This is a genomic window from Pseudomonas frederiksbergensis, assembly GCF_003732665.1.
Taxonomy (GTDB): Bacteria; Pseudomonadota; Gammaproteobacteria; order Pseudomonadales; family Pseudomonadaceae; genus Aquipseudomonas; species Aquipseudomonas frederiksbergensis_G.
The window spans coordinates 308,325-699,807 of record NZ_MOBP01000012.1 but is presented as its reverse complement, the minus strand read 5'-3'; the positions used below and the strand labels follow the sequence as shown (position 1 = coordinate 699,807).

Below are 391,483 nucleotides of genomic sequence, written 5' to 3'. Positions count from 1 at the left end.
GAGGGTAACAACTGAACCCCTTGTGGGAGCGGGCTTGCTCGCGAATGCGGTGTGTCAGCCAACATCTATATCAACTGACACACCGCATTCGCGAGCAAGCCCGCTCCCACAGGGAATATGTGCTGTCTTTGGAGCAGGCAAAAAAAAGCCCCGCGACCGAATGAGACGCGGGGCCAAAAAATTTGGTTGGTTGCGGCCAACCAAAGGAGCTCTTTAAAAACTTACTTGCTGGCGACCGTTGTCTCTGGCTGCCAACCGCCACCCAAGGCTTTGTAGATCGCGACGATGCCGCGATAAAGATCGACTTCGGCCTGGGCCTGGGAATCTTCGGCGGCCAGGCGTTCGCGTTGGGCGTCGAGCAAGACCAGGAAGTCCGCCGTGCCTTCGCGGTAGCGAATTTCTGCCAGGTCGGCAGCGGCGCGGCTCGATTCGCTTTGACGAATCAGCGAGATCAGGCGTTGCTGACGTTTGCCGTAATCGCTGAAGGCGTTTTCCGACTCTTCCAGGGCCAGCAGCACTTGTTGCTCGTAGGTCGCCAGGGCGCCTTCGGCATCGGCATCGGCACCGCGCAAACGGGCGCGAACACTGCCCAGGTCAAACGCCGCCCAAGTGATGCTTGGGCCGAGTGCCCAGGCGTTGGCCGCCGAGGAACCAATCTGCGAACCACGCCCGGCGGTGAAGCCGAGGAAGCCGCTGAGGCTGACCCGTGGGAACAAATCAGCCTTGGCCACGCCGATACGGGCAGTGGCGGAAGCCAGTTTGCGTTCGGCGCTGAGGATGTCCGGACGACGTTGCAGCAATTCACCCGGATCACCGATCGGCAGGGCCTTGGCGATGGCTGGCAGGTCTTTCGGGCTCAGGTCGACGGTCAGCTTGTCCGGACGTTCACCCAGCAGGGTGGCGATACGGTTTTTCTGTCGAACCTGTTCGGCCTGCAATTGCGGCACGCTGGCTTCGACGGAGGCCAGGCGAGCATCGGCGCGAACCACGTCGAGCTGATCGCCGACGCCAGCATCACGCAGGCTGACGGTGATCTTGCTCGATTCCTGCTGGTTATTCAGGTTGGCCAGGGCGATCTTTTCCCGCAGTTGCGCACCGCGCAGTTGACCGTAGGCGTCCACCAACTCGGCAATCATGCTGACTTGCAGTTGGTACAGATCGGCTTCGGCGGCCTGTTGCTCGGCGTCGGCCGATTCCAGGTTGCGCTGGATGCGACCGAACAAGTCCAGTTCCCACGCCATGTCCAGACCCAGGTCGTAGCGTTCGCTATTGACCCGCTTGGTGGTCTGGCCAGGGATTTGCCCCTTGGCCAGGTCACTGCTGGCGCGGCTGGTGATGGTCGGCATGGCGTCGTTGCTGGCGTCGTCGCGGATGGCTCGTGCGGCTTTCCAGCGGGCGAACGCCACGCGCAGATCACGGTTGCCTTGTAACGATTGCATCACCAACTGGTTGAGGGTCGGGTCTTCGAACTGTTGCCACCAGATGCCTTCGAAACGCGAGCGGTCATAGTTCTTTTGACCGCTGGCGCCATCGGTGACGGCCGTGATATTGGCCGGCTCCGTGGCTGGGGTTTTGTAGTCCGGGCCGACGGCACAGGCGCTCAGGGCCAGTACCAGCAGGCTCGGCAGGAAGGCTTTCAGGCTCATTGATGCGACTCCAGTTGCTTTTGATTAGTCAGCGCCTTGGCCGCTTTACGAGCTTCACCGCGCTCCACAAAGTTACGAATCAACACGTAGAACACCGGGGTCAGCAACAGACCGAAGAAGGTCACCCCGAGCATCCCGGAGAACACCGCCACGCCCATGGCATGACGCATCTCGGCACCGGCACCGCTGGAGAACACCAGTGGCACAACACCCATGATGAACGCGAAGGAGGTCATCAGGATCGGGCGCAGACGCAGACGGCACGCTTCCAGTACCGCGGCGAGCGGGCTGAGGCCTTCGTCCTGCTGTTTATCCTTGGCAAACTCGACAATCAGAATCGCGTTCTTACAGGCAAGCCCCACCAGTACGATCAAGCCAATCTGGGTGAAGATATTGTTGTCGCCTCCCGAAGCAATCACACCAATAATCGCCGACAGCAGCGTCATCGGTACGATCAGGATCACCGCCAATGGCAGGCTCCAGCTTTCGTATTGCGCCGCGAGTACCAGGAACGCCAGCAGTACGCAGAGCGGGAACACGAACAGCGCGGTGTTGCCGGACAGAATCTGCTGGTAGGTCAGGTCGGTCCATTCGTAGGTCATGCCGTTCGGAAGTTCATCCTTGAGCAGTTTCTCGATGGCTTTTTCGGCCTGGCCGGAGCTGTAGCCTGGGGCTGCCGCACCGTTGATTTCAGCGGTGATGAAGCCGTTGTAGTGCATCACGCGGTCCGGGCCCGAGGTGTCGCTGACCTTGATGAAGGTCGCCAGCGGGATCATCTCGCCTTTGTTGTTGCGCACTTTCAGCTGACCGATCTGGTCCGGCTCGAGACGGAACTGTTGTTCAGCCTGAACGTTGACCTGATAGGTGCGACCGAAGCGGTTGAAGTCGTTGGCATACAGCGAACCCAGGTAGATCTGCAGGGTGTCGAAGATGTCGCTGACGGCCACGCCGTGGGTCTTGGCTTTTTCCCGGTCGATGGCGGCATCGACTTGCGGCACGTTCACGGTGTAGCTGGTGAACAGGGCGGCCAGTTCGGGCACGTTGTGGCTCTTGGTGATGATGTTCATGGTTTCTTTGTACAGCTCGTCGTAGCCCAGGTTGCCCTTGTCTTCGATCTGCAGTCGGAAACCACCGATGGTGCCCAAACCTTGTACTGGCGGCGGCGGGAAAATCGCCATGTAGGCTTCTTGAATCCCGGCGTACTGACCGTTCAAGGCACCGGCAATCGCACCGGCGGACATGCTCGGGTCTTTACGTTCGTCGAACGGTTTCAGGGTTACGAACACGATGCCGGCGTTCGGACTGTTGGTGAAGCCGTTGATCGACAGGCCTGGGAACGCCACCGCACTTTCCACGCCTGGCTGTTTCAGGGCGAGGTCGGACATGCGCTTGATTACGTCTTCGGTACGGTCCAGGCTCGAGGCGTCCGGCAATTGTGCGAAAGCCACCAGGTATTGCTTGTCCTGGCCGGGTACGAAACCGGTCGGGGTGTGGGCGAAACCGAAGAAGGTCAGCACCATCAGGCCTGCGTACAACAGCAGGGCAATACCGCTGCTGCGGATAACCCGGGCTACGGTGCCGACATAGCCATGGCTGGCACGTTCGAAAAACCGGTTGAACGGGCGGAACAGCCAGCCGCCCAACAGTTTATCAAGCACTTTGGTAAAGCGATCTTTCGGCGCATCGTGGCTCTTGAGCAGCACGGCGGCCAGGGCAGGGGACAGTGTCAGCGAGTTGAACGCCGAGATCACGGTCGAGATGGCAATGGTCAGGGCAAACTGTTTGTAGAACTGGCCAGTGAGTCCGGAAATGAACGCCGCCGGGATAAATACCGCACACAGCACCAGCGCCGTCGCGATGATCGGCCCGGTCACCTCACGCATGGCTTTCTTGGTGGCTTCGACGGGCGTTTCTCCCAGCTCGATGTGCCTTTCGACGTTCTCCACTACCACAATGGCGTCGTCCACCACGATACCGATGGCCAGTACCAAACCGAACAGTGACAAGGCGTTCAGCGAGAAGCCGAACAGGTGCATCACCGCAAACGTACCGATCAACGATACCGGGACCGCCACCAATGGAATGATCGAGGCACGCCAGGTTTGCAGGAACAGGATCACGACCAATACAACGAGGATCAGTGCTTCGAACAGGGTGTGAACCACCGCTTCGATGGAACCGCGCACGAAGATGGTTGGGTCATAGACGATGCTGAAGTCCATGCCTTCCGGGAAGCTCTTCTTCAGTTCGGCCATCTTGTCGCGAACTTCGTTGGAGATTTCGATCGCGTTGGAGCCAGGGCGCTGGAAGATCGGGATCGCCACCGCCGGTTGGTTGTTCAGCAACGAACGCAGTGCGTATTGGCTGGAACCCAGTTCGACGCGAGCGATGTCTTTGAGGCGCGTGATTTCACCGTTGTCGCCGGAGCGAATGATGATGTTCTCGAACTCTTCCTCGGAAACCAGACGACCTTGGGTGTTAACCGACAACTGGAAGCTGGTGGCATTCGGCGCAGGCGGCGCGCCCAAGGCACCGGCAGCGACCTGACGGTTCTGCTCGCGAATGGCGTTGACCACATCGGTCGCGGTCAGGTTGCGCGAAGCGGTCTTGTTCGGGTCGAGCCACACCCGCAGGGAGTAGTCGCCCATACCAAACAGTTGCACATCACCGACACCGCCCAGACGCGCCAGCTCATCCTTGATGTTGAGCAAGGCGTAGTTGGACAGGTAGAGCATGTCGTAGCGTTTGTCCGGCGAGGTCAAGTGGACCACCATGGTCAGGTCCGGAGAGGCCTTGTCCACGGTGATACCAATGCGCGTCACTTCTTCTGGAAGCTTCGGCTCGGTCCGGGTTACACGGTTCTGAACTTGCACCTGCGCGTTATCCAGGTCGGTGCCCAGGGCGAAGGTGATGGTCAGGGTGATCTTGCCGTCAGCGGTGGACTGCGAGGACATGTACAGCATGTTCTCGACGCCGGTAATGGCTTGCTCCAGGGGAGCGGCCACGGTTTCGCCGATGACTTTAGGGTTGGCACCCGGGAAGTTCGCGCGGACCACAACGGTCGGCGGAACCACTTCCGGGTATTCGCTGATCGGCAACTGGAACAGCGAGATGGCGCCGGCGATCAGGATCAGCAGCGAAAGCACCGCTGCGAAGATCGGCCGTGAAATGAAGAATTGGGAAAAATTCATTGTAGAGATCCCTTAACCGCGTGGGGTCGCAGCAGCCAGTTTCACAACCGCACCCGGCGCGACCTTGGCAGGCGCGACTTGGGGCAGGTTGCTGGCTTCCAGCGCTTGTCGTTGTTGAGCCAGAGCGGCGAGGGTTTCCTTGGAGGCCATCGGGATCACTTCAGGTGTCACCGGCGAACCAGGACGAACCCGTTGCAGACCCTTGACGATGACGGTGTCGTCCTTGTTCAGGCCATTGCGCACGATACGCAAGCCTTCGATTTTCGGACCCAGTTCAACCGAGCGATAGGCCGTCTTGTTGTCGCCATCGATCACCAGTACGAACTTTTTACCCAGGTCAGTACCGACCGCTTCGTCATTGATCAGCACGGCGGAGTAGGTGCCGCTGCCGACCAGTTTCAGGCGAGCGTAAAGGCCGGGGGTGTACTGGCCATCAGCGTTATCGAACACCGCACGGCCACGGATGGTGCCGGTTTTCGGGTTGACCTGGTTGTCGACAAAGTTCATCACGCCCTGGTGCGGGTTGCCGTCTTCGTTGGACAGGCCCAGGTACACCGGCGTAGTGGCGCCGCGTTTACCCTGGCGAGCGAGCTGGGTGTATTTGAGGAACACACGCTCGTCGGCGTCGAAGTAGGCGTAAACCTTGTCGGTGGAGACGACGCTGGTGAGCGCGGTGGTATCGGCGGTTACCAGGTTACCGGCGGTGATTTCCGCACGGCTGACGCGGCCACTGATGGGCGACGTGACGCGGGTGAAGCTCAGGTTCAGTTTGGCCAGGTCCAGTTGAGCCTGGAGGGCGCCGACGGCGGCGCGGGCTTCTTGCGAAGCGCTGGTGCGCGAATCGGCCAGTTCGGCGGAGATCGCGTTGCTGGTACGCAGGCGTTCACCGCGCTGGGCTTCGTTTTCGCTACGGGTGGCGTTGGCGCGGGACTGGGCGACCAGCGCTTCGAGGCGACGGACTTCAGCCTGGAAAGGGCGCGGGTCGATCTGGAACAGTACGTCGCCTTTCTTGACCAATGCGCCTTCAGTGAAAGCCACTTCATCGATCTGGCCGGAGACCCGTGGACGAATTTCTACAGTTTCCGGCGCTTCGAGGCGTCCGGTAAATTCGTCCCACTCGTTGACAGGTTGCTCCAGCACCTTGGCCACGCTGACCTTGGCCGCGGGCATGGTGGCGGCAGTCTCAGGAGCCTTGCCGCAAGCGCTCATCACCAGGACGGCCAGCAAGGCCAACGGGAAGCGCAAATGTTTGAGTGACTGTTCCATGGATGCATCCGCCAATGTATTAAGAATGGACGGATGATGCTCGGCGAGGCTGTATCGCACGAATCGAATGAGGCAAAGGTAACTATCATTCGGAATGATATAAGCGCGAATCAAGCCCTCTAGCATGCGCCTTTCGTTAGGGGGCTATCAATCGGGTTGATAGCAAAGCTGTGTTGCAGTGAGTGCAAAGGTCGGCCTGATTTGAAGGCTTGTCAACGGCGCAAACAAAGAGACGGCCATGGCGGCCGTCTCGATCAGCGTTTACTCAATCAGCTTCAGTTGATCCCTTTAGGGTTCGGGCCGAAACGGTTGACGCCAGGGGTGCTGTCCTGGGCCAGGAACACAATGTTCACGATCGGCAGCAGGATCCACCAGCCGCTGCGATCAGTGTCGTGCATCCGGCGAATGGCTGCGGCGATACTTGGCAGCAACACCGCCAGGCTGTAGAGATTCGAAAGGATCCCTTTGGCACCCAGTACGGCGTCAATAACGCCGAGGACGATGGCGACCCCAAGGTTGATCAGAATAAACATCCAGTATTCTCGACGGCTGGCGCGGCCGGTGAACACAGCATATTTCTTCAGCACTTCAACATAAGGATTACCTTGCGCCGCACCGGCGTTCGGCGCCGTGAAGGCCTGCTGGCTTACTAGAGCCTGAGGCGCGCCGCATTGCGGGCAGGCCGCAGCCAGGCTGCTGATTTCCTTGGCACAACCACGACAAAAAACCATGCTCATATTTTTTCCCTAAAATTAGTCCAGCGATAGGCCGGCGAAACAAAGCGTCGCAATAGCCGACAAGACAACGCCTGCGATCGCGAGGTTATTTCCCGGTTTTTTTTGATTGATGCTGATGATGCCGCAAACAAGGCCGGCGACAGAGAAGATGCTGATTCCGAAGAGGGTATCTCTATCCCATTCGGAGTCATCAAATAGCGTAAGTACGCAGATAATGCCCAATATCAACGAGACGATCGCCAGCCATGGAGAGTCGGGGCCCGTCGTTGCCGGCAAGGCAATGTGTTGGCTCGCTCCGCATCGCGGGCAGGTTGGGGCTGTCTCGTGAATGTCCTTGGCGCATGCACGACAAAAAACCATTGCCATCGTTATCCTTAACTTTTAATGCTGAATACCCGCCCGGTTATCGACGGCTATCGGGATAACTTGAAGTTATTCCAGGTTTTATTTCGGTATTCATGCCGCATAGCCACTGTAGTTCAGGTTTTGGGGAAGAACAGCGAAAAACGGATAGTCCCGGGCGCAGGCTGTTCAACACTCACATCACCGCCATGCAATTGCATGATCGCGACGACAATGGCCAGGCCCAGGCCATATGAATCGGAGCTTTGGTGACGCGAAGCATCGCCGCGGTAAAAGCGATCAAACAGTTTGCGCAGGGTTTCGTCGCTCAGCACCGGGCCCTGATTCTCAACATCGATTCGCCATCCGCCGGCGACTTCAACGACGCGCATCAGAATCTCGCTGCCCTCGTTGGCATACCGAATAGCGTTCGCGACTAAATTGCTCAAGGCCCGGCGCAGCAGCAATGGGTCAGCCTGCAGGGTTCCGGCGCCGGTGGTCAGGAGGGTCATCTGCCGCTCTTCGGCCAGCCCTTCGAAGTAGCCGGCGATGCGCTGTAATTCGTCATGCAGGAGCAGCGGCTGGCGTTCGATCAGCGACTGCGCTTCGTCAGCGCGAGCGAGGAACAAGATGCTTTCGACGATGCGGGAAATGCGCTCCAGTTCTTCCAGGTTCGAGGCCAGCAGCGCCTGATATTCGTCCTCGCTGCGAGACTGGCGCAGAGCGACCTGGCAGTGCCCCATCAACGAGCCCACGGGCGTGCGTATTTCGTGAGCCAGGTCGGCGGAAAACTGCGTCAGGCGCTGGTAACCGTTGGCGAGTCGATCAAGCATGGCGTTATAAGCGTCACTCAGTTGTTGCAGTTCAACCGGTGTGTCGGCGCTGTCCATCCGGCTGTCGAGCCGCTGGGGGGTGATGTTGGCGGCATGCGCGGCCATTTTGCGCAGCGGGCGCAGGCCGCGACGCAGCAGCACGTAACCGAGCAGCGCGGTGAGCAGGAATGCCAGGGTCACGGCCAGGTAAATGCGCTCGCGAAACGCCGCGAGCATGGCCATTTCCTTGTCCATGATGTGCGCGGCAGTCAGGCGCACTTCGCGCCCCCCCGAGGTCGTTTGCACGGACGCGGCGCGCAAGGGCACTCCGGAGTCGGTCACGCCGCTGCGCAGGTCGGTGACGCTCAGCTTGGTTTCCTGGCCAATCACGGGCAATTCAGGCAGCGTGACGTTCAGCGGATTGACCAGGATCACCGGCTGCTGGCCCGGCTCCGCGATGATAAAAATGTCGTCTTCGCTGTCGAGCATGTTTTTGAAGATCTGCGGGCTGTCGCGCAGCTTCTCGATAGCCAGTTCGTAATGCAGCAGTTTGCGAAAGTGATCCAGGCGGCCCATGACCGCGTGATCGCTGTAGATCAGGACCGAGGTTTTCATCGACTGGTATAAATAAAACCCGGCACCGGCCACGGCGAGCATCGCCACCAGCGAGAACGCCAGGGTCGAGCGCAGGGTCAGGGAAGGTTGGCGTCGGGTCCGCATGGCCGCACCTCGCACACATAGCCGATACCGCGAATGGTATGGATCAGCTTGATCGGGTAGGGCTGGTCGACCTTGTTGCGCAGGCGTTTGACGGCCACGTCCACGACGTTGGTATCGCTGTCGAAATTCATGTCCCAGACTTCCGAAGCAATCTGCGCCCGGGACAGGACATCGCCTTCACGGCGCAGAAACAGATGCAGCAGGGCGAACTCCTTGTTGGTCAACACAATCACCTGTTGCTGGCGCGTGACGCGACGGCGCACCAGGTCCAGTTCCAGGTCGGCGATGTGAAAATGATCGGCTTCGCGGACCACGCCACGGCGCAGGATGGTGCGAATGCGCAACAGCAACTCGGTGAAGGAAAACGGCTTCACCAGATAGTCGTCGGCCCCCAGTTCCAGCCCGCGAATGCGGTCATGCAACTGATCGCGAGCGGTGAGGAACAGCACGGGCACATCTTGTTTGGCGCGCAATAGTTCGATGATTTGAAATCCATCAATGCCGGGCAACATCACATCCAGTACGATCAGGTCATAGGGCGTTTGCAGTGCCATGTGCAGGCCATCGGCGCCGTGTTGGGTCCAGTCGACGTTATAGCCGGACTCGCCGAGGCCCTTTTTCAGGTACTCGCCGGTTTTGGTGTCGTCTTCGATCAGCAGAATATGCATCGTCAGGGGGCGCTCGGGTCTCTGGGTGACGGGATTCAGCCCGCGGCATTGGCTCTCAGGCTTGCAGTGTAACGAGCTGAGCAGGCTGAGTCGGTTACATTTCTGTCATTCATGGACGGGTCGTGGCGAATGACAAAAATGTCATCCGGCGGTCATCGTGAGGTCCCGGTCCGGAGCCGAGGATGGCGGCACATAAACCAGTGAGGAATTGTCGCAATGAAGCTCAAGACTGCTCTGTCCACCACGTTCGGTTTGCTGATGCTCAGTGCTGCCGTCATGGCCACCGCGGCCGATATGCCGGTGATCAAACCGCTGCGTGGCACCGTTGAAAGTGTCAGCAACAACACGCTGACGTTCACCACCCGCGCCGGCGCACAGCAGACCATCGGTCTGACGGACAAGACCGGCATCAATCGGGTATCGAAGACTGATATCGAGTCGATCAAAGCCGACAGCTTCGTCGGCTCGGCAGCCATCCCACAGGCCGACGGTTCGCTCAAGGCGTTGGAAGTGACTGTATTCGAGTCCAGCCTCAAGGGCAGCGGCGAAGGTCATTACGGTTGGCAGAATGCCGATGGCAGCACCGGGACGATGACTAACGGCACTGTGGGCAAATTGTCCAAGGCCAATGGCCGCACGCTGACCGTCAATTACAAGGGTGGCGAGAAGCAACTGGTCGTGCCGCAAGATGTGCCTATCGCCTACGTAGAACCGGGCAAAGCCGATGAGTTGGTCAAGGGCGCGAAAATTGTCGTGTTCCCGGCCGAGGGTGGCACCACCGCACGCGGTATCGCGGTCGGTAAGGATGGCTTCCAGCCGCCGATGTAATCACCTGAAAAGGCTGGAGCGGTGTCGTCTGGCATCGCTCCAGTGCACGGACGGTTTCCGAGAGAGGGGCAGCATGCGCAAAAAATCCATCCATCCCTGGCCCGTTCGGCTTACCCATTGGCTCAACGCCGCCTGCATGGTCTGCATGTTCATGAGCGGTTGGGCGATCTACAACGCGTCCCCGTTGTTCGCCTTCAGGTTTCCGGTTGCATTGACGGTGGGTGGCTGGCTCGGCGGCTCGCTGGCCTGGCATTTCGCGTTTATGTGGTTGCTGTTCATCAACGGCCTCATCTATGTGCTGTACGGCCTGATCAGCCGCCACTTCAAGCGCGATTTCTTGCCGATCAGTGTTCACGCGGTAAAGCATGATTTGACGGCTGCACTGCGTTTTCGACTGGTGCACGAGAAGGGCGTCTATAACGCGGTGCAGCGCCTGATGTATTGGGTGGTGCTGGCGGCCGGTGTCATGGTTGTGATCTCGGGGCTGGCGATCTGGAAGCCCATTCAACTTCAAGAACTGGTCGCGCTCCTGGGCGGCTATGACGTTGCCCGCTACGTACATTTCGCGGCGATGGCGGTCATTGGCGCGTTCGTCGTTGTGCATCTGGCGCTGGTGCTGCTGGTGCCGAAAACCTTGTTGCCCATGATTACTGGCGGCGTACGGCCGATGGAAAGCGGGAAGACCGATCATGATTGAGCCCAAAAAACGCGCGATTCAGCGCATCAAACTTGAGCCCGCCCAGCAACTGCAACTGGAAAACCTCCAGCGCCGCAACTTCCTGCGGGGCGGCTTGACCGTCGGCGCGATGGCGATGCTGAGCGGTTGCAACCTGCAGGACGGCGACCAGGTCGACAAGGTGCTGTGGGCCATGTCCCGTTGGAACGACCGGGTTCAGGCCTGGCTGTTCAGCGGGCAGAAACTGGCGCCGACCTACACCAAGGCGCAAATGACCACGCCGTTTCCATTCAACGCGTTCTACGGCCAGGAGGATATCCCGGACGTCGACCTGTCCGATTATTCGCTCGCCGTTTCCGGGCTGGTACGGGACAAGGCGCCATGGACGCTGGAGGGCCTGCGCAAACTGCCGCAGCGCACCGACATTACGCGCCTGATCTGTGTGGAAGGCTGGAGCGCCATCGGGCAATGGGGCGGCGTACCCCTGAAGACGTTCCTGGAGCATATCGGCGCTGACACAACGGCGAAGTTTGTCGGTTTCAAATGTGCTGACCGCTACTACTCAAGCCTCGACATGCCGACCGCGCTGCATCCGCAAACGCTGCTGGCACTGGATTACGCCGAAGTTGCTTTGCCGCCGGAGTATGGCTATCCCCTACGGGTTCGAGTGCCCACCAAGTTGGGCTTCAAAAACCCAAAGCATATCGTTGAGATCTTTGTCAGCAACGACAATCCCGGTGGGTATTGGGAAGACCAGGGTTATAACTGGTTTAGTGGTATCTGATGGGAGATAGGGCTACTGGCGTGCCCCCACCATGAGCGCCAGGTAGCTGTCGAGCTGGCTGGACTGGAACGGCGCACTCATCAATAACGTTTGATTTCCGTTCAGGTGGTCCATGGCTGATCCACGGCTGCGAATATTGCTGGTTGATGAAGAACACTCAAGGCGCATGAATATTGAAAAGAATCTCGCCGGGCTGGGATACAACCGTGTGGCGCCGCTGGCATCGCTGCGCGAACTAATGAGTGTTATCGATAACGCGTTGCATAGGTTCGACTTGTTGGTGATCAACCAGCCACTATTAAGTGGTGCCGGGCCGATATCTGAGCAATGGGTACGTGATTGTCCCGATATCAGGCATCTGCTTGTTTATCAGGAGACGGACTTGCAGTTTTTTTTAGCAGGCAGTTCTGCGAACTCATCCATGAGTTTCAGTCTTTCCTGTCTGCCGGATCAGCAGTCGATCAGGCACGTGATGAGTTTTGTTGATCAAAGTGAAGGCTCATGTCGCCGTCCGGTGCATGGCAACTGATTCCATCCAGTCTGAACATCTACCCGTGACGTTCACGCGCCTTATGCCAGGCTATCCGGATCCCCAAAAAACATCTGAATCCTGGACCGCAACCAACGCTCCCCCGGATCATTGTCCTGCGAACCCCGCCAAGCCATGTGCAATTCAAAACTGCGCACCGGCAACGGTGGATCTTCCGCCCGCACACCGCCCGCCGCCGTCAACGCATCGGCGGTGTAGTCCGGCACAGTGGCGACAATATCGGTGCCGCTGATGAGGGTGCTCAGTCCGTTGAACTGCGGCACCGCCAGGACGACATGGCGTTTGCGCCCGAGCTTTTCGAGTTCTTCATCTATAAAGCCGCTCAGGTCACCGGCGAACGACACCAGTGCATGGGGCCGTGCGCAGAAGTCGTCCAGGCTCAGCGGCCCCGGCACGGTATCGGCGCGCAGCAGCTTCGGCAGGCTGCGGCGCAGTACCTTGCGCTTGGCGTTGGCCGGCAGGTCGGCGGTGTAGCTGACGCCGATCGAGATTTCGCCGGAAGCCAGCAGGCTCGGCATCAGGATGTAGTTGGCCCGCCGCACCACCAGGACGATGCCCGGTGATTCGGCGCGCAGGCGTTTGAGCAGCATGGGCAGCAGTGCGAATTCGACGTCGTCCGACAGACCGATACGAAACACCGCCGTGCTGGTGGCCGGATCGAATTCCGCCGCACGGCTGACCGCCGTGGAAATCGAGTCCAGTGCCGGGGAGAGCAGGGCGAAGATCTCCACCGCCCGGGCCGACGGCTCCATGCTGCGGCCGGTGCGCACGAACAACGGATCATCGAACAGCCCGCGCAGGCGTGAGAGCGCCGCACTGATCGCCGGCTGGCCGAGGAACAATTTCTCCGCAGCACGGGTCACACTGCGTTCATGCATTAATGTTTCGAATACGATCAACAGGTTCAGGTCGACACGACGCAGGTCATTACGATTCATCTGGAGTCCTGGCAGAGTCAGCAAACTTGACGTGAGCGGCCATATGAGAACAATGGCCGGCATGAATCTTACGGGCAAAGGCTGCTACTCTGCACCGTGTAATTCACTTTTTACTCAAATGGCTGCTTCGGTTTTTTACGGTATCTGATGATGCCGCCGGCGCTGCGGAATCAATGACAGGCATGTCGACTATTAATAGCCACTGATGGTCTTGGGTAGAAAGCCCAGATAGAGTTCGTGGCATTAGAGGTTACTTTGACGAGGTTTGCGATGTCCCGCACGATCCGTTTTCACAAGTTTGGTCCAGCCGAGGTGCTCAAATGCGAAGAGCATGCGGCCGCTCTGCCTGCACCAGGTGAAGTGCAGGTGCGCGTCGAAGCAATCGGCATCAGCTGGTACGACATTCTCTGGCGCCAGAACCTGGCTTCGTCCCACGCTCGTCTGCCTTCAGGCCTCGGCCATGAAATGTCCGGCGTAGTGACGGCGGTTGGCGACGGTGTTGATGACCTGGCAGTAGGCGATAAGGTCGCCAGCTTCCCGGCCGAGAGCCCTAACGATTATCCGGTCTACGGCGAACAGATTGTTCTGCCGCGCTCGGCACTGACCCGCTATCCGGACGTGCTCAGCCCGATCGAAGCCAGCGTGCATTACACGCCGCTGCTGATCGCCTATTTTGCCTACGTCGATCTGGCGCGGGTCAAACCGGGGCAGTTTGCCTTGGTGACCGACGCAAGCCATTGCGCAGGGCCTTCCTTCGTCCAACTGGGTAAAGCCCTGGGTGTGCGAGTGATCGCGGCGACCAAAACCGCCGACGAACGTGAATACCTGCTGTCCCTGGGTGCCGAGAAGGTCATCGTCACCGAAGAACAGGATCTGCTCATGCAGATCAACAAAATCACGGACAACCGTGGCGTTGATGTGGTGTTCGACGGTCTCGGCGGGCCACAGATGTCGATGCTCGGCGATGTGCTGGCACCCCGTGGCAGCCTGGTGCTCTACGGCTTGCAAGGTGGCAACCAGACGCCATTCCCGGCCTGTGCAGCGTTCCAGAAGAACATCCAGTTCTTTGTCCACTGCATCGGTAACTTCACCGGCAAGCCGGAGCTGGGCATTGTCCAGGACCACGTGGCGTTGCAACGGGCGTTGCGCGACATCAACCAGTTGACCGCCGACCGCGTGCTGCTGCCGCTCAAGACTCGGGTCTTCCCGTTTACCGAGTTTGTCGAAGCCCACCGCTACATGGACGAATGCCCATGCCGCGAGCGGGTGGCTCTGCAGATCGAGCCGGCGTAACACCCTTCAAGCTGTCCCCGATGCCCTCTGTGCGCCCCGCACCGAGGGCATCGTCGTTTCTGGCCGTCCGGTTTCAGCAACTGAACCGGTTTTTGCTTTTGATCTGTATCTTCTAATCATCATATAAGCCCTGATAATTGGATGATTACTTTCATCTCAAGGAACGAGTCATGAGTGGGCGTTCGGCTGATATTAATCAGCGCATGTTGGCAAATGATAACGAGCAAATGTCACAAGGTTTAATGACTGCACGCACATCAGTATCTTCTTTCTCTTTTTCTTGTGCTCATTGTCTGTGGGACGCTGTCGGAAGTTTCCTAGGAAGTTGCGCCAAATCTCAAGGGCCATGCCCTGTGGGGCTTTGCGAGGAGGTGACTGTCGCCTGGGTATAGGCAGCGTACAAACATTTCAAATAATTACCCAAAACTTAAGTGCTAGCATTTTGTGACAGGATCCAGCACTTCCCACCGAGAATCGGTCGCGCAGTGTCTATCACTGTTTGCGTGACATCGAACTTGCGAATACCAGGTAAAACACTGATGACCACAATCCACGATCAGGCAATGAACTATGTTTATCAGCAAGTACTGCAAAGGCTGCTGAGTTTCTTCTCACGCGCCGAGCGCACTGCCTTGCAGCTTATGATTCAGCGCCTGGTGGTGTCAGCCGGCGGCATGGACCGGATTGGCGACTTCAAGGTGATGTCGATCCAGTCCGGGACGCTAGACAGCTGCTACACCCTGGCGCTGCTGCGCGCCGCTCAACTCAGTATCGCCAGCCGCGCACCGGCGACCTTCCAGTTGCGGGTGGCCACCTTGCGCCTCAACGGCGCCAGTTCTACCGCGCTGGAGAACATCCATCGCTGCAACGCGGCCCTGTTTCTCTACGACGATCCTCGGGTGGAACTGTTGATGGTGGATAACCGCGAAGTCCTGCCATTCGACCACCAGGCGCCGATCTCCGAGGCAGGGCGCGAGTCAAATCGGCTTAATCTGTTGATGGTCGGCCATCGCCGGACCTGGGACGGCCCGCTCGACTTGTGGGATGACGGCTACCTGGCGACGGGCGAGTTCTACGGGCAAATTGCCCGATGGGATCGCGGGGTCGATGCGTTGATCAGCAGTGAAGCGCCTCGTCAGCAGAAGCAGTTCCTCGACGGGTTAAGGCGCGCAGCACAAAAGGCCAGCCTCGGCACCTCAAGCTGCAACCCGGCGGGTTTCGATGGGCTGTTTGCCTTGCTCGATGACTTGGGGCGCGACTATTACCGTGAGTTCTACGCGGGAGAAGGGCATGCGCAATGGCGTCCGGCCGACCGTTTCGAAGCCTGCCGTCGCACAACCAACATCGATATCCACGACATGCTGGTGGGCAAGCCGGAGGAGCGCTGGCCGCTACTGACTGAATTCCTGGGGGTGCAGCCTGACGAAATGGCGGCGCACCTGAGCGATAACGAATACATCAGCCCGGCGATTGCCGCTCACTTGCGAGGGTTGCAGGCGTGCTATGTGCTGGGCCAAAGCTATGAAGAAGGGGTTGCCGAATATTTGCAGCGCGCCTTGGTGATGATGCGGCGCAAATGGGTGCCGGAGCGCATTTGCGAACTGGCCCTGGAGGCGTTCGGCAACCCGGCCAACATTGCCGAGCAACGCATGCTGGCGGCGGCCGAAGTACAGAGATCCTTCGGCTTGACCCAGGCGCAACTGATCTGCCTGCTGTTTGCGCCCTTCGTCGATGGCGGTGCCGGGATGGAACGCTTCCTGCGCAGTTGTCACCCGGGCATGCTCGTGGCCATGCCGGACTTGCACAAAGCGATGCAGGGCCAGCACGCGCCCGAGCAGGTCATGCAATGGATGGTCGATGTCAGCGGCTTGCCGGTCAGCCTGATCGGCACGTTGTACGGCATGCGGCCGGTGGTGGTGGAGACCGAGGCCGCCCAGGAAACCCCGGAGGCCGATGACGCTGCCGTCGTCGGCGAACGGTCAGCGGGGCACTGACGGTGCCTCGGTTGCCGCGATCCATCCGCGCCCAGGCACCGGCCTGTGCCACGCCCGGCCTTTGCCCATGAAAGGGCCAAGGGAAACCGGTTTTGCCTACCAGGCGGTCTACCGATACCTGACCCACCTGATCAACGAACCGGGTTGCGGCACACCGATTCGCCTGCCTTCGTTGCGGCAGTTGGCGCTGCGCCTGAACGTCTCGATCTCGACCATCCAGTACGCCTATTCGTTACTGGAGAAGGAAGGGCGGGTGTATTCGGTGGCCAAGTCCGGCTATTACTCCCGACCGATTGCAATCCTTGGTCCGCTGACCAGCGGCAATGATTTGCTGGAAACCGTCTATGTTCATGCACGGCGTCCCGACATGCTGGTCCTGAGCGCCGACGAGCCGGCCCTGTTGCAACCCCTGGACAGTCCGCTGCTGATGCTGGAACGGGAACTGCTGCGCCAGTATCCGCGCCAGCCGCAATCGGCCTCGCAACCCTGCGGCGAACTGGAGCTGCGCACGGCACTGGCTGCGCGCTACACCACGTCGCCGGCGCGGTGCTGGCATGCCGACGAGGTCTACATCGGCGCCGATCTGCGCGGGGTACTGGAAATCCTGATCGCGGTCCTGAACCTCAAGGACGCCCTGGTGCTGGTCGAGTCGCCGTGCGATTGGGTGATTTTGCGTTTGTTAGAGGCGGCGGGCGTGCGGGTGATCGAGTTGCCGCTGCAAGTCTGCGGCTCGCTGGACCTGGAGCAATTGCGCGAAGCGCTGGAGAGCAAGCCGGTGCGGCTGGTGATGCTGTCGTCGGGGTTGAGCATGCCCCGGGGCAGCCAGATGCCCGACGACAACCGCCAATCGATCGCGCAACTGGTGACGCAACATGGCTGCTGGGTGCTGGAAAACGACTGTTACGGCGAACTCGGTTTCGAGCCTGACGGAGCAAGGTTTCGCGACTTGATCGACCCTGACCGGCTGATCGTGTTTTCCACCTTCGAGAAAATCATCGGGCCGGAAGCCCCCTATGGCTATCTGCTCTCGCGCCAGTTGGGTGAAGAATTGCAGCGACATTTTTTGCTGCGCGCGTTTCGCCTCTCGCCGATCCGCCAGAAAGCCATCGCCCGCTTGTACGCTAACGGCCGGATCGACCAGCATTTGCAGGTACTGCGGCGTTTGCTCAAAGAGCGTCAGGTGCAGATGCTCCAACTGTTGCGCGAGCGCCTGGGGGACGCTTTGCAGCCGGTGGAACCCCAGGGGGGCGCGACGATCTGGGCGCGTTCGTTGCGCCAGGTCGATGTGCGTCGGGTGTTCCAGCGCTTGCTCAAACAACAGGTGGTGATTGCGCCGGGCGAGCTGTTCAGCCTGCAAGGCCTGCATGGGCAGCACCTGCGTCTGAGTCATACCTTCAGCGGTGACCATGACCTGGGCGTTGTATTGGGTTTGCTGGGGGATGCGTTGCGTCTGGAAGCGGTGGATTGAGCCGGGTTAAAAAACGTCGTCAACTGCGCGGATCGTTACCATCGCACTGCGGTCAAACTGCCAGTAAACTGCTGTCCTATTCCTGAACCACTCTATTCCAGAGGTTTTGCATGACACTCAGTCCTTTTGCGGGCAAACCGGCACCGGCAGAATTGTTGGTCGATATCCCGCGACTGGTGACGGCCTATTACACCGGCCAGCCTGATGCCGCCATCTCTACCCAGCGCGTTGCTTTTGGCACGTCCGGTCACCGGGGCAGTTCGTTCGATTTGAGTTTCAATGAATGGCACGTTCTGGCAATCAGCCAGGCCATCTGCCTGTACCGTGAAGCCCAGGGCATCGACGGCCCGCTGTTTGTCGGTATCGACACCCACGCACTGTCGACCCCGGCCGGCGCCAGCGCCCTCGAAGTACTGGCGGCCAACGGCGTTACCGTGATGATCGCCGAAGGCGACGAGTACACGCCGACCCCGGCCATTTCCCATGCGATTCTCTGCTACAACCGCGGCCGCACCTCGGGCCTGGCGGACGGTATCGTCATTACTCCGTCCCACAACCCGCCACAAAGCGGTGGCTACAAATACAACCCTACCAACGGTGGCCCGGCCGATACCCACATCACCAAGTGGATCGAAGCCAAGGCCAACGAAATCCTCGGCAATAAACTGGCCGGCGTTAAACGCATCAGTTACGAACAGGCGTTGAAGGCCAGCACCACCCATCGCCACGATTACCTCAACACCTATGTCGCCGACCTGATCAACGTGATCGACTTCGATGCCATTCGCGACGCCAAGCTGCATCTGGGTGTCGATCCATTGGGCGGAGCCGGGGTGCGCTACTGGTCGGCGATTGCCGAGCACTATCGCCTGGACCTGGAAGTGGTCAACACCCAGGTTGATTCGACGTTCCGCTTCATGACGGTCGATTGGGACGGGCAAATCCGCATGGACCCATCGTCCACCCACGCCATGCAAGGGTTGATCGGCCTGAAAGATCGCTTCGACGTGGCCTTCGGCTGTGACCCGGATCATGACCGCCACGGCATCGTCACCCCGTCCGGTGGCCTGTTGGCGCCGAACAATTACCTCGCGGTGTCCATCGACTATCTGTTCCAGAACCGTCCGCAATGGCGCGCCGATGCGGCCGTGGGTAAAACCGTGGTCAGCAGCGGTCTGATCGACCGCGTGGCCAAGCGCCTGGGACGTCGCTTGTACGAAGTACCGGTCGGTTTCAAATGGTTTGCCAATGGCTTGTTCGACGGTTCCCTGGGCTTTGGCGGCGAAGAGAGCGCCGGTGCTTCCTTCCTGCGCAAGGACGGTAGCGTCTGGTGCACCGACAAGGACGGCTTGATCCCGGCCTTGTTGGCCGCAGAAATGACCGCTCGCACCGGTCGCGACCCAAGCCAGGCCTACCGCGCCCTGACCGACGAACTGGGCGAACCGTTCTCCGTGCGGGTCGATGCCAAGGCCAACCCGGAACAGAAAGCGCTGCTGAGCAAACTGTCCCCGGATCAGGTCACCTCGACCCAACTGGCCGGCGAACCGATCCAGAGCATCCTCAGCAAAGCACCGGGCAACGACCAGGCCATTGGCGGCCTGAAAGTCATGACCGAAAACGGCTGGTTTGCGGCGCGTCCGTCGGGCACCGAGGACATCTACAAGATCTACGCGGAAAGCTTCGTCAGCGACGAGCACCTCAAACAGTTAGTGGCTGAGGCGCAGACGTTGGTGGATGGCGCTATTTCGGCGAAGTGATTGAGGGCCTCTTCGCGGGCGAGCCTCGCTCCTACGGGATCGGTGTCGATCACATGATTTGTGACCGATCACGCCCTGTAGGAGCGAGGCTTGCCCGCGAAGACGGCAGCATGAACGCAAAAGAATCTCGAAGCAGATAAAAAATGGGCGACCACAAGGCCGCCCATTTTTTTGCCCGGTATTTAAGCCAGATCCACCAACACAATTTCACTGTCTTCAATCGCCGTCACCCGCAGCACCTGCTCATCCGCCACCGCGACACCGTCTCGAGCTTGTGCACGCAAGCCATTGACTTCAATCACGCCGGTAGCCGGAACCAGGTAAGCACGACGCCCATTGTCCAAGCGATACTCCGCCGATTCCCCGGCTTTCAGATTCGCCGCCACCAGCCGCGCATCGGCACGAATCCGCAGGCTTTGATCGTCGCCGGTCTTGCCACTGGCCAGGGTCACGAAACCTTCACGCTGGCCTTTGGGGAACGGCTTGGCGCCCCACGATGGCGCCGAACCGGCCTCGTTGGGGATGATCCAGATTTGGAAGATCCGGGTCTCGGTGGATTCCAGGTTGTATTCGCTGTGGGCGATCCCGGTGCCGGCGCTCATGACTTGAACGTCGCCCGCTTCGGTGCGGCCCTTGTTGCCCAGGTTGTCCTGGTGGGTAATCGCACCTTCACGCACATAGGTGATGATTTCCATGTCACGGTGCGGGTGCTGTGGAAAGCCCGTGCCGGCAGCGATTACGTCATCGTTCCAGACCCGCAGGTTGCCCCAGTTCATGCGTTTGGGGTCGTGGTACTCGGCGAACGAAAAGTGGTGATGGGCATCCAACCAGCCATGGTGGGCGCCGCCCAAGGTGTTGAAAGGTCTGAGTTCAAGCATGATCGTCTCCTGAAAGGTTCGTCATGGGGCAGTGCGCCTGGGCCACGAAACAAGAACCGGTGGTTGATGGCGTGCATCATCTATCAGGCGATAATCGATAAAAAGCGTAAAAAGTGCCTCAAAACAATCGAATTGATTGATGTTAAATAACCTCGAAACGTTCTCACCCAGCCTTCACTTCATCGCATAAGCCAATGACCTGTAAGCATTTCACTAGAACAAAACGGCAAATGCAGACACCATAGCCCTCAACAGCCTCACACCCTGGAGTCAGTCCGCGTGCCGCAACACACCCCCGATCTTCCTCCCGAACTTCGTCCCCTGGCCGAGATGCCGCTGCTCAAGCGTCTGGCCGCCCGGTTTTTCGACTATGGCCTGACCCAAATGCGCGCACAACATCGTGCTTCCTGGCTGCACGGCCAGGCCGATGGCTTTCGCAGCGGTCACAGCGCCGGGGTGGATTACGGGTTCAAGGAGGGCAAGGCCGAAGGGTTGGAAGAAGGTCGCCAGGTGCTGCTGATCCGCGACTCGCGCTCCACCGAGCACCGGCCGCCGAATGTCGATGACAATCTGTTCGATGATTGGCGCCTGCCATTAAGCGCCGAAATCAAAAAACGCATGAAGGCTGACGTCGCACGCCTGCTGCCGGTCCATGCCCAGCCCAGCGTTGCGCAGTGGAAGATGATCTTCAGCGACACGCCCTCGACCTCGGTGATCGCCGGTGCTGGTGCGGGCAAATCGACGACCCTGGTGCTGCGCATTCTGCTGCTGACCCACTACCTGGGTTTTGAACTCAGCTCGATGACCGTGGTGACCTTCACCCGCGAGTCGCGCAAAGACTTCATTAATAAGCTGATCGAGCTGTTTGCCTTGTGGGGCCGTGCGCTCAGCCTGAAAGAAGCGCGGGAACTGGTGCGCACCTTCCACTCGCGGATTCTGCCGATGGTGCGCAGCCTGCCGGGATTCGAGCGTCTGCAAGCCTTCGAAAACCTCAGTAACCGCCCGCAAAGCGGTGACGAAGAGGCTGACAGCAACCCGTTCGACCTGCGCATCAACGACGCCCAGCGGCAGCAGCTCAATGCCTGCTATCACAGTCTATTTACCCGTAATGAGCGATTCCGCGAACTGATCCAGCCGTTGTCCCGCCACGCCTTGCAGCTCAAGGAGTTGGAGCGCGATCACCCGGATGTGCAAAAGCGCATGGCGGTGACCGAACTGGCGGCCAAGCGCGATGAAGAACTCTGCGACACGATTGAAGACCTGTGGTTTCGTGCCGGTGCCTGGCCGATCAAGGGCATCGAGCCAAACCGCCAGACTTTCGATATCAACGGCTCGAGCTTCCATTGCCATGGCTATATTCCAAGCCTCGACGCCTGGGTGGTGCTGGGCTTCGATCCGCGAGAAAACCCGCAGCTCAGCCGCCCGAATGCCAAGTTGAGCGTGCGGGCAGAGTGGGCGGTAAAGCGCACCCTGTTTCAAGCTTTCTGTCGTAAGCCATTGATATGGATAGATAGTTACGAATCATCGAAACGTGTTTTGGCCTCGTTGGCCGGGGATGCCAGTGCCGGGCCGGGCTTCGACTACAAGGTCAAAGGTGAGCTGGCTTCTGCGCCGTTGCTGGACAGCTTTGTCGCCGCCGCCGGGTTTATCGAAAACCTGGGCCTGGACGTGCCGAACGCGGTAGGCCAGATGAGTTTCGCCAAGGACGACCCGGACCGGTTCTTCTTTGAGGCTTTGAGCATTTTCTGGCGGTCACTTGAGGATCACTTGCTCGACCAAAAGCCGCCAGTAATGACCTACAACCGGATGTTTGCCTTGTTTAGCGAACACTCACCGGAAAACCTCAAACTTTTGAGCGATGAACTGCTCAGGCCGCTGTCGCATCTGATGATCGACGAATTTCAAGACGTATCACCGCAGATCGTCTCCTGGATTCGTGCCAGCCTCGCCGAAATCCGTAGTCGTGGCCCGGCCATGCACGTAGGGCGCGGGGCCCAGCGTTCGTCGTTGCTTTGCGTGGGCGATGACTGGCAGTCGATCTACGGCTGGCGTGGCAGTTCGCCCACGTACTTCATGGAGTTCAACAAGGAATTCCCGTCGCCGAGTACGACACGGGTGATGCTTAGCGACAACTATCGCAGCCATCAGCACATCATCGATGCCGCCGAGCATATCGTGAAGGCTGCACCGGCCATTCCCGGCAAAAAGGCCAAGGCCAGCGGCGAGCTCAAGCCGCTGCAACCGGTCAACGTGCTGGATCGTGATGATCAGGGCATGGCCCAGCGGTTGATTGAGCATTACCGACGGGGCGATTCTATCTTGATGCTGTATCGAAAAAGCAGCGATAAGTTATTGATAGAAGAGCATATTCAGTCTGTAGTTAATGTGGATTCTAACTTGCCGTACAACGCTCGCCGCCTCAAGCAACTGACCTACCACAGCGCCAAGGGACTGCAGGCGGATGCGGTATTTTTGCTGGGTGATTGCCAGCATTTGACCAGTTCGCCCTACAAAAACCAGGTGTATCGCATGGCCGGACTCGGCAAGGCTGGCGACAGCGAAGCGTATGACACGGCACAAAAAGACGAGATTCTGCGGCTGGCCTATGTCGGGATCACCCGGGCGGTGAGTCATTGCTATTGGTATGTCGATAGCCAGGACAACCACGCTGTGAATATGCCGAAAGCGTCGGACAAGGTGGGCAAGGGCAAGGCCTTCTTTGTCGATCATCGACAGAGCGCAAAATCCGCCTGACCCCGCCGACTCTTGCGGGAGCGGGCTTGCTCGCGAAGGCGTGCTTCAGTTGATAGAGATGTCGACTGATACGACGCCTTCGCGAGCAAGCCCGCTCCCACAATGGACATCACTGCATTCAGATATTGCAACGCCCACAAAAAAGCCCACATCAAGTGGGCTTTTCGCTTTGCGGCGCCAAGAACTCAGGCATAGCTCTGGAGCGCCACCGGTGGAATGAACGCTTCCAGCTCATCCTCCACCGCTTCGATTATTCGTTCGACATCCGCGGCATTCATCACGGTCGCGCAGGGAATACCGGCGATGGCGATCATGGTTTCGCCACTGGCACGGTCAAACAGACGGGCAATCATGCTGCCCGGCGCGTCCATGCTCGCCTCGAAACCCATGGGATGAAAATGCCAGCGCATCAGCTGGCAGGCGTTTGGAAAGGTGACTTTGCTGAAAGACCCTTTGTTCATGTGTTGCCCACCTTAGTCATCGAGCGCTTCCTTTAGCTCATGTGAGGAGGGGTAGAACCATCTTGGTTCAACCGGTGATTGCTTTTAAAAGTAGCATCCGGATGTGAAAACCATGTGGATTTTTTCAGTCCGTTTGGCGATTGGTGTGATTTTTTTTGATATGGGTCACGTCGCCGAGGGTTATCGCCAAAACGCCACTATGGATTGGCCATTGAAGCCGACGTCGAACTTGGGCAAGCTCGGTTTTTTTCGCCGAGCCCTTTATGCACGCCGATGATGATGGCCCACTGCAAACCCAGGCCACGGGCGAAACGGTCATGCGCTACCACCTGTGCTGGAAACACCGGGACCTGGACGGCGTGATGGCCCTGTATCACCCGGACATCCAGTACAGCGACTTTTTCCAGAACCGGGTCATGGGCCTGGACGAACTACGCGAGTACGTGCGCGACAGCATGCCGCGCAATCCCGGCGAAGCGCTTGAGCACTCGGATCGCATCCGCCTGGACGGCAACACCGCCTTCATTCAATACCAAATGACCCTGCGCGGCACTGACGGGCTGGTGTCGTTTCGCTCCAGCGAGGCCATCACCGTGCGCGACGGTTTGATCTGGCGCGTCAACGAATACGCGTCCCTGGTGCGCGAACAACCGGCCAGCAAAACCGCCAATACCCTGCGCCCGGCGGCCAGCCGGCTCGGCTTGTCGCCACGCCAATTGAGCTTCATGGCCGAAGACCTGCAGCAATACTTCCAGCGCCAGCAACCGTACCTGGACCCCGAGCTCGATCTACAGCGGGTAGCGAAGGAGTGCGGTTACAGCCGTAATCAGATTTCTTACCTCTTGAATCAGGTTCTCGGTCAAAGCTTCTACCGCTACGTCAACCAGGCGCGTTTGCAGCATTTGCTCGCGGTGCTGGATAAAGCCACGCCGCCGCTGCGGGTCGATGAACTGGCGTTTGCCGCCGGTTTCAACTCGTTGTCGGCGTTTTACAGCTGTTTCCGCCAACACACCGGCCAGTCGCCCAAAGCCTACGTCAAACAAATTTCTTTGCGTGCACGCGCGCAAGACAGCCTCTGAGGTCACGCACTAGGATCGACGCCATCGATGTGTTGAGTGGCGGAGTGGTGTATGTCGGCGTGGCGCGGGATCAGTTTATGGATGGATCAACTCGACGAGCCGTTGCAGGCGCGCGCGGCCCTGGAACAGGATCTGGACGTCGACGTGGCCATCATCGGCGCGGGTTACACCGGGCTGTGGACCGCGTATTACCTCAAGCGCCTGGCCCCGGGCCTGGACATTGCCATCGTCGAAGCGCAAACCGCCGGGTTTGGCGCATCGGGCCGCAATGGTGGCTGGTTGATGGGCAACTTGCTGGGCGAGGACCGTTTGCTCGCCAACCTGCCGGCCGAACAACGCCGCGCTTCGTTTGACCTGTTGCATAACATCCCCGATGAAGTCGAGATTGTTCTCGAACGTGAGGGCATCGACTGCGATTATCGCAAGGGCGGGGTGCTGTATTGCGCAGCCCGTTATCCCGAGCAGGAAACCAGCCTGCGCAGTTATCTGGACCAGCTCTATCGCCAGGGTTTGACCGAAAACGATTACCGTTGGCTCAGCCCTGAACAACTGGCGCAGCAAATCCGGGTTGCCAAGCCCTATGGCGGGATCTACGCACCGCACGTGGCGACCATCAACCCGGCCAAATTGGTCCGGGGCCTGGCGCGGACGGTGGAGCGCATGGGCGTCAAGATTTATGAAAACAGCCCGGTCACCCAGTGGCAGTCCGGTCGTTTACGCACGGCGAAAGCCTCGGTGCGCAGCCGCTGGGTCGTGCCGGCGGTGGAAGGTTACTCCGTCACGCTGCCGCCACTCGGTCGCTATCAGTTGCCGGTGCAAAGTTTGCTGGTGGCCACTGAGCCGCTGTCCGCCGCCACTTGGGACGAAATCGGCCTGAGCCAGGGCCAGGCGTTCAGCGAAGCCAGTCGCCAGGTTACCTACGGCCAGCGCACCGCCGACAATCGCTTGGTGTTTGGCGCCCGGGGTGGCTATCAGTTTGCCGGCAAATTACGTCACGACTTCAACCTCACCACCAGCGAAGTCGAGCTGCGGCGCTACCTGTTTGGCGAGCTGTTCCCGCAATTGAAAAACGTGCGCATCACCCACGCCTGGGGCGGCAATCTGGGCATGTCCCGCCATTTCAAGCCGCACATGCTCTGCGATCGCGCCAGCGGCATCGCCTTGTCCGGCGGTTATGGCGGGGAGGGTGTCGGCGCGAGCAATTTGGGCGGGCGCACCCTGGCCGATCTGATCCTTGAGCGCGAGACCGACCTCGTTCGTCAGCCCTGGGTCATCCCCCAGGGCGGCCTCGACGCGCTGCGCGCCTGGGAACCGGAGCCCTGTCGCTGGCTCGGCTACAACGCAATCATCCGCAGCTTCGTCCACGAAGATCAGACCCTCGCCAACCCGGCCACCGCGCCTTGGCGACGCAAGCTGGCCAGCGGCGTCGCGGGGTTCATGGAAGGTTTCATGCACTAAACATTGATAGGTAGGCCCATGAGCATCACCCAATTCAAGAACACCGCAACCCTGAAGCTGGACGAATCCAACCCCGTCGCCGTACCCCTGGGAGCCCCGGTGGCCGTGGCCTCGACCACCTGTGTCGAGCGCGATGATGGCGTCGAAACCGGCGTCTGGGAATGCACCCCCGGTCGCTGGCGGCGGCAGATTGTGGCCCAGGAGTTCTGTCACTTCATTCAGGGCCGCTGCACCTTCACTCCCGACGACGGTGAAACCCTGCACATAGAAGCCGGCGATGCACTGATGTTGCCGGCCAACAGCCTCGGTATCTGGGACATCCAGGAAACCGTGCGCAAGACCTACGTTTTGATTTTTTGATTTTGATCTTTTGATTGCCTGCCCAACAAAAAAGAAAACAACCCTTACAGGAATCGACTCATGATCCGAAAGACATTGACCCTGGCGCCCCTTGCACTGGTCGCGACCCTCAGCCATGGGGCCGAGACCGTCAAGATCTACAACTGGTCGGACTACATCGCCCCGAACACCACCAAGAACTTCCAGAAAGAAACCGGTATTGGTTTCACCTATGACGTCTACGACAGCAACGAAACCCTCGACGGCAAGTTGATGACCGGTAAATCCGGTTACGACGTGGTGTTCCCGTCCAACCACTTCATGGCCCGGCAGATTGAAGGCAAGGCGCTGAAGAAGCTCGACAAGAGCCAGTTGCCGAACTGGAAGAACCTCAACCCGGTGTTGCTCAAGGCTTTGCAGACCAACGATCCGGGCAACGAACACGGCTTCCCCTACCTGTGGGGCAGCACCGGCATCGGCTACAACATCGCCAAGGTCAAGGCTGTATTGGGCGATAACGCGCCGGTGGATTCCTGGGATTTGATCTTCAAACCGGAAAACATGCAGAAGCTGCAAAAGTGCGGCGTGGCCATCCTCGACAACGGCCCGGAATTGCTCCCGGCGGCGCTGAATTACCTGGGCTTGCCGCACCACAGCAAAAACCCGGAAGACTATAAAAAGGCTGAAGCGCTGCTGCTGAAAGTTCGGCCATACGTCAGCTATTTCCATTCCTCGAAATACACCAGCGACCTGGCCAACGGCGACATCTGCGTGGCGGTGGGCTTTTCCGGCGACATCCTGCAGGCGGAAAACCGCGCCAAGGAAGCCAAGAACGGCATCGACATCGGCTATTCGATTCCCAAGGAAGGCGCCGCCATCTGGTTCGACATGGTCGCCATGCCCGCCGACGCCCCGGACGACAAGGCCGGCTATGCGTTCATGAACTACCTGCTGCGCCCGGACGTCATGGCTGACATCAGCAACTACGTGCACTACGCCAACGGCAACGAACAGGCCGACAGCCTGATCGACCCGGCGATCAAGAACGACACCAAGGTCTACCCGAGCCCGGAAATGATGGGGAAATTGTTCGCGCTGGAGGCGATGCCGTTGAACATTGACCGGATCCGGACAAGGGTTTGGAACAAGATTCGGACGGGGAGTTGAGTCAGTCTAGATCGTCTGAAATAGCAAAATGATCTTGAGACCTGTCAATCCTGACAGGTTTCAACGTTTTTATTTGTCGGTTAAATCATGACGGCAATCGCCTCCCATTGAGGCGACTCAAGGAGGGTTCGTCATGAGCAGCACTGTCACCGGCACGATGAAAGGCACTATTTCCAATTTTTACACGGGGGTGCAGAGGCCCTTCACTTCAACCAATGTGTTTCGACATAACTCCAACCACCACTTGAACGTAACCGGATATGCGGGAGGTTTCGCCGGGGAAGGTATCGCTTTTAGATTGGCCGACGAAAATGCTCTGAGCGGTACGTACGAGGTAGGCAGCGATTCTGTGGTGGGTCTCTTCTATTTTGTGAACCCGTCTGGGGAAGTGTTCGAAGCTGTCAGTGGCACCATCCACCTTCAGAATCACCAGCCGGAGGAGCGAGTCAATGGGCGATTGAATTTTCGTTACCATACTCAGGCAGGCGAGCAAGTGGATGTTGAGGCAGTGTTTGCTATCGAAGGCATTGATCGAGTGCCTTAGAGCGTGAGGATGAGAGGGACGGATTTATTGATCAGGAATCCGTCCGCACTCATTCATGAAAGCGACTCATCAGTGCTTGAATTTAGTTGATGGCAATGCACTGGCACTCATACTAATAAGTCCAACAAAGTGAGACGCCTTCGACAAAAAACAACTTACTTCTATTTAATAATTAAATTTGAAATTGTCAGACAATTCGCCCAATTCCACCCATCTAAAACTATATTTTGACCTTTCAACCCTTGTTTCCGGGGACTTGCTGGAACACAACAATTTGACCTAAAAAAAGTACTAGACGTTTGATTTCAAATTGTGTCAGTTTCGTTTCGCCTTCATTGGGCGAGTGATAGGACGATCTCGCCAGAGATTGTCTCTATCTGACAAAAACTGTTCCATTGCTTAACAAGGAAGTGTGTTTATGTCGAAAGTTAAAGCCAAAGCCATTGATTCCGCCGAACTGGTCTTCCAGCCATTGCAAGCACTGGCCGCGCCGAGTTCTGCGTTCAACCAGATCAATAGCTTCAGCCATCAATACGACCGTGGCGGCAACCTCACGGTCAATGGCAAACCCTCCTTCTCGGTGGATCAAGCCGCGACACAACTGCTGCGCGATGGTGCTTCCTGGCACGATCTCAACGGCAGCGGCAAAATCGAACTGACCTACACCTTTCTGACCGCCAAGACCGCCAACTTCAGTGGCCTGGGCGTCACCGGTTTCAGTCAGTTCAGCACCTTGCAAAAAGCCCAGGCCGTGCTCGCCATGCAATCCTGGGCCGATGTGGCCAATGTCACCTTCGCTGAAGCGTCCAAGGGTGGCGACGGCCACATGTCCTTTGGTAACTACAGCGGCGGCCAGGAAGGCGCGGCGGCGTTCGCATTCCTGCCAGGGACCGAGCCAGGCTACGACGGCCAGTCGTGGTATCTGACAGGCAGCGGCTACGACGTCAACAAAACCCCGGGCCTGAGCAACTACGGGCGTCAAACCCTGACCCACGAAATTGGCCACACCCTGGGCTTGTCTCACCCTGGCGACTACAACGCCGGCGAAGGCAACCCGACCTACAACGACGCGTCCTACGGCCAGGACACCCGTGGCTACAGCCTCATGAGCTACTGGAGTGAAAGCAACACCAGCCAGAACTTCAGCAAGGGCGGCGTCGAAGCCTATTCGTCCGGCCCGCTGATGGACGATATCGCGGCAATCCAGAAACTCTACGGCGCCAACCTGGAGACCCGTACCGGTGACACCACCTACGGCTTCAACTCCAATGCCGGCCGTGACTTCCTGAGCGCTTCGTCGTCCGCCGACAAACTCGTGTTCTCGGTGTGGGACGCGGGCGGCAAGGACACCCTGGACTTCTCCGGTTTTACCCAAAACCAGAAGATCAACCTCAATGACGCCTCGTTCTCCGACGTTGGTGGCCTGGTAGGTAACGTGTCCATTGCCAAGGGCGCTATCATCGAGAACGCCATCGGCGGTTCGGGCAACGACCTGCTGATCGGTAACAGCATCGCCAACGAACTGAAGGGCGGTGCCGGCAATGACCTGATCTACGGCGCGGGCGGTGCGGACAAATTGTGGGGCGGTTCGGGTTCGGACACCTTCGTATTTGCTGCCAGCACTGACTCCAAGCCAGGTGTAGCCGACCAGATCCTCGATTTCGTCAGCGGCCTGGACAAGATCGACCTGACCGGCATCACCAAAGGCGCGGGCCTGCACTTCGTGAATTCGTTCACCGGTGCGGCAGGCGACGCCGTGTTGACCTCTTCGGGCGGTAACAGCCTGTTGTCGGTGGATTTCTCCGGGCACGGCGTGGCTGACTTCCTGGTCAGCACCGTTGGCCAGGCAGCAACCACGGATATCGTGGCCTGATTCAAGGCAAAAAGGAGGGCGGCGCGTGATGCGCCGTTCTCTGTCCTTGCATCGTTGCCCGCAGTGGGTAAGGCTACACGCCGGAGTAACAAGTCCTATGACCGATAACGCCTTTACCTACAGAGCAAGTGCGTGGCTATTGGCGACGCTGGTGATGTTTTTTGGAGATGTAGCCATGGCAAGCAGCCTGAAATTAGCTGACCCCTCGGAGCTGGCCGGTCGTTGGCACGCGACCTTGAACGACCCGCGAGACACCGCCGTGTCCCGTGCCTTGCAGGACAAACCATCAAACGTTTGCGACATCGACCTGCAACAGCAGCAGACCTTGGGCGAGGGCGCCGACTGCCTTGGCGCCTGGCTGGAAGAACAGCCGATTGGCTGGTTCCCGGACCCCGACGGCATTTCGATTACCGGCAAGGAAGGCTCAAGAATTGTATTTTTCAGCCGACAGCATGACGGGTTTTACCAAAGTACTTTGAAATCGGGCCTGATCATTACGCTTGAGCGTTCCGCACGTTAAGTAATCATCGAGACTGATCACGAGAACTGGATATATAGCCCGAACGTGTCGTTATAACTAACGCATCAATAGCGGCAACTCTGATCAAAAAAGTTGTTGTTAATGTGTAAGCAATAACAGCCAAAGAATGTCTCGACCCGTGTGCGGACAGTTAATTGAAATCTCGCCAATGAATGGCGAGGACTAACATCTCAGGATAAATCAATGAAGATGGCGAAGGTCCCAGGCACCGCACCCTTATTCAAGGCACTGGGCGACTATAAGAGCATCCTGATCAGCGTCGGTTGTTTTACTGCACTGATCAACGTGCTGATGCTGGTTCCGTCTATTTACATGCTCCAGGTTTATGACCGGGTGCTGTCTTCGCAAAACGAAACGACCCTGGCCATGCTGTCCTTGATGGTGGTCGGTTTCTTTGCCTTTATCGGCATGCTCGAAGTCGTGCGCAGTTTCATCGTCATTCGAATCGGCAGCCAACTGGAGCGGCGCTTCAACCTGCGGGTCTATCAGGCCGCGTTCGAGCGCAATCTGTTCAAAGGCGAGGGCAACGCCGGGCAATCCCTCGGGGACCTGACCCACATTCGCCAGTTCGTCACTGGCCCGGCGCTGTTCGCCTTCTTCGATGCGCCGTGGTTCCCGGTGTACCTGTTTGTGATTTTCCTGTTCAACGTCTGGCTTGGCGTGCTGGCCACGGCCGGTGCCGTACTGCTGATCGGGCTGGCGTGCCTCAACGAGGCGATGACCAAAAAACCGTTGGGCGAAGCGGCGGGTTATTCCCAGAAGTCCAGTCAACTGGCCACCAGCCATTTGCATAACGCCGAAACCATCCAGGCCATGGGCATGCTCGGGGTCTTGCGCAAGCGCTGGTTCCAGGTGCATTCGCGTTTCCTGGGTTTGCAGAATCAGGCCAGCGACACCGGCGCGGTCATCAGTTCCCTGAGCAAAACCCTGCGCCTGTGCCTGCAGTCCCTGGTGCTGGGCCTCGGCGCCTTGCTGGTGATCAAGGGTGACATGACCGCCGGGATGATGATTGCCGGTTCGATCCTGATGGGCCGCGTCTTGAGCCCTATCGATCAGTTGATCGCCGTGTGGAAGCAGTGGAGCGGCGCCAAACTCGCCTATCGTCGCCTCGATGCGCTGCTGCAAGCCTATCCGCCCAGCGACGAAGCCATGGCGCTGCCGGCCCCGAAAGGCCAGATCACCTTCGAACAAGTCAGCGCCGGCCCGCCGGGCCAACGTGCGGCGACCTTGCACATGGTCAATTTCAGCCTCGGTGCCGGAGAGGTGCTGGGCGTGCTTGGCGCATCCGGTTCCGGCAAATCGACCCTGGCCCGGGTGCTGGTCGGCGTCTGGCCGACCCTCGGCGGCACGGTGCGCCTCGACGGTGCCGACATTCATCGCTGGAACCGCGACGACCTCGGCCCCTACATCGGTTATCTGCCCCAGGACATCGAACTGTTCAGCGGCAGCATCGCGGAAAACATCGCGCGATTCCGTGAAGCCGACCCGCAGAAAGTTGTCGAGGCCGCGCAACATGCCGGCGTTCACGAACTGATCCTGCGCATGCCGCAAGGTTACGACACCGTGCTCGGTGAAGACGGCAGCGGTTTGTCCGGTGGCCAGAAACAGCGCGTGGCCCTGGCCCGTGCCTTGTACGGCAACCCGAGCCTGGTGGTGCTGGATGAACCCAATTCCAACCTCGACACCGTTGGCGAAGCGGCATTGGCCGGCGCCATCGCGCACATGAAAGCCCGGGGCACCAGTGTGATTCTGGTCACTCATCGCTCTTCGGCGCTGGCCCAGGCGGACAAATTGCTGGTGCTCAGCGACGGTCGTTTGCAGGCGTTCGGTCCAAGTCAGGACGTGCTCAAAGCACTGTCCGGCAATCAATCAGCGAATCAGGAACAAAAAGCGGCGCAGGCACCGGGCGGGCTCAGCATGAGCCGGCAGTATCAGCCCACGACAAGGAATTCGGGTGTATGAGCAGCACACGCATGAACAATGAAAACGAAGCCACCATGGAACACGATTACATCGCCGAGCGCCCAGAGCGCGATGCCAAATTCTTTGCGCGCATGGGCTGGATTCTGGCGATTGTCGGCGCCGGCAGTTTCTTCACCTGGGCCAGCCTCGCGCCGCTGGATCAAGGGATTCCGGTGCAGGGCACCGTGGTGGTCTCTGGCAAACGCAAAGCCGTGCAGTCGATTGGCAATGGCGTGGTCAGCCGTATCCTGGTGCGCGAAGGGCAGGCGGTGAAGCAGGGCCAGCCGCTGTTCCAGCTCGACCAGACCCAGGCCGCCGCCGATGTCGATTCGCTGCAGGCGCAATACCGCATGGCCTGGGCCAGCGTCGCCCGTTGGGAGAGCGAGCGGGACAACCTCAAGCAAGTGATTTTCCCCGCCGAACTGAGCAAGGATGCCGACCCACGCCTGGCGCTGGTGCTGGAAGGCCAGCGCCAATTGTTCAGCAGCCGCCGTGAAGCCTATGCCCGTGAACAGGGCGGGTTGCGCGCCAACATCGAAGGCGCCAACGCGCAACTGGCGGGCATGCGCCGCGCCCGCACCGACCTGACGGCCCAGGCCACGTCGCTGCAACAACAATTGAACAACCTTCAACCCCTGGCGGACAACGGCTACATCCCGCGCAACCGTTTGATGGAGTACCAGCGTCAACTGTCGCAAGTGCAGCAACAACTGGCGGAAAACACCGGCGAAAGCGGCCGGGTGGAGCAGGGCATCCTCGAAGCGAAACTCAAGCTGCAACAGCACATCGAGGAATACCAGAAAGAAGTCCGCACCCAACTGGCCGACGCGCAACTCAAGAGCGTGACCCTCAAGGAGCAACTGACCTCCGCCGGGTTCGACCTGCAACACCGCGAGATCATCGCCACCGCTGACGGCATCGCGGTCAACCTTGGGGTGCACACCGAAGGCGCCGTGGTGCGCCAGGGCGAAACCCTGCTGGAAATCGTGCCCCAAGGCACCACCCTGGAAGTGGAAGGGCACTTGCCGGTCAACCTGATCGACAAGGTCGGCACCCATTTGCCGGTGGACATTCTGTTCACCGCGTTCAACCAGAGCCGCACGCCACGGGTGCCGGGGGAAGTCAGCCTGATTTCCGCCGACCAGATGATCGACGAGAAAACCGGCGCGCCGTACTACGTATTGCGCAGCAGCGTCAGCGACCGGGCCATGGAAAAACTCCACGGCCTGGTGATCAAGCCCGGCATGCCGGCGGAGATGTTCGTGCGCACCGGTGAGCGTTCACTCCTCAACTATCTGTTCAAACCGCTGCTCGACCGGGCAGGCTCCGCGTTGACCGAGGAATAAGGATGTTCGGTTGTATGAATAAGCTTTCCATGCTCGGGGCAGCCCTGGCGTTGCTGACGTGCAACAGTGCCGTGGCCCTGGGGCCGTTTGAAATCTACGAACAAGCGCTGCGCAATGATCCGGTGTTCCTGGGGGCCATCAAGGAACGGGATGCCGGCCTTGAAAACCGCATCATCGGCCGCGCCGGGCTGTTGCCCAAGATTGGTTACAACTACAACAAGGGACGCAACTCCTCCAAGGCCACGGCCCTGAACGATCGTGGCGAGAACCGCACCGATGACCGCAACTACAGCAGTTACGGCTCGACCCTGACCTTGCAACAACCGTTGCTCGACTACGAGGCCTACGCGTCGTATCGCAAAGGCGTGGCGCAATCGCTGTTCGCCGACGAAGCCTTTCGCAGCAAGAGCCAGGAATTGCTGGTGCGGGTGCTGGAAAACTACACCAAGGCGTTGTTCGCCCAGGACCAGATCGACATTGCCCAGGCCAAGAAAAAGGCTTTCGAGCAGCAGTTTCAGCAGAACGAACACATGTTCCGCCAGGGCGAGGGCACGCGCACCGACATCCTTGAGGCCGAGTCCCGTTATGAACTGGCCACAGCCGAAGAAATCGAGGCCCGGGATGAGCAGGACGCGTCGCTGCGAGAGCTGGGTGCGCTGATTGGCGTGCCGGCGATCAACATCGGCGACCTGGCGCCCCTGGACCAGAACTTCCAGACCTTTGCCCTGCAACCGGCCAATTACGACACCTGGCACGAGATGGCCGTGGCCAACAACCCGAACCTGGCTTCCCAGCGCCAGGCCGTGGAAGTGGCGCGCTATGAAGTGGAGCGCAACCGCGCCGGGCACCTGCCGAAAGTCAGCGCCTACGCCTCGATGCGCCAGAACGAATCGGAAAGCGGCAACACCTACAACCAGCGCTACGACACCAACACCATCGGCATCGAAGTGAATGTGCCGTTGTATGCCGGTGGCGGCGTGTCGGCGATGACTCGTCAGGCCAGTCGCAACATGGAACAGGCCGAGTACGACCTGGACGGCAAGACCCGGGAAACCCTGATCGAACTGCGCCGCCAGTTCAGCGCCTGTTTGTCGGGGGTGAACAAATTGCGCGCCTATCAAAAGGCCCTGGTGTCCGCCGAAGCGCTGGTGGTGTCGACCAAGCAAAGCATCCTCGGTGGCGAGCGGGTCAACCTTGATGCGCTGAACGCCGAACAACAACTATTTACCACCCGCCGCGATTTGGCCCAGGCACGCTACGACTACCTGATGGCGTGGACCAAGCTGCATTACTACGCCGGGACCTTGAATGAGCAGGACCTGGCGAAGGTGGATGAGGCGTTCGGCCAGGGCCCGAAAACCCGATAAACACTTCAAGAAAAGATCGCCTATCCCCGTAGGAGCTGCCGAAGGCTGCGATCTTTTGATTTACCAGCGATCTTGCAGACGCCAAAAGATCGCAGCCTGCGGCAGCTCCTACAAAAACAAAAAAAGCGAGTACACATGGACGTTCAGATCAAGCCGATTTCGGTCGGCACGCTATTGCTCCTGGTTTCTGCCATCCCCACCGCAGCCCAGGCCCAATACCTCGAAACCGGCCAACCCGGTGACGCCGCCAGTTGGCGTTCCGCCGAGTTCCAGCGCGACTGGGGCCTGGCCCGTATGCAGGCTGATCAAGCCTACGCCGCCGGCATCACCGGCAAAGGCGTGAAGGTCGGTGAACTGGATTCCGGCTTCGATGCCGCCCACCCCGAGTTCGCCACCGACCGTTATCACGGGGTTACGGCCAGCGGCACCTACGTCGATGGCACGCCGTTCAATATCAACGGTACGCTCAACGCCAACAACGATTCCCACGGCACCCACGTCGCCGGCACCATCGGCGCTTCCCGCGACGGCACCGGCATGCACGGTGTGGCGTACAACGCGCAACTCTATGTGGCCAACACCAACAAAACCGACAGTTTCCTGTTCGGCCCCGACCCTGATCCACAGTATTTCAAAACGGCGTACAACGCCCTGGCGGATGCCGGTGTGCGGGCGATCAATAACAGTTGGGGCAGTCAGCCGCCGGATGTCAGCTACCGCACCCTCGATGATTTGCACGCGGCCTACGCCCAGCATTTCAACCAGGGCACCTGGCTGGATGCCGCCGCCGACGTCTCTTCCCGTCGCGGCGTGATCAATGTGTTCAGCGCCGGCAACAGCGGTTATCCCAACGCCAGCGTGCGCTCGGCGCTGCCGTACTTCCAGCCGGAACTGGAAGGCCATTGGCTGGCCGTTTCGGGGCTGGATCAGGCCAATCAGCAAAAGTACAACCAGTGCGGGATCGCCAAGTATTGGTGCATCACCACCCCCGGCGCGAAGATCGACAGCACCATTCCCGATGGCGGTTACGCGATCAAGTCCGGTACGTCCATGTCCGCGCCCCATGCCACAGGCGCCCTGGCGCTGGTGATGGAACGCTACCCGTACATGAACAACCAGCAAGCGCTGCAAGTGCTGCTGACCACCGCGACCCAGCTCGACGGTTCGATCACCGATGCGCCGACCAACCAGGTCGGCTGGGGCGTGGCCAACCTGGAGCGGGCGCTGCACGGGCCGGGGCAATTGCTCGGCGCGTTCGACGCCAATCTGGGGGCAGGGCAGAGTGATGTGTGGAGCAATGGCATCAGCGACAAAGCGTTGATCCAGCGCCAGGCCGAAGACGCCACGGAACACAGCGCCTGGCAGCAAACCCTGAAGGACAAAGGCTGGCAAAACGGTTTGGCGAGTGGCGCCAGTCAACAGGACCAGACCGACTACGCGGTAGGCATGGCACGGGATGCCGCAGCGGCCACTCGGGTCTATGAAGGCAGCCTGATCAAGTCCGGCGACGGACGCCTGATGCTCACCGGCGACAGCACCTATCGCGGCCCGACCACGGTCAATGGCGGCCTGCTGGCGGTTAACGGTTCGCTGACGTCCGCCGTGACCGTGAATGACAGCGGCACCCTCGGCGGTTCCGGGCGCATCGGCGCATTGACGGCCAATTCTGGCGCAACTGTCGCTCCGGGCAATTCCATCGGCACCTTGCAAGTCGCCGGTGACGTGACCTTCGCCCCGGGCTCGACCTACGCCGTGGAACTGTCACCGACCCGCAGCGACCAGATTGTCGCGGGGGGCAAGGCTGTAATCGACGGCGCCACCGTCAGCCTGTCCCTGGAAAACAGCCCGACCTTGCTGACCACCGCCCAGACCCAATCCTTGCTCGGCCATCAGTACAACATCCTGCAAGCCGCCGGCGGTATCCAGGGCCAGTTCGGCGCGGTGTTGCCCAATTATCTGTTTATCGGCGGCAGCCTTGATTACGCAGCCAATGGCGTTCAGTTGAGCGTAGAGCGCAACGCCACGAGTTTCGCCAGCGTCGGTCAGACCCCCAACCAACGTGCCGTCGCCGGCGCCGTGGAAGGACTGGGCGCGGGCAACGCGGTGTACGAAAGCCTTCTACTGTCGCCGACCGCCAGTTCCGCGCAACAGGCGTTCCAGCAGTTGTCCGGGGAGATCTACCCGGCGCTGGGCTCAGTGTTGATCAACGACAGCCGTTACCTGCGCGATGCCGTGGGTGAACGCCTCAATGACGCAAAAGGCTCCCAAAGCAACGGCTGGATCAAAGCCTTGGGTGCCTGGGGCAAAACGGATGACCGCCACGACACGGCGGGCTACACCACCTCGATTGGTGGATTGCTGGCCGGTGTCGATGGCGCGGTGGACGAGCAAACCCGGATCGGCCTGGTGGCCGGTTACAGCGACAGTTCGGTGAACATGGGCTCGGGCACCCATTCCTCGGCGCAGGTCGACAGCTATCACCTCGGCGCGTATGCCGGCCATGAACTGGGCGCCTGGCGCCTGAGCGCGGGCGGGGCCTATAGCTGGCATCGCGCCGATGTGAAACGTGATCTGCAATACGGCGATGTCAGTGCCAAGCAAAAAGCCAAGGTCGATGCGGCCACCACCCAGGTCTTCGGCGAAGCGGCCTATCGCTTGAACCTGCAACCTCTGGCGCTTGAGCCGTTCGCGAATCTCGCCTACGTGCACCTCGACACCGAAGGCTTCACCGAGAAGGGCGACGCCGCCGCGCTGAAAAGCCATGGCGACACCCGCGATGCGGTACTCAGCACCCTGGGCTTGCGCGCACTGAAAACCGTGAACCTGTCGAGCCAGCAACAACTGGACCTGAGCGGCAGCCTCGGCTGGCAGCACAACCTGAGCAGTGTCGACTCGCATCAGCATCTGGCGTTTGCCAGCGGCGGCACAGGATTCGCCGTGGAGAGTTCGCCACTGATGCGCGATGCCGCGCTGGTCGGTGCCCATGCAAGCCTGGCACTGAGCAAGGACATTCGCCTGAACCTCGACTACACCGGCCAACTGGCCAGCCGCGAGAAGATTCATGGCGTGGGGCTGAGCCTCAATTGGCAGTTCTGAACCAATAAACCGTGGCTGCGCCGGACTGGATCGCCCGGCTGCATAGATCCCCTTGTGGGAGCGGGCTTGCTCGCGAAAGCGGACTGTCATTCAACATTGATAGTGACTGACATACCGCCTTCGCGAGCAAGCCCGCTCCCACACGTAAAGCCCGGCGCACAGCCACACGGATTTTGGCAACACAACTAAGGAAGGTAGCTGGATGACGTTTGAAAACAACAACAAGTTCGCCCTCAAAACCCTCAACCTCGCCGTGCTTTGCGCCTTGGCCTCGCTGGGCACCGCCCATGCCGCGCCTTACGTGGAAAATGGCAAGCTTGGCGATCCCAACAGTTGGCGCAGCGCCGAGTTCAACGCCGATTGGGGCGTCGGGGCGATCAACGCCCAGCAAGCCTACGCTGCCGGCTACACCGGTAAAGGCGTGAAACTGGGGATCTTCGACCAGCCGGTCTACGCCCAGCACCCGGAATTTTCCGGCACTAATAAAGTGATCAACCTGGTCACCAGCGGCATCCGCGAATACACCGACCCGTACATCCCGGTCAAAGCCGGGGACGCGTTCCTTTACAACGGCGCGCCCTCGGTCGGCTCCGACGGCAAGCTCGGCGCCCACGGCACCCACGTCGGCGGGATTGCCGCCGGCAGCCGCGACGGTGGCTCGATGCACGGCGTGGCTTTCGGCGCGCAAATCATCAGTGCCGACAACGGTGACCCGGGCCCCGAGGACGGGATCATTCGCGGCAACGACGGCGCGGTCTACAAGGCCGGTTGGGATGCCCTGATCGCCAGCGGCGCGCGAATCATCAACAACAGCTGGGGCATCGGCATCACCGATCGCTTCGACCTCGGCGGGCGCGACCCGGCGTTCCCGCACTTCACCGTGCAGGACGCGCAGTTGCAGTTCAACGAGATCCAGCCCTTGCTCGGCACCAAGCCGGGCGGCGCCTATGACGGCGCCATCGCGGCGGCTCGCAGTGGCATCGTCACGATCTTCGCCGCCGGCAACGACTACAACCTCAACAACCCGGACGCCATCGCCGGTCTTGCGTACTTCGTGCCGGACATCGCGCCAAACTGGATCACCGTCGCCGCACTGCAAAAGAACCCGGACCTGACCAGCGCCGACCTCTACAACATTAGCGTGTTCTCCTCGCGCTGCGGCTACACCGCCAGTTACTGCGTGTCGGCGCCGGGCAGCAAAATCTACAGCTCGATCATCACCGGCACCGACCCGAACAATGTCGGCACCGGCTACGCCAACTACAACGGCACGTCGATGGCTGCGCCCCATGTGGCCGGTTCCATGGCGGTGCTGATGGAGCGCTTCCCGTACATGACCGGCGCCCAGGTCGCCAGCGTGTTGCGCACCACGGCCACCGACCTCGGTGCCCCTGGCGTCGACGCGTTGTACGGCTGGGGCATGATCAACCTCGGCAAAGGCATCAATGGCCCGGGGATGTTGGTGACCGAGCAGGACATCCCGGAAGAATTCCGCATCCAGGGTGCTTACGGCGACAGCCAGTTTGTCGCGGACTTGCCGGGCATCGGCGCCATCGTCGACGCCGGTAAACCCACCGAGCGGGTGTGCAACGACGTGCACTGTGGCCTCGACACCTGGAGCAACGACATCTCCGGTCACGGCGGCCTGACCAAACAGGGCATCGGCACCCTGGTGATGACCGGTGCCAACACCTACACCGGCCCGACGTTGGTCAATCAGGGACGCCTGGCAATCAACGGCTCGCTGCAATCGGCAGTCACTGTCAACGACAGCGGCATCCTCGGCGGTAACGGCCGTATCGGCGCCCTGACCGCGAAAAGCGGCGGCACCGTGGCGCCGGGCAATTCCATCGGCACCTTGCAAGTGGCCGGCGACGTGGTCTTCGAGCCGGGCTCGACCTACGCCGTGGAACTGTCGCCCACCCGCAGTGACCAGATCATCGCCGGCGGTAAAGCCGTAATCGATGGCGCCACGGTCAGCCTGTCCCTGGAAAACAGTCCAACCTTGCTGACCACCGCCGAGACCCAATCCCTGCTCGGCCATCAGTACAACATCCTGCAAGCGGCGGGCGGCATCCAAGGGCAGTTTGGGCAAGTGTTGCCGAACTACCTGTTTATCGGCGGTGCTCTCGACTACACGGCCAACGGCATTCAACTGGCCGTAGAGCGCAACGCGACGTCCTTCAGCGCTGTCGGCCAAACCCCGAACCAACGGGCCGTGGCCGCTGCCGCCGAGCAATTGGGCGCGGGCAATGCGTTGTACGAAACCCTGCTGCTGGCGCCGAACGCCGCTGTGGCGCAGCAAGCGTTCCAGCAACTGTCCGGCGAGATTCATCCGGCGGTGGGCACGATGCTGATCAATGACAGCCGTTACCTGCGTGACGCGGTCAGTGACCGTTTGCGTGAACGTGACCTGTTCGACGCCGGCGCGCCGACCGATGACAAAAGCAACCTGTGGGTCAAAGTCCTGGGCGCCTGGGGCAAGAGTGATGGCGGCAATGACAACGCCAGTTCCAATAGCTCAATCGGCGGCTTGCTGGTGGGTGGCGATGGCTTGATCGCTAAAGATACCCGCCTCGGTTTCGTCACCGGTTATAGCAACAGTTCGCTGAGCATGGGCGATGGCACGCACTCGTCGGCCGACGTCGACAGCTACCACTTGGGTGCGTACCTGGGGCATGAAATCGATGCCCTGCGCCTGAGCGTCGGCGGTGCCTATAGCTGGCATCGCATTGATGCGAAACGTGACCTGCAATTCGCCGATGTCAGCGGCAAGCAGAAAACCAAACACGATGCGACCACCGCACAGGTGTTCACCGAAGCGGCTTATCGTCTGGACCTGCAACCCCTGGCCCTGGAGCCGTTCGCCAAACTGGCCTACGTGCACCTCAACAGCGACAGCTTCACCGAGAAGGGTGATGCCGCCGCGCTTAAAAGTGGTGAAGACAACCGCGACGCGGTGCTCTCGACCCTCGGCCTGCGGGCGAGCAAAGCCATTGCGCTGTCCGACCAGAAAAGCCTCGAACTGTCCGGGAGCCTTGGCTGGCAGCACAACCTGAGCAGTGTCGATACCGATCAACACCTGGCGTTTGCCAATGGCAACAGCGGGTTCACCGTGCAAAGCGTTTCCATGGATCGCAACGCCGCCGTGGTCGGTCTGCGCGCCGGGTTGGCCTTGAACAAAGCCACTCGCGTGAACCTGGATTACAACGGGCTGCTCGGCTCCAATGAGAAGGACCACGGCGTGGGCCTGACCCTGGACTGGCAGTTCTGATTTAACGCAAAGGAAGCAAAAAACATGGGACTGTTTGATTACAAAAATGCCGGCAGTGCAGCCGGCAAGGCGTTGTACAGCGATGCCATCGCCCTGACGCTTTACGCCTACACGCCGACGGGCCAACCCTTGCCGGCCACCGGATGGAAGCCGATTGGCGCCACAGCGTTGGGTTATCAGGGCAAGGTCGGCGCCCAGGGCTCGTTTTTTGGCGAGAAGGACGGGTTCACCAGCGCCGAAGCCGAAGTCCTCGGCAAATACGACGCCACCGGCAAGCTGATCGGCATCGGCGTGGCCTTTCGCGGCACCGGTGGCCTGAGCTACAGCGACACCTTCGGCGACATCAAAAACAACCTGCTGGCCGCCATCGGCCCGGTGGATTACGCGAAGAACTACGCCAAAAACGCGTTTGACACCTTGCTCAAGGACGTCGCCGCGTTCGCCATCGCCCATGGCCTCGGCGCCAAGGACGTGTTGGTCAGCGGCCATAGCCTCGGCGGGCTCGGGGTCAACAGCGTGGCAGAGCTGAGCGGCGATAACTGGGGTGGGTTCTACAAGGGCGCCAACTACGTGGCCTTCGCTTCGCCGACCCAAAGCGTGTCGACCAACGTGTTGAACATCGGCTACGAGAACGATCCGGTGTTCCGTGCGCTGGATGGCACCACCTTCAGCAGCGGCTCGGTGGGCAAGCACGATGGTTATCAGGCGTCGGCGACCAACAACATCGTCAACTTCAATGACCATTACGCCTCCACCGCGCAGAATCTGGTGCCGTTCAGCATCCTCAACCCGATGAGCTGGTCGGCCCATGGCTCGCTGGGTTATGCCGATGGCTTGAACCGGGTGATCGATTCGAAGTTCTACGACCTCACCAGCAAGGATTCGACGCTGATCGTCTCCAACCTGGCGCTCGATTCCAGGGGCAAGACCTGGGTCGAGGATTTGGGTCGCAGCGGCGAGCCGCACACCGGCAGCACCTTCATCATCGGCACCGACAGCAACGACTTGCTCAAGGGCGGCGCCGGTAATGACTTCATCGAGGGCCGCGACGGCAACGATCGTTTCCGCGATGACGGTGGCTACAACATCCTGCTCGGCGGCAAGGGCAGCAACACCTTCGAGCTGCAAAAGCCGTTGCAGAACTTCAGCTTTGCCAACGACGGCAACGGCACGTTGTATGTGCGCGACGCCTACGGCGGCATCAGCCTGACCCGGGACATCGGTGCGCTGGTGAGCAAGGAGCCTGGCTCGTGGTTGAGCACCAAGGATGTCAGTTACACCGTCACGGCCAACGGTTTGCTCAACGGTACGGAACTGACCCATTACAACCATTCGCTCAACGGCGACGCCTACGGCAACACCCTGGCGGCGACCATCGACGGCGACTGGCTGTTCGGCAATGCCGGTGACGACCTTCTGCGCAGCGACAAAAGCCAGGTCACTTTCGTCGGTGGCGCGGGCAATGACGTGATGCATGCCGCCGGCGGCAACAACACCTTCCTGTTCAGCGGTGCCTTTGGTTTCGATGCGATCAATGGTTACCAGGGCAGCGACAAACTGGTGTTCATGGGCGTGCAGGGCGCGGGGCAGGGCTACGACTACAAGCAACATGCGTCCCAGACCGGCCACGACACAGTGCTCAAGGTCGGCGATTTTGCCGTGACCTTGGTCGGCGTCGGGCTGGATAACCTGTCCACTTCAAGTTTTACCTTTGCATAAGGGCGACATGCACTGAAATGCTCCGGAGCGCCTCATTCCCGAGGCGCTTTGGCTGTGAGCTATCTCTGACAATTCCAACAAAAGAGAGGCAATAGCAATGGGTGTTTACGATTACAAAAACTTCAGCACGGCAGAATCCAAGGCGTTGTTCAGCGACGCCATGGCCATCACGCTGTACTCCTATCACAACCTCGATAACGGCTTCGCCGCCGGCTATCAGCACAACGGCTTCGGCCTCGGGTTGCCAGCAACGCTGGTCACGGCGCTGATTGGCGGCACTGATTCCCAAGGGGTGATTCCCGGCGTGCCGTGGAACCCCGATTCGGAAAAGCTCGCACTGGACGCCGTGAAAAAGGCCGGTTGGACGCCGATCACTGCTTCGCAATTAGGCTACGACGGCAAAACCGACGCACGGGGAACCTTCTACGGCGAGAAGGCCGGGTTCACCAGCGCCCAGGTCGAGATCCTCGGCAAGTACGACGCCCAGGGCCATCTCACCGAAGTCGGCGTTTCCTTTCGCGGCACCAGTGGCCCGAGGGAAATCCTGATCGGCGACTCCATCGGCGATGCGATCAACGACCTGCTGGCCGCGCTGGGCCCCAAGGATTACGCGAAGAATTACGTCGGTGAAGCGTTCGGCAAACTGCTGGGCAATGTCGCGGCGTTTGCCAGTGCCAATGGTTTGTCCGGCAAGGACGTGCTGTTTAGTGGCCATAGCCTGGGCGGGTTGGCGGTCAACAGCGCGGCAGACCTGAGCACGGACAAGTGGGGCGGTTTCTACAAGGATTCGAACTACATCGCCTACGCCTCACCGACCCAAAGCAGCAACGATAAAGTGCTGAACGTCGGTTACGAAAACGACCCGGTATTCCGCGCCCTCGACGGCTCGACCTTCAACCTGTCCTCTGTGGGTGTGCACGACGCAGCCAAGGCCTCGACCACCGACAACATCGTCAGCTTCAACGATCACTACGCCTCGACCGCGTGGAACGTGTTGCCGTTCTCCATCCTCAACATCCCGACCTGGATCTCGCACTTGCCGACCGCTTACGGCGATGGGATGAACCGGGTGATCGAGTCCAAGTTCTACGACCTCACCAGCAAAGACTCGACCATCGTCGTCGCCAACCTTTCGGACCCGGCGCGGGCCAACACCTGGGTCCAGGACCTGAACCGCAACGCCGAAACCCACAAGGGCAGCACCTTCATCATCGGCAGCGACGCCAATGACCTGATCCAGGGCGGCAAGGGCAACGACTACCTCGAAGGCCGGGACGGCAACGACACCTTCCGCGACGGCGGCGGCTACAACATCGTGCTCGGCGGCAAGGGCAGCAACCTGCTGGACTTGCAGCAGTCGGTGAAGAACTTCGTGTTCGCCAATGACGGCGTCGGCAACCTCTACGTGAAGGACGCCAACGGCGGGATCAGCATCACCCGCGACATTGGCAACATCCTCACCAAGGAACCGGCGTTCCTGTGGGGCGTGTTCAAGGACGACGTGACCCACAGCGTCACGGCGGAGGGCCTGAAAGTCGGCAACAACGTCACCCAATACGCCTCGACAGTGAAGGGCGGGGCGGGGGCCGACACGCTGACGGCCCACGCCAGCGGTGACTGGTTGTTTGGCCTGGACGGCAACGACCATTTGATCGGCGGCAAGGGCAACGACGTGTTCGTCGGCGGCGCCGGCAATGACCTGATGGAGTCGGGGGGCGGGATCAATACCTTCCTGTTCACTGGCGCGTTTGGCCAGGACAAAGTGATTGGGTATCAGGCCAGCGACAAACTGGTGTTCCTAGGGGTTCAAGGTGTGACGCCCGACGATAACTTCCGGGCGCATGCCACGGCAGTCGGGCATGACACCGTGCTGACGTTTGGCGGGGATTCGGTGACGTTGGTGGGGGTTGGACTGGAGAGTTTGTCCGGCTCAGGGATCGTCATCGCCTGATAGGGCCTCTTCGCGAGCAGGCTCGCTCCTACAGGGAAATGCACAGGGAAATGCATTCCAATGTGGGAGCGGGCTTGCTCGCGAAAGCGGCATGTCAGTCACCTCAATCCAGAATGTGAAACCGCCTTCGCGAGCAAGCCCGCTCCCACAGGGATTGGTGCCTGCCACACATTTCGCGTACACCACCGACCCCCTGTAGGAGCGAGGCTTGCCCGCGAAGGCGTCAACATCAAACCCGGCGTTTAAACCCGAGCCCGAATCCGCCGCCCCAACACATCCATCACATCACAGCCATCGCGCAACAACATCGCCGCCGCCTGCGCCAATTGCTGCACATCGGCACCCTTGGCCTGGCTGATATCAAGGCTGGCCAGACTCTCCATCATTTGCGTTCCCGCCAGAAACCGCGTCGCGGCGTTGCTGTGCAATTCATCCAACGGCGCTTGCGTGGCCACCAATAACACCGGCGTCTGGCCCTCATTGCTGGTCATCGGCATATGCGGGTTCATGCTTCACCTCCCGCTTGCGCTGCGTGCAAACCATCGACCGAGGCCTGCACCAGTGAGCGGGCGGTGTCGAGCATGTGCTTGCTGGCCCAGCGCAGGGTCGCGATGTGTTCAGGACGGGTGGCGTTGGGGGCTTGGTGGGCGAGGGCTTCGGCGCAGCTGAGGTAGACGGTGGCGTGCTCCAGGGCATCGACCAGGGGGATGTCGGGTTGTACGGCGAAGAGGTGGTGATCGACGTGATCGCAGGGGGAGAAGGGGGTGGATTTTGTGGTTGCGTTGGTCATTGTTGTAGCTCCGTGAGTTTCAAGAAGCTGCCACGAAATCGCCGTCAAACGAATAGGGTGGCAACTGTGCGCAGGTTGACGGACCGGTCTCACGAACCCGGCGCACCCGAAGATGCCCCACGCACAGTCGCCATATGCAATGAACGGGCACGGAGGTGCTCGAGCAGAGAAAGGCTATGCGCGTCGTGAATACAGCCGAGCCGTCAAACCCGATCACGAATGAGTCGTGACGGGCGTGAGGATAGGGAGCCAGGGCAGGGCAGTCAACCCGGCGCAACGCCTGAAACAGCTGCTTTTCCCGTAGGCAACTTCCGCATCCGGCCACACCCCCTTAGGCGCTGCCGAAGTCTGCGATCTTTTGATCTTGCCCTTGAAAATAAAGATCAAAAGATCGCAGCCTCTTTTCACTCGACAGCTCCTACAAGGGACGTGGGCCTTTTAAATAAATGCGTCCCCTTTTCTGGGCGGGGATTCGGTGACGTTGGTAGGGGTTGGATTGGAGAGTTTGTCCGGCTCCGGGATTGTCATCGCCTGATAGGGCCTCTTCGCGGGCAAGCCTCGCTCCCACACGAGATCTGCGCCGGTCACAGTTTTGTGCCCGACGCCAATCCCCTGTGGGAGCGGGCTTGCTCGCGAAAGCGGTGGGTCAGTCACCATTGATGCTGAATGTGAAATTGCCTTCGCGAGCAAGCCCGCTCCCACAGGAATTGGCGAATTAAATAAATCTGTCCCTTTTCTGCACGTCAGCGTTCCTGAACCCGAATGTTGTCGATCATGAAGTCGTTACCCGCCCCATCGCCGACTTCGTTCCACAGGCCAAGGGTCACGTCTGCTGTACTCGGAGCGGTATAAACACCGGTGCCGGTTTTCCACACGTTAACTTGATTCAGCGTGTCAACGACCGGACCAATGCCGTATCCATTGATCGTTAACGCGAGTCTCGTGCTGGCTCTGCCGCCACCACGAGCAGCCAATTGGAAACTGAAATCATAGGTTCTCCCGGCCTCCAGTCGAATGACTATTGTCATAACCGGTCCGCCAAAGCTGCCACTCCCATTGGTGTCTGCATGAACCTGCCCATTAACCAGATGCAAATCACCGCCGGCATAGAGGCCTTGGGGCGTCCATCCCTGAAACGAGTTGTTATTAAAGTCCCATACGATCAAGAGCTTGGTTCGCGCGATGACGGTATAGGTCCTCACCGGGAACTTCACGGCGGTCGCTTCGTTGACCAGGCCATCGAAATTCACCGCCACGTACTCCCTGAGGGGAAACCCGTTCGCCAGTGAGTCGAGAAAGGCGCGGGTCACCCAGCCTGTTTGATGACTGATCAATCCGATGGCAACCCCCTGATGAATCGACAACGTTACAGGGACGCCTCTGACATCGGTGCCTTCACACCTCATCCACAATCTGTTCCCGAGGCCAATTCCCGGCCAGGCGTCGATCAAGGCAATGGCATCGCCGGAAAAACTGCCCAGGTTCAACGTGACCCCATCCGTCACGGCGGTAATGATCGGCGCAGGCAGCCGTGTATCGCCATCGGCCATCCGGTTCACCCGCAACACCAACGGCCCCGACTCTATGGGCGCTTCCCCACTGCGAATCAAGGTCCAGGTCAGTTCGATATCCCTGTTCTGGCGTGCTGCCAGAAACGCCGCATCGAGGGTGAAATTGGACTCGCCACCGAAGATGATCTGCGGCGGGAACGGCCTGGCCTGCGGCGGCGGATTGATTTCCTTCAACTGCGCCTGGTCACCGGGATCCTCGGCAAATGCCACTTGCGCGACCACGCCGAATGGGTAATCGAGCACATTGATCGGGCTGACCGCCGGGGCTATCAGCCTCGGCGGGTTGAGGCTGATGGCACCTGCGCCGGTGACTCGGGCAGAGGTTGATTCCGTCACCCCAGGGTCACCGGGTTCCGCCGACAGGTTGATATCGGCGCAGGGATGATCGTCATCGCCAAGATCGTCTCGTATAGGCGGGACGATCCGCACGGTCAACCCGTTGGCCAGCACGCGCTGCTGATTGAGCGCCGGCCTGAACAGAGCCCCCGGCGCACCCTTCACTGGCTCACCCGGTGGCACAAGCGTGCAGGGCATCACATTGGACGCGGCACCCAGGGTGGCGGGTAGATAGTTGACCGGCATCTCGGCGTTCGTTTGTTCAGTGTCCATGACGCACCTGCGTGTTCGGTGGGGGCATGGCACATGAGATACCGGCGGGGCGGGTTCGACTACTGTCAGAAGTTACAGGTGCGAGGTGGTTTTAGATGAGTGGTCGGTGACAGGTTTTGCTACCTATTCCTGTGGGAGCGGCGGTGCGACGATTCAACTTGCTCGCGAAAGCGGTGGGTCAGTCAACATCCGTGGTGGATGTTAAATAACCTTCGCGGGCAAGCCTCGCTCCTACAGGGGTTGGTGCCGAACACGGATTTTGTGTTCACCGAACATCCCCTGTGGGAGCGGGCTTGCTCGCGAAGGCGGTGGGTCAGTCAACCTCAATATTGAATGTGAAACCGCTTTCGCGGGCAAGCCTCGCTCCTACAGGGGTTGGTGCCGAACACGGATTTTGTGTTCACCGAAGATCCCCTGTGGGAGCGAGCTTGCTCGCGATGAGGCCATCACATTCAACGGTGAATCAAAACCTAGAATTAAATAATTCTGTCCCCTTTTTATCTGCAGTTTTCCTCTAAATCGTCCTTATGCTTAGATTGTCTACTTCATAATCATTTCCGTCGCCACTTGCTATATGACTAACAATCATGAATTCCATAATGTTAGTTTCCGCTGTGAAATCCCCCTGTATGAGTATCCATGTGGTTGGAGGGGTTACGGGTTGAGTAAGTGCACCTTGCGTCGTACTGAGTGAAAGACTGGGGGTGTAACGTCCCCCCAAGTCGCGTCGAACTGCGCCTATTGAAAATCGGTAGCGCTGTCCTATTTTTATATTTTGAAAGGTTTTCGTCAGGACTACCCCCGCGGAGTTATTGCTGAAGGTGTTATTGAAGGCTCGACGATTACCCTGATCCAACCTAATACTCCAATCGCGTGAATCTGTAGCAGGCCCTCGCTGCCATCCACCGAATGTTCCATCTTCAAAGGTTGTTAAGTCAGATTGCAGAGTTTGTTTAACCGTAATGAGCCATTTCTCCGACGTCTCGCCCGAATCATATAAGGCCTTGGCGGTAAAACTGTGGGCTGCCACGCTCAATCCCGATACGTTCAGCGTCCAGATACCGGTGTTCTGATTAGCAGTGGCTTCACCCCCAGGTGTCGTGCCAACGAAAATCTGCACCTTCTGCCCTTTGGTGGCCTCTCCGGTCAAGGTCACGCTGGTTTCGAAAGTGTCGCCACCGTTGGGAATCGCCAGACCACTCAGCGAGCCTTTTACCGAGGTAATGGTTGGGTCAACCATTTCGATAGCCTTGACGGTATAACCCCGCACCGGAAATCCCACCGCCGTCGCCTTATTCGCCACCCCATCAAAGTTCACCTTCAACGTTACCGTCAGCGTCGTCCCATCCTTCAACCCTTTCAACCAATTCACCGGCGCTGGCCGTGTCAGGCCGGTCGAGGTGTGAGGCGCCCCCGCCAGGTCAGGCAGTGTCACGGGCGAACCACTTTGGTCGATACCTGCGTAGTCCAGCCACACGTATTCATTGGGCACATGCGACCAAGGTCCAACCGTCAATTCAGCGTTGGCAGGCAGTTGAGTGACGTCGAGTTCCAGGCCTGTCTTGTTATCTATCGCGGGCGTTGGCAACCGGGTATCCCCATCGGTAATCCGATTCACCGTCAACACCAACGGCAATGATTCCGCCACTGGCGCTCCGCCACGGATCAACACCCACTTCAATTCAATAATCCGCCCCTGCCGCGCCGCCAGAAACGCCGGGCTCAGGGTGTAATTGGCACGATGGTTGGCATTGAGGGCGATCACCCGGAACGCCGGTGTGCCGGGCAAGGGATTGACCTCGACCAGTTGTGCGCTGTCGCCCGGTTCGGCGATCAAGTGCTCGACGCGCACCGTTACGCCATTTTCATAATTCAGCACGTCAATCGGATTGGTTGCCGGCGCCACCAGAAACGGCGGCCGCAAGTCGATGGCGCCCTGGCCGATGACTCGGGCATTCGCGGTGCGGGAGGTTGCAATCACCACGTTATTGCGAACCAGTTCATACCGGGCGCGCACCAGGCTACCGGGCAGCACTTTGGCGTTGTCCACCATCAGTTTGTAGGTGAAGGGCACGCGGGATACGGTGGTCTGGACCAATTGATCAACCACCGGCCCTGTGGGCGGGGTGGCGGTGTAGGTTACGCGGATGACGTCGTTGGTTTGCCATAGCGGCGCAAAGGTGTGCACCAGTACCGTCAGGTCTTTTGTGCCGAGTTTGTTCAGGTCAATGGTCGTGGGATCGTCGCTCGGATCATCCGGGTCTTCAGCCAGGTCGGGGGCGACGAGCTGACGACCGCCCAGATCCACATCCACCACGTGTGTCGCCGACCACGGCGAGTCGGGATCCGGGCCGTTGCCCACCTGGTCGGTCACCGTATAGGAAATCTTGTACTGCGCGTTGTCACCCCCGGCTTCCAGATCCGCTCGGGTCACGTTGAAGCACACTTGCACCGGCGTGGCCGACCCTGGCAGGGTGGCCTGCATGTCGGTAACGGTGTGAAAGACGTCATGCCCGTTGAGGTTCAGGCGGATCACATCATGGGCGCGGCAATACGGGTAGGACACGCACACCGGAACGCCATCCACCGGAAAATCCGGGCCGACGCCGTTCTTGATTTCATCGGGCAGCAGCAACTCGAGTTCGGAATGCCCATCCTTCCCCGGGTCGTCGTCCTGATTGCCGGGGCGGATGAGGTTGTAGAGCAACTCCAGCGGCGGCTGTGACGTATCACGGTTTCCGCTGCCACGTATCACGGTGTAAGTGAGACGGTTGACGATGTCCGCCAGCAACAGTCGCTTGGGGATGTAGAGCGTGACGGTTTCGCTGTCTGACTGGGTGATTTTGCTGTCGATGCCTGGCTGGCCGTTGAGGTTGAGCAACACAGTGTCGCCGGCTTCCTGGTCTGGATAAGGATCCACATCAACCCTGGCGCCCATCGGTTCCAGGTCATAAATCCGCTTTGGCACGCCGCAATGGGCGCCGACGACCGGGCTGGTCGCGCCGGGTACTCTGGGTGGGTACAGGACCAAAACCGTGTTATCGGCAGACGGGGTGGTGGGCATGATGCTGACTCCTGGCGCAATCAGAGACGGTGTGGAGTGGATCAAACCGCAGTTGGCAGGGGCTGGCTACTGTCAGAAATTACAGGTCGGCGAGGTTTTCGGACCGGTGGTTAGCCCGGCAAGGTTTGGCATCGGGCATTGATATTGCCTGCTCGCGAAGAACGATAACGCGGTAATTCAGTGACTCACCGGCTATTCCCTGACTCAAACACCTGCACCAACAGGAATCGGCACTAAAGCATTCGCCTGCTTTTGCGTTATCTCTAAACGCACCAGCGGCATGCGCCATTGAGTACAGGAGATTCAGCACCGTGAGTAACAACAAGAGGTATGTCTTGGGTTTGGCTTTGGCCGTGTTATCGGCAAACGCCGCCGCCGAGCTGCCTCACCACTCGATTCTGAGCCGTTATGGCATGACGCCCGATGAGTTGCCGAAACCGGCAGCCATCGAAACCCAGGCACCTGTTGAAGAGAAAAGCCGCTTCCAGATTCAGCCGGAGCAGCCGTGGGCCACTGTGCGAATCGGCGATGGGAATAAGCCGCCAGTGACCGGCAATATCAGTATCGATAACTCGGTGCAGCAGGAATTTGACCGGTGCCAGAAGTTGCGGGCGGAGATGATCAAGCGTGGGGATCGCTATGTCGTCTGCGATACCAGTGTTCCGGGGATGCCTTGATTTTTGTGTTGATTTGAATGGCCCTTTCGCGGGCAAGCCCGCTCCCACAGGGGAATGCATTCCAAATGTGGGAGCGGGCTTGCCCGCGAAGAACGATAACGCGGTCTTCAGTCTTCCGAACGAACCGTCGCCACATCATCAGCCTTGACCTTCACCTTGGCCCCGGAAATATCTTCGAATTCATAGAACCCGTCCTTGGTTTTGGTTTTCGGCATGTCCTTGGTCAAATACTGGGTGCCGTTCTGCAGGGTCACCACGGTCGGCGTTGAGCAACCGGCCAGGGCCAGGAAGGCTGCAACGGCCAGGGGCAGGCCCAGGGTCTTGATATTCATACTTACCTCCATGATCAAAAAATTCAGCGCTATGGCGGTTGGTGCCGTGGATCGCCGGAAAGTTCGATGGTCAGCACAAAAATGCCGGATTAGACGCGCCGCCCATCCTTTTCCGTTTGCACCGTACCGTGGGTAGCTGGTATCTGTACGCATAACCAGTACTCGCTTGCCAGTGGCCCATTTTCCCGTGATTGCAAACCCGCTCGACGACCCGTTCTATTACTTGAACAACTTCATGCAAGTGCTTGATTGGCTTGAGCATCGCTATGCCGATGTGTTGAGCCCGGAGGAACAGTGCTTTATCGAGGCGTTCAAACGACTGCCCCGGGAGTCCCGCGCACTACTGGTGCGGATGGTGATGCGCAAGGGTTTGCATTTTCGGGCTGGCAAGCTGCATTACGTCGAGATCGGTGACATCGCCTGGGCCGCCGGCCCGTTGCTGGAATTGGGCTGGATCGATGAGCAATCGCCGTTATTAATAGAAGAACTGTTCGACGTATTGCTCAAGGCCGAAATCCTGCAATGCCTGGGGCATGCCATCGACCAGCCCAAAGGCAAGAAGACCGAGTGGCTGCCGCTGCTGAGCGAACAGTTTTCCGAGTCTCGGCATTTCCGTGAGTGGTGCCCGACCCTGGATGACCGCTTGTTCAGCCTGACCATCATGGGCCTGTGTGATCGCTTGCGCCTGATGTTCTTCGGTAATCTCTATCAGGACTGGTCGGAGTTCGTACTGGCCGATCTGGGCATCTTTACCTACGAAAAAGTCGAATTCTGCGCTGACTCCCGAGGCCTGCGCAGCCGCGAGGACGTGGATGCCTGTGTGTTTCTGCACGCGTGTCAGCAGCGCTTCGAAGCGGGTGAAGAGGTTGGCGCCGTTGTCGAGCAGATCAACGCCCTGGTGCTGGACAATCCCTGGCTGCAACGCCGGCGGGGCAAATTGCTGTTTCAGATTGGCCAATACTGCGAACGTATGGCCGATTTCCCCACCGCGCTGGGAATCTACCGTGAATGTGCTTATCCCGGCGCGCGCCTGCGCTTGATTCGGGTGTTGGAGCGTTGCGCTGAATACGCCTTGGCGCTGGAACTGGCGATCCGCGCCGAGCTATCGCCGGAAAACGCCGCCGAACAACAGCAATTGCTGCGGGTGCTGCCAAGGCTGCGGCGCAAGTTGGGCGGGCCGCCGATCAAACGCGCAGGCCCCCGGGTCATGGAGCGCCTGGACCTGCAATTGCCCCGCACCGATCTGGCGCTGTCGGTGGAGTATTACGTGCAGGCGCATTTGGCCGAAGAAACGGCGCCGGTGCATTACGTCGAAAACAGCTTGATCAACTCGCTGTTCGGCTTGCTCTGTTGGCCGGCGATCTTCGCGCCGTTGCCGGGGGCGTTTTTCCACCCGTTCCAGCGTGGGCCGGTCGACCTGCTTAATGAAGACTTCCACGGTCGTCGCGCCGAGCTGTTCCAGGCGTGCCTCGCCGAACTGGATAACGGGCGCTACCGCCAGACCATTCGCGAGCGTTACGTGGCCAAGTGGGGCGTGCAGTCGCCGTTCGTGTTCTGGGGCGCGTTGAGCGAGGAACTGCTCGAACAGGCGCTGGACTGTCTGCCGGCCGAGCACCTCAAGCACTGGTTCAATCGGCTGTTGCTGGACATCAAGGCCAACCGCGCGGGCATGCCGGACCTGATCCAGTTCTGGCCGCAAGAAAAAACCTACCGCATGATCGAAGTCAAAGGCCCCGGCGATCGCCTGCAAGACAACCAATTGCGCTGGATCGAGTTCTGCCACGAACACCAGATGCCGATTGCCGTGTGCTACGTGCAATGGGCGGAGCAGAGCGCTTGAGCTACAGCATTGCGGTGCGGGCGTTGTGTGAGTTCACCGCCAAGGTCGGCGACCTCGACCTGCGCTTCACCCCCTCGCCAACGGCGCTGGAGGGCATCGTCGGCCATCGCACCGTGGCTTCACGGCGCAATGACAAGTACCAGAGCGAAGTCGCGCTGGAAGGCCTGTATCAAACGTTGAGGGTAAAGGGCAGGGCGGACGGCTACGACCCGGCGCAAAACTGCCTGGAAGAAGTCAAAACCTATCGCGGCGACCTGAGCAAACAACCGGCCAACCACCGCCAGTTGCATTGGGCCCAGGCCAAGATCTACGGCTGGCTGATGTGCCAGAAGCTGCAACTGGAACAGATCAACCTGGCGTTGGTGTACTTCGATATCGTCAGCGAAAAGGAAACCTGCTTGGTCGAGGGTTTCAGCGCCGATGAGTTGCGGGGGTTCTTTGAGCACCATTGCCGGTTATTCCTGCACTGGGCCGAACAGGAAATGGCTCATCGCGAGGCCCGTAACCAGGCGGCTCAAGTCTTGACGTTTCCCCATGCCGGGTTTCGTCCAGGGCAACGGCATCTGGCGGAGTCGGTGTTCAAAGCCGTCAGCACTGGCCGTTGTCTGATGGCGCAAGCGCCCACGGGGATCGGCAAGACAGTTGGCACGCTGTTCCCGATGCTCAAGGCCCTGGCGCCGCAGCAACTGGACAAGGTGTTCTTCCTCACGGCGAAAACCCCGGGGCGCAAACTGGCACTGGACGCGGCGCAGGTGATCCTCGACAGCGCCACCGCGCCGCCGCTGCGCATCCTGGAGATGATCGCCCGGGACAAGGCCTGCGAACACCCGGACAAAGCCTGCCACGGCGAATCCTGCCCGTTGGCCCAGGGCTTCTACGATCGCTTGCCCGCTGCGCGCCAGGCTGCAAGCCGGGTCAGCCTGTTGAACCAGAGCGCCTTGCGCGACGTGGCGTTGCAACACGACGTTTGCCCGTATTACCTGAGCCAGGAAATGGCCCGTTGGGCGGACGTGGTGGTCGCCGACTACAACTATTACTTCGACTTCAGCGCCTTGCTGTTCGGTCTGGCCCAGGCCAACAACTGGCGGGTCGCGGTGCTGGTGGACGAGGCGCATAACCTGGTGGAACGCGGTCGGCAGATGTACAGCGCCAGCCTCGATCAGGCGACCCTCAACACCGTGCGCAAAACCGCGCCTGAGCCGCTGAAAAAATCCCTGCAACGGGTCAACCGCGAGTGGAACGCCCTGCATGACCTGCAACTGAGTCCCTATCAAGCCTATGACAAGGCCCCGGAAAAACTCCTGCAAGCCTTGTCTTCGTGCAGCGCGAGCATCGGCGACTACCTGAATGATCATCCCCAAGGCCTGGACAGCGCCTTGCAGAATTTCTACTTCGATATGTTGCAGTTCGGCCGGGTGGCGGAGCTGTTCGATGAGCAGTTCCTGTTCGACATCAGCAAGCGCGACCTGGAGCGCAAACGCAACCTGTCGCAACTGTGTCTGCGCAACGTGGTGCCCGCCGGGTTTATCCGCCCGCGCCTGACCGCAGCGCGCAGCACCGTGCTGTTTTCCGCGACCCTGAGCCCCCGGCATTACTACGCCGACCTGCTCGGTACGCCGCCGGATACCGTGTGCATCGACGTCGAGTCGCCGTTTCATGCCGAGCAGTTGCACGTCAGTATCGTCAGCCAGATTTCGACCCGTTTCGTGCACCGTCAGGCATCTCTGGGGCCGATCGTCGAGCTGATTGCCCGGCAGTTCAGCGAGCGCCCCGGCAACTACCTGGCGTTTTTCAGCAGCTTCGATTATTTGCAGCAAGTGGTGCAGTTACTGGCCGAGCGGCATCCGCACATTACCTTGTGGTCGCAATCCCGAGGCATGGCCGAGAGCCAGCGCCAGAACTTCCTCGACCAATTCACCACCCACAGCCAGGGCGTTGGCTTCGCGGTATTGGGCGGCGCGTTCGGCGAAGGTATCGACCTGCCGGGTGCGCGGCTGATCGGCGCCTTCATTGCCACGTTGGGGCTGGCGCAACTCAATCCGGTCAACGAGCAGATGAAACACCGCATGGCGGCGATTTTCGGTGCCGGCTACGACTACACCTATCTGTACCCCGGCGTGCAGAAAGTGGTGCAGGCCGCCGGGCGGGTGATCCGCACCCAGCAGGACCAGGGCGTGGTGATGCTGATCGATGACCGCTTTGGTGAGAGCAAGGTCAGGCAGTTGCTGCCGCGCTGGTGGTCTGTTCACCCAGCAGGCGCAGCCATTCAGCGGCAAAGCGATGACAGTCCCCTGGCCAGCGAGCGGTAAGCAACTGACGGTCGCGAACCACGAAGCCGCGTTCTGGCTTGTCCGCCGAATCGCGCTTGGACAACCATGGGCCGCGCTGGAAGTCCGCCGGTTTGCGAAGGGCCGCCCGCACTTCGGCTTCGACGCTGTCCCGGTAGGTGCGGTAATAACGCCCCAGCCACAGGCCCGTGAGGAACCAGGCCGGCATTTCCATGGTGCTGGCCACCAGCGCCGTGACCTTGTACCCATCGATCACCGGGCGCCCGGTGGCCGGGGCCAGGGTGCGGGCCAGCAACAGCACGCCGTGGCACACGGCGGCCACCGGTTTGTCGGTCTGGAAAAAGTGCCGGGCAATGCGCCGGGCCTGGCCGGACTCCAACAAGCTGCGCATGCCCTTGGCGTGACCGCCGGGGATGAGCAATCCGGCAAACTGCGCCGGGTCGACATCGGCGTAGGCCAATGGCTGGAGGAAGGCTTCGTCCTGGATCATTTGGGCGTAGCGGGCAAGGTCGGATTTACGTGTCATCAGGACCGGATTCAACAGGCCAAAACCCTTGTCCACCAGCCGTGGGTCGGCGTAGGCAGGCAACCCTTCGGGCGTGGCGAAACGCACCTCGATCCCGGCCTGGCGCATGGCCTGCCAAGGCACGCTGCTTTCGGTCGGGTCGTAATCGCGGGTCGGCAACAGAATCAGAATCATCGAGGGCGTTTTCCTTGGCCGGAGGTGGCTGCTGGCGTCGAGAATAGAAGCTCTGTGACCATCACTCCACCCAGAACTTCCAAACCCAGGATTTGTCTTTCCAATCGCGCGGTTTATCGCATACTCCATGAAACAACAATGCCGGGATGGATCAATGAGTGGTGATCGGACAAAAACCAGTGCTATCGAGGACAGTCGATTCCGGCTGTTGATCGATGCCGTGGTGGATTATGCGATCTACATGATCGACCCCGATGGCATCATCACCAGTTGGAACGCCGGGGCCAAACGCTTCAAGGGCTATGAGGAAGCGGAGATTCTCGGCGAGCATTTTTCGCGTTTCTATACCGAACCGGATCGTCTGGCCGGGCTGCCCCAGCGGGCCCTGGACACGGCGATAACGGAAGGACGCTTCGAAGGTGAAGGCTGGCGGGTGCGCAAGGACGGCACGCACTTCTGGTCCCATGTGGTGATCGACCCGATCATCGACCCTTCAGGCAAGTTGCTCGGTTTCGCCAAGATCACCCGCGACCTCACCGATCGCAAGATGGCCGAGGAAACCCTCAAGCAAAGCGAGCAGCAGTTTCGCCTGCTGGTGCAGAGCGTCACCGACTACGCCATCTACATGCTCGATGCGAGCGGACACCTGACCAACTGGAACCTTGGCGCCCAGCGCATCAAGGGCTACCGCCCGGAAGAAGTGATCGGCAAGCATTTTTCGATGTTCTATACCCCCGATGACCGCGAAGCCGGCGAACCGCAGCGGGCGCTGGAGACGGCGACGCGTGAAGGTCGATTCGAAAACAAGGCCTGGCGCGTGCGCAAGGACGGTACGCAGTTTTTCGCCCATGTGGTGGTGGACCCGATCTGGGGCGAAACGGGGACGCTGCTCGGCTTTGCCAAGATCACTCGGGACATCACCGAAGTAACCCAGGCCCAGCATGCCCTTGAGCAAACCCGCGAAGCGTTGTTCCAGGCGCAGAAAATGCAGGCCATCGGGCAACTCAGCGGCGGCATCGCCCATGACTTCAACAACCTGTTGACGGTGATCCTCGGCAATCTGGAAATCGTGCGTAAACGGGTGGGGGACGAGCCGAAGATCATTCGCTTGCTGGACAACGCCACCCAGGGCGCCCTGCGCGGCGTGTCCCTGACCCAGCGCATGCTGGCCTTCGCCCGGCGCCAGGAGCTCAAGACCGAATCGGTCGAGATACCGGCGCTGATCCAAGGCATCACCGGACTGTTGCGCAGTTCCCTGGGGCCTTCGGTAGCCCTTGAGACACGCTTCGCCCCGGATCTGGAACCCGCCATCGCTGACGTCAACCAGCTCGAACTGGCGGTGCTGAACCTGGCGACCAACGCCCGGGATGCCATGCCCCATGGCGGGAAAATGGTCATCAGCGCCAGGACCGAGGTGGTCATCGATCCGGCCCGGTCATCCTTGCCCGTGGGCCGCTACGTGTGCCTGTCGGTCACCGATACGGGAGAGGGCATGGACTTGACGACGTTGGCGTCGGCCACCGATCCGTTCTTCACCACCAAAGGCGTCGGCAAGGGCACTGGCCTGGGGTTGTCGATGGTCCACGGCTTTATCGCGCAACTGGGTGGACGGTTCATTCTCAAGAGCGAGAAGGGCGTTGGCACCATCGCCGAGCTCTGGCTGCCTGTCGCGACCCCAGGCTCGGTCGCCAAACCGACGATCGAGGTCCCGGCCATGTCGCCGGTCCCGGGCCTGTCCGTACTGGTGGTGGATGACGACACTCTGGTGCTGACCAGTACCAGCCTGTTGCTTGAGGACCTGGGCCACCGGGTGATCAGCGCCGCTTCCGGCGCCCAGGCACTGGAAGCGTTCGACAGCGGTCAAACCATTGATCTGGTGATCACTGACATGGCCATGCCGAAAATGAATGGCGCGCAACTGGCGCAGGCGATCCGCAACCTGAAGCCGGATCTTCCGATCATTCTAGCCACCGGCTACGCCGAACGCCTGGAAGGCTTCGTGACCGAACTGCCGCGCCTGTCCAAACCCTTTACCCAAGTGCATCTGGTGGAAATCATTTCCCAGGCGATGAAATGACGGGCCTTCAGTTGGCCCGATCCAGCTGAACTTTGCCCATTCATGGCTCTTCTAAACGTTTTCCACTCTGTGCGAGAACGTCGTGCCAAGAATTTTGACCGAACCCACGGCTGAAGAAGCCCTGACTGAACACAACGCCAAGATGTTCGGTTCGCCCAAGGAACGCCTGGATTTTTATCGCCGGGAAATCCAGTACGAAACTAGCATCCTGGCCAACCGCACTGATGCCTACCTGGCGGCGCAATCATTCCTGGTGATTGCCTTCGCGTCCTGCATGGCCAACCTCAACCCGGAATGGGGCAAGCTGTTTACGCTGGTGGTGCCGCCGTTCCTGGCGCTGCTGGGGGTACTCAGCTCATTGAACGCCTGGCCGGGGATTCGTGCTGCCTACGACATCATCGATCACTGGCACTTCAAACAGAGCCAGTTGCTGAGCAGCGAACCGTTGATGGGGTTGGCTTACGACGAGTCGCCGCTGTTCGCCGAAACAGAATCGAGCCACAAGGGCTATCGCAAGTCATTGCTGTTTTCGGTGCGCACGCCATGGATTTTCGCGACGTTCTGGATGTTGTTGGGGAGTTATGCGTTTTACATCCAGGTCACCAATCCTGGGGCTTAGGAGAAAGGCAGTTGTGGCGAGGGAGCAAGCTTCCTCGCCACAGGTTTCTCGCCACGCTTGCGATCAAGCCGCCAGATTGGCCGCCGCCATTTCCTTCTTGTATTGCACCTTGAGCATTTCCATCTGCTGGCCCAGCTCATCAAGCGTGGTTTTGCCCAGCAGCTTTTTGGCCTGGGGGAACATCTCGGTTTCTTCTTCCTCGATGTGGTGTTCCAGCAATTCCTTGACCACCTTCACCCGGCCGGCGAATTCGGGGGTGGAAGGGTCGGTGACTTTAAGGTCCGGCAGCACCAGGGAATCCACGGTGCGGTGTTCTTCCTTGGCTTCGTAATACATGACGTCCTGCTCCTTGCCACCGGCCTTTTTATACGCCGGGTACAGCACTTCCTCTTCCAGACGCGTGTGGATGGTGATCTCCATTTCCAGTTTGCCGATCAACTCCACGCGTTTCTTGATCGCGCGGTCGGTGGATTCGCTCAACTGGCTCAGGATGCCTTTCACGCGTTCGTGATCGGCTTTCAACAGGTCAATGGCGTTCATGGTCGATCCTCTATTCAAGTCACGGGACAGCGCAGACGATCGGGGTGTCGTCAGTCGCCTACAGTGCTGGAGCATTTCCCGTGCCTGATTTCGACCATGCATAAAACAAATGAAAAACAACAGGTTATAGGAGCTGTCAGGTTTTTTTGCCGTGCAAGGTGCATGAATTGACGGTGGCGCTCAGTGCAGATCGAGCGAATCGAAACTGCCACCCGCCGCTTTCGAACGCAGCGCGGCCAGGGTCTGCGCCGACGGAAACTCTTCTTCAATCAGCCGCAAATGATCAATCGCTTCCTGGAACTTCAGATCAGCCTTTTGGCGCAACGCCTGGTATTGGGTGAATAACTCGGCATCCAGCTCGGCTTTTTCCAGCAGTTCAAATGCCTCCCGGCTCAGCAGATGCGCTTCTTCGAACAACAGACGATTGCATTCCAGTGCGAAGTTGCGGCGAGCCTCTGGGTCTACTGGGTTTAACGGGGCGGAGAAGTACTTCATAGCGTTCACCTTGAAAAAAGGGGTAGCCACAAGGGCTGGATAATCGTGTGACCGCTGGCCGTGATTGGAAATTTCATTCTTTTCAGGCGCAAAAATGGATGGATGCATAGGGGGCTATCGTAAAAAGTCATCAGGATTTTTGATTATTCAGCCGTTCGTATCGGGCCAGCATCGGTTGGGTGCTGATGCCATGGATCAGAATGCTCAGGGCGACCATCGACAGGGTCAGGTCGGTACACAGCGTCGCCACGGCGGGCGGGAGGTCGTGGTTCAAGGCGTAGAACAGGTAGTAGAAACTGCCGATACCGCGAATGCCGAACCAGCCGATCAAGGAACGTTGCCGCCCATCGAGCAAGCGCCCCCAAGGGATCAGCCACACACTCAAGGGGCGAATCACGCAAAACAGCACCAACGCCATCACCAGTGCCCGCCAGTCCCAATGCGCCACCAGCACCACGCCGAGCAAGGTCACCAGGAACACTTCCATGGCCCGTTCCACCAAGCTGCCGAACGCCAGCATGTCGCCCATCATGATGCCGGCCGCGACCTGGGTGTCTTCGAGGTTTTCCACATCACCATGCACCGCTGCTTCGGGCTCGACGTTCTGGTGATTGACCAAAGGTTGCACCAGGTGCTCGGCCGGGGTCTGGGTGTCGCCGGTGGATTTGACCTCAGCCTGACGCAAACCCAGGCCGGCAGCGAACACCGAGAGAAAACCGTAACCGTGGATCGATTCCGCCGCCACATAGGCCAGGGCAATCAGCGCCAGCGTCAGGTAATCATTGGGGGAAAAGGTGCTGTCGGCATTGCGGATGCGCATCGACAAGGTCACGCGTCCGATGCCGTGGCCCATCCAGTAACCCGTGAGCAAACCGGCGGGGACCGCCCATAACAGGCTTTTCAACGCCCAGCCGTTGAGCCAGGCGCTGGAATCGCCCGGCTGTTGCAGAAACAGCAAACCAAGGATCACAAACGGAAACGCCACCCCATCATTGAGGCCGGCTTCACCCGACAGCCCGAAACGCACCGGATCGTAATCCTTGGCGTCGTTGACCTGCACCAGCGACGCCAATACCGGGTCGGTCGGCGCCAGGATCGCGCCGATCAGCATCGACGGTCCCCACGCCAGGTCAAAGCCGTAATGCAACAACAGGCACACGCCAAGGATGGTCAGCACCATCACCGGCCCGGCCAAACCGAAGGCGATGCGCCACTTGCGATCCTTGAACGGCAGGCGCAATTTCAGCCCGCAGACGAACAAAGAAAAGAGCACCGCGACTTCCGTCAGGTGCTCCATCCAGTTCGCCGCGTCCTTGATGTCCAGATTGAGCAAACCCATGCCAGACGGACTGATGGCCACCCCCAGCGCCAGACACACCGCCGAGGTGGTGACTGGCATCCAGCGCAGGAACGACGAAGTCAGCGCCAGTGTCAGCAGCACCGCGCCCAGCACGGCCATCCACAAAATAAAGCTCATGCTGGACACTCGCTGGGTGGGGGCACGGGCAGGCCTATGAAGTGTTGGGTTCTGGAATCGGCGCCAGGTTCCATTTAAAGAATCGGCTTGCCGCCCGTAACCCCATAGCGCTGGCCGGTGATGTAACTGGCTTCGTCCGAGGCCAGCAACACATAGATCGGCGCGACTTCCACCGGTTGGCCGGGACGCCCGAGCGGTGTTTCGCCCCCGAAGTTCTGTACCTCTTCGTCGGTCATGGTCGAGACGATCAGCGGCGTCCAGATCGGCCCGGGAGCGACGCTGTTCACCCGAATGTTCTTCGGCCCGAGCATCTGCGCCAGGCCACCGGTGAAGTTGGCAATCGCGCCTTTGGTGGTGGCGTAGGGCAGCAGGGTGGGCTTGGGCATGTCGGAATTGACCGAACTGGTGTTGATGATCGAACTGCCAGGCTTCATGTGTTTCAGCGCGGCCTGACAGATTCGGAAAATCGCGGTGATGTTGACGTCGAAGGTCATCACCCATTCTTCGTCGGGGATCTCTTCGAAATCCTTGTGGGTCATCTGGAACGCGGCGTTGTTGACCAGCACGTCGATGCGACTGAAACGCTCGACGGTCTGGCTGACGATGGCCTGGCACTGGGCTTTTTGCGCCAGGTCCCCCGGCAACAGCAGGCATTGGCGCCCGGCCTGTTCGACCCAACGGGCGGTTTCCTCGGCGTCTTCGTGTTCATTCAAGTATGAGATGGCCACGTCGGCGCCCTCACGGGCGAAGGCGATCGCCACGGCGCGCCCGATGCCGCTGTCACCCCCGGTAATCAGGGCGATTTTGCCATCCAGGCGACCGGAACCCTTGTAACTCTGCTCGCCGCAGTCGGGATACGGGTCCATTTTCTTTTGCGAGCCGGGTACGGATTGCGGCTGTTTGGCGAAGGGAGGTTTTGGATAGTCAGTCATCATCGGTCTCCGGTCTCAAGGCAAAAAAGGCGAGGGCGGTTGCCGCTCCTGGAAGGTTGACCCTGGCTTTTTGCGAGGAGTTCGGTTGGATGTTCACCGAGGGAATGTTTCGTTGGCCATGGCGGGAGGGGGTTAACTAAACAGGAAGTTCGAGGGCGCGCGCGAAGTTGACTATTTAATTTCTTAATACGACTCAGTGCGAGCCTAATACTTATAGGTCGTGTTCAGTTCTGTACAAGTTAAAGCGCTTGACCGTCTTAAATCCGAACTGTATTTTTACAGCCGATTTCCACTGAGACGCGGTAAGGTAAGCATGGAGCTATCCAACGCAATTCCAATCTTCAAGATTTCTTCTGAAAAACTGGCTCGCGAATACTATGTGGATTGTCTGGGGTTTTCGATAGACTGGCAGCATCGACAAAACAATTATCCCGCCTATTTACAAGTCAGTCGGGGTTCATTGGTCCTGCATTTAACGGAACATGAAGGTGATGCCGAACCCGGGGCGACGATATTGATACCGGTCAATGGCCTCGATGCATTGTATGGCGAACTTAAGTCCAGGCTGCCGGCCAATAAGCTTTCACTATTAACGTCAAGCCAAAGTCAGGTGCTTGAGTTGGATGATCCATTTGGCAACCATATAAGATTTGTCAGCCAGCAAAATCGTAATCACTGAAACGCTGCAGCTTTGGCTGCAGCGTTTTTTTATGTTAGCACTTTTTATTTCAGTACTTTTCTCGCCACGAAAACAGCCCGGCGATTATGCACGGACGCCAGCGAATAAGTCACATGGAACGCCGTCAGCAAACGACTGGTTGCTTCGATGTGTGTTTGGACCCAGGCGTAGTCTTCAATGCATTCAAAAATCAACAATCCATCATCGCTGCATAATTCCCAGGCTTTCTGGAACAAGTCGGCGAAGGATCGACTGTCTTTGTCGGAATAACCGAAACCAATACCGGCCCATACCACGCAAGGGTACTGCGGTAACTTAAGTGCTTCCGTACGAATATCGCCAACACTGAAAGTGGTATGGGAATAATGGCCGTATTTCTCTTTGGCATCACGAATGGCATGGGGGGAAATATCAATGCCGTGGTAAGCCCTGTTGCGATTGATCGCGCCCCTGAGTCCGCCGACATAGCAGCCGATATCAAGGATGTGCTCGCAATCATATTGTTCGATCAAGCCCGATATCACCGAATAACGAGCGGCCAATGTGTTATCGGACAAGTAATCGTAAGCGCCCTTGGTGTGGGCCTCATCCTGGCGCTCCGGATCAGCCGTGAGCGACTCGCGCTCGTCGTCTGACAGCCTCTCTTTCTGTGTAACGCTCATACCTTCTCCTTGGTTTCAGGCAAATGGAACACGAAAATCGCAGGTACACCGACGACTTGGCTCAGCAACAACAACTTGAAATTTGGCCGGCGAATCTGGCGTTACACGGTTTGCTGGGCCAGATTCGATTTTGCTTTGGGTTGTTTTTCCGGTGACAACTGAGACAGCAACGTGCCAACCAATATAAGTGCGCAGCCGACGATTTCCTTTGGTCCCAGCGATTCACTGAGAATCAGCCATCCGGCAAATGCGGCAAACACCGATTCAATACTCAGAATGATTGCACTGTGCGCGGCTTTAATATGGCGTTGGGCAAGGATTTGCAGGGTGAATCCGATAGCGACCGATAATACGCTGCCATACAGGAGAGGGATGGCGGCGTTATTAACCATGTCCAGAGAGACAGGTTCGATGGCAATGGCGATGGCCAACGAAAGAACGGCGCATGTTCCCGACTGCACAATGGCCAGTCTGATAGAAGGCAGTCGATGTCCGAATGTTGAAAGTGCAATGAGTTGGAAAGCCCAGAAGAAAGCACTTGCCAAGGTCAATAAGTCACCCGGATTGACATTGAAGTTGCCATGGACACTCAGCAGGTACAAGCCAACGGTTGCCATGGCGACACCCAGCCATACGCCCACGGAATATCGATGACCTAAAAAGCTGCAGAGGATAGGCACCAGGGCGACATACAATCCGGTGATAAACCCGGTATTAGCGACCGATGCATATTTAAGGGCTATCTGTTGCAGGTTGATGCCGCCGAACAATATCAAACCGATGAGAATACCCGCTGACCAATCTTTCCACGAAAGCGTCCGGTTGGTCTTTTCAAAAAACAGCAGGGGAATGATAAGCAGCGTGCCTAAGGCAAAGCGCAATCCGGTAAACCAGAAGGGGCCGATTGAACTCATGCCTATCTTTTGCGGAACAAACGCACACCCCCAAATGACTGCCGCCGCCAGCAACAGCACATTTGAGGTGATAACTTTTCTGTCCATAGAAACCTGCGCCTTCCATCCAAGAGGTGGCTGATTATAAGCAGGCTACTTGTTTGGTCAATGGGGGTAATTATGAATGTTTCTTTGCCGCGAGAAGCTCAAAGAGAGAATAGCCTTTAGAATTAACGTTTTGGATCCAATCGCTGGGTATATACTTTTTTTGCATATGCTAATGGCGATATTCGAGTGTTTATTTATTACCCCTGTAGGAGCGAGGCTTGCCCGCGAAGACGGTGTGTCAGTCACCATCATCATCGACTGACACTACGCTTTCGCGGGCAAGCCTCGCTCCTACAGGGGGTGGGTCAGGCTTTCAGGCTGCGCTCCATCCGCGCAATGCCTTCTTCCAGCAATGCCCGAGGGCAGCCGAAGTTCAGGCGCACGAACTGTTTGCTGTGATCGCCAAAGTCCAGCCCGGCGCTCAAACCGACCTTGGCCTGTTCCAGGAAGAACCGCTGCGGATCCTCCAGCCCCAGCGCCGAGCAATCGAGCCACGCCAGGTAAGTGCCTTGGGGTACGTTCATGGTCACGCCCGGCAACCGGGTACGCACCGCGTCCAGCAGATAGTCTCGGTTGCCATGCAGGTACGCCATCAGCCCGGCCAGCCAAGGCCCGCCTTCGGTGTAGGCCACGCGGGTGGCTTCCATGCCCAGCGGGTTTACGCTGTCGACCAGGCCGCAACGAGCGTGGTTGACCCGGGACAGCAGCGCCGCATCCTGAATGATCATGAACGAGGTCTTGAGACCGGCGATGTTGTAGGCCTTGCTCGCCGACATCAGGGTGATGGTGCGTTTGGCGATTTCCGGGCTCAGGGATGCGGTAGGAATATGCACGCGCACGTCGTAGCACAGCTCGGCGTGGATCTCGTCGGAGATGATCCAGGCGTCCTGTTCCACGCAGATATCGGCCACCGCTTGCAGTTCTTCCCGGGGGAACACTTTGCCCAGCGGGTTATGCGGGTTGCTCAGCAGCAGCGCGCCACCGCCGATCAGGGATTGGCGTAAGGCGTCGAGGGGCGTGGCGTAGGAGCCGTCGGCCTGGGCGATAAATTCCAGCTCGACCTTGTTCAGCCCCCAGTGACCCGGTGCATGGCGCAGCGGCGGGTAGTTCGGCGTTTGCACCACCACGTTCTGCTGCGGTTCGAGCAGCGCATTCAGCGCCATGTTGAACCCCGATTCCACGCCGGGCAGGAACACCAGCTCCTGAGGCAGCACGCGCCAGGCGTATTTATTCCAGAGGTCGGCGACGATGGCGTCGCGCAAGCTGTCCGGGGCCACGCTGTAGCCGAGCAACGGATGTTCCAGGCGTTTTTGCAGGGCCTGGATAATCACCGGTGGCGCGGCGAAATCCATGTCCGCGACCCACATCGGCAACACGTCGGCCGGGTAGCGGCTCCATTTGGTACTGCCGGTTGCGTGGCGGTCGAACACCTGGTCGAAATCGAAGGTCATGCGCGGTCTCATAGAAGGCAGGGTTAATCACGGCGGCCATGATAAGCCTCAACCCTCACCTCTGGTGATCCCAGGCAAAAATATTCAGCACTGATTGAACACACAAATCCCTGTGGGAGCGGGCTTGCTCGCGAAAGCGGTGGTTCAGTCAGCAAAAATGTTGAATGTAAGACCGCATTCGCGAGCAAGCCCGCTCCCACAGGGGAGGCTCTGTGGGGTGCCGACGGTCGGTTTTCATATTTGAACTTATAACCCTGGCCTAAAGTTTGAAGTACCGGCCGCCTCGCTGCCGCAACCGTGTTTGTCCAGAAAAACAGGAGTGCACGATGGACCTCAACCGTCGTCAGTTCTTCAAGGTCGCCGGTATCGGCCTTGCGGGCTCGAGCCTCGGCGCGCTGGGCATGCTGCCCACGCCGGCCTTCGCCGAGCAAGTGCGTCATTTCAAACTCGCCCACACCCATGAAACCCGCAACACCTGCCCGTACTGCTCGGTGGGTTGCGGCTTGATCATGTACAGCCAGGGCGACCAGGCCAAGAACGTCGCCCAGAGCATCATCCATATCGAAGGCGACGCCGATCACCCGGTCAACCGCGGCACCCTGTGCCCCAAAGGCGCGGGCCTGCTGGACTTCATTCACAGCCCCAGCCGCTTGCAGTACCCGCAAGTACGCAAGCCTGGCAGCAGCGAATGGACACGCATTTCCTGGGATGAAGCCCTGGACCGTGTGGTCGACCTGATGAAGACCGACCGCGACGCCAATTTCATCGAGAAAAACGCCAAGGGCGAAACGGTGAACCGCTGGCTGACCACCGGTTTCCTCGCGGCCTCGGCGGCGTCCAATGAAGCGGGCTACATCACCCACAAGGTGATTCGCAGCCTGGGCATGCTGGGGTTCGATAACCAGGCGCGTGTCTGACACGGTCCGACGGTGGCAAGTCTTGCCCCGACGTACGGCCGTGGTGCCATGACCAATACCTGGACCGATATCGCCAATGCGAACTTGATCCTGGTAATGGGCGGCAACGCAGCAGAAGCGCACCCTTGCGGCTTTAAATGGGTGACCGAAGCCAAGGCCCACAACAAGGCCCGGCTGATCGTGGTCGATCCGCGCTTCACCCGCACCGCGTCCGTGGCCGACTATTACGCGCCGATCCGCACCGGCACCGACATCGCCTTCATGGGCGGGTTGATCAATTACCTGCTGACCGAGGACAAGATCCAGCACGAATACGTGCGCAACTACACCGACGTGTCATTCATCGTCAAAGCCGGATTCGGCTTCGAGGACGGGATTTTCAGCGGCTATGACGCGGAAAAACGCCTGTACACCGACAAGTCCGGTTGGGGCTATGAACTGGGCGAGGACGGTTTTGCCAAGGTCGACCCGACCCTGCAAGACCCGCGCTGCGTCTATCAACTGATGAAAACCCACTACAGCCGCTACAACATCGACCTGGCCAGCCAGATCTGCGGCATGCCCGTGGACGCGATCAAGAAAATCTGGGAAGAAATCGCCACTTGCTCGACACCGGGCAAAACCATGACGATTCTCTACGCCCTGGGCTGGACCCAACATTCCATCGGTTCGCAAATCATCCGCAGCGCGGCGATGGTGCAACTGCTGCTGGGCAATGTCGGCATGCCCGGCGGCGGGGTCAACGCCTTGCGCGGGCACTCCAACATCCAGGGCCTGACCGACCTCGGTTTGCTCTCCAACGCGCTGCCCGGCTACCTGACCCTGGGCGTAGATGCCGAGCAGGATTACCAGGCCTACATCACCAAACGCACGCAAACGCCATTGCGGCCGGGGCAGTTGTCCTACTGGCAGAACTACAGCAAGTTCCACGTCAGCCTGATGAAGTCCTGGTACGGCAACAACGCCACGGCCGAGAACAATTGGGCCTACGACTACCTGCCCAAACTCGACATCCCCAACTACGACATCCTGAAAATGTTCGACCTGATGGGCCAGGGCAAGGTCAACGGCTATATGTGCCAGGGCTTCAACCCGATTGCCGCGTTGCCGGATAAAAACCGGGTGATGGCAGCGCTGGCCAAGCTCAAATGGCTGGTGGTGATGGACCCTCTGTCCACCGAGACCTCGGAATTCTGGAAAAACGTCGGGCCGTACAACGACGTGACCAGTGCCGACATCCACACCGAAGTCATCCGCCTGCCGACCACGTGTTTTGCCGAAGAGGACGGTTCGCTGGTCAATAGCAGTCGCTGGCTGCAATGGCACTGGAAAGGTGCCGACGGGCCGGGGGAAGCGCAGACCGACATCAAAATCATGGGCGAATTGTTCTTGCGCCTGCGCAAGCGTTATCAGGCTGAGGGCGGGGCTTATCCCGATCCACTGCTGAAACTGTCGTGGCCGTACAAAATCCCCGACGAACCATCTCCAGAAGAACTGGCCAAGGAAATCAACGGCAACGCCACCGTCGATTTCACCGATGCCACCGGCGCGGCGATCAAGGGCAACGCGCAACTGGCCGGGTTCGGCCAGCTCAAGGACGACGGCAGCACCGCGTCCGGCTGCTGGATTTTCTGCGGCAGTTGGACCGAAACCGGTAACCAGATGGCCCGTCGCGATAACAGCGATCCATACGGCATGAAGCAACATTTGGGATGGGCCTGGGCCTGGCCAGCCAATCGGCGGATTCTCTACAACCGCGCTTCGGCGGACGTACAGGGCGAACCGTGGGACGAGAAAAAACGCCTGGTGTGGTGGAACGGCAAGGCCTGGGGCGGCACCGATGTGCCGGACTTCAAGGTTGACTCGGCACCAGAGGCCGGGATGAACCCGTTCATCATGAACCCCGAAGGCGTGGCGCGGTTCTTCGCCGTGGACAAGATGAACGAAGGGCCATTCCCCGAGCACTACGAACCGTTCGAAACTCCGATCGGCATCAACCCGCTGCACCCCAACAACAAGAAAGCCACCAGCAACCCGGCGGCGCGGATCTTCGATTCGGTGTGGGACACCCTCGGCGTGGCCAAGGATTACCCCTACGCCGCGACCAGTTATCGGCTGACCGAGCATTTCCACTTCTGGAGCAAGCACTGCAAGCTCAACGCGATTGCCCAGCCGGAGCAATTCGTCGAGATCGGCGAGGTGCTGGCCAAGGAAAAAGGCATCGTGGCTGGCGACAAGGTGCGGGTCAGCAGCAAGCGCGGCTTTATCGAAGCGGTGGCGGTGGTGACCAAGCGTATCCGGCCGTTGCAGGTCAACGGCCAGGTGGTGCACCACATCGGTATCCCGCTGCATTGGGGGTTTACCGGGTTGACGCGTCACGGTTACCTCACCAACACCCTGGTGCCGTTCCTCGGTGATGGTAATTCCCAGACCCCGGAATCCAAGTCATTCCTGGTCAACGTGGAGAAAGTCTAAATGGCCAGCCAAGACATCATTGCCCGCTCGGCCACCACGACAGTGCCGCCGTCGGCACGTAACCAGGAAGAAGTGGCGAAGCTGATCGACACCACCAAATGCATCGGCTGCAAGGCCTGCCAGGTCGCCTGTTCGGAATGGAACGAACTGCGCGACGACGTCGGCCATAACCTCGGCACCTACGACAATCCCCAGGACCTGACCTCCGAAACCTGGACGCTGATGCGCTTTACCGAGCATGAAACCGACGCCGGCAACCTGGAATGGCTGATCCGCAAGGACGGCTGCATGCACTGCGCCGAGCCCGGTTGCCTGGCGGCGTGCCCCAGCCCCGGGGCGATCATCAAGCACGCCAATGGCATCGTTGATTTCGACCAGGACCATTGCATCGGCTGCGGCTATTGCATCACCGGTTGCCCGTTCAACATTCCGCGCATCTCGCAAAAGGACCACAAGGCCTACAAGTGCACGCTGTGTTCGGATCGGGTCGCCGTGGGCCTGGAACCGGCCTGCGTGAAAACCTGCCCGACCGGCGCCATCGTCTTCGGCACCAAGGAAGACATGAAGGAACACGCCGCCGAACGCATCGTCGATCTCAAGAGCCGTGGCTTTGAAAACGCCGGTTTGTACGACCCGGCCGGGGTTGGTGGCACCCATGTGATGTACGTGCTGCACCACGCCGATACGCCGCAGATTTACGCCGGGCTGGCGAAAGATCCTGAAATCAGCCCGTTGGTGGGCTTGTGGAAAGGCGTGAGCAAACCCTTGGGCTTATTGGCCATGGGCCTGGCGGTGGTGGTCGGATTTTTCCATTACGTGCGCATCGGGCCGCAAATTGTGGAAGAGGATGAGCTGCCACCGTTCAAGGACCCGGCGGTGCACGAAGTCGATCCGTCGGTGCACACCTTTGATCCGCGCGGGGAGGACAGACCATGATCCGCAAGCAGATCCTGCGCTACACCGCCAACCAGCGCACCAATCACTGGCTGGTGGCGATCCTATTTTTCATGGCCGCGCTCTCGGGGCTGGCGCTGTTTCACCCGGCGCTGTTCTGGCTGAGCAATCTGTTTGGCGGCGGGCCGTGGACGCGGATTCTGCATCCGTTCATGGGCGTTGTGATGTTTGTGCTGTTTCTCGGTCTGGTGTTCCGCTTCTGGACTGCCAACTATTTCATCCGCAACGATGGGCTGTGGCTCAAGCGCATCGACCGGGTGATCCAGAACGAAGAAGAAGGCGTGCCGCCGATTGGCAAGTACAACCCTGGGCAGAAGCTGCTGTTCTGGACGTTGCTGTTGTGCATGTTAGGGTTGTTGTTCACGGGGTTGGTGATCTGGCGCGCGTATTTCAGCGTGTATTTCGGCATCACGCTGATTCGCTGGGCCATGCTGCTGCATGCGCTGGCGGGGTTTGTGCTGGTATTGAGCATCATCGTGCACATCTACGCCGGAATCTGGATCAAGGGCTCGATCAGCGCCATGGTCCACGGTTGGGTCAGCCGCGCCTGGGCGAAGAAGCACCATGAACTGTGGTATCGGGAAGTGACCCGCGACGAAGACCCCGACCGACCGATCAGAAAAGGATAAGCACGTGGCGACGATTCTTGAGCCAGGCGAGATTGAAGCGGCGGCGAGTTCACCGCCGTTTCTGCATTTGCCACCGCGCAACCTGTTTACCTTGCGGGCGCTGGGGCTGGAGCGGTTAGCCGAGGGGCATCCGCTGGCCGATTACCTGCGGCTGGTGGCCGGGTTGTGTCATCTGCAACAGGAAATGCTGGATGACCTGCCGGTTGATGAGCTGCCAGACGCCGAACGATTGAATGTCTGCCAGCAGCACGGTTTACCGCCGTTCGCCGCCGACAGCCTGGTGCGCGAGGGTGAATGGCTGCCGTTTCTGTACGCCTTGTTGCTGCGCTATAAGCCACCGCCACAAACGGCGGTCAAAAGCGCGATCAACACGCTGCTGGGTGCCAATCCCGGACAGCTCAAGGCTTGGGGCGTTGCGTTGGTCAGCGGTCAATATTCGTTATTGCCGGCCGAAGTGGTGCCATTCCTCGGCGCTGCCCTGCAAGTTGCCTGGAGTCACTGGTTGCTGGACACGCCGAACCTCGACCTCAAGCCCGGCGACAGCCTCAGCCAATGCCCGGCCTGTGGTTCGCCGGCCATGGCCGGGGTGATTCGCCATCGCGGCAAGTACAACGGTTTGCGCTATCTGGTGTGTTCGCTGTGCGCCTGTGAATGGCACGTGGTGCGGGTCAAGTGCGTGTATTGCGAACAGAGCAAAGGCCTGGAGTACGTCAGCCTCGACGATGATCGCCACGCGGCGAATCAGGCGCCGTTGCGGGCGGAGGTCTGTCCGGGGTGCAACAGCTACCTGAAATTGCTCTACCTGGAAAACGATGCCGAAGCGGAAGCGCTGTCCACCGACCTGACCAGCCTGCTGCTGGATATGCGGCTGGAGCAGGAAGGCTATCAACGCCTGGCGCCGAATCTGCTTTTAGCGCCCGGAAGCGATTAACCCCAGCGTCTACACTCAGGCGCGACGGTCCATTGCTTTCGGGTGCTGCTGATGTCCAACCTGCGTCTACCTTCCATCGACAGTCTATTGCGCCACCCGGCGTGCCGGCCCCTGGCCGAGCGCTATGGGCGTCATGCCTTGCTCGCCAGCCTGCGGCAGTTGCTGGATGACCTGCGCGAACCGGTGTTGTCGGGGCAACTGGCGGCAGTGGAGATTGCGCCTGAAGTGCTGGCGGGCCGGGCCGGAGAACGCTTGATTGCCCAGCATCGCAGCCATGTGCGCCAGGTGTTCAACCTCACCGGGACCGTGCTGCACACCAATCTGGGGCGGGCGTTGTTGCCGGAAGAAGCCATCGAAGCGGTGCAAATGGCGGCGCGCTATCCGATCAATCTTGAATTTGATCTGAACAGCGGCAAACGCGGTGACCGTGACGATTTGATCGAAGGCCTGATTCGCGAATTGACCGGCGCCGAAGCGGTCACCGTGGTCAACAACAACGCGGCGGCGGTGCTGCTGACCCTCAACAGCCTCGGCGCACGCAAGGAAGGCATCATCTCCCGGGGCGAGTTGATCGAGATCGGCGGTGCGTTTCGCATTCCCGACATCATGGCCCGGGCCGGGGTGAAACTGGTTGAAGTCGGCACCACCAATCGCACCCACGCCAAGGACTACGAGGCGGCCATCGGCCTGCGCAGTGGGTTGATCATGCGCGTGCACGCGAGCAACTACGCCATCTCGGGTTTCACTACCAGTGTGCCGACCGCTGAACTGGCCGAGTTGGCGCACAAGCATGCGTTGCCGTTGCTGGAGGATTTGGGCAGCGGCAGTCTGCTGGACCTGACGCGCTGGGGCTTGCCGGCGGAACCGACGGTGCGTCAGGCGCTGCTCGACGGGGCGGATATCGTGACGTTTAGCGGCGATAAGTTGCTCGGCGGGCCTCAGGCCGGGTTGATCGTCGGGCGCAAGGATTTGATCGCGAAGATCAAGAAAAACCCGCTGAAACGGGCGTTGCGGGTGGACAAACTGACCTTGGCGGCGCTTGAAGCGGTGCTGGGTTTGTACCGCGATCCTGATCGGCTGGCCGAACGTTTGCCGAGTCTGCGCCTGCTGACCCGGACACAGGCTGACATCCTCGCCCAGGCCGAACGCCTGCAACCGTCACTGGCGCAGAGGTTGGGGGAGGGCTGGAATGTCAGCGCAGTGCCGGCACTGGGGATGATCGGCAGTGGCAGCCAACCGGTGGCGCGCTTGCCGAGCGGGGCGTTGTGCCTGCGGCCGCTGGTGTCCAAACGCCTGCGGGGTCGATTGTTGCTTGGATTGGAAACAGCATTTCGCGCCTTGCCGATTCCGGTACTTGGGCGCATCGATGACGATGCCTTGTGGCTGGACCTGCGGCAACTGGACGACGAAGTGGCATGGCTGGCGCAACTCGACCAGTTGCACGGAGGGCAGGGGTGATCGTCGGCACCGCTGGGCACATCGACCACGGCAAGACGTTGTTGCTTGAGGCCTTGACCGGTCAGCAAGGGGATCGTCGCCGCGAGGAGCGGGAGCGGGGCATGACCATCGACCTCGGCTATCTCTATGCGGCGCTGGAACCAGGGGCTGAGTTGACCGGGTTTATCGACGTGCCGGGGCATGAGCGTTTCACCCACAACATGCTCGCCGGCGCGCAAGGGATTGATCGGGTGTTGCTGGTGGTGGCGGCGGATGACGGGGTGATGCCCCAGACGCGGGAGCATCTGGCGATTGTCGAGCTGCTGGGGATTCCTCGGGCGCTGGTGGCTATTACCAAGAGTGATCGGGTTGAATCGGGTCGAATCGAGGAAGTCCGGGCGCAGATCTCAAGGTTATTGGCGCCTGGACCCTTCGCGGGCGCGCCGTTGATGGCGGTGTCGAGTGTCACGGGTGAGGGTATCGAGGGATTGCGTGATGCTTTGCTCGAGGCGCAAAAGGACGTGCTCCAACGCAGCACCCTTGGCGGGTTTCGACTGGCGATTGACCGTGCTTTCAGCGTGGCTGGCGCGGGCATTGTGGTGACGGGTACGGCGTTGTCCGGCGCCGTCACCGTGGGCGATACGTTACTGCTCGGGCCACAGGGCAAACCGGTGCGAGTGCGGGGTCTGCATGCGCAGAATCAGCCTGCCGAGCAGGCGTCCGCCGGGCAACGGGTCGCCTTGAACCTGAGTGGCGAGCGCTTGAATCTGCAGAAGATCCACCGAGGCCAATGGCTGCTGGCCGAGTGGTTGCACGCGCCGACCCAGCGGCTAGACGTCGAGATGCAACTGCTGCCCAGCGAAGCCACCGCGTTCGCGCATTTCCATCCTGTGCACGTGCACCTCGGCACCCAGGACGTGACCGGACGCGTGGCGTTGCTGGAAGGCCCGAGCCTGGCCCCCGGCGAGCGCATGTTCGCGCAACTGCTGCTGAACACGCCAGTGCACGCGGTGAAGGGCGATCCCTTGATCCTGCGCGACCAGAGCGCCCAACGCACCCTCGGTGGTGGCCGAGTACTCGATCCCTTCGCACCGAGCCGCCATCGCCGTAGCCCCGAGCGACTGGCGCAGCTACAAGCCCTCGTCAGTACCGACAGCCTTGAAGCCGTGATGCCCGCGCTGCTGGCCCACAGCGACACCGGCCTTGATCCGCAACGCCTGGAGCGCCAATTCAACCGACCGCGCGATAGCTGGGCGTTGCCCGCCGACGTGCGCCTGATCAACACGCGCCAAGGTCCGCTGCTGTTCAGTGCCGAACGCTGGGAAGCGCTCAAATCGCCGCTGCTGGAACACCTCGCACGCTTCCATCAACTGGAACCGGACCAAATGGGCCCGGACCGTGATCGCCTGCGCCGCTTCACCGGCACCACCCTGGACCGCCCAACGTTCATCAGCCTGCTCGACGAATTGCTCGCCAGTGGCGCCCTCGTCAGCAGCGGCCCGTGGCTGCATCTGCCCGATCACCAGGTACGCCTGAGCGTTGAAGACAAAGCCTTGTGGCAGCAATTGCAGCCCACCTTCGAACAGGCCGGTTTCAATCCACCGTGGGTGCGTGACCTGGGGCATGACGAAGCGGCAGTGCGCTTGCTGCTGCGCAAAATGGCGCGATTGGGACTGCTGCACCAAGTGGTGCGCGACCTGTTTTATACCGACGCGGTGCTGCGGCAATTGGCGGCTATGCTGATGCAACTGGCCGGGGAAAACCCGGTGATCGAGGTTGCGGCGTTTCGCGATGCGGTAGGGCTGGGGCGCAAGCGCAGTGTGCAGATTCTTGAGTACTTCGACCGGATTGGCCTGACCCGACGTATCGGCGACCGCCGCCAGATCCGCCTCGACAGTGCACTGGCCCAGGCCAACGAATAAGGAAGGCAATCGCGCCCGGTGGCGCGGCCGGGCTTCAAACCCGGTTGGGGACGGCATCCGTTCCCGGGCAGGTTCGACTCCGGCTGCCTTCCGCCAATTTCAACGCGGCGCCAGTTCCTTGATCAGGAAATCAATGAACGTGCGGGTCTTCTGCGGCACCCGCCGCGCCGAGGGGTAGACCGCGTTGATGGTGATCGGCGGCGCCTGCCACTCGCACAGCACCGGCACCAGCCGACCGGCCGCCAGCGCGTCTTCGACGATGAAATCCGGGAGCAGGGCGATGCCCATGCCGGCTTCGGCGGCCTGGGCCAGCAAGTCGCCGTTGTTGGCGTGCAGGGGGCCGGTGACGTTGACCCGTTGCGTGTCCTTGCCGTTGCTCAGTTGCAGGCTGACGCCGCTTTGCAGGTAGCCGTAGTTCAGGCATTGGTGGCTGGTCAGCTCTTTGGGGGTTTGCGGCGTGCCGGCACGTTTCAGGTAGGCCGGCGAAGCAACCATGATCCGTGGGGCCGGGGCGATGAGGCGTGCGATCATCGATGAGTCCGGCATGCTCGCAATCCGCAGCGTTACATCAAAACCGCCGCGCACCGGGTCCACTTGCTGGTCGCTCAGAACAAGCTGCAACTCGATGTTCGGGTGCAGTTCATGGAACAGCGGAATCAGCGGTCCCAAACGCCGCAAGCCGAAGGACATCGGCGCGTTGATCCGCAGCACGCCGCGCAATTCCCCGATGCCATCCCGCGCCCGCTGCTCGGCTTCGTCCAGCGAGGCGATCAGTTCCCGCGCCGCATCGTAATACTCGGCGCCGGCCTCGGTCAGGTGCAGGCTGCGGGTGGTGCGTTGCAGCAACTGCACGCCGATGGCTTCTTCCAATGCCTGAATCTGTTTGCTGACTTTGGAACGCGGCACGTCCATTGCCCGGGCTGCGGCGGCGAAGCCGTTTTCACCGACGGTGACGATAAAGGCGCGCATGCATTCGATACGATCCAAGGATTGTCCCTAATTTGGAATCAATGATTCCCGATTCTAGGGAATTGTTCCTTTTATCGCTAGCGCCTAAATTAGCCACAAGCCGGCAGCAAACAACGGCTAGCCCATTAAACAGAACTCATCGACATCAAAAGGAACTCGCCATGTCCATCCGTGAATTGCTCAACCCAACCAACTCCGCCCTGATCCTGATCGACCACCAGCCGCAGATGTCCTTCGGCGTGCAATCGATCGATCGCCAGACCCTGAAGAACAACACCGTGGCCCTGGCCAAGACGGCGAAGATCTTCAACGTGCCGACCATCCTGACTTCGGTGGAAACTGAAAGCTTCAGTGGCTTTATCTGGCCGGAATTGCTCGGTGTGTTCCCGGACCAGCAGCCGATCGAGCGCACCTCGATGAACTCCTGGGAAGACAAGGCGCTGGTGGCGGCGGTGAAAGCCACCGGGCGCAAAAAGCTGATCATGGCCGCGCTGTGGACTGAGGTCTGCCTGAACTTCCCGGCCCTCGAAGCCCTGGCTGAAGGCTACGAGGTGTACATCGTCACCGACGCCTCCGGCGGCACCACCAAGGAAGCGCATGACATGTCGGTGCAGCGGATGATTCAGGCCGGCGCGGTGCCGGTGACCTGGCAACAAGTCCTGCTCGAATACCAGCGTGACTGGGCTCATAAAGAAACTTACGACGCGGTGATGGAACTGGTGCGCGAACACAGCGGCGCCTACGGCATGGGCGTGGATTACGCCTACACCATGGTGCACAAGGCACCGCAGCGGAAGGCTTAAGCAAGGATCGTCCACCGGCCCTGAGCCAGGCTCAGGGCTAAAGTGGGAGCGGGCTTGCTCGCGAAGGCGGAGTGTCAGTCGACAGAAATGCTGGCTGACCCACCGCCTTCGCGAGCAAGCCCGCTCCCACATTTTGTCCTGTGTAAAACCCAATCCCGCGACCACCGCCAGTCCTGTGGGAGCGGGCTTGCTCGCGAAGGGGGAGTGTCAGTCGATAGAAATGCTGACTGACACACCGCCTTCGCGGGCAAGCCTCGCTCCTACAGGGATTTTGGGTGAATCAGAAAGGTCCGAAGGTCAGTGGGTATTGGATGACGACATACACGCGGTCGATGTCGTCGCCCGCCTGGGCGGTGTTGCCCCGATGTGAGACATGGGACAACTGCAGCGATAAGCCCTTGGCCGAACCGGATTGCACGATGTAGCGCAAATCGATATCCCGCTCCCAATGCTTTCCACCATCCCCTTGTTGCGGCAAGTACTCGCCACTTGCCTCGTCGAACGGGTTGTAGGCGCCGCCCTTGGGCGCATGGGTGCCGTCGATGTTGCTGCCTCGCACATAGCGGGTCATGAAGTTCAGCCCCGGAATGCCAAACGCCCCCAGGTCGAGGTCATAACGAGCCTGCCAGGAACGTTCATGGGCGCCGTTGAAGTCGGCGTATTTGATCGAGTTGGCCAGGTAGATGGAATCGCCACCGACGAAATCGAACGGCGTATCACCGTTGATTTGTTGGTAAGCGAGGGTAAAGGCTTGGGCGCCGAGGGTGTATTTGCCCGACAGACTGTAGGCGGTGTTGTCGATTGCACCCGCCAGTGCCCGGCCGGTGTCCTGGGTGTGGTAGAGATTGGCGTCGAGGAACACGTTCGATTGCTTGAGGTGCAGATTGCCGTAGTACTGGTGCCAGGTGTCGCTCAGTTCGGAGGCATACAACGCGCCGCCCAGCGGACTGTTGGTGAACAGGTCGGCCCCCAGGAAAGAAATCCCGCCGGCCTCGGTGTTGGCGCCGTAACCGAAAAATTCACCCTTGCCCGATGAGCTGTCCTGATTCTTGAACGCCGTGAAGTGTCCGGCCACCAGGTTCATGCCGTCGATTTCCTTGCTGTTCAACAGAAACCCCGTGGCGTACTCCGGTTGCAGGCGTTTGTCCGACGTGTCGAACACCGGTGTTTCCACGGTCATTTCACCGAAGGCCAGGGTGGTGCGGGACGCTTTGAGCTTGAGCGCGCCACCGCCACTGGAATAGTCACGTTCACTGCGACCGTCATCATCCACCGGCAGCAACCCGGTGCCCGAATGCCCCTTGCCACCGTCGAGCTTGAGCCCGAGAAAGGCATGCGCATCGAGGCCGAAGCCAAGCGTGCCTTCGGTGAAACCGGATTCAAAAGAGCCGATAAACCCTTGAGCCCATTCGGCTTTGTAGCTTTTGCCTGAGGGCGAGGGCGTGCGGTAATCGTTGTTGAGGTAGAAGTTGCGGCTCAGCACCCCAAGCGTCGCGCCGTTCATAAAACCTGTGGGCGCCGGTTCGTCCGCCAGGGCCGTACCGGCGAACAGGATTGACAACCACAGGCTGCGATTCAGCGAAGAAAACATCATGGATCGATCACCACGAGGGCAGCGACCGCGCAGGCCAAGCCGCGCAGTCGCTGGTGTTACTTAATGGCCTTCGGACGCGCCGAACATGGTTTTGGCGTAGATCAGCCCCAAACCGTACGAGCCACCGTTGGCGATGGAGGTTTTCACGGTTTCTTCGTAGGTCTCGCTGCGCGCCCAGTCCCGTTGCAGTTCCAACAGGTATTGCAGTGAGGTCATTGGCCGGGCGCCAAGCTGGATCATGCGTTGAATCGCCATGTCATGGGCTTCGATGGAGACATCACCGCAGGCATCGGCGATGAAGTACACCTCGAAGCCCTGGTCCAGGGCCGACAGCGCCGGGCCGACGATGCACACCGAGGTCCAGAGACCGGCAAGGACGATTTTCTGCTTGCCGAACTTGTTCACTTCGACGGCGATACGCTCGTCTTCCCAGGTGTTCATGCTGGTGCGGTCGATCACGTTGTGTTCCGGGAACACCGACTTGATTTCATCGAAGATCGGCCCGGAAAAACTCTTCTCGGCCACGGTGGTGAGAATGGTCGAGACCTTGAAACCACGGGCAGCCTTGGCCACCAGTGCCGCGTTGTTGCGCAGGGTCACGGCATCGATGGACTTGGTTGCGAAGGACATCTGCGACTGGTGATCGATCATGATCAGGGTGTGGTCGGTCGGGGTCAGCAGGGTTTTGCCGGGAACTGCTTTTGCAATGGCCATCACGAGGTCCTTACGGGAGTGAGTGAAGGCTCATGGTTGCGCAGATTCGGCTGGGGATCTTGAGTGGGTGTGCTGTGTTGTATGAGCCCTGCGCGGTGCAAGTTCATCGCGCAGGGCGGCGGGTCATTGCATCACATAGCGCCCCGGTGCCGACTCAATTGCCGGGTATTGGGTATTGCCGATGTGCAGCGCCGAGGTTTGGCGCTCCCCGGCGTGTTCGGCCAGCCAGGCAAACCAGTCATTCCACCAGCTACCGGGATGTTGCTGGGCATTCATGAACCAGGTGTCCGGTTTTTTGCTGACGCGGTTGTTGGTCCAGTAATGACGCTTCTGATTGGCCGGCGGGTTGATCACCCCGGCGATATGCCCCGAGGCACCGAGCACAAAACGCTTGGTTCCGCCGAGCAGTTCGGTGCTGGCGTAGGCGCTTCGCCACGGCACGATGTGGTCGTCGTGGGTGGCGAGGATGTAGGCCGGTGCCTCGATGGCCCGCAGGTCGAGTTTGACGCCGCAGCAATCCAGCTCGCCGGACTTCAAGTCGTTTTGCAGGTAGGTGTGGCGCAGATACCAGCAATACATCGGGCCGGGCAGGTTGGTGCTGTCGTTATTCCAGAACAGCAGGTCCAGGGCGACCGGCTTCTGGCCCTTGAGGTATTTGTCGACGTTGTAGTTCCACCACAAGTCATTGGGCCGCAGCAGGGAGAAGGTGTTGCCCATGTCCTCGCCCTTGAACAGGCCGATAGGGCCGTCCAACCCGCCGATGGTGCGTTCGCGGTAGGCCACCAGTTTTTCGTCGACAAAAATGTCGATGGGGCCGGTGTCGAGGTAATCGAGGAAGGTGGTCAACAGGCTGACACTGGCGATGTCTTTGTCGCCGCGCGCGGCCAATACCGCCAGCGCCGTGCTTAACAGCGTGCCGCCGATGCAGAAGCCGACGCAGTTGGGTCGTTGCTCACCGCTGATCTCGCGGGTCACTTGCAGGCCTTTGATGATGCCGGTTTCGATCAGGTCATCCCACGTGGTGTTGGCGTGTGCCTGGTCGAAGTTGCGCCAGGACATCAAAAACACCGGATGCCCTTGCTGCAACAGATGGCCGATCATAGAGTTGTCGGGGCGCAAATCGAGGATGTAGTACTTGTTGATCGACGGCGGCACCACGAACACCGGGCGCCGGTACTGGGTTTCGGTTTGCGGGTAGTACTGGATCAACTGGAACAATTCGTTCTCGAACACCACTTCGCCGGGCGTTGTCGCCAGATCTTCGCCGACCTTGAACGCATTGCTGTCGCACTGGCGCATCTTGCCTTCTTGCAGGTCGCTGGCCAGGTGCAGCAACCCCGTCAGCAGGCTGGCGCCCTGGGTATCGACCACCCGTTGCAAGGCATCCGGGTTACTCGCCAGAAAGTTGCTTGGCGCCCCGGCGGCGATGGCTTGCTCCACCAGGTACAGCAGGCGTTGGCGCGGTTTCTTGTCCTTGATCGGCAACTTGTCCAGCAGCTTCAGCAGGAAACCGGCGTTGAGCAGGTAAAACGCGGCCAGCGAACCAAACAGCGGTTGGCTCCAGGCGCCGCTGGCGAAGCGTCGATCCTCGAAGGTGAACGGCTGGCCGGTCATCAGGCGCTGGCCGAGGTCACCCCATTGCAGTTGATAGTCGGACTGCAGGCTGTCGAGGGTGCCACGGGGCAGGTCAAACCAGTCGTTGTATTCCTGCCCTGTGAACCACGGATTAGTGCTGACCCACAGGCGTAATTGTTGCACTGCAAAGGAGGCAATGAACGGAACCTGGCCAGACCAGTAAGTGTTGAAGGTGTGTGCGTTGTTATCCATGGAACTCCTTGCCCACAAAGGTCAACCGGGCAGAAAAAAGCGCGACACCGCGAACAGTGCCGCGTCAGTAGCTAAGGCAAGCAGTTCGGTGTGACTAGCGCTCGATGACCAGGCTGACGCCTTGCCCGCCACCGATGCACAACGTGGCCAGGCCTTTATGGCCATCGCGACGAATCAATTCAAACAACAGCGACACCAGAATCCGCGCCCCCGAGGCGCCGATCGGATGACCGAGGGCAATCGCACCACCGTTGACGTTGACCTTGCTGGTGTCCCAGCCCAGTTCCTTGCCGACCGCCAGGGACTGAGCGGCGAAGGCTTCATTGGCTTCGATCAGGTCCAGGTCATCAAGGCTCCAGCCGGCCTTTTCCAGCACCAGGCGGGTGGCCGGCACCGGGCCGATGCCCATGATCGACGGGTCGACACCGGCGCTGGCGTAAGCCTTGATCCGCGCCAATACCGGCAACCCGAGGGCCTGGGCCTTGGCGGCGCTGGCCAGCAACAGCACGGCGGCGCCGTCGTTAAGGGTCGAAGAATTACCGGCGGTGACGCTGCCGTCTTTCTGGAACGCTGGTTTGAGTTTGCCCAGGGACTGGAGGCTGCTGTCCGGACGTGGCTGCTCGTCAGTGTCGAAAGCCAGCGGCTCACCCTTGCGCTGGGGAATCAGGATCGGGGTGATTTCACGCTTGAAGTAACCGGCTTCGATAGCCGCTGCGGCTTTTTGCTGCGAGGCGGCGGCGAAGGTGTCCTGTTGCTCACGGGTGAGGCTGTACTTCTCGGCCAGATTCTCTGCGGTGATGCCCATGTGGTAGTCGTTGAAGGCATCCCACAAACCGTCCTGAATCACGCTGTCTTGCAATTGCGCATGGCCCAGGCGTAAACCGGTGCGGGCCTTGGCCAGGACGTAGGGCGCCAGGCTCATGTTTTCCTGACCGCCGGCAATCACCAGTTCGGCGTCGCCACAGCGGATGGCCTGGACCGCCAATTGCACAGCCTTGAGGCCCGAACCGCAGACCTTGTTCAACGTCATGGCGGGGACTGTAAAGGGCAGGCCGGCCTTGATCGCGGTCTGGCGTGCCGGGTTCTGTCCGGCACCGGCGCTGAGCACTTGGCCGAGGATCACTTCATCGATCTGGTCGCCGTTGATCCCGGTCTGTTCCAGCAAGCGGCGAATCAGCGCCGCGCCCAGTTCGGTGGCCGGAATCGCGGACAAGGCACCCTGGAAGCTGCCAATGGCGGTACGAGTAGCGGCAACGATTACGACTTCGTTCATGGGTGACCTCTTGAGATTTATGTCGAACAGCAGCAGGGCCTCCTTGCCCTGCACGGGTTACTGCATGTTCATGCCGCCGTTGACCGAGAAGTCGGCACCGGTGCTGTAGGCCGACTCATCGGATGCCAGCCAGGCGACGATGGAGGCGATTTCCTCGGGTTGGCCGAGGCGACCGACCGGCGTCGCGGCGATCATGCTGTCGAGGATGTCCGGGCGAATGGCCGCGGTCATGCTGGTCTGGATGTAGCCCGGCGACACGGTGTTGACGGTCACGCCCTTGCCCGACACTTCCCGCGCCAGGGCCATGGTGAAACCATGGATGCCGGCCTTGGCCGCGCTGTAGTTGGTCTGGCCGAACTGGCCGCGCTGACCGTTGATCGAGGAGATGTTGATGATCCGGCCCCAGCCTTTGCTCAACATGCCTTCAATCACCTGCTTGGTGGTGTTGAACATGCCGCTGAGGTTGGTGCCGATCACGGCGTTCCAGTCTTCGGGGGTGAGCTTGCGAAACGAAGCATCACGGGTGATGCCGGCGTTGTTGACCAATACATCCACCGGGCCGTACGTATCCTTGACCCACTCAAACGCCGCGCGGGTCGATTCCCAGTCGGTGATGTCACCGTAGACAAAATCGAACTCGAACCCTGCTGCCGACTGGCTGGCGGCCCATTCTTCCTTGCGGCTGGAATTGGCGCTGCAACCCACCACGACTTTGAAACCTTCCTTGTAAAGACGCTGACTGATCGCCGTACCAATCCCACCCATACCGCCGGTTACCAATGCAATACGACTAAGCGACTTCATACACATCTTTCCTTTTCTATTTTGCGCTGCAAGATAGGAGGATTGTTCGGTATGGGCGGGGGCGGCGGGAAGTGTTGCGAGGTGACTGTCTGGTGTCCAACGGTGACAGACGTGGCTAAAAGCAAGGAGTACCTATACTGGGATCAACACTCGAAACCGAGCGGCCCGTTATTCTTCGATTCAATGCAGATCCGTATGGCCCGAACAGGATGTTCGGCACCACAGGTCATTGAGGACGCCATGTACAGAATGAGTTCAGGCTATGCCAGCGTGCTGGTGAATACGCTTTCGGCTCAAGGACTGGATGTCGCCAGTCTGTGCCAGGAGGCAGGACTGGACATCCATCTGGCGAAACTGCCCGGCGCGTTTTGCGAGCGCAGGGCGATCTATCGATTGTGGGCCCTGGCCGCACAGGCCAGCGGTGATCCGGACATCGGCTTGAAAGCCTATGGCAACTTCCATCCCGGCAGTTTCCAGATTGTCGGTTACACCATGATGTCGAGCCTGAACCTGAAAAGGGCGATAGAACGGCTGGTGCGTTTCAGCCCGTTGATCGGCACCGGTTTCAGCCTGTTTTTCACCGCCGAGCAGCAAAACTTTCGGTTGGCCGCACTCGATCATCAGCAGGCCGGCTCGGTCAAACCCCGGCAATACGTCGATGCCGCACTGGCATCCCTGATGGGATTTTGCCGTTGGCTGGCAGGCGGCAACTCGCCGCAGCCGTTGCAGGTGCAGTTCAGTTATCCCGAACCTGCCGACACTTCGGAACATCGGCGCTTGTTTGGCTGCAACCTTCAGTTCGACGCACCTTACGACAGCATTCTGTTCGACGGCCAGGAAGTGCTGCGCCCGTTGAGCATGGCCAACGAGGCGCTGGCGGTGCTGCACGACAGTTTTGCCGAAGCGCAACTGGACTTGCTGTTTGGCTTCTCGATTGTCTGCAGGATTCGCGCGTTGATCAGCGAGCGGTTGAGCCAGGGGCAGGGGCAGTACGACATGGAGTCGATCGCCGCTGCGCTCAACATCAGCAAACGCACGCTGCAACGCTCGCTGGAAAAAGAAGGGGTGCAATTCAAGGATGTGCAGAACGCCGTGCGCCGGCAATTGGCTGACCACTACCTGCGCCATTCTCATTTCAACATGAAGCATGTGGCGTATCTCCTTGGTTTCCATGACCACAGCAGTTTCAACAAAGCGTGCAGCAGGTGGTTCGGGATGACGCCGGGGCAGTATCGGGCGGATGAATCTTTCGATGTCGAGACAGCCGCATCGGCCTGATCTGGCCGATGCGGTTCGGTTTTATTTCTTTGGTGGTTTCTTCGAGGTTTTGCGGGGTTTGGTGGGTTGTGGCGTCGGGACTTCAACCTCGGCGACAGGCGCGGGTTGTTCAAGAACTGCATCAGCCTCGCTGGGCGGTTGAGTCAGGTCGAAACTCGGCAGCGGCACCTCAAGCAATGCATGCAGCTCACACCAGAACCCGTGCCCGGCCGCATTCTCGTTCAACAGTTCCGGCAGCAGATTGGCGACGGCGGCCAATACCTGCTGGCGCTCCTCGGTTTCCGGCAGCAACAGCGGCAGGCTTTGCAGGCTTTCCTGGGGATAGGTAAGCACCAGCATTTTCTGCGTTTGCAGGGTTTGGCGAAGGTCCAGCGGTACGGCGCTGTGGTCCTGCAACAAGCGCTGCATCTGTTCGAACAGTTTGTCGAGATTGGCTTTGCCCCGCGCGTCGCTGTCGCGGTCCAGCAGGAACAGGATGCGCACCAGCGCTTCCATCAGGCCACCCAGGGGCAGGGCGGTTTGCAGGCGTTCGAGCAGCACCTTGTCGTGGTTCTCGGCGTGGGCTAGCAGATCGCGGGCCGGCAGGTTGCCGCTGAGGTTGTTGAGTGCGCCGTACACCCCGTAGAAACAAAGTTCCTGAGTGGCATCGCGCAGGTCGCGGTAGGCGTTCAACGTGTCCTGAATCTGGTTGGAGAACAACGCCTGCCAGGCCAGCAACGGATTATCCGTGGCGGCGGGGCGACGCTCATGGCGTACCTGCGCGGCGCTGCCGGCCAGCCACCACAGCGCCGGGTTCAAACTGCTCCAGAGCACTTGCTGCTGATGGAATGGATGGGCCTTGCGTAGCAGCTCGGCGGTCGGTTCGTTGATCAGCGGACGCAACCATGGACGAATGAAGCCGTCGTACACGCTGTTGTTGATAGCCGAAGCGCGCTCGACCAGGGCGAACTCGCGATCATCATCCCGGGGCGGCGGCACCTCGCCATGGATGTCGGCGATGCGCCGGGCTTCGAAACGCACGGCGTATTGCGTGTCGGGTAGATCGTCGATCAGCATTTCATAGAGCCCGGCGGGCAGGGCGTTGATGGTCTCGACCGCACCCAGCAGCTCACGGTGTTCACGCCGGGCCACTTCGCCGGAGACGAAAATCCCCAGGTGGCCGATGCTGGCGTGGCGCAGGTAAACAATGGTGCGCCCGGCGTTTTGCAGGGCCAGATCACTGGGGTATACATCGGCGATCCAGTCCAGCGCCTGTTGCGGCGAGGTGATGTTGTCGCCATAGGAACAAAACACCACCACGGGCACTTCGATGCGCTTGAGGTCGAGCCCGCTGCTCTTGCGCCCGAGTCCGCCGGACAGCTGATTGCCGATGAACAGGTCGTCAACAATCATCTCGATTTCTTCGCTGTTGAGCAGCGTCGGGCTGCCCCACCAGCGTTCGAAATCGAGGAAGCGTGCGGCTTCGGTGTCGACTTCGCTGAACAGGTGGTAGTACTTGCCCCAATAGGTATTGGCCGGGTCGAGGTTTTCGAAATTGCTCACCAGCCAGGTGCCGTCGAACCGCTCATTGCCCAGATCGCTGCCCAAACGCGCCATCCAGCCACCACCGAGCAGACCGCCGGTGTAGCGCATCGGATTGCGCCCGTTGACCCCGGCCCAGTACGACAGCGGTGCGCCGTTGACGATGATCAGCCCCGGCAACTCTGGCCGAGTGGCCGCCAGCCCCATCAATGCCCAACCCGCCTGGCAGTTGCCGATGACCACGGGTTTGGCGCTGGCGGGATGCCGGGCGCTGACCGTTTCGATGAACCGCGCCTGTGCCTCGACGATATCCGCCAGGGTTTGCCCGGGGGCAGGCGAGTGACTGAACGCGATGAAGTAGGTGGGATGACCGGCGCGCAGGCTTTCACCGATCAGCGAATCCTGCTTGAAACCGCCGATGCCCGAACCGTGCCCGCCCCGTGGGTCGATGATGATCACCGGTGGCTGGCTGTAGATGGCTGGCTCGGGGCTGAGGATGCGCAGCAGTGAGTAATTGACCGGGCGCGGCAGGTCGGCGCCGTTGACCAGGGTTTCGTGCTCGAACTTGAGCAGCAGCGGAAAGCCTGCACGTTCGTGAGCCAGGGTGTTGTCGCCGCGCTGGCGCAAGGTGTCCCAGAACAACAGGCTGCGCTGGCTGAGGTCGGTGAAGTATTCCTGCCAGTGTGCCGCCGTCGGTTGTTTGAGCTGGCCTTGACTGAGCGGCGCGAAGGTCTTTGCCTGGCGCTGCTGCACTGCGTCGAGCACGTTGCGGGCATTGAGCTGTTGTAGGTGATTCAGGTGCTCGAACAACCCGGTCGCCGGGGAAAGCCCTTCATCTTGCAGCGCAATATTTTCTTCCTGACCCATGGTGAACTCCTGACACGGTGCGGGGGAGTCGTCAGCCGGACTAGCAATGGCTAGGCCGATCATCGGATTTTCACGAGTCTATAGTGAATAACCCCTTCAGGAGTACCGTTTATTTTGCGGTGCACAAAATATCCGTTGCCAAACCTTTTTGTGCACTGCAATATCAAGGCTAACGCGACGACTGCCCGGATCGCTGTCGCGTCCTCAGGCCTGAATGGGCCTTCCAGTACCAGGAGATTTCAGCATGTCTTTTTTCAACTCGGAAAAACTGCAAGCCACTCAGAAAGCCAACCTCGACCTGCTGCAGCAGATCAGCGGCAAAGTCTTCGCCAGCGTTGAACAGCTGAGCCAGTTGCAGTTCAAGGCACTGCGCGACTCCACCGAAGAGCACTTCGAAGGCGTGCGCAAGCTGCTGGCGGTGCGTGATCCACAAGGTTTTGCGGATTTGCAGGCGTCGTTCACCCAACCGAGCGCGCAAACCGAACGCCTGGCTGAATTCAATCGTCAGGTGCAGGCGCTGATTGTCGGCACCCAGGCGGACATCGCCAAACTGACCGAAAGTCAGGTTGAGGCGGGCACCCAGCAGGTGAATGAGTTCGTAGAGTCAATCAGCAAGAATGCACCGGCGGGTTCCGAGCCAGTGGTTGCTGCGTTCAAGTCGGGCCTGGCGAATGCCGGCACCGTGTTTGAAAGTGCACAGAAAGCGGTAAAACAGGCGTCGGATGTGGCCCAGAGTGGCTTCGACGCTGCGACCGCCGCCGGCAAAGCCGCTCCAGAAGCGGGCGCCAAGGCTACCAACGGCAACAAATAAGTCAGATCAGGCCAGCAGCACCGATGGCGATGGGATTATTCCCCATCGCCATTTTTTTTCGGCCCGTTATCGGTGCCCGGCTTGGCGCCGAACAGGCCGAACATGTTCTGGGTATTGAGGTACAGGGCCTTGGACTGATCGACGTATTGGCGCATCAAGTCCTGCATCACTGGCGCCTGCTGGTGCATGAAGGTGCTCCAGGCCTCGGACGACTGGGCGCCGGTCTGGGACTGGATGTCGATCACGGTCTGGATGCTTTTATCCAGGTAGCTGCCGAGAACACCTTGATACGGGCCGTAGAACTGGATGATGCCCATCAGCATTTCACTGCTGAAGATCGGCTCACCACCGCTTTCGGCTTCGAGGATGACTTGCAGCAGGATACTGCGGGTCAAGTCCTCGCCACTTTTGGCATCGACCACCTGGAACGGGACTTTATCGACCACCAATTGACGAATGTCGGCCAGGGTCAAGTGGCTGCTGGTATGGGTGTCGTACAGGCGGCGATTGGGGTATTTCTTGATCAGGCGGGGGGTGTTGGGGTTGTTATCGGTCATGCGGGGCGTCTCGCGGCGAGCCTGATTTGCAGGCATCTTAACCTTCTTTGTTGTCCTTGAGGCCGCCTTCGCGAGCAAGCCCGCTCCCACACGGGATCCCCGTCGTTCACAAATCCCCTGTGGGAGCGGGCTTGCTCGCGAAGAGGCCGGCCAAAACACCAAAAATCCCGAATCAAAAAAAGGGACCCGCCAACAAGCAAGTCCCTCCTTTGATAGTTCCCACGCGCCCCCCCTGTAGGAGCGAGGCTTGCCCGCGAAGACGTTGTGTCAGTCACTATCAATGTTGAATGTGCCGACGCTTTCGCGGGCAAGCCTCGCTCCTACGGGGTGGTGTGTCGGCGAGTGGAGGTGTTTACCAGATCGGCAAGGTGTAGCTGACGATCAACCGATTTTCATCCAGATCACTGCCAAAGTTAGTCGAGCGCACGGTCGCATTGCGCCATTTCACCCCAACGTTCTTCAGCGGGCCACTCTGCACGACATAGCCGATATCGGTATCGCGCTCCCATTCCTTCCCCTCCGGACGATTGCTCCCCAGATCGATGTTGTCGCCCGTCAGGTAGCGGGTCATGAAGGTCAACCCCGGCACGCCCATGGCCGCGAAGTTGTAGTCATAACGCGCCTGCCAGGACTTTTCATCTTTGCTGGCGAAGTCGCCGATCTGCACGAAGTTGACCAGGAACGCATCGGTGCCATTGATGTAGGCAAACCCGGTGTCGCCGCTCATGCCCTGATAACCCAGGCCCAGCGCATGCCCGCCGAGGCTGTAGGTGAACATCGCCCCCAACGCCTTGTTATCGACGTTGCTGCCGCCATCGTCGGTGGAGCGGGCAAAACGCAAATCGCTCTTGAACGACTGGCCCGCCGTCACCGGCAACACGTAGGTCAGGTTGACCATATGCTGGCTGTACAAGTTGTCGAGATGGCCATAGCTGTAACCGGTGGCGAGGTTACCGGTCCATTTGTAGTTGAGGCTGGCGAAGTCGAAGCTGTCGCTGGTGGCGTGGGGCGTGACGATGCCTTTGGCGCCGGTCCGGGTGATGCCCATGTCTTCGTAGTCGGAGGAATCGCGCTGGTTGACTTGTTTCAGGCGCCCGCCGTCCACGGTCAGGCCTTCGACTTCCAGCGAGGTCAACTGACCGCCCTCGAACGTCTGGGGCAACAGCCGCGAATCGTTGGCCAGCACCGTCGGCAACTTGGGCAGCAAAGTGCCGAGTTTCAACGTGGTTTTGGAAGCGCGCACCTTGGCGGTGACACCCAGATCACCGTATTCATCCTGGGCACCTTTGCGGGTGGTGCGATGGCGTTGCAACAGGCCGGAACCGGCGCGATCCGGGCTGGAATCGAGTTTGACCCCGAGCAAACCAATGGCATCGACACCAAAACCAATCAACCCATCCGTGAAGCCAGATTCATAGCGCAGCAGAAAACCTTGCGCCCATTCCTCTTGCTTGGATTGCGCGGCGTTGTCCTGGCGAAAATCGCGGTTGAAGTAGAAGTTGCGCAGCTCCAGGCTGGCCTTGCTGTCCTTGATAAAGTCCGCTGAAGCGGGGGCCGATAGGCTGATGACGCCGCTGGCCAATAACAGTCGGGTAGCGAGCGTGCGGGTGTGACGGTCCATGGTGAAGCCCCTTTATTTTTATTGTTGGAATAGTCGGCCATGCACCCTCGCCAGACAGGCGAGGGCTTGTTCAGTAAAAAACGCGAACGCCCAAAGAGAGGAGCGGGGCGGGCGCCGCGTGCGGTTCAATCGTTAGAACTGTTCGGCGCTCAGGCCATACAACGAGGCGCTGCCGGCGCGAATGGATTGCTCCAGGCTCAAAATGCGCGGCAGCAAACGCTCGATATAGAAGTCAGCGGTGGCCATCTTCGCCCCATAAAAGGCGGGATCTTCACTGCGCTTTTTCTTCGCGACCTGGGCCATCCGCGCCCACAGCCAGGCGTAGGCCACGTAGCCAAACAAGTGCAGGTATTCCACCGAAGCAGCGCCGATTTCATTGCGGTTGGTCGCCGCCTGGTCTTGCAGCCAGTCGCTGAGGTTTTCCAGGCGCTGCACGGCGTCGAACAGTTGAATGGAGTAGGGCGCATCGGGCTGATGGGCGAAGTGTCGGATCTCGCCGGTGAACTGGCGCAGCGCCACGCCGCTGTCGGCCAGAACCTTGCGCCCGAGCAGGTCCAGGGCCTGGATGCCGTTGGTGCCTTCGTAAATTTGCGCGATGCGCACGTCACGCACCAATTGCTCCTGGCCCCATTCGCGGATGTAACCGTGGCCGCCGAACACTTGCTGGCCGTGGATGCAGCTTTCCAGGCCGGTGTCGGTGAAAAACGCCTTGGCCACGGGCGTCAGCAGCGCGACCAGGGTTTGCGCGTTGTCACGCTCCCGGGCGTCATCGGAGAACTTCGCCAAATCCAGTTGCTGGCCGACGTAACTGGCAAACGCGCGGCCACCTTCGGTCATGGCTTTCATGCTGAGCAGCATGCGGCGCACATCGGGGTGGACGATGATCGGGTCAGCGATCTGGTTCGGGGCCATGGCGCCGGTCGGCGAACGGCTCTGCACCCGTTCCCGGGCGTACTTCACCGCGCTCTGATACGAGGCTTCTGCACAGCCGATGCCCTGAATGCCAATGGACAGGCGTTCGTAATTCATCATGGTGAACATCGCCGCCAGGCCTTTGTTGGCTTCTCCCACCAGCCAACCGCTGGCGCCGTCGAAGTTCATCACGCAGGTGGCCGAGGCCTTGATGCCCATCTTGTGTTCGATCGAACCGCAACTCACCGCATTGGCATGGCCGAGGGAACCGTCGGCATTCACCAGCACTTTGGGCACCACAAACAGCGAGATCCCTTTAGGCCCGGCCGGCGCGTCCGGCAGTTTGGCCAGCACCAGGTGGATGATGTTTTCGGTCAGGTCCTGATCCCCACCGGTGATGAAGATCTTGCTGCCGCTGAGCTGGTAACTGCCGTCGGGCTGGGGTTCGGCGCGGGTGCGGATCAGCCCCAGGTCCGTGCCGGCGTGGGCTTCGGTCAGGCACATGGAGCCGGCCCAGCGGCCTTCGTACATCGGCGGCAGGTAGAGGTTTTTCAGTTCTTCGCTGGCGTGGGCATCGATGGCCAGACAGGCGCCGGAACTCAATGCCGAGTACAGCGCAAAGCTTGAATTGGCGCCGTAGAGCATTTCTTCGAACTGCACGGAAAGCATCTTTGGCATGCCCATGCCGCCGAAATCGGCGTTTCCGGACAACCCGACCCAGCCACCTTCGATGTAAGTGGTGTAAGCCTGTTTGAAACCGATCGGCGTCGTGACCTGGCCATAGACCCAATGCGCGCCTTCTTCGTCACCGCTGCGATTGAGTGGCGCAATCAGGTGCGAGGTGACCTTGGCCGCTTCCTCCAGAATGGCGTCGGCAGTGTCGGCATCGACGTTGTCGGCCAGGGCCGGCAGGCGCGCCCACAGGGCCGGGGCGTCGAACACTTCATGCAGCACGAAGCGCATATCGCGCAGGGGAGCGTTGAATTCGGGCATAACGTGAACCTCGTTGGGACGGTGGGCACGGCGCCGCAACGGCGGGCCGTGCTTTTTCAATCAATGACTGGAAGCGCTGGCGGCGCCGAGACCGGTTTGGGCGCGCACGAACTGGTCGGCGTAGGCGTCGCGTTCCTTGTCGGCGCGCACGCTGCGGTCGAGTTTCGACACGACCACAATCACCAGGAACGCCAGCGGCATGGAGAACAGCGCCGGGTGGTCGTAGGGGAAGATCGCGTGGGCATGGCCGAGCACGGTGACCCACACGGCTGGCGACAGAATCACCAGCACCAACGCGCAGATCAGCCCGGCGAAACCGCCGAGGATCGCGCCTTTGGTGGTCAGGCCTTTCCAGTACATGGCCATGATCAGCACCGGGAAATTGGTCGACGCGGCGATGCCGAAGGTCAGGCCCACCAGGAACGCGACGTTCATCTTCTCGAACAGAATGCCCAGCAGAATCGCGACGATGCCCAGGCCGACGGTGGCCATGCGCGTGACGCGCATTTCCTGTTTCTCGCTGGCCTTGCCTTTCTTGAACACCGTGGCGTACAGGTCATGGGAAATCGCCGAGGCACCGGCCAGGGCCAGCCCGGAGACGACCGCCAGAATGGTGGCGAACGCGACTGCCGCCAGGAAACCGAAGAACAGGTTGCCGCCCACCGCTCTGGCCAGGTGCATGGCAACCATGTTGCCGCCGCCGATCAAGGCGCCGCCGACTTCACCGTTGACGTAGTACTGCGGATCGGTGCCGATGATCACCATCGCCGCGAAGCCCAGGGTGCAGACCACGAGGAAGAAGAAACCGATGAAACCGGTGGCGTAGAACACCGATTTACGCGCTTCCTTGGCGTTCGGCACGGTGAAGAAACGCATCAGAATGTGCGGCAGACCAGCGATCCCGAATACCAGGCCGAGAGACATGGACGCAGTGTTGATCGGGTCGGCGAGCATCGCGCCCGGGCCCATGATGTTCCAGCCACTGGCGTGGGCCTGGACCGCTTTGGCGGCGAGGGTTTCGTAGCTGAAACCGAATTGCGACATGGCCATGACCGCGAGGGTCGTGCCACCGGCCAGCAACAACACAGCCTTGATGATTTGCACCCACGTCGTCGCGATCATCCCGCCGAAAATCACGTACACCAGCATCAGCGCACCGACGATGACCACCGCAACCGGGTAGTCGAGGCCGAACAACAATTTGATCAACTGCCCGGCACCGACCATTTGCACGATCAAGTAGCAGCACACCACCGTCAGCGAACCGAACGCGGCGAAGATCCGTACTTTGTTCTGGTCCAGGCGATAGGACACGATGTCGGCGAAGGTGTAGCGTCCCAGATTGCGCAAACGCTCGGCCATCAGGAAGGTGATGATCGGCCAGCCGACGAAGAAGCCGATGGTGTAGATGAAACCGTCGTAACCCTTGGCAAACACCAGGCTCGACAGCCCCAGCAACGTGGCGGCGGACATGTAGTCACCGGCAATCGCCAGACCGTTCTGAAACCCGGTGATGCCGCCACCCGCGGTGTAGAAATCCGAGGTGGATTTGGTTTGCCGCGCCGCCCACCAGGTGATGCAGAGCGTGCCGAGCACGAACACGAAGAACATGCTGATCGCATTCAGATTGAGCGGCTGTTTCTCCACCGCGCCCGTCAACGGTGCAGCGAGCACAGCGCCGGACGACATCAACCCTGCACCGGCGAGGAATAGCTTCTTGAGCAGCTTCATCACTTGCTCTCCTCAAGAATCGCCGCGCCGAGTGCATCGAAACGGGTGTTGGCGCGGTAGACGTACCACCCCGTCAGCAGCCAGGAAAAAATGATGATCGCCGCGCCCACCGGCATGCCCAGGGTCAACATCCGGTGCTCACCGAGCGGCGCATGCAGCCATTGCGGGGCAAACGCCACCACCAGCATGAACAGGTAGTAAGTGCACAAAACCGTGGCACTCAACGTCCAGGCCAGGCGTGAACGGCTGCTGACCAGTTGGAGGAATTTCGGATTGGCGCGAATCCGTTCGCAACGCTGGGTGTCGGTTGAATGGATGTCGATCATCGGTAGCTCCACATTGTTTTTGTTGTCGGTGTGTGGGGGCAGGGCGAGGGCGCGCCGAATTGAGCGCGCACGAGCCCGAAACGGCAGGTTCGCGACCTGCCGCTTGAAGCGTTCAGCGTGGGTGAGGGTTAGAGCGCCTGGGCCCTGTCGCGCAGTACGTATTTCTGGATCTTGCCGGTGGATGTCTTCGGCAACAGGGTGAAGATCACGGTGCGCGGCACTTTGAACCCGGCCAGGTGTTCGCGGCAGAAGCTGATGATGTCCGCCTCGCGCACGTCCTGGTGATCAGCCTTCAAGGTGATGAAGGCGCAGGGTGTTTCGCCCCATTTTTCGTCGGGACGGGCCACGACAGCGGCTTCCATCACACCTGGGTGGCGGTACAGCACGCCTTCGAGCTCGATGGTGGAAATGTTCTCGCCGCCGGAGATGATGATGTCTTTGAGCCGGTCCTTGATCTCGACATAACCGTCGGGATGACACACCGCCAGGTCGCCGGTGTGGAACCAGCCGCCCTCGAACGCTTCGGCGGTGGCGGTCGGGTTTTTCAGGTAGCCCTTCATCACGGTGTTGCCGCGCATGAAGATCTCGCCGATGGTCTTGCCGTCCCTCGGGGTCGGTTGCAGCGTCGAGTCGGCGACCATGACGCCTTCCAGCGTCGGGTAACGCACGCCCTGGCGCGATTTGATCTGCGCCCGCTCATCCAGCGGCAATTCATCCCATTCGGCATGCCAGGCGCACAGCGTCACCGGACCGTAGGTTTCGGTCAGGCCATAGACGTGGGTGACCTTGATGCCCATTTCTTCCACGGCGCCGATGACTTTGGCCGGCGGCGCGGCGCCGGCGACCATGGCGTTGACAGGGTGATCGATGGCGGCTTTGGCCGAGTCCGGCATGTTGACCAGCGCATTGAGCACGATCGGCGCGCCACACAGGTGAGTGACCTGGTGTTCGCGAATCAGGGTGAGGATTTTCTGCGGATCGACCCGACGCAGGAACACATGCACGCCGGCCAGCGCGGTGATGGTCCACGGGTAGCACCAACCGTTGCAATGGAACATCGGCAGGGTCCAGAGGTACACCGGATGGTTGCCCATGGCCCAGGTCATCTGGTTGCCCAGGGCGTTGAGGTAGGCGCCGCGATGGTGATAGACCACGCCTTTCGGGTTGCCGGTGGTGCCGGAGGTGTAGTTCAGCGAGATGGCTTGCCATTCGTCATCCGGCCATTGCCAGGCGAACGCCGGGTCACCTTCGGCCAGCAATGCTTCGTAGTCCAAATCACTGACGGCCTGGCCTTCGCCGTATTCCGGGTCATTGACGTCGATCACCAGCGGCGGGTGATCGAGCATGCCGATGGCCGCGTGGATCACCGTGTGGAACTCGCGATCGGTGATCAATACCTTGGCTTCGCCATGTTGCAGCATGAACGCGATGGCCTCGGCGTCCAGCCGTACGTTGAGCGGGTTGAGCACCGCACCGATCATCGGCACGCCGAAGTGCACTTCCAGCATCTCCGGGATGTTGGGCAGCATCACCGCGACGGTGTCGTCCTTACCGATCCCGCGACCGGCCAGGGCCGAGGCCAGGCGTCGGCAACGGCTGTAGGTCTGCGCCCAGGTGCGGCGGATCGAGCCGTGGATGACGGCGGGGTAGTCGGGGTAAACGTGGGCGGTGCGCTCGAGGAAGCTGAGCGGCGACAAGGCGATATGGTTGACAGCCTTAGGGCTAAGCCCTTGTTCGAAGATCGACATGGCGGGTACTCGGTGGCTGATTGTTAGCTCTATGGCTGACCTTTGAGCGTAGCCGCTGAGGTCAACTTTTATGTCCGGTCTGCTTTATATAACAATCAACCCTAGATATGGAAGTACAACCTAGGTTGTATAGTATAAGTACTATATTAAATTCTTCAGGCGCTAAATGAATGCGGCGATTCCTCCACGGCCGGTATATTCTTGGCCTTCCCTACGCAGTGGACCGGTGATGACGCCTGACTCCCCCTTATTGAGCCATGACCCACAGCCCAGCGTGCTGCTCGATAGCCAGGGTCAGCCGCTGGAGTTGAATGCGACGCTGCGGGCACTGCTCGCGCAGCATCCGCACAGCTACGTGCTCGGGTTCCTGCCGAAAAATCATCGCGACCTGGTGCGCGCCAGCCTGGCGCAGCAGCGCGCTATCGAAGGGGTCGAAGCGCAGTTTCAGACGCAGATTCTGATCTGGACCTTTATCCCCGATCCGCCCAACAACCGCGTGTTCGCCCGTTGCCTCGTGGCCACCGCCCAAGTGCTGGCCGAGCGCGAAGCGGCCACGGCGCGGCGGCTGTACCGGCTGATCATCGAGAACACCACCGATCTGATTTCCCGGCATACCCCGGACGGGCGCTTTCTGGATGCATCGCCGGCCTCCTGGACCTTGCTCGGCTATTGGCCCGAAGCGCTGCGCGGGCAAATGGCCCAAGGCTTGTTTCACGGCCAGGACCTGGCGAATCTGGTGCAAACCGCCCGCGATGCCCTGGAGCAGAACGGTTATCACACCATGACGTATCGCATCCGCCATCGTGACGGGCATTACCTGTGGTTCGAAACCGCCAGCCGGGCGATTCGCGAGACCTACACCGGGGCGGTGGTCGAAGTGGTGTGCGTGTCCCGGGACATCACCGCCCGGGTGCAGGGCGAAGAAAAGCGCCGACGCCTGGAAGACGAACTGGCCCACACCGCACGCCTGGTGACGCTGGGGGAACTGGCCTCGGGCATCGCCCACGAAATCAACCAGCCACTGGCGGCGGTGGTCAATTACGCCAACGCCAGCCAACGCTATATGCAGGCGCTGGCGACCAATCCCCAGGCGGCGGAACGGGTGGCCCAGGGCCTGGAACGCATCACGTTGCACGCCACCCACGCCTCGGAAGTCATCCGGCGTTTGCGCGGCTTCCTGCGCAAGGGCCAGCGGCGCATGCAGGCGCTGAACATGGTGGATGTCGCCCGTGAAGCGGTGCGGTTGTGCGCCTGGGAAGCGACCCAATGCCAAGTGACAATCGAGGATCGACTGCCGGATAATCTGCCGCCCGTTTACGCCGACCGGGTGCTGCTGGAACAAGTACTGCTCAACCTGCTGCGCAACGCCATCGATGCCAATCGCGAACAACATCCGGGCCGCCCGTCGCTGATCGTGATGGCTGCGGGGCAGGGCAGTGCGGCCACGGTGGAGATCAGCGTGCAGGACCAGGGGCCGGGCGTCAGCGAGCCGGAACTGGAGCAGATATTTACCCCGTTCTACACCAGCAAACCGGATGGCCTGGGCCTGGGATTGTCCATGAGCCGCAGCATCATCGAAGGTTTTGGCGGCGAGTTGCGGGCGCGCCGGCAACCGGTCGGGCTGCTCGTTTACTGCCGTTTGCCACTGGCCGGCCCCATAAAACAACAACAGGAATGACGCAATGGCAGGTGTGACGGAGCACGTGGTTTACGTGGTCGATGATGATCAAGGCATGCTCGATTCGACGGTTTGGCTGCTGGAATCGGTGGGCCTCAAGGCCTTGCCGTTTACCAGCGGCGTCGAATTTCTGGAAGCCTGCGATGCACGGCTCAATGCCTGCGTGCTGCTGGATGTGCGCATGCCGGGCATGGGCGGTTTGAACGTGCAGGAAGCCATGCGCGAACGGGAACTGAACCTGCCGATCATCTTCGTCAGCGGCCACGCCGACGTGCCCATCGTGGTCCGTGCCTTCAAGGCCGGCGCCCATGACTTCATCGAAAAGCCCTACAACGAACAGCTACTGCTCGACAGCGTGCAACAGGCCCTCAGCAACTGCGCGGCCAATCGCTCGGGCAATCTGGGCCATGAAGAATTGCAGGCTCGCATGCTGACCCTGACCCCGCGAGAGCGCGACGTGTTGCTGCCGCTGGTGCAGGGTTACACCACCAAGGAAATCGCCGAGCAATTGGGTGTCAGCGCCAAAACCGTCGATTTGTACCGCTCGCGGGTGATGAAGCGCATGCAGGCCAATACCTTGCCGGATCTGGTAGGGATGGCGATCGCGGCGCAAATGGTCGATCCGCTGAAACTGCGTTAAGCCAGACCGGACGTCCCGCCGTCGTCCTGACTCACTGGGCTTGCGCTAGCATGGAAGAGGAGCAAGTCACTTAGTCGAGCGCGTTCTCTGTCGATCACAGGGACCGGAGGAGGCGTCTTGAAACCCTTTCTGCCCAGGCCCAGCGCCTCAACCCTGAACATGTTGCGCGAAGGCTGCCTGCAACGCCGGGAAGCAGTGCCACAACTGTTAACGGAAAAAGCGCTGATCCCCGGCATCCCTAATGCGCGCTACTGGCTGGATCATGACCTGAGCGCGTTCATCCGGGATGCGAGCGAGGCCAACGTTCGAGAGTACGCCGCGTTCGGCAGTCTCGACGGGCCGAATGAAATGCTGCCGTTGGCCGATATGCTGGCCGTTTCGGGAGGGGGCGACGCCGGCACGTTCGCGGCGGGCATCATTGCCGGATGGACCCTGCATGGGAGCCGACCGGTGTTCAAGGTTGTCACTGGCATCAGCGCGGGGGCGCTGGTCGCGCCTTTCGCTTTCCTGGGGCCCGAGTACGATGCGGTGATTCAGGGGATCTGCAACGGCATCGGCCCCAAAGACGTGTTCCATTCTCGAAGTATGCTGACTCGCCTGGCGAGCGACGGCATCGCGGACAGCAAGCCGTTGGCGCGCCTGATCGCCAAGTACGTCACGGCCGAGGTGCTGGCGGCCATCGCCGCGCAATACATCAAGGGACGCCTGCTGATGATCGGCACCACCGACCTGGATGCCGGGCGCCCGGTCACCTGGAACATGGGTGCGATTGCCGCCAGCGGAGCACCGGGAGCGCTGGACCTGTTTCGCAACATCATGGTCGCGTCGATGAGCATTCCCGGCGCCGTGTCACCGGTGATGATCGACGTGGAAGTTGACGGCAAACAGTTTCAGGAAATGCACGTGGACGGCGGCGTGCTCACCCAGGTGTTTCTTTATCCGCCGGGCACGGTGATGGCGCTGAACCAAGTGACCGGTGCGCGTCTGCGACGGGAACGGCATTTCTACGTGATTCGCAACGGCAAACTGGAACCGCAGTGGTCCGGCACCAAGCGCCGTACCTTGAGCATCGGCGGTCGCGCCATCAGCACGTTGATCCAGACCCAAGGGATCAGCGACCTGGATCGTATCTACCGCATTGCGCAGCAGGACGGAGCGGACTTCAACCTGGCCTACATCGGCGCCGATTTTGATGGTTCTCGCACTCGCAAATTCGATGGCGAATACATGAAGCGTCTGTTCGATTACGCCTTTCAACTCAGCGCTAAAGGCTATCCGTGGCATAAATCGCCGCATAGCTGAGCGAGCCTATTGTTCAAAGCAGGACACCAGAAAACCCATCACCGCCTGCACCGCCGGGGTATGCCGGATATCGCTGTGCACCACCAGCCACACATCACGGTCAAGACCCGTACCCACGGACGGTATCGCTTGCAGGCCGTAGCGCTCGCCAAGGAAATACGGGAGTGCCGCGACACCCGCGCCTGCCTGTGCAGCAGTGGCCTGGATATTCAGATCATTGCTGCGCAGCAGGATCGGTCGATCACCCGCCTGCTGCTTGAGCCAGGTCTGTTGCGGGGACTGTTCCATGGTTTCGTCGTAGGCGATGAAGGCCAGGTCTTGCGCGGCGGTGACGGCTACATAGTCAGCCGAGCCGTACAGGTGAAACGGCAGCGTCGCGACCTTGCGGGCCACCAGATCCGGTTCCTTGGGGCGGCTCAGGCGTACGGCAATATCGGCTTCGCGCCGCGACAACGACGCGCTGCCCAGGCTGCCAATCAACTGCAAGGACAGCTGCGGATAGTTCGCCCGCAATTCACTGATACGAGGCGCAATCAGGGCGCAGGCCAGTGCGGGCGGGGCACTGATCGTCACTTCGCCGGCGTAGCTATCCTGTCCGGCCAGCGCGCTGCGCTGTACCGCGAAGGACTCGCTCTCCATGCGGCGGCCCAACTGGGCAATGCGTTCCCCGTCCTCGGTAATGACATAGGAGCGCGGGCGTCGATCCACCAACTTGAGGTTCAGCGAACTCTCCAGCGCACTGATGCGCCGCGCCACCGTAGCGTGGTCGACCTTGAGCGCCCGCGCCGCCCCCGATAACGACTGTTCCTGGGCGAAGACGATGAAGTAGCGCAGATCCTCCCAATCGAACATGGGCGTTTTCTCACATTAAGGGTGAACAAATGGGGAATTTTGCCCCATAGGCAAGCCTGCAAGAATCGTTCAAAACCTGATGAGCAGGTTTGCACGTTCATCGCACGATTGCCGAGGAAACAGCCATGTCAAAATCAACGCCTCTCGCGTATGCCGGTATTGTCGGCGCCACGTTTTTCTGGGGCACCAACTTCAATGCCGGCGCCTATATCATCAAGAGCATGGCACCGATCAGCGCGTCCATTGAGCGCTTTGCCATCTCGACCCTGTTGCTCGTGCTGATTTTCAGTCTGGCCGGTCAGTTGCGGCTCAGCACGTTGAAGAACAACCTGCTGGCCTTTATCGGCCTGGGCCTGCTTGGGTTTACCGCGTTCAGCCTCGCGACCTTCTTTGGCCTGCAAACCACCACACCGATTAATGGCGCACTGATCCTGGCGACTACGCCGCTATGGACCATGATCTTTGCCGTGGTGCTTGAAGGTGAACGCATTGATCGTGGTCGTGCCATCGGCCTGATATTGGGGTTGCTGGGCGTTGGCCTGGTGATCACCCGTGGGGATATCCAGGTGCTGCTCGGGCTGAAAGTGGCCAGTGGTGACGCCATGATTCTGGCCGGCAGTATGGCTTGGGCCGCAAACATGGTTGGCACCCGGCGCTTCGTCAAAGACTCCACACCACTGGAAACCACGACATTTTCCATGTTGTTCGGGGTGATCGGTTTGATCGTACTGGGCTTCATCTATGAAGATCCGCTGGCCGACATTCGCAATGCTTCGCTGGCCATTCATGGTGCGGTGATCTATCTGGCGGTCTTCGGATCATTGATTGCGTACCTGCTGTGGTTCAAAGGCATCCATGCCATAGGCGCCGCTCGGACTTCGATCTTCTTCAACCTGGCGCCGGTGTTCACCATGCTGGTGTCGTCGATCCTCGGAGTGTTGCCCAATGTGTGGCAACTGCTCGGTGCCGGCGGCGTGATCCTTGGAGTGGTGTTTGCTTCGGGCCTGGTCTTCAGTCCGGCTCAATCCAAGCCGATCATGTCACGGTGAACTTCCAGAGCATTGCGCTCGACCCAGTTGTGCGCCAGCAAGCCATCGGGGCGCACTTCCCAGACGGCTGTGCCGAGCATTTCGAAAGGGCTGTTGCACGAGCGCCCACCGATGAACCCTTGGTTTTTTCCGGTCAACTTCCAGCGGGAGGCGACGCGGGTGCCTTGGGCGTTCTGGAACGTCTCGATGGCGCCGAATTCGAAGTCTTTGATGGTCGAGAGGAAGGCGCCAATCCAGCGAATAAAGGCCTCGCGACCAACAATATCGACGCCGCCGGACGTGATGACGAAGTCTTCGGCAACGAAGCGCTCGGCGGCTTGCGGGTCTTTGGCCTGCCACACCTCGCGCCAGAAGCTTTCAACGATTTTTACGGCTGTTCTATCGGTCATTTCAAACACCTCGTTTCAGATTGAGCACGATGTTCGGTGCTTGCCATCCAGAACTCAAACGCATAAATCTTATGGCATCCAGTTGAAAGGCGAATTGTCCATGCAAGCCAGCGACCTTGAAATAGACCTGTTGCGGGCGTTTATCGCGGTGGCGGAGACGGGCAGTTTCACGGCGGCAGGGGACGTGATTGCGCGGTCGCAATCGGCGGTCAGCCAGAAGATCATTCGGCTGGAAGACATCCTCGGCCTGCGTGTATTCGAGCGCACCAGCCGCGCACTGACCCTGACCCCCGACGGCGAACGTCTGTTGGTGGGCGCACGCAAATTGATGGTGCATGTCGAGACCTTCATCCGCGAAATCAAAGCCCCCGCAACGGTGAATCTGCTGCGCCTGGGGATCTCCGAGAACTTGGTGCTCACGCAACTGCCGAAGTTGTTATCGCGCTTTTGCAAGGCGTACCCCGACATTCACCTGGAACTCACCACCGGTTTGAGCCACGACCTGCTGGCCGACCACGAAGCGGGATTGCTGGACGTGGTGATTGCCAAGCAAAAAGCCAATCCCGCCGCACAACGGGGACGGGTCATCTGGCGCGAGCCTTTGGTCTGGATCGCCGCGCAGGATTTCGACATCGAAGCCTCCAAGCCCTTACGCCTGGTGATGATGCGGCCGCCCTGCGCGTACCGGGGCATCATGATCGAGGCCCTTGCGTCCGTTCGGCGGGAATGGGTATCGGCCTGCCTGGCCAGCAATTTGATGGGGGTTCAGGCCGCCGTTGCCGGCGGGCTGGGCATTACCGCGCTAGGTACGTCGTTTCTGCAAGAAGGGATGCGGATTGTCGAACCGTCGGAAAAGTTGCCCACCTTGCCCAGCACCGAAGTGGCGGTGATTGGCGACGATGTGCGCACTCAGCATCTGGTCCAACCCTTGGTGTCGTTGCTGACCGAAGGGCTGATGTCGGGTCCACGTCTGGCCTGAGCATTTACCGGGGCAGGTCAGCCGTACACAACTCCCCGGTGGCGCGGATCAGCGCCAGTTCATGCAATGGGTCCGTGGCCAGGCTGGCGCGTGCCTGGGCGATCCAGTTCGCGCAGCTTGGGTCGTTTCGAAAAGGCGCGAAGTCGGCGTATTGCTGCAACAGGCGGTTTTGCAGCTCATCCAGGCGCGGACGGATTTGCTGGGCCAGGTCCGGGCGCGGGGTATCCGGCGCCTTGCCGGCCGCTTGCCATTGGGCCAGTAGGCCGTATTGCACCAGTTTGTTGGCTTCCATCTGCGCCGCCAGTAATTGGCCGACGTCTTCCGGATCGAGTTTGCGATCCACGGCCAGCTTCTTGGCGTTGGCGATGACTTGCGCTTCCCGGGGGCTGTCCTGGATCGGTTTGCCGCTGTCCCATTTGGTCAGGGCCACAAGATCACCGATGTGCAGGCGTTCATTCAAGGTCACCAGCAGCGGTTGCAAAGCCTTGGGGGGCGAAGGTTGCGCATTCGCCTCGGCGCTGAGGACAGCGAGGCCTAGGGCGGCAAAACACAGAATCTGGAGTGGCAGTTTCGGTTCGAGGCTCATCAATGGGTATCCAGGGACGGGATTAGAGATTGATCACTACTTTACCGATTGCCTGGCCTGCGGCAACGACGGCGTAGGCATCATTGACGTTTTCCAGGGTAAAGCGCCGATCATCCAGCAGCACCCGCAGTTGTCCGGCTTCGGCCATGCGCGTGGCTTCGGCGAGGATTTCGCCGTGGTGCTTGCGGCCCTTGCCAGTGATCAACGGCAGCAGGGTGAAAACCCCGGAATAGGTCGCACCCCGGAACGACAGCGGCGCGAGTTTGTGTTCGCCCCAACCCAGGCAACTGACGACGTGGCCGGTGTAGGCCTTCAACAGGTTGAAGGAGGCGTCCAGCGTTGCACCGCCGACCGTGTCGTACACGATGTCAAACCCTTCGCCGCCGGTGTGTTGTTCGAGGTAATCGGCCGGCAACTGGTTGCGGTAATCAATCGCCGTGGCACCGAAGCCCTCGATGATCGCCAGGCCTTTGCCACTCCCGGTGGCGAACACCTCGGCCCCGCGAGCCTTGGCGATTTGCACGGCAACATGCCCGACGCCACCGGCGCCACCTTGCACCAACACCTGTTGCCCTGCGCGAACATTGGCCCGGTCCACCAAACCCTCCCACGCCGTGATGAAAATCAGCGGCAGGGCGGCGGCTTCGCGCATGCTCAAATTGCCTGGCTTGCGCGCCAGCAAATCGGCATCGACGGCCATGTACTGCGCCAGCGAACCCTGGTTGCCGCCAATCCCGCCGGCCATGCCGTAGACCTCGTCGCCGATGTTGAAGGCTGTGACGTCTGCACCCACCGCTTCGACGATCCCGGCCAGATCCATCCCCAACACAGCGGGCAACGGCTGCCGGGCATGAGCGCCCTGGCCGCTGCTGATCTTGGTGTCCAATGGGTTTACGCCACTGGCGATGATTTTGACCAATACCTGGCCTGCGCTGACGTCAGGCATCGGCAGATTTTGCACTTGCAGCGGGGCGCCGGGGGTAACAGCGAGGGCGGCGCGCATGGTTTTCTGGTTCATGGGGAACTCCTGATGACATTAGGGGCGATGGCCACAGTCTCCCGCAATGGATGAATGCCGATAAGACGATAAATACCTATAGTATTCATTCCAATTGATCGCCAAGTGGGCCGTGATGGATACGTTAGAAGCAATGGCAGTTTTTATGCGGGTGGTGGAGCGCGGCAGCTTCTCGGCCGTGGCCCGGGAGATCGGCCTCAGCCAACCGACCATCAGCAAACAGATCGGCGCCTTGGAAACCCGGCTAGGCGGACGCCTGTTTGCTCGCAGTACACGCAACCTCAGTCTGACGGACGAAGGCCAGCGCTATTACGAGCACTGTCGGCAGATCCTGGCGGCCGTCGACAATGCCGAGCAGAGTTTCCAGACCGGCCGGGAGCGGGTAGCGGGGCCATTGCGCATCGCCTCTTCCGGCAGCTTTGGACGAATCCAGATTGCGCCGCGACTGCATGGTTTTCTCCGGCAACATCCCGACGTGACCATCGATTTGCAGTTGAGCGACGAGAACGTCGATCTGGTCAGCGAAGGGATCGATATCGCCGTGCGCATTGGCGAGCTGAAGGACAGCAGCCTGGTCGCCCGGCAAATCGGCCTGACCCGCCGCCGGGTTTTCGCCGCTCCTGCGTATCTCGAACAGCACGGCGTGCCGGCGACCCCGGACGATCTGACCCGCCATAACTGCCTGGTCTTCAATCAACTGGAACACTTCGACACCTGGCGTTTGGAGCACGACGGCCAATGGCGCAGCGTGCAGGTCAAAGGCAATGTGCGCAGCAACAACAGCGAGGCGATTCGGCAAATGGTCCTGAGTGGGTTGGGGCTGTCGCTGTCGCCGTCATGGTTGTTTCGCGAAGATTTGCAGGCCGGGCGGGTGTTGGCGCTGCTTGAAGGGTACACACCCTCATCGCTGCCGATTCATGCCGTGTTTGCGCCGGATCGTCGGCAATCGGCGCGGGTGCGGGCGTTTACCGACTATCTGCGAGATGCCTTTGCCGACGATGGCGATGTTGGCCTGGGTTGAATCAACCCAGCGGTTCAGCCGTACAACTCATTTCTCCGGAACCGGGTTTCTGGAAGCGAGCCTCGCTGCCGTCCTGCCAGAAGTTGTAATTACCCTGGCGATCCTTGCCCGTGTACCGAGCACCGGCATCACTCGGCACCTGGCTCAGGGTGACCGACGTGTTCGCCCATTTCAGGTACACCACCGCCGGTTGGGTGCTGAAGTACGTCGCGGCAATCGGCGTGTTGAACCCGTTGCAACGAATCGTCTGCGGGCCTTCGGTGAGGCGGTCCGGGTCTTTGGTTCGCACAATGGCCGAGCCTTGGCGCAACTGATGGGCGCGTTCGGCGTAACGGCGGACGGTGCACGCCTTGGGCTCCGGATCGGAGGCGCATTGATTGCGTTCCGAGGCCCAGAATTGCTGGTCGACGATGATTTTGTCCGGCGCCGGTACGGAACGTTGATCCGTGAGCGCCAGGCGATACAGACGCGTCAGTTCCATGTCCATCTGCAACAGTTGCGGGTCGCGGCAGATCAGTTTTTCGACGGTGGCCTTGGCCTGGGTGCAATCGAACGTGGTCTTGAGCGGTGGTGGCGGGTCGGCGGCATGGGCCCAGGTGCTGGTCGCCGCGCACAGGCTGGCAGCGAACAGACCGCTGAAAAGGGACGTGAACGTTTTCATGTTGGCTTCACCCAGCTCATTACGTGATGCCCGGATTGTCGTGGGACCTGTCGATCCATGAGCAGTCATTCGTTCGCAGTGGGTGTAACGCAGTGTAAGTCAGCAGGCGGAACTTGCCACACCGCCCGGCGGCCGCAGTGTCGGGAAACGCCGCGGCTCAGGTGTGATCAAGCCTCGCGCTTTACCACCGCCGGTTTGGCGGGCTCAAGTCGCCCGCGTACGCCGTTCCTCGACCTCGGCCAGGACGGCAAGGTCCTTGTCTCCGTCGCCATGGGCAATGGCGTCCAGCAGATTGGCGCGGATCAGGTCGGCGGTCGGCATCTGGACGGCAACCTGCTCGGCCGCGGCGCGGATCAGCTCGACGTCCTTGAGCCCAAGGGACGCTTTGAACGCCGCCGGTTCATAGCGACGTTCGCCGATCAGCGCGCCGTAGCCTTGATAAACCGGGCCGGTGAATATGGTGCTCGACACCAGGTCGATCAGCGCGGCAGACGGAAGATCGTGACGGGTGACCAGGACCGCGGCTTCGCTCATGGCTTGCACCGCCGACACCAGCAGGAAATTGGTCGCCAGCTTCATGGCGTTGGCGCTCGACGCCTTGTCACCCAGCCGCCAGGTCTTGCACCCGATCAGATCGAGCAGCGGTTGAACGAGATCGATGGCCGGGCCAGGGCCAGCGGCGAGGACGTTGAGCTGACCCAGAGCCGCGACGTTGGGACGTCCCATCACCGGCGCGGCGATGTAGTCGATGCCCTGCGCTTCATGCAGCGCGGCCAATTCCTCGGCGAAAGCCACGGCGATCGTCGCCAGGTTGACATGAATCAGCGGTCCCTTGAGCCGGGCCAGCAGCCCGGAGTCCAGCAACACGGCACGCAGCGCCTTATCGTCCGCCAGCATGCTGAACACGACGTCTGCGCTGAAGGCCTGGTCTGCGCTCGTCGCAGCCTTTGCCCCGAGCCCGACCAGTTTTTGTACCGCCTCGGGTGAGCGATTCCACACCCAAACCTCGTGGCCACTCTTCAAAAGATTGGCCGCAATCGCCTGGCCCATGCTGCCAAGCCCCAGAAATCCGATTTTCATGAGCGGTGTTCCTCTGTTTGCGTTGTTCATGACAGCAGAAGCTACTCCGCAAGCGACCTCGTACCAAGGTGTCGGTTTGCTGAATAAGCCATTCGTCCCGGTTTTAACGCGCAAACAAAAGCCCGGGATCTCCGGGCCTTGTTCCAGGCGCATGAAGCGTCAATCAATAGCGCTGATATTTCGAACCGAACTCAGGACGGTTTTCCGCCACCGTCACGCCGCCGATCACGGCGTTAGCCGGGGTGAACAGAGCAACACGCTCGCGCAATTCCTGCAGACGGTCGGCGCCACCTTCAGCCACGCGGTTCTGGATCAAACGGTCGGAACCGCCTTCAGCGACACGATTCTGGATCAGGCGATCGGAACCGCCCTCGGCTACACGATTGTGTTGCAACCGGTCCGAGCCACCTTCCACCAGCAATTGCCGGGTCTGGTTGTGGGGCGCCGCATTCGCGGTATTGGCCGAAGCCAGGTTCGACAGGCCGAGGCCACCAACCAGTGCCAGACCGAGTACCAGGGACGAGACTTTCGAGAAGTTGAACATGGGTGATTCTCCGTGCGTTTAGTTTGAGTGGCTCGGTAGCTGCTGCTATCCGGTGAGCACAGTTAAACGCCCGGATGTATCGCTGATGTGTGCGTGAACGCTTTGAAATCGGTGTTTGCGTATCTGCCTGGGGTTCATATACAGACGGATACAAAAACGCCCCGACGTGTTGTCGGGGCGTTTTTGTTCAGGCGCGTGCTGACCTTATTTCAACACCAGCAAGGTATAAACCCCGGCCTCGCTTTCGATCCCATGGGTGTCATGGGTGAAGCCCGGGAAGGATTTGTCGAAAGCCTCCAGCGCCTTGAGGTACGCCAGCAACGGCCCGTCCGCAGGCCCGGCGTTCTCGCCCGGCATCAGCAACGGAATGCCCGGCGGATACGGCACGATGCCGGTGGCGACGATACGTCCGGCGGCTTGTTCCAGGGTGACCCGCTCGATGTCGTTGCGCACCAGCTTCTCGTAGGCCTCCACCGGGCTGAATTCGGCTTTGGGCAGCATGCCGAAGGCCTGGGCCATGTTGGCGGTGGTCTTGTGTTTTTTCATGGCGGCGAAGATGTCATCGGCCAGGTCCTTGAGGCCCATGCCGGCGTATCGCGTCTGGTTGGCGGCCAGCAGGTCCGGCAGGCACAGTTCCAGTTCGACGTTGTCGTCATAGTCGCGCTTGAAGTCGAGGAGGGCGTTGACCAGGGTGCCCCACTTGCCTTTGGTGATGCCGATGGAGAACAGGAACAGGATCGTAAAGTCGGTGGTTTTCTCCACCACGATGCCTTGGCGACCGAGGTACGCCGTGAGCACGCACGCCGGGATGCCCGATTCGAGCAGGTTGCCGTCGTCGCCCATGCCGGGGCTGAGCACCGAGACTTTGATCGGGTCCAGCATGCAGTAGCCGTCCTCGATGTCGCCGAAACCGTGCCACACCTCGTTCGGGTGCAGGACCCAGCAGTTCGGCTCGGTTTTCAGCAGCACCGGATCGACTTCATGGAACGCCACGCTCGTGCCGCCAACGTGTACCGACGGCGGCTGCCAGCAGGTGAAAAACCAGTCGTCCTTGCTCAGCATCTCGTTGTGCATGCGCGAGATGACCTGGCGGAACGAGACGGCTTCTTCGATGGATTCGCTGGTGAGGATCTGCCCACTCGGGGCTTCCATCATCGCCGAGCTCACATCGCAGGAGGCCATGATCGCGTAGTTGGGCGAGGTCGAGGCGTGCATCATGAACGACTCGTTGAAGCGCCCGTGCTCGATGGGATTGCGGCCGTTGCGCACGTGAATCATCGAGGCCTGGGAGAGGGCCGCCAGCAGTTTGTGGGTCGATTGAGTGGCGAACACGGTGGGCTTGGACGCGTCGTGATCGTCCGGGCTGCCGTGCATGGCGAAGCGGTCGCGATACAGCGGGTTGAACCGTGCATAACCGTACCAGGCTTCATCGAAATGCAGGCGGTCGACGCTCTGGCCCAGCAGCTCTTCGACCCGGGTGACGTTATAGGTCAGGCCATCGTAGGTGGAGTTGGTGATGATCGCGTGAACCGGCGTCGGGTCGATCCCGTCCTTGACCAGCGGGTTGTTGGCGATGGCCGCTCTGACGCCTTCGGCACTCAGGGTTTGCGGCAGGATCGGGCCGATGATGCCGTAGCGGTTGCGAGTCGGCACCAGGTAGGTCGGAATCGCCCCGGATAACGTCATCGCGTGTTCGGCGGACTTGTGGCAGTTGCGGTCGCACAGGGCAATCTGATTGCGCGTGACGCTGGCCATGAGGATGACGCGGTTGGAGGTCGACGAACCATTGGTCACGTAATAGGTGCGGTGCGCGCCGAAAACCTTGGCCGCATAGCGCTCGCCCTGGCCGATCGGGCCACTGTGATCGAGCAGGGAACCGAGTTCGCCGACCGAAATCGACAGGTCGGAACGCAGCAGGTTTTCTCCGAAGAACTCGTAGAAGGCCCGGCCAGCAGTGCTTTTCAGGAACGCGGTGCCGCCGGCGTGGCCCGGGGTGTGCCAGGAATATTCATAAGTACGGGCAAACTTCACCAGAGCGCCGAACATCGGCGGCAGCGCAGCCTGGCGATAGCGTTCGATGGCGGCCAGGATGCGGCCGCTGAGGAAGCGGCTGGTGTCCTCGGGCAACCAGATGAAGTCGTCGGCGTGCTGCATGACCACCAGCGGAATGCTCGACGCGGTGCTGCGGTCGCTGATCAGGAACACCGGCACGCGGGTGTTGCGCTCGCGTAGGCTGACCAGCAGCTTGATGCATTCTTCGTGGCCTTCACTTTTGTCCATTTCCCAACTGAGCAGCACGCATTGCACGGCCGGGTCAGAGCGCAGGATCGACGTGGCGTCGCTCAGGGTTTCCGAGGCGATGACGTGGACGGCGCGTTCTTCCACATCGTGGACCAACTGATCCAGGGCACGGCCGAACACGGTGCGTTTGTCCGGCGGGTTGCTCACCAACAGCGTGAGCATCCCGAGGGTTTGTCGATATTCCGTCATGATTGAGGCTCCAAAGTGGCGGATTGCAAGCGGTTGACCGGCACCGGCTCGCCCGTGATGTGCTGCGCGCTGACCGTTTGGGTCGGTACGCTGTTATTGAGTGCTTCGAGGCGGATCAGGCGGTTATTGACGAAGCCGAACAGCGTGTAGCCGAAGATCGTCGCCACGCCGCCGAGCATCAGCGCCTGCTCGCCGGAACTGTAGAGCGCCAGGTAGCTGTAGGCTGCCGCGACCCAGGCAATGATGTTGGTGGCCAGCGCCTTGCCGGCCGGCACGTTGGACACTTTTTGCATCGTCGCCAGCGCAGCCATGGACAGGATGTACGGCACCAGATTGGTCACCACCGCGAGGTTGACGAGGGTGTCGAACTGCTTGCTCAAGTCCGGGCTGATGGTGAGCAGGCCCAGCGCAGTCTGTCCGGCGAGCAGGATCAACATGCCGACAATCGGCGTGCCGGCCTTGTTGGCCTTGGCGAAGATCGGCAGGAAATAACCGGTGTCCGCCGAGCTCTTGAACACCTGGGCAATGGTGAACTGCCAACCGAGCAGCGAGCCGACGCAGGCCAGAATCATCGCCGCCATCACGATATCGCCGATCAACGGCGTGAACATCTTGGCGAACACCAGCCCGAACGGGGCCGTGGAGGAGGCCAGCTCCGGGTTGGAGACGATACCGGCGATGACGTTGGTGGAAACGATGTAGATCACCGCCGCCCCCAAGGTGCCGCCGAGCACGGCAATCGGTACGTTTTTCTCCGGGTTTTCCACGGCGTCGGTGTTGGCGCACGCCGATTCCAGCCCAAGGAATGCCCACAAGGTGATCGCCACTGAAGCGCCGGCGGCTTCGAACCAGCCCTTGTCGTGGGGGTTCCAGCCAGCGGCGTAGATGCTGCTGTCGAACCAGAACCAGCCGACCGTCGACACCAGCACCACCGGAGCGATGACACCCCACACAGTCACCGCGCCGATGCGCCCGGTAATCCGCGCACCACCGAAGTTGGCGAACGTGGTGATCCACAGCAGGGCAATCGTCGCCAGGCCCACTTGCAGGGAGTCCAGCTTCACATCGAACAACACCTGGATGTAGCCAACCGCCGTAATGCTGATTGCCACATTGGCAATCAACAGCGATACGCCGTAGGTGTAGTTGGTCAGGTAGTTGCCCGCCTTGCCGAACGTGTATTCGGCATAGCCTCCCATGCCGCCGGTCTTGCGACTGAGCATCCCGCACCGGGCAAAGGCATACGCCAGGGCCAGCGAGCCGGTGGCGGTAATTAACCAGGAAAGAATCGAAATGGCGCCGACTTCGGCGAGTTTGGTCGGTAAAAGCACAATGCCTGAGCCCAACATGTTGACGGCCGTCAACATCGTCAGTTGCCCCACACTCATTTTCTTCGCGACTGACATTCCGTTGCCTCATTGGATTGCATTGGGGAATTTTAGATATAGCAAAATATCGTGAGGGTGCAAGAATCAGACGTATTTGCAGTTGTATGGCGCTCGGCTATCACGCTTTCCATGTCAGCGCGTGCACCCGTGAACTGAGTTCGTTCAAGCTGAAGGGTTTGGTCAGTACACGCGTGGTCGCATCGACCGCTACCAGATTGGAACCGCCGGCGAAACCGGTAACAAACAGCACTTTGAGCTGGGGGTATTTCAACCTCAGTTGAGCCGCCAGACCAATGCCGTTCATCATTCCGGGCAACCCGATATCGCTCAGCAGCAAATCCAGGTGTTCGAGTTTTTCAGCCTGTTTTATCGCGGAAATACTGTCCACCGCTTCCACGACACGGTAACCGCTTTCCGTTAAAAGCTCCGCAACCATTTGCCGTACACCCGCTTCGTCGTCCACCAGCAAAATGGTTTCGTCGTGGCCGGACAGGTCGGTTTCATGCCCGGCGTCCGAGTGAGGTTTGCTTTCATCGGGTTGTGAATTGTCGACGGGGAAATACATGGTCACGGTTGTGCCGATACCGAGGCTGCTATGAACCCGCACTTGCCCGCCTGATTGCTGGGTGAAGCCGTAAATCATCGACAGGCCCAGTCCCGTGCCTTCGCCGATTTTCTTGGTGGTGAAAAACGGGTCGAAGATGCGCGGCAAGATGTCAGGGCTGATGCCGGTGCCGGAATCCGTCACGGACAGGCTGACATACAAACCCGATGGCAACGCTTTTTCAGAAGATGACGCTTGATCAATGACACACCGGTCGACCTGAAGGTCCAGGGTGCCGCCGTTGGGCATGGCGTCTCGTGCATTGATCGCGAGGTTGAGCAGCGCGTTTTCCAATTGATTAAGGTCACATTTGATCCGATCGTTGGCCTTGAATGAACACTGCACCGCAATGCTGGGTCCGACCGAACGGCGGATGATTTCCTCAAGATCGGCGACCACTTTGCGCGGTTCGAGCAGCTCGGGTTCGAGAGATTGTTGCCTGGAAAACGTCAGCAGACGCTGGGTCAATGCCGCCGCGCGCGAGGCGGAGGTCATGGCCACGGCGTTGTATCGGGACAATTCGGTGAAACGTCCTGCGTCGATGCGGCGTTGCATCAATTCAAGGCTGCCCATGATGCCGGCCAGCAGATTGTTGAAGTCATGGGCTATTCCACCGGTGAGCTGGCCGACGGCTTCCATTTTCTGGCTTTGGCGAAGCTTGGATTCAGTCATAGCGCGTTCGTACTGCTCGGTTTCCAGCTGTTGGGTACGTTGCGCGATGCGGTCTTCGAGCAAGTCATTCCAATCGCGCAATGCGCTCTCCAATTGCACCCGCTCGTCGATATCTTCAATCGTGCCGTACCACTGTTCACACCGTCCGGCCGCGTCAAGGCTGCAAAAGGCGCGAACTCTGAACCAGCGGTGATCAGCGGTGTGTTTTCGAAGGCGGATTTGCGAGTCGAAGGGCTGCAATGTGATCAGCGATTGATCCCAGAGCGAGATTAAGGAAGCCCGGTCTTGCGGGTGAACGGCATTGGCCCATTGGCGACTCAACGTTTGTTCGGGTGTCAGGCCGGTGTATTCGTACCAGCGTTGATCGATGGACGTCAGGTCGCCGCTGGTGTCTGCCGTCCATGGCCACAACGGATTCAACTCAGCGGCGATTCGATAATGCCTTTCGCTGTCGCGCAGTTTTTTTTCTGTCAGGCGTATGGCTTGCAAAGCATTGGAGCGCTTCAAAACGGCGCCAAGCAAGTTGCTGTAGCCACGTAGAAAATCGATATCGCTTTGGGTGAATTGCCTTGGGGTCCGGCTATCCACCTCGAAAATCCCGAAGGGCCGCTCTTCCTCGGCGCCAGGCACCAGCACATTGACGAAGGCTTTTACGCCGTTCCTGGTCTGGAAGTCGTGATAGCGGAAGCGGGTCTCGGTTGAAATGTCCGTTGAAATCACCGGGCTATTGGTGTCCAGCGAGTACCACTCGGGGCTACCTTGCACGGCCTGAACTCGCACCTGGCCAACCACATCCGGCGTCCAGCCTACGCCGTTGCGTACCAGAAACGTGACGCCGTCTTCCAGCAACAGCATGAATTTGGCGATGTGGGTTTCAAGGGCATCGCCAACCAGGCGACAAGCCTCATCCAGGATGTGCTCCAGGTCATCCGACGCCAACGCCAACTCGCCGAACTGGGCAAGGACCTTGCGTTGGCGCAGCAGCGTTTGCTCGATCGTCATGGCTTCACCCCTGCGGTTTTAATATCCGAGGGTTGGGTGATGGCCAGGTTCAATTAATGTGATAGAGGGGTAGGGGGGGCTGCGAGTTTGAGGGTGAAGCCGCTCGTTAGCCAGTAATCGGGTTAGAGTGTTCATCAATCTCTGAATATCAATCGTAAAGTGAAGAATGAATCGTCCGCTATTTGTTTCTCTGGATGGCCCCAAGGGAGCCGGCAAAACCACGCTGTTGGAAGCCATTACGAAAGTATTGAGGGCAGACAACAGAATGGTGATCCGCCTTAGCGAGAGTAAAAGCGATCCCTACAGGGGTGAAACCATGGCCCTCGTTAACCAACTCGTCAGAAACCCCAGCAGGGATTTGGAATTGAGGGTTTGTGAGCGCTTTGCTGACAGCCGCGCCTGGATTTCCCGGCACGTGCTGACTAAACAGCCGTCAGGCAGCATCATCTTGATCGATCGCTGGTATCCGTCTGAAGCCGCGTTTCGCCGGATAGTCCCGTTTGCAGAGATTCTGCAGTTGAACATTGATCGAAGCGTGCGAGTGCCAGACCTGCATGTCGGGGTTGTCACCGACCCTGAAATCTCATGGGCGAGGGCCGCGGCACGATCCCGAGGGCTGAGCAGCACGGTGATGCATAAACTGGAAGAACATGTCGCTTGTACCGAGGCGTTCGAGCAAGCGATTGCAGATCACGGCTGGGTTTTGTGCCGTAATGAAGGAACGATCGAAGACGCTACGACGCAGGTGGTTTCTGAGATCTACAACGTCCTTCGACACCCTCGCGGCGCCGGCCTTGATGCGGTTGATCCAGCCATAGATAGGTAGAACCCATTCAATTCGCTCGCTGATTTTGAGCTTCCGGATCATTGATCGTCGCAACAATTTGCAGGCTATCCCATATCCCCATCACCTGAGTCACCGCCGCATCCAGCGTGGCATGTGAAAGGCCATCGCGAGCCAGTGTCGACAAGCCCAAGAGAAAACTGTCGAACACGGTAGCGAGCGTTTCCGGTATCACCGTCTCGGGCAATTCCCCTGCGGCAATGGCGCGCTGGATGCAGGTAACGATACCCGCACGGTTCAGGTTCCTCGCCCGTGCGAGAGGCTCGGAGATGGCTTTACTTTCGTCCGAGCAAGCACTCATCAGGCCTAGCGCCACCAGACACCCTTTAGGATGATCGGGTTCGCACTGCATTTTCGCGGAGCGGCGCAGGGTGAGTTCAATCGCCTCCCTGGGCGCCAGGGTCGTATCAAATAGACTATCCGTGACCCGGCCGTGGGTGGCGAGGTAGCGCTCTATTACCTCATTGAACAAGGCCTGTTTCGAGCCAAAAGCGGCGTAAAAGCTAGGTGCGGTAATGCCACCTCCGATTTTCGACTTGAGCTGGTTGAGCGATGTCGCATCGTACCCATGCTCCCAAAACAAATGCAGTGCCTGATTGATTGCCACATCACGATCAAATGTGCGCGGACGTCCCATCTGTGCCATGTCGGATCTCCTCCAGAATTACTTAAATACTAATCGATATATAAGTCGTTGACTAGGCGACGGCACACCCTCATATTGTATCGATCGGTATATATGTGAGGTGGCAAATGACTACAGATGAGCGACAGAGCGAAAAACTTCCGCTGGGAGCATTACTTGCCCTGGCCATGACGGGTTTTATTTGCATCGTCACCGAGACCTTGCCAGCGGGCTTGCTGCCCGAAATTGGCAGTGGCCTGGGTGTCTCTGCGTCTCTGGCCGGACAGATGGTGACTGTCTATGCGTTGGGGTCGTTGCTGGCAGCAATCCCGCTGACCATTGCCACACAAAGCTGGCGCCGCAGGACGGTGCTGCTGGTGACGATTGTCGGCTTTCTGGTATTCAACTCCCTCACGGCGCTGTCTTCCGATTACTGGCTGACGCTGATCGCACGGTTTTTCGCCGGGGTTTCAGCGGGGCTGGCCTGGAGCCTGATCGCAGGCTATGCACGGCGCATGGTCGCCCCTCATTTGCAGGGGCGCGCATTGGCGGTGGCGATGGTGGGTACGCCCATCGCGTTGTCGTTGGGTGTGCCTTTGGGAACCTGGCTGGGCGGTTTCATGGGCTGGCGCATGGCTTTTGGATTGATGTCCGGCATGACCCTGGTATTGATCGTCTGGGTGCTGATCAAAGTGCCGGATTACCCAGGCCAATCCTCCTCACAGCGCATGCCGTTACGTCAGGTGTTTGTCACCCCGGGCGTGCGCTCGGTATTGGCTGTCGTGTTCACCTGGATGCTGGCCCACAACATTCTTTACACCTATGTCGCGCCCTTCGTTTCCAAGGCTGGGCTCAACAGTGACGTCGATTTGGTCTTGCTCACCTTTGGTGTCGCGGCGCTGGCCAGCATCTGGCTTACGGGGCGACTGGTTGACCGTCACCTGCGAACAACCATTCTGGCCAGCCTTGCAACATTCGCAGCGGTTTCGATTTTCCTCGGCGTGTTCTCAGGCTCCGCCACGGCCATTTATGTGGGTGTCTTCATTTGGGGGCTGACCTTTGGTGGCGCGGCCACCCTGCTGCAAACAGCACTCGCCGACGCTGCAGGCAAGGGCTCTGACGTAGCGCTCTCCATGAACGTAGTGGTCTGGAACAGTGCCATTGCCGGCGGTGGACTGCTGGGTGGCGTGTTACTCGGCCAATGGGGAACGAGTGCATTTCCTGGCGTGTTGCTGGCGTTGCTATTGATCAGCCTGGCCATTGCATTTCGGGCACGGGCGCATGGTTTTCCGCAAGGTCAACGTCATTCCACCCAGGCGATCCACGGTCATTGATCGGGGAATAGCACGCCTGCGCATGGTCGTCATTTTCAGTCATAACTCGATGGAGAAATAAAATGAATAAGCGCGTTAGATTGGCCCTCGCCGCCGTCGCATTCACCCTGGCTTTGCCAGGCGTGGCTCAAGCGGCAGAGTTTCCTGTTCCAGCGGGATTCAAGAGTGAATTCAAAACCATAGACGGCATCAAGCTCCACTATGTGAAGGGCGGTTCCGGGCCTTTGGTTTACCTGGTCCACGGATTTGGTCAAGCCTGGTATGAGTGGCACAGCTTGATGCCCGAACTTGCGAAGACTCACACCGTCGTTGCGGTGGATTTACCGGGCCTGGGCGAGTCGGAGCCGCCCAAGACCGGTTACACCGGCACTGATGTCTCGAAATACCTGTTCGCCCTCGCCACACAGCTAAGCGGCAACCAGCCGTTTGACTTGGTTGCGCATGACATCGGTATCTGGAACACCTATCCCATGGCAGTCACCCACCAAAGCCAGATAAGAAAACTGGTGTACATGGAGGCACCGATTCCCGACAAGCGCATTTACGATTTCCCGGCATTCTCACCACAGGGTGAGTCGCTGGTCTGGCATTTCAGCTTCTTTGCCGCTGGCAACCAATTGGCCGAAAAGTTGATTACTGGGCACGAAAAGTTGTTTCTCTCGCACTTCATCAAAGAACACGCTACCAACAAGGAGGCCTTTACGCCTGAACTGCTTGATCTTTACGCCAAGTCATACGCCAAGCCCCATACGCTGAACGCGTCGTTCGAATACTACCGAGCGCTTAACCAATCGGTCACTGAAAACGTCGAGCTGGCAAAGACTCCCCTGAACATGCCTGTGCTGGCCATCGGCGGTGGAGGGCACGGCGGAATGGGGCAATTCCAAGTGGATCAGATGAAAGAGTACGCGACCAATGTTGAAGGCCAAGTCTTGCCCAATTGTGGGCACTGGTTGCCGGAGGAGTGCTCCGCTGAATTGAATCCTCTGGTGGTCAAATTCTTGAATAACTGACGGATGCTCTTGATGAGTAAGGTGAGCCCTTCGAGGGCCACCTTGATTCGGTGCACTCTCATTGCCTTGAGTGGTCGCGTACTACTCTGAACCCAAGAGTTTTTTAACTTCTGCAATGATCAAGTCGATGTTGAATGGCTTTGCCAATACAACATCAAACAAATCCGATCTCTGCATACCGATATGTGCCTGAGCACCGCTCATCAGGATGATCGGCAAATGATTAGCGCAAGGAAGGGCTCGGACGGCTGTGGCGAATTCCAGGCCGTCCATGACCGGCATCATAAAGTCGGTAATGATCAAGGCTGGCCGTTCTCTATCCAGCACCTCAAGTCCTTTTCGACCATTGCTGGCCGTCACCACCATGAACCCCTCATCCTCCAGCGCGAAGCTGAGGATGTCAGCGATCAAATACTCGTCGTCGACGACCAGGATGGTGGTCATGTTAATTCAACCCACTCAAAAGCCTAAGAAATTGAACCGGGAGATCACTCAGTGGGAACTGATGGCTCATGTCTTGAAGCCTTTTTCAGGAAAACATCTTGATCACGGATGACGACCTCAAATCGCGAAGGGTCGTAAGAGCTATCTCGTACTTTAAGAATGGAAAGCGTCCTGCTTAGTTCAGAGTCATTCTCAGAGAATCGCATCAGCATCAGGTTGTCGACGATGCTGGACAGGTCAGAGTTTGGTGCGCTGACCTCGGAGCCAAATAGATCGCGCATTTCCCAGGAGGCAAATACCGTAACGCCCCTGGATCGCAGCTCGTTCATCAAAGCACTGAAAAAATCAGTAATCCGTGCGGGATTTGTCGAGACTCGCGTCATACCACTAAGGCTATCGATGAACAGGCGCTTGATGCCCTTTGCTTCAACGATACTCAGCAGGCGTGCGCCCAGTCCATCCAGCAGGCCTTCAGTAGTAGGCTGCCAGGCAATGGTCAACGCGCCGCTGTCTTCCATACGTTTGATATCGATACCCAGTGATTGGCCTTTGAGTCGCAACCGCTGGGGACTTTCGTAGAAGCCAAAATGCAGACCCGGAGCTTCCACAGTCGACTCGGCCAGAAATTTGAGGCCAAGTGTTGTTTTACCAATGCCTGAGGGGCCGATGACCAGAGACACACTGGAACTGTAAAGGCCTCCGCCTAATATGCCGTCCAGTGATCCAATGCCACTGGCAATACGCGTCATGTCGGCGCTGTCGGGGGAAGATGGGTGGCTGTAGAGACTTTCGAGACGAGGGTAAACCACCAATCCCTTATCCGTTATTTCACACTCATGAAGCCCGGTCATGGCTCCACTGCCGCGAGTTTTACGCAGTTGAATACGACGCACTGAGCGAGTGCCATATAGCTCTTCGCCCATTTCAATCACGCCATCAACCATGGTGTGCTCAGGACTGCCGTCGTCGAGCCGGGAACTGGTCAGGAACAGCACCGTGCAGCCAGCGAAAGCGGCGTGCCCTTGTAACTCCGAGATGAACTTCTTGGTATCGATGGGTGAATCAGCTTTTGAGCGCGCATTGAGCAAACCGTCCACCACCATAACCGTGGCTTTCTGACGGCTTATCTCGCGCCGGAGCAGTTTGACTACTTCATCCAAACCTTCGTTTTCCAAAGTGTCAAATGCGCTGACAAACTGGATTTCGGCACCGACTTTGGAGGAATCGAAAAAGCTCAGGGTAGAAAGGAACTGAAAAAGACGATCGTGTGACTCGGCCAGCAGCGTAGCGACCAGAACCCGGCCTCCATTGTTCGCATGATGGAACCCAAGCTGGTTGGCGAGGATCGTTTTTCCAGACCCCGGTCGCCCTTGGATAATGTACGAAGCGCCTGCTACCAGCCCTCCCTTGAGCAGCGCGTCGAGCCCTTCGATTCCACTTTGGAGGCGTTCTAGCTTTTCCACAATGCGACCCTGATCTGAAAAAACAGGCTGTTTAAGCCGAGTGAATGGAATGCTAACGCCATTTTCACTTTGGAGCTATTCAGCCAGCTAGAGAAAAGTTAGGTACGCCTCCATAAAAGGGCCCCGACGTGCTGATCGGCGCAGGAATGGGGAGGGTTGTGTGGGGGGTGGCAACAGCGGTGAAGTCTGCTGCCCCCCACAAATGCCACGTTGTTCAAACGCGGCTTACTGCGTTGATTCAGACAGGTTTCAGCAGCGCATCAGCTGTAATTACTTGCCGAAACAACTGAAGATTCAGGCTTCTTCGAGCGGGTCAATTGATAAGCAATTGCCAGCCACACGAACCATCCAGGCATGACCATCAGGGCGATACGAGTGTCAGGTCTCAACCCTAGCAAGCAAAGAACAAAGCCCAGGAATGCCAGAGAAAACCAGGCCATCGGAACGCCGCCAGGCATCTTGAAAGCAGATTTTGCGTGCAGGTCAGGCCGCTTTTTACGATAGCCAATGTAAGACGCAAGGATGGTCGACCAAGTGAAAATCACCAGGATCGCCGACACTGTAGAGACGATGGTAAACGCCGTCATGACTTCGGGAACGATAAACAGCACCAGTACGCCAATCAGCATCAACAGTGTGGTGAAAGCCAGGCTTAGAAGAGGCACGCTGTTGCTCGATAACCGCCGGAAAATCCTCGGAGCGTTGTTGTGGTTAGCCAGCCCAAACAGCATACGGCTGGAAGAAAAGACGCCACTATTGGCTGATGAGGCGGCGGATGTCAGCACTACAAAGTTGACGATGCCGGCTGCTGCGGGAAACCCTGCAACCAGGAACAGTTCGACAAAAGGGCTCTTGATCGGTGAAACCTGGTGCCAGGAAGTCACGGCAATAATGCAGGTCAGTGCTAGTACGTAGAACAGGATAATGCGCAGCGGAATGGAGTTGATGGCTTTAGGCAGCGTCTTCTCGGGGGAGCGGGTTTCCGCCGCCGCTGTGCCGATTAGTTCGGTGCCGGCGAACGAGAAGATCGCCATCTGAAAACCGGCGAAGAAGCCGAACAAGCCGTTAGGGAATGCAGCCTGTTTATCCACCAGGTTATTCAAGGATGCAGTGACACCGCTAGGGGAGACGAAAGACGTTGCAATCAGCACCATGCTGACGCCTATCAGGGTCACAACAGCAATGATCTTGATGATCGCGAACCAGAACTCCACCTCACCGAAAAGTCTGACAGTCAGTACGTTTAACGCGAACAGTGTTGCGAGCATTCCGATAGCGGGAATCCATGCGGGCACATACGCAAACCAGTACTGAAAGAAACCGCCGACCACGACTGCATCGCCTATCACAGCAACGCTCCAGCTCAGCCAGTAGGACCAGCCGAGAAAAAAAGCCGCCCTTGGGCCCAGATAGGCGCCTGCAAAATCCGCAAACGTTTTGAAGTTCAGATTGGAAAGCAGCATTTCGCCCATGGCACGCATGACGAAAAATACGAACAGTCCGATGATCATATAGATGAGGATGATCGAAGTTCCGGAGAGGGCGATGATCTTCCCGGAGCCCATGAATAGACCTGTCCCGATGGCTCCTCCCATGGCCATCAACTGGATGTGACGATTACTGAGGGTGCGCTGCAGCGCGGGCTGTTCAACCAGCCCCGATGGGTTCGATTTCATTTCAAAACCTCTTGATTTTATGTTTTTGAGTTTTGGCAGAAAAATGGCTGTCTATCTGTCTAGTTAGGGATGCAACGGCTAGGGACGGTAGCTGGCAGGGTTTCGCGTTGATCAACTGACCGTGCGCAGACGCGAGGGGACAACTGGCTGCTGATCAAGCAACTGGTAGAGGTTTTTTATGTTGGCCGGCGTCGGCACCAGGTGGATGCGTTCGCCAATGCCGTGCTCGCGCGCAAGGTCGTGCAAGTAGCGCAGTGAAGAAAAGTCTTCCAGCGCAAAGCCCACCGAATCGAACACAGTGACTTGCGCATTGCTCTCGCGGCCCGGCACTTCGCCCAGCACAATCCGGAAAAATTCGACGACGGGGGAATCAGCTTCCAGTTGCTGAATGTCGCCTTCAATCCGTGTTTGCGGTTCAAACTCGACGATGACCCGAGCGTTGCGCAGGATGTCGGCGTGCAGTTCGGTTTTCCCCGGGCAGTCACCGCCGACGGCATTGATGTGCATTCCGGGCTCGATCATCTCTGGCGTCAGAATCGTTGCGTAGGCTTTGTCGGCGGTGACTGTGGTCACGATATGCGCGCCCTTGACCGCTTCTTTGACAGAGCCGGCCACAATCACTTTGATCTCCGGGAATGCCGCCAGGTTGTGCTTCAACTTGAGTGAAGCGTCGGGATCGATATCGAAGATACGGATTTCGTTGATGCCCAACATTTCATGAAAAGCGAGGGCCTGAAATTCACTTTGGGCACCATTGCCGATGATTGCCATTGAGGTTGAGCCTGGTCGTGCGAGAGCTCGCGCAACCAATGCGGAAGTTGCAGCGGTGCGCACCGCTGTGGTCAATGTCAGTTCGCTCAGCAGGTTTGGATAACCACTGTGAACATCGGCCAGAACACCGAAAGCCATGACCGTCAGCAAGTCCTGCTGACCATTGTCCGGGTGGCCATTCACGTATTTGAACGAATACTGTTGGCCATCATCGGTGGGCATTAACTCGATCACACCGTCTGCGGAGTGATTGGCGGTGCGCGGCGATTTATCGAACTGCGCCCAGCGTGAATAGTCAGCTTCGATGTAGGCCGCCATTTCGCGGATTGCCCGGCGGATGCCTACCAGGGTGAATAGGCGTGCAGCATCATCGACATCAATAAAAAGAGTCATGTTTTATATTCTCCGATCCAGTCATTGGAACGCTGTAGGGCAGGGGGATGACTCAGGTGCGTTTGCTCTCGAAACCATGCAGCACGTTGACCGCATTGATCCCGATTTCATCGACCATGTAGCCGCCTTCCATCACGAACAGGGTGGGGCAGCCAACGCTCGCGATCAGCTCACCGATCCCGATGAAATCTTCGCTTTCGAGCAGGAAGTGGCTGATGGGGTCGTCCTTGAAGGTGTCGACGCCCAGTGAAATAACCAGGACTTCAGGGGCAAATTGCTGGAGTTTCTTGCAGGCGTGGAGCAGGGCGTTGCGGTAGCTTTCCCAAGTGGTGTTTTTCGGCAGTGGGTAGTTGAGGTTGTAACCTTCGCCGTGGCCGGCGCCGACTTCGTGGCTGAAACCTGAGTAGTACGGATAGGACACCGCCGGTTCACCGTGCAGCGAGACAAACATGACGTCACTGCGCTCGTAGAAAATGTTCTGGGTGCCGTTGCCATGGTGAAAGTCGACATCCAGAACCGCGACGCGCTTGGCGCCTTGGGTAATGGCCTGCTGTGCAGCAATTGCGGCGTTGTTGAGATAGCAGTAGCCGCCCATGTATTCGCGCGCCGCGTGATGGCCCGGCGGACGACAAAGGGCAAAGGCACTGTCGTGACCTTCATCGATCAGTGCCAGGCCAGTGAGGGCGATGTCCGCACTGGTTTTTACTGCTTGCCAAGTGGTGGCGGTAATCGGGGAGCCAGCGTCCATGGCGTAGAAACCGAGCTTGCCGTCGATGAAAGCAGGGACTTGGTCGTTGGCCAGGTCGCGCACTGGCCATACCAGCGGCAGGGCATCGTGGGTACGGCCGGTTGCGCACCATTCTGTCCAGGCGCTTTCCAGAAAACTGACGTAGCGCTCGCTGTGCGCGTTGACGTAGCACGACCGGTCAAATTCCCGCGGCTCGATGATCTGGCCAAGGCCGACCTGCTTGACGCGGTTATGGACTGTATCGGCCCGGCTGGGCTGTTCAAACGACGGCTTGAGCACGCCGTCTTTCAATTCGGTGCCGTGGTGCAAACGGTGGGAATCACTGAAAACTGTAAACATTCTGCGCATCCGTTAATGTGAGCCAGTGCAAATATTCTGTTCTGGCTTGGGTGCGCTTTCTTTGCTTTGTTTTCGTGGCTTGCTAGATTATTCGGGCTTTTTTACTCAGGATTGGCGTAATGCAGAAAAAATCGTCCAAACGTATCAGTCTCGATGAGACTGACCTCGCGATACTCACGTTGCTGCAAGAGGATGCGAGCATTTCCAACGCCGAGCTCAGCGAGCGCCTGTCGTTAAGCCTTACGCCTTGCTGGCGGCGGCGCAAGAGAATGGAGGGGGCGGGCGTCATCAAGGGCTATCAAGCCAACATTGATCGACGCATGCTGGGGCTGGACATAATGGCGTTTGTACACATCCGTTTTTCCACCCATGCCGATCATGCTCCCGACGCCTTTGAGGCGGTGATTGCGCAATTGCCCGAAGTGTTGTCCTGTCACAAGATCACCGGCGATGCCGATTATGTGTTGCAAGTGCTGGCAGAGGATCTTGATAGCTACAGCGACTTTATCGAGCAGGTGCTCAGACGTCAGGTGGGTATTGCCTCCATTCAGTCCAGTCTGGCTTTGCGCGAGGTCAAGACCAGTAGCCGTATTGCGATACCCAAATCGATTCAGTCTTTGTGAGATTCTTCATTTCCTTGTCACGGAATTTGATTCCCAGCAGTTGCAAGAGATAGCCAGCAACGAGTTGTCCAATGTCACTTATCTCCGGCCATCCAGTAACCCTCTGAAACCCAACAGCTTCCAAAAAAAGTTGCACAAACTTACGGCAGTTTGACTCAAAAAAACGGAGATATCTGAAAGTATGTCTATATAAATCAATAGGTTATATACCTCCGGTATTTTGGACAACCGGTACTTTCGGCTTCCCACCCTACAGCTATGCTTCTCTTCATACGACGCATCCAACACCTTTTTGCGTCGAGGGACGCAATCATGAGCTACGTAGGCGCTTTCGCAAACTCGGACATGAGCCCTGATCTTCTGGTCATCACCAGCATTCACCGCTTGCCTCGGGAGGCAGTCCGCCTTTGTAGGCTGTCAGACGGCCTTCAGATGACACTGGCCCCGCCGCGTGTTCATGTTCTGTCCAATGGAATTGAAACCTTCGAGGAACATGTTATGGCGGAAGTCAAAAAAGCTCTGAAGCTTAATGCGTCGTTATCGTTGGAAAAATTGCCCCAGCGCTTTGGCGAGTATTTCGTACGTTACTTACGCCTGACTTCGGAGGCGCAAGCCAATTACCGAAACAAAGCAATTATGACCTATGTGATTCAACAGGAGTTTAAGCGTTTCTATCACTCCTCGTATTCCATCACCGATTGCTGGAGGCACGTGTGCTGCCGGTGCGATGAATATGACCTTGCTCTTCCAACGCTTGGACTTGTCAGGTCTCGCCTAGAAGGCCTTAACACTGATCTAAGGCAAAAATACCGTGGTATATAGGCAAGATAATCATGGAAATAATGGAATTTCGGATAGGTGAATCCGTATTTAGCACCACCGTGAGTGGGGTTTTTACCGTAATCGGATATGATGTGACACTGGACAGTTATATTGTCCAAGCCTCAGATATGCTGTCACCTCCTTTCAACACGCCGCGTGATAACATATTAAAAATAAACTCTGAACTCACGGATCGTATTCGAAATGAAACGCTTGCCGAAGTTGAGCAACTAGCTCAGGAAGAGAATGAACCTAAACTGGTATCACGTTACACGCCGGAACAGATTCTCCAAGCTAAGGCGCGAGAGATCGTTATCAAACCACTGCATGAAGCTAAGAAGGTAACAAAAGCCGTTAAAATCCAAGCAATGAAACGGTTAGAGATCGGGCAGAGTGTTCTCAATGATCTCTTGGCCAGATACCGGCGATGGCCCAATTGGGAAAGCCTCGTGCCCGGTATATCCGGACGGATGAAGGGGGCGACCCGGTTCGATCAGGATATTGAAGATTTAATCGCAATTGCCGCGAAGGAAGACCATACCGGCCCTGGAGGAACGGTACAAGCTGTAATCAACGGGGTTAGAGGGCGGTGTTTAGCCCAAAATAAAAAGCCGCCGTCTGACGCTACCATCAGGCGCCGGTACAATCAGATTTCAGCACGCGAAGCTTTGGCAAAGGACAAAGGGGTCAAGGCTGCTCGTGATAAGTTTGACACTTTTGATCACGGTTCATCTACCACCCACGCTTTAGAATTGATCCACGCAGACAATAGCCCGCTTGATTGCCACGCAATTGACCCGGTGACTGGGAAGTGGCTAGGTAGACCAAATCTAACAATCATTGTCGATGATCATACAAGCTCTTATTTGGGATTTGCTCTAACGTTTCGATACCCTTCAAGGAATACCTTGGCGGATGCGATGTTTATGGCAGTTAATCCAAAAGATGCGCTGCTCGCCGAATTTGGACTGTCGAGTGCGTTTTTCTGGATACAGTATGGAGCAGCTGAGCGCTATCGAGTGGATGGAGGCGGTGACCTGAACGCTAAAACTGCCCTAGCGGCACTAGCGAAGCACAACATCGCGCCCGAGCCACGGCTGCGTCCGCAAAGTGGAGGTAAAGTTGAGCGAGGTATTGGCAAGATCAATCCTTTGTTCATGCAGCGGTTGCGGGGCGCAATAGCGTCAAATCGGAAAATGGCCCGCGGTGAGGATCCTCAATCGATGGCCGTATACAGTCTCACGGATCTTTTTATACTAATTATCACGCAAATATGCATTTGGCACGAGTGCCCTGGGGATGACGGTAAAACCCCAAATCAAAAGTGGATTAGTAGCTTCGGAATTCACGATGGTGTCGTTAAAATCCCCCGAACTCTGAAAGATCCGCTGCAGTTTTGGATAGATATTCTCCATGAACAGCACGTCAGAGTCAGGCGCGAAGGAATATTAACGCTTGAACTACTTTATGAGGTAGGGCCCTATAAGAACCGAGTGGGCGAGCCCGTCAGGGTAAAACTCGATTATAACAACTTACACCGGGCATGGGTTGAATTTGAGGGTAGGTGGGTAGAAATCAAGCTGAAGAATCCAGATCTAATACCGAAAAGTATGTGGGAATGGAACATACAAAAGAAGACTGGCTTGCCCCCTGGGCAGTTAACGATCGCTGGATTGTTGTCGCTCAATGAGCAGCGAGAACTGATGAAGGGACTTATCACGAAGGGGGAGCGAAGAAGGCTGGAAGAGGCTAATGAACTTCAAAGTCGTGTGATTACCTCTTTATCGCCTCCGGCCGACCAGATATCGAAGGATATCACACCCTCTACTGATGCGAACTCTGCACCACAACAACGGGGCCCAACCCCACCCATGATGGGAGATGATGACTTATGAATCACCTCAGCGAGCGGACTCAAAAGTTGCTAGATTTGCCACGCGAGGAGAGGGCGCTTGCGTGCATGCGAGACGTTTTTCTCTTACATCCTACGGCGATGGCGGCTGAACAAAGTGCTCAACGCCTATTGTCTCTCCCCCGCAGCACCTCCAATCCCGGCATGTCTCTGATCGCACACCCAGGGCTTGGTAAATCTTCGCTGGGCCAACGGTGGCAGAAGCAGAGCTTCCTACCTGACTCGCAGTGGGCCGGGAAGATCATCTACATTGACCTTGTGAAGAATATTGCAAACCTCAACATTACAAAACTGTTCCTAGCTGAGATTGGTATCAGGTTTTACAAACGACCCCTGACCCTTTCCTACTGGGACGTAGCGCTGGCTCAATCGCTGATCAGGGAGCACAACGTTCGCGGTGTATTCATTGATGAGATTCCGCTCGTAGAACAGACCTTGTCTGTGAAACGGATAAATCGCGAATATGGTGCAATTAAGGGGTTCGCTGGCCCGGATTGGCAGTTGAATGTGATTTTGAGTGGGACAGCCGATGGATTCGGTAAAGTCTTCGAGAGTGATAATACGCTGAGCACTCGATTCAGCCTCCGTAAGGCAATGCTTTCCGAATGGAAAGCTGATTATGAAGGTGAGTCCTTCGTCAAAGGTTATCTGTATTACATGCCGCTTAATCAGCCTTCAGTTGTGAACGATAAGCTCATCAGTAATTTGAGGGACAGCGCTATGACGACGGTCATGGTAAATCGGGTTTCCATTTCGTACTGCTCGCGCCGCGCAGTCGTAGAGATCCTGAGAGAGTCGTGCCGAATGGCGGTTGAGAGTGGTCAGGAATACATTAATGCAGACAGCATCTTGAAGGCATGGAACAGCATGCAAGGCATGGACGACGCGCTCAAGCATCTGGCTATCCGGCCGACTCCTCAACAAGACGCTGCTCCTCAGGTTAGGTGATTTCACCGCGTCGACATCAGGGATTTCTGAGGCCTATTTTGAGCTTGAATCCACGGGCTTAGTGACCCATCAGGATGACAGTGCCCCAGCAGAACTGGATATTCAGTACCGCCCCTAGCGAAACCCTGAAAAAGGAGTGCAGCTTTGATCGGACATGACAGTCATGAGTTTTGGTCTGATATTTCGGGTAATCAATCTGCCCTGGACGACTGCCTACAGTTCCTGACCTGTCGCGCTGATCTGACATCCCGGGTTCAAAGGGAAGTAATGCTCGTCATAGGCGACTCCGGTTGCGGCGCTACAGCGCTCGCCAGGCAGCTTGACCTTAGACTCCGAGCTGAAGGTCAACGAGTTCTTATCATGGACAAGGTGGCTGTCCTGGATCCTGATAGCTTCAAATTCAATCTGGACGCAGCCCTTCAGATTCCGCCCAACCTCAGCAAAAGGGCCGGATCCACGTCCTCGAGCCTTGAGTCCTTACAGGTTGGCGTATTAGAAGCCCGGAACTATGAGTCTTTCATTGTTCCTGACTTAGGGATCTACGGTAATGATCAGATCGCCGATTTGGCTAACACGGCGACGATGGTCAAATTGATCCTGGCAAGTCCTGAAGCGGGGTTCGTCTTCTTCGGTGTTCCTGGCACGTTTAAATGGATGACTGTTGCCTTGAAAGAAGCATTTATAGGGTGCAGAACAACCTGGCTGCGTCCCATGCCAGCGGGCTCGGAGTTTGATGATTTCATCAGAAATGTAGCGCTTCACGTCCAGCCACCGTGTCCGCCCGGGGGTCTAGAGCGCCTTAATGCTGATGCAGTGCACGCGCAGTCAAGAGGGTGGGTAGGACGCACGGTCACCACACTGATCCAGCAGATCGTAGACGATTCCTTACCCAAGGCAACAACGGAATACCATCAACCTAATAAGGCACCGGAAACCGGACAGGAGCAGAGGCAAGAGCAGGAGCAGGAGCAGGAATACACGCATCAGCAGTTGCTCATGTGGTCAGACGCCGATCCAGCCACAGTTGCCCCTGATTGGGAGGAAACCGGAGGTGGAACAGGGGACGATCTGCAGGAGCTCGTTATTGCATCAGGGTTAATGCCGACTAAGCTTCGCCATTCAGTTCCTGCGATCGACAACGAGTCCTTCTCTTCGTGGATCGCCAGGCTAAGCCAGACGATGAAACACAGCATCGAATTCCTGCTCGTGGATGAGTTGGTGCACCACTGCAGTAAGGGCGGCACCGACCCGGATATGCAATTCGGCAATCTTGAGTTACTCCAATCGTTGAGCGTGGCTGATCGTCTTTACATCTCTGGACAATTCAAAACCTTCTCAACAGACATGATTCCGTACCCACGGGCACTCAACTATTGCCCTGAGTGCTTCAGGTGCGATCTTGCATCGGGGCTTAGTCCGGCCTGGCGTCTCGAATGGCGCCAGCCGCGCCGGTGTGTCTGCCTACGGCACGATACGCCTGCACTGCTTGAGAGATTCGTTACCCCGGGTTTCACGATCCTGGACAAGGCGTGGAGAGCCTTTGCGGAGTACACGGAAAGCCCGGCATCCAGACTGCCCACCAAATTCCCCCTCCAACACTCTTCTTCCGAACAATCAGAGTTGGACAGTGATCGCCTAGTGGCCTTGGCAGCCCATGTCCAATCGTGGTTTCTTGGATTGAGCGCCACCACCCAGCCTTCAGCTAAAGCGGCAGAATTCCTGCTGGCGTGTTGGCTTCAAGACCTAAACGAGAGTGGTGCGCAAGGCTTTGCAAGATCGTATTTCTTTTTCCGGCTAACAAAGCCGTCATCCGCCAGGAAGCGGCAGCGCGGAGAAGTAGCAGCTGAACTAAACCCCGATACGTCGCGTCCTCGAGATGTAGCAGTCGCCTATTGGATGCTGGGAATAGGATTTGGCGTGATTGATTCAACCGAAGCAGAATTCATACGCACCACCACTCGACCCTATACCATTCCATTCCCAGTAACCCGGAGTGAAGTAGGGGCGGTTGGATTCCTGGCTTTGAGTAGAGGACAGAAATACAGCTACCTCGAGCTGGCAAAATCCACACTCAACGAAAGAGAGTTTGAAAGTATCGCTTGGGCGCTTGATAATCATGTTCGTCCCTATCGTAAACACCCTAAAGACCTGTTGTAGTTACTGCGTACACATCGATTACTCGGTAAGTAAAATCTGCTACGCAGCGCTGCAATTTTCAAAATATGTTCAGCTTAGGAGTCGTAGTAGCTTTAACTGTGTTGATTGTGACAGTCGACGCAGTCTCCCATACTTGTAAATATTTATATTCCGGGCTGATTATTCCCCAACTACTTCAGCTACTTTGGATGCCAACGCCCTATAGGCCGATCGGCGTCGCACACGATTTGATTGCCACGTCTATAGACCTCGCCCGTTCTTGAGCCACCCAGCCACCCAACCACCCAGCCTTTCTGTCTGCCTGTCGGCAGGCTGTCCGCGCAAACCTTTGCAGTTGTAGCCTATTAGCTCCTGAAAGAGGTCGCCTAAGCGAGCCAGCCAGTTCAGCTCGGAGGACTGGCGGCTTATTTAGTGAGAAAATGCTGAAATTAGGAAAATGATAACGCTGGCACCATAAATTCAGAAGCAACGAAAGTCCCTCTAGAATCGAGATTCTGTAAACGATATAACTCCCTGTTTTTTCAGGGCGAAATAGGGTAATCGTGACGATTGCAGACGTCAGCGATGTATTGGATTACCGGTATATTGGGGGTGGCAGGGTAGACCGCGTAAACTGACTGAGATACGCCTACCCCCCGTGAATAACCATTTACCCTTGAATTGACTTTACGACCTGTATGGAGATGAGCGTACCCAAACCATCTGCTGTGAGGGATTGGTTCTCCATAAGCAACAGTGGTTTCTAAGGGTTTTCGGATCTTGAATATTGCTCATGATCCAAAATACCAACAATATGGCGTCACATTCATCGTCCGACAAATGGTCAGGGTGGAAGCGGTGGCGTTTACTAAGTCATTGATAGGTATGGATATTTATGGCTGACTCTATAATATCGATAAAAGTATTGTTGGAGTCTCAAGGCTATTATACTGGGTATGTCGCCTTACGAATCCCTTCGCGAAGCCGGAGTAACTGATGGCCAGAGCGCATACGCTTGTCGAATACAGGCTCAAGGAGTTTGAGCTTGAGCAGGCCTTGCGCAGCCTCAAGAAGCAGCAAGACGGCCTGGATTACAAGCTTGACGTCGAGTTCTACTTCAAGCTTGAAGAGCTGACCAAGCGGCATGGGTACACCCTGAAACAGGTGTTTGACTTACTGATGGCTCGTTATGAAAGCTCGACTGATCAAGCAGGTGGTGATGCAGTCAGCTTGAAGGCGAAAACCAACGCTGGACTGCTGGAGATGATTCAGCGATTAGAATCCGGGCGTACTCGAGAGTCACCGGAGACTGCCAGCTCTTCGAGTAAGTTTCCACTTGTGCATGATGCGAAGTTGGAGTCTGTCTCCGAGCGAACAGAAGTTTCAGAACCAAGCATAGGGTCTGACCCCAGAACTGGTACTGATCCAGTCACCAAAGCTAGCCATGATCTCGCTTTAATGGTCGAGGTAGAAGATCATGATTACGAGATCGAGGGAAAGTCTCATGACTAGTGTTGAAGAGTTTATTGCACTCAGCAATAGGATAACGATGGAGTATGAGGCGATAGTGCCACTTCTAAGCGATCCTGAAGTTGTAAAAGCCGCAAAATTTCTGGCTGAGCTGGATAAGTTGGCTCGCGAATATGATTTCAGTTCGTTGGACATCATGACGCTGGTCGATCCAGGTAGAGCCCTGCAACTGGATAAATCCAAGGCCGTTAAACCGGCGAAGACTCAAAAGCGCAGCAAGCGTACCGTACAGCAGTGAAGTCTATGCATGGCGCATTATCTGTTGTGGCTACTCCAGCATCCCCGACTCGCTGACAGTAACATTGCCATTGGCCTTACATTGACCGAGTAGGCCAAGAAAGTGACTGAAGCCCCATCAGCCCTTCAAGGCAACGTTATTCTCGTGCGCAGGGTCTTAGCAGGCTGAAAAGCCTCACAGAGTGAGAAGGCCCGTCAGGGGTTACAGATGGGGATCGATCACTCCTCAACGCGCTTCCAGATTCTTCCAACCGTGGACGTCGGCATGCCCAGAATGTCCGAAGCCTGCTTTTGAGTCAGCCCGTGTGCTCTGCAGCGCAGCACCGCGTCGACCTTCTCCGGCGAGGTGCGTTGACCTGGCAGTCGTGGTTTCAGGGCGCCGTCTACGAACTGCGTCGGCAATCCCTCCAAAACTCCCAGATCCTTGAGTTTGTTGATCTCTTCGTTGAGGTATTTGAGAAAGTCTTCGGGGGACTGCTGCTTTTCAAAACTGGCAGCAACGGTGAGGAGAGCCAGCGGTTCTACATCTAAATGGTCAGCGAGGATTTCCAGCGTATCGAGGGTTACGCTCGCCTTGGCATGCTCCAAGTTATAGACGTGCTTGGCATCCACTTGGCCATGGAAATCTTCTTTCGCCAGACCACGGGCCGACCGAACGAGGCGGATGACTGCTGCCAACGGATCTCTCAACGGCATTACAAATCCCCAAAGCTGAGGATAAAGCCATATTGATCAATCCCATTCCATGGAATATAGTCCCCGTACTGGGATTTCACTTGGCTACGGCTTTCACATGGATCGTCCTTTGCTGGGATGAGGCTGATCCAGGTGCATGCAATCCGTGCTGATCTTTTCCTTGCGTCTCTAATCGGTTAGCCCGAAATGTGAGTGCGGCAAGACGGCTATCAATATATCCCTTAATCGAAGTTGCCTGTTCACCATGAAGCTCCGAATTTACTCAGACCTGCACAACGAATTTGCTCTCTTCAAGGCACCAGCTGTCGCCGCGGATCTGGTCATTCTCGCCGGCGACATCCACACAAAGGCGAGAGGCGTAATCTGGGCCGGCGAGACCTTTTCCTGTCCGGTGGTTTACGTGTGCGGCAACCATGAGTTCTATGGTGGCCACATTGATCACACGCTTCTAAAAATGAAGGAAACCGCCTTGCCGTATGTCCACGTCCTGGAAAACGAGACCTTTATTTGGAATCAAACACGGTTCCTTTGCGCCACTGCTTGGACTGATTTCTCCGCCACCGGAAATGTCGTGGCAGCTGCCCAAACTGCATCGGAATGGATGAATGACTTCCGTGTGATCCTTGCTGATGACAGCTTCCGTAAACTGCGCCCCGGTGACCTCGTCAGCCGAAATCATGCAACGCACGACTGGCTCGCCCATGAACTGGACAAACCGTTCGACGGCAAAACAGTTGTCGTGACGCATCACGCACCGGTGCCCGAAGTAGTCGGGGATAAGCATGAGGGGCATCTGATCGCTGCTTACTCCAACTGCTGGCATGCGCTCCTGGAAAAAGCGGATCTCTGGGTTTTCGGTCATACGCATCGCGCCGTCGACGTCAAGCTAGGCCGGTGTCGTGTGGTCTCTAACCCTCGCGGTTACCCGCGCGAAGACACTGGCTTTGATCCTAGTCTGTTGGTTAGCCTTTCATGAGTGGGGTCAGACGGCATGCGCCCACTAAGTGCGCCTTCAAGCCAGTGAAATGTTTCTGGCACATATTGACCGTGTCTACATTCCAATGCTTTCAACGCGCCGGGCGGTGTCCGATTTTTCATGATATGCGGACTTTGAATGATGCATAGAAAAGACCAAATACGACCCTTGGTGACTCAGATGCACTTCACTGTTGCAGCGTTATGAGCCGGCTAGAGCGTGGCCCATCGATTCCGCCAGCAGTCGCCATGGCAATGGAAATGGATTTCGGTACGCCGATATCCGCGTATTTGCTCGCAGCTGTCGATAGCCCTCCAATACTGATGGGGACAGTATATGGCGATACAACGGGGCGTTTTCGCGAAGGCGCCAGCATCCGCACGTCAAGGATTACAAGCGTCGAATTCGTCAATGGCTATGCAATATTCCAAACCGTTGCTGGAAGTCGGTACCTGGTAGTCAGTTGGGGGCCGGGTGGCAACAACCTCTATATGAATCGGATTTATCACTGAGCGATCTGCAAATGCGGATATACGTCGCAAAAAAGCTTCGGGTTATCCAGGTGGTAACGAGGATCGGGAAAATGATTCTCGGCCTGGTACCCGCGGCAAGAGTTGAAGCGAGATTATGAATACAAGAAATACGGATGCAGACCTGCTGGGCGATTTACTGTTCGGCTCAGCACGCCCTCTAGGAGGCTCAAAACTTGGCGACGTTGAGTTGATCGAATTGGCCGCCGACACCTTCAGAGAAAAGCCTTTTTGCATCGTCAGATATTGGATGGTTTTGGATGTGATGCTCCCAGAAATTCAGGAGCGAGAAATCAAAGCGCAGGGGCTTGAGGCGACACTTTTGTATGCCCATGCAGCGGTGTTCGACAGCCAGAACAAGTACCAGCCTGGCGATAGGATCGTAAGCGGATATCAACGTGATTTTGACGGCTGTTTTTTTGAAAGTAACGACACGATCTTCATCCTGGCAGGCCAAGGCGCGCGCAAGCATGCGAGCTTTCCCGCTGTTCAGGCACTATCTGCGTATTAGTAAGCGAGCACAAAATCCAATGATTGAACATCTACTGCCTGTCCTGCGTGATCGTTACCCAACGTTTTTCTGCAGCGCGCCTCTTCGCGAAATCGGATGTCTGCCAGGTTGGCTGGATTTAATCAATCAGCTTTGTCGCACGCTGAAAACTTACATGGATGCCCACCCTGAGCTGCCGCCGATTCAGGTGCGTCAGGTCAAGGAAAAATTCGGAGGGTTACGCTTCTACTATTCTGGTGGTGATGCGGCGTGCCGTGAAATGGTTACTTGTGCAGAGCAGCGGTCAATGTCGACCTGCGAAGTTTGTGGACAAGCCGGGACTTTGGGAGGGGAGCGTTGGATCAGCGTACGATGCCTTGATCACGTCAACTGGTCACCCTCAAGCGACTACGCATGAACTCACGGAAAGCTCCTCGTTGAATCCATGAAAACAGACATTTGGGTCACTGTGAATTTGCCTCCGCCAGGCATTCAATTTCACGATGTCGTTAGGCGCCGTATGCCTTTTCCCTCATTTCGATTTCTAGTCGAGATGTTGTGTATCGATGAAGATCTGCTTGGTAAGCGCATGGGGATTTCTTCCGAACTCTTGTCGAACGCGACGACTGTAGGATTTTTTCCTTTGTGGGAGAGCCGACGTTTGTATGGATTGATCGTTGCTCTACAGGCTTGCTGCGAACTGTTCGAAGGCGACGTTCAGGCAGCCAGGGCTTTCTTACGCTCGCCGCTGCGTTGTTTTAACTCAAAGCCACCTTTGGAAATGCTCATTACGGAGGAGGGCGCGAGCGCCGTGATCGATCTAATCGGAAAGCTCGAACACGGCGTACTCACTTGAATGCTTTCCTGTTCACGCGCTGACAAACAGGACGCCAAACGGGGAGCTTCTCGAAAGAGTACTCCGCAGTAGCCTAGATGCTGACTTTATTGAGCACCGGCATTTTTCAACAGCCCGAACAGTGCGGCCTTTGCCAATGGAGTTGGTCGCATGCGTCACCTTGCTAGACGTGACGGGGACATTGACCAAAACGCACCGCTCGTGCTCGATGATAAATGACGCAGGCTCGCTTTCTGATCCTCGTCCAATTCCGGTTTCACCGGCTCATGCCACGCAAAAACTCGTAATAAGGGAAGGTGATGTATAGGAAACGTGATTTAGCCATTTGGTGTTCAGTGTATGAGACATGTGGTGTCACTGAATTTGTGCGGCTGGTTGAAGAAGCGCTCACCAGCTACAAGCGTGTACCCATATATGATTGGCCGGCTCTAGTACAAGTATCCGAGCTCGGGTTACCGTGCGTTCGGGTATTGCAAAACGTAGTGAGCAGTCGAGATTTATATGCCAGCATCTCAGAGAACTACATCGAGATCGGATCGCGCTTAACAAATCATCTGTCTCATCTGCTGCGAGGGCATCTTGTGGTCAATGGCCTGGCCACCGACGAGATGAAGGAGGATCAATTGGGCGTAGATTTAGGTTTGTAACCGGGCCGCTTGCTGACGCGTCGCCGTATCTTCGAGCCAAACTTTTTCATGCGTATCATTTACTTCAGCCCGCACCTGGAGGTTCGGGTAAAGCTGTCTTGCGCTACCAAACCAGGTCAGCTTCCAGGACTGTTTTTTGTGTGCGGCATGCTGTTGGCGAGGAGGTGATAATCACGATTTGACGGCGATATGGATCGCATTGGAATATCTTCGCCTGGCCGATTTTTTTGGGTGTTGATGGCATCAGTTGACGGTACATGGAACAGAAGGAAATGGATTGCCTTTGAATCGGCATTAAACAGTGTTTCCTAGCCACAGTCATAATTATGCCAACCTAAGAGTTGGGTGGCCTAAAGCCCGCTTATGCTAACCCAGTGGGCTCTCTAGCTTTTGCTTAAAAAATTTAAGCTTTAGTCATTCTACGTCCGTGTCCCCGTCCTCACCTGCAAATAGTGTGTTCTGATGACCCAGTAGAAAATTGACATGGGATTTGATGCCTACCATTTGTCCACAATTGTAGTAATCATGGCACAGCGATTCGAAACCGATCAGCGTTTGAACGGGTGTCGCGATAGAAATATACCCAATTAAAACGGCGCTTCCTGGATCAGATGGGTGAGTGTTCAAATGATAAATCGCGAAGAAACCTTCATGCTCCTCGTCATTGCATAGCTGAATTTCCCAGTGGGAATCTTTGCCCAGCTCTTCATTGTATTGCTTGATATATTCTGCTGATTTGTAATTCATGATCATCTCCTTTTTTGTTTTGAGATAATTGTAAAATTGGAGCAAACGGGGCTGCAACCACCTTGTTCGTTGTTTTTTTTAGTAAATGATGGCCGGCCGTGGAGAATGAAAAAAACTACTGGCTTTTCAGCAATGTTAAAAAGTGCGGCGTGTTAAGGCCGTTACCAATGCACAGAATTTGCCAGCAGCGAGTGGGGCAGATAGTGGAGATAAGCTATGAGGGAAAGGCCGGCATTTTATGGTGAGCCTTCGGCCTCTAATGAGGGGACAGGGAGTAAACGCTGCAAAAAGAGCCTGGGCTGCTCCAGTTTTTGGATTGTTTTGATGGCGGCGTTGCAATACAGACTGAGTGCCTGGAGGTAGTCAGTCGACGCACGTGGAATAAATATGCTCACGCTGGCGGGTGTGGTTGACCCTCAACACCTCGACGACCTGGTGCAGGTAAAGCCCTCTAGTGATGCTCATGATGGAGCTTTGGAGCCCCTTGAAAAACTAGAGCCATAGACATTCAGAGTCTTGGCTCTTGGGGGAGGCTCGGGCTATAAATTGAAATGATTCCACTGATAGTGGGCTGCGAAGGACTGGAGGGGCAGTCAATAAAAATTAATTAGTCATTTTTCGAAAGCCACGACCTTTGTTCACCGAGCAACCAACGCTGCACGTTAGTGACCATATTCTCCATGTCCTCAACCTCGCGCTCAGGTTCTTTCGAAACGCCATGTTTAGCGGCGAAATATGCCCCCCAATCTTCCATTGCTAGGTCAGCATAATGCTCCAACAAGGTATCGCTCCCGAGCATTTCCTCCAAAGAGTGAAAATTATTACCTTTTGCACCGCCAAAGCGCAAATAGGACAAAAGCTGCTCCATAAAAAGCGCAACCTGGCTGGAAAGCCCAGTATTGCTTTCTGAACTGAAGAGAGCAGGGATGTACTTTCCTTCTTCTGTCTTATTGTACATTGTGAATACAAAATTTTTGTCTATCACGCACGCACATGTCAGATGTTCGAAAGGTCTGCAGATAATTCGAGGGATTTCCTGATCTTCCTCAACGTCAAAATCATCGTTTAAATAGTGGACCTTTATCTGCTCGCAAAGTGTGCTTTTGCTCAAGTCACTTTCAAATGCAAAAATCCCCTTGAACATAGGAGGGAATCCGTCATCAAGAGCCCCCACGTCAGACAGCAATGAAAGGCTGCTCTTTAAATGCGTCGTCGTTAAGTTGGTTTTTACTTCAATCACAGTTACTCGGTGGCTGCAGACGCACACCCTGATTTCCGTCCATCTCAGCCGTCTACTTGAAGTGGAGACGAGCGCTAAAGACGAGGTTGCGGAGATTTTAATGATCCTTCGAAAGGAGCCTTTCGAGGAGGTGCTGCGTGATTACGACGCGACGACATTTGAGGCACATGCAGCGATCTGCCTGCATGTCGTGAAAACGGTAGCCGCAATGTCGGGCATGAATTCTCAGCAATTCAACAAGGGGCTGTGCTCGCTGGCCGGTTACGTGCACCGTGAGCAAATTTATAAATTCGAAGACGCTGTGGAGGCGATACGAGATGTTGCCCTCGACGGCCTCTTTGAGTACCTGGATGAACGCTTGGACAGCGATTCGGCGATTTACGCTGTTCTGTTGAAGTACAAGCAGCGTTGCGAGTGGTTTTTCAACCAGCGGCTTCGTGGCTACGCAGAGTCCGGCTTGGAAGGCAAAACAGGGGAGCGAGGGCTCGCCATTGATCTCTATGACTACATTTTGGGGCAGGGTGTAGATTTCGTAGTGGAGCAGGCTTCGGCGAGCGGTGAAGTCGACCTTGTGCTCACCAATAGCGATGGTCGAAAACTCGTGATAGACGCCAAATACATTTCCGTGGACGTGACCAAAAGTGCGGTGGTTCGCAAGCTTGCTGCAGGACTTCATCAAGTGGCCCGATATTGCAATGACTACTCGGAACCCACTGGCTTTTTGGTGACCTTCATTGCGACCTCTAAACGAATCACGTTGGAGCTCGATCAGCGTGATGGTTTGGACTATGTGACCATCGGAGGACGTTGTATTTACTACCTGCCGATTTTGATCAGCGATGAACCGTCGGCGAGCCGCTCAGGTGTCAGCCAGGAGATTGTGATTGGTCGCTCTGAACTGATTGCCCAAGTTGAAGACCTTGATGTGGACACAGAACCGAAACCATAGCGCGGGTAAACAAGAGCGCATCGGCAAGACTATGCGCGCCGTGGCCGTTGAATCATGGGATGTGTTCTCGCCACGGCGCTACCTAAATGCATAGAGCTTGGCAAACGAAGGAATCCGTCCCAGGTGGGCGCATTGCGGCACAGCAACCCTGTTTGGGCGGCGACACTCGCAGCGTTAGAAAATAAACCTTCTCGAATGATGGTCATTTCCGTCACGCCCAGTTGCTGCCAAGCGTCTTCCAATTGATATGGGTTCACGTCGTAACGAGTGTTGTATCGCTGTGAATGCCCCTTTGAGGCGTACAACTTCGACGGTGAAACGTGAAAGTAGACGCTTTCGCTGTGCTGGGAACGCAATAAGAGCTTGCGAGTACCTATGAAATGCGGGCAAGAAGGGGACGCGGTGTGATCACCAGTAATTCGGGCAATATGGGGATCTGTACTGATGCGTACAATCCAGGCGTTGTCATCGTTAATCGCCGGAAGTGTTTGGCCAGGGATGTCCTGCAAGCCGTCATAGAGCTCGCGTAGCCTTGAGTGTAAGTAGATGATCAATGGCTCGCCGGCGACTGGTGTGGGAGCCAGCAACGCTTGATCAATCAGCTTTCGCACCGCCTGGTGGGAGAATAAGGCAATCGTTGAGTGGATGAGGGCGGTTCCAGCTCGATAGTCGAACCACTTCGGCGCATTACCGTGTTTCGCATCGAACCAAAAGATCTGTGGTGCATTGTCATCCAGCAGAACGCGGGTAATGACCGGGAGGTATTTCGCGTCTCCCTTTGTCTGAATGCTTTCAAGGTATACCGACAACGTCCAGGTGCCCTCCGGGATCCTTGCTTCGCGAGGCAGCGGTTGCGGCAGCTTACCGGACAATCGCACGGCTTCGGCGAGTACCGCCATCGCTTGGTAATCCTCTCCCTCGATTTGCGCTGTTCTTATGAACTGGGTGACAACACCATGCTTTGCAAATAACCATCTCAATGCAAATTTAGGATCTTGATCTGGATGTGCTGTTGTTTCAACAGATAAGGTTTCAACGATAGCCACATGGGCTCCACTCGCTTTCAACTCGGGAAGCACCTGTTGCTCAAACCATTTATCGAGTTCATCGCCTGCACTGTCCGTGCAAAGAAATTGCTGCGCTTGAGGCACGGCCAAGTGGATAAATTCTATGAGTGGGGGAAGGGCTTTCTTGAAAACCTGACTGTGAGAAGCTAAATCGCGCCGGCTTACTTCCAGTCTGCGAGTTGTCTGTGAGTGCGCCGCAAGCACAGCGATTCGTAGCGTCGGCAGCTTGAAATCGGTGCGTTGAGATTTAGCTCTGCGCAATGCATGAATAACACGGGAAGCAAGCAAAACTTCAGTGCCTGGCAACGTGTTGAGCAGATGCCAGCAAGCCTGATCAAGGAACAGTGGGCCTGCGCCGGAACCAATCAGCGAACGCTGCTGGGCTTCAGCATGGATGGGTCGCACAAGGCTATGCACATCTATTTTGCCTTGTCTCAGTTCAGGCAACTGTTCTGTTGCCGCGAAAGACAAAAGCTTGTCCGTGTCATGTACATACACGGTTTTCCAACTGCCATCGGGTTGCTTCTGATTTTTAATGTCGAGTTTGGCGAGACCCAAGGACGTCTTTACCCATGCCTTGTTGGTAGAGTGTTTCCACTCTGGCAAGGTGTGACTAAGATGGACGTTAATGCTTAGGTAGGGATCCGTCTGCCCTCTATGTAGCACCAGCGTGGGTTTTATAGTGTGCAGCGCTATCGCTTGGCGATTTCCTCGACTGTTCACGACAGGGTTGCCCCAAGCTACAAGTGATCCGTCCGACGCTAGGCTCAACGGTAGTGGAATACTGGAGAGCAGGGGGGCTGTTTGCATCGCCTTCGACGCCATCCAGGGCAATATGCTGTAAACACGCGAGAGCAGTGGTCGATTGTTAAGTAGCTCGATTGCATCAAGTGGCGTGCCTTCGTCGACTGTCATGGCAAACGGAATTTCGTGTGATGTCCATTCCCACGTTTGCATCGCTTCGGTTACCCAAAGTTTCAGCGCCAGATTGATGGTCTGCGCTGTGAGCAACTCGACGGAGACGATCACGGGAAGGCTTGCGTCCAGATTCGGCGAATTGTTAATCCAAACTGGCCCTCCAGAGAACACGCTCAGCAACTCCTGCAGTCCCACAGAACTTAATTTCTTCTTGTTCTGCAAGGCGTACTCATGCATTTGGCGCCATGCAGATCTGTAGGGCTGGGGGCAGTGATACTGATGCACAATCGGCAGCAACGAAGGATCAAATCGAAATAAATTGGTGCGAAAAAACGACGTTTTCATCTCGACTCCGCTGGATATCGTTCGATGTAGTTTTGCATGGCATGTGCAAGGCCCGCATGGTGCCGGGCGAATGGCTGCCAGTGGCCCTCGCTGACCATATGGCTAATTGTGGTACTGAGCAGGGTAGCCCAAGGCGTGGCGCCATTCACGAAAGCTGCATCCGCCAAATAGCACTTCACCGGGGTTCCCCCTCGACGGCCTCGACCCACTAATTGGGTCAAGTTCACCAGCATGTTCATGATGGTGTAATGCCGAATATTTGGGGGTTGCTGGCTGAAAGTTGGGTAAGCATTTCTTATGCTGTACAGAATCTTGTTAGCCAGTCTGCGTTCTTCTTGCATGATTTTGCCGGGCCGTTCGCTCATTTTCACGGTGGTGAGCGTTTCGTAGCAGATGTGCGCGAGGTTGTTGTGAGGGTTATCGGACATCGGCATGGGCCGCACGCATACCACGACACCACCCAATGCAGAGACTCCCTTCAGGTCGACGATGTTGTGCCCGCGTGCAATGGGATAGATGGAGCACCCCAGAATGGAACAATGTGCGTAGGGGCCTTTGTGGAACTTGAATAAATCCTGGTAGGTCATGCGTTGTTCGGCAGGGAGACGGACTGATTCTCCCTCTTGGTGCCTACTTCGAATTAATGCTACTCCAGCACCAGGGCCACCCGGCAAACCATAGAGCGTCGTGGCAAGTTCCTCCGCATCGGCGTCGCTGCCAGTGACCAACAACAGTCGAGCCCTGTCTGCGGTGGATTTGTTTGCCCGAAGGCTAGCAAGTCGCGCGTCAAGCCACGGCCACAGTTCGCGGGCTAACATTCGTATGCGTTCCCTGCGTTGGTTGATCGGCGCCCCCGAAAGCGCGACCGAGACGTTCACGTTTTCAAACGTTATATGCCCCTTAACGTCAGGAACATCTATCAGGTCTTTTGCCGGAAGATCAAAACTGCTGGCCCCAGGGAAATAGGCGGTCGCAGATAGCCCAATGAACACCCTGGGCGTTCCGGCATAACACCGGGAGGTTAGGTCTGGCAACGAAAGCAGAGTGCCGTGGGGATCGCCGCGCAATGAAACGCTCTGTAGGGTCGTTTCGTTATTCAACGACTGATTGCGCTTGAAGCCAAAAACGGTGCGATGCAAGGGGCCATTGGGTGTGGGACTGAGTTGAACTGGGCCGGTCAGTGCTTGGAGTACTTCATCGGCGTATTCAACGTGGGCTCTGACCAGAGGTGGCAATCTTGTTTGAAGATTTCTCAGATGCAGTTCAACAAGCGACAGAACGCCTTTGAGTATCAGGGCTGACTTCAATCGAGTTTTATCGCCTTCCTTGATTCCATAGAGCAGATAGCCTGGCTGGGTCAGCTCACTGATGATATCTGACAGCTTCGACGCGACTTGCTCGGGATTGCGACGAGCATCATGGAGCGACCAGAAGGTCAGATTCTGTCGTAACTGTTCCAGTGCCGGTGGCACTATTTTCTCTGCGGTATACAGCGCGAGCAGTGATTCCTCACTGATCTTCAGTTGATCGATCAGGAAGCGATCTTCAGACGTCGACCAAACCGTTTCCCTGTCAGGCCATTCAAAAAAACCGTCACGGGACAGGAGGAGAAACTGGTTGACCACCCTGACGCAGTAAGTGACATCCCAAAGGATATCCAGCATTCGTTGATCGGATACATCCGGCACCTTGGGTTTTCGGGTATTGAGTTCCCGAAAAAAACGCCCCAACGGATTGTTTGGCTGATCATTTCCAAGCTCTAGGTGAAAAACGCTGCTGCTGATTGCGCTTTGAAGAAGCCCATCAATTTCGTCTACGAGAAAAAGTGATGAGCGTTTCAACAGTATCTCGAGAAAGCTGCGTGGCCCTGGATACTCTTCAGCGTCATCAAAGGGCACGCGTGTGGTCGCGGCCAAAAGGGAGTGATGGTTAACCACGACGATGTCCGCCTCAAGCGCCTGTTCAAGCATGCGACTGATGCCGCAAACAGGCAGAAACGGGCAATGACCGATGCGTCGACTGCTAGGTCGTCCGTCACGTCTGGTAATGGGTGTTCTCAGGTTGAAACAGGGTTCGTTGGACGGAACAAAAGGCACTTTTTCAGTATTGAGCACGTTCAGCAGGCAGCTGTAGTTGTAAGGGTGCGGGCCATCTGGCTCTTCGTGATGAACCTGGGCCATCTGCGGCACTTTTCTTTGCGAGTGCAGCGGAGTAACACTCACCTTTAGGTTTAGCGCCGCCACTGATCGTGTGAGCGTCGAGACCATGTTTTTTACATCGGTCAGGTTTGGCACCAATAACGTTACTTTGCGTCCTTGCCGGACGGCGTCCAGTGCCATCAAAACCATAACGACTGTCTTACCGACGCCAGTAGGCGCATTGACGCGATAGAAACTGCCAGCTGCGGCCTGCAAATTGTCTTTGTCGCCCATCAGTCGGTTCAGGGACTCAACGTGATGTGTGTGGGTGACCGCGTAACCATCCAGCTCTACTGCGATATTCATCAGGTCGCTACGTGACCATTGCATCTGGGCAATCGGAGATGCCAAAGGGATATGCAATCCGACCGTGCGTTTAGGCAGCACCGAACGATACGCAGCAGGTACAACAAACGTCTGCACCTGGTCTTTTGTCAGGTGGGTCAGGACAAGATCACCATGCTCTGGCAGCGCAGCTGGCAGTGAGGATGATCGCCAGTTGAGCAAAGCGGATAGATTTTCATCGATGAGTTGTTTGGCACACAGCGGGCGCGCGACTTGAAAGCAGTGGCGCTCATTTAGCGTCGTCGGGTGCTCCTCACCCGGCACCACTTCAAAGGCGCAGAAAGGGTCTTGAAAGACTTTCGAAGCCTCACGGATGAATGCGGAAGGCTGAGCCAACTCAGTAGGCCGTAATCTGAGGAATTGCGCGATAGCGTTACGATCCGCGTCATCGAGGCGATACCACGTCGTCCATTTTCCAATTCGGCCTGCGGCAATGGCAGCAGCATCCGCCAGCGTCACCGGAGGCTCTACGTGCTTGGCCACAATGGCGAGGCACAGGTTGGTGCAGATATCTATCAGTGACCGCATCGCCTTGAAATCTCCTTAATGCACTGCGACTCGGTAAAGACCCTGATATGGCTAGGCGTCTCGATATCAAGGTAATTCACGGATTTACGCTGGTAGTCCGGAATGACAATCCAATGAGGGTACGCCGCGGGGAGTGACTTCAAGTGGGTGAGTAAACGGTTTGGCGAGTGCCAGACCTTTGCGTCCAGATCTAGCGTGTGCTCGCCGATCGTTACTCTGACGTCGGCCTTGTCAAATTCTGGCCACAGCTCGACCGTCAGCCCCAGATCGTTAAGGCGTCGATACAACGAAAGCTCAAGCAAACCAGGAACCAGTGTGAATTTCCAGATTGCAGGCTTGAGCATCACGCTCGAACCTGCACGATGCCCCTCGACAGGTTCGGCGTTGGCTGTGCGAATTAGTTTTCGCCCGCGCATGGTGTACTTGCCTGCCCGTTCAGTGCACCAGCTGGAATCGCAACAGACGTTAGTACTGTTAACTTTCATCGGCCATTGGCAGACGGGGCACGGGTAGATCAGCCCATTTCGGATTAGATGCGCTGGAATGGGGTCAAAAAGGTCAGACAGGGCAAGACTCAGTGGAATCAAAATGTCTGACGCAGCACCTGCTACCTCAATCGCATGCCCAATGATGTACCTGCGAAATCCTTCGTAGATCAAATTGCCCTGAGGAAGTAATCGGCACCGATTTTGAGCTTGCAGAATGATGGCTTGAACTTTTTCCTGATCATCATGGATTCCCAGTTCAAAGCTCATCTCCGAAAGTGTTGAAGTTGGGTAACTTCCTGCACGCAGTAGTCCGGAAAACTCACCCCGCAGCTCCTCCTCCAACCAATCTTCCAGAGGCCTACCGGTGTTCGCCTCCATTTCGCTTGAGGAAAGCAGGGCGCGCGTTGGGTCAGTGAACCACAAGAGGGCCGCTGCTTCTTGCAGTGCTGGAAGCGCCTGGCTCCGGCAGGTGACAACCTGGGTAGTCGCCTTGAGAAGCGCCTGCTGAAAACGGGCTACAAGGACATCTCGTTCCACTTACGGAATCCTCAATGGCGAGCATAGAAGCCAGCGCTTCCTGTCGATGGGCCCACCTAAGACGGTTCGAAAACAAGCTTCGAGCCTTTGAATATAGCAGCCAAGGGCCAACTACCCTGACCCGATGCACATGATTAGGTAACGTTGGCCTTCTGATGGCCGGTAATCGACTGGAAGGCCATATGGGAGCTTGCGCTTCGTCAACAAAAATATTTTTGCAGATAGCCCCTTGAAAAAATTTTCGCGCGACGGATCCTTATATTTGAGGGCAACAAAAAAGCGGCGACCTCGACGCCCCACCTGCCACCGATCCTGCTGAGGAAACGGTGTTAGTTTTTGATTTCGCTGTGCTCCTGCTTCTACCCTTTCGTTGCGATGAATCCTGCTGACGCTGATGTGATTGTCCTATGGGCGTAGCAAAATCGGCCCTTTGCGGCGTAAGCCGCTGCTTTCCCGTTTGATTTCAAACAACGAGCAATTTTTTTAAAAAATACTCGTGCCGAACAACTTTCACATCAGGAGAAGTCCGCATAGGAACTGGAGAGAACAGATGGAACAAGACATCGAGTCAGAGGTTTGGCGCCTGGCGCAGCAGACATGTGACAAGGTGGCGTTTGAGCCAGTAAAACCTTCTCTCGTAGGTACGCGTGAAGCGCATGCTAAGTCTCTCGAGCAAACTTATGCACCTGGTTTTTTCGCAAGATTACTCAAGCTCGAAGCGCGTCAGCGTAAAAATTTGGCTATCTCCATCGAGACGGGAAGGCTAAAGGATGCGAAAGAGCATGAAGCCGATGTCGCCAATTGGCGTGTCGAGCATGACTCTTGGCATCAGGAGTTCACGATCGCGCAGGGCGTTCTCAGCGGGACAGCCAAGGCGAAGCTTGAAGCGATCAAGCTAGTCGACTCTTTTACGGACATCTCTCATCTCGGCACATCGATCAAATTCACGATTGGGGACACCGGGCTCGTGGAAGCGAATCTCACTGTTCGCGGTGTTCGGGTTATTCCTGCAGAAATCAAGTCGTTGCTTCAGAGCGGAAAGCTCTCTACGAAGAAGATGCCGACAGGGAGGTACAACGAGCTTTTGCAGGACTATGTGTGCAGCTGCGTTTTGAGAGTAGGGCGCGAGCTTTTGTCGATGCTCCCTGATGACCTTGTGATCGTGACGGCGGTCGACGACGTCCTCAATTCTGCGACCGGACATATCGAAGAGTTACCTATTCTGAGTGTCGCGGTGTCCCGACGGACATTGGAATCATTGAATATGGACTCGATCGACCCTTCCGACTCCGTGAAAAACTTTGTTCACAATACGTCCTTCAAAAAGACAGCGGGTTTTCAACCTGTGAAAGCGTTGGATGCTCGACAGTTCGTTACGAGTGCTTAACAGATAGACGGTATTGGTGAACCGCTTTTGCAAGGGCAAATACAGCGGACTCGCCTTTGGATCCCGTTATAAGATGATGATCATTTCTGGCGTCTACTTGCCGCGTTGAGCCCATTCACCTTGCTCCGTGTCCATGTGCGCCACCATTAGCAGGATAGGGGAAGCACATGGACGAGGCCGCAGAGATCACAGTTGAGCCTGAAGTAGAGCCAGTCAAAGTTGTAAGTATTCACAGTACCGTCGTCGCGAAGCTGAATCTCGCGGATTATCAGAACGCCGTTCCCGTCATTCGGGAGCTTCGTGTCATCAATGAAACAGCGATCAAGTACAACGATTTAGTACTGACGTTGACGGCCTATCCTGAAGTCTTTAAGCCCAAGATCTGGCGCATTGATGCTCTAACTCCAAACGCGTTCATGCCTATCCCTGGTCATGACCTTGCTTTGGATGGCGCCTTACTTGGACGGTTGACCGAAGCCGAAAACGCCACGCTCACCTATACGTTGACAGCAGCAGAAACCTCTGCTGAATCTGGTCGGGCGGAAATCGCTCGGTTGGAGTTGGCATTAGAGCTGTTGCCACGCAATCACTGGGGCGGACTTTCTCACCTTCCTGATATGACCGCAGCGTTTGTTCAGCCGAATGACCTTGCTGTTGAGCGTTTGCTTAAGCAGGCGGCAGAGGTGTTGCGTCAGAGCGATAAAAACCCTGCGCTTGATGGTTATGCCGGCGGTGCGAAGCGAGCTTGGGAACTGACATCAGCCATTTGGGCCGCCGTTGCACGTATGAAGCTGGATTATGCGCTTCCTCCGGCCAGCTTTGAGCAAACTGGGCAAAAAGTACGTAGCCCTAGTCACGTCACGGAACATGGTTTAGCGACGTGCTTCGATCTCGCTTTGTTCTTCTGTGCGGCAATAGAACAGGCTGGTCTCAACCCTGTTTTGGTGTTCACAAAGGGGCACGCATTTGCCGGTGTGTGGCTCAAAGCTGAAGAATTTTCCACGACCGTGATCGATGACATCACAGCTGTACGCAAGCGTATAAAGCTCAAAGAGCTGATGCTGTTCGAGACGACGTTCGCAACTCAACACCCAGTTCCACCTTTTACGTATGCCACCGATCGTGGTGAGCAGTTGCTTGCGGAAGGGCAGGATGAAAACTTCCAACTACTGCTGGATGTGCGCAGAGCGCGCCTGCAACGAATTAAGCCATTGGCCAGTGCCGACGCACAGGTTTCGAAGTTGCCGACGGATGATGATCCGTCCGGTAAGTCAGAGCTATTGGTCGGTGTTGCCCCGGCACTGCCTGATGAGGCGGTTACAGTCGAGGTGGATGAGCGCCTGCTCGACCCAAAAGATCGCTTGGGACGGTGGCAACGCAAGTTACTGGACTTGTCGCTTCGCAATAACTTACTCAACTTCAAGGCCGGGAAAAAGTCGCTGAAGCTTGAGTCACCGGATCCGTCGGCTCTGGAAGATATCCTGGCGAGCGGTAAGAAGCTGAAATTGCTGACCCGTCCCGATCTAATGGATGGGGCTGATCCACGTGACCAGGCGCTGTACGAATTACGTGAGCGAGAAGATGTTCGTCGTCTCCACGCCCTGGATGCCTTGAAACGGTATGAGGTGTTTGTCGGCCTTTCCGGCACTGAAATGGAAGCACGGCTGATCGAGCTCTATCGTGGGGCACGAACTGCCTTGCAAGAAGGCGGCTCCAACACTCTTTACCTTGCTCTGGGTTTTCTCAGTTGGGAGCGAGCGGACAAAGGAGGGCAGAAGTACCGAGCACCGCTTGTCCTGATTCCTGTGACGCTTGAGCGCAAAAGTGCGCGTTCCGGTTTTTCGATGGTGCTGCACGACGACGAACCTCGGTTCAACCCGACACTCATCGAGATGCTTCGCCAAGATTTCGAATTGAATCTCGGTTCGCTTGAGACGGAGCTCCCTAGGGACGATTCGGGCCTGGATATTGATGCTATCTGGAAAGCGGTGGGGCGCGCGATCAAAGACATCGCAGGCTGGGAGGTCGTGGAAGACGTTGTCCTTTCCATGTTCTCCTTTGCCAAATATTTGATGTGGAAAGACCTCGCAGAGAATGCTGAAGCGCTTCGCGAAAGCCCGGTTGTTCGGCATCTCCTGGATACTCCACGAGATGCTTTCCCATCCGATATTACTTTTCCTGAAGCTCGGCGGCTGGATATCGACTTCAACCCTCGTGAAGTGTTTTGCCCACTGCCGTCTGACTCGTCGCAGTTGTCCGCTGTGATGGCGGCCTCGAAAGGAAAAGACTTCGTTCTGATTGGCCCGCCCGGAACAGGGAAAAGCCAGACCATCGCCAATCTCATAGCACAATCGGTGGCTCAGGGCCGACGCGTGCTTTTTGTCTCTGAAAAAATCGCAGCTTTGGATGTCGTTTACCGGCGTCTGCGTGAAGTTGGCCTGGGTGAGTTCTGTCTGGAAGTCCATTCCAGCAAGGCACGCAAAACCGATGTCTTGGCGCAGCTGCAGTCGGCCTGGGATGCGAAGGGCGTTGTGGATTCTGCGACATGGCATGCTGAAGCTGATCGTCTTCAAGCGTTACGTGAGGGCTTGAACACTTATGTAGAACGACTGCATCAGCGATATACCAATGGGTACAGCATCTACCATGCGATTGGGGTTGTCTGTGGCGGCGCAGCCATTACACCAATGAGCATGTCATGGTCATCGCCACATGCTCATACACGAGAGGACATGGCTGCACTGCGCGAATTATCTGATCGTCTTGAAGTCAATGCCCAGGCCATTGGCTATGGTGCGCTGTCGAGTCATCCACTCAGCCTGGTGTGTCAGGGAGAGTGGTCGCCTTCATGGCAGCAACAACTGGTTCAAGCGGCGCGAGAAGTACTCCCTGCGGCGCAGGCTGCAATTCGGGCCGCAGAAAAATTCAGCGCGGCCACGAGTTTGCCTGTCGTGACATTGGTGCCCTCAGTATGCAACGGGCTTTCACTGCTTTCGTCGACGTTGCCGTTAGCGGCGGGTCATGATTGGCGGTTCGTGTTGCGCCCAGACGGTCGCATGATTGCGCAACGATTGGCTGAAAGTAGCGCACTTGTAGAGAAGCATCGGGCGCTCTGCCAGCAACTCTCACCGGTGTGGGCCATTTCGGCAGTCAATGCTGCTGAAAAAGGCCTCAGCCTTTTGGCAAGACGCAGGGCACTGATGTCGCAACTCAGTCCCGCATGGCCAGTGCAGACGTTTGAGACGTTAAGCCAAGCAATAGAAATGCTTGAGCTTATCGCTGAGGTCACTCAGGAACTCTCTGTGGCCTACACCGATATCATCGAAACGCTTGATGTTCGTGAGCTTCTCGCAGATTGGCAGGCGGCCGAGCAGTCGTTCTGGCCCAAGTCTCTGATGGGGACGCGCAAGGTCACAAAGACGCTCGCAACCGCCGTCTCCGGTGATGCGGAACCTGATGTGGCCAAAGACCTGCGCTCATGGATTCAGATCCGTGACCTGCGCGATAAGCTCGACGCCTTGGAGGTCGGTGATTACTGCGCTCAAATCTGGAGAGGCGCATTATCGGTTGCGCAGCATCTTAAGGCGGCCATTCAACTGCGTCAGGCAATGTTGTGCCTGGCGTCGGACGAGCCTTGGACAGACACCGCCTTTGATGTGATCGCCGAAGGGCATTGCGGTGAGCAGCTGAAATCAGACCTCTCGCACATGCGCTCCATTGTCTTGCTTGACCAAGAACTCGCCCCCCTTCACCTGGGCGACCTCACAGAGGGGCTGTGGGCTGGGCTTAACACCGACTCAAAACTGTTGTTCGCGGCTATCGCGTTTCAAACCGAGCGTCGTCCAGTGATCGAACACGGAGCAGTTGAGGGGGATCATGGGGTAGTGGCCGCCGGCCAATGCGGCAAGACTATGCAGGCAGACTTGGCAGTGCTCCAACAACGCCACCTCGTTGAAAAAACGCTGTCTGAATTTGATGATCTGACTGCGGTTACCTCCGGGCTGTGGACGGGTCTTAAAACCAAAGTAGACAAGGTCTCCGACGCGGTCGCGTTCCAAGCCAAATTGGCGTCGGCACTTGCACAACTCGGCACTACGCCTGAGCTCGTCTCCGCTTATCGCGGAGCGATACAGGTACTGCTCGGCGACGCCAATGCACTGCTTGAGCCTGAGGGTGTGGTTTGCCAATCGGGTACTGAGTTGCGTCAGTGCTTTGAATCACTCCGTAAACGCGTGGATGTTCTGGCGACAGCAGGTCGCTTCTCCGAATCAGGGCAAGCGGACATCCAACAACTGACGCTTGATGCGCTACTGCATCACTGCGAAGCCATCGTTCGATCTGAACCAGGTGTTCGTGCCTGGTGTGCATGGCGCAAGGTGAGGGAGGAGGCGATCGGCGCCGGTCTCGCGAGCCTGGTTCAGGCAATGGAAGAGAGTCTCGTAAACCCCGGCGAAGTCCGTCTTTCTTTTGAAACCAATTACGCGCGGTGGTGGTTGAACGCCGTCGTCGACAATGAACCCGTCATTCGTGGTTTCGTCAGTGTTGAGCATGAGCAGCGCATACGGGATTTCCGAGCATTGGATGATCGCTTCACTGCACTGACCCACGATTGGTTGCGGGCACGTCTATGTGCGGATCTGCCTAATCCGGAGACTGTCACCCGTTCTTCGGAATGGGGTGTGCTCCGTTATGAAATGGGCAAGAAGACGCGTCACTTGCCGCTTCGGGAGTTGATGTCGAAGATCCCCGATGCACTGACGAAACTGACGCCGTGCATGCTCATGAGCCCACTGTCGATCGCTCAATACCTGACGCCCGGGGCAAGTGCTTTCGACCTCGTCATCTTCGACGAGGCTTCGCAAATTCCCGTCTGGGACGCTGTAGGAGCCATGGCGCGTGGTAAACAAGTCGTAATGGTTGGCGACCCTAAACAGCTTCCACCTACATCCTTCTTTGATCGAGCAGAATCAACGGCGGATGATGAAGACGTTGAAGCCGATCTTGAGAGCATTCTGGATGAGTGCATCAGCGCGAACCTGCCGATTCGCCACCTTAACTGGCATTACCGCAGTCGCCATGAAAGCCTGATTGCCTTCTCAAACCAACGCTATTACGAGTCCAAACTCGTGACGTTCCCATCACCTGTGACGAACGACCGTGCCGTGAAACTGCACGAAATCGCGGGCGTCTATTCCAAGGGTGGGTCGAGAACAAATCTGATAGAAGCACGTGCAATCGTTGCTGATGTAGTTGGTCGTCTGCGCTCACCAGGTTTTCGGGAAAGCAAGCTGACCATAGGCGTGGTGACATTTAACGGTGAGCAGCAGAAGCTTATTGAGGATCTGTTAGACGAAGCACGTCGTAATGAACCATCGCTTGAGGCTTACTTTGCTGACACTGAGCTTGAGCCTCTGTTCGTGAAGAACCTTGAGAGTGTTCAGGGTGATGAGCGAGACATCATCTATTTCTCGATTACTTACGGCCGCGATGCAGCGGGTACTCTGGCTATGAATTTTGGCCCTATCAATCGCCCTGGTGGCGAACGTCGATTGAACGTTGCGATAACTCGGGCCCGACACGAACTGTGCGTCTTCGCTAGCTTGCAACCTGAGCAAATAGATCTCACGAGGACACAATCGATTGGCGTACGTGACCTGAAACACTTCCTGGAGTTTGCCCAGCGGGGGCCTAGAGCTTTGGCTGAAGCGGTCACCGGCAGTGTCGGCGGCTTTGACAGTCCCTTCGAAGAGGCTGTGTCCGCGGCACTCACAAGCCGAGGGTGGCAGGTGCATACTCAAGTCGGTGTTTCAGCATTCAGAATCGATTTGGGCGTGGTAGATCCTGATGCGCCGGGCCGTTATCTGGCAGGTGTGGAGTGTGACGGGGCTACCTATCATCGCAGCGCTACGGCGCGCGATCGAGACAAGCTGCGTGAACACGTGCTGCGAGGTCTGGGATGGGAGATTTTGCGTATTTGGTCTACTGATTGGTGGATCAATGCCGTCGGCACCGCTGATCTTATTCATGAACGTCTGAACGCTTTGCTCGTTTTAAGTAGAGCTCAACGCGCCGAGCATGAAGCCCGAGAAGAGGCTGCACGCCTCCTGGTTGAAAATGCGGCAGTGGAAGTCATTGAGGTAATCGAGGAGGTGATAGGTTCAGTCACTGAGTCGCTGACAGTCGAAAGTGCCAATGACGAAGGAAAAGCTCCTCAGAACCAGCAATACGCAGCAATAGCCTTGGCACCCCAGACAGTAAGCACCTCACAATCGCAATACTTCCCGGTGGAGCTGGTTTATTACCGAGAGTCTGATCCTGCTTCAAGCATCCAAGGGGTGAATCCGGATGCTTTTTTTGAGTCGAGTTATTCAGGTGTTTTAAGCGCACTCATCGAGCATGTAATTAGCGAAGAAGGGCCTATTCTCGATGTGATTCTTGCTCGGCGAGTTGCCAGGGCTCATGGGTGGGTACGTACGGGTTCCAAGATTCGAGAAAGAGTGTCCGCGATGGCGAAGAACACTCACCGCGTGACTGTTGATGATCTCGGTGAGTTTTACTGGCCAAGCCGTCATCCTGATGTCTCGACTCTTGTCTGTCGTAGACCTGTTGATGAGACGGGTATCCGACCGGTTGATGAAATCTGTAGCGATGAACTGTTGGCTCTTGCTCGCGAGCTTCGTGCCAAAGGCAAAGCAGGGGAGGCATTACTTCACGCTATGGCAAGAGAGCTGGGACTTCAGAAGCTGACCGCCTCTAGCCGACTGAGGCTCGAAAAAGCGAGCAACGAGCAGGAAAAATAGACTCGTTGTAAGCCCCGGGGTTAATACAATGGTATCAACTCTGGGGCTTCCCAATCGTGCAGGTATCTATAAACAAAACGCACTGCGGTGGGGCGCTTCTCAAATTCGTTTGCCCAGCTTATTTTCTTGTTGGTGTGCTGGAGTTTGTGGCAGCCAATGAGAAATACCAGTCAGCATAAGGTGTGTTGGCGACGAAATATCTATTGAAATCAGGACTGCCATCGTCCCACCAAACAGGCCCGCGCTCACCGAGCGCCACCTTGTTCTTCTGCACCTGTGCTCTTGCCACCGACAACTGTCCTGAAGCGACGGAAGCTTTTGCTGCCTTTACTGCACGTCGTGCTGCCATGAGTTCATTGACGAGGCGTTGTCGAACATCTTCTTTCAGCAATGGATTACTGCAACGCCACAACTGCCCTTTGACTACGAAGTAGCGGCCATCAGGTGTTGTTGAATTCATCTTTGAATCTCCATGATGCCTTTGTAAGGTAGTAACGCTCTTAATAGCAGACGCTTCTCGTCTCATTCCTCCACACGTGACCATGTGCCGGCGCGCTGATTCAATTTATCGGTCGAAAGGCGAATGGGCCGCTAACGCTAAAATGCAAATTGCAGTTTTTGGTGTATTGTTAGGAGACTAATTACATAGAGAACTCCCAATGTCCAAGCTCGCAGAATTCCGTCAACTCGAGAAACACCTGGCCGAGCAACTCCAAGCGCTCGAAGCCTTAAAAGGTGATGCGGGTTTGAAGGCTGAAATCGAATTCGAAACAAAGCTTCGTGCCTTGCTTGCCAAATACGGCTACAGCTTGAAAGACGTGGTCAATTTGCTTGATCCTCAAGCTAGTCGCCGCGCTCCAGCTGCTGAGTCCAAAGCTGGCACTCGCAAGCCCCGCCAAGTGAAGATTTACAAAAATCCTCACACCGGCGAAGTCGTCGAAACCAAAGGTGGCAATCACAAAACTCTGAAGGAATGGAAAGCTGAGCACGGCTCCGCGACCGTTGAGTCTTGGCTGAGCAAGTGATTTTGGTTTGAGTACAAAAGGGGCCGCTAAGTCCCCTTCTGTTAGCGTCTATTTTTTTCCTAGAACGTCGATGACGGGCTTTGCAACGGAGCGTCCGGCTCATTGACGAGCGTTTGGGGGCGAGGTGAATTCATAGCGCGGCTATTGCTATGGTTGGAGGATTCCAAAAGGCTCAGCTTTCAGTGTCGACTGTGTGTCCGATAGGGGAGGGTATCCCCGTAATGAGCGATGAGCTGGATCGACAAATACAAAATTTCCTATGCACCTCCATCCATGTGTTGATATCGGCAGTCGGGCGGTGAGTCCTCGCGTCTGCAGATCGGCTTGGAGGATGTTCAGGATCTGATTCTTGAACTCTAGAACGGATTTCGAGCGATTGAATCTGGTCGCTGCTAGCCCGACAAATGCACTGAGCTGCTTACCGCCAGCAATTTCAAGCGCCTGGAGTTGATGTTCAATCTAAAATAGGTATGCAGGTTCCGGTTTTCACATTGCTCATGGATACAAGAGTTTTGAATTTCTTAACATTGTTATTCTCAAAAAATAACTCCCGCGTGATGTTCGTATATTGCTCCATGTTCTGTACCAGCATAATAAGGACGAAATCGCATTCACCTGCGACGTAATAGCATTGCTGGACTTGCGGGCAGGCGAGAAAAGCCCTCTTCATGTCGTCCAACAAGTCGAGTCGTTCGGTCTCGACCTCAACCTCCGTGATTACCGTTAGGGTGTAACCCAGCGCATCAGCGTTAATCCGCGCGACGGTGCCCTGTATGACACCTTCCGCAGCCATTTTTTTCAGACGCCTGTTCACAGCAGCAGAAGAGAGGTTGACCTTTTCCCCTAGGTCGAGCTGCGAGATACCTGCATCGCGTTGTACTGCGTCGAGCAGGGCCAGGTCAAAGTGGTCGAGGCTCATGGACATGCATCCGTAATTATCCGGCGCAAATCGCCGTTAAGATGTAATGAAAGTTCACAATGGGCCCTTAAATCAAGTTTTTCATGCGTTGGAAGCTAATAGAATTTATCTACGATAAAACGATCGGCTGGCGGGATGATTTGCTGATTAACGGGAGATTCCGATGTACACGACGAGCGCACTGCAGTTGAACGGTTCATTGCTTCTGGAGCAAATCCAGGCGCTTGGGTGCTTGGGTGCGGATTCAGAACAGGGAGGAAGAACCCGTATTGCGCTGTCAGACTCTGAAAAAGCTGGGCGCGACTTGTTGGTCGGTTGGATGCATGAGCTGGGTCTGGAGGTGCAGGTTGACCGTATCGGGAATATCTTCGGCACCTTACGATCAGCCGGCGATTCCGTCGATCTATGCCCGCTGATGATTGGATCGCACATTGATACCGTGATCAACGCCGGGGCTCTGGATGGCTGCTATGGAGTGTTGGCTGGCTTGGCCGTCATTCGAGCATTCTGTGACGCAGGTATTACACCTCAGCGCTCTATCACGGTGGGCGCGTTCACCAACGAAGAGGGTGTGCGCTATCAGCCAGATATGATGGGTTCGCTTGTATTCGCCGGGGGTATGGCGGTGGACGCGGCATTAAACACTATTGGCACGGATGGCACGCGCCTTGGGGACGAACTCAAGCGCATCGGTTATGCAGGTACTCTTGAACCAGGGGCAATCATTCCTCATGAGTATATCGAGTTGCACATCGAGCAGGGGCCAATTCTCGAAGCCGAAAACACCTTGATCGGTGTAGTGGAGAACCTGCAGGGCATTTCCTGGCAGCAAGTCGAAGTTCGAGGCAATGCTAACCACGCAGGCACGACGCCGACTCACTTACGGCATGATGCGGGCTTTGTGGCTAGCTCAATTGTTGCCGAGCTCCGCGCGATTGCCGAGGACGCGGGCTCGACGCTCGCCACCGCAGGCTGCATGAAGTTCGAGCCGAACTTGATCAATGTTATCCCGCGTAAGGCGACCTTCACCGTTGACCTGCGCGACCCGGATGAGGAAATGCTGGTCAGTGCGGAAAATAGGCTGAGCACGTACCTTGCCAACCTGGCTGAGCAGGAAGGTGTGACCATCACCACTGAACGCCTTGTTCGATTCGAACCCGTTATTTTTAACGCAGAACTTGCCGATGAAATAGAAGCGTCTGCCAAGCGGTTTGGCTTCAGCCATCGTCGGATGACGTCGGGCGCGGGTCATGATGCGCAGATGATCGCCCGCGTGGCGCCGGCTGCAATGATCTTCGTGCCCAGCCGTGGCGGTATCAGTCACAACCCTCGTGAGCATACCGACGATGACCAGTTGATCCAGGGCGCGCAGGTACTGCTCGACGTGGTGAGCCGTCGCCTCACCGATTCCTGATTCCCCTATTTACTCCAGCCTGCTGAGGTCAGCTTCAGCGGTATGGGCTTCCTGTTACCTGTAGAAAGGAGCGCCGAATGTTTATTGTTAACCCCAAGGCCAGCCGCCTGCCGTATCCAGAATCTCTGAAATCGATCATGAGCATCGCCAAGGCCAACGAGAGCCGCCCGTGGCTGTCTCAGTGGTCTCGACTGAACGCTGGAGCAACCCCACTGTACTCTCTGCCTGACCTGGCTGAAGAGCTTGGAGTAGCTCAAATTTTTATCAAAGATGAGTCCGTGCGTTCGGTGCTGGGAAGCTTCAAAGCGCTGGGTGCCCCAATTGCATTGGTTCTCCTCATCCTTCGGCATTTCCCTGAGCAGCACTTCGATCCCCATGGGCTGTTGGAGGGTCAGTACGCTGATGCCTTGGCGGACTTCACCGTGATCAGCGCCACCGATGGGAACCACGGTAAAGGTCTGGCAGCTGCTGCTCAAAGTATTGGTTGCCGTTGCGTCATCGTGTTGCATGCGAATGTCAGTATCGAGCGCGAGGATGCCATCGCGGCCTACGGCGCGAAGATCATCCGTATCCAAGGTAACTATGACGAGTCGGTCGAGCAAGCGGCCTCGCTGGCCGCAACCAACGATTGGACTGTCGTCTCCGATACCTCCTATGAAGGTTATGAAGTGATCCCGCGCGATGTCATGCAGGGTTACGGAACCATTGCGGCTGAGATTATTGAGGCGACGGCAGGTGATGCAGCAAAACCTGCCTTCACACATGTCTTCCTTCAAGGTGGTGTCGGTGGTCTGGCAGCTGGAATTGTGAGCTACCTGTGGGAACAGTATGGCGAAGCTCGCCCGACTTTCGTCATGGTTGAACCCGTGCAGGCTGACTGCTTGTACCAAAGCGCGCTCCAAGGTAAACCGGCCAAGGCAACGGGCTCGGTGGACTCGGTCATGGCCGGTCTGGCATGTGGCGAAACCTCTCCTCTGGCTTGGCGTTTCCTAGAGTCCAGTATCGATTTTTTCATGACCATCCAGGACGACGAAGCCGTAGCGGCAATGCGTCGCCTCGCTGCCGGCAGCGCTCGGGATATCCCGCTGGTTGCGGGTGAATCCAGTGTCGCTGGTCTGGCCGGTCTTATCCGGTTGGTCAAAGGAGATAGCGCGGCGGCAGACCTGGGTATTAACTCCAATTCCAGTGTCCTGCTCATCAGCACGGAGGGGGCTACTGCCCCAAGTGTCTACTCCGATCTGCTGGGCGAGACCGATGCATCCGTCCTTGGACGCCAGAAGGCTTGGGCACCCGGAGGCTGATCATATTTGTACCTACACCTAAGAGTAGGAATCAGCCCCTGGCGGCTCCACACAAAAAACAATCGGCGATTCCATGATCTTGAATAGCAGGGAAGGGAGCAGGTCTGCGTTCGACATTGTGATTCCTCCGTGGAAGAGGAGAGCGTAGCAGCATGAGAACGGATGGAAAGTACTAACACCGTCGAGTCTTGGCTGAGCAAGTGATCTCTGTTTGAGTACAAAAGGGCCCTTCGAGGGCCTTTTTTATGATGCCAAGCATTGATATGCGTGAAACCACAACCTATTCAAAGTTAGTGGAACTCATGACTCCGGTATGTAGCAGACCCTTCTATCGAGCAACTGTCTTTACCTACCTCCTCAGGTGAAGCGCAACCTCACACGCTGTTTGCTCACGTCACATGAACCGCAGCCGTCGAATTACTGATATCTGATGATGTTTTGAAGTATGAGCGGGCCGCCCAATCCCAACAGCTTTCCGCCTTCATCGATCGTGCCAAGTGATATCGGGGCGAAGCCCAACTGATCAACCAGTTGGGTAACGCTCGTGTTGGCATCCAGATCTCGGCTCCATACAAATATCACTCTCTTTCCTCCCTCTTGCGCAGGATCCTTGGCTAGCAGTGCTGCGGGTAGCTGGTTGAAGGTTTTCACCACCCTGGCGCCGACGAACGCGCTGGCAATGACATCTGTCGAGGCTCGGCCGCCCAGCTCTTCGAGTGGCACGCCATACGTGTTCATCGCGTCTATGACGATCTTGTTGTTCCAGTCAGCGATCTTCTCGGCGATGTCCCGATGAGCGCTGAAAGGGATTGCCAGAATCACGATGTCGGCACCTAAGGCCTGTTCAAGGGACTGCGCGACGATACCTTCGCCCAGTTCGTTGACGAGCGCGGCGAGACTTTGTGTGCCACGAGTGTTGGCAATTCCGACCGGAATGCCGCTTCGCGCGAATTGGCGGGCGAGGGCGCTGCCTACTTTGCCGGAACCGATGATTGAATAAGTCATTTCTTAAGCCTCAGTAAAGATGGAAGGTAGGGGAGGTCATCACGCGCTGATGGCGGCAACGTCTTCAAGTGCGCGGGCGATAGCGGCGTCTTTGACCTGTGCACTAATAGCTAGGCCTTCTGCTCGGATGACCTTAGGTTCACTGATGCCGAGGAAGCCCAGCAGACCGATCAGATAGCTTTCCTGATGCTCAAGAGGAGCGGCAGGGCTCCCCGGGGAGTACATGCCACCGCGAGATGAGGCGATGTAAGCCTGCTTATTTTTCAACAAGCCTTCAGGGCCATTGGCGGTGTAGTGAAAGGTTTTGCCCACTAGCGCGATGCGGTCGATCCACGCCTTGAGCGGTGTAGGGATTGTGAGGTTGTACATTGGTGTACCGATGACAACGATCTGCGACTCCTGCAGTTCTTCCAGATAAGCGCTGCCCTTGAAGAGGTCTTCCGTAAGCTTGGCATCTGCGGCCCCGGCGCCCTGCCAGGCTGCAAGATGTTCACTGGAAAGATGCAAGGCAGGATCGCGCGCGAGATCCCTGTAGATCACGGTACTTCCAGGGTGCAGAGCTACCAGGCGCGCGACGATGTTGGAAGACAGGATGCGGCTGACCGAAGCTGCGCCCAAAATGCTGGAATCTAGGTGGAGAATTTGCATGGCTAAGTCACCTTTGTCGTGTGGGTTAAAGCGTCCACGAGAAGATGAGGCTCTTTAGTACATCTGAAAAGACGGTATATTGAGATGGGCAGTATCTATATTTGAGATGGTGCGGAGGTGCAATGCTCGACGGCGTATCACTTGATCAGCTCAGAACCTTCATCACAGCGGTGGATGAAGGCAGCTTTTCGGCGGCGGCCAGAAAACTCAATAGAGTGCAGTCGGCGGTGAGTTGCTGGGTCGGAGGTCTGGAGGATCAGATCGGCGTCGTGCTGTTCGACCGCTCCGGACGTTTTCCGAAACTAACGCCGCAAGGTGCACTGTTGCTAACGGATGCGCGCAACATCGTCTCTGGCGTGGACACCCTGAAGGCGCGCGCCAAGCTCATGGCTTCTGGGCTTGAACCGGAATTGTCGGTGGTGGTGGATGTGTTCTTCCCCACCTCGGCGATTACGGCGGTGGTCAAAGAGTTTGCCGAGCGCTTCCCGCTGACCCGTCTAAAAATGTTCGTCGAAGGCCTTGGCGCTGGCTATCAGCCTATATTGGATGGCCGTTGCAGCCTGGGCATCCTTGCATCGTTGCCCATCAATTTCCCCACCCTGTCCAGCGAGCGCATTGGCGAGTTCTCCCTGGTGATGGTAGCCGCCGTCGACCATCCGTTGTCACGACTCAGTGGCAAAATCTCCAAGCGCGAACTGTCCACGCATATTCAGTTGGTTTTAACCGATCGCTCGGAAATGTTGGCAGGACAGGATTATGGCGTGATGTCGCCACTGACTTGGCGTTTGGCCGATCTTTCAACCAAGTATGCTTTTCTGAAAGATGGTGTGGGTTGGGGCAGTATGCCGTTGCACATGATCGAGCAAGATTTGGCGGCGGGCAGCTTGGTGATGCTGGACGTCGAGAGCATTCCCAGGGAGGGGGTAAAGATCGATATTTCAGCGGTTCATGCAACCAGCACATTTCCAGGGCCTGCTGGGCGGTGGTTGATTGATCGTATCAAGATCAGTCCTATTGGTTAGTGTTTTTGCGAAAAAATCGAAAGCATGTAAAACCACTAATCCTGCTCGCTTGCTTAAGTACTGACACTGGATAGATTGCTGTGAGTGCACCTGCGTCGACCATCAGCGCGCTGCAATCGAACCCATAGACGTGCGCAAGGTTTTCGGGTGTCAACGTGGCCTTTGTAGAGCCGCTGTGTTTGCTCCGACGCCGAATTGAGCCAGCAGCTGAATATCACTGACCCAGTTTGGCGGGTTTTTAGAACTTTCAGGCTCTGTCCGGATGGCAACGACAAGACTAAGTCGTGCACTTTAACCGAGCTATTGGCCGAAAGCTGCCAGTCACCCAACCATTCAAAATGTAGCCGAAGCGCCTTATCAGTTCGTACTGAACTGCATCCGCCATCCGGGTCAGGGATGGCAGATGCACGTTACCCTCAACTTTGCGGCGCGCCACGCTCAACCATCGCTCGCCATTCCTGCACGCTCGGTCTTTCTTGCATCCTGGCGTGCCATGCCCGCAACGCGTCACATTCATCAGGCACGTGGAGTTTGACCAGCGAAGCGAAAATCATGCCCCCCAGAACCGCAATATCGGCCATCGAAAACTTGTCACCGGCAACAAAGGGCTGATGTTTGAGTAGGCTATCGAAATAGTGCATGCCCCTGACCGCCTTGTCGCGCATGCGGCCACCCCATTCGGCGTTTTGATAAAGCTCAACCTGCGGCCCAAGGCCCGGGGTAGCGTGATGGAAGTACACGCTGACTGCATCGAGAAACTCGATTTCAGCACGCTTGGTCATCATGTGGATGAAGCCCTTCTCTACAGGCGTTTGCCCAGTAAGGGTGGGGCTACCATCCAGTGCGTCCAGGTACTGAGTAATGGCCATGCACTCCGCAATGAACGTTCCTTCATTCAACTCCAGTACGGGTAGCGTTCCGGAGTAATTGATGGCCAGAAACTCCGGTTTCTTGTGTTCGCCTGTCCAGAGGTTGACCGATACAAATTCGATTCGGGAAAGCATGCCTTTTTCTGCCAAAGCGATGCGCACGCGAGCGGGGTAGGGGCCATCGAACCAATCGTGGATTTTCATCATAGGGAGCGTGGCTGCGTCTAACTGCGGTTTTGAAGAGTTCATAATAATTACCTGCCTGTCAGTTGGTAGGCAAAGATTGGGCGTTTGTTTTTGCGTTGTCAATACCTGCCTTCCAGTTGGCAGTTAGCCAAGGCTGCGAGTAGAATTCGCCTAATCGGACAACCTGAGGACACAAACGTGAGCGTGAACGCGCGGGAAGCCATCTTAGAGGCTGCGAAAACGGCGGCGCAGAGGCATGGATACAACGGCATAAATTTTCGAAGCATCGGTGAAGAGGTGGGGATCAAAAACGCGAGTATCTATTACCACTTTTCGAGCAAGGCCGACCTTGGCGTCGCAGTTGCTGCACGCTACTGGCAAGACACCGCCAGCGTTTTGCAAGAGATTCGCGAGTCGAACCCCGATCCGATTCGTTGCCTGGAAATCTACCCGTCGATCTTTCGAACATCGCTGGAAGACGGCAACAGGCTGTGTCTGTCCAGCTTCATGGCAGCAGAATATGAAGACTTGCCCGAGGAGGTCAGGCGCGAGGTCAAGGCGTTTGCAGACATCAATGTGAAGTGGCTGACGGAGGTGCTGGCTGACGCAGGAATGGGCAGCGCAGAAAGCTGTGAACGACGTGCCCGCGCCATTTACACCTCCGTTGCCGGAGCTCAATTGATTGCCCGGACTCGGCTCGATATTGGCCTATTCGATGAGCTGATTCTCAGCTACCGGGAAGCGGGGCTTATTCCGACAACGCAGCCCTGACGCGTTATGGCCGCTTTTCAACCCTCAGCTGCCTGTAATGAAGAAATCATTCCGGCGTCATCAGCATTTCGAGCGTCATGTTTATGAACTCCTCGTCCCTGCTGATCGTGTCCAACGCACCGCGAACATTCCCTGCGACTTCTGCTGAGCCGCGTTGCTCAACCCTTGAGCTCCATGATTGCCGCTTCTAGGGCGAGTTGGTTTTCGTTGATCTTGAACAGCAGGGAAGGCAACAGGTCTGAATTTGGCATCGCGAATCCTCCGTGGAAGAGGAGAGCGTAGCAGCATGAGAACGGATGGAAAGTACGGACACCGTCGAGTCTTGGCTGACCAAGTGAATTTGGTTTGAGTACAAAAAAGGCCCGCAAGGGCCCTTTTTATTGCCCATAGTTAATGGCATTTCGTTAATGGCATTTCACTGCAGAAAAATCTGCTTGGGATTTTGAAGGGATTGGGAAAGTCGACATTGCGAATCACAGAGCTGGCTTGACGTAAGCTTGCTTGGCGATGGTTCACCATTCGTCAGTAAGGGGCCGTGCCCCTCCTTGACAGCCAAGTCGTCTGGAGAAATACTCGTCACAAGATTCATATAGATGACTAGATAACAAGGTGAATAAAGTCGATGAATTCTCTATCCAGTGATGTTCGCCTGCCACTTTACCAACGCCTGCGTGACCACTTGGCTGAGCAAATCGCCAACAATCGCTGGCGCCCGGGAGAGGCCATTCCCACCGAAGCGGCGCTTTCAGCGGAATACCAACTGTCCACTGGCACCGTGCGCAAAGCGGTCGACGCGTTGGTCAGTGAGGGCATCCTGGAGCGACAGCAAGGTCGAGGCACTTTCATTCGCCGGCCGCAGTTTCAATCGTCGCTGTTTCGTTTCTTCCGTTTTCAAACCGCTGCCGGCGAACGCCAGGTGCCGGAAAGTCGCATCCTGTCCATAGAGCCGGTAGCCGCGCCCTCGGCGGTGGCCCAGGCGTTGGGCCTGCCTGTTGAGTCGCCGGTCATTCGCATAGTCCGGGTTCGTCTTCTTGATGTTCAGCCCGTGCTCGCAGAAGAAATCTGGCTGCCGCGTAACCGCTTTGAGGCATTGCTAGAAATCGACCTGAGTAACAAAGGGCCGCTGCTGTATCCGATCTACGAAGAGGTCTGCGGGCAGGTTGTCGCCTATGCCGAAGAAACGCTCACTGCCGAATCCGTGAATGACGTGCATGCGCGATTGCTGCAAGTCCCTGTCAACAGCCCGGTGGTGGTCATCGAACGCTTAGCGCGCGATTACGCCGGTGCGCCGCTGGAGTGGCGTCGTTCTCGCGGGCATGCCGAGCACTTTCGCTACAGCGTGGATATTCGCTAACCCATGCCTGGGTAGCGGATCACTCAGCGACGGCTCGGTCGTTGCTGGTTTCATTGTTTTGATTGTCATGACTGGCCCCGTAGCGGCGCGGTTCGCTCTCGGCTGCCTCACGTTCCACCTATAAGGATAAGAATCATGTTTAGCTGGTATCGCCAAGTCACTCCTCGGGAGCGCAAAACGTTTTGGGCCTGCTTCGGCGGATGGTCGCTCGACGCGCTGGAAGTACAAATGTTTGGCTTGGCGATTCCGGCTTTGATCGCCGCTTTCGCCCTGACCAAGGGCGATGCGGGGTTGATCAGTGGCGTCACCCTGGTCACGTCGGCCATCGGCGGTTGGGTAGGGGGAACGTTGTCCGACCGGTATGGCCGCGTGCGCACGTTGCAGTGGATGATTTTGTGGTTCTCCTTTTTTACTTTTCTCTCCGCATTCGTAACCGGCTTTAACCAACTCTTGATCGTCAAGGCGCTACAGGGTTTTGGTATCGGCGGCGAGTGGGCAGCAGGTGCTGTATTGATGGCCGAAACTATCAATCCGCAGTATCGCGGCAAAGTAATGGGTACTGTCCAAAGCGCCTGGGCCGTGGGTTGGGGGCTGGCGGTGGGAGTGTTTACGTTGATTTACTCCTTTGTGCCGCAGGACATGGCTTGGCGTGTGATGTTCCTTGTCGGGTTGCTTCCCTCGTTCCTCATCATCTGGGTACGCCGAAATGTCGAGGAGCCCGACAGCTTCCAGCGCCTGCAAAAAGAAAACGCAATACCGCAAAGTTTCTTTAAATCCCTGTCTGGTATTTTCCGCCCCGAACTGATCCGCGTGACGTTGTTCGGTGGTCTGTTGGGCCTGGGTGCCCACGGCGGATACCACGCGGTGATGACATGGCTGCCGACGTTTCTCAAGACCGAGCGCAACTTGTCTGTGTTGAACTCTGGCGGCTACCTAGCGGTGATCATCTTCGCCTTCTGGTGTGGGTGCGTGGTCAGCGGGTTTTTGATCGACCGTATTGGTCGTCGCAAAAACATCGTGCTGTTCGCGCTGTGCTGTGTCGTCACGGTGCAGTGTTATGTGTTCCTGCCGCTGACCAATACCCAGATGCTGTTCCTGGGGTTCCCGCTCGGCTTTTTCGCGGCCGGTATTCCCGCGAGCCTTGGCGCACTGTTCAACGAGCTGTATCCAGCGGATGTGCGCGGTGCCGGTGTCGGTTTCTGCTACAACTTTGGCCGGGTGCTCTCTGCCGTATTCCCGTTCCTGGTCGGTCACATGAGCGACTCCATGTCCTTGGGGTCGGCGATTGGCATCGACGCAGGGATTGCCTATGGCGTGGCGGTGATCGCGGCACTTTGTCTGCCGGAAACCCGTGGACGCAGCCTCGAAGCTTCGAGTGCATCGGTGCCAGCAACGGTCAACGGCAACGAGAGTGCGCGGGCCTGATGCCCTTTACCTTCTATAGATGAACGCTATGACTGACACCTGTTCTACGCCGATCACCGGCATCGACTCCCATGCTCATGTGTTTAGCCGTGAGCTGAATCTGGTCGGTGCGCGGCGCTATACCCCTGATTACGATGCCACGCTTGAGCAGTATCTGACGCACTTGCACGCTCATGGTCTGAGTCATGGCGTATTGGTGCAACCGAGCTTTCTCGGCACCGACAATAGCTACTTGCTGGCGGCGTTGAGGCAAGCGCCGGATCAGTTGCGAGGCGTGGTTGTGCTGGAACCAGGCGTCAGTCGCGCCATGTTGAATGACATGGATTACCTGGGCGTGGTCGGCGTCCGCTTGAACCTGATGGGTAAGGCGTTACCTGATTTTCGTAACAGTGCCTGGAGAGAGTTTTTCAGCCACATTGCTGATCTTGACTGGCATGTCGAGTTGCATCGGGAGGTAAAGGATCTGCCGGGACTGATCCATCAATTGACGCCGTTCGGTTTGAAGTTGGTGATTGATCACTTTGGTCGGCCAGATGCCAATTCGGGCGTCGATCAGCCCGGGTTTTGCGAGTTACTGGAGTTGGGATCGAAAGGTTCGATCTGGATCAAGGTATCGGGAATCTATCGTTTGGGAGGTACGCCGCAACAGAACATCAATTTCGCTCGAATGGCATTACCGCTGCTGGAGCAAAGTTTCGGCCTTCGCCAGTTGGTGTGGGGCAGCGACTGGCCGCATACGCAGCATGAGCAAAGCATCGGTTTCAGCACCGTAGTCGATCAGTTGCAAGCCCTGAAGTGTTCGACGCAAGTTAGCTATTCGCTGCTAGTGCAAGCTCCTCGAAGGTTATTCGGTTTTGCAAAAGGCGAAAGCTGAAATTTACGCCTGCATTTGCAGATGACCATTCATGTCACCCTTTAAACGAATACATACAGAACGTTTGAAGTGCGACGTTGCAGTCAAACCTCTCGTGCCGCATCGAAAGGTTCTGCGTAACAGCAGCTATTCCAATTACAAGAGAGTGGATTCCATGAACACGTCATCCAATGGCGAAGTTGAAAGCACCCAAACGATGCTTGGTTTATCGCGTGCGCAGACAGGCATTACGGTTTCAAACTTCTCTTTCAAATCTGAGTGCAGTTTGAGCGCCAGCCCAACCGAGATCCTTTCATGACTCCTTTAGATATAGACCTCTTACTGACCGCATTGGTGAGCGTCCTGGTGCTGGTGGCGCTCATCGTGTCGCGTCTCAAAATGCACCCGCTCCTGGCCTTGCTGGTAGTTTCCGTCGGCGTTGGCTTTGCAACCAGTATGGAGCCAGAAAACATCGTCTCCCACTTGATGACCGGCGCCGGAAAGACACTGGGGGCAGTGGGGGTCGTAATTGCGCTTGGAGCGATGCTAGGCAAAATTCTTGCTGACGCAGGCGTCACAGAGCAGGTCGCCGAGGTCATCCTCAGGCGAACATCGGATCGGATGATTCCTTGGGCCATGATGATGGTTGCATTTGTAATTGGCATTCCCATGTTTTTCGAGGTGGGCTTGGTGATCATGCTGCCGCTGATATTCAGCGTGGCGCGAAAGCTGGAAAGCCAGGCTCGCTTCAAAGGTTCAGCGTATGTGTATGTGGGTGTTCCGGTGATTGCGGCACTTGCAGCCATGCACGGGATGGTACCGCCGCACCCTGGCCCCTTGACGGCCATCGCCGCGCTCAAAACCTCGGTTGGGCCCACAATGCTCTATGGCTTCATTGCGGCTATTCCTGCAATGATTTTAGGCGGCCCGCTTTATGGCGCATTCATTTCGCCGCGCATGAGCACTCGGCCCGATCAGGTTTTGCTAGATCAGTTTACCCTAGCTGAAAAAGCCGACGATCAACCAAGCACCAGCGTATGGCTTGGCGTGCTGGCAGCCTTGCTACCGGCGATCCTGATGCTGATTCATGCCGTCGCTGAGATGGTATTACCCAAGGGCAATGCGTTCCTGAAAATGGCTAGTTTCTTGGGCAATCCCCTGATAGCCATGCTCCTAGGCGTGCTGTTCGCAGGGGCAAGTCTGGTACTCGCGCGGGGCGGCGATGCGGGGCAGTTGCGCGAATCCCTGGGCAAGAGCCTCAAGCCAATCGCCTCAATCATCATGATCATCGCCGGCGGTGGTGCCTTTCAGGAGATGTTGACCAGCGCCAAGGTGGGCGATGCCATTGTGCACCTGACTCAGCAGTCTGCGTTCCCTCCGCTGATCTTGGGTTGGTTGATCGCGATGTTGCTCTCTGTATCTACCGGTTCTGCCACTGTAGGTATTGTTGGTGCTGCTGGCTTGCTGGCACCGCTTGCAGGTGCTGATCCCAGCCTCAACCTGCCTCTGCTTGCCTTGTCCATAGGCTGCGGCTCGCTGTTCTTCAACTATGCGAACCATGCGGGCTTCTGGATGGTGAAGGAATCCTTCGGCATGACTATGGGCGAAGCCACCAAGACCATTTCGGTGGTTCAATCCATCGTAGCCGTGGTCGGTTTGATTGTGGTGTTGATATTGAATGCGGCTGTCACGGTAATTTGAGTCTGCGACCGTTGAGCCCTGGCTGACCAAGTGATTTTAGTTTGAGTACAAAAGGACCCTTCGTGGCTCTTTTTGCTTGATGTGAATGAGGTGATATGGACTCAGGCATTGCCTCGGATATGATCCAAGTCTTTCCCAAAAACGAGGTGGCATGGTCTGCACTTCACCGTACGGCGCTAGAGAAAATATTTTATCGCAACAGTGGTGATCGTCCCCACCGTGAACACCAAGCAGAAGGCCAAAGCCATCGTCTGCCAGAAATGTACAAGCGGTACGAAGGGAGATTCGCCGGTAGCCTTGCTGGTTTGATCACTGAGGCGCATCGTCTCGGCCCTCAACTGGGCAACTTGGGTGTGAATTTGTTCAAGTTCACCGGGGATAAAGAGTGGGCACGACATGACTACCACCAACCAGCGGAGTTAGGGCTTGGGGGCATTTTATCGCTAATTTGCTGTAGCTGTTGCGCTTGTTGCGCACGGGCGAGCTGATCTTGCCGGTAGTAAAACGCCGCCTCTTGGTTAGTCTGTTGCTGACTCGCCACACCGGCCATGCCGTTGGCGAACTGCGCCCATTGCGCCATGGTAGCGGGATCATTTGCACAGCCGACGAGCGGAAGGGTGACGAATAGGGCGAGTAAGAGGGTTTTCATGACGAAAGGCTCCGTAGCTTGCGAAAGTATTTCGCAAATAGCACATAGCCACTATATGCGCAGTTCGCCGCAGTTAGGCAGCTTTTCCACCGATATTTAGAACACTTCGCGCTAACCTCTCAGTAATTGGAGGTGAAAAGACACGCCTTAAAATGCCTGCGTGGCCGCTTAGCAGCTACATAACGATAGCCTTCACCGCTATTGAAGAACTTTGATCAAGGTTGACTGACTTCCTCTGGGCCTGAAGCTTCCTGCTGTTTAAGTGAGAAAACGGCTAGAACGGACGTCTAGATCGGCGATTTGTGGGCAGTAGCCGGAATGATCGAATTCTCAGTTATGATTAGATGGTCATAGCGGGCTGCTAAGGCATCGCGCAGTGTGCATCGGTCGATCTCATCTAACTCGCTTGCTGCACTGATGAGCTCCAGTGTCAGGGTATGCAGGCGCGCCACGTGATAGGCGAGCCCAAGGCTGATCTTGTCCTTTCTATGTTGGATGATGGCGTAGACGATGTTCCTCGGAGGTATTTCTCTGGAGGCCCACTTGCGCAGCCTGCCTGCGGAAATGCCTTTTGGCCTTAGAGTTCGTACTGCCAGCTTCTGCTGAATCTGCACAGCTAGGTGTTCCCAGGTATTAACGTTGTAGCTGGTCTTGAGGCACTCCATCCAATACCGCAGTGGGTGATTGAATTGCAGCGGTTCACGGAGCAGGTTTGTATCAGCACCGCAGACTGTGAGGATCTTGCTAAGCGACACTAGCAAGTTGAGCAGGCGATCTACCAATCGAGCGGTCGGTTCGTCGAGTCCCAAGCGGGCGCGAGCGGCCCACTCGTGTGCCGTGATGCAGCACTCGTGACCGCAGCAGGGCAGCTTCTTGGATGAGTCATCTTGGAGATGTGGGTCGCACCACCTAGTAAGCCCTCCAGTATCTTCAATCCGAATCGTACCTCCGGTGCTAGGGAGCCTTGCGGTTCTCCGAGTGGGGTCACTGGCACTATCAGTTGGAACAGTCCCATATTTCGCTGGATACTTGCCAGAGTCGTAGGGGAACTGGAGTAATTGCTGCGGCGGACGTTCTCAAAGTTCTTGGCGCTCACACCCAACGCCTTTCGGATGGACTTTTCTATGCCGAAATCCATTACCGCCTGCGCAACGATGTCCATTCCGATCAGAGTGGTACCAGGAGCACGGTACGGAAACCAGCGGCTGAAAGATTTGATAGGTCGGTATAGGTGAACAGGTTGGTCAGGAAAAGGGGCGATAGCCTGGCTGACCTCCTGAACTAGACTCCGAAAGGTGGATTCATCCATTTGAAGGTCACGTCCTAAAGGTTTTCCGGTCGACGGTACAGGCGCGGACTTGGATCAGGCGAGGATCACCACTCGCACCATCAGCCGATGTGCGCGATACACACCATCATCTGACAAGGTACCTCATCATGTCCAAGAAGACTTCTCCTACGCCGGCTCCCAGTCCTCCCAATAAGCCTGGCTGGCCCAGCAAGAAACCCGGTAAGAGGTCGGGTAATAAACGTGATAACGACGTACCGAAGACTAAGTAGTCGAGAGTGATATTAAGGGCTGCGCCGGTGTTGTCTGGTTTAGAGTTTGTTCAGGGAGTACGAATCTCTGAGCGAGGCCTATCAGTGAGTGAATCGCCTTGGTTTTTACATATTAACTTTAAAGTCGTCGATAGGCCGGTTTGTAGATCAATCAAGTCGGTGTGTACAACAGGCTAGTACCAAGAAATGGGAGAAAAAAATGTCGAGCAATAGTGACCGGGATAACCGCTCCAACCAGTTGAATCCGAACAACGATACCTACTACAGTTCCAGGGGCAGCAGTAGCGACCGCTCTGATGACGACGATGACGGTGTCTTTCCTTACAGCAATTGCAACAGTTTCACTTCGCCGGGATGGAGCAAAATCGAAATGGAGGGACATTACGGGATAGGTGTTGTTGACCATGATGGCCAAGCGCGATTTGTAACCTTCTCACTCACGACCAGCACTCTTCAGCAGCACGCCTATGTAGGGAGGGCGAGACTAGAAGACTACCTTGATATTTTTTGTGCACACGTCCGACGACTCTTCGTGAGACGCCAAAAGAAACAGCTGAGTATGTTCTGCATTTTCGATGGCACGGACAGTCGGTTGCCATGGCATGTGCCCCTCAACCGAGAATATCCTGAGAAGATGCGAGAGTTTCTTACCCACTGCAGGAGTGAGGTGCGGCGAAAAGTTGATCAGAACATTACGATTGAGCAATTACGTACTGTGCTTCAGCCTCCGTATGAGGATTGGGGAACTTTCGAGGCTCCGGGACGAAATGCTCCTAGTTTGAGTTTTGCCTATGAGGAGCGTTGCAATAAGGCAATCTTAGCCAATCCTTTATTGAGCACATATCAAACAAAACGGGGAAAGATCAATTTTCGCAGTTTTCGACAGTCCCTTCTGGCCGCTTTCTACCTGTAACGAGAGACAGAAAGCGATCAGAAGGAGACTTAGGGTTTACCTACAGTCGCTGTACATTCCTACAAAAAGACATTTTTCAAACGGGTTGGCCAGTCATTACGCCGTCAAGTTAAGCAAATCAAAAACCACCTTCGCAAATTTACTGGCTTTATCAGATTTGTGAAAGCTCGCAGACGCAGTTCCATTACCCAGGTAGAAACTCCGTCAGTGACCATGCGGCTCTTGAACACAACCTCGACAACGCAATCAACTGGACGCGCGGATCGGCTGTGCCGGCCCTAGCCGCCCTGGTAAAAAACTTCGACGACTCTTTTAAGGCCATGGCTCAGCAAGGTCGAGAAATTTCAAGCTCGGTGCAGGCCAGCATTCTGACTGCCTTAGTGTTGGCTCGGGTCACGAGCTACGTCGCGAGGGAAATACTGCGAGCCTACGATGCAAGCTATTTGATGGATGTCTGCACTCAACTTTGAAATTATTCTGACTGGATCGCAGAGGATGTGGACGAGTTTAAGGCTGCAATGAAGCCGGTCATGCAACATCCAGAGTCACCTGAAGCTGCAATGGAGATGTGGCTCGACGCCAGTAGTGACTATTGGGGCTTTTTCTTTGCGAAAGTAGATGCTGCGGGAGATAAGCTGCAGCGGCTCTATGACGCCCGGCCACACCAGCCATTGCGTGATGATGTGGTCGCGGCACTTACCAGTGAGTATGGGCGTTTTGGCGATCCCTCGTTCCACTTTGGCTCAATTGGTTGGCGTGACTCGCGTGCAGTTGCAGCCGCTGGCGTCCACGCGGATGAAACATCGGTGCAGATGCTCGCTCCGGGCACGAAGAAACCCACCGCTCTTATGTCTGGGCCTACGCCACCAGCTAGTTCTGCGAAACAGCGGCTGTCGTTTATGACTTCAGTCCCAGTCGTGCCGGTGAGCATGCTCGCAACTTCCTGCAAGACTGGAAGGGCAAGCTGGTCTGCGATGATTTTGGCGGCTATAAGGCCAGCTTTGAACTCGGCGTGACCGAGATCGGTTGCATGGCTCATGCGCGGCGCAAATTCCTCGAACTGCATGCCACCAACAAGAGTACGCTGGCCGAAGAGTCCTTGCGCTACATCCAACTGCTTTAAGAAATCGACGAAGTCCGCGATCTGGAGCCGGACTTACGGCACCGAATACGGCAAGAAAAAGCCATGCCGGTGGTGGATAGGCTGCATGCCTTGATGATCGCCCAGCGCGATCTCGTGCCCAAAGGTTCGGCTATCAGCAGAGCGCTAGATTACAGCCTGAAACGCTGGGCAGCGCTATCGCGCTAGCTCGATGATGGGCTCATACCCATTGATAATAACTGGTGCGAGAACCACATCCGACCATGGGCGCTTGGAAGCAAGAACTGGCTCTTCTCAGGGGCTCTACGCAGCGGAAAACGGGCGGCGGCGATCATGAGTTTGATCCAGTCGGCGCGGCTCAACGGGCATGATCCATATGCTTATTTGAAAGACATTCTCACGCGCCTGCCGACGCAGCGGGCGAGTGAAATCGATCAGTTGCTGCCGCATAAGTGGCAACCGGTTTAATCACGCAGGCCGTCATTGTTATGGAGGTACCGATGTTAAAATCCCCAATGCTACTAGTCGACCGAGATGGGTTTCGCAGTCGCATTCACTCGGGTGTGATGGAACTACCAGTGCATTACATGAGAGGTGGCACTTCGACAGGTGTAGTGATTTGGGAGCCTTTGTTGCCACGTGACGAATTGTTGCGAGCAGAGCTGTTGCGCCACCTCATGGGAGTCCCTCTTGCAGGACATCAGTCCGGGAATCGTCAGATAACCGGGCTCGGAAGGGGGCCAGCCACCAGTAACAAAGTGTTTTTGGCACGGGTTGAGCACACTCCGACGGGACGCCAGATCGTCAGTACGCTCGCCCAGTTGGCCAGTGATCATAGCGATATAGACTGGAGCGTGAATTGCGGCAATATGTCTTCTGCTCTGCTGCTATGGGCTGTTGACACTGGGCTGATAGAGGCGCCTGCAACTGGAGGCTTTGAGGCCGAAATAAAGAACACCAACACAGGCGTCATCACTGTTGCGCGGATGTCGCGCGATGCCCTAGGCCGATTTGAGAACGCCGAGATTCCAGGTGTTCCAGGCGCGTTTCCCCGCGTTGATTTGTTTCTTCAATCTCCGGTAGGCAACAAGACCGGCACTCTTTTGCCAACAGGCCAAGTCATTGACAGTGTCGCCGGGCACAAGGTCTCGTGTGTGGATGTAGCTGTGCCTATGGTGATCGCTAATGCGGCCAGCTTTGGCAAAACGGGTCATGAGGCGATTTCAGAACTTGAGGCCGACACCGTGTTTATGGCCAGGCTACGGCAAGTCTGGATTGAGGCTGGTCTCAAGATGCAGCTTCGTGGCCGGGATGGCGAGCTGATGAGCGTTTCGGAGATGGAACGTAGCGAAACCATTCCCAAAGTGTGCATCGTGGGCGCCCCGCGCCACGGTGGCCATATTGCGGTGCGGTATTTCACGCCTCAGACAGGCCACGCTTCGATGGCTGTTTCTGGCGGCTGCTGTCTTGCTGCCGCTTGCTTGCTTCCGGGGACGACCGCGCATGAAGTGGCTGTTGGTGTGAGCAGCCCAGTGGGTTCGTATTCGGATATCGAAGTGAGTATTGAGAACCCAGCTGGCAAATTGGATACCACCGTCAGTGTAAGGACTGATGGCGACACTATTGATGTTCGGGCAGCTGCGTATAGACGGAGTGCACAAATCCTGATGCGCGGCTATGTTCCCATCTCTAGAGCATCTGCGCAGCTAGTTGATGCCATGGCGGTCGCGGCAGCGGAGTCGGCGGGCGATTGAGTCTCATCAGGTAACTCCTGTAGAAGCCGTCTCAGCCAACTTGCGACCAACGCAACCATGCTGAGATGGATGCGGGGTGACTGGCTATCAAATGCCTGCTTCTGACCCAGAGTATTTAAAAACGCTTTCTTGCACCCTTGCTATGATTTCTGAGGATTTCATCGTAGGGATCGCCCATGAAGCGCTTTATCCAAGGTGAACATCGAGGCCAAGGCACCTTACTTCCCGAGAGCCTCGACGACTACGTCAGCGATACTAATCCGGTGCGCGTAGTCGACGTCTTTGTCGGCGAACTCGACCTGGTCAATCTGGGTATTGACGGTGCAATTCCAGCCGATACTGGTCGTCCTGCTTACCACCCCGCAATCCTGCTAAAGATCTACATCTACGGCTATCTCAACCGCATTCAGTCGAGCCGACGGCAGGAGCGAGAAGCTCAACGCAACATCGAGCTGATGTGGTTGACCGGGCGTTTGATGCCGGATTTCAAGACCATCGCCAACTTCCGAAAGGACAACAGCAAGGCCATCCGAGGCGTCTACCGCCAGTTCGTGGTTCTGTGCCAGCAGCTGGGATTATTCGGCGAACATCTGGTTGCCATCGACGGCGGTAAATTCAAAGCCGTCAACAACCGCGACCGCAATTTCACCAGCGCCAAGCTAAAGCGGCGAATGGAAGAAATTGAATCGAGCATCAACCGTTACCTAACGGCACTCGATGCTGCCGATCGGCAAGAACCAACAACTTCCGAGCCCAGTGCCGTGCGGCTGGAAGAGAAAATCGCCAAGCTCAAAACTCAAATGAAAGCGCTTCAGGCGATCGAAATCCAGCTCAATGAATCGCCGGATAAACAGGTCTCACTGACCGATCCAGACAGCCGCTCCATGATGACGCGCGGCACGGGAATCGTCGGTTACAACGTGCAGACAGCGGTCGATGCTCAGCACCACTTGATCGTTGCGCACGAGGTGACCAACGTCGGCTCTGACCGCGACCAACTCAGCTCGATGGCCAAGCAGGCCCGAGAGGCGATGGCGTCAGATACGTTGTCGGTGGTGGCTGACCGAGGTTACTTCAAAAGCGAACAAATCCTGGCCTGTCACGATGCAGGCATCACCGCCTATGTGCCCAAGCCGATGACCTCGGGAGCCAAGGCTGACGGGCGTTTCAATAACGATGCCTTCATCTATGACGCGGCAAAAAACGAATACATTTGCCCGGCTGGAGAGGCGTTGATCTGGCACTATTCCTACGTTGAAAAAGGCCTGAAATTGCATCGTTACTGGAGTTCGAAATGCCAGGGCTGCGCGTTGAAATCGCAGTGCACACCGATCACGGAACGACGAGTTCGACGCTGGGAGCATGAAGACGTATTGGAGGAGATGCAGCGTCGGCTGAGCAAAGCACCAGAGATGATGCGAGTCCGAAAACGGACGGTTGAGCATCCCTTCGGGACGCTCAAACAATGGATGGGGGCGACGCACTTCTTGACGCGAAAGCTCAACGGGGTAAGCGCCGAGATGAGCTTGAACGTGCTCGCCTATAACTTGAAGCGAGTAATGAAAATCCTTGATGCTAACGGCTTGATGAAGGCGCTGTCGGCCTGAAAAGGTCGGCTTTGGCCCCTCCAACAAGCTGGGAAGCCTTGCTGGTGGGCTCCAGGCCTACACTGATCGACCATGGAGCTTCAGGTGCATTTCCGTCACCGAACAGCCGTCGGCGCTCCGCGCCGACGATGCCAGATAGCGTTTTTACACACTCTGGGCCGATAGCTGCCTAACGCAGGATTAATTATTTTTGCGGGACATCACTAAGGTCTCCGGCTGCGACCGAGAATGCAGCGGTAAACGTCCGGCTGTGATTATTAGCTTGATTCCATCGGCGCGGATAGCCGGAGAATCGTGTTTGATCAAGCAATTCGGCAATTCTTTCGGCTCAAGGCGATATTTTCTGATAGCAGAGCACAACAGCATGATGGTACGAATGACCAAGTCCGGGATCCTCGCGAAGGCAACGATTTGCCCCACCAGTTGACTCCTTGCAAGAATGCCGAGAGCAATTTGCAGATTGAGAGCCCAGTCTAGATTTTTATCAACGGGCAGGGCAGTGACTCGCCACGGCTGGGCGGCCAGAGCCATCAGGGAAGCATAGGCACAAGCTTGGCCAGCCCATAACCAAGCAATACGCCGATGCATATCAAGCCGATGGCCTACGCTAGGGGATAAAACAAAACCTCGCGCCAGGGCCCGTAGGGATACTTCAGTTGCTCGCTGGACCTGGATAACAGTTCCTCCCTGAACCTGGCTTGTATGGCGCGTTGTTGCTCATAGAACAGTTGGGTCTGCTCTTTATGCTGTTCAAGCTCGGATTTCGTCATGATCCTGCTCCTTAGGGGCCGGAGGCATGTAGAGTTTAAACCCCTGAAGGCTTTTTCGACAGACGATGACATTTTCACCTATGCCAGTGCGACTGCCCATCAGTGCCCCACCACGCGGCCTATAGCCTCAAGAGTGTGATCGTCTCTTTCTCTGACGATGCCGAGAGAGAAGCCCCCTTTTTTCTGCTTCTCTCTGTCTGCTATGACCAATAGAGCAAAGGCACGCCGTATCGCTTCGGCTTTGGTAATTCCATTGCGCTTCGCAATGTCGTTGAGGGCATCGTCGATCTCTTCTGACAGGTTAAGAGTTAAGCTGGGCATGGCACTACTCCTTAGCAATAGGCTGATGGATGTTGTACCGCAATTTGCAGTGTGCACCTTAAACTTAGGTCACGTGGGGGAAACGTTTTCACACAGCCTGGGCCGAAAACGGACATTGCCGAGCGGCTGCTCAAGATCCATATGCCTATCTGAAGTAAGCGGCCAGCAAACACACCTTCAAAAATCCAGAGTTAAGGGCAATGGTGTCCGCCTATTTTAAGCGGACGCGATCACCCTTATCGCTAGGATTTCCATGCGCCAACTAAGCTCTTACCCCAAACCCTTTAAAGCCCAGGTCGTTCAGGAATGTCTGCAACCCGGCGCCTCAGTTTCCAGCGTCGCCATCAGCCACGGCATCAATACCAACGTAATTCGCAAGTGGTTGCCGATTTACCGCGATAAACCCGTCGCGCCACTTCCCGCGTTTGTGCCGCTGCAACCGATGCCTAAACGGCACGCTGATGAAGCGGTAATTATCGCATTGCCGCTGGGCGAAAAATCTATCACGGTCAAATGGCCCATCTCCGACCCGGACGGCTGCGCACGCTTCATTCGCAGCCTCTCGCAATGATACGCATCGACGCCATCTGGCTCTCGACCGCGCCCATGGACATGCGCGCTGGCACCGAGACTGCGCTGGCCCGCGTGGTGGCGGTGTTCGGTGCGGCAAAGCCGCACAGCGCTTATCTGTTTGCCAATCGCCACGCCAACCGGATGAAGGTGCTGGTGCATGATGGCGTGGGCATCTGGCTTGCCGCACGCCGGTTGAACCAAGGCAAGTTTCACTGGCCTGGCACTCATCGCGGCCTGGTAGTCGAACTCGACGCTGAACAACTGCACGCGCTGGTGCTCGGTTTGCCATGGCAGCGTGTAGGTGTGAACGGCGTGATTACGGTAGTTTAGTCCTGCCTTTGAGCTGTGTCGGATGAGTTGCTTTGGTAAAATCCACGGCATGACTTCCTTGCCCAATCTCGACCAAATGACACCCGACCAACTGCGCGCACTCGCTGCGCAGTTGCTGTCGAAGGTCGACACCATGGGTCGAAAGATCCATCGTGACGAGACGATCATCGAACAGCTCTCTCACGAAATTGCCATCCTCAAACGCCACAAGTTCGCCAAACGCAGCGAGCAGATCAGCCCAGCTCAAGGCAGTTTGCTGGATGACCTGCTCAACACCGACCTTGAGGCCATTGAGGCAGAACTGGACGCGCTTCGTCCTGCCCCGACGCCAGACGAAACCCGCCAAAAGCCCAAGCGCGCGCCGCTGCCGCCGCAGTTCCCACGCACCGTCATTCGTCACGAGCCAGAGAACACCCAGTGCGCTTGCGGCTGCCAGCTTCAGCGCATCGGCGAAGACGTCAGCGAAAAGCTGGATACACACCGGGCGTGTTCACCGTTGAGCAGCATGTACGTGGCAAGTGGGCCTGCCGCCAGTGCGAAACGCTGATCCAGGCGCCGGTGCCCGCCCAAGTCATCGACAAGGGCATCCCTACTGCCGGTCTGCTGGCCCATGTGATGGTGACCAAGTTCTCCGACCATTTACCGCTGTACCGGCAGGAAAAGATCTTTGGCCGTGCAGGCCTGGCGATCCTGCGCTCAACACTGGCTCAGTGGGTGGGCCAAACTGGCGTGCAACTCCAGCCACTGGTGGATGCACTGCGGGAAGTCGTACTCGCCCAGCGAGTCGTGCATGCCGATGAAACGCCGGTGCAGATGCTGGCCCCCGGCGAGAAGAAAACGCACCGAGCGTATGTCTGGGCTTATTGCACCACGCCGTTCTCGGTACTGAAGGCGGTGGTCTACGACTTCAGCCCCAGCCGTGCTGGCGAACATGCACGTAACTTCCTTGGCACGTGGAACGGCAAGCTGGTCTGCGATGACTTCGCGGGCTACAAGGCCAGCTTCGAGCTGGGCATCACCGAAATCGGCTGCATGGCCCACGCTCGCCGCAAGTTCTTTGACCTGCATGTGGCAAACAAAAGCCAGTTGGCCGAACAGGCACTGCACTCAATCGGCGGCCTGTACGAGATCGAGCGGCAAGCCAAAGAAATGAACGATGAAGACCGCCGGCGATTACGTCAGGAAATAGCGGTTCCCGTCGCAGCAAAGTTGCATGAATGGATGCTGGCTCAACGCGAGCTTGTGCCAGAAGGCTCGGCGATGGCCAAGGCCTTGGACTACAGCCTGAAACGCTGGGTAGCGCTGACGCGCTACCTGGGTGATGGTGCCGTGCCCATCGACAACAACCCTGTCGAGAACACGATCAGGCCTTGGGCGCTTGGGCGCTCCAATTGGTTGTTCGCCGGGTCTCTGCGCAGCGGCAAACGAGCGGCCGCGATCATGAGTTTGATCCAGTCGGCACGCATGAATGGGCATGATCCGTATGCTTATCTCAAAGATGTGCTGACGCGGTTGCCGACGCAGAAAGCCAGTGAGATTGAGCATCTGCTGCCGCATCAATGGATGCCGGACTGACTTACTCAGCCTGAGTTTGGCAGCCTGCTTGTCGCCCGCGTGACGTCCATTAGCTCTTCACTGGCCAACTGTTTCCGCATCGGTGTACAAGCCAGCTCAAGACCGGAGGGCGAGGTATAAATAGCTTGATTATCTCCGTGATAGCCACACCGACGGTAGAACGCGGTTGCGTTAGGGGTAGCATCTAAATGGATGTCGACGATTCCGGCTTTAAAGGCCAGTCGCTCAAGGTATAGGAGCATTGCCTTGCCAATCCCCTGTCCCATGAATGCAGGCAAAACGAAAATAGCGCCTATCTCTCCAGACTGGAAATCAATCAGACCTGTTGCGACCGGTGTCTCGCCCAACCAGGCAACGTGGTACTCCTTTTCCACCCAAGCCCGATATCGGTCTGTGAGCGGCACATCAGTCCACGCCATTACTTGCTCAGCGGTATAGACAGTAATGCATTGATGCCGGACCGCCTGGAGGCGTATATCAAAAGCGGCCTCGGCGTCAGTACGTTTGGCTGGGCGAATCAACAGCATCTTCACTCTCCTTGTCATCAATGATTTGGAAGGGGAATGAAAAAGCCCCTTCCATTTCTGGCGGGGCTTCTGGTCAATGCTTCTGCTCTAAGCGCGCATCGCCCTATGGCCCGCCAAAGGCAGTCATCAAGGGGCGCATCATGCTAACGAGATTTGTAGGGGGCATTGATTGATAATCTGGAAATTTGAGCACTGTGTCAATAACCGAAAATGCAAACTGGCGAGTCGCTCTTTAGTGAAATCTGATCGTATTTAGACCATTTGCTTTGTCCAGACGACTTCACCAGACGCTTACTATCTGAAGGACATTATTACGCGTCTGCCGATGCAGCGGGCGCGTGAAATTACTGAGCTGTTACCACACAATTGGGTGCCCGCTTAAACACGCAAGGTGTGTTGGGCAGACGCTTACCTCTTGGGCGCTCATCTGATGAATCAGCGAGTGCGCTCGTACTCTTCCGACATCAAGAGCTCGATAGCCTTCACTACGCTCTGGCCGACTGACGACAAATCGCCCAAAAGAGCGGGTTCTAATCTCTAAATTCGCGCCGGTGACCAGTGCCGGAAGGATGAGATCGACAAACCCGTTTAACGCCGACAATTGTTCGCGACCGGGCCCTTACGTCGCGACCAGGTTTTGACGGTGAAAGCGAAATGTTGCCGCAATGGAGCAGGGGCGGCGCAGCTAGCGCTTGGCCAATTCGAAACCTACGCACTTTCAAGGTCTTAAGAACCGAATATGAGGCCCCGCACGGTTTAAAGATCTCCCACTTAAAAATGTCGGCGTGCTGGAATTTACTTAAAGCTCCTTAGGAGCTGTTGACAACTTTTTAATGAGGTGTAACGTTAAACCACCGCCAATCAATGGCGGAGTGAGGAGCGACATGAATAATAAATTGAGCGAACGAAAAAAACTGTTGCGAAGGACGCTGCTCACTTTGAGCGCCGCATTTATGGGCCTTACGTTCTTTGCAGCGTCCTATAGTGAGGTGCGAGCTGCCGATCTGTTGGAGCAAATCAAAGCCCGGGGGTTCATCCGCGTCGGTACGTTCTCGATCCCGCCGGAAGCGTGGATTGACATCAACACTGGGGAATGGAAAGGGATCGACGCCGACTACACAAAGGCACTTGCAGCGTCACTAGGCGTAGAGGTCGACCCGATCCTTCTCAATCATGCTTCACTCGTACCCGCCGTCGAATCTGGGCGTGTCGATGTTATCGCCGCCCTCTACAAGACGCCCGAACGCGCAGCGGTAGCTGCATACAACGCCGAGCCATTTTGGTATGGGATGGACGTTCTCATCACGTCAAAAAAGAATGATGGCATCAAAAAGTTTCCTGACATGAAGGGCATGGTTCTTGGCGTAACACGTGGATCTGCCCAGGAGACTGAAGCCACCGAACTTCAGAAAAGATTCGGGATCGGCGATATCAAGAAGTACGACGCCGCCGATCCAATGCTGCTCGATCTCAAAGCTGGCAGAATCAATGCCGCATTGTGGTGGGGTTACTCGTTCGACTACGCGGCGAAGCAAAACCCAGATTATGACTTCAAAGTCGTCGAATACATTCCACCAGAATACCTTGGCAGTGACACGCTCCCCGCCAACTATTACGTTTTCGCAAAAAATGGGTCAGAGAGTCTGATCAAGGCGTTCGACCAGCAGATCAGGACGATGCGCGAAAATGGTGAGGCCAAAAAAATTCTGGATAGCTATGGTTTGTCTAACCCCGGCTATCTGACCGGCAAGAAGTAACAGAACGACAACAATGAAATTTACTCAGGAAGTGGCGGATAACGAGGGGGATAATACCCCTCGTGACCTATGTCCGCTCTAAGCCTGTTACCTAAAGGTAACCTCAATGCAAAGCTTTTATGACCTCGCGGTACGGTATTTCCCGTACATACTTGGCGGCGCAATCACAACGCTCGAACTTACCGCGCTGGCGCTTGCGATCAGCATTGTACTTGGACTAACCGCCGCTCTCATGAGGCGATCCGCTTACATTGGTATAAGATTCCCGGCTACGGTCTATGTTGAAGTCATCCGTGGGACACCTGCACTCTTGCAGATATTTATCGTATATTTCGGCCTCACGTCCTATGGTCTGACTCTCGAACCTTTCACAGCCGCGGTCATTACTCTCGGATTCATGGGTGGTGCATATCTCGCTGAAATCTTCCGGGCCGGCATTGAGTCTGTAGACCGTGGTCAAGTCGAAGCAGCAATCAGTCTTGGTATGAAGCCAGCAAAAGTGATGCGTAGGATCGTTTTGCCCCAGGCAATGGTTCTTATAATGCCACCGTTCGCAAATTTTATGATTGGCCTAATCAAAGACACGTCTTTGGCGCTCACTATTACGGTGCCGGAGATTATGTATAGATCCTATGACGCTGCTAGTCAGTCCTTCAGAAGCATGGAGATCTACGCAATGGCAGGCATTCTTTATATCGCCATATGCTACCCGCTCTCGCGGCTAGCGACGTATCTTGAGCGCAGGAGACCACCACAATGACCGATTTACTACGCATTGAAAATCTTCAAAAGTCCTTTGGCAATCTGAAGGTTCTACGAGGAATAGATCTCAACGTTGAAGAAGGCGAAACCATCGCCCTTATTGGCCCAAGTGGCTCTGGCAAAAGTACTCTTCTGCGCTGCATCAACTGGCTCGAGCGTCCCTCTGGTGGAAGGATAGTATTCGACCAGGAAGAAGTGAAGGATGACGGCAAACTTTGGCGCATCCGTGCACGCATGGGAATGGCATTCCAGCATTTCAATCTCTTCGGACATATGACGGTGCTGGAGAATGTCATTGAGGCGCCAGTTCAAGTGCTCAACATACCAAAGGAAAAGGCAATAGCAACCGCTCGCGAACTTCTGTCCCGAGTTGGTTTGGCCGCGAAAGAAAACGCATACCCCGCCCAACTCTCGGGAGGACAAAAACAACGCGTGGCAATTGCACGATGTCTCGCTGTCTCTCCTAAGCTGCTGCTACTAGATGAAATCACATCCGCGCTCGATCCCGAACTTGTCGGCGAGGTGTTAGAGGTTATACGAGATCTTGCGCGCCAAGGCATGACAATGTTGGCTGTCACACACGAAATGGGATTTGCGCGCGAAGTGGCCGACCGCGTGATCTTCATGGACGGTGGCGTTATCATCGAGCAGGGCCCGCCCGAGCAGATCTTTGCCAATCCGCAACACCCTCGACTGCAGCAGTTCTTGCGTGCAGTCTTGGAAAAAACCCCGCTTAACCAGGCTGGTGCAGACATAAACGTGTAGCGTGGATCTAAAAGCCGCTTGATCGGCTGGTGAAATAACTCCTGCTTACCACGTTCAAAAACTTAACGTGAGAATGTATGTTCTCACGTTAAGTTGACCCCCCGCGTAATAGGTCTACCGCGAAAACAATCTCGGGCTCGGCAAAAGCTCCGGTACGTAGTCGATCCAGCAAGGCAGCTGCGCCTCTTACACCCATCTCATATGCTGGGGACCTCACGGTCGTGAGAACTGGATCAGTGTATTGCCAAAAATCAAAGGCGTTGAAGCCCGTCACCGTCACGTCAGCCGGTATTTTATAACCTCGGTCAAGAAGTAGCTTTGCTGCAGCGATGCCTATGTGGTCATTGCCTGCCATGACAGCATCTGGGACGCCGTACTCCTCTATTTCGCGAGCCAACATCGCCTGTATGTCCTGAAAAGAATTTTCTTGGCATTTTAGCACGCGCACCACTGCATCTATCCCGCTGTCACGGATGGCAGAACGAAAACCTTTAGATCGCTCGATAAGGGCCGGCCAGTGAACCTTAGGAAGAATAATGACGATTCGCTTCGTTTTAGCGGAGATAGCTTCCTTAGCGACAATGCGGCCTCCATTACGATCATCCTGTCGAACGATGCAAAGATCCCGATCAGGAAACCGTAGTGTTTCCTGGAACGCAACAACCGGCTGGTTCAAGTCGAGAAGTATCTCGATATCCTCCTGCCGCTGGGCGTCACTCCCTGATAGAAACGTGCAAATACCGTCAGTTCGGATATCGCGGACAACGGAAGATGTTTTGAAACTCTTTGGATCGACACCCTGTATCAAAACGCCGTATCCCCGTGCATTGAGGTAGTTGCTTAGTCCCGCTACAAGGTTGGTTGTGAATGGGTCCGACAGATATGTTGGCACATCACTGAAGACGATCATGCCAATAGTCAGTCGCTCGGACAATCGAAGGCTACGGGCCATCGAATGCGGACGGTAGCCCGATCGTTCTATGTGCTGCTCTACTCGTGCTCGGGTTTCTGGGCTCATGGACGCAAATTTGCCGTTTACAAAATTTGAAACCGTCATCGGAGAGACACCGGCAGCAGTAGCGACGTCACGGATTGTAGCTCGTGGTCGACGTGCTTCCTGCGTGGGATCTGGGGACACTTCCGAAGACGCTGGAGCTTTGGTTTTTCTCAAAATCAACTACCTTCTTTATGCACTGACGCTGTCATTCCTGGAAAATTCGGGAAAGCCCCAAGTTCCTGGTCAGCTATGTGTTTATTGCCGTCACAATGGATCCACCATCTCATCAAATCAGAAAATCCCTCCGTTTCCTAAATTTTTCGTCTTGCCGCTTTAAAAATATCCCTTATACTCATGTTTAACGTTACACTTGTTTTGGCTTTACAGCAGCCATACAAAGCGGGCCAAAGGCTGGCTTGAGGCCAGCTCACGATTTGCCCGGCATCGTCGCAAACAGAGGAGTATTCCAACCAATGACTAATCTTAGAGAGATCACCCGCCAAATCGCTAAGCGGACAACCCAGCTCGGCTACGATGCCTGGGAGTGGGGCGAAGGTGTCGCATGGCACGGGGTAGCCGAAACAGCAGTGAAACTTGGTGACGCAGAACTTATGTCTGCCGTAGTCAACTGGATCCACTCTCACAAAGATTTCCAGCCATCTGGCGTGCGCCATGTTATGCCCGGCCTCGCAGCCCTCACCGTTCATCAGGCTACCGGCGATAAGACAGCTTTAGAGCTCGCACTGCGCGTCGCTAAGATGTTGGAAACCCTTCCAAGAAGTGTTCATGGCGTACACGAAGAGTCAAAGCAGACCCCTGTGTGGGTCGACTACTGGTATGAGATCGCGCCGTTCCTCACGACCCTCTCGAAAGTAACTGGCGAGGAACGTTATTCCGAGTGGGCGGCAGAACAGTCCATTGCTTACCTTCTGTCCTGCTGGGATGCCAAACATGCGTTGTTCCATCACGCTTATTACGACCTCATCAACCAGAACTCGCAGTGGTTTTGGGCTCGCTCGAATGCATGGGCCACACTCGTCATGGTCGAAATGCTCACCGATCTGAAAACTGAGAAAGGACTCGCCGCGATCCTGCGTAACGTGCTTAGCAAACAAGCTGCAAAACTTGCTGAATTGCAGAACGCCACCGGCCAATGGCACACCGTTCTCGACCAGCCCGAAACCTATTTGGAGCCTTCAGCGTCGATCATGATCGCCCTAGCGTTCCGGCGGGGGGCAAAGCGAGGTTTTCTGGACGCGAAATATTCTGCATTGGCCGATCGTGCCTTCCAGTCTTGCTTGGAGAAAGTTGACGAAGCGGGGAACCTAACCGAAGTTTCTGGTGAAACGTGGCCTGGTGACCTCGTGCATTATTCGATGGTTCCCGTGGGTGTGTATTCATGGGGGCAAGGCTTTATGGCCTTGGCTGGCCTGGAATGGATGGACGACAAGTAAAGTACGCATTTTGTCTTGGCCATGGCGGCAAAAGTCGCCGTGGCCTCCAAATCGTGCTGTAGGCATCAATCATCGATGGTGGGGCACACTAGCATTTAGATTTAACGTTAAATTTTAAATGTACCAATGCAAAAACGCGTCAGTTCCACCTGCTCCGAGCTTCGTTCTTTGTGCATCTGTATTCAAATCGATAAGGGAAAGAACTATGAGACTGATTCAGTTCAAAGAAAAAACCGGTGATCGAAGAGTCGCCGTGACCGCCGATTCCAGCACTTTTTATAGGTTACATGGCACTGAGAGTGTGTACGGTTTGGCTTGGGACGCGATCATAAATGGACAGTCGCTCATTGAGGCGGTTGACGCGCGCGTTAGCGACACCACCGTGGATCTTGAGTCGCTCATTGCGGAAGGCCGTCTTTTATCTCCGCTCGACCACCCAGAACCCGCGCGCTTTTGGATCACCGGAACTGGCCTCACACATATTGGCAGCGCCGACGCACGAGACAAGATGCATGAGCTGTCTCATGGAGAGACAGACGCCCCGATGACCGATTCAATGAAAATATTCAAAATGGGCATCGAGGGTGGAAAGCCCACTGATAAGGGGATAGGCGTTCAACCTGAGTGGTTTTTCAAAGGCGTGGGCACATGCGTTGTCGCTCCTGAAGCTGATCTACCTCTACCGTCGTTCGCGCTGGCTGGCGGCGAAGAGGCAGAGATCGTGGGCCTTTATTTGATTGGACCGGACGGCAATCCTTGGCGGCTTGGCTTTGCTCTTGGCAACGAGTTTTCAGACCAGGTCACTGAGGCAATCAATTATCTTTATCTGGCACATTCAAAACTGCGGGCTTGTTCAATCGGCCCGGAGTTGCTGATTGGCTCCCTGCCAGACGATGTCCGTGGCGACATCCGGATCGTTAGAGATGGCGTTCCAATATGGTCTAACGAGTTCGTAAGTGGCGAAGGCAACATGTCTCATTCGATCCACAACCTCGAACATCATCATTTTCGCTACGACATGTTCCGCCGTCCGGGCGATCTGCATGCCTACTTTTTTGGAGCAGCGGTTTTGAGCTGCGCCAGCGGCCTGGAAACGCGCTCCGGCGACCGTTTCGAAATTGATGTGCCCTTATTCGGTACACCTCTCCGAAACACCATGCGCGCATCCGAAACAATTAAATTTGAGGTCAACGAGCTTTGATTTAACGGCGTGCAAAATCGTCATAAGTTAACCAGACGATTGCACGCCGATCCTATTCAGAGACCCGCGCATCGCACACGAGCGGTGACGAGTTAGCAGCTTTCAAATTAATGAGAGAGGTCAACCATGGCGAACGATGGCATCGAAGAACGGCAACTGAGGGAGATCGCCGGCAAAGTTATGCCTGCCGGCTCGTTCGGTAACATGGCAAGCGACATCATTATGCGTGAAGGTCGTGGTGGCAGGGTTTGGGACGTAAGTGGCAACGAATATGTCGACTTTCTATTGGGTTCCGGCCCCATGGTTGTGGGCCATGCGCATCCTGAAGTAAATGCGGCGGTGACGGGGCAAATAGCCCGTGGTTCTACTTTTTTCGTCAATAACGAGCATGGTATCAAGCTGGCAGCCGTAATCGCGGATGCTTTACCATGCGCGGATCAAGTGCGTTTCGCAAGCACTGGCACAGAAGCGGACGCATATGCGATGCGCCTGGCGAGGGCTTACCGCAAGCGAAGCAAAATCTTGAAATTCGAGGGCGGTTATCATGGCATGAGCGATTATGCCTTGATGAGTTTGTGGCCCACCCGGGCAAGCAATTCTGAGCATGGAATACCCGATTCAGCAGGCATCCCGGCATCCGTTCAAGGGGAGATAATTGTCGCGCCCTTTAACGATATTGGCGCTGCGCGGGACCTCATCCACAAACACCATGAGGATCTTGCAGGGGTAATTGTGGAGCCCATGCAGCGCCTTCTACCGCCGTCTCCTGGTTTCTTGCAGGGGTTGCGCGACATAACATCCGAATATGGAATTGTGCTCATCTTCGACGAGGTGGTCACAGGTTTCCGTCTGGCCTACGGTGGGGCTCAGGAATATTATGGGGTAATCCCAGATCTATGCACCCTTGGTAAAATAGTCGGCGGAGGGTATCCGCTCTCTGCTATCGCAGGGCGAGAAGAGATCATGGCGCATTTCGACAGCGCGAAGTCCGGCTCGAAAGCATACCTGCCTCAGATTGGGACGTTAAGTGGCAACCCAATAGCAGCGGTCGCGGGACTTGCGACGCTCGATATTTTGAAGCGTCCAGGTGCCTACGAGAAGATACGTGCTACAGGCCACAGAATCCGCGCTGGATTGGAGAAAAGCCTTGCAGAGGCGAAGATTCCCGCAGTCGTTAAGGGGGAAGACGTTATGTTCGATGTCTACTTTACCGATAGCACTAAAATTGATGACTATCGTGCGACGCTTTCGTCAAATGGTGCCATTGCTCGTAAGTTTAACTCGTTGCTTCTCGAAAGAGGCGTGCTCAAAGCTGACAGCAAATTCTATATTTCGCTCGCTCATGACGAGTTGGATGTGCAGCAAACATTGAGGGCGTTTGGCGAGGTTGCTCAGCTCATCGCGAGCGAAAGTTTTGAACCCGTACACTCCAGCTAAATGCCCTATGCCGCAACAGGCGCCAAGTCTTTACAGAGACTTCTTATCTAACCGCCCCCGTGGCGCAGCGTCAAACTGCACGCGAATTTAAAGGGAAGACAGACTGTGCATCTATACAAAAACTTGATTGCAGGCGAATGGGTCGGCAGACACGGAGTCCCGAATATCAATCCTTCCAACACAAAGGATGTGGTCGGGCTTTACGCAACGGGAAGCGGCGATGACACGAGGACCGCCATCGCCGCTGCCAAGGCTGCCTTCCCGGCCTGGTCGCGCTCGGGCATCCTCGAACGTCATACCATTCTGAAGAAGACTGCCGACGAAATCCTTGCTCGCAAGGACGAGCTTGGCATGCTTTTGGCCCGCGAAGAAGGCAAGACATTGCCTGAAGCGATAGGCGAGACCATCCGTTCGGCGCAGATTTTCGATTTCTTTGCTGGCGAAGTGCTTCGCCTTGCCGGCGAAGTGCTTCCGTCGGTGCGCCCGAACATCGGCGTCGAGATCACCCGCGAGGCCATTGGCGTCATCGGCATCATCACGCCGTGGAACTTCCCGATCGCTATTCCAGCCTGGAAGATCGCGCCAGCGCTTTGCTACGGGAACACTGTCGTCTTCAAGCCGGCCGAACTGGTGCCTGGCAGCGCTTGGGCAATCGTCGATATCCTTCATCGCGCCGGCCTGCCGAAGGGCGTGCTCAACCTCGTCATGGGCAAGGGCTCGGTCGTCGGCCAGGCCATGCTCGACAGCCCGGATCTTGCCGGGATCACCTTTACTGGATCAACCGGCACGGGAAAACGCGTCGCCTCCGCCTCGATCGAGCATAACCGCAAGTTCCAGCTAGAAATGGGTGGCAAGAACCCGATGGTCATTCTCAATGATGCCGACCTCACCGTCGCTGTCGAGGCAGCAGCCAATTCCGGCTTCTTCTCGACCGGCCAACGCTGCACGGCCTCTTCGCGCCTGATCGTCACTGAAGGCATTCACGACAAGTTCGTGGCTGCACTCACTGAGAAACTAAAGACTCTGGTGGTCGATGACGCTTTGAAATCTGGCACCCATATCGGTCCGGTCGTCGATGAGCGCCAGCTTGCCATCGACACCGACTATATCGCTATCGGTAAACAGGAAGGCGCCAAGCTAGCCTTCGGCGGCGAGACGATCAGCCGCGACAATCCAGGCTTCTACCTGCAGCCGACGCTGTTTACCGAAGCCACCAACCAGATGCGCATCAGCCGCGAAGAAATCTTCGGCCCGGTCGTCTCGGTCATCCGGGTCAAGGATTACGAGGAAGCGCTCGCCATGGCCAACGACACGCCGTTCGGCCTGTCGGCAGGGATCGCCACGACGAGCCTGAAGCATGCAACGCACTTCAAGCGCAATTCGGAAGCCGGCATGGTGATGGTCAACCTGCCGACGGCCGGCGTCGATTTTCACGTGCCATTCGGCGGCCGTAAGGCTTCCTCCTTCGGCTCGCGCGAACAGGGCAAATATGCCGCCGAGTTTTTTACCGTAGTCAAAACCGCATATACGCAATCGTGACCTTTGGCGCTGGAAGCACGCGCAGTGATCAATTGCCCAGTTCATAATCGCAATGATGCAAACTAAGTCTTTTGTCAGGCGATTATAATAAACGTCCGGAGGCTCCCTTAACCTGTTCCACCTGACCATCAAAACTGAGTGTTATATGCAGGGCTGGCTGGACAAGCTTATAGATCTCGCTGCAACAAAGGGCGACGAAAGCGACCTCTAGCAAGCCCTTGCGGATTTCACCGACCAAGCTGGCTTCAGCGGATACGCTTATCTGTACATCCGGCTCGGCCATACGCATTGCTGCGTCCAACTATCATCCCGAATGGCGCTCGACCTACTTCCAGCGAAATTTTTAGGCCGTCGATCCCGTTGGCAAACGCTCGAAGTCCTTAAGACAGACGTTTACTTGGAGTGCAAACCAGGAAGTACCTCGCCTCTCCAAAGCGAAGCGAGCCTTCTATACCAGCGGCCCACTTCGGAATCCGCTCCGGCATTACCATTCCGATCAAGGCAGCAAACGGGGCGATTTCGATGTTCACTTTGGTGTCAGTGAAAGCGGTGACCAAAATTGAGCGCGATATCGACGCTGTGTCGGCCGCAGCAGCCGTTGGGCAACTCCACACCCGTATGTGCTTCTTGCCTTTGACGCCGAACGAACAGCATCCGGCCCGGCTCGATCCCAGCCGGAGATAACCCCGTTGCCATGCTTCCTCGAACTGCGGCGTGGACGGAGGGCCGGTGAGAGGGAACTGTGCTGGCAGTGCAGCTCGCTTGGGCTGGTGGCGAGCTTTGCCTTCAACGGGCGTCGGTTGCAGCGCTTCAAGCTCAGCTTCGATGGCTGCGATACCGGTGTCGATCAAGTCGCGAGATGAGGCTGGGGGAGACCGCGGTGCCGTACATCTCCTGCAAATGCCCCTGGATTTCCCAAACGGTCATCCCTCGGGCGTACAGCGAAATGTCCTTGTCGTCGAAGCCGGTCCAGCGTGTCTGATGTTTGGAAATGAGCTGGGGCTCGAACATGCCTTGGCGGTCACGGGGAATCTCCCGCGGCACCTCGCAAAAATCTCCCTTGAGCATTTACCGCTGTGCCCGTTGCGAGCATTTCCTTCAGCGTTTGTAACTGCGGCGCTCTTGTTATGACCAAGGCGCGAGGTCATTTCAGCTTCCAGGGCCCGCTCGACAAGCATCTTGGTGAGCTGTTTGAGCAGACCATTTTCGCCGATCAGATCTTCGGGTTTTCGGGAATTGGCCAACAGGCTGTCGGTCAGCTTTACCAGTTCAGGATCGGGTTTGACTCGTTTGGTGCGCTTGGGCTCGGTCATTGAGACTTCTTGGGAACGGCAGTGTGCGCCTAATGACCGTTTACACAAACTTCAGGACACCCTTCTAAAATACTTAAAAAAGACTCCGCTAGGTCGCATTTAAATTGCAGAGCAATTACTTCTCAAAAGGTTAGAGCTGCGAAGTATCAATTCGACTTGTAATGACATTAGCGACCCTCACAAACGGCTGCTTGGCTTCGACTCGGCATCAATGGCAGATAGTACTTGTTGTGCCCAATGAGGGGTGCTCCTACTCTTGTAGCAACACCTTGTCAGGAGTTCCTGGCTCCACTGATATACCAGCCGATGCCTCCGAAGCTATCAAGTTGAGTTTATGTCGATTTGACAGCTGAAGGTCTGGTTTCGCTTTGCCAAATAATTTTTATGGAGCGCTCTATGTTAATCATACAAACTGCAGATGGCCCTCTGATGGGATCAACGATCGACGGCGTTACTGTATTTAGAGGTGTGCCGTACGCTGCTGCGCCCGTAGGTGATCTTCGCTTCAAAGCTCCGCGCCCGGTAGTTCCATGGACCGATATACGCAATGCGAAATTTGCCAGCCCTGCGTCATTGCAGACCAATCGGAACAATCAGCAACGGGTGCAGGAACATATCGCGCAGATGGATCCAGGTGTTACGGGATTGATGGCCTGGCCTCCTTATGTGGGTGCAACATACGAACAGCCCTTGGCCAGCGAAGACTGCTTGTATCTTGATATTTGGGTCCCCGAGCAGAAGCCTGAGGCGGGCTGCCCGGTCTATGTGTATTATCACGGTGGCGCCAACGTCGTTAGTTCAGGTTCCTTCGTACTTGAGCGGGGTGAGAACCTGGCGCGGGAAACCGGGATGATTGTTGTGCGACCCAATAATCGGTTGGGAGCGTTGGGTTGGGTTCATTTCGGTCTGCTGGATGATCGTTTTAATGAGGCGATCAATCTCGGGGTTCAGGACCAACTGGCAGCTCTTCGTTGGGTCCACCATAACATTCAGGCTTTCGGTGGTGACCCAGACAACATCACCATCGGTGGCGAGTCAGCGGGAGCTACTGCGGTATCTCATCTACTTTGCATGAGCGAGTCGGCCGGCCTGTATCGACGTGCAATTCTTCAGTCACTTACACCTTTCAACCCTTGGTGCACACAGCAGTTGCCAGAAGCCAAGTGGGTGGCGTTAAAGTATATTGAGCTGCTCGGCCTCACCGATATCAGTGAGCTCGCGCACATTGATCCCGAGCGTTTGTTGGCTGTACAAAACATCATGGGGCGCTATTTTGCGGCGGACATGGCCATCGCTTGGCGCCCTTTGGGTGCGGTGGCAGGTGGCCCCCTTGTCGAGGTTTCTCCCGCGATCCGGTTATCGACCGAAGCACTTCCGGCACCTCCAGCGGAGGTGATGATTGGCTTTGCCAAGGACGAATGGCAGTTCTTTCGTGGTCACTCAAAGACAGTTAAGGAGGGCAGCAGGGAAGATGTCTTGAATGTCCTGAGGCAGATATTCGCTGACAAAGCCAGTAAAGTATTGGAGTGCTACGAGCGTCTGCATCCCGGCCATCCTGAGGGGCATTGTCTTTCCGATATCATGTCGTTCGTCTATTTCAAGTACCCCTCTCTTGCCATTGCCGACAATTTGTCGAAACAGGGCGCCCGGACATACGTCTACCAGTTCTCGTTTGACTTACCAGGTGTAGGCGGCGAACTTCGCGCTGTTCACACCGGAAATATACCCTTCCTATTTCGTAATATGACTGCCTTAGATTTGGCCTGCTTTCCCTCTTTTGAAGGTATTGATCGCAATGCCATGGAGCAGTCGTCAGCACAAATGGGGCGGCACTATTCCAGCTTCATTGCTACCGGAGCTGCCGATGGTGATTGGCTTGAGTATCGGGCCGAGGAGCCCAATATCCTTTGGTTTGGCGAGGAAGTCAGGACGGTGAGTGATCTACTCAGTAGAGAAAAACTGGCTGTTGAAGGGGGTGGTGCTTCGGGAGTCCTCGCGCTTGAAAGATTGTTGGTCGCGAACCTTCGGCAAACCCAGCAGACCGAACACTAGCTTCAATTTTTCTGACGCTCGCGTGCCGAGTCTTTAAGTGAGTAGCGTAGCGTCAGGCTGGAAAATGGCCGCCCCATGTATAATACTGATGGAAAGCAAAGGCGAGTGAGTAGAAGGCATGCCATCGGAGCAAACCGGATTGATCGGCCTTCCACCGGAACCGATTTCTTTTCGAATCGCTGACTTCCCGGCGGGCACCCACTTTCCATCGCGAAGGTTTCCATGGGGAAAGTTACTTTACTCCATCAGTGGCGTCGTAGAATTGACAATAGAGGGCAAGTCTTTTCTTTCACCCCCGGCCTACGCCATCTGGATACCGCCTGATATCGAACACCACTCTAGCGTCAACCAGGACATTTGCTACGCTGCGCTCTACGTGGAACTAAGCCGATGCTCCGAATTGCCGGACCAACCTTGTACACTTCTACTCAGTAGCATTTTCAAGGCAATAACGACAGACTTGGAGATTCGCTGCGTTAACCTGCCTCATAGTTCGATGGACAAGCGTTTGTCCGACGTATTGATCGATCAATTGCAGTTGGCTCCTCGGTTCGACAGTTATTTGCCGCTGTCGAACACTCCTGAGATTGCAACCATTATAACTGCCCTCCAGTTGGAACCAGGTGATCGGAGGGCGCTGGGCCAATGGGCGGAGATCGTCGGCACCACCGAACGAACGCTATCGCGGTGGTGGAAAGCCGAGACGGGTATTTCCTTTCATGAATGGCGCCAACGCCTCAAGCTGACAACAGCACTGTCATTATTGGACCGAGGAGTTTCAGTTGAAGAAATAGCTCGGCGCTTGAGTTACAACAATGCTTCAGCCTTTATTGCCATGTTCCACCAGTTTATGGGCAGTAGCCCGGACCGCATGCGGCGAGCCACGCGTGGTGGAGCTTAACGCCCCCTAGGTAGTCGCTGGGACGCTTTTTTAAGGTCTACACTAGTGTTGAAGTTTTCGGTAATGCTGCCATAGGGGGGGCTCAGGAGATGTCATTTCTCCTCGATCCGTCTTGTGCTGATGATACCTACGTGAGCCTCGGCCAAGTAGCTTAGGTTCGTCTATGCAGCTGTCCTCAATTTGGGGAAGGATTATTATCTTGCTCCCTCAATTGCACCCTTCGTGTTGTGCTTTCTTGCTCCCTGTTGGGCCTTACAGGTCTGACGATGTGCAGCCACCTTTCTGGAATTACTCGTAGTTATGGCAGTTGGCGCGTCACTGGGTGCCTGGTGATGTGTTGGGGAATCTATAACGTCGGCATTGGCGCCGGAGCACTGCTGGGGATTTTGGTCGGCGGCCTGTTCGGATTGGTGGTGGTCGGCATGCTGGCGGCGCTGGCGCTGTTGTTCTACTGCGTGACCCTCTATCGGTTCGTCCGGCCTGGCGCGTCTGCTTGAATAAAGTCTACAAATGCCCGAAGCGGGGAGGGCAGGTAGCGGCGTCCGGGATAATAAAGAAATGGCCCGGTAAAACGCTGCCACCAAGGTTCGAGCACTGGCTCAAGTGCGCCGCTGTCCAGGTAAGGTTGCAGCCAGTCCTCGAACAGATAAACAATCCCCAAGCCATCGATGGCGGCCTGTACCGCCAAATCGACCGCGCCGCCAATCCTGACGATCAAAGGCCCGGTAGGGTCGATGCGGATAATTTCGCCGTCACGTTCATATTCCCAAAGCGGCATGGCGCCGCTGGGAAACCTGCCGCGCAGGCAAGCGTGTTCGAGCAAGTCCTGTGGATGCTCGGGGCGACCTCTGGCGTTCAGGTAGGACGGAGCTGCCGCAGTGGCGAAGCGCTGAAATCGTGGGCCGATGGGGACGGCGATCATGTCCTGCTCGAGGCGATCATCGTAGCGAATACCCGCGTCGCAACCCGCCGCGAGCATGTCGACGAAGCTTTCATCGGCGACCACCTCCAGGCGAATATCCGGATAGGTTTGCAAAAAAGGCGTGATGATCGCCGGCAACGTCAGGCGTGCCGCGCTGATGGGGACGTTAAGCCTCAAGGTGCCGGAGGGGCGGCCGCGGAAGTCGTTGACCACATCCAGCGCGGACTCAACCTCGCCAAGCGCCGGCACGATACGCTCCATCAAACGCGCCCCTGCCTCGGTCGGCACCACGCTGCGGGTCGTTCGATTGAGCAGACGTACGCTCAGACGCGCTTCAATGCGCCGCACTGCATCGCTTAGGCTTGAAGCCGATTTTCCACTGGCCCGAGAGCCCTCGCGAAATCCGCCAGCGTTTACGACGGCCACGAAGGCCAACAAATCCTGAATATCCGTTGCCATTGTTCGCTTATCCGTACGGCCTGTGCAGATTCCACCAGATTATCAGCGCAGTCGTCAATGCCTATAGTGAGCCTTCACACATTGAAGGCGTAGATGACATGAGCCATGCAAGCCAAGCAGGTACTTTTGCACTGGGCGCCCGGACCATAAACCGGATGGGCTACGGTGCGATGCAGTTAGCCGGCCCGGGCGTGTTCGGACCTGTCAAAGACCCACAGGAAGCGGTTACCGTTCTGCGGACAGCGGTAGCAGCGGGGGTGAATCACATTGATACCTCGGACTTTTACGGCCCGCATGTCACCAACAAACTGATTCGAGAAGCCTTGCACCCGTATGCCGATGACTTGGTGATCGTGACCAAAGTCGGCGCTCAGCGGGGCAGTGATGGCTCTTGGAACCCGGCGCAAACACCGGCCGAACTGGTCCGCGCGGTGCACGACAATCTTCGAAATCTAGGGCTCGATGTGATGGAGGTGGTGAATTATCGCGCCTGGGGAAACATGCACTCGCCGGGCGACGAGTCCATCGAAGAACAATTCACGGCGCTGGCAGAGCTGCAGCGTCAGGGCCTCATCCGGCACCTTGGGGTCAGCAATGTGACCCCGACGCAAGTGCAGCAGGCGCAGGGAATTGCCGAGATTGTCTGCGTGCAGAATCACTACAACCTGTCCCATCGGGATGACGAGTCACTGATCGCTGAATTGGGCGCGCAGGGCATCGCCTACGTGCCGTTCTTCCCGCTGGGCGGCTTCACACCGCTGCAGTCACAAGCGCTGACTGATGTAGCGACTCGCCTGGAGACTTCACCCATTCAGGTCGCACTGGCGTGGTTGCTGCAGCGTGCGCCCAATATATTGCTGATCCCCGGCACGTCCTCGGTCGCGCACTTACAGGAAAATCTGGCGGCGAGCGAGTTGGTTATCGCGCCGCAGCTGTTGGCAGAACTGGATAAATTGGCGTAGGCGAAATGGCGCGAGCTGATTGACGGGATCCGCGACGGCGTGATCCCGCTTTTCAGGGCTTAGGATAAGGTGATCATCAGTGGTTGACTGGACGATGCTACCTGACCATCCAACTGATTTTCAGCGGTAAAGACTGTCTGCCACAACCTTGGCCTGCTGAATCGCGGCGGCACTGGCGCTGCGATCAACGTCCTGGCCCAAGAAGGTTTTCTTCATAACCAACGCATGGCGCATCGCTCATGCAAACAAAACCCTGCCAGGCCTCGACATAGGGATTCTGAAAGTCGAAGCGCGCTGGCGGCGTGTTAGATTGCGCCGAATAAGGTTTTCTATAACTCAGCCTCATGCATACGTTTAGCGGCCGCAGGAAATAGTGCGAGTGCGTTACGTCCGACTTGCTCGACCTGCTCCGGCGACAGTCCGGAATGATCCATCAGCGCCTGCAGATTGGCTAGAGCAGTACCTTCACGGGTGCACGGCACGCCGCAATCGGAGCCGTAGACGATGTGCTCGCAGCCGGTCATCGCCATTGCAGGCGCGATGGTATGCACCGAGCCGGTCATTGCTGTGTCGACATACAAGGCGCCCAGTTGCTTGCGCATTTCTGACTGGCTAATATTTTGTGGGTTTGGCACCCAGGGTTCGGTGCCCAGCAGCAGTAATCGACCCGACAACGCTGGCAAGGCGGCACCGCAGTGGGCAAGCACCAACTTGAAGTCGGGATGGCGGCGAAATACTCCGCGATACAACATATCTACCACGGTGCGCGTGGTTTCGAATGCCACTTCGATCACCGGGCTCGGGCGTCCGAAGGAGCCCGGCGCGTAGGCATTAGGATGGGCGAAGACCGGTGCGCGACGTCGATTCAGTTCGGCCCATACTGGCTCCAGGCTTGGGTCGCTGAGATAGACGCCGTTGTAGCAGAACGTCACCGCAAAACCATCAGCATCTAACTCGTCGGCACCACGGCGAATTTCCTCCAACGCCTGCTGTGGATCGTCAGTTGGGAGGGCAACCAGCAAGCCGAACCTTGTTGGGTACTGCTTCACAAGACGTGCACCGTAATCGTTGGAGGCGCGCAGCGCTTCTAGCGAGGCAGGGATATTGCTAAGCATCTGCATAGCGATACCGGCCCGGTTCATATAGGCAAGTGCAGCCTGCGGTGACCAGTCGTCAGGCTTGGTCCCGACCCAGTCAGCTTTCTGCATTGCAGCCCAACGTGCATCGCTCTGTTCTGCAGTCATGGGGGGAGTAAAGTGCGCGTGAACGTCGATCCATTGATTGACTTGCATAATTAACTCCGGAAGTGTTGGCGGTCCCCCATGCTAGAATTTGGCTGCCCGTTAAACAATAATGACTTGCGGCCAACGTTGCCGACTCTAGGCCAATGCCTACAGAGTTTATTCGCTAATAGGTTTGGCGACTTTTCCAGTGTCGTTTGGCGTTGTCCAATTTCCTTCCGACACTTATTTTCTCTGCAGCGCGCGATCTGAGGCATGATGCTGTAAGCAGTTACGGTACAGCTCCGATGCTGGTCTGGATGGTGGAGAAAAAAGACATCGAGCCGCATGTGCGGGTCTGGGGCAAAACCGAGCGCTAGCACGACAGTTTTCGATCGGGGATTTCCGCTGGAACGAGGAGGCTGAGGGATACCGCTGACCATCCGAAAGCGCATAGCGGACCTATTGGCGAGTCCTCAAAAACGAGCGTTCGCACCTCAACCAAAGCCAACTCCATCATCTGAAAGCTAAGTTCTATCCATACACTTCGATTCGCAAGATCCCTCGCAACGTCCATGAGGCCGCTCGTGATGAGGCTCAACGCATCGCAGCGACGTTGGAGTAAATGCGTTCTCGCCAAGGACGTAAGACGGTCGAAATGTTTTTCGCACCCTCAAGCGCATCCTGAAACTGGATCGCTTGCGACTAAGTGGGATGCGCGTTGCGGCTGATAATTTCACGCTGGCCGCCGAGAAACTGTGATTCTACGTGTAACGCGCCCCGACGTTGAAGAGATGAGCGGGTACATATATCCGTTAGCACTACGCCAGTAAGAACGACCTGTTTTTTTTGCAATCATTCGCACAACGATCCCTCTCGCGAATACCTTGCAGGTGGAAGCCCCGTATATCTGGTAAATGCAACACTGAATGCGCTCGCTGAACTGTAACCGACCCGTTGGGCGATCTCGGTAATACTGTCGTCCTGACGACGCAGCAGGTTCTTGGCCAACGCCATACGCCACGAGAACAGGTACGCTATTGGAGCCATGCCTAACGCCTGGGTAAAGCGTTCGAAGAAAGTCGAGCGCGAGAGGGCAGCTTCCTTGGCGAGTTGCGCCACAGTCCAGGGTCGGTTGGGATGTTCGTGTATCAGGCGTATTGCCACTGCCAAGCGTTCGTCGCCGAGTCCGCGCAGGAGGCCAGGCGATGCGGCAGTGTTCGTGGTTGAGCGCAGGGCTTCGATGAACAATACCTCCAACAGATGCGCCAGAATCACATTCCGCGCTGGACGTTGTGCGCGCGCTTCCTCGGCTACCAGCTCTACCAGCGTCGCCAGTCGTCGCTCACCGCGAACGATCACCAGCTGCGGTAGCAGCGATACCAGCAAGGCCGCATCCGGCGAACCGAATGTGCAATGGCCCACCAGAAATTGAACATCGACCTTGTCGCCGGGTGTGCCAACACGAATATCCCTTGGGCGTACTTCAACAGGCGGGGTATCGACGTCCTCGTCTGCCATCGGCTCAAGGCTCGTCATGGTGAAATCATAGGCGGCCGGTATTAGCACAAAGTCGCTGGCCTGCAAGGTAATCGGTAGCTGTCTTGCCACTGACAGCCGGCACCCGCCTTCGAGAATTGCGCAGTAGAAGGGTTGGCCGAACTCCGTGCGGCGCACACGCCAAGCTCCGGCGCCACTGACAATCTTGGAAAAAGAGGCGCCCGGTTGCAGCAGAGTGACTACCTCTGCGAGCGGATCGAACATCTTGGACTCCTGCGAAAGATTGGCGGACCGTCAATGATATTAAGTCCAGACACGAGAGCCTATCGTTACAGTCCTGTCAATCACCGAATGGAAACTAAACCATGAAAACTGTTCTGATTACTGGCTGCTCTTCCGGCTTCGGTCTGGCCACCGCCCAGTATTTTCTCGCGCGAAACTGGAAGGTTGTCGCGACTATGCGCACGCCCAATGTGCAGATTATTGGAGCGTCCGAGCACCTTCGTGTGCTCGCTCTAGACGTGACCGACCCGGACAGTATCCAACAAGCTGTAGGGGCCGCAGGGCCAATTGATGTGCTGGTCAACAACGCCGGGATTGGTTTGCTGGGCGCCCTCGAGGGCAGCTCGATGCAAGCGATCCGTAGCATCTTTGAAACTAATACCTTTGGCACCATGGCGATGATTCAGGCGGTGCTGCCGCAATTCCGGCAGCGTAAAGGCGGGGTTATCGTAAACGTAACCTCAAGCGTAACGATAAGGTCATTGCCGCTGCTAAGCGTATACACCGCGAGCAAGGCAGCGGTGAATGCGTTCACTGAGTCACTGGCACTGGAGCTTGAGCCGTTCAATGTTCGGGTTAGTCTGGTGCTACCGGGCCGCGCACCCGAGACCGACTTCGGTAAAAATGCGCAGCCTCGAATACAAGGCAGCATTCCAGAGGCTTACACCGATCTTGCGCAGCGCGTCTTTACCGAGTGGTCGCAATCAACCTTAGTCACTGAAACTCAAGACGTAACTGAAGCGGTTTGGCGTGCCGCAAATGACTTGGGTTCACCTATACGCATCGTTGCCGGCGCAGATGCCTTAGCGTTGGTGAGTTAGAAGGCGAAACAAGCTTGAATAACCTGGTTGGTGAAGCTTGTCATATTCCCTTCAACGACGCGACGCCAGCATTGAATTTCAGCCATTTGAAAATTACCACCGCGAAAAGAGGGATGCTCTTACAACTGCGTGTCTAGACGCGACCGTTGGCATCCATCTACCGATCATTATTTTTCCCATGGGCATGGACGCTCGTACGACAGACTTCAATGCGCTCCTGGAAGCTCAGGATATCGACATAATCGATATTTGCACCCCGCCTCATGTGCACCGTGATCTGATTGAAAAAGGGTTGGCGTCGGTACTTCATGTCATCTGCGAAAAACCTCTGATGGGTTCACTCGCTGATATTGATGCGATCGCTGTGGCTGAGCAAAAATCCAAAAGCCAACTCTTTCCAATTTTCCAGTACCGCTTTGGGCATGGTCTGCAGAAGCTCAAACATCTTCAGGCAAAAGGGTTTGCCCACACGCCGTTTGTTGCCACTATCGAAACATCCTGGCGTCGCAATGCTGACTACTATGCCGTTGACTGGCGAGGCAAATGGGCAACAGAACTGGGTGGGGTGCTGTCTGACGCACGCGCTTCACGTATACGACATGTTGACCTATGTGAACGGTTCCATTAAGTCGGTTTTTGCTCATCTGGCGACACGCGTTAATCCTATTGAAGTTGAGGATTGCGCCCATATCCATTGCCATGCAAAACGGCTCTGTGGCAAATCTATCGGTGCCATTGGGAGCAGCCGAAGAGCTCTCGCGGCTGCGCTTCGTATTTTCTGACATGACCGTAGAAAGCCGCAGCACTCATCCTTACAAACCTGGCGAAGATTTTTGGTACTTCAAAGGAAAATCCTCCGAGATCGATCAAGCGATTGCGACAGCATTGGAAGATTTCATACCAGGGGAGGAGTGGTTCGCGGGCGAGTTCGCACTGGTATATGCTTCGCTCACAAAAAACCGGCCGACACCTGTGACGCTTGATGTTGCACGCCAGTCATTGGAACTCATCACTGCCATCTACCATTCTGCTGAGACAGGCACGGTAGTAACGCTCCCTATCTTATCGAGCCATCCAAAATATCTGGATTTGATGCCTTCAAGCAAAGCGTTCTAGTAGTTGTCCGCAGCGCTCTAATCTCTTTTTATAAGAGTTATGAGCGCTGCGGAACAACATGCAAAGCTATTGTGTATGCACTTTTGTTGGCGCCTTTGAGGTCGGCTATTTTTGTCCTGGCTACCTGATCGACTTAAAGTCGTGAGACCTGTGAAGGCGATTAAGGCAGTACCGAGCTACCAGACGATCATCAGGGCCGCGGCGATCATTACAGTTGGGTAGGTCCAGGCCCGCAGAGATAACAAAGTCATTCCTCAACCATCTATCCTGAAACTCAACCTTTGCGGGTTGAAGGAATCGGATCGAGAGTTGACGGATATGCCTCCTGGCACAATGAAATTATGCAATTCCTTAGGCAGCGATGTACCGGGTCAGCGTCCATACGGGGATGCCACATCGCCGATATCTGGAAGCGTGGGAGCCGCACGGGGAGCTCAAAGCTGATTAGCTCCAAAGACGAGCCATCCAAACGAGCGCTATCCAGGCAGGAGCGTGGCACGACGGCGATAAGTTCTGATCGGCAGGCGATCCGAATTGCATCAGGGTAGCCCGGCACCACCACGGTTATCTTGCGCCTTAGGCCGCTGGACTCAAGTTTATTATTGAGCGGCTCGATTGCGCTTCCCTCTTGCAACGCTACAACATGATTGAATGCGGCGAAGTGCTCAGCCGTAACATGTTTGCTTGCCAGGATCGGATGTCCAACTCGAACAACTCCCACATAAGCGTCATGAAACAGGAATCGGGTACGAATCTCCGGTGCAGACGTTCCAAGCAAACCGATATCCAGATCTACCATTCCTTCACGCAGCGATTGTGCGTCTTTTTGGGGGCGAGCTTCGAATCTCAGGCACATGCGTGGTGCTAGTTGGGCGACCGCCGTTACCAGCGGGCCAGAAAGCCACGCCATGAATGACTGGCTGGCACGTATGGTGAACGTACCTTCGACAGAGGCTATGTCAACGTTACTGATCTGCGGTCGCAGAATGACCCGAGCATTACGGGTCAATTCGTGAACCTGATCACGCAGCTCCATAGCGCGAGGCGTAGGAACGAGTCCTCGTCCGGCGCGCACAAGCAGAGGGTCGCCAGTCACCGCGCGCAATCGCGTAAGCGTCCGACTCATGGCCGAGGTACTGAGACTCAATCGCTGTGCAGCACGGGTTACGCTGCATTCGGCCAGCAACATATCAAGGGCCAGGAGAAGATTCAGATCAATGTCGCTCATAGAAATCCCGCTGAGATAGACATGCCAGATAAGGCCTCCGATGCAACTATATTGTGATTTTCTTGCGTCTACCGCTTTTTGTAACACCCCCCTATAGTCAAGTTGACCGCAACGAATGAAGGAAACATGAATCATGTCTACAAATGCACTCACCATCACGCCCAAGTCACTGCTCATTATCGGAGCGTCACGCGGTATCGGTCATGCTATGGCCGCAGAGTTTTTGAAGAGGGGATGGAACGTCATGGGTACGGTCCGAGGCAGTGCCAAAACGCAACTGCATGACTTGGCCGACGAACACAAAGGCCGTGTCGAGATCGAGTCTCTGGACATCACCCAACTCGACGAAATCGAAGCGCTAAGGGGACGCCTTGCCGCAAGAAGCTTCGATATGCTCTTCGTCAATGCGGGCACTGCCAATCACAACCAGGACGAAACTATTGCAGAAGTGGCAACGGACGATTTTGTTCGAGTAATGATCACCAATGCGCTTAGTCCAATGCGTGTGATTGAAGGCTTGCAATTCCTTGTGCCTGCAAGCGGGCTGATCGGCATCATGTCGTCGGGACAAGGTAGCGTGAGTAGCAACGAGAAGGGCGGCCACGAAGTTTATCGCGGTAGCAAGGCAGCACTGAACATGTACATGCGCAGCTATGCTGCACGGAACGCCGAAGATCCTCGTACCTTAGTGTTAATGGCACCAGGCTGGATACGTACAGCACTCGGAGGGCCAACTGCTCCATTCAGCCTGGAGGAAACAGTCCCGACAATCGTCAGTACGCTGCTTTTGCAGCAAGGCAAGCAAGGCCTGCGGTATGTCGACCGAGAAGGTAAAACCGTCCCATGGTGATCACTTATCAGAGCGCCTCGCACTCGCGTCTTAAGCAGCGCAAGCGCATGTCTGCCAAGAGGCAAATTCAATGAAGCTGATTGGAATAGAAGAACACTTCCTGACTGTCGAAATACGCGATGCCTGGCATTCACTCCAGTTAGAGGCCCTCGATCCGAGCGTGGCATTTCATTCGGGGGCAATCGAGGGGCGCCTCTTGGATTTAGCTGAAAAGCGCCTCGTGCTGATGGACGAAACCGGTCTGGACGTTCAAGTTCTGTCGCTGACTACGCCTGGGCTACATGATTTCGGCGCTGAGAGCGTCACGCTTGCCCGGCGTGCAAATGATCTATTGGCCGAAGCCGTCGCACGAAATCCAACGCGGTTTCAGGCATTGGCTACGCTCCCGGTCGCTATGCCGGAGGAAGCGGCGGAGGAGTTGGATCGGTGTGTCAGGACGCTGGGTTTCAAGGGTACGATGCTTTGTGGCAGGGTAGGGGCTCGCAACCTTGACCATCCAGACCTGATGCCTATCTTTGACTGCGCGCATACACTGAGGGTGCCGATCCTGCTTCATCCTCGCGTCCCGGCGGTGGCCGTCAGAGACGCTTACTATTCGGGGTTTAAACCTCAAGTCAATGCTGCCTTTGCGACTTATGGGCTGGGTTGGCACTATGATGCCGGCATACAATTTATTAGGCTTGTTCTCTCCGGTTTATTTGATCGACTGCCTGCTCTCCAGGTTATTCTGGGGCACTGGGGTGAGTTGGTGGTGTTCTACGCAGAGCGACTGGCTGCAATGGACAGCGTTTCTGGATTGGCTCACTCGATGTCCACCTACTTGCGTAGAAATTTATACTTGACCGCCAGCGGCATGTTTCTTCCGCATTACTTGGCCCGGGCCCGCGAGGTTGTCGGAGAGGATCGCCTGTTATTTTCAACAGACTTTCCGTATCAGTATCGCCAAGGCGGCGACGCCAAGCGTTTCCTGGAAAATTGCGGACTCACTGACAGCGCAAAGGCACAGTTTGCTCACGGCAACTGGATGAGGCTAACAGGCGATAGCCCTGAGAACAGTGAGTGAGTCGCTACTGGGTTTATAGGAGCAGACATGTAACGAGGTCGCGTTGCGCGATTAAGTAGGCGACCACATCACGGGGGTTAATTGCCAGATCTTACCCGCCCGCTGTGTCGGTAACCGAGTCAGAGCGTCTTTCAGATAAGTATTCGGATCATACCCATTAATGCATGTCGATTGGATCAAGCTGATGCCCGTCGCAAGTTTTAAATCTGCACGTGACAAATAAAAAGCCAATTGGCGGATTGTATGAAATCGAACGTCTAGCGCGGAAGGTGCCGACGTAGCGTGTTGGTGAGATAAATCAAGTGCTGCTGAATCGTTAGATTTCCGCGTATGTCACGCAAGGTGACTTCCGCGGAAGTTTATGTGCCTGATGCATGGAATACATTAGGCATAGAGCTGAAAGATCCTAGCGTCCACTGCCATTCTGACACTATTGAAAAGCACCTTATAAACTTTTCAGAAATGCGCCTCTCGCTAATGGAAGAGACGGGGTGGACTTTGAGGTATTGATTACTAATCACGCGAGTCCTTTATGAACTAGGACCGGAAAGTGAAGATATTAAAAGCAGAATCAATGACACCGTGGCCGGTGCAGTTGCCAGACATCCAGACCGCTTTCAGCGGCTAGCAACATTACCGGTCGCGATGCCTGATTAAGCAGCCCAAGAGCATGACCGATGTTGACATTATGACGCGGGCATACCGTTTCTTCGTCTGGTCTTGACCGGAACATTTGATCGCCTGCCAATCCTTCACGTGATCCAGGGACCCTGGGGATCTGGTTTTACTCTATACAGAGCGCTTCGCCTCGATGGATCGAATCATCAGTCTAGGCGCTGCCTATTGCTACTTACTTGCGTCAGAACCTCTACGTCACAGCGAGTGGTATCTTCATTCCCCACTACGTGAAACGTGCGGACATTACTGTCGGCACTAGTCGCCTGCTTTTCTCCACTGACTGTACTTTTCAGTACAGACGGGCGGCGATGCGCGAAGCGTTTTGGAGAGTGCGGCCTCGACAACGACGCAACTGCAAGCTTTGCTCATGCCAACTGGGCGCGATGGGTCAGTGGATTACCCGTGTGATAGCGTCTGTTAATGATTATGAAAGCCACCTACACATCAGCAACTTGGATATATTAGCCGTACGCTGTGCCGATAGGCGCGTGATAACAATTTTCAACTAAGCATTTAGATCAAAGATCTGCTTTCCCAGTTTGACGAATACGCCTTGCTAGCAGTGCTTCAGGCTTGCGGAAGAAAAGCCAGTGGTGAGGCAGTTTTCAATACGTTTCACAAACTGCGCAGGCGAGGCTCTTGCTGAATGCAATTTACTAAAAAATCCATCACAACTTTCACTGATTGAGAGCGGCGCAGATCCGGATACACCGTCAGCCAGATATCTCGAACAGGTGGTTCGCTCTCCACTAACAAGCGCTGGAGAGAGGAGTCGTTGTCTCCAACGGTAGTTGGTAGTACGACAGCACCAACACCAAACCTGGCGGCCATTTGCTGAGAGGCTAGATCGCTGGCTGAAAATACGACGGGGCGGTGCCTGCGGATCTGGTGAAGCCAATTTTGCTGTGGCAAATGATCTTGGGTTTCATCATACGCTATGAAACTCCATTGCTCTGTGGGGCGCTCGGCGAACTGAACATTTGCATACAAAGCGAATCGCACCACACCTATCTTTCTGCGCACCAGAGCCCCCTCGTCCGGACGTACCGTGCGCAAAGCTATGTCAGCCTCGCCTTTGTCCAGCGCCGCCATCGAGAGCGACGGCAACAGAACAACAGATAATTTCGGATGCTCCTCACGAAGTGCGGCAATACAAGGTGCGATGCAATAGATCGCAATAGATGGAGGTGCGCTGACCTTGACCGTCCCTGCGACCTCTATCGCGGCGACACGAGACAATTGTTTTACCTCGGTGGCGATATTCACCATGGAGCTGGTTAAACGTGCAAGCGCTCGTCCATCCTCGGTCAATGGTCGGCTTCTTGGCAGCCGATCAACAAGGCGCAGACCAAGTGATTTCTCAAGAGCTTCAATACGCCGTCCGACAGTGGCATGTTCGACCTGAAGCTCACGGGCAGCAGCTGAGAGTGATTCTGTGCGAGCTAAAATAGTAAAGAAGTAAAGATCTTGCCAGTCGAACATCGGGTTATTTCCTAACGGAGCCAGGGAATTATTTGGGAGTTCTCGTACCGCCTATAGAGTTTTACCATGGATTCCACCAGACGGGACGGCACAGCGCCAAGTTCCTGAGAAAAAGAGAAATTCCATGGTTAGCTGCGCCAGCCCTTATCTCCGATCTTTTGCCGAAGCCAATGGCACATTGCATCAATACTTTTCACTAGCTGCACTGCCTTCTCAAGGTTTGCCGTCTGTGGATCGATTGCCCGTGGTCATTCGCCTTCTTCTGGAGTCGGCGCTGAGAAATTGCAACGGTATTCAAGTACTGACGTCTCATATCGAGGCGTTGGCGAGATGGCAACCGCAATCTGTTCGAGAGGGCGAAATTCCGTTTGTGGTCAGTCGCGTACTACTTCAGGATTTTACCGGTGTTCCTTTGCTGACCGACTTGGCTGCGATGCGAAGCGAAGCAGTACGCAGAGGCGCAGATCCTAGAGCAATTGAGCCAATGATCCCCGTTCACTTGGTCATTGATCACTCGGTGCAGACAGTATTTTCGGATAGTAAGAACGCTGTCGAAAAAAATCAGCAGCTCGAGGTATTTCAGAATCAAGAGCGCTATGCGTTTTTGAAATGGGGTACCCAAGCGTTCGAAACCTTCAAGGTCGTCCCGCCTGGTAAGGGTATTTGCCATCAGATCAATCTTGAGCACTTGGCCCAAGGCGTTGTGGAAAAAGATGGGGTTATCTTCCCTGAAACTCTGGTGGGCACCGACTCTCACACCACGATGATCAATGGTATTGGCGTTCTCGGCTGGGGAGTGGGTGGCATCGAAGCAGAAGCATCCATGCTTGGTCAGCCGCTTTATCTGCTGATGCCGGATGTGGTGGGTGTGTGTCTAACGGGTTCGTTGTGCCCGGGCATCACTGCGACCGACGTAGTGTTGCATATCACTCAGCTTTTACGTGCGACTGGAGTTGTCGGTAAGCTGGTTGAGTTTTTGGGTGAGGGGGCTGCGTTACTGAGTGCGACTGACCGCGCGACTATCTCCAGCATGGCACCGGAATACGGTGCAACCTGCGCTTACTTTCCTGTTGATAACAATACCCTGAAGTACTATCAGCAAACAGGCCGAACAGAACGGCAAGTTGCATTGATAGGCCAATATTATCGTGAACAGGGGCTGTTCGGATCTCCTCAACCTGGATCAATCGATTATTCGAAGGTGGTCTCAATTGATCTCAGTGCGATACAACCGGGTGTCAGCGGCCCAAGGCGACCGCAAGACTATCTACCGCTCGACATGGTTTCAAAAAGTTTCAAGTCGCTTCTTCTGAAGGATCCCGCTGAGGGCGGATACGGAAAAATCCTTGAGCAACTCTCTGCGCGATGTTCGCTATCGGCTCGTACGCCAATGGTTCCAGTGCACCTTGAGGCTGTTTTAATAGGACACGCCGATTTAATGGTTGCCGCCATTACCTCTTGCACCAATACATCCAACCCACAGCTTTTGATTGCCGCAGGGTTGCTGGCCCGTAATGCGCTGGCCAAAGGGCTCAAGGTCAAGCCTTGGGTAAAGACGCTGTTTACTCCAGGGTCGCGAGTGGTGGCCGAGTACTTAGCCCAGGCGGGTCTTGAACAGCCATTGGCTGAATTGGGCTTCGATATCACAGCCTATGGTTGTGGGGCCTGCGTAGGCAATATTGGCGGGCTAGAGCCTGCAATCGAAGACCTGATAACGGAGCAGGACCTTATCTGCTGTTCTGTGCTTTCAGGCAACCGCAACTTCGATGCTCGTATTCACCCGGCCTTGCGCGCCAACTTCTTAGCCAGCCCGCCATTGGTGGTGGCTTATGCACTCTGCGGGACAATGCTCATCGATCTGACAACTCAACCCTTGGGATATGACAACAGCGGGACACCCGTATTCCTCGCCGACCTCTGGCCCTCTGGTGATGAAATAGAGGCATTGGCGACTCAGTCAATCGATCCAGCTATTTACAGTCGGCTATACGAAAACATATTCGAGGGGAGCTCAGACTGGAACAGTATCAATTCGACTATAGGCCCCGTTTACGATTGGCCTGCGTCTACTTACATCACACAACCTCGGTTCTTCGATGAACCTGCGGCGGCTTTCCAACCCATCCGCGGCGCACGGGCTTTGGCAATATTTGGCGATTCCGTAACCACCGACCACATCAGTCCCGCTGGAGCGATTCGCTTGGAATCGCCGGCTGGCCATTGGCTCGCCGCCCAGGGAGTAGCTCCTAACGAATTCAATACTTACGGATCGCGCCGTGGTCACTCTGAGGTCATGGTGCGGGGCACTTTCGCAAGCGTGCGCCTAAAAAACCTAATGCTGCCGCTGTTGCCTGAAGGCGCAGTTGATGAAGGTCCGTTTACGCTTCACCGACCCTCTGCGCAACGCATGAGCATCTTCAAAGCGTCGCTCAGCTATCTCGCTGAAGGAGTACCACTGCTCATATTTGCGGGTGAAGAATATGGCACTGGATCTAGCCGAGATTGGGCAGCCAAGGGTACGCGACTATTAGGCGTACGTGCGGTCGTTGCCCGGAGCTTCGAACGCATCCACCGCAGCAACCTTATAGGCATGGGCATTTTGCCCTTGCAGTTTGAAGCTGACGACAGCGTGCAGAATTTGCGTCTGGACGGAAGCGAAAGCTTTGACATTTCGCCAACGGAAAACGTTATTAAGCCTGGTCAACGGCTTAAATTGATCATTAGACGCTCCGGCGTTATTTGCATCGAGATATCTTTACTTGCCCGCATCGATAATGCGGTGGAGGCGGCATATTTTCGAGCAGGGGGCATCCTGCCCTTTGTTCTTGATCAACTTATAGACGCACCTGAAAATGAGGTCATCCAGCAATGAAAGCGATTACGATTGAGTGCTACGGCGGCCCTGAAGTCGTACAAATTCGTACTGACGTACCCATGCCCCAGCCGAGCCCCAAGCACATCGTGGTGAAGGTTGCATATGCGGGGATTAACTTCATGGATGTGCATACGCGCCAAGGCAAGTATGCGTCATCAGTCACTTATCCTGTGCGAGCGCCATGCACGCTAGGCATGGAGGGTGCGGGTGAAGTTGTTGCCGTTGGGGAGGGCGTTTATCACCTCGTACCAGGTGATCGAGTCGCATGGTGTATCTCTTGGGGCAGTTATGCCGAATACGCCAGCGTGCCAGCCTCACTGGTTGCGAAAATTCCGGATGCAATTCCTTTCGACATGGCTGCTGCGGCGATTTTTCAAGGTGCGACGGCTCACTATCTTGTCGAAGACATTGCCAAGCTGCAGCCCGGTACTACCTGCCTCATCCACGCAGCCTCCGGCAGCATTGGTCAACTTCTGGTTCAAATGGCCAAGCGGCGAGGTGCAACAGTCTTCGCCACCGGGAGCACCGAGGAGAAGTGTGCTATCGGCATCGAGCGGGGTGCGTCTGAAGCCATGCTGTATGACAACGGTCGCTTTGCTGACCGCATCCGCGAGGCGACTAACGGTAGGGGGGTTGATGTGGTTTTTGATTCAGTCGGGAAAAGCACTTTGCGTGACAGCTTCAGGGCCTGCCGGGCGCGGGGTTTGATCGTCAATTACGGCAACGTATCCGGTTCGATCACAGACCTCGACCCTATCGAACTAGGAGAGGCGGGGTCACTATTTTTGACTCGACCTCGGCTGGCCGATCACATGAGCGATGGTCCAACTGTTCAGCGCCGCGCCGATGCTGTTTTCGCAGCAATTATTGAAGGTTCTTTAAATATCGATATTGAGGGGCGTTATTCAATGGACGACGTGAAAAAAGTGCATGCCCGCATTGAGGCACGTGAGCAAATTGGTAAGTCCGTGATGCGCATAGACAGTTTCAACTGAACTTCGAACACCAGCGTCCATAGACTCTATCGAGCGAGACGCTGGTCTATGGGCGACGTACGCAGTCCATCTTTGAAAATAAAAACAACCGAAGCGAGACTTCTATGTATAGCTCAAAAGGCAAAGCTGTCGTCAAAGTTGTCAGTGGTAACTTCCTGGAAATGTTCGACTTTATGGTGTATGGGTTTTACGCTTCAGCGATCGCCAGGACTTTCTTCCCATCGGATAGCGCCTTCGCATCGCTGATGCTTTCCTTTGCGACTTTTGGTGCCGGATTCCTTATGAGACCGCTGGGCGCGATCATACTCGGCGCGTACATCGACCGTCATGGTCGAAAAAAGGGTCTTGTCATTACATTGGGGTTAATGGCCGCTGGTACTACGATGATTGCTTTTATGCCTGGCTACGAGGAGATCGGTATAGTCGCTCCATTGCTTGTACTTGCGGGTCGATTGTTGCAGGGCTTCTCTGCGGGTGTGGAGCTGGGTGGCGTATCGGTTTATCTCTCCGAAATCGCCACGCCAGGTAAAAAAGGTTTATTTGTAAGTTGGCAGTCAGCGAGCCAGCAAATCGCAGTCGTTGTCGCAGCGCTATTGGGTGTCACTCTGACCACACATTTAAGTGCCGAGCAGATGACCAGTTGGGGGTGGCGTGTTCCGTTTCTGTTTGGCTGCTTGATTGTCCCGGCAATTTTCATCATTCGAAGTACGCTTCAGGAAACCCCTGAGTTTGCTTCCCGAAAAAAACACCCGACACTCTCGGAAATATGGCAGTCCATATTTCATAACTGGCGCCTGATACTTGCTGGTGCGGCAATGGTCGTAATGACCACTGTGTCGTTCTATATGATTACCGCCTATGCACCTACGTTCGCGAAAAACGAGTTAAAGATGTCGGAACTCGACAGTTTTTTGATCGCAATGCTGGTCGGGCTTTCAAATTTTTTCTGGCTGCCTGTAATGGGCGCATTATCAGATCGTGTTGGTCGAAAGCCTCTGCTTGTTGGAGCTACAGTGTTAACTGTGCTCACTGCATATCCCGCATTAATCTGGCTGGTGTCAAATCCTAGTTTCAGTCATTTATTAATTGTCGAGTTGTGGCTCTCCTTTCTTTATGGGTCTTACAACGGAGCAATGGTTGTTGCACTGACTGAAATCATGCCGATCGAAGTCCGTACAACTGGCTTTTCCTTAGCCTATAGTCTTGCTACAGCAACGTTTGGTGGATTCACTCCTGTTGTTTGCACTTACCTGATTCATGTCTTGGGCGACAGTGCGGCGCCAGGTATTTGGTTGACATTGGCGGCGTTGCTGGGTTTGGCAGCAACATTGTTTTTGTTCAGAAGTCATCCCTCAATGGCAGGCAAGCAAACATCGCCACAGCCGACAGGCTTTTGAGGAAAGTGCCGGTGAAATTCCAATAGCGAATGTTATCTGGGTAAAAATAATGACTACTCACCTTAATTCAGCTCATTGCAGAGGCTGTCGGACAACTCTGAATTTTTGTCAAAAATGAGAGGCACCAGATGTTAGGTGTCAGTCTAAATTTGCGTTCAAAAACGGCGGGAGAGATTCCAATGCCCTATTAGTAGTGATCGGCGTTGCTTACAGCCTTGTGTGTAATCGTATGGCAAACACATCTTGGAAGCAGCCGCGACGAGACAAGTGACTAGATCGCATGGTGCTCACTCAAGCGGCTAATCAAAATAGGGGGCCAATACAGTCTCAATCCAAGTCATGAACGCCCGGACGCGTTGGGAAAGGTTACGCCGATGCGCGACTACGAGCCACGCAGCTAGCGGCTCGGGTCGTAGATCGGGCAGAACTTCCACCAGATCGCCACTTTTAATGTGGTGCGCGAGGGCCGAATACCCGGCCTGGATGAGTCCAATACCTGCCAGCCCCGCAGCATGGTAGGTCTGCACGCTATTGACCTGCATCGCGCCTGGCAAAACAAGCGATGCATATCCATCACCCTCCGGGTATTCCCATCCAACAAGTCGGGTACCGAGTGTCGGCGTGTAGTGAACCATCTGGTGACCCTGACTGAGCAAATCGTCGAGTGTGCGCGGTATGCCGTACTTTCCCAGATAGTTGGGGCTCGCTGCGTTCATCATGCGCAACCTGCCAAGTGAGCGGGCAATCAGCGTGTCGTCAATTATCGGCCCGAGACGGATCACGCAATCGAACCCTTCCTGAACGAGATCGACCCGACGATCTGTGCTGGACAGCTCCAACTCCAACTCAGGATTCTCCTTGAGTAATTGTGGCAGAGCGGGAATCACGACGGTCTTCGCCAACTCAGTCGGCATATCTACGCGCAATCTTCCCGTCAGGGGGGTGCCGTTGTTCGCGAACATTGACTGCATGTCCTGAGCTTCGGCCAAAAGGTCACGTGCGCGCGAATAGAAAGCGCGTCCGTCCTCGGTCAGTTGCACGCTGCGCGTCGTCCTGTGCAGGAGGGTGGCGCCCATCTCTCGCTCCAGCCCGCGAATCACCGTCGACACTCGTCCCTTCTGGATCCCTAGGCTTTCAGCCGCACGCGTGAAACTCATCATTTCCGCAACGCGGGAAAAAATTAAAAGTGCTTGGAGATTTGGCATTGTTCACCATATAGATAACAGAGTGTTTCTAATTACATAGTTTATAGCGAATTTTTGAAACTGTAGAGTAACACCCACGTAGTCAATAACTCCACCACATGCAAGAGAGCCCTCATGAACTCACATTCCATGCCCATCCGAACGGTCATCGTTTATCACTCCGGATATGGACACACCACGCGTATGGCGAACGCAGTCGCAGCAGGCGCAGGCACCGGTACTGTATTAGTTGCAATCGACGCTGAGGGCAATATCTCCGAGGAAGCTTGGCAAACCCTCGCTGGCGCAGATGCAATCGTCTTTGGCTCGCCTACCTACATGGGAGGTCCTAGCTGGCAGTTTAAAAAATTCGCGGATGCCTCCTCGGAACCTTGGTTCGAAGGCACATGGCAAAACAAGATTTTTGGCGGTTTCACTAACAGCTCAAGCATCAACGGCGACAAGCTCAACACACTTGAGTATTTCGTCCTGCTTTCTGGGCAGCACGCTGGGATTTGGGTCGGCCTAGATATCAAACCGGCCAACGTCAAGGCATCGAAACGCGATGACCTAAATCGTATGGGCTCCTATATCGCGCCTATGGCGCAAACGCCTGCCGATGCTTCTCCTGAAGAGATGTCACCAGGGGATTTGGATACGGCACGTTTATATGGTGCGCGCGTCGCGGCTATTGCCGGACAGTTCCGATCTGGGAAATCTCAACGCACCTGAAATTCACGCATGCCAACCACGTAGGGCGGTGCGGCGCCGCACTTCATCTAGCGAATCTCGAAGGAGCAGCCATGAAATACAACCGACTTGGCCGTACGGGCCTGTATGTATCCGAACTATGCCTCGGCACGATGACGCTGGGAGGTAATGATGACGCGGGTATGTGGGCTGCAATCGGCGCGGTTGATCAGAGCGACGCCAACCGTTTGATCGCCCACGCTCTGACGCAAGGGATCAATTTCATCGACACCGCCGACATTTATTCTTTCGGCCAATCTGAGCGCATCCTCGGCCAGGCATTGAGAGACATCGGCGTGCCACGCAGCGAGGTAGTGCTGGCTACCAAGACAGCTGGTGTAATGGGCTCGAAACCCAACGATCAAGGGGCGTCGCGCGGTCATATCATGGATTCTGTGCAGCGAAGCCTGGAGCGCCTTCAGGTCGATCATATTGACCTTTACCAGATTCACGCCAGCGATCCCGTGACCCCTATAGAAGAAACGCTGCGGGCCCTGGATGATCTGACGCGCCAAGGTGTAGTCCGCTATGTCGGCGTTTCAAATTGGCACGCAGGCAAGATCGGCAAAGCTCTAGGGCTGAGCGCAGCACTTAATGCCACACGCTTTGAGACGCTCCAGGCCTATTACTCTATTGCCGGACGTGACGTGGAGCGCGAATTGGTGCCGCTCGTTATTGAAGAGGAGATGGGGTTACTTGTCTGGTCGCCTCTCGCAGGTGGATTGCTTTCGGGGAAGTTCGGCCCAGGAGCGTCAACCGAGGAAGATTCGCGGCGCAGTAATTTCGACTTTCCACCGGTTGATCTGAACCAGGCTTGGCCATGCGTCGCAGAAATGCGCGCCATCGGCGATTCACGCGGTATCTCCGTCGCAAGAGTAGCACTCGCTTGGTTACTCGCTAAACCTCATGTCACAAGCGTCATCATCGGCGCTAAAAGGATTGACCAACTCGAAGATAACTTGGGTGCGATCAGTGTCGTTCTTACCGACGAGGAGCTCGCGCGGCTTGAGGCCGTGAGTGCTTTGCCTCCTTACTATCCCGGCTGGATGATTGATCACCAGGATGGCTGCAGGCGCCCTGTACCTTTCACTCCGGTGGCGTCGAAGTAGAGCCTGTGACCACAAATACCTGTGACGCAGGCGGCTGTAATTAACGCCCTGCGTTGAATTGAATATACCCACTGAAAGAGAGACAGACATGCCAAAAGGATACCTGATCGGGCACGTGAGCATTTCGGATGCAACTGCCTACGCCACCTACGCAAAAGCCGCAGGCGATGCAATGCTACCTTTCAATCCCAAAGTCATTGCAGCGGGTCAGTATGAAAATCTCGAAGGTGAATCTCATGAGCGGCATGTGATATTCGAGTTCGACTCGTTTGCCAACGCCAAGTGTTTCTATGAGAGCCCTGAATACCAAGCGGCCAAGGTCCTTCGCGCTGGTGCTGCGACTGGGACATTTGTCTTACTCGAAGGAGCATCTTAACGTACGCCCGAGTCACTTAGGCTAAGCAAGAATGGCACATACTTCTAAGGCAACAACTGATAGATCTCACACGCCCGCAGCGTCGGCGGGCTTGTGAGGACTATCCTTCAAATAGGCGTATTGATTATGCTGGTTTAGCCTTGCAGAAGGGATCAACCTCATGATCGCCATGCAAGTTTCCGCTACGTAGTGAAACCAAAGGCGGAAATCACAAAGGCCTGAAAGAATGGAAAGCAGAACACGGCTCCGATAACGTCGAGTCCTGGCTAACCAAGTGATTTGATTTGAATACAAAAGGGCCCTTTAGATGACGTGACCTGCCGGATACGTTAGGTCTGCATGGCTGCAATATCTGGGGGCTTTTAAAAAAGATTCATCGCGTAGTTAAAAACCAGGCGATTTTCATCAATGTCAGTGCGCCAATTAGAGCGGACGCTCGAGTTCCTCCAGCGCACGTTGAGGTTTTTAAGCTTGCCGCTTTGGATCGTGTAAGCAAGCTCTAGATTGCGTTCCCATGTAGACCCAGACACTCCCGTTGAAAGTGTGGAAACATCAGCGTTGCCTCCATGGGTATATCTAGCCATGGACTGCAGACCCGGAATGCCAAGGCCGGCGAAATCATAGTCGTAGCGCAGCTGCCATGATTTTTCGTCAGCGGCGTCAAAGGTGCTCACAGTCACTTCATTTGCCAGCGGGCTGAGGTTGGCGTACACCCGGGCAAAGCCTTGCTGACCGAACATCGCCTGGTGGCCGACCGACAGTGTGTGCGCGCCATGCTGGGCAGACACCCGTCCGTACAGTGCCCTGTTGTCTACCTCGCCGGCGAGATCGCGGCCGGTTTCCTGGGTGTCGAAATAGCCAAGGTTCCCACCCAACGTCCAACTCCCAAGCGGCTGGCTGTGCCGGAAACTGAAGAAACGTTGGTTGTATATGTCCTCCAGCCCTGCATACCAAAGGCCAACCGCGGTGCGATTGTTATTGAAGCTGTAATCTCCCCCCACATAAGTAAAATGATCGGCGCTGACTGGTCGAAGAGTGAAGGCAATCATAGGTTGCAGGCGCTCATCTCCGGCCTCGTTGCGCAAACTGGTGGTATTGAGTCGCCCAGCCTGTACGGTCAGTCCCTCGATTTCGTTTGTAACAATGCTCGCGCCTTGGTAGGTAGGAGGTAACAGCCGGTTATCACTTAAAAGAAGAACGGGAAGATTAGGCTGCAATTCACCTACCTTCAGTTCTGTTTTCGATACACGCATTTTCAACGCCGCGCCGGCTCGACTGTATTCATCCGCCGCTTGACCATCATGTACGGGCAGCAACCCGGAATTTGACCGGCCGCGACCACTATCGAGCTTAATTCCCCATTGACCAATAGTATCTACGCCGAAACCAACCGTGCCAGGCGTGTATCCAGACTTTAAATTGAGCACGAAGCCTTGTGCCCATTCTTCGGATTTTGACTGAGCGACTTTCGAACCCGAGAAGTCGCGATTGAAGTAAAAGTTACGTGCGCTCAGCGTTCCAGTCGCGTCTTCAATGAAGCCGCTTTCGCTTGCCCGGGCGCAAAAAGGTATTGCCAGGGCTACACACATCACGTGGTAGAGGTTGTACTTCTGATGACTCATAGTAGGGCTCCGTTCTTATTGTTTTTTTTGCAGGCATGACTCTCCCTAAAGCATCACTTACTAGAGTGGTGCTTAAGGGGTAGAGGATTAAGCAGATTGCCCACTAATGAATGGAAAACCGTGGCGTTCAGAGACCGCTAGTAAGCGATCGCTATGATCCCTGAGCAACTATTTGAGCGGTTGGAATGGCACCACGGTGCCGTAATTCAGGCCGAATCCGATGCGAGCGAAACCCTGACGTTCGCACCAGCCTCTGAACACCACGGTATCCCCATCTTCAAGAAAACCTCGCAGTTCACCGTCACCTATATCGACTGGCTCTGCTCCCGATACGGTCAGTTCGATTAGTGCCCCTGCTTCACCCGCAGCCGGGCCCGAGATGGTGCCACTGCCAAGTAGGTCACCACTTTGCAGGTTGCACCCCCCCATGGTGTGGTGAGCAACCATTTGGCCTAATGTCCAATACTGATGACGGAAACTGGTATGTGTCAGCGTACGCGGCTTCCCTCCTTCGTCACGCTGACGAGCACTCTGAATCGACACGTCCAGTTGTATGTCAAACGCCCCGAACTCGGTATTTTCCGGCGCACTGAGATAGCTAAGCGGTTGCGGGCGTTCCGGCGAGCGAGTCCAAGCCGTTCGATAAGGAATAAGTGCTTCGAGTGTGACAATCCACGGCGATAGAGTGGTGGCGAAGTTTTTGGCGAGGAAAGGCCCTAGCGGCTGCATTTCCCACGTTTGAATATCACGCGCTGACCAGTCATTTAGTATGCATAGACCGAAGATATGTTGCTGAGCTGATGCGAGAGGTATGCTGGTTCCACTCGAATTCCCTGTGCCGATCACTGCTCCGATTTCCAGTTCATAGTCCAATCGCTGGCAGGGGCCATAGACCGGTTCAGCATTCGGATTTGGCCGCGACTGGCCCATAGGCCGGAAGATCTTTTGTCCACTAACGCCTATTGACGACACCCGGCCGTGATAGCCGATAGGCAACCAGTCGAAATTAGGGAATACCTCTATCCCAAACTGCCGGCAGCAATTCACTGCGTGATCAAGCGAAGTGTAAAAATCGGTGTAGTCTCCGATTTGTACTGGTACGGTGTGCTCCGCGTCGACCTGAGCAACTAGCGTTTTGCGCACTAATTGTTCATGTGGGCTACCTGTTTCCAGTAACTCAAACAGGCTATGGCGTAATGTTTTCCACGCATCCGGGCCAAGCTCCAATAGTTTGTTTAGCGTTGGAGCGGATGCTGCCAACACCGCATCGGCAGCAAGACCTTTTATGCAATCGGTTTGGTGCAGGGCGGCGAAATCGACGATCTGGTCACCGATACCGATCCCTCCGCGCCAAGCATCGGCAGTGCCTCTTCGGCGAAAAACACAGAGCGGCAGATTCTGTAGTGGAAAGTCGCTTCCTGAGTCGTTTGCTTGCTCAAGCCAACTACGGCGGGTGATGTCGTGAGTGTGGTTCAGTTGCATAGGAATCTCCTTAAGACGAGTTAGAGAGAGTTCATCCCGCAGCATTGAGGGAGTCGTCGAAAATTGCGACGGCGCGCGTCCACCCGGCCGATGCGTTTCGGATTTTGCAAGGGAAGCAGGCGATAAAAAAACCAGATGAAGGCAGTATTTCTAGGTTGTGCAGTTTCTCTAGGTGACAGTAGCCAATGTTGCGGCCAGCTTTATGCCCCTCCCAAATCAGGGATGCATCTTTGGTCTCCGCGAATTTTTTTGCGGTGTGCACAAACGGGGCGTCCCAGCTCCAGCCATCGGTGCCAGTCAGGCGTACACCGCGCTCGAGAAGGTACATCGTGGCGTCAAGACCCATGCCGCAGCCTGACGATACGTAACCTGGCTGCCCGTAACGCATTCCAGCACCGGTGTTGATCACAACAATTTCGAGAGGTTTTAGCTCATGCCCAATGCGCGCAAGTTCCGCCTCGACATCTTCAGATGTGACAACGTAACCGTCATGAAAGGCTGTGAAATCGAGCTTCACAGCAGGTTGGAAGCACCACTCCAGTGGAACTTCGTCGATGGTAATGGCGCGCTCACTTTCGCCCAGCGACTCATTCATGGTGCTGTGAAAATGGAAGGGAGCATCCAGATGAGTGCCGTTATGGGTATTGAGCTGGATATGTTCTATTGCCCAGCCTTCACTGTCTGGCAGATCAGAAGTCTGGAGTCCGGGAAAGAAGCTAGTGACTTGCTTCGCGGTCGTCTTGTGATCCAAGTACTGGATTATTGGCTCATACCCAGGCGGATCGGAGATGACATCGTTTTCTAGGAAGATGGAAAGATCTACAAATCGACGGGCCATTTCTAGACTCCTTAATAATTGATTGATGATCGTCAGATGGATTCGCTAGTGGGCGAAACACCTTTAGGATTCTGGTAAGCCCAGTGGAGGTCTACGTCCTGTGGCAGTAGGGAAATGACTGCCGCTGCCAGCAGGAATAACGCACCGCAAAAACCTATGCTGATTGAAAAACCAACGGAGACCGCAACTGAACCCAATAACAACGGGGCAAAAGCAGAGATGCCGCGGCCAACGTTGAAGCAAAAACCTGCGCCAGATGCTCGAAGGTGGGTGGGGTAAAGCTCCGCAAAATAGGAGCCGAACAGACCTACAAAAGCGATGAAAAATGCGAAGGCAGGCCCCAGCAGCAAGAGCGCGGTTTTGTCCGTGGCAAACGTGTAGATCGGCAGCATCAAACCGCAGCCGATCAGGGATATGATAATCATGCGCCGTTTGCCAATTCGGTCTGCCAGCCAACCGAAGAGGTTGTAGCCAATGAAAGTTCCCACATTCATCACCGCTATGAAGCCGGCCATAGTAGAAGGTTCGAGGCCATGTTCCTGAACTAGAATAGTTGGCAGCCAAGTCATCGCGCCCCAGTAAGCAGTCAGTGCGAGTGCCGAAGCCGTAGTGCCAAGTAGCGTTTTACGCAGCAAATCTGCGGCGAATAGCGACTTGATGGTTACTGAGTTACGAGGAGCCAAAAGATCACGACTGACTTTCCGTTCGGCTAGCCACACCGTCGACTCCGGGACGCGCAACCAGACATAGATAATCGGGATAACAACGAGAGCGCCGCTAATTACGAATAGGACGCGCCATCCATAGGTTTTCAGCAAACAGGCGGCCAACACTGCGGCAAGACCCGATCCTATGGAGAAAGAACTCAGAACAAAGGCAGTGGCGCGAGCTCGTTGATGGGGCGGCCACGCTTCGTTGACCTGTGCTGCAACTGTTCCCCATACCCCTCCAAGGCCTAGCCCAGCCAAGAAGCGCAACACTAATAACTGCTTCCAATCGGTTACACCGGCAATTGCAATGGTGAGGACGCCAAAGGTTGCCAGCGAAAGTAGCAGGGCTTTTCGACGTCCCAAGGTATCGGCCAGGCCACCCATTACCAAACTGCTAACTCCGATGCCCAGGAGTGTCGCGGTCACCATGAATCCTGCTTCGGTGGTGCTGATCTGCATGGTTTCCTTGATCGCAGGCAAGGAGATAATGAGCACCAAAATGTCGAGCGCATCAAACATGTAACTGAGGAAGCATCCGATGAGTACGCGCCACTTCATAGCGTTTAGGTTGATGTTCATAAAGCCTCCTGTTTGCCGCTCGAGGCTGACTGAGCGGCCATTTTGTTATTATTGGTTCTGACTATACGCACGTACAGTTAGTGTCGTCTAGGTGGCAAATGACAAGTGGCGCGCCTAGCCGGGGGAGGGCACAATTACGGAACATTCAGCGAAAAAACGCAGGCAGTTACATGGCGGAGGCATCGGCAAAGGAAAGGAATACCGAGGTGAGCAGGCGTGAGCAGGTGCTTGATGCCGCGGAGCGGTTGTTCGCTGAGGGGGGGTACAACGGTGTCTCGATGAGAGACATTGCGAATGCGGCTGAGGTTGGGTTGCCCCTGGTGGTCTACCACTTCAAAACGAAGCTAAACCTTTATCGTGAATTGTTTGAACGACGTAAAGCTGTGCTTGATGAGCGTTTGGGGCTGCTTCATTTACCGCTTGCCGCTGGAGAAGATCCGTTGGAGCACATCGTGCGAGCCTTCGTATTGCCAGTGATGACAAATCAGAACAGCGAAGCAGGAATCGCATACGCCAAGCTCGTCGCTCGCGAAGCTTCCGATCCCCGCGAAGTAGATCGAGGGATAGTCGCTGAGTACTTCGACCCATTTGCTGTGGAGTTCATTCGTGCTATCCGTGAGGCTCTACCCAGCATCAGTTCCAGAACCGCTCATTGGTCTTATCTGTTTGCCGTCGGTGCGTTGGTCATGAGTGTTTTCGACAACCGGATAGAACGCATTTCCGGCGGTGCAGTGAAGGCGATGGATCTCGATACCAAAACCGAGCATTTGGTAGCATTCATAAAGGCGGGAATCCACGCTGGGATAAATCGAATCTAACCTTGGGCCAGAGGAGGGCCGTTAGCCTACGACCAGACCTCGCGAAATAGACCACAGGTGTGGCTTGAGTCCAAACTGAGCGAAATGCTTGCATGTGAGCGCCCGCGCAAAAGCCCCAATGCCATCACGGTGCGTTCGCCTATGGAGAAGCTCTTAGTGCTGATACAAGATCGCAACGATGCACATCGAAGATGCACTGCTGTTTTTCAAGTATCAATGCCCGCTCCAAAGCTTTTGGCTCAGAAGGGCTCCCATCAAGAATGCTTGAGCAATGAGCGTTGGTGATTTCAAGCTACTCGCTCAAAAATGCCTCTGGCTCGCGTCATACGCGCTTGCTCCAGCAAGTGAATGAGTGGGCGTGCATTGAAGACGGCGGCGGGGATTAAAAGGATGCAGGCTTTAAGATGAAAAGGCACTCACCCCTACGGTGTTGTCGCAGGACCGCATCGACGCCAGAAAAATAATAATGCTGGGACGAAAGTTAGGGGCACTCAAGTAAATCAATCAAGAACAACTACCAAGCCATGCACTGATAGTGTGATTTTCTCCATAGGAGCCTCCCGGAACTCAGAGGATGAGTGGCAACAAAGCTTCATCCTCCGGCGTTGGAAGGCGAGTGGTGACGATCGGAAGTGGTGCCCATCAAGCGCATCTTTGACTTGTAGGTATCCACTTCGCATTAGGTGTGCTCCAGAACAGGTGATCCGCCGAATTCCGTGTTCGGCGCGTAGCCCCTCTGCTGGAAGCTGCCCGACGCCTAAGTTCTAACTCTCAAGGTTAAATGAACCGGGGGTATTTGCCGCCAAAGGAAGCTTCTGACCCGGATGGGGGGACGGATTTGGATTCCAGATGAGGCTGTAGGCATCGAAACCAGGCCAAAAATTGTCGAAGTACCGAAAATCCATAACTCTCGCCTCATCACGTTCGCTTTCGCCGATTATGTCCCACACGTATTCAAACCGGTCATTGAGGGTAGTCAGTGCGAGCAATTGGCTGGCTTGATCAGGCGATAGTCCGGCGACACGCTCCAGCGCCTCCTGGTCATAGCCTTCATTCAAAAGCCCATCAGACCTGTCAATCAACCGTTGAGCAGTGTCGAATATGCTCAAGAGCCAGCCGATACATTGGAACTGGGAGATTCGGACTGACCGGTACTCCTCGCTCAAACCGAATATTTCAACGGAGACTACGGTTTCTTTTTCGAGATGGCTAAAATTGATACAGTAAGACATTGCAGCGTTCCTTTTATTATTTTTATATGCGACGAGTACAATATCCCACATATCATTTGGATATTTCAAGAACTAAATCGTTGTCATTTTGTCAACTAGCATCAGGAATGGTAGAGCTATTTCCCACCGTTTATACTGTTCGGCGCAAATTCAGCCAAGCATTGTCCGACATTGGCCGGGAATATTAGAGCAGCACTAACAGGTACTCAATTCGGATTTAATTGTCCAAAAAAATTGGAAAAATTTCACGAAGCACTGACTGATGCGATGCGTATTCCCACCGAAGCGTTGATGCAGAACGCCCCACTAGGGCGTTTCCGCATAGCGCTAGAGGTGGCGAAATTAGTTGCGCTTCTTGTCTCTGAGCGAGGTCGCCGGATGACCGTCCATAATTATTTAATCTATAGTGAATGGCCGCGCTCTGACGAAGCCTATTGCCTTGCGCAAAATTGAGGCGCCATCTCCTTGAGCGAATCCATGCCGAAACGCTGGGTGAGTGGTTAGATGGTATCTGCACAGAACATCCTGAAGTCCGGGCAAACCAGAATGATGAACCTGCTAGCCGAATGTTTTTCAGTGCAGCTGCTGTCCCGGATGCCGCGCCCAGTTTCGTGCATGGCAATCACGCTGGGGCGCGCAGCGACTGAACAATTACGTCTTTGATGATTAAAGTACGTGCATCGCGTGCAATATCGTTCTAGACGTCAATTCGATCTGTGAGCATTATCCAGTTGAATTGTGAACAGAGTGTTGGAGTACCGGTATGTATGAGCTAAAAAAAACTGCAGAACGCTGTGTAATCGTCGTCGATTCCGAATTAGCTGTTGGACGTGCCGCTAATGCGGCGGCGGTCATCGCTCTGACAATAGGTCAACGTCATCCAGAATTGGTAGGGCCAACGCTGATTGATGCGAGCGGTCATGAGCACCCTGGATTGATTCCGATAGGCATCACCGTCCTAGCCGCCAGTCAATCCACACTTGCAGATATCCGTAGCAAAGGTCTAGAAGCCCGTTGCGATATAGTTGACTTTCCGGTCCAAGGCCAGCAGACGACCCACTATGCAGCTTTTGTGGAAGCTGTCGCTCAAATCTCCTCTGAGGAAATGGAGTATGTGGGGATAGCCTTGATTGGCGAGCGTAAAGTAATCAGCAAAATTGTGGCGAACCTGGCGCTCCTGAAGTGAACACTTCAACTTGAAGGCTTAGGAATACAGCACTAGTTTCCGAACACTTCGACCGTTGCTTGAGTTCACCCTTGCTTGACGATTACGACGAGGTCATGCGCCCGAAAAGCTCATCTTTTGTGTCTGAAAACATGATGCAGCGGTCGTTGTGACCGGTCGCGGAACCTTGGGTTGTCTTGAACAACACACACATGTGAGAACCTTTATCAGGTTGTAACCGATGCAGGAGGTCGTTTTGCTTAGTATTACGAGATTGATTATTCGCCCTAACTTTAGGATTAGCGATACGTTGTTTTTGCTGCTGTCTATTATCATGGGCATTGCTGTCGGCTGCGTAATGGGTTCCAAGATATCAATATTTATGGGGGTAGCGTTCGGCTTTTTTTCCACGGTGGTATTTTACTATATGTGGCGAACCCCAGCTTACCCCTCCCTATAAAGCTTGACTATAACGATAATAACGCTGGCGCTGACACCTAAATTAAACAGGCGACTGAGAAGTTTTAGATAAATCGCCTTCTAAAATAAAATAAATTATAGCGCCCGCTTATCAAGTTTGTTAGACGCGCCGCTGTCCGCGCTATTCGGCAATCGCGGGGGGGGGCAGCATACTGATGTTATGGTTGAGCTTTGGCATGTGCAGGCAAATGGTATAACTGTGTGCATTGGTGGTGGACAAGGAATCGCCGCGATCTTCGAACGCGTCTGACATTTGGGTAACCTTTTGTCAGCTTCCAAGATCTTGCTCCCTTGGCACCACGGCTGAAACGCATCCCCCCCCCGTCATGGAGCGCCGGTGACAATGCATTAGCGGCAATCTGCGACCTCGCCGGATGATTGTCTGTCAAAGCAGCACATCATTCTCGAGGTTTCATTGCATGAATGAATTTCAAGTTCTGATTGATAACAACCAGCGCCGGGGCGACGCGATTACCAAAGAGGATCCTGACTCCTTCGCCAAACTGGCCCGTCAGCAAACACCGGAACTACTGTGCTTCGGCTGATCCGACACCCGCGTGCCTGCGAACGAGATTGTTGGCATTCTGCCGGGCGGTCTGTTCGTCCGCCGCAACGAGCAGCGTGGTGTTGCACACTGACCTCAACGACCACCGGCAGTTTCTGGCCATTTTCTGCAGCTCCGAATCGGCTACGACGGTCCCCCCGAACAACCCAACTTCACTCCAGCCCTTAATCAACCTGCACAAATCTTTTAAACACTGCTCTCCAAACAGCGGTAATTTAATCATCCATCCCCCCAAAAAACACCACAATTCCTGGAGCCCAACGTGGACAACCACAACTGGATCAAGCTTTCCCAGGATACCGACACCGGAATTGAGTCGATCCGTGCCCATTTCAAAGGCCATGCCTACGCCCCCCACTGGCACGACAGTTTCCTGGTTGGCGTCACCGAGCAAGGCGTGCAGCAGTTCGATTGCCGGCGTGTTCGCCACTTCAGTACGCCGGGCAAAGTGTTCATGCTTGAGCCGGGGGAAATCCACGATGGGCATGCGCCGACCGAGGATGGGTTTACCTATTCCATGCTGTACCTAGATCCGCAGTGGATGGATAGGGAGATGCACGCGTTGTTCGAGGATGCGCCGGATAATAGTCAGCCGGGCTTTGCCGACACCCTGAGCCAGGATCTTGGTTTGGCCACCTCCATTTATCGGGCCTTTCATGCGTTGCATGAGGGTGAGTTGCGCATCGTACGGCAGAGTGCCATTGACGGCTTGCTGGGTTCGCTCACGAACCACCTGAATTGGCGCAAGCAAGCGGTCTTCGACCCGCGGCTGCCATTGGTGGCCCAGGTTGCGCGTGACTTCCTGCATGCCCATGTCTATGAGGACATTGGATTGGATGATCTGGCCCGGGTCTGTGGCGTTGATCGCTTTCGCCTGACGCGGGCTTTCAAGGCGGCTTTTGGGCTGGCGCCCCACGGGTATCTAATCCAGTTACGCCTGGCCAAGGCGCGACAGCTGCTGGCGCGGGGCGAAACGCCGGCGCAGGTGGCCTGTGCCTTGGGTTTTGCCGATCAAAGCCACCTGGGGCGCTGGTTCCGCCGTGCGTACTGGCTCACGCCTGCGGATTACCGCAAGCGCTGCTCAATCCTTCCAGACTGAAACGTATTTTCTCGCAATCATGGGCTCCTGTCTGATAAAGGAGTACCGCCATGTCTTTTTCGCTGTTGTTCTCTTTCCCTTCAATGTGCTGCAGTCAGGGAGGTTGAGCCATGGAATCAATGCTGCCTTTTCTGTTATTTGCATTCGTTGCCTCGATCACACCGGGCCCGACCAATATTCTGGTGCTGAGCCACAGTTCGCGCCGGGGGATGGGCGCCACATTGCCGGTCATTTTTAGCGCTTGCGTTGCGTCAGCTCTGATAGTGCTTGGCGTCGGGCTGGGTGTGGGCGAGACACTGCTGCGATTTCCGCGTGTGCAGGAGGTGATGGCTTGGGCCGGAGTGCTCTGGTTGAGTTGGCTCGCCTGGCAGATCTTTCGCAGCGCGCCGCCGTGCTTGGACCGCGCCGCGCCGCAAGAAGAGGGCATAAATGTGTTGGGAGCTGCCCTCTTGCAGCTGATCAACCCCAAGGTGTGGATGATGGCAGTGGCGGTGGTCAGCGTGTTTGCCGGTGCTGGCGACAAAAGCCTTCGGGTCCTGCTGCTGTCGCTTGTGTTTCTGTTGGTCTCGTTGCCGTGCATGACCTTGTGGGCATGGCTCGGCGTGGCCAGTGCGCGAGCCTTTAGCTCACCACGGACATTCAAGCGTATGAACCAGGCCCTGGCATTCCTGCTACTGGTATCGGCCTGGTTGACGGTATTGGTGTAGGGCAGCCTCGAGCACACCTTCACGCTGGTTGAGCCGTTCATTGACTACGACCTGTCGCACTTCAATTTCATCAAGAATGATCTGGTGAACTGGGGTGGGCAAAACCAGGAGCATCACGCCTTCGATGAGGGTAGCCTGAACTTCGTGCACTCGAAGACCAGCAGTGAAGTCTTGAGAATCTGCGATGCCATCCGCTTACTGGAATGCCAGCTCTTCACGAGAAGGCAAAAGGAGTCTGGGGAGAAGTACCTTGCATAGGTGAATGAAAAATCGAGTGGAGCAGGAGGAGGCTGGCGGGGCTCGCTAGGGCGCCGGAAGAGGTGCAGAAGGAGCAGAAGGAGCAGAAGGAGCAGAAGGAGCATCAGGCGGTATTGAAAGCCCTTGAAAAGCGCGCTGTGGAGCTCGGTGAGGAGCTTCAGCTCATCGAGCGGTGCCTCGCTAGTCGCCCAACGTGAGCAGAGTAGTGAGCAACCTGCTCGGGCGTTGCCCGCCTAGAAACCTTTTCATTCCAAGCATGGAATTCCTAACCAAACTTGGCTTCCAGATAAATGTCTGCCGCTACGTGCGTGCGTGCGTGCGTGACGTTAAGTATCCGTTTACCAAGGCGACGCGTAATTTAATTAGCGCATCATGATCGAAAAGTCCTCATTGACATGGTCTGACTTCTGTACGCGCTCTTCAACGTACCGGAGAAGTGCTTCGCTGTCGGTGGTCTTAAGGTCAATACCAATCGCACTGATTGTAGGGTTTGGAGGATAGGACTCCTGCTAACAGGCGAACCCGTGGCTGATTCTCTCAAGTTCCGCCTTTACGAGTTCGTACCCCGCTTCAGTTAAAACGAGCTCCATCGGTGTGCTACCACTAAAGGCTATTTTCGGTTGGATCAGCCAAACATCCGCTTTCGCTTTGTTGCCAAAGACTTGCTCGGCCTGGCGCTGAACCAGTTCGATATACTTCATTTTCTGACTCACTTGAGACCCTTTGATGATGGCTGGAGGCACTCAGTTTTAGCGCTTTTCTGTGCGACAGCAGGAGTATACCCGCGGTTGATGCATGCGTTAGCTGGGCTTCGTACGTAACGTCATGAGCAGAACGGCGCGTCGATCCAAGGATTGCAGCTTTCGAACGCGACTGCTGAATTCATTCCTGCCCGGGTTATTCTGTAGCTCAGGCGAGCATCGGAACACTTTGTTCTAGGAACCACCAATTGAAAAATTCAGGAAAAACCTTGGCAGAGCGCGAAGGGCTGCAATCGGTGATCGAAAGTGCGCGCAAATCAGCCGCTGCAGGCTATCCGGATTTTACAGCGGGTGATCCTGCGACCTTCGTTGCGGATTTTCTCTTCCAAAAGGAGAAGGAGGGCATGAGCCTTGACCAGGCGCTTGAGGCACTGGTCGCATTCAAGCGCAATCGGAAGTCTTGAGGTTTCGTCCTGGCTGCATGGGCATTTTTTTAGATGCCGATCCAGTTAATCAGGACTGTTCATCCATTCTTCGACCTGACGCTCCCAATCCTTCTCGCAAAAATCAAGTGTCGGCCAATAGTTTTGAAACTCCCCATAGTCTAGTTTCAAAGCTTTCGCCCTAGATTTTTTGTCAACGACAATCCAAGCACAGTACATTCTTTCTTCCCAGCTGTCCGCAGAGAGCAACACATCTCCTATATCAAGTTTGCCTCCTGATCCGAACAATCGAGAATTAAAAAACTCAATTGCGACGTGGGAATAGTTTGGCTGGCGATGGGTAACTGCGTCAACCATATGGTACAGCAAGCCAATGCATTGAAAAATCGACCGTGTGATTGACTCTTTTTTTTCTGTGGTGTGCTCTGTTTCTAACACGAGCCCAGCATTAGTTTGTAATAGACGCACATCGATGGAGAAGGTAGGCATGATCAGATCCTCATTTTATTAGCAGTTCGCTTCGGTACATACTTTCCTACGATTCCGGAATGGACATTTCCGCATCAAATCGTGAAACATCATGTTGAACGAGTCAAAGCCAGGCCAATAATTTTTATTTTCCTCGTCGTCATAGTCATACCCGAGTGCAAGTGCTTGGTCTTGATAGCTCAATAGCGGCCAGATAAGGTTGAAACGCTCCCGCCAAGTTTCAGCTCGAACAAGAGCACAGGCGGTTTCCCAGTCCAGCGACGCAAGATTTGTCAACGCATCGGAAACATTGCTTTCACGGACAATTTCGTCCCACTCATCAACGAGCGCTCGCATTTTGTCGAACACAGATAATATCCAGCCGACAGTTTGGAATCTGCACTCGCGCACTGACTGCGAAACTTCACCTAAGTCATTAAATATCACGAAAGCGGTTTTTGTGTTTTCTGAATGTTCAACGTGGATGGAATAAGACTCCATTGCATAACACCTTTTTTATTGTTGTATGAACAAGCTAGCATGATAGATTTTTATTTTGCAAGAAGCTTTCGCTTGACAAGTATCAAGTTTTATATATAAAAACAGCTACTTAAATTCTGCGCGCTAACAAGAGTCTGCTTAAATGTGCAGATTGACTTAGCCCTGGTAAACGTAATTTAGGTGAGTGATAAGAATGCCCTATGACCTAGAAAATCGTTTGGTAATAGGCGTGGCTTCCAGCGCCGTTTTCGACTTGGTGGCGTCGGATGCCGTGTTTCAGGGCCAGGGAGAGGAGGAGTACCGCAAATTTCAGCAAGAAAACCTCCACGTCCCGCTTCCTAAGGGGATTGCGTTCCCCTTCATCAAGCGTTTGCTGTCGGTGAATGACTTGAGCGTTGATCCTGAGGATCCGCTAGTAGAGGTCATTCTTCTTTCGCGAAATGATCCTGACACCGGGCTGCGCGTACTGAAGACAATCGAGCACTACGGGCTTGGGATGACAAGGGCGATTTTCATGCAAGGAAAATCCCCTTACGAGTACATACCGGCACTGAATATCGCTCTGTTTTTGTCTGGTGACAAAAAAGACGTGGAGGCTGCTATTAAGGCGGGTTATCCGGCTGGGCAGGTGCTCGACTCAAAATTCGAAGACGACGAAGCTGATAAAACCCTGCGCATCGCATTCGACTTTGACGGCGTACTCGCCGGCGACGAATCTGAAACAATCATGCAGGCCTCTGGCTTTTCAGTGTTTCATGCCCATGAAGTGAAAAACGTCATGGAGCCGCATAACCCTGGGCCGTTGAAGGAGTTCATGGTGCGGATTTCCAAGATCCAATCGGTCGAGGAGAAGCACAAAAAGCAAAACCCGAAGTACGAAAACCGTATTCGCGTTTCGATCGTCACGGCGCGGAATGCTCCGTCTCATGAGCGTGCGATGAATACCCTCAAGAGTTGGGGCGTCATGGCCAACGACGCTTTCTTTCTGGGGGGGTATCGAGAAAGGCAAAATTCTGGCCGTGTTGAAACCGCACATTTTCTTCGATGACCAATCCGGGCATCTAAAATCGACCAGTGCGGTTGCTCCGTCCGTGCACATTCCTTTCGGCATTACCAACAATGCTACAACTGAGGATGTGATAGCGACTGAGGCTGATCAGGTAGTGGTGTAGGACTACGACCTGATGTTTATTTGCGGCTTCTCCGACGAGGCGACACCCAGCGTCTTGCGATCGCGACTCGGATTAACCGATGAGGTAGGGAGACTTCTGAATGTTCTGGTTGGGGCCGTTTGAGTAAAAATCCAAAAAAGAGCTGCTGGATCGACTTAAAGACTATCTGCAAAACGCACCAAAAGGCGTGGTCACCAACAAGCTCGCAGTCAAAAAAATGCACCTGCTAATAGCAATGCATCCGGAGGCGAGCAGAAAAATTGGTGTCGGGATCGACCACTTCAAGATCGTGAGAAATGCCTTGGGAGCGGGTAGGGGGATCAAACTTGTGGCGAAACGCAGTTGAATAGGATGATCATCCTAGCCGTCGGTTGACAGTGGCCTTCCTCGCTGATGACACCGAAAGCCCACCGAACGACACGCTGGAATCGACGTAGCGCAACGCGGATTTCATGTCCTTCCAGCCCACATAGCTCATCAAGCTCTTGATATCCCACCCGTTGGCTGAGGCCCAGGTTGCAAAGCCTCGCCGCATCGAGTGGCTGCTATACAACTCCGCTGGCAATCCTGCCTCTTTGAAAATGCGGCGCAGGACGGGGATCAAGCTATGCGGTTGCATGGCTTTTCCTGAAAGATTGCCCCAGCGATCAATCCGCTGGAACACCGGGCCTTTCGCGATCCCGGCAACTGTTATCCAGTTGATGTAGGCCTCGACGGGGCACAGCATGATGAGCGCCGGCGTCTGGAACGTAGATCCTTCATGTTGGCGGTCACCCTTGGTATAGGGCAGGAAAAAGGTAATGCCCTCACCACTTATGGCTTGAGTGTTCGCCACCGTCAGCCTGGCCAACTCGTCGCCTCGAAAGCCACGCCAAAACCCAATCAAGATCATCGCCACCGAGCGACGGTGACGCACCAGCGATTTGTAGTCTCCTTGCTCAATGGCGACTGCAGCTTCCCCTTCAAGCCATGTGACTGCTTGCTCCAGATGCTTCAGTAGCAGTGGGGCGGCCTGTTTAACCTGTGCAGGGTGCACAACCCTAATACCTTTGATCATCTGGCGAACGTCAGGCGTCTTTGTCGGATCAGGAAAACCCTGAGTGATGTGCCATTGCGCAATAGCGGCCAGTCGCTGCTTAAGCGTATTGATGGAGAGCTTGTCGGCGTATTCAGCCAGGTAGCGAACGACGCCCGCGCCGTTCGTTGGAAGGTAACCGCCCCAAGTCACCTCAAAATGCTCGATCGCCGCCCGGTAGCTTTTTCGGGTGTTCTCCCGGGTGCCGGCGCTGAGGTACCGGTCTGCCTTTTCCATTGCATTTTGCCTTCAAATTTAGAGTGTTTCTGATTGCACGCGCCATTGGGCGGTTTTTCGGGCACCAAGGCGGATCAAGAAGACATAAGACACCATTATGGTCTTCTAGCAAATGGAACTCAAACACTGTAAATTCTTTGTTTCATGTCATGTACTTTCATGACGCGTAATACAGTACGAAATCGTAGGAGTTCACATGGCCCGTGGCGGAATCAACAAAGCAGTGGTGCAAAATGCACGGCAGGCGCTGCTCGCCAAGGGCATGCATCCCAGCATCGACGCGGTACGCGTCGCCTTGGGTAATACCGGCTCAAGAACGACCATCTCGCGGTACCTGAAGGAGCTTGAGTCATTTGCTCCACGTCCTGCAGCTTCTCGCGAGCGTATGGGAGAAGAGCTGACGGCAATGATGGAAAGTCTGCTGGATCGGCTGATGGAGGAGGGCGAAGAAGCGATTGCCAAAGCCACCTCAGCCTTTGATCTAGAGCGATCAGACCTGCAGCGGCAGATTGTCGAGCTTCAAACCGAACTGGCCGCTGCGTCTCGCGAGGTGACCACGCAGAAGGCAGCCATCAAGGCACAAAGCGCCGAACTTCAGACCACGCAGTCTTCGCTTCAGGCAGAGCTGACGCGCAATGCTGGCTTGAGCCAACGCTGCGCCGACCTTGACTCGCTTGCTGCCGAGAAGGACAAGCAAATCCAGTCCCTGGAAGAAAAGCATGTACATGCCCGTGGCGCCCTGGAGCACTACCGTGAGTCGGTGAAGGAGCAGCGTGAGCAGGATCAGCGGCGGCACGAGTCCCAGCTGCACGAGATGCAGGTCGAACAGCGCAAGTTGCGTGAGACCTTGGCCCTGAAACAGGACGATCTGACCCGGCTGAACAGGGACAATGAGCGGCTACTCGGCGACGCCAGGCAGCAGGCCAAGACCCTTCATGGTCAAGAGGCGCAAATCGGATCGCTCAGCGCAGAAGTTCAGGGATTGAGGCTGAGCGAAGCCAAGTCTATGGCAGTGGCAGAACAGCTCCGCGAGCAAGTCTCGGTGCTTCGCGAGGAATCCAAGGAGCTCCAACGGTCAGCCATCGAGGCCAATCTTCGAGAGCAAGAGGCCTTAGCCTTGTTGGCAAGCGTCCAGGTAGAGAACGATCAATTGCACCAAGGCCAGGGTGAGAACTCTGGGCTGGACGAGGTTGCAGGGGGCCATGAGGCGCCCGGCGACAAGCCACCTACCGCGCGCGCAAAACTTTCAAAACCATCGAGGAAATGAAGCATGGCTCAGGTGATTTCGAAACTCGGTACGCCCGATATCTCTTCATCCGATTTGAAATGGGCGCACCAGCGCCTCAGTGAAATGCTGAGTGACCGTGCTGGTCGACGCGTCTATTTCCAAACTTTACGGCCGTTGCTTTGTGAGGATGGGCCCACGGTCAGGCGAGAGTCAGTCAGCCGAGCAACGCCTTGATGACCTGCGCAAGGTTGCGGGCATCATCAATGCCTCGATGGTAGGTGCCTTGCCACGTCAGCCCCATTGACTCAACAGCCGGCTTTAGCCCCATCGCGCGACAGTCGAGTATCTTCCAATGCCACCTTTTCGCATTGTGGTGCGTCAGGCCATCGAGCATTGCTGGGCACTTACCGAACACTGCATCCCTTGCGAGCTGTTTTGCGTCATATTCACCCCATGAAGCCCAGGCGGCTGAGGGGTATCGGCTTGTGAATGCCGCCAGATCCTGACTCACCTGCGCATAGGTGCCGGCCGCATCAACCTCATGCTGCTCAATGGAAGTGAGCGTCGTGCAGAAAGTTGTCAGGATAGGATTGATCGTGGGGCGTACAAAGCGCTGAAACTCATCAACCACCTCCAGGGTGTGTAGGTCGAGCACGACCAGTCCTACCTCGATTGTCTCCATCTGGTCAGGCTCGACCAGCAGCTTTGCCCACGAATCCGCGCCCTCAGGCAGTTCATCGCACGTCGCCTCCAAGTCCACGCAAAGCAAAAACCGCACAGGTGAAAGGGCGTCTTTCACTGCCTGCAGGTGCTGGGTCTTGCGCTGGATATCCATGGTTGGGCCCCATTAAAATGTGAATAGCGTACACGAGCCGCACCTTGGTCACCGTTCGGCATTAATAGAAACACGCAGCCACTGTCTAGAAAAAATGCGATCCACCCCCAGAAAACTCTATATGTAGTGATATTTCTTGCTAGAGTGTCTACATGTAGTAATCTTTGGTGTCCCAAGGAAAATTCAAGGAGGGGCAGTATGGCCCCAGTCATCAAGTGGCTCGTCAACCTGGCTAACCGTTGGGTGGTATGGATCTTTCGCAAGCGCAACGTAGGCGTGGCCATCGTAGTAGCGTGCTGTCCCGTCTTGGTGGCCATCGTATCAGGCAATATATCGGTGGAGGCGAGCGGAATCCTCGGGGCCGTGGATGCCTTCAAATTCAGCACCAGCGGCGGTGCAGAAGACGTGGTGCAGACCGTCATTGCCTGGGCCATGCTGGCCGGTGTCGCCATCGGGATCGGGTTAACGGTTCATGCCTACTGCAAGGAAAGCCAAGAAGCCGATACCAAGCGGGTGATCGTTGTTGAGCTACGAGGCCTTATTGACACCTCCGATCATCCTCTGATCGAAACGATTCCCAAGAGCTTGTCAGGGCGAAAGGTCGATGCCCTCGTTGACGTCCGTCAGTTGCTAACAGGCCCCACCCCCAATGTCACCAGCGCTCTCCTGGAGATCAGCCACATGCAGCGCAACCTTCGCCAGGTGCGCGGGGACACCGCCCGGGCCCATGTGCAAGTCGTTGCTGGCGGCATCATGCCTGTACCTCTGTTGTTCTACGCCGGTGCGCTCCTGGACGATGAAGGCCATGTTCTACTCATGGATTGGGAGCGTGCCAGCAAGCGTTGGATGCCATTGGCTGAACCGGACGACGGAACTCGATTTGTGGTCAGCGGGGCGCAGAACGCGCGGGAAAACAAAGCGGTGGTGCTCGCGATTTCAGCGTCCTATCGGGTCGACATGCCTGGCATTGAGATGACCTTCCCTGGAGTGCCTGTGGTGCATATGGAGCGCCAAGAGCTGTCTGTGAATTCGATTTGGTCTGAGGACACTCAGATCCAGCTGACAAACCAGTTCCTGCAGATGCTAGGCGTACTGGTCAACGACGGTGTTGACCTTGTCCACCTGGTGCTGGCAGCGCCCGCAAGTCTTACGATCAGGTTTGGTATGGCCTACGACGGACGCAACATGCCAACACTGCGTTGCTATCAATGGAACCGGGGTCAGATTCCGCCCTATGAGTGGAGTGTGCAAATGCCCGCTCGCCAGCATGATGCTGCTGCTTACCTTCCGACCCCAACCCCAGAAGCTATCGCCGATTAAAAGGGAAGAGCCCATGAACATTCAGGTACAACCACGCTCAGCCAGAATCGCCAAATCGTTGGTGTCTCGAAACGAGGAAATGCAGTGGGAGATTTTCATCGTCTCCATGCTGAAGAAGCTTGAGCTTTCTCCCGAAAATCACGCCAAAGCCTGTCGGCGGTACGCGCAGTTTGCCCATCACATCGCTCAAAAACTGGGTGTTGACGATGATGATGTGCATGTCGTTGTGCAGGGCTCCATGCGCACCCAAACCACGATCGCAGGGGATGGTCGCGAAAAGTTCGACCTGGATGTAGTGGTCAAGCTCAGCGGCCCACGCTTTGAACGGCTGCGTGATTCTGGGCCGTTTTTTGAGGCGTTCGGCGAGGCGCTTGAGGGCCTTGAAGGGGCTGGTAAACCTGAAGCCAAAAATCGCTGCTGGCGTTTGCCCTATCCGAACGAGCCCTTCTACTTTGACGTCACACCCGCCATCCCGCTTTCCCAGCACATCACCGGCGCAAATTTGCGTGTGCGTGACGAAGAGCAGGGCTGGAGCCCGTCAAACCCTGAGGAGTTTGCAGACTGGTTTTGCACGATCGCGGACAAGCGCTTTATCTTCAGACGTAGCCTGAACAAGGCAGCGATGGACTCCGCGAAGGTTGACCCGATTCCCGATCAGCCGATCGGTATCGATGATGTGCTTCGGCGCATGGTGCAGTTGATGAAGCTTCACCGTGACAGCTACTACAAGAAACAGTCCGATGCTCGGCGCGTGGCAAAGCCTATCTCCGTGATTCTGGTCACCTTGGCCGCCAAGGCTTATGACGAAATGGCCTTGTCTGGCCAGTATGTCGGGTGCTCGGCCATCGAAGTGGCGCTGGAATTGGTCACTCGCATGCCCGCTTTTATCCAGCGCGGCCGCGAAATCCGAGTTGAAAATCCGGCAATGATTGGAGTCCACGGCGAAAACTTCGCAGAGAAATGGAACACCGATGGTGGAGTACGCGACCAGGAGTTTCAGACGTGGCATGCGGTGCTAGAACGCGATCTGGAGGCCCTGTTCTCCGAGGAGTACAGCAAGCGCTCCGAAAACCGCGTTCATGCCGTATTCGGCGAGCTTGGAGTGACGGCGTGGAAATCCAGTCACGGGAGCGGCATCCTGGCAGGTCTTCGGGCAACAGCACCTGGCCTTGCAGGCACGCACCCTGCGGCCCCTCGCTCCACTGGGTCGAGCAATACCCTTGCCTGACAACGTCATTCAGCCCACTCCCTTCGAGCAGGCAGCTGGAGCTGTCCAGGAGTGGTTTGACGGGCCTGGCTCTGCCATGGTGGCACGCGTTCAACATCCCGATCGAGGCCGCCATCTCGCGGCCTGGCACATGCATCTGCCTCATCCGGTGATGGGGACGCAGAGAGTGACGCTGTCACTGCTTCGTGATTTTCCTGCGTCTGCCCCTCAGATCCACTTCGCCCCAGAGCTGTGTCTCAACTGGCCGCATGTCGAGGAAAGTGGACGATTTTGCCATGGGGTGGAGCCCGAAGCAGGGGATTACGCAGACCCGACCCAGATTGTTCAGTGCGTCCTTGAGCGGCTGCAGGCGTTCTGGGAAAACACCGAGAATCCATCGTGGATCAGTGAAGAGTTTCAAAAGGAAAGCCTGTCGTACTGGCTTCGGTTCTGTCGGTTGTATCAGAGGAAGCAGGGGCGCTTAAGCCCGGTGGAAGCCCGCGTCCATTACACGGCAATTGATGAAGTCACAGAAGGTCGGGTGGCCAGTTATTTCAAGGAGAGCAATCGCAAACCGCGTTGCCGGATGCTGGTAGCCACCCTGGGCAAGGATGACCCAAATACCCTGGCTCATCAGTATCGTTGGGCTTCAGGTAACCTCGTTCGCGGCGACGCACTGTTCGCTCCACTGCCCGAAAATACCCCGTGGGGCCCGACTGACTGGCCCCAGACATTTGATGCGCTCAGCGATCTTGTCGGTGGCATCACCGGCAATCCCCAAACCGTACCCGAGTGGATCCAGGACAAAGCGGGCAAGCGGCGATCATCCTTGCTCGTTGTCCTGGTGCAACGGAATGTGTGTTATGGGTACCAGATTTCAGCGCCAGTCGTACCAGGCCTGACCGCACCCCAGATCACTCCCATTACCCTTCAGCGGGTCGATCCGGATTGGGCGTTGGCCCGTGACCAGCAGTTGCCCACCCTTCATCAACGTCGACAACGCCGCGTGTTGGTTCTGGGGTGTGGATCGTTAGGTGCACCGGTAGCGGAGCTGCTCGCTCGCGCCGGCGTAGGCGAGTTGCATCTGGTCGACATGGAGGTGCTGGAAGCCCCAAATTGCTCAAGGCACGTACTGGGCGCTGACGACATTGGCGAGGGTAAAGCTGAGGCGCTGGCCAGGCGATTGCGTTTATCGATACCCGGCCTGGCTGTCACCGGCTTGGCCGCGACCGCAGCAGTCTACGTGTCGGCGAGGTGCAAGCCCGGAGACTATGATTTGGTGCTCGATTGCACGGGGGAGGCCGCAGTACGCAGCATGCTCACACGCTTCCGCACACTCTCGCTGGGTGGATGCTCAGTTGTACACGGCTGGATGGAGCCGTTTTGCAGCGCGGCTCATGCTGTCTTCATTGGGCATGATCGGGAATGGCCGGTGAACGATCCTACAGCCAAGGTCAACGTTGGCCAATGGACTTCCGAGACGCGCATCCAGCTCCCCGCCTGCGGCGCAGGTTTTCACCCCTATGGTGCAGCAGATGCGTGGCAGTCTGCCGGGTTTATCGCTGAGCGCGTGTTGGCCACCCTCGACAACCCAGCAATGCCGTCGACCATCTGGAGCTGGGTCAGATCGAAGGCCTTCTTCGACTCGCTCGGCGTGCGGGTCAAGGTTGGCCCGCTTGCACCCAATAGTACTAATACCTTTGATTCGATCCAGATCAGTCGCAGCTTTGAAGACGTCTTAGGTGAGTAATGTGCAACGTATGTTGAGGTTCCGGATCAAGGGGGCGGCCTGGAGCATGCAGTTTTCTCCAGACGTCATTGATGCACTTGCGGCGTGCGCGCAGCGAGGTCGGCACTCTCAGGAGGCCGTAGGTCAGCTGTATTGCGCGGATCTTTCTGCCGAACCTATCCGCATTGATCGAATGACTCGTCTCACCCCGCAGTGGGCAGGGTACTCAGGAGTCAGGCTGGATATGGGAGCAGTGAAACGAGAACGCCTGGAGATGTACGCCGAAGGTTTTCATTGTCTGGGTTTCTGGCACAGCCATCCTGAGCCACGCCCTACACCCTCAAATGACGATATCAAAATGGCCAGAGAACACGCTCAAGCCGGCAAAAATGATTTCGAGGGTCTGGTGTTCGCCATTGTGGGCACTGATGCCTTCCCGCCGGGCCTGGGCGTCTGGGTGCATGATGGAGTCACGTTGTGGCGGGCTGAACCAGAGGCTCAGGATGTGGGCGTGATAAAGCTATCGGAGTGAAGCCCATGGGTGGGGCAGCCGTCTTTTTTCTCAAGCTTTCCTTCCCGCTCACGTACGCAGTCTAACCATATGGATACTGATTAGGTTATAACAATATATATTTTTGCTTCTATTATGAATATACCACTACATGTGGTGTTTTTTAGTTTGAGAAATTCAATATGATCTACTAGAGTATAATTGCTCACGCCTACTTACTCGGGCCTTCGGGTCAATTGGCGCGATAGAGGGATTCATTTTTCTGCGATAGATTTCTAGATTCGCGCAGTTATGCATGGGGTGGGCGATGGCAGTAGTGATGGATGCGCTGTATGACCAAGATCTCAAGTCCACCTTGGAGGTTTGGCAGCAATCAGCAGGCCGTCGCGTCATCATGGCGTATGACCCTGATGGTTGGAGGTTTGCAGTTATCCTGGTCGAAGCTGATTCGAACGAGCCGATCGAGGCGATCACAGGAGACCTAGGCGCGCTCTCAAAGGAGCTCTTGTTCGCGTGGATCTCTGCGCCTCGGGCATCCGTCCTGGCCCATCTGGAGCTCTTGGAAAGTGCTGTTCAGCCCATCGTTTCCATGGACGTCACTGCTTTTGCGCAGGGGGCTCTTGAATCTTCGCCCGTCAGAGCGACGAAAACAGCCCTCAGGAAGTTCGTGAGAACCCGAGAATCACTACTTGTTGACGTAAAGCGACCTAATTTGCCAGAACCCGTGGTGAATTGGGTGTATGCGAGGTCTGGGGGCATTTGCGAATTTGAAGGCTGTGACAAGGAACTTTTCAAAGACAGTCGAGACCATTATGGATACTACGGCTATCTTGCGCACATCGTCGCGGCCAAACCGAAAGGGCCCAGAGGGGACGATAAGCTCTCGATCTCGCTAGCCATAGCACCCGCAAACATCATGCTGTGCTGCGATGTGCACCATCGCCTGATTGATAAAGTTGAACCTGATAGCTATCCGCGCGAGCGCCTAGACGCAATGGTCGCCACCAGGATCAGCTGGCGGGCCAATCAGGCCAAGACGCTCTCTTATCCTATTGTCCACGCGCTGGCTTTCATAGGCGACATCGCAGGACGTGCTACCGGTTTCTCTCAGCATGACGCCCGTAAAGCCTTGTTCGAAGGCCAGCTCATGCCGGCTGGTGAGCGAGTGGCTGAGTATTTATTGCGCGACTCACAAGGTGGTAACGACGTAGACGACCCGGGCTATTGGGCAGCCTTCATCAGAACATTTCAAACCCAGATTCGACTCATATACGAAACAGTTCGTGGGCACGGAGCGTTTGGTACCCAGGCAGAGCAGCTGGCAATTTTTCCACTAGGTAACATGCCAGCAATGTTGTTAGGAGGCTGGTTGATCAGCGAGGCTCGCAAGATCGAGCTGTTCAGTTTTCGCCGCTCTGCCGGAACCTGGGTGCGCCCACAAGAGCTCAATCCTCTTGTGACATTCACTTGGTCTAAGCCGGCAGAAAAAATTGCGGTGGGGGCCAAAGTGCTGATCACGTTGGAAATTACTGCTGAAGTGACGGATGCCGCTCTGAATGAAGAGCTACTCTCGATGCCGCGTATTCGCATCACTCCTTCTGTGCAGGGCGTCGACGTCGTAGCCCCGGCCCAAGCAATGGAGCGTTATCGCGCGGCTTGCCAAGAGGCGTGGGCGTATGTCGTCGACGACCTTAAAGCATCTGAAGTCTCAATCTGCGCCATAGCGTCAGCTGCAGCAGTATTCGCGTTTGGCATGAAGCTGCAGTCAAGACTGCATCCTCCCATCCATATGTATCAAATGGCCCGTCAAAAGCCTCCCTTTTTGGCATTCAGCCTTGACCGTCACAGGATCATCGGCCCCCATGAGCCACCGAATAACGTACTTGTCCTGGACGCTTGCTAACGCCCGGCGGCGCCTCAGGAAACACACGCCCTTTGCTGAAGGAGACTCAACATGGACAACGAAGAACAAAGTTTGATGGCAGTAGCCCAAGCGCTTGATCTCCCTCCAGGGGCCTACGAAAAGGCCAAGAGCCGGTATGAATCGCTGGGGGCATGGTTCGGGCGTACTGAATCTACGTTATCCGCGAATGACCCTCACATCTTTGTGCAAGGATCATTTGCCCTCGGCACTGCGATCAAGCCGCTGCTGGCAGGCGAGAGCTATGATCTGGATCTCTCGTGCAAATTGCGGGCCGGAGTCTATCGGGGGACGCACAGCCAGGCAGATCTTAAGAAAATGGTCGGTATCGAGCTCGATGGGTACAGAGAAGCGCGGAAGATACAAGAAAGTCTGGAGGAAAAGCATCGCTGTTGGAGGCTCTACTACCAAGATGGAATGAGCTTCCACATGGATGTAGTGCCCGGGGTGCCGGTAGACAAGGCAAAGATGCAAGCTCTCAGCATGGCAATGGAAAGCTACGGCTTCCAGCAGGTGCTCGCAGAGGATGTGGCCGAGCTTGCCGTTTACATCACCGATGATCGTAGTCCGATCTATGAAGTGATCTCGCAAGACTGGCTGCTGAGTAACCCAGACGGATACGTAAAGTGGTTCGAGTCGAAGTCTACGGATCTTGAGCTGAGGATCGCAACTGAAGCGGCTCAGGTCGATGATGTCCCATTCCACGAGCGTAAAAGCCGTTTGCAGCGCGCTGTCCAGCTCCTCAAGCGGCATCGCGATGTCATGTATCAGGACAATCCTGACTCAAAGCCAATTTCGATCATTATCACGACACTTGCAGCCGAGGCGTATCAACCCTGCGAGACGGTTGCCGAGGCATTGAGGACATGCCTACTGGCTATGAAAGCCTTTGTTGATTTGGACTCCAATACCGTGCCGAATCCGGTTAATCCGGTGGAAAACTTTGCCGACCGCTGGTTTACGGCGGATGGCAAGAACCTTCGGCTTAAAGAAAATTTCCATCGTTGGGTTAAGCAAGCTTTAAGAGACTTCGACCAAATCAAACAGCTAAACGCCCATGCGCTTGTTGATCACATCAAGGACGTGTTCGAGGTGACGATTCCCTCGGGTCAACTCCATGCGAGTATCCCTGCGGCGATAGCGTCTGGCCCAACGATCATCGTCTCGCAACCTCCAAGCCCTTGGAGCAGCTGGGGTTGAAGGCAGTTGACCGTGAGATTGAGAAATTCCTCGACGCCTACCCTATGTTGCGGCATCGACCCAATAGGTTAGGCGTAGTTTCGCTAGCAGGACGATTCCGGTTTTCGGCGATGTCTGAGGGCCTGCCGTCCCTGGAGGATGAGTACCGAATTCGCATAGATATCACCGAGCCACTCAACAGAGGAATACCATCAGTTTACGAAACTGCCGGCCGAATTCCTCAATCTGGGAACTATCACGTCAACCCAGACGGCTCGCTGTGTTTGGGGTCACTTCTCAGGATTAAGCTGGTGCTGGGCTCGGAGCCAACGTTAATCGGGTTTGTTGAACAGTGCCTCGTCCCGTTTCTCTATGCCCATTCTCTGCGTGAGAAGGGGGTTGCAAGTTTTCCTTTTGGGGAGCTCGTACACGGACAGCTCGGACTGATAGACGACTATATCCAGATCTTTGGCGTTGCTGATGAGCATACCCTGCGCGCACTCATGAGACTTTTGTCCATGAAGCGACGGAGGGCAAATAAGGTTCCGTGCGTTTGCGGATGCGGCCGAAGATTTGCGGCGTGTCGGCTTCATTTACGGGCTCACAAGGCGAAAGCTTCATTAAGCCGTCTTGATATTAAGCGTGCGTACCAGGAGATCTGGGCCTAACTCGAACGTCGGTGGGTCGACATCAACGCGAGGAGGGCATTCAATGCCAACCTGGGTTTATCGAACAGTCAAATTCCTCCGGCTAAGGAAAGGCTAATTACTGTCTTTGTGCTAGGACGCTACAAAACCGACGAGCAATATGTTCCCACGGGCTTGAGGCAGCGCTACGGCGATCGGATCGACATCAGGTTCAAAACGACTCACATCTCAAAGGGTGACCAGGCTGATTACGTGATCCTACCCGGCATGGTGGTTCGTGGCTTCCTGAGCCTGAAAGGCGACGACCCAGTATTTAGTCTGGTCATGCCAGAAGGTGACACCTATCTGCACGGAGAGGAGCATCGTCTGTCTATGTGGCACTCACTTGTGCTCGCCGCTAAGTGGCCATGTTCACCGTCATGGCGAGAAATTCACCGTTCCTCACCGAGCTTGTACATGATGGTGTAGTCGCGGTGACCGACATCAAGGGTGAGTACATCAAGGAGGATCGTTGCCCGGTGTGCAAGCATGGTGTTGTCCTGCCGCGAACCGGTCAATTCGGAGACTACAAGTCCTGCTCAGGTTTACCTATCTGCAAGCGCCGGGCGATAGACCACTGAAGCTGAGGATGCTTAGGTAGCTCCAAATTCTGACTTTAGCCGCGGTGACGACTGTGGGCAGTCAATCAGCCAACCGATCACGCCGCCACACTCTTGGCACCCCGAGAGGTAAAGGTTCCGTATCTTAAACTGCAGGAGGCTACTGCAAGTTGGTTTGGGTCTGAGTCATTCGACTTGCTGAGCGTGGAGAGTGCGCGTCAGGGGCTGGTGTAGTAGCAGAGCAGGGGCAGGGGGCTCGTGTCCAAAGTTGGCACTGTCGTGAACTCCATCCAGAGCTCTCAGGCGTGCTCATGCAAGCGGAGCGCGCAGGCGTGAGGATGGGAGCCCGCAGGTTCGAGACGACCGCTTCGGGGGCGGCTTGATTCACGACAGCCGAGCTCGTAGAGCCACGCCCAAAACGGCTGCAATGCCTAAACATAGGCTGACTCAGCCTCGAGAAACCAGCCTAGCCCTAAGTAGCTTGTCGGTTCGAAACCAAGGCGGTTGTCAGACGCCGAATATCACCCGTTGCCTGGGCAATATCTGGGTTATCTGAGGCAGCCGCCGCATCCGCAAGGCTCTCCCTGATTAGGCAGATGATGCGCCAGAGTCCTTTGATGTGATATGCGCCGAGCGAATTTTCCCAGGGAAAGAGGCTTGACGCAGGCAATGGCTGACTTGAATCAATATTCAGGTAAATCAGGTATCGATCGAAAGCCCGGGCAAAAGCCGGAGGCAACGGGACTGCGGCGCCATTCTTTGGAGGGCTTTCCAGCCATATACCGTGCGAATTGCGCATGAACTGATCGACACGCCCGGGGCTTGAGGCAGTACCCAACACTTGCCACATCGGTCTGGCTGTGTACCTGGCAATGGTGAGATACATTCCAATCACATGAGATTTATGAGTGCCAAGAAGGCTTGGGAGGGTCGCAAGAATCCATTTCATCACGACGTCCGAAATTACGCCTCTTAACTGCGGCTGCTTGAAAGCCAGCGAGTCCAATTTGATAGCAGCGACGTTTGGCCGGGAGGCAGACACGTCCTTGAGGTAAAACTCCATAAATTGGGTGACGCACCTGATCTCGCGTTTCCAGACATTCTTGTCAATTGTTCCGCTTAAGTCGGCAGCACGGGCCTCTTTGAATAATTTCCAATGCGGATTTATAGGGCAATCCCGGTAGTCCATACCCGGGCTTATAAGGAATCGGGGCTGGCTGCTAGAACTGGCCCAGTCACTGTCCGGGGTTTGAATGAAGTCCGCATAATTTTTGAAGTCGGCGGGCGTCCAATCGAGCAAGCACAGTTTGTTGGCGAAGCTCCAATTGAGCATCTTTTCCAAACCGCTGATCCATTTGTAGTACTGCAGACGTGGCGACTGGGGATTCCAATTATGAGCAATCCAATTAATGAACCGGTCGGCGTACCAGGTGCTCATGAACGGAAAGCACGCATCATTGACTTCGCTTAGGCGCGCTGAGACATGATCGTTGGCTGGGAACCGTTTTACTCGGTTAGGTCGCCAATGGTCGTACGGCGGAAAGATCGGGAATGGGATAAACGGCCGCGTCATGAGGAAACCGGCAAGCTAAACTATTAGGCTGGTATCTATACATGTAGCAGAGAGATTGCGGTGCGGCCAGTCTTCGAAGATTTCACGGGGCAAACCGTAGGTTTGTGACAGAGCAACGTAAGAGAGAGTATTAGCATGGGGATTCAAGATGTTGAATATTCTAGGAACGGGGTTTTATGCAAATGTCACCGGAGGATAGTGATACTGGACACGAGTCTGGGCTTCAGGTGTAATACATGATTTAACATAATATACATTACACGTAACAAGATGTTTCAGGATTAGCCTGGTTGCCCACGGATTGCACCTGACCACGCCAGGCCCTTCACGTACAAATACTGCTGAGTTCACTGCTGGAACGACTTTTCGATCATGACTATCTGCATCACGTTATCCCTGCGTCATTTTCTCGATCAGTGCCGCATGCTCGGGAAACTGCCCTGTGAGTTTCTGGCGTTCGCTCATTTCCATATCCGCGTAATCAAACCCTGGCGAAACCGCTTCACTGATCAGACCGTAACCCTCAGGCCCATCGATAATCCGCGAAGCCTTCCAGACGCCACCGGGCACATGCAGTTGTAAACACTGACCCGCAACAACGTCGCTGCCCATCACGACCGTTTGCAATGTGCCGTCCGGAAAAATCAGGTTGTACTGGATTGCATCGCCTAGATGGTAGTAATGCACGATGTCGGATTGGTTGAAGTGAAAATAGCCAATGGGCGAATCCCGGGTTAGTAAGTAATAAATGGAGGTCATCAGGTAGCGCTGGCCGCGCTCGGTCTCGATCATTGGGTGGTGATCCGATTGAAAGGTTCTGCGGTAATAACCGCCTTCCACGTGTTCTTCCAGATCAAGTGTTTTGATCAGTTCCCGGGAATTGGGTCGGCTGTTCATTTTCCTGCGTCCTTCTTCCATATGAGCACTGATATAAAGAGATTTTTATAACTAAACTAAACGGTCATTTAGTGTAGTTATTATCTTATGATATATGCGTGTATAAACCCTGCTCTTCACTGCGCCAATTAAAGTGCGGTCAATCCGTAGATCAACCGCACATTTATATCAGTGAATCATGATGCTGTTGTAGTCAGCGCTCAGCACCTCCAGATGGGTTTTGTATCGATTCAGGAATCTCGATAACTCAGCCTGTGTGTAATCCGTGCGTTTCAGCTTATCCAGATTCAGCGAAAACCCCAGCCATACGCCCGCCACGGTAATGATTTCTTCACCGACCACGCGACGTTGACGGCCAATGTCCACGACCGCGGAAATATCGGATAACGCATCTTCAGCCGTCTGAAGTTCCCGGTTCAGCCCGTCCATCAATAAAGTCAGGCTTTGAATTTCCTGGTCCAGATGGTTTCGTGAGGTCGCCAGTTCGCTGTATTTGATGCCCTCGGACACAACTCCCAGTACTTTCCTGACCAGTTCTATCCCCTGCTTCACCGCTTCTTTCTTCGGGTTCTCCATGTCAAGGCTATCGAGTTCTTTGCCTTCAGGGATGTAGTTCTTATACATGTCCGCCAGGTTGAACTCGCGAATCACATCCTGTGCCTTGATCAGCGCGTCTCGCTGTTCTGCGCATTTCGCTCTGGCCAGGGTGTGGTCGTTCAAGTCCAGCAGGATCCTGGCTTTACGTGCCCTGGCCACTTTCAGCGGTTCATCCGCCCGCTCACCGATCTCGACTCTATATAAGCTACGAACTTCGTTCTCAAGAAACCGCGAACGATCGGTAAACTTCGCCTCGACACCTTCGAGCATCGACTCAATGTTGCGTTTGATGTTCGAGACTTCTTCGCTGACCATTTGCCGATCCAGTGCCGTTAGGTCATTCCTGGCCAAGGCATCGTTCAGTTCTGCAAGGGCATCGAAATAGCTTTGCCCGCAAGCGCTGTTCAATGCGGTCAGCAGCACCGGGAAAGATTCGCGCATGTTTTTATCCAGGTTGTTCAGATACGCGGAAACTCGCTGCGCCCTCTCCTGCAACACGTCGGACCGGTCCTGTCGAAAACTGGCCAGCCTCGAAATGTCGCGGATGGTTTGAATGATTTTTTTAACGTCGATGTCGGGAATAAGCAGGTTATCGATCGGTGTCACATTAGTCATGGCAGTCATCCTTTGGTCGCCGGGCAATCAATTAAAGTTCTTTTTGTATTCTTCGAGGGCTTCGTTAAATACAGCCACCAGCTCACCCGCGGTGTTTTTCACATCGCGCCACGGGTCGATGACCATCGCGAATTCCGCGACAAATGAAGTCAGGCGCATTGCGTCATTGATCCGTCCAAACTGTTCGGCGGATGCATCGATCTTGCTCAGGATGGTTTGCCACATCGTGTTGAGGATATTCAGTGCCGCCTCAGCGCCGGCCATGCGAATACCGATATCGCCAAAGTTCGACAGCGAACTTTCCATGGCGCTTTGCAATCCTTCTTTGCCACTGACGGACAGTTCCAACTCGTCAACTTCGCTCTTCAACGCATTGCGTTCTTTGCGGGCGGCCTCGGCTTTCGGGCCAAAGATCGAGCCGGAAATCGGCCAGAAAATCGGCAAGCCACCGGAAAACGACATGCCGACGTAATAGTCGTAGTCCTTATCCAACTGGGTGATCCGGTTTTTTTTGGTCCGGATGGCTTCTTTGGAACTGGCGATGGATTCGAGCAGACTGTTGCGCTCCATCAAGTCGTACTTGGCCTTGACCTCGGACTGCAAACCAAAGGCCCGCTTACCGGTCGACAACTCGCCACCGGCGAGCTCGATCTTGAAGTTGGAAATGCGCTCTTTCAGCTCCTTGGTGGCGCCTTGCTGGCGTTTGATATCGACCTTCATCAACTCGATGATTTCCGCCACCGCCGACGCGACTTCACCATCATCGGAGGTATATCGGATGCCTTCCAGTTCATCTTTGCTCCGTTGACCCAGGGTGGTCCGGACCCGCTCCATGATCGGCATTTCCTTGATCACGGAGATGATCTCGCCACCACTGCTGACAATGTTTTTGGCTGCCGAACTCAAGTCGATGCTTTGCTGGATAATCCTGTTTTCGACCGCATCCCAACTGGCGGCGTGTATGCGGATTTTTTTGAATAACACCTGGATATCACTGGGCTCCAGCCCGGGAATATCGAGCCTGGTGTATTTCAGGTATGACTCGACTTCCGGCAGTTCGCCTGGCAGCGACAGGCCTTTCTTTACATACTGTTTTATCTTGATGACATCTTCTTTGGTCAATACACCCGCACTGCGCGCCACACCCGGATATTCACCCGAGATCAGATGCAGTACGGCTTTGGGAAGATCATTGCTGTTTTCTGAATCTTTCAACACAACAGACATAAGTTTGCCTCAGTTCATCTATGTCGATAGCGACGAACAGAAGCTAGATGAGCGTGATACTTCGTCAAATAATAGGAATGCCTGGCCGAATCTCTAACCGGTTGATATATAAAGCAATAGCTCTAAAAAACGATCATCGAGGAAACATCGAGCTACATATGCAGGACATGCCCTACAGACAGTTACTAATGACTGGATTAGTTACACTCGACTTGCACGCTTAAGCGTCTCACTTGGCAACTCTTTGAACAGCGCGTAATAACTGCTGGAAAACCGCCCCAAATGCCAAAACGACCAATGCATGGCCACTTCAGCAACCGTCGTCTGCATGTTTGAACGGCTGAGCAATTCGCGATGCGCGCTGTTAAGCCGACGCAAGCGCAGCCAATGGGTCGGCGTCATTCCGGTAAAGGCCTTGAACGCGTGCTGCAACTGGCGCAACGACACTCCTGCCACCTGGGAAAGTTCCAGCAGGTTGAGGGTTTCTTCCGGCGCGTCGGCAGCCCACTCACCGACCCGCTTCATGATCGTTCGCTCCTCGGCACGCCGCTGCAAACCGCCGCGATCCAGGCGCACACAGGCGTTGTCGAGGATGTACAGGCAGTCTTCCAGCAGTTGCAGGGTCAACGCCTCGCGGCTCGTCTGATCGAACGTCTGCGCCAGTCGCGTCAGGGTCGTGCTGAGCCAGCGGCTGAACAACGCGTTCTGCTGGCAATTGAGCGGCGACATGAACAGGCCTTCGAGGCGCGCCACGTTCAAACCGTGGCGCTGGACGAATTCCGGACCGAACACCACCGCAATTTCCTGGTAGTTCTCCGGGGTGATCCAGATGTTGCGACTTTCGCCATTCAACACGTACAGCGAGTTGTCGCTGCGATCGAAACAGAACGCCAGCGAACCCTGGGGCGCGCTGAAATTCTGCTCGACCCGGGTGTTCATGTGCTCTTCGTAAATCTCCACGCCTTGCAGGTCCAGATAGCGCACCAGACCGGCGAAATGCCCCGGCGACATCTGCTGGTAATGCTGCACCCAACCCGGTGTGGCGCGGATTTGCTCGGCGACATCGGCGGTATTGAACGCTTGGACTTGTAACGGATTGCACGCTGTCATGGGTGACCTTACGCACTCGTTTGGTGCGTTTTGGTGCTGCTTAAAGTGGATAGATGGAACCGCAAGGCTCGCCCAAGATAGTCGTCAACGCGCTTCAGGGGAAGTGTCTGTCGGATGCGACCGCCCTCCCCGGCGTTACCAAAACCAATAACGAGGTCTTTATGAATGTCCCTTTCGATCAGCTGTTCACGTGGCTGAAAGATCACAAGATTACTGAGGTCGAGTGTGTGGTCAGCGACTTGACCGGCATCGCTCGCGGCAAGATTGCACCCACCAACAAGTTCCTGCATGAGCGAGGCATGCGCCTGCCGGAAAGTGTGCTTCTGCAAACAGTAACCGGGGATTTTGTCGACGACGACATCTACTACGACCTGCTCGATCCGGCCGATATCGACATGATTTGCCGTCCGGTGGCGGACGCGGTTTACGTGATTCCATGGGCCATCGAGCCGACGGCCATCGTCATCCACGACACCTTCGACAAATTTGGCAACCCGATCGAACTGTCGCCGCGCAACGTGTTGAAGAAAGTCCTGCAGCTCTATACCGACAAGGGCTGGAAGCCGATTGTCGCGCCGGAAATGGAGTTCTACCTGACCCAGCGTTGCGAAGACCCGGACTTGCCGCTCAAGGCGCCGCTGGGCCGTTCCGGTCGAGCGGAAAGTGGTCGGCAGTCATTCTCCATTGACGCCGCCAACGAATTCGATCCGCTGTTCGAAGACGTCTACGACTGGTGTGAACTCCAGGGCCTGGACCTCGACACGCTGATCCACGAAGACGGCCCGGCGCAGATGGAAATCAACTTCCGTCACGGCGACGCCCTCGACCTCGCTGACCAGATCACCGTGTTCAAGCGCACCCTGCGCGAAGCGGCGCTCAAGCACAACGTCACCGCGACCTTCATGGCCAAGCCGATTGGCGACGAGCCCGGCAGCGCGATGCATTTGCACCAGAGCGTGGTCGACATCGCCACCGGCCAGCCGATCTTCGCCGATGCCGAAGGCAAGATGAGCGAGCTGTTCCTGCACCACATTGGCGGCCTGCAAAAGTACATCCCCAAAGTGCTGCCGATGTTCGCGCCGAACGTGAACTCGTTCCGCCGCTTCCTGCCGGACACCTCGGCGCCGGTGAACGTCGAGTGGGGCGAAGAAAACCGCACCGTCGGCCTGCGCGTGCCGACCTCCACTCCCGACGCCATGCGCGTGGAAAACCGTTTGCCCGGCGCCGACGCCAACCCGTATCTGGCGATTGCCGCGAGCCTGTTGTGCGGTTACCTGGGCATGGTCGAGAAGATCGAACCGAGCGCCGCGGTGCAGGGCCGCGCCTATGAACGTCGCAACCTGCGCTTGCCGATCACCATCGAAGACGCCCTGACCCAGATGGAAGAATGCGAAACCGTTGGCCGTTATCTGGGCAGCAAATTCGTGCGCGGGTATGTCGCGGTGAAGCGTGCCGAACATGAAAACTTCAAGCGTGTGATCAGTTCGTGGGAGCGGGAATTCCTGTTGCTGAGCGTTTAACCCCGTACAGATCGTTCCCATGCTCTGCGTGGGAATGTAGCCCGGGACGCTCCGCGTCCCATTGGAACGCGGAGCGTCCCTTGAGGCATTCCCACGCAGAGCGTGGGAACGATCACGCCTAAAAATCCAACAACTCAATGAGGTGTCGAATGCGTCTATTGAAATCCGTGGTTCCGGTCGCGCTGGCGATCATGTTCAGCGCTGGAGCCCAGGCTCAGCCACAGGTCAGCGTCTACAACTGGACCGATTACATCGGCGAAACCACCCTCGCCGACTTCCAGGGCAAAACCGGGATCAAGGTGATCTACGACGTATTCGATTCCAACGAAACCCTCGAAGGCAAGCTGCTTGCCGGGCGCACCGGGTATGACGTGGTGGTGCCGTCCAACCACTTCCTCGCCCGCCAGGTGAAGGCCGGGGCGTTCCTGAAACTGGATCGCTCGCAACTGCCGAACTTCAAGAACCTCGACCCGAAACTGCTGGCGCTGCTGGAGAAAAACGATCCGGAAAACGCGCACTCGGTGCCGTACCTGTGGGGCACCAACGGCATCGGCTACAACGTCGATAAGGTCAAGCAAGTGTTGGGCATCGATCACATCGACTCCTGGGCCGTGCTGTTCGAACCGGAGAACATCAAGAAACTCAGCCAATGCGGCGTGTCGATGATGGACTCAGCGGATGAAGTGTTCCCGGCGATCCTCAACTACATGGGCATGGACCCGCGCAGCGAGAATCCCGAGGATTTCAAAAAGGCCGAAGCCAAACTCCTGAGCATCCGCCCGTACATCACCTATTTCCATTCGTCGAAGTACGTTTCCGATCTGGCCAACGGCGATATCTGCGTGGCGTTCGGTTATTCCGGCGACGTGTTCCAGGCCGCCAACCGCGCCAAGGAAGCGAAGAACGGCGTGAACATCGCCTACGCCATCCCGAAGGAAGGCAGTAACTTGTGGTTTGACCTGTTGGCCGTGCCCGCCGACGCCGCCAACCCGAAAGAAGCCCACGCCTTCATCAATTACCTGCTGGACCCGCAAGTGATCGCCAAGGTCAGCGCCTCGGTGGGTTACGCCAACCCGAACCCGGCCGCCAAGCAATACATGGACGTTGCGTTGGTCAACAACCCCGAGGTCTACCCTTCCCAGGAAGTGCTCGACAAACTCTACATTTCTACCACCCCGCCCCAGGCGATCATGCGTCTGATGACCCGTTCCTGGAGCAAAGTGAAGTCCAATAAATGAATCAGTACAGCAACGAACACGCCCATTCCTATTACGCCGCCACGGCGAAGAGCCTGGCGCCCTACCCTACGCTGGCTTCGGATCTGGAGGCCGATGTCTGCGTAATCGGTGGCGGGTTCACCGGGGTCAACACCGCCATCGAACTGGCCCAGCGCGGGCTCTCGGTGATCCTGCTGGAGGCCCGGCGCATTGGATGGGGCGCCAGCGGGCGCAATGGCGGGCAGTTGATTCGCGGTATCGGCCATGACGTCAGCGGGTTCGTTCGCCATGTCGGTGAGGAAGGCGTGCGTTACATGGAGCGCGCCGGGGTGGAATCCGTGGCGCTGGTGGGCAATCGCATCCAGGACAATGGGATCGATTGCGACCTGCGCTGGGGCTTTTGTGAACTGGCCAACACGAAGGCGCAGTTTGCAGCGTTCAAGGCTGAGCAGGATGATTTGACTCAGTCCGGATACGCCCATGAAACCCGGCTGATCGGCCCCGAACAGATCCGTCAGCAAGTGGTGAATTCAGGCGTGTATGCCGGTGGTTTGATCGACATGGGTTCGGGGCATCTGCACCCGCTCAACCTGGTCCTCGGTGAAGCGAAACTGGCCGAGTCCCTTGGCGTGCGCATCTTCGAACAGAGCCCGGTGCTGGAGCTGATCCACGGCAGCACCGTGCAGGTTCGTTGCGCCGGCGGCACGATCCGCGCCGGCAACGTGGTGTTGGGTTGCAATGCGCACCTCGAAGAACTCGAACCGAAACTCAGCGGCAAGGTACTCCCGGCGGGCAGCTACATCATCGCCACCGAACCGCTGTCCGCCGAGGTCGCCGCGCAGTTGATCCCGCAGAATCTGGCCCTGTGCGACCAGAAAGTCGGCCTGGATTACTATCGGCTCTCGGCGGACCGGCGCTTGTTGTTCGGCGGCGCCTGCCATTACTCGGGGCGAGATCCATCGGATATCGCGGCCTATATGCGCCCGGCCATGCTCAAGGTCTTTCCGCAACTGGCGAATGTGCGCATCGATTATCAATGGGGCGGCAGGATCGGCATCTCGGCCAACCGCTTCCCTCAAGTCGGGCGCTTGAGCCAACACCCGAACGTGTTCTACGCCCAGGGCTATTCCGGCCATGGCCTGAACGTGACGCACTGGTGCGCAAAACTGCTCGGTGAAGCGATCCACGCCGGCCACAGCAAAGGTTTCGACGTGTTCAGCGCCGTGCCGCACATGACCTTCCCCGGTGGCCGCGCCCTGCGTTCACCGCTGCTGGCCCTTGGCATGCTCTGGTATCGCCTGCGCGAAATCCTCGGTTAACCCCTCCCCCGGCAAAAACCGCCCCCCCTGTGGGAGCGGGCTTGCTCGCGAAAGCGGTGTGCCAGTCAATTCCGATGTCGACTGACACGATGCCTTCGCGAGCAAGCCCGCTCCCACAGGTCCGGCGCGCATGCCCTTGAACAGCCTTTTAATTTGCTCAATCGCAAGGCACTTCTATATTGAGGAGGTGCTCTGACTTTCCTGCCTCCTTGCGAATGCGACCCATGGCCAAGACTGACCAGTTGATCATCTGCGAGCACTGCGACTGCGTGTATCAAAAAGTCACGCTCGCCAAACATCAGAAAACCCTGTGCACCCGCTGCGGCGGCGTGCTCCAGCGCTATAACGGCCTGACGGTGGAGCATCGCCTGGCCCTGACCTTCACCGCGTTGGTGTTGTGGATCTTTGCCAATTTCTACCCGGTCATGAGCATCAACCTCAAAGGCCTGAAAAACAGCGCCACGCTCTGGGATTCGGTGCTCGCCCTGAGCCTGGGGCCGATCACCTTTATCGCCATGGTCGCGGCGATTGCCATGATCATCGCGCCGGTCATCCAACTGGTCCTGTTGATCTGGGTGTTGGGTTTCGCCCTCGCCCGCCAACGCTCGCCGGGTTTTCGTTTCTGCATGCGCTGGCTGGAAACCCTGCGGCCCTGGAGCATGCTCGAAGTCTGCCTGTTGGGGGCGATGGTCGCGGTGATCAAACTCGCCGGGTTGCTGGATGTGCTGCCCGGCATTGGCCTGTTCGCCCTGGCGGTGCTGAGCCTGATGATGATCCGCATTGCCGGGCGCGATATCCGTGAACTGTGGGACATCCTATGACAACGCCTCCGGTGGCCAGCGAACTCGGCCTGTGCCTGTGCCATAGCTGCGGCATGGCCTGCGACATGACCGACGAGCCCCACGAATGCGAACGTTGCGGTGCCCCGCTGCATCGGCGCAAGACCAACGCCCTGGCGCGCACCTGGGCCTACATGTTCACCGCCCTGGCGTTTTATGTCCCGGCCAATCTGCTGCCGGTGATGAACACCAAAATGGTCGGCAACGGCGCCGACAGCACCATCATGAGTGGCGTGCTGGAGTTCTGGGAAGCCGGCGCGTGGGACATTGCCCTGATCATTTTTATCGCCAGCATCGCCGTGCCCGGGATCAAGTTCGTCGCCCTGACGTTGCTGCTGGTGACCGTTCACCGCGACAGCCAATGGGCGCGCAAGGAGCGGTCGAAGCTGTACCGTTTCGTCGAGGTCATCGGCTATTGGTCGATGCTCGACGTGATCGTCGTCGCCCTGGTTGCCTCGCTGGTGAAATTCCAGGCCCTGGCCGATATCGAGCCGCGACTGGGCATTCTGTTTTTTGGCCTGGTGGTGGTCTTCACCATGTTCGCGGCGATGAGTTTCGACCCACGGATGATCTGGGATAACACGCCGGATAAACCACACAACGAGGAGGTCACGGATGAAGTCCCAAGCCACTGAGGGGCCGCAAGCCCCAGGACAGGCCAGTATCAAGACCCGTCGCTTCAGCGTTTCACTGGTGTGGATCGTGCCCATTGTCGCGGTGCTGGTGGGGATTTCCCTGGTGGTGCACAGCCTCATGCAGGAAGGCCCGACCATTGTCGTGACCTTCAAGACCGGCAGCGGCCTGACCGCCAACAAGACCGAGGTCAAATACCGCAACGTGGTGATCGGGCAGGTCTCGGACGTGGCGTTGAGCAACGACCAGAAGAGTGTCGACGCCACGATCAAACTCTCGAAACAGGCAGAAACCTTCACCCGCGAAGACTCGCAATTCTGGGTGGTGCGCCCACGCATCGGCGCGGGCGGCGTCTCAGGCATCGACACCCTGCTGTCCGGCGATTACATCGGTGCCGACATCGGTCACGCCAACGGTCGCGCCAAGAATTTCATCGGCCTGGAAAACCCGCCGCCCATTACCTACGGCGAGCCGGGCAAGCGCTTTACCCTGCACTCCCAGGACCTGGGTTCGCTGGATATCGGCTCACCGGTCTACTACCGCAAGATTCCGGTCGGCCAGGTTGTGGCGTATGCGCTGGATGCCGATGGCAAAGGCGTGAACCTGGAATTGTTCATCCACGCCCCGAATGACGCCTACGTCACCGAGAACACCCGGTTCTGGAACGCCAGCGGCATCGACCTGAACATCGGCGCCAACGGTTTCGCGGTCAAGACCGAATCCCTGTCCTCGCTGCTGGTCGGCGGTATCGCCTTCCTCGCGCCGCCCTACAGCCCCAACGATCAGCCCGCCACCGAAGAGAAAACCTTCGAGCTGTTCGACGACCAGACCACCGCCCTCGCCCCGCCCAACGGCAAGGCGCAGTACCTGAGCCTGCGTTTCGATCAGGCCCTGCGCGGGCTCAAGGTGGATGCGCCGGTGGAATTCCTCGGCATGGAAATCGGCAAGGTAGTGGCGGTCAACCTGGACTTCGACGAGAAGAAACGCAGCTTCCCGGTCAACGTGGGCATCGTGATCTACCCACAACGGCTCGGCCAGGCCCACACCAAAATGGTCAAGGCATTGATGCATGATCCCAATGACGAAGCCGCTGGTGTGCGCCTGATGGGCACCTTTATCGAAAACGGTCTGCGCGCCCAGGCGCGCAGCGGCAACCTGCTGACGGGGCAGTTGTACATCTCGTTGGACTTCTATCCGAAGGCAGAAAAAGTGGTGTTTGATCCGAACGCCCGGCCGATCATCATTCCGACCATTCCGGGCAGCCTCGAACAGTTGCAGGAAAAACTCGAGGCCATGGTCAACAAGATCAATCAACTGCCGGTGGAACGGATTGCCAGCAACCTCGACAGCAACCTCGTCGAGTTGCGCAAAGGCCTGGCGCAATTCAACGCCAAGACCCTGCCCGGCGTGCAGACCACCCTGGCGGACGTCAGCAAGACCCTGAACTCGGCCAGTTCGACCCTGGCCGAAGACTCGCCGCAACGGGAACAGCTGACCCAGACTCTGGACGAACTTAAACGCATGTCGCGTTCCCTGCGTGAACTCTCGGATTACCTGGGACGCCACCCGGAATCGCTGATTCGCGGCCGCCCCGACAACGCCGCGCCAGCCGATCTGCAAGGGCCGCCGCGTAACTGACCACAGGAGCAACACCCATGGCTTTTTCGCCGAAGATCACCCTGGTCGCTGCGTTGCTGCTGCTCGCGGCGTGCCGCAGCGATCCGATTCACTTTCACACCCTGACCCCGGCGCAACTGCCCCGGGGCAATGGCGACGAGATCAAGATCGAAGGCATCAGCGTGCCGCCCCAGGTTGATCGCCCGCAGATTGTGATCCGCCAGGGCAGCAGCGGGTTGGCGATCCTCGAAACCGATTGGTGGGGCGCGAGCCTGGCGGATGAATTGCGCAGTGCGTTGGTGGATCAACTGTCCAACGCCAACGCCCAGCACAAAGTGTCGTTGCGGGTGGATGTGCAGCGCTTCGACTCGATTCCCGGCCAGTACGGTTTGATCGACGTCAAATGGCGCCTGCGGCCGCTGGGTGCCGGCGATAACTCGCTGGTGACGTGCCGCAGTACGTTGCAGACACCGTCCGGGCCTTCCATCGAGGATTTGGTGACGGCGCAGCAGAACAACGTCAAACGCCTGGCTGCGGTGATCAGTCAAGCGGCGGCCACGCAACGGGGTTGCCCGGCGGCCCTCTGAGGCTCTTTGCAGGAGCGTGGCTTGCCCGCGATGGCGTCTTCGCGGGCGCCATCGCGAGCAAGCCTTGCTCCTACGGATATAACTTTTCGAATGTAGGAGCATGGCTTGCCCGCGATGGCGTCTTCGCGGGCGCTATCGCGAGCAAGCTTTGCTCCTACGGATTTAACCCCGCCATGTGTGTTTGATAGTGGATGCCAAATAGCATCTGCAACTAAAAGCTGTTGTCGTTTAATTGTCCGCGCAAATTTTTCACATCCGTTTCACCCCGCCCGCACGTACCGCCCCTTAGTGTGCCGAGCATTGCAGGAAGTTTAACTAAGCAAGTTTCAAGGGGCCGTTGCCGTGATTGAATCAGTGTCATCTGTCATGCCGTCCAGACGCTGGAAGGCATCGCGTCTTATCCGGATTTTCAGCGTAGCAGCGCTGCTGATAACGGCGGCATTGGTCACCGGTTTTGTCGTGTGGCATCGATCCCCGGTCAATCTTGGGACCGCCAACGCCCAGGCGCGCGCCGAACTGCTTCAGCACTGGCGCGCCGGTGATGTGGCTGTGCTGGTTCGGCATGCCGAGCGCTGCGACCGTTCCAGCAACCCTTGCCTGGGGCCGGCGGACGGCATTACCGAGCTCGGCAGTCAGTCCGCCGCAGCGGTGGGCCAGGGTTTTATACAGCTGGGCATGGCCCAGACCGATGTCTTCACCAGCCCGGTAACGCGCACCGAGCAAACGGCCCACTTCATGTTTGGCAAGGAAGTCACGACCCAGGCTTGGTTGGCCAGTTGTGGAAATACCCTGCGTGACGACGTGATCGCGCACAAGATTGCCCATCGTAATGCGGTGCTGATCACTCACAGTGGCTGCATCGGTGATTTTGAAGCCCAAACGGGCTACAAACACGCCGCCTTCAGCGATTACAGCAGTTCATTGTTTGTCAGCATTAAAGCCAACGGACAACTTAAGGTGTTGGGAATACTCAATGACGGTGATTGGCAGTCGATGTGGAATGACAAGTTGTTGAAGTAATCCTTGGTGTCGTTAGTTCTTTCCATTAGTTCTCCCCGTTAGTTCGCATTCTTCAATAAGCGTGTGTCATTCCTTCAGGCACTGTTCAGCGAGGAAGGCTGATAGTGCTCTGGATCCACTGCGTCCTTGCGTTAAGGTTTTTTCATGACGTCCCACCACAATCTGTTGCAACACTCTGCGGCCCGGCTATCCCGGCGGGCCCCCTCCTCCGTCGAGCGCTGGATCGTTCCCGGTTTGCTCCTGGCCTTCGTGGTGTTCTATTTGCTGCCGCTGATGAGTCACGGCTTGTGGATTCCCGATGAAACCCGCTACGGCCAGATTGCCCAGGAAATGCGCCTGAGTGGCAACTGGATCGCCCCGCACTTCATGGGCATCCGTTATTTCGAAAAACCCATCGCCGGCTACTGGATGATCGCCATCGGCCAGGCCGTGTTCGGCGACAACCTCTTTGGTGTGCGAATTGCCTCCGCGATGAGCACTGGGCTGAGCATCTGGCTGACCTACCTGATTGCCCGCCGACTGTGGAACGACCCGCGTAAAAGTGGCGCCTGTGCGTTGCTCTACATGAGTTTCGGGTTGATCGCCGGGCAAGCCGGTTATGCCAATCTCGATCCGCAGTTCACGTTCTGGGTCAATTTGAGCCTGGTGGCGTTGTGGTTTGCCATCGACCAGCCTTCCGGTAAGCCTCGACTCGGTGCCTGGGCAGTGTTGGGCGCCGCGTGTGGTATGGGCTTCATGACCAAGGGTTTCCTCGCCTGGTTGTTGCCGGTGCTGATCGCCCTGCCCTACATGCTCTGGCAACGACGTCTGGGTGAACTGCTGCGCTACGGGTCGATTGCGGTGGGCGTGGCGGTGCTGGTTTGTTTGCCGTGGGTGCTGGCCATTAATCATCAGGAACCGGACTTCTGGCGGTTTTTCTTCTGGAATGAGCACATTCGCCGGTTTGCCGCCGACGATGCGCAACACGCCCAGCCGTGGTGGTTCTACCTGCCGTTGTTGGTGGCATCGAGCATGCCGTGGGCCGCGCTGTTGCCATCGACCTTTATCCAGGCCTGGAAAACCCGGCGTGAACCGATCATAGGTTTTCTGCTGATGTGGCTGCTGTTGCCCCTTACCTTTTTCAGCCTGAGCAGCGGCAAGTTGCCGACCTACATCATGCCGTGCCTGCTGCCGCTGGCGTTGCTGATGGGGCATGCCGTGGTGGGACTGGTCGACCAGGGGAACGACCGGGTGATTCGTTTCAACGGTGCACTCAACGTGGTGTTGGGCGGCGCTGGCCTGATCGCCTTGATCTACGTTCAGGCGACAAAGGAAATCTTCGAAAACACCGAGATGTTCAGCCTGTCCCTGGCCTATATCGTGCTGGCTGGATGGATCATCGCCAACGCATTGCAAGTCTCGCGTCCGTTGCAGTTTTGGGCCGCGCCGGCGCTGGGGAGCTGGCTGCTGGTGGCGCTACTGCCAGCGGCGATGCCGGCGACGATCGTCAACAGCAAGATGCCTGACCAGTTCATCGCCGAACACCAGGAGGCCTTGAGCCAGACGACCTCGTTGCTCAGCAACGACCTGGGTGCGGCATCGGCCTTGTCCTGGCGCTTGAAGCGGCCGCAGGTCGACCTGTTCAACACCATCGGCGAGCTGAAATATGGCCTCGACGATCCGGCCATGGCGTCGCGCAAGGTCACCAAGGAGAACGTCGGCCAGTGGATGACGCAAGCGCGCAAGAAAGGCTCGGTCGGGGTGGTGATGCGGGTCAACAGCGTGCAGGAAGTTCAAGAAGTGGCGTTGTTGCCGGTGGATGGCAAGCGCTACGAGCGTGGCAATCTGGAGATTCTGATATTCCCCCAGACCCAGCCCTGATCCATAAGGCAAACACAGCATCCTGTGGGAGCGGGCTTGCTCGCGAAGGCGGAGTGTCAGTCGACACATGCATTGACTGATACACCGCCTTAGCGAGCAAGCCCGCTCCCTCAAGGGGTGGTGCTAATTTTCAAGCTCCAGGAAAAACCCCATGAAGTTCCAGGCAAGTGACAGGGCCGCCCTATGGCTGCTGCTGGGCGCGACGGCGCTGATGTTGTTATTGGGTTTGGACTCGCGGGAGCTGTGGGGCGCGGAAACCCGCTGGGCCAACATCGCCCTGCAGATGCTGCAAAGCGGCGACTACTTCGACCCCTACCTCAAGGGCGGCCCGTATTACGACAAACCGCTACCGTCCTATTGGCTGATCACCGCCACCGCCTGGTTGACCGGCGGCCTTGGAAACGCGTCGTTGCGCTTGTCCTCGGTATTGGCAGCGTGGCTCAGTGTGTGGTTGGTGTACCTGCTCGGCGAACAATTGTTTCGCAAAGGCACCGGCCTGATCGCCGGATGGATGCTGGCGACGACCTTCTACTTCGTGTTCTGGGCGCGGGTGGCCACGGCAGACATCCTCACCGTGTGCGGTGTGCTCGCCGCCGTGTGGTGGTATTGGCGCGGGCCGGAGGACATACGACTGGGGCGCTACCTGGGATTTTTCCTGCTGCTGTCGCTGACCTCGCTGTTCAAAGGCCTGATCGGCTTCATTCTGCCGGGCCTGCTGCTGTTGCCCCATCTGTTGCAGGACGGGCGCTGGAAACGCCATCTCAATCTGCGGCTGTGCCTGGCCTTGGCGATCGCTGGCGCGTTCTACATGACCCCGTTTGTGCTGTCCCACATCTACGGCGCGCCAACCTACGGCGAAAGTGGCCTGGGCCTGGTGCTGCGGGAAAACGTCGTGCGGTTTTTCCAGCCGTTCGACAACATCGGGCCGATTTACACCTATCTGATTTACCTGCCGGTCTACACCCTGCCCTGGGCACCGTGCTGGATCATCGCGGCGTGGGTCGCCGTGCGGCACTGGCGCAGCGTCGAACCCAATACCCGCTGGCTGATCTGGGGTCTGGGCTTATTGATGTTGTTCTTCACCGCCAGTGGCAGCCGGCGCAGTTATTACGTGTTGCCCCTGGTGCCATTTGCGCAATTGCTCGGGGCCTGGTGGCTTAACCAACGCAACGCAGTGACCCGTGGCTGGAAAATCGGTTTTGGCGCCGCGACGCTGCTGTTGCTCGCGGTGCTGGGCGTGCTTTATCCCTGGACCAACGGCGGTGGTGGCGTGATGCAATTCGGCGAAATGGTCAGGCTTGAAGCCAGCCAGCGTGCGCCGCTGAAGGAATGGCGCATGGTGATGATCGAAGTCGACAACAAAGTGCCGATGTACCTGCAAACCGGCGGCGCACCCTTCTATTACGTGCAGGAAAACCAGAACTTCCCGCGCACGGGCGACAGCGCCGCGTTGATGACCTGGCTGAACACCACCAGCGGCCAACACTGGGACCCGCAGCGCACCATCATCGTGGCGCAATACCGTAACGGCGATGCCTTGCCGCTGGGCTATCTGAGTGTCGACCACCAGGTCATCACCACCACGCCCACCAACGGCGAGCGATTGTTCCATGGGCGGGAAGACCAGAGCGTGGCGTTTATCCCGCAGTCCTGATCGTGGGAGCGGGCTTGCTCGCGAGGGCGTCGTGTCAGTCGACACATGCATTGGCTGATACACCGCCTTCGCGAGCATGCCCGCTCCCACAGGGTTTTGAGTCAGGTTTATAAATCGAAGCGATCCACCGCCCGGCGCCGCTCATTGTCATCGCGCACGTCATAGTTGGCCGTGGTCTGGATGTTGCTGTGATGCGCCAGTTTCTGCGCAATCGACAGGTCGTGCTCTTCAATCACCCGGGTGATGAACGAGCGACGGAAGTCGTGGGGCATGATCTTCACCCCGACCTGCGCACCGCGCTGGCGGGCGATGTAATAGATCGCATGTTTGGTGATGCGCTCGCGGGTAATGTGGCTGCCTCGGCGGATGCGGTTGAACAGGAACGGATCGTCCTGCTGCCCTTCTCCCAATTGCGAACGCCGCAGCTCCAGCCACGCCTCCAGTTTGGCGAACGCCCAGGCCGGGGCGTATTTGATCAACTGTTTGTTGCCCTTGGCCGTGACCCGCAGGCTGCGTTCGCTGAAATCGACCTGGTTCAGGTCGAGGTTCACCGACTCCGACTTGCGCATGCCCGAGCCGTACAACACCGCAATGATCGCCGCGTCCCGCAGGCCTTGTGGTCGCGGGTCCGCCGCGCAGACTTCCATCAACTCCTGAATCAGTGTGCGCTTGAGGTTACGCCCCTGGGACAGCCGTGTGCCGGCAATGCCTTTGACCGAGCGCATCTTCAGCAAGTGTTCCTGGCTGATCAGGCTCATGCGCCAGGCTTCGTTCATCACCCCGCGCACGGCGTTCACATACAGCGAAGAAGTATTCGGCGCGTACCCGTCAGTGCGCAGCGCAGCCACTAACGCGACGACGTCTTCAGGCTGGAGTTCGTACCAGGGGATCTCTTCAATGTTCACATCATCGAAACCCAGGCGATCCGCCGCATCTTGCAACACATAACGCATGGTCAGTTGGCTGGACGGCGCCAGGCGTGCCAGATACAGGGTCAACGGGTTGGCTTTTACAGCCTTGGGTTCATTAACGGGTAAGTCAGTCAAACGAAAAAGCCTTGAATGAAAACGGTTCAACACAACAACTAAAGAGTTCGGCTACTTGCTGTAAGGAGTGGCCGACGATGGAATTAACGCGATAAACGGTCGAAGTCTGAACTCTAGCTGTCTGAACTTCAGATAAACGATTCGCCGACCGGTTTTTCATGTTCCTTTCACAATTTCGGGCCTACTCTAATTCAAACAGGCCACCAGCGATCAGGTAGCACAACCTGACGAGGCCGTTGCAAAAAGTCAACCTAAGCAATTTGTAATATTTATGTAGCAACTCATTGATGCGACTAATTTTTCAGCGTCTACGCTTAGGTGTGGATCCAATCCGTTCGTCCCGAATTTTGTCGATGTGCCAGCCCCGAGGTCCCCATGAGTCAGGCTTTTCTCCCCTTCTCCCGCCCCAGTATCGGCGATGAGGAAATTGCAGCCGTAGAGCAAGTATTACGCTCGGGCTGGATCACCACAGGGCCAAAAAACCAGGCACTGGAAGAGCACTTCGCTAATTACGTCGGTTGCAAGCATGCCGTGGCATTGTCTTCGGCCACCGGTGGCATGCACATCACCTTGCTGGCCTTGGGCATCGGTCCCGGGGATGAAGTCATCACCCCGTCCCAGACCTGGGTATCCACCGCCAACATGATCTGTCTGTTGGGGGCGACGCCAGTGTTTGTCGACGTGGATCGCGACACCTTGATGAGCGACTTGCAGAGCATCGAAGCGGCAATCACGCCTCGGACCCGGGCGATCATCCCGGTGCATTACGCCGGCGCGGCGTTCGATCTCGATCCGCTCTATGCCCTGGCCGACAAACATGGGATTGCCGTGATCGAAGACGCCGCCCACGCCGCTGGCACCTTTTACAAAGGTCGCCACGTTGGCTCACAGGGCACGGCGATCTTCTCGTTCCACGCCATCAAAAACATGACCTGCGCTGAGGGCGCGATGTTTGTCAGCGACGATGAAAACCTGGCCGCTCGGGTGCGCATGCTCAAGTTCCACGGCCTGGGCGTTGACGCCTACGACCGCCTGACCGGTGGCCGCAAACCCCAGGCCCAGGTGATCGAGCCCGGTTTCAAATACAACCTGGCCGACATCAACGCCGCCATCGCTCTGGTGCAACTGGAGCGACTGGACGAGATCAACGCCAAGCGCACGCAACTGGCCCAAACCTACCTGCAACGGCTCGAAGGCCTGCCTGTACAACCGCTGGCCATCCCGGCGTATCCGCAACAGCACGCCTGGCACCTGTTCATCCTGCGCATCGACGCCGAACGCTGCGGTCTCGACCGTGAAGCCTTCATGAAGGCTTTGCAGGAGCAGAACATCGGCACCGGCATTCACTTCATCGCCACGCACCTGCACACCTACTACCGCCAGCGTTACCCGGACATCTACCTGCCCAATACCGAATGGAACTCGGCGCGGCTGTGTTCGATCCCGTTGTTCCCCGACATGACCACCGACGACGTTGAACGTGTCGTAGGTGCCATTGCCAACATTATGGACGCCCGCCTGTGAAACCTTATCCGATCCGTTGCGTATCGATCGTCATCCCGGTCTACAACGAGCAAGACAGCCTTCCCGAGTTGCTCAGGCGCACTGAAGCCGCGTGCCAGCAATTGCACCACGACTACGAAATCGTCTTGGTGGACGACGGCAGCCGCGACAACTCGGCGCAGATTCTGGAAGAGGCCGCCAGCCGCGAGTGCAGCCCGGTGGTGGCGGTCATTCTCAACCGCAACTACGGCCAGCACGCGGCGATCATGGCCGGGTTCGAACAGTGCAAGGGCGACGTGGTAATTACCCTGGACGCCGACCTGCAAAACCCGCCGGAAGAAATCCCCCGATTGGTCGCCCAGGCCGAACTCGGCTACGACGTGGTCGCCACCGTGCGTAACAACCGCCAGGACTCGGCCCTGCGCCGTTGGCCCTCGAAACTGATCAATCTGGCGGTGCAACGCTCCACCGGCGTGGCCATGAGCGACTACGGCTGCATGCTCCGCGCCTACCGCCGGACCATCGTCGACGCGATGCTCGCCTGCCGCGAACGCAGCACCTTCATCCCGATTTTGGCCAACAGCTTCGCCCGCCACACCACGGAAATCCTCGTGACCCACGCCGAGCGTGAACACGGCGAATCCAAGTACAGCCCGATGCGCCTGGTCAACCTGATGTTCGACCTGATCACCTGCATGACCACCACTCCGCTGCGCCTGCTCAGCATTGTCGGCTTCTGCATGGCCGGTCTTGGCGTGCTGTTTGCCATCGCGTTGATTGTCCTGCGCCTGGCCTTTGGCGCCGGCTGGGCTGGCGGCGGTACGTTCGTGCTGTTCGCCGTGCTGTTTGTCTTCACCGGCGGGCAATTCATCGGCATGGGCCTGTTAGGTGAATACCTGGGCCGCATGTACAGCGATGTCCGGGCCCGCCCGCGGTTCTTCATCGAAAAAGTCTTGCGTAGCCAACCCGCCTCCCCTGCTCCCGTTGTCACTGTCGACGGTCTCACTTCCACTTCTTCCGATCAGGTTCTCTCATGAGCAAAAAAGCTGTTGTCTTCGCCTATCACGATATCGGCTGTGCCGGCATCGACGCCCTGCTTGGCGCAGGTTTCGAGATTGCGGCGGTGTTCACCCACGCCGATGACCCGAAGGAAAACGCTTTCTATGGCTCCGTGGCGCAACTGTGTGCCAATCAAGGCATTCCCGTGCACGCCCCGGAGGATGCCAACCATCCACTGTGGATCGAGCGCATTGCCAAGCTCAACCCGGACTACATCTTTTCGTTCTACTACCGCCATCTGCTGAGCGAGCCACTGCTGGCCACCGCAAGCAAAGGTGCGTTCAACCTGCACGGCTCGCTGCTGCCGCTGTACCGTGGTCGCGCGCCGGCCAACTGGGTATTGGTCAACGGCGAAACCGAAACCGGCGTAACCCTGCACCGCATGGTCAAGCGCGCCGATGCCGGCGCCATCCTGGCCCAGCAAAAAGTCGGGATCGAACGCTCCGACACCGCCCTGACCCTGCACGCCAAGCTGCGTGATGCCGCCAGTTCACTGCTGCGAGACACCCTGCCGGCGCTGCTGCAAGGCAAAGTCAGTGAAACCCCGCAGGACGAGTCCAAAGCCACCGTGTTCGGTCGTCGCACTCCGGCCGATGGCAAACTGGTCTGGAAAAAACCGGCGGAAGAACTGTTCAATCTGGTTCGCGCCGTGACCCAACCGTATCCGGGCGCGTTCTGCGACGTCGGCGAGCACAAGTTGATTGTCTGGGGCGCGCAAGTCGCCAAAGGCAATGAAGGCCAGGCACCGGGCCGGGTCATCAGTGTTGACCCGCTGCGCATTGCTTGCGGCGAAGATTCCCTGGTGATTACCGCTGGGCAGCGCAACGACAACGGTTTGTACCTGAGCGGCCCGCAACTGGCCAATGAGCTGGGGCTGGTGGACGGTTCGGTACTGCGTGGCGCTGAATCCGGACGCAAACCGCGCCGTACCCGCGTGCTGATCCTCGGCGTCAACGGCTTCATCGGTAACCACTTGTCCGAGCGCCTGCTGCGTGACGACCGCTATGAAGTCTATGGCCTGGACATTGGTTCCGACGCCATCGACCGCTTGCGCAGCCATCCGAACTTCCACTTCGTCGAAGGTGACATCAGCATTCACTCCGAGTGGATCGAGTACCACATCAAGAAATGCGACGTGGTCCTGCCGCTGGTGGCCATCGCCACGCCGATCGAATACACCCGCAATCCGCTGCGCGTGTTCGAACTCGACTTCGAAGAAAACCTGAAACTGGTGCGCTACTGCGTCAAGTACAACAAGCGCGTGATCTTCCCGTCGACCTCGGAAGTCTATGGCATGTGCCAGGACGAGCGCTTCAACGAAGACACCTCCAACCTGGTCCTCGGCCCGATCAACAAACAACGCTGGATCTACTCGGTCTCCAAGCAACTGCTCGACCGTGTTATCTGGGCCTACGGCCAGAAGGGCCTGAATTTCACCCTGTTCCGTCCCTTCAACTGGATGGGCCCACGCCTGGATCGCCTGGATTCGGCGCGGATCGGCAGCTCCCGAGCGATCACCCAACTGATCCTCAACCTGGTGGAAGGCACGCCTATCCGTCTGTTCGACGGCGGCGAGCAAAAACGCTGCTTTACTGACATCGCCGACGGCGTCGAAGCCCTGGCGCGGATCATCGACAACGACAATGACGTGTGCAACGGCCAGATCATCAACATCGGCAACCCGGACAACGAAGCGAGCATCCGCCAGTTGGGCGAAGAGCTGCTGCGTCAGTTCGAAGCGCACCCGCTGCGCAGCAACTTCCCGCCGTTCGCCGGTTTCCGCGACGTGGAAAGCAAGGCGTTCTACGGCACGGGCTATCAGGATGTGTCCCACCGCAAACCAAGCATCGACAACGCCAAGCGCCTGCTGGACTGGACGCCAACCGTCGAGATGAGCGAGACCATCGGCAACACGCTGGATTTCTTCCTGCGCGAAGCCATGCTCGAAATCGCGGACAAGCGCTAATGCAGGCAGGCCTACGTATCGATGTCGACACCTACCGAGGCACCCGCGAAGGGGTGCCCCGGTTGCTGGAAATCCTCGATGAGGCCCAGGTCAAGGCGACGTTTTTCTTCAGCGTCGGGCCGGACAACATGGGGCGCCACTTGTGGCGCCTGATCCGCCCGCAATTCCTCTGGAAAATGCTGCGTTCCAACGCCGCCGGCCTGTATGGCTGGGACATTTTGCTGGCCGGCACCGCGTGGCCGGGCAAACCGATTGGTCGTGATCTCGGGCACCTGATGCGTCAGGCCCGGGATGCCGGCCATGAAGTCGGCCTGCACGCCTGGGATCACCATGGCTGGCAGGCCAATGCCGGGCGCTGGAGCGAGACGCAACTGATCGAGCAGATTCGCCGGGGCGTCGACAGCCTCAGCGACATCCTCGGGGAAAAAGTCGAGTGCTCGGCGTCTGCCGGTTGGCGGGCGGATGAGCGCGTGATCGAAGCCAAGCAGGCGTTCGGCTTTCGCTACAACAGCGATTGCCGGGGCCAGAGCCTGTTCCAGCCGACCCTGGCCGATGGCCTGTTGGGTGCGCCGCAAATCCCGGTGGACTTGCCAACCTTTGACGAGGTGGTCGGGCCGAGTGTGGCGGCCAAGGATTTCAACGCCTTCATTCTGGACCGCTTCACTCCTGAAAAACTCAACGTCTACACGATCCACGCCGAGGTAGAAGGGATTCTGATGGCCAACGATTTTCGTCAACTGCTGGCCGATGCGCGCCAGCGTGAGATCTGGTTTCAACCCTTGGGCGACCTGCTGCCCGAGTCATTCGCCAGCCTGCCGGCCGGGCGCGTAGTGCGTGGCGCCCTCGACGGCCGTGAAGGCTGGCTGGGAGTGCAAGGCGCATGAGTAAACGCTGGGCCTTGCCTGTGTTGCTGGTCGTCATGTTGCTGGCTTATCTGTTGCCGTTGGGCACACATGGTCTGTGGATTCCCGACGAAAGCCGCTACGCCCAGATCAGCCAGGACATGCTCCTGAGCGGCAACTGGGTGTCGCCGCAGTTCATGGGCTTGCGCTATTTCGAGAAACCGGTGGCCGGTTACTGGATGGTCGCCCTCGGCCAGGCAGTGTTTGGCGAAAACCTGTTCGGCGTGCGTTTCGCCTCGGCCCTGAGCACCGGGCTGAGTGTGTTGCTGTGCTACTTGATCGCCCGCCGTTTGTGGAGCAACCCGCGCAAAAGCTTTGCCTGCGCCTTGCTGTACATGAGTTTCACCGTGGTGGCCGGTCAGGCCGGATACGCCAACCTCGATCCGCAATTCACCTTCTGGGTCAATTTGAGTCTGGTGGCCCTGTGGTTTGCGCTGGACAGCAAAAGCGCCGGCCAGCGGCTGTTGAGTTGGGCTGTGTTGGGACTGGCCTGTGGCATGGGGTTCCTGACCAAGGGGTTTCTCGCCTGGCTGCTACCGGTGTTGATCGCCCTGCCGTGGATGCTCTGGCAGAAACGCTGGCGCGAGTTGTTGATCTACGGTCCGCTTGCGGTGATCGTCGCGATTGCGGTCAGCCTGCCGTGGGCCTTGGCCGTGCATGCCCAGGAGCCCGACTACTGGCGATTCTTCTTCTGGCACGAACACATTCGGCGTTTTGCCGGGGACGATGCTCAGCATGACGCGCCGTGGTGGTTTTACCTGCCGTTGCTGGTTGCGTTCAGCCTGCCGTGGGCGGTGTTGCTGCCGACGGCGCTGAAACAGGCTTGGGATTCCCGACGTCAGGCGAACATGGTCTTTTTGCTGCTGTGGTTGTTGATGCCGCTGATGTTCTTCAGCTTCAGCAACGGCAAACTGCCGACCTACATCCTGCCCTGTCTGTTGCCTCTGGCCCTGTTGCTGGGCAACGCCGTGGCCGACCGCTTGCAGCATGAACAAGGCCGGGCACTGGGCTTCAATGGTTTGCTGAACCTGGTGCTGGGGCTGGTGGTGCTGTTGGCCCTGGTTTACCTGCAACTGAAAAAGCCGCTGTACGAACTCGAACTGCACAATCTGGTGTTGGTGTTTATCGCCCTGATCGGCTGGATCATGGCCAACCTGCTACAAGCCTTCCGGCCCCTGCAATGCTGGGCGGCGCCGGCCTTTGGCAGCTTGCTGTTCATCGGGTTGATCCCGGCGGCTCTGCCCAATTCGGTGGTGGCGAACAAGACCCCTGACCAATTCATCCTCGAACACGCCAGTGAACTCAGCCAGACCGATCAACTGATGAGCAACGACCTGGGCGCGGCGTCGGCCCTGGCCTGGCGCCTGCAACGTCCGCAAGTCGCGCTGTTCAACACCGTCGGCGAGCTGAAATACGGCCTTAATTTCCCCGAATCGCGCAATCGGCGGATCACCCTCGACAAAGTGCAACAGTGGATGCGCGATGCTCGCAAGCAGGGTTCCGTGGGCGTGGTCATGCGGGTCAAGGGTGACGACGAATTGCAGGAAGTGGATCTGCTGCCTAAAGAGGGCAAGCGTTATGAGCAAGGCAACCTGGTGATTCTGATTATCCCCAAGGATGCAGCATGAGCCTGCTTCTGCTGCTGACCGCGTGCCTGCTGACGTGCCTGGGTCAGATCGCGCAGAAATACGCCGTGGAGAGCTGGCGCGGCAAGGACTCCGGCTGGGGCGAAAAACTGCGCTCGCCCTGGTTGTGGCTGGCGCTGTTCTCCCTCGGCATGGGCTTGCTGGTCTGGCTATTGGTATTGCAGCGCCTGGAAGTCGGCGTCGCCTATCCGATGCTCAGTCTCAATTTTGTGCTGATCACCTTGGTCGCCCGCTTCATCTTTAACGAACCCGTCGACCGTCGCCATTGGCTGGGCGTGGCACTTGTCATTGGCGGTGTGGTTTTGCTGGGGCAACACACATGAGCCTGCGCCGTGGAATCACCTTCGCCCTGGGCAGCGTCACCCTGGCCAGCGCCGCGCAGTTGGGCATGCGCTGGAGCATGAGCCGGTTGCCGCAACCGGATCAATGGCTCACCGCCCTGGGCAATGGCAGCGTCGATCCGGTTGCGGTCGGCGTGGTGCTGGCGGCCATCCTCGCCTATGGGTTGTCGATGTTCAGTTGGCTGCTGGCCCTGCGCGACGTACCGCTGGGCCGGGCCTACTCGCTGCTGAGCATCAGCTACGCGCTGGTGTACCTGCTGGCGGCCAGCCTGCCAGCGTTCAACGAACATTTCAGTCTTGCAAAAAGCCTTGGGGTGGCCCTGGTCATCCTGGGTGTCATCACCATCAACTCTCGACCTGCTCGCGTCGCCGTTCTCAGGAATGACCCATGAAAATCAGTGTATTTGGTAGTGGTTACGTTGGCCTGGTACAGGCTGCCGTTCTGGCTGAAGTCGGCCACGATGTGATCTGTATGGACATCGACGCCAAAAAGGTCGAATTGCTCCAGCAAGGGCACGTCAGCATCTTCGAGCCGGGGCTGGCCAGTCTGGTCAGGGAGAGTCTGGAGGCCAAGCGCCTGCAGTTCACCACCGACGAGAAGCTCGCCGTGCAGCATGGCGAGGTGTTGTTTATCGCAGTCGGTACGCCGTCCAGCGAAGATGGTTCGGCTGACCTCAAATACGTGCTGTCGGTCGGTGATGCTGTCGCCCGTCATCGCGAGCAGTCGGTGATCCTGGTGGAAAAATCTACCGTGCCGGTCGGCACTGGCGACACCCTGCGTGCGCACATCGAGCGCAGGCTCCTGGAAGCAAATCGTCTGTTGCAGTTCGATATCGTCTCCAACCCCGAGTTTCTCAAGGAAGGTTCGGCGGTGGCCGACTGCCGGCGCCCCGACCGCATCATCATCGGCTGCGAACGGGATGAAGTGCGCGACGTCATGCGCGATCTCTATTCACCGTTCAACCGCAACCACGATCGAATCATGTTCATGGACCTGCGCAGCGCCGAGCTGACCAAATACGCCGCCAACTGCATGCTGGCGACCAAGATCAGCTTCATCAACCAGATTGCCGAACTGGCCGAACACCTGGGTGCCGACATCGAATCCGTGCGCCTGGGGATCGGCGCCGATTCGCGCATTGGCTACCACTTCATCTATCCAGGCTGCGGTTATGGCGGCTCGTGCTTTCCCAAGGACATGCGCGCCCTGATCCACAGCGCCGAACAGGCCCACTGTTCCAGCGACTTGTTGCAAGCGGTGGAAGCGATCAACCAGCGGCAGAAACACAAGCTGTTCGAGCGCGTCAACGCGTTCTACAAGGGCAATCTGACCGGCAAGACCTTTGCCGTGTGGGGCCTGGCGTTCAAGCCCAACACCGACGACATGCGCGATGCGCCGAGCCGGGTGTTGCTGGAATCCTTGTGGGCCGCCGGGGCCAACGTGCGGGCGTTCGACCCGGAAGCCATGCAGGAAACCCAGCACCTGTACCCGGACGAATCGAAACTGATGTTGATGGGCACCCCGGAATCGGTACTGGCCGGCGCCGATGCGCTGATCATCTGCACGGAGTGGCAGCAGTTCAAGGCGCCGGATTTTGATCTGATCCGCCAGCGTCTCGCCGCGCCGGTGATCTTCGACGGGCGCAACCTGTATGACGCCGAACGCTTGTCCCGGGCCGGTTTCCTGTACTTCCCGATGGGCCGAGGGGATTCGCGCAACCTGCCGATTCCATACCAGCAATGGTCTACCATTTCGTCGGTTGCCTGACGATGACTGACGCCATCCGCCGACAGTCCCTGGGTGCGGGACTGCTGGCGCTGCTGCTGTTCATGGCCGGGGTTTATCAGCAGGCCGCCATCGGTTTCGATTCGCGGTTTGTGTTGTTCGCCCAGGAAATGCTGCGCCACGGGCCGACGGTGTTCCCGACCACTTACGGTGAGCCCTACGCCGACTATTCGGCTCTGAGCACGCTGTTTACCTGGTTGCTGGCGCTGCCGTTCGGGCAGGTTAACGCCTTCAGCGCCTGGCTGCCGAGTGCGGTGGCCGGCGCGGTGATCGTCACATTGATGTATCGACTGCTGGCGCCCTACTCCACTCGCTGGGCGCTGCTGAGTATCGCCCTGCTCCTGCTGACCAACACCTTCGTCACCGAAACCCGCGCCGTGTCCCAGGATTTGATGCTGGCGGCGGTGGCGTTTTCGGTGTTTTACCTGGGTTATGCCGCTGATCACTTTGGTGCGCCACGTCGCTGGTTGCTGATCTTTGCCTTGTTGTTGGTGGGTTTTGGCATCCGTGGACCGATAGGCCTGGTGGTGCCGACCGGCATGCTGTGCAGCTATTTCCTGCTCAATCGGCAGTGGCAACGCCTGCTGGCGTTCGGGTTGCTTGCCGCCATGCTGCTGTTGGTGTGCGTCGGTTTGTTGCTGCTGCTGGCCAAGCACAGCGGTGGCCCGGCCTTTATGCAGGACGTGATCCGCATGCAGTTCATGGGGCGCATGGACGGCAGTGAGGGGGTCAGCGGTTCGCTGTATTACTTCACCAGTTCCATGGGCAACTACGCGTTGGCGTATCCATTGGCGGTGCTGGCCCTGGCAGCGATCTGCCTGACCAACCCGCGTGAAGCCGGACCGCCATTGCGCCTGGTGCAGTACTGCGCGGCGGCCGGGCTGATTGTGATGCTTGGACTGTCGATTCCCCAGGCGAAAAAAGCCCGATACTTGCTGCCGATGCTGCCCATGGCCGCGATCATTGCCGCGTATCCGTTTCAGGTGATGCAAGGCCGATGGTTTGGCGTGTTGCGTGGCTTGATGCAAGGGGTGTGGCTGGTGATTCCGGGGGTGTTGATCGTGGCATTGATGGTTGGCCAGCGACGCTTCCCCGGGGTATTGAACTCACTGACACCGATATTGATTGTGCTCGGTGTGTTGCAGGTGCTCGCGCTGGCAGCGTTTTTCCGGCCCGCATGGCGAGCGCAGGTGCTGGCATTTAGCGCGGTATTGGGGCTGTGGTCGGTGTACATCCTGGTGTTCGAACCGGTAGAACGGCAGCTCTACGATACGCGCAGCTTCAGTCGCGCAGCCTTCACCCTGGTGCAACAAGAACCCGCACCGCTGGTGCTGTTCGGCATGGGCAAGGACGCCAAGGCGATCAAGTTCATGGTCAATATCGAGCAGGATCTGCAACCGGTGTTTACCGAATCGGTCCATGAACTGGAAAGCATCAAGGCGCCGGTTTGGGTGATGCTGGATCAGAGTGATTACAAAGTCCTGAAAGGCACTTCTCTGGGTTCGCTGGAACCCGCGTTGATCGGGCGTTTCGATAAAAACGATTACGTTTTATTGCACCTCAAACCATAACACCGGTCCCCTATAGGAGCTGCCGAAGGCTGCGATCTTTTGACTTTGACTTTCAAGATCAAAAGATCGCAGCCTTCGGCAGCTCCTACATGTTCGTGCGCAGTTCCAGGTTGGAACTAGTTGTTAGCCTTGCACTTTCAAATCCACACCCAACGCCTGGGCAAACGCCTTGACCAGCGGACTGCGTACAGTGTTGTGGCGCAGGATCAGGTTGAACGGCGTGACGATATAAATAAGGTCCGGGCGCACTGCCCGGAATTGCCCCTGAGCCACCAGGTTGGCGGCGTAATGTTGCGGCAGGAAGCCCACAAAACGGCCGGTCTTGATCAGCAACGCCACGGCTTCAACCTGGGTCGCAGAGGCGGAAAAGCTGTCGTAGCGGGCAAAATTCAATTTGTCCCGATGAATCGCGTAGCGGTGGTTGATGCACTCGTAGTCCTTGAGCACGTTGCTGCTGATTTCCGCCTCCGGCACCGCGAACAGCGGATGCCCGACCGCGCAGTAAACCTCCGAACGCTCCTCGTACAGCGAGTAGTAATCGAACTCTTCGCGTTTTTGATAGACCGGGACGATGCCCGCCACTAATCGACCCTCTACCACGCCGCGCTCTATTTCATCTAACTGTGACGCTTGAAGTTGAAATCTGACCTTGGGCGATTCTTCATTAATCCGTTTAAGTGCTGCAACTAACGGTGAGCCTTCATCGGTCAATGTGTTGTCAATAACCCCCACCCCAAGATCACCAATAAGTTCATTCTGCGCAGAACTAAGCCGATCACGAAAGTTATCGACGGAGGCAAACAAATCAATCGATGCCTGATACACCAGACGCCCTTCTTCGGTCAGGTGAAAGCCCTCGCGACCACGGGTGCACAGGCGCATGCCGATGCGAATTTCAAGGTCGGAGATCTGTTTACTGATGGCCGCCAGGCCCACATTCAGCTCATTCTGCGCGGCACTGAAGCCGCCCGCCTCGACCACGGCCTTGAACACTTTGAGCAGTTTGAAGTCCAGGCCGCTGAGTGCCAATGGTGCTCGCTGAGTCGGTTTCGGCGCGGGGTTTCCGGAATTGGAAAGTGGGGTTTCCATAATGCTTATTTACCTCTGGCGCCCTAGCAAACAATCTGTGCCCAACAACAAAAACATAGCTGGCCAATAATAATGAACACAGAAAACAAGGCTTGGCAACCGCTAATAAATTCCGTACCTGAGTGCCAACTCACTGATTTCGCACTATTAAAAGCTGACACTTCGACGTAGGAGCTGCCGAAGGCTGCGATCTTTTGATCTTGATCTTTCATGGGTCAAACAAGATCAAAAGATCGCAGCCTTCGGCAGCTCCTACATGAAATATCGCTTCGATCTGACGGCATACCGATTTCAGTTCGCTTTACCGACGAGGAAAACAACAATGTCTCAAACCACCGACCGTCTCTGGGGTGCACGCTTCAAAAGCGGCCCGTCCGAAGCCCTGGCGGCCCTGTCCCGTTGCCCTGAGCGCTACTTTCGCCTGACCCCGTACGACTTGGCCGGGTCCAAGGCCCATGCCGGGGAACTGCAACGCGCAGGTCTTTTGAGCGAAGAAGAAACCCGCACCATGCTCGGTGCCCTGGACCAGATTGGCGCTGACTTCAAGGCCGGCAGCATCGCCCCGACCCTCGACGACGAAGACGTCCACACCTTTATCGAACGCCTGCTGACCGAACGCCTCGGCGCTTTGGGCGGCAAGCTGCGCGCCGGTCGTTCCCGCAACGACCAGACCGCCAACGACCTGCGCCTGTTCCTGCGTGACCACGTGCGCACCCTGGCCGTTGAAGTGCTGGCCCTGCAACAAGCGCTGGTGGATCAGGCCGAGCAACACATCGAAAGCATCTGCCCGGGCTTCACCCACTTGCAGCAAGCCCAGCCGATCGTTTTCGCCCACCACTTGCTGGCCCACGCCCAATCGATGCTGCGTGATGTGCAACGCCTGGTGGATTGGGACGCCCGCACCTCGCTGTCGCCACTCGGTGCCGCCGCCATGGCAGGTTCCGCCATTGCTCGCCAGCCCCAGCAGTCGGCCAAGGAAATGGGCTACAGCGGCGTGTGCGAAAACTCCATCGATGCTGTCGCCAGTCGCGACCACGTTGCCGAATTCCTGTTTATCGCCAGCATGCTCGGGATCAACATTTCCCGCCTCGCTGAAGAATTTTGCCTGTGGTCGTCGCGGCAATTTCGCTGGGTTGCGCTGGACGATGCCTATGCCACTGGCAGCTCAATCATGCCCCAGAAGAAAAACCCGGACATCGCCGAACTGGCCCGGGGCAAGGCGGGCCGCTTGATCGGTAACCTCACCGGTTTGCTCTCCACCCTCAAATCCCTGCCGCTGTCCTACAACCGCGATTTGAGCGAGGACAAAAACGGCGTGCTGGATAGCGTCGACACCCTGCTGCTGGTGCTGCCGGCCATGGCCGGGATGGTCGCGACCATGAAGGTCAATGTGGAAGAGCTGCGGCGCCAGGCGCCATTGGGCTTCACTCTGGCGACTGAAGTCGCCGATTGGCTGGCCATGCGCGGCGTGCCATTCAAGGAAGCCCATGAAATCACCGGCGCGCTGGTCCAGGCCTGTGAGAAACACGACATCGAATTGTGGGAAGCGTCCCCGGCGCTGCTGGCAGAAATCGACTCACGCCTGACCCCGGAAGTACGCGATAGCCTGACCCTTGAAGCCGCTATCGCTGCCCGCAGTGGCTGGGGCGGCACCGCGCCAGAGCGGGTGCGCGAGCAGATCGGCCGCCTGAAAACCGCCCTCGCCGCCCAGCATGCGTGGACCGAGAACTACCAGGGCTTCCGTCTCTGAAACAAGACGCAAAACCTGTGGGAGCGGGCTTGCTCGCGAAGAGACCGGCACATTCAACATCGTTGTTGGCTGACACACCGCTTTCGCGAGCAAGCCCGCTCCCACAAGGGGATTGGGGTTGACCTGAAACACCAGTGTACGGAGAAACATCATGAGCCAGACTCAGGCAGAACGTCTCCAGTCGGAGCGCAAACTGGCGGAAAACCAGTTCGATATCACCCAATACCACCACGTGCCACGGCGCTATTACGGGCGGATTTTCTTCGCCACCGTCATTGTTATCGCCATCCTCGGCCTGGTCCGCGCTTTCGCCGAAGGCAAGATTGAATGGTCCTACATCGGCCAGTTCGTCACCTCTCAGGCGATCCTCTGGGGCTTGTTCAACACCATCGTCATGGCGGTGCTGGCCATGGCGTTGGGCATTGTGTTCGGGGTGATCACGGCGATCATGCGCATGTCGGCCAACCCGATCCTGCGCTACGTCGCGGTGACCTACACCTGGCTGTTCCGTGGCACGCCGCTAATCCTGCAACTGCTGTTGTGGTTCAACCTGGCGCTGATTTTTCCCACCATCGGCATCCCCGGCCTGTTCGAAATGGACACCGTGAGCCTGATGACGCCGTTCGTGGCCGCCCTTCTCGGCTTGAGCATCAATCAGGGCGCCTACACCGCCGAAGTGGTACGCGCCGGTTTGCTGTCCGTGGACACCGGGCAATACGAAGCCGCCAAGTCCATCGGCATGCCGCGCCTGCAAGCGCTGCGCCGGATCATCCTGCCGCAAGCCATGCGCATCATCATTCCGCCGGTCGGCAACGAATTCATCGGCATGGTGAAAATGACCTCGCTGGCGAGCGTCATCCAGTACTCGGAACTGCTCTACAACGCCCAGAACATCTACTACGCCAACGCCCGCGTGATGGAGCTGCTGATCGTCGCCGGTATCTGGTATCTGGTCGCCGTCACCGTGCTGTCCTTTGGTCAAAGCCGTCTGGAGCGTCGTTTCGCTCGCGGCGCCGGCAAGCGTTCTTGAGGAGCCTCCCATGAGAAACATCGTCAAGGCCGTGAGCCTGAACAAATATTACGACCAGTACCACGCGCTCAAGGACATCAACATCGAAGTCGAGCAAGGCGAAGTGCTGTGCATCATCGGCCCCTCCGGCTCGGGCAAGAGCACCTTGCTGCGTTGCGTCAACCAGTTGGAAAAGATCGACAAGGGTGGCCTCTGGGTCGACGGCGAACTGGTGGGTTACCGCGTGGTCGGCAACAAACTGCACGAACTCAACGAGTCGCAGATTGCCCGCCAGCGACTGTCCACCGGCATGGTGTTCCAGCGTTTCAACCTGTTCCCGCACATGACTGTGCTGCAAAACATCATCGAAGGCCCGTGTCAGGTGCTCAAGCGTTCGCCCAAAGAGGCGCACGAAGAAGCCGTGGAACTGCTGGCCCGGGTCGGCCTGGCCGACAAATGCAACAGCTACCCGATCGAACTCTCGGGCGGCCAGCAGCAACGGGTGGCGATTGCCCGCGCGTTGGCCATGCGCCCCAAGCTGATGCTGTTCGATGAACCCACTTCGGCACTCGACCCGGAACTGGTCGGTGAGGTGCTGTCGGTGATGCGCGATCTGGCGCAAACCGGCATGACCATGATCGTCGTCACCCATGAACTGGGCTTCGCTCGCGAGGTTTCCAACCGCATGGTGTTTATGGACGGCGGGCAGATCGTGGAGGCTGGAAGCCCCGAAGAAATACTAATAAGCCCACAAAACCCGCGCACCCAAAGCTTCATTTCTGCCGTTCGAACCTAAGCGCCGGCTGGCGTAACAACACTCATAAGAGAACGACCATGAAGAATTTCGTAGTTCCAGCAGTACTCGCAGGCCTGATGGCTTCCAGCGTCAGCTTCGCCGCCGAATTGCCGGCCAGCATCAAGGCCAAGGGCGAGATCGTTGTGGCGATCATGCCCAACTACCCGCCGATGGATTTCAAGGACCCGGCAACCAACACCCTCACAGGCCTGGACTATGACCTGGGCAACGCCCTGGCCGAGCGTCTGGGAGTGAAGATCAAATGGCAGGAAACCGGCTTCGAGCAAATGATCAACGCGTTGACCACCGACCGCGTGGACATGGTGCTGTCGGGCATGACCGACACCGCCGAGCGCCAGGCCAGCGTGACCTTCGTCGACTACTTCACCAGCGGTCCGCAGTTCTACACCTTGCAGAAGAACAAGGACTTCAACGAAATCACCGACCTGTGCGGCAAGAAAGTTGGCACCAGCCGTCGCACGACGTTCCCGGCGGAAATTGCTGAATACAGCAAGGCCAACTGCGAAGCCGCCGGCAAACCGGCCATCGTGGTGATCGGCACAGAAGGCTCGGCGGACGCCCGTGCGCAACTGCGCCAGAGCCGGATCGATGCGGCGATGCAGGGTAGCGAGACCTTGTCGTACCTGAAGACTCAGGAAAAGGACATGTACAAGACCGTGGGCCTGCCGATTTCCGTGCAATTCACCGGGTTGGGCGTGAGCAAGAAAAAGCCTGAGCTGAGCGAAGCGGTGAAGGTTGCCTTGCAGAGCATGATTGATGACGGCAGCTACCAGACCATCCTCAAGAAGTGGGACCTGGAGCTGGGTGCGATCAAAACCGTGACGGTTAACGCCGGCAAGTAATGCTTGCCCTGTAGGAGCGAGGCTTGCCCGCGATAGCGTCAGCACATTCAACATCATCGTTGACTGACACACCGCCATCGCGGGCAAGCCATGCTCCTACAGGTTTGCGGGTAGCCCACAGATGTGTGATCGACTCCACCCAATGTGGGAGCGGGCTTGCTCGCGAAAGCGTCGGCACACTCAACATTGATGTGACTGACACACCGCCTTCGCGAGCAAGCCCGCTCCCACAAGGGGATTGTGTTTTACCTGGAAATTAATGGAGTGCCACTGATGTCCTCCTCACCCCAACCCACCTGGCCCGCTCCGCACAAGGCTTGCCTGGCCCTGGCCTTCGACCTCGATGGCCCGACCGGCGATGCCATGCTCAATGGCTCGATCTGGCGCAAGCCCGAGTACTTCGGTTTCGGCGGTTATGGCCCTTACCGCGCCTTGCCGCGCATCCTCGATTTGCTCGACGCCTTCCAGATCCCGACCACCTTCTTCGTCCCGGCCTGGGTCGTGGAGAACTGGCCGAAACAGTGCCAGGCGATTGTCGAGCGCGGGCATGAGGTGGCGTATCACGGCTACAAACACGAATCCTTTTACGCCCTGACGCTGGATCAGCAGAAAGACGTAATGAAGAAATCCCGTGAGGTGTTCTGGCAGCACCTGAATATCCGCGCCGAAGGTTTTCGCACGCCGTCCGGTGACTGGCGCGCCGAAACCCCGGCGATGCTGGTGGAGGCCGGCGTGACCTATTCGAGCAGCATGCGCGGTGATGACCGGCCGTATCTGGTTAACGTCCCCGGTTTCGACACACCGCTGGTGGAAATCCCCGGCCGCTGGGAAATGGACGACTACGCTTCCCTCGCCTACACCCGCGCCCCGGACTTTCCTTCAGGCCTGGACCGCACCGCCAGCTACGAGCTGACCCTCGATAACTGGTGCCGTGAATTCGACGGTGCCATGGATGAAGGGCTGTGCCTGACCACCCTGTTCCACCCCAAGATCACCGGCAAACCGGGGCGCATCCTGTTGCTGGAAAAACTCTTCGAACACATGCGCCAGCGCGATGACGTGTGGTTCGCTACGTGCCGCGATGTCGCCCAGTGGTGGCTGAAGGAGCATCACCATGGCTGAGTCCACTGTCTGGCCCAACGGTCATCGCTGCGCGGTCGTGTTGACCGTCGATTACAACGACATCCACGGCATCCTGACCCAGGCCCCGGAGGTTGCCGGGCGCGACAAGACCTTGTCGGTGTGGCGCTATGGCAGTCAGCGCGGGGTGGATCGATTGCTCGGTCTGTTCGCCGAACTTGGGGTCAGCAGTAGCTGGTGCATTCCCGGGATCGTCGCCGAGGAAAACCCCGAGCATATAAAAGCCATCCAGGCTGGCGGGCATGAAATCGCCTGCGCCGGGTATCGTCATCAGAACTACGACAGCCTGACGCTCGCCGAGCAAAGCGCCGACATCGCCAAAGGTTGCGAGGCCTTGGCGGCGCTGACCGGTCAGCGTCCAACCGGTTTCCGCACCCCGGCCGGCAACGGTGCGCCAGGTTTCATCGAAGCATTAAGGGACCACGGCATCCGTTGGTCCTCATCATGGCGCGGCGATGATTTGCCGTTCGCTCACCCCACGGCGCCCGAAGTGATCGAGTTGCCGTTGCATTACGAACTGGAAGACGAACCCTATTTCGCCTTCAACCTCAGCCCGGCCGTGCCGCCGGCGCAATCGCGGATCGCCTCCTACAGCCACACCCTGGGCAACCTGCAAATGGACTTCGCCGGGTTTCACCGTTTTGGCCTGTGTTACGTGCTGCGCCTGCACCCGGAAATCATCGCCACGCCGGGGCGGATCGGGGTGTTGCGCGAACTGCTTCAGGGGATCCAGCAGCACCAGGACGTGTGGATCGCCACGGCGGGTGAAGTGGCGCAATGGTGGGGGGATTCAGCGGTGCAGGTGACGGAGGATCATCCTTCGGCGGTGTATGAGCGGCATTATCGGGATTACGGGGTATGAGCGACCAAGATCAAGAGATCGCAGCCTTCGGCAGCTCCTACAGTGGGGTGTTGCGGATGGAGCGTTTGGCGCAATTTTGCGTTGATACTCGATTCGAGGACCTGCCTCCCGTGCTTGTGGCACAAGCCAAGCGGCACATCCTCGATACCTTCGGCGCGACCCTGGCCGGGGCTGGCAGTGAAGTGGCAAAACAGGCGCGCCTGGTGTTCTTCGATGAAAAAGGCAACACGCCGGTCTGGGGCACGGATTGGCGGGTTGGCGCGGCGCAGGCGGCGATGCTCAACGGCATCGCCGCCCACGCCCTTGAACTCGACGACACGGGCGGTTGCGACCATTCCGGCGCGGTGGTGTTGCCGGCGGTGATGGCTGCCGTATCGATGTCGGACAGACCGATCAATGGCCGTGAGTTCATCACCGCCGTGGTCATCGGCTATGAAATCGGCCGTCGGGTGCTGGAGGCTTGCGGCAGTTATTCGGCGCATAACGGCGCCGGTTGGCATTCCACCGCGACTTGCGGCGTGTTCGGCGCGGCGGCGGCCAGTGCGCGGATTCTCGGTCTGGACGCGGCGCAAACCCTGTCGGCCCTCGGCATCGCCGGCAGTTTCAGCGGTGGGCTTTGGGCGTTTATCCATGACGGTTCCCAAAGCAAAAAGCTGCACAGCGGTCGAGCTGCCGAAGGAGGTTTGCTCGCCGCACGGTTCGCCCAACGCGGGATCACCGGGCCAACGCAGTTGTTCGAGGATGTGTGGGGCGGCTTCCTCAAGACCCTCGCTGGCGAGACTGCCGTGCCCGAGGCGCTGGATGCTCAGTTGGGTCAGGTGTGGAAACTTGCCCGGTGCTCGATCAAACCCTACGCGGCGTGTCGTGGCACCCATTCGGCGATTGATGCCTTGGGTGTGTTGCTGACCCAATTGCAGGTTGGTGTCGATCAGGTCGAGGACATTCAGGTGTCGTTGTGCGGGTTTCTGCAGGACATGTGCGGCGGGCAGGAAGTCGCCAGTCTGGCGGCGGCGCAGATGAGCCTGCGCTATGCCCTCGCTGCGCGGCTGGTCTTGGGGCATTGCCGATTGGAAGCCTATGACGAGGCACAACGCAGCGATCCGCGCATGGCGCAGTGGATGTCGCGCATTCGGCTTGAAGTGGACCGGCAACTGTCCGAGGATGGCGAGCCCGTCGTCAGCCTGCGGACCGTGGACGGTCGGCAGGCGAGTCTGTGCGTTGAAGTGCCGTTGGGGGCGCCGGGGAATCCGCTGAGTAATGCAGCGCTGGAGGAGAAGTTTTTCAGTCTGGCCGGGCGGGTTTTGGCGCGGGGGCAGGCTGAGGCATTGCTTGGACAACTGTGGCGACTGGAAGAATTGGAATCAATTGATACATCGATCGTTCCCACGCTCCGCGTGGGAATGCAGCCCGGGACGCTCCGCGTCCCAGAAGCGGACGCAGAGCGTCCGATGAGGCATTCCCACGCAGAGCGTGGGAACGATCATCACTAAAATAAGGACATTTGCACCACCGTGGCCACTTACTCGCTCGTTATCCGCCGGTTGATGATTTGCTCGCTGACCATCGTCGTCAGCCGCGCCATCACCAGCCCGTTGCTCACGCTGTTCCTGAGCAACAAACTCGGCCTCAACCAACAGGACGTTGGCCTGCTGCTGGGCATCGCGGTGTTTATCGCCACCCTGCTCGCCCTCTACGGCGGTTACATCATCGACCGACTGGAAAAACGTCGGCTGTTGATCCTGGCCATGCTCTCCAGCGCCATCGGCTTCGTGCTGCTGACCTTCGCCCAGAACCTCTACCTGACCACCGCCACCCTGGTGATCACCGAAACCGCCTCGGCGTTGTTCCTGATCGGCTCAAAAGCCATCCTCAGCGAAAACCTGCCCATGGGCCAACGGGCCAAGGCGTTTTCCCTGCGCTACACCCTGACCAACATCGGCTACGCCACCGGCCCCATGCTTGGCGTGGTGATCACCGGGGTGTATCCGATTGCGCCGTTCCTGATTGCCGGTGGTATCGCATTCTTCAGCATCTTCTTGATGAGCGGGATTCCGAAAGACCCTGCGCGGTTGCCCGCCATCGGCCAGCCGCAAAGCTTTCTCAAGACCCTGACCACGCTGAAGAATGACCGCACCTTGATCATGTTCACCTGCGGTTGCCTGTTCAGCACCGTGGTCCACGGCCGTTTCACTCTATATCTGTCGCAATACCTGCTGGTGACCCACGACGCCAAGCGCGCCCTGGAAACCATGGCCGCCCTGCTCGCCTGCAACGCCATCAGCGTGATCCTGCTGCAATACCAGATCGGCCGCTTCCTCAAGCGTGAACAACTGCGCTACTGGATTGCCGGTGGCACCAGTCTGTTCATCCTCGGTTTGATCGGTTTCAGCGTGGCCGATGGCCTGGTGAGTTGGTGCGTGGCGATGTTCATTTTCACCCTCGGCGAAATGATCATTTACCCGGCGGAGTTCCTGTTCGTCGACACCCTGGCCCCGGAAGAACTGCGCGGCAGTTATTACGGCGCGCAAAACCTCGCGGCATTGGGCGGAGCCTTGAGCCCGGTGATCTGCGGCTTCCTGCTGATGCACACCCCGGCGCCGACCATGTTCTACGCGCTGTGCGGGTTGACCGCGATGGGAGGATCGCTGTGTTTCATGGCCGGTCGCCGGGTGGCATTACTGCAAAAATAATGCACTGAAGCTGCATTAATATGAATTTGTCAGCATCAGGAATGCGCGGCACACTGTGCCTCGTTCCTCCCCCAATAGTTGGAACACTTCAAGGGCTTTCTGGGTATCCCAGCTAAGCCTTTTTTTTGCCTCGGATTTTGCACAACGGAAACATCATGCTCGCACGCTGGTTGCCCGCCGCCATCAACACCCGCCCCTCGGAATGGAGCCGCGCCGCCATCGGCATGTCCTTGGGCACGCTGTTCAGCGTTTGGCTGTGCAGCCAGGTGTTCGGCATCGAAGTGGCGCAACATCTGGTCGGCCCGTTGGGGGCGTCGGCAGTGCTGCTGTTTGCGGTGTCCTCCGGCGCCCTGGCCCAGCCGTGGTCGATTCTTGGCGGCTATTTGAGCGCCGGGGTGGTTTCGCTGCTGGTCGCCCATGTGCTCGGGCGCACCCTTGGCAGCGCTTGTCTGGCGGCGGGCATGGCGCTGATGTTGATGTGCTGGCTGCGTTGCCTGCACCCACCCGCCGGGGCCTTGGCGCTGCTGTTGGTGTTGGCGGACCCAGCGACCATCGCCCTCGACTGGAAAGCCCTCGGCCCGGTGATGCTCAGCGCCTCGGCGATGCTGCTCAGCGCGTTGGCCTATAACAACCTGACGCAGATTCGCTATCCCAAGCGCCCGGCAGAACCTGTGCCGGTCATGCCCTCGGCGGACAGTCAGGCGATTACCGCCGAGGATTTGAAACGGGCGTTGGCGGAGATGGAGGCGTTTTTCGACGTCACCCCGGAAGACCTTGAGCAGCTGATTCATGCCAGTGAATTGCATGCCAAGCGGCGTAGCATCGGCGAAGTGCTCAGCAGCCGAACCTGACACCACACAGAACCCTTGTGGGAGCGGGCTTGTTCGCGAAAGCGGTGGGTCATTCAACATTTCAGTTGACTGACAGGGCCCCTTCGCGAGCAAGCCCGCTCCCACAGGCTTTTCCGCGCCCATAAAAAATGCGATCTTTTGATTTTGCACTAAGGTAAAAACGCAGACAGAACCTGCACGTATGCCGGTTGTACATCACAAATTTGCACTGTTACGATCCAGCATCGCTCGCGCGCGAGTTTCTCTATAAAGAACAATAAAAGCAGGGAGTTATCGATGACTGCTCAGGTTTCATCCCAGGAGGCCAACGCCATGGATGCCACGCAAAATGAAGTGCTGGCCGAAGTCCGCAATCACATCGGTCACCTGACCCTCAATCGCCCCGCCGGTCTCAACGCCCTCACCCTGAACATGGTTCGCCGCTTGCAGAACCAGCTCGATGCCTGGGCCGAAGATTCCCAAGTCAATGCCGTGGTGTTGCGCGGCGCCGGCGAGAAAGCCTTCTGTGCCGGCGGCGATATTCGTTCGCTGTATGACAGCTACAAAAACGGCGACACCCTGCATGAAGATTTCTTCGTCGAGGAATACGCCCTCGACCTCGCTATCCACAATTACTGCAAACCGGTCCTGGCCCTGATGGACGGCTTTGTGCTGGGCGGTGGCATGGGCCTGGTGCAAGGCGCCGACATACGCGTGGTGACCGAGCGCAGCCGTCTGGCGATGCCGGAAGTCGCCATCGGTTATTTCCCGGATGTGGGCGGCAGTCACTTCCTGCCGCGGGTTCCTGGCGAATTGGGCATCTATCTGGGCGTCAGCGGCGTGCAGATCCGCGCCGCCGATGCGCTGTATTGCGGCCTCGCTGATTGGTATCTGGACAGCGAAAAACTCGGCACCCTGGACGAAAAACTGGATCACCTCGAATGGCATGAAACGCCGCTCAAAGACCTGCAAGGCGTGCTGGCCAGACTCGCCGTGCAGCAACTGCCCGACGCGCCATTGATTGCCCTGCGCCCGGCCATCGACCACTTCTTCGCCCTGCCGGACGTGGCGAGTATGGTGGAGCAACTGCGCGAAGTAACCGTCGCCAACAGCCACGAATGGGCGAAAACCACGGCGGACCTGCTGGAAAGCCGTTCGCCGCTGGCCATGGGCGTGACCCTGGAAATGCTGCGGCGCGGGCGCAAGTTGAGCCTGGAACAATGCTTCGCCCTTGAGCTGCACCTGGACCGCCAGTGGTTCGAGCGTGGCGACCTGATCGAAGGCGTGCGCGCCTTGCTGATCGACAAAGACAAGAAACCGCGCTGGAACCCGCCGACCCTGCAGGCGTTGCACGCCGAGCACGTCGAGAGTTTCTTCACGGGTTTTGAGCAGAGCGGGAGCTGAACCATGCACGATATCGAATTGAGCGAAGAGCAAGTGATGATCCGCGACATGGCCCGGGACTTTGCCCGTGGTGAGATCGCGCCCCATGCGCAAGCCTGGGAAAAGGCCGGCTGGATCGACGACGGTCTGGTGGCGAAGATGGGTGAATTGGGCTTGCTGGGCATGGTGGTGCCTGAGGAATGGGGCGGCACTTACGTGGATTACGTCGCCTACGCCTTGGCCGTGGAAGAGATTTCCGCTGGCGACGGCGCTACCGGCGCGCTGATGAGCATCCACAACTCCGTGGGCTGCGGTCCGGTGCTCAACTATGGCACCGATGAGCAGAAACAGACCTGGCTGCCGGACCTGGCCAGCGGCAAAGCCATCGGCTGCTTCTGCCTGACCGAACCCCAGGCCGGTTCCGAAGCGCACAACCTGCGCACCCGCGCCGAACTGCGGGATGGCCAGTGGGTGCTCAACGGCGCCAAGCAATTCGTCAGCAACGGCAAGCGGGCGAAACTGGCGATTGTGTTTGCGGTGACCGATCCGGACCTGGGCAAACGCGGGATCTCGGCGTTCCTGGTGCCGACCGACACCCCGGGGTTCATCGTGGATCGGACCGAACACAAAATGGGCATTCGCGCCTCCGATACCTGCGCGGTGACCCTGAGCAACTGCACCATTCCCGAAGCCAACCTGCTGGGCGATCGCGGTAAAGGCCTGGCCATCGCCCTCTCCAACCTGGAGGGCGGCCGCATCGGCATCGCCGCGCAGGCGTTGGGGATTGCACGAGCAGCGTTCGAAGCGGCGCTGACTTATTCCCGGGAGCGAGTGCAGTTCGGCAAGACGATCAACGAGCACCAAAGCATCGCGAACATGCTGGCGGACATGCACACGCGGCTGAACGCGGCCCGGTTGCTGATCCTGCACGCGGCACGCTTGCGCAGTGCCGGCAAGCCGTGTCTGTCGGAGGCCTCACAGGCCAAGTTGTTTGCGTCCGAGATGGCTGAGAAGGTCTGTTCCTCGGCGATGCAGATTCATGGCGGGTATGGGTATCTGGAGGATTACCCGGTGGAGCGTTATTACCGGGATGCGCGGATTACACAGATTTATGAAGGGTCGAGCGAGATACAGCGGATGGTGATTGCTCGGGAACTGAAGAACTATCTGGTGTGAAGCCTTAAAAGCTTCGCGGGCAAGCCTCGCTCCTACAGATTGTTGACGTTGATCGTTCCCACGCTCTGCGTGGGAATGCCGCCCGGGACGCTCCGCGTCCCTTCGCAAGCGTGACGCAGAGCGTCACAGGATGCATTCCCACGCAGAGCGTGGGAACGATCGGAACGCTACATCACTTGCCTTGGAATTCGGCTTCACGCTTGGCAATAAACGCCGCCATCCCTTCCTTCTGATCCTGGGTCGCAAACGCCGCGTGGAACACTCGGCGCTCAAAGCGCACGCCTTCGGACAGGCTGACTTCAAACGCGCGGTTCACGCTTTCCTTGACCATCATCGCAATCGGCAACGACTTCTTGGCAATCAGCGTCGCGACTTTCAGCGCTTCTTCCAACAACTCATCCGCCGGCACGATCCGCGCGACAATCCCGCAACGTTCCGCTTCCACTGCGTCGATCAAACGCCCGCTGAGGCACATTTCCATGGCTTTGGCCTTGCCCACGGCGCGGGTCAGGCGCTGGGTGCCGCCCATGCCCGGCAGCACGCCGAGGTTGATTTCCGGTTGGCCGAATTTGGCGTTGTCGCCCGCGAGGATAAAGTCGCACATCAGCGCCAGTTCACATCCACCACCTAGGGCGAAACCGTTGACCGCAGCAATGATCGGCTTACGACGGTTGGCCACGCGGTCGCTGTCACTGAACAGGTCGTCGAGGTAAATCTGTGGGTAGGTCAGCTCGGCCATTTCCTTGATGTCGGCCCCGGCGGCGAAGGCTTTTTTCGAGCCGGTCAGCACGATGCAACCGATGTTGGAATCGGCTTCCAAGCCATCGAGGGCGTGGTTCAGTTCGCTGACGATCTGCGCGTTCAACGCATTCAAGGCTTGTGGACGGTTCAGGGTGATGAGGCCAACGCGGCCCTGGGTTTCCAGCAAAATCGTTTCGTACGTCATACCAATTTCCTTGTTAAAGATTGCGCGAAATAACCATGCGCTGAATATCGCTGGTGCCTTCGTAGATCTGGCACACCCGCACGTCGCGGTAGATCCGCTCCAGCGGGAAGTCGTTCAGGTAACCGTAACCGCCCAGGGTTTGCAACGCCGCGGAGCAGACTTTTTCGGCCATTTCCGAGGCGAACAGCTTGGCCATGGAGGCTTCGACCAGGGCCGGTTTGCCACTGTCTCTTAGTGCAGCGGCGTAATGCACCATCTGCCGGGCGACGGCGATTTGGGTCGCCATGTCCGCCAAACGAAACGCGACCGCTTGGTGTTCGATGATCGGTTTGCCGAAGCTTTCGCGCTCCCGGGCGTAGTCCCGGGCCGCTTCAAACGCAGCGCGGGCCATGCCCACCGATTGCGAAGCGATGCCGACCCGCCCGCCTTCAAGGTTGGCCAGGGCGATGCGGTAACCTTCGCCCTCCTCGCCCAAGCGATTGGCCACCGGCACCTTCACGTCTTCGAACAGAATCTGGCAGGTATCGGAAGCGTGCTGACCGAGTTTGTCCTCGACCCGGGCGACTTTGTAGCCCGGCGAGTCGGTGGGCACGATCAATGCCGTGATCCCGCGTTTGCCGGCGCTTGGATCGGTCACCGCAAACACAATCACCACCCCGGCGTTCTGCCCGGAAGTGATGAACTGTTTGCAACCGTTGAGCACGTAGTGATCGCCATTCAGCTTGGCACGGGTTTTCAGGCCGCTGGCGTCGGAACCGGCCTGGGGTTCGGTCAGGGCAAAGGCGCCGAGCATCGAACCGCTGGCCAACGGCTTGAGGAAACGTTCTTTTTGCTCGTCGGTGCCGTACTTGAGGATCGGCACGCACCCCACGGAGTTGTGCACGCTCATGATCGTCGAGCAGGCGCCGTCGCCGGCGGCGATTTCTTCCAGGGCCATGGCGTAGGCCAGGTAACCGGTGTCGCAACCGCCCCACTCTTCCGGCACCAACATGCCGAAAAAGCCCAACTCGGCCATCTCGCCGATGGCTTCTTTGGGGAAACGATGCTCGCGGTCCCATTCGGCGGCTAAGGGTTTCAGCCGTTCCTGGGCGAATTGCCGGGCGGCTTCGCTGATCTGCAGTTGTTCGTCATTGGGAATCATGGTGAATCCTTAATTTGAGCCTTGGTGCGCCTTTCATTGTAGGAGCGAGGCTTGCCCGCGAAGGTAGTGTGTCAGTCAACATCCATATCGACTGGACGGACGCCTTCGCGGGCAAGCCTCGCTCCTACGGAGAACGGGGGCGCATCAATAGAGGCATTCCACAGCCATGGCGGTGGCTTCACCGCCGCCGATGCAAATCGCCGCAACACCGCGTTTCAGGCCTTTCTGGCGCAGGGCCGAGAGCAGGGTCACGAGGATCCGCGCGCCGGACGCACCGATCGGGTGACCCAAGGCGCAAGCGCCGCCGTGGATGTTGACCTTCTCGTGGGGGATTTCCAGTTTGGTCATGGTCACCAGACTGACCACGGCGAAGGCCTCGTTGATTTCAAACAACTCCACTTCATCTAGGGACCAGCCGGTTTTCTTCATCAGTTTCTTGATCGCACCGACCGGCGCCACCGGGAACAGGCCCGGGGTATCGGCAAACGCCGCGTGGCCGTGAATCACCGCCAAGGGTTTGAGCCCGCGCTTCTGCGCCTCGGACTGACGCATCAGCACCAACGCCGCTGCACCGTCAGAGATCGAGCTGGAGTTGGCCGCCGTCACAGTCCCGCCGTCGCGGAACGCGGGTTTCAACGAGGCGATCTTGTCCAGTTTGGCTTTCGGCGGCTGTTCGTCGTGGCTGATCAGCACCTGCTCTTTGCCGACGGTCACGGTCAGCGGCACGATTTCGGCCTTGAAGCTGCCGTCCTGGATCGCCTGCTGTGCGCGGGTGGTCGAGGCGATGGCAAACGCGTCCTGGGCTTCGCGGCTGAAACCGTTGGTTTCGGCGCAGTCTTCAGCGAAGGTGCCCATCAGGCGACCCTTGTCGTAGGCGTCTTCGAGGCCGTCGAGGAACATCGAGTCCAAGACCCGGCCATGGCCCATGCGATAACCACTGCGGGCGCGGTCCAGCAGGTACGGCGAGTTGGACATGCTTTCCATGCCCCCGGCGATCACCACTTCGGCACTGCCGGCGACCAGCATGTCGTGGGCGAGGATGGTGGTTTCCATGCCGGAACCGCACATCTTGTTCACCGTGGTGCAACGGGTCGATTTATCCAGCCCGGCGCCCAGTGCCGCCTGACGTGCAGGCGCCTGGCCGAGACCGGCAGGCAACACGCAACCGAACAGCACTTCATCGACCGCATCGGCAGCGACACCGGCCCGTTCAACCGCAGCCTTGATCGCGGCGGCGCCGAGTTGCGGAGCGGTCAGGCTTTTCAGTTCGCCCTGGAAACCGCCCATCGGGGTACGAACGGCGCTGACAATAACAATCGGATCGTTGGAAAGGGTCATGACAAATTCTCCTTACTTGGCGGCCATACGCAAGGCACCGTCGAGACGGATCACCTCGCCGTTGAGCATGCTGTTTTCAATGATATGCCGGACCAGCGCGGCGTACTCGGCAGGTTTGCCCAGGCGCGGCGGGAATGGCACGCCAGCGGCCAGGGAGGCGCGGACTTCCTCGGTCATGCCGGCCATCATCGGTGTTTCGAAGATGCCTGGGGCGATGGTCATCACGCGGATGCCGAAGCGCGCCAGTTCACGGGCGGCGGGCAAGGTCAGGCTGACGATAGCGCCTTTGGACGCGGCGTAGGCGGCTTGACCGATCTGTCCGTCGTAGGCGGCGGCCGATGCGGTGTTGATGATCACGCCGCGTTCGCCGTCAGCATCCGCTTCGGTTTCAGCGATAGCCGCCGCGGCCAGACGCAGCATATTGAAGCTGCCGATCAGGTTGACGTTGATCACCTGGCTGAAACTGGCCAACGCATGCGGGCCGGTTTTGCCGAGGATCTTCTCGCCCCGCACGATGCCGGCGCAGTTCACCAGACCATGCAGGCCACCGAAGGCCTTCACCGTCGCCGCAACAGCGGCTTCAGCGGCGGCTTCGTTGCTGATGTCGGCCACCACGCTTTGCGCGCCCAGACGCTGAGCCTGCGCCGCGACGGCCTCGGCATTCATGTCCACCAGCATTACCTTGGCGCCAGCGGCCACCAGCATTTCAGCGGTGGCGGCACCCAGGCCGGACGCACCGCCGGTGACGAGAAAAACCTTGTTTTCGATCTGCATCTTATTTTCCTTCGATTCAAGCAGAAGCTTTGTGAGCCTCGGCCTCTTGAGCCTTGGCGATTTCCTGGTTGCGCAAGATAAAGCGCTGCAATTTGCCGCTTGGGGTTTTCGGCAATTCGCTGACAAATTCGATTTCACGGGGGTACGAGTGCGCGGCCAGGCGCTTGCGCACGTGTTGGCGCAGTTCTTCGGCCAGCTCTGGCGTGGCGCGGTATTGCTCGCAGATCACCACAAAGGCTTTGACCAGTTCGGTGCGTTCCGGGTCGGGTTTGCCGACCACGGCGGCTTCGATCACTGCCGGGTGTTCGATCAGCGCGCTTTCCACGTCGAACGGGCCGACGCGGTAGCCGGACGTAGTGATCACGTCGTCGCTGCGACCAACGAAACTGATGCTGCCGTCCGGATTCCACTCCACGGTGTCGCCGCTCAGGTAATAGTTGCCGACGAAAGCCTTGGTCGGCGCGCCTTCGTAGCCGTTGAACCAGCACATCGGCGACTGGGTACGGTCGATGGCCAGGATGCCGGGTTGGCCGACACCGAGTTCCTTGTACTCGTCATCCAGCACCACGATGCGGTGGCCCGGCGAGGCAAAACCGGCGGCACCCATGTGGATCGGGTGTTCCAGGCCATGGTGGTTGCACAGCACCATGCCCAGTTCGGTCTGGCCGTAATGGTCGTGGATCACCACGCCGAGGTTGTCGGCAAACCAACGGATCACCTCCGGGTTCAGCGGCTCCCCGGCGCTGCTGACGATGCGCAGTTGGCCCTTGATCGACTTGGCGAACTCATCGCCGCCGGCAATCAGCAGCCGGTACGCGGTCGGCGAACCGGTCAGGTTGGTGATGCCGTACTTGTTGATCACCCGGCAGGTGCTTTCGAGGGTAAACGGGCCATCGTAGAAGGTGATTGGATGCCCCATGGACATCGGGCCGGTCACGCCGAAATAGATGCCATAGGCCCAGCCCGGATCGGCGACGTTCCAAAACGAATCTTCCGGGCGCAGGTCCACGGCGTCGCGGGTGTAGCTCTGGAACGCGACGATGGCCTTGAGCGGCACCGACAGCGCTTTCGACGGGCCGGTGGTGCCCGAGGTGAACATCAGCAGGAACGGGTCTTCGCCGGTCAGCAGCACCGGTTCGCATGTTTGGGAATAGTTGGGCAGTTCGGCCCAGAAACTGTAGTCGCCCCGCACGATGCCCTGCCCTTTGGGCCCGCCGACGGTGACGATGGTCGGGCAGTCGGCGACTTCCGCAAGTTTCGGTCGATTGACCGCGTCGGTGACCACCACCTTGGCGCCGGAACAGCTCAAGCGGTGTTCGATGGCTTTCGGGCCGAACGCGGTAAACAGCGGCTGATAGACCGCGCCGATGCGCCAGGTGGCGAACACGGTGATCAGCAGTTCGATATTGCGTGGCAGCAGACCGGCGACTTTATCGCCCTTCTGCACGCCCTGGGCCAGGAGGAAATTGGCGAAACGCGCGGCTTTGTCCTGCAACTCGGTGAAGGTGTAAGTGGCGCTGGTGCCGTCGCGCCCCTCCCAGAACAGCGCAATGCGACCCGGCAATGCATGACGGTCGCAGCATTCAATACAGGCGTTAAGCGCCGTCAAATTGCCGTCGAGCGCGGCGTTTACGGTGTGCTGGTAATCGAACTGTGAAGTGGCAGACAAGTAATCGCGCATTGCCAGAATCCCTCTGTATTTTTATTAGGTTGGGGGAACCGTAATTAACACAGGAATACTCGCGCTGCGCGGCAGGTGGGGCAATGGTCAAAGCTATCAAGTTGTTTGACTGGTTTGGCCAAGGTTCAAGAGGTGTGGTGTCTGGGCGGGCGCCTTCGCGGGCAAGCCTCGCTCCTACAGGTGATCGCATTCCCCTTGTAGGAGCGAGGCTTGCCCGCGAAGAGGCCGGTCCGATCAACCCAAGGCCAGGATCAGCTCGCTTCGTTAAGAATCAAACTGCGGTAATGCCCTGGGTTGGTCCCGGACCATTTGCGGAAGGCCTTGTAGAACGAACTCGCATCGGCAAACCCCAAACGTGCGGCAATCTCGGCGAAGCTGATCGCCGGTTCCGCCAGCCAGACGATGGCCAATTCCTTTCGCACGCTGTCTTTCAAACCTTGCCAGGTCTGCCCTTCTTCGGCGAGGCGCCGGCGCAGGGTCGAGGCCGACATGCACAGTTGCTGCGCCAGGGCTTCGGTTTCTGGCCATTGCTCGGCGGGCAGTTGCCGCAGGTCGTGCTTGATGCGGCTGGCGAGGCTTTCCGGGTCGCGGTATTTGACCAGGATATTGGCCGGCGCGTGGGCCAGGAAACGCTTGAGCTCTTCCGGGCTGCGCTTGATCGGCAGGTCCAGGCAATCGGCGGCGAAAATCATCCGCGTGCGCGGCCGGTCGAAGCGCAGGTTTTCGGAAAACATCACCTGATAGTCATCGCAGAAGTCCGGTGCCGGGCAGCGCAGTTCGATGGCCATGATCGGAATCCTTCGCCCCGCCAGCCAACAGGCGACGCCATGGACGATCATCCAATAGGTGAAATAAGTGAAGGCCCGGCGCGGGTTCTGGTCGTCTTCGAGCAAGACAATTTCCGCCAGGCTTTGCTGGCGCACCAGTTGCGCGGGCAGGTGTTCGAGCATCAACGACAGAAAGGCCAGGCCAGAGGTCAGGCCGGCGGCAAGATTGGGCTGGACCATGGCGCAGCGGCAGAGGAACTCCAGGCTGCCGGATTTGAGCTGGCGCGGGTCCATGCCGAAAAATTCATCGTCGCCGCGTCGGGCCAGCAGCCTCCATAAACGTGCGTAGGCAGTGGCCGGAACGCGGGCAGCGGACGAGTTCAACAGCGCCGGATCGATGCCGACCTTGTGCAACACCTCGTCGGTGGCGGCGCCGGGCGCGCAACTTTGCAACAGCGCTTCACGCACCAGTTGAATGGCGATGGTGTCTTTTTCCGACATTGCGCGGGGGCAGCCTTGTTCTTGTTTGGGTGGCGGCATATTAGCCCGCCGCAGATCCCTTGTGGGAGCGGGCTTGCTCGCGAATGCGGAGTGTCAGTCGACATTAATGCTGCTGACACTCCGAATTCGCGAGCAAGCCCGCTCCCACAGGTTGGGCGAGGTGATCTTTTGGGTCGTTCAGCTCAGGTTCAGCTAAAGTCAACCAATGGCATGTGAGAATGAGTGTCATTATGTTACAAATTAGCAACCTAACTAACACTACGGTGCTGAATGCTTGTTCCCTTTTTGATCATGCTGCGCGAAGGCATTGAAGCGGCGTTGATCGTCGGCATTATTGCCAGTTACCTCAAGCAAACCGGTCGTGGCCAGTGGATGCCCGCGGTGTGGATCGGCGTGTTCCTCGCCGCTGCCCTGGCCTTGCTGGTCGGCGGTGGCCTGGAGTTGATGAGCGCCGAATTCCCGCAGAAGCAGCAGGAACTGTTCGAAGGCATCGTCGGTTTGGTCGCCGTCGGCATTCTCAGTTCGATGGTGTTCTGGATGCGCAAAGTGGCGCGTTCGATCAAGCATTCCCTGCACGTTTCCCTCGATCACGCGTTGGCCGGCTCCAAGCACCAGGTCACGGCGCTGATCGCCATGGTGTTTTTCGCCGTGGCCCGGGAAGGTCTGGAAACTGTGTTTTTCCTGCTCGCGGTGTTCCAGCAGAGCGAAGGCCCGGGTGCACCGATTGGCGCTCTGCTTGGTCTGGTCCTGGCGATCATCGTCGGCTTCCTCATCTACACCGGCAGCATGCGCCTGAACCTCGGCGCGTTCTTCCGCTGGACCGGTCTGTTCATCCTGGTGGTGGCCGCCGGCATCCTCTCCAACTCGGTGCAAGCGCTGCATGAAGCCGGGGTGTGGAATCACCTGCAAACCGTGCTTTTCGACTTCAGCGCCACCCTGCCGATGGATGGCCCGCTGGGCTCGGTACTGGCCGGCATGTTCGGTTACCAGGACGCGCCCACCGTCAGCACCCTCGGCGCGTATCTGATTTATCTGGTGGTGGCGTTGGTGATGTTCTTTCTCCCAGCCCCGGCGCCCGCCAAGCAATCTTCTTCCGTTTCCAGCCAGTAAGGGCTTTCATGTCAACGCCAACTCCTCCCGTGGCTTCCCCTCCCCGCGCGTTGCGCTGGGCGGTGGCCGGTTCGGTGATCGTGATGATCGCCGCCGGTGGCCTGTTCTACTACGCCTCGAAAATGGCCGCCGAAAAGCGCCAGACCAACCACGACGAAGTGGTGGTGAACATTCACCCTAAAAGTTGCGAGCCGAATGCACTGACGGTCCCGGCCGGGCATTCGAGTTTTCGCATCGTCAACCGCTCCGACCGGGCCGTGGAATGGGAAATCCTCGACGGCGTGCTGGTGGTCGAAGAACGGGAAAACATCGCCCCGGGCCTGAGCCAGGTGATCAACGCCAACCTGGCCCCCGGTGACTACGCGATCACTTGCGGTTTGCTGAGCAACCCACGGGGCACCTTGCACGTGACCCCGACCGCCGCCTCCGATGCCGCCGCCAAGGCCCGGCCATCGATGGTTGCGTTCATCGGTCCGCTTTCGGAGTTCCGCGTGTACCTGAGCAGCCAGAGCAGCGCGCTGATCAAAGCCACGACCGCGCTCAAAGACGCCATCGAGGCCGGCGATCTGGCCCAGGCCCAAGCCCTTTACGTACCGGCCCGCGCCGCCTATCAACGGATCGCCCCCGCCGCCCAGCGTCTGGCCGAGCTGGACAATCCCGTCAACGCCCGCGCCGATTACTTCGAAAAACGCGAACAGGATCCGGCCTTCACCGGTTTCCATCGCCTCGAATACGCGCTGTTCCAGCAACGCAAACTCGACGCCCTGACGCCAGTGGCCATGCAGTTGATCATCGACATCACCACGCTCAAGCAGCAATTGCTCGCCCAGTCCCTGCCACCCGAGCAATTGGTCAGCATCGTGGTGCGCAACCTCAACAGCATCGCCGACGTGCGCGCCAGCAGCGGTGAAGAAGAACGCTACAGCCACACCGACCTGAACGGTTTTGCCGCCAACCTCGACGCAGCACGCAAAGTGGTCGACCTGTTGCGGCCATTGCTGAGCAAGTCTGCCGCCGAGCTGCTGCCGAAGATCGACAGCGCCATCAACGATTTCGACGCCGAACTCAACGGCTTCAAGGTCAAGGACGGCTACGCCAGCTACGACACGGTCAGTGCCGAACAGCGCAAACAGATCGCCGACAAGGCCAAAGCCCTGGCCACCGTACTCGACGAAATCGATCCAGCCCTTGGCCTTTCCGGCCTGTAAGCAGAAGACGACATTTAGATGAAAGACTTAGAACAGTTTTCCGCCCAGCGTCGCCGCGTCTTGATGGGCATGGGCGCCGCCGGTGTCGCGTTGGCTGGCAGCGCCCTGAGCTGCCCGGCGATGGCCGCGTCCAGCCAGGTCACCGAAGCACCGAGCAGTGAAAAGACCGAAGACCGCCATGACTTTCATGGCGTGCACCAGACCGGCATCGTCACCCCGCGCCCGGCGTCGGGCATGTTGGTCTCGTTCGATGTGCTGGCCAGCGACCGTGATGATCTGGAGCGTTTGTTCCGCACCCTCAACGAGCGCATCGCGTTCCTGATGAAGGGCGGCCCGGTGACTCAGGTCGATCCGAAATTGCCGCCCGTGGATTCGGGGATTCTCGGCCCGGTGGTGACGCCGGACAACCTGACCATCACCGTGTCGGTCGGCGAATCGCTGTTCGATGAGCGTTTCGGCCTGGCCGGTGCCAAGCCCAAGCGCCTGATTCGCATGGTCGGTTTCCCCAACGATGCCCTGGAGGCGGATTGCTGCCACGGCGACTTGAGTTTGCAGTTCTGTTCCAACACCGCCGACACCAACATCCACGCCCTGCGCGATATCGTGAAAAACCTGCCAGACCTGCTGCTGGTGCGCTGGAAACAGGAAGGCAGTGTGCCGCCGCAAGCGCCCGCCAAACCCGGTGTGCCGGCGCAAAGTGCGCGCAACTTCCTTGGTTTTCGCGATGGTTCGGCCAACCCCGATTCCAACGATGCCAAGACCATGGACAGCATCGTCTGGGTGCAGCCCGGCAGCGACGAACCGGCCTGGGCCGCGAATGGCAGCTATCAAGCGGTGCGGATCATCCGCAACTTCGTTGAGCGCTGGGACCGCACACCGTTGCAGGAGCAGGAAAGCATTATCGGCCGGGTCAAAACCACCGGCGCGCCCATGGGGGGCGCCCAGGAAACCCAAGTCCCGGACTACGCCAAGGACCCGGAAGGCAAGCTGACCAAGCTCGATGCGCACATCCGCCTGGCCAACCCGCGCACCGCCGCGACCCAAGCCAACCTGATCCTGCGCCGGCCGTTCAACTATTCCAACGGCGTGAACAAGAACGGCCAACTGGAAATGGGCCTGTTGTTCATCTGCTACCAGGCCGACCTGGAAAAAGGCTTCATCACCGTCCAGACCCGACTCAACGGCGAACCGTTGGAGGAATACCTCAAGCCAGTGGGCGGCGGGTACTTCTTCACCTTGCCGGGTGTCACGGGCGACAAGGATTTCATCGGTCGCTCGCTGCTCAACGCTACACAACCCACAAAAACTGCATAACCCCCAACACGGAACCGTCCCATGAAAAAGTCGCCACTCGCTTTAATGCTGACCCTTGGCTTGCTCAACACCCCGTTTTCGGCTTTCGCGGCGACGGCGCCGCTGGATCTGGTGGGACCGGTCTCGGACTACAAGATCTACGTCACCGAACAACTGGACCAACTGGGCGAACACACTCAGAAGTTCACCGACGCCGTGAAAAAAGGCGACCTGGCCACCGCCCAGAAGCTCTACGCCCCGACCCGCGTCTACTACGAGTCGATCGAGCCGATTGCCGAGCTGTTCAGTGACCTGGATGCGTCCATCGACTCCCGGGTCGACGACCACGAAAAAGGCGTGAAAGCCGAAGACTTCACCGGTTTTCATCGTATCGAATACACCCTGTTCTCGGAAAAGAGCACCAAAGGCCTGGACGACCTGGCTGATGGCCTGAACAAGGACGTCAAGGACCTGCAGGCCCGTGTCGCCGGCCTGACCTTCCCGCCTGAGAAAGTGGTGGGCGGCGCCGCTGCCCTGCTGGAAGAAGTCGCGGCCACCAAGATCTCCGGTGAAGAAGACCGCTACAGCCATACCGACCTCTATGACTTCCAGGGCAACATCGACGGCGCGAAGAAAATCGTCGACCTGTTCCACCCGCAGATCGAGAAGCAGGACAAAGCCTTTATCGCCAAGGTCGACAAGAACTTTGCGACCGTGGACAAGATCCTGGCCAAGTACAAAACCAAAGATGGCGGTTTCGAGACTTACGACAAAGTGAAAGAAGCTGACCGTAAGGCGCTGGTTGGGCCGGTGAATACCTTGGCGGAAGATTTGTCGACGTTGCGTGGGAAGTTGGGTCTGAACTAAGACTTTCAGCGTCTGGTTGGGCCCCTTCGCGAGCAAGCCCGCTCCCACATGAGTTTTGTGTCGATCACAAACTCAATGTGGGAGCGGGCTTGCTCGCGAAGGCTTTCTTACAATCAACACAGCAACCAGCCTGTGTTACTCCTCACAACATCCGATAGAGCAACCGCTCAATCCGCACCCGACTCACCCGCTTGAGAAACTTGGCCACCGCCCCCGGGTATTCCGGCAGGGTTTCCAGGTCCATGTAACGCTCGACGCGCCGGGTATTCTCGTAAATCTCTGCCAGTTCCTTATTACGCGGTGCCTGCAACTCGCTTTTCGGGTCGTCGATCAGCAACGCGTTTTCCAGATCGAGCCGGAATGCCCGTGGGTTGAGGTTGTTACCGGTCAGCAAGGTGTAGCGCTGATCGATCCACATGCCCTTGAGGTGATAGGTGTTGTCGCCGTCACGCCACAGGTGCAGGTTCAACTGGCCGTTGTCGATGTCGCGCTGATGGCGCTTGGCGAAGCGGCGCAGGCTGATTTCGTAGAGGTACGGCAGCGCCGCGATGACTTTAAACGGCTCGCTCGGCGGGATGTAGAAGTCGTTGGCGGTCTTGTCGCCGACGATGATGTCGATCTTCACCCCACGGGCCAGGGCGCGGTTGATCTCGCGGGTCACTTGCAGCGGCAGGTTGAAGTACGGCGTGCAGATGGTCAGTTGATGCTGGGCGCTGGCGATCAACTCGCAGATCACCCGGCTCAAGGGGTTGTTCTTGCCGACGCCGAGCAACGGGGCTACCGACAGACCGCCCTTGGCCGTGCTGCCGACCGTGGTGTCGTAGGTCGCGTGCTTGAGGCGGCTGCGCAGGTCGCCGATGTCGTTGCGCAGGCTGCGGGTGGTGGGCAGGTTCGGCAGGTCGAGGCGATGCACCGCTTTGGAGGCGATCAGGCCGTGCTGGATCAGGTGCTGCATGGAGTCCGCCAGCGCGGCGTTTTGCAGCAGGTGATAGCGGTCGTAGCGGTACTTGTCGAATTTGTGCAGGTAGACGTTGTTCAGGCTGGCGCCGCTGTAGATCACGCAATCGTCGATCACGAAGCCCTTCAAATGCAGCACGCCGAACAACTCGCGGGTCTGCACCGGCACGCCGTACACCGGCACAACGCTGGCGTGGGTGCGGGTCATTTCCTGATACCAGGCCGAATTGCCCGGCTGCTTGCCGGCACCGATCAAGCCACGCTGGGCGCGCAACCAGTCGACGACGACCACCACGTCCAGCTCCGGACGCGCCAGTTTGGCGGCGTGCAAGGCATCGAGGATTTCCTGGCCGGCTTCGTCCTGTTGCAGGTACAGCGCGACGATATAGATACGCTGGGTCGCCTGGGCGATTTTCTCCAGCAGGCAACGCCGATATTCGGCGGCGCCGGAAAGAATGGTGACGGCATCGGCGGTCAGCGGAAAACTGCGCAGTTTGGGCAGCAGAGAGCGTTTGAAAAGCGACGGCATAAGGCTCGCAAAAAGGTCGAATCCGAAGAACCCGAGAGCTTACACCATGGATCGCCTTGGGTCTTGTGAGTGTCTGTGAAGGCCTCTTCGCGGGCAAGCCTCGCTCCTACAGTTAAACGCATTCCCCTGTAGGAGCGAGGCTTGCCCGCGAAGACAATTTCACAGGCGCAAAAAATATCCGCTTGACCAAGGAGAACGATCGTTCTACTGTTTGCCCATGAACGAAATCACTAGCAACGACACACGCAACATCATCCTGGATGTCACCGAAAAGTTGATCTACAAAAGTGGCATCGCTGCCACCGGCATGGATCTTCTGGTGAAAACCGCCGGCGTTTCCAGGAAGAGTATTTACCGCTACTTCGCCAACAAGGAGGAGCTCACCGTCGCGGCCCTGCAACGCCGCGACGTACGCTGGATGAACTGGTATCGGACTGAAGTCGACAAGGCGCCTACCCCGGCAGACCGGTTGCTCAACCTGTTTACCGTGCTCCGGGCCTGGTTTGATTCCGAGGGCTTCCGCGGCTGCGCGTTTATCAACACCAGCGGCGAAACCGGCGACCCACAAGACCCGGTGCGCCTGGTTGCCAAAGACCACAAACAGAAACTGCTCGACTATGTGCTCGAGCTTTGCACCGAACATGGCGCCACCGACCCGCAGGCACTGGCCAAACAGTTGCTGATCCTGATCGATGGGGCCATTACCGTAGCGCTTGTGATGGGTGATCACAGTGCCGCCGATAATGCGCAATGCATGGCGCGAAAGTTATTGGACCTGTAACTGCTTAATCAAGCCGTGTTTTAACTTTAGTTTTATAAGGAGACATTCAAATGTCATCTAATGCCGAAGTTCGTCCGCCATTGCCGCCGTTCACCCGTGAATCGGCCATCGAAAAAGTTCGCCTGGCCGAAGACGGCTGGAACTCCCGGGACCCGCAGCGCGTGTCCCTGGCCTATACCCTGGACACCAAATGGCGTAACCGCGCCGAATTCGCCTACAACCGGGAAGAAGCCAAAGGTTTCCTGACCCGCAAATGGGCCAAGGAACTGGACTACCGCTTGATCAAGGAACTCTGGGCCTTCACCGGTAACCGCATCGCCGTGCGCTACGCCTATGAATGGCACGACGACTCGGGCAACTGGTTCCGCTCCTACGGCAATGAAAACTGGGAGTTTGATGAGAATGGTTTGATGGCCAATCGTTTTGCCTGCATCAACGATCTGCCGATCAAGGAAAGCGAGCGCAAATTCCATTGGCCGTTGGGGCGTCGTCCTGACGATCATCCGGGCCTTTCCGACCTCGGTCTGTAAACACATCACCCTGTAGGAGCGAGGCTTGCCCGCGAAGAGGCCGTGTCAGTCGACATCAATGCTGTCTGACACACCGCCTTCGCGGGCAAGCCTCGCTCCTACAAGGGTTACGGTGTTCAGGCGACTGCGGCTTGTTCCTTCACGCTAGCTTTGGCTTCAAGCTCTCGTACCAACGGCAACACCCGCTTACCGAAATACTCCACCTCTTCCTGGAAATGCAGGAACCCCGCCAGCACCAGATCCACCCCCACCGCTTTCAACGCCACAATCCGCTCGGCAATCTGCTGCGGCGTGCCGATCAGGTTGGTCTTGAAGCCGTCGTTGTACTGCACCAGGTCCTCGAACGTGGACTTGGCCCAGTTGCCCTCGCCTTCCGGCGACGCCCTGCCCGCCTGTTTCGCCGCATCGCCAAAGGCATTCACCGCTTCCGGATCGGCCTCGTCGATGATCTGCGCCAGCACGGCGCGGGCTTCTTCTTCGGTGTCGCGGGCGATGACAAAAGCGTTCACCCCGACCTTCACCGAATGATTGTTCGCCGCAGCCTTGACCCGAATGTCATCGACCTGGGCCTTGATGCCTTCCGGGGTGTTGCCGTTGGTGAAGTACCAATCGGACACCCGCGCCGCCATGTCTCTTGCTGCGCGGGAGCTGCCGCCCTGAAAGATTTCCGGCTGGCCCAGGGGTTTGGGCTTGAGGCTGTAATTGTCGAAACGGTAGAAGTCGCCACGGAAGGTGAAGTTGTCCTGGCTCCAGATGCCCTTGAGCGAGCGGATGAATTCTTCGGAGCGGCGATAACGTTCGTCGTGCTCCAGCCAGTGCTCGCCGATGGCTTGGAATTCGCCCTTGAACCAGCCGCTGACGATGTTCACCGCCACCCGGCCATTGGTGAGTTGATCGATGGTCGCCAGTTGCTTGGCCGCCAGCGCCGGTTGCCACGGGCCGGGCAAGATCGCGGCGATGACTTTGAGTGTGGTGGTGGCGGCCAGCAGCGCGTGGCTGAAGGCGACCGATTCGTGCTGGAACTCGGCGCCATAACCGGCGGTGAAGCGAATCTGGGTCAGGGCGTATTCGAACCCCGCCGCCTCGGCCAATTGCGCCAGTTTGCGGTTGTAATCGATACCCCAGTGGGTGCGCTGCTCGATCTTGCTGACCACCAGCCCGCCGCTGACGTTCGGCACCCAGTAGGCAAATTTGACGGCTTGCTGACTCATTGGCGTGTCCTCGGGACGTTGGGAAAGTCTTTGGGATAGAGCAGCAACCGTGCCAGTGCGCAAAACACAAGTGTCCTGAGTCGACCGAGATCCCTGTGGGAGCGGGCTTGCTCGCGAATGCGGTTGCACATTCAACATCTTTATTGGCTGGCAGGCCGCCTTCGCGAGCAAGCCCGCTCCCACAGGGATTGAGGTGTGTCAGGGGCAATTTGCTGTTGCGCTGTTGGTCCTGCAACAGTTGGTGCTTCACCGAAATCCGCAACCTTCAATAAACCCTGGCCCGACAGCCCCGGCATGGACCGTGCAATCCCCCCCTGCATCCACTGCCGCCCCAAGGAGCTGTCCCATGACCGATCACCAGGTAATCAACCCCCTATCCACCGGCACCGACTACGAAAGCCTCGCCGCGCGTTTTCGGCCGATCTTCACTCGCATCGCCGCCGGTGCCGTTGAGCGCGAACAAACCCGCAGCCTGCCCTACGAGCCGATTCAATGGTTAAAGGAAGCCGGTTTCGGCGCGGTGCGCGTGCCCGTGGAATACGGCGGTGGCGGTGCCTCGGTGCCGCAACTGTTTGAACTGCTGATCGAACTGGCCGAAGCCGACTCCAACGTCCCGCAAGCCTTGCGCGGGCACTTTGCTTTCGCCGAGGACCGCCTCAACGCTGCGCCCGGTCCGGCGCGGGACGTCTGGTTCAAGCGCTTCGTGGCCGGCGACATCATTGGTTGCGCCTGGACTGAAATCGGCAGCGTGGCCATCGGCGATGTCATCACCAAAGTCTCGCCCCACGGCGAGCAATGGCGGCTCAACGGTGAAAAGTTCTACAGCACCGGCAGCCTTTTCTCCGACTGGATCGACGTCTACGCCCAGCGCAGCGACACCGGTGGCGACGTGATCGCCGCCGTGCGCACCCGCCAGCCGGGCATCGTGCAGAGCGATGACTGGGACGGTTTCGGCCAGCGCACCACCGGTAGCGGCACTTCGCGGTTTATCGATGCCGAAGTGGACGCCGAGAACATCATCGACTTCGCCACCCGCTTCAAATACCAGACGGCGTTTTATCAATTGGTGTTGCTGGCGTCCCTGGCCGGTATCGGTCGCGCTGCATTACGCGATGTGGCGCAGCACGTGCGCGAGCGCAAACGCATCTACAGCCATGGCAATGCGCAACATGTGAGTCAGGATGCGCAGATTCAGCAAGTGGTCGGTGAAATCGCGGCGCTGGTGTATGCCGCCGAGGCCAGTGCATTGAAGGCGGCGCAACCGGCGCAGAAAGCTTACGAGGCACGTTTCTCTGGTGATCAAGCGTTGGAGCAAGCGGCGAATGTCGCGGCGGAAATCGAATCGGCCAAGGCGCAGGTGGTGGTCACCGAATTGATCCAGCGTGCGACCACTGAGTTGTTCAATGCGTTGGGGGCTTCGGATGTGCGCCAAGGGAAATCACTGGATCGGCATTGGCGCAATGCGCGGACGGTGTCGTCGCATAATCCGGTGATCTACAAGGCGCGGATTGTGGGGGATTGGGCGATTAACGGGACTGAGCCGCCGTTTGTGTGGCAGATCGGGAATGGGCCGCAGCTCAAGTGATGCAGTGGCTGGGCTGACGCTTTCGCGGGCAAGCCTCGCTCCTACAGGGGAATGCATTTCAAATGTAGGAGCGAGGCTTGCCCGCGAAGAGGCCAGACGGGTCGCCGCAGAAGTTGTATATAGGTAAGATACCGGCCTTCCCCGCAGCCCTTGCTGCGCCCCGCCGAATAAGCCGATTCCATGCCTTTCGAACTCAGCGTTGACCTCACCACCCTGGCCATTCTGGCCGTTGTCGCTTTCATTGCCGGTTTCATCGACGCCATCGCCGGCGGTGGCGGGCTGTTAACCACGCCTGCGCTGTTGACCGCCGGCCTGCCGCCGCACCTGGTGCTGGGCACCAACAAACTGAGTTCGACCTTCGGCTCGGCCACCGCCAGTTTCACGTTCTACCGGCGCAAGCTGTTCCATCCACGGCAATGGGTGCACGCCATCGTCGGTACGCTGGTGGGCGCGTTGACCGGTGCCGTGGTCGCGCATTACCTGCCCGCCGAATGGCTGAACAAGATGCTGCCGGTGATTGTCTTCGCCTGTGGCGTGTACCTGTTGTTTGGCGGTACGCCGAAAGCGCCGCTGGACAGCGACGCACCGATCAAAAAGAAGTGGCAATCGACCCAAGGCTTCAGCCTCGGCTTCTATGACGGCGTGGCCGGCCCCGGCACCGGTGCGTTCTGGACCGTCAGCAGCATGCTGATGTACCCCATCGACCTGGTGAAGGCCAGCGGCGTGGCCCGCAGCATGAACTTCGTCAGCAACATCGCGGCGCTGTCGGTGTTCGTGTTTTCCGGGCAGGTGGACTGGATCATCGGCCTGAGCATGGGCCTGTCGGTGATGGTCGGCGCGTTCTTCGGCGCACGCTCCGCCATCAGCGGCGGAGCGAAGTTCATTCGCCCGGTGTTCATTACCGTGGTGTTGGGCTTGACCGTGCGGTTAGCCTGGCAACACTGGTTCAGCGTGGCCTAAACGCCGCGCCAGATACACGTCGATCAGGTAACGGGCAATCGAGCGCGAGGCCGGCAACGGCGGCATCGCGTGGATGTTGAACCACTGGGCGTCTTCGATCTCGTCTTCCTGGCAGACGATTTCGCCCCCCGCGTATTCGGCGTGGAAACCCAGCATCATCGAGTGCGGGAACGGCCAGCACTGACTGCCCATGTACTGAATGTTCTTGACCTCGATCTGCACCTCTTCGCGGACCTCGCGAATCAGGCAATCCTCGGCCGATTCCCCCGGCTCGGCAAACCCGGCCAACGTGCTGTAGACCCCAGTGACGAAGCGTGGCGAACGGGCCAGCAGCACTTCATCGCCACGGGTCACCAACACGATCATGCTGGGCGAAATCCGTGGGTAATAACGGATGTCGCACGGCTCGCAATACATCGCCCGCTCGCGGGGAACCTGATGGGTGGCTTGCCCGCAGTTACCGCAAAAGCGGTGTTCGCGATACCAGGTGCCAATCTGCGCAGCGTAACCGAGCACCTTGTAGACGGTGTGATCGCCCTCCAGCATGAACGCCCGCAGGCCTTTCCAGTTACAGCCCGGCACTTCGCTGGCGTTGCGCAACTCCAGCAGGTAGACCGGCTCGCCATCGAGGTGGCCGATGCCGTGTTCGGCCAGGACCGACAAGTCCTGGCGCTTGAGCCATTCCCGGGGGAACAGCGCGCCATTGTCGTCGAACAGAAAGCCTTCAGGGCTGCGGGCCACGGCCCAGCCGCCGGGTTGATCGGTGTCCAGTACTGCGGTGGTCCAGCGTGAAATCATGGTTAATCAGTCCAGAAATTCGGGTTTCTGTTTGCTCATATGGGCGGCCATGGCCACGCGCAAATCGGTGGATTGCAGCATGGCGGCGTTCCAGGTGGCGACGTATTCGAGGCCGTCGTCGATGCGATGGTCGCGCATGTAGCTGATCATTTCCTTGGTGCCAGTGATGGCGATCGGCGACTTGCCGGCGATCTCCCGGGCAATGCCCATCACGCCATCGAGCATGCTGTCGCGGTCACTGTAGACCCGATTGACCAGGCCCATGCCCCGCGCTTCCTCGGCACCAAAGTTGCGACCAGTGTAAGCCAGTTCACGCAGCATGCCGTCACCGATGATCCGCGGCAAGCGTTGCAGCGTGCCAACGTCGGCGGCCATGCCGATGTCGATTTCCTTGATCGAGAATTGCGCGTCTTCGGCGGCGTAGCGCATGTCGCAGGCCGCAATCAGGTCGATAGCGCCGCCCAGGCAATAACCCTGGATCGCCGCGAGCACCGGTTTGCGACAGTTATCGACAGCATTGAACGAGGCTTGCAGGGCGAGAATCTTGCGCCGCAGCAGGCGCGCATTACGGCCGACGTCCTTGCCCAGTTCATTGGCCACCCCGGCCAGCATCATCAGGTCGATGCCGGAGGAAAAGTGTTTGCCGGCGCCACTGAGGACCACCACCCGCACTTCGTCGGTGTCATCGACCCACTGGAAAATCTCGATGATCTCGCTCCAGAACGCGGCATTCATCGAGTTGATCTTTTCCGGGCGATTGATCTGCACATGGGCGATTTTGTCGGCGAGTTCGACGGTAAACGCGGTGTACTGAGACATGGCAGTGATCCTTGACCGGGCAGAAAATGAGGCCCGAACTATAACAAGGCATCGCGGGTGGGAGTAAGGCAGTGGTTCGGCCAAATGCGGGACTGGCTTTGGGTTCTGTGTTGTCTGGGCTGGCGCCTTCGCGAGCAAGCCCGCTCCCACAGGGGAACGCATTTCAAAATGTGGGAGCGGGCTTGCTCGCGAATGGCCGCCCCGCCGATCTAACCCCCTTTCACCACCACAAACGCCGCCGTCACATAAGGCACAGTAATCACATCCTTACCCCGCAACTCCGGCTCACTTTCAATCAAGGCTTTAATCTGCGCATCCACCCTGTCCCGCTGTGCCTGGGGCAACGCCGCAATAAAACTGGTGGACCGCACCCGATTGAAAATCACATCTTCCGGCGAGCCGCTATGGCCATGGGCGAAATGCTGCGCCTGCAGCGGTCCGAACGCCTTATGCGGAAAAGCCAGGCGCCAGGCGCCGGTGTAGTAGCGCGGGGTATCGCCTTCCAGGGCATTGACGATGGCGTCGAGTTTCGGCACCCAACTCGCCCGGGTATCGCGCAGGTTCCAGACCAGGCCCAGCTTGCCGCCGGGCCTGAGGACCCGGGCAATTTCCCTGAGCGCTTCGGGGGTGGCGAACCAGTGAAAGGACTGGGCGCAGAGCACCACATCCACCGAGGCATCGGGCAGCGGCAAATCGGTAGCTGTGCCGCTGACCGCCAGCACCTCGGGATAATCGGCGGACAACTTGTCCAGCATCTCGGGCACCGGTTCCACGGCAATCACCTGCGCCCCGGTGGCCACCAAGCGCCCGGTGAACTTGCCGGTGCCGGCGCCGAGGTCGATCACGGTTTTGTCGTTATTCAGGCTCAGGGTGCCAGTGAGCCAGTCGGCTACTTGAGGCGGATAGTCCGGGCGCCCGCGCACGTAGGTGTCGGCGCCGGTTTTGTAGCCATCGGCGGCAGCATGGTGAATGTGTTCTCTCATGGCAGTTCTCCCGATACTCAGCGATGCTTGCGAGCATAGCGTCTGAACCTGAACGGCCCCTGCAAAGATCTCAAGTAAGAAATGAATAATTGCTCACCCAACGGTGTTCACCTTGCATCGCCCAAGAGGATTGCCCATGAACCGCCTGAATGCCGATTCGCCGACACGTTATGACCGTCTGACCATAAGCCTGCACTGGCTGACCGCGGTGCTGGTGATCTTCATGTTCGCCAGCGCACAAATCTGGGAACAACTGGCCAAGGGCACGCCGCTGCGCAAGGGTTTGCAGTCGGTGCACATCTCCTGCGGCATCCTGCTGGCAGTGATTGTCATTGGCCGGTTGCTCTGGCGCCTGTCCCGGGGGCGGCGTTTGCCGCCGGCCAATCAGGGCATGATGAATATTGCAGCGAAAACTGCGCATCTGGCGTTGTACCTGCTGCTGTTGAGCCAGATCGTGCTGGGCTTCCTGTTTCGTTGGGCGCAGGCAGAACCGTTCAACTTCTTTGGGCTGTTCGCTGTCCCACAATTAATGACCTTCGATAAAAGCATGCGCTCGGTGTTTGGCGGGCTGCATGAAAACGTCGCCTGGGCCATCGTGATTCTGGCCGGGCTGCACGCGGTGATGGCGTTGGTCCATCATTACGGCCTGCGGGACGGCACGTTGCGCCGGATGCTGCCGGGTAGTGATACGAACTGAAACGAATAGAACACCGGGGTCGGGTGTTCTACGGTTATCTGCCCACGAATCTATTTTCACTGTGAATGGAGTTTCACCCATGAATATCCGTTTCGCTGTTTTCACTGCCCCGCTGGTGCTGTTTGCGGCGCTATCCAGCACTGCGGCGTTCGCCCACGGCGACGAAGATGAACCGGCCAAGCCCAACTGCCCTAAAGGCCAGGTGTACGACAGCAAATCGAGCAAATGCGTGCTGCAAACCAGCAGCCTGGTGCCGGACGCCGATCGAACCGACTACGCCTATCGCCTGGCCAAGGACGGTCGCTACGAAGAAGCCCTGGCCCTGCTCGATACGCTGAAAGATCCAAACACCGCCAAAGCCCTCAACTATCGCGGCTACGCCACGCGTAAACTGGGGCGAACCGACGAAGGCATCGGCTACTACCTGCAATCGGTCAAACTCGACCCGCAGTATGCACAAGTGCGCGAATACCTCGGCGAGGCGTATGTGATCAAAGGCCGGTTGGACCTGGCCCAGGAACAGTTGCAGCACATCAAATCGATCTGCGGCAGCACCTGCGAGGAATACCAGGACCTGGCCGAAGCTATCAACGATTCATCGAAAACCTGACACCGAACGGACGGAGGTCGCCATCGCCAGCGATCAGGCAATACGAACAGAGTTGGGCCAGCATCTGGCGCGGTTATGGCGCTACGGCTTGCTGCTGTCCCGGCAACGGCATGTGGCCGAGGATCTGGTGCAAGCCACCTGCGTGCGGGCGCTGGAACGAGCCGGGCAGTTTGTGCCCGGCACCCGCATGGACCGCTGGCTGTTGAGCATCCTGCACTCGATCTGGCTGAACGAAGTACGTGCCCGACGCGTGCGTTTGGGCCAAGGAATAGTGAACGCCGACGAAGCGCTGTCGTTCGACGGTGAGCACGCGGCGCAAACCCATGTGCTGGCCGCGCAGGTGATCCGCCGTGTCGATGCCTTGCCGGAAACCCAGCGCGAAACGGTGTACCTGGCCTACGTCGAAGGGCTGTCCTACCGCGAAGTGGCCGAGGTGCTGCAAGTGCCCATCGGTACGGTCATGAGCCGCCTGGCCACCGCCCGCCTGAAACTCGCGGAGTACCCGCCCTTGCACGCCGTACCGAGCAACACCACTGGAGAACGTCGATGACCGACCCCCTGCGCCCGACGATCCCGACCGATGAACAATTGGTGGCCTACCTCGACGACCAACTCGACACCGAACAGCGCACCCGCATCGACGCGGCGATCAACGATGACCCGGTGCTGAGCCTGCGTCTGCAATGGCTGGCCCGCAGCAACCTGCCGTTCAAGGCGGCCTACGATGAACTGGGCCAGCAAGCGCCGATGGATCGCCTGCACGCCATGCTCGACACCTTGCCCAACCCTGCCCGTCCTGGCCTGAACCGACGCTGGTTCCTGGCGGCGGCTGCCGGTCTGGTGGTGAGCAGTGTGGTGGCTGACCGGTTGTTTATCGGCTGGCAATCGACCCAGGAAAAAAGCAACTGGCGTGGTTTGGTGGCCGACTATATGTCGCTCTACGTGCCGCAAACCCTTGAACATCTGCCCAACGACGAATCCGCCCAGCGTGCGCAGTTGCGGACCATCGACGCGCGTTTGGGCCTGAAACTGGCGCCGGCGCAACTGGCCCTGCCCAGCCTTGAGCTCAAGCGTGCGCAAATCCTCGAGTACGACGGCGTGCCCATCGCCCAGATCACCTACCTCGACCCGGCCCATGGCCCGATGGCACTGTGCGTCACCCGCTCCAACAAGGGCAGCCGGCCGTTTGCCCAGGAGCGCCGGCATAACATGAATGTCGTGTACTGGGCCGATACGGAACATGCGTGGATGTTGATCGGGCATAACTCGATGGCGGAACTGGAGGGGATGGCGAAGCTGTTGCGGGGACGGTTGAGTGTGTGACCGTCACCGTTAACCCTGTGGCAAGGGGGCTTGCCCCCGTGCGGTGTGCCTGGAGGAATGCCGGGGGTGGCTTCGCAACCCAACGGGGGCAAGCCCCCTCACCACAGAATTGCGTTCTTGTCGTCAGTTCGGTGTGGGGAGCCACAACCTGAATCGCGCCCCACTCAGCGGCGAAGCCTCCACCGTCAAGGTTCCGCCCTGTGCTTCCAGGGCGCGGCGGCTGATGGCCAGGCCCAGACCAAAGCCTCCGGTAGCCCGATCACGGCTCCGGTCCAAGCGGTAAAACGGTTCGAATATCCGCTCGCGCTCATCCTCTGGAATGCCGATCCCGTCGTCATCGACCCAGATTTCACAGCCTTTCGGGCACACCTGCACGCCAATCTGAATCCGCTTTTCGCAATAGCGCATCGCATTGCGCAGCAGGTTCTGCAACGCCCGGGCCGTTAGGCGCGGATCGAGGGTGAAGCGCTCAAGCTGACCGTGCAGCAGCACATCAATCACGATATCCGGTGATTCCAGTTCTTCATCAACGCTGCCCAGAATGCTGTCGATAAACTCATCCAGCGACACTTCTACCCGCTCCGGCAAACGCGCCGGGTTTTGCAGGCGGCTGTAGGACAGCAATTCCAGCACCAGTTCATCCAGTTCACGAATGTGCGCGACCAACCCTTGCAGGCGTTCGCGGCTGGCGGCCGGCATGTCGTCGGACAGCGCCAGGGCCAGGCCGAAATCCAGGCGTGTCAGCGGCGTGCGCAGTTCGTGGGAGACGGCGTTGAGCAAGTCCCGTTGCTGGTTGAGCAGGTTTTCGATGTCGCCGGCCATGGTGTCGAACACGTTGGCCAGGCTACCGATGTTGGAACTCGGGGAAATTTGCGTGCGCTCGCTCAAGTGCCCCTTGCCGAAGCGCTCGGCCGTGCCTTTGAGGCGTTCGAGGTCGCGCCAGTGCGGACGCAGCCACAGCAACAGGCAAGCCAGCATGGTCGCGCCGATCAGCACGTTGATACTCCAATACAACAGATTGACGTCCAGCGGGTCCGGCGGCACCACCATTTGCACTACCGTCCGGTCGTTCAACGGCGCTACCGCCAAGGTGCGCCAGCCCCAGTCGCCGATGCGCACCACGTTCTCACCGCGCTGCAAACGCTCGCGCTCATCAAGCGTGAAGTCGGCGTCATCGTGGCCGCTGAGAACGATGTGCAGCGGCTGGAATTCCTTGTCCATCTGCGCCGCCAGGGCTGGCCATTGTTCGCTTGGTACACCATGGAATTGCTTGACGATCAGGGTTTGCAAACCTCGGGAGTAGTCGAGGTTGTAGGTGACGAAGCGTTCATGGAACAGCTTGATCACCACGTCCGGCACCAGGTAAATCGCCGCGCTGTAGGAAACGATCGTCACCAGGTACAGGCGAAAGAGGATTCTGAACATCGCCTCAGCATTCCCACTCGGAGCGGCTGAACAGATAACCCTTGCCCCACACCGTCTTGATCTTGCGCGCCTCGCCGGCGTGGTCGTCGAACTTGCGCCGCAGCTTGGAAATCGCCACGTCCACCGAGCGGTCTGTGCCGTTGAATTCGATGCCGCGCAGGCGTTGCAGAATCTGGTCGCGACTCAGCACTTCGCCGGCATGCCGGGCCAGCACCACCAGCAGGTTGTACTCGCCGCTGGACAGCTCCACCAGTTGTTCGCGCCAGGTCACGGTGCGTTCGGACAGGTCAATGCACAGGTTGCCCATCAGGATGCGGTCATTGGCGGTCTGCGGTTCGCCGAGGCTGCTGCGGCGCAGCAAGGTGCGCACCCGGGCCAGCAGGACTCGCGGCTCACAGGGTTTGGTGACATAGTCGTCGGCGCCCATTTCCAGGCCCAGCACCTGATCGTGGCTGTCGTCCCGGGCAGTCAGCATCAGGATCGGCAACGTCGCCGAATCGGCCCGAAGCAAGCGACAGACTTGCAGCCCGTCGAGGCCCGGCAGCATCAGGTCGAGGATCACCAGGTCCGGCGGATTGACCCGCGCCCGTTCGCGCACATGATCGCCACGACTGATCACGCTGACGCTATAGCCGTTGCGTTCCAGGTAGCTGGCGATCAGTTCGGAGAGCGCGGTGTCGTCTTCGACCAGGAGGATGTTGGGCATGGGGTGTTTCCAGAAAAAGAGCTGTGGCGATCTTTCGGGCCTCTTCGCGGGCAAGCCTCGCTCCTACAGAGATCGCATTCTCCTGTAGGAGCGAGGCTTGCCCGCGAAGGCGGCCTGCCAGTCGCTGAAAAATTCAAGGGGCCAAGGATATACGCCCTCACCCGCCCGCGAGCAAAACCCTTACACAATTTCACACAGCGCCTACAAAGCTTCACCGCTACTCTCGTCGGCTCCCCGTAGGATGCCGGGGTCATTATTGGGGTATTTACATGTCAAAGAACCTGCTTGCCACGCTCAGCCTGATTGCACTGGCGTTGACACTGAGCGCTTGTGACAAGTCTTCGACCGCTGAAGAAGCGGCGCCGTTGGCCACTGTGCGCATCGAAACCATCGAGGCCCGGCCACTGTCGATCAGCAGCGAACTGAGCGGGCGGATTGCCGCGCCACGCATTGCCGAAGTCCGCGCCCGGGTCGCTGGCGTCGTATTGCAGCGCACCTTCCGCGAAGGCAGCGACGTGAAACAGGGCGACGTGCTGTTCCGCATCGACCCGGCACCGTTCAAGGCTGACCTGGACAGCGCTGAAGCGGCGTTGCGCAAGGCCGAAGCGAATGCGTTCCAAGCCAAATTGCAGGAGCAGCGCTATTCGCAGTTGATCGAAGGCAACGCCATCAGCGGCCAGGACTACGACAACGCCCGGGCCAATGCCCGGCAAACCGCCGCAGACGTGGCCGCCAATAAAGCCGCCGTGGCCCGGGCCAAGTTGAACCTGGGTTACGCCACCGTCACCGCGCCGATTTCCGGGCGTGTCGGCCGTGCCCTGGTGACCGAAGGCGCGCTGGTGGGGCAGAACGAAACCACGCCCCTGGCGTTGATCCAGCAATTGAACCCGATCCACGCCGACCTCACCCAGTCGACCCGTGAACTCAACGACCTGCGCCGTGCGTTCCGCTCCGGGCAGTTGCAGCAAGTCGGCCAGGATCAGGCCAAGGCCACGCTGATCCAGGATGATGGCAGCCTGTATCCGCTGCCGGGCAAGTTGCTGTTCGCGGAGATTTCCGTCGACCCGGGCACCGGGCAGATCATCCTGCGCAGCGAGTTTCCCAACCCGGACCTGGACTTGCTGCCGGGCAGCTTCGTGCGTGTACGGATTGAACAAGGCGTGAACCAGCAAGGCATCAGCGTGCCGCAACGGGCGATCCAGCGTGACAGCGCCGGGGTGGCCCAGGTGATGTTGCTCGACGCCGATCAGCGTGTGGGCCTGCAACCGGTGCAATTGGGCGCGGTACAGAACGATCGCTGGATCGTCAGCGGCGGCCTCAAGCCTGGCGACCGGATCGTCACCGAAGGCCTGCAACACGCAAAACCCGGCGACAAAGTGCAGATCGACGACACCCCTCTTCCACTTGCCCAGGTTTCTGGACAGTAAGCAGGACGCTTTTTTATGCCGCAGTTCTTTATCGACCGCCCGGTGTTTGCCTGGGTGGTCGCGTTGTTCATCCTGTTGGCCGGTGCGCTGGCCATTCCGCAGTTGCCGGTGGCGCAGTACCCCGACGTCGCGCCGCCGCAGATTGAAATCAACGCCACCTACCCTGGCGCCTCGGCGCAAACCATCGACGAAAGCGTGGTCAGCCTGATCGAGGAAGAGCTCAACGGCGCCGATCACCTGCTGTATTTCGAATCCCAGAGCAGCCTCGGCAGCGCCACCATCAAAGCCACGTTTCAACCGGGCACCAACCCGGAAATGGCCCAGGTCGATGTGCAGAATCGCCTGAAAGTCGTGGAGTCGCGCCTGCCCCAAGCGGTGAACCAGCAAGGTTTGCAGGTGGAGAAAGTCTCCTCCGGTTTCCTGTTGCTGATCACCCTGACCTCCAGCGACGGCAAGCTCGACGACGTGGCGCTCAGCGACTACCTGGCGCGCAACGTGATGAACGAGATCAAGCGTCTCGACGGCGTGGGCAAGGCCCAGCTCTACGGCGCCGAACGGGCGATGCGAATCTGGATCGACCCGCGCAAGCTGATCGGTTTCAACCTGACCCCCGCCGACGTCAACGCCGCCATCGTCGCGCAGAACGCCCAGGTGTCCGCCGGCAGCATCGGCGACCTGCCGACCCGCAGCACCCAGGAAATCACCGCGACCATCGTGGTCAAGGGCCAGTTGGCAACGCCGGAAGAGTTTGCCGACATCGTGCTCAAGGCCAATCCCGACGGCTCCACCGTGCGCATCGGTGATGTGGCTCGCGTCGAGATCGGCAGCCAGGAATACCAGTTCGGCACCCGTTTGAACGGCAAGCCGTCCACCGCCGTCGGCGTGCAATTGTCGCCGGGGGCCAATGCCCTGAGCACCGCCACCGCCGTGCGGGCGAAGATGGACGAACTGGCGCGCTACTTCCCGGCCAACGTCGAATACAAGATCCCCTACGACACCTCGCCCTTCGTCAAAGTCTCGATCACCAAAGTGGTCTACACCTTGGGCGAGGCGATGTTGCTGGTGTTTGCGGTGATGTTCCTGTTCCTGCAGAACATCCGCTACACGCTGATCCCGACCCTGGTGGTGCCGGTGGCGCTGATGGGCACCTTTGCGACCATGCTCGCGCTGGGGTTCTCGATCAACGTGCTGACCATGTTCGGCATGGTGCTGGCCATCGGTATTCTGGTGGACGACGCGATTGTGGTGGTGGAGAACGTTGAGCGGATCATGGTCACCGAAGGCCTGTCGCCCAAGGAAGCGACGCGCAAAGCGATGAAGCAGATTACCGGCGCGATCATCGGTATCACTCTGGTGCTGGTGGCGGTGTTTATTCCGATGGCGTTCATGCAGGGCTCGGTCGGGGTCATTTATAAACAGTTCTCGCTGTCCATGGCCACCTCGATCCTGTTCTCGGCGTTCCTGGCCCTGACTTTGACCCCGGCGCTGTGCGCCACGCTGCTGAAGCCGATCGCCAAAGGTGAGCATCACGAAAAGCGCGGTTTCTTCGGCTGGTTCAACCGTCGCTTCGAACAACTGACCGTGCGTTATCAGGGCTGGGTTGCCTACGCATTGAAACGCACCGGTCGCTACCTGCTGATCTACGGCGTGCTGCTGATCGGGTTGGGCCTGTGTTTCAGCCGTCTGCCTTCCTCGTTTCTGCCGGTGGAAGACCAGGGTTACACCATCACCGACATTCAACTGCCGCCCGGCGCGAGCAAGAACCGCACGGTGCAGGTGGTCGAGCAGATCGAAAAGCATAACGCCACGGAACCCGGTGTCGGTGACAGCACGGTGATTCTCGGTTTCAGCTTCTCCGGCAGCGGGCAGAACGCGGCTCTGGCGTTTACCACGTTGAAGGACTGGTCCGAGCGCGGCAGCGATGACTCGGCCATGTCGATTGCCGATCGGGCCAACATCGCCCTGAGCCAGATCAAGGATGCGGTGGTGTTTGCCGTGTTGCCGCCACCGGTGGATGGCCTCGGCACCTCCAGTGGTTTCGAGTTCCGCTTGCAGGATCGCGGCGGCCTCGGCCATGCCACGCTGATGCAAGCGCGCACGCAGTTACTGGCGGCGGCGGAGAAAAGTCCAATCCTGATGAACGTGCGCGAAAGCGCCCTGGCCGAAGCGCCGCAGGTGCAACTGGAAGTGGACCGCAAGCAGGCGAATGCCCTTGGGGTGTCCTTTGCCGATGTCGGCAACGTGCTGTCCACGGCCGTCGGTTCGGCCTACATCAATGACTTCCCCAATCAGGGGCGGATGCAGCGGGTGGTGGTGCAGGCCGAAGGCGATCAACGCAGTCAGGTGGCGGATCTGCTGAAGATCCACGTGCGCAACAACGCCGGGAAAATGGTGCCGCTGTCCGCCTTCGTCCAGGCCAAATGGACCCAGGGCCCGACGCAGTTGACCCGTTACAACGGCTACCCGGCGATCAGCATTTCCGGCGAACCGAAACCGGGTCACAGCACCGGTGAAGCCATGGCGGAAATCGAACGGTTAGTGGCGCAAGGCCCGGCGGGGTTGGGCCAGGAATGGACCGGGTTGTCGTTGCAGGAGCGTTTGTCCGGCAGTCAGGCGCCGATTCTGCTCGGTTTGTCGCTGTTGATCGTGTTCCTGTGTTTGGCTGCGTTGTATGAGAGCTGGTCGATTCCGACCTCGGTGTTGCTGGTGGTGCCGCTCGGTGTACTCGGCGCGGTGCTTGCGGTGACGCTACGCGGGATGCCCAACGATGTGTTCTTCAAGGTCGGGCTGATCACCATCATCGGCTTGTCGGCGAAGAACGCGATCCTGATCATCGAATTTGCCAAGAGCCTGTACGACGAAGGCCACGACCTGATCGACGCCACGCTGCAAGCGGCGCGCCTGCGGTTGCGGCCGATTGTGATGACGTCTTTGGCGTTCATTCTTGGCGTGGTGCCGCTGGCGATTGCCACTGGCGCCAGCTCGGCGAGCCAGCAAGCCATCGGCACCGGGGTGATCGGCGGGATGATCACCGCGACCCTGGCGGTGCTGTTTGTGCCGGTGTTTTTTGTGGTGGTGATGAAACTGGTGCGCAAGCGCCATAAAGACACCTGACCCACAACCCCCTGTAGGAGCGAGGCTTGCCCGCGAAGAGGCCGTGTCAGTCAGCATTGATGTTGCCTGACACACCGCTTTCGCGGGCAAGCCTCGCTCCTACAAGGGCACTCGGTATGTGGTCATAACCCACCACGCTGGGCTAAGGTAATCAAAACCCTGACCCATCGAGCCTCCATGCCCCTCCTCGCCCGCACCCACCCTCGCCTGTCGTCCGCCACGGTTCTTGGCCTGGCGGTGGGCATCCTGGCTCCGGCCGATTCGATCATCAGCAAAATCCTCATTGGCTGGAACGCCGGGGTCTGGACCTACCTGTTCCTGATGATCTGGCTCGCCACCAAGGCCAAGGCGCCGGATGTGAAGCGCATTGCCGAGATCGAAGACGAAAACGCCGGGCTGGTGTTGTTCGTGGTATGCATCGCGGCGATTGCCAGCCTGGCGACCATCACTTTTGAACTGGCCGGCAGCAAAGACCTGGAAACCTCGCGCAAGCTGCTGCATTACGCGTTCACCGCAGCCACCGTCATCGGCTCTTGGCTACTGATCGGGGTGATTTTCTGCGTGCACTACGCCCGTCTGTTCTACACCTGGGACGGCAAGGAGCCGGCACTGCGCTTCGCCGAAGGCCTGACCACCCCCAATTACTGGGACTTTTTGTATTTCTCGTTCACCATCGGCGTGGCGGTGCAGACCGCGGATGTCGGCGTAGCGACCCGGGGGCTGCGCAAGATTGTGCTGGCGCAATCGCTGATTGGATTTGTGTTCAACACGGCGATTCTCGGGTTTTCGATCAACATCGCGGCCGGACTGTTCAGCTAAACGGCTGCACAAACGTTCTAGGCATCCACCGCGTCGCAGGCGTTAAATAAGTCGGCAATCCGTCTCACAGGTGCAGCATGACTTCGCATAACTGGATCGACCTGGCCCAGGACGCCGACACCGGCATCGAAACCTTGCGTGCGCATTTTGAGGGCCACGCCTACGACCCGCACTGGCACGACAGTTACCTGGTGGGCGTCACCGAGCAAGGCGTGCAGCAATTCAATTGCCGCCGGGCCCGGCATCAGAGCACGCCGGGCAAGGTGTTTCTGCTGGAGCCGGGTGACATCCATGACGGCGAAGCGCCCACCGAGGACGGCTTCACCTACCGCATGCTCTACCTCGACCCGCAATGGCTGGAGCGTGAATTGGCCGGGCTCTTCGAAAACGCCCCGCTTAACAGCCAACTGAGTTTCGCCAACACCCTGACCACTGACCCACAACTGGCCCAGGCCACCAGCCTGGCGTTCCAGACCTTGCACGGTGGCGAGCTGAAAATCGTGCGCCAGACTGCCCTCGACGGTTTGCTCGAACGCCTGACCAGCCACTTGCACTGGCGCACCCGCTACGCCGAAGACCCGCGCCTGCCGCTGGTGGCGCAAAAAGCACGGGAATACCTGCACGCCAATGCTCATCTGGACATCGGCCTCGATCAACTGGCCGCTGCCACCGGTGTTGATCGCTTTCGCCTGGCCCGTGCGTTCAAGGCTGCCTACGGGTTGGCGCCCCACGCCTATCTGGTGCAACTGCGCTTGTCCAAGGCTCGGCGCATGCTCGCCAGCGGCGTGCAACCCGCGGCGGTGGCCATGGAATTGGGGTTTGCCGATCAGAGTCATTTGGGGCGCTGGTTTGTGCGGGCGTATGGGCTGACTCCGGCGATGTACCGCAGGCGCTGCTCAAATCTTCCAGACGCGTGACCCACGGCTTGTGAAGATCGAATCATCGATCATTCACAGGAGTTCACAAGTCATGCTGTCCACCTTCCCCACCCTGCTGCCGTTTTTGCTGTTTGCATTTGTCGCGTCGATCACACCGGGACCAACCAATATCCTGGTGCTGAGCAACAGTGCCCGTTATGGATTCAAGGCTGCGCTGCCCATCGTTTTCGGAGCGTGTGTCAGTGCCGCAACCATCGTGTTGCTGGTGGGTTGCGGACTCGGTGAGTCGTTTAATCGGTTTCCGCTACTGAGCCATATCTTTAAATGGCTAGGAGTGGTTTGGTTGAGCTATCTGGCGTGGCAACTGTATCAGGCTCCCAACAAGGCGATAGAGTCCGACTCCGCTGCCCGCAATGATCGGCGTCTGGGTTTATGGGGCGCTGCCAGCCTGCAACTGATCAATCCAAAAACTTGGACGATGGCATTCGCAGTGGTGAGTATGTTTGCCGTACGAGGCGATAAACAGATGATGCATACATTGTATTTATCGGTGTTGTTTTTCCTTGTGTCCATTCCTTGTCTCGGACTATGGGCAGCGTTGGGTAGCGGATCAGTTCGGTTTTTACAATCGCCCAAAGCCCTGATGCGCTTCAATCGTTGTTTAGCATTAGTGCTGTTGGGATCTGCCTGGCTCAGCGTAATGGTCTGATTTCGATAAAAGACCCCTTTCATATGATCTATTGCTATTAAATAATAGCCAGGCATGAGCAAAGCTCATAAATATAATGAACTGTAAACTGTCAACTATGACAGTTTACAACCTTGCATAATCGCGATTAGATAATAAAACCCATAGCTCGGAGCGAACTCTGGGACACCTCTACCTCTTGCGATATTCATTGTGGAGATTGTATTCATGAGCGCAGCACAGAAACTAGACAGTTCTCACGTACGGAAGTCCGCCCTCAACAACTCATTCAACGGTTCGATCGACAGGGACATTCCACTCCCTTTCCAGGCCACTTTTTCTCGGGTTAATTACCCTCAGGAAGGTGAACCTCCACGTTGGACCATTGAGGCCCGTTATCGAGATAGTCAGAGCAATCATATAAAGTCGATTCGAATTATTTTTTTCAAGGACCCCTCTGATAATGCGCCTCACAAAATAGCCGACGACTTTAAAATTATCTATGCCAACACTGAAGAAGATCCACCCTCGGAGTACTCGGCGACAGTGGCAATGATTGCTGTTAAATTTGACGCCGGCAACCAGACCATTAAAGGCGAAATCAGTGCATCGGTAACAGACGGACTGGTGAATCCGAAATTCCATGATATTACCGCTGAATTCGATCTTGCAGCGCAGTAGCAAAGTCAATACTGATCAGATTTCAGGGAATACACACTCATAAAAAAGGAAGCCTAAGCTTCCTTTTTTATGTTGCGACGTTGGCTAAATAATTAGAAGTTAACACTGAAGCCGGCAATGACATTGTAATCTTGGTTAACCGTTTTGCTTCGGCTAGACCCGCCCTCGACGAACAGCTGAACACCTCTCGGCAACGCCCAATTAACGCCTCCCGCCCATTCCACGCTAGTCGTCGAACTGTCGTTGTTGAACTGGCTATCGTTGACACTGACTTCATTGTTTTTTATGAACTCATGGCCAACAGCGACGCGCAGGCGAGGTTGTAATTTTTGGCCGTTCCCCAGGTCAATCTCTCTCCCGGCATACAAACCGCCTTTTGCTACCAGTGAGCGAGTCAACTCACTGTCGACATCAAGACCATTGTCTAGTGTGTAGTGGTCGCCTGACACAACGGCGGCGCTTATCTGGGCAAAAGGAGCCCAGAAAAAGCCGTTGCCCAGTTCACTCTGCTTACCAACTTCCAGTGATCCACTCAGGCCGTAGCTATCGTAGCCACCTCGTGTGCGGACACCGTCACTCATGCTAACTTTGAGATCGTTGTCGAAACGATTGATTTTGGTAACGGCATCCACATAGAAACCGCTTTGGGCGTCAAATTTAGTGGCATACGCACCCACCGAATAGCTATCGACAGTCCCTGAACTGCCACGTTTCAAGTCCAGGCTGGTTTTGCTATATCCGACCATCGCGCCGACGAGCCAGTCAGTGTCCCCCAGCGCGGTGTCAGCCCCAATGACTAAACCTTGCTGTGTCTGACTGTAACCATCCCCATACGCATTCTCAACGCTGTATCGATTACCGTAAGTTCGAGTCCATAAGCCAGGTTTGGCACCGGTCAAGCGCCGGTCGCCCATGCGCGTGTTGAGCAAAGTGTTTTCGGCGTAAATGATGGTTGGCGCGGTATTGGCGATGGCCAGAACGGATTGGGTACTGGTGCTGACCTGAGTGTCTGGTCGCAGAAACCAGCCATTGTCGTCTTCGAAAAGTTTGTAGGTAAACGCACCGGCATCGACCGCATTACGCAGCGAAAATCGCGCATCGCCACTGGCAACTTTTACCACCTGGATCGGCTGGTCGTCAGCTGGCTTGCTCCCGGTAGCACTGACTGACAGTTCATGGTTGCCGGTCGCGGTTCCCGTGACATTCAAAAAGTCGGTCTGACGGCTGCCGAAATCGGTAGAGATGGAGAAGGTGCCATTGCCCGACAAGTTGACGACGTCAAGTTGGTAGAAGGTAGGCCCTGGCGCGAGGTCTACTGTGCCCCCCGCCAATGTCAGGTTATTCACGGCGTTGCTGCCAGTCATCACCCACACCGAACGGTTAATCGCAAAGTCAGAGACATTTTCCACGCCTCCGGTGAACACCGATCCATTGTCGAGTACCACGCGCGCACTCCCTGCGGGGTCACCTTTAAAGGTCCCGCTGAACGCACTTTGATTATCAAGCCTTAGGTCGGCAACATTGAGCATGTCACCTGTCAGGGATGCGTTATTTCGCAACAACACACTTGTAGGGCTACCGGATTCGACATTCACGTTGCCCTCCAGCGAGCTGTTATCCACGGTGAAGTTCACCGCCGTGCCATTTGCAACTTCCAGAATCGTGCCGTTGCCACCCTTCAGTGTCGAGCCGTTGCGCGCCTCTATAATCAGTGGGCCTAACGGATTGCTTCCCAGGTCAGCTACGATTGCCGAGCCGGTCTTCCCTTCAATGCTGGAATTATCCAGGACCAGTTTGCTGACCTGGTTGTCGTCACCATCGGGTTGGAACGTCACGCCGTTCAGGCCGCCGATGATTTTTGAACCTGCGCTTGCAGTAGCCTGCCCCCCCCACAAACTCAGTCCGAAACTTGAAGCGCCGGTGCCTTCGATAGTTGTATTGCTTAAGTTCAACGTACTGAAGGCCGTTGCAACGGCACCACCGGAAGTTCCTTGGACAGTACTGTCCGAGAGCGTTACCAGTGAGCCTGTTTGAGTGTCGGTGAAACGCACGGCCTGCAAGCCGAACTGGAGTCCTGACACTGTGGTATTTACAATATTTGCAGTGCTATTGATTAGCGTAACCGTCGTAAATCCGTCCGTGCCGAGAACTGTCGCACCATCAAGATTCACTGTTCCGGCTTCGATCGCTTCAATTTTCCGGGTTTGGCCGCCATTTACATTAAGTGTTCCGCCCTCGATCGTGATGTCCAGCGTCTGGGCACCATTGACCGTTAGCGTTGCGCCGGAAGAAAGCAGCCAGCTTTCTATGGTCGGCGAAGGTGAAATAGTTTCGGTTTCACCTGGATTTAGAAATCGAGCCTGTGCAATCGGTAATACAAAAAAAAGAATGAAAAATGACGGATACCGCCATTTTCCGTCCTTCGTTAACTTAGATAAGGAAAAGTTGTTTATCCACATATTGAACCACCGCACCTGTCAAATGTTGAATGGACCTGCTTGACGGAACTCCAAGAAAGGTCTCACCAGAACGTCGGCAAGCCTATCGATTGCAATGAGGATCGAATGTAGGAAAAATCTTTTTCTGCAGCGGAATATGGCGTTTCAGCTGGTAAGAAAACCGCCTAACGTTTGAAAGGAGTCCGCCACGACAACGTTTTTCAGTTCGTTGTCGTGGCAGAAACCTGTTTCTATCAATCTACTGGTCTTCGCAATATTCACCTACCACATTGACTAGGTTAATGATCGAGGTGAACTCATCGGAAGGGTACTGCGTACCGTTGATTTCGACCTCATACCAAATTTTCCAGTATCCGATGTATTGGCCTGGTGGATCAGGAATAGGAGTTGGAGGCGGTACAGGGATATTTCTGATATATGGATTATATGGTTCAAGTTCCATTTCAAAACCATCGGCAGGTTCAGTCCCGACAATTTCATGCGCTATTGGAGACGTAAATGCAGTACCAGGTGAAAGGTCATCCATCGCCGCATTTCTGTATCCTTGGGCGCGCAGGGTAACTTTTCGTCCAAGTAACAGATGTTCGGTGTTGCCCGGGATTTTTACGACCGCTCCATAACCTGCGGCGGTGAGATCAGAGCAAAGTATTATGTTTTCGCCTGGGTATTCCCGATCAATCTCCGGTGCTTTCATCTCGATGACGAGCGCATTGTTGGTTACTTGAGTGATCGGCGATGGGTTTTCATTGACACCGCCGATATCAGAAACAAAATATTGAAGCGGCTTATTGCCCCCCAAACCACCGCTATTAATCAATGCCCACGGCAGACCCATAGTGACTTCCGTTTGACCATCCGTTACAAACTCTGGGCCAAACCGTTGACCTGCGTACTCGCCAAAGATTTGCTGCCCCGCTTTCACGGGTTTATCAGGATCCACCCAGAGATCAAAGGCTACCGTTGCTTCCTTGTTATAGTCTTCAGGCTCCAAAACATCATTCACTGCGGTACTCGTGATATGCGGCGCCTCCAATTCGTTATTAACGGGATTCGGATCTACCGGGTTCACAGGTCCAGGATAATAAAGATTTGAAAATATATCTCTACTTGAGCGACTAATTATAGTGGTGTTGCGAAGTAAAATGCATTCCACCTTTACAGGTACGTCAGTTTCCGTATCAACACCATCTTTATAGTAATCTGTGAAGATCGTATCATAGGGTACTGTAGAGATAAGCGGATCAAGAGTATTGAACGGAAGAACTTGCACTTCTTCATTATTCCACATGAACCTGACTTCATCGGTGCCCAAGATATCAGGTACTCTTTTCAGTTCAATCGTAACGCCGCCCGTTTCGCGGCAGTCTTTCAGATCGATTAACTGATCAGTTTCGTCCCGCGCCAAAGGGATGACAGGGGGGTCAAGAACGGGAAGCGGCGCAAATCTGACACCCAGTCCCTGCGCAGCAGAGAGTGCGCTTACATTCCCCACTTCATCGCTCAATATGTAGTAGGCATATACAGCGTCCGGGCTGATATCTCGTACATCTGCAACCGGAACCGTAAAGGTTCCCGTACCAATAGCTCCCTCCCAAAGTGGGGCATCAGGGTTAGTCAGCGAGTAAGTCCTGCTGATATAGAACCTGATGTGATCTGTGGGCAAGGGATTTTGGTAGCCTGTCGGAACAGTTACTGCCATGCCACCCGGGTTGCGGACAATAAAGGCATCGTCTATCAAGTTGCCTGCCGACAATGTGGGCAATGTTGCCAGCGGCGGCCGTGCTTTAGGCCCTCCTGGAGCAGCCTGATAGGGCGCTCTACGGTCAATAATGACGGTCGTGACATCCGACCTATGAGCGTTACCAACGGGTGGTCCAGCCCTATATTGGATATCCCAACTAGTGGGTGTCGCCGGCGGGTTGTCCTCGAGTAGTTTGTCGGCCGGGATATAGGAATCGGTATATTCGGGAGGTCGTGTGCCTAACGGACCGGCAAAGAAAAAGAAAACCTCCTCCCAAGCGGCGGCTGGTGCCGCCGTCCTTTTTATGAACACACCTACCCGGTCATTCAGGTCCTGGATTGGCCAGGCAGGAACGATCGCTTGTAGACGAGCACCGGCTCCGAGTTTGCTGACCGGCACGCGCCTATCAGTAGGGCTTAGTACATCGGGAATTCGAACTGGAGGGCCGGCCGTAACGCCAATCGACTGAGTTCGATACAGTTCTCTATCAATTTCTGCAACTTCTTGCTTAGCATTCATTACAGTTCTCCATCACTATTAATTGTGTTTCGACGTTGCTTTTATGCAAACAAATTCCATGCCGAATAACTTCGGCATTTCTCCAACTACAGCAGTTGTCAATCTTGGATGTCAGGACGGGCCACATGGAGTGTCTCCTGAACGCGTTCGGTCAACCTTTACAATCTTTTCTGTTGCCGTACCAATAAATACACCACGTCTCCTTATTTTGTAGGACACGCCCAGGGAAGAATCCTTAATCAAGCGGTCAAGGTATGTAGTAAAGGGAATGGGCGTCGGCTCAAATCCGTGCATATTGTTTGCGTCCGCGGCAGTCAATGTATAGGTGAATACACCTTCAGTTCCGTCCAGGAAATATTGGTCACCACCATTTAATGAGCTATAGCCTCGACTGGTATAAACGCATTCATCGTCAGCCCGTAAACCTTGAAAGGGGATGTTTATATAAACACCCAACCAGATCGGCCGTTTAATAACGCAGTTTAAATAACCCCACGGTGTCGCGTCGGGGAAATCCACCTTCGATAGTTGGGGTAATGGAATAACGCTGTGATCAATGGTGAGCTTCTTTTCTACCGAATTAACCGGGTTTCCTGGTATAGGCCGAACGCGATACCAGAGGTAGGCAATGCCATCGCCCTGCAATAAATCGACGGTGATTGGGATCAGAAACTCAGTCTCGGTAATTGGCCCGTTTTTTCTCTCTTGGTAGAGGGTGGTTGTTATTCCCTCGCGCCGCCAAAAGACAGTGAGTTCATCAACTTCTCCGGGTTGGTCTGCATAGACAGGCCACCTTTTAACTCGTGCCTGTCCACCATTCAAAAGCACTTCTGCTGGAAGTTTTCCCTCCAGGTCGCTTTCAGGCACACCATCTACTGTAGGAGCGTCGGCAAGTAAAACACCTTCAGAGCCTTCGTGAATGTCAGATAACGACATGTCTGCCCCCTTTAAACATACTCTGTGTGGTTATGGGTCCTGTTGAAGTGAATTAAATGCCGATAAGGCGGCTCTTTCTACTGTCATATCTGACAGGTTTATCGACCGTCTGTCGGTTTTATAATGGTTTTTTATCACCAACCGAGGTTTCCGTACTTGACGAACCTGTAACTTTTGACGCTCACTGAAACCGGTTTCAGGCCGACTGTCTCGCCCCAAAAAAATAAGGTCCACCGCCATGAACGATTTTTCCGCCGCCCAACGCAGCCGCGTGACCATGCTTGACGTCGCCGACCGCGCCGGCGTTTCGAAGGCCAGCGTCTCGCGCTTCATCGGCGATGACCGCGCCCTGCTCTCCGATGCCATCGCTTTGCGCATCGAGCAGGCGATTGCCGAACTCGGCTACCGCCCGAACCAGATGGCCCGTGGCCTGAAACGCGGACGCACACGCCTGATCGGCATGCTGGTGGCCGATATCCGTAACCCTTATTCGATTGCCGTGATGCATGGCGTGGAAACCGCTTGCCGGCAGCACGGCTACAGCCTGGTGGTGTGCAATACCGATCGCGACGACGAGCAGGAACGCCAGCATCTGGCGCTGCTGCGTTCGTACAACATCGAAGGCTTGATCGTGAACACCCTGGGTCATCACCGCGATGAGCTGCGGGAACTGCATCGGGAAATGCCGCTGGTGCTGGTGGATCGCAAGGTTGAACAGCTCGAGAGCGATTTGGTCGGGCTGGATAACCCGGCCGCCGTCGAAATGGCCCTCACCCACCTTGAAGAACGCGGTTATCGCGATGTGTTACTGGTGACGGAACCCTTTGACGGCACCAGTTCGCGGATAGAGCGGGTGAGCAGTTTCAAGGCGCAGATCGGGCAGCGTTCGGTGCTGCAAGGGGCTGTCGTCGAAACCGGCAGCGACCTCACTTCCCGTTTGAAAACCTTCCTCGATACACCTGGCCCTGGGCCGAAAGCGCTGTTCTGTGCCAATGGGATTGCGGCATTGGCCAGCACTCATTCCTTGCGTGAATTGGGCTGCGACCTGTTCAAGGAGGTCGGGCTGATGGCCCTGGATGATCTGGATTGGTATCCGTTGGTGGGCAGCGGCATCACCGCCCTCGCCCAGCCGACGGCGGAGATTGGCGCGAGTGCGTTTGAGTGTTTGCTCAAGCGCTTGCGCGGGGATGTCGGGCCGGTGCGGACGATGGATTTTGCGGCGCGGTTGGTTGTGCGTGGGTCGACGCAGGGGGATTTGCGGTGAATGGGCCGGCCTCTTCGCGAGCAAGCCCGCTCCCACATTGGATTGGCGGCGTACACAAATCACCTGTGGGAGAGGGCTTGCTCGCGAAGGCGTCCTTGAAACCCCCGACAACTTAAAGACACACCCTTTTTTTGAACAAAAATGAAACCGGTTTCAGAGGTAGATAACAATGAATAAACCACCCGTCTCCATCAGCCTGTCCAGTTACGGCGCCGACCTGGTGCGCCAGCGCGGCCAGGGCAGTTTCGTCGATTTGCTCGCCGCCGCCGGCGCGACGCGCATTGAATGGCGCGAAGAGTTGCTGACCCACGAAGACCCGGCGCAATTGGCGGATGACACCCAGGCTCGCGGCCTCGAAAGCGTGTATTCCTCGCCGATGGAACTGTGGCTGGCCGGGCAATCGCAGCCCAATCCCGAACTGCTCAAGACTCTGCACCGCGCCCAGTTGTTCGGTGCCAAGTGGCTTAAAGTCTCCCTCGGTTACTTCACTGACAACAATGATCTCGACGCGCTGGCTCGCCAACTCAGCCAGAGCCCGGTGCATCTGCTGGTAGAAAACGACCAGACCCTGCACGGCGGGCGCATTGAGCCGTTCCAGCGCTTCTTCACTGAAGTCGAGCAGCACAACCTGCCGATCAAGATGACCTTCGACATCGGCAACTGGCAATGGCAGGACCAGTCCGCCGCCAGCGCCGCGCGGTTGCTCGGGCGGCATGTCGGTTATGTGCATTGCAAGGCTGTGGCGCGTCGGGTCGACGGCAAATTGGTGGCGATACCGCCGAGCGCCGCCGACCTGCATCTGTGGGAACAACTGCTGCGGCACATGGCCCAAGGCGTAATGCGAGCGGCGGAGTATCCGTTGCAGGGCGACGACCTGGTGCAACTGACCACCGAACACGTCGCCACCCTCGCCCGCCTCGGTCAATCACGGTTGGAGAGCGCTCATGTCTGAGATCGATATTCTGTCGTTTGGCGAAACCATGGCGATGTTCGTCGCTGAACAGAGCGGCGACCTGGCGGCGGTTAGCCAGTTTCATAAGCGCATTGCCGGGGCGGACAGCAACGTCGCCATCGGCTTGTCGCGGCTGGGGTTTAACGTCTCGTGGCTGAGCCGGGTGGGCGCTGATTCGTTGGGGCGTTTCGTGATCGATACGCTGGCCAAAGAAGGCCTGGATTGCACTCATGTCGATATCGACCCGGCGCACCCGACCGGTTTTCAACTCAAGTCCCGCGCCGACGATGGCAGCGACCCGGTGGTCGAGTATTTCCGCCGTGGATCGGCGGCCAGCCACTTGTCGGTGCAGTCGATCAAACCCGAGCTGTTGAATGCCCGGCATTTGCACGCCACCGGCATTCCCCCGGCGCTTTCCGCCAGTGCCCGGGAAATGTCCTTCGAACTGATGACCCGCATGCGCGAGGCCGGGCGCAGTGTGTCCTTCGACCCGAACCTGCGCCCGAGCCTGTGGGCCAGCGAGCAGCAGATGATCACCGAGATCAACAGCCTCGCCGCCCTCGCCCACTGGGTGCTGCCGGGGTTGAGCGAAGGTCGTTTGCTCACCGGGTTTGAAGACCCTGCCGACATCGCCGCGTTTTACCTCGACCAAGGGGTTGAAGCGGTGGCGATCAAACTGGGGCCACACGGTGCGTATTACCGCACACACCTGGACCAGGGTTTCGTCGCCGGCGTGCCGGTGGAAACCGTAGTCGACACCGTGGGCGCCGGCGACGGGTTTGCCGTCGGCATGATCAGCGCCCTCCTGGAAAACCTCAGCTTTGCCGATGCCGTGCAGCGCGCCAACTGGATTGGCAGCCGGGCGGTGCAGAGTCGGGGGGATATGGAGGGGTTGCCCACCCGGCTTGAATTATCGGCTGGATTTGAAGCCGCCATTCGCGAGCAAGCCCGCTCCCACATTGGAATGCATTCAACTGTGGGAGCGGGCTTGCTCGCGAAGACGCCCGCCCAGGCATTGAAGATTTAAACCGTTACCTGCTGCGACAAAAACAACAAGCTCAGGAGCACCATCATGAAAACCGCAACACTCGCCACCCGCCGCTGGTGGTACATCATGCCCATCGTCTTCATCACCTACAGCCTGGCGTATCTGGATCGCGCCAACTACGGGTTCGCCGCCGCCTCCGGGATGGCCGAAGACCTGATGATCACCCCAGGCCTGTCGTCGATGCTCGGCGCGCTGTTCTTCCTTGGTTACTTCTTTTTCCAGGTGCCGGGCGCGATCTATGCGCAGAAGCACAGCGTGAAGAAGCTGATTTTTGTCAGCCTGATCCTCTGGGGCGGCCTCGCGACCCTGACCGGGATCGTCTCCAGCGCCTATTGGCTGGTCGTCATTCGCTTCATGCTCGGCGTGGTTGAAGCGGCGGTGATGCCGGCGATGCTGGTCTATCTGTGCCACTGGTTCACCCGCGCCGAACGCTCCCGGGCCAATACCTTCCTGATCCTCGGCAACCCGGTGACCATGCTGTGGATGTCGGTGGTCTCGGGGTATCTGGTGCAGCATTTCAGTTGGCGCTGGATGTTCATCATCGAAGGCTTGCCGGCGGTGATCTGGGCCTTTATCTGGTGGCGTCTGGCGGACGAGCGTCCAGCCCAGGCCAAGTGGCTCAGCGACCAGGAGAAACAGGACCTGGAAAGTGCTCTGGCGGCCGAACAGGTCGGGATCAAAGCGGTGAAGAATTACGCCGAGGCCTTCCGCTCGCCGAAAGTCATCGTGCTGGCCTTGCAGTTTTTCTGCTGGAGCATTGGCGTCTATGGGTTCGTGTTGTGGCTGCCGTCGATCCTCAAGGCCGGTTTGCAAATGGACATGGTGGAAGCCGGGTGGCTCTCGGCGCTGCCGTACCTGGCGGCAGTGATCGGGATGCTCGCGGTGTCCTGGGGCTCGGACAAATTGCAGAAGCGCAAACGCTTCGTCTGGCCACCGCTGTTGATCGCCTCGATTGCGTTCTACGGTTCCTACGCGCTGGGCGCTGAACATTTCTGGTGGTCCTACACCTTGCTGGTGATCGCCGGGGCCTGCATGTATGCGCCTTACGGGCCGTTCTTTGCGATCGTCCCGGAGATCCTCCCGGCCAACGTCGCCGGGGGTGCCATGGCGCTGATCAACAGCATGGGCGCCCTCGGTTCGTTCGGCGGTTCGTATCTGGTCGGTTACCTCAACAGCAGCACCGGTTCGCCCGGCGCTTCGTACCTGTTGATGAGCGGCGCGCTGATGCTTTCGGTGGTGCTGACGATTTTCCTCAAGCCCGGCGCCAGTGACCGGGTCGTGGCCAAACCCGTTGCGAAACGGCCCGTGCCTGCTCACCCTTGAATTGAAGTTGAGACGATAACGATGAAAAAGCAGGTTGTGCTGTACAAGAAACTCTCGCCGCTGCTGATGGCTCGCCTGCATGAGCAGACCGACGTCACGCTGATCGAAAGCCTGGATGCCGAGGGCCTGGCCAAGTTGCGCGAGGCCCTGCCCCGAGCCCAGGGTTTGCTCGGAGCGAGTCTGAAACTGGACGCGGCGCTGCTCGATCTCGCCCCCAATTTGCAAGCCATCGCCAGCGTTTCGGTGGGCGTCGACAACTACGACATCGACTACTTGACCGAACGGCGCATCCTGCTCAGCAACACCCCGGACGTGCTCACCGAAACCACCGCCGACACCGGTTTCGCCCTGATCCTGGCCACCGCCCGGCGGGTGGTGGAACTGGCGAACATGGTTCGCGCCGGTCAGTGGAAGCGCAACGTCGGCCCGGCGCAGTTTGGCACCGATGTACACGGCAAGACCCTGGGCATCATCGGCATGGGCCGCATCGGCGAAGCCCTGGCCCAGCGCGGGCATTTCGGCTTCGGCATGCCGGTGATCTACCACAGCCACTCGCCGAAACCGGCGGTGGAACAGCGGTTCAACGCGCAATACCGCAGCTTGCCGGAACTGCTGCAAGAGGCGGATTTTGTCTGCCTGACCTTGCCGCTGACGGCTGAAACCGAGGGGCTGATCGGTGCCGAGCAGTTTGCGCTGATGGGGTCGCAGACGATCTTCATCAACATCTCACGGGGCAAAGTGGTGGATGAAGCGGCGCTGATTGAAGCCCTGCGCAAAGGGCAGATTCGTGCGGCGGGGCTGGATGTTTTTGAGCGCGAGCCGCTGGATTCGGGCTCGCCGTTGTTGCAGTTGGATAATGTGGTGGCCACGCCGCACATCGGCTCGGCGACCCATGAGACCCGGGAGGCGATGGCCACCTGTGCGGTGGACAATCTGTTGATGGCGTTGGCTGGGGAGCGGCCGGTGAATCTGGTGAATGCCGGGGCTTGGAAGGCCTGAGAGATTTGGCGCCTGTCAGGACGCCTTCGCGGGCAAGCCCGCTCCCACATTTGGAATGCATTCCCCTGTGGGAGCGGGCTTGCTCGCGAAGGGGCCCGCCCAGGCAATGCAAATCCTTCAGGCCCGCCGCGCCTCCAGCAAATCCGCCGCGCACAGCGCAATCCGCCGACACGCATCCGCCAGTTTCACCTGGTCCACCACCAACCCAATCCGGATATGCCCCGCCGCACTCGGCCCGAAGGCCTCTCCCGCCAGCACCGACACGCCATAACCTTCCAGCAATCGCTCGGCAAACCCTTGGGCGCACAGCCCGGTCGGGCGTATGTCGACCATCACAAACATCCCGCCATCGGGCTTGATCGGCCGAATGCCCGCACAGTTGCTCAACCGCGAACACACCAGATCCCGACGCTGGCGATACTCCTCGCGCATCTGCGCCACTTCCGGCAAATCCCCGTCCAGCGCCACTTGCGCGGCTTTCTGCACAAAATCCGGCAAGCCGAACAACATGCACAACGACAGGTGCACCAAATGCTCGGCCAAGGGTTTGGGGCCGATCACCCAGCCGATCCGCCAACCGCTCATGGCGTGGGATTTGGACAAACTGTTAATCGTTGTCGTGCGTTCGGCCATGCCCGGCAAACTCGCCGGGCTGATGTGTTCGCCTTCGTACAGCAAGTCGCTGTAGACCTCGTCGCTGATCAGCCACAGGTCATGACGAATGCACAGCAGCGCCAGTTCCTGCCAGATCATCAAGGACAGGCTCGCGCCGGACGGATTGTTAGGACTGTTGAGCAGAATGACCCGGGTCTTGGGCGTGATCAGTGCCGCGACGTCTGCCGGATCAACCCGGAAACCGTTCTCCGGCCGCACCGCCACCGGCACCACTTTGGCCCCGCAGGCGCCGAACACACCTTCGTAGGTGACGTACATCGGTTCGGCGACGATCACTTCATCGCCGGGATCGAGCAGGCATTGCGCCACCGAGTACACCGCGCATTGCGCCCCTGGCAACACGATCACATGCCCGGCATCCACCACCTGACCGCTGCGGCGTCGATGGCGGTTGGCGATGCTGGTGCGCAGCGCCTTGGTGCCGCGCACATCCGAGTAATGAGTGTCGCCGGCCAAGAGGCTGTCGATGGCCGCCTGGACGATGGGCCTGGGCGTATCGAAATCCGGATCGCCCACCGACAGCAGCAATACATCAATGCCCTGCTCGCGCATCTCCAGCGCTCGATCGTGAATTTGCCAGGCTGCCGCTCCGTCTCCGGCGATGCGTTGAGTCAGGGCTGAATAGCGCATGTACTTCTCCTGTCGCGCGTGCTCCAGACTCAACCCTATCTCAAATTACAAAACGCGCCACCATCGCGTTCAAATCCACCGCCAGACGCGACAGTTCGTGGGTCGCGGCGCTGGTCTGGTTGGCACCGGCGGCGGACTGGGTGGCGAGGTCGCGGATGTTGACCAGGTTGCGGTCGACTTCCCGGGAAACCTGGGCCTGTTCTTCGGAAGCGCTGGCGATCACCAGGTTGCGTTCGTTGATCAGGTGGATCGATTGGGTGATTTGCTCCAGGGCCACGCCAGCTGCGCGGGCCATTTCCAGGGTGCTTTGGGTACGCTGGTTGCTTTGCTGCATGGAAGAAACCGCTTCACCGGTGCCGTTCTGGATGCCGGCGACCATTTTTTCGATTTCCTGGGTCGATTGCGCGGTGCGATGGGCCAGCGCCCGGACTTCGTCCGCCACCACCGCAAAACCACGCCCGGCCTCACCGGCACGAGCCGCTTCGATGGCGGCGTTGAGCGCCAACAAGTTGGTTTGTTCGGCGATGGCACGGATCACGTCCAGCACCTTGCCGATGTCACGACCTTGAGCGGCCAGGCCTTCGATCATCACCGAAGTGTTCTGTACGTCGTGGGTCATGGTCTGGATCGCGTCGACGGTTTCCACCACGCGATTGCGGCCTTCGCGGGCGGCTTGGGTCGACTGGTTCGAAGCTTCGGAAGTCGACACCGCGTTGCGCGCCACTTCTTCCACCGCGGCGGTCATTTCATTCACTGCGGTGGCGGCTTGTTCGATTTCGTTGTTCTGCTGTTGCAGACCTCGAGACGCTTCTTCGGTAACGGCGCTGAGTTCTTCGGCGGCGGCGCCCAACTGGGTGGCGGAACCGGCAATCTGCTCGATGGTTTTGCGCAGGTTGGTCTGCATGGCGGCCAAGGCGCCGAGCAGGCGGGCCGGTTCGTCGTTGCCGTCGACCTCAATGGCTTTGGTCAGGTTGCCACCGGCGATGGTTTCCGCTGCCTGCACCGCACGGTTCAACGGGGTGACAATGCTGCGGGTCAGCAACCAGGCCAGCAGCACAGTCATCAGTGCCGCCACCACCGACACTGCGATGATGCCGTTGACGGCGGTGTTGTAGTTGTCTTCGGCAATCAACCCGGCGGCTTTGGCGCCGTCAGTGTTGTAGGCCACCAGTTTGTTGAGCTGTTCGCCCATCAGGTCGGTGCCTTCCTTGATCCGCGTATTGATCAGGCTGCGCATCTCATCGACCTTGTTCTGGCGCGACAGCTCCATCATCTCGCGCTGGGCTTGCATGTAATTGTCGAGGGTGGTGCTGAACACTTTGTACAACGCTGCTTCGTCCGGGCCTTGCGGCAACGCTGCATAAGCGGCCTGCGCCTTACGGGCCTTGTCGGTAAGTACGCCGATGCGGGTTTCGGCTTCCTGCAGGCTGGCCGGCTCGCGGTTGACCAGGATGCGGAACGAGAGAATGCGCATGCGCAGGATGTTTTCGGTGACATTGCCCAGGTAACTCACGCTAGGCAGTTGGGTGCTGCCCATGTCGATCGAGGATTGGCGGATGATCGACATGCGGTTGACCGCAAACACACCCAGCACAATCACCAGCAAGGCGATGAAGGCAAAACCGAGGAACGCTCGAGGCGCGATATTCAGATTACGCAGGGACATAGGATGATTCTCGGGTGGGTGAGCGTCGAAGCATCCGTGCCGTGGTCGCTGTCGGGCGGGCATGCACGCGGGCCGGATCAGCTTGGCGCGACTGTTGTAATAGGTTTGTGCGCGCCTATGAGGGTTATCGGCCGGGCTTGAGGTTTTTTGCGGGGGGATTGGAAATATATTTCAAGGGGTTGGGGGTGTTTCAGCGGCGAAACACCTCTCAAGGAGCGATCACATACCTGTGGCGAGGGAGCTTGCTCCCGCTCGGCTGCATAGCAGTCGTAGAATCAGCCAATACGGTTTGCCTGAAAGAGCGCGTGTTCAGGATTTGGGGCTGCTTCGCAACCCAGCGGGAGCAAGCTCCCTCGCCACAGTGGTCGGCTCAAGTTTTACGAGTTGCGATCTGCCAAACCCGCGCAATATCACTCGCTCGCTCCCGCAGCAACCGAGGCGCCTCGGCACACGCCTGCTCCAGCGTCATCGGCCCGCTCGCCAGGGCAAATGCGGCGTCGATGCCATGCTCGTACAGTTCCTGATAGCCCTCCCCAAGCGTTCCGGCGATAACAATCACCGGCACACCCTGTTGCCGTGCAATCCGCGCCACGCCAAACGGCGTCTTGCCGCGCAAGGTCTGGGCATCGAATCGGCCTTCGCCGGTAATCACCAGGTCCGCGCCTTTGACGGCTTCGGCCAGGCCGACCAGTTCCGCGACCACTTCGACGCCGGCCTGAAATTGCGCACCGAGAAACGCCTTGGCCGCAAACCCCAACCCACCCGCCGCACCGCAGCCCGGTTCGTCGCGCACGTCTTTATTCAACGCCTGCGCGCACAGATCGGCGAAATGCCCAAGGGCTTGATCCAGTTGCTGGACTTGCTGCGGTGATGCACCTTTCTGCGGGCCAAAAATTGCCGAGGCGCCGTGGGGGCCACACAGGGGATTGTTGACGTCGGCGGCGATGTCGAAACGCACGGCGTCCAGGCGTGGATCGATGTCACTCAAATCGATGGTTGCCAGTTGCGCCAACGCCACGCCACCGGGGGCGAGAATCCGGCCCTGGGCGTCGAACAGTTTCACCCCCAGCGCCTGCATCGCCCCGGCGCCGCCGTCATTGGTGGCGCTGCCGCCAATCGCCAGGATCACCCGTTGCGCCCCGGCATCGAGGGCTGCGCGGATGAGCTCGCCGGTGCCGTAGGTGCTGCTGATGCAGGCGTCGCGTTGTGCCAGCGGCACCAACTGCAAGCCGCTCGCTTCGGCCATTTCAATGATCGCGGTGTGGTTGTGCGGCAACCAGCCCCAGGCGGCTTCGACGGTTGATCCCAGCGGGCCGCGAACCGGGGTGCGGCGCAATTCGCCCGAGCACGCCGCCAGAATCGACTCGACCGTCCCTTCCCCGCCGTCGGCCATCGGGCATTTGACCAATTGCGCGTGCGGCCAGACTTCAGCCAATCCCAGCGCGATGGCATCGGCTACGCCCTGGGCACTCAGGCTGTCCTTGAACGAATCGGGGGCGATGACGATTTTCATGTGAGTTCTCCATTTCCAATGGCTCCATGCTGCCAGTTGCCCCGGATGATGACGCCGGTCGGGTGCACAAGTGGGGGTGGCGTTTGTTGTTCATTTCTACAAAGTGGGCATTGTGGTGGCTGGGCGGGCCTCTTCGCGAGCAAGCCCGCTCCCACATTTGGAATGCGTTCCCCTGTGGGAGCGGGCTTGCTCGCGAAGGCGTCAGTGAAATCACCACTGCTCTCTAGTCGGTTTGCGGCAGCAGTTGCACCCCCAGATAAAGCGCCAACATCCCATCCAGCCGCAACGGGTCCACCCCACTCAACTCGGCAATCCGCTCCATTCGATAGCGCAGACTGTTGCGATGAATGCCCAACGCATCGGCACAGGCCTGGCTCTGACCATCGTGATCGCACCAACTGCGCAGGGTCGCCAGCAGTTGGCCGTTGCTGTCCTTGGCGATGACTTTGCGCAGCGGCTTGAGCAGTTCATCCAGCGCGTCGTCGTTGCGATGCCGCCAGAGCATCACCGGCAGCCGATAGCGGTTCAGCGTCAACAATCGCGAGCGCGGCAACACATCACGCCCATACGCCAGCAAGTCGCCGACCCGCCGATAACAGCGGCGCAACCCCGGCAACCCATCGGCCTGCCCGCCCACGGCGATGCGCAGAATGTTCCAACTCAGGCCATCGAGTTTTTCCAGCAGCCGTTCATGCTCGATCGCCTGACTTGCCGGCCGACACCACAGCAGCGACGATTTGGCCGAGCTGACGCACCAACTGTCCGGGTAACGGCTGATCAGCCAGGCGCTGAGGGCTTCGACGGTCTGCCCCGGTCCGTGCTCCAGGCCCAATTCGAACAGGTACGGCACCCGCGTCAGTTGTGGCTTGAGCCCCAGTTGCTGCGCTTCGTCCACCAGGCGCGGCGAATCCCCGGCATCGCTCAGCAGCAACGCCAGCAAATCATCGCAACGCTGGCGCCGCCATTGCTGCTCGGCTTGCTGATTGCGCTGGCCGACCAGCATTTCAGCGGTCATGCGCACCAGTTCGGCGTAAGTGCGCAACTGCTCCGGTTCGCCGGTGATGCCGAGCACGCCGATCAGCCGTTGATCAAGCAACAGCGGCAAGTTGATCCCCGGTTGCACGCCTTTGAGGTGAATGGCCGTTTGCGCGTCGATTTCCACCACTCGCCCGTTGGCCAGCACCAGTTGCGCGCCTTCGTGGCGGGTGTTGATCCGCTCGGGCTCGCCACTGCCGAGAATCAGGCCCTGACTGTCCATGACATTGACGTTGTACGGCAGGATGGCCATGGCCCGGTCGACGATGTCCTGGGCCAGGTCGTGATCGAGTTCAAACATTGGGCAGATCCTTGAAAACGGGATGGGACGGGTTGTTCACCCGCACAGGCGTGGGTGGCAAACCCTGTGCTCTGGCACAAAGACAATCACCCAAGCGGTGGCCGAGACTCACAGGGCGATCAACGTTACCCTTTGCATCGCAAAAAATCATAATAAAGAGAGAGCCCGCCATGTCACAGAGCGCCGCCGCTACCCAGGCCATCGTTGACGACAAGAACGCCGTCTACAAACGCATTACCCTGCGTTTGATCCCCTTCATCTTCATCTGCTACCTGTTCAACTACCTCGACCGGGTGAACGTTGGATTTGCCAAGTTGCAGATGCTCGACGCACTGAAATTCAGCGAAACCGTGTACGGCCTCGGGGCCGGGATCTTCTTTATCGGCTACGTGCTGTGCGGCGTGCCGAGTAACCTGGCGCTGACCAAATTCGGGCCACGGCGCTGGATCGCGTTGATGATGATCGTCTGGGGCTCGCTCTCGACCTGCCTGCTGTTCGTCACCACACCGACCGAGTTCTACACCTTGCGCCTGTTCACCGGCGCGGCCGAAGCCGGGTTCTTCCCGGGCGTGGTGCTGTATCTGTCGCAGTGGTTCCCGACCTTCCGCCGTGGCCGCATCATGGCGCTGTTCATGTCGGCGATCCCGGTGTCCGGTTTGCTCGGCAGCCCGTTCTCTGGCTGGATTCTTAACCACTTCGGCGCTGGCCAGGCCGGTCTGGCGGGCTGGCAGTGGATGTTTTTGCTGCAAGGGATTCCGACCGTGATTCTCGGTGCCCTCGCCTATTTCCTGCTCAGCGACAGTTATGCCAATGCCAAGTGGCTGACGCCTTTTGAGCGCCAAGTACTGGAAGCGGACCACGCCGAGGACCTGGCCAATAAGCCGAAAACCACGACTGACTCACTGGCGGCGGTGTTCAAGAACCCGGCGATCTGGGCGTTCGGCTTGATCTATTTCTGCATCCAGAGCGGCGTTTACGCGATCAACTTCTGGCTGCCGTCGATCATCAAGAACCTTGGTTTCAGCGATAACCTGGTGATTGGCTGGTTGAGTGCGATTCCTTACCTGCTGGCGGCGGTGTTCATGTTGCTGGTCGGTCGCTCGGCGGACCTGCGCAAGGAGCGCCGCTGGCATTTGGTGGTGCCGATGCTGATGGGCGCGGTCGGGCTGTTGATCGCGGTGAACTTCGCCACCACGCCGGCCATTGCGATTCTCGGCTTGACCATCGCCACCATGGGCGCCCTCACCGGCCTGCCGATGTTCTGGCCGGTGCCGACAGCGCTGCTGAGCGCGGGTGCGGCGGCGGGCGGTTTGGCGTTGATCAACTCCATGGGGCAAATGGCCGGGTTCCTCAGCCCGTACCTGGTGGGTTGGGTCAAGGACAGCACCGGTTCGACGGATGCGGCGTTGTATCTGTTGGCGGGTGTGATTGTGTGCGGGAGCGTGTTGGCACTACGCATGACCCGAACGCTTCAGCGCTGAACAATGTGGGAGCGGGTTTGCTCGCGAAGGGGGCGTGTCAGTCGCCATCATCATTGACTGACGCACCGCTTTCGCGAGCAAGCCCGCTCCCACAGGGATCGCGTCATATTCCGGTTGCTCCGGCCCACCGTTCTGGTATTTGATTGAGCCTTTCCCACCGGTAAAAGGATTTCGTCATGAGCTACCGCACGTTGGGTCATTCAGGCCTGCAAGTCTCCACCCTGACCCTGGGCACCATGATGTTCGGCGAACAGACCAGCACCGAGGATTCCCTGCGGATCATCGACAAGGCCTGGGACCAGGGCATCAATTTCATCGACACCGCCGACGTCTACACCGCCGGCCGTTCCGAAGAGATCGTCGGTGAGGCCATCGCTGGCAACCGTCACGAATGGGTGTTGGCGACCAAGGTCGGTTTCGGCCCGGTGGACGGTGTGCCGAACCGCAGCGGCCTGAGCCGCAAGCACATTTTCAACGGCATCGACGCCAGCCTGACGCGCCTGGGCACCGATTATGTCGACATCTATTACCTGCACCGCGAAGACCACAACACCCCGCTGGAAGTGACGATCTCGGCCATCGGCGATTTGATCCGCCAGGGCAAGATTCGCTACTGGGGCCTGTCCAACTACCGTGGCTGGCGCATCGCCGAAGTCATTCGTGTGGCCGACAAGCTCGGTGTCGACCGCCCGGTGATCAGCCAGCCGCTGTACAACATCGTCAATCGCCAGGCCGAAACCGAACAAATCACCGCCGCCCACGCTTATGGCTTGGGCGTGGTGCCGTACAGCCCATTGGCCCGTGGCGTGCTCAGCGGCAAATACGCACCGGACGTGAAGCCGGACGCCAACAGCCGTGCCGGGCGCCAGGACAAACGCATCCTCGAAACCGAATGGCGGGTTGAATCGCTGCGCATTGCCCAACAGATCCAGGAATACACCCAGGGTCGGGGCGTCGGCATCGTCGAATTCGCCATTGCCTGGGTGCTGAACAACGGCGCCGTCACCTCCGCCATCGTCGGGCCGCGCACCGAAGAACAGTGGGATGCCTACACCAAGGCGCAAGCGGTGAAGATCACGGCGGAAGATGAGGCGTTTATCGATTCGCTGGTCACCCCAGGGCACTCCTCGACACCGGGGTTTAATGACGTGAGCCATTTCGTCTCGGGCCGTAAACCCCGCAACACCTGAATAAACCCATTTCCAATGTGGGAGCGGGCTTGCTCGCGAAGGCGGAGGGTCAGGCAATGCAGATGTCGTCTGACACGGCCTCTTCGCGAGCAAGCCCGCTCCCACAGGGGTGTGAGTTGATTGCGAATCTTGTAGGCGGCAAGGATCAAATGTGGGACCGAGCCTGCTCGCGAATGCGGTCTAACATTCAACATTAATGTTGGCTGGAGGTCCGTCTTCGCGAGCAGGCTCGCTCCCACATTCGGGCCGCGTTGATTGATCGGTCAATATTCGTCTCGAAAACCACGTATCCTCCGCCCCCCGGTTCACGTTCAACCCCGCGAGGACAGTTTGTCTAAAGGTATCGCTCTATCGGTCACAGCCTCAGTGCTGTTTGCCGTCATGTATTACTACACCTCGTTGCTCACCCCGTTGAGCGGCGTAGAAATCTTCGGCTGGCGGATGCTGCTGACCGTGCCCTGCATGACTGTGTTCATGGTGGTGTCCGGCGAATGGCGGCGCGCAGTCGAGATCCTCAAGCGCCTGGGCGGCATGCCCAAGTTGTTCGGCGGCCTGATCCTGTCTTCGATCCTGCTGGGCGTGCAACTCTGGCTGTTCATGTGGGCGCCGCTCAACGGCTACAGCCTCGATGTGTCCCTGGGTTATTTCCTGTTGCCGCTGGCGATGGTGCTGACCGGACGCATTGCCTATGGCGAACGCTTGTCCTACTTGCAGAAGGTGGCGGTGTTCTTCGCCTCCCTCGGCGTGCTCAACGAGTTGTACCAGGTGGGCGGCTTTTCCTGGGCGACCTTGTTGGTGGTCGTCGGCTATCCCACCTACTTCGTGCTGCGCAAATGGCTGGCGACTGACAACCTCGGCGGCTTATGGCTGGACATGACGTTGATGCTGCCGGTGGCGTTCTGGTTCGTGTGGGGCGGTGACCAAGGCTTCGGCGTGTTCGACCAATACCCGTGGCTGTCACTGCTGATCCCGGTGCTCGGGCTGATAAGCGCCTCGGCGCTGGTGGTCTACATCATCGCCAGTCGCTTGCTGCCGTTCAGCCTATTCGGGCTTTTGAGCTACGTCGAACCGGTGCTGCTGCTGGGTGTGGCGTTGTTGCTCGGGGAGAGCATCAAGCCTGGGGAATGGCTGACCTACATCCCGATCTGGCTGGCGGTGGTGGTGTTGGTGTTTGAAGGGTTCAAACACATGATGCGCAGTCGCCGACCTTAAGCACTGCATAAAACAAATGTGGGAGCGGGCTTGCTCGCGAATGCAGTGTGTCAGACAACATTAATGTCGACTGACACACCGCATTCGCGAGCAAGCCCGCTCCCACAGTTTTTACAGCGCTAGCGGTTTACTCAGTGGCAAGCACACCACGACGCACCTGATCGCGCTCGATCGATTCGAACAATGCCTTGAAGTTACCCTCGCCGAAACCATCATCGCCTTTACGCTGGATGAATTCGAAGAACACCGGGCCCATCAGGGTTTCCGAGAAGATCTGCAACAGCAGGCGGCGGTCGCCGGACTCGGACGAACCGTCCAGCAGAATCCCGCGCGATTGCAGTTGATCCACCGGCTCGCCGTGATTCGGCAAACGACCCTCAAGCATTTCGTAATAGGTTTCCGGTGGCGCGGTCATGAAGCGCATGCCGATTTTCTTCAGGCGATCCCAGGTGTCGATCAGGTTGTCGCTGAGGAACGCAACGTGCTGGATACCCTCGCCGTTGAACTGCATCAGGAACTCTTCGATCTGCCCGGCGCCCTTGGACGACTCTTCGTTCAAGGGGATGCGGATCATGCCATCCGGCGCGGTCATGGCCTTGGAGGTCAGGCCGGTGTATTCGCCCTTGATGTCGAAGTAACGGATTTCACGGAAGTTGAACAGCTTCTCGTAGAAGTTGGCCCAATAGGCCATGCGCCCGCGATACACGTTGTGGGTCAGGTGATCGATGATCTTCAGCCCCGCCCCTTCCGGATTGCGGTCCACGCCTTCGATGAACACGAAGTCGATGTCGTAGATCGAGCTGCCTTCACCGAAACGGTCTATCAGGTACAGCGGCGCGCCGCCGATGCCTTTGATCGCTGGCAGGTGCAGCTCCATCGGACCGGTTTCGATGTGGATCGGCTGGGCGCCGAGTTCCAGGGCACGCTTGTAGGCCTGTTGCGAATCCTTGACACGAAACGCCATGCCGCACACCGACGGACCGTGCTCGGCGGCGAAGTACGACGCCACGCTGTTCGGTTCGTTGTTGAGGATCAGGTTGATCTGGCCCTGGCGATACAGGTGCACATCTTTGGAACGGTGGGTCGCGACCTTGGTGAAGCCCATAATCTCGAAGATCGGCTCCAGGGTATTCGGGGTCGGCGATGCGAACTCAATGAATTCAAAGCCCATCAGGCCCATTGGGTTTTCGTATAAATCTGCCATGGTTGGCGCCTCATCATCATTTTTAGAATTAACGGATCGTTAGTTGCTAGCAATGCTGAGACTGGCGGGTGGCGCACAGGAGATGCCCCGAACGCTGCGGGCGAGGAAGTCACCGTAGATCAATTGAAACCCAAAACTCTTCATTGTCGACCCAAGGCTCTTGCGGGCGAGGCTTCTGCTGCCAGAAGACGTTTATTATTGTATGCGTAAACCGATTCTACACAGCGTAAAACGGTTTGTCCGCCTTCTGTATCAAATCCCCTTTTTCAGGGTCGGTGCAAGCGGTTTGTTGCACAGGTAAATCCCCACCAGGATCAGCCCGCCGCCCAGGCACATGGCCATTGTCAGTTGCTCGCCGAGCAGGAGCGCACCGAGGATCACCGCAGTCAGGGGATTCAAGGCAATGAACACGCCGGAACGGGTCGCGCCGATTGTGCGGATACCGTCGTAATAGCCGATGTAGGCCAGCGCCGAGCCGAATACGCCCAGATACAGCAGGCTCAACCATTGCTGTGGGCCGAGACTGACCAACGCTTCGATACTCAATTCACCACGTATCGCGCCCGTCACCCAAAGCATCGCTGTGCCCAACAGGATCGAGTACGTCACGGTCTGCACGGGCCCCAGCGTTTGGTTCAGCTCCTTGGAAAACAGCGAATAAACACCCCAACTCAGCACACAGCCGAAGATCAGCAAATCACCCATCCACGCGTCAGTATTGGCCGCCAACAGTTGCGGGTTACGACTGACGATGACCCACCCTGCCCCGGCAATACAGATAACAATCCCCGCCACTTTCCCCCGGCTCAAGCGCTCCTTGAACAACAGCCACGACGCCAGGCCAATCACCGCCGGGTTCAGCGCCACGATCAACGACGCTCGGGACGCATTGATGTAACGCAAACCGTAAAAGAAACACAGGTTGTAGAAAAAAATCCCAAAGAATCCCAGTAACGCCAATTGCCGCCACTGCCTGGCGCTGGGCCGCGCCAATGGCACCCGGGCCAGCCGCACAAACAGCAGCAACGCCAGGCTGGCCAGCGAGAACCGCAGGCTCGCGGCAAACAACGGGCTGAGGCTGTCAGCCAGGAAACGTCCGGCAACGAAGGTCCCGCCCCAGATCATCGTGACCGCCGCCAGTTTCAGGTAAACCGGTAGATCCGACGCTTGCGTCAGGTTTTGCGCATAGCTGCTCATAAGTCCCCCAAAGTCCAGATGACGTATGATCCAGCTAATGTCTGATCATCGTAAAATGAGTAAATACTCATGACCCTGACCCAATTGGAAATCTTTTCCCTGGTGGCCGAACTGCGCGGCTTTACTGCGGCGGCCAATCGCCTGGGAATCTCACAATCGGCGGTTTCCCACGCGCTCAAGTCGCTGGAACAGGAATTGGGGGTTGAGTTATTGCGCCGGCATCAATCAAACGTCGAACTCAGCGACATCGGCCAGTAATTGTTGCAACGGGCCCGGGCGATGCTCGGGCTGGCCAACACACTGCGCCAGGAAGCCGCCGATGCTCGCGGGATGAAACGCGGCACGCTGCGCATCGGTTCATTCGGCCCAACATCCTCGATCAAGTTGCTGCCGAAGATCCTGCAACACTTCCGTGCGGCCCATCCCGGTATTGAGGTGCATGTCGACGAAGGCCCGGACCGCCAGGTGATTCAATGGCTCGAAGAGCGGCGTATCGACATCGGTTTCGTAGTGCTGCCCGAGGAGCGTTTCGACACCGTTGCGTTGCTTGAGGATCAGATGGTCGCGCTGTTGCCCGCCGGTCACTCGTTGGCGGCACACCACAGCCTGAGCTTGAAAGACCTGTGCCATGACCCCTTCGTCCTGACCGAGGCCGGTTCATCCGAGCTGGTTTCCCGACTGTTCAACGCCGCCAGGCTGGTGCCGAACATTCGCTATCGTTGCTCGCAATTGCTTAGCACCCTGGACACCGTGGGCCGTGGCGATGCCCTGACCGTCGTCGCCGAAAGTTCATTGCCGGTGGATGACGATCGCCGCTATGTGAAACGGCCGTTGTCACCACCGGTCAAGCGTCAGGTCGGGTTGGCGGTGCTGGATAAGCGCCAGTCTTCGCCAGCAACACTGGCTTTTATCGAGCTCGCATCGAGCCTGAGCTAAAGCACGAATGGCCATCTATCCTCCTTATTTCATCGCCACAGGTTTCGCTGATGCCCCTGACCGTCAAGTCCCGCCGCAAGCGCAGCACCCGGATTGCTGTGACCGTTTTGAGCGGCGTGCTCCCGGTTCTGCTGGGCTGCGCCATCCTTTATATGCAGGCCGGACGTGCGCTGAAACAAAGCACCGAGCAAACCGCGGATGAAGCGCTGCGCCAATTCAACCTGATGCTCGACAACACCGCCGAGGCCGCGCGGGTGTTGCTGCCACTGGCCGGCGACAGTTGCAACGACGCAAAACTGGCGTTGCGCGAACAGGTGACCCGTCGCCCCTTCGTCCGCTCGACCAATCTGGTGTACGACAACACGCTCTATTGCAGTTCGTTGTTCGGCGACTATCAGGAGAAGGTCAACCCCGGCGACTACACCCAGGGCCAGTTGTGGTTGATGAATGGCAACCCGGTGACGCCCGACACCGCCCTGCTGGTCTATCGCCTCAGCGATGACAAAAAAGGCGCGCTGACCACGCTCGACGGCTATCACTTGAGTAACGTGCTGCGACTGATCGGGCGCCAGACGTCGTTGCTGCTGCAAGTGGGTAACAACTGGTTGTCGGCCGACGGCAAGGTCCACGAGAGCGCCCTGCCCGTCTTGCCGGTGGCGCAAAGCACCCGAGTTTCCGAGCGATACGCGTTTGCCGTGGCCGCTGGTTTTCCCGACGGCGAGACCTGGCGTTACATGGGAAGTGAGTACCCGCCGCTGTTCAGCCTGCTGATATTTTTTGGCGTGGTGTCGGGCGCAATCGGGCATGTTTTGCAAAAGCGCGCCTCGTCGCCCAGTGTTGAATTGCAACGTGCGCTGGAGGCTGGGGAATTCATTCCGTATTTTCAACCGGTGGTGCATGGCGACAGCAAAAAGTGGAGCGGCGCCGAAGTGCTGATGCGCTGGAGTCATCCCAAGGAAGGACTGGTGCGCCCGGATCTGTTTATCCCGTTTGCCGAGCACTCGAGGCTGATCGTGCCGATGACCCGCTCATTGATGCAGCAGACTGCCGCGTTGCTCGGGCCGGTATCCGCAGGTTTTGACGAGCCGTTTCATATCGGAATCAACATCACCGCCAGCCATTGCCAGGATCTGGAACTGGTGGAGGATTGCCAAACGTTTCTCAGCGCATTTGCGCCGGGTAGCATCAGCCTGGTGCTGGAACTGACCGAGCGCGAACTGATCGAACCGACGGCGCTGACTCACCAGTTGTTCGAGCAACTCCATGGCCTGGGCGTGAAGATCGCAATCGATGACTTCGGCACTGGGCATTCGAGCCTGGGCTACTTGCGCCAATTCAATGTGGACTTCCTGAAAATCGATCAGAGTTTTGTCGCCATGATTGGCGCCGATGCTCTTTCTCGACACATTCTGGACAGCATCATCGAACTGTCGGCCAAGCTTGACCTGGGAATTGTTGCCGAAGGTGTAGAAACCGAGGAGCAAAGCGATTACCTGACCGCCCACCACGTAAACTTCCTGCAAGGCTACCTGTTCGGTCGTCCGATGCCTGGCACGGACTTCATTAATGCATTAAGTCACCATTAACCGAGCCGGCAAATAACGAAAGCTTGCACCAATTTGAATCAAAAGACTGCTGTTGTTACATGAAGAAAAAGACAGGATTTACTCTTGGGCAATTAACTACTACAATTTTTCTTGCCTGTGCAAGATTGGCAGGTGAGCCATTATCACCGAGTCGCTTCAAGGCTCTTGGCTTATAGCTTTGTTTGCGGTTGGTATCAGCCAAACACACTATTGGAGTAAAGATATTGTCCAGACTCGCTGAATTTCGTGCAGCTGAAAAGGCCCTTCAAGAACAGCTCAAGCAACTGGAGTCCTTGAAGAACGATGCCGGGCTCAAGAAAGAAATCGAATTCGAAGAAAAGCTCCAGGGGCTGATGAAAACCTACGGCAAAAGCCTGCGCGACATCATCGCCATTCTCGATCCGAACCCGGCAAAATCGGGCCTGCAACAAGCCGCCGCTCCTAAAACCCGCCGCGCCCGCGTGGTCAAGGTCTATCACAACCCGCACACCGGTGAACTGATTGAAACCAAAGGTGGTAACCACCGCGGCCTGAAAGCCTGGAAGGAACAGTACGGTGCAGCCACCGTCGATTCCTGGTTGCGCGGCTGACCTTCGCGGCAATAAAAAAAGCCCTGCTAATGCAGGGCTTTTTCATGGTCGATATCTAACAAATGCAACGATAGTCGCCGATCAAGTTGGAAAAGCCTTGTAACGAGGTGGCGCTTCCATGGTCGATCAATACTTGCTCACTTACTTTGTGCTTAATCCCTTGGGGATACCGGCGGCCAATTCTTCATCTAAAGTTTAAAACTGTTGCGGGCAGCCGCTATTTCGTCCTGGCTTGCCTTATAAACCTCAGCCTGCCCGGCGTAGGAAAGTACATAGGCCTTGTCCGCCTGTACGGCGGCGACCAATGTTTGCGACAGCACGTGGCGGCCGTTCTGGGTAACCGTGCAAGTGGTTTCAAGCGCCGGCAGTTGACTCAGTGTGTTCGGGTGGATCTTGTTGCAGACACTTTGATAGCCTCCCTGGAAAAAGTCCTTCTGCACCGACTTGCGCATCTCCAGCAACACGCCCTGCAAATTGACCTGATGGCCACTTTCCACCGAGGTCATCGTCAACTCCATGACCAGCACCTGATTGCCCTCGGCGTCGTTCTTCACCGCGCGCTGGCGGGACACTTGCGGCGCGGCTTCATTGGGCGCGACCGCTTCCACCTCCCAGCCATTCGGCCAAGTAATGCTTGGTGTGTCGGCCCGTGCCGCGTTGGCCAGCGCAAACAAACCCATGAAAACGAATAGCGATGCAAACGGTCGGATCATTACGAGGGGCACTCTCAGATAGAACCACAAAGTCTGACCCTCACCCGGCTGCCAGGCAATAGCCGGCCGTTTTGGTTTGGCGATGGAGGAACCCTTGCGTATCATTGCGACCATTCGCCAGCCCCACTTATTTTCCGGAGGGCCAATGAGCCTGCACGAATTGAACACCTTCCCCGGCGTCACCGCCGCACCTGACACCGCTACCCAGAAGTTCGTCTTCAACCACACCATGCTGCGGGTCAAGGACATCACCAAGTCCCTGGATTTCTACACGCGCATCCTCGGTTTCTCCCTGGTTGAAAAGCGCGACTTTCCGGAAGCCGAGTTCAGCCTGTACTTCCTGGCGCTGGTGGATAAAAGCCAGATCCCGGCCGATGCCGCCGCGCGTACCGAGTGGATGAAATCGATCCCGGGCATTCTGGAACTGACCCACAACCACGGCACCGAAAGCGATCCAGAGTTCGCCTACCACAACGGCAACACCGACCCGCGTGGTTTCGGTCATATCTGCATCTCGGTGCCAGACATCCGCGCCGCGTGCGAACGTTTCGAAGCCTTGGGCTGTGATTTCCAGAAGCGCCTGAACGATGGCCGCATGAAAAGCCTGGCGTTTATCAAGGACCCGGATGCTTACTGGGTCGAAATCATCCAGCCAGCGCCGATGTAATAGCCGCACCACCAATTTCCCTGTGGGAGCGGGCTTGCTCGCGAAAGCGGTGTGTCAGGCACCATTGATGTCGACTGATACGACGCTTTCGCGAGCAAGCCCGCTCCCACAAGGGGGAATGCGCCGGGCAACAAAAAAACCCATGATCACTCATGGGGTTTTTGTTTTCAGCGCTGGCGTTTAAGCCGGGGCCGAGGTCCGGATCAGGTGGTCGAATGCGCTGAGGGAAGCCTTGGCGCCCTCGCCCACTGCAATCACGATCTGCTTGTACGGCACAGTCGTTACGTCACCGGCGGCGAACACGCCCGGCAGCGAAGTTTCGCCACGGGCATCGACGATGATCTCGCCACGGGGCGACAATTCGACGGTGCCTTTGAGCCAGTCGGTGTTCGGCAACAGACCGATCTGCACAAAGATGCCTTCCAGTTCGACCGTGGTGAATTCACCCGAATCGCGGTCCTTGTAGACCAGGCCGGTCACTTTCTGGCCATCACCCTTCACTTCGCTGGTCAGGGCGCTAGTGATGACGTTGACGTTCGGCAGACTGTACAACTTGCGCTGCAGCACCGCATCGGCGCGCAGCTTGCTGTCAAACTCCAGCAGCGTAACGTGGCTGACGATGCCGGCCAGGTCGATGGCCGCTTCGACGCCGGAGTTACCGCCGCCGATCACCGCCACGCGCTTGCCCTTGAACAGCGGGCCGTCGCAGTGCGGGCAGAAGCACACACCCTTGGCTTTATATTGCTGCTCGCCCGGCACACCTATTTCCCGCCAGCGAGCGCCGGTGGCAAGGATCAGCGCCTTGGTTTTCAGGCTGGCACCGCTTTCGAAGCGCACTTCGTGCAACTCGCCGGCATTCTTCGCCGGGATCAGCGCGGTGGCCCGCTGCAGGTTCATGATGTCGACGTCGTGCTGCTTGACGTGTTCTTCCAGGGCGCTGGCCAGTTTCGGCCCTTCGGTCTCCTGCACGGAGATGAAGTTTTCAATGGCCATTGTGTCGAGCACCTGCCCACCAAAACGCTCAGCGGCCACACCGGTGCGAATGCCTTTACGGGCAGCGTAAATCGCTGCCGCAGCACCGGCCGGGCCGCCGCCGACGATCAACACATCAAACGCTTCTTTGGCGCTGATCTTCTCGGCCTGGCGTTCGGCACCACTGGTGTCGATCTTGGCGAGGATTTCTTCCACGCCCATGCGGCCCTGGCCAAAAATTTCGCCGTTCAAGTACACGCTAGGCACCGCCATGATCTGGCGCTTGTCGACTTCGGCCTGGAACAGTGCGCCGTCGATGGCGACGTGACGGATGTTCGGGTTGAGCACCGCCATCAGGTTCAGCGCCTGGACCACGTCCGGGCAGTTCTGGCAGGACAGCGAGAAGTAAGTCTCGAAGCTGAACTCGCCTTTGAGCGAGCGGATCTGTTCAATCACTTCGACACTGGCTTTCGAAGGGTGACCGCCGACTTGCAGCAAGGCCAGCACCAACGAAGTGAATTCATGGCCCATAGGGATGCCGGCGAAACGCAGGCTGATGTCGGCACCCGGGCGGTTGATCGAGAACGATGGCTTGCGAGCATCATCACCGTTGTCGAGCAACGTAATTTGGTTGGAAAGACTGGTGACGTCTTTCAGCAGTTCAAGCATTTCCTGGGATTTCGCACCGTCGTCGAGGGAAGCAACGATCTCGATCGGTTGGGTGACCCGTTCCAGGTACGATTTCAACTGGGCTTTAAGATTGGCGTCCAACATACGGGCGATTTCCTTTACTTTATTTGAGGCGAAAAAAAACGCCCGAGCGAATCTCGCCCGGGCGTTTTTATTGGGCGGTTGCAGCTTACTTAGGTGCGGAAACCCGCCCTGATGTTGCTTCTGTCACAGACTTAGATCTTGCCGACCAGGTCCAGGGACGGAGCCAAAGTAGCCTCGCCTTCTTTCCACTTGGCTGGGCACACTTCGCCCGGGTGAGCAGCAACGTACTGGGCAGCCTTGATTTTGCGCAGCAGCTCGGAAGCGTCACGGCCAACACCGCCGTCGTTCAGCTCAACGATTTTGATCTGGCCTTCAGGGTTGATCACGAAGGTGCCACGGTCAGCCAGGCCAACTTCTTCGATCAGCACGTCGAAGTTGCGGGAGATGGCGTGGGTCGGGTCGCCGATCATGGTGTATTCGATTTTGCCGATGGCTGGCGAAGTGTTGTGCCAGGCAGCGTGAGCAAAGTGGGTATCGGTGGAAACGCTGTAGATCTCGACGCCCAGTTTCTGGAACGCGGCGTAGTTGTCAGCCAGGTCTTCCAGTTCGGTTGGGCAAACGAAGGTGAAGTCTGCTGGGTAGAAGAACACGACCGACCACTTGCCTTTCAGGTCAGCGTCAGACACTTGTACGAAGTCGCCATTTTTGTAAGCGGTAGCTTTGAACGGTTTTACTTGGCTGTTGATGATAGGCATCGGTGACTCTCCGTCAGGGTTGAAAAGTTCGGGTTGAAAAGTTGATGTGGTGAATCCTACCCACTCGATTGCCGCATGGCTCATTGGCAAAGCTCATGCTGCTCATTGGTTTTCGCTATTAGCCGACAGTATTAATAGAAGAAAACTTACTGAGCAGCGCCAATGGCTTTTTCCGCGAGGGTTGTCATCCCGAGAAACGGGCTGGCTTCAACATAGCGCATGGCGGACTTCATATCCTTCCAGCCCACGTAGCTCATCAACGACTTCAAGTCCCAACCACTCTGATGGGCCCATGTTGCAAAACCGCGACGCAAGGAGTGACTGGTGTAGTGCTCGGCGGGAATGCCGGCGCGTTCCAACGCCTGGCGCAGCAACGGAATCACGCTGTTGGCGTGCAAGCCCTCCTCGCTCAGGTGGCCCCAACGGTCGATGCCTCGGAACACCGGCCCGCGAACCAGTGCCGCTTCGGTGATCCAGTTGATGTAGGCCTGCACCGGGCACAAGCGCTGCAATGCCGGGGTCTGGTAAGTCATGCCGAGGTTCTCGCGATCACTCTTGCTGCGTGGCAAATAGAGCGTGATACCAGACTGAGCGATGGCTTTCACGTGTTCGATCTGCAAACGGCAGAGCTCATCGCTGCGAAAGCCGCGCCAGAAACCCAGGAGGATCAGCGCCATATCGCGCCTGGCCCGCAGCAGTGCGGGCTGGTCACCTTCATTTCGGGCGGTTTGCGCTTCCTGTTCCAGCCACGCGACCACCTGCTCCAGATGTTGAATTTGCAGCGGCTCTGCCTGTTTTTCCTGGGCCGGATGCAATGCGCGAATCCCCTTGAACACCTGACGCACCACCGGCGCCTTGGTCGGATCGGCAAAGCCTTGGCTGTTGTGCCATTGCGCCAATGCGGATAGACGCAGTTTCAAGGTATTGATCGACAGCACGCTCGCATGAGCGACCAGATAGCGGGCGACGCTATCGCTGGTCGCCGGCAGGAACCCGCCCCAACTGACTTCGAAGTGCTCGATGGCCGCGCGGTAGCTGCGACGGGTGTTGTCGCGGGTGGCGGCTTGCAGGTAGCGATCCAGATCGGACATAGGCTCAACTCTCAAAAACGTACCGCTTTGGCGAGTGAAAAGCGTATCTACGGCTGATCACACGGGGTAATACCAGTATATCCCGTACCAGAAACTTAAAGGATTTAACTTTTATTATGTGATGGTACACTGCGTACTTGATGATATGTACCACAGTACGAAATCGTAGGAGAACTCATGGCTCGTGGCGGCGTAAATAAAGCGGTAGTGCAAGCGGCACGGTTGGCGATCCTCGCCCGTGGCGAGAACCCCAGCATTGATGCAGTACGGATCGAGATGGGCAATACCGGTTCGAAAACCACGATTCATCGCTATCTGAAAGAGCTTGATGGTGGCTCGGAACGCACTGAAGCGACCCAGGAACCGATTGATGATGAGCTGGCGGGACTGGTGTCACGCTTGGCGCAACGCCTGAAAGAACAGGCTCAGGAGCCAATCGATCAGGCCCGCGAGCAGTTCGATCGCCAGCGTAAAGAGCTGGAGGCGCAGCTCGACGAAGCCCGCGAGACCAACAGCGAACTGCAGCAGCAATACGAGATTCAAAGTCTGGCCCTGACCCAGGAATCTGACGCGCTACTGGAAACCCGCTCGATGCTGCAGACCGAGCAAACTCGCAACGCCGGGCTGAACCAGGCGCTGGCGGACTTTGAATTACGCTTGAAGGACAAGGACGAGCAGATCCGCTCCCTTGAAGAAAAACATCTGCACGCCCGGGACGCGCTGGAGCACTACCGCAACGCGGTCAAGGAACAGCGCGAGCAGGATCAGCGCCGCCACGAAGGCCAGGTGCAACAGATTCAGATGGAATTGCGTCAGGCCCAGCAAAGCGCCCTCGTCCGCCAGGATGAAATTACCCAGTTGCACCGTGACAACGAACGTTTGCTGACCGAGAACCGCGGAACGCTGCGGGAGTTGAGCCTGTTGCAGGAGCAGCTCAAGCAGGCCAACACTCGCCAGGATCAATTGTTGGAGCAGGCCAACCGCGTCGACAGCGAGCGCACCCTACTCCAGGAACGTCTGCGCATTGCCCTGCTGGAAAGTCAGGCGCTCAAGCAGAACGTCGACGAGCAATCGCAGATCAATCAGTCACTGGAAATCGAATTGGCGAAGACCCAGGCCAGCCTGGATGAAAGCGTGCGCCTGGCGGCAGCCATTGCGACCGCGCCAGACACAGCGAAGGACGATTAGCTCGCGACCGGCGTACGCATGGTGACGAACTCTTCGGCGGCCGTCGGGTGCACGCCGATGGTTTCGTCGAAATCGCGCTTGGTCGCACCGGCCTTGAGGGCAATCGCCAGGCCTTGCACGATTTCCCCGGCATCCGGGCCGACCATGTGGCAACCGAGGACCTTGTCAGTCTTCGCATCCACCACCAGTTTCATCAGCGTGCGCTCCTGACATTCAGTCAGGGTCAGCTTCATCGGCCGGAAACGGCTTTCGTAGATCACCACATCGTGCCCGGCCTCCCGGGCTTCTTCTTCGCTCAAGCCGACCGTGCCGATGTTCGGCAAGCTGAACACCGCCGTCGGGATCATCTTGTAATCCACCGGACGATATTGCTCAGGCTTGAACAAGCGCCGCGCAACGGCCATGCCTTCAGCCAGCGCCACCGGCGTCAGTTGCACGCGACCGATGACATCGCCCAAGGCCAGGATCGATGGCTCGGCAGTTTGATACTGCTCATCCACCTCCACGAAACCTTTTTTGTCGAGTTTGACGCCCGTGTTTTCCAGGCCCAGATTGTCCAGCATCGGACGTCGCCCAGTGGCGTAGAAAATACAATCGGCTTGCAGTTCGCGGCCATCCTTGAGGGTGGCTTTCAGGCTGCCGTCGGCGAGCTTCTCGATACGCTCGATGTCGGCGTTGAACTGCAGGTTCATGCCGCGCTTGGTGAGTTCTTCCTGCAAATGCTTGCGCACCGCGCCATCGAAGCCGCGCAGGAAAAGATCGCCGCGATACAGCAACGTAGTCTCTGCGCCCAGGCCGTGGAAGATCCCTGCGAATTCCACCGCGATGTAACCACCACCGACCACCAGAACGCGTTTCGGCAATTCTTTGAGGAAGAACGCCTGGTTGGAGCTGATCGCGTGTTCGTGCCCCGGAATTTCCGGGATCTGCGGCCAGCCGCCGGTAGCAATCAGAATATTTTTGGCGCTGTGGCGTTGGCCATTGATCTCGACCGTGTGCGGGTCGACGATCTTGGCGTGGCCTTCATGCAAGGTCACGCCGCTGTTGACCAGCAGGTTGCGATAAATACCGTTCAGGCGTTTGATTTCGCGGTCTTTGTTGGCGATCAACGTCGCCCAGTCGAACTTGGCCTCGCCCAGACTCCAGCCAAAACCGGAGGACTGCTCGAAGTCTTCGGCAAAGTGCGCACCATAAACCAGCAGTTTTTTCGGCACGCAGCCGACATTGACGCACGTACCGCCCAGATAACGGCTCTCGGCTACGGCCACTTTCGCGCCAAAACCGGCCGCGAATCGCGCAGCCCGCACACCGCCGGAACCGGCGCCAATCACATAAAGGTCAAAATCGTAGGCCATTTCTATCTCCTCGGCAGGCCATCAGCATACCCGCAGACGCCCATTGGGCAAGCGCTGCGAACAATATGGGGCCGGAAAACGAAAAAACCACCCGAAGGTGGTTTTCTCATTACAAGTGGTTCAAGCGCTATCAGTAAGCCTTGCCCGTCTTGTAGAAGTTCTCGAAGCAGAAGTTGGTCGCTTCGATGTAGCCTTCAGCGCCGCCGCAGTCGAAACGCTTGCCTTTGAACTTGTAGGCAATCACGCAACCGTTTTGCGCCTGCTTCATCAAGGCGTCGGTGATCTGGATTTCGCCGCCCTTGCCTGGCTCGGTTTGCTTGATCAGGTCGAAGATGTCCGGGGTCAGGATGTAACGACCGATGATCGCCAGGTTCGACGGTGCATCTTCCGGCGCTGGTTTTTCAACCATGTTGCGTACGCGGTACAGGTCGTCACCGATCAAGTCACCGGCGATCACGCCGTACTTGTTGGTTTCCATCGGGTCGACTTCCTGGATCGCGATGATCGAGCAGCGGTATTGTTTGTACAGCTTGACCATCTGCGTCAGCACGCCGTCGCCGTCGAGGTTGACGCACAAGTCGTCCGCCAGTACCACGGCGAAAGGTTCGTCGCCGATCAGTGGGCGGCCAGTCAGGATCGCGTGGCCCAGGCCTTTCATTTCGGTCTGGCGAGTGTAGGAGAACGAGCACTCGTCGAGCAGTTTGCGGATGCCGACCAGGTATTTTTCCTTGTCGGTGCCCTTGATCTGGTTTTCCAGCTCGTAGCTGATATCGAAGTGGTCTTCCAGAGCGCGTTTGCCGCGGCCGGTCACGATGGAGATTTCAGTCAACCCAGCGTCCAGTGCTTCTTCGACGCCGTACTGGATCAGTGGCTTGTTTACCACCGGCAGCATTTCTTTGGGCATGGCTTTAGTCGCTGGCAGGAAGCGAGTACCGTAACCGGCTGCTGGGAACAAGCATTTCTTGATCATATAAGTCCTTGAAAGGGCTGTGTGTTCGAGTTTCGGCGCAGTCTAATCAGGCGGCGTGCACCTTACAATGCCCCGCACTGGCTAACCGATGCCATCATAGAGAAATATTCTGGCGGATAGTTCCCATAAGCTTTTATAGATAGCACAGACCGTCGACTCTGCACCGACCGGCAATCGCACCACCATACGCCCATCAGCCCCCGTTGAGTGCATTTGGCGGTATCATGGCGCGATTGAACCAAGCCAAAGAGGCAGATAGATGTCGGTAGCAAAAAGCGTCAACGGATACCTGATCAACCAGGCGAAGGACAGCCAATGGTGGGTAGACAGCGTTGCGGGCGAGAATATCGCCGGCCCTTTCCCGACCGAAGCGTTGGCGATCGAGGTGGCATCGGTGTTGCAAGATCAACCCGCAGGCCCGAAGCGGCGCGGCAAGGACAAGTCCTGAAACGCAGCTGATTCAAGCAGCCCTGCCTTCGCGCAGGGCTTTTTTGTGTTTGCCTGCATCAAAGTGGCCAATCGCTATAACCTTTTGACACCGCTGCTGTCACAGGCTTAGCCCCATCATCTGACGACGACTACAACGACATGAACAAACTTCTGGCACTGATTGCGGTACTGGCGCTCACTGGCTGCGCGACATCTGAAAAAACCTACCTGAACAATGGTGAACAAGGCCTGACCATCGACTGCTCCGGGGAAGCCAATTCCTGGGCCACCTGCTACGAAAAAGCCGATGACTCCTGCGCCGGCACCGGCTACCGGATCGTCGGGACCGACGGCACACCGTCGACCAAGGAAAGCGACAAGACCCTGGGCGTCGACGTCGGCAACTTCAAGAACCGTAGCGTAGTGGTGGTCTGCAAGTAAGGCGCCCTGCCCTACATGTGGATTTCGGCAAACTTGATTCCGAGGCCGCGCACGGTCTCGATCAAATCGTCCAGGCGACCGAAGGATTCGACTTCATCGTTGTCATCCACCAGAAAATAACTGCGCCCGGCGCTTTTCTTGAAAAACACAATCCACTCCCCCGGATTGGCCGGGTTCTGAATCACGTGGGTGGCAGAGATAAGGCCCTCTGCATGGCGCTCCCGTACTTGCTCTCGCTTCATGCGCGGCTCCAGAAATGACAATGCCGCCAAAGTATTGCTTTGGCGGCATCAGGCTGACGACCGACAGTCTATCAGCCGGAAATGCACGCGGTGGCTGCATGCTGGACATCCTTTGGACGTACCGGCACGTTGGACATGCGTTCATGCAGCTTGATACTGCTACCGCCGGAGCGGTCTTCGATATCGAATACGGCCGCCGGCCCCGAGGAAAATTTCCCTGGAACGATCACACGCACGCCGTCCTTGTGTGGCTCAAGCTGCAAGGCACCGCGGCTGGAAGCCAGCTTCTCGCCCAGGCATTGCGCGTACTCATGGGGCTTTTTGCCTGATATCACGCTCATGGTCGGCAGTGTTTCGTTGATTTCTGCGACATTGGCACAACCACTCACCGCCAACGCAAGCGGCAGGACCAGGACACCCCATTTCATATAAAACCTCCGATAAAGACCCTCCGACAGCGTAATGACTGTTTTTCTCCGAGGCTCGTTGCATTTATCGCTCATAGAATTCCGAATAACTGTTTTTAATTGTCAAACACGACACTGACAGCCGGATAATAACCCGTTCGGGCTGATAAACTCTGCCAATTGCCCTGCTATCGTTTTGATTTTGTAGAAAAAGCCCTTCTGGAGGCGCCCCATGAAATTTATCCACCAGCGCGAGCACCTCAACGAAGACGACATCGTCGTCATCCAGTGCTCCCAAATGTGCAACATCCGCTTGATGAACGACGCCAACTTCCGCAGCTTCAAGAATGGCGGCCGTCACACATATCACGGCGGCGCATTCGATACCTTCCCGGCGCGCATCACCGCCCCGAGCACCGGTTTCTGGAACATCACCATCGACATGGTCAACAGCCGCAAGGCCATCAGCGTCACGCGCAAGCCGACACTGACCCACTCGATCAAGATCGTCCGCCGCTCCAGCACTAAACTGAGCTGAGAACGCCCTCACACGTATACAGGTAGTCATGACCGTGGCCCAAACGACCAAGTACGTCATCAAATACAAACTCAACGGCGAGCGCCGCTTCGAATTTGCCCAGCTTGAAAACGGCACTGAAGCGGAAGCCAAAGCCGCGCTCGACGCCATTCATGGCCAGGGCGAAGACGTGATCAGCGACATCGCCGTCAGCAAAGCGCTGTAACGCGAGCAGGAGCGACAATACGGACGTCGGCTCCCCCGCCCGAATTCGACCGCAAGCGCCGGAGTGTTCCCTCGATCAACGCGCCCTAGTCTGGCCACCTCAACCTTTGGTTCAGGAGTCAGAACATGTCTACTTCCTCGATTCGCTACATCAGCGGCACTTGCTCGCTGGGCGTATTGTTGCTGGCCTTCAGTGACAAGGGGCTTTGTGCGTTGCTGCTTGGCGACGACCTGGCCAGCCTTGAGCGCGATCTGGCGCGGCGCTTGTGCGGTGAACTCCAACGCGATGAAGGTCTGACCCCCCAGCTGGAACAGACCTTGCGCCACCTCGACAATCCACACACGGCATTGGATTTTCCGCTGGATCTGGCAGGCAGCGTTTTTCAGCGCCAAGTCTGGGAGGCCCTGCGGCAAATTCCGGTAGGGCAAACCGCCAGCTATCGCGATATCGCACAACGTCTCGACCAGCCCCAGGCTTTTCGCGCCGTCGCCAATGCCTGCGGCGCCAACCCGGTCGCGGTGATCGTCCCTTGCCATCGGGTGCTGCGCCAGGACGGCAGCCTCGGTGGTTATCGCTGGGGGCTGGAACGCAAGCAGCAGTTACTGGATCGCGAGGCGCAGCAATGAGCACGCTGGACTGGGTGTCGTTGGAACAACAGCTCGATCAGGACGGCTGCGCCATTATCCGTTCATTGTTGAGCCACGAAACGTGCGACCAAGTCAGCGCGTTGTACGCTCAATCCGAGGCCTTCCGCTCACAAGTGGTGATGGCCCGGCACGGTTTCGGACGCGGCGAATACAAGTACTTCAAGTACCCGCTGCCGGACGTGGTGAGTCGGTTGCGCAACGGGCTCTACCCGCGACTGGTGCCCATCGCCAATCGCTGGCATGAGCACATGGACCTGCCGACCCGTTTCCCCGACAACCACCCGGCGTTCCTCGATCGCTGCCACGCCGCCGGTCAGGAGCGCCCCACCCCGTTGTTGCTGCAATACGGCCCAGGGGACTACAACTGCCTGCATCAGGATGTGTACGGCGAACACGTTTTCCCACTGCAAGTGGCGATTCTTCTGTCAGAACCGGACGAAGACTTCAGCGGCGGCGAATTCGTGCTCACCGAGCAGCGCCCGCGAATGCAGTCACGGCCCCAAGTGATCGGTCTGAAGAAAGGCGACGGGCTGATCTTTGCGGTCAACCAGCGCCCGGTCAAAGGCGCTCGCGGCTATTACCGGGTGACTCTGCGCCATGGCGTCAGTCGCCTGCACAGCGGAAAACGGCATACCCTTGGAATCATTTTTCACGATGCGTTATGAAACCATGAGCCCGACCACCTTCGATCTGTTCGCCGATATCGAGCCGCAGCAACCGCCCCGGCGCGAGCAGATCGGCGAACAGTCCTACGTTCTGCGGGGCTTTGCCCTTCCGCTGCTCGACCGATTATTACCGGCGCTGGAGGCTGTTCTGCTGGCAGCACCGTTTCGGCAAATGGTCACGCCGGGTGGTTTCACCATGTCGGTGGCTCTGAGCAGTTGCGGCACTCTGGGCTGGACCACCGACCGCAGCGGCTACCGCTACACCCGCAACGATCCACAAACCGGGCGCCCCTGGCCAGCGATGCCCGAGGTGTTTTTCGAGTTGGCGCAAGCGGCGGCGCGGGAAGCGGGATTTGCCGACTTTGTGCCGGATTCCTGCCTGATCAACCGCTATGTCCCAGGGGCCAAGATGTCTTTGCATCAGGACAAAGACGAAGGTTCCTACGCCGCGCCCATCGTTTCGGTGTCCCTCGGTTTGCCGGCGATGTTTTTGTTTGGCGGTTTCGAACGCAGTGACAAGAGCCAGCGGGTGCCGTTGTTCCATGGCGACATTGTGGTGTGGGGCGGCGTGGATCGCTTGCGTTACCACGGTGTGTTGCCGATCAAGGAGGGCCAACATCCGCGACTGGGCGAACAGCGGATCAATTTTACGTTCCGCACCGCCGGTTGAATTTGACCGCAAGACCCGGAGTGTTCCAGTCTGGATGCCTGCTTAAGCTGCATGAAACCCGTCAACGGACCTGAAACCATGACCACTTCTTCGACCAGGATCGCGATCGAAAACGATCCACGCTGGGCCGCCGTCGTCGCCCGCGATCCCGGAGCTGACGGGCAGTTTGTCTATGCGGTGAAAACCACCGGCATCTATTGCCGCCCCAGCAGCCTGGCGCGATTGCCGAAACCGCAGAATGTCGAATTCTTTGATACCGCCGAGCAGGCCCAGGCGGCGGGTTATCGCCCGAGCAAACGGGCGGCGAAGGATCAAAGCGATGTCGCCGCGCAACATGCCGCGACCGTGGCGGCTGCCTGCCGTCAGATCGAATCCGCCGAGGAGGTGCCGACGCTGGGTGAACTGGCCAAGGCCGCAGGCTTGAGCAGTTTCCACTTCCATCGCGTATTCAAAGCCGTGACCGGCCTCACGCCCAAGGGTTACGCCAGTGCCCACCGTTCACGCAAGGTCCGTCAGCGTTTGAGCGATGGCGGCTCGGTGACCGATGCGTTGTATGACGCGGGGTTCAATTCCAACAGTCGTTTTTATGAAGCCGCCGACCAGTTGCTGGGCATGAAACCCGGGGATTACCGCGCCGAAGGTCAGAACAACGACATTCGTTTTGCCGTTGGCCAGTGCTCTTTGGGGGCAATCCTGGTGGCGCAAAGTGAGCGAGGGATTTGCGCGATTCTGCTGGGCGACGATCCGCATCAATTGGTGTGCGACCTGCAGGACAAGTTTCGCCGAGCCAACCTGATTGGCGCCGATCACGGGTTTGAGCAGTTGATCGCCCAAGTGGTCGGTTTCATCGAAGCACCGGCCATTGGCCTCGACTTGCCGCTGGACGTGCGCGGCACCGCGTTTCAGGAGCGTGTGTGGCAAGCCCTGCGGCAGATTCCCGCTGGCAGCACCGCGAGTTACGCCGATATAGCCCAACGCATCGGTTCGCCAAAAGCCGTGCGCGCCGTGGCCCAGGCTTGTGGCGCGAACAGTCTGGCCGTGGCGATCCCCTGTCATCGGGTGGTGCGCAGCGATGGCAACCTGTCGGGCTACCGTTGGGGCGTGGAGCGTAAACGGCAGTTGCTGGAGCGTGAAACCCAGCCTTAGACGATGCCGATATGCACCGCGACTGACTCGGGGCCGGTGTAGGCTTCAAAATCGGCAGCGAATCGGCGCTTGGCCTGCGGATTGGTTTCGAAATAATTCCAGATAAATTGCCAGGTATTGATCACGGCGTCCGGCATCGGCCCGCTGCCCTCGAAGACCAGATACCGGCCGCCTTCGATATTGATGGTTTCGTAACCTGGTGCAGGCTCCTCGACGGCCATCCCGGCGGTGACATCGAATGCCCCCGAGGCATCGGATTCATACCCGGAATACACGCCATAAACCGGTGAGCCGGCTGGCTGGGGCGCCATACGCTCCATCAACCCTTCACTGTAGAAACGCCCCCACATCGGACCAATCTTCGCCGTTTCAGCGCTTTGTTCAGCGCTGTTGTGGGTCCGCACCTGCAGCCCGGACACAGTGAACGGGGCTACGTAAACCTGTTTGACTTCCATTGTGACGCCACTCCTTTTATTGAGATCTGCGGCCCTCACGAGCCGCAATGGCGCCTACCTTGTCAGCGATTGACGTCGACCACAACCCGTCCCCGCAGTTGACCGGCGAGCAAACGCGGTGCCGCTTCAATCGCTTCGCTCAAGCCGATTTCATGGCTGATCAGCGGTAACAGGGCAAAGTCCAGATCCTCCGCCAGGCGATTCCAGGCCTGAATCCGCTTGGCTTTGGTCTGGGTCACGCTGTTGATTCCGGCAAGGGTCACGCCACGCAAAATGAAGGGCGCCACGGAGGCCGGAAAATCCATACCCTGGGCCAGACCGCACGCGGCGACCGTGCCATTGGCCTTGGTGCTGGCGCAAGCGTTGGCCAGGGTGTGGCTGCCGACTGAATCAATCACCGCCGCCCAACGTTCCTTGGCCAACGGCTTGCCCGGTGCAGACAGGGTCGCGCGGTCAATGATTTCGCTGGCGCCTAACTGTTTAAGGTAGTCGTGCTCCGAGATGCGACCGGTCGACGCCACCACCCGATAGCCGAGTTTGCTTAAAAGTGCGATGGCAAAACTGCCGACACCGCCATTGGCGCCGGTCACCAGCACTTCGCCTTGCTCGGGTGTGACGCCGTTGTGCTCCAGCGCGAGGATGCAGAGCATCGCCGTGTAGCCGGCGGTGCCGATGGCCATGGCCTGGGCCGTGGTGAATGCCTTGGGCAGCGGGATCAACCAGTCGCCATTGAGCCGCGCTTTCTGCGCCAGTCCGCCCCAATGCCCTTCACCCACGCCCCAGCCATTGAGTACGACCTGATCACCGACCTTGTAGTCCGGATGCCCGCTGACTTCGACAGTGCCGGCCAGATCGATGCCCGGGACCATGGGGAATTTTCGCACCACCGGGCTGCTGCCGGTGATCGCCAGGCCATCCTTGAAGTTCAGCGTGCTGTACGCCACGCGCACGGTCACGTCGCCCTCCGGCAGTTGATCGTCATTGATCTCTTGCAGTGTGGCCCGGTAACCGCTGTCGTCTTTGTCGATCAAAATACCTTTGAACATCGCTGCCTCCCGATGGGGGTTGAGGGGTTGGTGTCATTGAAATAACACATAGAAACACATTGCCCTACCCGACTTTCAGCCAATTCCCTAATCCGCCGAGCGTTTCCACGACCTGAGGCTATGCTTTTTTCGCGGCCCTGAAATACCTGAAAAGCCGCCCTGTCGATGGAGCTGACAATGCCTTGCCTTCGCTCGTTTACCGTGGTGCTGATCCTCTGTTTATTGGGGTTGAGCCACGTTCAGGCTGCCCCGCCCACAACGCCAGCCGCCCAGGCTGCGGTGGCCCCGACCTGGCCGCAAGTCCTCACTGCCGGTGATACCAAACTGACGATCTATCAGCCGCAACTCGACAGTTGGGACGGCTATACCCTGCAAGCGCGGGCCGCCGTCGAAGCCACCGGGGCCGACGGCAAATCCACCTACGGCATCGTACAGTTCAGCGCCCATACCCTCGTGGACAAGGCCACCCGCTGGGTGGCCCTCGATCAATACACACTGACCAAAGCGGATTTTCCCTCCAGCGCGGCTAAAGCCGATACCTGGGTCGCGGCCCTGAAAAAAGACGCGGCGAACCGCAAGAAAACCATCTCCCTGGACCAACTCGAAGCCGCCGTCGGCGTCCTCGCGGCCGAGCAGAAATCCAGTGGCGATCCGATTGAAAACACCCCGCCGACCATCATCACCTCCGACGTCCCGGCGCTGTTGGTGTACATCGACGGCGAGCCGGCTTATCGCCCGGTAGATGGCACGGCGTTGCAACGGGTGATCAACACTCGGCCGTTGCTGCTCAAGGATGCCCAGGGCAAACACTATCTGCATGTGTTCGACGGCTGGCTGGTCGCTGATGAACTGGGCGGCCAGTACGCACCACTGCCCTCGCCGTCCGCCGAGCTGGAAAAAGCCAAGAAAGCCGCAATCGAGAGCCGTCAGGTTGATTTGCTGACAGGTCAAAGCGATCCGAAGGACAAAATTCCTACGCTGGCCAAACCACCGGTCCCACAAATTCATATCGCCACAACGCCCACCGAGCTGATTGTTACCGACGGTGCGCCGCAGTGGCAGCCGATCCAGGGCACACAGTTGCTCTACGTGACCAACACCACCGGGCACATCTTCAAGGAAGTCGGCGACCAGGACAGTTATGTGCTGATTTCCGGGCGCTGGTTTAAAGCCACCGACATGAAAGGCCCGTGGACTTTCGCCCCCGCAGACAAGCTGCCCGCCGACTTCGCCAACATTCCCGACGACAGTGCCAAGGAGAACGTCAAAGCCTCAGTGGCCGGCACGCCCCAGGCCCGGGAAGCAGCGATTGCGGCGACCATCCCGCAGACCTCGGCGATCAAGAAAAGCCAGGTGAAAATGACCGCGCCTCAGTTCGACGGCGAACCGCAGCTCAAGGCCATCAGCGGCACACCGCTGCAATACGTGGTGAACACGCAGACGCCCATCATCATGGTCGATGCCAAGCGCTGGTACGCGGTGGAAAACGGTATCTGGTTCAACGCCACCTCGGTGCGAGGCCCATGGTCGGTCGCGACCTCGGTGCCGGCAGTGATTTACTCGATTCCGCCCAGCTCGCCGATGCACTACATCACTTACGTGAAAGTGTACGAGGCCAACGGCGACACGGTAGTCGTGGGTTATACGCCGGGGTATCAGGGCTCAACGGTGGACCCGAACAGTGGCGTGGTGGTCTATGGCACCGGTTACCCGTATACGCCGTGGGTTGGCAGCGTCTGGTACGGGCCACCGGTGACCTACGGTTTTGGCGTGGCGATTCGCTACACGCCATGGACAGGCTGGACCTTCGGTTTCGGTTTTGGCTGGAGTTGGGGCGGCAGCACCGTGGCCATGGGCTGGGGTTGGGGCGCGTACCCTTGGTGGGGCAATTACGGCTGGGGTTACGCCTGGGGGCCGCGCCTGTATCCGGCGCCAATGCCCTGGGGCGGCGCGGCCTATGGTTATCACGGCGGCGCAGTGGCCTGGGGGCCCGGTGGTTGGGCGGGGAGCACCGGCAACATTTATCGCCAATGGGGTGATCGCGCCTCGGTCAGCCGTTACGGTGCCGGTTACAACGCCTGGACCGGTAATCGCTGGGCCGGCCAGGTCGATAATGCCTATAACTCCCGCACTGGTATTGCCACGGCCGGTCAGCGCGGCGCAGTGCATAACGTCTACAACGGCAACTACGCCGCCGGACGCAGCGGCGAAATCGTCGGCCCCCATGGCGGTGCGATTGCCGGCGGCAAAGTGACAGCGGGCAATGTGCGCAACGGCACTCAGGTCACGGCCAATCGCGGCGCTGTCTACAACCCCAGCACTGGCAACACCACCCAGTACGGCAGCGTACGCGCACGCAACAGCGGCGCTGCCCGCGTGGGGGATAACGTCTACGCCGGGCATGACGGTAACGTCTACAAAAAGACCGACGACGGTTGGCAATCGATGGTCAAGGGCGGTGCAACACGGGTCAACCCTGCGAACACCGCGCAATTGCAGAACCTCAATCGTGAATCAGCGGCACGCTCTTTCGGCAATGAACGTTTCAACAATTTTCATGACTCGTCCCGGGTCATGAATCGTTCGTTTGGCGGCGGTGGCGGCGGACTTCATCGCCGTTGAGTTGTCCGCTGAGTACCCTGGATGCGGCCCCTGGCCTGTGTCCGGCGTGGTGGCCATGGCGCCCTGGCACTCGCGGCCCCTTGGCTGCCAAAGGCATAGATGTCGAGGTCGGTCCATTCAGAAAAACAGACGCGGCCCCTTCAGAAAAACCGACTGGCCTGCTGTCCTCGTTGCTGATACAAAACGGACATACCCGTCGATGTCGGAGAAGATTCAAATGAGCCAATGGCCAGACACCCGCATTCTTGACCTGCTCGGTATCGAACTGCCGATCATTCAAGCGCCCATGGCCGGTGCCCACGACTCAGCCATGGTGATTGCCGTCAGCAACGCCGGCGGCCTGGGCTCGTTGCCCGCCGCGCTGTTGAGCCTTGAGCAGTTGCGCGACGAGCTGAAAACAATCCGCCAACACACCCAGCGTCCGTTCAACGTCAACTTTTTCTGCCACCAACCGCCAGCGCCCGACGAGCAAAAGGCCCGTGAGTGGAAAAATCTGCTGGAGCCTTACTACCGTGAATTGGGCGCTGATTTTGATGCACCTACGCCCGTGTCCAATCGTGCGCCGTTCGATGAGGCAACCTGCGCTGTAGTCGAAGAATTTCGCCCGCCAGTCGTGAGTTTCCACTTCGGTTTGCCGGAGAAATCGTTGCTGGATCGGGTGAAAGCCACCGGGGCGAAGATCCTGGCGTCCGCCACTACCGTTGACGAGGCAATTTGGCTGGAGCAACACGGCTGTGACGCCATCATCGCCATGGGTTACGAAGCCGGCGGTCATCGCGGGATGTTCCTCAGCGATGACTTGACTAGCCAGGTAGGCACGTTCGCGCTGGTGCCGCAGATCGTCGACGCGGTGAATGTCCCGGTGATTGCCGCCGGCGCGATTGGTGATGCGCGGGGGATTGCTGCCGCGTTTCATCTGGGCGCCTCGGGGGTGCAACTGGGTACGGCGTATTTGTTCACGCCCGAAGCGAAGATCAGCGCGGCCCACCACAAGGCATTGCGCACCGCCAAGGAAAGCGAGACGGCGGTCACTAATCTCTTCACCGGACGCCCGGCGCGGGGGCTGCTGAATCGAGTGATGCGTGAAATCGGCCCCATGAGCGACAAGGCCCCGGCATTTCCGTTGGCCGGTGGTGCGCTGATGCCGCTGCGGGCGAAGGATCCGGCGGACTTCGCCAATCTGTGGGCCGGTCAGGCGTTCAGATTGGGTGTTGAACTGCCAGCGGCGGAATTGACCCAGCGCCTGGCGGCTGAAGCCCTGACCAAACTGACCCGCCGCTAACCCCCGAGCCCAACACAAAACCCTGTGGGAGCGGGCTTGCTCGCGAAGACGCCGGCACATTCAACATTGATGTCGACTGACGCACCGCTTTCGCGAGCAAGCCCGCTCCCACAGGGATTGCGGCCCAATCAAATTCAGCGCAATACCAACAAGTTCCGTTTACAGGCATTTCGCTATATATTCCGATATATAGCGTTTAACCCCTCGCATCGGCGCAGTTCACCCCCTATAAAAACTGCCCACTGCACTTGCCTACCACGGAGCCGTTCCATGACCATTCGTGCCTCACGTTTCGCCCCTACCTGCCTGGCGAGCCTGCTCGCTGTCTTCGCTTTCGGCTCGGCCCAGGCCGATGAAGTCCAGGTGGCTGTGGCCGCCAACTTCACTGCGCCGATCCAGGCGATCGCCGCCGATTTTGAAAAAGACACCGGGCACAAACTGGTAGCGGCCTATGGCGCGACCGGTCAGTTCTACACCCAGATCAAGAACGGCGCGCCGTTCGAAGTGTTCCTCTCAGCCGACGATACCACCCCGCAAAAACTTGAAACCGAAGGCGACACGGTCAAAGGCTCGCGCTTCACCTACGCCATCGGCACCCTCGCGCTGTGGTCGGCCAAGGAAGGTTATGTCGACGCCAAGGGCGAAGTGCTGAAGAAGAACGAGTACCAGCACCTGTCCATCGCCAACCCGAAAGCTGCGCCGTATGGCCTGGCCGCAACCCAGGTGCTGGCTAAAGAAGGCCTGACCGACAAGGTCAAGGACAAGATTGTTGAAGGCCAGAACATCACCCAGGCCTACCAGTTCGTCTCCACCGGCAACGCGGAACTGGGCTTCGTCGCCTTGTCGCAGATCTATAAAGACGGCAAAGTCACCAGCGGTTCGGCCTGGATCGTTCCGGCCAGCCTGCACGACCCGATCAAACAAGACGCGGTGATCCTCAACAAAGGCAAAGACAACCCGGCCGCCAAGGCACTGGTTGAATACCTCAAGGGGCCGAAAGCCGCTGCTGTCATCAAGTCTTACGGTTATCAACTCTAAATGACGCTGACGAGTGCCGATTTTTCCGCCATCTGGCTGACCCTGAAACTGGCGTCCCTGACGACCGTCATCCTGTTGGTGATCGGCACTCCGATTGCGTTATGGCTGTCGCGCACCCGCTCCTGGTTGCGTGGCCCGGTCGGGGCGATCGTCGCCCTGCCCCTGGTGCTTCCACCCACGGTGATTGGCTTCTATTTGCTGCTGATGCTCGGGCCTCACGGGTTCGTTGGCCAGTTCACCCAATCACTGGGGCTGGGCACCCTGACTTTCAGTTTTGCGGGGTTGGTGATCGGCTCGGTGCTGTATTCGATGCCGTTCGTGGTGCAGCCTCTGCAAAACGCGTTTTCCGCCATCGGCACTCGCCCACTGGAAGTCGCCGCCACCTTGCGCGCCAACCCCTGGGATACGTTTTTCAGCGTGATCCTGCCTCTGGCTCGTCCCGGTTTTATCACCGCCGCAATTCTCGGCTTCGCCCATACGGTCGGCGAGTTTGGCGTGGTGCTGATGATCGGCGGCAACATCCCGGACAAGACCCGCGTGGTCTCGGTGCAGATCTACGATCACGTCGAAGCCATGGAGTACGCCCAGGCCCATTGGCTGGCCGGGGCGATGCTGGTGTTCTCTTTCCTGGTGTTGCTGGCGCTCTACTCCAGCCGTAAAACCAAAGCGGGCTGGAGCTGATTGATGATTCAAACCCGCCTGAAACTCAGTTATTCGGGGTTCGCCCTGGACGTGGACCTGCAGTTGCCCGGTCGCGGTGTCACTGCGCTGTTCGGCCATTCCGGGTCGGGCAAGACCACCTGCCTGCGCTGCATCGCCGGGCTGGAGAAGGCCGAAGAAGGCTTTATCCAGGTCAACGACGAAGTGTGGCAGGACAGTCGCCAGAAGATTTTCGTCCCACCGCACAAACGCGCCATCGGTTATGTCTTCCAGGAGGCGAGCCTGTTTCCACACCTGTCGGTACTGGCCAACCTGGAATTTAGCCTCAAGCGCATCCCGAAACAACAGCGCCGGGTCGATATGGCCCATGCCACCGAATTGCTGGGCATCGGCCATTTGCTGGATCGTCATCCGCAGCACCTCTCCGGCGGCGAACGCCAGCGCATCGGCATTGCCCGCGCCCTGCTCACCAGCCCGAAACTGCTGCTGATGGACGAACCGCTCGCAGCGCTGGACAGCCAACGCAAAAACGAAATCCTGCCGTATCTGCAACGGCTGCACGACGAACTGGACATACCGGTGCTGTACGTCAGCCATTCCCAGGATGAAGTGGCACGCCTGGCCGACCATATCGTCCTGCTCAGCGACGGCAAAGCGTTGGCCAGCGGTCCGATCGGCGAAACCCTGGCCCGCCTCGATTTACCGCTGGCCCTGGGTGACGACGCCGGCGTGGTCATTGAAGGACAGGTCAGCGCTTACGACACCGGCTATCAACTGTTGACCCTGCAACTGCCAAATTCCGGCCTGAATCTGCGCGTCCCCCATTCGCCAATGACCGAAGGCCAGGCGTTGCGCTGCAAAGTGCAGGCGCGGGATGTCAGCTTGAGCCTGCAAAGCACCGAGCACAGCAGCATCCTTAACCGCCTGCCGGTTACGGTGATCAGTGAGTTGGGCGCCGACAATGCCGCCCATGTGCTGATTCGCCTGGACGCCGGCGGCACCCCGCTGCTGGCGCGCATCACCCGATATTCTCGGGATCAACTGGGCATCCATCCCGGCCAACAACTCTGGGCGCAAATCAAGGCAGTGGCAGTGCTGGCCTGAATCTGTTGGCACCTCGGCGACGGCACGCGGTCAATGGCTGTACAAGCCCCTGATTAGCTGCCAAGGACTACCGCCATGCCCGATACCGCGCTGACCGATGTGTTGCCACCCGACTTGCATTACGTCGATGACACCCAGCCCGGCATCACCCGCAGGAAACTGCGGGGCAAATTCTGTTATTTCGATCCATCGGGCCAGCGCATCACCGATCCCGACGAAATCAAACGGATCAACGCCCTCGCGGTGCCACCGGCCTACACCGATGTGTGGATCAGCGCCGACCCGCGAGGCCACCTGCAAGCCACTGGACGCGATGCCCGGGGCCGCAAGCAATACCGTTATCACGCGCGCTGGCGCGAAGTGCGCGATGCCGACAAGTACTCGCGGTTGCGTGACTTCGGCCTGGCCCTGCCGAAACTGCGCAAGCAACTCGAAGCCCTGCTGGCGGCGCCCGGTTTCAGCCGCGACAAGGTCATGGCCACGGTCATCACCTTGCTCGATGCGACGCTGATCCGCGTTGGCAACACGCAGTACGCCAGGGACAACCGCTCCTATGGCCTGACCACCCTGCGCAGCCGTCATGTCGAGGTCAACGGCAGTGCGATCCTGTTCCAGTTTCGCGGTAAAAGCGGCGTCGAGCATCAGATCACCGTGAAAGACCGGCGCCTGGCGCGAATCATCAAGCGCTGCCTGGAACTCCCCGGACAAAACCTGTTCCAGTACCTCGACGAAAACGGCGAGCGCCACACCGTCAGCTCTTCCGACGTCAACGCCTACCTGCAAACCCTCACCGGCGCTGACTTTACCGCCAAGGACTACCGCACCTGGGCCGGCAGCGCCCTGGCATTGTCGGTATTACGGGAATTGCACTGGGAACCGGAATCCGACGCCAAGCGGCACGTGGTGGAAATGGTCAAGAACGTCGCCAAACAGTTGGGCAATACCCCGGCGGTGTGCCGCAAGTGCTACATCCACCCAGCGGTGTTGGAGGGATTTATGCTGGGTGCTCTGGCTGAGCTGCCGCGGGCAAGGGTGCGTAAAGGGCTCAGGGCTGAAGAGGTTGGTTTGGCGATTTTTCTGGAGAAGATGGTCGCCGCTGCCGAAAAAGCCTGACAGCGGCGACGCTATCGCTTGAACAACCGACGAACTACCCGGCTATTTTTTGCACGATCGCCAAGGGCTTCTATAGTTGATCTGAACACGAATCAGCTACGGTGGTGCCATGGAAGACATTTTCGTTGTGAAACGTTGCAACAAAATCATCATTCATGGCCGCCGAGCCGGAGAAGTCAATCACGAGCCGCCCGAGGCCGCCGTCTGGTTCCGCATCACCGATACCCGCACCCGGGGCTTCATCGGTGACGGCTTCGACCTTGAAGAAGATGCCCGACGCGAGTGCCATCAACTCAATGCGCGCTCACAAGTGACAGCCCGGCAAAGTTCATAATTTGTTTCCGGGTCTATACTCAAATCAGCTGAAGGACCAGCGACCCCATCGGCAGAGAGCTCGCACCCGCGGGCTTTTTGCTGCCACTGCCAGTTTGCTTTAAATGGAGGTGTGTCATGTCTGAAAAAGAGTCCATCACCACCCTGCTCACCCTGCTTGACTCCCGTCAGGCTCGTCTCGCTGCCGCGTGCAAGGAAATTGCCGACTGGGTCGATCATCAAGGCGGGCATCCTACGGCACTGAAAATCCGTGACCGGTTGAACGACATCGAGAAAGACACACCGCTGATTCGTAGCACTCTGTCTTCTCTGCGCCCTGTCGAACCACCGCTGCCTCGGTTCAGATAATCATTTGTCTCAAGGACAGGCCTGACTCAGGAAGCATGAACGGCGACAAGACAGTCACCGAGACCCTGCCTGCCTGATTGCCTCCTGCCTCACCCGCAACCCGGCCCCAGCGCTGGGATTTTTTTTGCGTGTTTGTTTTCACATTGCGTTCACAACCTACCCCCTACTGTGGCCCTACTCCTTTGAAGAATCCCTTGGCCCGCCCGCATGCGGGCCTTTTTTTTGCCTGTCGGTTCCAAATACGAACGCTGCCGCCGATGGGAGGTCAAACCCACATACGTCACGAAGGAGACGTTTCAATGGTTACTCACTTCAAAGTCGGCGGTCACCTGGCCTGTGGTCACACGGGCGCCAAACTGGTTTCGAGCAAAATACTGTCCCAGGTGAAATGCAGAAGTTGCCGCAATACCGATGCATTCAAGGACGCACGTAAAGACGAACGCAACGCGGCACGTCGTGCGGCGCGCAAGGCCAAGGTGACTCACACCGCCAGTGACTGGCGGGCGGAGTGGACTCAGCGGTTGACGGACATGGCAGGACTGCAAAGGTTGCCCCGTGGATTTCGCGGTCAGGCATTCGTTTAGCAGGCATTCGTTTGGATAGTCGCCTCGGGCCGATCTGATCGGCCCGAGATCCTTTTGCGACGCCCCCCCGTCACCAGAAACTAAATCCCTTTGGCGGTTTGTAATACGAACACAGAAGCCCCAGCGCCGCTCTACCGGTCTCGTCACGTACCATCTCATCCTGAGCACGCCGTATTTCTTCTTGATAGTCCGGGGAAGTTTCGGCGATGAGGGTTTCTGCTTTTACCTCATCAGTCACCTCCATCTCCGGGGTATTGATGAAGTTCTTATAGGAGTAGTTGCCTGCAGGGTTTACTTGGGTGCATGCCCTCTGCCCCGCGATGAGTTTTACGGCGATCTCACGATCGGTAAATTCCTCGGCGACTGGGGCCTGGATATAACTCAGGCCGGAAAAGGCGACGCCATACGCGATGGCTGTTTTTTTCATCACTGAAATCAAAATCGAAGCTCCATGCCTGTCAAAAACAATGAACCGGAAACGACAAAGGCCTGCATGAGGTTTCTCATGCAGGCCTTTGATATATGTGGTGCCCGAAGCCGGAATCGAACCGGCACGCCCTTACGAGCGGGGGATTTTAAGTCCCATGCGTCTACCAGTTTCGCCATTCGGGCGGTAGCGCGGTGCAGCGGTCTGAAAAATGTCCGGGAAACCCTGGCAGTTCTGACCCTGGTGCAACAGAGGGGGAAATATATACATCCCGCTCTGGTGAAGCAAGTTCGCAGACGTCCTTTTCAAGACTAAATCTTGCAGGACCACGAAATAAAAAGCTCCGTAGATCAAAGATCTACGGAGCTCGTTTAAAGTGGAAGCCGAGGACCTGGTCGAACCGGCATCCAAGGATCTGAAATCCATCAACAAAACAAGCAATTTCAAAAGGTTAGCAGCTTTAGCGCATCGTGGGCTAATGATTTTTCAAGGCCTGCCGCGCAGTTCGCATCGGAGCGAAAATATGTAGGACATTTCCCAGGCGCAATCAGGCTTCCGAGCAGCGCAGGCCCTATCGTCCAGCCCACAAAATAATCTGAACATGCGCAACACATCCCAAAAGATGCGGAACACTTCACTTTCCTGAAGGCATAAAAAAAGCCCCGTAGATCATTGATCTACAGGGCTTTTAAGAGTGGAGGCCGAGGTCGGAATCGAACCGGCGTAGGTGGATTTGCAATCCACTGCATAACCATTTTGCTACTCGGCCTCAAACATCGGATGTCAGTAGCACGACACCAGATGCATACAAACGCTGAGCTTCGAGAGTTAATTGAATCGTTCTCTAACTCCTTGAAAACATTGAGCTTTTTCAGCGGTCAGTGCTTTCGATGGCGTGAATTATGTACTGATTTCCCGAGGCTGGCAACCCCTTGATTTCAAAAAAATTTCTTCCGGGTTGAAGGTACAGGGTTCACGCGGTGTGAGCCAGCAGACACTGGACCAAGGCATCAAAGACCACCCTGCAGCGCGGACTGTTGCGCAGGTCTTCGTGCATAGTGACCCAGGCGTCCAACTCAAAGGTGAAGTGCTCGGGCAGTACCTGAACCAGGCTGGCCGAGCGCCTGGCCAGTGCCGACTGGCAAAAACCGATGCCAGCGCCGGCGCGGATCAAGGCCAGTTGGGCCATGTCACTGTCGGAGCGCAGGGCAAAGCCTTCGCGGGTCCAGCCTGGCATGCGCTTGCTGGCGGCGCGGATGAACGGCGTTTCGCTGTCGAAACCAATCAACGTGTGCTGCGCGAGGTCTGCCGGCACCTTGGGCGTTCCGTATTGTTGCAAATAGTCGGCATGTGCGTGGAGCCCGACTTTGACGTGGCCGACACCACGCGCAATAAGCTGTTCCTGTTTCGGTGGGGTCATGCGCACCGCGATGTCGGCCTCCCGTTGCAACAAGTCCTGCACGCGATTGGTGGCCACCAGTTCAATTGTCAGTTGTGAGTGCGCCCGCCGTAGCTGCGCCAGTGCCGTCGGTAGCACTTCCACGCCAATCACTTCGCTGGCGGTGATGCGCACGGTGCCGCCGGTAGTTTGTCCGTGACCTGCCATGGCTCGCTCAAGCGCCGCCGCATTGCTGCGCATGGCCTCGGCGTAGCTGCGCAGGGTCAACGCCGCCTCGGTGGGCATCAGTCCGGTTCTTGAACGGGTGAACAAGGTCTGTTTGAACGAAGCTTCCAGCTCGGCAATGTGCCGCCCCACGGTGGGTTGGGTGATGCCCAGCGCCCGTGCGGCAGCCGATAGCGAGCCGTGGGTCAGCACCGCCAGAAAGCTTCGATAGAGTTCCCAACCAATGGATTTAGTCATACATAAATGTATAGCTAGTAGCTGATATTCAGCAATTTCTTTCATCCCCGGTGGCGTACCAGAATGTATTCATGATCTGGGAGAACGCGATATGACGCAGAAAATTCTGGTATTGGGTGCAACGGGCGGCATCGGCGGTGAAGTGGCGCGACAACTGCGCGACGCTGGATGGAAAGTCCAGGCGTTGCAGAGGGGGCTGACGCAAAGCAGCGAAACCCGCGAGGGCATTCTCTATCTGCGTGGCGATGCGCTGAACCGCGAAGACGTTATGCGCGCAGCACAGGGTTGCAGCGTGCTGATCCACGCGGTCAATCCGCCCGGTTATCGACGCTGGAATGATTGGGTGCTGCCGATGATGGACAACACCATCGCCGCAGCCGTGAAGGAAGGCGCGACTATCGTGTTGCCAGGCACGGTCTACAACTTCGGCCCGGAGGCATTTCCGTTGTTGACCGAGGATGCGGCGCAACATCCACTGCCCCGTAAAGGCCGGATCCGCGTCCAGCTCGAACAGCGCCTGCACGCCGCAACGCAACAAGGCGTCCGGGCGATTGTGCTGCGGGCCGGGGATTTTTTCGGTCCGCAGGCGGGCAACAATTGGTTTTCCATGGGGCTGATCAAGCCTGGGCAAACCGTGAAGCACATCAACCTGCTGGGTGATCCCGGGGTGGGTCATCAGTGGTCCTATTTGCCCGATGTTGCGCAGACCATGGTGCAACTGCTCAGCCATCGGGAGAGCCTGGCGCCCTTCTCCAACTTTCATATGGCCGGGCATTGGGACGCTGATGGCAGGCAGATGGCGATGGCCATTGCCCGATGCGTCGAGCAGCATGGCGGTGAGGCGAAATTGCGGGCGTTTCCCTGGTGGTTGACACGCCTGGCCGCGCCGTTCGTGACCACCCTGCGGGAACTGCTGGAGATGCGTTACCTGTGGCAGCAACCACTGCGCATGGACAACCGCCGATTGCTCGCAGTGCTCGGGACTGAGCCGCACACACCGTTGGCCCAAGCGGTCGAAGCCACCCTGAAAGGTTTGGGGTGTCTTTCACTGCCCAATCGTTGAGTCTATCGGCGATACTCGGCGCACCTCTCATAGGATTTGAAAGTGAGCGCCGAACCGATGAACAACAAAAAAACCACCCTGATCCTCTGCGGAGTACTCGCCCTGCCCTTGGGCGTGCACGCGCAGGAAACGCCATCGCATCTGGACAGCGTCATGCAGCAGGGCCTGCTGACGGTCTGCACCACCGGCGATTACAAGCCCTACACCTTTAAAAACGAAAGCGGTGAATACGAAGGCATCGACATCGCAATGGCCCGGTCCCTGGCCGACAGCCTCGGCGCCAAAGTGCAATGGGTACAAACCACCTGGAAGACCCTGATGCCCGACCTGCTGGCCGGCAAATGCGACATCGCGGTGGGCGGGATTTCCGTGACCCTGGAGCGGCAGAAAAAAGCCTTTTTCAGCAGCACCCTCGATGTCGATGGCAAAGTCCCGCTGGTGCGCTGCGAAGATCAATCGCTTTACCAGACCATCGAGCAGATCAACCAACCTTCAGTGCGTCTGATTGAACCGGCGGGCGGCACCAACGAGGCGTTTGTCCATGCCTACCTGCCCAAGGCGCAACTGCTGCTGCACGACAATGTCACGCTGTTCCAGGCGCTGCTGGACAAGAAAGCTGACGTGATGATCACCGACGCGTCAGAAGCGCTGTATCAGCAGAAACTCAAGCCAGGGCTGTGTGCGGTGAATCCGAGTCAGTACTTTCAGTATGGCGAGAAAGCTTATCTGCTGCCCCGCGATGACATGGCGTGGAAGCAATATGTTGATCAGTGGTTGCACTTGAGCAAGGTCACCGGCGGCTATCAGAAGATCGTCGGTGAATGGCTGGCCCGTTAACTCACCGCCACCGCCCTGCGCAACCGCTGCCGGTATTCACTCGGTGTTTCCTGCATTTCATGGCGGAAGTGCCGATTGAAATTCGACAGGTTGGCGTAGCCCACTTCAAAGCAGATATTGGCGATGCTGATACTGCTTTGCGCCAGTAACCGGCAGGCCCGCTGCACCCGCAGTTTGCGAGTCAGGTCGACGAAGGTGTGGCCGGTGGCGCGTTTGAAGAACTTGGAGAATGCCGGCTCGCTCATCTCCAGGCGCTGGGCAATGACGGACAGGCGCAGCTCTTCGGCGAGGTCATTGAGGATGTAGTCGAAGACGATGCTCATGCGCTGGGCCGTCAAGGCATCGAGCATCGGCGCGTATTGCAGGCTGGCGAGGGTCTTGCGTTCGCTTTCGGGCGCCGATGCCAGCAGTTGCAGCAACGACAGGAACAGGCATAACCGCTCAAATCCCTGGCTGCGGCCGATCTGTTCCAGCAGGTTGGCGGCCCTCTTGCGGGTGGCGCCCGCGAACTCGATGCCCTGGGCCGCTTGCCGGAACAGGCTCTGCAACTCGTTGAGTTCTGGCACCAGGTTGCGCAACTGCATCAACGCCTGGCCATCGAACTGCAACACCACGTCACGCCCGGCAATCACCTCGCCTTTTCCCAGATCGCTGATCCAGTCGTGGGGTAACCCGGGGCCGATCAACGCCACATGGCCGGCCTCGAACAAACCGATGTAATCCCCCGCCAACAGCCGACCATTGCCTTCGCGAATCAGGTGGATCTCGAATTCGGGATGATGATTCCAGCGCGCCAGGTCGAAAGGATAGTCGTGCTCATACCAGCGAAAGCTGTGCTGCGGCTCGTTGAGAATGACTTCGAGCGCGGGCTGTTTGTCCGCGGTGGCGTAATGGCTCATCACAATCGCGTCCTTATTGTTTTTGTCGATCAGGCAAGGTTCACACTAAGGCGTGGGGCTTGCCTAGCGCAACGCACGGCGGCGACTGATACTTTTTTTCCGCGTCGGCGGCCGGTCAAAAAAGTATCAGTGGGGCATGCGCCGTTCATTTGTGAGGCCTTGGGGTTGCTGTTGTAATCGGCTCGCCATCCCGGATTACAACAATAAAAGTTTCTGCTGCCTGAGCCGCAGAGCGGAGAACACGATGAAGCCATTGCCCAACGCACTTTTCCTGTCCGCCGGTTTTTCCTTCGCCCTGCTCGGCCAGGCCGCCGAGACCGTTACCATCGCCACGGTGAACAACAGCGACATGATCCGCATGCAAAAGCTGTCGAAAACCTTCGAGGCGGCGCACCCGGACATCAAGCTCAACTGGGTGGTGCTGGAAGAGAATGTCCTGCGCCAACGCCTGACCACCGACATCGCCACCCAAGGTGGCCAATTCGATGTGCTGACCATCGGCACTTACGAAACGCCCTTGTGGGCCGCAAAAAACTGGCTGGAACCGATGACGGAGCTGCCGGCCAGCTACGACGTCGACGATATCTTCCCCTCGGTGCGCCAGGGGCTTTCGCTCGCCAACACGCTCTACGCCCTGCCGTTCTATGGCGAAAGCACGGTCACCTATTACCGTACCGACCTGTTCAAGGACGCGGGGCTGAGCATGCCCGAGCACCCGACCTGGACCCAGCTCGGTGAATTCGCCGGCCAGTTGCATCATCCGGACAAAGAGCAATACGGCATGTGTCTGCGGGGCAAGGCCGGTTGGGGCGAAAACATGGCGTTGCTCTCGACCATGGCCAATGCGTTTGGCGCGCGCTGGTTCGACGAACAGTGGAAACCCGAACTCACCGGACCGCAATGGACCGCCGCCGCCAAATTCTACGTCGATACCCTGAAGCGCTACGGCCCGCCCGGTGTGTCGAGCAATGGCTTCAACGAAACCCTGGCATTGTTCAACAGCGGCAAGTGCGCGATCTGGGTCGATGCCAGCGTCGCCGGTTCCTTCATCACCGACAAAACCCAGAGCAATGTCGCCGACAAAACCGGCTTCGTCGCCGCGCCGACGCAGCTCACCGACAAGGGCTCGTCCTGGCTTTACGCCTGGTCCCTGGCCATTCCCACCAGCTCCCAACACAAAGCCGCCGCCAAGGACTTTGTGACCTGGGCCACTTCCAAGGCTTACATCCAACTCGTCGCCGAGAAAGACGGCATCACCAACGTGCCGCCCGGCACGCGGATGTCGACCTACAGCGATGCCTATTTGCAGGCGGCGCCCTTCGCAAAGGTCACGTTGCAAATGATGCAGAACGCCGACCCGGCGCACCCCTCGATCCAGCCGGTGCCCTATGTCGGCATCCAGTACGTGACCATTCCCGAGTTCCAGGCCATCGGTACATCGGTGGGCAAACAGATGTCGGCGGCACTGACCGGGCAGATGTCGGTTGAACAGGCACTGGCTGCCGCACAGCAATCCACCGAGCGCGAGATGAAGCGTGCCGGGTATCCCAAATAATCAATGCAAAACCTGTGGGAGCGGGCGTGCTCGCGAAGGGGCCAGTCAGCTTGCATTAAGGTTGAATGACACTCCGCATTCGCGAGCAAGCCCGCTCCCACACTGGTTTTTTGCATTCCTGTTCTATCTCGCTAACGGATGAAAACGATGAAACGTCTGGAAGGAAAAAGCACCCTCATCACCGGCGCCGCCCGAGGCATCGGCCGGGCCTTCGCCCAAGCCTATATAAACGAAGGCGCGACCGTCGCGATTGCCGACATCAACCTGGAGCGTGCGCAAGCAGCCGCTGCCGAGTTAGGCCCGCAGGCCTATGCGGTCGAGATGGACGTCACCCACCAGGCCTCCATCGACAGTGCCATCGCAGCCGTCGTCGCGAAAACCGGCAAGCTCGATATCCTGATCAACAACGCCGCGCTGTTCGATCTAGCACCGATCACAGAGATCACTCGCGACAGCTACGAACGCCTGTTCTCCATCAACGTTGCCGGGACACTGTTCACGCTCCAGGCCGCCGCCCGGCAAATGATCGCCCAGGGGCATGGCGGCAAGATCATCAATATGGCCAGCCAGGCCGGGCGCCGGGGTGAAGCGTTGGTGGCGATTTATTGCGCGACCAAGGCGGCTGTTATCAGCCTCACGCAATCGGCCGGTCTCGATCTGATCAAGCACCGGATCAATGTGAACGCCATCGCTCCGGGGGTGGTCGACGGTGAGCATTGGGATGGCGTGGATGCGTTGTTCGCCAAATACGAAAATCGCCCGCTCGGGGAGAAGAAGAAGTTGGTGGGCGAGGACGTGCCGTTTGGGCGCATGGCGACCGCAGAGGACCTGGTGGGGATGGCGATTTTCCTGGCGTCAGCCGAGAGCGATTACATCGTGGCGCAGACCTATAACGTCGATGGCGGGAACTGGATGAGCTGATCAAGCCCGGCATGTCCCTCGCGCAGTCATGCTGGTATTGTGCAGCGCTGTGAAAATACGCCGCATGACCGAGGGGATTTGACGTTGAGTACTGATGAAAAGCTGACCGGGGACCTGTTCGCAGTGGAAGATAAACGCCTGGGGCTCAAGCCTGTCGTGGACTTCAACAGCTATCTGCGCGTGGCTTTTGGCGACGGTAAATGCACTTGCATCCGCTGCGTCGAAAGCCAGGGCGACGAGACCGGTTACGAGTATCAGCACACCTTCAATCTGGAAGGCCAGGTGGTCCATCGCCGCTTCGCCTCCACCGCCGGCAGCGATGTGTTGATGGTGCTGAAAAAGGCCTGGTTGTCGTACACCAAGGCGGAACTGGAGGTTTACGGCAATCTGGTGCTGGCGACCGTGAAGGAATTTGTCGAGCCGCCCTTGCACAAGCGTTTGCAACCGCTGTTTCTGGCCAGTGGCCTGGTCAAGGATGTGGACGGGAACCTGCAATTACAGCAACAACTGGCGGCCTGATTTTCGTTGAAGTATCCGCAAAAAAAAGCGTACCTGCTTATTTCAGGTGCGCTCCTTCTTTGCCCGGTCTTGATCGGGCGTATCGTTGCTCAGAATCTCTGAAGCGCCCTATAAAAGCCAAGCTAATTTTTCAATACGGCACAGTAAAAAACATTCTTGTCATCACTGATAACCGATGCTATAACTTCTTCACATTTCAACTAACATCCAACAATATTAGAGCAATTGGTCTAATAAGGGCTATTGCTTTATAAAAAATCGCCCCATTGACCGAGCCTCCTATCATGCCAAAGCTTACCTCAAGCCAAAGCATTTTCGAATTTGTCCAGGAGCTTGAGAACAATATCCCGGGACTGAACAAGAAAGAATACGTTGAAATACTGGAATGGATTTTCGGCAAACTGGAAGTCAGTAAATTCGCCTACGTTCATATGGATTCCAGCCCTTTCGAAAGCTCCGACATCGCCATTCACAGCAATTACCCCGCTGAATGGGTCGAAACCTATCGCAAAAACGCCCTCTACAAGTCAGATCCCGTCATGGCGAACTCCGCCATTACCTCGAATCCCTTTTTCTGGAATGAAATCCCGGAAGATTCCGACACCCGTCCCGAGATATTTGAACAATCGCAAGAATATGGCATTCAACAAGGGTTCAGTATTCCGCTTCATGAACCCGGCCGGTCCTTCGGCTCCATTCATTTAACCTCGGAAGAAAACGACCCTGACTTTGAGCGTATTGTCAGGGAAAACATGTTCATCATCAAAACCATCAGCATCATTGCCCATCAGTATCGACCCATCGAAACCAGCACTGAAAGCGCATTAAAATTGACCCCCAGGGAGCATGAGTTCCTGCACTGGCTGGCACTTGGCAAGAACTATAAGGAAATAGGCCTGATCATGAGCATTACGGAACGGACCGTTAAATTTCACGCCAAGCAAATGACCGAGAAACTGGACTGCATCAATGTCAAGCAAGCAATGATCAAAGCGTTATACCTGAACCTGATTTAGCATTTGATGTAACGAACCGTTCATCTCGCGCAATAAACCATCCCCCACTGCCCCAAAACTGCACATATATTGTGCAGCGCCGGGACAGCTGTCACCCTTTTCAAGGTCATGCAAACACGACTTTGGATGCGACGTTAAAAAGCATGACCGATGCAAATAGCCCAATGACCACCGAGATTGTTCTATTGACCATCCGCCCGGTTATAGATGAATGCAATTTGCGCCCACAATAGGCACCCGTTGCTACCCAGACAAGTCCGACTGGAAAGATAATCACCGAAAACAGCGACATAAAGGGTACGTAACTGTTAAGTGCCAAAAATGTGCCGGTCGGTGCCACGAAGGAAACGAAGAACAAACCCTTGGGATTGGTGAGTGTTGCCAGGAACAGTTCAGGAACGGTAATCGCCGCCACAACGGATGATGTATTACCCCTGGTGGAAAACCACAGCTTCAACGATATGTAAAACAAGAAACACACGGCAAAAATCTTGGTTCCCGTCACCACCCAGGAATAATCAACCGCCAGGCGGTCAATGAATACACCCCACAGTGTGATCTGAATCATATAGGCCAGCCATTCCGCACCGATAAGCCTGAACGACTGTGCGTTCAAGCCTTTGCTGATGCCCGATTGCAGCAGCAGGGAATTGGTGGGGCCAGGAACCAGCAGCACGGTAAGCAGGGAAATCGCAATGTAGTACATAGGGTCATCCATACCAGAAGCCGAAGCGGCTTATATATTCAGGAGGCGAATCAATCCATTCCCAATGCAGAGCGGCAGGACTGATAAGCATAAAATGACATCACGTCGACAGCAGAATCGAAATTGCACCCATACAGATCCAGTGACCGAAGAAAACTAATATCGGCCATTAGCGAATGAGCAGAGTTCAAGTGCAGGGAAACAACGCTCCCATACCTTTATTGCTGTTTAATTACATAAACAAAAGCCCAGCGATATCAACTGCCTTGCACCTCCCGCCTACCGCTAATAATGACAATCCGAAACCATACATCGTCGCGAATGTGACCGAGTCGACATGTTCACCAACAATCAGTTCAATAGTCGGAATTCCGAACAGGCACAGCAAGCAATATTAAAGCGCCACACCCCCTGAAAAAACCAAACTATTAATTGAACAACAGCGGGAAAAACCCGGACACTGTACTTAAGGACAGTTGTAATACTTTAGTCTAGCGTTAACAGTTAAGTCCCGACGCACAACCAAGAACGTCCGACCATGAAACAATTTCCCTGTGAATTTGAGTTTTCCGGTGTATACACCCGCATTGGCAGTTACTCGACGATCCCGCCAACAATCCTAGAGCAAATACTCTCCATTCGAAAAGTCGCATTTATCGATAGAAAAAAATGGGACATTGAAAGCTATCAGGGGAGCGACTATGAATCGGACGAATATGATGATACCGATGCGATCTATATTTATTCCCATAAAAGAGATCGCGTGACCGGCTGTGTTCGACTTCGCCCCTCCAGCAAACCCACGCTTATTTCGGGTGCCTTGAGTTTCATGCTGGCAACCGATAAGACCAGGCCCAATACAAAACATTGTTGGGAAGCCACCCGTTTTGCACTGGCCGCCAATGACAACACTATTGGCGAACTTAATAATTCGAACATCGATTTTCGCACGGCGGCAATTTTTCTGTCAATGATAAAGTTCGCCGTTAAACAAAACGTACAAGCGTATGAAGTTGTTGTAGATGCCATGATGGAAAAAATCCTTAAACGTTCCGGCTGGACAGTAAACAGACGCAATATTGCCTTGGGATCTAAGGGCGAAAAGGTCATATATGGCACGCTTGCTTGCACATCTTCCATCTACGAAGAGTTGCTGAAAAAGAACGCCCCCTCCAGAACATCGATATACGATGAAGTTCTAACCGAATCATTGATGGCCTGCTAACATCATACAGCCATCCCCGTAGAATCCGATCGACACGGACGTTATATCCCCAACTGAAACAAATAAGACACACACTGTAGATACGCTGATGGCATGTCGAAATTAGATAACAAAAACCTGAACTAACACCATGACATGGAGAGCCGATGAACTTACAAAGATTATTCCCGCACGTTGGCAAAGTCATCGCCAGCACTGGCAGTCGTAACTTTCCACGAATGCTGCATGATCTGATACTCACGGAAGTGCCTGTAGACGCCACACATATTACGGAGCAGTGGATTGACGATAGGGATATTTCTGAACTGAGCACATCCAGCATTGGCTGCGTCGGACTGAACAACACCTGTATCGACGCCATTATGGACACCCACACGGTAAAAAAGCCGTACCTACTGGCCGACGATATTTTTTTCGAAGACGCCAAATATCAGAAGCTACCGGACTTTTCCTGCTGCCTGCTCGCCCAGGACCAATCTGACAAAGTGCCACCCAGGGCTGCTGCCCAACTGCATCTGACCTCTCGAAAAAACGGTCGCCGCTACGTCCTTTCCGTTTACCGCTCCCATCTTTCCCAGGGCTTTTCGCCACAGGAATGTGCCTTTCTGAAAGATTTTTCCTGCCTGCTGTTGCCCATGGTTGAAGAGCACGTGGCTGCCCTGCTCCCATCGGCACCGTCCCGTCCGGATGCACATATCGCCCTGGATGAACCGGAACACGGCGGCATGGAAACCTTGCGACAGCGATTTGCCGATCGCTTGCTTGAGTCGGGTTTGACCCTTTCATCCCGCGAAACCGAGGTGTGCGTTGGCCTGTTGGCCGGGCATACGGCGCCGGAACTGGCCGAGCAATTCGACCTGCGCGTGAATACCGTCGAGAGCTACCTGAAACGCGCCGCGATAAAAATGGGCATCGGCGGACGCCGTTCGCTGATTCGCTGGATGCATTCGGTGGATGCCCAACAAGCCTCCGTGGCACTTCGAAGCGCCGTCTAAACACTCTTCTACTCTTTTCCCGACCGCAGCCCACAACAGGCTCGCGTCGGGAAGTCCTGTTTTAGCCCTCACTCACTACCTCCCTGTCTGGCTGCGCTCGAACCCGGCGTTTGAGCGACTGCAAAATGTCGTCCACATAGGTAAAGATCACCGGCACCACCAGCAGGCTGAGCAAGGTCGAGGTCAGCAAACCGCCGATTACCACGACCGCCATTGGCTGGCGGAAACTCGGGTCTTCGCCCAGACCCATGGCGGTCGGCAGCATCCCGGCGCCCATGGCAATGGTGGTCATCAGGATCGGCCGCGCACGTTTGTGGCAGGCATCGACCAGGGCGTCGTAACGGTTCATGGCGTAATCACGGCGCGCCATAATCGCGTACTCCACCAGCAGGATTGAGTTCTTGGTCACGATCCCCATCAGCATCAGCAAACCGATCACCGACGGCAGGGAAAAGCTCAGGTTGCAGATCAGCAACGCCACCAGCGCTCCGCCCAACGACAGCGGCAAGGCCGACAGAATCGTCGCTGGCTGCAGGAAGTCGTGGAACAGCAGCACCAGCACTGCATAGATACAGAACACACCGATGGCCATGGCCAGGCTGAAGCTGCCGAACAATTCGCTCATCAGTTGCAACTCGCCCTGCTCCACCAGTTTCACTTCCGGCGGCAGGTTGCGCATGCCCGGTAATTCGCTGGCCTCGGCCATGACTTCGCCGACGGTGCGCCCATTGAGTTCGATGGACAGGGTGATATTGCGCAAGCGGTCGAGCCGGGTGATTTGCGCCGGGCCGCTGCCCATGCGCAGGTCGCCCAATGAAGCCAGGGACACCTGGCCATCGCGACCGGTCACGCGTAATTGGTTGATCGCGTCCAGGTCATTGCGCACCAGCGGGTCCATGCGTACACGCACATCCACCTGACGTTGCGACAAGTTGATCTTGCCCAGGGCCGAGGAGTATTCGCCGTAGGTCGCCATGCGCAGGGTGTCGGCGATTTCCTGGCTGGTGATGCCCTGCTCCGCCGCCCGGGCGAAATCCGGGTGCATCTGGATCTCCGGGCGTTGCAACGCGGCACTGGACGTCACGTTGCCGATGCCTTGCAGTTGGCGCAGTTGCGGCTCCAGGGCGCTGGCGGTGCGCACCAGCAAATCGCCGTCGTCACTGGCCAGCACGATATCTAGTTTCTCGCCGCTGCCATCGCCGCCGACGTTGGCCCGCACTCCGGGCAGCGTGCGCAGGGCCTGGCGGATCTTCGCCTCGACTTCGACCTGCTTGAGCGCGCGCTCATCCCGGGGCACCAGGTCCACCGTGATAATCGAATCACCATTGCCGGTGATGTCCTTGGGGCCGGAACCCGAACTGCTGGCGGTGCCCACCGAACTGAAGACGTGTTTGACCTCGGGCATGGCGTTGAGCAGTTCATTGGCCTGCAAGGTCACGGCAGTGGTCTGGTCCAGGGTCGCGCCGGGCGGCAATTCGAGGATGACTTTGCTGCGGGACGTGTCGGCGGCGGGCAGAAAACTGGTGGGCAGCAGCGGAATCAGCATCAGCGAGCCGATGAAAAACAGGCTGGCGCAAAGCATCGTGGTCCGGCGCCAGTTCAGGGTGGCGTGGATCCAGCCCAGATAGCGCTTCATTACCTTGCCGTCGTGCTCGGCTTCATGTCGGGCGCGCAGAAAATAGGCGGCCATCATCGGCGTCAGCAGCCGCGCCACCAGCAACGAGAACAGCAACGCCGCCGAAGCCGTCACGCCAAACTGGCGGAAGATGATGCCGGCGATGCCGCCCATAAACGCCGTGGGCAGGAACACCGCGACCAGGGTCATCGTGGTCGCGAGCACCGCCAGACCGATTTCATCCGCCGCCTCGGTGGCCGCTTCCTTCGGGGTCTTGCCCATGCGCAAATGCCGGGCAATGTTCTCGATCTCGACGATGGCATCGTCCACCAGCACGCCGATCACCAGCGCCAGGGCGAGCAAGGAGACGGTGTTGAGGGTAAATCCGGCCAGGTACATCACGCCAAATGTCGGGATGATCGACAGCGGCAGTGCCGTGGCCACGATCAGCGTCGCCCGCCAGTCCCGCAAAAACCACCAGACCACCAGCACCGCCAGGAGCATGCCTTCGTACAACAAGCTCATCGAGCCGTGGTAGTTGTCGATGACCGACTCCACGGCATCACTCGCTTCAACGATCTGCACATTGGGATGTTGCTTGGCAAACTCGGTCATGGCCTCGCGCACGCCGGCGGCCACGCCAACATCGGAGAACCCCAGCGAGCGCACGACCTGGAAACCGATCACCGGTTTGCCATCGCGAAACGCCCGGGTGCTGCGTTCGGCGTGGCTGTCGCGGATATCCGCCAGTTGCCGCAAAGCCAGCAGACGCCCGTCGCCGCTGGGAATATCGATGGCGCCGAGAGCTGCCGGGTCGTCGATCGCTCCCAAGGTACGCAGTGACTGCTGCCCGCTGCCGAGGTTGCCCTGGCCGCCGGAGTTGTCCTTTTGCATCGCCTTCAATTGGCTGGCCACGTCGGCGACGCGAATACCCAGCCCGGCCATCAATGCCGGATCAAGGTTGACCTGAATCTCCCGATCCACCCCGCCCATTCGCGAAATCAGCGCCACGCCCTGGACCGACAGCAGCTTCTTGCTCACTTCGTTGTCGACGAACCACGACAGCGCCTCTTCATCCAGGCTGTCGGAATCGATGACGTAGGTCAGCAACGAGGTGGCGCTGGTGGTCAGGCGCGACACGGATGGCGTGTCCAGCGCCGCCGGCAACTGCGGAATGGCGCTGTCCACCGCGTTGCGCACTTCGTTCAGTGCCTCGTTGCCATCCTTGTCGATGGCGAAGCTGACGCTGATGCTGACCGCGCCGTCGGTGATGATCGTGGTGACGTGCTTGAGCAGGCGCAGGGAGGTGAGTTGGTCTTCGAGTTTGCGCGCCACCTCGGTTTCCAATTGCTCGGGGGCGGCGCCTTCCAGGGAGGCGCTGATCACCACCACCGGCAGGTCCATGTCCGGAAAATCCTGGATGCCGAGTTTGCCGAAGCCCACCAGACCGAAAATCGTCAGCAGGATAAACAGCATGACCGCCGGGACGGGATGGCGGATCGACAGCGCGGAAATATTCATGGCTGGGCCACCTGCGGCTGCGTCGGGATTATGGTCACGCTGGCGCCATCACTGAGAAAGGCACCGCCGGAGCGCACGATGCGTGCCGGTTCATCCAGGCCACCGAGGATTTCCACCGCGTTCTTCAGGCGCCGGCCGACTTCGACCGGTTTCTGGGCGACATGGGAATCGTCACCCAAAGTGAACACGTAGGAGCGGCCGTCCCGCAGGATCACCGCCGTATCCGGCACCGTGAGGGCTTCACGGGGCGGCAGTTCAATCTGACCACTGGCGTACATGCCAGCCTGGGCCGGGCTGTCTTTGGGCAACGCGACATACACCACGGCACGACTGGTTTTGGTGCTGAGGGTCGGCGACACCAGCCGCACTGTCCCTTCGAGGCTTTGCCCGCCCGGCAGGGTCAAACGCGCCACCTGGCCCGCCTCCACGCGAGACAACTGTCGGGCATCCAGCTCGGCCTGCCATTCGACGCGACCGTCACGCACCAGGCGAAACAGTTCATCGCCGGCGGACGGCACCTGGCCGAGCAGCGCCGTGCGTGAAGAAACAATGCCATCGTCCACCGCAATGATGCGTGTCTGCTTGAGGCGGATTTGCGCGGTTTGCAATTGCGCTTTGGCACCGGCCAGATCGGCCTTGGCGGTGGCGACCTTGATGCGGTAATCCTCGCGCTGCTGTTCGGACAACGCGCCGCCCTGCCCCACAATCCCGGCACGGCGATCGTTGGAACTGGCTTGCTGCAAACTGGCGACAGCCTGGGCGACCAACGCCTGTTGCTTGCTCTCTTCGGCCAGCACGGTTTCCGGGGCCAATGTCGCCAGCAATTGGCCTTTCTTCACGCGGCTGCCGACATCCGCGTCAAGGCTGGCGATGCGCAAACCACTGGTCTCGGCGCTGATCACGGCTTCTTGCCAGGGCGCCAAGGCACCGCTGGCCGTCAACAACTGCGGCCAGAGTTGCCGGCGGGCCTGGACCACTTCGACACTCAAACTGCTGACGCTCGGGGCATCGACCACCGGTTTGGCGCCTCCGCGCAGGGAGACAATGGTCACCACAACCGCGAGTGCAATCCCGGCGATCAGCGTGTTGCGTAATACCGGTTTCACGAGCCTTCTCCATTGCGCGCCGTCAGTGCCTGGTCGGCTTGCCAGCCGCCACCCAACGCTTTGTACAAGGCAATCCAGTAGCGAACCTGATCTTGCTGCAAGGTAATCAATTCAATCTCGGAGGTCAGGGCCAGGCGGCGGGCGGTTTCACGGTCCAGCAGGCTGACACTGCCGGCCTGCCAATTGCGATCGATAGCCGCGTAGGACTCGCGGTAACCGGCGGTGGAGCGTTCGACCTGGACCTCGCGGCGCCGCGCCGCATCGAGGCGCACCAGGGATTGTTCGACTTCCATGACGCTGGTGCGCAAGGTCTGGCGATACAGCGCCAATGCCGCGTCGTAATTGGCCTTGGCACTGTCCACCACCGAACGGCGCTTGCCGGCATCGAAAATGGGGATCGACAGGGCCGGGCCGAAGGTCCAGGAACGGTTGAGATCACCGAGGATGCTGCTCACGGAAAAATTGCCGGACAGGCTCAGGCTGGGGAAACGATCCGCCTGGGCAACGCCGATATCGGCATTGGCCGCCGCCAGTTCGCGCTCGCTGGAGGCAAGGTCCGGACGCTGGCGCAGCAGGTCGGCAGGTATTTGCTGGACGTTTAACTGGGCCGGATGAGGCAATTGCGCCGGGGTGCGGCTGAGCACTTCGACCAGTTTCCCTTCGTCGCTGCCGGTCAACGCGACCAGGCTTTTAAGCAGCACCTGGCATTCGCTCTGCTGGCTGATCAGGGTTGATTCGTTGCTGGCAGCGCTGGCGTCGGCCAGGGCGGCATCGGCCGATGAGGTGAACCCGGCGAGCAATGATTGGCGAGTCGAACGTGCTGTCTGCTGCTGGGACTGCGCCTGATCGCTGTAGGCCAACGCCAGTTTCTGGCAGCCGCGATATTGCACGTAACTGTCACCGACCTGGGCCGCCAGCGAGACCCGGGCGTCATGCCAGTCGTCCACCCGCGCTTCGATGCGGGTTCGCGCCGCTTCTTTGTTGCGCCGCAGTTTGCCGAACAGGTCCAGCTCCCACGCTGCGTCGAACTCGGCGGAAGAGCCTGAACCGCTGATGCGGTCGACGCTGGTCAACTGTCCGCCGCGCCCCCCGGACAACGTGCCCTGGACATTGGGCAGCGCATCCGCGGCATTGTTGTCCAGGGTCGCCCGGGCCAGGGCGATCTTGGCAAACGCCTGATCCAGTGAAGGGCTGTCCGCTTCGGCCATACGCAACAACTCGGCCAGGGCCGGATCGTCGAATTGCTGCCACCAGTTGCTCAGGGCCGCGACCGACGCGCCGTGGGGCAACGGTGCTTGCCATTTGGCCGGGATCGGCACCGCCGGCTCTTTATAGTCCGGCCCGAGCATGCAGCCGCTCAGGACCATGGCGCACAGTGCCAGCCACAACATTCGGCCTGAAGGCTTGAAGGCATACATAAAAATCCCTTGGCGCCCGACACAGGCACAGGCACGGCTCAGGAAGGCGATATACGGCGGATGATTAATCAACGAAGACGACTAACGACGTGTTCTTCAAAGTTGATGGCCTCGACTTAAATGAATGAGGCAGGTGTGTGATTGATTTAAACCGATGCCTGTTTCTGTGTCTGGCGTGGGAAACAGGGACATGTCCAGCCAGAAAAATTGGCGCTTGATGCAGGGCTCCAGCAGAATCAAATCCGGTTCAAAAAACGCCTTTCACAGCCCATATAACTTCGGTTTTCGCCGAGTTGAAAGTTCGTCAACCTGAACAGTTAAATCGTTTAAAAACAATCGATTGAATAACAAAAGATAACGCCGTTATCTGTTTCTCATGAAATGAAACTTGATCGGGCCAGCCAATTATCTATTGAGCCAATTGTCTGTTCACGCCTGATCGAAACCCATCGCGCGGGTGAACACGCCGAACGGCGTGCACATCGCCCATTCCGGACTTCAACTCCGGTCAGATGATCTTTCCTGCGGCCAATGAGTGATCGAATATGGAAGAGTTAAGCTACCTCAGCAAAGTCGAGTCGAATGCACGCACTTATGCGCGAACGTTCCAGCGCCTGTTTGTCAGTGGCAAGGGCATGCGCGTCAAGGATGCCAACGGCCAGGAGTTTCTCGATTGCCTGTCCAATGCCGGCACGCTGGCCTTGGGGCACAACCCGTCCGAAGTCCGCGACGCGGTGTTGCATTTCCTCGGTGGTGATCACCTGCAACAAGCCCTCGACCTGGCCACGCCGGCCAAACATGCATTCGTCAAAGAGCTGTTCTCGATGTTGCCGGCGAAAATGCGCGACACCAGCAAGATCCTGTTCTGCGGCCCCAGCGGTTCGGATGCGGTGGAAGCCGCGATCAAACTGGCGCGCCATTACACCAAGCGCTCGACCCTGATGGCCTTCCACGGCGGCTACCACGGCATGACCGCCGGCGCCCTGTCCGCCATGGGCAACCTGCACCCCAAGGCCGACAACGGCCTGATCGCCCAGGGCACGCACTTCCTGCCGTTCCCTTATCGCTTCCGCTGCCCGTTCGGCACCGATGGCGAGGCCACGGATCAACTCTCCATCGATTACATCCGCACCGTGCTGTCCGATCCCGAGGGTGGCGTGACCAAACCGGCGGCGGTCATTGTTGAAGTGGTGCAAGGCGAAGGCGGTTGCATCCCGGCCTCGGCGAACTGGCTCAAAGCGCTGCGGGAAATCACCCAGGAACAGGGGATTTTGCTGATCATCGACGAAGTCCAGACTGGACTCGGCCGCACCGGCAGCACTTTCGCCATCGAACATGCCGGCATCATTCCCGACATCCTCGTATTGTCCAAAGCCATCGGTGGCGGCTACCCGTTGTCGGTGATCGTGTTCGCCGAGCACCTGGACACCTGGAGCCCCGGCATGCACGCCGGTACTTTCCGTGGTAATCAGATCGCGATGGTGGCCGGCGCAGCCACCATGCGCCAGATCAAGGACAGCAACCTGGTGGCCCACGCGGCGAAGATGGGCACACTGCTGGAAAGCGGTCTGCAGCAGATTGCGCAACACTATTCATTCATGGGTGACGTTCGCGGTCGCGGGCTGATGCTCGGCGTGGAAATCACCAAACCTGGCGCCCATGGCAAGGCCGGCCAGGGTGATGGTGCACGGGCCCGGGCGATCAAGCTCAATTGCTTTGAGAACGGATTGATCATGGAAACCGGCGGACGGCATGGCGCGGTGCTGAGGTTCCTGCCGCCGCTGACCATCAGCGAATCGGAAGTGGGGATGGTGCTGGATCGCTTCGAACAAGCGGTGAAGAAATCCGGTGAAGCGCGTCAGCTCTATGCCGCTGAAAAAGCCTAAACCCTGACACCGACCCTGTGGGAGCGAGCTTGCTCGCGAAGGCGGTGGTTCAGTCACTATCAATGTTGACTGCACCGCCGCCTTCGCGAGCAAGCCCGCTCCCACAGGGTTTTTTATTGCCAGGTTAATCTCGGGCCAGCGCTTCCTGGCGCCCATGGCAAGGCCGGCCCGGGTGATGGCGCACGGGCACGGGCGATCAAGCTCAATTGCTTTGAGAGCGGATTGATCATGGAAACCGGCGGCCGGCATGGCGCGGTGCTGAGGTTCCTGCCGCCGCTGACCATTAGCGAATCGGAAGTGGGTATGGTGCTGGATCGCTTCGAACAAGCGGTGAAGAAATCCGGTGAAGCGCGTCAGCTCTATGCCGCTGAAAAAGCCTAAACCCTAACGCCGACCCTGTGGGAGCGGGCTTGCTCGCGAAGGCGGTGGGTCAGTCACTATCAATGTTGACTGCACCGCCGCCTTCGCGAGCAAGCCCGCTCCCACAGGTTTTTTATTGTCAGGTTAATCTCGGGCCAGCGCTTCCTGGCGCCCATGGCAAGGCAGGCCCGGGTGATGGCGCACGGGCCCGGGCGATCAAGCTCAATTGCTTTGAGAACGGATTGATCATGGAAACCGGCGGCCGGCATGGCGCGGTGCTGAGGTTCCTACCGCCGCTGACCATTAGCGAATCGGAAGTGGGGATGGTGCTGGATCGCTTCGAACAAGCGGTGAAGAAATCCGGTGAAGCGCGTCAACTCTATGCCGCTGAAAAAGCCTAAACCCTAACGCCGACCCTGTGGGAGCGGGCTTGCTCGCGAAGGCGGTGGGTCA

Annotated in this window: 330 protein-coding genes, 3 tRNA genes and 12 pseudogenes; 208 read left to right on the top strand and 137 right to left on the bottom strand. The window is 57.6% G+C overall.

Annotation, left to right across the window (positions count from 1 at the left end; genetic code table 11):
• Positions 1 to 221: 221 nt before the first annotated feature.
• From BK665_RS20340 to BK665_RS20310, 7 genes are all read right to left on the bottom strand, one after another.
• Positions 222 to 1,646 (bottom strand): efflux transporter outer membrane subunit, encoded by a 1,425-nt coding sequence (locus tag BK665_RS20340; protein ID WP_123408414.1) that lies wholly within the window; start codon positions 1,644 to 1,646, stop codon positions 222 to 224.
• Positions 1,643 to 4,837, bottom strand: coding sequence for an efflux RND transporter permease subunit (locus BK665_RS20335; protein WP_123408413.1), 3,195 nt, complete (start codon positions 4,835 to 4,837; stop codon positions 1,643 to 1,645). Before BK665_RS20335 ends, BK665_RS20340 begins: the two co-directional genes overlap by 4 nt.
• A gap of 12 nt (positions 4,838 to 4,849) precedes the next feature.
• Complete coding sequence (gene mexE / locus BK665_RS20330) at positions 4,850 to 6,103, bottom strand: multidrug efflux RND transporter periplasmic adaptor subunit MexE (protein WP_123408412.1); 1,254 nt, start codon at positions 6,101 to 6,103, stop codon at positions 4,850 to 4,852.
• Between the two features lie 275 nt (positions 6,104 to 6,378).
• The gene (locus BK665_RS20325) at positions 6,379 to 6,840 is read right to left on the bottom strand and encodes a DUF805 domain-containing protein (protein ID WP_123408411.1); all 462 of its coding nucleotides are present in this window, start codon (positions 6,838 to 6,840) and stop codon (positions 6,379 to 6,381) included.
• A 15-nt stretch (positions 6,841 to 6,855) separates the two neighbouring features.
• Complete coding sequence (locus BK665_RS20320) at positions 6,856 to 7,206, bottom strand: DUF4190 domain-containing protein (protein WP_123408410.1); 351 nt, start codon at positions 7,204 to 7,206, stop codon at positions 6,856 to 6,858.
• 113 nt (positions 7,207 to 7,319) lie between these two features.
• Positions 7,320 to 8,714: a heavy metal sensor histidine kinase gene (locus tag BK665_RS20315; protein ID WP_123408409.1), complete on the bottom strand. Its 1,395-nt coding sequence runs from the start codon at positions 8,712 to 8,714 to the stop codon at positions 7,320 to 7,322.
• The gene (locus BK665_RS20310; RefSeq protein ID WP_122539579.1) at positions 8,687 to 9,382 is read right to left on the bottom strand and encodes a heavy metal response regulator transcription factor; all 696 of its coding nucleotides are present in this window, start codon (positions 9,380 to 9,382) and stop codon (positions 8,687 to 8,689) included. Before BK665_RS20310 ends, BK665_RS20315 begins: the two co-directional genes overlap by 28 nt.
• A 216-nt stretch (positions 9,383 to 9,598) precedes the next feature.
• Here BK665_RS20310 and BK665_RS20305 point away from each other — a divergent pair, with 216 nt between their 5' ends.
• The 4 genes from BK665_RS20305 to BK665_RS20290 all read left to right on the top strand — a co-directional run bounded on the left by BK665_RS20305 (position 9,599) and on the right by BK665_RS20290 (position 12,199).
• Positions 9,599 to 10,210: a hypothetical protein gene (locus BK665_RS20305; RefSeq protein WP_123408408.1), complete on the top strand. Its 612-nt coding sequence runs from the start codon at positions 9,599 to 9,601 to the stop codon at positions 10,208 to 10,210.
• A 73-nt stretch (positions 10,211 to 10,283) separates the two neighbouring features.
• Positions 10,284 to 10,907: a cytochrome b/b6 domain-containing protein gene (locus tag BK665_RS20300; protein WP_123408407.1), complete on the top strand. Its 624-nt coding sequence runs from the start codon at positions 10,284 to 10,286 to the stop codon at positions 10,905 to 10,907.
• Positions 10,900 to 11,670, top strand: coding sequence for a molybdopterin-dependent oxidoreductase (locus tag BK665_RS20295; RefSeq protein ID WP_123408406.1), 771 nt, complete (start codon positions 10,900 to 10,902; stop codon positions 11,668 to 11,670). The genes BK665_RS20300 and BK665_RS20295 overlap by 8 nt, the downstream gene beginning before the upstream one ends.
• 112 nt (positions 11,671 to 11,782) lie before the next feature.
• The gene (locus BK665_RS20290; RefSeq protein WP_123408405.1) at positions 11,783 to 12,199 is read left to right on the top strand and encodes an ANTAR domain-containing protein; all 417 of its coding nucleotides are present in this window, start codon (positions 11,783 to 11,785) and stop codon (positions 12,197 to 12,199) included.
• A 41-nt stretch (positions 12,200 to 12,240) separates the two neighbouring features.
• On the opposite strand, the gene BK665_RS20285 is transcribed toward BK665_RS20290, so the two are convergent.
• Positions 12,241 to 13,158, bottom strand: a complete 918-nt coding sequence (locus BK665_RS20285) for a LysR family transcriptional regulator (RefSeq protein WP_094467419.1) — start codon at positions 13,156 to 13,158, stop codon at positions 12,241 to 12,243.
• 270 nt (positions 13,159 to 13,428) lie between these two features.
• Here BK665_RS20285 and BK665_RS20280 point away from each other — a divergent pair, with 270 nt between their 5' ends.
• The 4 genes from BK665_RS20280 to pgm all read left to right on the top strand — a co-directional run bounded on the left by BK665_RS20280 (position 13,429) and on the right by pgm (position 19,670).
• Entirely contained in the window at positions 13,429 to 14,451 is a 1,023-nt protein-coding gene (locus tag BK665_RS20280) for a zinc-dependent alcohol dehydrogenase family protein (protein WP_123408404.1), read from the top strand.
• A gap of 539 nt (positions 14,452 to 14,990) precedes the next feature.
• The gene (locus BK665_RS20275) at positions 14,991 to 16,445 is read left to right on the top strand and encodes a hypothetical protein (RefSeq protein WP_123408403.1); all 1,455 of its coding nucleotides are present in this window, start codon (positions 14,991 to 14,993) and stop codon (positions 16,443 to 16,445) included.
• 67 nt (positions 16,446 to 16,512) lie between these two features.
• A complete protein-coding gene (locus BK665_RS20270; RefSeq protein ID WP_123408443.1) occupies positions 16,513 to 17,913 on the top strand; it encodes an aminotransferase-like domain-containing protein in 1,401 nt (466 codons plus the stop codon).
• Positions 17,914 to 18,023: 110 nt separating this feature from the next.
• Complete coding sequence (gene pgm / locus BK665_RS20265; protein WP_123408402.1) at positions 18,024 to 19,670, top strand: phosphoglucomutase (alpha-D-glucose-1,6-bisphosphate-dependent); 1,647 nt, start codon at positions 18,024 to 18,026, stop codon at positions 19,668 to 19,670.
• A 182-nt stretch (positions 19,671 to 19,852) separates the two neighbouring features.
• On the opposite strand, the gene BK665_RS20260 is transcribed toward pgm, so the two are convergent.
• On the bottom strand, positions 19,853 to 20,548 hold the full coding sequence (locus BK665_RS20260) for a pirin family protein (RefSeq protein WP_123408401.1): 696 nt from the start codon (positions 20,546 to 20,548) through the stop codon (positions 19,853 to 19,855).
• Positions 20,549 to 20,827: 279 nt separating this feature from the next.
• On the opposite strand from BK665_RS20260, the gene BK665_RS20255 reads away from it, so the two are divergent.
• Positions 20,828 to 23,302: a UvrD-helicase domain-containing protein gene (locus BK665_RS20255; protein WP_123408400.1), complete on the top strand. Its 2,475-nt coding sequence runs from the start codon at positions 20,828 to 20,830 to the stop codon at positions 23,300 to 23,302.
• 185 nt (positions 23,303 to 23,487) lie between these two features.
• On the opposite strand, the gene BK665_RS20250 is transcribed toward BK665_RS20255, so the two are convergent.
• A complete protein-coding gene (locus BK665_RS20250; protein WP_123408399.1) occupies positions 23,488 to 23,763 on the bottom strand; it encodes a DUF1652 domain-containing protein in 276 nt (91 codons plus the stop codon).
• Between the two features lie 263 nt (positions 23,764 to 24,026).
• Here BK665_RS20250 and BK665_RS20245 point away from each other — a divergent pair, with 263 nt between their 5' ends.
• The 14 genes from BK665_RS20245 (at position 24,027) to BK665_RS20180 (ending at position 45,479) form a co-directional block, all read left to right on the top strand.
• The gene (locus BK665_RS20245; RefSeq protein ID WP_123408398.1) at positions 24,027 to 24,842 is read left to right on the top strand and encodes a helix-turn-helix transcriptional regulator; all 816 of its coding nucleotides are present in this window, start codon (positions 24,027 to 24,029) and stop codon (positions 24,840 to 24,842) included.
• Between the two features lie 51 nt (positions 24,843 to 24,893).
• On the top strand, positions 24,894 to 26,300 hold the full coding sequence (locus BK665_RS20240) for an NAD(P)/FAD-dependent oxidoreductase (RefSeq protein WP_123408397.1): 1,407 nt from the start codon (positions 24,894 to 24,896) through the stop codon (positions 26,298 to 26,300).
• A gap of 18 nt (positions 26,301 to 26,318) precedes the next feature.
• Positions 26,319 to 26,660, top strand: coding sequence for a cupin domain-containing protein (locus tag BK665_RS20235; RefSeq protein ID WP_123408396.1), 342 nt, complete (start codon positions 26,319 to 26,321; stop codon positions 26,658 to 26,660).
• Between the two features lie 60 nt (positions 26,661 to 26,720).
• Positions 26,721 to 27,806 carry a polyamine ABC transporter substrate-binding protein gene (locus BK665_RS20230; RefSeq protein WP_123408395.1) on the top strand — a complete coding sequence of 362 codons (1,086 nt, stop codon included), beginning with the start codon at positions 26,721 to 26,723 and terminating at the stop codon, positions 27,804 to 27,806.
• A 133-nt stretch (positions 27,807 to 27,939) separates the two neighbouring features.
• Positions 27,940 to 28,350 (top strand): hypothetical protein, encoded by a 411-nt coding sequence (locus BK665_RS20225; RefSeq protein ID WP_123408394.1) that lies wholly within the window; start codon positions 27,940 to 27,942, stop codon positions 28,348 to 28,350.
• Positions 28,351 to 28,768: 418 nt separating this feature from the next.
• Positions 28,769 to 30,223, top strand: a complete 1,455-nt coding sequence (locus tag BK665_RS20220; protein ID WP_123408393.1) for a serralysin family metalloprotease — start codon at positions 28,769 to 28,771, stop codon at positions 30,221 to 30,223.
• 97 nt (positions 30,224 to 30,320) lie between these two features.
• The gene (locus tag BK665_RS20215; protein WP_123408392.1) at positions 30,321 to 30,743 is read left to right on the top strand and encodes an AprI/Inh family metalloprotease inhibitor; all 423 of its coding nucleotides are present in this window, start codon (positions 30,321 to 30,323) and stop codon (positions 30,741 to 30,743) included.
• 204 nt (positions 30,744 to 30,947) lie between these two features.
• Complete coding sequence (locus BK665_RS20210) at positions 30,948 to 32,726, top strand: type I secretion system permease/ATPase (protein ID WP_123408391.1); 1,779 nt, start codon at positions 30,948 to 30,950, stop codon at positions 32,724 to 32,726.
• Entirely contained in the window at positions 32,723 to 34,072 is a 1,350-nt protein-coding gene (locus BK665_RS20205) for an HlyD family type I secretion periplasmic adaptor subunit (RefSeq protein WP_123408390.1), read from the top strand. Before BK665_RS20210 ends, BK665_RS20205 begins: the two co-directional genes overlap by 4 nt.
• 2 nt (positions 34,073 to 34,074) lie before the next feature.
• Positions 34,075 to 35,439 carry a TolC family outer membrane protein gene (locus BK665_RS20200; RefSeq protein ID WP_123408389.1) on the top strand — a complete coding sequence of 455 codons (1,365 nt, stop codon included), beginning with the start codon at positions 34,075 to 34,077 and terminating at the stop codon, positions 35,437 to 35,439.
• Between the two features lie 135 nt (positions 35,440 to 35,574).
• Positions 35,575 to 38,535: an autotransporter serine peptidase EprS gene (gene eprS / locus BK665_RS20195; RefSeq protein WP_123408388.1), complete on the top strand. Its 2,961-nt coding sequence runs from the start codon at positions 35,575 to 35,577 to the stop codon at positions 38,533 to 38,535.
• 202 nt (positions 38,536 to 38,737) lie between these two features.
• Entirely contained in the window at positions 38,738 to 41,809 is a 3,072-nt protein-coding gene (locus tag BK665_RS20190) for an autotransporter serine protease (protein ID WP_123408387.1), read from the top strand.
• Positions 41,810 to 41,833: 24 nt separating this feature from the next.
• Positions 41,834 to 43,528, top strand: a complete 1,695-nt coding sequence (locus tag BK665_RS20185) for a polyurethane esterase (protein WP_123408386.1) — start codon at positions 41,834 to 41,836, stop codon at positions 43,526 to 43,528.
• Positions 43,529 to 43,625: 97 nt separating this feature from the next.
• Complete coding sequence (locus BK665_RS20180) at positions 43,626 to 45,479, top strand: polyurethane esterase (protein ID WP_123408385.1); 1,854 nt, start codon at positions 43,626 to 43,628, stop codon at positions 45,477 to 45,479.
• A gap of 242 nt (positions 45,480 to 45,721) precedes the next feature.
• Here BK665_RS20180 and BK665_RS20175 read toward each other — a convergent pair whose 3' ends face one another.
• From BK665_RS20175 to BK665_RS34500, 4 genes are all read right to left on the bottom strand, one after another.
• On the bottom strand, positions 45,722 to 45,988 hold the full coding sequence (locus tag BK665_RS20175) for a short-chain dehydrogenase (RefSeq protein WP_123408384.1): 267 nt from the start codon (positions 45,986 to 45,988) through the stop codon (positions 45,722 to 45,724).
• Positions 45,985 to 46,269 carry a DUF3077 domain-containing protein gene (locus tag BK665_RS20170; RefSeq protein ID WP_123408383.1) on the bottom strand — a complete coding sequence of 95 codons (285 nt, stop codon included), beginning with the start codon at positions 46,267 to 46,269 and terminating at the stop codon, positions 45,985 to 45,987. The genes BK665_RS20175 and BK665_RS20170 overlap by 4 nt, the downstream gene beginning before the upstream one ends.
• A gap of 743 nt (positions 46,270 to 47,012) precedes the next feature.
• Entirely contained in the window at positions 47,013 to 48,449 is a 1,437-nt protein-coding gene (locus BK665_RS20165; protein ID WP_123408382.1) for a carbohydrate binding domain-containing protein, read from the bottom strand.
• 514 nt (positions 48,450 to 48,963) lie between these two features.
• Positions 48,964 to 51,513, bottom strand: coding sequence for an Ig-like domain-containing protein (locus tag BK665_RS34500; RefSeq protein WP_185076582.1), 2,550 nt, complete (start codon positions 51,511 to 51,513; stop codon positions 48,964 to 48,966).
• Positions 51,514 to 51,824: 311 nt separating this feature from the next.
• Between BK665_RS34500 and BK665_RS20150 the strand changes: the two genes are divergently transcribed.
• Positions 51,825 to 52,190 carry a hypothetical protein gene (locus BK665_RS20150; protein ID WP_123408380.1) on the top strand — a complete coding sequence of 122 codons (366 nt, stop codon included), beginning with the start codon at positions 51,825 to 51,827 and terminating at the stop codon, positions 52,188 to 52,190.
• A 107-nt stretch (positions 52,191 to 52,297) separates the two neighbouring features.
• Here BK665_RS20150 and BK665_RS20145 read toward each other — a convergent pair whose 3' ends face one another.
• Positions 52,298 to 52,522, bottom strand: coding sequence for a YgdI/YgdR family lipoprotein (locus BK665_RS20145; RefSeq protein WP_123408379.1), 225 nt, complete (start codon positions 52,520 to 52,522; stop codon positions 52,298 to 52,300).
• Positions 52,523 to 52,694: 172 nt separating this feature from the next.
• Between BK665_RS20145 and BK665_RS20140 the strand changes: the two genes are divergently transcribed.
• Together BK665_RS20140 and BK665_RS20135 are read left to right on the top strand one after the other, a co-directional pair.
• Positions 52,695 to 54,362, top strand: coding sequence for a VRR-NUC domain-containing protein (locus BK665_RS20140; protein ID WP_311198554.1), 1,668 nt, complete (start codon positions 52,695 to 52,697; stop codon positions 54,360 to 54,362).
• Complete coding sequence (locus BK665_RS20135; protein WP_123408378.1) at positions 54,359 to 56,671, top strand: ATP-dependent DNA helicase; 2,313 nt, start codon at positions 54,359 to 54,361, stop codon at positions 56,669 to 56,671. Before BK665_RS20140 ends, BK665_RS20135 begins: the two co-directional genes overlap by 4 nt.
• Here BK665_RS20135 and BK665_RS20130 read toward each other — a convergent pair.
• Positions 56,577 to 57,350, bottom strand: coding sequence for a type 1 glutamine amidotransferase domain-containing protein (locus BK665_RS20130; RefSeq protein ID WP_123408377.1), 774 nt, complete (start codon positions 57,348 to 57,350; stop codon positions 56,577 to 56,579). The two genes, BK665_RS20135 and BK665_RS20130, sit on opposite strands and share 95 nt — an antisense overlap.
• A 154-nt stretch (positions 57,351 to 57,504) precedes the next feature.
• Here BK665_RS20130 and BK665_RS20125 point away from each other — a divergent pair, with 154 nt between their 5' ends.
• On the top strand, positions 57,505 to 59,427 hold the full coding sequence (locus tag BK665_RS20125; RefSeq protein ID WP_123408376.1) for a hybrid sensor histidine kinase/response regulator: 1,923 nt from the start codon (positions 57,505 to 57,507) through the stop codon (positions 59,425 to 59,427).
• Between the two features lie 82 nt (positions 59,428 to 59,509).
• On the top strand, positions 59,510 to 60,046 hold the full coding sequence (locus BK665_RS20120; protein ID WP_123408375.1) for a hypothetical protein: 537 nt from the start codon (positions 59,510 to 59,512) through the stop codon (positions 60,044 to 60,046).
• Positions 60,047 to 60,109: 63 nt separating this feature from the next.
• Here the strand turns inward: BK665_RS20120 and BK665_RS20115 are convergent, their stop codons facing one another.
• The 4 genes from BK665_RS20115 to BK665_RS20100 all read right to left on the bottom strand — a co-directional run bounded on the left by BK665_RS20115 (position 60,110) and on the right by BK665_RS20100 (position 63,490).
• On the bottom strand, positions 60,110 to 60,586 hold the full coding sequence (locus BK665_RS20115) for a PA2171 family ribosome-binding persister protein (protein ID WP_123408374.1): 477 nt from the start codon (positions 60,584 to 60,586) through the stop codon (positions 60,110 to 60,112).
• A gap of 180 nt (positions 60,587 to 60,766) precedes the next feature.
• Positions 60,767 to 61,189: a hypothetical protein gene (locus BK665_RS34920; RefSeq protein WP_259699635.1), complete on the bottom strand. Its 423-nt coding sequence runs from the start codon at positions 61,187 to 61,189 to the stop codon at positions 60,767 to 60,769.
• A gap of 22 nt (positions 61,190 to 61,211) precedes the next feature.
• Positions 61,212 to 62,558, bottom strand: a complete 1,347-nt coding sequence (locus BK665_RS20105) for a cation:proton antiporter (RefSeq protein WP_123408373.1) — start codon at positions 62,556 to 62,558, stop codon at positions 61,212 to 61,214.
• A gap of 74 nt (positions 62,559 to 62,632) precedes the next feature.
• Positions 62,633 to 63,490, bottom strand: a complete 858-nt coding sequence (locus BK665_RS20100; protein WP_123408372.1) for an SDR family oxidoreductase — start codon at positions 63,488 to 63,490, stop codon at positions 62,633 to 62,635.
• A gap of 313 nt (positions 63,491 to 63,803) precedes the next feature.
• On the opposite strand from BK665_RS20100, the gene BK665_RS20095 reads away from it, so the two are divergent.
• Positions 63,804 to 64,169: a glyoxalase superfamily protein gene (locus tag BK665_RS20095; protein ID WP_123408371.1), complete on the top strand. Its 366-nt coding sequence runs from the start codon at positions 63,804 to 63,806 to the stop codon at positions 64,167 to 64,169.
• A gap of 44 nt (positions 64,170 to 64,213) precedes the next feature.
• On the opposite strand, the gene BK665_RS20090 is transcribed toward BK665_RS20095, so the two are convergent.
• The 3 genes from BK665_RS20090 to BK665_RS20075 form a co-directional block, all read right to left on the bottom strand.
• Entirely contained in the window at positions 64,214 to 64,831 is a 618-nt protein-coding gene (locus BK665_RS20090; RefSeq protein WP_123408370.1) for a methyltransferase domain-containing protein, read from the bottom strand.
• A 101-nt stretch (positions 64,832 to 64,932) separates the two neighbouring features.
• Positions 64,933 to 65,832 carry a DMT family transporter gene (locus BK665_RS20085; RefSeq protein ID WP_123408369.1) on the bottom strand — a complete coding sequence of 300 codons (900 nt, stop codon included), beginning with the start codon at positions 65,830 to 65,832 and terminating at the stop codon, positions 64,933 to 64,935.
• A 305-nt stretch (positions 65,833 to 66,137) separates the two neighbouring features.
• On the bottom strand, positions 66,138 to 67,283 hold the full coding sequence (locus BK665_RS20075; RefSeq protein WP_123408367.1) for a MalY/PatB family protein: 1,146 nt from the start codon (positions 67,281 to 67,283) through the stop codon (positions 66,138 to 66,140).
• A gap of 326 nt (positions 67,284 to 67,609) precedes the next feature.
• On the opposite strand from BK665_RS20075, the gene fdnG reads away from it, so the two are divergent.
• The 7 genes from fdnG to BK665_RS20030 all read left to right on the top strand — a co-directional run bounded on the left by fdnG (position 67,610) and on the right by BK665_RS20030 (position 76,644).
• The gene (gene fdnG, locus BK665_RS20060; RefSeq protein WP_148053244.1) at positions 67,610 to 70,675 is read left to right on the top strand and encodes a formate dehydrogenase-N subunit alpha; all 3,066 of its coding nucleotides are present in this window, start codon (positions 67,610 to 67,612) and stop codon (positions 70,673 to 70,675) included.
• Positions 70,676 to 71,611 (top strand): formate dehydrogenase subunit beta, encoded by a 936-nt coding sequence (gene fdxH, locus BK665_RS20055; protein WP_123408364.1) that lies wholly within the window; start codon positions 70,676 to 70,678, stop codon positions 71,609 to 71,611.
• Positions 71,608 to 72,258, top strand: a complete 651-nt coding sequence (locus tag BK665_RS20050) for a formate dehydrogenase subunit gamma (RefSeq protein WP_123408363.1) — start codon at positions 71,608 to 71,610, stop codon at positions 72,256 to 72,258. Before fdxH ends, BK665_RS20050 begins: the two co-directional genes overlap by 4 nt.
• Positions 72,259 to 72,262: 4 nt before the next feature.
• Positions 72,263 to 73,189 (top strand): formate dehydrogenase accessory protein FdhE, encoded by a 927-nt coding sequence (gene fdhE, locus BK665_RS20045; RefSeq protein ID WP_123408362.1) that lies wholly within the window; start codon positions 72,263 to 72,265, stop codon positions 73,187 to 73,189.
• A gap of 51 nt (positions 73,190 to 73,240) precedes the next feature.
• Positions 73,241 to 74,647, top strand: a complete 1,407-nt coding sequence (selA, locus tag BK665_RS20040; protein ID WP_123408441.1) for an L-seryl-tRNA(Sec) selenium transferase — start codon at positions 73,241 to 73,243, stop codon at positions 74,645 to 74,647.
• Positions 74,644 to 76,548 (top strand): selenocysteine-specific translation elongation factor, encoded by a 1,905-nt coding sequence (selB, locus tag BK665_RS20035; protein WP_123408361.1) that lies wholly within the window; start codon positions 74,644 to 74,646, stop codon positions 76,546 to 76,548. The genes selA and selB overlap by 4 nt, the downstream gene beginning before the upstream one ends.
• Positions 76,549 to 76,644 (top strand) — tRNA-Sec (locus tag BK665_RS20030).
• 3 nt (positions 76,645 to 76,647) lie between these two features.
• On the opposite strand, the gene BK665_RS20025 is transcribed toward BK665_RS20030, so the two are convergent.
• Positions 76,648 to 77,535 carry a LysR family transcriptional regulator gene (locus tag BK665_RS20025; RefSeq protein ID WP_123408360.1) on the bottom strand — a complete coding sequence of 296 codons (888 nt, stop codon included), beginning with the start codon at positions 77,533 to 77,535 and terminating at the stop codon, positions 76,648 to 76,650.
• 143 nt (positions 77,536 to 77,678) lie between these two features.
• On the opposite strand from BK665_RS20025, the gene BK665_RS20020 reads away from it, so the two are divergent.
• Positions 77,679 to 78,320 (top strand): hydrolase, encoded by a 642-nt coding sequence (locus BK665_RS20020; RefSeq protein ID WP_123408359.1) that lies wholly within the window; start codon positions 77,679 to 77,681, stop codon positions 78,318 to 78,320.
• A 280-nt stretch (positions 78,321 to 78,600) separates the two neighbouring features.
• On the opposite strand, the gene BK665_RS20010 is transcribed toward BK665_RS20020, so the two are convergent.
• From BK665_RS20010 to phbB, 5 genes are all read right to left on the bottom strand, one after another.
• Complete coding sequence (locus BK665_RS20010; RefSeq protein ID WP_123408358.1) at positions 78,601 to 79,914, bottom strand: OprD family porin; 1,314 nt, start codon at positions 79,912 to 79,914, stop codon at positions 78,601 to 78,603.
• 60 nt (positions 79,915 to 79,974) lie between these two features.
• The gene (locus BK665_RS20005) at positions 79,975 to 80,628 is read right to left on the bottom strand and encodes a hydrolase (protein WP_123408357.1); all 654 of its coding nucleotides are present in this window, start codon (positions 80,626 to 80,628) and stop codon (positions 79,975 to 79,977) included.
• A gap of 123 nt (positions 80,629 to 80,751) precedes the next feature.
• Positions 80,752 to 82,455 (bottom strand): class I poly(R)-hydroxyalkanoic acid synthase, encoded by a 1,704-nt coding sequence (phaC, locus tag BK665_RS20000; RefSeq protein ID WP_123408356.1) that lies wholly within the window; start codon positions 82,453 to 82,455, stop codon positions 80,752 to 80,754.
• Between the two features lie 94 nt (positions 82,456 to 82,549).
• On the bottom strand, positions 82,550 to 83,728 hold the full coding sequence (locus BK665_RS19995; RefSeq protein ID WP_123408355.1) for an acetyl-CoA C-acetyltransferase: 1,179 nt from the start codon (positions 83,726 to 83,728) through the stop codon (positions 82,550 to 82,552).
• A 57-nt stretch (positions 83,729 to 83,785) separates the two neighbouring features.
• Positions 83,786 to 84,532, bottom strand: coding sequence for an acetoacetyl-CoA reductase (phbB, locus tag BK665_RS19990; protein WP_123408354.1), 747 nt, complete (start codon positions 84,530 to 84,532; stop codon positions 83,786 to 83,788).
• Between the two features lie 240 nt (positions 84,533 to 84,772).
• On the opposite strand from phbB, the gene BK665_RS19985 reads away from it, so the two are divergent.
• Positions 84,773 to 85,810 carry an AraC family transcriptional regulator gene (locus BK665_RS19985; protein WP_123408353.1) on the top strand — a complete coding sequence of 346 codons (1,038 nt, stop codon included), beginning with the start codon at positions 84,773 to 84,775 and terminating at the stop codon, positions 85,808 to 85,810.
• A 21-nt stretch (positions 85,811 to 85,831) separates the two neighbouring features.
• On the opposite strand, the gene BK665_RS19980 is transcribed toward BK665_RS19985, so the two are convergent.
• Positions 85,832 to 88,198, bottom strand: a complete 2,367-nt coding sequence (locus BK665_RS19980) for a DUF3141 domain-containing protein (protein ID WP_123408352.1) — start codon at positions 88,196 to 88,198, stop codon at positions 85,832 to 85,834.
• Between the two features lie 244 nt (positions 88,199 to 88,442).
• On the opposite strand from BK665_RS19980, the gene phaP reads away from it, so the two are divergent.
• Positions 88,443 to 89,009, top strand: coding sequence for a TIGR01841 family phasin (phaP, locus tag BK665_RS19975; RefSeq protein ID WP_123408351.1), 567 nt, complete (start codon positions 88,443 to 88,445; stop codon positions 89,007 to 89,009).
• Between the two features lie 35 nt (positions 89,010 to 89,044).
• Here the strand turns inward: phaP and phaR are convergent, their stop codons facing one another.
• The 6 genes from phaR to BK665_RS19945 all read right to left on the bottom strand — a co-directional run bounded on the left by phaR (position 89,045) and on the right by BK665_RS19945 (position 96,897).
• Positions 89,045 to 89,566, bottom strand: coding sequence for a polyhydroxyalkanoate synthesis repressor PhaR (phaR, locus tag BK665_RS19970; protein WP_123408440.1), 522 nt, complete (start codon positions 89,564 to 89,566; stop codon positions 89,045 to 89,047).
• 352 nt (positions 89,567 to 89,918) lie between these two features.
• Positions 89,919 to 91,187, bottom strand: coding sequence for an OprD family porin (locus BK665_RS19965; protein WP_123408350.1), 1,269 nt, complete (start codon positions 91,185 to 91,187; stop codon positions 89,919 to 89,921).
• A 132-nt stretch (positions 91,188 to 91,319) separates the two neighbouring features.
• Entirely contained in the window at positions 91,320 to 93,092 is a 1,773-nt protein-coding gene (locus tag BK665_RS19960; RefSeq protein WP_123408349.1) for an acyl-CoA dehydrogenase C-terminal domain-containing protein, read from the bottom strand.
• Between the two features lie 60 nt (positions 93,093 to 93,152).
• Positions 93,153 to 94,781, bottom strand: a complete 1,629-nt coding sequence (locus BK665_RS19955) for a cation acetate symporter (RefSeq protein WP_221179267.1) — start codon at positions 94,779 to 94,781, stop codon at positions 93,153 to 93,155.
• A 41-nt stretch (positions 94,782 to 94,822) separates the two neighbouring features.
• A complete protein-coding gene (locus BK665_RS19950) occupies positions 94,823 to 95,149 on the bottom strand; it encodes a DUF485 domain-containing protein (RefSeq protein WP_123408347.1) in 327 nt (108 codons plus the stop codon).
• A 128-nt stretch (positions 95,150 to 95,277) separates the two neighbouring features.
• Positions 95,278 to 96,897: an acyl-CoA synthetase gene (locus BK665_RS19945; protein WP_123408346.1), complete on the bottom strand. Its 1,620-nt coding sequence runs from the start codon at positions 96,895 to 96,897 to the stop codon at positions 95,278 to 95,280.
• Positions 96,898 to 97,126: 229 nt separating this feature from the next.
• Between BK665_RS19945 and BK665_RS19940 the strand changes: the two genes are divergently transcribed.
• From BK665_RS19940 to BK665_RS19930, 3 genes are all read left to right on the top strand, one after another.
• Positions 97,127 to 98,575, top strand: coding sequence for a sensor histidine kinase (locus tag BK665_RS19940; RefSeq protein WP_123408345.1), 1,449 nt, complete (start codon positions 97,127 to 97,129; stop codon positions 98,573 to 98,575).
• A 4-nt stretch (positions 98,576 to 98,579) separates the two neighbouring features.
• A complete protein-coding gene (locus tag BK665_RS19935) occupies positions 98,580 to 99,215 on the top strand; it encodes a response regulator transcription factor (protein ID WP_123408344.1) in 636 nt (211 codons plus the stop codon).
• Positions 99,216 to 99,332: 117 nt separating this feature from the next.
• Complete coding sequence (locus BK665_RS19930) at positions 99,333 to 100,517, top strand: patatin-like phospholipase family protein (RefSeq protein ID WP_259699633.1); 1,185 nt, start codon at positions 99,333 to 99,335, stop codon at positions 100,515 to 100,517.
• Positions 100,518 to 100,523: 6 nt separating this feature from the next.
• Here BK665_RS19930 and BK665_RS19925 read toward each other — a convergent pair whose 3' ends face one another.
• Positions 100,524 to 101,369 (bottom strand): LysR family transcriptional regulator, encoded by an 846-nt coding sequence (locus BK665_RS19925; RefSeq protein WP_123408342.1) that lies wholly within the window; start codon positions 101,367 to 101,369, stop codon positions 100,524 to 100,526.
• A 125-nt stretch (positions 101,370 to 101,494) separates the two neighbouring features.
• Between BK665_RS19925 and BK665_RS19920 the strand changes: the two genes are divergently transcribed.
• Positions 101,495 to 102,418: a DMT family transporter gene (locus BK665_RS19920; RefSeq protein WP_123408341.1), complete on the top strand. Its 924-nt coding sequence runs from the start codon at positions 101,495 to 101,497 to the stop codon at positions 102,416 to 102,418.
• On the opposite strand, the gene BK665_RS19915 is transcribed toward BK665_RS19920, so the two are convergent.
• Positions 102,391 to 102,807 (bottom strand): ester cyclase, encoded by a 417-nt coding sequence (locus BK665_RS19915; RefSeq protein WP_123408340.1) that lies wholly within the window; start codon positions 102,805 to 102,807, stop codon positions 102,391 to 102,393. The genes BK665_RS19920 and BK665_RS19915 overlap by 28 nt on opposite strands.
• 100 nt (positions 102,808 to 102,907) lie before the next feature.
• On the opposite strand from BK665_RS19915, the gene BK665_RS19910 reads away from it, so the two are divergent.
• Positions 102,908 to 103,786 carry a LysR substrate-binding domain-containing protein gene (locus tag BK665_RS19910; RefSeq protein ID WP_123408339.1) on the top strand — a complete coding sequence of 293 codons (879 nt, stop codon included), beginning with the start codon at positions 102,908 to 102,910 and terminating at the stop codon, positions 103,784 to 103,786.
• Positions 103,787 to 103,790: 4 nt separating this feature from the next.
• Here BK665_RS19910 and BK665_RS19905 read toward each other — a convergent pair whose 3' ends face one another.
• Positions 103,791 to 104,372, bottom strand: coding sequence for a chorismate mutase (locus tag BK665_RS19905; protein WP_123408338.1), 582 nt, complete (start codon positions 104,370 to 104,372; stop codon positions 103,791 to 103,793).
• Between the two features lie 22 nt (positions 104,373 to 104,394).
• Positions 104,395 to 105,390, bottom strand: a complete 996-nt coding sequence (locus tag BK665_RS19900; RefSeq protein WP_123408337.1) for a zinc-dependent alcohol dehydrogenase family protein — start codon at positions 105,388 to 105,390, stop codon at positions 104,395 to 104,397.
• Positions 105,391 to 105,505: 115 nt separating this feature from the next.
• On the opposite strand from BK665_RS19900, the gene BK665_RS19895 reads away from it, so the two are divergent.
• The gene (locus BK665_RS19895; RefSeq protein WP_123408336.1) at positions 105,506 to 106,411 is read left to right on the top strand and encodes a LysR family transcriptional regulator; all 906 of its coding nucleotides are present in this window, start codon (positions 105,506 to 105,508) and stop codon (positions 106,409 to 106,411) included.
• A gap of 1 nt (position 106,412) precedes the next feature.
• Here the strand turns inward: BK665_RS19895 and BK665_RS19890 are convergent, their stop codons facing one another.
• From BK665_RS19890 to BK665_RS19865, 6 genes are all read right to left on the bottom strand, one after another.
• Positions 106,413 to 107,072 carry an MliC family protein gene (locus BK665_RS19890; RefSeq protein WP_123408335.1) on the bottom strand — a complete coding sequence of 220 codons (660 nt, stop codon included), beginning with the start codon at positions 107,070 to 107,072 and terminating at the stop codon, positions 106,413 to 106,415.
• Positions 107,073 to 107,276: 204 nt separating this feature from the next.
• Positions 107,277 to 108,152 carry an NAD(P)-dependent oxidoreductase gene (locus BK665_RS19885; protein WP_123408334.1) on the bottom strand — a complete coding sequence of 292 codons (876 nt, stop codon included), beginning with the start codon at positions 108,150 to 108,152 and terminating at the stop codon, positions 107,277 to 107,279.
• Positions 108,153 to 108,315: 163 nt separating this feature from the next.
• Positions 108,316 to 108,696, bottom strand: coding sequence for a hypothetical protein (locus BK665_RS19880; protein ID WP_123408333.1), 381 nt, complete (start codon positions 108,694 to 108,696; stop codon positions 108,316 to 108,318).
• A 204-nt stretch (positions 108,697 to 108,900) separates the two neighbouring features.
• Entirely contained in the window at positions 108,901 to 111,186 is a 2,286-nt protein-coding gene (locus BK665_RS19875; protein WP_123408332.1) for an Orn/Lys/Arg family decarboxylase, read from the bottom strand.
• A complete protein-coding gene (gene potE, locus BK665_RS19870) occupies positions 111,183 to 112,592 on the bottom strand; it encodes a putrescine-ornithine antiporter (RefSeq protein WP_123408331.1) in 1,410 nt (469 codons plus the stop codon). The genes BK665_RS19875 and potE overlap by 4 nt, the downstream gene beginning before the upstream one ends.
• A gap of 100 nt (positions 112,593 to 112,692) precedes the next feature.
• Positions 112,693 to 114,789 carry an ATP-binding protein gene (locus BK665_RS19865; protein WP_259699640.1) on the bottom strand — a complete coding sequence of 699 codons (2,097 nt, stop codon included), beginning with the start codon at positions 114,787 to 114,789 and terminating at the stop codon, positions 112,693 to 112,695.
• Here BK665_RS19865 and BK665_RS34915 point away from each other — a divergent pair.
• Together BK665_RS34915 and BK665_RS19860 are read left to right on the top strand one after the other, a co-directional pair.
• Positions 114,718 to 114,909 (top strand): hypothetical protein, encoded by a 192-nt coding sequence (locus tag BK665_RS34915; RefSeq protein ID WP_259699642.1) that lies wholly within the window; start codon positions 114,718 to 114,720, stop codon positions 114,907 to 114,909. The two genes, BK665_RS19865 and BK665_RS34915, sit on opposite strands and share 72 nt — an antisense overlap.
• 109 nt (positions 114,910 to 115,018) lie before the next feature.
• The gene (locus BK665_RS19860; RefSeq protein WP_123408329.1) at positions 115,019 to 115,678 is read left to right on the top strand and encodes a dTMP kinase; all 660 of its coding nucleotides are present in this window, start codon (positions 115,019 to 115,021) and stop codon (positions 115,676 to 115,678) included.
• 7 nt (positions 115,679 to 115,685) lie between these two features.
• On the opposite strand, the gene BK665_RS19855 is transcribed toward BK665_RS19860, so the two are convergent.
• Positions 115,686 to 116,342 (bottom strand): TetR/AcrR family transcriptional regulator, encoded by a 657-nt coding sequence (locus tag BK665_RS19855; RefSeq protein WP_123408328.1) that lies wholly within the window; start codon positions 116,340 to 116,342, stop codon positions 115,686 to 115,688.
• A gap of 107 nt (positions 116,343 to 116,449) precedes the next feature.
• On the opposite strand from BK665_RS19855, the gene BK665_RS19850 reads away from it, so the two are divergent.
• Both BK665_RS19850 and BK665_RS19845 read left to right on the top strand, forming a co-directional pair.
• Positions 116,450 to 117,655, top strand: a complete 1,206-nt coding sequence (locus BK665_RS19850; protein ID WP_123408327.1) for an MFS transporter — start codon at positions 116,450 to 116,452, stop codon at positions 117,653 to 117,655.
• A 62-nt stretch (positions 117,656 to 117,717) separates the two neighbouring features.
• Positions 117,718 to 118,668, top strand: a complete 951-nt coding sequence (locus BK665_RS19845; RefSeq protein WP_123408326.1) for an alpha/beta fold hydrolase — start codon at positions 117,718 to 117,720, stop codon at positions 118,666 to 118,668.
• Between the two features lie 81 nt (positions 118,669 to 118,749).
• Here the strand turns inward: BK665_RS19845 and BK665_RS19840 are convergent, their stop codons facing one another.
• The 5 genes from BK665_RS19840 to BK665_RS19820 all read right to left on the bottom strand — a co-directional run bounded on the left by BK665_RS19840 (position 118,750) and on the right by BK665_RS19820 (position 124,502).
• A complete protein-coding gene (locus BK665_RS19840) occupies positions 118,750 to 119,112 on the bottom strand; it encodes a response regulator (RefSeq protein ID WP_123408325.1) in 363 nt (120 codons plus the stop codon).
• A 44-nt stretch (positions 119,113 to 119,156) separates the two neighbouring features.
• Positions 119,157 to 120,578 (bottom strand): ATPase domain-containing protein, encoded by a 1,422-nt coding sequence (locus BK665_RS19835; protein WP_185076588.1) that lies wholly within the window; start codon positions 120,576 to 120,578, stop codon positions 119,157 to 119,159.
• Positions 120,579 to 120,835: 257 nt separating this feature from the next.
• Positions 120,836 to 122,251, bottom strand: a complete 1,416-nt coding sequence (locus tag BK665_RS19830; protein WP_123408323.1) for an amino acid permease — start codon at positions 122,249 to 122,251, stop codon at positions 120,836 to 120,838.
• Positions 122,252 to 122,362: 111 nt separating this feature from the next.
• The gene (gene ocd / locus BK665_RS19825; protein WP_123408322.1) at positions 122,363 to 123,415 is read right to left on the bottom strand and encodes an ornithine cyclodeaminase; all 1,053 of its coding nucleotides are present in this window, start codon (positions 123,413 to 123,415) and stop codon (positions 122,363 to 122,365) included.
• A gap of 52 nt (positions 123,416 to 123,467) precedes the next feature.
• Positions 123,468 to 124,502, bottom strand: coding sequence for a histone deacetylase family protein (locus BK665_RS19820; protein WP_123408321.1), 1,035 nt, complete (start codon positions 124,500 to 124,502; stop codon positions 123,468 to 123,470).
• Between the two features lie 119 nt (positions 124,503 to 124,621).
• On the opposite strand from BK665_RS19820, the gene BK665_RS19815 reads away from it, so the two are divergent.
• The 7 genes from BK665_RS19815 (at position 124,622) to BK665_RS19785 (ending at position 132,711) form a co-directional block, all read left to right on the top strand.
• On the top strand, positions 124,622 to 125,125 hold the full coding sequence (locus BK665_RS19815; protein WP_123408320.1) for an Lrp/AsnC family transcriptional regulator: 504 nt from the start codon (positions 124,622 to 124,624) through the stop codon (positions 125,123 to 125,125).
• A gap of 312 nt (positions 125,126 to 125,437) precedes the next feature.
• Complete coding sequence (locus BK665_RS19810) at positions 125,438 to 125,947, top strand: hypothetical protein (RefSeq protein WP_148053243.1); 510 nt, start codon at positions 125,438 to 125,440, stop codon at positions 125,945 to 125,947.
• A gap of 11 nt (positions 125,948 to 125,958) precedes the next feature.
• A complete protein-coding gene (locus tag BK665_RS19805; protein ID WP_123408318.1) occupies positions 125,959 to 127,842 on the top strand; it encodes a TnsB C-terminal domain-containing protein in 1,884 nt (627 codons plus the stop codon).
• A complete protein-coding gene (locus BK665_RS19800; protein ID WP_259699632.1) occupies positions 127,839 to 128,807 on the top strand; it encodes a TniB family NTP-binding protein in 969 nt (322 codons plus the stop codon). The genes BK665_RS19805 and BK665_RS19800 overlap by 4 nt, the downstream gene beginning before the upstream one ends.
• A 360-nt stretch (positions 128,808 to 129,167) precedes the next feature.
• Positions 129,168 to 130,964: a TniQ family protein gene (locus BK665_RS19795; protein ID WP_185076580.1), complete on the top strand. Its 1,797-nt coding sequence runs from the start codon at positions 129,168 to 129,170 to the stop codon at positions 130,962 to 130,964.
• Positions 130,965 to 131,939: 975 nt separating this feature from the next.
• Positions 131,940 to 132,455, top strand: coding sequence for a hypothetical protein (locus tag BK665_RS19790; protein ID WP_123408316.1), 516 nt, complete (start codon positions 131,940 to 131,942; stop codon positions 132,453 to 132,455).
• Positions 132,448 to 132,711, top strand: coding sequence for a hypothetical protein (locus BK665_RS19785; protein WP_259699631.1), 264 nt, complete (start codon positions 132,448 to 132,450; stop codon positions 132,709 to 132,711). The genes BK665_RS19790 and BK665_RS19785 overlap by 8 nt, the downstream gene beginning before the upstream one ends.
• A gap of 218 nt (positions 132,712 to 132,929) precedes the next feature.
• Here BK665_RS19785 and BK665_RS19780 read toward each other — a convergent pair whose 3' ends face one another.
• Positions 132,930 to 133,406: a helix-turn-helix domain-containing protein gene (locus BK665_RS19780; RefSeq protein WP_123408315.1), complete on the bottom strand. Its 477-nt coding sequence runs from the start codon at positions 133,404 to 133,406 to the stop codon at positions 132,930 to 132,932.
• 244 nt (positions 133,407 to 133,650) lie between these two features.
• On the opposite strand from BK665_RS19780, the gene BK665_RS19775 reads away from it, so the two are divergent.
• The 4 genes from BK665_RS19775 to BK665_RS19765 all read left to right on the top strand — a co-directional run bounded on the left by BK665_RS19775 (position 133,651) and on the right by BK665_RS19765 (position 136,258).
• On the top strand, positions 133,651 to 134,382 hold the full coding sequence (locus BK665_RS19775) for a metallophosphoesterase (RefSeq protein ID WP_123408314.1): 732 nt from the start codon (positions 133,651 to 133,653) through the stop codon (positions 134,380 to 134,382).
• A gap of 627 nt (positions 134,383 to 135,009) precedes the next feature.
• Positions 135,010 to 135,423, top strand: coding sequence for a DUF6957 family protein (locus BK665_RS19770; RefSeq protein WP_123408313.1), 414 nt, complete (start codon positions 135,010 to 135,012; stop codon positions 135,421 to 135,423).
• A gap of 19 nt (positions 135,424 to 135,442) precedes the next feature.
• The gene (locus BK665_RS34325; protein WP_148053242.1) at positions 135,443 to 135,820 is read left to right on the top strand and encodes a hypothetical protein; all 378 of its coding nucleotides are present in this window, start codon (positions 135,443 to 135,445) and stop codon (positions 135,818 to 135,820) included.
• 27 nt (positions 135,821 to 135,847) lie between these two features.
• On the top strand, positions 135,848 to 136,258 hold the full coding sequence (locus tag BK665_RS19765; protein ID WP_123408312.1) for an antitoxin Xre/MbcA/ParS toxin-binding domain-containing protein: 411 nt from the start codon (positions 135,848 to 135,850) through the stop codon (positions 136,256 to 136,258).
• A gap of 1,061 nt (positions 136,259 to 137,319) precedes the next feature.
• Here BK665_RS19765 and BK665_RS19760 read toward each other — a convergent pair.
• Together BK665_RS19760 and BK665_RS19755 are read right to left on the bottom strand one after the other, a co-directional pair.
• Positions 137,320 to 137,652: a hypothetical protein gene (locus tag BK665_RS19760; protein ID WP_123408311.1), complete on the bottom strand. Its 333-nt coding sequence runs from the start codon at positions 137,650 to 137,652 to the stop codon at positions 137,320 to 137,322.
• A 607-nt stretch (positions 137,653 to 138,259) separates the two neighbouring features.
• Complete coding sequence (locus BK665_RS19755; RefSeq protein ID WP_148053241.1) at positions 138,260 to 138,892, bottom strand: hypothetical protein; 633 nt, start codon at positions 138,890 to 138,892, stop codon at positions 138,260 to 138,262.
• Between the two features lie 100 nt (positions 138,893 to 138,992).
• On the opposite strand from BK665_RS19755, the gene BK665_RS19750 reads away from it, so the two are divergent.
• Entirely contained in the window at positions 138,993 to 139,841 is an 849-nt protein-coding gene (locus BK665_RS19750; RefSeq protein ID WP_148053240.1) for a hypothetical protein, read from the top strand.
• Between the two features lie 29 nt (positions 139,842 to 139,870).
• On the opposite strand, the gene BK665_RS34495 is transcribed toward BK665_RS19750, so the two are convergent.
• Genes BK665_RS34495 through BK665_RS19735 form a run of 3 tightly spaced genes read right to left on the bottom strand, consistent with a single transcriptional unit; the run spans position 139,871 to position 146,267 of the window.
• Positions 139,871 to 142,171, bottom strand: coding sequence for an RNaseH domain-containing protein (locus BK665_RS34495; RefSeq protein ID WP_185076578.1), 2,301 nt, complete (start codon positions 142,169 to 142,171; stop codon positions 139,871 to 139,873).
• A complete protein-coding gene (locus BK665_RS19740; protein WP_123408308.1) occupies positions 142,168 to 145,242 on the bottom strand; it encodes a DEAD/DEAH box helicase in 3,075 nt (1,024 codons plus the stop codon). Before BK665_RS19740 ends, BK665_RS34495 begins: the two co-directional genes overlap by 4 nt.
• The gene (locus BK665_RS19735; RefSeq protein ID WP_123408307.1) at positions 145,230 to 146,267 is read right to left on the bottom strand and encodes a restriction endonuclease-related protein; all 1,038 of its coding nucleotides are present in this window, start codon (positions 146,265 to 146,267) and stop codon (positions 145,230 to 145,232) included. Before BK665_RS19735 ends, BK665_RS19740 begins: the two co-directional genes overlap by 13 nt.
• 550 nt (positions 146,268 to 146,817) lie before the next feature.
• On the opposite strand from BK665_RS19735, the gene BK665_RS19730 reads away from it, so the two are divergent.
• Together BK665_RS19730 and proA are read left to right on the top strand one after the other, a co-directional pair.
• A complete protein-coding gene (locus BK665_RS19730; RefSeq protein WP_185076576.1) occupies positions 146,818 to 147,654 on the top strand; it encodes a hypothetical protein in 837 nt (278 codons plus the stop codon).
• Positions 147,655 to 147,821: 167 nt separating this feature from the next.
• Complete coding sequence (gene proA, locus BK665_RS19725) at positions 147,822 to 154,454, top strand: anti-phage protein ProA (RefSeq protein WP_123408306.1); 6,633 nt, start codon at positions 147,822 to 147,824, stop codon at positions 154,452 to 154,454.
• Positions 154,455 to 154,572: 118 nt separating this feature from the next.
• Here the strand turns inward: proA and BK665_RS19720 are convergent, their stop codons facing one another.
• Positions 154,573 to 154,914: a hypothetical protein gene (locus BK665_RS19720; RefSeq protein WP_123408305.1), complete on the bottom strand. Its 342-nt coding sequence runs from the start codon at positions 154,912 to 154,914 to the stop codon at positions 154,573 to 154,575.
• Between the two features lie 199 nt (positions 154,915 to 155,113).
• Between BK665_RS19720 and BK665_RS19715 the strand changes: the two genes are divergently transcribed.
• Entirely contained in the window at positions 155,114 to 155,479 is a 366-nt protein-coding gene (locus tag BK665_RS19715) for a histone-like nucleoid-structuring protein, MvaT/MvaU family (RefSeq protein ID WP_123408304.1), read from the top strand.
• A 454-nt stretch (positions 155,480 to 155,933) separates the two neighbouring features.
• On the opposite strand, the gene BK665_RS19710 is transcribed toward BK665_RS19715, so the two are convergent.
• Positions 155,934 to 156,398, bottom strand: coding sequence for an Lrp/AsnC family transcriptional regulator (locus BK665_RS19710; protein ID WP_123408303.1), 465 nt, complete (start codon positions 156,396 to 156,398; stop codon positions 155,934 to 155,936).
• A gap of 163 nt (positions 156,399 to 156,561) precedes the next feature.
• Here BK665_RS19710 and BK665_RS19705 point away from each other — a divergent pair, with 163 nt between their 5' ends.
• Complete coding sequence (locus tag BK665_RS19705) at positions 156,562 to 157,812, top strand: Zn-dependent hydrolase (RefSeq protein ID WP_123408302.1); 1,251 nt, start codon at positions 156,562 to 156,564, stop codon at positions 157,810 to 157,812.
• Between the two features lie 77 nt (positions 157,813 to 157,889).
• Complete coding sequence (locus BK665_RS19700) at positions 157,890 to 159,113, top strand: diaminopropionate ammonia-lyase (RefSeq protein ID WP_123408301.1); 1,224 nt, start codon at positions 157,890 to 157,892, stop codon at positions 159,111 to 159,113.
• Between the two features lie 417 nt (positions 159,114 to 159,530).
• On the opposite strand, the gene BK665_RS19695 is transcribed toward BK665_RS19700, so the two are convergent.
• Positions 159,531 to 160,118, bottom strand: a complete 588-nt coding sequence (locus BK665_RS19695; RefSeq protein ID WP_123408300.1) for an NADPH-dependent F420 reductase — start codon at positions 160,116 to 160,118, stop codon at positions 159,531 to 159,533.
• A gap of 39 nt (positions 160,119 to 160,157) precedes the next feature.
• The gene (locus tag BK665_RS19690) at positions 160,158 to 160,766 is read right to left on the bottom strand and encodes an FMN-dependent NADH-azoreductase (RefSeq protein ID WP_123408299.1); all 609 of its coding nucleotides are present in this window, start codon (positions 160,764 to 160,766) and stop codon (positions 160,158 to 160,160) included.
• A 122-nt stretch (positions 160,767 to 160,888) separates the two neighbouring features.
• On the opposite strand from BK665_RS19690, the gene BK665_RS19685 reads away from it, so the two are divergent.
• Positions 160,889 to 161,788 carry a LysR family transcriptional regulator gene (locus BK665_RS19685; protein WP_123408298.1) on the top strand — a complete coding sequence of 300 codons (900 nt, stop codon included), beginning with the start codon at positions 160,889 to 160,891 and terminating at the stop codon, positions 161,786 to 161,788.
• A gap of 416 nt (positions 161,789 to 162,204) precedes the next feature.
• Here BK665_RS19685 and BK665_RS19680 read toward each other — a convergent pair whose 3' ends face one another.
• Entirely contained in the window at positions 162,205 to 162,861 is a 657-nt protein-coding gene (locus tag BK665_RS19680) for a glutathione S-transferase (protein WP_185076587.1), read from the bottom strand.
• Positions 162,862 to 163,041: 180 nt separating this feature from the next.
• Here BK665_RS19680 and BK665_RS19675 point away from each other — a divergent pair, with 180 nt between their 5' ends.
• Complete coding sequence (locus BK665_RS19675) at positions 163,042 to 163,614, top strand: TetR/AcrR family transcriptional regulator (protein WP_123408296.1); 573 nt, start codon at positions 163,042 to 163,044, stop codon at positions 163,612 to 163,614.
• A 46-nt stretch (positions 163,615 to 163,660) separates the two neighbouring features.
• On the opposite strand, the pseudogene BK665_RS19670 reads toward BK665_RS19675, so the two are convergent.
• Positions 163,661 to 163,865, bottom strand: a pseudogene (locus BK665_RS19670) (hypothetical protein).
• Positions 163,866 to 164,236: 371 nt separating this feature from the next.
• Here BK665_RS19670 and BK665_RS19665 point away from each other — a divergent pair.
• From BK665_RS19665 to BK665_RS19650, 4 genes are all read left to right on the top strand, one after another.
• Complete coding sequence (locus BK665_RS19665; protein WP_123408295.1) at positions 164,237 to 164,968, top strand: GntR family transcriptional regulator; 732 nt, start codon at positions 164,237 to 164,239, stop codon at positions 164,966 to 164,968.
• 135 nt (positions 164,969 to 165,103) lie between these two features.
• On the top strand, positions 165,104 to 166,393 hold the full coding sequence (locus BK665_RS19660) for an MFS transporter (protein WP_123408294.1): 1,290 nt from the start codon (positions 165,104 to 165,106) through the stop codon (positions 166,391 to 166,393).
• Between the two features lie 28 nt (positions 166,394 to 166,421).
• Positions 166,422 to 167,267 (top strand): amidohydrolase family protein, encoded by an 846-nt coding sequence (locus tag BK665_RS19655; protein ID WP_123408293.1) that lies wholly within the window; start codon positions 166,422 to 166,424, stop codon positions 167,265 to 167,267.
• A 294-nt stretch (positions 167,268 to 167,561) separates the two neighbouring features.
• Positions 167,562 to 168,947 (top strand): GntP family permease, encoded by a 1,386-nt coding sequence (locus BK665_RS19650; RefSeq protein WP_123408292.1) that lies wholly within the window; start codon positions 167,562 to 167,564, stop codon positions 168,945 to 168,947.
• 400 nt (positions 168,948 to 169,347) lie between these two features.
• Here the strand turns inward: BK665_RS19650 and BK665_RS19640 are convergent, their stop codons facing one another.
• On the bottom strand, positions 169,348 to 169,596 hold the full coding sequence (locus BK665_RS19640; protein ID WP_123408290.1) for a hypothetical protein: 249 nt from the start codon (positions 169,594 to 169,596) through the stop codon (positions 169,348 to 169,350).
• Positions 169,597 to 169,883: 287 nt separating this feature from the next.
• The gene (locus BK665_RS19635) at positions 169,884 to 170,405 is read right to left on the bottom strand and encodes a hypothetical protein (protein ID WP_148053239.1); all 522 of its coding nucleotides are present in this window, start codon (positions 170,403 to 170,405) and stop codon (positions 169,884 to 169,886) included.
• Positions 170,406 to 171,355: 950 nt separating this feature from the next.
• Between BK665_RS19635 and BK665_RS19625 the strand changes: the two genes are divergently transcribed.
• The 4 genes and pseudogenes from BK665_RS19625 (at position 171,356) to BK665_RS19605 (ending at position 176,532) form a co-directional block, all read left to right on the top strand.
• Positions 171,356 to 172,069 (top strand): hypothetical protein, encoded by a 714-nt coding sequence (locus tag BK665_RS19625; RefSeq protein ID WP_123408287.1) that lies wholly within the window; start codon positions 171,356 to 171,358, stop codon positions 172,067 to 172,069.
• A 714-nt stretch (positions 172,070 to 172,783) separates the two neighbouring features.
• Positions 172,784 to 173,639: pseudogene (gene tnpC / locus BK665_RS19615) on the top strand (IS66 family transposase); the annotation flags it as partial.
• Between the two features lie 20 nt (positions 173,640 to 173,659).
• Positions 173,660 to 174,925, top strand: coding sequence for a PrpF domain-containing protein (locus tag BK665_RS19610; RefSeq protein WP_311198553.1), 1,266 nt, complete (start codon positions 173,660 to 173,662; stop codon positions 174,923 to 174,925).
• 176 nt (positions 174,926 to 175,101) lie between these two features.
• Positions 175,102 to 176,532, top strand: coding sequence for an IS1182 family transposase (locus BK665_RS19605; RefSeq protein ID WP_123408284.1), 1,431 nt, complete (start codon positions 175,102 to 175,104; stop codon positions 176,530 to 176,532).
• Between the two features lie 180 nt (positions 176,533 to 176,712).
• On the opposite strand, the gene BK665_RS19600 is transcribed toward BK665_RS19605, so the two are convergent.
• Together BK665_RS19600 and BK665_RS19595 are read right to left on the bottom strand one after the other, a co-directional pair.
• The gene (locus BK665_RS19600; RefSeq protein WP_123408283.1) at positions 176,713 to 177,063 is read right to left on the bottom strand and encodes a hypothetical protein; all 351 of its coding nucleotides are present in this window, start codon (positions 177,061 to 177,063) and stop codon (positions 176,713 to 176,715) included.
• 338 nt (positions 177,064 to 177,401) lie between these two features.
• The gene (locus BK665_RS19595) at positions 177,402 to 177,623 is read right to left on the bottom strand and encodes a ribbon-helix-helix protein, CopG family (RefSeq protein WP_123408282.1); all 222 of its coding nucleotides are present in this window, start codon (positions 177,621 to 177,623) and stop codon (positions 177,402 to 177,404) included.
• Positions 177,624 to 177,876: 253 nt separating this feature from the next.
• Here BK665_RS19595 and tnpA point away from each other — a divergent pair, with 253 nt between their 5' ends.
• The 3 genes and pseudogenes from tnpA to tnpC (BK665_RS19580) all read left to right on the top strand — a co-directional run bounded on the left by tnpA (position 177,877) and on the right by tnpC (BK665_RS19580) (position 180,101).
• A complete protein-coding gene (gene tnpA, locus BK665_RS19590; RefSeq protein ID WP_123408281.1) occupies positions 177,877 to 178,194 on the top strand; it encodes an IS66-like element accessory protein TnpA in 318 nt (105 codons plus the stop codon).
• The gene (tnpB, locus tag BK665_RS19585; protein ID WP_185076574.1) at positions 178,191 to 178,526 is read left to right on the top strand and encodes an IS66 family insertion sequence element accessory protein TnpB; all 336 of its coding nucleotides are present in this window, start codon (positions 178,191 to 178,193) and stop codon (positions 178,524 to 178,526) included. Before tnpA ends, tnpB begins: the two co-directional genes overlap by 4 nt.
• 49 nt (positions 178,527 to 178,575) lie before the next feature.
• Positions 178,576 to 180,101, top strand: a pseudogene (gene tnpC / locus BK665_RS19580) (IS66 family transposase).
• A gap of 5 nt (positions 180,102 to 180,106) precedes the next feature.
• Here the strand turns inward: tnpC (BK665_RS19580) and BK665_RS19575 are convergent.
• The gene (locus BK665_RS19575; RefSeq protein WP_123408279.1) at positions 180,107 to 180,628 is read right to left on the bottom strand and encodes a GNAT family N-acetyltransferase; all 522 of its coding nucleotides are present in this window, start codon (positions 180,626 to 180,628) and stop codon (positions 180,107 to 180,109) included.
• 884 nt (positions 180,629 to 181,512) lie between these two features.
• Here BK665_RS19575 and BK665_RS19570 point away from each other — a divergent pair.
• From BK665_RS19570 to BK665_RS19560, 3 genes are all read left to right on the top strand, one after another.
• On the top strand, positions 181,513 to 182,385 hold the full coding sequence (locus BK665_RS19570) for a substrate-binding periplasmic protein (protein WP_185076572.1): 873 nt from the start codon (positions 181,513 to 181,515) through the stop codon (positions 182,383 to 182,385).
• 106 nt (positions 182,386 to 182,491) lie between these two features.
• Positions 182,492 to 183,145 carry an amino acid ABC transporter permease gene (locus tag BK665_RS19565; protein ID WP_123408277.1) on the top strand — a complete coding sequence of 218 codons (654 nt, stop codon included), beginning with the start codon at positions 182,492 to 182,494 and terminating at the stop codon, positions 183,143 to 183,145.
• Complete coding sequence (locus tag BK665_RS19560; protein WP_123408276.1) at positions 183,142 to 183,912, top strand: amino acid ABC transporter ATP-binding protein; 771 nt, start codon at positions 183,142 to 183,144, stop codon at positions 183,910 to 183,912. Before BK665_RS19565 ends, BK665_RS19560 begins: the two co-directional genes overlap by 4 nt.
• Before the next feature lie 88 nt (positions 183,913 to 184,000).
• Here BK665_RS19560 and BK665_RS19555 read toward each other — a convergent pair whose 3' ends face one another.
• Positions 184,001 to 185,050: a LacI family DNA-binding transcriptional regulator gene (locus tag BK665_RS19555; protein ID WP_259699639.1), complete on the bottom strand. Its 1,050-nt coding sequence runs from the start codon at positions 185,048 to 185,050 to the stop codon at positions 184,001 to 184,003.
• Between the two features lie 332 nt (positions 185,051 to 185,382).
• On the opposite strand from BK665_RS19555, the gene BK665_RS19550 reads away from it, so the two are divergent.
• The 4 genes from BK665_RS19550 (at position 185,383) to BK665_RS19535 (ending at position 190,540) form a co-directional block, all read left to right on the top strand.
• Complete coding sequence (locus tag BK665_RS19550; RefSeq protein ID WP_123408275.1) at positions 185,383 to 186,363, top strand: glycoside hydrolase family 88 protein; 981 nt, start codon at positions 185,383 to 185,385, stop codon at positions 186,361 to 186,363.
• A 205-nt stretch (positions 186,364 to 186,568) separates the two neighbouring features.
• Entirely contained in the window at positions 186,569 to 187,564 is a 996-nt protein-coding gene (araD1, locus tag BK665_RS19545) for an AraD1 family protein (protein WP_123408274.1), read from the top strand.
• 126 nt (positions 187,565 to 187,690) lie between these two features.
• Positions 187,691 to 189,001, top strand: coding sequence for an aspartate aminotransferase family protein (locus BK665_RS19540; RefSeq protein WP_123408273.1), 1,311 nt, complete (start codon positions 187,691 to 187,693; stop codon positions 188,999 to 189,001).
• Positions 189,002 to 189,106: 105 nt separating this feature from the next.
• Positions 189,107 to 190,540, top strand: a complete 1,434-nt coding sequence (locus BK665_RS19535) for an aldehyde dehydrogenase family protein (RefSeq protein ID WP_123408272.1) — start codon at positions 189,107 to 189,109, stop codon at positions 190,538 to 190,540.
• An 82-nt stretch (positions 190,541 to 190,622) separates the two neighbouring features.
• Here the strand turns inward: BK665_RS19535 and BK665_RS34640 are convergent, their stop codons facing one another.
• Complete coding sequence (locus tag BK665_RS34640) at positions 190,623 to 190,829, bottom strand: hypothetical protein (RefSeq protein ID WP_221179265.1); 207 nt, start codon at positions 190,827 to 190,829, stop codon at positions 190,623 to 190,625.
• A 566-nt stretch (positions 190,830 to 191,395) separates the two neighbouring features.
• Positions 191,396 to 191,853: pseudogene (locus BK665_RS19525) on the bottom strand (transposase); the annotation flags it as partial.
• A gap of 396 nt (positions 191,854 to 192,249) precedes the next feature.
• Between BK665_RS19525 and BK665_RS19520 the strand changes: the two are divergent.
• The 4 genes and pseudogenes from BK665_RS19520 to BK665_RS19505 all read left to right on the top strand — a co-directional run bounded on the left by BK665_RS19520 (position 192,250) and on the right by BK665_RS19505 (position 195,303).
• Complete coding sequence (locus BK665_RS19520; RefSeq protein ID WP_221179263.1) at positions 192,250 to 193,905, top strand: carboxylesterase/lipase family protein; 1,656 nt, start codon at positions 192,250 to 192,252, stop codon at positions 193,903 to 193,905.
• 118 nt (positions 193,906 to 194,023) lie between these two features.
• Positions 194,024 to 194,284, top strand: a pseudogene (locus BK665_RS35390) (AraC family ligand binding domain-containing protein); the annotation flags it as partial.
• Between the two features lie 129 nt (positions 194,285 to 194,413).
• Positions 194,414 to 194,806: a helix-turn-helix domain-containing protein gene (locus tag BK665_RS34905; RefSeq protein WP_259699630.1), complete on the top strand. Its 393-nt coding sequence runs from the start codon at positions 194,414 to 194,416 to the stop codon at positions 194,804 to 194,806.
• A 332-nt stretch (positions 194,807 to 195,138) separates the two neighbouring features.
• Positions 195,139 to 195,303: a hypothetical protein gene (locus tag BK665_RS19505; RefSeq protein WP_185076570.1), complete on the top strand. Its 165-nt coding sequence runs from the start codon at positions 195,139 to 195,141 to the stop codon at positions 195,301 to 195,303.
• Here BK665_RS19505 and BK665_RS19500 read toward each other — a convergent pair.
• Positions 195,270 to 196,187: a LysR family transcriptional regulator gene (locus BK665_RS19500; RefSeq protein ID WP_123408269.1), complete on the bottom strand. Its 918-nt coding sequence runs from the start codon at positions 196,185 to 196,187 to the stop codon at positions 195,270 to 195,272. The two genes, BK665_RS19505 and BK665_RS19500, sit on opposite strands and share 34 nt — an antisense overlap.
• Before the next feature lie 98 nt (positions 196,188 to 196,285).
• On the opposite strand from BK665_RS19500, the gene BK665_RS19495 reads away from it, so the two are divergent.
• Positions 196,286 to 197,149 carry an aldo/keto reductase family oxidoreductase gene (locus tag BK665_RS19495; RefSeq protein ID WP_123408268.1) on the top strand — a complete coding sequence of 288 codons (864 nt, stop codon included), beginning with the start codon at positions 196,286 to 196,288 and terminating at the stop codon, positions 197,147 to 197,149.
• Between the two features lie 329 nt (positions 197,150 to 197,478).
• Here the strand turns inward: BK665_RS19495 and BK665_RS19490 are convergent, their stop codons facing one another.
• Positions 197,479 to 198,441, bottom strand: a complete 963-nt coding sequence (locus tag BK665_RS19490; RefSeq protein WP_123408267.1) for an amidohydrolase family protein — start codon at positions 198,439 to 198,441, stop codon at positions 197,479 to 197,481.
• 215 nt (positions 198,442 to 198,656) lie between these two features.
• On the opposite strand from BK665_RS19490, the pseudogene BK665_RS35385 reads away from it, so the two are divergent.
• Positions 198,657 to 199,131 (top strand): annotated as a pseudogene (locus tag BK665_RS35385) (IS5/IS1182 family transposase); the annotation flags it as partial.
• 93 nt (positions 199,132 to 199,224) lie between these two features.
• Here the strand turns inward: BK665_RS35385 and BK665_RS19480 are convergent.
• Entirely contained in the window at positions 199,225 to 200,133 is a 909-nt protein-coding gene (locus tag BK665_RS19480; protein WP_123408265.1) for an AraC family transcriptional regulator, read from the bottom strand.
• 101 nt (positions 200,134 to 200,234) lie between these two features.
• Between BK665_RS19480 and BK665_RS19475 the strand changes: the two genes are divergently transcribed.
• Genes BK665_RS19475 through BK665_RS19465 form a run of 3 tightly spaced genes read left to right on the top strand, consistent with a single transcriptional unit; the run spans position 200,235 to position 202,088 of the window.
• Positions 200,235 to 200,972: an SDR family oxidoreductase gene (locus tag BK665_RS19475; RefSeq protein ID WP_123408264.1), complete on the top strand. Its 738-nt coding sequence runs from the start codon at positions 200,235 to 200,237 to the stop codon at positions 200,970 to 200,972.
• A gap of 37 nt (positions 200,973 to 201,009) precedes the next feature.
• Positions 201,010 to 201,600: a Gfo/Idh/MocA family protein gene (locus BK665_RS19470; protein WP_123408263.1), complete on the top strand. Its 591-nt coding sequence runs from the start codon at positions 201,010 to 201,012 to the stop codon at positions 201,598 to 201,600.
• Between the two features lie 38 nt (positions 201,601 to 201,638).
• Positions 201,639 to 202,088: a hypothetical protein gene (locus BK665_RS19465; protein ID WP_148053238.1), complete on the top strand. Its 450-nt coding sequence runs from the start codon at positions 201,639 to 201,641 to the stop codon at positions 202,086 to 202,088.
• Between the two features lie 274 nt (positions 202,089 to 202,362).
• Here BK665_RS19465 and BK665_RS19460 read toward each other — a convergent pair whose 3' ends face one another.
• Positions 202,363 to 203,472: a LysR family transcriptional regulator gene (locus BK665_RS19460; RefSeq protein ID WP_259699638.1), complete on the bottom strand. Its 1,110-nt coding sequence runs from the start codon at positions 203,470 to 203,472 to the stop codon at positions 202,363 to 202,365.
• Here BK665_RS19460 and BK665_RS19455 point away from each other — a divergent pair.
• A complete protein-coding gene (locus tag BK665_RS19455) occupies positions 203,450 to 204,166 on the top strand; it encodes an SDR family NAD(P)-dependent oxidoreductase (protein WP_123408261.1) in 717 nt (238 codons plus the stop codon). The genes BK665_RS19460 and BK665_RS19455 overlap by 23 nt on opposite strands.
• A 70-nt stretch (positions 204,167 to 204,236) precedes the next feature.
• Entirely contained in the window at positions 204,237 to 205,229 is a 993-nt protein-coding gene (locus tag BK665_RS19450) for an amidohydrolase family protein (RefSeq protein ID WP_123408260.1), read from the top strand.
• Between the two features lie 51 nt (positions 205,230 to 205,280).
• Here the strand turns inward: BK665_RS19450 and BK665_RS34895 are convergent.
• Together BK665_RS34895 and BK665_RS19435 are read right to left on the bottom strand one after the other, a co-directional pair.
• Positions 205,281 to 205,418 (bottom strand): annotated as a pseudogene (locus BK665_RS34895) (transposase domain-containing protein); the annotation flags it as partial.
• A 1,104-nt stretch (positions 205,419 to 206,522) separates the two neighbouring features.
• Positions 206,523 to 207,389, bottom strand: coding sequence for a LysR family transcriptional regulator (locus BK665_RS19435; RefSeq protein ID WP_123408259.1), 867 nt, complete (start codon positions 207,387 to 207,389; stop codon positions 206,523 to 206,525).
• 124 nt (positions 207,390 to 207,513) lie between these two features.
• Here BK665_RS19435 and acnA point away from each other — a divergent pair, with 124 nt between their 5' ends.
• The 3 genes from acnA (at position 207,514) to BK665_RS19420 (ending at position 212,656) form a co-directional block, all read left to right on the top strand.
• Entirely contained in the window at positions 207,514 to 210,261 is a 2,748-nt protein-coding gene (gene acnA, locus BK665_RS19430; protein ID WP_123408258.1) for an aconitate hydratase AcnA, read from the top strand.
• A complete protein-coding gene (locus tag BK665_RS19425) occupies positions 210,258 to 211,259 on the top strand; it encodes a quinone oxidoreductase family protein (protein ID WP_123408257.1) in 1,002 nt (333 codons plus the stop codon). Before acnA ends, BK665_RS19425 begins: the two co-directional genes overlap by 4 nt.
• Positions 211,260 to 211,363: 104 nt before the next feature.
• Positions 211,364 to 212,656 carry an MFS transporter gene (locus tag BK665_RS19420; RefSeq protein ID WP_123408256.1) on the top strand — a complete coding sequence of 431 codons (1,293 nt, stop codon included), beginning with the start codon at positions 211,364 to 211,366 and terminating at the stop codon, positions 212,654 to 212,656.
• 299 nt (positions 212,657 to 212,955) lie between these two features.
• Here BK665_RS19420 and BK665_RS19415 read toward each other — a convergent pair whose 3' ends face one another.
• Positions 212,956 to 213,861: a LysR family transcriptional regulator gene (locus BK665_RS19415; RefSeq protein ID WP_123408255.1), complete on the bottom strand. Its 906-nt coding sequence runs from the start codon at positions 213,859 to 213,861 to the stop codon at positions 212,956 to 212,958.
• A 114-nt stretch (positions 213,862 to 213,975) separates the two neighbouring features.
• Between BK665_RS19415 and BK665_RS19410 the strand changes: the two genes are divergently transcribed.
• The 4 genes and pseudogenes from BK665_RS19410 to BK665_RS34630 form a co-directional block, all read left to right on the top strand.
• On the top strand, positions 213,976 to 214,572 hold the full coding sequence (locus tag BK665_RS19410; RefSeq protein WP_123408254.1) for a flavodoxin family protein: 597 nt from the start codon (positions 213,976 to 213,978) through the stop codon (positions 214,570 to 214,572).
• A 71-nt stretch (positions 214,573 to 214,643) separates the two neighbouring features.
• Positions 214,644 to 215,699, top strand: a complete 1,056-nt coding sequence (locus tag BK665_RS19405) for an aldo/keto reductase (RefSeq protein WP_123408253.1) — start codon at positions 214,644 to 214,646, stop codon at positions 215,697 to 215,699.
• Between the two features lie 88 nt (positions 215,700 to 215,787).
• Positions 215,788 to 216,075 (top strand): DUF1330 domain-containing protein, encoded by a 288-nt coding sequence (locus tag BK665_RS19400; RefSeq protein WP_123408252.1) that lies wholly within the window; start codon positions 215,788 to 215,790, stop codon positions 216,073 to 216,075.
• A 191-nt stretch (positions 216,076 to 216,266) separates the two neighbouring features.
• Positions 216,267 to 216,353: pseudogene (locus BK665_RS34630) on the top strand (transcriptional regulator); the annotation flags it as partial.
• An 84-nt stretch (positions 216,354 to 216,437) separates the two neighbouring features.
• Here BK665_RS34630 and BK665_RS19390 read toward each other — a convergent pair.
• The 4 genes from BK665_RS19390 to BK665_RS19375 all read right to left on the bottom strand — a co-directional run bounded on the left by BK665_RS19390 (position 216,438) and on the right by BK665_RS19375 (position 221,306).
• On the bottom strand, positions 216,438 to 217,697 hold the full coding sequence (locus BK665_RS19390) for an OprD family porin (protein ID WP_123408251.1): 1,260 nt from the start codon (positions 217,695 to 217,697) through the stop codon (positions 216,438 to 216,440).
• A 168-nt stretch (positions 217,698 to 217,865) separates the two neighbouring features.
• Complete coding sequence (gene fahA / locus BK665_RS19385; RefSeq protein ID WP_123408250.1) at positions 217,866 to 219,179, bottom strand: fumarylacetoacetase; 1,314 nt, start codon at positions 219,177 to 219,179, stop codon at positions 217,866 to 217,868.
• Positions 219,180 to 219,210: 31 nt separating this feature from the next.
• Positions 219,211 to 220,017, bottom strand: coding sequence for a cyclase family protein (locus BK665_RS19380; protein WP_123408248.1), 807 nt, complete (start codon positions 220,015 to 220,017; stop codon positions 219,211 to 219,213).
• Positions 220,018 to 220,049: 32 nt separating this feature from the next.
• Positions 220,050 to 221,306 (bottom strand): MFS transporter, encoded by a 1,257-nt coding sequence (locus tag BK665_RS19375; protein WP_123408246.1) that lies wholly within the window; start codon positions 221,304 to 221,306, stop codon positions 220,050 to 220,052.
• Positions 221,307 to 221,476: 170 nt separating this feature from the next.
• Here BK665_RS19375 and BK665_RS19370 point away from each other — a divergent pair, with 170 nt between their 5' ends.
• Positions 221,477 to 222,124 (top strand): TetR/AcrR family transcriptional regulator, encoded by a 648-nt coding sequence (locus BK665_RS19370; protein ID WP_123408244.1) that lies wholly within the window; start codon positions 221,477 to 221,479, stop codon positions 222,122 to 222,124.
• Between the two features lie 764 nt (positions 222,125 to 222,888).
• On the opposite strand, the gene BK665_RS19365 is transcribed toward BK665_RS19370, so the two are convergent.
• The gene (locus BK665_RS19365; protein WP_123408242.1) at positions 222,889 to 223,356 is read right to left on the bottom strand and encodes a hypothetical protein; all 468 of its coding nucleotides are present in this window, start codon (positions 223,354 to 223,356) and stop codon (positions 222,889 to 222,891) included.
• Positions 223,357 to 224,119: 763 nt separating this feature from the next.
• Between BK665_RS19365 and BK665_RS19360 the strand changes: the two genes are divergently transcribed.
• The 5 genes and pseudogenes from BK665_RS19360 to BK665_RS35195 form a co-directional block, all read left to right on the top strand.
• A complete protein-coding gene (locus BK665_RS19360; protein WP_123408240.1) occupies positions 224,120 to 224,542 on the top strand; it encodes a DUF2000 domain-containing protein in 423 nt (140 codons plus the stop codon).
• 878 nt (positions 224,543 to 225,420) lie between these two features.
• Positions 225,421 to 225,646 (top strand): annotated as a pseudogene (locus BK665_RS19350) (carbonic anhydrase); the annotation flags it as partial.
• A 182-nt stretch (positions 225,647 to 225,828) separates the two neighbouring features.
• Entirely contained in the window at positions 225,829 to 226,665 is an 837-nt protein-coding gene (locus BK665_RS19345) for an AraC family transcriptional regulator (RefSeq protein ID WP_123408237.1), read from the top strand.
• 110 nt (positions 226,666 to 226,775) lie between these two features.
• On the top strand, positions 226,776 to 227,372 hold the full coding sequence (locus BK665_RS19340) for a LysE family translocator (RefSeq protein ID WP_123408235.1): 597 nt from the start codon (positions 226,776 to 226,778) through the stop codon (positions 227,370 to 227,372).
• 3 nt (positions 227,373 to 227,375) lie between these two features.
• Positions 227,376 to 227,867, top strand: a pseudogene (locus BK665_RS35195) (AAA family ATPase); the annotation flags it as partial.
• Positions 227,868 to 228,139: 272 nt separating this feature from the next.
• Here BK665_RS35195 and BK665_RS19330 read toward each other — a convergent pair.
• Positions 228,140 to 228,331 (bottom strand): MbcA/ParS/Xre antitoxin family protein, encoded by a 192-nt coding sequence (locus BK665_RS19330; protein WP_123408232.1) that lies wholly within the window; start codon positions 228,329 to 228,331, stop codon positions 228,140 to 228,142.
• Between the two features lie 248 nt (positions 228,332 to 228,579).
• Here BK665_RS19330 and BK665_RS19325 point away from each other — a divergent pair, with 248 nt between their 5' ends.
• Complete coding sequence (locus BK665_RS19325) at positions 228,580 to 228,795, top strand: hypothetical protein (RefSeq protein WP_148053237.1); 216 nt, start codon at positions 228,580 to 228,582, stop codon at positions 228,793 to 228,795.
• A gap of 45 nt (positions 228,796 to 228,840) precedes the next feature.
• Here the strand turns inward: BK665_RS19325 and BK665_RS19320 are convergent, their stop codons facing one another.
• Entirely contained in the window at positions 228,841 to 229,263 is a 423-nt protein-coding gene (locus tag BK665_RS19320) for a hypothetical protein (protein WP_123408228.1), read from the bottom strand.
• 18 nt (positions 229,264 to 229,281) lie between these two features.
• On the bottom strand, positions 229,282 to 229,743 hold the full coding sequence (locus BK665_RS19315) for a hypothetical protein (RefSeq protein ID WP_123408226.1): 462 nt from the start codon (positions 229,741 to 229,743) through the stop codon (positions 229,282 to 229,284).
• Positions 229,744 to 229,936: 193 nt separating this feature from the next.
• Here BK665_RS19315 and BK665_RS19310 point away from each other — a divergent pair.
• Positions 229,937 to 230,915: pseudogene (locus BK665_RS19310) on the top strand (5'-nucleotidase).
• 355 nt (positions 230,916 to 231,270) lie between these two features.
• On the opposite strand, the gene BK665_RS19305 reads toward BK665_RS19310, so the two are convergent.
• Positions 231,271 to 232,227: a tyrosine-type recombinase/integrase gene (locus BK665_RS19305; protein ID WP_123408224.1), complete on the bottom strand. Its 957-nt coding sequence runs from the start codon at positions 232,225 to 232,227 to the stop codon at positions 231,271 to 231,273.
• Positions 232,228 to 232,423: 196 nt separating this feature from the next.
• On the opposite strand from BK665_RS19305, the gene BK665_RS19300 reads away from it, so the two are divergent.
• Positions 232,424 to 233,494, top strand: a complete 1,071-nt coding sequence (locus BK665_RS19300) for a DNA-binding protein (protein ID WP_123408222.1) — start codon at positions 232,424 to 232,426, stop codon at positions 233,492 to 233,494.
• 175 nt (positions 233,495 to 233,669) lie between these two features.
• Here the strand turns inward: BK665_RS19300 and BK665_RS19295 are convergent, their stop codons facing one another.
• Positions 233,670 to 234,290 carry a 3'-5' exonuclease gene (locus BK665_RS19295; protein ID WP_123408220.1) on the bottom strand — a complete coding sequence of 207 codons (621 nt, stop codon included), beginning with the start codon at positions 234,288 to 234,290 and terminating at the stop codon, positions 233,670 to 233,672.
• Between the two features lie 198 nt (positions 234,291 to 234,488).
• On the opposite strand from BK665_RS19295, the gene BK665_RS19290 reads away from it, so the two are divergent.
• The 6 genes from BK665_RS19290 to BK665_RS19265 all read left to right on the top strand — a co-directional run bounded on the left by BK665_RS19290 (position 234,489) and on the right by BK665_RS19265 (position 242,178).
• Complete coding sequence (locus BK665_RS19290) at positions 234,489 to 235,610, top strand: SAVED domain-containing protein (RefSeq protein ID WP_123408218.1); 1,122 nt, start codon at positions 234,489 to 234,491, stop codon at positions 235,608 to 235,610.
• A 13-nt stretch (positions 235,611 to 235,623) separates the two neighbouring features.
• A complete protein-coding gene (locus BK665_RS19285; protein ID WP_221179262.1) occupies positions 235,624 to 236,838 on the top strand; it encodes a nucleotidyltransferase domain-containing protein in 1,215 nt (404 codons plus the stop codon).
• The gene (locus BK665_RS19280; protein WP_123408214.1) at positions 236,831 to 238,567 is read left to right on the top strand and encodes a HesA/MoeB/ThiF family protein; all 1,737 of its coding nucleotides are present in this window, start codon (positions 236,831 to 236,833) and stop codon (positions 238,565 to 238,567) included. Before BK665_RS19285 ends, BK665_RS19280 begins: the two co-directional genes overlap by 8 nt.
• A gap of 10 nt (positions 238,568 to 238,577) precedes the next feature.
• Positions 238,578 to 239,078, top strand: a complete 501-nt coding sequence (locus tag BK665_RS19275) for a Mov34/MPN/PAD-1 family protein (protein WP_123408212.1) — start codon at positions 238,578 to 238,580, stop codon at positions 239,076 to 239,078.
• A gap of 286 nt (positions 239,079 to 239,364) precedes the next feature.
• Positions 239,365 to 240,960: an SAVED domain-containing protein gene (locus BK665_RS19270; protein ID WP_185076566.1), complete on the top strand. Its 1,596-nt coding sequence runs from the start codon at positions 239,365 to 239,367 to the stop codon at positions 240,958 to 240,960.
• Between the two features lie 51 nt (positions 240,961 to 241,011).
• A complete protein-coding gene (locus tag BK665_RS19265; RefSeq protein WP_123408208.1) occupies positions 241,012 to 242,178 on the top strand; it encodes a nucleotidyltransferase domain-containing protein in 1,167 nt (388 codons plus the stop codon).
• Positions 242,179 to 243,875: 1,697 nt separating this feature from the next.
• On the opposite strand, the gene BK665_RS19255 is transcribed toward BK665_RS19265, so the two are convergent.
• The 5 genes from BK665_RS19255 to BK665_RS19235 form a co-directional block, all read right to left on the bottom strand.
• On the bottom strand, positions 243,876 to 244,841 hold the full coding sequence (locus BK665_RS19255; protein WP_259699629.1) for an integrase: 966 nt from the start codon (positions 244,839 to 244,841) through the stop codon (positions 243,876 to 243,878).
• A gap of 525 nt (positions 244,842 to 245,366) precedes the next feature.
• Entirely contained in the window at positions 245,367 to 245,873 is a 507-nt protein-coding gene (locus BK665_RS19250) for a cupin domain-containing protein (protein ID WP_123408202.1), read from the bottom strand.
• Positions 245,874 to 246,041: 168 nt separating this feature from the next.
• A complete protein-coding gene (locus tag BK665_RS19245) occupies positions 246,042 to 247,085 on the bottom strand; it encodes an alpha-xenorhabdolysin family binary toxin subunit B (protein WP_123408200.1) in 1,044 nt (347 codons plus the stop codon).
• Positions 247,086 to 247,112: 27 nt separating this feature from the next.
• Positions 247,113 to 248,312: an alpha-xenorhabdolysin family binary toxin subunit A gene (locus BK665_RS19240; protein WP_123408198.1), complete on the bottom strand. Its 1,200-nt coding sequence runs from the start codon at positions 248,310 to 248,312 to the stop codon at positions 247,113 to 247,115.
• A 201-nt stretch (positions 248,313 to 248,513) separates the two neighbouring features.
• The gene (locus tag BK665_RS19235; RefSeq protein WP_123408197.1) at positions 248,514 to 249,422 is read right to left on the bottom strand and encodes a helix-turn-helix domain-containing protein; all 909 of its coding nucleotides are present in this window, start codon (positions 249,420 to 249,422) and stop codon (positions 248,514 to 248,516) included.
• A 161-nt stretch (positions 249,423 to 249,583) separates the two neighbouring features.
• On the opposite strand from BK665_RS19235, the gene BK665_RS19230 reads away from it, so the two are divergent.
• The 10 genes from BK665_RS19230 to BK665_RS19180 all read left to right on the top strand — a co-directional run bounded on the left by BK665_RS19230 (position 249,584) and on the right by BK665_RS19180 (position 261,688).
• The gene (locus BK665_RS19230; protein WP_123408195.1) at positions 249,584 to 250,942 is read left to right on the top strand and encodes a glutamine synthetase family protein; all 1,359 of its coding nucleotides are present in this window, start codon (positions 249,584 to 249,586) and stop codon (positions 250,940 to 250,942) included.
• A 149-nt stretch (positions 250,943 to 251,091) separates the two neighbouring features.
• On the top strand, positions 251,092 to 252,180 hold the full coding sequence (locus tag BK665_RS19225; RefSeq protein ID WP_123408193.1) for a polyamine ABC transporter substrate-binding protein: 1,089 nt from the start codon (positions 251,092 to 251,094) through the stop codon (positions 252,178 to 252,180).
• Positions 252,177 to 253,478, top strand: a complete 1,302-nt coding sequence (locus tag BK665_RS19220; protein WP_123408191.1) for an NAD(P)/FAD-dependent oxidoreductase — start codon at positions 252,177 to 252,179, stop codon at positions 253,476 to 253,478. Before BK665_RS19225 ends, BK665_RS19220 begins: the two co-directional genes overlap by 4 nt.
• Before the next feature lie 224 nt (positions 253,479 to 253,702).
• A complete protein-coding gene (locus BK665_RS19210) occupies positions 253,703 to 254,299 on the top strand; it encodes a paraquat-inducible protein A (RefSeq protein ID WP_123408189.1) in 597 nt (198 codons plus the stop codon).
• Positions 254,296 to 254,952, top strand: coding sequence for a paraquat-inducible protein A (locus BK665_RS19205; RefSeq protein WP_123408187.1), 657 nt, complete (start codon positions 254,296 to 254,298; stop codon positions 254,950 to 254,952). The genes BK665_RS19210 and BK665_RS19205 overlap by 4 nt, the downstream gene beginning before the upstream one ends.
• Entirely contained in the window at positions 254,933 to 256,588 is a 1,656-nt protein-coding gene (locus tag BK665_RS19200) for a PqiB family protein (RefSeq protein WP_123408185.1), read from the top strand. Before BK665_RS19205 ends, BK665_RS19200 begins: the two co-directional genes overlap by 20 nt.
• Before the next feature lie 17 nt (positions 256,589 to 256,605).
• Positions 256,606 to 257,154: a PqiC family protein gene (locus tag BK665_RS19195; RefSeq protein WP_123408183.1), complete on the top strand. Its 549-nt coding sequence runs from the start codon at positions 256,606 to 256,608 to the stop codon at positions 257,152 to 257,154.
• 366 nt (positions 257,155 to 257,520) lie between these two features.
• Positions 257,521 to 258,174, top strand: coding sequence for a lipopolysaccharide core heptose(II)-phosphate phosphatase PmrG (gene pmrG, locus BK665_RS19190; protein ID WP_123408181.1), 654 nt, complete (start codon positions 257,521 to 257,523; stop codon positions 258,172 to 258,174).
• 144 nt (positions 258,175 to 258,318) lie between these two features.
• Entirely contained in the window at positions 258,319 to 260,034 is a 1,716-nt protein-coding gene (gene arnT / locus BK665_RS19185; RefSeq protein WP_123408179.1) for a lipid IV(A) 4-amino-4-deoxy-L-arabinosyltransferase, read from the top strand.
• Between the two features lie 151 nt (positions 260,035 to 260,185).
• Positions 260,186 to 261,688, top strand: a complete 1,503-nt coding sequence (locus BK665_RS19180; RefSeq protein WP_123408177.1) for an ArnT family glycosyltransferase — start codon at positions 260,186 to 260,188, stop codon at positions 261,686 to 261,688.
• A gap of 107 nt (positions 261,689 to 261,795) precedes the next feature.
• On the opposite strand, the gene BK665_RS19175 is transcribed toward BK665_RS19180, so the two are convergent.
• Positions 261,796 to 262,734, bottom strand: a complete 939-nt coding sequence (locus tag BK665_RS19175; protein WP_375538944.1) for a site-specific integrase — start codon at positions 262,732 to 262,734, stop codon at positions 261,796 to 261,798.
• A 375-nt stretch (positions 262,735 to 263,109) separates the two neighbouring features.
• Between BK665_RS19175 and arnB the strand changes: the two genes are divergently transcribed.
• Genes arnB through BK665_RS19130 form a run of 9 tightly spaced genes read left to right on the top strand, consistent with a single transcriptional unit; the run spans position 263,110 to position 273,508 of the window.
• Positions 263,110 to 264,258 carry a UDP-4-amino-4-deoxy-L-arabinose aminotransferase gene (gene arnB, locus BK665_RS19170; protein WP_123408173.1) on the top strand — a complete coding sequence of 383 codons (1,149 nt, stop codon included), beginning with the start codon at positions 263,110 to 263,112 and terminating at the stop codon, positions 264,256 to 264,258.
• Positions 264,255 to 265,274: an undecaprenyl-phosphate 4-deoxy-4-formamido-L-arabinose transferase gene (gene arnC, locus BK665_RS19165; RefSeq protein ID WP_123408171.1), complete on the top strand. Its 1,020-nt coding sequence runs from the start codon at positions 264,255 to 264,257 to the stop codon at positions 265,272 to 265,274. Before arnB ends, arnC begins: the two co-directional genes overlap by 4 nt.
• On the top strand, positions 265,271 to 267,262 hold the full coding sequence (gene arnA / locus BK665_RS19160) for a bifunctional UDP-4-amino-4-deoxy-L-arabinose formyltransferase/UDP-glucuronic acid oxidase ArnA (RefSeq protein ID WP_123408169.1): 1,992 nt from the start codon (positions 265,271 to 265,273) through the stop codon (positions 267,260 to 267,262). Before arnC ends, arnA begins: the two co-directional genes overlap by 4 nt.
• On the top strand, positions 267,262 to 268,146 hold the full coding sequence (gene arnD, locus BK665_RS19155; RefSeq protein WP_123408167.1) for a 4-deoxy-4-formamido-L-arabinose-phosphoundecaprenol deformylase: 885 nt from the start codon (positions 267,262 to 267,264) through the stop codon (positions 268,144 to 268,146). The genes arnA and arnD overlap by 1 nt, the downstream gene beginning before the upstream one ends.
• Complete coding sequence (gene arnT, locus BK665_RS19150) at positions 268,143 to 269,792, top strand: lipid IV(A) 4-amino-4-deoxy-L-arabinosyltransferase (RefSeq protein ID WP_123408165.1); 1,650 nt, start codon at positions 268,143 to 268,145, stop codon at positions 269,790 to 269,792. The genes arnD and arnT (BK665_RS19150) overlap by 4 nt, the downstream gene beginning before the upstream one ends.
• Positions 269,789 to 270,133, top strand: a complete 345-nt coding sequence (arnE, locus tag BK665_RS19145; protein WP_123408163.1) for a 4-amino-4-deoxy-L-arabinose-phosphoundecaprenol flippase subunit ArnE — start codon at positions 269,789 to 269,791, stop codon at positions 270,131 to 270,133. Before arnT (BK665_RS19150) ends, arnE begins: the two co-directional genes overlap by 4 nt.
• Positions 270,130 to 270,543, top strand: a complete 414-nt coding sequence (gene arnF / locus BK665_RS19140; RefSeq protein ID WP_123408161.1) for a 4-amino-4-deoxy-L-arabinose-phosphoundecaprenol flippase subunit ArnF — start codon at positions 270,130 to 270,132, stop codon at positions 270,541 to 270,543. Before arnE ends, arnF begins: the two co-directional genes overlap by 4 nt.
• The gene (locus BK665_RS19135) at positions 270,540 to 271,919 is read left to right on the top strand and encodes a UDP-glucose dehydrogenase family protein (protein ID WP_123408159.1); all 1,380 of its coding nucleotides are present in this window, start codon (positions 270,540 to 270,542) and stop codon (positions 271,917 to 271,919) included. The genes arnF and BK665_RS19135 overlap by 4 nt, the downstream gene beginning before the upstream one ends.
• Positions 271,920 to 271,921: 2 nt before the next feature.
• Positions 271,922 to 273,508, top strand: a complete 1,587-nt coding sequence (locus BK665_RS19130) for an ArnT family glycosyltransferase (RefSeq protein WP_123408434.1) — start codon at positions 271,922 to 271,924, stop codon at positions 273,506 to 273,508.
• Between the two features lie 123 nt (positions 273,509 to 273,631).
• On the opposite strand, the gene BK665_RS19125 is transcribed toward BK665_RS19130, so the two are convergent.
• Complete coding sequence (locus tag BK665_RS19125; protein WP_123408157.1) at positions 273,632 to 274,597, bottom strand: LysR family transcriptional regulator; 966 nt, start codon at positions 274,595 to 274,597, stop codon at positions 273,632 to 273,634.
• Between the two features lie 322 nt (positions 274,598 to 274,919).
• Between BK665_RS19125 and argH the strand changes: the two genes are divergently transcribed.
• The 11 genes from argH (at position 274,920) to BK665_RS19060 (ending at position 287,096) form a co-directional block, all read left to right on the top strand.
• A complete protein-coding gene (gene argH, locus BK665_RS19120; protein WP_123408155.1) occupies positions 274,920 to 276,347 on the top strand; it encodes an argininosuccinate lyase in 1,428 nt (475 codons plus the stop codon).
• Positions 276,348 to 276,498: 151 nt separating this feature from the next.
• Positions 276,499 to 277,377 carry an amino acid ABC transporter permease gene (locus tag BK665_RS19110; RefSeq protein WP_123408153.1) on the top strand — a complete coding sequence of 293 codons (879 nt, stop codon included), beginning with the start codon at positions 276,499 to 276,501 and terminating at the stop codon, positions 277,375 to 277,377.
• Between the two features lie 10 nt (positions 277,378 to 277,387).
• On the top strand, positions 277,388 to 278,152 hold the full coding sequence (locus BK665_RS19105; protein WP_123408152.1) for an amino acid ABC transporter ATP-binding protein: 765 nt from the start codon (positions 277,388 to 277,390) through the stop codon (positions 278,150 to 278,152).
• A gap of 38 nt (positions 278,153 to 278,190) precedes the next feature.
• On the top strand, positions 278,191 to 279,015 hold the full coding sequence (locus BK665_RS19100) for an ABC transporter substrate-binding protein (protein ID WP_123408150.1): 825 nt from the start codon (positions 278,191 to 278,193) through the stop codon (positions 279,013 to 279,015).
• A 273-nt stretch (positions 279,016 to 279,288) separates the two neighbouring features.
• Complete coding sequence (locus BK665_RS19095) at positions 279,289 to 280,137, top strand: polysaccharide deacetylase family protein (RefSeq protein ID WP_123408148.1); 849 nt, start codon at positions 279,289 to 279,291, stop codon at positions 280,135 to 280,137.
• A complete protein-coding gene (locus tag BK665_RS19090; RefSeq protein ID WP_123408146.1) occupies positions 280,130 to 281,017 on the top strand; it encodes a polysaccharide deacetylase family protein in 888 nt (295 codons plus the stop codon). Before BK665_RS19095 ends, BK665_RS19090 begins: the two co-directional genes overlap by 8 nt.
• Positions 281,014 to 282,507, top strand: coding sequence for an MmgE/PrpD family protein (locus BK665_RS19085; protein WP_259699628.1), 1,494 nt, complete (start codon positions 281,014 to 281,016; stop codon positions 282,505 to 282,507). Before BK665_RS19090 ends, BK665_RS19085 begins: the two co-directional genes overlap by 4 nt.
• 21 nt (positions 282,508 to 282,528) lie before the next feature.
• Positions 282,529 to 283,707, top strand: coding sequence for an MFS transporter (locus BK665_RS19080; RefSeq protein WP_123408144.1), 1,179 nt, complete (start codon positions 282,529 to 282,531; stop codon positions 283,705 to 283,707).
• Between the two features lie 155 nt (positions 283,708 to 283,862).
• Positions 283,863 to 284,558, top strand: a complete 696-nt coding sequence (locus BK665_RS19075) for an HPP family protein (protein WP_123408142.1) — start codon at positions 283,863 to 283,865, stop codon at positions 284,556 to 284,558.
• Between the two features lie 276 nt (positions 284,559 to 284,834).
• On the top strand, positions 284,835 to 285,941 hold the full coding sequence (locus tag BK665_RS19065) for an enoyl-CoA hydratase/isomerase family protein (RefSeq protein ID WP_123408139.1): 1,107 nt from the start codon (positions 284,835 to 284,837) through the stop codon (positions 285,939 to 285,941).
• Positions 285,942 to 285,944: 3 nt separating this feature from the next.
• Positions 285,945 to 287,096, top strand: coding sequence for an acyl-CoA dehydrogenase family protein (locus tag BK665_RS19060; RefSeq protein ID WP_123408137.1), 1,152 nt, complete (start codon positions 285,945 to 285,947; stop codon positions 287,094 to 287,096).
• 172 nt (positions 287,097 to 287,268) lie between these two features.
• Here the strand turns inward: BK665_RS19060 and BK665_RS19055 are convergent, their stop codons facing one another.
• The 6 genes from BK665_RS19055 to BK665_RS19030 all read right to left on the bottom strand — a co-directional run bounded on the left by BK665_RS19055 (position 287,269) and on the right by BK665_RS19030 (position 294,244).
• Positions 287,269 to 288,042, bottom strand: coding sequence for an enoyl-CoA hydratase (locus tag BK665_RS19055; protein ID WP_123408135.1), 774 nt, complete (start codon positions 288,040 to 288,042; stop codon positions 287,269 to 287,271).
• A gap of 13 nt (positions 288,043 to 288,055) precedes the next feature.
• A complete protein-coding gene (locus tag BK665_RS19050; protein WP_123408133.1) occupies positions 288,056 to 289,183 on the bottom strand; it encodes an acyl-CoA dehydrogenase in 1,128 nt (375 codons plus the stop codon).
• A 144-nt stretch (positions 289,184 to 289,327) separates the two neighbouring features.
• Complete coding sequence (locus BK665_RS19045; RefSeq protein ID WP_123408132.1) at positions 289,328 to 290,521, bottom strand: acetyl-CoA C-acyltransferase; 1,194 nt, start codon at positions 290,519 to 290,521, stop codon at positions 289,328 to 289,330.
• 12 nt (positions 290,522 to 290,533) lie between these two features.
• On the bottom strand, positions 290,534 to 291,295 hold the full coding sequence (locus BK665_RS19040) for an SDR family NAD(P)-dependent oxidoreductase (protein ID WP_123408130.1): 762 nt from the start codon (positions 291,293 to 291,295) through the stop codon (positions 290,534 to 290,536).
• 16 nt (positions 291,296 to 291,311) lie between these two features.
• Positions 291,312 to 292,976, bottom strand: coding sequence for an AMP-binding protein (locus BK665_RS19035; RefSeq protein ID WP_123408128.1), 1,665 nt, complete (start codon positions 292,974 to 292,976; stop codon positions 291,312 to 291,314).
• 251 nt (positions 292,977 to 293,227) lie between these two features.
• Positions 293,228 to 294,244 (bottom strand): AraC family transcriptional regulator, encoded by a 1,017-nt coding sequence (locus BK665_RS19030; protein ID WP_123408126.1) that lies wholly within the window; start codon positions 294,242 to 294,244, stop codon positions 293,228 to 293,230.
• Between the two features lie 270 nt (positions 294,245 to 294,514).
• Here BK665_RS19030 and efeU point away from each other — a divergent pair, with 270 nt between their 5' ends.
• Genes efeU through efeO (BK665_RS19005) form a run of 4 tightly spaced genes read left to right on the top strand, consistent with a single transcriptional unit; the run spans position 294,515 to position 298,722 of the window.
• The gene (gene efeU, locus BK665_RS19020) at positions 294,515 to 295,354 is read left to right on the top strand and encodes an iron uptake transporter permease EfeU (protein WP_123408121.1); all 840 of its coding nucleotides are present in this window, start codon (positions 294,515 to 294,517) and stop codon (positions 295,352 to 295,354) included.
• 8 nt (positions 295,355 to 295,362) lie between these two features.
• A complete protein-coding gene (gene efeO / locus BK665_RS19015; RefSeq protein ID WP_123408118.1) occupies positions 295,363 to 296,562 on the top strand; it encodes an iron uptake system protein EfeO in 1,200 nt (399 codons plus the stop codon).
• An 18-nt stretch (positions 296,563 to 296,580) separates the two neighbouring features.
• Positions 296,581 to 297,876, top strand: coding sequence for an iron uptake transporter deferrochelatase/peroxidase subunit (efeB, locus tag BK665_RS19010; protein WP_123408116.1), 1,296 nt, complete (start codon positions 296,581 to 296,583; stop codon positions 297,874 to 297,876).
• A gap of 21 nt (positions 297,877 to 297,897) precedes the next feature.
• A complete protein-coding gene (efeO, locus tag BK665_RS19005; RefSeq protein WP_123408114.1) occupies positions 297,898 to 298,722 on the top strand; it encodes an iron uptake system protein EfeO in 825 nt (274 codons plus the stop codon).
• A gap of 142 nt (positions 298,723 to 298,864) precedes the next feature.
• Here efeO (BK665_RS19005) and pssA read toward each other — a convergent pair whose 3' ends face one another.
• On the bottom strand, positions 298,865 to 300,208 hold the full coding sequence (gene pssA / locus BK665_RS19000; RefSeq protein WP_123408112.1) for a CDP-diacylglycerol--serine O-phosphatidyltransferase: 1,344 nt from the start codon (positions 300,206 to 300,208) through the stop codon (positions 298,865 to 298,867).
• Positions 300,209 to 300,425: 217 nt separating this feature from the next.
• On the opposite strand from pssA, the gene BK665_RS18995 reads away from it, so the two are divergent.
• Together BK665_RS18995 and BK665_RS18990 are read left to right on the top strand one after the other, a co-directional pair.
• Positions 300,426 to 300,989, top strand: coding sequence for a TetR/AcrR family transcriptional regulator (locus tag BK665_RS18995; protein WP_123408110.1), 564 nt, complete (start codon positions 300,426 to 300,428; stop codon positions 300,987 to 300,989).
• Between the two features lie 50 nt (positions 300,990 to 301,039).
• Complete coding sequence (locus tag BK665_RS18990) at positions 301,040 to 301,519, top strand: nuclear transport factor 2 family protein (protein WP_123408108.1); 480 nt, start codon at positions 301,040 to 301,042, stop codon at positions 301,517 to 301,519.
• Between the two features lie 116 nt (positions 301,520 to 301,635).
• Here the strand turns inward: BK665_RS18990 and sfnG are convergent, their stop codons facing one another.
• Positions 301,636 to 302,730 (bottom strand): dimethylsulfone monooxygenase SfnG, encoded by a 1,095-nt coding sequence (gene sfnG / locus BK665_RS18985; protein WP_123408107.1) that lies wholly within the window; start codon positions 302,728 to 302,730, stop codon positions 301,636 to 301,638.
• Positions 302,731 to 303,076: 346 nt separating this feature from the next.
• Here sfnG and BK665_RS18980 point away from each other — a divergent pair, with 346 nt between their 5' ends.
• Positions 303,077 to 304,315 carry an acyl-CoA dehydrogenase family protein gene (locus BK665_RS18980; protein WP_123408105.1) on the top strand — a complete coding sequence of 413 codons (1,239 nt, stop codon included), beginning with the start codon at positions 303,077 to 303,079 and terminating at the stop codon, positions 304,313 to 304,315.
• Positions 304,316 to 304,495: 180 nt separating this feature from the next.
• Positions 304,496 to 305,275 carry a TSUP family transporter gene (locus BK665_RS18975; RefSeq protein ID WP_123408103.1) on the top strand — a complete coding sequence of 260 codons (780 nt, stop codon included), beginning with the start codon at positions 304,496 to 304,498 and terminating at the stop codon, positions 305,273 to 305,275.
• Here BK665_RS18975 and nudC read toward each other — a convergent pair.
• The 3 genes from nudC to BK665_RS18960 form a co-directional block, all read right to left on the bottom strand.
• Positions 305,243 to 306,073, bottom strand: a complete 831-nt coding sequence (gene nudC, locus BK665_RS18970; protein ID WP_123408101.1) for an NAD(+) diphosphatase — start codon at positions 306,071 to 306,073, stop codon at positions 305,243 to 305,245. The genes BK665_RS18975 and nudC overlap by 33 nt on opposite strands.
• A gap of 6 nt (positions 306,074 to 306,079) precedes the next feature.
• Entirely contained in the window at positions 306,080 to 306,892 is an 813-nt protein-coding gene (locus BK665_RS18965) for a crotonase/enoyl-CoA hydratase family protein (RefSeq protein WP_123408099.1), read from the bottom strand.
• 209 nt (positions 306,893 to 307,101) lie between these two features.
• The gene (locus BK665_RS18960; RefSeq protein ID WP_123408097.1) at positions 307,102 to 307,875 is read right to left on the bottom strand and encodes a class I SAM-dependent methyltransferase; all 774 of its coding nucleotides are present in this window, start codon (positions 307,873 to 307,875) and stop codon (positions 307,102 to 307,104) included.
• A 136-nt stretch (positions 307,876 to 308,011) separates the two neighbouring features.
• Here BK665_RS18960 and BK665_RS18955 point away from each other — a divergent pair, with 136 nt between their 5' ends.
• The 4 genes from BK665_RS18955 (at position 308,012) to BK665_RS18940 (ending at position 310,505) form a co-directional block, all read left to right on the top strand.
• On the top strand, positions 308,012 to 308,572 hold the full coding sequence (locus BK665_RS18955) for a cytochrome b (protein WP_123408095.1): 561 nt from the start codon (positions 308,012 to 308,014) through the stop codon (positions 308,570 to 308,572).
• 79 nt (positions 308,573 to 308,651) lie between these two features.
• Positions 308,652 to 309,182, top strand: a complete 531-nt coding sequence (locus tag BK665_RS18950) for a tetratricopeptide repeat protein (RefSeq protein ID WP_123408093.1) — start codon at positions 308,652 to 308,654, stop codon at positions 309,180 to 309,182.
• A gap of 52 nt (positions 309,183 to 309,234) precedes the next feature.
• Entirely contained in the window at positions 309,235 to 309,732 is a 498-nt protein-coding gene (locus BK665_RS18945) for an RNA polymerase sigma factor (RefSeq protein WP_185076564.1), read from the top strand.
• Positions 309,729 to 310,505 carry an anti-sigma factor family protein gene (locus BK665_RS18940; protein WP_123408091.1) on the top strand — a complete coding sequence of 259 codons (777 nt, stop codon included), beginning with the start codon at positions 309,729 to 309,731 and terminating at the stop codon, positions 310,503 to 310,505. The genes BK665_RS18945 and BK665_RS18940 overlap by 4 nt, the downstream gene beginning before the upstream one ends.
• Positions 310,506 to 310,628: 123 nt before the next feature.
• On the opposite strand, the gene BK665_RS18935 is transcribed toward BK665_RS18940, so the two are convergent.
• Positions 310,629 to 311,930 carry an ATP-binding protein gene (locus BK665_RS18935; protein WP_123408089.1) on the bottom strand — a complete coding sequence of 434 codons (1,302 nt, stop codon included), beginning with the start codon at positions 311,928 to 311,930 and terminating at the stop codon, positions 310,629 to 310,631.
• 4 nt (positions 311,931 to 311,934) lie between these two features.
• Positions 311,935 to 312,636 carry a response regulator gene (locus BK665_RS18930; protein ID WP_027923024.1) on the bottom strand — a complete coding sequence of 234 codons (702 nt, stop codon included), beginning with the start codon at positions 312,634 to 312,636 and terminating at the stop codon, positions 311,935 to 311,937.
• A gap of 269 nt (positions 312,637 to 312,905) precedes the next feature.
• Between BK665_RS18930 and BK665_RS18925 the strand changes: the two genes are divergently transcribed.
• The 6 genes from BK665_RS18925 to BK665_RS18900 all read left to right on the top strand — a co-directional run bounded on the left by BK665_RS18925 (position 312,906) and on the right by BK665_RS18900 (position 320,243).
• Positions 312,906 to 314,063, top strand: coding sequence for an efflux RND transporter periplasmic adaptor subunit (locus BK665_RS18925; RefSeq protein ID WP_123408087.1), 1,158 nt, complete (start codon positions 312,906 to 312,908; stop codon positions 314,061 to 314,063).
• 15 nt (positions 314,064 to 314,078) lie between these two features.
• Entirely contained in the window at positions 314,079 to 317,177 is a 3,099-nt protein-coding gene (locus tag BK665_RS18920) for a multidrug efflux RND transporter permease subunit (RefSeq protein ID WP_123408085.1), read from the top strand.
• 177 nt (positions 317,178 to 317,354) lie between these two features.
• Positions 317,355 to 317,996, top strand: a complete 642-nt coding sequence (locus BK665_RS18915; RefSeq protein WP_123408083.1) for a DUF1345 domain-containing protein — start codon at positions 317,355 to 317,357, stop codon at positions 317,994 to 317,996.
• Between the two features lie 77 nt (positions 317,997 to 318,073).
• Positions 318,074 to 318,913 (top strand): AraC family transcriptional regulator, encoded by an 840-nt coding sequence (locus tag BK665_RS18910; protein ID WP_123408081.1) that lies wholly within the window; start codon positions 318,074 to 318,076, stop codon positions 318,911 to 318,913.
• A 52-nt stretch (positions 318,914 to 318,965) separates the two neighbouring features.
• On the top strand, positions 318,966 to 319,583 hold the full coding sequence (locus BK665_RS18905) for a LysE family translocator (protein WP_123408080.1): 618 nt from the start codon (positions 318,966 to 318,968) through the stop codon (positions 319,581 to 319,583).
• 207 nt (positions 319,584 to 319,790) lie between these two features.
• Positions 319,791 to 320,243, top strand: coding sequence for a hypothetical protein (locus BK665_RS18900; protein WP_123408078.1), 453 nt, complete (start codon positions 319,791 to 319,793; stop codon positions 320,241 to 320,243).
• A gap of 92 nt (positions 320,244 to 320,335) precedes the next feature.
• Here the strand turns inward: BK665_RS18900 and BK665_RS18895 are convergent, their stop codons facing one another.
• From BK665_RS18895 to BK665_RS34320, 3 genes are all read right to left on the bottom strand, one after another.
• The gene (locus BK665_RS18895) at positions 320,336 to 322,702 is read right to left on the bottom strand and encodes an autotransporter outer membrane beta-barrel domain-containing protein (protein ID WP_123408076.1); all 2,367 of its coding nucleotides are present in this window, start codon (positions 322,700 to 322,702) and stop codon (positions 320,336 to 320,338) included.
• 238 nt (positions 322,703 to 322,940) lie between these two features.
• Positions 322,941 to 324,962 carry a hypothetical protein gene (locus BK665_RS18890; RefSeq protein WP_148053235.1) on the bottom strand — a complete coding sequence of 674 codons (2,022 nt, stop codon included), beginning with the start codon at positions 324,960 to 324,962 and terminating at the stop codon, positions 322,941 to 322,943.
• Positions 324,963 to 325,073: 111 nt separating this feature from the next.
• On the bottom strand, positions 325,074 to 325,898 hold the full coding sequence (locus tag BK665_RS34320) for a hypothetical protein (protein ID WP_148053234.1): 825 nt from the start codon (positions 325,896 to 325,898) through the stop codon (positions 325,074 to 325,076).
• A 238-nt stretch (positions 325,899 to 326,136) separates the two neighbouring features.
• Between BK665_RS34320 and BK665_RS18885 the strand changes: the two genes are divergently transcribed.
• From BK665_RS18885 to BK665_RS18865, 5 genes are all read left to right on the top strand, one after another.
• Positions 326,137 to 327,162 (top strand): LacI family DNA-binding transcriptional regulator, encoded by a 1,026-nt coding sequence (locus BK665_RS18885; protein ID WP_123408072.1) that lies wholly within the window; start codon positions 326,137 to 326,139, stop codon positions 327,160 to 327,162.
• A 169-nt stretch (positions 327,163 to 327,331) separates the two neighbouring features.
• Complete coding sequence (locus BK665_RS18880) at positions 327,332 to 328,114, top strand: sugar phosphate isomerase/epimerase family protein (RefSeq protein ID WP_123408070.1); 783 nt, start codon at positions 327,332 to 327,334, stop codon at positions 328,112 to 328,114.
• On the top strand, positions 328,107 to 329,141 hold the full coding sequence (locus tag BK665_RS18875; RefSeq protein WP_123408068.1) for a sugar kinase: 1,035 nt from the start codon (positions 328,107 to 328,109) through the stop codon (positions 329,139 to 329,141). The genes BK665_RS18880 and BK665_RS18875 overlap by 8 nt, the downstream gene beginning before the upstream one ends.
• 45 nt (positions 329,142 to 329,186) lie before the next feature.
• Entirely contained in the window at positions 329,187 to 330,485 is a 1,299-nt protein-coding gene (locus BK665_RS18870) for an MFS transporter (protein WP_123408066.1), read from the top strand.
• A gap of 21 nt (positions 330,486 to 330,506) precedes the next feature.
• Positions 330,507 to 331,484, top strand: coding sequence for an NAD(P)-dependent oxidoreductase (locus BK665_RS18865; RefSeq protein ID WP_123408064.1), 978 nt, complete (start codon positions 330,507 to 330,509; stop codon positions 331,482 to 331,484).
• 117 nt (positions 331,485 to 331,601) lie between these two features.
• Here the strand turns inward: BK665_RS18865 and BK665_RS18860 are convergent, their stop codons facing one another.
• From BK665_RS18860 to BK665_RS18840, 4 genes are all read right to left on the bottom strand, one after another.
• Positions 331,602 to 332,789, bottom strand: a complete 1,188-nt coding sequence (locus BK665_RS18860; protein WP_123408062.1) for a pyridoxal phosphate-dependent aminotransferase — start codon at positions 332,787 to 332,789, stop codon at positions 331,602 to 331,604.
• A gap of 40 nt (positions 332,790 to 332,829) precedes the next feature.
• Positions 332,830 to 334,455: a methyl-accepting chemotaxis protein gene (locus BK665_RS18855; RefSeq protein WP_123408060.1), complete on the bottom strand. Its 1,626-nt coding sequence runs from the start codon at positions 334,453 to 334,455 to the stop codon at positions 332,830 to 332,832.
• A gap of 370 nt (positions 334,456 to 334,825) precedes the next feature.
• Positions 334,826 to 335,968: a glycerate kinase gene (locus BK665_RS18850; RefSeq protein ID WP_123408057.1), complete on the bottom strand. Its 1,143-nt coding sequence runs from the start codon at positions 335,966 to 335,968 to the stop codon at positions 334,826 to 334,828.
• 223 nt (positions 335,969 to 336,191) lie between these two features.
• Positions 336,192 to 337,304 (bottom strand): sugar diacid recognition domain-containing protein, encoded by a 1,113-nt coding sequence (locus BK665_RS18840; RefSeq protein WP_123408055.1) that lies wholly within the window; start codon positions 337,302 to 337,304, stop codon positions 336,192 to 336,194.
• A gap of 170 nt (positions 337,305 to 337,474) precedes the next feature.
• Between BK665_RS18840 and BK665_RS18835 the strand changes: the two genes are divergently transcribed.
• From BK665_RS18835 to rarD, 3 genes are all read left to right on the top strand, one after another.
• Positions 337,475 to 338,785 carry an MFS transporter gene (locus tag BK665_RS18835; RefSeq protein WP_123408053.1) on the top strand — a complete coding sequence of 437 codons (1,311 nt, stop codon included), beginning with the start codon at positions 337,475 to 337,477 and terminating at the stop codon, positions 338,783 to 338,785.
• 176 nt (positions 338,786 to 338,961) lie between these two features.
• Positions 338,962 to 339,975, top strand: coding sequence for an aldo/keto reductase (locus tag BK665_RS18825; protein ID WP_123408051.1), 1,014 nt, complete (start codon positions 338,962 to 338,964; stop codon positions 339,973 to 339,975).
• Positions 339,976 to 340,305: 330 nt separating this feature from the next.
• On the top strand, positions 340,306 to 341,187 hold the full coding sequence (rarD, locus tag BK665_RS18815) for an EamA family transporter RarD (RefSeq protein WP_123408049.1): 882 nt from the start codon (positions 340,306 to 340,308) through the stop codon (positions 341,185 to 341,187).
• 127 nt (positions 341,188 to 341,314) lie between these two features.
• Here the strand turns inward: rarD and hppD are convergent, their stop codons facing one another.
• Positions 341,315 to 342,391, bottom strand: a complete 1,077-nt coding sequence (hppD, locus tag BK665_RS18805) for a 4-hydroxyphenylpyruvate dioxygenase (protein ID WP_123408047.1) — start codon at positions 342,389 to 342,391, stop codon at positions 341,315 to 341,317.
• A gap of 252 nt (positions 342,392 to 342,643) precedes the next feature.
• Entirely contained in the window at positions 342,644 to 343,588 is a 945-nt protein-coding gene (locus tag BK665_RS18800; RefSeq protein ID WP_123408045.1) for a DMT family transporter, read from the bottom strand.
• Positions 343,589 to 343,657: 69 nt separating this feature from the next.
• On the opposite strand from BK665_RS18800, the pseudogene BK665_RS18795 reads away from it, so the two are divergent.
• From BK665_RS18795 to BK665_RS18785, 3 genes and pseudogenes are all read left to right on the top strand, one after another.
• A pseudogene (locus BK665_RS18795) lies at positions 343,658 to 344,524 on the top strand (LysR family transcriptional regulator).
• A 50-nt stretch (positions 344,525 to 344,574) separates the two neighbouring features.
• A complete protein-coding gene (locus tag BK665_RS18790; RefSeq protein ID WP_123408043.1) occupies positions 344,575 to 346,110 on the top strand; it encodes an EAL domain-containing protein in 1,536 nt (511 codons plus the stop codon).
• A gap of 224 nt (positions 346,111 to 346,334) precedes the next feature.
• The gene (locus BK665_RS18785; protein WP_123408041.1) at positions 346,335 to 346,700 is read left to right on the top strand and encodes a histone-like nucleoid-structuring protein, MvaT/MvaU family; all 366 of its coding nucleotides are present in this window, start codon (positions 346,335 to 346,337) and stop codon (positions 346,698 to 346,700) included.
• 188 nt (positions 346,701 to 346,888) lie between these two features.
• Here BK665_RS18785 and BK665_RS18780 read toward each other — a convergent pair whose 3' ends face one another.
• Positions 346,889 to 347,413: a DUF4946 domain-containing protein gene (locus tag BK665_RS18780; protein ID WP_123408431.1), complete on the bottom strand. Its 525-nt coding sequence runs from the start codon at positions 347,411 to 347,413 to the stop codon at positions 346,889 to 346,891.
• Positions 347,414 to 347,558: 145 nt separating this feature from the next.
• Here BK665_RS18780 and gloA point away from each other — a divergent pair, with 145 nt between their 5' ends.
• Positions 347,559 to 348,080 carry a lactoylglutathione lyase gene (gene gloA, locus BK665_RS18775; protein ID WP_123408039.1) on the top strand — a complete coding sequence of 174 codons (522 nt, stop codon included), beginning with the start codon at positions 347,559 to 347,561 and terminating at the stop codon, positions 348,078 to 348,080.
• Positions 348,081 to 348,260: 180 nt separating this feature from the next.
• Here the strand turns inward: gloA and ahpF are convergent, their stop codons facing one another.
• The 3 genes from ahpF to BK665_RS18760 all read right to left on the bottom strand — a co-directional run bounded on the left by ahpF (position 348,261) and on the right by BK665_RS18760 (position 351,612).
• The gene (gene ahpF, locus BK665_RS18770; protein WP_123408036.1) at positions 348,261 to 349,826 is read right to left on the bottom strand and encodes an alkyl hydroperoxide reductase subunit F; all 1,566 of its coding nucleotides are present in this window, start codon (positions 349,824 to 349,826) and stop codon (positions 348,261 to 348,263) included.
• Positions 349,827 to 349,957: 131 nt separating this feature from the next.
• Positions 349,958 to 350,521, bottom strand: coding sequence for an alkyl hydroperoxide reductase subunit C (gene ahpC / locus BK665_RS18765; protein WP_054050573.1), 564 nt, complete (start codon positions 350,519 to 350,521; stop codon positions 349,958 to 349,960).
• 146 nt (positions 350,522 to 350,667) lie between these two features.
• Positions 350,668 to 351,612: a site-specific integrase gene (locus BK665_RS18760; RefSeq protein ID WP_123408034.1), complete on the bottom strand. Its 945-nt coding sequence runs from the start codon at positions 351,610 to 351,612 to the stop codon at positions 350,668 to 350,670.
• Positions 351,613 to 351,789: 177 nt separating this feature from the next.
• On the opposite strand from BK665_RS18760, the gene BK665_RS18755 reads away from it, so the two are divergent.
• Positions 351,790 to 352,800: a DNA-binding protein gene (locus BK665_RS18755; RefSeq protein ID WP_123408031.1), complete on the top strand. Its 1,011-nt coding sequence runs from the start codon at positions 351,790 to 351,792 to the stop codon at positions 352,798 to 352,800.
• Here the strand turns inward: BK665_RS18755 and gorA are convergent.
• Both gorA and galU read right to left on the bottom strand, forming a co-directional pair.
• Positions 352,797 to 354,155, bottom strand: coding sequence for a glutathione-disulfide reductase (gorA, locus tag BK665_RS18750; RefSeq protein ID WP_123408029.1), 1,359 nt, complete (start codon positions 354,153 to 354,155; stop codon positions 352,797 to 352,799). The genes BK665_RS18755 and gorA overlap by 4 nt on opposite strands.
• Positions 354,156 to 354,285: 130 nt before the next feature.
• Positions 354,286 to 355,125 carry a UTP--glucose-1-phosphate uridylyltransferase GalU gene (galU, locus tag BK665_RS18745; protein WP_123408027.1) on the bottom strand — a complete coding sequence of 280 codons (840 nt, stop codon included), beginning with the start codon at positions 355,123 to 355,125 and terminating at the stop codon, positions 354,286 to 354,288.
• A 259-nt stretch (positions 355,126 to 355,384) separates the two neighbouring features.
• Here galU and BK665_RS18740 point away from each other — a divergent pair, with 259 nt between their 5' ends.
• Positions 355,385 to 355,573, top strand: coding sequence for a hypothetical protein (locus BK665_RS18740; RefSeq protein WP_123408025.1), 189 nt, complete (start codon positions 355,385 to 355,387; stop codon positions 355,571 to 355,573).
• A gap of 140 nt (positions 355,574 to 355,713) precedes the next feature.
• The gene (locus BK665_RS18735; protein WP_054050561.1) at positions 355,714 to 355,995 is read left to right on the top strand and encodes a hypothetical protein; all 282 of its coding nucleotides are present in this window, start codon (positions 355,714 to 355,716) and stop codon (positions 355,993 to 355,995) included.
• An 11-nt stretch (positions 355,996 to 356,006) separates the two neighbouring features.
• On the opposite strand, the gene BK665_RS18730 is transcribed toward BK665_RS18735, so the two are convergent.
• Positions 356,007 to 356,237, bottom strand: a complete 231-nt coding sequence (locus BK665_RS18730; protein ID WP_109631864.1) for a hypothetical protein — start codon at positions 356,235 to 356,237, stop codon at positions 356,007 to 356,009.
• A 71-nt stretch (positions 356,238 to 356,308) separates the two neighbouring features.
• Positions 356,309 to 356,665, bottom strand: coding sequence for a hypothetical protein (locus BK665_RS18725; RefSeq protein ID WP_123408023.1), 357 nt, complete (start codon positions 356,663 to 356,665; stop codon positions 356,309 to 356,311).
• Positions 356,666 to 356,876: 211 nt separating this feature from the next.
• On the opposite strand from BK665_RS18725, the gene BK665_RS18720 reads away from it, so the two are divergent.
• From BK665_RS18720 to ada, 6 genes are all read left to right on the top strand, one after another.
• Positions 356,877 to 357,182 carry a DUF1883 domain-containing protein gene (locus tag BK665_RS18720; protein WP_054050556.1) on the top strand — a complete coding sequence of 102 codons (306 nt, stop codon included), beginning with the start codon at positions 356,877 to 356,879 and terminating at the stop codon, positions 357,180 to 357,182.
• 28 nt (positions 357,183 to 357,210) lie between these two features.
• Positions 357,211 to 357,387: a hypothetical protein gene (locus BK665_RS34490; RefSeq protein ID WP_166655969.1), complete on the top strand. Its 177-nt coding sequence runs from the start codon at positions 357,211 to 357,213 to the stop codon at positions 357,385 to 357,387.
• Positions 357,388 to 357,512: 125 nt separating this feature from the next.
• Complete coding sequence (locus tag BK665_RS18715; RefSeq protein WP_123408021.1) at positions 357,513 to 358,013, top strand: methylated-DNA--[protein]-cysteine S-methyltransferase; 501 nt, start codon at positions 357,513 to 357,515, stop codon at positions 358,011 to 358,013.
• The gene (locus BK665_RS18710) at positions 358,010 to 358,699 is read left to right on the top strand and encodes a 2OG-Fe(II) oxygenase (protein ID WP_123408019.1); all 690 of its coding nucleotides are present in this window, start codon (positions 358,010 to 358,012) and stop codon (positions 358,697 to 358,699) included. The genes BK665_RS18715 and BK665_RS18710 overlap by 4 nt, the downstream gene beginning before the upstream one ends.
• Entirely contained in the window at positions 358,689 to 359,369 is a 681-nt protein-coding gene (gene alkB / locus BK665_RS18705; RefSeq protein ID WP_123408017.1) for a DNA oxidative demethylase AlkB, read from the top strand. The genes BK665_RS18710 and alkB overlap by 11 nt, the downstream gene beginning before the upstream one ends.
• A gap of 78 nt (positions 359,370 to 359,447) precedes the next feature.
• Complete coding sequence (gene ada / locus BK665_RS18700) at positions 359,448 to 360,515, top strand: bifunctional DNA-binding transcriptional regulator/O6-methylguanine-DNA methyltransferase Ada (RefSeq protein WP_123408430.1); 1,068 nt, start codon at positions 359,448 to 359,450, stop codon at positions 360,513 to 360,515.
• On the opposite strand, the gene BK665_RS18695 is transcribed toward ada, so the two are convergent.
• The gene (locus tag BK665_RS18695) at positions 360,512 to 360,970 is read right to left on the bottom strand and encodes a GyrI-like domain-containing protein (RefSeq protein ID WP_123408015.1); all 459 of its coding nucleotides are present in this window, start codon (positions 360,968 to 360,970) and stop codon (positions 360,512 to 360,514) included. The genes ada and BK665_RS18695 overlap by 4 nt on opposite strands.
• A gap of 62 nt (positions 360,971 to 361,032) precedes the next feature.
• The gene (acuI, locus tag BK665_RS18690; RefSeq protein ID WP_123408013.1) at positions 361,033 to 362,016 is read right to left on the bottom strand and encodes an acrylyl-CoA reductase (NADPH); all 984 of its coding nucleotides are present in this window, start codon (positions 362,014 to 362,016) and stop codon (positions 361,033 to 361,035) included.
• 177 nt (positions 362,017 to 362,193) lie between these two features.
• On the opposite strand from acuI, the gene BK665_RS18685 reads away from it, so the two are divergent.
• From BK665_RS18685 to BK665_RS18640, 9 genes are all read left to right on the top strand, one after another.
• Positions 362,194 to 364,638 carry an autotransporter gene (locus BK665_RS18685; RefSeq protein WP_123408011.1) on the top strand — a complete coding sequence of 815 codons (2,445 nt, stop codon included), beginning with the start codon at positions 362,194 to 362,196 and terminating at the stop codon, positions 364,636 to 364,638.
• Between the two features lie 217 nt (positions 364,639 to 364,855).
• Complete coding sequence (locus BK665_RS18680; RefSeq protein ID WP_123408429.1) at positions 364,856 to 365,920, top strand: NAD(P)H-dependent flavin oxidoreductase; 1,065 nt, start codon at positions 364,856 to 364,858, stop codon at positions 365,918 to 365,920.
• A gap of 270 nt (positions 365,921 to 366,190) precedes the next feature.
• Positions 366,191 to 366,958 carry a molybdate ABC transporter substrate-binding protein gene (modA, locus tag BK665_RS18670; RefSeq protein ID WP_054050541.1) on the top strand — a complete coding sequence of 256 codons (768 nt, stop codon included), beginning with the start codon at positions 366,191 to 366,193 and terminating at the stop codon, positions 366,956 to 366,958.
• The gene (modB, locus tag BK665_RS18665) at positions 366,959 to 367,639 is read left to right on the top strand and encodes a molybdate ABC transporter permease subunit (protein ID WP_123408007.1); all 681 of its coding nucleotides are present in this window, start codon (positions 366,959 to 366,961) and stop codon (positions 367,637 to 367,639) included.
• A 3-nt stretch (positions 367,640 to 367,642) separates the two neighbouring features.
• Positions 367,643 to 368,722, top strand: coding sequence for a molybdenum ABC transporter ATP-binding protein (gene modC / locus BK665_RS18660; RefSeq protein WP_123408006.1), 1,080 nt, complete (start codon positions 367,643 to 367,645; stop codon positions 368,720 to 368,722).
• Positions 368,723 to 368,797: 75 nt separating this feature from the next.
• The gene (locus tag BK665_RS18655) at positions 368,798 to 369,835 is read left to right on the top strand and encodes a DNA topoisomerase IB (RefSeq protein WP_123408004.1); all 1,038 of its coding nucleotides are present in this window, start codon (positions 368,798 to 368,800) and stop codon (positions 369,833 to 369,835) included.
• Positions 369,836 to 369,944: 109 nt separating this feature from the next.
• Positions 369,945 to 370,169: a hypothetical protein gene (locus BK665_RS18650; protein ID WP_123408002.1), complete on the top strand. Its 225-nt coding sequence runs from the start codon at positions 369,945 to 369,947 to the stop codon at positions 370,167 to 370,169.
• Between the two features lie 116 nt (positions 370,170 to 370,285).
• Positions 370,286 to 370,516 carry a hypothetical protein gene (locus BK665_RS18645; protein WP_123408000.1) on the top strand — a complete coding sequence of 77 codons (231 nt, stop codon included), beginning with the start codon at positions 370,286 to 370,288 and terminating at the stop codon, positions 370,514 to 370,516.
• A 299-nt stretch (positions 370,517 to 370,815) separates the two neighbouring features.
• Positions 370,816 to 371,100, top strand: a complete 285-nt coding sequence (locus BK665_RS18640) for a hypothetical protein (RefSeq protein WP_123407998.1) — start codon at positions 370,816 to 370,818, stop codon at positions 371,098 to 371,100.
• A 70-nt stretch (positions 371,101 to 371,170) separates the two neighbouring features.
• Here the strand turns inward: BK665_RS18640 and BK665_RS18635 are convergent, their stop codons facing one another.
• The 4 genes from BK665_RS18635 to BK665_RS18620 form a co-directional block, all read right to left on the bottom strand.
• Complete coding sequence (locus BK665_RS18635; RefSeq protein ID WP_148053233.1) at positions 371,171 to 371,539, bottom strand: hypothetical protein; 369 nt, start codon at positions 371,537 to 371,539, stop codon at positions 371,171 to 371,173.
• An 86-nt stretch (positions 371,540 to 371,625) separates the two neighbouring features.
• Positions 371,626 to 371,712 (bottom strand) — tRNA-Leu (locus BK665_RS18630).
• Positions 371,713 to 372,222: 510 nt separating this feature from the next.
• Positions 372,223 to 372,296, bottom strand: a tRNA-Cys gene (locus tag BK665_RS18625).
• A 204-nt stretch (positions 372,297 to 372,500) separates the two neighbouring features.
• The gene (locus tag BK665_RS18620; protein ID WP_123407994.1) at positions 372,501 to 373,388 is read right to left on the bottom strand and encodes a LysR family transcriptional regulator; all 888 of its coding nucleotides are present in this window, start codon (positions 373,386 to 373,388) and stop codon (positions 372,501 to 372,503) included.
• 91 nt (positions 373,389 to 373,479) lie between these two features.
• Between BK665_RS18620 and BK665_RS18615 the strand changes: the two genes are divergently transcribed.
• Both BK665_RS18615 and BK665_RS18610 read left to right on the top strand, forming a co-directional pair.
• Positions 373,480 to 374,451, top strand: coding sequence for an NAD-dependent epimerase/dehydratase family protein (locus tag BK665_RS18615; protein ID WP_123407992.1), 972 nt, complete (start codon positions 373,480 to 373,482; stop codon positions 374,449 to 374,451).
• A gap of 57 nt (positions 374,452 to 374,508) precedes the next feature.
• On the top strand, positions 374,509 to 375,288 hold the full coding sequence (locus tag BK665_RS18610) for a transporter substrate-binding domain-containing protein (protein ID WP_123408428.1): 780 nt from the start codon (positions 374,509 to 374,511) through the stop codon (positions 375,286 to 375,288).
• Here the strand turns inward: BK665_RS18610 and BK665_RS18605 are convergent.
• Positions 375,285 to 376,187: a helix-turn-helix domain-containing protein gene (locus BK665_RS18605; protein WP_123407990.1), complete on the bottom strand. Its 903-nt coding sequence runs from the start codon at positions 376,185 to 376,187 to the stop codon at positions 375,285 to 375,287. The two genes, BK665_RS18610 and BK665_RS18605, sit on opposite strands and share 4 nt — an antisense overlap.
• Positions 376,188 to 376,431: 244 nt before the next feature.
• On the opposite strand from BK665_RS18605, the gene BK665_RS18600 reads away from it, so the two are divergent.
• From BK665_RS18600 to BK665_RS18585, 4 genes are all read left to right on the top strand, one after another.
• On the top strand, positions 376,432 to 377,742 hold the full coding sequence (locus BK665_RS18600) for an ABC transporter substrate-binding protein (RefSeq protein ID WP_123407988.1): 1,311 nt from the start codon (positions 376,432 to 376,434) through the stop codon (positions 377,740 to 377,742).
• A gap of 147 nt (positions 377,743 to 377,889) precedes the next feature.
• On the top strand, positions 377,890 to 378,663 hold the full coding sequence (locus tag BK665_RS18595; protein WP_123407986.1) for an L-iditol 2-dehydrogenase: 774 nt from the start codon (positions 377,890 to 377,892) through the stop codon (positions 378,661 to 378,663).
• An 84-nt stretch (positions 378,664 to 378,747) separates the two neighbouring features.
• Positions 378,748 to 379,182: a hypothetical protein gene (locus BK665_RS18590; RefSeq protein WP_123408427.1), complete on the top strand. Its 435-nt coding sequence runs from the start codon at positions 378,748 to 378,750 to the stop codon at positions 379,180 to 379,182.
• A 284-nt stretch (positions 379,183 to 379,466) separates the two neighbouring features.
• The gene (locus BK665_RS18585; RefSeq protein ID WP_123407984.1) at positions 379,467 to 380,198 is read left to right on the top strand and encodes a helix-turn-helix transcriptional regulator; all 732 of its coding nucleotides are present in this window, start codon (positions 379,467 to 379,469) and stop codon (positions 380,196 to 380,198) included.
• Positions 380,199 to 380,304: 106 nt separating this feature from the next.
• On the opposite strand, the gene BK665_RS18580 is transcribed toward BK665_RS18585, so the two are convergent.
• Positions 380,305 to 380,904, bottom strand: a complete 600-nt coding sequence (locus tag BK665_RS18580; RefSeq protein WP_123407983.1) for a LysE family translocator — start codon at positions 380,902 to 380,904, stop codon at positions 380,305 to 380,307.
• A 538-nt stretch (positions 380,905 to 381,442) separates the two neighbouring features.
• Between BK665_RS18580 and BK665_RS18575 the strand changes: the two genes are divergently transcribed.
• The gene (locus BK665_RS18575) at positions 381,443 to 382,129 is read left to right on the top strand and encodes an acyl-homoserine-lactone synthase (RefSeq protein ID WP_123407981.1); all 687 of its coding nucleotides are present in this window, start codon (positions 381,443 to 381,445) and stop codon (positions 382,127 to 382,129) included.
• 146 nt (positions 382,130 to 382,275) lie between these two features.
• On the top strand, positions 382,276 to 383,124 hold the full coding sequence (locus BK665_RS18570) for a helix-turn-helix transcriptional regulator (protein ID WP_123407979.1): 849 nt from the start codon (positions 382,276 to 382,278) through the stop codon (positions 383,122 to 383,124).
• Between the two features lie 61 nt (positions 383,125 to 383,185).
• Here the strand turns inward: BK665_RS18570 and BK665_RS18565 are convergent, their stop codons facing one another.
• From BK665_RS18565 to BK665_RS18555, 3 genes are read right to left on the bottom strand one after another with little or no spacing between them, the layout of a single operon-like run.
• On the bottom strand, positions 383,186 to 386,260 hold the full coding sequence (locus BK665_RS18565) for an efflux RND transporter permease subunit (RefSeq protein WP_123407977.1): 3,075 nt from the start codon (positions 386,258 to 386,260) through the stop codon (positions 383,186 to 383,188).
• Positions 386,257 to 387,312, bottom strand: coding sequence for an efflux RND transporter periplasmic adaptor subunit (locus tag BK665_RS18560; RefSeq protein ID WP_375538945.1), 1,056 nt, complete (start codon positions 387,310 to 387,312; stop codon positions 386,257 to 386,259). Before BK665_RS18560 ends, BK665_RS18565 begins: the two co-directional genes overlap by 4 nt.
• A 50-nt stretch (positions 387,313 to 387,362) precedes the next feature.
• A complete protein-coding gene (locus BK665_RS18555; protein WP_123407975.1) occupies positions 387,363 to 388,784 on the bottom strand; it encodes an efflux transporter outer membrane subunit in 1,422 nt (473 codons plus the stop codon).
• A 545-nt stretch (positions 388,785 to 389,329) separates the two neighbouring features.
• Here BK665_RS18555 and BK665_RS18550 point away from each other — a divergent pair.
• The 3 genes from BK665_RS18550 to BK665_RS18535 all read left to right on the top strand — a co-directional run bounded on the left by BK665_RS18550 (position 389,330) and on the right by BK665_RS18535 (position 391,431).
• Positions 389,330 to 390,670, top strand: a complete 1,341-nt coding sequence (locus BK665_RS18550; RefSeq protein WP_123407973.1) for a diaminobutyrate--2-oxoglutarate transaminase family protein — start codon at positions 389,330 to 389,332, stop codon at positions 390,668 to 390,670.
• Between the two features lie 228 nt (positions 390,671 to 390,898).
• A complete protein-coding gene (locus tag BK665_RS18545; RefSeq protein ID WP_259699627.1) occupies positions 390,899 to 391,051 on the top strand; it encodes a hypothetical protein in 153 nt (50 codons plus the stop codon).
• Between the two features lie 227 nt (positions 391,052 to 391,278).
• Positions 391,279 to 391,431 carry a hypothetical protein gene (locus BK665_RS18535; RefSeq protein WP_259699627.1) on the top strand — a complete coding sequence of 51 codons (153 nt, stop codon included), beginning with the start codon at positions 391,279 to 391,281 and terminating at the stop codon, positions 391,429 to 391,431.
• Positions 391,432 to 391,483 lie beyond the last annotated feature (52 nt).

What these genes read in the sequence shown, in the direction of transcription:
- BK665_RS20340 (WP_123408414.1), bottom strand. Translation starts at nt 1,646, where the DNA reads ATGAGCCTGAAAGCCTTCCTGCCGAGCCTGCTGGTACTGGCCCTGAGC.
- BK665_RS20335 (WP_123408413.1), bottom strand. Translation starts at nt 4,837, where the DNA reads ATGAATTTTTCCCAATTCTTCATTTCACGGCCGATCTTCGCAGCGGTG.
- mexE (WP_123408412.1), bottom strand. Translation starts at nt 6,103, where the DNA reads ATGGAACAGTCACTCAAACATTTGCGCTTCCCGTTGGCCTTGCTGGCC.
- BK665_RS20325 (WP_123408411.1), bottom strand. Translation starts at nt 6,840, where the DNA reads ATGAGCATGGTTTTTTGTCGTGGTTGTGCCAAGGAAATCAGCAGCCTG.
- BK665_RS20320 (WP_123408410.1), bottom strand. Translation starts at nt 7,206, where the DNA reads ATGGCAATGGTTTTTTGTCGTGCATGCGCCAAGGACATTCACGAGACA.
- BK665_RS20315 (WP_123408409.1), bottom strand. Translation starts at nt 8,714, where the DNA reads ATGCGGACCCGACGCCAACCTTCCCTGACCCTGCGCTCGACCCTGGCG.
- BK665_RS20310 (WP_122539579.1), bottom strand. Translation starts at nt 9,382, where the DNA reads ATGCATATTCTGCTGATCGAAGACGACACCAAAACCGGCGAGTACCTG.
- BK665_RS20305 (WP_123408408.1), top strand. Translation starts at nt 9,599, where the DNA reads ATGAAGCTCAAGACTGCTCTGTCCACCACGTTCGGTTTGCTGATGCTC.
- BK665_RS20300 (WP_123408407.1), top strand. Translation starts at nt 10,284, where the DNA reads ATGCGCAAAAAATCCATCCATCCCTGGCCCGTTCGGCTTACCCATTGG.
- BK665_RS20295 (WP_123408406.1), top strand. Translation starts at nt 10,900, where the DNA reads ATGATTGAGCCCAAAAAACGCGCGATTCAGCGCATCAAACTTGAGCCC.
- BK665_RS20290 (WP_123408405.1), top strand. Translation starts at nt 11,783, where the DNA reads ATGGCTGATCCACGGCTGCGAATATTGCTGGTTGATGAAGAACACTCA.
- BK665_RS20285 (WP_094467419.1), bottom strand. Translation starts at nt 13,158, where the DNA reads ATGAATCGTAATGACCTGCGTCGTGTCGACCTGAACCTGTTGATCGTA.
- BK665_RS20280 (WP_123408404.1), top strand. Translation starts at nt 13,429, where the DNA reads ATGTCCCGCACGATCCGTTTTCACAAGTTTGGTCCAGCCGAGGTGCTC.
- BK665_RS20275 (WP_123408403.1), top strand. Translation starts at nt 14,991, where the DNA reads ATGACCACAATCCACGATCAGGCAATGAACTATGTTTATCAGCAAGTA.
- BK665_RS20270 (WP_123408443.1), top strand. Translation starts at nt 16,513, where the DNA reads ATGAAAGGGCCAAGGGAAACCGGTTTTGCCTACCAGGCGGTCTACCGA.
- pgm (WP_123408402.1), top strand. Translation starts at nt 18,024, where the DNA reads ATGACACTCAGTCCTTTTGCGGGCAAACCGGCACCGGCAGAATTGTTG.
- BK665_RS20260 (WP_123408401.1), bottom strand. Translation starts at nt 20,548, where the DNA reads ATGCTTGAACTCAGACCTTTCAACACCTTGGGCGGCGCCCACCATGGC.
- BK665_RS20250 (WP_123408399.1), bottom strand. Translation starts at nt 23,763, where the DNA reads ATGAACAAAGGGTCTTTCAGCAAAGTCACCTTTCCAAACGCCTGCCAG.
- BK665_RS20245 (WP_123408398.1), top strand. Translation starts at nt 24,027, where the DNA reads ATGCACGCCGATGATGATGGCCCACTGCAAACCCAGGCCACGGGCGAA.
- BK665_RS20240 (WP_123408397.1), top strand. Translation starts at nt 24,894, where the DNA reads ATGTCGGCGTGGCGCGGGATCAGTTTATGGATGGATCAACTCGACGAG.
- BK665_RS20235 (WP_123408396.1), top strand. Translation starts at nt 26,319, where the DNA reads ATGAGCATCACCCAATTCAAGAACACCGCAACCCTGAAGCTGGACGAA.
- BK665_RS20230 (WP_123408395.1), top strand. Translation starts at nt 26,721, where the DNA reads ATGATCCGAAAGACATTGACCCTGGCGCCCCTTGCACTGGTCGCGACC.
- BK665_RS20225 (WP_123408394.1), top strand. Translation starts at nt 27,940, where the DNA reads ATGAGCAGCACTGTCACCGGCACGATGAAAGGCACTATTTCCAATTTT.
- BK665_RS20220 (WP_123408393.1), top strand. Translation starts at nt 28,769, where the DNA reads ATGTCGAAAGTTAAAGCCAAAGCCATTGATTCCGCCGAACTGGTCTTC.
- BK665_RS20215 (WP_123408392.1), top strand. Translation starts at nt 30,321, where the DNA reads ATGACCGATAACGCCTTTACCTACAGAGCAAGTGCGTGGCTATTGGCG.
- BK665_RS20210 (WP_123408391.1), top strand. Translation starts at nt 30,948, where the DNA reads ATGAAGATGGCGAAGGTCCCAGGCACCGCACCCTTATTCAAGGCACTG.
- BK665_RS20205 (WP_123408390.1), top strand. Translation starts at nt 32,723, where the DNA reads ATGAGCAGCACACGCATGAACAATGAAAACGAAGCCACCATGGAACAC.
- BK665_RS20200 (WP_123408389.1), top strand. Translation starts at nt 34,075, where the DNA reads ATGTTCGGTTGTATGAATAAGCTTTCCATGCTCGGGGCAGCCCTGGCG.
- eprS (WP_123408388.1), top strand. Translation starts at nt 35,575, where the DNA reads ATGGACGTTCAGATCAAGCCGATTTCGGTCGGCACGCTATTGCTCCTG.
- BK665_RS20190 (WP_123408387.1), top strand. Translation starts at nt 38,738, where the DNA reads ATGACGTTTGAAAACAACAACAAGTTCGCCCTCAAAACCCTCAACCTC.
- BK665_RS20185 (WP_123408386.1), top strand. Translation starts at nt 41,834, where the DNA reads ATGGGACTGTTTGATTACAAAAATGCCGGCAGTGCAGCCGGCAAGGCG.
- BK665_RS20180 (WP_123408385.1), top strand. Translation starts at nt 43,626, where the DNA reads ATGGGTGTTTACGATTACAAAAACTTCAGCACGGCAGAATCCAAGGCG.
- BK665_RS20175 (WP_123408384.1), bottom strand. Translation starts at nt 45,988, where the DNA reads ATGAACCCGCATATGCCGATGACCAGCAATGAGGGCCAGACGCCGGTG.
- BK665_RS20170 (WP_123408383.1), bottom strand. Translation starts at nt 46,269, where the DNA reads ATGACCAACGCAACCACAAAATCCACCCCCTTCTCCCCCTGCGATCAC.
- BK665_RS20165 (WP_123408382.1), bottom strand. Translation starts at nt 48,449, where the DNA reads ATGGACACTGAACAAACGAACGCCGAGATGCCGGTCAACTATCTACCC.
- BK665_RS34500 (WP_185076582.1), bottom strand. Translation starts at nt 51,513, where the DNA reads ATGCCCACCACCCCGTCTGCCGATAACACGGTTTTGGTCCTGTACCCA.
- BK665_RS20145 (WP_123408379.1), bottom strand. Translation starts at nt 52,522, where the DNA reads ATGAATATCAAGACCCTGGGCCTGCCCCTGGCCGTTGCAGCCTTCCTG.
- BK665_RS20130 (WP_123408377.1), bottom strand. Translation starts at nt 57,350, where the DNA reads ATGATTCTGATTCTGTTGCCGACCCGCGATTACGACCCGACCGAAAGC.
- BK665_RS20125 (WP_123408376.1), top strand. Translation starts at nt 57,505, where the DNA reads ATGAGTGGTGATCGGACAAAAACCAGTGCTATCGAGGACAGTCGATTC.
- BK665_RS20115 (WP_123408374.1), bottom strand. Translation starts at nt 60,586, where the DNA reads ATGAACGCCATTGACCTGTTGAAAGCCGATCACGAACGCGTGAAAGGC.
- BK665_RS34920 (WP_259699635.1), bottom strand. Translation starts at nt 61,189, where the DNA reads ATGCATCCATCCATTTTTGCGCCTGAAAAGAATGAAATTTCCAATCAC.
- BK665_RS20105 (WP_123408373.1), bottom strand. Translation starts at nt 62,558, where the DNA reads ATGAGCTTTATTTTGTGGATGGCCGTGCTGGGCGCGGTGCTGCTGACA.
- BK665_RS20100 (WP_123408372.1), bottom strand. Translation starts at nt 63,490, where the DNA reads ATGACTGACTATCCAAAACCTCCCTTCGCCAAACAGCCGCAATCCGTA.
- BK665_RS20095 (WP_123408371.1), top strand. Translation starts at nt 63,804, where the DNA reads ATGGAGCTATCCAACGCAATTCCAATCTTCAAGATTTCTTCTGAAAAA.
- BK665_RS20090 (WP_123408370.1), bottom strand. Translation starts at nt 64,831, where the DNA reads ATGAGCGTTACACAGAAAGAGAGGCTGTCAGACGACGAGCGCGAGTCG.
- BK665_RS20085 (WP_123408369.1), bottom strand. Translation starts at nt 65,832, where the DNA reads ATGGACAGAAAAGTTATCACCTCAAATGTGCTGTTGCTGGCGGCGGCA.
- BK665_RS20075 (WP_123408367.1), bottom strand. Translation starts at nt 67,283, where the DNA reads ATGACCTTCGATTTCGACCAGGTGTTCGACCGCCACGCAACCGGCAGT.
- fdxH (WP_123408364.1), top strand. Translation starts at nt 70,676, where the DNA reads ATGGCCAGCCAAGACATCATTGCCCGCTCGGCCACCACGACAGTGCCG.
- BK665_RS20050 (WP_123408363.1), top strand. Translation starts at nt 71,608, where the DNA reads ATGATCCGCAAGCAGATCCTGCGCTACACCGCCAACCAGCGCACCAAT.
- selA (WP_123408441.1), top strand. Translation starts at nt 73,241, where the DNA reads ATGTCCAACCTGCGTCTACCTTCCATCGACAGTCTATTGCGCCACCCG.
- BK665_RS20020 (WP_123408359.1), top strand. Translation starts at nt 77,679, where the DNA reads ATGTCCATCCGTGAATTGCTCAACCCAACCAACTCCGCCCTGATCCTG.
- BK665_RS20010 (WP_123408358.1), bottom strand. Translation starts at nt 79,914, where the DNA reads ATGATGTTTTCTTCGCTGAATCGCAGCCTGTGGTTGTCAATCCTGTTC.
- BK665_RS20005 (WP_123408357.1), bottom strand. Translation starts at nt 80,628, where the DNA reads ATGGCCATTGCAAAAGCAGTTCCCGGCAAAACCCTGCTGACCCCGACC.
- phaC (WP_123408356.1), bottom strand. Translation starts at nt 82,455, where the DNA reads ATGGATAACAACGCACACACCTTCAACACTTACTGGTCTGGCCAGGTT.
- BK665_RS19995 (WP_123408355.1), bottom strand. Translation starts at nt 83,728, where the DNA reads ATGAACGAAGTCGTAATCGTTGCCGCTACTCGTACCGCCATTGGCAGC.
- phbB (WP_123408354.1), bottom strand. Translation starts at nt 84,532, where the DNA reads ATGAAGTCGCTTAGTCGTATTGCATTGGTAACCGGCGGTATGGGTGGG.
- BK665_RS19985 (WP_123408353.1), top strand. Translation starts at nt 84,773, where the DNA reads ATGTACAGAATGAGTTCAGGCTATGCCAGCGTGCTGGTGAATACGCTT.
- BK665_RS19980 (WP_123408352.1), bottom strand. Translation starts at nt 88,198, where the DNA reads ATGGGTCAGGAAGAAAATATTGCGCTGCAAGATGAAGGGCTTTCCCCG.
- phaP (WP_123408351.1), top strand. Translation starts at nt 88,443, where the DNA reads ATGTCTTTTTTCAACTCGGAAAAACTGCAAGCCACTCAGAAAGCCAAC.
- phaR (WP_123408440.1), bottom strand. Translation starts at nt 89,566, where the DNA reads ATGACCGATAACAACCCCAACACCCCCCGCCTGATCAAGAAATACCCC.
- BK665_RS19965 (WP_123408350.1), bottom strand. Translation starts at nt 91,187, where the DNA reads ATGGACCGTCACACCCGCACGCTCGCTACCCGACTGTTATTGGCCAGC.
- BK665_RS19960 (WP_123408349.1), bottom strand. Translation starts at nt 93,092, where the DNA reads ATGCCCGAATTCAACGCTCCCCTGCGCGATATGCGCTTCGTGCTGCAT.
- BK665_RS19955 (WP_221179267.1), bottom strand. Translation starts at nt 94,781, where the DNA reads ATGTCGTCCGGCGCTGTGCTCGCTGCACCGTTGACGGGCGCGGTGGAG.
- BK665_RS19950 (WP_123408347.1), bottom strand. Translation starts at nt 95,149, where the DNA reads ATGATCGACATCCATTCAACCGACACCCAGCGTTGCGAACGGATTCGC.
- BK665_RS19945 (WP_123408346.1), bottom strand. Translation starts at nt 96,897, where the DNA reads ATGTCGATCTTCGAACAAGGGCTTAGCCCTAAGGCTGTCAACCATATC.
- BK665_RS19940 (WP_123408345.1), top strand. Translation starts at nt 97,127, where the DNA reads ATGACGCCTGACTCCCCCTTATTGAGCCATGACCCACAGCCCAGCGTG.
- BK665_RS19935 (WP_123408344.1), top strand. Translation starts at nt 98,580, where the DNA reads ATGGCAGGTGTGACGGAGCACGTGGTTTACGTGGTCGATGATGATCAA.
- BK665_RS19925 (WP_123408342.1), bottom strand. Translation starts at nt 101,369, where the DNA reads ATGTTCGATTGGGAGGATCTGCGCTACTTCATCGTCTTCGCCCAGGAA.
- BK665_RS19920 (WP_123408341.1), top strand. Translation starts at nt 101,495, where the DNA reads ATGTCAAAATCAACGCCTCTCGCGTATGCCGGTATTGTCGGCGCCACG.
- BK665_RS19915 (WP_123408340.1), bottom strand. Translation starts at nt 102,807, where the DNA reads ATGACCGATAGAACAGCCGTAAAAATCGTTGAAAGCTTCTGGCGCGAG.
- BK665_RS19910 (WP_123408339.1), top strand. Translation starts at nt 102,908, where the DNA reads ATGCAAGCCAGCGACCTTGAAATAGACCTGTTGCGGGCGTTTATCGCG.
- BK665_RS19905 (WP_123408338.1), bottom strand. Translation starts at nt 104,372, where the DNA reads ATGAGCCTCGAACCGAAACTGCCACTCCAGATTCTGTGTTTTGCCGCC.
- BK665_RS19900 (WP_123408337.1), bottom strand. Translation starts at nt 105,390, where the DNA reads ATGAACCAGAAAACCATGCGCGCCGCCCTCGCTGTTACCCCCGGCGCC.
- BK665_RS19895 (WP_123408336.1), top strand. Translation starts at nt 105,506, where the DNA reads ATGGATACGTTAGAAGCAATGGCAGTTTTTATGCGGGTGGTGGAGCGC.
- BK665_RS19890 (WP_123408335.1), bottom strand. Translation starts at nt 107,072, where the DNA reads ATGAAAACGTTCACGTCCCTTTTCAGCGGTCTGTTCGCTGCCAGCCTG.
- BK665_RS19885 (WP_123408334.1), bottom strand. Translation starts at nt 108,152, where the DNA reads ATGAAAATCGGATTTCTGGGGCTTGGCAGCATGGGCCAGGCGATTGCG.
- BK665_RS19880 (WP_123408333.1), bottom strand. Translation starts at nt 108,696, where the DNA reads ATGTTCAACTTCTCGAAAGTCTCGTCCCTGGTACTCGGTCTGGCACTG.
- BK665_RS19875 (WP_123408332.1), bottom strand. Translation starts at nt 111,186, where the DNA reads ATGACGGAATATCGACAAACCCTCGGGATGCTCACGCTGTTGGTGAGC.
- potE (WP_123408331.1), bottom strand. Translation starts at nt 112,592, where the DNA reads ATGTCAGTCGCGAAGAAAATGAGTGTGGGGCAACTGACGATGTTGACG.
- BK665_RS19860 (WP_123408329.1), top strand. Translation starts at nt 115,019, where the DNA reads ATGAATCGTCCGCTATTTGTTTCTCTGGATGGCCCCAAGGGAGCCGGC.
- BK665_RS19855 (WP_123408328.1), bottom strand. Translation starts at nt 116,342, where the DNA reads ATGGCACAGATGGGACGTCCGCGCACATTTGATCGTGATGTGGCAATC.
- BK665_RS19850 (WP_123408327.1), top strand. Translation starts at nt 116,450, where the DNA reads ATGACTACAGATGAGCGACAGAGCGAAAAACTTCCGCTGGGAGCATTA.
- BK665_RS19845 (WP_123408326.1), top strand. Translation starts at nt 117,718, where the DNA reads ATGAATAAGCGCGTTAGATTGGCCCTCGCCGCCGTCGCATTCACCCTG.
- BK665_RS19840 (WP_123408325.1), bottom strand. Translation starts at nt 119,112, where the DNA reads ATGACCACCATCCTGGTCGTCGACGACGAGTATTTGATCGCTGACATC.
- BK665_RS19830 (WP_123408323.1), bottom strand. Translation starts at nt 122,251, where the DNA reads ATGAAATCGAACCCATCGGGGCTGGTTGAACAGCCCGCGCTGCAGCGC.
- ocd (WP_123408322.1), bottom strand. Translation starts at nt 123,415, where the DNA reads ATGACTCTTTTTATTGATGTCGATGATGCTGCACGCCTATTCACCCTG.
- BK665_RS19820 (WP_123408321.1), bottom strand. Translation starts at nt 124,502, where the DNA reads ATGTTTACAGTTTTCAGTGATTCCCACCGTTTGCACCACGGCACCGAA.
- BK665_RS19815 (WP_123408320.1), top strand. Translation starts at nt 124,622, where the DNA reads ATGCAGAAAAAATCGTCCAAACGTATCAGTCTCGATGAGACTGACCTC.
- BK665_RS19810 (WP_148053243.1), top strand. Translation starts at nt 125,438, where the DNA reads ATGAGCTACGTAGGCGCTTTCGCAAACTCGGACATGAGCCCTGATCTT.
- BK665_RS19805 (WP_123408318.1), top strand. Translation starts at nt 125,959, where the DNA reads ATGGAAATAATGGAATTTCGGATAGGTGAATCCGTATTTAGCACCACC.
- BK665_RS19800 (WP_259699632.1), top strand. Translation starts at nt 127,839, where the DNA reads ATGAATCACCTCAGCGAGCGGACTCAAAAGTTGCTAGATTTGCCACGC.
- BK665_RS19795 (WP_185076580.1), top strand. Translation starts at nt 129,168, where the DNA reads ATGGACAAGGTGGCTGTCCTGGATCCTGATAGCTTCAAATTCAATCTG.
- BK665_RS19790 (WP_123408316.1), top strand. Translation starts at nt 131,940, where the DNA reads ATGGCCAGAGCGCATACGCTTGTCGAATACAGGCTCAAGGAGTTTGAG.
- BK665_RS19785 (WP_259699631.1), top strand. Translation starts at nt 132,448, where the DNA reads ATGACTAGTGTTGAAGAGTTTATTGCACTCAGCAATAGGATAACGATG.
- BK665_RS19780 (WP_123408315.1), bottom strand. Translation starts at nt 133,406, where the DNA reads ATGCCGTTGAGAGATCCGTTGGCAGCAGTCATCCGCCTCGTTCGGTCG.
- BK665_RS19775 (WP_123408314.1), top strand. Translation starts at nt 133,651, where the DNA reads ATGAAGCTCCGAATTTACTCAGACCTGCACAACGAATTTGCTCTCTTC.
- BK665_RS19770 (WP_123408313.1), top strand. Translation starts at nt 135,010, where the DNA reads ATGAATACAAGAAATACGGATGCAGACCTGCTGGGCGATTTACTGTTC.
- BK665_RS34325 (WP_148053242.1), top strand. Translation starts at nt 135,443, where the DNA reads ATGATTGAACATCTACTGCCTGTCCTGCGTGATCGTTACCCAACGTTT.
- BK665_RS19765 (WP_123408312.1), top strand. Translation starts at nt 135,848, where the DNA reads ATGAAAACAGACATTTGGGTCACTGTGAATTTGCCTCCGCCAGGCATT.
- BK665_RS19760 (WP_123408311.1), bottom strand. Translation starts at nt 137,652, where the DNA reads ATGAATTACAAATCAGCAGAATATATCAAGCAATACAATGAAGAGCTG.
- BK665_RS19750 (WP_148053240.1), top strand. Translation starts at nt 138,993, where the DNA reads ATGATCCTTCGAAAGGAGCCTTTCGAGGAGGTGCTGCGTGATTACGAC.
- BK665_RS34495 (WP_185076578.1), bottom strand. Translation starts at nt 142,171, where the DNA reads ATGAAAACGTCGTTTTTTCGCACCAATTTATTTCGATTTGATCCTTCG.
- BK665_RS19740 (WP_123408308.1), bottom strand. Translation starts at nt 145,242, where the DNA reads ATGCGGTCACTGATAGATATCTGCACCAACCTGTGCCTCGCCATTGTG.
- BK665_RS19730 (WP_185076576.1), top strand. Translation starts at nt 146,818, where the DNA reads ATGGAACAAGACATCGAGTCAGAGGTTTGGCGCCTGGCGCAGCAGACA.
- proA (WP_123408306.1), top strand. Translation starts at nt 147,822, where the DNA reads ATGGACGAGGCCGCAGAGATCACAGTTGAGCCTGAAGTAGAGCCAGTC.
- BK665_RS19720 (WP_123408305.1), bottom strand. Translation starts at nt 154,914, where the DNA reads ATGAATTCAACAACACCTGATGGCCGCTACTTCGTAGTCAAAGGGCAG.
- BK665_RS19715 (WP_123408304.1), top strand. Translation starts at nt 155,114, where the DNA reads ATGTCCAAGCTCGCAGAATTCCGTCAACTCGAGAAACACCTGGCCGAG.
- BK665_RS19710 (WP_123408303.1), bottom strand. Translation starts at nt 156,398, where the DNA reads ATGAGCCTCGACCACTTTGACCTGGCCCTGCTCGACGCAGTACAACGC.
- BK665_RS19705 (WP_123408302.1), top strand. Translation starts at nt 156,562, where the DNA reads ATGTACACGACGAGCGCACTGCAGTTGAACGGTTCATTGCTTCTGGAG.
- BK665_RS19700 (WP_123408301.1), top strand. Translation starts at nt 157,890, where the DNA reads ATGTTTATTGTTAACCCCAAGGCCAGCCGCCTGCCGTATCCAGAATCT.
- BK665_RS19695 (WP_123408300.1), bottom strand. Translation starts at nt 160,118, where the DNA reads ATGACTTATTCAATCATCGGTTCCGGCAAAGTAGGCAGCGCCCTCGCC.
- BK665_RS19690 (WP_123408299.1), bottom strand. Translation starts at nt 160,766, where the DNA reads ATGCAAATTCTCCACCTAGATTCCAGCATTTTGGGCGCAGCTTCGGTC.
- BK665_RS19685 (WP_123408298.1), top strand. Translation starts at nt 160,889, where the DNA reads ATGCTCGACGGCGTATCACTTGATCAGCTCAGAACCTTCATCACAGCG.
- BK665_RS19680 (WP_185076587.1), bottom strand. Translation starts at nt 162,861, where the DNA reads ATGAAAATCCACGATTGGTTCGATGGCCCCTACCCCGCTCGCGTGCGC.
- BK665_RS19665 (WP_123408295.1), top strand. Translation starts at nt 164,237, where the DNA reads ATGAATTCTCTATCCAGTGATGTTCGCCTGCCACTTTACCAACGCCTG.
- BK665_RS19660 (WP_123408294.1), top strand. Translation starts at nt 165,104, where the DNA reads ATGTTTAGCTGGTATCGCCAAGTCACTCCTCGGGAGCGCAAAACGTTT.
- BK665_RS19655 (WP_123408293.1), top strand. Translation starts at nt 166,422, where the DNA reads ATGACTGACACCTGTTCTACGCCGATCACCGGCATCGACTCCCATGCT.
- BK665_RS19650 (WP_123408292.1), top strand. Translation starts at nt 167,562, where the DNA reads ATGACTCCTTTAGATATAGACCTCTTACTGACCGCATTGGTGAGCGTC.
- BK665_RS19640 (WP_123408290.1), bottom strand. Translation starts at nt 169,596, where the DNA reads ATGAAAACCCTCTTACTCGCCCTATTCGTCACCCTTCCGCTCGTCGGC.
- BK665_RS19625 (WP_123408287.1), top strand. Translation starts at nt 171,356, where the DNA reads ATGTCGAGCAATAGTGACCGGGATAACCGCTCCAACCAGTTGAATCCG.
- BK665_RS19610 (WP_311198553.1), top strand. Translation starts at nt 173,660, where the DNA reads ATGGAGGTACCGATGTTAAAATCCCCAATGCTACTAGTCGACCGAGAT.
- BK665_RS19605 (WP_123408284.1), top strand. Translation starts at nt 175,102, where the DNA reads ATGAAGCGCTTTATCCAAGGTGAACATCGAGGCCAAGGCACCTTACTT.
- BK665_RS19600 (WP_123408283.1), bottom strand. Translation starts at nt 177,063, where the DNA reads ATGGCTCTGGCCGCCCAGCCGTGGCGAGTCACTGCCCTGCCCGTTGAT.
- BK665_RS19595 (WP_123408282.1), bottom strand. Translation starts at nt 177,623, where the DNA reads ATGCCCAGCTTAACTCTTAACCTGTCAGAAGAGATCGACGATGCCCTC.
- tnpA (WP_123408281.1), top strand. Translation starts at nt 177,877, where the DNA reads ATGCGCCAACTAAGCTCTTACCCCAAACCCTTTAAAGCCCAGGTCGTT.
- tnpB (WP_185076574.1), top strand. Translation starts at nt 178,191, where the DNA reads ATGATACGCATCGACGCCATCTGGCTCTCGACCGCGCCCATGGACATG.
- BK665_RS19575 (WP_123408279.1), bottom strand. Translation starts at nt 180,628, where the DNA reads ATGCTGTTGATTCGCCCAGCCAAACGTACTGACGCCGAGGCCGCTTTT.
- BK665_RS19570 (WP_185076572.1), top strand. Translation starts at nt 181,513, where the DNA reads ATGAATAATAAATTGAGCGAACGAAAAAAACTGTTGCGAAGGACGCTG.
- BK665_RS19565 (WP_123408277.1), top strand. Translation starts at nt 182,492, where the DNA reads ATGCAAAGCTTTTATGACCTCGCGGTACGGTATTTCCCGTACATACTT.
- BK665_RS19560 (WP_123408276.1), top strand. Translation starts at nt 183,142, where the DNA reads ATGACCGATTTACTACGCATTGAAAATCTTCAAAAGTCCTTTGGCAAT.
- BK665_RS19550 (WP_123408275.1), top strand. Translation starts at nt 185,383, where the DNA reads ATGACTAATCTTAGAGAGATCACCCGCCAAATCGCTAAGCGGACAACC.
- araD1 (WP_123408274.1), top strand. Translation starts at nt 186,569, where the DNA reads ATGAGACTGATTCAGTTCAAAGAAAAAACCGGTGATCGAAGAGTCGCC.
- BK665_RS19540 (WP_123408273.1), top strand. Translation starts at nt 187,691, where the DNA reads ATGGCGAACGATGGCATCGAAGAACGGCAACTGAGGGAGATCGCCGGC.
- BK665_RS34640 (WP_221179265.1), bottom strand. Translation starts at nt 190,829, where the DNA reads ATGCGTATGGCCGAGCCGGATGTACAGATAAGCGTATCCGCTGAAGCC.
- BK665_RS19520 (WP_221179263.1), top strand. Translation starts at nt 192,250, where the DNA reads ATGTTAATCATACAAACTGCAGATGGCCCTCTGATGGGATCAACGATC.
- BK665_RS19505 (WP_185076570.1), top strand. Translation starts at nt 195,139, where the DNA reads ATGTGTTGGGGAATCTATAACGTCGGCATTGGCGCCGGAGCACTGCTG.
- BK665_RS19500 (WP_123408269.1), bottom strand. Translation starts at nt 196,187, where the DNA reads ATGGCAACGGATATTCAGGATTTGTTGGCCTTCGTGGCCGTCGTAAAC.
- BK665_RS19495 (WP_123408268.1), top strand. Translation starts at nt 196,286, where the DNA reads ATGAGCCATGCAAGCCAAGCAGGTACTTTTGCACTGGGCGCCCGGACC.
- BK665_RS19490 (WP_123408267.1), bottom strand. Translation starts at nt 198,441, where the DNA reads ATGCAAGTCAATCAATGGATCGACGTTCACGCGCACTTTACTCCCCCC.
- BK665_RS19480 (WP_123408265.1), bottom strand. Translation starts at nt 200,133, where the DNA reads ATGTTCGATCCGCTCGCAGAGGTAGTCACTCTGCTGCAACCGGGCGCC.
- BK665_RS19475 (WP_123408264.1), top strand. Translation starts at nt 200,235, where the DNA reads ATGAAAACTGTTCTGATTACTGGCTGCTCTTCCGGCTTCGGTCTGGCC.
- BK665_RS19455 (WP_123408261.1), top strand. Translation starts at nt 203,450, where the DNA reads ATGTCTACAAATGCACTCACCATCACGCCCAAGTCACTGCTCATTATC.
- BK665_RS19460 (WP_259699638.1), bottom strand. Translation starts at nt 203,472, where the DNA reads ATGGTGAGTGCATTTGTAGACATGATTCATGTTTCCTTCATTCGTTGC.
- BK665_RS19450 (WP_123408260.1), top strand. Translation starts at nt 204,237, where the DNA reads ATGAAGCTGATTGGAATAGAAGAACACTTCCTGACTGTCGAAATACGC.
- BK665_RS19435 (WP_123408259.1), bottom strand. Translation starts at nt 207,389, where the DNA reads ATGTTCGACTGGCAAGATCTTTACTTCTTTACTATTTTAGCTCGCACA.
- acnA (WP_123408258.1), top strand. Translation starts at nt 207,514, where the DNA reads ATGGTTAGCTGCGCCAGCCCTTATCTCCGATCTTTTGCCGAAGCCAAT.
- BK665_RS19425 (WP_123408257.1), top strand. Translation starts at nt 210,258, where the DNA reads ATGAAAGCGATTACGATTGAGTGCTACGGCGGCCCTGAAGTCGTACAA.
- BK665_RS19420 (WP_123408256.1), top strand. Translation starts at nt 211,364, where the DNA reads ATGTATAGCTCAAAAGGCAAAGCTGTCGTCAAAGTTGTCAGTGGTAAC.
- BK665_RS19415 (WP_123408255.1), bottom strand. Translation starts at nt 213,861, where the DNA reads ATGCCAAATCTCCAAGCACTTTTAATTTTTTCCCGCGTTGCGGAAATG.
- BK665_RS19410 (WP_123408254.1), top strand. Translation starts at nt 213,976, where the DNA reads ATGAACTCACATTCCATGCCCATCCGAACGGTCATCGTTTATCACTCC.
- BK665_RS19405 (WP_123408253.1), top strand. Translation starts at nt 214,644, where the DNA reads ATGAAATACAACCGACTTGGCCGTACGGGCCTGTATGTATCCGAACTA.
- BK665_RS19400 (WP_123408252.1), top strand. Translation starts at nt 215,788, where the DNA reads ATGCCAAAAGGATACCTGATCGGGCACGTGAGCATTTCGGATGCAACT.
- BK665_RS19390 (WP_123408251.1), bottom strand. Translation starts at nt 217,697, where the DNA reads ATGAGTCATCAGAAGTACAACCTCTACCACGTGATGTGTGTAGCCCTG.
- fahA (WP_123408250.1), bottom strand. Translation starts at nt 219,179, where the DNA reads ATGCAACTGAACCACACTCACGACATCACCCGCCGTAGTTGGCTTGAG.
- BK665_RS19380 (WP_123408248.1), bottom strand. Translation starts at nt 220,017, where the DNA reads ATGGCCCGTCGATTTGTAGATCTTTCCATCTTCCTAGAAAACGATGTC.
- BK665_RS19375 (WP_123408246.1), bottom strand. Translation starts at nt 221,306, where the DNA reads ATGAACATCAACCTAAACGCTATGAAGTGGCGCGTACTCATCGGATGC.
- BK665_RS19370 (WP_123408244.1), top strand. Translation starts at nt 221,477, where the DNA reads ATGGCGGAGGCATCGGCAAAGGAAAGGAATACCGAGGTGAGCAGGCGT.
- BK665_RS19365 (WP_123408242.1), bottom strand. Translation starts at nt 223,356, where the DNA reads ATGTCTTACTGTATCAATTTTAGCCATCTCGAAAAAGAAACCGTAGTC.
- BK665_RS19360 (WP_123408240.1), top strand. Translation starts at nt 224,120, where the DNA reads ATGTATGAGCTAAAAAAAACTGCAGAACGCTGTGTAATCGTCGTCGAT.
- BK665_RS19340 (WP_123408235.1), top strand. Translation starts at nt 226,776, where the DNA reads ATGGAATCAATGCTGCCTTTTCTGTTATTTGCATTCGTTGCCTCGATC.
- BK665_RS19330 (WP_123408232.1), bottom strand. Translation starts at nt 228,331, where the DNA reads ATGAAGTATATCGAACTGGTTCAGCGCCAGGCCGAGCAAGTCTTTGGC.
- BK665_RS19320 (WP_123408228.1), bottom strand. Translation starts at nt 229,263, where the DNA reads ATGCCTACCTTCTCCATCGATGTGCGTCTATTACAAACTAATGCTGGG.
- BK665_RS19315 (WP_123408226.1), bottom strand. Translation starts at nt 229,743, where the DNA reads ATGGAGTCTTATTCCATCCACGTTGAACATTCAGAAAACACAAAAACC.
- BK665_RS19305 (WP_123408224.1), bottom strand. Translation starts at nt 232,227, where the DNA reads ATGGAAAAGGCAGACCGGTACCTCAGCGCCGGCACCCGGGAGAACACC.
- BK665_RS19300 (WP_123408222.1), top strand. Translation starts at nt 232,424, where the DNA reads ATGGCCCGTGGCGGAATCAACAAAGCAGTGGTGCAAAATGCACGGCAG.
- BK665_RS19295 (WP_123408220.1), bottom strand. Translation starts at nt 234,290, where the DNA reads ATGGATATCCAGCGCAAGACCCAGCACCTGCAGGCAGTGAAAGACGCC.
- BK665_RS19290 (WP_123408218.1), top strand. Translation starts at nt 234,489, where the DNA reads ATGGCCCCAGTCATCAAGTGGCTCGTCAACCTGGCTAACCGTTGGGTG.
- BK665_RS19285 (WP_221179262.1), top strand. Translation starts at nt 235,624, where the DNA reads ATGAACATTCAGGTACAACCACGCTCAGCCAGAATCGCCAAATCGTTG.
- BK665_RS19275 (WP_123408212.1), top strand. Translation starts at nt 238,578, where the DNA reads ATGTTGAGGTTCCGGATCAAGGGGGCGGCCTGGAGCATGCAGTTTTCT.
- BK665_RS19270 (WP_185076566.1), top strand. Translation starts at nt 239,365, where the DNA reads ATGGCAGTAGTGATGGATGCGCTGTATGACCAAGATCTCAAGTCCACC.
- BK665_RS19265 (WP_123408208.1), top strand. Translation starts at nt 241,012, where the DNA reads ATGGACAACGAAGAACAAAGTTTGATGGCAGTAGCCCAAGCGCTTGAT.
- BK665_RS19255 (WP_259699629.1), bottom strand. Translation starts at nt 244,841, where the DNA reads ATGAGCACCTGGTACGCCGACCGGTTCATTAATTGGATTGCTCATAAT.
- BK665_RS19250 (WP_123408202.1), bottom strand. Translation starts at nt 245,873, where the DNA reads ATGAACAGCCGACCCAATTCCCGGGAACTGATCAAAACACTTGATCTG.
- BK665_RS19245 (WP_123408200.1), bottom strand. Translation starts at nt 247,085, where the DNA reads ATGACTAATGTGACACCGATCGATAACCTGCTTATTCCCGACATCGAC.
- BK665_RS19240 (WP_123408198.1), bottom strand. Translation starts at nt 248,312, where the DNA reads ATGTCTGTTGTGTTGAAAGATTCAGAAAACAGCAATGATCTTCCCAAA.
- BK665_RS19235 (WP_123408197.1), bottom strand. Translation starts at nt 249,422, where the DNA reads ATGACAGCGTGCAATCCGTTACAAGTCCAAGCGTTCAATACCGCCGAT.
- BK665_RS19230 (WP_123408195.1), top strand. Translation starts at nt 249,584, where the DNA reads ATGAATGTCCCTTTCGATCAGCTGTTCACGTGGCTGAAAGATCACAAG.
- BK665_RS19225 (WP_123408193.1), top strand. Translation starts at nt 251,092, where the DNA reads ATGCGTCTATTGAAATCCGTGGTTCCGGTCGCGCTGGCGATCATGTTC.
- BK665_RS19220 (WP_123408191.1), top strand. Translation starts at nt 252,177, where the DNA reads ATGAATCAGTACAGCAACGAACACGCCCATTCCTATTACGCCGCCACG.
- BK665_RS19210 (WP_123408189.1), top strand. Translation starts at nt 253,703, where the DNA reads ATGGCCAAGACTGACCAGTTGATCATCTGCGAGCACTGCGACTGCGTG.
- BK665_RS19205 (WP_123408187.1), top strand. Translation starts at nt 254,296, where the DNA reads ATGACAACGCCTCCGGTGGCCAGCGAACTCGGCCTGTGCCTGTGCCAT.
- BK665_RS19200 (WP_123408185.1), top strand. Translation starts at nt 254,933, where the DNA reads ATGAAGTCCCAAGCCACTGAGGGGCCGCAAGCCCCAGGACAGGCCAGT.
- BK665_RS19195 (WP_123408183.1), top strand. Translation starts at nt 256,606, where the DNA reads ATGGCTTTTTCGCCGAAGATCACCCTGGTCGCTGCGTTGCTGCTGCTC.
- pmrG (WP_123408181.1), top strand. Translation starts at nt 257,521, where the DNA reads ATGCCGTCCAGACGCTGGAAGGCATCGCGTCTTATCCGGATTTTCAGC.
- arnT (WP_123408179.1), top strand. Translation starts at nt 258,319, where the DNA reads ATGACGTCCCACCACAATCTGTTGCAACACTCTGCGGCCCGGCTATCC.
- BK665_RS19180 (WP_123408177.1), top strand. Translation starts at nt 260,186, where the DNA reads ATGAAGTTCCAGGCAAGTGACAGGGCCGCCCTATGGCTGCTGCTGGGC.
- arnB (WP_123408173.1), top strand. Translation starts at nt 263,110, where the DNA reads ATGAGTCAGGCTTTTCTCCCCTTCTCCCGCCCCAGTATCGGCGATGAG.
- arnA (WP_123408169.1), top strand. Translation starts at nt 265,271, where the DNA reads ATGAGCAAAAAAGCTGTTGTCTTCGCCTATCACGATATCGGCTGTGCC.
- arnD (WP_123408167.1), top strand. Translation starts at nt 267,262, where the DNA reads ATGCAGGCAGGCCTACGTATCGATGTCGACACCTACCGAGGCACCCGC.
- arnT (WP_123408165.1), top strand. Translation starts at nt 268,143, where the DNA reads ATGAGTAAACGCTGGGCCTTGCCTGTGTTGCTGGTCGTCATGTTGCTG.
- arnE (WP_123408163.1), top strand. Translation starts at nt 269,789, where the DNA reads ATGAGCCTGCTTCTGCTGCTGACCGCGTGCCTGCTGACGTGCCTGGGT.
- arnF (WP_123408161.1), top strand. Translation starts at nt 270,130, where the DNA reads ATGAGCCTGCGCCGTGGAATCACCTTCGCCCTGGGCAGCGTCACCCTG.
- BK665_RS19135 (WP_123408159.1), top strand. Translation starts at nt 270,540, where the DNA reads ATGAAAATCAGTGTATTTGGTAGTGGTTACGTTGGCCTGGTACAGGCT.
- BK665_RS19130 (WP_123408434.1), top strand. Translation starts at nt 271,922, where the DNA reads ATGACTGACGCCATCCGCCGACAGTCCCTGGGTGCGGGACTGCTGGCG.
- BK665_RS19125 (WP_123408157.1), bottom strand. Translation starts at nt 274,597, where the DNA reads ATGGAAACCCCACTTTCCAATTCCGGAAACCCCGCGCCGAAACCGACT.
- argH (WP_123408155.1), top strand. Translation starts at nt 274,920, where the DNA reads ATGTCTCAAACCACCGACCGTCTCTGGGGTGCACGCTTCAAAAGCGGC.
- BK665_RS19110 (WP_123408153.1), top strand. Translation starts at nt 276,499, where the DNA reads ATGAGCCAGACTCAGGCAGAACGTCTCCAGTCGGAGCGCAAACTGGCG.
- BK665_RS19105 (WP_123408152.1), top strand. Translation starts at nt 277,388, where the DNA reads ATGAGAAACATCGTCAAGGCCGTGAGCCTGAACAAATATTACGACCAG.
- BK665_RS19100 (WP_123408150.1), top strand. Translation starts at nt 278,191, where the DNA reads ATGAAGAATTTCGTAGTTCCAGCAGTACTCGCAGGCCTGATGGCTTCC.
- BK665_RS19095 (WP_123408148.1), top strand. Translation starts at nt 279,289, where the DNA reads ATGTCCTCCTCACCCCAACCCACCTGGCCCGCTCCGCACAAGGCTTGC.
- BK665_RS19090 (WP_123408146.1), top strand. Translation starts at nt 280,130, where the DNA reads ATGGCTGAGTCCACTGTCTGGCCCAACGGTCATCGCTGCGCGGTCGTG.
- BK665_RS19085 (WP_259699628.1), top strand. Translation starts at nt 281,014, where the DNA reads ATGAGCGACCAAGATCAAGAGATCGCAGCCTTCGGCAGCTCCTACAGT.
- BK665_RS19075 (WP_123408142.1), top strand. Translation starts at nt 283,863, where the DNA reads ATGCTCGCACGCTGGTTGCCCGCCGCCATCAACACCCGCCCCTCGGAA.
- BK665_RS19065 (WP_123408139.1), top strand. Translation starts at nt 284,835, where the DNA reads ATGACTGCTCAGGTTTCATCCCAGGAGGCCAACGCCATGGATGCCACG.
- BK665_RS19060 (WP_123408137.1), top strand. Translation starts at nt 285,945, where the DNA reads ATGCACGATATCGAATTGAGCGAAGAGCAAGTGATGATCCGCGACATG.
- BK665_RS19055 (WP_123408135.1), bottom strand. Translation starts at nt 288,042, where the DNA reads ATGACGTACGAAACGATTTTGCTGGAAACCCAGGGCCGCGTTGGCCTC.
- BK665_RS19050 (WP_123408133.1), bottom strand. Translation starts at nt 289,183, where the DNA reads ATGATTCCCAATGACGAACAACTGCAGATCAGCGAAGCCGCCCGGCAA.
- BK665_RS19045 (WP_123408132.1), bottom strand. Translation starts at nt 290,521, where the DNA reads ATGACCCTTTCCAACGATCCGATTGTTATTGTCAGCGCCGTTCGTACC.
- BK665_RS19040 (WP_123408130.1), bottom strand. Translation starts at nt 291,295, where the DNA reads ATGCAGATCGAAAACAAGGTTTTTCTCGTCACCGGCGGTGCGTCCGGC.
- BK665_RS19035 (WP_123408128.1), bottom strand. Translation starts at nt 292,976, where the DNA reads ATGCGCGATTACTTGTCTGCCACTTCACAGTTCGATTACCAGCACACC.
- BK665_RS19030 (WP_123408126.1), bottom strand. Translation starts at nt 294,244, where the DNA reads ATGTCGGAAAAAGACACCATCGCCATTCAACTGGTGCGTGAAGCGCTG.
- efeU (WP_123408121.1), top strand. Translation starts at nt 294,515, where the DNA reads ATGCTTGTTCCCTTTTTGATCATGCTGCGCGAAGGCATTGAAGCGGCG.
- efeO (WP_123408118.1), top strand. Translation starts at nt 295,363, where the DNA reads ATGTCAACGCCAACTCCTCCCGTGGCTTCCCCTCCCCGCGCGTTGCGC.
- efeB (WP_123408116.1), top strand. Translation starts at nt 296,581, where the DNA reads ATGAAAGACTTAGAACAGTTTTCCGCCCAGCGTCGCCGCGTCTTGATG.
- efeO (WP_123408114.1), top strand. Translation starts at nt 297,898, where the DNA reads ATGAAAAAGTCGCCACTCGCTTTAATGCTGACCCTTGGCTTGCTCAAC.
- pssA (WP_123408112.1), bottom strand. Translation starts at nt 300,208, where the DNA reads ATGCCGTCGCTTTTCAAACGCTCTCTGCTGCCCAAACTGCGCAGTTTT.
- BK665_RS18995 (WP_123408110.1), top strand. Translation starts at nt 300,426, where the DNA reads ATGAACGAAATCACTAGCAACGACACACGCAACATCATCCTGGATGTC.
- BK665_RS18990 (WP_123408108.1), top strand. Translation starts at nt 301,040, where the DNA reads ATGTCATCTAATGCCGAAGTTCGTCCGCCATTGCCGCCGTTCACCCGT.
- sfnG (WP_123408107.1), bottom strand. Translation starts at nt 302,730, where the DNA reads ATGAGTCAGCAAGCCGTCAAATTTGCCTACTGGGTGCCGAACGTCAGC.
- BK665_RS18980 (WP_123408105.1), top strand. Translation starts at nt 303,077, where the DNA reads ATGACCGATCACCAGGTAATCAACCCCCTATCCACCGGCACCGACTAC.
- BK665_RS18975 (WP_123408103.1), top strand. Translation starts at nt 304,496, where the DNA reads ATGCCTTTCGAACTCAGCGTTGACCTCACCACCCTGGCCATTCTGGCC.
- nudC (WP_123408101.1), bottom strand. Translation starts at nt 306,073, where the DNA reads ATGATTTCACGCTGGACCACCGCAGTACTGGACACCGATCAACCCGGC.
- BK665_RS18965 (WP_123408099.1), bottom strand. Translation starts at nt 306,892, where the DNA reads ATGTCTCAGTACACCGCGTTTACCGTCGAACTCGCCGACAAAATCGCC.
- BK665_RS18960 (WP_123408097.1), bottom strand. Translation starts at nt 307,875, where the DNA reads ATGAGAGAACACATTCACCATGCTGCCGCCGATGGCTACAAAACCGGC.
- BK665_RS18955 (WP_123408095.1), top strand. Translation starts at nt 308,012, where the DNA reads ATGAACCGCCTGAATGCCGATTCGCCGACACGTTATGACCGTCTGACC.
- BK665_RS18950 (WP_123408093.1), top strand. Translation starts at nt 308,652, where the DNA reads ATGAATATCCGTTTCGCTGTTTTCACTGCCCCGCTGGTGCTGTTTGCG.
- BK665_RS18940 (WP_123408091.1), top strand. Translation starts at nt 309,729, where the DNA reads ATGACCGACCCCCTGCGCCCGACGATCCCGACCGATGAACAATTGGTG.
- BK665_RS18935 (WP_123408089.1), bottom strand. Translation starts at nt 311,930, where the DNA reads ATGTTCAGAATCCTCTTTCGCCTGTACCTGGTGACGATCGTTTCCTAC.
- BK665_RS18930 (WP_027923024.1), bottom strand. Translation starts at nt 312,636, where the DNA reads ATGCCCAACATCCTCCTGGTCGAAGACGACACCGCGCTCTCCGAACTG.
- BK665_RS18925 (WP_123408087.1), top strand. Translation starts at nt 312,906, where the DNA reads ATGTCAAAGAACCTGCTTGCCACGCTCAGCCTGATTGCACTGGCGTTG.
- BK665_RS18920 (WP_123408085.1), top strand. Translation starts at nt 314,079, where the DNA reads ATGCCGCAGTTCTTTATCGACCGCCCGGTGTTTGCCTGGGTGGTCGCG.
- BK665_RS18915 (WP_123408083.1), top strand. Translation starts at nt 317,355, where the DNA reads ATGCCCCTCCTCGCCCGCACCCACCCTCGCCTGTCGTCCGCCACGGTT.
- BK665_RS18910 (WP_123408081.1), top strand. Translation starts at nt 318,074, where the DNA reads ATGACTTCGCATAACTGGATCGACCTGGCCCAGGACGCCGACACCGGC.
- BK665_RS18905 (WP_123408080.1), top strand. Translation starts at nt 318,966, where the DNA reads ATGCTGTCCACCTTCCCCACCCTGCTGCCGTTTTTGCTGTTTGCATTT.
- BK665_RS18900 (WP_123408078.1), top strand. Translation starts at nt 319,791, where the DNA reads ATGAGCGCAGCACAGAAACTAGACAGTTCTCACGTACGGAAGTCCGCC.
- BK665_RS18895 (WP_123408076.1), bottom strand. Translation starts at nt 322,702, where the DNA reads ATGTGGATAAACAACTTTTCCTTATCTAAGTTAACGAAGGACGGAAAA.
- BK665_RS18890 (WP_148053235.1), bottom strand. Translation starts at nt 324,962, where the DNA reads ATGAATGCTAAGCAAGAAGTTGCAGAAATTGATAGAGAACTGTATCGA.
- BK665_RS34320 (WP_148053234.1), bottom strand. Translation starts at nt 325,898, where the DNA reads ATGTCGTTATCTGACATTCACGAAGGCTCTGAAGGTGTTTTACTTGCC.
- BK665_RS18885 (WP_123408072.1), top strand. Translation starts at nt 326,137, where the DNA reads ATGAACGATTTTTCCGCCGCCCAACGCAGCCGCGTGACCATGCTTGAC.
- BK665_RS18880 (WP_123408070.1), top strand. Translation starts at nt 327,332, where the DNA reads ATGAATAAACCACCCGTCTCCATCAGCCTGTCCAGTTACGGCGCCGAC.
- BK665_RS18875 (WP_123408068.1), top strand. Translation starts at nt 328,107, where the DNA reads ATGTCTGAGATCGATATTCTGTCGTTTGGCGAAACCATGGCGATGTTC.
- BK665_RS18870 (WP_123408066.1), top strand. Translation starts at nt 329,187, where the DNA reads ATGAAAACCGCAACACTCGCCACCCGCCGCTGGTGGTACATCATGCCC.
- BK665_RS18865 (WP_123408064.1), top strand. Translation starts at nt 330,507, where the DNA reads ATGAAAAAGCAGGTTGTGCTGTACAAGAAACTCTCGCCGCTGCTGATG.
- BK665_RS18860 (WP_123408062.1), bottom strand. Translation starts at nt 332,789, where the DNA reads ATGCGCTATTCAGCCCTGACTCAACGCATCGCCGGAGACGGAGCGGCA.
- BK665_RS18855 (WP_123408060.1), bottom strand. Translation starts at nt 334,455, where the DNA reads ATGTCCCTGCGTAATCTGAATATCGCGCCTCGAGCGTTCCTCGGTTTT.
- BK665_RS18850 (WP_123408057.1), bottom strand. Translation starts at nt 335,968, where the DNA reads ATGAAAATCGTCATCGCCCCCGATTCGTTCAAGGACAGCCTGAGTGCC.
- BK665_RS18840 (WP_123408055.1), bottom strand. Translation starts at nt 337,304, where the DNA reads ATGTTTGAACTCGATCACGACCTGGCCCAGGACATCGTCGACCGGGCC.
- BK665_RS18835 (WP_123408053.1), top strand. Translation starts at nt 337,475, where the DNA reads ATGTCACAGAGCGCCGCCGCTACCCAGGCCATCGTTGACGACAAGAAC.
- BK665_RS18825 (WP_123408051.1), top strand. Translation starts at nt 338,962, where the DNA reads ATGAGCTACCGCACGTTGGGTCATTCAGGCCTGCAAGTCTCCACCCTG.
- hppD (WP_123408047.1), bottom strand. Translation starts at nt 342,391, where the DNA reads ATGGCAGATTTATACGAAAACCCAATGGGCCTGATGGGCTTTGAATTC.
- BK665_RS18800 (WP_123408045.1), bottom strand. Translation starts at nt 343,588, where the DNA reads ATGAGCAGCTATGCGCAAAACCTGACGCAAGCGTCGGATCTACCGGTT.
- BK665_RS18790 (WP_123408043.1), top strand. Translation starts at nt 344,575, where the DNA reads ATGCCCCTGACCGTCAAGTCCCGCCGCAAGCGCAGCACCCGGATTGCT.
- BK665_RS18780 (WP_123408431.1), bottom strand. Translation starts at nt 347,413, where the DNA reads ATGATCCGACCGTTTGCATCGCTATTCGTTTTCATGGGTTTGTTTGCG.
- gloA (WP_123408039.1), top strand. Translation starts at nt 347,559, where the DNA reads ATGAGCCTGCACGAATTGAACACCTTCCCCGGCGTCACCGCCGCACCT.
- ahpF (WP_123408036.1), bottom strand. Translation starts at nt 349,826, where the DNA reads ATGTTGGACGCCAATCTTAAAGCCCAGTTGAAATCGTACCTGGAACGG.
- ahpC (WP_054050573.1), bottom strand. Translation starts at nt 350,521, where the DNA reads ATGCCTATCATCAACAGCCAAGTAAAACCGTTCAAAGCTACCGCTTAC.
- BK665_RS18760 (WP_123408034.1), bottom strand. Translation starts at nt 351,612, where the DNA reads ATGTCCGATCTGGATCGCTACCTGCAAGCCGCCACCCGCGACAACACC.
- BK665_RS18755 (WP_123408031.1), top strand. Translation starts at nt 351,790, where the DNA reads ATGGCTCGTGGCGGCGTAAATAAAGCGGTAGTGCAAGCGGCACGGTTG.
- gorA (WP_123408029.1), bottom strand. Translation starts at nt 354,155, where the DNA reads ATGGCCTACGATTTTGACCTTTATGTGATTGGCGCCGGTTCCGGCGGT.
- galU (WP_123408027.1), bottom strand. Translation starts at nt 355,125, where the DNA reads ATGATCAAGAAATGCTTGTTCCCAGCAGCCGGTTACGGTACTCGCTTC.
- BK665_RS18740 (WP_123408025.1), top strand. Translation starts at nt 355,385, where the DNA reads ATGTCGGTAGCAAAAAGCGTCAACGGATACCTGATCAACCAGGCGAAG.
- BK665_RS18735 (WP_054050561.1), top strand. Translation starts at nt 355,714, where the DNA reads ATGAACAAACTTCTGGCACTGATTGCGGTACTGGCGCTCACTGGCTGC.
- BK665_RS18730 (WP_109631864.1), bottom strand. Translation starts at nt 356,237, where the DNA reads ATGAAGCGAGAGCAAGTACGGGAGCGCCATGCAGAGGGCCTTATCTCT.
- BK665_RS18725 (WP_123408023.1), bottom strand. Translation starts at nt 356,665, where the DNA reads ATGAAATGGGGTGTCCTGGTCCTGCCGCTTGCGTTGGCGGTGAGTGGT.
- BK665_RS18720 (WP_054050556.1), top strand. Translation starts at nt 356,877, where the DNA reads ATGAAATTTATCCACCAGCGCGAGCACCTCAACGAAGACGACATCGTC.
- BK665_RS34490 (WP_166655969.1), top strand. Translation starts at nt 357,211, where the DNA reads ATGACCGTGGCCCAAACGACCAAGTACGTCATCAAATACAAACTCAAC.
- BK665_RS18715 (WP_123408021.1), top strand. Translation starts at nt 357,513, where the DNA reads ATGTCTACTTCCTCGATTCGCTACATCAGCGGCACTTGCTCGCTGGGC.
- BK665_RS18710 (WP_123408019.1), top strand. Translation starts at nt 358,010, where the DNA reads ATGAGCACGCTGGACTGGGTGTCGTTGGAACAACAGCTCGATCAGGAC.
- alkB (WP_123408017.1), top strand. Translation starts at nt 358,689, where the DNA reads ATGCGTTATGAAACCATGAGCCCGACCACCTTCGATCTGTTCGCCGAT.
- ada (WP_123408430.1), top strand. Translation starts at nt 359,448, where the DNA reads ATGACCACTTCTTCGACCAGGATCGCGATCGAAAACGATCCACGCTGG.
- BK665_RS18695 (WP_123408015.1), bottom strand. Translation starts at nt 360,970, where the DNA reads ATGGAAGTCAAACAGGTTTACGTAGCCCCGTTCACTGTGTCCGGGCTG.
- acuI (WP_123408013.1), bottom strand. Translation starts at nt 362,016, where the DNA reads ATGTTCAAAGGTATTTTGATCGACAAAGACGACAGCGGTTACCGGGCC.
- BK665_RS18685 (WP_123408011.1), top strand. Translation starts at nt 362,194, where the DNA reads ATGCCTTGCCTTCGCTCGTTTACCGTGGTGCTGATCCTCTGTTTATTG.
- BK665_RS18680 (WP_123408429.1), top strand. Translation starts at nt 364,856, where the DNA reads ATGAGCCAATGGCCAGACACCCGCATTCTTGACCTGCTCGGTATCGAA.
- modA (WP_054050541.1), top strand. Translation starts at nt 366,191, where the DNA reads ATGACCATTCGTGCCTCACGTTTCGCCCCTACCTGCCTGGCGAGCCTG.
- modB (WP_123408007.1), top strand. Translation starts at nt 366,959, where the DNA reads ATGACGCTGACGAGTGCCGATTTTTCCGCCATCTGGCTGACCCTGAAA.
- modC (WP_123408006.1), top strand. Translation starts at nt 367,643, where the DNA reads ATGATTCAAACCCGCCTGAAACTCAGTTATTCGGGGTTCGCCCTGGAC.
- BK665_RS18655 (WP_123408004.1), top strand. Translation starts at nt 368,798, where the DNA reads ATGCCCGATACCGCGCTGACCGATGTGTTGCCACCCGACTTGCATTAC.
- BK665_RS18650 (WP_123408002.1), top strand. Translation starts at nt 369,945, where the DNA reads ATGGAAGACATTTTCGTTGTGAAACGTTGCAACAAAATCATCATTCAT.
- BK665_RS18645 (WP_123408000.1), top strand. Translation starts at nt 370,286, where the DNA reads ATGTCTGAAAAAGAGTCCATCACCACCCTGCTCACCCTGCTTGACTCC.
- BK665_RS18640 (WP_123407998.1), top strand. Translation starts at nt 370,816, where the DNA reads ATGGTTACTCACTTCAAAGTCGGCGGTCACCTGGCCTGTGGTCACACG.
- BK665_RS18620 (WP_123407994.1), bottom strand. Translation starts at nt 373,388, where the DNA reads ATGACTAAATCCATTGGTTGGGAACTCTATCGAAGCTTTCTGGCGGTG.
- BK665_RS18615 (WP_123407992.1), top strand. Translation starts at nt 373,480, where the DNA reads ATGACGCAGAAAATTCTGGTATTGGGTGCAACGGGCGGCATCGGCGGT.
- BK665_RS18610 (WP_123408428.1), top strand. Translation starts at nt 374,509, where the DNA reads ATGAACAACAAAAAAACCACCCTGATCCTCTGCGGAGTACTCGCCCTG.
- BK665_RS18605 (WP_123407990.1), bottom strand. Translation starts at nt 376,187, where the DNA reads ATGAGCCATTACGCCACCGCGGACAAACAGCCCGCGCTCGAAGTCATT.
- BK665_RS18600 (WP_123407988.1), top strand. Translation starts at nt 376,432, where the DNA reads ATGAAGCCATTGCCCAACGCACTTTTCCTGTCCGCCGGTTTTTCCTTC.
- BK665_RS18595 (WP_123407986.1), top strand. Translation starts at nt 377,890, where the DNA reads ATGAAACGTCTGGAAGGAAAAAGCACCCTCATCACCGGCGCCGCCCGA.
- BK665_RS18585 (WP_123407984.1), top strand. Translation starts at nt 379,467, where the DNA reads ATGCCAAAGCTTACCTCAAGCCAAAGCATTTTCGAATTTGTCCAGGAG.
- BK665_RS18580 (WP_123407983.1), bottom strand. Translation starts at nt 380,904, where the DNA reads ATGTACTACATTGCGATTTCCCTGCTTACCGTGCTGCTGGTTCCTGGC.
- BK665_RS18575 (WP_123407981.1), top strand. Translation starts at nt 381,443, where the DNA reads ATGAAACAATTTCCCTGTGAATTTGAGTTTTCCGGTGTATACACCCGC.
- BK665_RS18570 (WP_123407979.1), top strand. Translation starts at nt 382,276, where the DNA reads ATGAACTTACAAAGATTATTCCCGCACGTTGGCAAAGTCATCGCCAGC.
- BK665_RS18565 (WP_123407977.1), bottom strand. Translation starts at nt 386,260, where the DNA reads ATGAATATTTCCGCGCTGTCGATCCGCCATCCCGTCCCGGCGGTCATG.
- BK665_RS18555 (WP_123407975.1), bottom strand. Translation starts at nt 388,784, where the DNA reads ATGTATGCCTTCAAGCCTTCAGGCCGAATGTTGTGGCTGGCACTGTGC.
- BK665_RS18550 (WP_123407973.1), top strand. Translation starts at nt 389,330, where the DNA reads ATGGAAGAGTTAAGCTACCTCAGCAAAGTCGAGTCGAATGCACGCACT.
- BK665_RS18545 (WP_259699627.1), top strand. Translation starts at nt 390,899, where the DNA reads ATGGAAACCGGCGGCCGGCATGGCGCGGTGCTGAGGTTCCTGCCGCCG.
- BK665_RS18535 (WP_259699627.1), top strand. Translation starts at nt 391,279, where the DNA reads ATGGAAACCGGCGGCCGGCATGGCGCGGTGCTGAGGTTCCTACCGCCG.